At 53.2% G+C, this 461,373-nt stretch carries 335 protein-coding genes, 1 tRNA gene and 3 pseudogenes (2 of these 339 only partly in view); 164 read left to right on the forward strand and 175 right to left on the reverse strand.

Annotated elements, in window-relative coordinates:
* From SD425_RS23720 to rpmH, 8 genes are all read right to left on the reverse strand, one after another.
* A protein-coding gene (locus SD425_RS23720; protein WP_324672964.1) for a serine hydrolase crosses the window boundary here: on the reverse strand, positions 1–667 show its 5' portion. It extends 608 nt beyond the left edge of the window; 667 of the gene's 1,275 nt are visible here — the first part of the coding sequence; it begins with the start codon at positions 665–667; its stop codon lies off the left edge, out of view.
* 63 nt (positions 668–730) lie between these two features.
* A complete protein-coding gene (locus SD425_RS23725; RefSeq protein WP_324672966.1) occupies positions 731–1,744 on the reverse strand; it encodes a hypothetical protein in 1,014 nt (337 codons plus the stop codon).
* 314 nt (positions 1,745–2,058) lie between these two features.
* A complete protein-coding gene (locus tag SD425_RS23730; RefSeq protein WP_324672969.1) occupies positions 2,059–3,369 on the reverse strand; it encodes an APC family permease in 1,311 nt (436 codons plus the stop codon).
* A gap of 161 nt (positions 3,370–3,530) precedes the next feature.
* Positions 3,531–4,040, reverse strand: coding sequence for a DUF2480 family protein (locus tag SD425_RS23735; RefSeq protein WP_324672971.1), 510 nt, complete (start codon positions 4,038–4,040; stop codon positions 3,531–3,533).
* 64 nt (positions 4,041–4,104) lie between these two features.
* Positions 4,105–4,800 (reverse strand): tRNA (adenosine(37)-N6)-threonylcarbamoyltransferase complex dimerization subunit type 1 TsaB, encoded by a 696-nt coding sequence (tsaB, locus tag SD425_RS23740; RefSeq protein WP_324672973.1) that lies wholly within the window; start codon positions 4,798–4,800, stop codon positions 4,105–4,107.
* 134 nt (positions 4,801–4,934) lie between these two features.
* Positions 4,935–6,635, reverse strand: coding sequence for a S41 family peptidase (locus SD425_RS23745; protein WP_324672975.1), 1,701 nt, complete (start codon positions 6,633–6,635; stop codon positions 4,935–4,937).
* 40 nt (positions 6,636–6,675) lie between these two features.
* Complete coding sequence (rnpA, locus tag SD425_RS23750) at positions 6,676–7,104, reverse strand: ribonuclease P protein component (RefSeq protein ID WP_324672976.1); 429 nt, start codon at positions 7,102–7,104, stop codon at positions 6,676–6,678.
* Positions 7,105–7,123: 19 nt separating this feature from the next.
* Complete coding sequence (gene rpmH, locus SD425_RS23755; protein WP_324672978.1) at positions 7,124–7,282, reverse strand: 50S ribosomal protein L34; 159 nt, start codon at positions 7,280–7,282, stop codon at positions 7,124–7,126.
* A 236-nt stretch (positions 7,283–7,518) separates the two neighbouring features.
* Between rpmH and SD425_RS23760 the strand changes: the two genes are divergently transcribed.
* Both SD425_RS23760 and SD425_RS23765 read left to right on the forward strand, forming a co-directional pair.
* Positions 7,519–9,252, forward strand: a complete 1,734-nt coding sequence (locus SD425_RS23760; protein WP_324672980.1) for a M61 family metallopeptidase — start codon at positions 7,519–7,521, stop codon at positions 9,250–9,252.
* A 30-nt stretch (positions 9,253–9,282) separates the two neighbouring features.
* Positions 9,283–10,101 carry a hypothetical protein gene (locus tag SD425_RS23765; RefSeq protein ID WP_324672982.1) on the forward strand — a complete coding sequence of 273 codons (819 nt, stop codon included), beginning with the start codon at positions 9,283–9,285 and terminating at the stop codon, positions 10,099–10,101.
* A gap of 71 nt (positions 10,102–10,172) precedes the next feature.
* Here the strand turns inward: SD425_RS23765 and SD425_RS23770 are convergent, their stop codons facing one another.
* The 3 genes from SD425_RS23770 to SD425_RS23780 form a co-directional block, all read right to left on the reverse strand.
* Positions 10,173–10,439, reverse strand: a complete 267-nt coding sequence (locus tag SD425_RS23770) for a hypothetical protein (protein WP_324672983.1) — start codon at positions 10,437–10,439, stop codon at positions 10,173–10,175.
* Between the two features lie 112 nt (positions 10,440–10,551).
* On the reverse strand, positions 10,552–11,487 hold the full coding sequence (locus SD425_RS23775; protein ID WP_324672985.1) for a PfkB family carbohydrate kinase: 936 nt from the start codon (positions 11,485–11,487) through the stop codon (positions 10,552–10,554).
* A 109-nt stretch (positions 11,488–11,596) separates the two neighbouring features.
* Positions 11,597–11,673, reverse strand: a tRNA-His gene (locus SD425_RS23780).
* 261 nt (positions 11,674–11,934) lie between these two features.
* Between SD425_RS23780 and SD425_RS23785 the strand changes: the two genes are divergently transcribed.
* Entirely contained in the window at positions 11,935–13,347 is a 1,413-nt protein-coding gene (locus SD425_RS23785; protein ID WP_324672987.1) for a DEAD/DEAH box helicase, read from the forward strand.
* Between the two features lie 369 nt (positions 13,348–13,716).
* Here SD425_RS23785 and SD425_RS23790 read toward each other — a convergent pair whose 3' ends face one another.
* From SD425_RS23790 to SD425_RS23800, 3 genes are all read right to left on the reverse strand, one after another.
* Positions 13,717–14,124, reverse strand: coding sequence for a hypothetical protein (locus SD425_RS23790; protein WP_324672989.1), 408 nt, complete (start codon positions 14,122–14,124; stop codon positions 13,717–13,719).
* Between the two features lie 152 nt (positions 14,125–14,276).
* On the reverse strand, positions 14,277–14,960 hold the full coding sequence (gene upp, locus SD425_RS23795) for a uracil phosphoribosyltransferase (protein ID WP_324672991.1): 684 nt from the start codon (positions 14,958–14,960) through the stop codon (positions 14,277–14,279).
* Positions 14,948–15,898, reverse strand: coding sequence for a GNAT family N-acetyltransferase (locus SD425_RS23800; protein ID WP_324672993.1), 951 nt, complete (start codon positions 15,896–15,898; stop codon positions 14,948–14,950). Before SD425_RS23800 ends, upp begins: the two co-directional genes overlap by 13 nt.
* A 184-nt stretch (positions 15,899–16,082) precedes the next feature.
* On the opposite strand from SD425_RS23800, the gene SD425_RS23805 reads away from it, so the two are divergent.
* The 3 genes from SD425_RS23805 to SD425_RS23815 all read left to right on the forward strand — a co-directional run bounded on the left by SD425_RS23805 (position 16,083) and on the right by SD425_RS23815 (position 19,981).
* The gene (locus SD425_RS23805; RefSeq protein ID WP_324672995.1) at positions 16,083–17,921 is read left to right on the forward strand and encodes a hypothetical protein; all 1,839 of its coding nucleotides are present in this window, start codon (positions 16,083–16,085) and stop codon (positions 17,919–17,921) included.
* 39 nt (positions 17,922–17,960) lie between these two features.
* Positions 17,961–18,317 carry a hypothetical protein gene (locus SD425_RS23810; RefSeq protein ID WP_324672997.1) on the forward strand — a complete coding sequence of 119 codons (357 nt, stop codon included), beginning with the start codon at positions 17,961–17,963 and terminating at the stop codon, positions 18,315–18,317.
* Positions 18,318–18,442: 125 nt separating this feature from the next.
* Complete coding sequence (locus tag SD425_RS23815; protein WP_324672999.1) at positions 18,443–19,981, forward strand: aldehyde dehydrogenase family protein; 1,539 nt, start codon at positions 18,443–18,445, stop codon at positions 19,979–19,981.
* A gap of 78 nt (positions 19,982–20,059) precedes the next feature.
* On the opposite strand, the gene fbp is transcribed toward SD425_RS23815, so the two are convergent.
* From fbp to SD425_RS23875, 12 genes are all read right to left on the reverse strand, one after another.
* Complete coding sequence (fbp, locus tag SD425_RS23820; protein ID WP_324673001.1) at positions 20,060–21,097, reverse strand: class 1 fructose-bisphosphatase; 1,038 nt, start codon at positions 21,095–21,097, stop codon at positions 20,060–20,062.
* 138 nt (positions 21,098–21,235) lie between these two features.
* Entirely contained in the window at positions 21,236–21,700 is a 465-nt protein-coding gene (locus SD425_RS23825) for a nuclear transport factor 2 family protein (protein ID WP_324673003.1), read from the reverse strand.
* Between the two features lie 31 nt (positions 21,701–21,731).
* A complete protein-coding gene (locus SD425_RS23830) occupies positions 21,732–23,069 on the reverse strand; it encodes an MFS transporter (protein WP_324673006.1) in 1,338 nt (445 codons plus the stop codon).
* 85 nt (positions 23,070–23,154) lie between these two features.
* The gene (locus tag SD425_RS23835; protein WP_324673008.1) at positions 23,155–23,811 is read right to left on the reverse strand and encodes a bifunctional 4-hydroxy-2-oxoglutarate aldolase/2-dehydro-3-deoxy-phosphogluconate aldolase; all 657 of its coding nucleotides are present in this window, start codon (positions 23,809–23,811) and stop codon (positions 23,155–23,157) included.
* A 19-nt stretch (positions 23,812–23,830) separates the two neighbouring features.
* On the reverse strand, positions 23,831–24,841 hold the full coding sequence (locus tag SD425_RS23840; RefSeq protein ID WP_324673010.1) for a sugar kinase: 1,011 nt from the start codon (positions 24,839–24,841) through the stop codon (positions 23,831–23,833).
* Positions 24,762–26,246 (reverse strand): glucuronate isomerase, encoded by a 1,485-nt coding sequence (gene uxaC, locus SD425_RS23845; protein WP_324673013.1) that lies wholly within the window; start codon positions 26,244–26,246, stop codon positions 24,762–24,764. Before uxaC ends, SD425_RS23840 begins: the two co-directional genes overlap by 80 nt.
* Positions 26,247–26,361: 115 nt before the next feature.
* Positions 26,362–28,014, reverse strand: coding sequence for an altronate dehydratase family protein (locus SD425_RS23850; RefSeq protein WP_324673015.1), 1,653 nt, complete (start codon positions 28,012–28,014; stop codon positions 26,362–26,364).
* Positions 28,015–29,538: a tagaturonate reductase gene (locus SD425_RS23855; RefSeq protein ID WP_324673017.1), complete on the reverse strand. Its 1,524-nt coding sequence runs from the start codon at positions 29,536–29,538 to the stop codon at positions 28,015–28,017. It abuts the gene before it with no gap.
* 26 nt (positions 29,539–29,564) lie between these two features.
* The gene (gene pelA / locus SD425_RS23860; RefSeq protein ID WP_324673019.1) at positions 29,565–31,622 is read right to left on the reverse strand and encodes a pectate lyase; all 2,058 of its coding nucleotides are present in this window, start codon (positions 31,620–31,622) and stop codon (positions 29,565–29,567) included.
* A 26-nt stretch (positions 31,623–31,648) separates the two neighbouring features.
* Positions 31,649–31,987 (reverse strand): cupin domain-containing protein, encoded by a 339-nt coding sequence (locus SD425_RS23865; protein WP_324673021.1) that lies wholly within the window; start codon positions 31,985–31,987, stop codon positions 31,649–31,651.
* A 2-nt stretch (positions 31,988–31,989) separates the two neighbouring features.
* Entirely contained in the window at positions 31,990–33,771 is a 1,782-nt protein-coding gene (locus SD425_RS23870; RefSeq protein ID WP_324673024.1) for a RagB/SusD family nutrient uptake outer membrane protein, read from the reverse strand.
* 19 nt (positions 33,772–33,790) lie between these two features.
* Entirely contained in the window at positions 33,791–37,042 is a 3,252-nt protein-coding gene (locus SD425_RS23875; protein ID WP_324673026.1) for a TonB-dependent receptor, read from the reverse strand.
* A 562-nt stretch (positions 37,043–37,604) separates the two neighbouring features.
* Here SD425_RS23875 and SD425_RS23880 point away from each other — a divergent pair.
* Complete coding sequence (locus SD425_RS23880; RefSeq protein WP_324673028.1) at positions 37,605–38,657, forward strand: LacI family DNA-binding transcriptional regulator; 1,053 nt, start codon at positions 37,605–37,607, stop codon at positions 38,655–38,657.
* 84 nt (positions 38,658–38,741) lie between these two features.
* On the opposite strand, the gene SD425_RS23885 is transcribed toward SD425_RS23880, so the two are convergent.
* Positions 38,742–40,694, reverse strand: a complete 1,953-nt coding sequence (locus tag SD425_RS23885; protein ID WP_324673030.1) for a glycoside hydrolase family 88 protein — start codon at positions 40,692–40,694, stop codon at positions 38,742–38,744.
* Positions 40,695–40,796: 102 nt separating this feature from the next.
* The gene (locus tag SD425_RS23890) at positions 40,797–42,458 is read right to left on the reverse strand and encodes a glycoside hydrolase family 28 protein (RefSeq protein WP_324673032.1); all 1,662 of its coding nucleotides are present in this window, start codon (positions 42,456–42,458) and stop codon (positions 40,797–40,799) included.
* A 309-nt stretch (positions 42,459–42,767) separates the two neighbouring features.
* On the opposite strand from SD425_RS23890, the gene SD425_RS23895 reads away from it, so the two are divergent.
* From SD425_RS23895 to SD425_RS23915, 5 genes and pseudogenes are all read left to right on the forward strand, one after another.
* The gene (locus SD425_RS23895; RefSeq protein ID WP_324673034.1) at positions 42,768–44,612 is read left to right on the forward strand and encodes an ABC transporter ATP-binding protein; all 1,845 of its coding nucleotides are present in this window, start codon (positions 42,768–42,770) and stop codon (positions 44,610–44,612) included.
* Positions 44,613–44,690: 78 nt separating this feature from the next.
* Positions 44,691–45,182, forward strand: coding sequence for a hypothetical protein (locus SD425_RS23900; RefSeq protein ID WP_324673036.1), 492 nt, complete (start codon positions 44,691–44,693; stop codon positions 45,180–45,182).
* A 10-nt stretch (positions 45,183–45,192) separates the two neighbouring features.
* Entirely contained in the window at positions 45,193–45,786 is a 594-nt protein-coding gene (gene lpcA / locus SD425_RS23905) for a D-sedoheptulose 7-phosphate isomerase (protein ID WP_324673038.1), read from the forward strand.
* A 117-nt stretch (positions 45,787–45,903) separates the two neighbouring features.
* Positions 45,904–46,761 (forward strand): annotated as a pseudogene (locus SD425_RS23910) (YifB family Mg chelatase-like AAA ATPase); the annotation flags it as partial.
* 121 nt (positions 46,762–46,882) lie between these two features.
* Positions 46,883–48,520: a hypothetical protein gene (locus SD425_RS23915; RefSeq protein WP_324673040.1), complete on the forward strand. Its 1,638-nt coding sequence runs from the start codon at positions 46,883–46,885 to the stop codon at positions 48,518–48,520.
* Positions 48,521–48,650: 130 nt separating this feature from the next.
* Here SD425_RS23915 and SD425_RS23920 read toward each other — a convergent pair whose 3' ends face one another.
* Both SD425_RS23920 and SD425_RS23925 read right to left on the reverse strand, forming a co-directional pair.
* Complete coding sequence (locus SD425_RS23920; protein ID WP_324673042.1) at positions 48,651–49,139, reverse strand: hypothetical protein; 489 nt, start codon at positions 49,137–49,139, stop codon at positions 48,651–48,653.
* Between the two features lie 81 nt (positions 49,140–49,220).
* Positions 49,221–49,910 (reverse strand): recombinase family protein, encoded by a 690-nt coding sequence (locus SD425_RS23925; RefSeq protein ID WP_324673044.1) that lies wholly within the window; start codon positions 49,908–49,910, stop codon positions 49,221–49,223.
* A gap of 133 nt (positions 49,911–50,043) precedes the next feature.
* On the opposite strand from SD425_RS23925, the gene SD425_RS23930 reads away from it, so the two are divergent.
* The 4 genes from SD425_RS23930 to SD425_RS23945 all read left to right on the forward strand — a co-directional run bounded on the left by SD425_RS23930 (position 50,044) and on the right by SD425_RS23945 (position 54,052).
* Positions 50,044–51,594 carry an IS1182 family transposase gene (locus tag SD425_RS23930; protein WP_324673047.1) on the forward strand — a complete coding sequence of 517 codons (1,551 nt, stop codon included), beginning with the start codon at positions 50,044–50,046 and terminating at the stop codon, positions 51,592–51,594.
* A 400-nt stretch (positions 51,595–51,994) separates the two neighbouring features.
* Positions 51,995–52,825: a hypothetical protein gene (locus SD425_RS23935; RefSeq protein WP_324673049.1), complete on the forward strand. Its 831-nt coding sequence runs from the start codon at positions 51,995–51,997 to the stop codon at positions 52,823–52,825.
* Positions 52,826–52,964: 139 nt separating this feature from the next.
* Positions 52,965–53,324 carry an STAS-like domain-containing protein gene (locus tag SD425_RS23940; RefSeq protein ID WP_324673051.1) on the forward strand — a complete coding sequence of 120 codons (360 nt, stop codon included), beginning with the start codon at positions 52,965–52,967 and terminating at the stop codon, positions 53,322–53,324.
* On the forward strand, positions 53,324–54,052 hold the full coding sequence (locus SD425_RS23945; RefSeq protein WP_324673053.1) for a hypothetical protein: 729 nt from the start codon (positions 53,324–53,326) through the stop codon (positions 54,050–54,052). The genes SD425_RS23940 and SD425_RS23945 overlap by 1 nt, the downstream gene beginning before the upstream one ends.
* A gap of 174 nt (positions 54,053–54,226) precedes the next feature.
* Here SD425_RS23945 and SD425_RS23950 read toward each other — a convergent pair whose 3' ends face one another.
* The 3 genes from SD425_RS23950 to SD425_RS23960 form a co-directional block, all read right to left on the reverse strand.
* Positions 54,227–54,541 (reverse strand): DUF3892 domain-containing protein, encoded by a 315-nt coding sequence (locus tag SD425_RS23950; RefSeq protein ID WP_324673055.1) that lies wholly within the window; start codon positions 54,539–54,541, stop codon positions 54,227–54,229.
* Between the two features lie 19 nt (positions 54,542–54,560).
* The gene (locus SD425_RS23955; protein WP_324673057.1) at positions 54,561–54,884 is read right to left on the reverse strand and encodes a hypothetical protein; all 324 of its coding nucleotides are present in this window, start codon (positions 54,882–54,884) and stop codon (positions 54,561–54,563) included.
* Between the two features lie 75 nt (positions 54,885–54,959).
* Positions 54,960–55,340, reverse strand: a complete 381-nt coding sequence (locus tag SD425_RS23960) for a hypothetical protein (protein ID WP_324673059.1) — start codon at positions 55,338–55,340, stop codon at positions 54,960–54,962.
* Positions 55,341–55,919: 579 nt separating this feature from the next.
* Here SD425_RS23960 and SD425_RS23965 point away from each other — a divergent pair.
* The 5 genes from SD425_RS23965 to SD425_RS23985 all read left to right on the forward strand — a co-directional run bounded on the left by SD425_RS23965 (position 55,920) and on the right by SD425_RS23985 (position 58,819).
* Positions 55,920–56,174: a hypothetical protein gene (locus SD425_RS23965; RefSeq protein WP_324673061.1), complete on the forward strand. Its 255-nt coding sequence runs from the start codon at positions 55,920–55,922 to the stop codon at positions 56,172–56,174.
* Positions 56,175–56,242: 68 nt separating this feature from the next.
* Positions 56,243–56,806 (forward strand): hypothetical protein, encoded by a 564-nt coding sequence (locus SD425_RS23970; RefSeq protein WP_324673063.1) that lies wholly within the window; start codon positions 56,243–56,245, stop codon positions 56,804–56,806.
* Between the two features lie 46 nt (positions 56,807–56,852).
* Positions 56,853–57,716 carry a DNA/RNA non-specific endonuclease gene (locus SD425_RS23975; protein WP_324673065.1) on the forward strand — a complete coding sequence of 288 codons (864 nt, stop codon included), beginning with the start codon at positions 56,853–56,855 and terminating at the stop codon, positions 57,714–57,716.
* A gap of 283 nt (positions 57,717–57,999) precedes the next feature.
* Positions 58,000–58,212: a hypothetical protein gene (locus tag SD425_RS23980; RefSeq protein ID WP_324673067.1), complete on the forward strand. Its 213-nt coding sequence runs from the start codon at positions 58,000–58,002 to the stop codon at positions 58,210–58,212.
* Positions 58,213–58,363: 151 nt separating this feature from the next.
* On the forward strand, positions 58,364–58,819 hold the full coding sequence (locus tag SD425_RS23985; protein ID WP_324673070.1) for a hypothetical protein: 456 nt from the start codon (positions 58,364–58,366) through the stop codon (positions 58,817–58,819).
* A gap of 324 nt (positions 58,820–59,143) precedes the next feature.
* Here the strand turns inward: SD425_RS23985 and SD425_RS23990 are convergent, their stop codons facing one another.
* The 8 genes from SD425_RS23990 to SD425_RS24025 form a co-directional block, all read right to left on the reverse strand.
* Positions 59,144–59,530 (reverse strand): hypothetical protein, encoded by a 387-nt coding sequence (locus SD425_RS23990; RefSeq protein WP_324673072.1) that lies wholly within the window; start codon positions 59,528–59,530, stop codon positions 59,144–59,146.
* Between the two features lie 86 nt (positions 59,531–59,616).
* Positions 59,617–60,327, reverse strand: a complete 711-nt coding sequence (locus SD425_RS23995; RefSeq protein WP_324673074.1) for a DUF4113 domain-containing protein — start codon at positions 60,325–60,327, stop codon at positions 59,617–59,619.
* A complete protein-coding gene (locus SD425_RS24000; RefSeq protein ID WP_324673075.1) occupies positions 60,297–60,962 on the reverse strand; it encodes a Y-family DNA polymerase in 666 nt (221 codons plus the stop codon). Before SD425_RS24000 ends, SD425_RS23995 begins: the two co-directional genes overlap by 31 nt.
* Complete coding sequence (gene umuD, locus SD425_RS24005; protein WP_324673078.1) at positions 60,946–61,410, reverse strand: translesion error-prone DNA polymerase V autoproteolytic subunit; 465 nt, start codon at positions 61,408–61,410, stop codon at positions 60,946–60,948. Before umuD ends, SD425_RS24000 begins: the two co-directional genes overlap by 17 nt.
* 294 nt (positions 61,411–61,704) lie before the next feature.
* On the reverse strand, positions 61,705–62,724 hold the full coding sequence (locus SD425_RS24010) for a DUF2971 domain-containing protein (protein WP_324673079.1): 1,020 nt from the start codon (positions 62,722–62,724) through the stop codon (positions 61,705–61,707).
* A gap of 229 nt (positions 62,725–62,953) precedes the next feature.
* The gene (locus SD425_RS30060) at positions 62,954–63,217 is read right to left on the reverse strand and encodes a hypothetical protein (RefSeq protein ID WP_416381015.1); all 264 of its coding nucleotides are present in this window, start codon (positions 63,215–63,217) and stop codon (positions 62,954–62,956) included.
* Between the two features lie 434 nt (positions 63,218–63,651).
* A complete protein-coding gene (locus tag SD425_RS24020; RefSeq protein WP_324673083.1) occupies positions 63,652–64,155 on the reverse strand; it encodes a hypothetical protein in 504 nt (167 codons plus the stop codon).
* Entirely contained in the window at positions 64,106–66,835 is a 2,730-nt protein-coding gene (locus SD425_RS24025; protein WP_324673085.1) for a COR domain-containing protein, read from the reverse strand. Before SD425_RS24025 ends, SD425_RS24020 begins: the two co-directional genes overlap by 50 nt.
* A 625-nt stretch (positions 66,836–67,460) precedes the next feature.
* Here SD425_RS24025 and SD425_RS24030 point away from each other — a divergent pair.
* The 4 genes from SD425_RS24030 to SD425_RS24045 all read left to right on the forward strand — a co-directional run bounded on the left by SD425_RS24030 (position 67,461) and on the right by SD425_RS24045 (position 80,148).
* The gene (locus tag SD425_RS24030; protein ID WP_324673087.1) at positions 67,461–72,581 is read left to right on the forward strand and encodes a TIR domain-containing protein; all 5,121 of its coding nucleotides are present in this window, start codon (positions 67,461–67,463) and stop codon (positions 72,579–72,581) included.
* 547 nt (positions 72,582–73,128) lie between these two features.
* On the forward strand, positions 73,129–76,092 hold the full coding sequence (locus SD425_RS24035) for a tetratricopeptide repeat protein (RefSeq protein ID WP_324673089.1): 2,964 nt from the start codon (positions 73,129–73,131) through the stop codon (positions 76,090–76,092).
* 49 nt (positions 76,093–76,141) lie between these two features.
* Positions 76,142–78,871 carry a tetratricopeptide repeat protein gene (locus tag SD425_RS24040; RefSeq protein WP_324673092.1) on the forward strand — a complete coding sequence of 910 codons (2,730 nt, stop codon included), beginning with the start codon at positions 76,142–76,144 and terminating at the stop codon, positions 78,869–78,871.
* Positions 78,872–78,987: 116 nt separating this feature from the next.
* Positions 78,988–80,148 carry a patatin-like phospholipase family protein gene (locus SD425_RS24045; protein ID WP_324673094.1) on the forward strand — a complete coding sequence of 387 codons (1,161 nt, stop codon included), beginning with the start codon at positions 78,988–78,990 and terminating at the stop codon, positions 80,146–80,148.
* Between the two features lie 1,124 nt (positions 80,149–81,272).
* Here SD425_RS24045 and SD425_RS30065 read toward each other — a convergent pair.
* Positions 81,273–81,503, reverse strand: a complete 231-nt coding sequence (locus tag SD425_RS30065; protein WP_416381016.1) for a helix-turn-helix domain-containing protein — start codon at positions 81,501–81,503, stop codon at positions 81,273–81,275.
* Positions 81,504–81,639: 136 nt separating this feature from the next.
* On the opposite strand from SD425_RS30065, the gene SD425_RS24050 reads away from it, so the two are divergent.
* Positions 81,640–82,446 carry a hypothetical protein gene (locus tag SD425_RS24050; protein WP_324673096.1) on the forward strand — a complete coding sequence of 269 codons (807 nt, stop codon included), beginning with the start codon at positions 81,640–81,642 and terminating at the stop codon, positions 82,444–82,446.
* Positions 82,447–82,612: 166 nt separating this feature from the next.
* Here the strand turns inward: SD425_RS24050 and SD425_RS24055 are convergent, their stop codons facing one another.
* The 4 genes and pseudogenes from SD425_RS24055 to SD425_RS24065 all read right to left on the reverse strand — a co-directional run bounded on the left by SD425_RS24055 (position 82,613) and on the right by SD425_RS24065 (position 86,401).
* Positions 82,613–83,170 carry a hypothetical protein gene (locus SD425_RS24055; protein WP_324673098.1) on the reverse strand — a complete coding sequence of 186 codons (558 nt, stop codon included), beginning with the start codon at positions 83,168–83,170 and terminating at the stop codon, positions 82,613–82,615.
* Between the two features lie 108 nt (positions 83,171–83,278).
* A pseudogene (locus tag SD425_RS30070) lies at positions 83,279–83,662 on the reverse strand (TniQ family protein); the annotation flags it as partial.
* Positions 83,662–84,555 carry a TniB family NTP-binding protein gene (locus SD425_RS24060; protein WP_324673100.1) on the reverse strand — a complete coding sequence of 298 codons (894 nt, stop codon included), beginning with the start codon at positions 84,553–84,555 and terminating at the stop codon, positions 83,662–83,664. The pseudogene SD425_RS30070 and the gene SD425_RS24060, both read right to left, overlap by 1 nt.
* Positions 84,536–86,401 (reverse strand): helix-turn-helix domain-containing protein, encoded by a 1,866-nt coding sequence (locus SD425_RS24065; protein ID WP_324673102.1) that lies wholly within the window; start codon positions 86,399–86,401, stop codon positions 84,536–84,538. Before SD425_RS24065 ends, SD425_RS24060 begins: the two co-directional genes overlap by 20 nt.
* Before the next feature lie 536 nt (positions 86,402–86,937).
* Here SD425_RS24065 and SD425_RS24070 point away from each other — a divergent pair.
* Positions 86,938–87,621: pseudogene (locus SD425_RS24070) on the forward strand (YifB family Mg chelatase-like AAA ATPase); the annotation flags it as partial.
* 84 nt (positions 87,622–87,705) lie between these two features.
* Positions 87,706–88,737 (forward strand): quinone-dependent dihydroorotate dehydrogenase, encoded by a 1,032-nt coding sequence (locus SD425_RS24075; protein WP_324673104.1) that lies wholly within the window; start codon positions 87,706–87,708, stop codon positions 88,735–88,737.
* Positions 88,738–88,800: 63 nt separating this feature from the next.
* On the opposite strand, the gene SD425_RS24080 is transcribed toward SD425_RS24075, so the two are convergent.
* Positions 88,801–89,934, reverse strand: coding sequence for an acyloxyacyl hydrolase (locus tag SD425_RS24080; RefSeq protein ID WP_324673105.1), 1,134 nt, complete (start codon positions 89,932–89,934; stop codon positions 88,801–88,803).
* A 265-nt stretch (positions 89,935–90,199) separates the two neighbouring features.
* On the opposite strand from SD425_RS24080, the gene SD425_RS24085 reads away from it, so the two are divergent.
* The 4 genes from SD425_RS24085 (at position 90,200) to SD425_RS24100 (ending at position 93,408) form a co-directional block, all read left to right on the forward strand.
* The gene (locus SD425_RS24085; RefSeq protein WP_324673108.1) at positions 90,200–90,940 is read left to right on the forward strand and encodes a porin family protein; all 741 of its coding nucleotides are present in this window, start codon (positions 90,200–90,202) and stop codon (positions 90,938–90,940) included.
* Positions 90,941–91,055: 115 nt separating this feature from the next.
* Positions 91,056–91,718, forward strand: a complete 663-nt coding sequence (locus tag SD425_RS24090) for a porin family protein (protein WP_324673110.1) — start codon at positions 91,056–91,058, stop codon at positions 91,716–91,718.
* Between the two features lie 225 nt (positions 91,719–91,943).
* Positions 91,944–92,621: a porin family protein gene (locus tag SD425_RS24095; RefSeq protein WP_324673112.1), complete on the forward strand. Its 678-nt coding sequence runs from the start codon at positions 91,944–91,946 to the stop codon at positions 92,619–92,621.
* A gap of 160 nt (positions 92,622–92,781) precedes the next feature.
* Entirely contained in the window at positions 92,782–93,408 is a 627-nt protein-coding gene (locus SD425_RS24100; protein ID WP_324673114.1) for a porin family protein, read from the forward strand.
* An 87-nt stretch (positions 93,409–93,495) separates the two neighbouring features.
* Here the strand turns inward: SD425_RS24100 and SD425_RS24105 are convergent, their stop codons facing one another.
* A complete protein-coding gene (locus SD425_RS24105; protein ID WP_324673117.1) occupies positions 93,496–94,860 on the reverse strand; it encodes a dipeptidase in 1,365 nt (454 codons plus the stop codon).
* A gap of 105 nt (positions 94,861–94,965) precedes the next feature.
* Between SD425_RS24105 and SD425_RS24110 the strand changes: the two genes are divergently transcribed.
* Positions 94,966–95,496, forward strand: a complete 531-nt coding sequence (locus SD425_RS24110) for an SMI1/KNR4 family protein (protein ID WP_324673119.1) — start codon at positions 94,966–94,968, stop codon at positions 95,494–95,496.
* 10 nt (positions 95,497–95,506) lie between these two features.
* Here the strand turns inward: SD425_RS24110 and plsY are convergent, their stop codons facing one another.
* Together plsY and SD425_RS24120 are read right to left on the reverse strand one after the other, a co-directional pair.
* The gene (gene plsY / locus SD425_RS24115; RefSeq protein WP_324673121.1) at positions 95,507–96,145 is read right to left on the reverse strand and encodes a glycerol-3-phosphate 1-O-acyltransferase PlsY; all 639 of its coding nucleotides are present in this window, start codon (positions 96,143–96,145) and stop codon (positions 95,507–95,509) included.
* Positions 96,146–96,322: 177 nt separating this feature from the next.
* Positions 96,323–101,668, reverse strand: coding sequence for a hypothetical protein (locus tag SD425_RS24120; RefSeq protein WP_324673123.1), 5,346 nt, complete (start codon positions 101,666–101,668; stop codon positions 96,323–96,325).
* Positions 101,669–102,074: 406 nt separating this feature from the next.
* On the opposite strand from SD425_RS24120, the gene SD425_RS24125 reads away from it, so the two are divergent.
* From SD425_RS24125 to SD425_RS24135, 3 genes are all read left to right on the forward strand, one after another.
* A complete protein-coding gene (locus SD425_RS24125) occupies positions 102,075–102,434 on the forward strand; it encodes a winged helix-turn-helix domain-containing protein (RefSeq protein ID WP_324673126.1) in 360 nt (119 codons plus the stop codon).
* A gap of 63 nt (positions 102,435–102,497) precedes the next feature.
* Entirely contained in the window at positions 102,498–102,803 is a 306-nt protein-coding gene (locus SD425_RS24130; RefSeq protein WP_324673128.1) for a hypothetical protein, read from the forward strand.
* A gap of 12 nt (positions 102,804–102,815) precedes the next feature.
* Positions 102,816–105,464, forward strand: coding sequence for a TonB-dependent receptor (locus SD425_RS24135; RefSeq protein WP_324673129.1), 2,649 nt, complete (start codon positions 102,816–102,818; stop codon positions 105,462–105,464).
* On the opposite strand, the gene SD425_RS24140 is transcribed toward SD425_RS24135, so the two are convergent.
* On the reverse strand, positions 105,434–106,489 hold the full coding sequence (locus SD425_RS24140; protein ID WP_324673131.1) for a LacI family DNA-binding transcriptional regulator: 1,056 nt from the start codon (positions 106,487–106,489) through the stop codon (positions 105,434–105,436). The genes SD425_RS24135 and SD425_RS24140 overlap by 31 nt on opposite strands.
* Positions 106,490–106,700: 211 nt before the next feature.
* Between SD425_RS24140 and SD425_RS24145 the strand changes: the two genes are divergently transcribed.
* Positions 106,701–108,833 (forward strand): beta-galactosidase, encoded by a 2,133-nt coding sequence (locus SD425_RS24145; RefSeq protein WP_324673133.1) that lies wholly within the window; start codon positions 106,701–106,703, stop codon positions 108,831–108,833.
* A gap of 96 nt (positions 108,834–108,929) precedes the next feature.
* On the opposite strand, the gene SD425_RS24150 is transcribed toward SD425_RS24145, so the two are convergent.
* The 3 genes from SD425_RS24150 to SD425_RS24160 form a co-directional block, all read right to left on the reverse strand.
* Positions 108,930–110,606: a sodium:solute symporter family transporter gene (locus SD425_RS24150; protein WP_324673135.1), complete on the reverse strand. Its 1,677-nt coding sequence runs from the start codon at positions 110,604–110,606 to the stop codon at positions 108,930–108,932.
* A gap of 131 nt (positions 110,607–110,737) precedes the next feature.
* Positions 110,738–111,952 carry an aldose epimerase family protein gene (locus SD425_RS24155; protein WP_324673137.1) on the reverse strand — a complete coding sequence of 405 codons (1,215 nt, stop codon included), beginning with the start codon at positions 111,950–111,952 and terminating at the stop codon, positions 110,738–110,740.
* A 565-nt stretch (positions 111,953–112,517) separates the two neighbouring features.
* A complete protein-coding gene (locus SD425_RS24160) occupies positions 112,518–113,138 on the reverse strand; it encodes a 3'-5' exonuclease (protein WP_324673139.1) in 621 nt (206 codons plus the stop codon).
* Between the two features lie 320 nt (positions 113,139–113,458).
* Here SD425_RS24160 and SD425_RS24165 point away from each other — a divergent pair, with 320 nt between their 5' ends.
* The 5 genes from SD425_RS24165 to SD425_RS24185 are packed head-to-tail and all read left to right on the forward strand — an operon-like array spanning position 113,459 to position 121,849.
* Positions 113,459–114,211 (forward strand): hypothetical protein, encoded by a 753-nt coding sequence (locus SD425_RS24165; protein WP_324673142.1) that lies wholly within the window; start codon positions 113,459–113,461, stop codon positions 114,209–114,211.
* A gap of 53 nt (positions 114,212–114,264) precedes the next feature.
* Positions 114,265–117,045 carry a TonB-dependent receptor gene (locus SD425_RS24170; protein WP_324673144.1) on the forward strand — a complete coding sequence of 927 codons (2,781 nt, stop codon included), beginning with the start codon at positions 114,265–114,267 and terminating at the stop codon, positions 117,043–117,045.
* Positions 117,046–118,233 (forward strand): DUF4249 domain-containing protein, encoded by a 1,188-nt coding sequence (locus tag SD425_RS24175; protein ID WP_324673146.1) that lies wholly within the window; start codon positions 117,046–117,048, stop codon positions 118,231–118,233.
* 11 nt (positions 118,234–118,244) lie between these two features.
* Positions 118,245–119,399, forward strand: coding sequence for a DUF4249 domain-containing protein (locus SD425_RS24180; protein ID WP_324673148.1), 1,155 nt, complete (start codon positions 118,245–118,247; stop codon positions 119,397–119,399).
* A 59-nt stretch (positions 119,400–119,458) separates the two neighbouring features.
* Complete coding sequence (locus SD425_RS24185) at positions 119,459–121,849, forward strand: hypothetical protein (RefSeq protein ID WP_324673150.1); 2,391 nt, start codon at positions 119,459–119,461, stop codon at positions 121,847–121,849.
* A gap of 28 nt (positions 121,850–121,877) precedes the next feature.
* Here SD425_RS24185 and SD425_RS24190 read toward each other — a convergent pair whose 3' ends face one another.
* On the reverse strand, positions 121,878–124,379 hold the full coding sequence (locus tag SD425_RS24190; RefSeq protein ID WP_324673153.1) for a T9SS type A sorting domain-containing protein: 2,502 nt from the start codon (positions 124,377–124,379) through the stop codon (positions 121,878–121,880).
* A 98-nt stretch (positions 124,380–124,477) separates the two neighbouring features.
* Between SD425_RS24190 and polA the strand changes: the two genes are divergently transcribed.
* The 3 genes from polA (at position 124,478) to SD425_RS24205 (ending at position 129,079) form a co-directional block, all read left to right on the forward strand.
* Entirely contained in the window at positions 124,478–127,336 is a 2,859-nt protein-coding gene (gene polA, locus SD425_RS24195; RefSeq protein ID WP_324673155.1) for a DNA polymerase I, read from the forward strand.
* A 162-nt stretch (positions 127,337–127,498) separates the two neighbouring features.
* Complete coding sequence (locus SD425_RS24200) at positions 127,499–127,939, forward strand: hypothetical protein (protein WP_324673157.1); 441 nt, start codon at positions 127,499–127,501, stop codon at positions 127,937–127,939.
* Positions 127,940–128,038: 99 nt separating this feature from the next.
* Positions 128,039–129,079: a YpdA family putative bacillithiol disulfide reductase gene (locus tag SD425_RS24205; protein ID WP_324673159.1), complete on the forward strand. Its 1,041-nt coding sequence runs from the start codon at positions 128,039–128,041 to the stop codon at positions 129,077–129,079.
* Positions 129,080–129,146: 67 nt separating this feature from the next.
* Here SD425_RS24205 and SD425_RS24210 read toward each other — a convergent pair whose 3' ends face one another.
* The 3 genes from SD425_RS24210 to SD425_RS24220 form a co-directional block, all read right to left on the reverse strand.
* On the reverse strand, positions 129,147–130,526 hold the full coding sequence (locus SD425_RS24210; protein WP_324673161.1) for an SGNH/GDSL hydrolase family protein: 1,380 nt from the start codon (positions 130,524–130,526) through the stop codon (positions 129,147–129,149).
* A 22-nt stretch (positions 130,527–130,548) separates the two neighbouring features.
* Positions 130,549–131,814: an OmpP1/FadL family transporter gene (locus SD425_RS24215; protein WP_324673164.1), complete on the reverse strand. Its 1,266-nt coding sequence runs from the start codon at positions 131,812–131,814 to the stop codon at positions 130,549–130,551.
* A 157-nt stretch (positions 131,815–131,971) separates the two neighbouring features.
* Positions 131,972–132,790 (reverse strand): cyanophycinase, encoded by an 819-nt coding sequence (locus SD425_RS24220; RefSeq protein ID WP_324673167.1) that lies wholly within the window; start codon positions 132,788–132,790, stop codon positions 131,972–131,974.
* A gap of 362 nt (positions 132,791–133,152) precedes the next feature.
* On the opposite strand from SD425_RS24220, the gene mgtE reads away from it, so the two are divergent.
* Positions 133,153–134,538 (forward strand): magnesium transporter, encoded by a 1,386-nt coding sequence (gene mgtE, locus SD425_RS24225; protein WP_324673169.1) that lies wholly within the window; start codon positions 133,153–133,155, stop codon positions 134,536–134,538.
* A gap of 92 nt (positions 134,539–134,630) precedes the next feature.
* On the opposite strand, the gene SD425_RS24230 is transcribed toward mgtE, so the two are convergent.
* Complete coding sequence (locus SD425_RS24230; protein WP_324673172.1) at positions 134,631–135,233, reverse strand: DUF4142 domain-containing protein; 603 nt, start codon at positions 135,231–135,233, stop codon at positions 134,631–134,633.
* A gap of 237 nt (positions 135,234–135,470) precedes the next feature.
* On the opposite strand from SD425_RS24230, the gene SD425_RS24235 reads away from it, so the two are divergent.
* A complete protein-coding gene (locus tag SD425_RS24235) occupies positions 135,471–136,184 on the forward strand; it encodes a hypothetical protein (RefSeq protein ID WP_324673175.1) in 714 nt (237 codons plus the stop codon).
* A gap of 36 nt (positions 136,185–136,220) precedes the next feature.
* On the opposite strand, the gene arfB is transcribed toward SD425_RS24235, so the two are convergent.
* Together arfB and SD425_RS24245 are read right to left on the reverse strand one after the other, a co-directional pair.
* Positions 136,221–136,628 (reverse strand): alternative ribosome rescue aminoacyl-tRNA hydrolase ArfB, encoded by a 408-nt coding sequence (gene arfB, locus SD425_RS24240; protein ID WP_324673177.1) that lies wholly within the window; start codon positions 136,626–136,628, stop codon positions 136,221–136,223.
* Between the two features lie 67 nt (positions 136,629–136,695).
* Positions 136,696–137,133 (reverse strand): hypothetical protein, encoded by a 438-nt coding sequence (locus tag SD425_RS24245; protein WP_324673179.1) that lies wholly within the window; start codon positions 137,131–137,133, stop codon positions 136,696–136,698.
* Positions 137,134–137,279: 146 nt separating this feature from the next.
* Between SD425_RS24245 and SD425_RS24250 the strand changes: the two genes are divergently transcribed.
* Positions 137,280–138,041: a head GIN domain-containing protein gene (locus SD425_RS24250; protein WP_324673181.1), complete on the forward strand. Its 762-nt coding sequence runs from the start codon at positions 137,280–137,282 to the stop codon at positions 138,039–138,041.
* 66 nt (positions 138,042–138,107) lie between these two features.
* Here the strand turns inward: SD425_RS24250 and SD425_RS24255 are convergent, their stop codons facing one another.
* Complete coding sequence (locus tag SD425_RS24255) at positions 138,108–138,731, reverse strand: hypothetical protein (RefSeq protein ID WP_324673183.1); 624 nt, start codon at positions 138,729–138,731, stop codon at positions 138,108–138,110.
* Between the two features lie 108 nt (positions 138,732–138,839).
* Here SD425_RS24255 and SD425_RS24260 point away from each other — a divergent pair, with 108 nt between their 5' ends.
* Positions 138,840–139,787 carry a ketoacyl-ACP synthase III gene (locus SD425_RS24260; protein ID WP_324673186.1) on the forward strand — a complete coding sequence of 316 codons (948 nt, stop codon included), beginning with the start codon at positions 138,840–138,842 and terminating at the stop codon, positions 139,785–139,787.
* Positions 139,788–139,888: 101 nt separating this feature from the next.
* Here the strand turns inward: SD425_RS24260 and SD425_RS24265 are convergent, their stop codons facing one another.
* Positions 139,889–142,003 carry an IPT/TIG domain-containing protein gene (locus tag SD425_RS24265; RefSeq protein ID WP_324673188.1) on the reverse strand — a complete coding sequence of 705 codons (2,115 nt, stop codon included), beginning with the start codon at positions 142,001–142,003 and terminating at the stop codon, positions 139,889–139,891.
* 841 nt (positions 142,004–142,844) lie between these two features.
* Here SD425_RS24265 and SD425_RS24270 point away from each other — a divergent pair.
* Positions 142,845–143,543, forward strand: coding sequence for a hypothetical protein (locus tag SD425_RS24270; protein ID WP_324673191.1), 699 nt, complete (start codon positions 142,845–142,847; stop codon positions 143,541–143,543).
* A gap of 79 nt (positions 143,544–143,622) precedes the next feature.
* Here the strand turns inward: SD425_RS24270 and SD425_RS24275 are convergent, their stop codons facing one another.
* Positions 143,623–144,534 carry a DUF72 domain-containing protein gene (locus SD425_RS24275; protein WP_324673193.1) on the reverse strand — a complete coding sequence of 304 codons (912 nt, stop codon included), beginning with the start codon at positions 144,532–144,534 and terminating at the stop codon, positions 143,623–143,625.
* Between the two features lie 347 nt (positions 144,535–144,881).
* Between SD425_RS24275 and SD425_RS24280 the strand changes: the two genes are divergently transcribed.
* The 6 genes from SD425_RS24280 (at position 144,882) to SD425_RS24305 (ending at position 150,262) form a co-directional block, all read left to right on the forward strand.
* Complete coding sequence (locus SD425_RS24280; protein ID WP_324673195.1) at positions 144,882–145,706, forward strand: septal ring lytic transglycosylase RlpA family protein; 825 nt, start codon at positions 144,882–144,884, stop codon at positions 145,704–145,706.
* A 156-nt stretch (positions 145,707–145,862) separates the two neighbouring features.
* Positions 145,863–148,322, forward strand: coding sequence for a penicillin acylase family protein (locus SD425_RS24285; protein WP_324673197.1), 2,460 nt, complete (start codon positions 145,863–145,865; stop codon positions 148,320–148,322).
* A gap of 64 nt (positions 148,323–148,386) precedes the next feature.
* Complete coding sequence (locus SD425_RS24290; protein WP_324673200.1) at positions 148,387–148,833, forward strand: energy transducer TonB; 447 nt, start codon at positions 148,387–148,389, stop codon at positions 148,831–148,833.
* 12 nt (positions 148,834–148,845) lie between these two features.
* Entirely contained in the window at positions 148,846–149,325 is a 480-nt protein-coding gene (locus SD425_RS24295) for an energy transducer TonB (protein WP_324673203.1), read from the forward strand.
* Between the two features lie 68 nt (positions 149,326–149,393).
* Entirely contained in the window at positions 149,394–149,768 is a 375-nt protein-coding gene (locus tag SD425_RS24300) for a hypothetical protein (RefSeq protein WP_324673207.1), read from the forward strand.
* Between the two features lie 209 nt (positions 149,769–149,977).
* Positions 149,978–150,262: a hypothetical protein gene (locus SD425_RS24305; protein WP_324673209.1), complete on the forward strand. Its 285-nt coding sequence runs from the start codon at positions 149,978–149,980 to the stop codon at positions 150,260–150,262.
* Between the two features lie 221 nt (positions 150,263–150,483).
* Here the strand turns inward: SD425_RS24305 and SD425_RS24310 are convergent, their stop codons facing one another.
* Complete coding sequence (locus SD425_RS24310; RefSeq protein WP_324673212.1) at positions 150,484–151,731, reverse strand: alpha/beta hydrolase family protein; 1,248 nt, start codon at positions 151,729–151,731, stop codon at positions 150,484–150,486.
* A 423-nt stretch (positions 151,732–152,154) separates the two neighbouring features.
* On the opposite strand from SD425_RS24310, the gene SD425_RS24315 reads away from it, so the two are divergent.
* The 5 genes from SD425_RS24315 to SD425_RS24335 all read left to right on the forward strand — a co-directional run bounded on the left by SD425_RS24315 (position 152,155) and on the right by SD425_RS24335 (position 158,408).
* Positions 152,155–152,577: a BlaI/MecI/CopY family transcriptional regulator gene (locus SD425_RS24315; RefSeq protein WP_324673214.1), complete on the forward strand. Its 423-nt coding sequence runs from the start codon at positions 152,155–152,157 to the stop codon at positions 152,575–152,577.
* Positions 152,543–154,069, forward strand: coding sequence for a M56 family metallopeptidase (locus tag SD425_RS24320; RefSeq protein ID WP_324673215.1), 1,527 nt, complete (start codon positions 152,543–152,545; stop codon positions 154,067–154,069). Before SD425_RS24315 ends, SD425_RS24320 begins: the two co-directional genes overlap by 35 nt.
* 105 nt (positions 154,070–154,174) lie before the next feature.
* Positions 154,175–155,494 carry a TonB family protein gene (locus SD425_RS24325; protein WP_324673217.1) on the forward strand — a complete coding sequence of 440 codons (1,320 nt, stop codon included), beginning with the start codon at positions 154,175–154,177 and terminating at the stop codon, positions 155,492–155,494.
* Between the two features lie 168 nt (positions 155,495–155,662).
* Positions 155,663–156,193, forward strand: coding sequence for an energy transducer TonB (locus tag SD425_RS24330; protein ID WP_324673219.1), 531 nt, complete (start codon positions 155,663–155,665; stop codon positions 156,191–156,193).
* 466 nt (positions 156,194–156,659) lie between these two features.
* On the forward strand, positions 156,660–158,408 hold the full coding sequence (locus SD425_RS24335) for a hypothetical protein (protein ID WP_324673221.1): 1,749 nt from the start codon (positions 156,660–156,662) through the stop codon (positions 158,406–158,408).
* Here the strand turns inward: SD425_RS24335 and SD425_RS24340 are convergent.
* From SD425_RS24340 to SD425_RS24360, 5 genes are all read right to left on the reverse strand, one after another.
* Positions 158,391–160,802, reverse strand: a complete 2,412-nt coding sequence (locus tag SD425_RS24340; RefSeq protein WP_324673223.1) for a sugar-binding domain-containing protein — start codon at positions 160,800–160,802, stop codon at positions 158,391–158,393. The genes SD425_RS24335 and SD425_RS24340 overlap by 18 nt on opposite strands.
* Before the next feature lie 47 nt (positions 160,803–160,849).
* Complete coding sequence (locus SD425_RS24345) at positions 160,850–162,484, reverse strand: glycoside hydrolase (protein WP_324673225.1); 1,635 nt, start codon at positions 162,482–162,484, stop codon at positions 160,850–160,852.
* Positions 162,485–162,592: 108 nt separating this feature from the next.
* Positions 162,593–164,131 carry a RagB/SusD family nutrient uptake outer membrane protein gene (locus SD425_RS24350; protein WP_324673227.1) on the reverse strand — a complete coding sequence of 513 codons (1,539 nt, stop codon included), beginning with the start codon at positions 164,129–164,131 and terminating at the stop codon, positions 162,593–162,595.
* Between the two features lie 22 nt (positions 164,132–164,153).
* Positions 164,154–167,225: a TonB-dependent receptor gene (locus tag SD425_RS24355; protein WP_324673228.1), complete on the reverse strand. Its 3,072-nt coding sequence runs from the start codon at positions 167,223–167,225 to the stop codon at positions 164,154–164,156.
* Between the two features lie 50 nt (positions 167,226–167,275).
* A complete protein-coding gene (locus SD425_RS24360; protein WP_324673229.1) occupies positions 167,276–169,135 on the reverse strand; it encodes a glycoside hydrolase family 35 protein in 1,860 nt (619 codons plus the stop codon).
* Between the two features lie 672 nt (positions 169,136–169,807).
* Here SD425_RS24360 and SD425_RS24365 point away from each other — a divergent pair.
* The 3 genes from SD425_RS24365 (at position 169,808) to SD425_RS24375 (ending at position 176,510) form a co-directional block, all read left to right on the forward strand.
* On the forward strand, positions 169,808–174,037 hold the full coding sequence (locus tag SD425_RS24365) for a two-component regulator propeller domain-containing protein (protein WP_324673231.1): 4,230 nt from the start codon (positions 169,808–169,810) through the stop codon (positions 174,035–174,037).
* A gap of 247 nt (positions 174,038–174,284) precedes the next feature.
* Complete coding sequence (locus tag SD425_RS24370; RefSeq protein ID WP_324673233.1) at positions 174,285–175,274, forward strand: hypothetical protein; 990 nt, start codon at positions 174,285–174,287, stop codon at positions 175,272–175,274.
* 213 nt (positions 175,275–175,487) lie between these two features.
* Positions 175,488–176,510 (forward strand): hypothetical protein, encoded by a 1,023-nt coding sequence (locus SD425_RS24375; protein ID WP_324673235.1) that lies wholly within the window; start codon positions 175,488–175,490, stop codon positions 176,508–176,510.
* 133 nt (positions 176,511–176,643) lie between these two features.
* Here SD425_RS24375 and SD425_RS24380 read toward each other — a convergent pair whose 3' ends face one another.
* The 4 genes from SD425_RS24380 to SD425_RS24395 form a co-directional block, all read right to left on the reverse strand.
* Positions 176,644–178,215 carry a DHA2 family efflux MFS transporter permease subunit gene (locus SD425_RS24380; protein WP_324673237.1) on the reverse strand — a complete coding sequence of 524 codons (1,572 nt, stop codon included), beginning with the start codon at positions 178,213–178,215 and terminating at the stop codon, positions 176,644–176,646.
* A gap of 93 nt (positions 178,216–178,308) precedes the next feature.
* On the reverse strand, positions 178,309–179,421 hold the full coding sequence (locus SD425_RS24385) for an HlyD family secretion protein (RefSeq protein ID WP_324673240.1): 1,113 nt from the start codon (positions 179,419–179,421) through the stop codon (positions 178,309–178,311).
* A 109-nt stretch (positions 179,422–179,530) separates the two neighbouring features.
* Positions 179,531–179,971 carry a universal stress protein gene (locus SD425_RS24390; protein ID WP_324673244.1) on the reverse strand — a complete coding sequence of 147 codons (441 nt, stop codon included), beginning with the start codon at positions 179,969–179,971 and terminating at the stop codon, positions 179,531–179,533.
* A 103-nt stretch (positions 179,972–180,074) separates the two neighbouring features.
* Positions 180,075–181,391: a TolC family protein gene (locus SD425_RS24395; RefSeq protein ID WP_324673247.1), complete on the reverse strand. Its 1,317-nt coding sequence runs from the start codon at positions 181,389–181,391 to the stop codon at positions 180,075–180,077.
* A gap of 277 nt (positions 181,392–181,668) precedes the next feature.
* Here SD425_RS24395 and SD425_RS24400 point away from each other — a divergent pair, with 277 nt between their 5' ends.
* Positions 181,669–183,783, forward strand: a complete 2,115-nt coding sequence (locus SD425_RS24400) for a sigma 54-interacting transcriptional regulator (RefSeq protein ID WP_324673249.1) — start codon at positions 181,669–181,671, stop codon at positions 183,781–183,783.
* A gap of 20 nt (positions 183,784–183,803) precedes the next feature.
* Here the strand turns inward: SD425_RS24400 and SD425_RS24405 are convergent, their stop codons facing one another.
* Entirely contained in the window at positions 183,804–185,177 is a 1,374-nt protein-coding gene (locus tag SD425_RS24405; RefSeq protein ID WP_324673250.1) for a hypothetical protein, read from the reverse strand.
* A gap of 156 nt (positions 185,178–185,333) precedes the next feature.
* Complete coding sequence (locus SD425_RS24410; protein WP_324673251.1) at positions 185,334–186,317, reverse strand: Gfo/Idh/MocA family oxidoreductase; 984 nt, start codon at positions 186,315–186,317, stop codon at positions 185,334–185,336.
* A 167-nt stretch (positions 186,318–186,484) separates the two neighbouring features.
* Between SD425_RS24410 and SD425_RS24415 the strand changes: the two genes are divergently transcribed.
* The 3 genes from SD425_RS24415 (at position 186,485) to SD425_RS24425 (ending at position 189,177) form a co-directional block, all read left to right on the forward strand.
* Complete coding sequence (locus SD425_RS24415; protein WP_262490756.1) at positions 186,485–186,613, forward strand: hypothetical protein; 129 nt, start codon at positions 186,485–186,487, stop codon at positions 186,611–186,613.
* Positions 186,614–186,735: 122 nt separating this feature from the next.
* Complete coding sequence (locus tag SD425_RS24420; RefSeq protein WP_324673255.1) at positions 186,736–188,037, forward strand: AAA family ATPase; 1,302 nt, start codon at positions 186,736–186,738, stop codon at positions 188,035–188,037.
* 108 nt (positions 188,038–188,145) lie between these two features.
* Positions 188,146–189,177: a 5-methylcytosine restriction system specificity protein McrC gene (locus tag SD425_RS24425; protein WP_324673258.1), complete on the forward strand. Its 1,032-nt coding sequence runs from the start codon at positions 188,146–188,148 to the stop codon at positions 189,175–189,177.
* Between the two features lie 189 nt (positions 189,178–189,366).
* Here SD425_RS24425 and SD425_RS24430 read toward each other — a convergent pair whose 3' ends face one another.
* The 11 genes from SD425_RS24430 to SD425_RS24480 all read right to left on the reverse strand — a co-directional run bounded on the left by SD425_RS24430 (position 189,367) and on the right by SD425_RS24480 (position 206,285).
* Positions 189,367–192,702: a UTP--glucose-1-phosphate uridylyltransferase gene (locus SD425_RS24430; RefSeq protein WP_324673260.1), complete on the reverse strand. Its 3,336-nt coding sequence runs from the start codon at positions 192,700–192,702 to the stop codon at positions 189,367–189,369.
* Positions 192,703–192,867: 165 nt separating this feature from the next.
* Positions 192,868–193,818 (reverse strand): UTP--glucose-1-phosphate uridylyltransferase, encoded by a 951-nt coding sequence (locus SD425_RS24435; protein ID WP_324673262.1) that lies wholly within the window; start codon positions 193,816–193,818, stop codon positions 192,868–192,870.
* Between the two features lie 379 nt (positions 193,819–194,197).
* The gene (locus tag SD425_RS24440) at positions 194,198–196,009 is read right to left on the reverse strand and encodes a sensor histidine kinase (protein WP_324673264.1); all 1,812 of its coding nucleotides are present in this window, start codon (positions 196,007–196,009) and stop codon (positions 194,198–194,200) included.
* Between the two features lie 177 nt (positions 196,010–196,186).
* Entirely contained in the window at positions 196,187–197,545 is a 1,359-nt protein-coding gene (locus tag SD425_RS24445; RefSeq protein ID WP_324673266.1) for a sigma-54 dependent transcriptional regulator, read from the reverse strand.
* A 151-nt stretch (positions 197,546–197,696) separates the two neighbouring features.
* The gene (locus SD425_RS24450) at positions 197,697–198,263 is read right to left on the reverse strand and encodes a hypothetical protein (protein WP_324673268.1); all 567 of its coding nucleotides are present in this window, start codon (positions 198,261–198,263) and stop codon (positions 197,697–197,699) included.
* A 170-nt stretch (positions 198,264–198,433) separates the two neighbouring features.
* On the reverse strand, positions 198,434–199,258 hold the full coding sequence (locus SD425_RS24455; protein ID WP_188812761.1) for an ATP-binding cassette domain-containing protein: 825 nt from the start codon (positions 199,256–199,258) through the stop codon (positions 198,434–198,436).
* A gap of 188 nt (positions 199,259–199,446) precedes the next feature.
* Complete coding sequence (locus SD425_RS24460; protein ID WP_324673272.1) at positions 199,447–200,223, reverse strand: hypothetical protein; 777 nt, start codon at positions 200,221–200,223, stop codon at positions 199,447–199,449.
* Positions 200,224–200,398: 175 nt separating this feature from the next.
* Entirely contained in the window at positions 200,399–202,177 is a 1,779-nt protein-coding gene (locus SD425_RS24465; RefSeq protein ID WP_324673274.1) for an OmpA family protein, read from the reverse strand.
* A 261-nt stretch (positions 202,178–202,438) separates the two neighbouring features.
* Positions 202,439–203,431: a PspA/IM30 family protein gene (locus tag SD425_RS24470; protein WP_324673276.1), complete on the reverse strand. Its 993-nt coding sequence runs from the start codon at positions 203,429–203,431 to the stop codon at positions 202,439–202,441.
* Positions 203,432–203,506: 75 nt separating this feature from the next.
* The gene (locus SD425_RS24475) at positions 203,507–204,199 is read right to left on the reverse strand and encodes a hypothetical protein (protein ID WP_324673278.1); all 693 of its coding nucleotides are present in this window, start codon (positions 204,197–204,199) and stop codon (positions 203,507–203,509) included.
* Between the two features lie 277 nt (positions 204,200–204,476).
* Complete coding sequence (locus SD425_RS24480) at positions 204,477–206,285, reverse strand: serine hydrolase (protein ID WP_324673281.1); 1,809 nt, start codon at positions 206,283–206,285, stop codon at positions 204,477–204,479.
* A 665-nt stretch (positions 206,286–206,950) separates the two neighbouring features.
* Between SD425_RS24480 and SD425_RS24485 the strand changes: the two genes are divergently transcribed.
* From SD425_RS24485 to SD425_RS24505, 5 genes are all read left to right on the forward strand, one after another.
* On the forward strand, positions 206,951–208,603 hold the full coding sequence (locus SD425_RS24485; RefSeq protein ID WP_324673284.1) for a TldD/PmbA family protein: 1,653 nt from the start codon (positions 206,951–206,953) through the stop codon (positions 208,601–208,603).
* A gap of 43 nt (positions 208,604–208,646) precedes the next feature.
* The gene (locus SD425_RS24490) at positions 208,647–209,981 is read left to right on the forward strand and encodes a TldD/PmbA family protein (RefSeq protein WP_324673286.1); all 1,335 of its coding nucleotides are present in this window, start codon (positions 208,647–208,649) and stop codon (positions 209,979–209,981) included.
* Positions 209,982–210,056: 75 nt separating this feature from the next.
* Positions 210,057–211,712 carry a TldD/PmbA family protein gene (locus tag SD425_RS24495; protein WP_324673288.1) on the forward strand — a complete coding sequence of 552 codons (1,656 nt, stop codon included), beginning with the start codon at positions 210,057–210,059 and terminating at the stop codon, positions 211,710–211,712.
* 199 nt (positions 211,713–211,911) lie between these two features.
* Positions 211,912–213,564, forward strand: coding sequence for a TldD/PmbA family protein (locus SD425_RS24500; protein WP_324673290.1), 1,653 nt, complete (start codon positions 211,912–211,914; stop codon positions 213,562–213,564).
* A 38-nt stretch (positions 213,565–213,602) separates the two neighbouring features.
* The gene (locus SD425_RS24505; protein ID WP_324673293.1) at positions 213,603–214,928 is read left to right on the forward strand and encodes a TldD/PmbA family protein; all 1,326 of its coding nucleotides are present in this window, start codon (positions 213,603–213,605) and stop codon (positions 214,926–214,928) included.
* A gap of 81 nt (positions 214,929–215,009) precedes the next feature.
* Here the strand turns inward: SD425_RS24505 and SD425_RS24510 are convergent, their stop codons facing one another.
* From SD425_RS24510 to SD425_RS24525, 4 genes are all read right to left on the reverse strand, one after another.
* Positions 215,010–215,711, reverse strand: a complete 702-nt coding sequence (locus tag SD425_RS24510; RefSeq protein ID WP_324673295.1) for a porin family protein — start codon at positions 215,709–215,711, stop codon at positions 215,010–215,012.
* A 158-nt stretch (positions 215,712–215,869) separates the two neighbouring features.
* The gene (locus SD425_RS24515; RefSeq protein WP_324673296.1) at positions 215,870–216,529 is read right to left on the reverse strand and encodes a porin family protein; all 660 of its coding nucleotides are present in this window, start codon (positions 216,527–216,529) and stop codon (positions 215,870–215,872) included.
* Positions 216,530–216,611: 82 nt separating this feature from the next.
* Positions 216,612–217,235 carry a porin family protein gene (locus tag SD425_RS24520; protein WP_324673298.1) on the reverse strand — a complete coding sequence of 208 codons (624 nt, stop codon included), beginning with the start codon at positions 217,233–217,235 and terminating at the stop codon, positions 216,612–216,614.
* A 102-nt stretch (positions 217,236–217,337) separates the two neighbouring features.
* Positions 217,338–217,943 carry a porin family protein gene (locus SD425_RS24525; protein ID WP_324673300.1) on the reverse strand — a complete coding sequence of 202 codons (606 nt, stop codon included), beginning with the start codon at positions 217,941–217,943 and terminating at the stop codon, positions 217,338–217,340.
* A 257-nt stretch (positions 217,944–218,200) separates the two neighbouring features.
* Between SD425_RS24525 and SD425_RS24530 the strand changes: the two genes are divergently transcribed.
* The 8 genes from SD425_RS24530 (at position 218,201) to SD425_RS24565 (ending at position 228,392) form a co-directional block, all read left to right on the forward strand.
* Positions 218,201–218,824 carry a DUF4159 domain-containing protein gene (locus SD425_RS24530; RefSeq protein ID WP_324673302.1) on the forward strand — a complete coding sequence of 208 codons (624 nt, stop codon included), beginning with the start codon at positions 218,201–218,203 and terminating at the stop codon, positions 218,822–218,824.
* 76 nt (positions 218,825–218,900) lie between these two features.
* Positions 218,901–219,659 carry an outer membrane beta-barrel protein gene (locus SD425_RS24535; RefSeq protein ID WP_324673304.1) on the forward strand — a complete coding sequence of 253 codons (759 nt, stop codon included), beginning with the start codon at positions 218,901–218,903 and terminating at the stop codon, positions 219,657–219,659.
* Positions 219,660–219,786: 127 nt separating this feature from the next.
* Positions 219,787–220,569 (forward strand): outer membrane beta-barrel protein, encoded by a 783-nt coding sequence (locus tag SD425_RS24540; protein ID WP_324673306.1) that lies wholly within the window; start codon positions 219,787–219,789, stop codon positions 220,567–220,569.
* A 155-nt stretch (positions 220,570–220,724) separates the two neighbouring features.
* Positions 220,725–221,702: a MoxR family ATPase gene (locus SD425_RS24545; RefSeq protein WP_324673308.1), complete on the forward strand. Its 978-nt coding sequence runs from the start codon at positions 220,725–220,727 to the stop codon at positions 221,700–221,702.
* A gap of 83 nt (positions 221,703–221,785) precedes the next feature.
* Entirely contained in the window at positions 221,786–222,661 is an 876-nt protein-coding gene (locus SD425_RS24550) for a DUF58 domain-containing protein (RefSeq protein WP_324673310.1), read from the forward strand.
* Positions 222,662–222,762: 101 nt separating this feature from the next.
* Complete coding sequence (locus SD425_RS24555) at positions 222,763–224,334, forward strand: BatA domain-containing protein (RefSeq protein WP_324673313.1); 1,572 nt, start codon at positions 222,763–222,765, stop codon at positions 224,332–224,334.
* Positions 224,331–226,577: a DUF4175 family protein gene (locus SD425_RS24560; protein ID WP_324673315.1), complete on the forward strand. Its 2,247-nt coding sequence runs from the start codon at positions 224,331–224,333 to the stop codon at positions 226,575–226,577. The genes SD425_RS24555 and SD425_RS24560 overlap by 4 nt, the downstream gene beginning before the upstream one ends.
* 15 nt (positions 226,578–226,592) lie before the next feature.
* The gene (locus tag SD425_RS24565; RefSeq protein WP_324673317.1) at positions 226,593–228,392 is read left to right on the forward strand and encodes a hypothetical protein; all 1,800 of its coding nucleotides are present in this window, start codon (positions 226,593–226,595) and stop codon (positions 228,390–228,392) included.
* 552 nt (positions 228,393–228,944) lie between these two features.
* On the opposite strand, the gene SD425_RS24570 is transcribed toward SD425_RS24565, so the two are convergent.
* Positions 228,945–229,229, reverse strand: coding sequence for a hypothetical protein (locus tag SD425_RS24570; RefSeq protein WP_324673319.1), 285 nt, complete (start codon positions 229,227–229,229; stop codon positions 228,945–228,947).
* Between the two features lie 135 nt (positions 229,230–229,364).
* Between SD425_RS24570 and SD425_RS24575 the strand changes: the two genes are divergently transcribed.
* The 6 genes from SD425_RS24575 (at position 229,365) to SD425_RS24600 (ending at position 235,700) form a co-directional block, all read left to right on the forward strand.
* Positions 229,365–229,952, forward strand: coding sequence for a sigma-70 family RNA polymerase sigma factor (locus SD425_RS24575; protein WP_324673321.1), 588 nt, complete (start codon positions 229,365–229,367; stop codon positions 229,950–229,952).
* A 49-nt stretch (positions 229,953–230,001) separates the two neighbouring features.
* Complete coding sequence (locus SD425_RS24580; protein WP_324673323.1) at positions 230,002–231,144, forward strand: serine protease; 1,143 nt, start codon at positions 230,002–230,004, stop codon at positions 231,142–231,144.
* Between the two features lie 249 nt (positions 231,145–231,393).
* Positions 231,394–233,115, forward strand: a complete 1,722-nt coding sequence (locus tag SD425_RS24585; protein WP_324673325.1) for a DUF1800 domain-containing protein — start codon at positions 231,394–231,396, stop codon at positions 233,113–233,115.
* Positions 233,116–233,214: 99 nt separating this feature from the next.
* The gene (locus SD425_RS24590; RefSeq protein ID WP_324673327.1) at positions 233,215–234,801 is read left to right on the forward strand and encodes a DUF1501 domain-containing protein; all 1,587 of its coding nucleotides are present in this window, start codon (positions 233,215–233,217) and stop codon (positions 234,799–234,801) included.
* A 217-nt stretch (positions 234,802–235,018) separates the two neighbouring features.
* Entirely contained in the window at positions 235,019–235,309 is a 291-nt protein-coding gene (locus SD425_RS24595) for a hypothetical protein (RefSeq protein WP_324673329.1), read from the forward strand.
* A 205-nt stretch (positions 235,310–235,514) separates the two neighbouring features.
* Positions 235,515–235,700 carry a hypothetical protein gene (locus SD425_RS24600; RefSeq protein WP_324673331.1) on the forward strand — a complete coding sequence of 62 codons (186 nt, stop codon included), beginning with the start codon at positions 235,515–235,517 and terminating at the stop codon, positions 235,698–235,700.
* A 22-nt stretch (positions 235,701–235,722) separates the two neighbouring features.
* Here SD425_RS24600 and SD425_RS24605 read toward each other — a convergent pair whose 3' ends face one another.
* Positions 235,723–236,400 carry an SOS response-associated peptidase gene (locus SD425_RS24605; protein ID WP_324673333.1) on the reverse strand — a complete coding sequence of 226 codons (678 nt, stop codon included), beginning with the start codon at positions 236,398–236,400 and terminating at the stop codon, positions 235,723–235,725.
* Positions 236,401–236,591: 191 nt separating this feature from the next.
* Positions 236,592–238,772 carry a lectin-like domain-containing protein gene (locus tag SD425_RS24610; protein WP_324673335.1) on the reverse strand — a complete coding sequence of 727 codons (2,181 nt, stop codon included), beginning with the start codon at positions 238,770–238,772 and terminating at the stop codon, positions 236,592–236,594.
* Positions 238,773–239,295: 523 nt separating this feature from the next.
* Between SD425_RS24610 and SD425_RS24615 the strand changes: the two genes are divergently transcribed.
* On the forward strand, positions 239,296–241,092 hold the full coding sequence (locus SD425_RS24615) for a peptidase (RefSeq protein ID WP_324673337.1): 1,797 nt from the start codon (positions 239,296–239,298) through the stop codon (positions 241,090–241,092).
* A gap of 135 nt (positions 241,093–241,227) precedes the next feature.
* Here the strand turns inward: SD425_RS24615 and SD425_RS24620 are convergent, their stop codons facing one another.
* Positions 241,228–241,875, reverse strand: a complete 648-nt coding sequence (locus SD425_RS24620; protein ID WP_324673338.1) for a hypothetical protein — start codon at positions 241,873–241,875, stop codon at positions 241,228–241,230.
* Between the two features lie 243 nt (positions 241,876–242,118).
* On the opposite strand from SD425_RS24620, the gene SD425_RS24625 reads away from it, so the two are divergent.
* Positions 242,119–244,812 carry a TonB-dependent receptor gene (locus SD425_RS24625; protein WP_324673340.1) on the forward strand — a complete coding sequence of 898 codons (2,694 nt, stop codon included), beginning with the start codon at positions 242,119–242,121 and terminating at the stop codon, positions 244,810–244,812.
* Positions 244,813–244,924: 112 nt separating this feature from the next.
* Here SD425_RS24625 and SD425_RS24630 read toward each other — a convergent pair whose 3' ends face one another.
* Positions 244,925–246,172 (reverse strand): BamA/TamA family outer membrane protein, encoded by a 1,248-nt coding sequence (locus SD425_RS24630; protein ID WP_324673342.1) that lies wholly within the window; start codon positions 246,170–246,172, stop codon positions 244,925–244,927.
* On the opposite strand from SD425_RS24630, the gene SD425_RS24635 reads away from it, so the two are divergent.
* The 3 genes from SD425_RS24635 to SD425_RS24645 all read left to right on the forward strand — a co-directional run bounded on the left by SD425_RS24635 (position 246,171) and on the right by SD425_RS24645 (position 248,704).
* On the forward strand, positions 246,171–246,293 hold the full coding sequence (locus SD425_RS24635) for a hypothetical protein (RefSeq protein WP_324673344.1): 123 nt from the start codon (positions 246,171–246,173) through the stop codon (positions 246,291–246,293). The two genes, SD425_RS24630 and SD425_RS24635, sit on opposite strands and share 2 nt — an antisense overlap.
* 174 nt (positions 246,294–246,467) lie before the next feature.
* A complete protein-coding gene (locus SD425_RS24640; RefSeq protein WP_324673346.1) occupies positions 246,468–247,193 on the forward strand; it encodes a TIGR04283 family arsenosugar biosynthesis glycosyltransferase in 726 nt (241 codons plus the stop codon).
* Positions 247,194–247,372: 179 nt separating this feature from the next.
* A complete protein-coding gene (locus tag SD425_RS24645) occupies positions 247,373–248,704 on the forward strand; it encodes an NAD(P)/FAD-dependent oxidoreductase (RefSeq protein WP_324673348.1) in 1,332 nt (443 codons plus the stop codon).
* A gap of 34 nt (positions 248,705–248,738) precedes the next feature.
* Here SD425_RS24645 and SD425_RS24650 read toward each other — a convergent pair whose 3' ends face one another.
* Together SD425_RS24650 and SD425_RS24655 are read right to left on the reverse strand one after the other, a co-directional pair.
* Positions 248,739–249,740 carry a glycoside hydrolase family 43 protein gene (locus SD425_RS24650; protein ID WP_324673350.1) on the reverse strand — a complete coding sequence of 334 codons (1,002 nt, stop codon included), beginning with the start codon at positions 249,738–249,740 and terminating at the stop codon, positions 248,739–248,741.
* A gap of 247 nt (positions 249,741–249,987) precedes the next feature.
* Positions 249,988–251,331 carry a Gfo/Idh/MocA family oxidoreductase gene (locus SD425_RS24655; RefSeq protein ID WP_324673352.1) on the reverse strand — a complete coding sequence of 448 codons (1,344 nt, stop codon included), beginning with the start codon at positions 251,329–251,331 and terminating at the stop codon, positions 249,988–249,990.
* A 307-nt stretch (positions 251,332–251,638) separates the two neighbouring features.
* On the opposite strand from SD425_RS24655, the gene pta reads away from it, so the two are divergent.
* The 3 genes from pta (at position 251,639) to SD425_RS24670 (ending at position 256,289) form a co-directional block, all read left to right on the forward strand.
* Positions 251,639–253,732 carry a phosphate acetyltransferase gene (gene pta, locus SD425_RS24660; protein WP_324673354.1) on the forward strand — a complete coding sequence of 698 codons (2,094 nt, stop codon included), beginning with the start codon at positions 251,639–251,641 and terminating at the stop codon, positions 253,730–253,732.
* Between the two features lie 138 nt (positions 253,733–253,870).
* Positions 253,871–254,809: a DUF808 domain-containing protein gene (locus SD425_RS24665; protein WP_324673356.1), complete on the forward strand. Its 939-nt coding sequence runs from the start codon at positions 253,871–253,873 to the stop codon at positions 254,807–254,809.
* A gap of 265 nt (positions 254,810–255,074) precedes the next feature.
* Entirely contained in the window at positions 255,075–256,289 is a 1,215-nt protein-coding gene (locus SD425_RS24670; RefSeq protein WP_324673358.1) for an acetate kinase, read from the forward strand.
* A gap of 8 nt (positions 256,290–256,297) precedes the next feature.
* Here the strand turns inward: SD425_RS24670 and SD425_RS24675 are convergent, their stop codons facing one another.
* Positions 256,298–256,705: a hypothetical protein gene (locus tag SD425_RS24675; protein ID WP_324673360.1), complete on the reverse strand. Its 408-nt coding sequence runs from the start codon at positions 256,703–256,705 to the stop codon at positions 256,298–256,300.
* 191 nt (positions 256,706–256,896) lie between these two features.
* Positions 256,897–257,400 (reverse strand): phosphoheptose isomerase, encoded by a 504-nt coding sequence (locus tag SD425_RS24680; protein WP_324673362.1) that lies wholly within the window; start codon positions 257,398–257,400, stop codon positions 256,897–256,899.
* 475 nt (positions 257,401–257,875) lie between these two features.
* Between SD425_RS24680 and SD425_RS24685 the strand changes: the two genes are divergently transcribed.
* The 3 genes from SD425_RS24685 (at position 257,876) to SD425_RS24695 (ending at position 261,604) form a co-directional block, all read left to right on the forward strand.
* Positions 257,876–258,508 carry a response regulator transcription factor gene (locus tag SD425_RS24685; RefSeq protein WP_324673363.1) on the forward strand — a complete coding sequence of 211 codons (633 nt, stop codon included), beginning with the start codon at positions 257,876–257,878 and terminating at the stop codon, positions 258,506–258,508.
* Between the two features lie 109 nt (positions 258,509–258,617).
* Entirely contained in the window at positions 258,618–260,198 is a 1,581-nt protein-coding gene (locus SD425_RS24690) for a membrane dipeptidase (protein WP_324673364.1), read from the forward strand.
* A gap of 254 nt (positions 260,199–260,452) precedes the next feature.
* Positions 260,453–261,604 (forward strand): hypothetical protein, encoded by a 1,152-nt coding sequence (locus SD425_RS24695; protein ID WP_324673365.1) that lies wholly within the window; start codon positions 260,453–260,455, stop codon positions 261,602–261,604.
* 270 nt (positions 261,605–261,874) lie between these two features.
* On the opposite strand, the gene ettA is transcribed toward SD425_RS24695, so the two are convergent.
* Positions 261,875–263,536 carry an energy-dependent translational throttle protein EttA gene (gene ettA, locus SD425_RS24700; protein WP_324673366.1) on the reverse strand — a complete coding sequence of 554 codons (1,662 nt, stop codon included), beginning with the start codon at positions 263,534–263,536 and terminating at the stop codon, positions 261,875–261,877.
* Positions 263,537–263,675: 139 nt separating this feature from the next.
* Here ettA and SD425_RS24705 point away from each other — a divergent pair, with 139 nt between their 5' ends.
* The 3 genes from SD425_RS24705 (at position 263,676) to SD425_RS24715 (ending at position 267,064) form a co-directional block, all read left to right on the forward strand.
* Entirely contained in the window at positions 263,676–264,995 is a 1,320-nt protein-coding gene (locus SD425_RS24705; protein WP_324673367.1) for an amidohydrolase family protein, read from the forward strand.
* Positions 264,996–265,406: 411 nt separating this feature from the next.
* Complete coding sequence (locus SD425_RS24710; RefSeq protein WP_324673368.1) at positions 265,407–266,705, forward strand: DUF349 domain-containing protein; 1,299 nt, start codon at positions 265,407–265,409, stop codon at positions 266,703–266,705.
* Between the two features lie 137 nt (positions 266,706–266,842).
* Entirely contained in the window at positions 266,843–267,064 is a 222-nt protein-coding gene (locus SD425_RS24715) for a DUF2795 domain-containing protein (RefSeq protein WP_019948259.1), read from the forward strand.
* Between the two features lie 164 nt (positions 267,065–267,228).
* On the opposite strand, the gene SD425_RS24720 is transcribed toward SD425_RS24715, so the two are convergent.
* The 4 genes from SD425_RS24720 to SD425_RS24735 form a co-directional block, all read right to left on the reverse strand.
* A complete protein-coding gene (locus tag SD425_RS24720) occupies positions 267,229–268,395 on the reverse strand; it encodes a lycopene cyclase family protein (RefSeq protein WP_324673369.1) in 1,167 nt (388 codons plus the stop codon).
* Positions 268,396–268,456: 61 nt separating this feature from the next.
* On the reverse strand, positions 268,457–269,092 hold the full coding sequence (locus SD425_RS24725) for an RBBP9/YdeN family alpha/beta hydrolase (RefSeq protein WP_324673370.1): 636 nt from the start codon (positions 269,090–269,092) through the stop codon (positions 268,457–268,459).
* A gap of 140 nt (positions 269,093–269,232) precedes the next feature.
* The gene (locus tag SD425_RS24730; RefSeq protein ID WP_324673372.1) at positions 269,233–270,096 is read right to left on the reverse strand and encodes a TIGR00730 family Rossman fold protein; all 864 of its coding nucleotides are present in this window, start codon (positions 270,094–270,096) and stop codon (positions 269,233–269,235) included.
* 202 nt (positions 270,097–270,298) lie between these two features.
* Positions 270,299–271,561, reverse strand: coding sequence for an ABC transporter permease (locus SD425_RS24735; protein ID WP_324673374.1), 1,263 nt, complete (start codon positions 271,559–271,561; stop codon positions 270,299–270,301).
* A 195-nt stretch (positions 271,562–271,756) separates the two neighbouring features.
* Here SD425_RS24735 and queA point away from each other — a divergent pair, with 195 nt between their 5' ends.
* The 7 genes from queA to SD425_RS24770 all read left to right on the forward strand — a co-directional run bounded on the left by queA (position 271,757) and on the right by SD425_RS24770 (position 277,003).
* Positions 271,757–272,806 carry a tRNA preQ1(34) S-adenosylmethionine ribosyltransferase-isomerase QueA gene (queA, locus tag SD425_RS24740; RefSeq protein ID WP_324673375.1) on the forward strand — a complete coding sequence of 350 codons (1,050 nt, stop codon included), beginning with the start codon at positions 271,757–271,759 and terminating at the stop codon, positions 272,804–272,806.
* Positions 272,807–272,933: 127 nt separating this feature from the next.
* Positions 272,934–273,662, forward strand: a complete 729-nt coding sequence (locus tag SD425_RS24745) for a 2-C-methyl-D-erythritol 4-phosphate cytidylyltransferase (protein WP_324673376.1) — start codon at positions 272,934–272,936, stop codon at positions 273,660–273,662.
* Between the two features lie 361 nt (positions 273,663–274,023).
* Positions 274,024–274,575 (forward strand): DUF4142 domain-containing protein, encoded by a 552-nt coding sequence (locus tag SD425_RS24750; RefSeq protein ID WP_324673378.1) that lies wholly within the window; start codon positions 274,024–274,026, stop codon positions 274,573–274,575.
* A 29-nt stretch (positions 274,576–274,604) separates the two neighbouring features.
* Positions 274,605–274,838 carry a hypothetical protein gene (locus SD425_RS24755; protein WP_324673379.1) on the forward strand — a complete coding sequence of 78 codons (234 nt, stop codon included), beginning with the start codon at positions 274,605–274,607 and terminating at the stop codon, positions 274,836–274,838.
* 36 nt (positions 274,839–274,874) lie between these two features.
* On the forward strand, positions 274,875–275,462 hold the full coding sequence (locus tag SD425_RS24760; protein WP_324673380.1) for a DUF4142 domain-containing protein: 588 nt from the start codon (positions 274,875–274,877) through the stop codon (positions 275,460–275,462).
* 75 nt (positions 275,463–275,537) lie between these two features.
* Entirely contained in the window at positions 275,538–276,209 is a 672-nt protein-coding gene (locus SD425_RS24765) for a DUF4142 domain-containing protein (protein ID WP_324673382.1), read from the forward strand.
* 113 nt (positions 276,210–276,322) lie between these two features.
* Positions 276,323–277,003: a TMEM175 family protein gene (locus SD425_RS24770; protein ID WP_324673383.1), complete on the forward strand. Its 681-nt coding sequence runs from the start codon at positions 276,323–276,325 to the stop codon at positions 277,001–277,003.
* Between the two features lie 76 nt (positions 277,004–277,079).
* Here the strand turns inward: SD425_RS24770 and uvrA are convergent, their stop codons facing one another.
* A complete protein-coding gene (gene uvrA / locus SD425_RS24775; RefSeq protein WP_324673384.1) occupies positions 277,080–280,046 on the reverse strand; it encodes an excinuclease ABC subunit UvrA in 2,967 nt (988 codons plus the stop codon).
* A gap of 268 nt (positions 280,047–280,314) precedes the next feature.
* Here uvrA and SD425_RS24780 point away from each other — a divergent pair, with 268 nt between their 5' ends.
* From SD425_RS24780 to SD425_RS24790, 3 genes are all read left to right on the forward strand, one after another.
* Positions 280,315–281,643, forward strand: a complete 1,329-nt coding sequence (locus SD425_RS24780; RefSeq protein WP_324673385.1) for an MBOAT family O-acyltransferase — start codon at positions 280,315–280,317, stop codon at positions 281,641–281,643.
* A 56-nt stretch (positions 281,644–281,699) separates the two neighbouring features.
* Positions 281,700–282,956 (forward strand): alginate O-acetyltransferase AlgX-related protein, encoded by a 1,257-nt coding sequence (locus SD425_RS24785; protein WP_324673386.1) that lies wholly within the window; start codon positions 281,700–281,702, stop codon positions 282,954–282,956.
* Between the two features lie 69 nt (positions 282,957–283,025).
* The gene (locus SD425_RS24790) at positions 283,026–283,484 is read left to right on the forward strand and encodes a hypothetical protein (RefSeq protein WP_324673387.1); all 459 of its coding nucleotides are present in this window, start codon (positions 283,026–283,028) and stop codon (positions 283,482–283,484) included.
* A gap of 44 nt (positions 283,485–283,528) precedes the next feature.
* On the opposite strand, the gene SD425_RS24795 is transcribed toward SD425_RS24790, so the two are convergent.
* Complete coding sequence (locus SD425_RS24795) at positions 283,529–285,163, reverse strand: FAD-dependent oxidoreductase (protein ID WP_324673388.1); 1,635 nt, start codon at positions 285,161–285,163, stop codon at positions 283,529–283,531.
* A 119-nt stretch (positions 285,164–285,282) separates the two neighbouring features.
* Here SD425_RS24795 and SD425_RS24800 point away from each other — a divergent pair, with 119 nt between their 5' ends.
* A complete protein-coding gene (locus tag SD425_RS24800) occupies positions 285,283–285,528 on the forward strand; it encodes a hypothetical protein (protein WP_324673389.1) in 246 nt (81 codons plus the stop codon).
* Positions 285,529–285,650: 122 nt separating this feature from the next.
* Here the strand turns inward: SD425_RS24800 and asnS are convergent, their stop codons facing one another.
* Positions 285,651–287,045 (reverse strand): asparagine--tRNA ligase, encoded by a 1,395-nt coding sequence (asnS, locus tag SD425_RS24805; protein ID WP_324673390.1) that lies wholly within the window; start codon positions 287,043–287,045, stop codon positions 285,651–285,653.
* Between the two features lie 177 nt (positions 287,046–287,222).
* Here asnS and rpoN point away from each other — a divergent pair, with 177 nt between their 5' ends.
* Together rpoN and SD425_RS24815 are read left to right on the forward strand one after the other, a co-directional pair.
* Positions 287,223–288,791, forward strand: a complete 1,569-nt coding sequence (gene rpoN / locus SD425_RS24810; RefSeq protein ID WP_324673391.1) for an RNA polymerase factor sigma-54 — start codon at positions 287,223–287,225, stop codon at positions 288,789–288,791.
* A gap of 297 nt (positions 288,792–289,088) precedes the next feature.
* Positions 289,089–289,721 carry a hypothetical protein gene (locus SD425_RS24815; RefSeq protein WP_324673392.1) on the forward strand — a complete coding sequence of 211 codons (633 nt, stop codon included), beginning with the start codon at positions 289,089–289,091 and terminating at the stop codon, positions 289,719–289,721.
* On the opposite strand, the gene SD425_RS24820 is transcribed toward SD425_RS24815, so the two are convergent.
* Positions 289,722–291,116: an NAD(P)/FAD-dependent oxidoreductase gene (locus SD425_RS24820; protein WP_324673393.1), complete on the reverse strand. Its 1,395-nt coding sequence runs from the start codon at positions 291,114–291,116 to the stop codon at positions 289,722–289,724.
* A gap of 245 nt (positions 291,117–291,361) precedes the next feature.
* Here SD425_RS24820 and SD425_RS24825 point away from each other — a divergent pair, with 245 nt between their 5' ends.
* Positions 291,362–291,571 (forward strand): hypothetical protein, encoded by a 210-nt coding sequence (locus SD425_RS24825; RefSeq protein WP_324673395.1) that lies wholly within the window; start codon positions 291,362–291,364, stop codon positions 291,569–291,571.
* Between the two features lie 52 nt (positions 291,572–291,623).
* On the opposite strand, the gene SD425_RS24830 is transcribed toward SD425_RS24825, so the two are convergent.
* From SD425_RS24830 to SD425_RS24850, 5 genes are all read right to left on the reverse strand, one after another.
* Complete coding sequence (locus tag SD425_RS24830) at positions 291,624–292,220, reverse strand: alpha-ketoglutarate-dependent dioxygenase AlkB family protein (RefSeq protein ID WP_324673396.1); 597 nt, start codon at positions 292,218–292,220, stop codon at positions 291,624–291,626.
* Positions 292,221–292,351: 131 nt separating this feature from the next.
* The gene (locus SD425_RS24835; protein WP_324673397.1) at positions 292,352–293,020 is read right to left on the reverse strand and encodes a hypothetical protein; all 669 of its coding nucleotides are present in this window, start codon (positions 293,018–293,020) and stop codon (positions 292,352–292,354) included.
* 85 nt (positions 293,021–293,105) lie between these two features.
* Entirely contained in the window at positions 293,106–294,389 is a 1,284-nt protein-coding gene (gene kynU / locus SD425_RS24840) for a kynureninase (protein WP_324673398.1), read from the reverse strand.
* Between the two features lie 43 nt (positions 294,390–294,432).
* Positions 294,433–295,596, reverse strand: a complete 1,164-nt coding sequence (locus SD425_RS24845; protein ID WP_324673399.1) for a hypothetical protein — start codon at positions 295,594–295,596, stop codon at positions 294,433–294,435.
* Between the two features lie 302 nt (positions 295,597–295,898).
* Positions 295,899–296,429, reverse strand: a complete 531-nt coding sequence (locus SD425_RS24850) for a 3-hydroxyanthranilate 3,4-dioxygenase (RefSeq protein WP_324673400.1) — start codon at positions 296,427–296,429, stop codon at positions 295,899–295,901.
* A 280-nt stretch (positions 296,430–296,709) separates the two neighbouring features.
* Between SD425_RS24850 and SD425_RS24855 the strand changes: the two genes are divergently transcribed.
* Complete coding sequence (locus SD425_RS24855) at positions 296,710–297,519, forward strand: SDR family oxidoreductase (protein WP_324673401.1); 810 nt, start codon at positions 296,710–296,712, stop codon at positions 297,517–297,519.
* A gap of 36 nt (positions 297,520–297,555) precedes the next feature.
* Entirely contained in the window at positions 297,556–298,281 is a 726-nt protein-coding gene (locus tag SD425_RS24860; protein ID WP_324673402.1) for a glycosyltransferase family 2 protein, read from the forward strand.
* Between the two features lie 3 nt (positions 298,282–298,284).
* Here the strand turns inward: SD425_RS24860 and SD425_RS24865 are convergent, their stop codons facing one another.
* From SD425_RS24865 to SD425_RS24875, 3 genes are all read right to left on the reverse strand, one after another.
* Positions 298,285–300,183, reverse strand: a complete 1,899-nt coding sequence (locus SD425_RS24865; protein WP_324673403.1) for a hypothetical protein — start codon at positions 300,181–300,183, stop codon at positions 298,285–298,287.
* Positions 300,184–300,271: 88 nt separating this feature from the next.
* Positions 300,272–300,808, reverse strand: coding sequence for a carbohydrate binding domain-containing protein (locus tag SD425_RS24870; RefSeq protein ID WP_324673404.1), 537 nt, complete (start codon positions 300,806–300,808; stop codon positions 300,272–300,274).
* Between the two features lie 73 nt (positions 300,809–300,881).
* On the reverse strand, positions 300,882–302,504 hold the full coding sequence (locus SD425_RS24875; RefSeq protein ID WP_324673405.1) for a hypothetical protein: 1,623 nt from the start codon (positions 302,502–302,504) through the stop codon (positions 300,882–300,884).
* A gap of 212 nt (positions 302,505–302,716) precedes the next feature.
* On the opposite strand from SD425_RS24875, the gene SD425_RS24880 reads away from it, so the two are divergent.
* Positions 302,717–304,525, forward strand: a complete 1,809-nt coding sequence (locus SD425_RS24880; RefSeq protein WP_324673406.1) for a hypothetical protein — start codon at positions 302,717–302,719, stop codon at positions 304,523–304,525.
* Positions 304,526–304,587: 62 nt separating this feature from the next.
* On the opposite strand, the gene SD425_RS24885 is transcribed toward SD425_RS24880, so the two are convergent.
* The 4 genes from SD425_RS24885 to SD425_RS24900 form a co-directional block, all read right to left on the reverse strand.
* Positions 304,588–305,124 carry a hypothetical protein gene (locus SD425_RS24885; protein ID WP_324673407.1) on the reverse strand — a complete coding sequence of 179 codons (537 nt, stop codon included), beginning with the start codon at positions 305,122–305,124 and terminating at the stop codon, positions 304,588–304,590.
* Positions 305,125–305,211: 87 nt separating this feature from the next.
* Positions 305,212–306,627 (reverse strand): hypothetical protein, encoded by a 1,416-nt coding sequence (locus tag SD425_RS24890; RefSeq protein ID WP_324673408.1) that lies wholly within the window; start codon positions 306,625–306,627, stop codon positions 305,212–305,214.
* 79 nt (positions 306,628–306,706) lie between these two features.
* The gene (locus SD425_RS24895) at positions 306,707–308,326 is read right to left on the reverse strand and encodes a hypothetical protein (RefSeq protein ID WP_324673409.1); all 1,620 of its coding nucleotides are present in this window, start codon (positions 308,324–308,326) and stop codon (positions 306,707–306,709) included.
* Positions 308,319–309,251, reverse strand: coding sequence for a glycosyltransferase family 2 protein (locus tag SD425_RS24900; protein ID WP_324673410.1), 933 nt, complete (start codon positions 309,249–309,251; stop codon positions 308,319–308,321). Before SD425_RS24900 ends, SD425_RS24895 begins: the two co-directional genes overlap by 8 nt.
* A 558-nt stretch (positions 309,252–309,809) precedes the next feature.
* Between SD425_RS24900 and SD425_RS24905 the strand changes: the two genes are divergently transcribed.
* Positions 309,810–311,087, forward strand: a complete 1,278-nt coding sequence (locus tag SD425_RS24905; RefSeq protein WP_324673411.1) for a sugar MFS transporter — start codon at positions 309,810–309,812, stop codon at positions 311,085–311,087.
* A 121-nt stretch (positions 311,088–311,208) separates the two neighbouring features.
* On the opposite strand, the gene SD425_RS24910 is transcribed toward SD425_RS24905, so the two are convergent.
* Together SD425_RS24910 and SD425_RS24915 are read right to left on the reverse strand one after the other, a co-directional pair.
* Positions 311,209–312,261: a LacI family DNA-binding transcriptional regulator gene (locus SD425_RS24910; RefSeq protein ID WP_324673412.1), complete on the reverse strand. Its 1,053-nt coding sequence runs from the start codon at positions 312,259–312,261 to the stop codon at positions 311,209–311,211.
* 49 nt (positions 312,262–312,310) lie between these two features.
* A complete protein-coding gene (locus SD425_RS24915) occupies positions 312,311–314,590 on the reverse strand; it encodes a GH92 family glycosyl hydrolase (RefSeq protein ID WP_324673414.1) in 2,280 nt (759 codons plus the stop codon).
* Between the two features lie 518 nt (positions 314,591–315,108).
* On the opposite strand from SD425_RS24915, the gene SD425_RS24920 reads away from it, so the two are divergent.
* From SD425_RS24920 to SD425_RS24955, 8 genes are all read left to right on the forward strand, one after another.
* On the forward strand, positions 315,109–318,276 hold the full coding sequence (locus SD425_RS24920; protein ID WP_324673415.1) for a TonB-dependent receptor: 3,168 nt from the start codon (positions 315,109–315,111) through the stop codon (positions 318,274–318,276).
* A gap of 21 nt (positions 318,277–318,297) precedes the next feature.
* A complete protein-coding gene (locus tag SD425_RS24925) occupies positions 318,298–319,836 on the forward strand; it encodes a RagB/SusD family nutrient uptake outer membrane protein (protein WP_324673416.1) in 1,539 nt (512 codons plus the stop codon).
* 211 nt (positions 319,837–320,047) lie between these two features.
* Positions 320,048–320,773 carry a basic secretory protein-like protein gene (locus SD425_RS24930; protein ID WP_324673418.1) on the forward strand — a complete coding sequence of 242 codons (726 nt, stop codon included), beginning with the start codon at positions 320,048–320,050 and terminating at the stop codon, positions 320,771–320,773.
* A 166-nt stretch (positions 320,774–320,939) separates the two neighbouring features.
* Positions 320,940–323,231 carry a GH92 family glycosyl hydrolase gene (locus SD425_RS24935; protein WP_324673419.1) on the forward strand — a complete coding sequence of 764 codons (2,292 nt, stop codon included), beginning with the start codon at positions 320,940–320,942 and terminating at the stop codon, positions 323,229–323,231.
* Between the two features lie 149 nt (positions 323,232–323,380).
* Entirely contained in the window at positions 323,381–324,799 is a 1,419-nt protein-coding gene (locus tag SD425_RS24940) for a glycoside hydrolase family 125 protein (protein ID WP_324673420.1), read from the forward strand.
* Positions 324,800–324,904: 105 nt separating this feature from the next.
* Positions 324,905–325,954: a glycoside hydrolase family 43 protein gene (locus SD425_RS24945; protein ID WP_324673422.1), complete on the forward strand. Its 1,050-nt coding sequence runs from the start codon at positions 324,905–324,907 to the stop codon at positions 325,952–325,954.
* A 116-nt stretch (positions 325,955–326,070) separates the two neighbouring features.
* Complete coding sequence (locus SD425_RS24950) at positions 326,071–326,829, forward strand: class I SAM-dependent methyltransferase (RefSeq protein ID WP_324673423.1); 759 nt, start codon at positions 326,071–326,073, stop codon at positions 326,827–326,829.
* Positions 326,830–326,861: 32 nt separating this feature from the next.
* Positions 326,862–327,797 (forward strand): glycosyltransferase family 2 protein, encoded by a 936-nt coding sequence (locus tag SD425_RS24955; RefSeq protein WP_324673424.1) that lies wholly within the window; start codon positions 326,862–326,864, stop codon positions 327,795–327,797.
* Positions 327,798–327,844: 47 nt separating this feature from the next.
* Here the strand turns inward: SD425_RS24955 and SD425_RS24960 are convergent, their stop codons facing one another.
* Positions 327,845–329,146 (reverse strand): hypothetical protein, encoded by a 1,302-nt coding sequence (locus tag SD425_RS24960; protein ID WP_324673425.1) that lies wholly within the window; start codon positions 329,144–329,146, stop codon positions 327,845–327,847.
* A gap of 347 nt (positions 329,147–329,493) precedes the next feature.
* Between SD425_RS24960 and SD425_RS24965 the strand changes: the two genes are divergently transcribed.
* Positions 329,494–330,219, forward strand: coding sequence for a glycosyltransferase family 2 protein (locus SD425_RS24965; protein ID WP_324673426.1), 726 nt, complete (start codon positions 329,494–329,496; stop codon positions 330,217–330,219).
* Positions 330,220–330,253: 34 nt separating this feature from the next.
* Here SD425_RS24965 and SD425_RS24970 read toward each other — a convergent pair whose 3' ends face one another.
* Both SD425_RS24970 and SD425_RS24975 read right to left on the reverse strand, forming a co-directional pair.
* Positions 330,254–332,122 carry a hypothetical protein gene (locus tag SD425_RS24970; RefSeq protein WP_324673427.1) on the reverse strand — a complete coding sequence of 623 codons (1,869 nt, stop codon included), beginning with the start codon at positions 332,120–332,122 and terminating at the stop codon, positions 330,254–330,256.
* A 37-nt stretch (positions 332,123–332,159) separates the two neighbouring features.
* Positions 332,160–333,440 carry a PIG-L family deacetylase gene (locus tag SD425_RS24975; protein WP_324673429.1) on the reverse strand — a complete coding sequence of 427 codons (1,281 nt, stop codon included), beginning with the start codon at positions 333,438–333,440 and terminating at the stop codon, positions 332,160–332,162.
* A gap of 547 nt (positions 333,441–333,987) precedes the next feature.
* On the opposite strand from SD425_RS24975, the gene SD425_RS24980 reads away from it, so the two are divergent.
* The 3 genes from SD425_RS24980 (at position 333,988) to SD425_RS24990 (ending at position 338,801) form a co-directional block, all read left to right on the forward strand.
* Positions 333,988–334,977: a hypothetical protein gene (locus SD425_RS24980; protein ID WP_324673431.1), complete on the forward strand. Its 990-nt coding sequence runs from the start codon at positions 333,988–333,990 to the stop codon at positions 334,975–334,977.
* A gap of 168 nt (positions 334,978–335,145) precedes the next feature.
* Entirely contained in the window at positions 335,146–337,626 is a 2,481-nt protein-coding gene (locus SD425_RS24985) for a TonB-dependent receptor (protein ID WP_324673433.1), read from the forward strand.
* A gap of 17 nt (positions 337,627–337,643) precedes the next feature.
* On the forward strand, positions 337,644–338,801 hold the full coding sequence (locus tag SD425_RS24990; protein ID WP_324673435.1) for a PepSY-associated TM helix domain-containing protein: 1,158 nt from the start codon (positions 337,644–337,646) through the stop codon (positions 338,799–338,801).
* Positions 338,802–338,911: 110 nt separating this feature from the next.
* On the opposite strand, the gene SD425_RS24995 is transcribed toward SD425_RS24990, so the two are convergent.
* A complete protein-coding gene (locus tag SD425_RS24995) occupies positions 338,912–340,441 on the reverse strand; it encodes a hypothetical protein (RefSeq protein ID WP_324673437.1) in 1,530 nt (509 codons plus the stop codon).
* 67 nt (positions 340,442–340,508) lie between these two features.
* Positions 340,509–341,894 carry a hypothetical protein gene (locus SD425_RS25000; RefSeq protein ID WP_324673439.1) on the reverse strand — a complete coding sequence of 462 codons (1,386 nt, stop codon included), beginning with the start codon at positions 341,892–341,894 and terminating at the stop codon, positions 340,509–340,511.
* 183 nt (positions 341,895–342,077) lie between these two features.
* On the opposite strand from SD425_RS25000, the gene proS reads away from it, so the two are divergent.
* The gene (gene proS / locus SD425_RS25005; protein ID WP_324673441.1) at positions 342,078–343,553 is read left to right on the forward strand and encodes a proline--tRNA ligase; all 1,476 of its coding nucleotides are present in this window, start codon (positions 342,078–342,080) and stop codon (positions 343,551–343,553) included.
* A 214-nt stretch (positions 343,554–343,767) separates the two neighbouring features.
* On the forward strand, positions 343,768–345,180 hold the full coding sequence (locus SD425_RS25010; protein WP_324673444.1) for an APC family permease: 1,413 nt from the start codon (positions 343,768–343,770) through the stop codon (positions 345,178–345,180).
* Between the two features lies 1 nt (position 345,181).
* Here SD425_RS25010 and SD425_RS25015 read toward each other — a convergent pair whose 3' ends face one another.
* From SD425_RS25015 to SD425_RS25025, 3 genes are all read right to left on the reverse strand, one after another.
* Positions 345,182–345,424, reverse strand: a complete 243-nt coding sequence (locus SD425_RS25015; protein ID WP_324673446.1) for a hypothetical protein — start codon at positions 345,422–345,424, stop codon at positions 345,182–345,184.
* A gap of 51 nt (positions 345,425–345,475) precedes the next feature.
* The gene (locus SD425_RS25020; RefSeq protein ID WP_324673449.1) at positions 345,476–346,048 is read right to left on the reverse strand and encodes a DinB family protein; all 573 of its coding nucleotides are present in this window, start codon (positions 346,046–346,048) and stop codon (positions 345,476–345,478) included.
* A gap of 63 nt (positions 346,049–346,111) precedes the next feature.
* Positions 346,112–346,717: a Crp/Fnr family transcriptional regulator gene (locus tag SD425_RS25025; RefSeq protein WP_324673451.1), complete on the reverse strand. Its 606-nt coding sequence runs from the start codon at positions 346,715–346,717 to the stop codon at positions 346,112–346,114.
* A gap of 118 nt (positions 346,718–346,835) precedes the next feature.
* On the opposite strand from SD425_RS25025, the gene SD425_RS25030 reads away from it, so the two are divergent.
* Both SD425_RS25030 and floA read left to right on the forward strand, forming a co-directional pair.
* Positions 346,836–347,303 carry an NfeD family protein gene (locus SD425_RS25030; protein ID WP_324673453.1) on the forward strand — a complete coding sequence of 156 codons (468 nt, stop codon included), beginning with the start codon at positions 346,836–346,838 and terminating at the stop codon, positions 347,301–347,303.
* A 113-nt stretch (positions 347,304–347,416) separates the two neighbouring features.
* Positions 347,417–348,388, forward strand: coding sequence for a flotillin-like protein FloA (gene floA, locus SD425_RS25035; RefSeq protein ID WP_324673455.1), 972 nt, complete (start codon positions 347,417–347,419; stop codon positions 348,386–348,388).
* Between the two features lie 79 nt (positions 348,389–348,467).
* Here the strand turns inward: floA and SD425_RS25040 are convergent, their stop codons facing one another.
* Both SD425_RS25040 and SD425_RS25045 read right to left on the reverse strand, forming a co-directional pair.
* On the reverse strand, positions 348,468–350,510 hold the full coding sequence (locus SD425_RS25040) for an OmpA family protein (RefSeq protein ID WP_324673458.1): 2,043 nt from the start codon (positions 350,508–350,510) through the stop codon (positions 348,468–348,470).
* A gap of 316 nt (positions 350,511–350,826) precedes the next feature.
* On the reverse strand, positions 350,827–351,654 hold the full coding sequence (locus SD425_RS25045; RefSeq protein WP_324673460.1) for a hypothetical protein: 828 nt from the start codon (positions 351,652–351,654) through the stop codon (positions 350,827–350,829).
* A 134-nt stretch (positions 351,655–351,788) separates the two neighbouring features.
* Between SD425_RS25045 and SD425_RS25050 the strand changes: the two genes are divergently transcribed.
* Both SD425_RS25050 and chrA read left to right on the forward strand, forming a co-directional pair.
* Positions 351,789–352,766 (forward strand): isopenicillin N synthase family dioxygenase, encoded by a 978-nt coding sequence (locus tag SD425_RS25050; protein ID WP_324673462.1) that lies wholly within the window; start codon positions 351,789–351,791, stop codon positions 352,764–352,766.
* Between the two features lie 133 nt (positions 352,767–352,899).
* A complete protein-coding gene (gene chrA, locus SD425_RS25055) occupies positions 352,900–354,126 on the forward strand; it encodes a chromate efflux transporter (RefSeq protein WP_324673464.1) in 1,227 nt (408 codons plus the stop codon).
* A gap of 89 nt (positions 354,127–354,215) precedes the next feature.
* Here chrA and rfbA read toward each other — a convergent pair whose 3' ends face one another.
* From rfbA to prmC, 7 genes are all read right to left on the reverse strand, one after another.
* Complete coding sequence (rfbA, locus tag SD425_RS25060; RefSeq protein ID WP_324673466.1) at positions 354,216–355,094, reverse strand: glucose-1-phosphate thymidylyltransferase RfbA; 879 nt, start codon at positions 355,092–355,094, stop codon at positions 354,216–354,218.
* 103 nt (positions 355,095–355,197) lie between these two features.
* Positions 355,198–356,205, reverse strand: coding sequence for an SDR family oxidoreductase (locus SD425_RS25065; protein WP_324673468.1), 1,008 nt, complete (start codon positions 356,203–356,205; stop codon positions 355,198–355,200).
* Between the two features lie 98 nt (positions 356,206–356,303).
* Positions 356,304–357,359: a dTDP-glucose 4,6-dehydratase gene (gene rfbB, locus SD425_RS25070; protein ID WP_324673470.1), complete on the reverse strand. Its 1,056-nt coding sequence runs from the start codon at positions 357,357–357,359 to the stop codon at positions 356,304–356,306.
* Between the two features lie 81 nt (positions 357,360–357,440).
* Positions 357,441–358,463 (reverse strand): UDP-glucose 4-epimerase GalE, encoded by a 1,023-nt coding sequence (galE, locus tag SD425_RS25075; RefSeq protein ID WP_324673472.1) that lies wholly within the window; start codon positions 358,461–358,463, stop codon positions 357,441–357,443.
* 78 nt (positions 358,464–358,541) lie between these two features.
* On the reverse strand, positions 358,542–359,837 hold the full coding sequence (locus tag SD425_RS25080; protein WP_324673474.1) for a nucleotide sugar dehydrogenase: 1,296 nt from the start codon (positions 359,835–359,837) through the stop codon (positions 358,542–358,544).
* A gap of 23 nt (positions 359,838–359,860) precedes the next feature.
* Positions 359,861–360,469 carry an acyltransferase gene (locus SD425_RS25085; RefSeq protein ID WP_324673476.1) on the reverse strand — a complete coding sequence of 203 codons (609 nt, stop codon included), beginning with the start codon at positions 360,467–360,469 and terminating at the stop codon, positions 359,861–359,863.
* 114 nt (positions 360,470–360,583) lie between these two features.
* Positions 360,584–361,453 (reverse strand): peptide chain release factor N(5)-glutamine methyltransferase, encoded by an 870-nt coding sequence (gene prmC / locus SD425_RS25090; protein WP_324673479.1) that lies wholly within the window; start codon positions 361,451–361,453, stop codon positions 360,584–360,586.
* A 133-nt stretch (positions 361,454–361,586) separates the two neighbouring features.
* Between prmC and ribD the strand changes: the two genes are divergently transcribed.
* The 4 genes from ribD to SD425_RS25110 all read left to right on the forward strand — a co-directional run bounded on the left by ribD (position 361,587) and on the right by SD425_RS25110 (position 365,595).
* Positions 361,587–362,621 (forward strand): bifunctional diaminohydroxyphosphoribosylaminopyrimidine deaminase/5-amino-6-(5-phosphoribosylamino)uracil reductase RibD, encoded by a 1,035-nt coding sequence (gene ribD / locus SD425_RS25095; protein WP_324673481.1) that lies wholly within the window; start codon positions 361,587–361,589, stop codon positions 362,619–362,621.
* A 104-nt stretch (positions 362,622–362,725) separates the two neighbouring features.
* On the forward strand, positions 362,726–363,208 hold the full coding sequence (locus SD425_RS25100) for a GAF domain-containing protein (protein ID WP_324673483.1): 483 nt from the start codon (positions 362,726–362,728) through the stop codon (positions 363,206–363,208).
* On the forward strand, positions 363,208–363,597 hold the full coding sequence (locus SD425_RS25105) for a VOC family protein (protein ID WP_324673485.1): 390 nt from the start codon (positions 363,208–363,210) through the stop codon (positions 363,595–363,597). The genes SD425_RS25100 and SD425_RS25105 overlap by 1 nt, the downstream gene beginning before the upstream one ends.
* A 285-nt stretch (positions 363,598–363,882) precedes the next feature.
* Positions 363,883–365,595, forward strand: coding sequence for an SBBP repeat-containing protein (locus SD425_RS25110; RefSeq protein WP_324673487.1), 1,713 nt, complete (start codon positions 363,883–363,885; stop codon positions 365,593–365,595).
* Positions 365,596–365,678: 83 nt separating this feature from the next.
* Here the strand turns inward: SD425_RS25110 and SD425_RS25115 are convergent, their stop codons facing one another.
* From SD425_RS25115 to SD425_RS25140, 6 genes are all read right to left on the reverse strand, one after another.
* Positions 365,679–367,193 (reverse strand): RagB/SusD family nutrient uptake outer membrane protein, encoded by a 1,515-nt coding sequence (locus tag SD425_RS25115; protein WP_324673489.1) that lies wholly within the window; start codon positions 367,191–367,193, stop codon positions 365,679–365,681.
* A 19-nt stretch (positions 367,194–367,212) separates the two neighbouring features.
* Positions 367,213–370,410, reverse strand: a complete 3,198-nt coding sequence (locus SD425_RS25120; RefSeq protein WP_324673491.1) for a TonB-dependent receptor — start codon at positions 370,408–370,410, stop codon at positions 367,213–367,215.
* Between the two features lie 301 nt (positions 370,411–370,711).
* A complete protein-coding gene (locus SD425_RS25125) occupies positions 370,712–371,392 on the reverse strand; it encodes a phosphatidylserine decarboxylase family protein (RefSeq protein ID WP_324673494.1) in 681 nt (226 codons plus the stop codon).
* Between the two features lie 267 nt (positions 371,393–371,659).
* On the reverse strand, positions 371,660–372,880 hold the full coding sequence (locus tag SD425_RS25130) for a Glu/Leu/Phe/Val family dehydrogenase (protein ID WP_416381042.1): 1,221 nt from the start codon (positions 372,878–372,880) through the stop codon (positions 371,660–371,662).
* A 296-nt stretch (positions 372,881–373,176) separates the two neighbouring features.
* Positions 373,177–374,139 (reverse strand): phosphatidate cytidylyltransferase, encoded by a 963-nt coding sequence (locus tag SD425_RS25135; RefSeq protein ID WP_324673498.1) that lies wholly within the window; start codon positions 374,137–374,139, stop codon positions 373,177–373,179.
* A gap of 39 nt (positions 374,140–374,178) precedes the next feature.
* Entirely contained in the window at positions 374,179–375,246 is a 1,068-nt protein-coding gene (locus SD425_RS25140) for a CPBP family intramembrane glutamic endopeptidase (protein ID WP_324673499.1), read from the reverse strand.
* A gap of 162 nt (positions 375,247–375,408) precedes the next feature.
* Between SD425_RS25140 and dusB the strand changes: the two genes are divergently transcribed.
* The 9 genes from dusB (at position 375,409) to SD425_RS25185 (ending at position 389,949) form a co-directional block, all read left to right on the forward strand.
* Positions 375,409–376,398, forward strand: a complete 990-nt coding sequence (dusB, locus tag SD425_RS25145) for a tRNA dihydrouridine synthase DusB (RefSeq protein WP_324673501.1) — start codon at positions 375,409–375,411, stop codon at positions 376,396–376,398.
* Positions 376,399–376,679: 281 nt separating this feature from the next.
* Positions 376,680–377,639, forward strand: a complete 960-nt coding sequence (locus SD425_RS25150) for a DMT family transporter (protein WP_324673503.1) — start codon at positions 376,680–376,682, stop codon at positions 377,637–377,639.
* A 177-nt stretch (positions 377,640–377,816) separates the two neighbouring features.
* Positions 377,817–378,506 carry a 2,3-diphosphoglycerate-dependent phosphoglycerate mutase gene (gpmA, locus tag SD425_RS25155; RefSeq protein ID WP_324673505.1) on the forward strand — a complete coding sequence of 230 codons (690 nt, stop codon included), beginning with the start codon at positions 377,817–377,819 and terminating at the stop codon, positions 378,504–378,506.
* Positions 378,507–378,775: 269 nt separating this feature from the next.
* Positions 378,776–380,437 (forward strand): Na+/H+ antiporter, encoded by a 1,662-nt coding sequence (locus tag SD425_RS25160; protein ID WP_324673507.1) that lies wholly within the window; start codon positions 378,776–378,778, stop codon positions 380,435–380,437.
* Positions 380,438–380,652: 215 nt separating this feature from the next.
* Positions 380,653–381,843: an efflux RND transporter periplasmic adaptor subunit gene (locus tag SD425_RS25165; RefSeq protein ID WP_324673509.1), complete on the forward strand. Its 1,191-nt coding sequence runs from the start codon at positions 380,653–380,655 to the stop codon at positions 381,841–381,843.
* 168 nt (positions 381,844–382,011) lie between these two features.
* Positions 382,012–385,239 carry an efflux RND transporter permease subunit gene (locus tag SD425_RS25170; RefSeq protein ID WP_324673512.1) on the forward strand — a complete coding sequence of 1,076 codons (3,228 nt, stop codon included), beginning with the start codon at positions 382,012–382,014 and terminating at the stop codon, positions 385,237–385,239.
* A 105-nt stretch (positions 385,240–385,344) separates the two neighbouring features.
* Positions 385,345–386,916, forward strand: coding sequence for an efflux transporter outer membrane subunit (locus SD425_RS25175; protein WP_324673514.1), 1,572 nt, complete (start codon positions 385,345–385,347; stop codon positions 386,914–386,916).
* Positions 386,917–387,138: 222 nt separating this feature from the next.
* Positions 387,139–388,140: a type I glyceraldehyde-3-phosphate dehydrogenase gene (locus SD425_RS25180; RefSeq protein ID WP_324673516.1), complete on the forward strand. Its 1,002-nt coding sequence runs from the start codon at positions 387,139–387,141 to the stop codon at positions 388,138–388,140.
* A 213-nt stretch (positions 388,141–388,353) separates the two neighbouring features.
* Positions 388,354–389,949 (forward strand): Na+/H+ antiporter, encoded by a 1,596-nt coding sequence (locus SD425_RS25185; protein ID WP_324673518.1) that lies wholly within the window; start codon positions 388,354–388,356, stop codon positions 389,947–389,949.
* A gap of 131 nt (positions 389,950–390,080) precedes the next feature.
* On the opposite strand, the gene SD425_RS25190 is transcribed toward SD425_RS25185, so the two are convergent.
* The gene (locus SD425_RS25190; protein WP_324673520.1) at positions 390,081–390,725 is read right to left on the reverse strand and encodes a hypothetical protein; all 645 of its coding nucleotides are present in this window, start codon (positions 390,723–390,725) and stop codon (positions 390,081–390,083) included.
* Positions 390,726–391,824: 1,099 nt separating this feature from the next.
* On the opposite strand from SD425_RS25190, the gene SD425_RS25195 reads away from it, so the two are divergent.
* The 3 genes from SD425_RS25195 to SD425_RS25205 are packed head-to-tail and all read left to right on the forward strand — an operon-like array spanning position 391,825 to position 395,018.
* Positions 391,825–392,871, forward strand: coding sequence for a hypothetical protein (locus tag SD425_RS25195; RefSeq protein ID WP_324673522.1), 1,047 nt, complete (start codon positions 391,825–391,827; stop codon positions 392,869–392,871).
* Between the two features lie 12 nt (positions 392,872–392,883).
* A complete protein-coding gene (locus SD425_RS25200) occupies positions 392,884–393,330 on the forward strand; it encodes a hypothetical protein (RefSeq protein WP_324673524.1) in 447 nt (148 codons plus the stop codon).
* A 38-nt stretch (positions 393,331–393,368) separates the two neighbouring features.
* Complete coding sequence (locus tag SD425_RS25205) at positions 393,369–395,018, forward strand: ATP-binding protein (RefSeq protein ID WP_324673528.1); 1,650 nt, start codon at positions 393,369–393,371, stop codon at positions 395,016–395,018.
* Between the two features lie 68 nt (positions 395,019–395,086).
* On the opposite strand, the gene SD425_RS25210 is transcribed toward SD425_RS25205, so the two are convergent.
* The 6 genes from SD425_RS25210 to SD425_RS25235 all read right to left on the reverse strand — a co-directional run bounded on the left by SD425_RS25210 (position 395,087) and on the right by SD425_RS25235 (position 408,020).
* A complete protein-coding gene (locus tag SD425_RS25210; RefSeq protein WP_324673530.1) occupies positions 395,087–397,162 on the reverse strand; it encodes a beta-galactosidase in 2,076 nt (691 codons plus the stop codon).
* A 94-nt stretch (positions 397,163–397,256) separates the two neighbouring features.
* Positions 397,257–398,762 carry a glycoside hydrolase family 30 protein gene (locus tag SD425_RS25215; protein ID WP_324673532.1) on the reverse strand — a complete coding sequence of 502 codons (1,506 nt, stop codon included), beginning with the start codon at positions 398,760–398,762 and terminating at the stop codon, positions 397,257–397,259.
* A 190-nt stretch (positions 398,763–398,952) separates the two neighbouring features.
* Positions 398,953–400,578, reverse strand: coding sequence for a carboxylesterase/lipase family protein (locus SD425_RS25220; RefSeq protein WP_324673534.1), 1,626 nt, complete (start codon positions 400,576–400,578; stop codon positions 398,953–398,955).
* A gap of 98 nt (positions 400,579–400,676) precedes the next feature.
* Entirely contained in the window at positions 400,677–403,091 is a 2,415-nt protein-coding gene (locus SD425_RS25225) for a beta-glucosidase (protein WP_324673536.1), read from the reverse strand.
* Between the two features lie 151 nt (positions 403,092–403,242).
* Positions 403,243–404,745, reverse strand: coding sequence for a RagB/SusD family nutrient uptake outer membrane protein (locus tag SD425_RS25230; protein ID WP_324673538.1), 1,503 nt, complete (start codon positions 404,743–404,745; stop codon positions 403,243–403,245).
* Between the two features lie 68 nt (positions 404,746–404,813).
* A complete protein-coding gene (locus SD425_RS25235; protein ID WP_324673540.1) occupies positions 404,814–408,020 on the reverse strand; it encodes a TonB-dependent receptor in 3,207 nt (1,068 codons plus the stop codon).
* A 705-nt stretch (positions 408,021–408,725) separates the two neighbouring features.
* Between SD425_RS25235 and SD425_RS25240 the strand changes: the two genes are divergently transcribed.
* The gene (locus SD425_RS25240; RefSeq protein WP_324673542.1) at positions 408,726–409,514 is read left to right on the forward strand and encodes an NUDIX hydrolase; all 789 of its coding nucleotides are present in this window, start codon (positions 408,726–408,728) and stop codon (positions 409,512–409,514) included.
* 86 nt (positions 409,515–409,600) lie between these two features.
* On the opposite strand, the gene SD425_RS25245 is transcribed toward SD425_RS25240, so the two are convergent.
* Together SD425_RS25245 and SD425_RS25250 are read right to left on the reverse strand one after the other, a co-directional pair.
* Complete coding sequence (locus SD425_RS25245) at positions 409,601–411,829, reverse strand: glycoside hydrolase family 3 C-terminal domain-containing protein (RefSeq protein ID WP_324673544.1); 2,229 nt, start codon at positions 411,827–411,829, stop codon at positions 409,601–409,603.
* Positions 411,830–412,591: 762 nt separating this feature from the next.
* Positions 412,592–413,236 carry a GDSL-type esterase/lipase family protein gene (locus tag SD425_RS25250; RefSeq protein WP_324673546.1) on the reverse strand — a complete coding sequence of 215 codons (645 nt, stop codon included), beginning with the start codon at positions 413,234–413,236 and terminating at the stop codon, positions 412,592–412,594.
* 271 nt (positions 413,237–413,507) lie between these two features.
* Between SD425_RS25250 and SD425_RS25255 the strand changes: the two genes are divergently transcribed.
* Positions 413,508–413,765, forward strand: a complete 258-nt coding sequence (locus SD425_RS25255; RefSeq protein ID WP_324673548.1) for a hypothetical protein — start codon at positions 413,508–413,510, stop codon at positions 413,763–413,765.
* A gap of 54 nt (positions 413,766–413,819) precedes the next feature.
* On the opposite strand, the gene SD425_RS25260 is transcribed toward SD425_RS25255, so the two are convergent.
* Entirely contained in the window at positions 413,820–416,942 is a 3,123-nt protein-coding gene (locus SD425_RS25260; protein ID WP_324673551.1) for a PAS domain-containing protein, read from the reverse strand.
* 523 nt (positions 416,943–417,465) lie between these two features.
* On the opposite strand from SD425_RS25260, the gene nagA reads away from it, so the two are divergent.
* The 9 genes from nagA (at position 417,466) to SD425_RS25305 (ending at position 437,225) form a co-directional block, all read left to right on the forward strand.
* A complete protein-coding gene (nagA, locus tag SD425_RS25265) occupies positions 417,466–418,587 on the forward strand; it encodes an N-acetylglucosamine-6-phosphate deacetylase (RefSeq protein WP_324673553.1) in 1,122 nt (373 codons plus the stop codon).
* A gap of 469 nt (positions 418,588–419,056) precedes the next feature.
* A complete protein-coding gene (locus SD425_RS25270; RefSeq protein ID WP_324673555.1) occupies positions 419,057–420,187 on the forward strand; it encodes a glycosylase in 1,131 nt (376 codons plus the stop codon).
* 149 nt (positions 420,188–420,336) lie between these two features.
* Positions 420,337–422,754: a beta-galactosidase GalB gene (galB, locus tag SD425_RS25275; protein WP_324673557.1), complete on the forward strand. Its 2,418-nt coding sequence runs from the start codon at positions 420,337–420,339 to the stop codon at positions 422,752–422,754.
* 18 nt (positions 422,755–422,772) lie between these two features.
* The gene (locus tag SD425_RS25280; RefSeq protein ID WP_324673559.1) at positions 422,773–426,093 is read left to right on the forward strand and encodes a glycoside hydrolase family 2 TIM barrel-domain containing protein; all 3,321 of its coding nucleotides are present in this window, start codon (positions 422,773–422,775) and stop codon (positions 426,091–426,093) included.
* A gap of 190 nt (positions 426,094–426,283) precedes the next feature.
* A complete protein-coding gene (locus SD425_RS25285; protein WP_324673561.1) occupies positions 426,284–429,859 on the forward strand; it encodes a glycosyl hydrolase in 3,576 nt (1,191 codons plus the stop codon).
* A gap of 25 nt (positions 429,860–429,884) precedes the next feature.
* Entirely contained in the window at positions 429,885–431,927 is a 2,043-nt protein-coding gene (locus SD425_RS25290) for a glycoside hydrolase family 127 protein (RefSeq protein ID WP_324673563.1), read from the forward strand.
* Between the two features lie 178 nt (positions 431,928–432,105).
* On the forward strand, positions 432,106–433,539 hold the full coding sequence (locus SD425_RS25295; RefSeq protein WP_324673566.1) for a sialate O-acetylesterase: 1,434 nt from the start codon (positions 432,106–432,108) through the stop codon (positions 433,537–433,539).
* Positions 433,540–433,664: 125 nt separating this feature from the next.
* Positions 433,665–435,992 (forward strand): DUF5703 domain-containing protein, encoded by a 2,328-nt coding sequence (locus SD425_RS25300; RefSeq protein ID WP_324673568.1) that lies wholly within the window; start codon positions 433,665–433,667, stop codon positions 435,990–435,992.
* A 126-nt stretch (positions 435,993–436,118) separates the two neighbouring features.
* A complete protein-coding gene (locus SD425_RS25305; RefSeq protein WP_324673570.1) occupies positions 436,119–437,225 on the forward strand; it encodes an NADH:flavin oxidoreductase in 1,107 nt (368 codons plus the stop codon).
* A gap of 99 nt (positions 437,226–437,324) precedes the next feature.
* Here SD425_RS25305 and SD425_RS25310 read toward each other — a convergent pair whose 3' ends face one another.
* The 19 genes from SD425_RS25310 to SD425_RS25400 form a co-directional block, all read right to left on the reverse strand.
* On the reverse strand, positions 437,325–438,914 hold the full coding sequence (locus tag SD425_RS25310; protein ID WP_324673572.1) for a sodium:solute symporter family transporter: 1,590 nt from the start codon (positions 438,912–438,914) through the stop codon (positions 437,325–437,327).
* Between the two features lie 166 nt (positions 438,915–439,080).
* Positions 439,081–440,181: a Gfo/Idh/MocA family oxidoreductase gene (locus tag SD425_RS25315; protein WP_324673574.1), complete on the reverse strand. Its 1,101-nt coding sequence runs from the start codon at positions 440,179–440,181 to the stop codon at positions 439,081–439,083.
* Positions 440,182–440,375: 194 nt separating this feature from the next.
* Positions 440,376–441,104, reverse strand: a complete 729-nt coding sequence (locus tag SD425_RS25320; protein WP_324673577.1) for an L-rhamnose mutarotase — start codon at positions 441,102–441,104, stop codon at positions 440,376–440,378.
* Positions 441,101–443,305, reverse strand: coding sequence for an alpha-L-rhamnosidase C-terminal domain-containing protein (locus tag SD425_RS25325; protein WP_324673579.1), 2,205 nt, complete (start codon positions 443,303–443,305; stop codon positions 441,101–441,103). The genes SD425_RS25320 and SD425_RS25325 overlap by 4 nt, the downstream gene beginning before the upstream one ends.
* Positions 443,306–443,348: 43 nt before the next feature.
* The gene (locus SD425_RS25330; protein WP_324673581.1) at positions 443,349–445,274 is read right to left on the reverse strand and encodes a right-handed parallel beta-helix repeat-containing protein; all 1,926 of its coding nucleotides are present in this window, start codon (positions 445,272–445,274) and stop codon (positions 443,349–443,351) included.
* Between the two features lie 237 nt (positions 445,275–445,511).
* Positions 445,512–446,909: a DUF4974 domain-containing protein gene (locus tag SD425_RS25335; RefSeq protein WP_324673583.1), complete on the reverse strand. Its 1,398-nt coding sequence runs from the start codon at positions 446,907–446,909 to the stop codon at positions 445,512–445,514.
* Between the two features lie 171 nt (positions 446,910–447,080).
* Positions 447,081–448,217: a sialidase family protein gene (locus SD425_RS25340; RefSeq protein ID WP_324673585.1), complete on the reverse strand. Its 1,137-nt coding sequence runs from the start codon at positions 448,215–448,217 to the stop codon at positions 447,081–447,083.
* Positions 448,218–448,425: 208 nt separating this feature from the next.
* A complete protein-coding gene (locus SD425_RS25345; RefSeq protein ID WP_324673587.1) occupies positions 448,426–451,185 on the reverse strand; it encodes an alpha-L-rhamnosidase in 2,760 nt (919 codons plus the stop codon).
* 363 nt (positions 451,186–451,548) lie between these two features.
* The gene (locus tag SD425_RS25350) at positions 451,549–451,989 is read right to left on the reverse strand and encodes a hypothetical protein (protein ID WP_324673590.1); all 441 of its coding nucleotides are present in this window, start codon (positions 451,987–451,989) and stop codon (positions 451,549–451,551) included.
* Positions 451,990–451,998: 9 nt separating this feature from the next.
* Complete coding sequence (locus SD425_RS25355; RefSeq protein ID WP_324673592.1) at positions 451,999–452,325, reverse strand: hypothetical protein; 327 nt, start codon at positions 452,323–452,325, stop codon at positions 451,999–452,001.
* Between the two features lie 222 nt (positions 452,326–452,547).
* Positions 452,548–453,450, reverse strand: coding sequence for a helix-turn-helix domain-containing protein (locus tag SD425_RS25360; RefSeq protein ID WP_324673594.1), 903 nt, complete (start codon positions 453,448–453,450; stop codon positions 452,548–452,550).
* A 296-nt stretch (positions 453,451–453,746) separates the two neighbouring features.
* Positions 453,747–454,562 carry an SDR family oxidoreductase gene (locus tag SD425_RS25365; protein ID WP_324673596.1) on the reverse strand — a complete coding sequence of 272 codons (816 nt, stop codon included), beginning with the start codon at positions 454,560–454,562 and terminating at the stop codon, positions 453,747–453,749.
* A 184-nt stretch (positions 454,563–454,746) separates the two neighbouring features.
* Positions 454,747–455,346: a hypothetical protein gene (locus SD425_RS25370; RefSeq protein WP_324673598.1), complete on the reverse strand. Its 600-nt coding sequence runs from the start codon at positions 455,344–455,346 to the stop codon at positions 454,747–454,749.
* 136 nt (positions 455,347–455,482) lie between these two features.
* Entirely contained in the window at positions 455,483–455,656 is a 174-nt protein-coding gene (locus SD425_RS25375) for a hypothetical protein (RefSeq protein WP_324673600.1), read from the reverse strand.
* A 28-nt stretch (positions 455,657–455,684) separates the two neighbouring features.
* The gene (locus SD425_RS25380) at positions 455,685–455,990 is read right to left on the reverse strand and encodes a helix-turn-helix transcriptional regulator (protein WP_324673602.1); all 306 of its coding nucleotides are present in this window, start codon (positions 455,988–455,990) and stop codon (positions 455,685–455,687) included.
* Positions 455,971–456,321, reverse strand: a complete 351-nt coding sequence (locus SD425_RS25385) for a type II toxin-antitoxin system RelE/ParE family toxin (protein WP_324673604.1) — start codon at positions 456,319–456,321, stop codon at positions 455,971–455,973. The genes SD425_RS25380 and SD425_RS25385 overlap by 20 nt, the downstream gene beginning before the upstream one ends.
* Before the next feature lie 93 nt (positions 456,322–456,414).
* On the reverse strand, positions 456,415–459,234 hold the full coding sequence (locus SD425_RS25390) for a glycoside hydrolase family 2 protein (RefSeq protein ID WP_324673606.1): 2,820 nt from the start codon (positions 459,232–459,234) through the stop codon (positions 456,415–456,417).
* A gap of 97 nt (positions 459,235–459,331) precedes the next feature.
* Positions 459,332–459,730, reverse strand: a complete 399-nt coding sequence (locus SD425_RS25395; protein WP_324673609.1) for an endonuclease domain-containing protein — start codon at positions 459,728–459,730, stop codon at positions 459,332–459,334.
* Between the two features lie 91 nt (positions 459,731–459,821).
* Positions 459,822–461,373: the 3' portion of a six-hairpin glycosidase gene (locus SD425_RS25400; RefSeq protein ID WP_324673611.1), read on the reverse strand. Its footprint extends 323 nt past the window's final position; the window shows 1,552 of its 1,875 coding nt (coding positions 324–1,875); its start codon lies beyond the right edge, outside the window — the gene reads right to left on this strand; its stop codon occupies positions 459,822–459,824.

Raw genomic sequence — 461,373 nt, forward strand, 5'->3', positions numbered from 1 at the left:
TGCTAGCAGCTTCCTGACTATAGATTATATGGCCATTTGGGTCATAGAAGGCAACGGGATTCGTATGGCGATTAGCAGTTGTATCACATGGGGCGAAGCGACGTACGATACGGACTTGCGAATAGCCTAAAGAGGCTAATCGTTCGTTAAGTGGCCTTTGACCTACAAATTCATAGAGGCGGTTATAAGCGTTATTATCGCTAACGAGTAACATCCGCTTTATATAGTTTCCAATACTATATTGGTAATCGGAATCTGCGGCAGCGATAAAAGGTACTGGTGTTTGACAACGATAAGCTACACCTGTGGCCATAGGACTACGCCGAGTAAGCCCATGATGGCGTAGACTGTTGACTTTCTCTAGCGCTACTATAGCTGTGGGGAGCTTAACTAAGCTAGCAGGGTCAAAATACTGGTGCGCATCTAACTGAAAATTGTGCTGCGTGAAATGTGGCTGGTTTTTCTCATCGCGGTCAATTTGTGTGTAAATGATTTGCAACTCGTATTTGGCAGCCTGATTAACCACGGCAGCTAGCTGCGCGTCAGAATGGAGCAGACTATCCAACAGCCATGATTTTCCCGTGGCTTTGTTTTCATTGCTATTCTCCTTCGCTAACAAGCTAGGTACCGGTATTTGGTCCGGATAGCTAGAGGCTAAACCACTCATGCTAACGCAACCAATCAAGTACAGCAAACAGGCTTTCATCCGCATTCTCTTTCGTCCAGGCAACTAGCTTGCTGGAGCACCGCGCCGACATGCCAAGAGCAAATTAGAATCATTCTGCCGCCAATTGTAGCCAGTACCAAACGGCAAAGGTTGTGGTCTGTGAATCGAATCTTGGTATGCAGCAGTAAGCTCAGGCTGATAAAACTTGCTAAAAAGATTGATAGGGCGGCGGTAATTGCCATAATAGGTAAACCGCCACTCTTCAGGAGGAAAATACTTCATCGCAATTCCCGAATCATCCTGTAAAATGTAGTGGCTGTTTTCCAAAATAAGCTTGCGCACTTTGGAAAAATATAGCTTGTGCATCAAATAAGTAGCGGATTTCACGTAGGTTGTCAGCGGACCTAGGGTTCGGACGTAGCGCAGCATCGCTTCTTTGGTAATACCTAGCTTCCAATCGCTGAGATCAGCCGAGAAGTAATACACGGTCTTTTGCTGACCATTCTTAGCAATGAGTTTTAGCTCAACACCAGGAATAACTTTTGGGCCGGGGTTGTGAATCACGGCTGTGTCAGCAGGGAGTAATTGTCCATCTGAACCAAGCTGCACATAGCGCATTACTTGCACCTGCTGATCGGTACGCGCAGCAAAAAGCATCAAGAGTGGCAATGCGCCATCCAGTTCGACCGATTTAAGATTTACGGCCATATCATTGGTACGGAAGAAGCTGAAGTTCAGAATCGACCACAACGAGGCTTTAATAGCCGGAAACAAGGCTGGGTTTTCTAACGTGCTAGGTTGAGGAATTGTACCAACTGGCTCCAATCCTACCAATATGTACGTCTGGCTGGTAGGAAATAGCGTTACTACGTTTAATAGATCAGGGCCGCTGAACGGATAAAAGACGGTTGGGCTAGCACTACGAACCGAATCCAGCTCCTCCGCAGCCCACTGTTGCATCTTGGTAGTGCGTGTCTGATGATAGTTGAGCCAGCTCTTGTCTGCGCCCATCGCGAAGGCTTGCCACGCAGGCTGCGTCGTGAGCTGATGTAGGTTGCTTTGCGTGCTGACTGGCATACCCGCCAAGAAGGCAGCTATATCTTGATCAGCGGTTGTATCCTGCTCAACCTTAAGCTTTGGCTTGGGTTGAGCACTTGGATCGACGCTAGGCAAGGTAGGTGGGCTACTAACAGCTGTTTCCTTTGGGGAAGAAGGTTGTTCAGAACAGGCGCCACACAGTATTACGATGCAGAGCAACCAAAACCAGACAGTGTAAGAACGCATAAATAGTTGTGCGTGTAAAGAGACTATATCCTAAATGGGCGGCAATATACTGCCTGTATCCGCGCTAAGGTTTACTACTCATGCTGTGCACCCTACGCACGTCGCTATCATGCAGCAGACTTCTGTATACCTAGCTTGTAGACACCTGCACCTACAAGAACAGTAAGGAGGCCCAGGAGTGATTCTACTGGCTTATCACGGAGAATGAATACAAGTGTCCAACCACTCAGTGCGAGGAAGAGAAGTGGAGGCACTGGATATGCCCATGTGCGGTAGGGCCGTGTTAGTTGTGGTTGGCGCCAGCGTAGCACAAACAGCCCTAGCACCGTCAGGAAAGTAGATAAACTGAGCACAAACCCAGCGTAGAGCAAAACCTCTTCGAAGGTAGATGTAACGATAAAGAAAAGGGTAAGTAATGCTTGTAGCAGCATCGCCCTCACCGGAATGCCTTGACGACTGACGACTGCTAAGCCCCGTAAGGCGGGTAGATCCTCGCCCATCACCTGTACAATACGAGGTCCCGCAAAAACCATGGAGCTTACGGTAGAGACAAGCAACACAGCAATTACACCGCCCATCAATCGCCCAACAGCTAGCCCAAAAATCTGGTTGGCAGCTAGGTAACCTACCTCAACTTGACCGGACAGCTTTGTTAGGGGCGTAGAATAAAGGAAAACGAAGTTGAGCCCCACGTATAATAAGAGCACTAAAGTCGTCCCGGTTATTAGCATGCGCGGCAGATTGCGCTGGGGCTGCTCGACCTCACCAGCCAGATAGACAGCGGCGTTCCAACCCGAGTACGCATAAGATACATACACCAATGAGATAGCAAAGGCAGGACTTATGATCTGCTGCCAGTCCGCATGTTGCGGTACAAAGGATAACTTCTGTGGTGTAGCTTCCCACAACCCAGCTCCAATAAACAGAATGAGTAGTAGCACCTTCAATAAGGTAACAGCAACTTGGAAACGACTACCAGCTCGGCTGCTCGTTGCGTGAATGAGCGTGAGTACCGCTACTACAAGCATCGATAACACTTGCGGGTTTAAAGCAGGCCACACACTAACAGCATACTTCCCTAAGGCAATGGCAGCTAAAGCTGTTGGCGCTGCAAAGCCCACTGTTGCGGAGACCCAACCTGATAAGAACCCTATAATCGGGTGGTAGATATAAGATAGATAGTGGTATTCGCCACCCGAACGCGGCAAAGCTGCCGCAAGCTCACCGTAGCTCAACGCTCCGCACAAGGCGATTAGTCCGCCAACTATCCACAACATCAGGAGTGCAAAGCCACTTTGGATACCTAGCACCTGAAAACCGAGACTGGTAAATACCCCCGTTCCGACCATATTGGCAACAACGATAGCGATGCCGGTGTACAAACCAATGCGATAAATAGGTACGGAAGGTTGGGCCATAATGAGTAGCTAAGCGAGAATGCACAATAGGAAGAAAGCTTCTTGTGCAGGGGCCTACAAACAAAATTGTCACTGAGAGAATAGCTTAGGATCTAGAGCGCTTACTTAGCCCAGATCTTACGCTAGCCTCTCAATGACAACAAAGCAAATTTAGGAGTACTCTATACTTTTGGTCGTTTGTAGAGCGGTACCGTGCTGCAAGGCTCCCCATACATAATGCTGCTTGCCACAGGCAAAAGCTTCTGCATGATGGCGACATACGCATAGGTAGGTACGGGCACATTGCCACAACCTTTTACCACTACTTTAGCATCTCGATAGTACTCGGCGTCAATGGCTGCGATTGCTTCTTGAAACAGCTCCTGCTCTAGTGCTTCTAAGTTGCCGAATACGTAGCGATGTGCCTGATTGTGCAGCTTAGTAGCGAGTAGCATGTACGCCCAAGTTGGTACGATAGCATCTACGGAGCAAATGATGGCTACGTTTTTCCCGGCGTATTGCGTCCAATCGTGTGTTTTGATGAATTCCCGAAAATCTTTTTCCCGCAAGATCAACCCTTGAAACAGATTGTCCTTGATATCATACACGACCCGTTCTCCCGGATGCAGTAGCTCCTCTAAATTTATCGTCGTCAGAGCACTTTGTGCGACGCGGTTAATGATTTCTTCCATGAGTTTGATGAAGACTGAGAACCTAGCACGTTGATTACGTAACGATGTGCGTTCTTCTTACTAGCTAGGTTTTGCTTTTGGGCGTAGTTGTATAAACTTCCTTCAGGTAAAACGGCTCATAATAAGCCACATCGCGAAACTCCTGCCGCAAGTAGGCCTGTTGGGCCAATTCCCCGACAGCTATTGCCGATGGCTCAATATTCGTCAGAAAATTGGCGTTTGGCTGTTCAGCTATAAGCGGCTGAAACTTAGCAGTACCGTTTCCAAAGAATAACAAGTGATGGTGGGTCATTTGTTCGGCCAGCGTGTCTGCTTCCAACACAAGCGGTGTGGGAGCTAGCACTTCCGCTCCCTCGTGTGTATATAACGCCGTGTATACCTCCATGCGTCGTGCGTCTAGCATGGGACAGTACAGAAAGTTTTCTGGCATACTCGTACAGGCAGCAGCTTGGTGCGCTAGTGCCTGCAATGTGCTAACAGCCAACAACGGAATATTCAATGCATAACACAAGCCCTTCGCTGCTGCCGCCCCGATGCGCAAGCCGGTATACGATCCTGGCCCGTCGGATAAGGCCACAGCACCTAAGTTATGCACCGTATTGCCCGTGTTTTCTAGCAGTTGTTCTATCAGAACACTCACGTGCGAGGAGTGGGATTTCTCCAGTCGTAGCTCCGACTGACCTAGCAAGGTGCCATCTTGGTGTAACGCAACGGAACAGATAGGCGACGACGTTTCGAGAGAAAGAATAAGCGTAGACATAACACAAAGGTACCTGCTCTATTGACAACAGTAAATTCATAGCTAATGAGTTATTTAAATAGCTATAGAACTACAGCCAACAAAAAAGCAGGCTCGTTGCTGAGTCTGCTTTTTACTATAAATACTATTAAATTTTACTTCCCTCCTGCCGTGCTCCGCTTGGCTTCCGGTCGAGTTTTGGCTTCTGGAGTACCTGGCTTCAACAAGGCGGCATACCGAGGTGCATCATTTAGCACCTGCATAGCCATAAGGATGTTGGGGTCATCATCAAAGCTAGCTTCAATTTGGCCTTTCTGGAAGTAGTAGCGAGATACTATTTCCTGCTCTAGCAATTCTCTTATTTCTGTTTTGAAACGTGTCAGGTCGTTGCCTTTGTTCGTAGAAACTTTACGACGAATGGCTTCTAACTCCGTTTTCACGTCATCATAATGCTTCTCGTCCTTTACTTTCTTAGTAAGGTCAGCCAAGGACTTCTCCGCATCGGTTGAATAGTTGATATCCTTCGTCGCTAGGAACTGCGTGAACTTCTGATACTCAGCATCTGAAAGTGTGAATTCGCGGGCCGACGGAATAGTCGCATGTTCGGAACGGTAGCGTGTGGCGTAGTCGAAAATGTAATTCTTCTGGAGCAACACGCGGGTAATGTCTGCAATTTCACGTACCTGCACAGACACATCGGGCGCAACACCGCCGCCATCGTATACCGTGCGGCCGCTAGCTGTTTTGAAGGCTGTTCGCAGCGAGTCAGGTACTTTCCCTAGGGTACCATCATCAGCGCGGTGAGCATAGTCAATTTCTTGGATGCAACGGCCGCTCGGAATGTAGTATTTGGCGGTCGTAACTTTCAGTTGCGAGTTGTAGCTCAGTGGCCGGGTAGCTTGCACCAGCCCTTTGCCAAAGGTACGCTCTCCTACTACCACAGCGCGGTCATAGTCTTGCAGTACACCCGATACAATTTCGGACGCTGAAGCTGAGCGGTTGCTGGTGATAATTGCAACTGGGATGTGCGTGTCAAGTGGCGTATCGAGGGCCTTGTACGTCTTATTCCACTCCGTCACTTTACCCTTAGTGCTTACTACATCTAGGCCTTTGTCTACAAATACGTTGGAAATATTCACAGCCTCGTTGAGCAAACCACCTGGATTATCCCGGATATCGAAGATAATCTTCTTGGCTCCCTGCTCCTTCAGTTTGGCTACTGCCATACGAACTTCCTTGCCTGCGTCGACCGTAAACGAAGACAACTGGAAGTAACCAATCTCTGGTGTTACCATGCCATAGTAAGGCACGTTGTCCACCTGAATCTTGTCGCGCGTGATGCTGATCTCGATAGGTTTGTCTTGCCCGTAGCGTGTTACTTCGAGCTTCACTATCGAGTTAGCCTGCCCCTTTAGCAACTTACTGATATCACTGTTGCTTTTCTTCTCGGTGCTAACGCCATTAATAGTCAGTAGTTCATCGCCGGGTAGCAGCCCAGCCTTCTGAGCCGGATAGCCTTCGTAAGCTGACTGCACAATGGTTTTGCCGTTGCGTTTGCCCACTTGTGCTCCAATGCCGCCATACTGACCAGTAGTAAGCGTGCGAAAATCTTCTATGTCGTCCTCCGGGATATAATTGGTGTATGGGTCCAACGACTTGAGCATCGCGTCGATACCCGTTTTCACCATCTTTGAAGGCGTTATTTCGTCTACGTAGTAGGTGTTCACCTCCTTGAACAGGGTGGCGAATATGTCGAGGTTCTTAGCTATTTCGAAGTACCGCTCGTTATCAGCGGGCCGGAAGGATACTAGTAGTGCGCCGCCAACAGCGAGGCCAGCAATAATTTTTTTACGCATAGGAAAGGCGGGAAGCAGATAACACGCAACTTACAAATCCTCAGTCGCCGCGGGGGGCGGGACGGGTTTCGCTCAGCAAACGCTCCAGCCCTGAAGTTAATTTTTTTTCCACGACCGCAAAAGGCTTTTTTTCCTTTCCGGTGTAAATAAGTCCCAGTAAAGCAATCGAATGTCCTTCGGCTGCTTCTGTCAGTTTGTGTTTATTAAGTCGGTATGCTTCGCGCACAAGGCGCTTTAACCGATTGCGGTCGACGGCTCGTTTGAACGTGCGCTTGGATACGCTAATCAGCACTTGAGGCGACGCCGAAGTAGGAGTCGGCGTGAGCCGCCAAATAAACCGTAAGGGGTATAAACCAAAAGAAGAACCCTGGCCGAAAAGCTCTTGAATGAGCTTCTTCCGGCACAAATGTTCTTCTTTCGAAAAGGAGTACGAACGCGCGCCCGGCGCTAAAGCAGACTGGGGCGACACAGTGGAAATCGTCAGCGGTTTAGCGCTTATGACGTCCTTCGTCGGATACCGTTAGGCGCTTGCGGCCTTTGGCGCGGCGACGGGCCAGTACGCTGCGGCCATTAACGGTTTCCATGCGTGAGCGGAAGCCGTGCTTGTTGCGGCGCTTGCGCTGCGAGGGTTGAAATGTTCTTTTCATCGTCGTCGTATAGTGCTATTCGGGGATGGCCGGCAAAGGTAAGCGGTTGATTTGTAAATGCCAAAGCTTATCCTAGCTTTTGTTTTCAACCTGTGCCATTTACTAGCAAGTTGATCCTCAACAGCTAAGCTAAAAACCTACAATTTACGTAGAAGAAACAAGATTTATTGTTGGGCTACCTTTTGCTAGGATGCCCTAGCTTTACCTTCTCGTTTGTGCTCCCCTTTTGGCGCTCTATGGTCCACTACTACATTTCGTTTGATAATCCGCTTACTTTTTACGTGCAGGTGCAGATGACCTTTGAGGTTTCGGCTACTGCCCACGATGCGGTGGAGCTACAGTTGCCGGCTTGGCGCCCAGGCCGGTACGAGTTGCAGAATTTTGCCCAGAAAGTTCAGCGCGTACTTATCGAGGATGCTGCTTCCGGTGAGAACCTAGCTTTTCAAAAAGTAACCAAAGACCGTTGGCAGGTGCCAAACGCCGCAGGCCGAACCCTGAAGCTGCGCTACAACTTCTATGCGCACCAGATGGATGCGGGCGGTTCGTGGTTAGATGAATCACAGCTTTACCTCAATGGCGTACAGTGCTTCATGTACATCGAAGGGCGGCGCGAGGAAGCTTGCCAGCTTACCCTTGCTTTGCCCGACGACTGGCAGATTGCCTGCGGTATGCCTCAAAGCGGCCCGCATACGCTGTTAGCTCAAAGCTTTGATGAGTTGGTGGAATGTCCGCTTATTGCTAGTCCTAGCTTACAACATCGCGAGTACCAAGTAGAGGGTACTCCCTTCTACATTTGGGTACAAGGTGAGTGCGCGCCCGAATGGAGCCGGATTGTGCGTGACTTCACGGCGTTTTCTGCCGAGCAAGTTGCGCTCTTTGGTGGTTTCCCAGTAGCTGACTACCACTTCCTCAATCAGATCTTACCTTACAAGCATTACCACGGCGTAGAGCACACGAATTCTACGGTAATCACCTTAGGTCCAGCCGAACTGCTGATGACAGAGGGCTTGTACAAGGAGTTCTTGGGGGTGAGCTGTCATGAGCTATTTCATACGTGGAATATCAAGAGTATTCGACCAGCTGAGATGCTGCCGTATGACTACACACGGGAGAACTACTTTCGCACTTGCTACATCGCGGAGGGAGTTACGACCTACTACGGTGAGTATATGCTAGCTCGTAGCGGCGTGCGCACAGCCGAGCAGTACTTTGAGGAATTGAACACCGTATTGCGCAAGCACTACGACGATTATGGCCGCTTCAACCTTTCGCTAGCGGATGCTTCTATGGATTTGTGGCTTGACGGCTACAAATCTGGCGTGCCCGACCGTAAGGTGTCTGTATATCATAAAGGAGCACTCGTCGCTTTGTTGCTCGACCTTACCATTCGTCGTCTCTCCCATCACCAGCGTAGCCTTGATAACGTGATGCGTCGCCTGTGGGAGGATTTTGGGAAAGCAGGCGTAGGCTATACCGAACAAGACTACATTCGTATTGTGTCGGAAGTAGCTGGGCAATCGATGCAGCGCTATTTCGACCAGTTTGTGTACGGTACTGCTCCGTTAGAGAAGCCCCTCAACAGAGTACTGAACTCCGTAGGCTGCCAGTTGCGCATTCGCGAGAATGCTTCTATCTCGGAAGGTATATTTGGCTTTCGAACAGCAGTAAAAAGCGAGCGAACGGAAGTGACAGCCATTCTACCTGGCTCACCGGCAGCGGCAGCCCTCACGGTTGACGACGAGATTATTGCCGTAAATGGGCGCCGAGTAGTGATGAATTTGCAGAGCCTGTTTGCTGATGGCGCGCAGCAGTATGAGCTAAGCATTTTCCGGCAAAACCGGTTATTGACTGTCACGCTCGTTGCTGCGGCTGAACAACGCTTCTGGCAAAAAATAACGGTCGAAAAATTGCCAGATGCCACACCCGAGCAGCAAGCTAGCTTTCAGCAGTGGCTCAAGCAGGCATTTTAGTTTTGTGTATTGTTAGTGGGTAGCGTTCCAATGCTCCGGCCTCGTTTATTACTGGTAGTGGCTTTGCCAACAGCCCTAGCTGCCTGCACCTTCCGCATGCCGCTAGCTGAACGCCCGCGCCCAGTGGTGAACACTATCCCGCCCGTGACGCTACTACCGCCGCCGAAGCCGCCTCGCATTTATAGCCTAGCGCACCTAGATACGTTGGCGGTGCACCGCGCTCATGTGCTTGCCATCTATCCGGCTCCCCGTAGCGCGTATGATGCCCTCCCGAGCCCCGCGTGGATGCGCACGAGCAACGCCGATGAGAGTGAAGGAGAAGAGCTAGACATAGATCCGCAGAAGGAGGAACGACAGCGTCTGCGTAATGCAGGTCCCTTGGTGAAACGAGCAGGACGTACACTGTGGCTACGCCCGACGGATCACCCCCCGCTGCGACTCGTCGACAATCCGGCAGAAGATTACGACACTAACATCGCCTACGAGTACATCGCCTCGTTACCAAAAATTGGCCAGTGGCTCTTGTCGGTTCACCTGTACGAGGGCGGCTATTACGTGCTCGTTGATCAGCGGACAGGCCGCCGCACACCCATCTGGGGTCCTCCGGCCATATCACCTAATGGTCGCCATTTTGTGTGTGGCAACTCTGATGTACTGGCCCATTATGAACCTAACGGCTTGCAGGTCTGGTCGGCCGAGGGTACACCTCGTCTTCTTTGGGAGCGAGAAACAGAATGGGGTGTACAAGAACCCCGTTGGCTCGATGACCACTCCATTCTCTTTCAGCAAGATTTTTTTGATAAGGACGATGTGGATACGCGCGTAGTGCGCATGAAGGTCATCCCCTAGGCGTGGACATAAGCGCCAACAAAAAGGCCTTCTACTTAATTGTAGAAGGCCTTTTTATTTAATTACAATGCTTACTTAGCGTTCTGTTGCGCAGGGTTCGGATTGTTTCGTGGCTTATTAATACGGCTATGGCGAACTTCATTGAAGTTGCCACCGGGCGTGTTGTTCTTTGTCTCGTTTCCCGTTTCCGTAATATGATTTTGGTTCACGTTCTGCTGGGTGCTACCGCTACCACGAGCATCCGGATCAGCAGGCATATGCTGTAGGGCATCGGGGCCCATGGGGCTGTTCTCTTTCTTATTCGATTTGCTCGATGAATTGCTCTTATGCTTTTCCATGACGCTAGGCACTAAGGTGAGAAATAGAATACTCTTCTTACCTACCCTACACGCATTTGGTTGCTAAAACACACGACTAAATCATAGCCTTCACCTAGCCAATTGCCCTAAGCTAAACTGTAGCCGTTGCAGTAGCTGGCACTACTTTCACGAGTTCCGAGAACATAGCTTCCCGTGCTTCGATCTCTTCCTTAGTGAGGTTGATCAAGCGCTCTGTCCCGAACTTCTCAACGCAAAAAGAAGCCATAGCAGAAGCGTGAATTACCGCACGCTTCATGTTATCGAAGCTGATATCATCGGTAGCAGCTAGGTAGCCGATGAAGCCGCCCGCAAATGTGTCACCGGCGCCGGTTGGATCAAACACTTCTTCCAACGGCAGAGCTGGCGCGTAGAAGATCTTGTTCTTGCAGAACAGTAGAGCACCATGCTCGCCTTTCTTAATGATCAGATACTTCGGACCTAGGGCCATGATCTTCTTGGCGGCTTTCACCAACGAGTGCTCACCGGAAAGCTGACGCGCCTCTTCATCGTTAATGCTGAGCACGTCAACCATCTCGATGGTTGTCAGCAGCTCTTCCATGGCCACATCCATCCAGAAGTTCATGGTATCCATCACAATCAGCTTCGGCCGATTAACAAGGCGCTGGATTACTAAACGCTGAATCTGAGGAGTTAGGTTACCTAGCATCAGGTACTTGCAATCCTGATAAGAGTCAGGCAGAATCGGGTCAAAATCGGCTAGCACGTTTAACTCCGTTTGGAGCGTTTCGCGCGAGTTTAAATCATTGGAGTACTTGCCCGACCAGAAGAATGACTTCTCCCCTTGTTTGACCTGCAATCCTTGGGTATCAACGCCATGTTCCTCCAACAGAAGAATATCGGATTGCGGGAAATCGTCGCCCACTACGGCTACTATTTTCACTGGCTTCACTGAGTAAGAAGCAGAAAGGGTAGCGTATGTAGCCGCCCCACCAATGATTTTGTCGGTTTTGCCGAAAGGCGTTTCTAATGCGTCAAACGCAACGGTACCGATAACTACTAGACTCATAGAGGGAGAAGTAAAAAGTGATGCATGCAAAGACTGTTGCTGTGCACAACGGCACAATCATAAAAAAAGTCCCCGGAAATTTCTTTCCGGGGACTTTTCAGTTTCTCAATGGGGTGGACAATGGGGTTCGAACCCACGACCTTCGGAATCACAATCCGATGCTCTAACCAGCTGAGCTATGACCACCATGTAGGTAATAGAGCGACAAAAGTAGCAGATGGCGGGGTTTATGCAAAAGAACAGAGGAATATTTTTTTACTCGCTTCGCCTCAGCGTTCTGTGTACGACCTAGCTTGTTTATGGCTTACCTCTTACGGGCAAATCACTACTCCGTAATAATCACAAACTTAGCTTGCTGGGTTGCGAACGAGAACATACTACGGTGTGTTACTACTGCCTTCCGCCGCTTCGCTGTACCTTTGCGGTTTGATTTCAAGTTACTCCATCATGTCTGAATCTTCTGTACCCCTTTCCTTCGCCGAATTCAAGCTCAACAAACAGCTGCTGAACGCTGTAGCCGAAGCTGGGTTTGAGCACCCAACCCCCGTACAGGAGCAGACCATTCCACTGCTGTTAGCTGGCCACGATGTGCTAGGTATTGCCCAAACGGGTACGGGAAAAACGGCAGCATTTGGGCTTCCTTTACTCATGAAGGTCAAATACGCACAGGGTATTCACCCGCGCGCCCTCATTTTGGCTCCTACGCGTGAACTAGCAATGCAGCTTGAAACTCATTTGAAGCGCCTAGCCATCTACACCGATCTGCGCATCTTCGCCATCTACGGGGGGCTAGGTCCGAAAACTCAAATCGAAACCATTGCAAAGGGCGTTGATATCCTGATTGCTACACCAGGCCGTTTGCTGGAGCTTTACCTGAAAGGCGACTTGATATTGAAGGAACTGAAAACCTTGGTACTCGATGAGGCAGACAAGATGATGGATATGGGCTTTATGCCTCAAATCCGGCGCATCTTGGAAGTAATACCTACCAAGCGGCAGAACGTGCTCTTCTCAGCTACAATGCCCGATAAGGTAGCTACACTGAGTGAAGAGTTCTTGGAGTTTCCCGTGCGGGTGGAGGTAACGCCGGCTGCTACCTCGGCCCAAAATGTGAGCCAAACGCTTTACCGCGTACCCAACCTGCTCACCAAGATCAACCTGCTTGACTATCTGTTGCTCGATTGGGACACCTTCCAGCGCGTGATGATTTTCTGCCGCACGAAGGAGCACGCTGAAAACGTAACGAGCTTTTTGACTCGCAAAGTAGTTGGCGAAGCTAGGGCCATCCACGGCAATAAAGGGCAGAATGCACGCACGAATGCCATGGAGGCATTTCGCAACGGAGAGTTGCGCTTCCTTGTGGCCACAGATGTAGCTGCCCGCGGCATTGATGTACCGCAGGTAAGCCACGTTATCAACTTCGATGTGCCGCTTGTGTACGACGATTATGTGCACCGTATTGGGCGCACGGGCCGCGCTGCACACACAGGTGCCGCCATTACGTTTGCCAACGAAGCCGAAATGCACCACATGGAACGCATCGCCGAGCTGATTCATCAGGAAATCCCGGAACTGCCACTACCGCCGGACGTAAAGGTTATGCCAACGACTTTCGAGGAGCAGCAGAGTATGGACCGGGAAGTAGATGAGCGCCGTCGCCGCTTGGATCCAGATTTTAAGGGTGCCTTTCACGAGAAAAAGACACCCTTACAGAAGGACATTGACAAACGAACGGGCTTGCCTTATGTAGAAGGCCCCAATCGTAGCCAAAAAGGCAAAAAGAAGCGGGCTTCTCCTGGCAAAAGCCAGTCGCCAGCGGCAAAGGCGGCGGCTAGGCTACGTGGCTCTCGCCGAAAATAACTTAGAGATTTCTTCTTACTGCGGTACCAATAAAGCTTAGCTATACTACGCCAGTGCTGGTTTGCTAGCAGTGATTAACCACATGAGTACGGCTTTGCGATATTGCAAACGGGAGAGTAGATCAGTCTTCATATACTGTGAGAACGAAAGAGAGGGGACGGTTTCAATTACTTGAACTAATCAAGTTTTAATTTCAATAAAACTAAGACAAAGGAGAGGGCCCGGAAATACCTACAAGTAGGTATTTCCGGGCCCTCTCCTTTGTCTTAGTTGACGATTGTACCTAGGCCTAGATGCGTTTTGCTTCTTCGTTAAACAATATATGAGGCCTGGTCACCTAGGCAACTAAGCCTCATACATTGTTTAACCTCAATGATGGAAGAAAGAAAGATGGCTAAATCGGAAAGCGAGAAGCGTGAGAGCAGCAGCCCAGAAAGCGGCGCTCCAGAGCATATGTAGTAAAATCCGAATTCTAGGAACGTGCAGTTGGGTTGCAATGACAGTACCACCAATCGGACTAAACAGGATAGGCGTCAAGAAGGCAATACCTGGCATACCAAACCGCCGAAAGACACGCACAATGCTGCGGCTACGCTTGCTGAACAGGGGCTTACCACGCCGCTGTCGCCGTTCGCGCTGGTGCAATGCCCATGCGCGGCCTATGCCCGAAACCACAACAACGCTGGTCATCATGCCAGCTACGGTGAGCCCCCAAATAAGGCTAGGCGGCAAACCAGCCGCTACGCCTGCTACCGGGCCGCCTAAAAACTTAAGCATGCTCAGCAGAAAAACGGAAATATATTTGACTGCGTACGGTATCACGGAACAGGTGTATTTGCAGGAAAAAAGGTCAGCTTATCTCTAATCGGCCAATGCAAGGAAGAGGTTACAGAACAAGTGCTTAGTTCCGCAGAATGGTTATGGACTCGCTATAGTTTGCTGCCATACGACAAATCGCCAGCATCGCCCAGACCAGGCACAATGTAGGCTTGCTCGTTGAGCCCTTCGTCGACGGCAGCAACCCAAAGAGTAGCTTCTGGGATTTCACGCGTAACATACTCCACTCCTTCCGGGCTAGCAATGACAGCAGCAATGTGTACTTGACGAGGCTGCCCGAAGCGTACCATCGCTCGATAGGTTTGAACCAAAGACTTGCCAGAAGCTAGCATCGGATCAGCCAAGATTAGAACCCGCTCATCCAAATTTGGTGCCGTTAGATAATCGAGTTGCACCTGCACTTGCGCCGTACCCTCGATGCGGTAAGCGGCGGCAAAAGCACTAGGCGATTGATCAAAGTAATTGAGAAAGCCTTGGTGAAATGGTAAGCCAGCGCGCAATACAGTAGCTAGCACAGGAAAATCACGTAGCAGCTCACCATTCGATTCTCCGAGTGGAGTTTGCACCGTTTTGGTGGTGTAGCTGAGCTGCGAGCTAATCCGATACGCTATGATTTCGCCGAGGCGCTGTAGGTTACGCCGAAAGCGCAAACTATCGCGTTGAACATCCACGTCGCGTAGCTCCGCCAAGAAATGATTAGCAACAGAAGGTTCGGCGCACACAACATGCACGCGTTCAGGCAGGGAGGTATCGGGAGTGGACGTTACGGTTTCCATAGCATGTACCAAGGTTGAGGAGTAGAGAGAGCTACAGCCGCGTACGGTGCGGGTGTAGCCCCGAAGTTGGCAAAAAAACGGGCAATTGACGGTATCATGCCACCTTCAAAATCGAGGACAAAGCCAGGAGTTCCTGCGTACTGCTGGATTGTATGATCGAGCAGCAGCAACGGAGCCCCCGCTTGTTTGCCCGCTGGTGACGCGGCCGCAAACAAGTAAATCAGCCCCCCTCTGTGCTTTACGAACAGCGCACTAGCAAGTAAGTTATCGGTACCCGGTTGGCGTACCTCTACGATGCTAGCTAGCCCCCGCGCTTGTAAGGCATTGATTAAGGCTGCCAACTGCCGATAGTGCCACGCCTTCAGCTCTGCTACTTCTCCTCCTTTATACAAGCGAAACAACTCGACAAGTGCTGTGCCCGTCTCTCCTTCCTTTACTACTAACGGTTGAATCTGCTGTTGATTGCGTCGCAACCGACGTTTGTAGTCGGCAGCGTAGCCTGCTAGCAACGTAGCATAGTTTGGCGCGAGGTCCAGTAGATAAGTACGACGCTCCGTTGATGCAAACCCCGCTGGCAACTGCCAGATGTTATTACTTACGTTTGCTTGAGTGTAAAAACGCGAATATCGACCAGCTACGAGAGCTAGGTATTCTGTCAAATTCTGCTGCTGGCTTTCAGCCGTAGTAAGTAGCCCTAACTGCTGCGTGAAGGCTGGCTGGTACACTTGCCGGCCCCAAGGGCGCCACTTAGCCGGCAACGGCAGTATGGAATTGTAAGCGCCAGTTGCGTCGTTTAGCTCCACTACGGCGTCCCACTTTCCAACGGTAACCGTCAGCCACCACGAATATGCGTAGGGTACTGACGCTTGCGCCACGGTCACGCAAGTATCCCAGGCAGCTAGGTCAATTTCAGCGTGGTGAAGGTAGCGGAGTGACACAGAGCCTGATGATAGTATTAGCGAAAACGGTTGGTTAGCAATTTGCTCTTAAAAGTAAGACGCGCGCCCTGACAAGCTGCTACGTCTGCTCTTACGCTTTCTTCTTGCGAGCACTCCGCTACAACTGTGTAGGTTTGTACAACCGCGTGTACTACCACCCAGCCTGCGGCGTTCTACCTACCTTATGAAAAAATCCTTACTGATTTTTAGCGCCCTAGGTCTGTTAGCGGGGCGTGCTGTTGCGCAAACTACTCCTACCGATGGCCCCACGTGGCTTGTATTTGATAAAAAAGCGCCGAAGCAAGCTATTCCCGCGCCCAAAACGACGCAGGGCGCTACCTACGTTCCGCTCGACCAAGACGTATATCGGCTGATCGACCGCTACGCCATCAAATACGGACCTGATACACTCAACGACCCACACACCTCGGTGCGGCCGTATTCGCGAGTTAGTGTGGCGCGGCTGGCGCAACGCATGCTGCAGGATAGTACGGCGGGGACGAGCCTATCGGCGGCCGACCGCTTCAACGCGGGCTATTTGCTGCGCGACAACTGGAACTACACGCCCCAGGACTCGGCTCTGGGTCAGAACCAGAGCCAACGGCCAGTGCTGAAGAACTTCTACCGCAATCAGTCCGACTTATTCCACGTAGCGACGCCAGACTTCACGTTGCGCGTCAATCCGGTGCTGCTGCTACAAGCTGGCCGTGACAATGAGCTGAGCGGGCTACGTTACGTGAACACGCGGGGCATCCAGGTAGAAGGCACCATTGATCAGCGCCTAGGTTTTTACACCTTCCTGGCCGACAACCAAATGGCGGTGCCAGGCTACGTGCAGCGCCGCATCGACCGCGACCGAGCTGTGCCGCATGAAGGCTATTGGAAACCTTTCAAAGGAAAGACAGACCAGTATGACTTCTTTTCAGCGCGCGGCTACGTTACGTATGCAGCGACTAAGCACATCAACGTGCAGCTTGGCCACGACCGCAACGTGATTGGTAACGGGTACCGCTCACTGATCTTATCCGATTACAGTGCGCCTTATTTCTTTCTGAAGCTCAACACGCGGGTTTGGAAGCTAAACTACCAGAACCTGTTTGCCGAGATGACAGCCAGTGGCAAGTACACAGAGCGAGGAGTCACGCCAGATACGGTGTTCCAGAAGAAGTACTTTGCCTTGCACCATCTCAGCCTCGACATTACGCCGAACTTTAACGTTGGTGTGTTCGAATCGGAAGTCTTCTCGCGACGCAAGGGCAATTTTGAGCTTCAATACCTGAATCCTATTATCTTCTACCGTGCTATTGAACAGCACATTGGCTCGGAAGACAATGCCATCCTAGGGCTGGATTTCAAATGGAACATCAAGCATCGGACGCAATTGTACGGGCAGCTTATCCTCGACGAGTTTGTGCTGAGCGAAATCCGTTCAGGTAATGGTTGGTGGGCCAACAAGCAAGCTGTGCAGCTAGGCGGCAAATACCTCGATGTAGCGGGTATTGCAAATCTTGATATTCAGGGTGAGTTCAATTACATCCGCCCCTATACTTACCAGCACGAAGACCGGTTTCGTAACTACCAGCATTACCAGCAGCCGCTTGCGCACCCGATGGGCGCTAACCTGTACGAGCTGCTAGGTATTGTCAGCTACCAGCCACCGGTTTTGCCCCGCCTAAATCTAGTGGCGAAAGGCATCTATACCGTGCAGGGCAACGACTACTTAGGTGCTACTAACACGCTGCTTAATTACGGTGGCAACGTGCTGCTCCCCTACACAGTGCGCCCAACAGATGCCAACGGCAATATTTTGGAGTACGGCTTCCGAGTCGGCGACGGCAACAAAACGCGCCTTTTGCACACCGATTTCACGGCTACTTACCAAGTACGTCACAGCTTGTGGCTCGATGCCAAGCTAATTGCACGTCACCAAACTTCAACGTTTGCCACCGCGGCCAAGACGAATGAGGTGTTCGCCACGCTTGCACTACGCTGGAACATCGCGCAACGCTTACACGAGTTTTAAACCTAGCTTCCGTACAACGCCACCAACCTAGGTTTGCACATGCGCCACGATTCTGCTACCATCTTGCTTTTTCGCCCCGTCAATCAGCAGGAGCTTGACTTGATAGCTGCTTCCGGGTGGTTGGCCTTCCCGCCACGTCTGCCCGAGCAGCCTATCTTTTATCCAGTGCTTAATGAGGAGTACGCCGCGCAGATAGCAAGTGAGTGGAATATGCCTTACTACGGCGTCGGCTATGTGCTGCGCTTCGCCATCGACGCCGACTACGTTGCTCAGTTTCCGGTGCAAAATGTAGGCGACCGGCACCACGAAGAACTGTGGGTACCTGCTGAAGAGCTCGCCGAGTTCAACCGCAATATCTATGGGCAGATTGAGGTGGTTGGCGTGTTCAAAAGCTAGCTTCGCGAGCATGGTCGTTTTCTTTAAGAAACAATAAGTTGAATAGCTAGGTGTGCGAAAGATTAGCCAACCCTGGACTATCTTGCTGCCCATCGTATCAGCTTGCCTACAACGACCTCCTTTTCATGCCCAAAATCATTTCTCCTCAAGTTGAGTTTTTTGGCCTGCTGGCGCAGGTAAAGCAGATTGCTCCTGAAATCTTCGATCAGCAGGGCCGTTTTCTGAATCTCTTGGAAGGTCAGTGGCAATTCGCAGGTACGCCCCGCGAGTTTATCTCCCCGGTAGATGGCACCGTACTCGGCGGCCTACCCATGCTGAACCGCGACATAGCTTTGCGCGCCGTCCGCTTTGCCAAGGGCGAAGCTGCCGCATGGGCTGCTACTGACTTGGATGAGCGTAAGAGCCGCGTGCAAGATTGCTTGGACTTACTGCGCAAGCATGTGGAGCTGATTGGCAAGCTGCTCATTTGGGAGATTGGCAAAACCTATAAGCTAGGTTTCACCGACATCGACCGTTGCATCGACGGGGTGCAATGGTACGTGGACAACATCGAAGGCATGCTCGATAAGCGCAGCCCGCTCGGCTTGGTAAGCAACATCGCCTCCTGGAACTACCCCATGTCGGTACTGATGCACGCGGTGCTGGTACAGATCTTATGCGGTAATTCCGTCATTGCTAAAACGCCAACGGATGGCGGCTTCATCTCCCTAAGCCTAGCTTTTGCCCTGGCACGTCGGAGCGGTTTGCCGGTGACGCTGGTGAGCGGCCCAGGTGGCGAGTTGAGCGACGTGTTGGTGAAAGACGACCAGGTAGACTGCCTTAGCTTCGTGGGTGGCCGCTACAATGGCCGCAACATTGCTGACGCTCTGGCTTCGAAGCACAAACGCTACATGCTGGAAATGGAAGGCGTGAATACCTACGGCATCTGGAACTTCTCCGATTGGAGCACGTTGGCCGATCAGCTGAAGAAAGGCTACGACTATGGCAAGCAGCGTTGCACCGCCTACGTGCGCTTTGTTGTGCAGCGTGACTTGTTCCCGCAGTTTTTAGAGACTTATTGGAATGTTATCCACACTTTGAAAGTGGGTAACCCCACACTTGTGGATAACCCCGGCGACGCACTGCCTGACCTAGCTTTTGGACCGGTAATTAATTCGAATCAGGCCGCCGACCTCAATCGCCTGTATGAGAATGCCCTAAAAACGGGGGCCACTCCCCTACTAGAAGGCAAACTCGATGACAGCTTATTCTTACCAGGTCAGAATCGGTGGTCGTACGTAGCCCCGCGGGCCTTAGTAAACCTGCCGCGTCAGAGCGAGTTGTATTTCAAAGAGCCGTTCGGCCCTATCGATTCTATCGTGCTAGTAGACCGTGTGGAAGAACTTGTGGGCGAAATGAACATCTCCAACGGGGCTCTCGTGTCAGCTTTAGCGAGCGACGACACGCAGCTAGCTAGCCGTACAGCCCGAGAAATCCGCGCATTCAAAGTGGGCATCAACAAGCTCCGCTCACGCGGCGACCGGGAAGAGGTTTTCGGCGGCCTAGGTGAATCGTGGAAAGGAGCCTTCGTTGGCGGTGCACTCTTAGTAGAAGCCGTAACACAAGGAGACAAGCCTATCCTCGGCAACTTCGAAGATGCAACCCTGTTGCCCGAGAAGATCTAGCTTACTTGCTACGTCTATCATAAAACAGAAAGGCCTCCATAATGGAGGCCCTTTCTGTTTTATGGGCTTGTTTAAGGTTTAGGACGCTTTCACAGTAGTTGTAGCTTCCTGCTTGGCACCAGCTACAATCTGCTCCACCATACGCGCCGAGCCAACAAAAAGCGGGCTGCGCTGGTGGCAATCAGTAGGAACGATGTCCAGCACGGCGGTATTATCCGCGCCGGCTACAGCAACACCACCCGCTTGCTCGACAATGAAGGCCAAGGGGTAGCACTCATAGAGCAGGCGCAGCTTTCCTTGTGGTTTTTTGGCAGTAGGCGGATACATGTAGACGCCTCCCATCAGCAAGCTTCGGTGATAGTCGGCCACTAGCGAACCTACGTAGCGCGCGTTATAACCCTTGCGCTTGCACTCCATTAGATAGGTGCGCACAAACTCCGGATAGTCAAACCAGTGTCCTTCGTTACAGGAGAAAATCTTGCCGTCCTGCGGGATATGTAGCTCAGGATGCGACAAGAAGAACTCACCCAATGAGTGCTCATAGGTGAAACCAACCACTCCATGCCCCGTCGTATAGACGAGCATGGTGCTAGACCCATACAGCACATAGCCAGCAGCCACCTGCTTCCGACCACCCTGGAGAAAGTCCTCGCGCGTGGCAGGACTACCTACGGGCGAAATACGCCGGTAAATGGAGAAGATCGTCCCGATAGGCACGTTTACGTCAATGTTAGCCGACCCATCCAGTGGGTCCATGGCTACCACGTACTTGCCTTGGTCATTTCCCGTTTGAATAATCTCGTCCTCTTCTTCCGACAACACGGCGCACGCTTGCCCGCCGTTTTTAAGTGCCCGAATGAAGCGAATATTGGCGACTACATCTAGCTTTTGCTGTTGCTCGCCCTGAATATTTTCGGTCCCAAAAGCCCCTTTGAGCTCTGATAATCCGGCGCGATTTACTTCGCGATTGATGATCTTTCCAGCCAGCGCAATATCCCGGAGCAACTGCGAAAGCTCACCTGTGGCGTAGGCAAATTCGCTTTGCTTACGCATGATGTAACGCTCCAATGTGGTGCCCACTGGTTGGGCTAAGGCATTATCGGGATTCGTGCTCATGAGGGAAATAGTGGGAGTTGAGTTAAATCATATCTACAGCGAAGGGACCTCTCGTGCAGTGTTCGATTCCGTTTACACTGCGCGCGAGGTCCCCTCTATTCTGCTGTGCTCAAATGAGCAGAGCGTAGGCGCTCTACTTTATTTTACTTGCTTCTGTGACTGCCAAAGCACTACTTGCCAACCCTTCTTTGGGTCTTTGATCTGCACGACCACATACTTCAGACGAGCTAGGTTGGGCTGACCATCAGGCTTTGGTGGCGACGTGATGACGATGGTACCATTTACCACAGCCGTATTGCCATCATTGTAGGAGCGTACGTTTAGCGCTTCTACATCAATTTTTTCGTACTGGCTCTTACCGTCGCGGATCGATTGAATGTAGCTCGTCTTGGTGTCCTGATGACCATCAGAGTGCGTGTAGACGAGGTCATCGCCAAACAGCTTCTCTAGAACTGGATAATCTTTCTTCACCTGCGCTTCAAAACGCTGGCGCTCCAGGGCTTCTACTTCTTTGACGGCCATTTGATCTTTTTTAGTTTGAGCAATAGTAAGAACTGGCAGCGTGAGCAAAAGCATCACCAGCAGTAGCGACAGTTTTTTCATTATCGAGAAAGCAAGGAAAGTAAACGGCAGCTTACGCCTCGTCTAGGTTGATCGGCTTCATGCGAGGCACTAAGAAGTGCATGATAACCCAAGCCGTCAAATAAGCACCACCACAGATTAGGAACATGATGAAGTAGGCTTTATCTAGCTGGTTGATGCTTTCATAGTACACAAACATTTGTTTCTGTACCAAGGCAGTCAGCACGATGCCGCCCAAGCCACCAGCCATACCGCCTATCCCTGTCACTGAAGCAACTGCCCGGTTAGGGAACATATCGGAAACGGTGGTGAAGATGTTAGCACTCCATGCTTGGTGAGCCGCAGCAGCTATGCCAATTACAAGTACAGCTAGCCACATATTGATCTGCCCGAGGTACTGAACGAACACAATCGGGAACACGCAGAAGGCAATAAGCAGCATGGAAGTCTTACGTGCTCTGAAAGCGGGCCAACCATTCCGGATAAAGTTCAAAGGAATCCAGCCACCACCTACACTTCCTATGCTAGACAAGATATAGACTACCGCTACTGGCAGCGAAACGGCAGTGCCTTTAAGACCATACTGCTTATTCAGGAAGTCTGGCAACCAGAACAGGTAGAACCACCAGATAGGATCTGTGATGAATTTGCCGATTACGAAAGCCCACGTCTGTCGGAAACTCAACAGCTTGAACCACGAAACCTTCGGCTTAGTCTCTACTGCTACGGCAGCTAAATCATCTACATCACTATGAATGTATTTGAATTCGGCCTCGCTGAGTTTGGCATGACGGGCAGGAACTTCATAGTAAGCGAACCACAGGATAAGCCAAACGAAACCTAGAGCACCAGTGATGATAAAGGCCCACTGCCATCCTATCGTCTCCGCAATCAATGGAACCGTTAGCGGTGCGATGATAGCACCCACGTTAGAACCGGAGTTGAAGATACCCGTCGCCAACGCCCTTTCTTTCTGAGGAAACCACTCTGCAGTGGTTTTGATAGCGGCCGGGAAGTTACCAGCTTCCGTGATACCCAGGAAAGCTCGTGCTACACCGAAGCCGAGGGTGCTGCTCACAAAGGCGTGTCCGATAGCCGCCAAGCTCCACAGGAACGTCGACATAGCATAGCCCATCTTGGTACCGAGCTTGTCGATAATTCGCCCTACCCCCAGCATGCCTACTGAGTAAGCTAGCTTGAAAGCTATTTCGATGTTGGCATAATCACCCGAGTTCCAGTGAAACTCTGTTTCTAGGTAAGGCTTTAACAGGGAGATTACCGCCCTATCGAGGTAGTTGACTGTGGTGGCAAAAAATACCAGCGAACAGATCGTCCAGCGATATTTACCGATGGTAGCAGATGTCGTTGCGACAGGTGAAGAGGGTGTCATCAAAGTCGATCGGTCGAATAAGTGAGCGGGACTTACAGCGAAGCTAACCCTCAGCTTGAACGCCGACGGCTACCTACGTGCAGCGTTATTTTTTCAGCGTATTAACGAATTGCAGGAGCTTGGCAATGCTAGCGCTCAAGGCTTCCGTATCGTCCGCATTCTTGAACAGCTGCGAACCCATACCAACCGCGTTTACACCAGCACCAAACCAATCAGCTAGGCTTTCGTTCGTGGGTTCCACGCCGCCTGTTACCATCAGCGTTACGTCGGGCATAGGGCCACGTAAGGCTTTGATGTAGCTAGGTCCTACCATGTTGCCGGGGAAGATTTTTACAACAGCCGCACCGAGCTGCGTAGCGTTGTAAATCTCCGTCGGCGTCATGGTACCGGGCATCCATGGAATGTTGTGTTGTTTGCACACTGCAGCTACTTCAGCTGTTGCTACAGGCTGTACCACAAAGTCAGCCCCAACGGCAATAAAGCGCTCAGCATCTTCGGCTTTGTATATAGTGCCAATACCTAGCAGCATTTCTGGGCACTGCTCTGCGACAAACGATTGCAGTTCCGAAAAAACATCAAAAGCCTTCTCACCGCGATTGGTGAATTCGAATACCCGAAGGCCACCAGCGTAACAAGCTTGCACAATGCGTTTTGCGTAGGCAACATCCGCATGGTAGAACACCGGCACTATAGGATACTGCAGAACGGTGGAAAGGGCGTCGGCAGCGGAAAATCGGGCCATGTAGTTAGTTATTAAAACATTAGCGCAGCAAGCGTCCGGAGGTGTCTCCCCCAACAACTTGCTCCACTTCGGCGACGGTCGCTAGGTTGACGTCACCATGAATTGTGTGTTTGAGCGCCGAAGCAGCTACCGCGAAAGTGAGAGCTTCTTGCTCTGTGGGGTAATTTAGCGAACCGTAGATAAACCCAGCAATAAAAGCATCACCGCCGCCAATTCGGTCCACAATGGGAACGATATCGTAGGCCTGCGTTTCGATATAGTTCTGACCGTTGAACATGATGCCTGTCAAACGATTATGCGAGGCACTAAGCGTTTCACGGTTGGTGGCAATTACTTTCTTTACCTGCGGAAAACGTTGAGCTAATTGTTTCGCAACGGATTCAAAACGATTTGAGGTATCAGCTTCAGCTTTGATGCTGAATAAATCGTCAGCATCGCCTTCGGTGCACACAATCACATCACAGCCTTCTACTAGCTCAGGCATCACATCCTGCGCTTTCTGGCCGTATTGCCACAGGTTACGCCGATAGTTTACATCCGCTGAAACCGTGATACCCAGGCGACGAGCCACTTTGATAGCATCTCGGCAGGCCTGGGCTGCCGTAGCTGATACCGCAGCCGTGATACCCGTCCAGTGAAACCACTGAGCATCTTTCAAGATCTCTTCCCAATCGAACCATTCAGGTTGCAGATTTGCGAAGGCTGAGTTAAAGCGGTCGTATACAATTTTACTGGCTCGCATAGACGCACCCACTTCCAAGAAGTAGAGGCCCAACCGCTCGCCACGAAACACGGTGTGCGACATATCGACACCTAGCTTCTGGAACGACTGCGAGGCTGCTTGACCTAGCTCGTTATCAGGAAAACAGGTAACGTGGGCGGCTGGAATACCCAGCCGCGCCAACGATGCTGCCACGTTGGCGTCGCCGCCCCCGTAGGTTATTTCAAGATTATCCGTTTGTATGAATCGGTAATTCAGCGGTGGCGACAGCCGCATCATTATTTCGCCGAACGTTACCACTTGCTTCATTCTCAAAACCAAAGTAGGCCTTGGCATTGCCGTAAGAGATGTTCTGGATAATCTGACCGATCCAAGCTAGGTCGTCAGGCAACTCACCGTTCTCGACATCGGTGCCGAAAAGGTTGCATAGCACCCGACGGAAGTACTCGTGGCGCGGATATGAAAGGAAACTGCGCGAATCGGTGAGCATGCCCACAAAGCGGCTCAGCAGGCCCATATTGGAGAGCGAGTTCACCTGGTTCTCCATTCCTACTTTCTGATCGAGGAACCACCAGCCCGAGCCAAACTGCACCTTGCCCGCAACCGAACCGTCATTGAAGTTACCGATCATGGTAGCTATCAAGTCGTTGTCTGCTGGGTTCAGGTTGTAGATGATGGTCTTGGCCAGACGATCTTGCGAGTCGAGGCGGTCGAGGAAGGTGGAGAGTGCACGGCCTTGAGGGAAGTCGCCGATGGAGTCCCAACCGGTATCAGGGCCTAGCTGACGCAAGGCACGTGAGTTGTTGTTGCGCAGAGCACCTAGGTGGAACTGCTGAGTCCAGCCCTTATCCCAGTCCATTTCAGCCAGCGCAATAAGAATAGCCGACTTAAACTTCAGAACTTCGTCGTGCGTCAGAGCGTGACCACCGCGGATCTTGGCGAAGATGTCAATGACTTCCTCATCCGTGTAGTCAACGGCATAAATCTGCTCCAAGCCGTGGTCCGACAAGCGGCAACCTAGCTTCGCAAAGTAGTCGTGACGACGCTGTAGAGCAGTCAGCAGGTTACCATAGGTATGAATCTCGACGCTGGCCGAAGCAGCTAGCTTATCTAAGTAAACATTGTAAACTGCCGGGTCTTCCACTGCCATAGCCTTATCAGGGCGGAACGTTGGTAGCACCCGAATGCCGAATGGCTCAGCGGCAATAGCGTGATGATGCTCTAGTGAATCAGATGGATCGTCGGTTGTGCAGACGGTTTCCACTTTCATCTTCAACAGCAGGTTACGCACCGAATACTCAGGCGTACGGAGCTTCTCGTTGCATGCGTCGTAAATGCGACGGGCGCTGCTGCCATCCAGCAGTTCTGTGATGCCAAAGTAGCGCTGCAACTCCAAGTGCGTCCAGTGATAGAGCGGGTTACGCATGGTATACGGCACCGTCTCCGCCCATTTTTCGAACTTCTCCCAGTCGGAAGCATCACCTGTAATGTAGCGCTCGTCTACTCCGTTGGCCCGCATGGCGCGCCACTTGTAGTGGTCGCCGTAAAGCCAGATTTGGGTTAGATTATCGAACTGCTTGTCTTGGGCAATCTGGTCGGGAGGAAGGTGGCAGTGATAGTCGATGATGGGCATCTGCTTAGCAAACTCGTGGTAGAGTTGCTGGGCCGTATCGGTCTGCAGCAGGAAGTCCTCGTTCAAAAAAGGCTTCTTCATATTGGTAAAAATTAGGGGCGAAGCTCCTCCTTCGCACTTGGTTAGCAAGGTAGGAGCTTACGCAGCAATTGCTTCCCCGTAGTCTCCTGCAATGTGGCTATTTCAAACTGGAATATTACAACGAGACACCCCGTTTCCAAGGAATGAAGTCCGTTTGTCCATGACGTACGGCGCTTACTTCTTCCCCGCTGGCAACCCGTACCACATACTCTAGGATGCGCTGCCCGGCTTGCTCAATGGTTTCTTCCCCGTCGATAACGGTACCAGTGTTCACGTCGATGATATCGGGCATGCGCTTAGCCAGCGCTGTATTGCTCGAAATCTTCACAACCGGTACAATCGGGTTCCCCGTTGGCGTACCTAGGCCCGTAGTGAACAGTACGAGATTAGCACCTGACCCCACTTCAGCAGTCGTCGACTCAACGTCGTTGCCAGGCGTGCACAGCAGGTTCAAGCCTGGCTTCGTAACTAGCTCAGGGTAGTCAAGCACAGCTACGACTGGCGACGAACCGCCTTTGCGTGCTGCACCCGCCGACTTCATAGCATCAGTAATAAGGCCGTCGCGAATGTTGCCGGGCGATGGGTTCATGTCAAAACCGGAACCAACGGCAATAGCGCTGTCGCCATACGCCTTCATGAGGCTGCTGAACCGCTCGGCTGTTTCGCTGTCTACGCTACGATCTACCAATTCTTGCTCAACGCCGCACAGTTCGGGGAACTCCGCCAGGATTACAGAACCACCTAGGGCCACCATCAGATCGGATACGTGACCAACAGCAGGGTTAGCGGAGATACCAGAGAAGCCATCGGAACCGCCGCATTCCAAGCCAATGGTCAGCTTGCTAAGCGGAGCAGGCTGACGCTCATTCTTGTCGGCTATCATCAAACCAGCAAAGGTTTGGCGCAAAGCTTGGCTTACCAGCGCTTCTTCGGTACCAATCTTTTGCTGCTCCAAAATGTAGAGCGGCTTATCGAAGTTGGGGCTACGCTTCTTGATTTCATCTTGCAGCATGCTCACCTGGGCATTCTGGCAACCTAAGCTAAGCACGGTGGCGCCAGCTACGTTTGGGTGCGTGATGTAACCGGCTAGCAGGCCACACAATGACTGTGCATCTTGGCGAATACCACCACAACCACCTTCGTGCGACAGGAAACGGATGCCATCAACATTAGGGAACAGTCGAGGCCGAGCAGCACTATTATCTGCACTGCGCAAATCAGTTGCGAGAATCTCTTCTAACGTTTTACCCGACTGCATGAGCGAAATCAACTCCTGCGTCTGGGGCTGATAGCTCTTGCGGCGAGCGTAACCTAGGTCATTCACCAAGGCTTCTTCCAGCACTTGGATGTTGCGGTTTTCGCAGAACACTAGCGGAATCACCAGCCAATAGTTGGCCGTGCCCACGCGCCCATCGGAGCGGTGAAAACCCATAAAGGTTTGTTCCTGCCAATAATCGACGTTAGGCGCGTTCCAGTTCCGACGCTTCTCTTGGTGCTCGTCGTAGCTGTTGGTAGCATGCTGAATGTTAGCAGTCGTCAGCAAACCACCTAGTTGAATAGCGTGCCGAGCTTTGCCCACCAGTACACCATACATGGTCACCGAGTCGCCAGGCTCTAGCGTTTGCAGAGCCAGCTTGTGTTTGGCGGGTATTTTCTCCGTGGTCGTCACGGTCGTTCCGTCCCAGGTTACTGGTGTCCCGATTGGCAAATCGGTTAAAGCGACCAGTACGTTGTCGTCGGGATGGATCTTGGCTACTAAATGCTTCATCTATTTTGCGAGAGTCGTTTTATTGAAATATGCAGCTACCGTTGGGTAAGCGCCATTTTCCAGCATCTTCTGTAGGTAGTCACCTACTTGTTTAACGAAACCAGGTAGTTGAGTTAAATCGTGGCCCCACAGGCTTTGATTGTGCAATACCGTCGTGACCAATTCTTCTGCCTCTTGGGTTGCCCAAAGGTCAGCGAAGTAGCCAGCCTTGTCGTCTTGAATGGCATACTCACCACCGTTCACTTGACCGTACCACGTTGTGCCGCGTTGCTCGGTGCCTTTCATGAACAGTAAGTAAGCCGCAAAACCCAAGGCCATACACTCCGGCACAGCATTGAACCGCTTGTAGTAATGCAGCAGCGTTGGGATGTTGCGCATCTGCATTTTCGCAGTGTATTGCATTGTAATAGCTAGCCACCGGTGTTCCATGAAAGGGTTGCGGAAACGATCCATTACTTGCAAGCCAAAACGCTGAGCCACTTTTTCGTCTACTGGGTATGGAATGCCTGGTAGCAAATCAGCTAACATCAAGTTGCTGATAAAAGTACCCACCGTATCGTTTTCCATCGCCGAGCGCACCGTCTCAAAACCACTTAAGTAGGCTAAGCCACAGCTTAGTGTGTGCGTACCGTTGAGTAGGCGCAGCTTCAGTTCACGGAATAGATTAATATCGGGCTGAATAACAATTCCTTTGTCAACCTCATGGAAGGACAGAATTGATTTTACCCGTTCGTCGCCCTGAATAGCCCACAGCAGGAATGCTTCCGACATGGTCAATAGGTCATCTTCGTAGCCAAGCTGCTCGGTAATGCCGCGGTAGGTAGCCTCATCAGGGCGGCCCGGCACGATGCGGTCAACGAGCGAGTTGCAGCAAGTGTTGGCCGCTTCTAACCAATCCATGAACTCACTTTCGAGACCGTTGCGGTGAGCTAGCTCCAGCAGAATCGCCTCCAGTTTGCTCCCGTTATCCGGAATAAGCTCCGTTGGCACAATGACTAAGCCCTTCGACTTATCGCCTTTGAATGCCTGGAAGCGCGCATACAGAAAAGCAAGGAGCTTACCTGGAAACGACTGGGGTGGCGACTGCCTGATATCGTCGGGTACGAGTTGGATGCCAACCTCCGTGGTGTTCGAAATGACTACTTGTAGCTCAGGATTAGCGGCGCATTTGAGAATCTCTTCCCATTGGCTCTTCGCTGACAATACGCGGCTGATAGCAGAACACACCACATTTTCATCGACGGTTTGTCCATCTTCAATACCACGGACGCATACTGTATAAAGACCATCTTGGCGATTAAACGCTTCAATGTCGCCGCCGTCAGTTGACTTCACAACGACAATGCGACCGTTGAACACTCCTTGGCGGTTAGCCTTGTCAATAAGAAAATCGGGGAGCCCGCGCAGCAGTACACCCGTACCAAATTGTATAACTTTTTCGGGCAGCTCGAATAGTTTTTCCTCCGGCATTGCCACGGGCGTTTCGGCTAGGCCGGCCCCAATAGAGCGAGATAAATGCTTCATTTTTTAGGTTGACTCTTGTGCTTTGGTTACAGTTTGCTGCTGCCTTTTTCCCATTTTTGCTGCCAGGCAGGGTAATCTTTAGTCAGCAGCTTTTCAGGCCAAGTACCGACGTAGAGGTAGCCGGCCCGGCGTTCGTTTTCTATTTCGGCTAAGGTATTTTTCTTCTCTGAATTACGACCTACATAGATAGGCTTATTTGATTCTAAATCGTAGAATCGAGCCCAAATAGTCGAGCCAGGTTCAGAGACAATCACCCGGTCGCGACCGGTCGGCTGCGCGGCATCTTTAATATCCTTTACTGCTTGGTTCGGCATTCTCACCTCATTCAGCCAAGTCACCGCGCTAACAACAGCTTTGCGCAATTCCGGCGAAGGGTTATCAACGCCCATCAGAAACTGTACAATGCCAACTGTTTCATCGCCGCTCAATGAAGCTAGCTCGAAGGCACGTGCTTTGGCCGGCTGAAGTGTATTCTCATCATGTTGCGCGCACCAAGCCGTGAGTTTGCCGTTCTGCACGTATTGGGTTTTCAGGATGCAATCTACGCCTCGCTCCACGGCTAGCTTTGCTTGTGGCACTAGCGCTTGGTCGACGAGCGTAAAGTCACCTTTATGCTCTACCAAATCGCGCAGTATCGATAAAGCACGAATCATGGCGTCGTCGTTGTAAGTAATCTGGTGACGGTAGAGGCTATGATCTGGATAATACTGCGGGAAGCCCCCGTTGGGGTACTGCATTTTCAGCAAGTAGCGAATACCGTTTTCGGCAGCGTTGCGATATGCCATGTTGCCTGTGCGCTGAGCCGCTGCTAGCAAATAGCGGATTTCACGGGTTGTCGCATTATTGTCAATGGTAGCGTCCGCATGATCTGCGTCTTTGCGTGTGCTAGCTTTTTCGGCAGCAGTCAGGGGATGCTCATAGCTAACCTTGGTTCCGTTCACTGCTTTAGGCCAGCCACCCACACTGCGTTGGAATACCAACATTCGCTCAGCGGCCGAGTCTTTGGCCAATGCTGTAGGCGCAGGAGCAGCTAGTGCTACAGCCTTTTTGTTAACGTTCCACCGTCCACCGAATGTCCAGTTCGCCGTAATCTGCTTCGGACTGGGAGCGCCAATGGCTTTCTCCAAGTTGTTCTTATGCCAAGCGTAATCGCCGCCTTTGCGGTGGCAGTTGTAGTAATACACGCGTCGTCCCCATAACGGGGTACCAGGGCCCGACTTTGCTTGGTAGATGTCAGCGTCGGCCATGTTTTTGGGAAACTTGCAGTCTACTAAGTAGAATTGAGACTCCCGATGATAGCGACCTAGCTTGAAGTTATCGTCGCCTTCAAACGTACAGTTTTTTAATACTGTCTTCTCGTCTTTGTTGCCGGAACCATCATGCCAGATAGCCGCTTCCATGTTATGGCAAATGAAGCGACAGTTCTCCGCGTAAGCCCAGCCACGTGGACAGTAAAAATCGACTCCACCTTCCATCGTGCAGTCGACAAAATAATAGAGGCCAGCTTCTACATCCCAAGGGCTTACCGTATCACCACCTAGGGCACGGAACGTACAGTGGCGAACAATAAGCCGGATCGCACCAGCCATTGTTCGCAATGCCATTTGGTGTCCGGTTTTGCTTATTGATTTCTTACCACCCGAGGCAGTAGGGCAGTCAATGAAAGCATCACCTTTAGTATCGAAGCCGTAGCTATTGATGACTGTCAAGTTTTCTAGTGTCACATCAGGGCTGTTACGCATGTTGAGCGTTGCCACCCCCCAATCATTGGCATGTGACTGAGGGTCGCAGTACCAGGCATCACGCGCTTGCGCATTGGTCAGCACAACACCCTTCTCACTTTCACCTTTAAGGATCAAGTTGTTCTTACCATCAATGGATACTTTTTCGTGGTAAGTACCATTCTTGATGAAGATAGTCCGTGGCTGTGCGGCTTGCGCAGGTAAGCTGTTGACTGCCTCCTGAACAGTCCGGAACGTTCCAGAACCATCCGCAGCTACAATAATGCGTTGAGCCTGAGCCGCAGGAAAAACTCCTGCGGTCAGGCCCAAAATCAAGCATAACAGTTTCCAAAACTGCTTCATGCGTTTGTATTTACTAGCTCAGCGGATTACACAAAATCCTCGCGCATTGGATTGAACACATCTACTAAAACACCTGCCTCTTGGCAAACTACCCCATGCCAGATGTTAGATGGGGCGAGAAATGTATCTCCTGCTCGAAGTACTCGTTTCTGTCCATCCACAGAGGCTTCAAACACGCCGCTTTCCACATAGGTAATCTGCGTATGCACATGCTGATGAATAGCGCCAATACTCCCTGTTTCAAAGGCAACTTTCACCATCATCAGGTCAGCGTTATAGGCGAGGATCTTGCGTCGCACGCCTTCGCCCACGTTTTCCCATGATAGAGAAGAATCTTCTGAAAACGGGTTTTGGCTATTATCCATTATTAGTATCCTGGGTTTTGTACCAAGTTCGGGTTTGTTGTTATAGCTGATGCTGGGATCGGAAGCAACTGTCGGTTGGTCGTATAACCCGAGGCAATGTCAGCGATTCTAGCTTCTGTAATAGACGAACGCCAGTTTACGTTGGTGGTACCCGCTGGCTTAGTAGCCGGAGCCGGACGATAAAGCGACCGAGAGTATTTTACCTGACCGTTCACAACAGTGTAGTACATTACCAATGGAATCTTAGCGTAGGGACTAGACGCTGTCTGATCGGCTATCCAAGCGCGTAGAGTAGCTTTTGTCTCTGCTAGCTTTGTTCCGAGTAGATTCCAGCGGATCAGGTCGTACTTACGGATACCCTCACCGCCAAATTCTACGAAACGTTCGTTGACTATAGCATTGAAGAACCCAGCTTGATCAGTAGGCGGTGTACCAGCAGCTTTCGTGTTTCCTTTAAATCCGCGCACACGTACTTCCATTAGCGCTTGAGTAGCTGTAACTCCGTTGTAGGCTACCGTTGGGCCAGCTAGGTCGTTCTGCGCTTCTGCAAACATTAGCAGCACATCGGCAAACCGAATGAGAGGCCAATTATAATTTAAGCTTTGTACTGACACTGCTGGAACTAATGGCAACCGCCAGTCGCGACGGAACTTGCCGTCGTACATACTGATAAGGGTAGTAAGCGCTTGGTTATCAGTTGAGCCGATAGTGTAAGGTGCAATTGTTACATCACGGCGTGTATCCAGCGAATCGAAGGCATAGAAGTAAGTGGGTAGTACTGTTACAGCACCGCTTGACTGGCCGTACTTCGGTGAAGCCGTGATACGTGGGCCGTTGTAATACCCTAGCTTACTATCTGAAGCTGCACTAGCGCCACCCATACCTACCTGGAATATGATTTCGTGAGCAGCTTCTACCCGCAGCTCATTGATGCTCCGGAAAGTTTCTTCGTAGTTAGCATTGAGAGTGTGCTGACCACGGTTAGCCATTAGATCAGAACACTCATTGCGTGCGATGGCGTAGAAGTCCTTATAGTTGCTAGGACGGCTTACCTGACCATTTTGGCGTAGTGAGTAGCCTCCACGGTACATAGCAATGCGGGCCCGCAAGGCTTTAACAGCACCTTTTGTGATACGCTCGTCACTGGCAACCTCCGAGCGCCAAGGCACTAGCGTCTCAGCCAAAGCTAAATCATCCAGCAGGTGATCAAAAATTACGTCACGGTCGGTTCGGGGTAAGTTGAAGTCTTGGCCTGTTACAGAAGGAGTACGTGGCTCTGGCACATCACCCCAGTTACGCACTAGTTCGAAGTAGTACTGAGCCCGCAGGGTCAGTGCTTCTCCATGAATGCGTCTGACAGTTACCATATCAGTACCACTATTGTACTGCGTCATCTCTGGAACATATTTGATACAGAGATTGGCTCGTTCAATGCCTTGATACAGTTGGTTCCAAGGATTGAGTACTTCCGCGTTGGTGGTAACGGACGTATAGCGGGCAATACCCCGACGACCTGAACCGGCATCATCTCCCCCTGAGCTGCTTTGCATCTCATCAGAGTCGAAGGGATAATAAGAGCTAAGACGGTTGCCGTAGCCAGCATCACCTGACAAAGGGTCGTAAGCGCCAATTATTGCGCTTGTAGCACCGCTTACGTTACTGAATATGGTTTCAGGCGTATCAACAGCGGTCGGGTTGACTTCTAAATAATCTTTGCACGAGCTGACACCTAGTGAGCAGGCGATAGCTGCGGCAACAAGAGTTGGGCGAAATATGCGTTTCATCGTAAAGCAGCTTCAGTAATTAAAAGGATAGGTTCATACCGAACAGATAAGCTTTGCTGCGGGGATAAGCAGCATAGTCAACGCCAGGGGTAAGAGGCGTGCCGCGGCGGGTATTAACCTCAGGGTCAAAGCCACTATATTTTGTAAATGTATAAAGGTTGTTCAGCGTCACGTAGAAACGAGCCTGGGAGAGCTTGATGCGCTGGGTGATGGTTTTCGGCACAGTGTAACCCACCGTAACGTTGTTCACACGTAAGAATGAACCATCCTCAATTGCCCAAGAGTGGGGGAAAAGCTGGCGAGCTGGCGACCAGATTTTAGCATTTTGGTTCAAGCGACGTGACGTCTCTAGGTCCGTGATGATGGCGCCGTTTTCGTCAATCGTGCGGTACCGATCTTTCATGATAGCTAGGCCGTTGCTAAGCTGAGAGTTAGCGAGGAAAGATGTCAATTCAATTTTGTTAGCGTTGTAGACATCATTGCCATACACGAAGTTCAAGAAGACGCTAGCATCGAAGTTCTTGTAGTTGAATTGTTGATTTAGACCACCCGAGAACTTAGGATTAGCATTGCCGATAACGGTACGGTCTTGTTCGTTTACGGTACCGTCACCATTTACATCTTTCAACTTAATAGTGCCTGGATTAACTTCTGTGCTGCTGTAGCCTGTTACACCTTTGTCGCTAGCAACACCTGTTTTTAGCACCCATCTAGCCTTGCTGCTATCATAGCCTTCAAAGTCATCAGCCGTATACCAACCATCGGTTACATAACCGTACATCAGACCTACTGGTCTACCAACTGCAACATAATAGTCAGCGGCAATAGCAGTACTAGCCCAACCAGAGTACTGTAGTGGCAATTCTCTCAAGGGCCCCAGGCTTTCTACCTTATTGCGGTTGAACGAGATGTTTGCGTTAGATGTCCAAGTGAAATCCTTGCCTTGGATGATCGTACCACTAGCTTGTAGCTCTAAGCCTTTGTTCGAAGTAGAGCCAATGTTAACCAACTGAGTCGCATACCCCGAAGTAGATGGAATAGCTAGGTTCAGTAGCAAGTCACGGGTCTTATTGTAGTAAGCATCAGCAGTGAACTGAACCCGGTTGTTGAACAAGCTAATATCCAAACCTAGGTTACGCGATACTGTCGTTTCCCATTTCAAATTTGGGTTAGCTAATGTCAGAGCCGCCGAACCAGGAACGATAGTATGGTTTACAGCATACTGAATGTTGCCACCAGTTGTGAAGAGAGGATCATACAGGAAGTCGCCAATACGGTTATTACCGGCCAAGCCATAGCTCAAACGCAGTTTCATATCCGATACAGTGTTGCTGATCGACTTCATGAAATCCTCTTGCGAAATGCGCCAAGCAAACGAGCCTGCTGGGAAGTAACCTACTTTGTTGCTGCCCTTGAACTTAGACGAACCGTCGCCGCGGACTGTACCAGTGAACAGGTACTTGTCTTCGTAAGAATAAGTAGCTCGAGCAAAGCCTGACAGCAAACGGTAATCAGAAGGAACGCTGGTAGTAGGAGCAGGCTGCTGGGTCGCAGGAGCATTAGGGTCACGCTGGTTGATGTTATCGAATGCCCGATCTGCTGTAATCTGCAGCGGCAAATAGTAGCTCTGTACATTTAGAGCCGTCGTACGCTGCTGATAGATTTCGTGACCTAGCAACGCATCCACAGAGTGTTTGCCCTTCTTAAAGGAGTAAGTCAGGACGTTAGAATTGTTGAAGGTTACTTGCTGGCTCGTCGCAATACCTAGGAAAGGCAAGCCAGAATAGTTACCACCTCGGATCGTAGGCGAGTACTGACCGTTGAAAGTATCTGTGCGGTTGTTCGTGTTATCAAAACCAACCGTCGAGCGGAATACTAGGTCTTTCGTGAAGTTGTAACTGGCGTTGGCGCTCAAGTTAAAAAGCCGACGCTTGTCTTTACGGTATTCGTTTTGAATAGTCAAAACGGGGTTCGACAACGAACCAGAAGCCGCAAAGAACTCATCATCTACGTTTAGGTTATTAGGATCTACTGAGCCAGGGAGCAACGAAGCAAACGGCAGGTAAACAATCGTGTTTCGTAGACGAGTATTTGTAGTAGAGCTGGTGCCTTGGGTAGAAGTGCCTGAACCTGTAATTGATTGGTCTAAGAAGCGAGTATTGAACCCATAGCGAAACTTATCACTCGCTTTGCTGTCGAACCGGAAGTTTACCAGATTACGCGTGAAGCCCGATTGAATCTGAATGCCATCTTCATCATTATGGGTCAGACTCAAGGAATAGGTGGTACCTTTTCCACCACCTGAGATAGACAAGTTGTGTGTTTGCTGGAAAGCATCACGGCCAAATACTTTGTCTTGCCAGTCAATGAAAGGTGCTGTTCTTTGGAGACCTAGTGTATCGCTGGTATAGTTGCGAGTACCAAAGCGGCTCTTAAACGAATTTAGTGCATCAGCTCCTGCAATAGCTGAGCGTTCATAAGCATAGTCCAAGTAGTCTGACGTTTTTAATACGTCAATCGTTTTGGTGATGTGACGGAAGCCCGCAAAGCCATTGTAACTCACAACAGTCTTGCCTTCACGGCCATTTTTGGTCGTAATAATTACCACACCATTAGCACCACGAGCACCGTAAATAGCTGTAGCCGATGCATCCTTAAGTACGTCTACTGACTGAATATCTTGAGGAGACAGTACAGACAAGGCATTCTCCACTTGCACCCCATCCACAACGTAGAGAGGGGAGTTATCCTGCGTGATAGAGCCACCGCCCCGTACCCGAACCCGAATATCAGAGCCAGGTTGTCCCTCGGAGGCAGTTACTTGCACACCAGCCAAACGACCATTCAGCGCTTCCGCAGCTGAGTTAACCGGAACGTCTTTGATTTGCTGTGCGCTAACTGATGATACGGAACCAGTTACATCACGTCGCTGAACTGGCTGATAACCAATTACAACTACGTCATCAAGAGCCTTGGAATCAGGCGACAGTTGAACATCGATTTTCGTCTTATTTCCAATTGGAACATCTTTAGACACGAAACCAATATAGCTAAAGCGCAAAGTGGCATCTCCTTCGGGGATGGTCATGGTGAACATACCTTCCGAGTTCGTAGTAGCACCGATAGTTGTTCCTTTTACTACAACCGTAACGCCTGGTAGCACCTCATTTTTCTCCGTTGATCGGACAATTCCCTGGATGGCCCGCTGTTGTGCTGAAGCAAGCAGTGCAACATGCAGCAGCAAGAGCATTAGCAATAAATGTTTTTTCATAAAATAAGAGAAGGGTATGGGACTAGGTTGGAATTGATTCGCGTCGAATGGCTGGCCGCCAGATGGTCAAGGACAGCTTTAGTTAACTGATATTAGCTAAGCAAAACGTCCACCTTTGGTAAGTAGGAATCTAGTGTTCCAGGACGTAGAGTTGACAATCAGCAGCACGGGGCAGTTTCGGAAGTAGTCTTAGCTAAAACGTTAGCTGAATCAGCTGAATCGAATAGCGGAAAATAGATAAACTGAAGTTTTTGAACGTTAGACAAAGTTGCTTACAAGCCGAACTGCTTTATAGACCTTTCGAAAGGTTCAAGCAACGTGCCAACAACTGTGAGGAAAGTTTTTGGTCAATAAGATTAGTCTCCCAAAAAGAAAAAAGGAAGAATATTACTGTTTTTATTCGTGCAAACGTTATCGGGAACGTTGCCACGAAAGGTCACGTTAAAAACTTATTGCAGAAAAAAGCTGAATTTAGGGCCTCCTTCCTTTGACAGAGCAAAGTACCCTTCACTTTTGCACGTCCGGATTATTGTATTCTGCCTAGCCTCCTACCTTCCGCCAGTTGAGTAACTTCACTATAAAAGATATTGCCCGGGAGCTGAATATCTCGACATCAACCGTTTCGCGGGCGTTACGGGGCAGCTATGAAATTAACCCGGAGACGAAGCGTTTGGTCATGGAGTGTGCTGAGCGGTTCAACTACCGGCCTAATCCTATCGCCCTTAGCTTGAAGGGTAGCTCGAGTCGTGCTATTGCGGTTATTGTTCCGCAGATCGCCAACTTCTTTTTTGCTCAAGCTATCAACGGCATTGAAGCCATCGCCTACAATCGTGGCTACCATGTCATCATTTTCCAGAGCCACGAATCGTATGAACGTGAAGTAGCGAATGTCGAGCAGTCGATGGATCGTAAGGTCGATGGGCTGCTCATTTCGCTTTCCAGCGAGTCTGCCAAAATAGACCACTTAAAAGAGGTACAGCAGAGGGGCTTGCCAATCGTACTATTTGACCGAGTATCACCAGAGTTAGATGCTACCCAAGTAGTTGCCGACAATTTTGCTGGCGCCTTCGCCGCAACAGAGCATCTTATTAAGAGCGGCCGCAAACGCATTGCGCACCTGACCATCCCGCCATGGCTTTCCATCACAAAGGAACGCCTAGCAGGATACCAAGCCGCTCTGGAGCGCTACGGCTTACCTTTCGACGAGCAGCTTGTGCGCTATGGCACCTTCGGACCGAATGAAGTAGGACCGATGGTGGATGAGCTAATGGCCTTAACCCCTACCCCAGACGCGTTTTTTACGGCTAGCGACCGGCTGGCGGTAGGTTGCCTTACCGCCCTACGTCAGCGACATGTAGCTATTCCGCAAGATGTCTCACTTATCGGGTTTACTAATCTGAACGTGGCTGACCTCCTATATCCTTCGTTGAGTACCGTCGTGCAGCCGGCACAAGAAATTGGGCAGGTAGCCGCTGAACGGTTAATTGATCTGATCGAACGTAAGCAGAAAGCTGCTCCTATTAATACAGTAAAGCTTCCGACAGAACTTGTTATTCGGGAATCAACGAGACAAATGGGAGAGTTAAATTCACTATCCTATCTAAACCAAAGCTAGGTAGCACGGTACTCTACCTACAACAAGGCCTCCTCTTGCTTAAGCAAGAGGAGGCCTTGTTGTAGGTACTCGACGTATACCAGGCTATTTAATAGCTGCTTTCTGCTGCAGCGCCCAGGTAGCTAGGTCTTTGCCAGCATTGAAGTTTTCGTACACTGCTGGAATCTTACGGCCATCCGTGTATTCGTTGTACAACCATGGGTCACCAACTACAAACACAGTTCCCTTCCCCACTTTAGCAGTGGCCATAATAACGTCGCTGCCCTTCGATACCAATGCCTTGCCAGTGTTTCCCTGTAACCCAATGGGAGCTAGCTCCTTGATGTAGGCCGCTTTGGTATGTTTGAAGACAGCATTGCCCGCGGGTATGTCTACGCGTCCTTGTTCGAATTGGTCTCCTTTCACCATGTTCAGGCTCTTCGGAATGAAACTCATACCGAATGCTTTGGCTAGCTCATTGAAGTGCGGGATTTCGCAGTTAGAGGTATCGTTAGCCATCATTACAAGCGTGCCGCCGGCCTTCACCCAGTCTGAAATGGCTTTGATGTCGTTTGCTTGAACGAAGTTAGGTTTAGGTGTTTCCTTTTTCGAATCTGGATCGACAATAATGTACACGTCGATGCCTTTTAGCGAGGCGGCAGTTGGTGCAGTGGGAATCGAAACCGTCTTGGCACCTAGCTCCCGAAACTGATTACCGAGCAACCAGAAACCGCCGTGCGTCCGATCTTCCCAGGTGTAATGCCACTGCTCCTGCTCGCCCGTGATGCTATTCTTGCGGAACTCGTGATTGAAGTAGTAGTCGAGGCCAACCGTCTTGTTTTGACCGATGCTGTTCTCCTTGGCAATTTCCATCTCAATGCTAGCCAGGATGAATGGTCCAACTCCCTTAAGATCGTTTTTGCGCAATGGTTCGCTTAAGTAATACTCGTAGCTGCCGTCGCGGTACGGGTTGCCTCCTAGGCCACCCACACTCACCGTGCCGTTGAAAGCTAGGGCGTTGTTCTCCGTTGCTACAAAGGTTTTAAGCAAACCATCGTAGCCTTTCTGTGCTACGGCAGCATACTTCCGATCGAGGTAGCCCATCCGTACGCCTTTGGCAAGCATGTATACAAACATGCTTGAGCCCGAAGCCTCCGCGTAGTTGCCCTTGCGCGAACCTTGATCTACCACCAGTGACCAGGTGCCGGTTTTCGGGTCCTGATATTTTGCTAACACTGGAGCTAGGCGCTGCACATCTTTGATGAGTTGCGCACGTTGCGGATGATTAGCAGGGAAATAATCGAGCACATCCACCAAGGCCATGGCGTACCAGCCCATACCTCGGTCCCAAAAGTTTGGCGACTGGCCGGTTTGTTTGTTAGCCCACTTCTGCTCTTTGCTCTCATCGTAGCCATGGTAGAGCAAGCCCGTTTTAGAGTCAACCAAGTGCTTCTCAATGAGCGCGAACTGCTTGGCTACATCGTCGAAACCTGCTGGCTGGTTGAATACCTTGCTGTACTCAGCGTAAAAAGGCTCCGCCATGTACAAGCCGTCTAACCACATTTGATTAGGGTAGACTTTCTTGTGCCAGAAGCCACCTTCTTTGGTGCGGGGCTGTCCATCAAGCTGTTTGCGCAGCGTTTGGGCAGCTTGCTTGTACTTTTCTTGTGCGGCTTGGCTTCCTTGTGATACTTGAGCTAGGGTCAGCAAGGCATGACCGGTGGTCAAATTATCAAGGTTGTAATCGTCTAGCTTATAGGTGCGAATAACCCCGTTGGGCTGCACAAACTGATCGATGTCCTTTACGATGTATGTGTAGTACTTGGCGTCGCCGGTGCGTTGCCAGACACGCTCCACCGCCTTCAACATCAGCCCTTGCTCATAGTCCCAACGCGCCGTTTTGCGGCTGCCGATCAGGATAGAATCAGGATGCCAGCTGATAAAGGCATCAGCCATACGCTGCGACATCGTTTGGGCAGGGCCGCTGGTTTGCGCCAGCGCATTTTGCCCTAAGCCTAGCAGCGCTAAGCCAGCTAGCAGACGGAAACTCTTTTTCATGGGAGAAAAGTAGTAATGCTATACTATAGCTTCAGTCTGAGTAAATGCCGACAGCTAATAGCCGCGGCACCTACCCAGACTGAAATTGACAGAACAAGAAGTTTAATTTTTTGTAACCAGCACCACTTTCTTCGACACCTTGTCACCTAGCTCCACATCTTTCTTAGCGGCTTTGGTGTCCGTGTTGGTGAGTTTGATGTTCTTGGTACGGTCGCCGGTGATGCGCATGAGCAGATCAGCACCCGGCGCATACTTCAGATTGTCGAAGCTGATGTTTTGGCTATTCTGAATTTCCAGGACTGGCTTTGTTTCTTTCGAAAGCAGAGTCACATTCTTCAAACGAATATTCTCGGCCTCAATGCACAACATGGGCTTGGTGCTTTGTAGCACGGCATTTTCGATGCTGATATCCTTCACTGGCATTTCAGGCAAGCCGCGTAGCATGATGGCCGTTTCGGCGCCGTTGCACGTCACGTTCTTAATCTCAATATGACGGAAAGTTGGGGTTCCTTCGTTCAAGGGCTCCGCTTTAATGATAGGAGGCGCCGTTGATTCGCCAGCGAGAGGCACAGGATCTTTGGCCATATAATACAGGTCAAAAATGATGGCCTGGCCGACGATGTTCTTCATGTCAACGTTGTCGATGAAGATGTTTTCGACTACCCCGCCCCGGCCACGCGCCGCCTTGAAGCGCAGGCCCACATCGGTACCCATGAAGGTGAGGTTCGACACGTATAGATTACGTGCACCACCCGACATCTCGGAGCCAATAACGAAACCGCCGTGGGCATGATACACTGTGCAGTTTCGGATGATGAAGTTCTCCGTAGGCATTCCCCGTTTGCGCCCCTGCTCATCACGACCCGACTTAATACAAATGCCATCGTCGCCGACGTCGAACGTGCTGCCTTCTAGGATGCCGTTTTTGCACGACTCTAGGTCAATGCCGTCGGTGTTCTGGCCGTATTCCGGATTGAAGGCATATACATTACGCACGGTAATGTCTTCGCTCATCAAGGGGTGAATGGTCCAAGCAGGGGAATTCTGAAACGTCACGCCTTCCAACAGAATGCGCTTGCATCGAGCTAGCACAATCATATCGGGCCGCAGAAAGTCTTTGATGTCTTCGAAGTCTTTCGTGGTTTGTTTGCCCGGTCTGATGTAGAATGCTTCCGGGATAGTTGAGCCTTTCAGTGACTGTTCGGATGGATACCAAGTGTCCTTCTTTTCGTTCACCACGCCACCCGAAGCGGTTAGGCGCTTCCACTGCGTTTCCGTCAGTTTGTTCTTTTTAACTGCGCGCCACGTATCACCGGCGCCATCGAAAACGCCTTCTCCCGTAACGGCAATGTTCTCTAGGTTTTCGCCATAGATCAAGGCTTGATTACGCACGGCATCTACACCTTCCCAGTTGGTTCTGATAAGATGATAATCAGCGTGATTATCGCTGAACTGTACTAAGGATCCTTTTGCTAGATGCAGGTTCACATTGTTGCGCATCTCGATGCCAGCCGTCAGCCAATGGCCGCGGGGCACCAGCACGATGCCCCCGCCTGCTTTGCTACAGGCATCAATAGCTTGCTGAATAGCCGTCGACTTGGTCAAGCCATCGGGTACTGCCCCAAACTTGGTAATGTTAACGGTGTCTTTGCGAAATTCTGGGGTTTTCACCGGCGGCAAGGGTGGGTTGGGGGCCGCCGTAGCATCGAAATGCATCAGCCAGCTGCCCATGGCTAGCAGAGCAGTAGAGAATAGTGCTTTCAAGTGCGGGGTATATTGAAGTGATGATGTCAAATGAATAGCTCGCATTATACGAGCTGCTAGTTACTACTAAATTCAGGCGCCAACAGAAAGGCCAAACTTTGTTAATGTTACAGGATTAGCTAGGATTTTATGCGGTAAGGTGCGATACTTATTTGTGCAAACGTTATCGGGAACGTTGCCATATAGCTATGCTAAAGTAAGCATTCGCCTGCTGTAGGTTGCACCTTCACTTTCTTATAGTATCAGCAAAACATGCTGCGCCTTGCGCTACTGAGCCGAGCCAAGTGAATGCGTTACCTTTGCAGTTCCATGAAGACGTACCTTCGCATTCTGCAATACGCCCGGCCTTGGGCTATTTTTCTGCCTCAGTACCTAGCTTATACGGTACTGACCATCCTTTTCAGCATTGCCAATTTCACACTCGTGATTCCGCTGCTGAAGGTGCTGTTCGATAAAACAGATAAGGTTCACCTGCAAGCGCCGGCGACCCTGCCGTCCTTTCGGCCCACTATCCAATGGGTGACCGATACATTCAACTATTTCTTTGCTGATGTGCTAGCCGACCGGGGCAAGCTAGGTGCACTCGCTTTTGTGTGCATGGTAGTCGTGAGTTCGGTCCTACTTAGTAATGTGTTCCGCTATCTGAGCTTGCGTCTGCTAGCAAAGGTGCGTGCCCGCGTTATTCGCAATCTTCGTCGAGATCTGTACTATCGCATCATTGGGTTGCAGCTAGGCTTCTTTGGCGCAGAGCGCAAGGGCGACTTGATGTCGCGCTTCACGTCTGATGTGCAGGAAGTAGAAACATCGGTGGTTAATACCATGACCGCCGTTATTAAGGAGCCGCTGACGATTGTTGCCTATTTCGCGGTGCTATTCCACATTTCGTTGCCCCTGACGCTGTTTACCTTGATTCTGCTCCCGATTTCGGGTGGTATCATCGCAAGCGTGGCTAAGCGTCTGCGTACCCAAGCGAAACAAAGCCAAAGCACCCTAGGTACCATGCTTTCTGTAATTGACGAGACGCTGGGGGGTATTCGGGTCATCAAAGCGTTCAATGCACAAGAGTACATCAAAGGCAAATTTGAGAGCCAGAACGACCAGTATGCCCGCACTTCGCGCGCTATTGATAACACACGGGACCTAGCTTCACCATTTTCGGAATTTGCGGGGGTGTCGGTGGTGGCGGGCTTGCTCTACTTCGGCGGCACGCTAATCTTGGGCGGACAGTCGAGTCTGGATGGGGAAACGTTTATCGGGTATGTGATTTTGTTTTCTCAGGTGCTCACGCCGGCCAAGGCGCTGTCATCATCGTTCGGCAATATTCAGCGCGGCTTGGTAGCGGGCGAGCGGGTTCTGCACATCATTGATGCGGAGTCTACGGTGCGTGATCTGCCTAATGCGCAAGTGCTTCCCCCCTTCCAAAAAGAAATCGAGCTACGTAACCTCCAGTTCGCTTATGGTGAGCAGCCGGTTTTGAAGGATATCAACCTGATTATTCCCAAAGGCAAAACAGTAGCGTTGGTGGGGCCATCTGGGGGAGGCAAATCGACCCTAGCAGACCTATTGCCCCGTTTCTACGACCCAACAGGCGGTAAAATCCTTATCGACGGCCACGACATTCGCGAGTGCACCCTGCACTCCGTGCGCGACCAGATGGGCATTGTGACGCAGGAAAGCATTCTGTTCAACGACACCATATTTAACAACATTCGCTTCAACACCGAAGCCACCGAGGCCGAAGTGATTGAGGCGGCCAAAATCGCCAATGCGCACGACTTCATCACGGCCACGCCAGAGGGTTACCACACCCTTATTGGCGACCGAGGGTCCCGGCTTTCGGGTGGTCAGCGCCAACGCCTGAGCATTGCTCGCGCCATTCTGCGCAATCCGCCTATTCTGATTCTTGACGAAGCTACTTCGGCCCTTGATACCGAGTCGGAGAAGCTTGTGCAGGAGGCTCTCACCCGCCTCATGAAAAGCCGTACCTCTTTGGTTATTGCGCACCGGCTGAGCACGGTACAGCACGCTGATGAGATAGTAGTTCTGCAACACGGCTGTATCGTAGAGCGTGGCACGCATGAAGAGTTGTTGCGGCGCCCGGGCGGCTTGTATCAGCGTCTGAATCAGTTACAAAGCAATGCTGCCTTGGTTTAACGTTGAGCTTACTTCTCATCTATTAAGCCGTTATTTGCGTATTAGGCATGATTGCCGTTCCATTTAGCCTCTACTCTTATGCTTGCTCTCAAACGCATTATCAACATCGTTGCCATGGTGTATCTGCTGTTGGCGCTGCTGTTTGTGTTCAGCCCCGCCACGCGCGATACCTTTGCGTCAGCCCTTGGTCTTAATACCACCTCAACCATCGGCAACCCCGATAGTGCTTACCATCTGGCAACTTTCTACAATACGCTGTTTATCATCGGCCTAGTTTTACTAGGACTGGAGCTGCTTGTGGAAAACATAAATTCGTTAGCCTTGCAGCGTGATATTACGCGACACGAAAACAAGATCAATGAGTTGAAGGCCAAGCTCTATGATCATCAGATGGAGCAGCGTGACCGGGATTTGCAGCGTCGGTCTGTTACGACACCGCCCGCCACGGAGCCGACGGCGCATTCGCCTATATTCCCGCAATCTGACCCAGGCTTAGCCAACGCCCCTATCGAAAAGCCGAATATCATCATCCCCCCAGCGCCGGGCCGCGACACTCGCTCGTCGTTGTAATCTTTTCTTTGTGACCCCTCTCCTAACCGACCTTGTTCGGGCTGAGCTAACCGAGGCCCGCGACTTACTCGACCGTTTCCTTTCTGACTCGCACAACTTAAGCCGTATTGAGCAAGCTGCGCGCTTGATGGCAGCTAGCTTACAAAGCCACGGGAAGCTGCTCAGTTGCGGCAACGGCGGCTCCTTATGTGATGCGCAACACTTCGCCGAAGAACTCAGTGGCCGCTATCGTGGCGACCGGCCAGCCTTAGCCGCAATAGCGCTTACCGAAGCTTCCCACATGAGCTGCGTAGCAAATGACTATGGTTACGACCGTGTCTTCAGCCGCTATGTAGAAGCCCTGGGCCGTCCTGGCGATGTGCTGCTGGCCATCAGCACTAGTGGCAACTCGCCCAACGTGCTTTTAGCAGCCGAAGCAGCTCATAAGCAAGGCATGAGCGTGGTAAGCCTTACGGGCAAAGATGGTGGCAAGCTAGCCGCAATAAGTGATGTAGAAATCCGGGCGCCGCACACGGGCTTTGCCGACCGTATTCAGGAAGTGCATATCAAAGTCATCCACATCTTGATTATGCTCATTGAGCAGCTGGTAGTGCCTGCTCAATGATCCTAGCTCGCATATAGCAGCGCGGTTTTGCACTGCTTACACTGCTGCGTTGCGATGGGCACGATTTTTCATGCTTTTCTGCGTTCCTGTCTCGCCCGTTTCTAGCAGTTCATATTTATGCTTACCAAGACCTACGGCTCAGCCGTGCAAGGTGTCAACGCTACTACCATTACCATTGAAGTTGTTGTATCACAAGGCACTTTATTCTATGTAGTTGGGCTGGCCGATAGTGCCATCAAAGAAAGTCAGCAGCGTATAGAAGCCGCGCTGAAGTTTCGGGGCTACCGCATGCCGCGTACTAAGGTGGTTGTGAACATGGCACCGGCTGACATTCGGAAGGAAGGCTCGGCCTATGATCTGCCCATTGCCCTAGGTATTCTGCACGCCTCCCAACAGCTTACAACCGAGCAGCTTGGTGATTACATCATCATGGGTGAGCTAGCCCTCGACGGAGCGCTGCGACCTATCCGGGGGGTGTTGCCTATTGCTATTCAGGCTCGCAAAGAGGGTTTCAAAGGTTTTATTCTCCCGAAGGAAAACGCTCAGGAAGCAGCCATCGTCAACAACCTCGACGTGATTCCCGTCGAGACGATGCAGGAGGCCATTGACTTTTTTGAAGGTCGGCTAGAAATCAAACCGTTGCAAGTTGATACGCGCGATATATTTCAGCACGCTGCCAACCAATACGCAGCTGACTTTGCCGATGTGCAGGGCCAGGAAAACATCAAGCGAGCCTTGGAAATAGCCGCTGCTGGTGGGCACAATGTCATTATGATCGGCCCTCCGGGTGCAGGTAAAACGATGCTAGCGAAGCGTTTGCCGAGCATCTTACCAGCGTTGAATATGCTGGAGGCGTTAGAGACAACTAAGATCCATTCGGTAGCCGGCAAGCTAGGTACTAACGCTTCGTTGCTGAGCACGAGACCTTTTCGTTCGCCGCACCACACGATTTCGGACGTGGCACTGGTGGGTGGTTGTCAGATTCGTTAAATGATGCGAAAATTCATCATTCAGTGCGAAAAAATACATTAATTGATGCGAACAAAGTAAGGAGCCAGCTATACTACGCTGATCATGATTTCAACTAACAAGTAGGTTGAAACGTCGACCCTGCCTTTCTGATACTTCCAGCTTAGGTATTGCATTGCCTGCTTTACCTCCGGGTGAGGTATATAGTTTATTGTCTGTAGGTGGAGTCAGAAGAAATGCACAAGATCCTGCCCGCTATGAAGTGCAACTCTATTTACAAGCGCGTCATAATACAACACTTAAGCATTATGTACCTGCTTCGGTACTTCAGCCGTATGTAGATATGCAATGTGCTTCTGTCCTACAAGCAGGTTCTGCATGGACTCCGACAGGCCATCGAGCACCTGAGTTCGATTTCTATTTTCCTGATCAATGCTTAATGAAGCTAGGCTGTGTATCTCCACGCTTAGTACTAGCCTCCGAGGCTTTCGCCAACAATGAACTAGAGGATGTCATCCACGTCGCAGGACGCTCCTCTATGTGGTTAGCTATTTGGGAATGGTCTGGCGTTCAATGGATAACACCATGTTTTGAACTACTTCGTATCCTTTATTACTGTGCAGGTTCTCGGTTAATAGACTTCTACTTTTCTCGCTTACCTGCAGCGTGGTTGGGGAAGTTGGTTGCTCATCCTTCTGCTAACAACGGTTACGGTGCACATTTGTGTGTAGCCGCTCAATCAATATCCTCCACTGAGGCACAGGTCATAGCTGCTTTACTCTCTGATCGGGCTTATCGTACTATAATATACCGAACACATGCAGAGTTAGCGCGACAATGGATGCAAGGACAGTCTACAGCCTTGTTCCATACTGATCTGCGCCTGGATCGTAATGCATACTTCCGTGCGCAAGGATTTTCATTTACTTGGGCGGGACGCCCTGCATTTTGGGCAAGCGTATTACAGCCAAAACCGCATTTCTTCAACTTTCGTCATGTACTCTACCACCCCTTGCTGCTTCTATGTTTAAAGCCAGGAATGATTGAATTAGCGGAGCACCAATATACCGACGTTTTAGCAGATCTAGGTCCTTGTGCAGTTAAAGAAAACTATGTTAGTTCGGGCTTTCGCACACGGTTACTTACAGCTGGGTCGTTCGCCCCCCATGTTACGCGTGGATTTCCTTGGGCTGTTAAAGCAACCGACCATGCTCCTCATTATTTAGAGGCTCAGACCCCATTGCCATGGGAGGATGTTTCTAACTATGAAATTAATCAATCACTAGTTACTATAGTCTTTACACGGCTCGAAAAACAATTTGAGCAGCATGGTCGTCACGTACGCCGCTTAAGTATTAATAACCCTAACGCACTCTATGGAGAAGGCTGGTGCATTTGTCTTTACGGCGGTCACTTGCCTCTATTAGGGACTATATACAGCCGACACTTACTCCGCTTCGCAATCACTGAAATTACTTATGGAGCCGGGTACTTTTATCTTATTTACTCGGGCCAACATGGCACTTGTGTGTTGGCGCGCTTTGCCGATATGCACCAATTGACCCTTGCTGAACAACAGACTCTGTTAAACATCCTCAGTAGCGAAGCTCGTCAGCACTCCAGAGGGCGTGGAAAATTGTACCCTGTATCATGGAAACGCGGAATGTTGTTACTTGATGCAGTGTCACTTGCTTCTGGTGCGAAAAAATCATATGCTCAGTGCGAATACTTTCTCTCTATTCCGCTAGGCCGACGTACTCACTAAATTTAGAGCTATATGATGTTCCAATTTGAGATACAGCGTTATAAGCCCTCTTACAGGTAATTAGTGGGAAGTTCACTTCTCATGAAGCATACAAGCTTGTCAGCTTAGTATGAAAGATAACGCCTCAGCCCTATGGTATGGGTGGCGCAAGAAGATTTATAATCCCTTTGATATTAAGCCGAGCGAAGCGCCTTACGCGGTCAAATTTAACGTTAGTTTCTGCGAGTTCTTCCTCAGTTGCAAGCTTTGTAGGAACACGTGTGCTTAGCAGCTCAAACACAATGCTAACGATGTCCATATAGCCAAGAATTAACAGATACAGCTGTTTTTTCCCTTCCTCAGAATAACTCTTCGTGCGAATAGCCTTGACTAGTGTATCAAGCTGAGCTGTTTCATCACTGTAGAGATCTCGTAGCTTGTTCCTACACTTCCAGTACTCCTGCAACTGGTCCTCTTCTACTAGTGAAGCAGTGAAAGGGAAAAAATCCGCAAATGCTGTTGCTTTTAGAAATACCTGCTCGGCCTCATATACAATTAATAGGTGCTTTTGTAAGCTCGTCCAAAGACCTACTCTGGCTTTGTCGAATGCATTGCTAGCCATGATTTCGGTGCTACTCATATTCAATTAATTAATTGTTTGATTTTGCAGCAAAAGTAGACTAGTATTGGCCGCATCTTGTGTGATACAGGATAACTTGGGTTATGGCTTGGTCGCCTGTTCTGCAAGCAATGCCGAAACTTCAAGGATGAGGCGGCGAACACCAGCAGCGGTAAAGTGACAGCCACGGCGGGTGCGATATCCAGATGCCGAGAGTTGGGTAGCAATGCGGCGGTAATTCCACTGTTGACCCCGGTATAAGCAGGCTAGCTCTGCCGCTTGCCGATTCGCTAAGCTTTTTCTAGCATTCACCTGCCGTTGCTGCTGACCTTTAATCCGAGCCTCTGCTGTGAGATTGGCCGGCGTGCCGAGTTGATGTCCCCGGGCTTTTTTAGCGGCGAGCGCATCGCAGGTTCGAGTCGAGATGGCCTTGGCTTCTTTCTCTGCCACAGCACCCAATACGTGAATGGTAAACTCGTCGGCGGCGGGCATATCCACAGCTTTGAAACGAACGCGACTTTCCATTAAAGCGGTGAGAAAAGCCAAATTGCGGGCTAAGCGATCCAACTTAGCGACGAGGAGCACCGCCCCCGTTTCGTTGGTGGCTTGCATAGCCGCTTGCAACTGCGGACGGGTACTCTTACGTCCGCTCTCCACTTCGATGTACTCGCCCACAATCCGCTCACCGGTCACGAGGAATGAGTGCACCGCGGCCTGTTGAGCTTCGAGCCCTAACCCACTCTGGCCTTGGCGGGCGGTGCTCACACGGTAATAGGCGACGTAGTTCGGCATGGGTACTTGCGATACCAAGGAGTGACAACATGGCAGAGCAAAACTACTCTTCTTAGGGCTTGTATCATTACATGAACGGGCGTGGCTGTTGCAGAAGTGCTAGTCAGCGGGAAGCCATTCGCGTAGAGGGAAGATGCAAGGCAAGAAGCAGTTCACCGATCAGCTCGTCACGCACTTCCGCCTCTCCGAGCGGGTGCCCACGCATAACTTCTACCGGCGACTCGACGCGCTCTTGGACCTGGGCTTCCTCTATGAAGCCACCCAAGGCCTGTATAGCCACACCGGGCAGCCCTCGCTCGACCCGGTCGTGTTCTTCAAGCTGGTGCTCATTGGCTACTTGGAAAACATCACCAGCGACCGCCGCCTGCTCGAGCACTGTGCGATGCGGCTGGACCTGCTCTACTTTCTGGGCTACGAGCTCGACGAAGCCCTGCCCTGGCACTCCACTGTGAGCCGCACCCGCCAACTCTACCCGGCGGCACTTTTTGAGCAACTCTTCGACCGCGTCTTTAGCCTCTGCGTGCAACACGGCTTGGTGGCCGGCGACACGCAGACCGTGGACTCCGCCCTGGTGAAAGCCAATGCCTCCCTCGACAGCCTGTGCGAAAAGCAGCCAGTACAAGCAGTGTGGCCGACCTTAACCATCGTGGGGAGCACCCCGAAAACACCGGCCACGCCACACCCGGCCTCGATTCGTTCCGCGCCAGCCCATCAACTCCGCTATGAGGCGGCGCGCCAAGCCAAGCGACAACAGGAGCCCGGTTCCTTGGGCGCTACCCGTCCCCAAGCGCGCTTGCTGAGCAACAAAACGCACTATAGCCCTACCGATCCGGAAGCCCGCATCTCCATCAAGCCCGGCAAAGCGCGCGCTTTGAACTACCTGTGCAGCCTAGTCGTGGATACCGCCCAGGGGGTCATCAGCCATGTGCAAGCGAACTTAGCGGACAGTCGCGACAGCCTGCACTTACCTCGGATTGTGCAGCACCTGCAGCAACGTCTAACGGCCAATGACTTGCAGTTGCGGGACTTGGTTGCCGATACGGGCTACTCCAATGGCTTTAACTATGCCCTGCTCGAAAATAGTGGTGTTACCCCGTGGATACCCGTGTTTGGCGCCTACAAACCGATCGTGGAGGGCTTTACTTACCACGCCCGCGTCGATGAATATCGGTGCCGAGCAGATAAGCCGCTGCCCTTTCGCAAGTACCGCTCTACCGCTGATGGCAACTGGATGAAACATTATCGAGCCTTCTATCAGGATTGCCAGCACTGTCCCTTCAAGGCGAGTTGCGTCCCCTACGCGGACCATAAGCAACTGAATCGCTCCGCTTTTGACGCGGCCTATCATCGGGCCTGGCATCGGCAGCGCAGCCGCCAAGGGCAGCACATGCGCCGTGTGCGACAACGCACCATCGAACCCGTATTCGGCAACTTGCTGCACCACTATGGCTTGCGCCGCATCAACGTACGCGGGCAAGCCGGCGCGCACAAGTGTATGCTGCTGGCGGCAGTGGCCTATAATCTGAAAAAGCTCCTGCGTCATCAACCTAAGCTGCAGTTGGGAATGGCCCGGGTACTACCCCTGCTACCACCTGCACCACCGTTCATGCTCCGCTGCAGGCAACGCCACCGGCGTAACCGCACGAAAGCGCTGCGAAACCTGGCTGGCTCGAACGGGCGGTGAGTTCTGCAACAGCCACGGGCGTTTGTGAAATGATACAAGCTTAACCGTAGAAGCACGGGTGTTATATTTTGAGTTTAGATTGATGAAGTTGTAGCGCTACTTGAGCACATTACTGCATTGCCAAGGCAAGTTGCTGAGATCAATAACTCCTGAGGACAACAGGCTAACTAGCCTAAATGCGACCTAAAAGTCCGATTCCCGTCTCTGGTACTAAAAAGCCCTTTACGAAATGTAAAGGGCTTTTTTCACGCATTGGGGTACAGTATAGGGCACAGCATGCGGTTGTTTGTTGTCTCTTTTCATAAGCACCGTCTCACTTGATTCAAATTTCAAACTTCTCGCTCTCCTTCGATCTCAACGTAATATCTTTGTAGCCCTCTTTAATACTTGGGCCTCAAGGATGGATGTTTCAGTACCTGTTCAAGTTCCCCTTATCGGATCTATCAACACTAACCCTAACGGGTATAATAAGATTATCGCTTTTGAACAGGCCTGCCGCAAATACAGAAACTGCTATATAGAGCTTGATTTAAATCATTTAAGCTGGTTTGATGCGAATCTGAGCGCTTTGTTCGATGCGGTACTATATAGGCTACAACAGGAGCTTGGTCTATATTTTGTTGTGGATATAGAACTGGTAAACAAGAAGTTTCCTATCCTCTTGAGAAATGGTTTTTTATCATCTATTCGCTCACTACCTGACAATGCGGGCACTACTGTTCCAGTAGAAACATTCTCAACAAAGGACGACGAGAAGTTTTTTGATTATTTAAAAAACAAGTTGCTATCCCATCCGCAGCTTTCTTTGAGCCGACCACGGAAAGACAAGTTGCTTATACATTTCTTGGAGCTTTTTGCTAACATTGATACTCACGCGAGAACGTCTCATCCTGTTTTTGCATGCGGTCAATTCTTTCCAAGACTTCACAAACTGCACTTTACTTTGGTTGACTTAGGTGTTGGATATCTTGCTCCTATTCATAGCTTTACATCAGGCCAAGTTGACACATCATCCAAAGCTATTGCATGGGCTTTACATGATACTAATACTACCAAATCGAACGATGTTACCGGAGGATTAGGTTTAAAGCAGCTACATAGTTACTGTCATAGCAATGATGGTGAAATGCAGATTATCACAGGTGATGCCTACTGGAGTAACAGAACCAAGGCTCAAACTGTAAGCCACTTCAATGGCTCCATTGTTAATGTATTGTTCAACTGTGGTTAGGTTTATTCGTATAAAGAATATAACCCCTTGGATACAGCAGGTTAGTAAAAATTTGCTAATATACTTAGCACAGCTTGCACGTTTTTCATTCAAAATGCGTTACTTGCATAGTACTGTAACCTTCAACACATCTTTACTTATGAACGCCACTCGCATCATCGCAAAAGACATTCTCGGCAAGTCAATCGCCGTGATGGACGGAGATGGGCGGAAGCTTTCTGAGGAAATGACCCGAGTTTATCATCAATTCGGAGCAGTGGTTGTTTCTTTTAAAGGCATCAGCCATATCACTACGGCTTTCTTGAACGCTGCTTTAGGAAAGTTTATACTCCAGGCCGGCTCTCCTGAAGAGGCGCAAGAGCGTGCATCTCATGTGGAGTTCACTGATCTTGCCAATAGCTCTATGGAGACTCAGATCAAACGGGTTAAGAAATTGGCTTTGGATACAGAGCTGCGTTCAATGCACAACTCTGTCCTGTTACAGGAGACCTGCGCATAATGGCACTCAACTTTCGAGACATAGAAAAAGAAAAGCCGGGAAACCGGCTTTTCTTTTTTGATGCCAATGTTTGGCTATTCATCATAAATGAGATCCCTCACAACTCAAAAGATACAGATCCAGATAGTAGGAGGCTCTCCTATCGACAGCAACCTTACATAGATTTCACAAAGCGACTATTGAACTCTGCAACTTCTTCTGATGAAGAAGGAAATGAAGTCTACCGCAAGGTAATCGCTATGCACAGTATTTTACTTACAGAAGTATTCAATGCACACCTCCGTAGCTCGTTTGAGCTATATAAGAAAGAGCTTCTTCGTGCTGGTACTCATACGAAACAACAAATAGACTCCTTAAAATATAAAGAGGATTATAGAAACAAGACTGACCATTACATAGAAGCTTTTCAGTTTTTTCAAGCTGAACTATATGGCTACGATCCTTTTATTGAGATAATAACCGACGAGTCCATAGATTTGGACATTATAAAACTTCTAGGCACCCTCCCTCTTGCCGCAGATTTCAATGACAGATATTATTCTGAACTCTGTCGTCGTAACAACTATATACTTGTGACTGATGATCATGATTTTTCGGAGGAGGCTGTTGTTGCAATCACAGGCAATAGAAAGCTATTGCAAAAGGCTATTAATCAACCTTCTAGTAGCAAAAAGGCAAAATCCATTCTACATCAGACAAGAAGTAAGTCAAAGAGGGGCGGCAAGTAAGGCACTATATCCTGTAGCAACAATATGGTCATTGTTAATGAAGATTGATGCAGGTGTTATCCCATGATATTAACATATGACACAATAGGTGGTAACAATATAAAAACCTATCTAAAGTCGATAGGTTTTTATATTCGAGAACACAGTAGTTGAGAAATCAAGATTGAATAATTATTATTGGAAAATCCAATCAAAGTCAATTAGATGTTCTAAATTATCTGTTAAGCTATTATCAGGGTTTGATCTTAAGTACTTTCCGTTGCTTCCATTAACGACTTGCACTGTTTCGCCTACTTTCCATTTTGCTTGTACATAATTCCATACCCACGTAGTAGCAGTATTGCCTCTAGTTTCTAATAATGCAATAGCTTGAGCCTTGGAAACCTTTGTTGCTCTAGAGACAAAGGTTTCATTTACTGTGTGAAAGGCATAGTGTGTAATCACGTTATTTAAGCCCTTCCAAACTCCTGTAATTCTATATAAGGCCATGACTTATCTGTTCAACAGGTTAGTACAGTGATTTCTTGTGCTTACCATATTGATTCGTTCCGGTGTAAGGGTTCACGTACTTGCCCCCTTTGTGAGTTTGAGCATTTTGCTGATCCACGTAGGTTCCACCATGGCTTTCGGTATGCGTACTCCCGCTGTAAACCGGAGCTGAGTAGCTCGATGAACTAGGCATTGAGTACGTAGCTGCTGGGGCTGAGTACCCCCCATAGGCTGCTTTGTTAGCACTGTAGCGCATGTCTGGTGTACCATCCTTCTTCGTCTGCGCATTAGCAGCCACAGATAGCAAACAGAAGAAGACAAAGAATAGAAGTTGTTTTTTCATCTTTTTAATAGAATGAGTTAATACTTGTTTTTAGGTAGTGTATTGAGTAAAAGTGACCAAGAGTTTTCGAGAGGGCTAGGTTGTAACAGGAGTTAAATTTTCACCCGTGCCATGTAGAATCCACTCTGCTTGGCGGTGAACCTGCGTTAAGGTTTTCGCATCCATGAGGCCTGCCCGATAATCGCGTAAATCAGGGTCTAAGATTACATAGGCTCGCACATAACGTCTCGATAATCGTCCGGGATTGGCAAAGCCAAGAAAGCCTATAGTGATTGTGGTTGTGACAAACACAATACTCTGGTATGGCTCTTCTAAAATCTTCGCAGCGCTTAAAGCTGACAGCGCTACGCTAGCCGTACCAGTAATCCAGTGTGTATATGGCCAGTACTTAGAATGGCTTAACCAAAAGTCAAGCTTCTTTCCTAGATCACTTGAGTATTCATCTTGAGTATTCATGTGCCTATGTGAGTAGACGTGGAATTACTAATAGCACTTCATGCACTGTCGTTTCCCGGCTGCTTGCGCCTTACTTGCAGTAGTTGTGACTACTTCATGTGTACAGCGGCGCATGGCCGAACACTCATTGCTTGAGTGGTAAACGACAGTTCTGCTATTGTTGCAGATATAAACAGTAGTGGCCGCCTTAGCGTGAGCTGCGCTACTGTAGGGTTGACAGCAACTAGACGCGAGGCTTCGGCGCTGCCCATCAGGAGCAGCGAGCTGAATAGTAGTAGTTTCTTCACTTAATAGAATATGCAAATAGTATAGTGCTAGTATACAAACATTTACCCATAAAGCGTATCTCAGACGATATATAAAATTTACGAGTAGGCCGCTTCGTCTTATTTCGGAAGCCTACGAACTCAAGACTATCGCATATAGAGTTACTTTTTGAAAGTAACTGATACAGGTATAAAACTGGCACAGAATTGCGTCTGACATATAAGGGTATACTATCTGCTTCTATGCTCAAGTATTTCGTTCTTCTGGTGTTCCTCTTCTCCTCTGCGCATGGGTACGCGCAACTAATGAGTCATGCCTCTATCAATCGATAAGTTCAGAGCCCTTGACCTGAGTGACCAGCTCGGCACCGTACTAAATGAAGGCACATACATGGCAACTCGCTACGAGGAAGAGGACACGATCAACCTTTACCACCTAGGTAGCTTCTTTGTCGAAGTGTACTATGACCCAGAGATCAACCACCTACATCAATGCTTTTCCTTCACTAGCTCAGCGGGGCTGGAAGATTATGCAGTCTATGTACAGCTAAGCGAATTAGGAATGTAAAAGACGCTTCTTATTCAGTGTTTGATTGCCAAACTCCCATTAACAGCAGTTGTCAGCTTGCTTATTCAATGCAATCCATTATCACACGACTTACCCTCACACTAGCTCTATCTCTCTCGCTTCACACATTCTTAGCCGCTCAAGGTACCATTGCAAAGCTAGATGAAAAGAACGGCTTTAAGGATGCCAAATTAGACAGCGATATTACAGCCTTCCAGCACTTGGTTAATGAGAGCTGTGAGCCTGGTAATGGTCCAGATGTAAGCTGCTATACGCGTACGACTGACGTACTTATGGTCGGCACTGCATCGCTAGACAAAATTCAGTACACGTTTTATAAGGGCTCATTAGCAGCCATTATGGTGACAGCAAGAGGCTTAAGCAACGTCAACACCTTCTGCTACGCAATAGGATCAGCTTACGGGGAAGGCAAGCACCCATATGAAGGGGTCAATAGTGTCGAGTGGAATGGCGAACGTGTGTACATGACCTTGGATGTAGTCAAGGGAGACGCTAAGCATGAACCAGTCCTAACGTTAGTACTTCGTAGCACTGCCCAAATGGCGCGATCAAAGGCAGATAGGAAAGAGAGTAGCAAAGCGGCTATGCAGAAGGCTATCGATGATCTGTAAGAGCTACGACTTCATTATACCCCCCTTGGCATACAGATCCTAGTTTATGCGTTACGTTGTTATTCGTCTACTCTCCTTCCTGCTTATTGGTGTAGTCGTTGTAAGTTGCTCTGATACAAATAATGCTCCCGCACCCACGACGAATACGTCTATACGGGACGAGAACTTAGCTTTAGGCAACCCCAGTGGTGCCACGACGGATGCCAGTAATTACACGAATTATCTGCTGGTAAAACCCCAGTACACACTTAGCTACCATCGGGACCGAGGCATACCAAATTGGGTGAGTTGGCACCTGAGTAGCGCTTGGCTGGGCACAGCCGACCGCCAGAATAACTTCACAGCTGACAACGGCCTACCCACTGGCTGGTACCGCGTGACTACGAGCAGCTACACGGGTTCCGGGTTTGACCGAGGCCACAACTGCCCTTCCGCTGATCGTACTGGTTCAATAGAAGATAATTCAGCCACGTTCCTGCTGAGTAACATCATGCCCCAGGCGCCCAACAACAATCAGCGCACGTGGGTGGGATTAGAAAATTACTGTCGCACGCTCGTGGATCAGGGCAACGAACTCTACATCATCTGTGGCAGCTACGGTAAGGGAGGAGTCGGCAGCAATGGCGCAGCTTCCACCCTAGACAACGGCCGTGTAACCGTACCTGACCGTTGCTGGAAAGTGGTCGTGGTCTTGCCAGTGGGAAGTGATGATGTAAAGCGGGTAAGTACCAGCACGCGCGTAATTGCCATTGATATCCCGAATGACAACAGCGTAAATACCAGTTGGGCCAGTTACCGTACCACCGTCGATATAATTGAGCAGGCTACAGGATATGATCTGTTGTCAGTTGTTTCCACGTCGGTGCAAAAAATATTGGAAGCTAGCGTCGATACGGGGCCAACAAATTAGTAGCAGATATTATCACTAGACGCATGCAACAGGTGTTGCTGCACTCGACTGATTAAGAGATGAGTGTCTGCTGTCTACTTTAGGCAGGGAAGCTCACTAGTACGCTCATGGATACACATGGCCTCTACTACGACCACCACCGGCAAGGAGGTGTATCTGCCGGGATCTTGGTTTGAAACGCCGCAACGACCACTTAAAACAGCAGAAACCAAGTAGCACCGACGACGAACAGCAGGGTAGAGTATCCTTGCGCGTGTGCAAGCTCTGTACCTACCTTCGGGGCATGGCTTCCATCAATCGTGTCGAACTCACTCCCACGTCTGTTTATATCTTCCTGTCCGGCAACAGCTTCTGGTCATGCCTGTTGACTGCAAAGCCAGCGACGTTTCTTTACCATGCCACACCAGCCCAGCGGGCGAACTGGCAGTTGGTAGATAGAGATACGGCGGTGGAGTGGCCAGACCTAGGCGAGCGGCTGAGGATGGAGCAGATGTAATAGGGAATAATTAAATTTATTAATTATGAAAAACGATCTGCTACTGCCAATCATTACAATACTCGGATCATTTATAACTGTTATACTAACCGGATTATTTAACATGGTTAGCAAGATGTTTGATAGTAAAATAAAGATATAAGAACATAAATTGAATATACGATCTGCATATGTTAGCAAGAAAATAGTTGCTGGAGAGGAGTATATAAAACAAAACACATTGTTAGAGACTCAAATGCTAACAATTAGATTTTATTTGATAGCCCGCAAAGTTAACCCAGAATACGCTATTACTTTGAGAGACATTGTTGTTAAGCTGAATGATAAGGTAACGCTAATTGATTTGGAAGGAAACCAGCTTTATCCTGCATATTTTGCATTAAGCCCTGCCGAGGAAGGAATAAACAAAGCAATAGAATATTACAATGAATATTCTACTGGATTAACTCTTGCCACTGATAAATTAGAGGCAAGGGGAATACACTACGAAGAAAGTATAAAAGACTTGGTTCATAATAATATTAAAGCTGCTGGATTGGTAATTGAAGCGATTGAAAAATCAAATTCATATATAAGAAGTGAGTTAGCTAAATACGATATTATATAGAATAAAAAAGTCCAGCCTTGTGAGAGCCAGGCTTTTTACTTTTAAATAGGTGCACCACTGGTATGGGCACGATAATATACGATTCACATCAATTATAGCTACGACCTGCGCGACTTAGTGTAGCAGCGGGGCTGCTGGGGCAAGGTGCATGCGGCCGTATGACGTGAATAAGTGCTTGGATAGCTACATGCGCAAGGTGTACCGCATCGACAGCGACTACTGGGATTGCGCTACTTTGAAGAGGATATACAGCCTGCTTGGCGAAAGAGTGCGTGACCGCAAAGCCTACTAATGAGGCTGAGCTTATATGTCTTACACGGATTTCTATATTGGCTTGCGCTGCACATCGATGATCCCATATTCCCCTGCTGCATCTTCAACGTGAATCAATAGGCTTTTCAATGGGCTAGGGTTATGCTGGAGCGCTCTGCCATCCGCTCGCACAAACGAGGCCCAAGGAATCGACATTAACGAGTTGGGACGTAATGTATCGGTTCGATAAATGTACTCCCTGTCCACGATTATAATTACGCGGTGATAGGTGACATGGTCATAGTTGCGCAGCCATAGGGATTCTTCCTTGGCGCGCGCGCCCATATCCAACTTGAGTGTTGGCTTCTTGGCGGCTTCAGTTGGGGAAAAGATTTGCGCACGGGCCGAGAAGGAGAACGTGCCGTACGAAATGCCTAATACAAGTAAGTAGCGATACATAGCAGATGAGGTAGAATAAGACTGGCTCGCTTATTCAACTTTCACTCCAACTGTGAAGCGCTACACAGACGAAAAAGCCTAGCTCGCTAGCGACCTGCTTGGTTAAGCGTTTCCTTTCGGACCATGCGCAAGGCATCCATATCGATGCGCAATAATCCCTCAAAGCACGTGGTGTAGGCGGGCGTTTGCCACTCAGCTTTGCCGACCCACGGTGTTACTTTCTGCCCCTTGCCCCGGTATGCTGTGCCAAAACTTACCGTGCCTGTTCCATAGCGTTGGTTGAGTTGGTCGAGTTCCGCCATTAAGCGTGTACGCTGTTCGCAATTTGGCTTGGGATCGAACAAGGTCAACTGCTGGCAACCATCCTGTTCCAAGCCGTCGAACACTACCCCCGCTTTCTTGTAAATGGTGTTCGGCTGCCACAAGCGTTTAAGCAATGCTCGGGCATACCGTAACAGTTCGCCCGTGTCACTGGTGGCGGTAGGCAGCGTAATGGTCGCTGAGAAGGTATGCGGCGGGGGCTCCGAACCGAACCGGTTCTTGCTGATGAACACCGTGAGCACATTCACCGCAGAGTCTTGACGGCGCAGCTTCTCAGCCGCGCGCGACGCGAAGGTGCCCACCGCGCTGAGTACATCCTGATAAGAAGAAAGGTGCTGTCCAAACGAGCGAGTGCAGGCAACGCTCTTACGCGCTAGTTGTCCATCTTCGCTGGGGGCTAGCTCGTGGCAGCAGTGGCCTTGCAGCTCTCGCACGAGACGCGCACCTACCACGCCCCCAGATGCTTGCGCGCCCACGATTCAGATACTTTGGCTAGGTGCGCGGCAGTTGGCACGCCCAACTGATACAGCTTGGTCGCGTACTGGCGACCGATGCCCCACACGTCTTCGACGGCAATTTGCTCCAGCGCCCACTGCCGTTTCTGCTCAGAGTCCAAGTAGAGCACCCCGTCTAGTTCCGGCCGCTTCTTGGCTAAGCGGTTGGCTAGTTTGGCCAAGGTCTTCGTCGGTGCAATGCCCACGCAGGTGGGAATGTGTGTGCGTCGCTTGACTTCGGCGCGAATGCGTCGGCAGAAGGCCTCCAAGTCCCCGTGCCAGCGCTCCATGCCGTGCAGATCCAGAAAGCATTCATCGATCGAGTAGATCTCAATCTCGGGCACCATGCTAGCCAAGTAGCTCGTCACTCGCCAACTCATGTCCCCGTATAAGGCATAGTTGGATGAGAACACACGTACCTGGTGCTGTTTCAGTAAGGGTTTGAGCTTAAAATACGGTTCCCCCATGCCGATACCTAAGGCTTTCGCCTCAGCCGAGCGGGAGATAATGGCGCCATCGTTGTTACTCAATACTACAACGGGTACCTCATTCAGCTTGGGTTGGAAAACCCGTTCACAGCTCACATAAAAGTTGTTGCCATCAACTAACGCGAACATAGCTGGACAGGCGCCCGCGCCTTGTTTCGGTCACTACGTGCGTCACTACGCCCCACACATCAAACAGATCGGGTTCAGTCACCTCAATGGAAGGAAAGGTGGGGTTATCGGGCACGAGCCACCAAATAGTACCTCGTTGCACCAACCGCTTGACGGTAAACTCTCCATCGATCACGGCAATTACTACATCGTCGTGTTGGGCACGTAGGTGACAATCCACGGCCAGCAAAGCCCCATCCCGAATACCAGACTCACCTCCGGTCATACTTTCCCCCATCACCCGCACTAGGTACGTTGAGTCTGGGTGTGGCAGGAGTAGCCGATTCAGGTCTAGCTTGACTCCGTGGTGGTCCTCTGCTGGGGAGGGAAAACCAGCAGGCACAAGCGATTCAAAGAACAGCAGCCACAACGGCCGCCGAGCAACAGACAGCAATACAACTTCACACATAGGCAGCTCAACAAAGTGGAACTGCAAGCAATACGCTTTTGCTAATATAATTGGATATGAATTGCTAAAAAATTTATCAGCAGATTGTTAATAACTCTGTATAATAGCAGAAGGCAACACGGAAACTAATGGCCTCTCGAAACAGACTAACCTTTTATAGCTCCAGAACCTATTCACTTACTTAGTTTCATCACAGTGTATACTTGTCTCTTGCACCCTAATGGGTTTACATGCCAAGACCACCTTATACCTAAACACTGCCTAAGTATGTGACAGACAATACATGCTTATTAGTTACAGGTCTGTTATTGAATTGTATATATGATCAATCTCGCTTAATGTATAATGTTTATTTAGATACAAGCCCTCACTATTTATGTAATTAACGAAAAGAATAGGGCTGTTAGGCTTACTTTCTGTTAGGCTAAATGTAGCGAAACATACTTCTTTGCAATACGGGTCCCTCCTATGCACCTCAATAGCCTTATACAAGTATGATATATAAGGTTTAAATTCTTCTCTAAGGTCTTGAGGAGAAACCGGATCTTCTTGGACTGGAGAAATAGAATACCTATATGGGGGATAGTCTTTGCAAATATCTTCTTCTGGTATGGCTTCTAATTTAAATTTATTTTTCCCTTTCACAATAGTGTAATAGGCAATACCTCGTCCGCTTAGACGCTTCATTGTTAACTCCACCTGTTCTCTGGGCATTCTAAGCCCAAAATAGATGGATTTGATAGCGCGAAAGTCATGCATATGTTTCCCGAAATCATCTGTAATGATCCGAATTTCTTTTTCATATGCCCAACTATCTGTTTTGGTGCCTATCATTTTTTGCAAAAAGGAATTGAGCCCCCTTTGCTTAAGATACATAATATCATACATATCAAATTCGCTAGGCTTTTCTGTGTACGACACATCTAGGGGGTAGTGCTTCGTATAAGCAAAACTTTTTAATATATCTATATCATATCCTACACAAAAACCTTTGTGGGAATCAGCATAATGCGCCCAGAGGAGATCATTAATATTATCTTTTGACAAAGAAAAGACCCCTATTTTATTAATTAAATCGGTTGTTTTGTAAAATTGATCTAAAGCGCCTGTTAAATGCTGTCCAACATCTTTACTATTTGCTAAACCCAGTAATTTTACAATAGTATCTAACTCTATTTTTATTTTGTCAGTGTCGAACGTAGCTTCGCAGGGATCATTTAAACTATCAATATCAGAAGCCCAAAAAAAGCTTTCTTCAATTGAGGTTAGATCTCTCTCAAAATTATAACCACCACGGTATTTGTACGCTATCATAAGTGTTTACATTAATGTCTTAATTGCATAGATGATAAAGATGCTCAAAGATCACTGGACTTACTAGTCAAATATTTATGACTTCTGATTAGTTTACACTGTGACGTGCTTATTACGCCTTTTTTATTCGCAAATGGGTAACTTTATAGTATGGCAACAGCATCATTTCCAGACTATAACTCCGTCCCAGGCGGAGTAGCCGGTGGCTCGGCGCGGCGAGGCATTTATACTAGGAGCGGGCGACAAGCCCTTGCAGATAATCTGGCAACAAGACGTTCTTGCAGCTAAACGACAGCAATACGAGGCCACCCAACGGGCCAAGCAGCAGGCACAAGAGGAGCGCGACTTTAATCTGAATAAAGCGCTTGATGACCAACGGATTGAGTACGGCTACTTGCCCTCCCTGCTCGTGCAGGTAGTAGGCCACGGCCAGGTTGTAGGTACCCGTCGCTTCCATCACGAACAGGCAGTGCGCCCCACAGATCTTCACCAACTGCTGGAAGCCGACTTTGCTATTGCTGACTTCTAAATGCTGGAGCTGCTGCTCAACCTGATAACAGACGGCGAGGGTGGGTAGCGTGAAGAGAGATGAAAAAGGAATCCCGGGGAATCTTTTACTATCCTAACACAGATTCTTCGGCCTCACGGAACTGTCCAAAGTGGCCCCAGAAAAGGGAGGGGATTGTCATGTAAAACGAGCTCATGATGGCTCCATAATAGAGGAATCTTACTCCTCCCTTTTCCTTCTTAGTAACCGTCTTTACGGTAGGTAGGCAAACGTAGGATAATACATCTTATCAGATACTTTTTATAGAAATGACACACCTAAATTAATTGACTGCTTCTTTTTATTCATCGAGTAGTAGTAAATTAAAAGACCTTGTGCCAGTTGATTCTCATATATTTAAAAATTTTTATACATAACAGTTAGACGTTTCTTTGTTTTATTATTTCAGGTATTAATATATCTAACTGTGTTTTAAACTTGTACTTTAGGTCATTTATATCGGTATAATTAGTTTTAAAATGACCTAAATCGGCTAGTTTCTCTTCAAAATCAAATTTTGAAATTATATCAGATTTATTTATTTTACTTGTAGTAATATTTGAATCTCTAAAATATGTATATATAAAAGGTTTGCCTATTTCTTTGAATCTTCCAAATGCTTTGTCAAATTCTTCCGTTGTATATTTTCCAACCTTTGTAAAAAACAGACTAAGAAAAATATCGCATTGCTCTACGGCTTTATTGTACTCGGCTTGTAGACTTTCTTGAGACATGTGATCGATAAAGTATTCCCACTGGAGTATCTTTATATAAATATTCTCTTCATGAAGACGATCATTTTCTACGCTGATAAACTCTCTTAGTGCTTTTCTGTCATCTACTAGCTCCGAAGATGATGCTAAGAATATTTTGATAGTATTCATATTGGTTTTTTTGTATTTTAGGTTGAGTTATTTTTAGAATCTCTTCTACATTTACAATATCTCCCGTTATACTACATTGCGATCCAATGCCTTTTTCTCTAAATTTCAATAATACATTATAATCATGAAAAGAAGGTGTTAGAGAATTTTTACATTCAGAACAAATACATGGAATTAGTTGTTTGTAATTTAGTCGTCTAAAAGGTTTTATTACTTCTGAAAATCTTTCTCGAATTATTGATAATAATTCGATTTTATTTTTACCAGAAATACGTATTTCAAAACGATTGATTCCTCCGTAACTCTCTATTATTTCAGCGTATGCTCCATTCGCTTCAATATTTAGTCCCCTATGCCAAACAAGGTTATGGTCTTTTATATGATGATGTAAAGCAACTATCAATCTGGACATTATGCCTTGTGGCATGTATTTGTCGAATTCGTATACAAATTGGAGTATATTTTCGTTAGTATGAGCCCAATCTTCGTATGGTGTGATTGTTGGTAAATGAGCTGGCACAACATAATTTTCAGTATCATGTATGTGATACATCAATCCAAATCTGTGCATTAATTGAGTTAGCTTATTAACCTCGTATTGTAAGTCATTATTTTTCCATATTGATCTTATATCAACTTCGGTTAATCTTCCTCTTTTTGATTTAACAATATTGTTGTCTAAGACTTCGTAAACCGTTTTTACAAGCCAATTGGAATTAAGATAAACGCGTTCCTGTAATAACAAATCATCAATATAATGTGTAATAACACCTATTCTATTAAAATAACTGCTTAAAGTATTGATTATTTTAGAATCTTCAATATTGTATTCTTTGCAAATATATCTGAATTCATCAAAGGATATAAAATGTTCTATTCTATCTGATAACTTATTTCTTATTTTTACCCAAGATGGAGGCAGTGCATCTCCAATCTCAGGAAGTTGTTTCATGTAAAATTTGACCTTTTCCTGTAAATCTATAACAGAACTAATGTCGTTTGCTAAATCTAAATGAATTACTTCTTTGATAAGGCTTCCAAAATGACTTTTGTACCCAACTTCATCGAATTTCTGTTCATGACCATACTTTTTATTTAGGATTATAATTAACGAACTGTTATCTCCACCTAATTGGTCAATGGTATTAAGCCAGTAAGAGAAGTTTGTATTCTGTTCACGTGTTTCTGCTACTAATACATAAAAAGACTTTTCACCAAAAAACATTTGATGAGTTCCATGATAAATTCTTTGGCCGCCAAAGTCCCATATATTTACATTGAATACGACCTTGCCTAATGAACGGAAGTCGATACGATATTTCCATTTCCAGATATCTATTGCGAGTGTTGTATCTTTCTCCTTAGGCAATGGAGCATTTACATCCTGTATTCTCCGAGCAAATGTTGTTTTCCCTGTGCCACCTTCCCCTATTATTAATAGTTTTGACTCAAAGAGAAGTAGTGTTTTTCCTTCTTCTTTATGTATTTGATCAAAGTAAGTATCTATCGCTTCTTTTCCCTGCGTTATTATTTGATATGGTGGAGATGTTATAGGATTTTTATATAAAAAAAATTTGTGCAAAAGTGTATATACGTGTTTAGACTTATGTATATCAATTATTCCTTTGTATAAATCTAATTCATAATCTCTTATTATAGCTGCTTCGCTATACATTTGAAACTTTACAAAAAAACTTTTTATAAGAATAATCTCATCTGGCGTATTGATAGGAGTTTTTTCTTTAAAGACTATATCGAACAATAATTCTGGTGCTTCTTGTATTTTATTATTTGTTAATATCATAGTTCGTATGTTGTTGAGATTTGTAAGTGGTGTTATATCTGTAATTGCGTTGTCATTCAAGCTTAAATATGTAATATTAGTTAGGCTCTTTATAAAATCAACGTTTTCTATGTTGTTGCTAGATAAATCTAAGTATGTTAATTTATTTAAATGTGAAATCGGTAAAAAATCAATAATAGAATTTCTGTCTATTTCTAAATATTCTAAATTATTTATATTTTTAATCCATGTAATATCCTCCATGCGATTATTAGAAAGACTTAAACGAGTTAATTGATTTGGGTATACGATTGGTGGAATATTCCTTATTTCACAACTGTTTAATATTAAAGAAGATAATTTATTTAAGCTAAATAAAAATTGTATATTATCATTATTGTCTGTGATAATGTTGTATGATAAATCTAAATGTTCTAGTTGTTTTATATCTGCAAGCCTTGTGAAATCTTTGACCCAGTTCTTTGATATATTTAGATAGGTTAATTTTTTTAAATTTGCAAGTGGATTAACATCGGCTATTCTATTGTCAGATAAATTTAAGTATCTTATCTTGGTTATAAATACTACTTTTTCAATGTCTGATATTTTATTATTTGACAAATTTAAATGAGTTAAATTTGTCAAATTTTCTAATGATGATATATCCCATATTTCATTATTTGCTAAGTTTAAATGAGACACTGCTTTTGGGATTAAGTACAATCCACCTGTCCATGCATTATTACTAAAATCTAAAACAGTAAGGTTTTTAAGATTATTTATTAAAGATAATATTTTTGTAATTATATCTTCCGTTTTGGGTGTGTATTTTTCGACAAATTCCTCTATTTTTAATATAGACCCTATATGCAACTCTGTTACTTTGTCATCGTCCATCACATACGAGTATCGTATAATTGATTTAGGATGATTTAGGATTTCAGAATGTATCCTATGTAATGAACGACCTATAATTTTCTCTATGCTTCTTATTATTATCAGATCTTCCATAATACAATGTGAACTATTGTTGGAACTAAATTTTGGTTGATTTAAATTACCATTGTGTTTATAGTCGCATATGCTTGTTCTGTTGCTATCGTAAATACATTGGATTGCTCGTGCTGGGATGAGGCTAAGATAGTGGCCTTGGTTAAAAGTTTGGGGCTGGGGTCTACTTGATCTTAGACTAATTGAGCGGTAAGCAGTATAACGGCTCCGACTCCGGCGCGAAAGGCATTTGGGGTCGGTGGAAGTAAGTACTCCGTGTGAACCTCTTCTCGGCTCTTTTTACCTCTCCTATTGTTCCTTTTCTGGTGAGGTGAGTTGTTCAGTTAAAAGGGTAATAGCAACTATAAACGTATCAAGGCGTGGAAGATACCTGCTGAACGCTTAGCGCCAGCCCATGTCCATGCATAATATAATCAGTGCTGACACTGATGCTTGCGCTATTTTATTCATATATGTTCAGCAAAATTTTTACTCTTGGGCTTGTAGTTATTGCTCTATTTATACCTGAAATATGGCCCGAATATTCATTAGCCATGCTAGCCCTGACAATGTGTGGGCAGAAAATATTTATGCCTGGTTGGTCGAGAATGGCTGGGATAAGGAGGACATTTTCCTAGACTTTGACCACAGAAGAGGTATAGCACCGGGGGAAAGATGGCAGGAAGCACTACAGGTAGCCATGGGCCGGTGTGAGGTAGTAATATTTCTGGTATCGCAAGCTTGGGAGGCTTCGAAATGGTGCATCACCGAGTATCTGACTTCCAAGATGTTAGGCAAAAAATGCATACCTGTGCTGATAGAGCCGGACGCTTCCTATAGCATGCTACCTCTCATGAAGGCCGAGCACCAGGCGGTGAACCTAGTAACGGATAAGAAAGGATATGAGCGGCTGAAGCGAGGTTTGCTGAAAGCCGGTATTGATGCAAATACATTCACGCATGCCCCAGGGAGGCCGCCCTATCCAGGTCTACGGGCGCTGACCGAGCAAGACCCTGCCATTTTCTTTGGCCGTGACACCCAGATTATCGCGGCATTGGATACGCTACGGCGCATACGTGATACGGGAGTGCAGCGAATGTTGGTGCTACTTGGGGCCTCGGGCTGCGGTAAGTCCTCATTGATGCGAGCCGGCCTCTGGCCCCGCTTGAAGCGTGACGACCAGAATTTCCTGCCGCTACCTGTGGTGAGGCCGGCCCGGGCTGTGCTTTCGGGTGAAATGGGATTGTATCAGGCACTGGAAAGCGCGTTGAAGGATGCAGCCCTGACAGGTAAGCTGACTGACTGGTGCCCTCAAACACGAGGGAGCATTCGGGACTACCTAGACCAGGAAGGTAGCAAAGGCTTGGTTGCCCTTCTTGAGGTTGTCACGCAGGCCCATCAACGATTATTGCTGGAACCGGCTACGGAGCAGGATGCCGTTCCAACAGTAGTACTGTTTATTGACCAATTAGAGGAATTGTGGAGTCCGGATGCAAGTGAGGAAGCCACATTATTCATTGAACTCCTGGGTGGGACAATGGAGACATACACAGGCCTACTTGTAGTTACCTCCATACGCTCCCCCTCTTACGGCCTACTGGAAAATGAGCACCGGATTCCCGCAGGGCGCCAGGTATTGCTGCGCCTAGAACCCATGCCAGAAGGCTCATTCGGTATGGTCATTGAGAAGCCAGCCAACCTAGTAGGCTTGGAGCTGAAACCCGGCTTGACAGACCAGTTGCTGCTTGACGCGGCGGGGCAGGATGCCCTACCCCTGCTGGCCTTTACATTGGAGCGCCTGTATCGGGAGTACGGAAGTGATGGCAACCTGACTTTAAACGAATACCAAAGATTAGGTAAAATCTCGGGGGCTATTGAGAGCGCAGCCAAAGGTGGCCTCGACAAGGCAGCCAAAGAGTATAGTTTCGCATCGGACGACGGGAAACTGCATGAACTATTGAGGAAAGTATTCATACCGCACTTGGTCAGGGTAGATGAACAGGGTGAATTCATCCGACGGGTGGCGCTGCTGAGCGATATCCCGGCTGATGCCCATAAGTTGGTGTACCTGCTGGCAGATGAAGGCCAGCGGCTGCTGGTGATAGACCGATTGCCAGGACATAGACAACTGGATACAGTTGAGGTTTCACATGAGGCTGTACTACGCAAGTGGAAATTACTAAACGGATGGCTGCTTGATGAGAGGGAACACCTCATTTGGCGCCAACGTATTGAGCAGGCATGGGCTGATTATCAAAAGACTGGGTCGAAAGAACGTGAGGGAGCGTTCCTTGAGGGTATATTACTGGAAACTGCTAGGCGCTACCCTACGTGGGTGGCCAAGCTACCACAGGAGTGGCTTGTTTTTGTTCAGCAGAGTATGGATGCTGACAATGCTCGCAAAAGGCGACAGCGCGTTTTCGCAGGGACCGCTATCAGTGCTGCTATTGCAGCGATAATAACATTTATTTTTCTAATTATCAATCAACGAAAAAGCGAGGACACACAACAGCAGCTTGAACATGAAAGCCGACTTAACCTGTCACAATTCCTGGCAAGTCAAGCTAATACCTTCGGACAGGCAAGTCCTCAGACAGCCGTGTTATTTGCTGCTGAAGCCTTAGCTGTTTCCCTCAACAAGGATGAGTTGGTTAGCCCTCAAGCACGTAAAGCCGCGAACGACGCCCTAATGACACTGGATGGAAAGGGGTATCAGGGCAGCCTTAACCATTTAGTCAGCAATGTGGTATTCAATCGGGATGAATCACTTGCAGCAGCAATTGATGACTCGGGGGTCATCCAAGTGTTTGACCCTAACCTACCATTTCCGCAGGCGCTGCGCTATTCTATATACGTCAACGCCGGGTCACGACTTGTGGCATTCAGTGTGGACGGCACTAGTATTATCACATATGATGAAAGGTATAAAAGGGAGGGCTGGCAGTGGCCGCTGACAAAGGGCAAGCCAAGCCAACCGGTGCGAATACCCGGTGGGGCCTTGGAAGCAATGGCGGCCTCGGATGACGGAAGCCTGCTGGCCGCCGCCACTAGTAACGAGGTTATCCTCTATAGTCTGACAGACCCGAAGGGACTACGAGAAATCAGCAGGTTCCGAAAACTTGTACCTGATGAGGTAAGTATCCTGAAGCTCGACATGCATGCGAACATACTATTTTCCGGCTCTCGGCACAGTTATGTACAAGCATGGAGGCTGAATAGTGCCGGGCTACGGCTGCCTGTCGTCTGTTTTGATGCCAAGCACTCAGCGGTGCAACAGGGTACGCCAACCCGGGTACCAATTGATATCATCGACCTGTCTGAAGACCAGACCCATCTAATTACAGCAAGTTCATCTTGGGTAGAAGGGTCAGATGAGGCAGACCTTGCGGCGAAGGTATGGACGCTGCACGACCTGCACCCAGTTGGAACTCCACGTCTGCTAAAGCATGAACAAGCCATTTCGTTCGCCGCATTCATTGACCCAGGCCAAACTGTAGTGACAACCAGCTTGGACGGCACCATGAAGCGCTGGTCGCTGCCTAGTGCCGGCCCGGCCACAATGCTTGCCACGGCCCGCCACGAGTCTGACCCCACGGATGTTTTCAGAAATATTGATGCAGCCGCACTGGCACCAGATAGGAGCTTCATAGCTACGGCCAGCTCAGACGAAGTCATTCGGCTGACCAGCCTGTCAAATGCAGCTACGAAGCCGGTAGAACTTCGTGGCTTTAATACCACATCGGATTTTGTCAAAATCAGCCGGAGTGGGAAATGGCTTGTTTCCGGCGATATTGAAGGCACCTTGCGACTGTGGAACCTGAAGCAGGGATGGCCCGGGAGCAGAGCAGTGGCGGCTGGCAACTGGCAGATAAGCTATAAGGTCTCGCTGCTGGCCGAATCTGGAAGCACCGCCGCGCTCCTGGCGGATGACCATCTGGAGCTTTGGGACTTGTCGAAGATAGGCTCCCCCCGACAATTGCCTCCGTTAGATGAGGCTATTGAAGTGCCCAATAACTACCCTACCGGTAAAATACGGCTCAGCCCGGATGGCAGGTGGCTTGTGGCTCAACCAGCCACCTGCAAAGACAAATCGATTGTTCGGTCGGTTGATGGTGCCGTCACCTTCACGATTCAAGTCCGTACGTGGGATGAGAATGACAATGATTTCAGTCCAGATTCACGTTGGCTGCTCGTGAATGAGTCCACAGGGGCAAAAACGTATCTACTAGCACAGGCCCCATATTCGATACCATTAACTGCTTCCAATGGAGCAAGGGCATACTTCAGCGAATACAGTTGCGTTGGCGGAGAACTTTGGGTATATGGGCATGGCTCATCAATGAGCGGCGGCAGTAGTGACAGGGTAGGCTATCTATGGCACATAGCCCACGGGCAACGCCAGGCACAACGGTATGAATTAGGTGATTTAGGCACTTCCTATGCAACTGGTCTATTCAGCCCCAACGGCCAATGGTTAGGCATTCCGAGCGACAGGATATTCCACACACCTGGCAAGTTGGTGCACCTGTCTCAGACGGTCAAAGGTATCCACCCGCTAACGCTAACCCGTCAGGAAGCCGCCTCTGATATGTTCGTTTTCAGCCCCAACAGCCAGTGGCTGTTGACTGGAACGAACGATATTCTGACAAAGTCAGAAACGCGTGCGACAATACGAAATTTGCGTGCTCCCATGCTAGAGCCGCAAGTACTACCTATACTGACACAATATCTCCGAACGGCAGTGTTCAGTCCGAATGGAAAATTCCTAGTAACCGTAATGGGTACGGATGACTTTGCCCGGCTATGGCACCTCAATGAGGCAAAAGGCATTTTCGAGCCTACAGGTTTGCTCAGAGGGCCCGTCCCGACCCTTAATCATTATTGGGAGGTAATATTCAATCAACAATCTAACAAGGTTGCTATCACGACAACAGATGACGCCACACCGTTTCTCTGGTTTCTAGCGCCTGAAGGAAGTGCGTCAGCCCCGGTTAGGCTCCCCACTGGTGCACTAGACCTTAAGCAGGTGCTTTTCGCTCCCGACGGGGACAGATTGTTTGCCTTGAGTTCCTCCAGCTCCTCGACTGGGGGGAATATGAGCCGTGGAACCCAGTTACTAATGTTCGATGTGCAAGCCCAAGGCCAGAATGCTGCTAGCCAGGAAATACTCACCCTGGCAGAGGGAGACATAGATGGCCTGCAACTCACAGATGGAGGAAAGAGAGTAATGCTGGAGGGTAAACTTCCTTACAGCCGGCCTGTATTGGACGGTAATGCGCTATTCGCGCAGTTGGGAAAGGCCATCGGCCGAAACTTAACATGGGATGAATGGAGGCGGACGAGTATCAGTGGCCCCTACCGCAAAACCTTCTCAGCCCTACCAGTTCACCCAACAGTGGTGAAAGTATTGACTGACCGTGTGAAGACAGGCGAAATGACCGCCCCGGGTGATGTGCCGATAGACACCCTGGCGGGGTGGGCGCTGGAACTGAACAGTCCCATGCTGTGCGGCGAACTAGCGAGTGCCCTTGCCAAGGGCGGCGAGGGCAGGCTGTCGTCGCGCCTAATAGCGCAGGCATTGGCCCATTGGCCTGATGAGACTAGTTTCCGGATGACGCAACAAGCGGTGCATGCTTTGCAACGGGGTAAATGAAGAAGGTGAGAAGTTTATGGATGGCCTACATAAATAATCCTACAATAACCCCTTTATTATTCGACAAAAGGATGGTGGCTGTTGCAGGACTCCCAATGGTGAATTTAACTAATAAAGTCAATTTCTGAGAAAGGCTAAAAAGCCTACTTATCGCTATTATTCCTCGTAAACGAGGAAATAAGACATAACTTCTCTGAAATACTGATAGGGTTCTGCAACAGTCAAATGTATCATAAGGACATTATTTACGCAATTCTATTGCTTGTTTCAAGACGCAAATTGAATTCTGAAAATTTTTTCAGGTATAACAAGTAGAATCATATGAAAAACTTCAGGACTCGTCTACTATTTCAATTCAGCAGTAAAATTTACTGACAATCAAATAGTTATTTATTGATCCTACTTTTCTATCTCTCATCAACAATGGGTTGTTGAGGTACTCATTCTGCATAATATTTTATAAATATCTGTTTGATTTAAGGTGATAGGTAGGCGAGAATAAGCTGTTTGTTTAACTTCTGCTATAGTATATTGATGATTGTAATTAATGAGTATTCAGTTGGATAAAACATATAGCATTTTTATCTCTGCTGTCTCTAATGAACTGCGTAGCTATAGGCAGGAGGTGGCGCGTGTCCTGCGGCGTAAGTGTATAGTGGTGCATGACCAAGAATACTTCACTCAAGGTTCGGGAACTCTGCTTGAGAGATTAAATGAATACATCCAACAATGTGATGCTGTTATACTGTTGATAGGTGACTGTTGTGGAGGCTTCCCTACCGAAGAACATATAAAGTCTCTCAGTACCATTTCTATCTTCGAACAGTACAAAGCGGATAATTACGTAAATGACGTTTCTTATACACAATGGGAATACCTATTAGCTAAATATCACGGTAAAAAGACATACACATACATAAGCAAAGAGGGCTTCAAACCTGATGAACCGAATCAGGAGAGTGAAGACCTACAGCAATATCAACAAGTATATCGTAAGTGGGTACAGAAGCATCAAGGGGAAAATTATGAACCTCTTATTTTATCAACTAAGTTGGTTGAGAATGTTCTGCTCCTACCTTTTCCTGATCTATCTCATCCCAGACCCACCAATCTTCCTTATACCAGCTTGGGCTCGGTTTTCAAAGGTCGTGATGCCCTTTTGAAGGATCTACGCGAAAGATTTATAGCTACTCAATCTGCTTCAAAAATCATAGTTAAAGTACTATATGGATTGGGCGGTATTGGCAAAACACGCTTAGCAATAGAGTACGCTTTGCACTACGAGAATACTTACAATGCATTACTTTTTGTAAGTGGTGATTCGCCTGAAGCTCTACTAAACAACCTTGCTAACCTGTGCGGCCCTTTGGTGCTAAATCTACCGGAGCAGGGAGAGGCAGAACAGCAGAAAAGATTAGCTGCAGTTTTGCGATGGTTACAGCAACATGCAAGCTGGTTTCTGATTATCGATAACGTTGACACATCAGAGGCTGCTAAGGCAGTTGAGCAGTTATTAAGTAAGTTGCATGGCGGGCACATCCTAATCACAGGTCGTTTCAGTCAGTGGAGCCGGCAAGTGGAGCGGATCGAATTAGACGTGCTGTCTTTAGAGGATGCTACTGACTTTCTGCTGGAGCGTACTAAAGATGGGCGCAGAGAAACTTTTGAGGACCAAGACTTAGCTAAAGCAATTGCTATTGGATTAGGGCAACTTGCACTAGCTCTAGAGCAAGCTGGTGCATACATTGAGACGACACGATGTACCCTGCAGCAGTACCACCAGAAGTGGGAAACGAGCCGCGTTATGTTATTGGAATGGTTTGATGAGCAACAAATGCAGTATGCAAAGAGTGTTGCTATAACATGGATAACCTCATTTGAAATGTTGACTGAGGCAAGTCGTACTTTACTAAATCGACTTGGATGGTTAGCGCCTGAACCAGTACCTGAATCTTTATTAGAGGTTTCAGTACCGACTGCCACCCCAATAGATATGCTATCAGGTTTAGTGGAACTTGCTCGCTATTCACTAGTGACGCGCTCTTTCACTATGCCAACCTTTACGGTGCACAGATTAGTACAAGAAGTAACACGTCAACGGTTGTCGCTAATCAACAGAAAAAATGTATTACGTGAAGCGCTGCTATGGTTAGAAAAAGCATTCGCATACGAGCCAGATGATACTCGTAATTGGCCGATCTTAGAACCTTTAGCACCTCATGTCATGACGGGTGCTCAGTATGGCGTTCAATTAGAGATTGCCTCTCCAACTACTGGCTTGTTAAATGAGCTAAGCCGATTATTAATGGCAAAGGCACAGATGCCTGAAGCTGAAAAGTTGCTACGGCAAGCTCTTATAATCGATGAACAGGTTCACGGCCATGATCATGCATTTGTAACCGTTCGCCTTAATAATCTAGCCAACGTGTTGCAGAATACAGGTCGTTTGGATGAAGCAGAACCGCTGATGCGTCGTGCCTTAGCCATCAGTGAGAGCGAAGATGGTACTGATCATCCCAACGTTGCTACTCGCCTCAACAATTTGGCCACCTTGCTAATGGACACGAACCATTTGGAAGAAGCAGAGCAACTATTACGTCGTGCACTAGAGATCGACGAACAAAGCTATCACCCTGATCATCCTAATATAGCGAGGGATCTTAACAATCTGGCTCAGTTGCTACATTCAACAAATCGTTCACCTGAAGCTGAGAAGGCTCTACAGCGTACTATTACCATATACCAAGATTTATATGGCGTTAATCATCCTACTGTAGCTAGAGGATTGAACAACTTAGCGGGTTTGTTTCGGGATACTAATCGTAGTACGGAAGCATTGGCGTTAGCACGTCAAGTGCTTCATATCATGGAGCATAATTACAGCCCCGATCATCCCTACGTAACTAGATCCCAACACTCTCTAGCCGCTATGCTAATGGCAACTAATCAACTAGATGAGGTGGAATCTTTATTACGTCAGGCTTTGACTGCGAGTAGGACAAACTCCAGCTCAAACCCTATAGAATTATCTACTAGCCTCAATAATTTGGGGGTCTTCCTAAATGATCAAGGTCGTTCAGCTGAAGCAGAACCAATGCTACGGGAGGCATTGTCTCTAGATGAAGACATCTATGGTTCAGATCATCCAAGTGTGGCTAGAGATCTGCACAACCTTGCGCAGGTAATTAAAGCCATTGGGCACTTAAAAGACGCAAAATCAATGATGCACCGAGCTTTAAGTATTAGTGAGCTAAATCACGGAAAGCACCACCCAGATGTTGCTATTCATCTTGTGAATTTAGCGCGCCTAAGCATATCTGAAAATCATCTGCAGGAAGCTGAATTATTATTGCGACGCACCTTGAGTATTTTTTTTGCTTTTGAGCGGCAGAATGGTTCTGAACATCCTCGCTCCCATTCTGCAATTAATGAATACCGTACTGTATTAAAAGCAATAGGAAAATCAGACGAATTGATAAATAGTGCTATTGACGCGATACGTAATAAGTAGTTGTTATACACTCAGCGCATTCCTAGTATTTTACTATTCCTTTAATTACATGAATACACTGCAGAAGGTGATTTTTATTTCCTGTGTAAGTAATGAATTTGCTCAGCATAGGTTACGACTTGCTAATCAACTTGGCACTTTAATCGGCGAGCCTTTTACAATAGTAGTCCAAGAGGATTTTCAACAAGGAGATACCTCCTTATTAGAACGCTTAGATAATGGAGTACGCAACAGTGATATAGTTATACATTTGGTAGGGACATCTGCAGGGGCCGGACCAAGTACACAGCACGTTGAACGTCTTTATTCAAATTGGCAAGAGCCACTACCGAGCCCTTTGCCTACTAGGTCTTATACACAATGGGAGTATTGGTTAGCGCGTCGTTACAGTAAAAGTATATTTGTTTATTTTCAAGTGTTGCCTTCTACACAATCAATAGAACAAGAACTAGAAAAAAGCCAAGATTATATTTCGCAGCAAGAACACCGTACAGCAATTAGAGAGAATGGTGAGCATCGTAAAAACTTTATCAATACTTTTCAATTAGTAAAAGAAGTTTTTTACGACTTAGGCTTAGGGCCCAGCGCAAAGATTAATAATTTACCTTACGGGTCACTTGGTAATCTATTTAAGGGTAGAGATTCATTTCTACAAGAGATAAATAAAACATTTGGAGGGATAACTTTTCAAGGCCATCAACGGATTGCTGCTATTACGACGCAAGCTAAGACTGCTACTATGCATGGGCTAGGTGGCATTGGTAAGACTCGTGCAGCAATAGAATATGCTCATATGTTTGAGAATGAATATACTGCAATACTTTTTGTGGTGGCTGACTCTGTAGCAACTTTATTCGCTAACATAGCCGCTCTCTGCAACACGTTGAAATTACAAGAGCAAACGGAAAATGATCAGGAAGTTCGGCTAAGAGCCGTCTTACAATGGCTACAGCAACATCCTGGCTGGCTATTAATCTTAGATAACGTAGATACAGATGAAACTGCGTTAGCCGTTGAAAAAATGTTAGGTCAAATACATTCAGCAGGTCAAGTGCTTATTACTTCGCGCTTGAGAAATTGGAGTGGAGCTATCGTACCCTTAGAAATGAATGTATTAGACGTATCTGATGCAACTGATTTTTTATTAGAACGCACAGATATCCATCGCCGAAAATCTGCTGATGATCAAATATGTGCTGAAGCAATAGCTTGTGATTTAGGACAATTAGCATTAGCCTTAGAACAGGCTGGCGCTTATATTGCTACTAATCGGCTCACATTAAAAAGATATCGAGAGAAGTGGTTAGCCAATCATGAGTCCGTAATTACATGGTATGATGAACGACTTATGCAATATCCAAGAAGTATAGCTACTACATGGCTGACTTCGTTTAATTTATTATCTGAATCAGCTCGTATTTTATTAAATAGGTTGGCTTGGTTGGCTCCTGAGCCGGTTCCTGAAACATTACTAGAACTCTCTGTGCCTGAAATTAGGTCAATAGATGCTCTAGAGGCCTTAACTGATTTAGATCGTTACTCGTTAGTGACTCGCTTGAAGGATACTCCATCCTTTTCTATTCATCGGCTGGTACAAGATGTAACTCGTTGCCAACTAAATCATGAGCATAGTTTAGTTGTGCTATCAGAATCATTGAAGTGGATAAAAGAAGGATTTGTCAAAGATCCACAAGATGTACGAAATTGGCCAATACTAGAACCGTTAGCTCCCCATCTTTCAATATTAGCACAACAAGCTGATAACACAGGCTTAGTTGAGCATGCATCGGAATTATATAATACTTTAGGTAATTATCTATTAGAAAAAGTACAGTTTACAGAGGCAAAGCGAGTGTTATTACGTGCGCTTACTCTTTCAGAAGAGCGCTTAGGTCATCATCACTCAGATCTTACTGCAATACTAAATAACTTGGCACGTGCATCAGAGGAGTTAGGTGAATTAGATGAAGCTGAGTCTATATTGTACCGAGCTATATCAATTATTGATGACCATCCAAATGAGCGGGACGAAAGTATATACGTGCATAATCTATCACGTGTAATTTTTGATATAAATCATAGCCGAGCGGAAGAAGCTGAAGCACTGTCACGTCGTTCCTTAGCTATTAGAGAGCGTATTGATGGTGAAAACGCTTCAACTGTCGCAACATGCTTAAGCCAGTTAGCAACTATTCTGCGAGGTAGTGATCGCTTGCTTCAGGCTATATCAATAATGTTGCGTGCTCTGAATATCGATAGGGAGAATTTTGGTAAGTGCCATCCAAGAGTAGCCTTGCGTCTCAATAGTCTAGCTTATGCGTCAAAAGACACAGGGCATTGGCGAAGAGCAGAATTGTTTATGCGTCGTGCGTTCGCTATCAATGAGGATCATTATGGACCTGATGACCCACGTGTAGCTTTGAGCCTTTCTAATTTAGTACATATGCTCCCTCTTGCTAAGCTCTCAACAGAAGGAGAGATGTTAGCAAGCAGAGCTATTACAATCTTTGAACAAGTTTATGGCCCTAACCATCCAAAGGTGAGTTTAGCGTTAGATGTACTAGGTTATGTATTCAGACGTACAAATCACTTTGACAAAGCAGAGCCACTTGTACATCGAGCCCTTGCTATTCTCATTGATTATCAAAAGCAAACAGGGTATGAACATCCTAATTATTTAGGAGAATATAGAACATACCGTGGTATATTGAAGAAGCTAGGGAAAAACGAAGCAGAAATTGAAGAAATTATTCAAAAAATGACAGGCGGTTTGTCTTAAGCACTAAGTTCTGGACTATTTAAATAGTTTATATTTTATTAGTGTTAGTTTGACTTAAAGGTTATATGTTGTTTCACTGCGTCTTAAATTTTTAAGACGCAATTGTCATCTGAACAATGAAAAAAGATCTTGCCGAAAAATTGTCTAATCAACAAGGTCCTAAACGCATACTGTCTTTGGATGGGGGCGGAATCAGGGGCATTTTGACCTTAGGTTATTTATTAAAAGTCGAAAAAATCCTTCGGGAGAGATATCATAACCCAACCTTGGTATTGTCAGATTATTATGATTTAATTGGTGGCACAAGTACTGGTGCCATCATTGCATCTTGCCTAGCATTAGGAAAGCCAGTTCAAGAAATAATAAACTTGTACAAGAATTTCGGCAAAGAGGTATTTGGTAATCGTGTTTGGCCTATCATTCCAAGAAGCTTCACTACAATTAGATCATTTTTAAAATCAACTTATAAAAGTTCAGTTTTGGAGGCTAAGTTAAAAGAACAGTTAGGTGATACTTGCATCGGTGATACAGAAAAGATAAAATGCGGTTTAGCTATTATGGCAAAAAGGGCAGATACATACAGCTTATGGACAGTTGCAAATCATCCTAATGGAATCTACTATGAAGCAAACAAAGGGCAGAAACTTTGGGAACTATGCAGAGCAAGTTCAGCTGCGCCTTATTATTTTTCGCCTAAAAAAATCAAATTAAAAAGACGCAATGGTGAAAGCTTTGATGCTGCCTTTATTGATGGAGGGGTTAGCCTCGCTAATAATCCTGCTTTTCAGTTGTTTCTTACATGTACTATTCCTTCCTTTGGCTTTAATTGGAATTTGGGAGAAAAAAATATTTTTATTTCATCGTTTGGAACTGGTAATGGTGTTAAAAAACAAAAAGTAAACGAAATTTCTAATCGAAGAACTATTAGTTGGGCTCCTGAGATATCTGAGCTTTTTATGACTGATGCCTTAGAAATGAACCAAGCTATTATGCAACTATTTGGTAAAAATTACGGCCCTTTAGAATTTATTGATAGTCAGTATCAAGATTTGAAAGACGTAAATTATATAACTGAAAGAATATTTTCATTTACCCGGTTTAATGTGAAGATAACACAAGACGTGCTAAAGGGATTTGGAATAAATAAAAGTCAAAGAGAAGTAAATTCTCTTGTTCAGATGGACCATTTTGAAAATATTGATACATTACTTGAAATTGGAAAAAAAGCAGCTTTAGAAGTTATGGAAGAGAATTTTCCTAAAGCGTTTGATATCTAGTCTAGACTCCCCAGGGCTACGCGTTGTCTTACGCAGACATGTCAAGAAACACCCACTAGCCACAAGGTAGAGCTTCTCTTAATTAAGATGCACCAATTCTTTGAGCAAGCTGGCGGGTCTGAATTGCTTGTAGCGGCGCACGTGCGCTCGGGTGCCGATCATTACCTGGTAATATTAGTAGTAAGATGGACTTAATCAAGTGAGAAGAAAAGGGTACTATGTTCCTGCTCTCATGAGTTCAAAATCAATCAACAGTTCGCCACGTGAACGCCTTCGCTATGATGCCCCTCGAGCCGAAGCATTGCGACTAGCAAGCGAAAGCTCGAAAATATAAGCCGTGGTTCGTCAGTTAGGTATCAGCCCCATATGCTAATTTACAAGTAGCAGAAAGCCGCGCACTAGGATGCTCGACGTAGGCAGTGAGGAAAACAAAAGTGAGCTATGTCTCAACAGCAAGCCAAGAACCGGGGCTTGAAACAGGAGCGTAGAGTTATAAAAAGACTTGGTCATTTTCGCGAGTCGTAATTGTTTTATCTGAGCGTAAAGGCCTCTTTATAAGGTAGCACACGAGTCGGAGCAAAACCTAAGGAATCCAGTTCGGCCAATTTCCAAGTGCCCCCTGGTTACTACTCGTTCTTTCACGGTATAGGATATATGCTTCAACTCCCAATATCTGCTTGATAAATGCAACGGGTCATAACTGGACTTTTGAGGGGCTACGCAATGGACTAATCATGCCCATGTGTTACAGGTAGGTAATGCTAGCACCAGTGCCAGCAGAATAAGGTAACGGAGGATGACTTCCGGTAGACTTGCATGAGAGATGCAGGCAAGCATGGCACGTGCTGGGAGCACGTTCAAAACGGAATTGTTACCTCAGGGTGGTGCGTCCTACTAATCAAGCAATTATTTAGATGAAATTCACTTCTACAGTAACAAACTTATTTCCCCAGTAATAATAGTTAGTTGCTTAGATATACAGTTTCCCTTTGGACAAAACCAGTAAGGTGTAGCATTATCTTACCCAAGGCTCTAAGAGGCGTGTTGGTGCATTCGCTGGGTACTAGTAGCAAGCAGGTACTGCATCTTGGTGTAGTACCTGCTTTTCATAAAAGCAGTATTCTTTATTCTAGCCGATGCTCAACGCGCTTTAATAGGTCCGAAGGACTAATGCGTAAAGCAGTGGCTAATTGAAAGATTGTTAATAGAGACGGCTGCTTCTTCCCCGTTTCCAGCAAGGAGATGAACGTACGGTCCAAGTTACTTTCAAAAGCGAGCTCCTCTTGAGAGAGCCTCTGCTCGTTTCTCGCCTCTCGGACGACCACCCCAAATGCTTTGATTGGATCGCCGCTCATAACGAGGGCAAGCTACCCGCGTACGTTGAGCCATATTGTTGTCAGTAGTCTACAATATAATTAGCTTGCGTTACTTAGTCCCAGGCAGAAAGGCACCCTGTTCTTTCAATTTCTCTACTAGCCTATCCCTTCTACTATGAACACGCCCTTCTCCGAATCAGATCAACCTGCCTATCAAATTCTACTTTATTCCCACGCTTCGCCTCTCCAGCAACAGCAAGCCTTTACGCGAACCTATCAAGAACTACAGCCTCGTTTCCCAGAAACCGAGCTTCATCAATGGGAAAAGGCCTTTGCTCGGTGTGAGCCTACCTTGTGGGTCGAAGATGAGCAGGTGTGGGTCGAAGACGAAAGTCTCACGCGGCTCTTAACGTATCTAATGGGTACGTATACAGTTGCTGAGCAGGATCGCGCTCAAAATGGAGCGTTCATCCATCATCTAGCAAGAAAGTTGAATTATATCAGCAAAGCATCTGCACGGGGTGTAGAATACTGGCAGGCGCAACCCTTAGCGGATGCACTCGCTGGCCAACGAGCACTGCTGCTGAGCTTCGCTTCAGAGGATGTCATTGCCCTCCAGGTTCAAGAAGCATTTATGCTACCCTCATTGAACAAGGCTGCGTCACCAAAAGTGATTGTGAAGACTTTTATTACTCAAGAGAAAACTTCTACAACTACTTCGCCTCAGAATGGGCTAGTGCTTCGAGCGCATTGGGAGCATTTACAGCAGTGGCTTGAGCAGCAGGAGCAATCATTACGCCCATGGAACGTAGCGGCTATTGCCCGGCAACTAAGAATGAGTCAGTCAATTGTTAAAAGGCTATTATTTAAGCCTCAACCTTACATAGGAGTGGGGCCAGAAATTTTCACCCGCGGACGTCTGTCGCGCGCACAACGCTTGTTTGCTTCTTATGGGTACTCTCCTCCAGTTGAACCCCGTTAGCGATCATAATATTGTGTCTTGAGGCTGAGCACTGAAATTATGAGTAACGCTTCTTATATGCAACGTCAGTAAACTGAATAGGATCCGACGCCTGCTTGTGCTAATTAGATTATTGCTGGCCCTAAAGCGCAACTTTATCTAAGTCAATCATGAACTTTGGTAAAGACTAGTTCCAAAACTCCTTAAAGCGTCGATTGACATTATTAACGTAGAGATGATCACGAACGACAGACTCATACCAATAAGGAAAAACCTTTCTATCGCGTAGCAACGGCGTGCTCGCAATACGATACTGCTTCATCATAGCTAGAAACCGTCTGGGCCAATCTTCTAGCAGCCATTGCGCCTGTTGTAAGAGGGCTTTACGTACAATAAAAGGCCAAAACTCGAGTGCTATATGCTCTGGCCTTACTTGCCAGGCTTCAGAAGGCAAGTAAGCCCCTGCTTGTTGACTTATCTCACGCTGCCAATCCGACCCAAAAAGTGAAGGGCTAAAGAGTGTTTTGGCTACTTGCCGCAAAACGTCGAAATATAAGTGTGGGTAAAACACTTGTTCATGCCAACCCTCTGACAGAATACGATACCATTCAGTCTGTTGCTGAACCAAAGCACTGGGCGCAGGTTGACCACTAGAATACCGAAGATCGAATCCACAGTAAAAACATGCGGTCATTGGCGCGTCCGGCAGAGCTGATTTACGACCTAATTCTTGCCGGAAGAACACGATTGGTTGATTGCATTGGGGACACCGATCATGAAGATAGATTTCACAGTGGGGACACACCAGCGATAATGCTAATCGCCACTTTCTACGGAAATAAGGGATAGCACCATCACTTTGCAGACAATGCGGACAGAACAAGAGGCCATACCGGTTGCGTGTCCGATGATAGATGCCTAATGGTAATATCCATTCAGCATGACCCCGTGGATTAGTACGCGCGTGTAGCCATCCAGCATAGCTGGCTAAGGTAGTCTTCCACACGCGTTCAGGCGGAGTAGGCGTGCGAGTAGCCAATGTATCAAGCAAAGCCCTAGGAGCCAGCCGGTCTACGTCACGGTTCCAAATTTGAACCTTTGGCCACGTCACTGAGCAAAAGGTGTGCACCTTCAGGTTGTGAGCACGCGCTAGCCGCACCAGCCAACTAGATAATAGCTCATCCGGTTGAGGACGCACAAATGCCGGCCAGAGTGTTCCTAGAAGGTTATTACCCATCAGATGGTAATGGCACCGCGTGCCCGTCTGTGCCGTTCCGAGGGCGATGTCCAGTCCAAATTACTTAGTAGTTGGAGGGTAATGCACTCCTGCCCATTAGAAATGGCGGCTTCAGCAGCGGTACACAGCAAATTATGGATTTCGCCGAACAACCCCTCTGTTTTAGCCAAAATATCCATTGCCAGCTTAGGTTCGCTTAGCATGGAGGCTTTACGTAGTGGGAGACGGTATTCGAACGTATCTAAGAGGCGTAAGTAGTCTTCATCTATTTGCCACCGAGGCAAGCATACGGATTGGAAACGCGAACCCAGTTGGTCCATCGCCCGCAAGGCTGCCCAAATCTCCTCAGTACCTACGAAAACGAAAGTAAAGTGTAACTCATTCGTCATCGTTTTAAGCACTGTTCCTAATTTCGCCTGCTTGTCATGATTTCCTCGCAAAAGGTTGTGCACCTCATCAATGATAAGCATGCGCACGCCCATCTGTTTAAAGTGTTCGCGTACCTGTGATTCGCTTTTGATCACATGGTAGCTAGCGCGCACTGGCGCGCCAAGGGCATAAAGAATATTATTGTATAAACGCTTCTCTTCTGGTACAGGAGGAGCCTCGATCATGAGAACAGGCGCACGCAGTCCGTCCTCCTCTTCTACGATCGTAGCTTTGTGCCGCTGGCAAAATTCGCGCATCAGGGTTGATTTACCGTTGTTGCTGTCGCCAACTAGCAGGAAGTTCTCTGTTCGGTGTACCGGAGGACGCTGCAACAACCTGGTCATTTTGTCTAATACGTATTGACCTTGCGGGTAACCGATCCACTGTTCTCTCCACAACCATCGTATGCGTTCCGCAGCATCGAGTTGAGCAATAGCTTTCGCTTTAGGATGTAAGTAATCCATCGTGAAGGTCGGTATAGGGTCGGAAAACACGAACTGGCAATGCAAGGGGCGCAGGCGGTGTAGAAGCCAGGATGACAGGAGGGAGTACTACTTCAATTGGCTTTCGATTTTGTTCTCTCCGCGCGGCTTTTGTGAGCCGCTTCGCGTTATTAACTATAGCCTGTTGTCGGGCTCTTGCTTCAAAAATGAGGGTTTCGTTAACCGGTTGCTGTTGCTGCTTGACGATTCGAAGCGCTTCACGGTACTGCCAGATGCTCATGGCAGGCCAGAGGACATTACGATATGGAATGGCATAGTACCGGCACAGTTCAGGATCCCAGAAGTACACTTTGCTGATGTCACGAGGGTCACGCTTGAAAATGAACTGCCTGGTACCTAGAGCATTTCCCTTACTTGGTGCTGCCCGGTCAACCCAGCGGCCAAGTACGTCTGCCTGATAATGGATATGGTCAATCACCACACCGTAGTCCTGGATTGAACGTACCATGGAAGGCATAAAGTCTAGTCGTAGTCTGTGCTCGTTTACCACTCGCGGCTGCACTCCATCCGCCCCAGCGCTCCCTCGCATACCCTTTAGGAATTGCTGAAGAGGAGTAGCGCCAAGCGCAGTGTGATTGCGCTGGTGATAAATTGAGACGAAGTAACGGGTCAGCCACACTTCTAACTCATGTAGGGTGAGTACTGCCTTGCCTTCCGAGTCGTAACGGCCCCGCGCTTTAATATTGGAGAAGGTGGTACCAGGTAACATATGAATTTCTTGCAGCACCGTTCCCATTAGACGCTCAATGTGCCCCCCGTACTCCGGTCTTCCTATAATGCGCCATTGCAATTTGAATCCATATTCCTTGGAAGCAGTTTGCAACATGTTGCCGCGAAATTCACGTGCATTATCTAGGTGTAAGAGACGGGGAACACCCCAGCAAGGCCATTCCCCATCAACGTCCAATTTTCTCATACCTAATTCTTTCGGTAAAATAGCATGAGCTAAGCACAAGCCTGTTCCCATGGCACCGGGCGGGTCGAATGACACATGGAATCCAATAACCATGCGGCTATACACATCCATAGCTATCGTGATCCAAGGTCGACCAATGCAGGTAGTACGATCCATTTCGTCCACCAACATTAGGTCGAGCAATGTATGATCGATTTGCACAATATCAAGAGGCCCTGAAGATGAAAAGCCGCCCTTTAGTTGATCATACTGTTCACGAGCTTCCCGTGAACCATATCGACGCAGCGTACGCTCTCGCCCGTTAATTTGAGCAATACGTTTCCGCAACGTATTCAAACAAGGAACCTGCCACTCCGGATGATGTGCAAATCGCGCCTTTAGCTCGAGGTAGGTTTGCTGCACGCGACGGCGCTGCTTGGTCAGGTAAAATGTTTCGATTACATTTTGTATTAAACTTTCTACCTCTGAAGTTAAGCGGGAGCGACCTTTTGCTCCTTGACCTGGGCGATTGGCCATTGCCGATACTCGGCCCGTGTCATCCCACCGCTCCAGCCACCGGTAAATAGTAGCAGGATGTACCTGATAAGCCGCCGCTACTTCACTCACTGTCATGCGCTTACCGGCTATTGTCTCATTCAGCAAGGTTAGAGCGGCTGCACGTCGTTGTGCATGGGCTAGCTGGTCTGGAGTCAGTTGCTCTGAAACTGGCTCCAGACTCTCTGCTTGTGCTCGACGTACGCTCAAGTCACATACTGGTAATCGGCCAGCTACGCCGTTGATTGTATCTCGTGCAAGAACAGTTGCCAAGTCTTCCTCTACACGCAAAATGGTGTAGCTTCTCCCTTGGAACTCTACTATTTCCCCTTGGCGTAGGTGCAATAGCTCTTTCATCTATTTAATATAAATAGAATACTTATACGTAGTATATCTCCTTTATCAAAGCAATAGGAAACTTTGAAAAGTGAGTATCTAGGAGTCCGTAGGTATTCTCAGATCCAACATTAGTCGAATATCCCGCTGAAAAAGCTACATGCTGTTTGAATTCTGATATGCTTGTGCTTCGTAATTAGATCTTATTATGTCTCGGCAGAATAGTCTATTGACTTGTACTCCTTTTCAGCTATAGCATATGATAAGCCATCACTTCTAAACTCAAGACTTATCAATATATAATGAGTCCTGTAACTGATTAAAAACGAATTGGGACTTTAGGCTATTTTATGAACTGCTGTATAATACATAATAGGGACCTTTTGAAGCAGTAGTGTAGCAGAACAATGGCGAATCCCTTTTCACTAGTCAAAAACAAATCCGTCGCAATATATAATGGATTAATAATAATTAGTCGCAACTATTAGCGGCTATTTTTCGCGTTAACTTCTGCATCCTAGGTAATTTATGTTGCAATAAATAATGAAATTAACAGTGGTGGGGGCAATCCGCAACCCGGTGAAATTTCGCTGGCCCACAATGGTGTCTTGTTCTTGGATGAACTGCCCGAGTTCAAGCGTACGGTGCTGGAGGTGATGCGCCAACCGCTGGAGGAGCGACGCGTAACCATTTCGCGGGCGAAGGTGAGCATCGACTTCCCGGCTAATTTCATGCTCATTGCCAGCATGAACCCGTGCCCGTGCGGTTACTACAATCATCCGGAGAAGGAATGTGTGTGCGGCCCTGGCGTGGTTCAGCGGTACCTCAATAAAGTGAGCGGACCCCTACTCGACCGCATCGATCTGCATGTGGAGGTCACGCCCGTTACCTTCGATCAGATGACAGAAACCCGCAAAGCGGAACATAGCAGCCATATTCAACAACGCGTGGAAAAAGCGCGCACGGTGCAAACCGCGCGCTTTCGGGAGTTTCCGGATGTGCATTCCAATGCTATGATGCCCCCGCAAATGGTGAAGGATATCTGCCAGATCAACCAAGCGGGCCGAGCCCTGCTCAAAACAGCCATGGAACGCCTAGGCCTCTCGGCCCGCGCCTACGACCGTATCCTGAAAGTAGCACGCACGATTGCCGACCTAGCTGGCACCGACGAAATCCGCATCGAGCACTTAGCGGAAGCCATCCAATACCGTAGCCTCGACCGGGAAGGCTGGGCTGGATAATGAAAGCATAACGGAGTAGCTGAAGGACTGAGTAATTCGTTGAACGACGTTACTCAGTCCCTCTTTGCGTAGCTTTACGGCGCTATGTACAAGTCCTTGTTGAAGCCGCTCCTGTTCCAACTCAATGCTGAACAGGCCCACCATCTTGTCTTCGGTAGCTTGAAGCGCTCGGTTCAGGTGCCTGGCACGGCCGCCTTGCTACGGATGCTGTACGATTACCAGCACCCTAGTCTGGAGCGAGAGGTGTTTGGCCTCAAGTTCAAGAACCCCGTGGGCTTGGCAGCTGGCCTAGACAAGAACGCCGAACTAACGGACGAGCTAGGTGCCCTAGGCTTCGGGTTTGTCGAGATTGGAACAGTAACGCCACGCCCCCAGCCCGGTAACCCAACACCTAGGTTGTTCCGACTACCATCCGACGAAGCACTTATCAATCGGATGGGCTTCAATAACGAAGGCGTAGCCGTAGTAGCGGCGCGGCTGCGACAGCGCCGCTCTCAGGTTCTTATTGGGGGCAACATTGGCAAGAACAAAGACACACCCAATGAGCAGGCCGCCGACGACTACGTAGCGTGCGTAAAAGCCCTCGCTGATACGGTCGACTATTTTGTGGTTAATGTCAGCTCGCCGAATACGCCCAACTTACGCCAGTTGCAAGAAAAAGAGCCGTTGATCCGGTTGCTTCAGCAAGTACAGGAAGCGAACCTAGCTCAACCCACTCCCCGCCCCCTGCTCCTCAAAATCGCCCCAGATCTAACTGATGGGCAGCTAGATGATATTCTGACTATTGCCCGTGAAACCCAGTTAAGCGGCTTAGTAGCTACCAATACCACTATCAGCCGGGCAGGCTTGCAGGCATCAGAAGCTAGCTTAACTACCATCGGAGCGGGTGGGCTTAGCGGACGGCCTTTGCGCCAGCGAGCTAACGAGGTAATCCGCTATTTGCATGGTCGTACCGAGGGAGCCTTGCCGATTATTGGCGTGGGCGGCATACACTCCGCCGCTGATGCTCAGGAAAAGCTAGCGGCGGGTGCCACGCTTGTGCAGCTTTACACAGGCTTTGTTTACGAAGGCCCGGCCTTAGTCAAGCGCATCAATCAAGCTTTGAAGAGTAACTGAGTGGCTTCGCACTGAGTAACTGAGTGACGTTCATTGACCACACTCAGTTACTCAGTCATTCCTTCAGAGCTTTACGCCTACCTTCCACTCGATAACATCAGCAGAGCCGCGGTGCACTTTCAAGTCGACGGCGCCGAAGAGTAAGTCTGTGAATTGGTACTTCAATCCTATCCGTTCGTAGTAGAACTTATTGGATTTATAAGGATTATACACATAGATGCCGAGGTGCGTTACGAAAGCTAGCCGACCGAATAGCAGCTCATGCCCAACCAAAACGCCTCCCTTTTTTACGTCAGGCAGTTTCTCGCCGGCGCTGGCCGTGTCGCGGAGTTCTGCGCTCAATGAATGGTCGTAGAAGCCTTCTAGCCCCACTAGCAGGTTACTCTTTCGGTTGATGCGCCGGCCCCCAATCACTGATACGGAGTTGACCAGGTACTTACGCCGGTCTGCTTCATCGCGCTGCTTAAAGCCTAGGCTGGTGCTTAGGTTGATGAAGTTGCGCCCAATGTCGGTTGGTTTATCAGCATCGGTGATTGGCAACGCTTGGAAGGCACGTTGCTGATGGTAGTTGAGGCCCAGCATTACCGAGGGCAGGTTGATACCAAAGTTCGGCTTTGTGGTGGCACCGTTGGAGTAGTGATTGAGCCCAACCCCCATCAGTAAGCCCACGCGCTCCGACAATGCCACATCATATTCCAACCGCATTTGGATGGTGGCGTTGAGATGCGAGCTGATAATGTTGTTCTTATGATTGGTCTCCTGGTTGAAGGCGTTGGGGAAGTAGCCCACGCCGGTGCCCAAGCGAAAGTTGACCTCTTGGCGAGCTGTACGCCAGAATGACTTGTTTATGTACACGGTAGCCGCGTACGATTGACCTAGGGTAGGATTATGGTAATCGTAGTACACTAGCGCTAGCCCAATCTTCGGGTAGCGGTACCATGCGTGCCATGGTGCGGAGCCGTTGGTTTGGCGTTGTAGGTTTAGCTCGAAGCCAGTGGGGTGCGACACAGCTAGGTGCTTCACCGCAGGTGTGTGAGCAAGGATAAAGCTTCCTTGCGCGTAAGCACCAATAATTAGTGGGCCAGCGGGTAGCGTCGGCGACGCTTGTTGCGCTTGGCCACGTTGTGGTATTCCGAATACCAAACCGAGTAACGTAAACCCAGTGATGAGTAGGCGAGATGCGGAAACGTAAGGCATAACTAGCAAGCAATGCCTCAACTAACGCAACCAACGCGCCACAGTTACGGAAACGATTATTTCTCTCGCCTAGGGTAAGCCATTCTTATTCTTTGGCTTGAAGGAAACGTGACCTCGATTTTACTCATTTTTTATGATTTATTATAAGCTAGGCCGCAACTTTTTATTTTTTTCTACGCTATAGACGCCCATACATCACGCTAGCAACGCAATTCTAATTGCCTGCGCTTCTAACAATTGACTTTAAAGTTTACCTACCTTTTTTATGAAAAAGCTCGCTCTCCTCACGCTCGGCCTTGCTACTGCTTCTTTGGCCCATGCTCAATCTGGCTTCCGCATCGGAGTCCGTGTTGGCGGTACCTACTCGACTATTGGTGGCAAGAATGCCGACCAAGTTGGCGGCCCTAACAGCGGTGCTGACATTAACTACCTAGCTGGCTTTAACGCTGGTCTCTCTTTCCAACTGCCTCTAAGCAGCGACGGATTTTGGACTTTAGCTCCTGAAATTCTTGTAGACCGGAAAGGCTTCAAACGCTCTTATACGATCAGCGACCGTGGCACGCTCACTAGCCAAGGCTACGCCAACAACGTGGAGAAATTCCAGAGCGAAGGCAAACGCATTCTAACGTATATCGATCTACCAATTCCAGTACGGATCAATACCGCTCCTGGTGGCTCAGGTTTATACTTCGAGCTAGGTCCGCAAATTGGTTACATGGCTCGCTCAAGCCAAGACTTCACGCAGACCACTAAGTTTAACAACGGTGACAAAGACAAAACCAGCACCCCAGCAGGCGACTACAAAGAAGACCTGGCTAGCTTCGACATCGGTGGTTTGGCTGGCGTTGGTTACCAAACAGAAGGTGGCATCAGCGTAGGCGTACGTTACAACCAAGGTTTCAAATCGTTGTTCGACACGAAAGACGTAAGCGCCAAATACGAGCCCAAAGCATTCAACCGGATGTTCACGGTACAACTCGGCTACCTACTGCCCCTCGGCAAGTAATACACTAAGCAAAAGGCTGACTAAATGCTAGTCAGCCTTTTCTTTTTACACTAACACACCCTTTTGCTTACCTATTCTGGTCATCTGCATCCGGCCAGGTATTTTCTTACTTATCATGAAAAAGGCTTTCCTTGCAGTAGTTGCTCTACTGCTTATTACCTCTGCTTCTGCTATCGAATCACGCGCACAAGGCGTACGGGTCGGCATCAAGGCAGGCGCTAACTTGTCGAACCTTTCGGGCGACCTACAAGATGAAGATCGTTTCCAAAACAAAACTGGCTTTGTTGGTGGCCTGATGCTCAACGTGCCTCTGCTTGCCGACAACTTCTTGTCGCTGCAACCGGAGCTATTGTATTCTCAGAAAGGCTTCAAGAATGACGGTTCATATCTAAAAGGGTTATATAGCTACAAAGGCAAGGCTACTTATAACTACCTCGATTTGCCCGTACTAGCCAAAATCAAGGCTGGTCCTATCTTCGTAGAAGCTGGTCCTCAATTCAGCTACCTGATCAATCGTAAAGATGAGACCCGCCGCTACCTCAACGGTCAGCAGCTTGACTATAGCTCTGCTGAGCGCGACCTAAGCAACGTTAACCGCTTCGAAGTAGGCTATGCTGCAGGCATTGGCGTACAAGTAGTAGGCGTCATCCTCGACGTACGCTACAATGGTTCCTTCACCGATTTCACTAAGAACGGCTACCAAGGCAACGACCTTCGCAACGCTCGCAACTCGGTGTTTCAAGCTTCAGTAGGTTTCCTGTTCCCTAGCGGCAACTAACGCGTCCGACTTCCTCTTTCTATAAGCACAATGCCCCGCTTTCCTTGGAAGGCGGGGCATTGTGCTTTTTTGCATCGGTGAAAATGTGCTTCCCGTCGATTGTTGCGCGTCAGAACCCGCCTTCGCTTTTACTTTCGAGTTTTCATGCCGCTTCGGGGTTCTTCTATCCTTATCATGCTTGTCCAACCTACGCGCGTTACTTCTGCAGTCTTTTCCCTTAGCTATATGAATAAGTTTTTGCTCGTGACGACAGCCGTGTTTGGCGCTGCTGTATTTGTTATTCCGACCGCCTACGCGCAAGGCATCGGAATTGGTATTGGTGTTAAAGCAGGCGGCAATGCATCACGCCTAGCGGGCGGTATCGCCAATAAAGATTATTACTCCACTAAGTACGGTGGTCATGGTGGCCTGCTGCTGAATGTGAGTTTCTTAAAAGACGGCATGCTGTCGGTGCAACCCGAGGTGCTTTTTTCGCAACGCGGCTATAAGATTGACAACCCGACCTACCAGATGGGAAATAGTACCTTCAACCTCAAAGGCACTTCGTCCTACAATTATCTCGACGTACCAGTGCTCATTAAGTTTAAGCTGAAGAGCTTTTACGTTGAAGCAGGACCGCAGTACAGCCGACTTCTAAACGTGAAAGATGAGGAGCGCTACTTGCTCAATGGCAAACAAGCTAGCCACAGCAATACCGAACCTAGCTTAGCGCGTGTGAATCGCAACGAAATTGGTCTTGCCACAGGACTCGGAGTCCAAACAAATTCTGGTTTGCTCATCGGCCTTCGCTACAATGCCTCCTTCACGGAATTTGCGCAACGCTTTTATCACAATAACGAGTTGGCTAACGCCCGCTTCTCTGTGTTCCAGGCTTCGGTGGGTTACTTGCTGAAGCTGAAGTAAGCACCCCAAACCGCCGGTGAAGCGAGGCCCGACTTTCTACGTAGAAAGTCGGGCCTCGCTTTGTTTGCACACTACCCTCGATTAAGTCATGAAGGGCTACCACTTGCGTTGTAGTTTTGTTGCCCGCAATGATTATCCCCTTCGTTCGTTCACCTCATCCATGAAAACGTTTCTCGTATCCCTGTTGTTGATTGTCAGCTTTGCTTCTACTGGTCTTGCACAAGGCTTGCGGGTAGGAGTCAAATTAGGCGGCACTCTCTCTTATGGGGCAGGCAAAGACGTTCGGGAAAGCAAACTCCGCACGGCTTACCACGGCGGGGCGGTCTTCAATATTGGCCTCGGTATCCTAGGAGACAGTGTCGTTTCGCTGCAACCAGAAGTTTTGTACTCGATCAAGGGCGACCAAGCTACCTCTTACGGGCCATCAATATTGGCGCAGCTCACGTACGTCGATGTGCCCTTGCTGCTGAAGGTCAACGCAGGAGGCTTGTATTTCGAGGCGGGTCCGCAAGTGAGCTATCTGCTTTCCAGCACCCGCAACCCAACCAATGCGACTATTGATTCTATTTCCTACCGCAAATCAGACCTAGGTGTTGCGGTCGGCTTTGGCTACCAAGATCCGAAAGGCATGAACGTGGGCTGGCGCTACACTCGCGGCTTCAACAATATCCTGACGACAAGCGACAAGACCACAGTTGCCGCCGGCACTACTGATCCGGTGCTTCGCAACACCACCATCCAGCTGTACGTCGGCTTCTTATTCAATCGGCTTTTTGGCAAAAAATAATCTTACATACGAAGGCCCTACGCTAAACAGGCCCGCTTCTGTGCTGAAGCGGGCCTGTTTAGCGTAGGTTTTATAACCTAGGTACCCTTAGCTCCGACCTGCCGCCGCGTAATTCTGGTAGAACAACGGTATCGTCTCGATGCCCTTCAGGAAGTTGAATACGCCGAAGTGCTCATTAGGCGAGTGAATGGCATCCGAATCGAGGCCAAACCCGAGCAGCACCGTATCGATACCTAGCTCCGATTTGAACATGGCTACAATTGGGATAGAACCACCGCCGCGCGTGGGCACGGGCTTCTTGCCGTAAGTGGTTTCGATGGCCTTGGCGGCCGCTTGGTAAGCCACTGAGTCAGTAGGCGTCACAACAGGCTCGCCGCCGTGGTGGGGTCGTACTTGCACCGTCACGCCCTCGGGCGCGATGCTGGCGAAATGCTGCTGAAACAGCGCCGTGATTTCGTCGGAGGTTTGATGCGGCACCAAACGCATCGAGATTTTGGCGAAGGCCTTGGATGCAATTACTGTTTTGGCCCCCTCGCCCGTGTAGCCGCCCCAGATACCATTCACGTCTAGCGTGGGTCGGATGCCAATACGCTCTACGGTTGTGTAGCCTTCTTCGCCATACGTGGCTGGCAGGCCGATGCTCTGCTTGAACTCGTCGTCGGAGTGAGGCACGCGGTTGAGTTCGGCGCGCTCGGCTTCGCTCAGCACATCCACCTTATCGTAGAAGCCGGGGATAGTAATGTGGTTGTTCTCGTCATGCAAGCTAGCTATCATCTTGCACAGCACATTGATGGGGTTAGCCACCGCGCCACCGTAGAGGCCCGAGTGCAGGTCGCGGTTAGGACCAGTTACTTCTACCTCGTGGTAGCTGAGGCCGCGCAAGCCTACCTCGATGCTCGGTGTATCGTTGGCAATCATGCCGGTATCGGAGATGAGAATCACGTCGGCCTTTAGCTTCTCCTTATTCTCCCGCACGAAGATACCTAGGTTGTTGGAGCCAATTTCCTCCTCGCCTTCCACCATCACCTTCACGTTGCAGGGCAGGCCACCGTTCTGCATCATCACCTCGAAGGCCTTCACGTGCATGTACACCTGACCTTTGTCGTCGCAGGCGCCACGGGCATAGATCTTATCGTCCTTAATGACGGGCTCGAACGGGCCAGAAGTCCATAGCTCCAGCGGGTCGGCGGGCTGCACGTCGTAGTGGCCGTACACGAGAACCGTTGGCAAGCTAGGGTCTACTACTTTCTCGCCGTATACGATGGGGTTACCAGCCGTTTGGCACAGCTCCACGTTTTCCAAGCCTACTTCTTCGAGGCGTGCTTTGAGGTAGTCGGCTGCCCTGAGTACATCATTGCGAAACTTTGGATCAGCCGATACGCTCGGGATGCGCAGCCAATCCATTAGCTCGTTTAGGAAACGTTCTTGGTTATCTTGAAGGAAGGAAGCCATTTATTGAGAATGAATGTTCGCAGGTAAACAGGAGGCCATAAAGGTAGCAGGCAGGAAGCTTCTCTCATGCTAGAACACAAGGTATCAGCTCTGCATTTAAATTAGATGCAAGTCTTCTATTCTCAACTTAAACAGTTTCTGACTGCTGCTTTAGAAACTGCAGATGCTATAGGTTGCTCTGAAGAAGAAATCACCTACCAAGAAAGAGCTTATGATATTCAGTTTCCATTGGCTTATCGTCTTTTTCTGATATGGTGTGGAAAGACGAAGCTCAGTTGGATGAATGGACGAGATTTCGGATTAGATACGCTCGCTTATAGTTGGGACTCAGCAACTGAGCTCTTAGCAGAAAACCAATCCGTTTTAGAACCTAATGGCTTTGTTTTCTCGGAATGGCAGGGCTACAATTTCTGGTACTTTTTACAAGGAATTGACAACCCACCCGTAAAGCTGTGCATTATACAGAGTGATGTTGATCCGGGCCTCCAAATAATTGAATATGGCCGTTTTACTGATTGGCTTATCAATCAAATTAAAGATTCTATTAAGCTTAAGCAATCACTCAAAAGGATTGATGTTCACGTACCAACCATCTGGACTGAGTTAGATCGAATTGCCAAACTAGTAGCTAGCTAAGCTATTCCGCTTACCGCCGCCCAAACAGCGGTACCCGGCTTTCCGTACCCGCTAGCAGCCGCTGGATATTCGCCCGGTGCGTATAAATCAGCAACCCAGCTAGCACAAAGCCGAAAATGAGCAGCAACGAGTTATCGGGGCGGAACGGCGGCAGTAGTTGCAGCAAGGCAAAAGCTAGGCCTGCCGTCATAGAGGAAAGTGAGACGTAGCGCCAGATAAACAGCATGGCCAGAAACACCAGCAAGCACACGCCTACCGTGAGCGGCGCAATTGCCAGCATCATTCCAAGTACCGTGGCTACGCCTTTTCCACCCCGAAAACCAGCAAAGATGGGGTAAATGTGCCCGAGCACCGCCAAGATGCCGCATGCCAGTTGGAAATACAACAATTGATCTTCCCGGATAGCGCCTTGGTTCAGCATCACTTGAGCTAGCGAAGTGGCAGCCCAGCCTTTCAGCACATCCACGGCCATTACGAGGGACCCAGGTTTCTTACCCAGCACCCGGAAGGTGTTGGTAGCGCCAGCGTTACCGGAGCCGTGCTCCCGAATATCGAGACCGAAGAAGCGTTGCCCCACCCAAAGCGCAGTTGGGATGGAACCGAGAAGATAGGCCAACACGAGCAGGCCAAGTACAACAGGAAGATTCATAGCAAGGAGGGCGGGTTAGGGTGGTCGTCAAATATAGAAGAAGATCTGAGCTGTATACGCAATTACCGAGGCAGATGTGGCAGGGCGCTGTTGTACTACTATTTTGAAAGTTGTATTACCACCACAACGGCCCTCACAAAAAGCCCCGCCACGGGAGAACCGGGCGGGGCTAGGTTGCTATTCACCGAAGGGGTCGTCTTGGCCCTTCTTCTTTTTCTTCTTCTCCTTCTTCGGCTCTTCGGTTGGCGTATCAGTTGGTGAAGCTTCCTCCACTTTATCCTCCTTCTTTTTCTTCTTGCCCGTGTCTTCGGCCGGAGCGGCAGCGGGCGGAGTAGCGTCGGTATCGAAGGCACTGCCAGTAGCGGTCTTGTCCTTCTTCTTTTTCTTCGACGTTTCCTCTACTGGTGCATCGGCGGTCTGGGTGTCGTCTTCTACGACCTCGTTCTTGCCCTTCTTTTTCTTCTTACCGCTTTCCTCCACCGAGTCGTAGTCCTTGCCACTGCTCACCACAGGGGTTATCTTCTTACCCTTGGTATCGACGTTGTAGTCTTTGCGGAAGTGCGTAAGATACGTCTGTACTTCTTGGTCGTCACCTAGGTAGAAGCCGTATTGGGTGGCCGTGTTATAGTCTCCCTTGGCTTTGTAGCCGATGATTTCGTCGAAGCTGCCGTGCTGGGCCTTGGCTAACAGCACGTTGTTGGTGTACTTGAGATAGTACCACGTCAGCGGATCAGCTTCTAGGTACAGTTCTACCGCGTCGCCGTTGGCTTCCTTCTTGATTTCGATGTAGCCGTCGATCATGGCATTGAGGTCTTTCTTGCCGATGCTCACGAGACCAATCTTGCCTACCGAGTACCACGCTTTCTGCTTCTCCGACCACCGTAAGTCTACCTTGTTCAGTACAATAGTGTGCAGGAATTTCGACGACACCTTCTGCAAGGGCACGTAGGTTCCTGCCTTGCGGGTGACGTAGCTCTGCACATCCTTGTTGCCGATGAACTCCCCCATTTTATACAGCTGAGCCGGAGAACCATCTAGGGCTTCGGCTGCACCTTTCGTGTTACGGGTCATGTCGTCGGCCATTGCTTCCACTGCCTTTTCTGGCATGTTGATGTCAAAGGCCAGGAATGTATCTAGCGCGTATTTGTTGCTGTCTGGCTTGGCCGTGCCTAGACCTGCCGCCGTGAGGGTGTAGTCCTTATTGGAGTTGATCAGGTTCAGCTTGCCCCGGAACGTCATGGCCGCTGACGAATCGGCGAAAGTCATTAGGTTGCCTTCATAGTTGTCCGGGTCATTCGGGTCGAAGCGGGCCACTGTGAACAGGTGCTTTTTTGCATCGAAGCCTAGCGTACCGTCTACCGTAAACAAGTTCATGTCCGTTACATCGGGCTTGGTAGCCACGTAAAGCGGGTACAGCTTAGAAGTGCTGTTCGACACAAACAAACCCATATGCATAGGGGTGCCATCTTCGGTCTTCGGCTCCATTAGCTTGATCTTCATGGCCTTCGGATCAATACTATCCTGCACGGCAAACCACTGCGCAGCATCCGGCTTTTTGCTGAACTCTAGGCGCGACTGCCCGTCGAAGGTAAAGCCCCGATGTTGCGAGTTGAGCGTTACGTTGCCGCGGTATGCCACTCGCGGAGCTAGGTGAAATTTCTCCGAGTCGGCTACCTTTGCAACAGCCACCGTTGGTGGCGCAAAAGGCTCATTCGGATCAGCCGCTTTCTTAGCTCGTAGCAGGCTCTTCATACCGCCCTTGCCAGCTTGCGCCAAAGCGCCCCGGGTAGCCGCGGCTGAATCGACATTGAAGCTCGAGAACTTGATAGCAAAGGAATCAGCAGTAGCGTTCTTGTACTTATAGAGTGCCGTACCGGTAAAGGCAGTGCGTGAGCGAACGGTGATTTCACCGTTATACAGGTTGTGAAACTTCGCCAACGTATCCATCACGATACCCGCATTTTTGAAGCTGCGCATTTGGGCGTTAGCCAGCACATACACTTTGCTGCTGTCGGGCATAATCCAGGCATCGGCGGCAGCGATATAAGGCACGCCACCTGCCACTAAGCGGTAGCGACTCAGATCGTACTGCCCCGTGGCGGCGCGGAACTTAAGACCGTGCTGGTCTGGCTTGGTCGAGTAGAAGTACGAGCGCGAAGAGTCGGCACCCGTGGCAACGCGGAGCTGCACAATCTTCTTTTTGAAGTCCCACTTACCACCACTCAGCGTTGTTTTGTATTGAGAATAAGGTAGATCGATGCTCGATTTTTTATCACCTTCTTCTCGCGCAAATTCGGTGTTGCCCCCTTTCACATCGTAGTTGAAGGCTACGTTATTTGCTGTCAGCGCCGGCTTATTCGCCTCCGCCGACTTGATACTGAAGGTAGAGCGTTTACCAGAGTAACTGGTCGGCTTGAAAGCGAATTGCGGCGAGCGAATAAACGACTGCGGACCATCCATCCGGCCATCGCCGTAGAGGCCACCCGGTGTCAGAATGGTAGTACCCTTGAAGCTGTACGCATTGGCATACATCTTCATCGGTTGTCCATCACGTTGGGTACTTAGGTACATCGAGTCGGCCTTTACTACCCATTTCATTTGATAGCCCGGCAGCAATGTCGTGTTCGAGAACTCAACCCCATTGAGCGGACCTTGCCCAATAGTGCCCGTTTTGCCCACCGTCACTACGGAGTCTTTGTAGAAGATAAACTGCTCACTACCGAAGCTACCCGTGAGGTATTTTATGTCGCCGATGCCTTGCAGACCGCGGTTGCTCATGCGGACTTTGTTGAAAAGTCGTCCTTTACCACCGTACAGCGAGAAGCCTTCTTTCGGCACGTCATAATTGAAACCTAGGGCTCCGTCCTCTTGCAACGAGAGTTTGGTTTTGAACGGCGGCATGATATTGCCCGAGTTAAACGTACCCGTAAAGCCAATGGCAGAACGGTTTACGTTGTTGAGCGAATCAATCTTAAAAGGTGGGATATCGAAGTAAACCGTTGTGTCGTAAGCGCCGCCCAGCACTTCGGGGTTGTTGAAGAAAACGTAAGCACCCGTAGAAGCGTCAAACGAGGGGTAGGCACCTAGCTTCTTACGCCCCGACTTGTTATCGGGCCGGTTGATGTAGAGCTTACCCGCCGATTGCTTGTCTTTATTGGTGAGCGTAAAGTCTTTTTCCTTACGCGCCCGCATTACGGAGCCTTTAGAGCCTTTCCCTTTCACAATGACGGAGTCGATCTTCGTGAGGTCGATGAAGAAGCCATCATAATCGAACTTAAACTCCTTGCCCTTGAACACGAAGGCCGAGGCCACGACCGTACCGTTGAACAACACACCGCGGTTCTTCTGAATCCGAATAATGCTGCTATCGGGCCGCACGTACACCGTTACGGAGTCGTCGGAGAAGTTGAAGCGGTCTACCCCGCGCACAATCAGGTCGTTGTTGTTCAGGTTGAGCGTAGCGTTCTTTCCTGATGGCGACAACGATTTGATGGCAATGTGGTCGTAATCCTTCTTGCCGCGCGACGATATGACGTAATGCCTAGCTTTTGGTAGCAGCGTAATTTGGTCGGTCTGCGGATTCCATTGCACGTAGCTATCCTGCGCTAGGCCAGCCACCGCGGAGCGTACGTTCGACTCTTTCAACTTCAGCTCCTGGCACAAGTCCTGTACCGTGAACTGCTTCACGTTGTCATGGTTCAAGCTATACCCCACCACCATTTGCAAGGGATGTAGCTTGTTGATGGCCTTGATCTGCTGGTAGCGCGTGTTCGTGTAGAAGTCCTTTGATTCGAAGTTGGCGGTCACCTGGTTCTTCGCCGTTAGAATAGCAAAGTCGATGTAAGGCGTGCGGAGGGGCCAGGTCAGCATCTCCGTCGTGATTTCCATCTGGTGGTAGGAATCTACATACGGCGTGGCTTTATACAGGCCGCTTTCCCGGGTAAGTTGCAATACCTCCCCGCGCTTTGCGTACTTCAGCTTCACGCCAGGGTGCGTCAGGGAATCGGCCTTATCCTGAAAAATGGTAACGGAAGCCCGATCGGCGGTGATGATAGAGTCACCTAGGGTATAAGCCCGCGAGGCTGCTCGGAACTTCGTCTTGCCGTCTACGTCCACGAAAATGCGCGAAAGTGACTCATCTAAGGCAGCGCTGAGCATGCGGCCACCCGCCATCGAGAAGCCCCCAAAGTAGCGGATATTCTGTCCAATGTTCTTCACCCGCGCATCGTTGGTGAGCGAGATAAAGCGCGGATAACCTGTATCGGTAGTGCCTGCTTTCTTCTTAACAGCTTTGTAAGATAGAGCACCCTGAATGGGAGCCTCCAATACAGACGAATACGTGAGCGTAACTGGCTGAGCCGTAAACTCCGGCTTGTTTAGGTCGAAGTCATAGCTGGTCAGGTCGGCCGTGGCGGGGTTTCCATTGACGGTCCATGCGTACTGCCCGCCTTGGCCTACAAAGCGGTGGCTAGAAGGCACGACAATACCACTGGTTTTGCGCAGCACAATGGAGTCACCGGCACCTGCCATGTACAGGTCGGCATCCTTGATGATAAGCACCGGGCCGCGCGTCGGAGGTGCTAGGTAAGTGTCATATACTGGCGCCGGAGCTGGCTCGGGCTCTGGTTCCGGCTCGGGTTCCTTGGCGGGAGCGGCCGCTTTGGTGGGCGTTTTAGCGGGAGCTTTTGCGACTGGCTTCTTTTTGGGTGTACCCCAGCCATCGTCGCTTGAGGAACCCCAACCGCTGCTGCCAGATCCCGAATCACCCCATAGGTCGCCGGTGTCCCAGCCACTGCTGCTCTTTTTCTTTGGTGCAGCCTTCGCAACTGGTTTTGCTGCCGCCTTTGCCGGCGTCTTGGCAGGAGTAGCTTTGGGAGCAACCGGTGCAGGCGCGGGAGCGGGAGCTACAGGCTTCGGAGGTACAATAGGTGCCGGCGCTGGTAGCGGGTTATCCGTTTCGTTGTAAGCAAAAGAGAAGGTGCCCCCTACTGCACGTAGCGTGCTGTAGCGCGAGTTATACAAAACCTTGGTGTTCAGAAACTGAGCCGTGCTGGTCAGAAACTTTTCAGCTTCAGGACCCGTGTCTTTGTCCACGGTCTTAGCTACTACATCCAACAGCTCATCCATCTGCTTATCGCTGAAAGACTGCACCGTTGCTCCGGCCGTAATAGCTTTAAAAAAATCTTCAAAGTGCGGCCGAGGCTTGAAGCGTTTCGTTAGCATCTGCTGCGAAATACCGACGATTTTGGCTTGCTGCGATGCGGTGAGCTTGTTGCTCGCCCAAAGCTGCTGCAACTTAGCAGCAGCAGCTTTGGCTCCGGTGTAATTGCCGATGGCCATCATCGTCTGCACCTCATTGATAAACTGCCCGGGCTCACTCGACAGCTTGCCCGTGAAGCGAGCTACTGTGGGCGCCGGTGCGGGCGCCTGTTTAGTTGCTTGAGGCTTGTTCTGCTGTGCCCATGCTGGGGTACCTAGCCCCAATAGCAGTACAAAAACCCATCGAAAAGCCGGATGCTTCATACAAATTCTCTCAGACCCTAATAAGACGGCTACAATTTCGTAAAAAAGGGACATACTTTTTGGGGAAAGACCTAAAACCGTGATTCAACGCCACCAAACGCGTTTTTAACTATATAAACCTAGCTAGATATAGAGGTTTTTCTGATTGCAGACTTCTATCGAACCTAGCTTAAGTGCAAAAAATTCTATTTTCTCCTCGCCTTACGCTATCTTAGCTAAACGAGCCAAGTGAACCGACATTGTGCCCGCAGGCTTGCGGAAATTGTTAGCATTTTCCAAGCCAGTATTCCCCCACTGCTTCAAGTAAAATATCGGCATAAACATCGTTTTTAACCGATATTTAGTGCAGGCATGTACATATCTCGTCCTTATTTTGCCGCTTTTCACCCACCTCACCCCTATTTGCATGAAAGACATCTTACTCGAAAACCTAACCTTCTCTCTGAATGGTCGATTGTGGATTGAAAGTACCAACGACCGTTTTTTAGGAATTGGCCGTCTCGAATTGCTTGAGAAAATAGAGGCCTTCGGTTCTATCTCCAAAGCCGCGCAAGCCATGGAAATGTCTTATAAAAAGGCCTGGGACTTAGTTAGTTCCATGAATGCACAGGCGCGCTCCCCCTTGGTGAGTACCCAGGCTGGTGGCAAGCGTGGAGGCGGGGCGGCCCTCACGCCCGAAGGCAAGCAGGTGCTAGAGACCTTTCAAGGTATGCAGGCCCGCTTTCGGCAGTTTATGGAGCAAGAAACCGCTCGGCTTTATGAATAGGCCGTAACCTGACGAGCTGGCTCGTCGTTATATTTGCAAATACATAACGACGACTTCCACTCTATGCCCAAAGCTACTTGCTGCTTGCCACGCTGGTTTGGCGTATTTATCGGATGGTTTCTTGGACTAATTAGTGTTCCTTCCGCAGGGTGGGCACAAATCGTTACCGTGCTCAACTCGTCCGTGTGCTATCCGATTCTTGCAGTACACACCAAGCAGCATGTTGATGCCAGTCTTGAGCCGCTGCTCACAGGAACTACCCTAGGTAAGGCGGTTTCCGCTGACCGAATTATTGCACCGCAGGAACAGACGCCCATCCGTTGGCTCCGGCGGGCGACGTCACTGCGTGTAGTAATTATTCAGTTCTAGCTCTTCTTCAGCATGCCTCAAGCCTTACGCACGCTAGGACCCTTGCCTGTTGCTTTCACTTTGGTAAGTGTCCTTACCGCCTATCGGACGCACGCCCAACAACCGGTTTCGCAGCAGACGATTGCTGACTCTGCCAAGACGAAAAACGTCGCGCTCGGCGAAGTAGTAGTGGCGGCTTCCAAAGTACAGGAGAGTATTTTACAGTCGCCGGTGACGGTGGAGAAGCTGAACGCCCGTGCCTTGCGCCTCACGCCAGCCCCCTCTTTCTTCGATGCCATCGAGAACGTTAAGGGCGTGCAGGTGATTACCCCAAGTCTTGGGTTCAAGGTCATCAATGCGCGTGGGTTCTCCAATACTACTAACGTCCGCTTCGTGCAGCTCGTGGACGGCATGGATAATCAAGCGCCGCATATTGGCGCTCCGATCGGCAACGTCTTGGGGCCAAGCGACCTAGATATTAATGCCGTGGAAATTGTCCCTGGCACTGCGGCTGCACTTTATGGACTAAACGCCATCAACGGGCTAGCCAACTTCACGACCAAGAGTCCCTTTTCGTTCGAAGGCCTCAGCGTGCAGCAGAAAACCGGCCTCAACCACGTGAACGACCGAAGCGCTGGGATACATCCGTACACCGAAATGAGCCTGCGGTACGCCAAAGTACTGGTGCCCAATAAGCTAGCTTTTAAAGTAAACGCAACCTACCTGCGTGGCTACGATTGGGTCGCTGACAACTACACTGACATCAACCCGAATGGCAATGCTAGCACGGGATTATTTGGGGCTGACAACCCGGCTCGCGACCCAGTCAGCAGCTACGGCAACGAATCCTCGAACCGCTCTAACCTGACCCTAGGTGGCAAGACCTACCAAGTGGCGCGCACCGGTTACCTGGAAAAAGATGTGACTGATTATCACCTGCAAACCATCCGCACCGATGGGGCGCTCCACTACCGTCTCAACAGCAACACCGAGCTAGCCTACACCTACCGCTTCAGCAGTCTCGATAACATCTACCAGCGCTCTAACCGCTTTCGGCTGGAAGAGTACCGGTTGCAGCAGCATGGCTTATCGCTGATGAGTCCGGTGGTGCAGGTGCGGGCCTATCTCACGCGTGAGAACACGGGGAAAAGCTACAACCTGCGGTCGATGGGCGAGAACCTCGACCGCAGCTACAAAACCGATGCAGTCTGGAACCAGGAGTATACCGCCGCTTGGAACGCTGCTACCCAAACGGGCCAGACTGTGGCACAAGCCCACGCCACGGCTCGCGCCACAGCCGACGCTGGCCGCCTGCAGCCGGGCACGCCGGAATTCAAAGACCGTTTGCGGCAGCTTCAGGATATCAATAACTGGGACCAGGGCGCCGCTTTGCGCGTACAATCTGATCTGATTCATGCAGAAGGCCAGGTAAATGTTGGGGAAGCCCTTCGCCGCCGGGCGAGCAGCAGCTTTCCGCAGTGGCTCGACGTGCTAGCCGGGGCTGACCACCGCACTTACGTCGTCGTACCCGATGGCAACTACTTTCGCAACCCAAACCCCGGCAAAGACCCGCTCACCGATAACCTAACGTATAGCAAAACGGGCGGTTTTGTGCAGGCGGGTGCGCATTTGTTCGCTGACAAAATCCGTCTGACGGCTACGGCGCGGGCTGACAAGAACGATTATTTCAGCACTCGGTTCAATCCGCGCCTCACAGCTGTGTACTCACCCACGCAGCGCCACAACTTCCGGCTCAGCTACCAGAGCGGCTACCGCTTTCCTAGCTTGTTTGAGGGGTTTTCCAACGTCAATAGCGGACAGGTACAACGCGTAGGTGGCCTGCGCGTGATGTCAGATGGCGTGTTTGAGAACAGCTACCTGCGTACCAGCATCGACGCCTTCAATGCGGCCATCACCAAGGACGTGAATACCGGAGGCCTTACGCGCGCGCAAGCTATTGCCAACAACCAAGGCATCTTAGCAAAGAACACCTACACCTACTTAAAGCCTGAATTCATCAAGTCGTTGGAGCTAGGTTACAAGGCAGCGCTGTTGTCGGACGCCCGCTTGCTGGTCGATGTAGATTTTTACTACAATGCGTACCGCGACTTTATCACGCAGGTGGAGGCTTACGTTCCTATCACTGGCACAGGTGAGGTTATCACGACCACTGAAACCAACCTAAATGCCGTTGCTACTGCCCTGAGTGCTCGTAGTGGGCAGAGCCGGTACCGCCTCTGGACCAACTCGAAGAGCCAAGTGTACAATTACGGCGGCAGCGCGGGCCTACACTATGAGCTGGTCGGCGGCTACCTGGCGGGCGCTAACGTCACCTACGCCCGCCTGGACCGCACCGCCAACGGCGACGGTTTGGAAGACGGCTTCAACACGCCGCGTTGGGCTTACAACTGGAGCGTTGGGAATGAAAATGCTTACAAGAACTTCGGCTTTGGCCTGAACTACCGCTGGCAGACCCGCTATTACTCCAAAACTTTTCTGGTAAATGGCTACGTGCCAGCCTATAGCACCCTCGACGCGCAGATTAGCTACGCGGTTCCCACACCCAAGCTACGCTTCAAGCTAGGTGCCACCAACGTGCTTAATCACTATTATTATTCGTTTCTGGGCGGACCGCGTATTGGGGGGCTGTACTACTTAGCCATAACGTGGGGCGTAAGATGATGCTGCAACCGCAACGACGACTCACGCACTAGTAGCTCGGGCTGGAGTACGATACGACGCGGCGAAAACTGCCCCGACTTGTCTTCGAGCATTTCCAGAAAAAGCTTCACCGCTGACTGCCCCATTTGCTCGCAGCGCTGATCGACGGAGGTGATGCGCGGCTCGGTGAGGGAGGTGAAGGTTTCGTTGCTGAAGCCTACCAAGGCAATGTCTTCCGGTACCTGAACCCGACGTGCTTTGAGCACTTGCATGGCCCCAACGGCTGAAAAATCACTGGCGGAGAACACTGCGTCGGGTGGAACAGGCAAGGCTAGTAGTTTCTCCATGCCTTCCACGCCGTCTTCCGTTTTCATATCACACGTGAAGATTAGCTCCTGCTCGTGGGGTAAGCCGTGGGCCTGCAAGGCATCTAGGTAGCCGCGCTGCCGGTTCTTGTAGATGTTTAAGTGCTGAGGGCCAGCGAAATGCGCTATTCGCTGACAGCCCTGTTCAATCAAGTGCGTTACGGCTTGGTACGCTCCTAGGTAATCATCAATAATGACGGAGCTGACGTTGATGCCTTCCAGTACCCGGTCGAAAAATACCAGCGGAATAGCCCGCGTGCTCACCTTTTCGAAGTGCTTAAAATCGTGGGTGTTGCGCGCCAAGGAAACCAGAATACCTTCTACTTGCGCATTCATCAATGACTCAATGTTCTTCTTCTCATTGGCCACGTTTTCGTTTGACTGGCAGATCATGATGTTGAAGCCCACCTTGCTGGCTACCGTCTCGATACCGTGCATCACCGACGAGAAAAAATGGCCTTCGATGTGCGGCACCATTACACCGAGCAAATTGCTCCGACCTTTCCGAAGCGCCGCTGCCAAGTGGTTGGGTTGGTAGTTAACTTCTCTTGCCAATTGCCAGACTTTCTTGCGCGTGCTTTCGCTGATGCTCGTGTGGTTGTTCAGGGCGCGTGAGACGGTCGAAACTGAGATGTTCAGCTTCTTGGCTAGGTCTGCTATAGATGCTCGGTTAGCTGCCAACTGTTTGCGTGTTACCGCGCTAAAAGGACAAACGTTTGCATAAACCTATCAAGGTTTGAGTAGATTTCAAACGGATAGGCTTGCTTTCCCTACGTTCGCTGCAACTTAGCACCCCCAATGGACCTGCCCGAGCAGTGTGCGCTAGCAAAACTGCTTTCTGCTACCCCACAAACCCGCTCCTTCTCACCCTTCGCTTACTATTCTTTCGCGTATGCCTAAATCTTTCCTCTCACGGCTATTAGCTAGCTCATTACTCATCCTAAGCACTTTTCTAGGTGCTCACGCGCAACCGATTGCATCTAAAGGGAAAGCAGGTACGCCCTTTTTCAAAGATCCCGATATGATGACTATCGGGGTGTACTACTACCCCGAGGCGTGGCCAGAAAGCCAGTGGGCCCGTGACTTCGCCAACATGCGCAAGCTCAACCTAGAGTTTGTGCACATGGGCGAGTTTGCTTGGGGCCTGTATGAGCCGGAAGAAGGAAAGTACACCCTCGATTGGCTGGAACGAGCCGTGAACCTAGCTGCTAAAGCTGGGTTGAAAGTCATCCTCTGTACGCCAAGCGCTGCGCCACCCGCGTGGCTGGCCGAAAACCATCCGGAAATCTTGATGGTGGATGCCAACGGACGCCGCATGCAGCACGGCACTCGCGAGCAGGGCAACTGGAGCTCTCCTCTCTTCCGGCAGTACGTAGAGAAAATCAATACGCAGCTCGCCAAACGTTTTGGCAATAACCCGGCGGTAATTGGCTGGCAGATCGACAATGAGCTGAGCCACTACGGCAAGCAGTTTTCCTATGACGATTTCAGCCGGGCTAGGTTTCAGGCATGGCTCAAGCAGAAGTACAGCACCATCGACAACCTAAACCGCGACTGGGGCAACGTGTTCTGGTCGCAGCTTTACCAAAACTTCGAGCAGATCAGAATTCCAAACGAGCAAGAATTGGTAGCTACGGCTAACCCGCACGCGCTGCTGGACTTCCAGCGCTGGTTCACCGAAGAAGCGGCCGATTACCTGAGCTTTCAAGCTAACACGCTCCGTCAGAACAGCCAGAACCAGTGGGTGACCACCAACTTCATGGCGATGCACCGCGACGTGAATCCTAGCCTCAGCAGCCGCAGCCTCGACATGATTACTTGGACCGTATACCCCGTCCACGGTGATTATGAAAACAGTGACCTAGGTTTCCGGCTCGGCAACGGGGCCGCGCTCGGCTTTATGCACGACTTTGCCCGCACTCTCAACGGCAACGAAGGCGTGATGGAACTACAACCAGGACAGGTGAACTGGGGCGCCATCAACCCGCAGCCTTTGCCTGGCGCCGTGCACATGTGGATTATGCATGCGTTTGGGGCGGGTGCTAAGCTTATCTGCTCGTACCGCTACCGGCAGCCGCTAGCTGGTAGCGAGCTGTACCACTATGGCTTTGTCGGGACTGATGGCGTGACGCCCCTGCCCGGCGGTCAGGAATACGGCCAGGCCATGCAGGAAGTGAATCAGCTGCGCAAGTTGCGCAAGGCTAACGCCAAAGAGCCCGCGGCGTACTCGGCCCGCCGCACGGCCTTCCTCTACAACTTCGACAATCGCTTCGACCTTGATATTCATCCTTCCACGACGCGCTGGAACACGATGGGTCACCTGCTGCGCTATTATCGGGCGCTCAAGACTCTAGGCTGCCCCGTAGATGTGATTACCGAAGACCGGGACTTTTCGCGCTACAAGTTTCTAGTAGCTCCTGCCTACCAATTGCTTGATGCGCAACTTGTGACCCGCTGGACGAAGTACGTGCAAGAGGGTGGGCACCTCGTACTGACCGCGCGCACCGGCCAGAAAGACCGTCGCGGGCACCTGTGGGAAGGCCCCTGGGCTGCTCCTATCAACGAACTGATTGGCGCCAAGTTCAGCCCGCAGGCGTTCGATTTGCTGCCGGGTGAACGAAAGGGTAAGGTTTCGGCGCAGGGTAAAACGTATGAATGGGGCTCCTGGGGTGAGAGTTTGCTACCGGCATCGGGTACCCAAACGCTCGCCGCTTATGCCGATCAGTTTTACGCAGGCGCAGCAGCTGTGGTGTCGCGCAAGCTAGGTCGGGGTACCGTGACGTACGTAGGCGTGGAGTCGCTGGAAGGCGACTTAGAGCGCGACGTGCTTCGTAGCGTATATACAGCAGCCGGTACACCGGTTGAGAACTTCGCTGATCAGTTCTTCGTGGAATGGCGTGACGGGTTTTGGGTGGCGACCAACTTTACGTCGCAAAAACAAACGGCGCCGGTACCTGCCAACGCGAAAATCATCGTTGGCAAAAGGGAGCTAGAACCGGCCGGCGTTACGGTGTGGCAGGAGTAGACAGCCGCCAGCTATAGCGCGAATTTCCCTCAACAAAAAAGCCCCGCCTGCGGAAGCAAGCGGGGCTTTTTTGTGAGCGTGAAGCGCAGTACCGGACTACCAGTAATAGGTGTACAGTGCCGTAACGATGGCCAACACGATAACCGAGCCGATGGTGAAGCTGCGGTTGGTGCGGAACATGCTGCTATCAATCTCAAGACCGTTGGTTTTGACACCGCGGCTAGTCTGGAGAAGGCTGATGATTACCATACCCAGGATACAGAAGACGAACACAAAGCCCATCCGGTCGAGGAACGGAATTTCGTAGATGCCATTCACCGGCACCGAGTAGCCCAGCGGCGCCAGCCATGATAGGTTCATCATGAGGGGCAAGAACTTGAGCAATACGGAGAGCAGGAAGCCGCCAACCGTGGCAAACAATGCCGCAGTTGAAGTAGCTTTTTTCCAGAAGAAACCCAGGATGAACATGGCAAAAATACCGGGCGACACGAAGCCCGTGTACTCTTGAATGTAGGTGAAACCACCTTTTTCGATACCTAAGTGCGGAGCGAGCAGGATGCCGAGCAACATGGCCACTACCACCGAAATTTTACCCACGGCTACCATCTTCTTCTCCGAAGCGTCCTTGTTCAGCACCTTCTTGTAAATGTCGAGGGTGAAAATGGTAGCAATTGAGTTGGCTTTACCAGCCAGCGAGGCCACTACGGCGGCCACAAGCGCCGCGAAAGACAAGCCTTTCAGACCTACCGGCAAGATGTTGAGCAGCACCGGGTAGGCGCGGTCGGGAGCTACCTGGCCATCCAGCATCATCTCCGAGCCGAATACGTTTTGCTTGAAAAGCACGAAGGCCGCGATGCCGGGCAGCACCACAATTACAGGCATCAGAATCTTGAGGAACGCGGCGAAGAGCAAGCCACCACGAGCCGTAGGCAAGTCGGCACCGAGGGCGCGCTGCGTGATGTACTGGTTGCAACCCCAATAGTTAAGGTTCACAATCCAGAGACCACCGAGCAATACCGTCATCCCCGGCAACTCAACGAAGTTGGGGTTATCACGTCTCAGGATCATGTGGAAGTGGTCGTTGGCCTGCGAAGTGAGCAGGTTGAACCCGTTTATTGCTCCAGACGTGCCGTAGTGCTCAGCCACTAGGTTAAGCGCCAAGTACGTGGTAGCCAAGCCCCCCAGAATGAGGAAGAACACCTGAATAACGTCGGTGAAGCCGATAACCTTCATACCACCCAGCGTGATAATAACGGCGCAGATAGCTAGGCCGTAGATGCAGAGGTCGATGTTCAGACCTGACACGCTGCTAGCGGCAATAGCCCCTAGGTACAGAATCGAAGTTAGGTTAACGACTACATACAGCGCCAGCCAGAAGATGGCCATGATCATAGCTACTGTGCCGTTGTAGCGCTGGTGCAGGAACTGCGGCATCGTGAAGATCTTGTTCTTCAAGTACACCGGAATGAAGAACGTGCCCACAATGACTAGCGTGATGGCCGCCATCCATTCGTAGGCTGCAATAGCTAGGCCCATCTTAAAGCCTGAGCCAGCCATTGCCACAAATTGCTCAGCCGAGATGTTGGAGGCAATAAGCGAAGAGCCGATGGCCCACCAAGTCAGGGAGCCCTCTGCGAGGAAGTAATCTTTGGAGTCACCTTCTGCCGTGCCGTCGTGGCCGGTCTTGCGCAGGTAAATCCAGGTACCGTAACCCGCTACTATAATGAAGTAGACGAAGAATACGATGTAATCAAGAGTTGCGAGTTTATTCATTGAACAGGAGAGGTATTGAAGCCGGCCATCGGCTTGAAGAAGCAAGGAGTAGAAGTAGTACCTAAGGCGAATTAGAGCACTACCCAGCTTAAAGCTAGGTAGTGGCAACCAAACTTAACTAATTATAGGCGCTACTTGCGCACCCCAAAGCGATACACAGTAGTAGAGTGCAGTGTATCACCCGGCTTCAATACTGTGCTTGGGAATTTCGACTGGTTGGGCGAGTCGGGGAAGTGCTGCGTTTCCAGGCAGAAGCCATAGTGCTTGCTATAGGTTACATCGCCAGTGCCTTTGAGCGTACCATCGAGGAAGTTGCCGGTGTAGAACTGCACGCCGGGCTCGGTAGTCGTTACTTCCAAGGTACGGCCGGAGGTGGGCTCGTATACCGTGGCGGCGGGGTGCATGCCGCTGCTGGCGTTGTTTAGTACCCAGTTGTGGTCGTAGCCACCGGGTACTTGCGCGATCCGCTCGCCGATGGTGTGCGAGGTCGTGAAGTCGAACGGCGTGCCTTTCACTGGCTTCAACTCACCCGTCGGAATCAGGGTGGCATCGACAACCGTGTAGCGGTCGGCGGGCAGCGTTACTTCGTGGCCGAGCACATCCTTGTCTTGGCCGTAACCTAGGTTGAAGTAGCTGTGGTTGGTCAGGTTGACGGGTGTGGCTTTGTCGGTTTTGGCCGTGTAGTCAATCTTCAGCTCGTCGTTGTCGGTGAGCGTGTACACCACCGTCACGCTAAGGTTGCCGGGGTAGCCTTCTTCACCATCCTTGCTTAAGTAGGTAAGCTTCAGCGCTTGGCCGTCGGTTGCCGAAGCAACGGGCTCTGCTGCCCAAATCACTTTGTCGAAACCCTTCTTGCCACCGTGCAGGCTGTTGGGGCCGTTGTTCTTCGCGAGGGTGTATTCTTTGCCATCAAGCGTGAATTTGCCGCCCTTGATGCGGTTGCCGTACCGGCCAATCAATGCCCCGAAGTAAGGGCCCGATTTCAGGAACGCTGGGCTCTGATAGCCACTCACGTTATCGAAGCCGAGTACAATGTTACCTAGCTTGCCAGCCTTGTCGGGCACTTGCAAGCTCGTGACGGTACCGCCATACGTGGAAATAGTGGCTTTCAGACCATGGGCATTGGTGAGCGTGTAGAGCTGCACCTCTTGGCCATCGGTGGTTTTACCGAAGGAGGCTGGGGCTGACATGTCAGAGGAAGAAGACGTAGAAGTTTGAGTTGAATCGGCTGTCGCGCTGGTGCTGCTACTGGCTTGGTCGGCTGGTTTTTTCTGGTCGCAGGCGGCAAGCAAGAGTAAGCTAGCCAAGCTTCCGGTCACGAATCCGGAGCGGTTGAAAACAGTCATGGACAAAGAAGAAGTATGAAGGAGTTAGGTTGGGACGACGAAGGAAGACGAAAATTTATGCTCCATTAATATCAAACCAGGCTAGATAATGCAGTACTAACCTCTACTTCTTGTACAGTAGCAGCACCTAGGGTTTCCATGGCATTTAGCTGGCAGTTTTGCACGAATTATAGCAATCTTCGAATGAAGATAGTGCTAGTTGTAACGATTGAGCCGGTAAAGTATAAATTCCTACTGAATGCCGCAATCGTTTGCACTTTTCACGGGTTTTAAAGCAGTTTTAAAAGTCTGCTACCCGAACTGCTTTCAGCCTACTCGCTCTTTCACATTTAGAAGCCAATACATGTCACTAAAATTGTGACAGGCAGCCATATAAAATATTTCTCTAGCACAGGCACTCACGCGCACTCCTTCGTCAGCTAGGTAGAATAGGCTTTAGGCGACCTTCTTCTAGTTGAAGAAAAAAATGCTAAATCTGCTTTAATTCACACAAACGATACTTCAGGTGCTACCGAGTGATTTTGCTAGCAGCAGGCACTCATTTCCCTCCTGCTAGCCTGTTCAGTTACTCTCCTGCTGGCTCTGGCGCAACACGTACCTGCTGATACAAGGGCAAGTCGTAGAAGGGCCTTAGCAGTTGAATAACGTCTAAGGCATCGGCCAAAGCCTGGTGCGCCACGGTTTGGTCGGCAAAATGCGCACGCGCCTTGCAAATGGTCATGGTGGGCAGGCGATTATCTTTCTTCCAGTTCAGATAGAAAGCCGCTGGATCGAGCATGGCGGGTTCAGCGCGCACCAATGTGCCCCAGCCGGGCAGCTGACGCAAAAACAATAAGTCGAAAGAGGCGATATTTTTGCCCGCCATCGTCACGCTCACGCAGTCCTTTTTGTCGGGCTTGAAGCCCTGCGCTAATAGAAACTCACGCAGCTGCGGCAACAGTTCGTCAGCCGTGCAGCCTTCCGGGTTTGGCCCTTTTTGCGCCAACTCCTCCAGCAAGCGCGCATTTAGAGCCAGAGCGCCTGCGGTGCCCACGTACTCAGGATGCCGCACCAAGCGCCGGAAGCTAGGTAGCTCTGTCAGCGGCTGTAGGTGCTTGGTATCTTCTACTACAGCAGCTAGCTCAATAATCTGGTGCCGCTCCGGGTTGCCGCCGGTCATTTCGAGGTCGAGGGAGATGTAGCGCATACTCTGCACCTGTACGCGGCTACGCTAGGTGGCGTTGACCATCAAGCTAACAATACGGTGCAGCTTTCCTGTATTTTCCGCATCTTTCTAGGGTCCGTACCAAAGTTAATCTAGCATCACGCCTATAGATTCTGACGGCGACATCGTTATATCTTTTAGCGGCATGCTTACATTTAGCGGGCTGCGAAAAGCAATACGCATTCTGTGCATTATAAGCCCTATTCTGCCGGCACTTTGCGGGCAGCATCACTTAGCAAGTAGCCAACTCCTTGTTAAGCAAGTTCAATTGCTTCTTTTTCTTTTATCTGTTACCTGTCGCTATGAAGATACGCCGTACAGCTATCCGGCTTTTGCTTTTTCTTATCACACTTATACTCGCTTATCCTACTGATGCGCAATCGGTTATTACGCCCCTAGCGGCGGCTAGCAACAACGTTCAGCAAAAAGACCAGCGCACTGTTGATGCGAGTCCGCAACTCTACAACGGTCCAGAATATATCGACTATGCTCAGCGCTACCAAGTGCGCAACGGGCATCAATTCTTTCTATTGCCCGACAAACAGCCGGGTAGCGTCTACTATAACGACCATAGCTTTGCTGGCCTCAGCATGCAATATGATGTCGTGCTTGGGCAGCTTGTGTTACAACATGTAACGAGCCCGCTGAGCTTGCATCTCATTAATGAACATGTTCGCTCTTTCACCCTGGCCGGACACCACTTTATCCGCCTCGTGACTGATAGCTCGGCGTCTGCCGTTGTCCAGACCGGTTACTACGAAGTGCTGGTAGATAGCACGGTGCAGCTGCTGGCCAAGCGAGTCAAGCAGCTACACGAGAAAATAAACCAAAATCGAATAGAAGCTGAGTTTCTTCCCACTGATAAGCTCTTTATCCGCAAAGCAGGCGTGTATTATTCGGTCAACAAAAAACGCTCGGTTACGCAGGTTTTTTCTGACCGCAGCAAAGAGGTGCAGAAATATATTCAAGACAATAAGCTCAAGTTTAAGAAAGCCCGGCGAGAAGCTGATATTGTGCAGCTTACGCGTTATTACGCCGGCTTATCACCGCAGTAGCACTGCTAGTTACGGTTCGTACTTCACTCACTCTTTGCTACGCTAGCTCCGCTATGAAGCTCCACTACTTATTGTTTGTTCTTTTATTTTTTAGCCTAATACACTTCACGGCCAGCGGGCAGCAACAAGCCGAACCGACGGTTAGCGGCAATTTTAACCACATACTATTCGAGCAGTTTGCTACGCAGGTCGAGGCTCAAACCAAGCTGCATTTTTACTTCAATCCGGCAGCAGTTGACAGTCTGTTCATCACGCTGCAAGTACAGGATACGCCAGTGCGTACGGCGTTAGAACGAGCCCTACAGAATACCGCTTTCCACTTTGCTATCGACGACGAAAATCGGGTGTTCGTCACCCAAGGCTTAACGCTGGACCCAGCTCTCTCCGACAGCTTCTTTAACACCGAAAAAGCGGGCAACATTGTAGCTACGCGCCGCGACGAAGCTAGGCCAACTAGCACCGGCTCCCTTAGCCGCTCGCGCTACGTTCGGGAGGCAGAGGCCAAGCTCTATGAAATAGGTGCGGGCGAGGCGCGTGGCGGCAAGGCAACCCTCGCCGGCCACATCCGCGACCTGAAATCCGGGGAGCCGGTCGTGGGGGCTACTATTTACTCCGAGGCGCCTTCCATCGGCACCAGCACCGACCAATTTGGTTACTACTCACTGACTCTGCCAACGGGTCGCTACGATTTAAAAATCAGAGGGATTGGTATCAAGAATACCAAACGCCAAGTTGTGATACGTGCGGATGGCAAGCTGGAAATCGAGGTAGAGGAAGACATCACGCCGCTGAAAGAAGTCGTGATTGAAGCCGAGAAAGACAAAAACGTATCGGGCATGCAAATGGGCTTGGAGAAGCTCGATATCAAGACGCTGCGGCAAGTACCTACGGCTTTTGGCGAGACTGATATTTTGCGGGTGGTGCTTACCCTACCGGGCGTAAAATCGGTGGGCGAAGGCAGCACGGGCCTCAACGTGCGCGGCGGCGCCACCGACCAAAACCTGATCCTATTTAATGGCACCACCATCTACAATCCATCGCACTTATTTGGCTTCTTCTCCGCGTTTAACCCCGATATTCTGCAATCGGTAGAGCTGTACAAAAGCGCCATTCCGGCCAAGTACGGTGGGCGCTTGTCGTCGGTGCTGGAAATAAAAACCCGCGAAGGCAACAAGAAGAAGTTTTCTGGTTCGGGCGGCATTGGTCCGCTCACCAGTCGCCTCACGCTGGAAGGTCCCATTGTAAAAGACAAAAGCGCCTTCATCATCAGCGGCCGCACCAGCTACTCCGACTGGATTCTGCGCCGGTTGTCGAACAGTTCTTTTCGGCAAAGCTCGGCGTCTTTCTACGACATCAGCGCGCACGTGAGTCATCAGCTCAACGATAAAAACTCCCTGTACCTGACAGGATATTTGAGCTCCGACCGGTTCCGCCTCGCCAGCGACACCACGTATCAGTACCGCAACCAAAATGCTAGCTTGAAGTGGCAGCACAACTTCAACAACAAGTTATACGGGGTGCTCACGGGCACCTACAGCCGCTACGCCTACGACATCACGAGCGAGAAGAACCCAGTGAATGCCTCGCGCCTAAAATATGGCATTGAACAAACCAACGTGCAGGCCGATTTCAGCTTCTTCCCCAATGCCAAGCACACCATCGACTTCGGCGTCAGCTCGCTGCTCTACCACATTGCGCCTGGTAGCCTCACGCCGCTCGGGGCCGAATCCTTGATCAGCACCAACGTCCTAACCCGCGAGCAAGCTGTGGAAAGTGCCATTTACGCGTCAGACCGCATTGACCTCAACAAGCGCTTATCTATTTCGCTGGGCCTGCGCTATTCACTCTTCAACGCCCTAGGTCCGCACGATGTGTACCAGTACGCGCCGGACGTAGGCCGCTCCGAAACCTCCATCACCGACACCTTGCGCTACGGTTCGGGCAAGGTGCTGGCCACCTACCACGGCCCCGAGTACCGGGCGTCGTTGCGCTACGGTCTGACCGATAACTCGTCGGTGAAAGCTAGCTATAACCGCACCCGCCAGTACATTCACCAGCTTTCCAACACGGCGTCGGTATCGCCGGCCGATATCTGGAAGCTCAGCGACGCCAACATTCGCCCGCAGGTTGGCGACCAGTACTCCGTTGGATACTACCACAACTTCCGGGCGAATACCATCGAGACGTCGGTGGAAGCCTACTACAAAAAGCTCCACGACTTTGTGGATTACAAGAGCGGCGCCACACTCATCCTGAACCACCACATCGAAACAGATATCGTGAATGCCGAGGGCAAAGCCTACGGCGTGGAGGTGCTGGTCAAGAAGCTCTCGGGTAAGATCAACGGCTGGATCAGCTACACCTATTCCCGTTCGCTGGTGCGGGTCAATGCTGGCACGACGGCCGAGCAGATAAACGGCGGCCGCTACTACCCTAGCAATTTCGACAAGCCCCACGACGTGACCATGATCGGCAACTACCGCTTCAGTCGCCGTTTCAGCTCCTCACTCAACTTCACCTACAGTACGGGCCGCCCCATTACGTTGCCGCTGGCGAAGTATTATGTGGCCAACTCCTTGCGCGTGTACTACTCTGACCGCAACGCCTACCGCGTGCCCGATTATTACCGCGTCGACTTTGGGTTGAACATCGAAGGCAACCACAAAGTAAAAAAGCTAGCTCACAGCTCTTGGACCCTAGGGATATACAACCTGACGGGACGCAAGAATCCGTACTCGGTGTACTTCAAATCAGAAAAGGGGCAGATCCGCGGCTACAAGCTCTCCATCTTCGGGCAGCCGATTCCGACCATCACCTACAACTTCAAGTTCTAGATGCGTCTTCTCTCCTATTCCATTCGGGTGGTACTGCTTTGGTGTTTGGCTATTGCACTACCTAGCTGCATCGACTCCTACATGCCCGACGTCATCAGCGCCACCAAGCATTACTTAACAGTCGACGGGTTTATCAATAGCCAAGGTATTACAACAATAGTCCTTTCCCGCACCTACGACATTGATGCAAGGGCGACCATCCCGCCCGTTGAAGCGGGCGCTACCGTGACCATAGAAGCGGAAGGTGGTGGCAGCTACAGCTTGCGAGAAAGCACCACGAAAGGCACCTATGCTTCGGCCAGCCTCAGCCTACCGACTACGCAGCGCTACCGGCTGCGCATTCGCACCACCGGTGGCACAGAGTATGCCTCGGATTACGTGGCTATCAAGACTACCCCACCCATCGATAATATTACTTGGCGCACCACGAATGATGGCCTAAACATCTACGTCAACACGCACGACAACACGAACGCCAGCCAGTACTACCGTTGGGAATACGAAGAAACCTGGGAAATCAGACCACCTTACTCCCCCTCGGTGGAATACAAGAATGGAAGGATGCAAGATATTACTGTTCCTTTTCCGACAACCTGCTGGGGCAACGTCAAGTCTGTTGACATCAAGATCAGCAACACCACTCGCCTGAGCCAGGATGTAGTTTCTGATTTTCTAGTTCGCTCATTCGCAACCACTGCCTCCCAGATTTACTACAAATACAGCATCTTGGTTCGGCAGCATACCCTCACCAAAGAAGAGTATGGCTACTGGGAATTGCTCAAGAAAAACACGGAGAACATTGGCTCTCTGTTCGATCCGCAACCTGCCCAACTCACAGGCAACGTGCATTGCCTCAACGATGATACTGAGCTAGCTTTAGGCTACGTAGGCGCGCATTCACTTACGGAAAAGCGCATTTTTATTTCGAGAGGTGAGTTGCCATCCACTTGGCGCCTACAGAACGGTTATGAAGGATGCTTGCCACCTGATACGGTTTTTCTATACAAGCCTTCTCCACCGCCACCCAACCCGACAGAGGTCCTGCGCTCTGCTTTCGGCAGGTCTACCTTTCTACCCATCCAAGCCATCTACGAGCGAGATATTATAATTGGCTACTTAGCCAAAGAACAAGGCTGTATCGATTGTCGCGCGCGGGGCACGTCCGTGCGCCCTAGCTTTTGGCAGTAACTATTATCGGTATGCGCATCATTCTTCCGCTTTTTAGGGTTGTGTTCCTCTGCTGTCTAGCGCTGCTCCTGCCTGGCTGCATCGATTCCTATATGCCCGATGCCATCAACGCTACTAAGAGCTACTTAGTGGTCGATGGCTTAATCAATAGCCAGGGCATCACCACTATCACATTGTCGCGCACTTACGACATCGACGCCAAGACACCGGCGCCGGTAGAGTCGGGCGCCACGCTATACGTCGAAGACGAAGCGGCGGCACGCTACACGCTGCTAGAAAGCACTACCAAAGGCACTTACACGTCGAGCAACCAGACTCTGAGTCCAGCCAAAAGGTACCGGCTTCATATCCGCACTAAGGGTGGTAAAGAGTACACCTCCGACTACGTGACGGTGAAAAGCACGCCGCCCATTGACAACGTTAGCTGGAAACCAACTAACTCCGGCCTGAACATCTACGTCAATAGCCACGACGACGCCAATAATACCCGCTATTATCGTTGGTCTTACGAAGAAACCTGGGAAATCCGGCCACTCCTTGTTCCTAGTGTAGAGTACCTTAACCGTAAGATGCAGGATATTCGTCAGCCTTATCCGCAGGCTTGTTGGATAACAGAAAAGTCGACGAACATTATTCTAGGAAATACCTCTAGCCTAGGTCGTGATGTGGTTTCTGACCAGCTGCTACGCTCTTTCTCTACCACATCAGACCGCCTGTACGTCAAGTACAGCATCTTGGTACGGCAGTACGCCCAAACCAAAGAGGAATACGAGTATTGGAGTTTGCTCAAGAAAAACACGGAGAACATCGGGACGCTATTCGACCCGTTGCCTGCGCAACTTACCGGCAATATGCATTGCCTCAACGATGATACCGAACTAGCATTGGGTTACGTGGGTGCCGGTAGCGTGCAGGAAAAACGCATCCTCATCAGCCGCGGGCAGTTGCCGCCCACTTGGCGTTTGCAGGCTGGTTACGAAAGCTGCGTGCCACCAGATACCGTGTCTTTAACCAACGTAGATAATACGTTCACCAACCCTGTAGTTATACCCGTAGGCCCAGTATTTTCTTCTACGGGTAGCTTAAAAGGGTATACACAGTCAAGTGCCGAGTGCGTGGATTGCCGCAAGCGTGGTAGTGCGGTGCGTCCTATCTTTTGGCAATAGCTGCCTTTTCTATCATCTACATGCCACAGCACTGAATGGCTACTATTACCAAACTATTTATGGCTAAGCGAGGAGTTAGGTTGCTCGTACTACTTACGCTCTACCTAGGTGCCCGCAACGTGGCAAGCGGCCAAGAGCTTGTTGTGGACAGCCTAGCTCGCAAACTAACTCGCTATCAGCAAGCTGCCCTAAACGAGAAGCTTTTCCTCCACCTCGACCGGCCACTTTATCTAGGTGGCGAAACGATGTGGTTCAAGCTGTATGCAGTAGATGGCACTAGCTGCAAGCCGCTAGCACGAAGCACAGTAGCCTACGTGGAGGTATTAAACCGAGAGAACAAGCCAGTACTGCAAGGCAAGATTCCGCTGAAGCAGGCTACTGGCCATGGTTCTTTCGTGCTGCCCAGCGCCTTGGCCTCGGGAGTATACACGGTACGAGCCTACACGAGCTGGATGCAAAACTTCGGTCCGGAGTATTTCTTCCACAGCACCATCACAGTCATCAATCCAACTGCCGCCTCGGGCGGGGCAGCCAGCCCGGATTCAGCCGCTTACGAGGCGCAGCTTTTCCCCGAAGGTGGCAACCTAGTACAAGGACTGAGCAGCAAAGTAGCCTTCAAGGTAACAAACAAAGCAGGTACTGGTGTGGGCGCCACCGGAAAGTTACTCGACCAGCGTGGCACAGTGGTAGCAAGCTTCCAGACCCTGCGCTTCGGCATGGGGAGCTTCACCTTTACCCCCGAGCTAGGTGCTACCTATACGGCCATGTTAACCCTTATTAACAAACAGACCATTAGACGCAAGCTACCCGTCGCGTATGAGCGTGGCTACGTGATGCATTTGGAAGAAAGCGGTCCTGCTACGCTTACAGTGGCGGTGAGTGCTACTGGCGCGCAGAACGAAACCGTTTTCCTACTGGGGCACTCGCGGCAGCAGGTGGCGGTAGCGGCCAAGGCACCCTTAGTTAATGGCCGAGCGACTTTTACGGTCGACAAAAAACAGCTGCTCGACGGCATTTCGCATTTCACCTTGTTCACTGCCGAGCAAAAACCAGTGTGCGAGCGGCTGTATTTTCAGCAGCCCAAAACCAAGCTAAGCATCGACGCGCGGCCGGATAAAAACCAGTATGCCACTCGGGAGCAGGTAAGCGTGGCGCTAGGTACCTCGACGGCGGGGCAAAACCTAGGTGCCAACGTATCGATGGCCGTGTACCGGCTCGACTCGCTGGCTACCGCGCCTACTACCGATATCAACAGCTACCTGTGGCTAGCTTCTGAGCTGAAAGGCAGCATTGAGCATCCCGAATACTACTTCACCGCTGAGCCCGACGCCACGGCCGCGGCTGATAACTTGATGCTCACGCAGGGCTGGAGCCGCTTTCGCTGGGAGCAGGTGCTAGCCTCTGCGCTGGTCAGCTTTCCGAACGCGCCCGAACTCAACGGCCCATTGGTACGTGGCCGCCTGACGCAAGCCGGCACGAACCAGCCACGGAAGGATATCATCACCTTTCTGTCGTCGCCGAGCCGGCTTATTGGGCTTCAAAACGCGGTGAGCAATGCCGATGGCCTAGTGCAGTTTGAGCTAGGCAACCTGTATGGCTCTCGCGACATTATGGTGCAAACAAATCCGCAGCAGGACACCACGTGCCACATCGAAATCTTCAATCCCTTTTCGCAGCAGTTCGTGGCCAGGTCGGGCGCCACCTTCACGCCAATTCCGAGTTTCAAGGTGGACTACGCGAAGCGGCACTTCCAGAACCAGGTGCAGAATGCCTTTGTTGATAAAGCGCGCGCCCGCTACCTAGCTCCTCTCACCGACAGCACCGCGTTCTACGGCAAGGCTGATGAAACGTACCTGCTGGACAAATACACACGTTTTAAGGTGCTGGAAGAAGTAATGCGCGAGTACGTACCGGGTGTACTCGTCCGGATTCGGAAGGATGGCTTTCACTTCTTGGTAGTAGACCGGGTAAATAAGCTTATTTTTGATGATAACCCGATGATCCTGCTTGATGGCGTACCGGTCTTCAACGTCAACAAGATGATGGCGATGGATCCGCTGAAGATCCAAAAGCTAGAGGTAATGGCGAGCCGGTACTTCCACGGGCGAGCCGTGTACAATGGCCTCGTAAGCTACACCACCTACAAAGGCGACCTAGCAGGTTTCAAGCTCGATCCGCGTGTGCTAGTGCAAGAATACGAAGGCTTGCAAGGCCAGCGCGAGTTCTACGCCCCCCGCTACGACACACCCCAGGCTAAAGCAAGCCGCCTCCCCGACCTGCGCAACCTCCTGTATTGGAACCCGACTATTATAACTAGCACCGCGCCTACCAAACTCGATTTCTACACCGTTGACCAAGCTGGGCGTTATCTGGTAGTGTTGCAAGGGCTAGCTTCTACTGGGCTGGCGGGCAGCACCAGCTTCACCTTTGAGGTAAAGTCGGCGCTATAGAAAAGTATTCGAACAGACTCAAGTAGCATTACTCAACTACTACACGGCGTATTGTGCGGCCATTGGCGTTATCTATCTGAAGCAAGTAGATCCCGCAGGACAATTGCTTTACAGAAAGATCAAGGTTGTAAGTCCCTGCTTCCACAACGTGTTGTTGCAGAGGCTGACCTAGCAGGGTTAAAAGGCAAACTCGATTTACTGCTTGTGCAGCATCCCAACTAACGGTAAACTTTTCCCGACTTGGATTTGGGTAAACTTCTACCGACTGCACTTTTCTCTGCGAATTAGCTAAGGGAGTGCCCATGGAAGCTATACGTGCTATGCTTAAGTGATGCACCGTTGGAGTAGTAGCGTAGACAAAGTTTCCTCCTACTAGTATTTTGCCGCCTGCCGTTTCGCTGCTTGCAAGCACATAGCCGTAGCCAAATACAGGCGTGAAAGCTGGGTCAATCTGCCCTCTTTCGTCAAGGGACATTAGACCTATATCCGTAACGTTGTCTGAGTGGTAAATGCCCCCAGCCCAAAGCCCCCCACCTTGGCGTGGTAGCAGTGTACGAATGTTGAATCGATAAGATAAGACATCTTCCAAGGTCATATCAAGCTTGCCATTAGGTAGAAAACGCGCGATGGTGCCTCCCTGCCTAGGCACAAGCGTTGGTGTTTGCCCGCACACAAGCAATTTACCATCGGGGCGTAATACCATATCACGCACCAACGGCGACGAATACTCATTGTATTCAGTTGCTTGAAAAGAGGTATCGTACTGACCATTGGGCAATACCCGGTGGAGTTGATACCCAGCCAGGATAAGCTTGTCGTCTGGCTGAACCACTACACGGCGGCCTTCTCGTAGCCAGTTATCAAGCGTTGAGGAAATTTGAAACGTTTTATCGACAACACCATCTACACTCAACCGGGCAAAAACGTGTCCAGTGTAAGCGCGAGCTAGTTCTCCGCCCACGATGATTCGACCATCGCGCTGCAAGGCCAACCCTTGAGCAATGTAGCCTGCCGTACGTTGGAAAGTTGTATCAAGAGCGCCACTTGGATGCAGCCGTATTAAGCTCCCCCAACGTTGACGTGCTTGTACCTCTAATAATCCTGCTATCAAGATCTTGCCGCTGGGCTGCTCCACTATACCTTCGACGTAGCCTGCTGGAATAGGACTCCGTCGCACGAATGCAGTATCAACCTCATCATTGGGCAGCAAACAAGCTAGGTTGCCGGCTCTTACGCCACCCACTTTGTCAAAGGAGCCCGCCAGAACTGTACGGCCATCGGTAAGCCTTGCCATTTTTACTATCGTACCTGGCTGGTAAAGCTGCGGAGCATAGTGCTCATCAAGTTGCCCCGACGCCTGTAATCGTTGCAGAGGCCCCTGCAAGCCCGTACGATGGTTGTATTGCCCATAAACTAATAGGTTGCCCGCCGCATCCACGGCAATACCTTTTGGGTTCAATGACCACCGAGCAGGTGTTTGATAGCCAGAATTTAATTGGCCGTTTGCTAATAGTTGAATAGGGGTTGCAAGTCCGGTTGACTGCGAAGACAATACTAGTAGGCGCCCATCAGGTAAAAGCTCAATACGTCGCTCATTTAACTGATTGAGAATGCCGTACTCAGCCGGTGTTTGAAATGAGTTATCTAATTGGCCAGAAGGTAGAAGCTGCTGAACACCAGCTTTTCGTCCTTGCATCAGCAACGACGAGCTAGCTCCAACAACAATCTGCCCTGTTGGCCTAATTAGCAGCGCCTGCACGCTGGTGCTACTGGTTATGCCAGCCTGAAAGCTAGGATCAAGCTGGCCATTGGGCAGCAACCGCAGCAATGAGCTTGCAGGTCTACTGAACAAACCGCCTACTAGAATTCGACCATCCGGCTGCACAGCTAATGCGTCCACCTCATCGGTGTCGCGACTTGTACCAATTACCGGCGCGAAAGACTCATCATAGCTGCCATCTACGTTCAGCCGAACTAGGATTGGCAGGCCTGGTATACCCACGCTACCCGCTAGCAGGATCTTTCCATCTGCCTGCAACGCAGCTGTTCGCAGTAATGGTAAGTATTTACCGGCAAGCTGTAGGGAAAAGCTAGGGTCTGGTTGCCCATTGGACAACAACCGCACAACGTGCGAACTAATTTGAGGATACCCAACTATATGTATATCACCTGATGCCATTAACAAAAGGCGGCCATCAGGGTATCTCAGTAGTCTGGGTATAAAGTTCGTGTATGAGCCTACTATATCTATTTGGGCCAGTTGCTGAGCACGCTGCTCAACCTGACCATTGGTGTTCACCCGAACTAAATTACCTGTCGCGATGCCGTTCGTATATACTTGGGCACCCAGAATGAGGCAACTACTATCAGCTAATGGTTGTAAGCCATATATCTGGGCGTATTGCTCGATGCTCAACCGAAATGTAGGATCAAGCTGCTGAGGGGCACTTTGACCCCAACTACTTCTTGCTAGTAATAGAAAAGTACTCAGGATAGAAAAGTAAAATGAATGTGTGTACCACTTATTCATATATGAATCAATATTTATCTATTTAAACCAAAACTACATCCTTTCCTTAATTGATCCTACTCAGCAATTTTTCTGCTGGTTATTACCTTCGCCTTTCTATGACTGATACCGCCCAACCCGCTAAAAAGCTCTTCCTCCTCGACGCCTTCGCCCTGATCTACCGCGCCCACTTTGCGTTCAGCAAGAATCCGCGCGTCAACTCCAAGGGCATGAACACCGGCGCCGTACTCGGCTTCACCAACACGCTGGTGGAAGTGCTACAAAAGGAAAAGCCTACCCACATTGGGGTAGCTTTCGACGCCCAAAAGAAGACTTTCCGCCATGATTCCTTTGCTGAGTACAAGGCCCAGCGCCAGGCCATGCCCGAAGATATTGGCACGGCCATTCCATATATCAAGCGCATCATTGAGGCATTCCACATCCCGATTCTGCTCGTGGATGGCTTCGAAGCCGACGACGTGATTGGCACCCTAGCCCAGCGCGCCGAGGCGCAAGGCTTCGACGTGTTCATGATGACGCCCGACAAGGACTATTGCCAGCTCGTGACGGACAAGATCAAAATCTACCGGCCGGCGTTCATGGGCAATGCGGCGGAAGTGCTCGACAAAGAGCACGTGCTACAACGCTTTGAAATCGAGCGTGTCGAGCAGGTGATTGACATCCTAGGTCTTCAAGGCGACGCCGTGGATAACATTCCCGGCATTCCGGGCATTGGCGAGAAAACAGCCAAGACGCTGATCCAGAAGTATGGCTCCGTGGAAAACCTGATTGCCAACGTGGACGAACTGAAGGGCAAGCAACAGGAAAACGTGCGCAACTTTGCTGAGCAAGGTTTGTTGAGCAAGGAGCTAGCAACCATCCACGTGAACGTCCCGATCGAGTTTCACGAGGAAAACCTTACCCTGAGCAAGCCAGACGAGGAGATGCTGCGGTCGTTGTTCGACGAGCTAGAGTTTCGGCAGCTCGCGGCGCGCGTACTCAGCGGCGGCGCGGCGGCCACGCCCGCTGCCCCGGTTGGGCGCGGTGCCCGGCGGCCTAACGCTCCTTCCCAAGGCTCCTTGTTTGATGCACCCGATGCGGTGGCTATTGCATCGGAGAACGGCGAGACGGGCCACGAAGGCGCCCCGGCTGGTCCGCGCCGCACGCTGGCCGATGTGCCGCACCACTACCATTTGGTAGACACGCCAGCCCTGCGCAAGTCGCTGCTCGACTACTTACTCCAGCAGAAAGAAGTTAGCTTCGATACCGAAACTACTGGACTTGATACCATGACTTCACGGCTCGTGGGGCTGAGCTTCTGCTGGTTACCTGGCGAAGCCTATTACGTGCCTGTACCCCAAGATGACCAGGAAGCCGCTCAGGCGCTGGTAGATGAGTTCCGGCCGTTTCTGGAAAAAGAAGGCATTGTGAAGGTGGGCCAGAACATCAAATACGACCTCACCATTCTGAAGCACTACAACGTGCGCGTGGCCGGCCCTCTGTTTGACACCATGCTGGCTCACTACCTACTGGAGCCCGACATGCGCCATAATATGGACGTGTTAGCCGAAACATACTTGCACTACACTCCGGTTTCCATTATAGAGCTGATTGGCCCCAAGGGCAAAAACCAAAAGACCATGGCCGACATTCCGCCGGCCGAGGTTTCTGATTACGCCTGCGAAGACGCCGACGTAACCTTGCAGCTCAAACATGTATTCGAGCCTAGGTTGCAAGAGCTAGGGTTGCTGAAGCTCCTGAACGAAGTGGAGAACCCCTTGGTGCCCGTGCTAGCCGACGTGGAGTACGAAGGTGTGCGCATCGACTCAGGTGCGATGGGCGAGTACTCGGCGGAGCTGCAAGGCTATATCACGGAACTGGAGCAGCAGATCTTTACGGCAGCGGGGCAAGAGTTCAATATTGGCTCCCCCAAGCAGTTGGGCGAGGTGCTGTTTGATAAATTGGGCCTAGGTGGCGGCAAAATCAAGAAAACTAAAACCGGGCAGTACGCTACCGGCGAGGAGGTACTGAGTGTGCTAGCCGCCGACAACCCAATTGCGGGGCTCATCTTGGAGCACCGCCAGCTTACCAAGCTGCGTAGCACTTACGTGGAGGCATTGCCCCAACTGGTGTGTGCCTTAGATGGGCGCGTGCATACGTCGTTCAACCAAGCCGTGACGGCCACGGGCCGCTTGAGCAGCACCAACCCGAACCTGCAGAACATCCCGATTCGGACGGAGAAGGGCCGCGAAATCCGCAAAGCCTTCGTGCCGCGTGACGCCGACCACGTGCTTATCGCCGCCGACTACTCGCAGATTGAGTTGCGCATCATGGCTGACTTCTCCAAGGATGCGACCATGATCGAAGCCTTCCGCCAAGGCATCGATATTCACAGCAGCACCGCCAGCAAAGTCTTCCACGTGCCGCTGGATCAGGTGGATAGCGAGATGCGTCGTAAGGCGAAGACGGTCAACTTTGGTATCATCTACGGTATCTCAGCGTTTGGCTTGGCCCAACGCCTAGGCATTTCGCGGAAAGAAGCCACCGAAGTGATTGAGGCGTATTTTCAGGAGTTCTCGGCCGTGAAGAAGTTCATGGATGAGAGCATCAACCGCGCCCGTGAGCTGGAGTACGCCGAAACGCTGCTAGGTCGGCGCCGCTACCTACGTGATATCAACTCGCGCAACGCCACGCTGCGGGGCTTCACGGAGCGCAACGCCATCAACGCGCCCATTCAAGGCACCGCCGCCGACATCATCAAGATTGCCATGATCCGCATCCACGATTGGCTGGAAAAGGAAAAGCTAGGTACCAAGATGATTCTGCAAGTGCACGACGAATTGGTGTTCGACGCGCCCAAAGAAGAAGTGGACCTGGTCATTCCGCGCATCCGTGAGCTGATGATCAATGCCTTGCCACTCAGCGTACCGATGGAAGTGGAAGCTGGTACCGGCACCAACTGGTTGCAGGCGCACTAACGCCACATTTGCTTTTTCTGTAGCATATGAGCCGCTCACCAACTTGTTGGGGGCGGCTCTGCTATGTTGCGGAGCTCTTCTGAAACTGAGCACCTTTCCCGTTTACAGCATCCTCACTGCCAACGAAACGTATAGCACGGCTTTCACCTACAGCAGAACGCTATGCAACACCACACGCATACCACCACGCTACAAAACCTGGCTCGCATTACAATGGGCACCTTTATGGTAGTAGCCGGCACGGGGCATCTCACCTTTGTTCGCCATGATTTTCAAGCGCAGGTTCCTGATTGGATTCCGCTGGACAAAGACTCCGTTGTGCTACAATCGGGAGTGGTTGAAATTGGCTTGGGGCTAGCTTTATTGTTCTGGAAATCGCGCCGTATTGAGATGGGCCTAGGATTAGCGGCGTTCTACGCGCTGGTATTTCCGGGCAATATTCACCAATACACGCACCACCTTTCGGCTTTTGGCCTCGATACGGACGCCAAACGGCTTGGCCGACTGTTTTTTCAGCCAGTATTGATGGGCTGGGCGCTGTGGTCTACTGGGGCGCTGAAAAGCTTACGCTCGCAACGAGCGGCGCGCAAAAGGCACGAATAGCGCAGCGCGGATGTTTATAATAAGCACTAGCTTGATAAGCAAAGTGTCGCCACGGGGAAAGTTGTAAACTCCTGGCTTCTGAATTGGTATTACACGGGTATGACGACAGATTCTTCTTTTGACGTGGTAGTGATTGGCGCCGGCCCAGTTGGGCTAGCCTGCGCCTTGGAGGTACAGCGGCGCGGCCTCACGGCTGTGGTTATTGACAAAGGGGCCCTGGTGAATTCTATTATCGGTTACCCAACCAACATGGAATTCTTCTCCACCCCCGAGCTGCTCGAAATCGGCGACCATCCCTTCCCAACGGCTCACTACAAGCCACTGCGCGAAGACGGCATCGATTATTACCACCGCGTAGCGCGCGCCGAAAATCTCAACTTACGCCTCTACGAGCGGGTAACGAGTCTGGAAGGCGACCTAGGTCGCTACGAAGTGGTCACAGAGAAAGGCAGGATCAGCTGTCGCTACGTTGTTGTAGCTACCGGTTTTTATGACGTACCTAACTACCTGCACGTGCCCGGCGAGGAGCTGCCGCACGTTACGCACTACTACAAAGAGCCGTACGCCCACTCCCACCAAGATGTCGTTGTCATCGGGGCCAAAAACTCGTCGGCGAAAGCGGCCCTACAACTCCTGCGCACCGGCGCACGCGTGACGATGATTATTCGCGGCGAAGAAATCAGCCAATCGGTGAAGTACTGGATTCGCCCCGATTTGCTTAACCGCATCAAGGAAGGTCGTATTAAAGCGTATTTCAACACAACCATTGAGCGCATTACGCCTGAGACAGTTGAAGTGCGCACGCCAGAAGGTCCGCTTTCCGTGCCAGCCACCTATGTGTACGCCCTTACTGGCTACCACCCTGATTTCTCCTTCCTAGCGGCCCTAGGTATCACTTGCCAGACCGACCTAGCTCAGACTCCCACGCACGACGCTGAAACGCTGGAAACCAACCGCGCTGGTGTGTACCTAGCCGGCACCGTCTGCGGTGGCCTGAACACCAGCCGCTGGTTTATCGAGAATGGGCGCTACCACGCGCAAGTTATTGCTGCTCACATTGCTGGCCAACCAGCGCCTGCTTTACCGGAGGTACTGCAACCCGTGCAACTGACGGTAGAAGCGCCTGTTGCGCACTCTTAACTGCTTAAAACAAAAGCCCCCGCTGCTACGCAGCGGGGGCTTTTTTATGGATGAAAGCTAGGTCTTGTTACGGGAACAACACCGCCTGGTATTCGTCCGGATTAACAAATGGAATTGATGACTTATAATTCTCATTGATTACCCGGATGTACTCATTGGCAATTACAGCGTAGCCCCGTGAGGTGAGGTGGATTCCATCCAAGGAAAACAGATTGCCGGAAATGAAGCTCGTGCTGTTCGCCGTGGCGTTGATGGCAATACCATTCTTGGCGATGGTGGTGAAGAACGCGTTTACATCAAACAGCGGCACGTTGTACTGGCGGGCAGTTTTCGCAATTATCTTGTTTAGCTCCGCGGTGCGGGTACCTACAGCAGCCAGCTCGTCGGCATCGAGCACGTACTGGCTCGGTAGCGGGTTGGACTGAGTAGCGGAATAGCCTACACCCACCGGCAGCGGAACTCCTGTCGTGGTGGTACCAATAACCGAAGAAGCAGTTAGCGTTAGTAAGTCGCTGGACGTGGCCTCGCGCACTGTGCCGGCGCCCGTCCGAATGTAGAGGCTAGCCTGCGCTGCGTTGGGCAGCGCTGTGTTGCCTTTGATGCTAGCAATAGCGGTTGCGACGGGCACAGCGGTGAAATACGGCACATCCGTCACGCTCGGAATGTTGGCAATGACGCCTTTCACGGTGCCATTTTTCGTGATGGTGCGCACGATGGTGCGGTAGCCTTGACCGAAGCGTGTCGTGTCGGTGAGGCCGCTGAATGGGTTGGTCGGCGACGCCACGCCCCCGGCGGTAGCGTACGTCAGCACGTCGTTGCTGCCCAACCAGCACGTAAAGAAGCTAGGGGTGGCCCGCCCGATGTACGTGAGGTAGTCGACGGTCGGCCGCTCGGTGGCAGACAGCAAGCGGTTCAGGTAGGGGTTCAGCAAACCGTAGGGGGCCATGCCGCCCGTAAGCGCCGACACACTCGACAGCACCGAGATGCCCGGAATACCTAGGTTGTTCGGTTGCGCGCCAGTGTAGGCCGTCAGCTGCCGTTCGCCACTTATTAGCGTCTGTCCCGTGTAGGCCAGCTGGTAGGTGCGGGTGTTACCCGCCTGTCCCGGCGATAGCAGAATAGGCGAGCCGGTAGCGGTGAAGCCTTGGAAATTCAGGTAACCCGAGCCATCTTTCTGGTTGTCAGCAAACAGCGGCTGCACGAAAGCCCCGCCATTGGCTTTTTCAAACTGCTTGGCCAGAATGCTTGGGTAAGAGTTCTGAATTCCTTGGTTGAAAAGGCCGCCGCTCTGATAGCCAGCGGTAAGGGAGTTGCCAATGGCTACGTAGTTGGAAAAATCCGCCGTGCCTTTATCCGCCTTAGGGGCATCAAGATCGGGTTGGCAGCCAGTTAGTACCAGCCCGAGCAATCCAAGCGCCGCCGAGCTTCTGTTGAGTAACGTATTCATGAGGTGGGAAGAAGGCGGGTGATTAGAAATTATAATTCAAGCCAATACCGGGAATAACGATCTTGGTCTTGTAGGTGCCGGCTACGCGGTCGGTCGTGCCATTGGCGGCAAGTTCAGCCTGGGTCTGGCTGCGCTTTTTTAAGTTAACAAACTGGCTAGAGATATCTAGGCCGAAATGCTCTCCGAACTTATAGGAAGCCCCTAGGGTAAGCGCAAGGCGGGCGGCGTCGGGCGTTTCGGGCGTCACGAAGCCGTCTTTTACCGGCGAGAAGTCATACGCGCTACCGGCACGCACCGTCAGGCCGCTGGTCAGCTGGTATTGCCCTCCCAGGCGCAGCGTCACGGCGTCCTTGTACTCGCGGCGGGAGTTGCTCGTCGTAACGCCACCCACCGGACCGTCGAAAGTGAAGTTCAGGGACTTGTACTTGCTCCAGAATACGTAGTTGGCATCCAGGCCAATGGTGAGCTTCTCCGTAGGCCTCACACCGACACCTAGGCTCGCCGTGGCCGGCAATGGCAACGTTACGTCAAAGTGCTTGGCCGCGAAGCGTGAGCTGAGTGAAGACGGAATATTAGAGAACGACACGTCGCCGTTGCTGGTCTTCACATGCGCGTCGATCTGCGAGCGGTAGCTAGCCCCGATGCTGAGCTTGTCGGATGGCTTGTAGTAGATGCCGGCGTTGTAGCCAATCTTGTTCTCAGCCTTGCCATCCAGCTCCACGTGGCCGGTGTTGCCCTGCTGATCCTGCACCGGTACGTCGCGCTGCAAGTTGACCGAGCCGTACGCTAGGATTACCAGTCCCGCCCCGATGCTGAGCTTATCCGTGATGGCATAGCTAGCTGTTGGCTGAATAAAGACAGACTCCAAGGTGATGTCCGTCAGCGAGTAGCGACCTTCCCAGCCGTCGGCGTATTGCAGCTTGCTGCCGAAAGGGGTGTACACGGCAATGCCTGCCCGGAATTTGCCTTCCGCCGGACCAAAGCTGGCGTATAGGTTGAAGGGCGTAACGGTGCTGTTGCGCAGCTCACGCTGCGTGCCACCGTATTCCGCTCGAAAGGCCGAGCGGGCCATAGTTGCATTCACGCCTACTTGCACGCCACGCTCGCGGACTCTAGCCAGCGCACCAGGATTGTAGAACATGGCCGCTTGGTCGAGCGACAAGCCAACACCAACACCGCCCATGCCATTGTTCTTTTGGCCTGCCAGTGTTACCTGAAAGCCACCTGCGGAAGCAGCTGTGCTCGTAAGCAACGCGCTACCCGCTAGGAGTAGATGTTTGAGATTCATAAGGAGATGAAAAAGTGGGAATTTGGGGTGGGGGATACGGGCGAAATGTAAGAAAAAAAGAGAGAAAATAGTAGGCGTGCCTAACACTTTTATCCCAAGCAGAAGCTAGCCCAAAGTCTTGTTTTGAGATAAATGGATCTATTTGACTCTCAATAAATTATTGTTCATCGCTTTGCACTTGACGACTACGCAAATCGAAGCGCTGGCCGCTCACTAGCAAGTGAACGCGCAAATCTTGGCCCGAAACCGGTTCGCCGCGCCCAATGCGCCCAATGTTACTTCCTCGCAGATGGCTTCCGTCGACCACTATCACCACGCCGTCGCCAAATACCTCTGCCTCATGTCCGTGCCGGATAATGACCCCAGTTTCCTGACCTAGCCCTAACCCTAGGCGAACCGGGTGCTGCAACACCGCATGCGCCAGACGGTTGAACCTGCCGCGCTCAGCAAAATGCTGATCGATGTACATTTCTGGCATCAGCCCTAGCCCGTTGGTCGTGCGCAGGCCGCCTTTGGTGAGGGAACGGGCACCGTGGCCTTCCACAATCATGCAGCTCGGTATGACGGCGGCCCCAGCGCTGGTACCCGCTACGATGAAGTGCTCATCTTGGCGGTGCCGCTCAATCAGAATGGCCTGGGCTTGGGTTTTGTCCCAACATTCGGTGATGCGCTCCTGGTCGCCGCCCGTGAAGAAGACGAGACCAGCCTGCTGAAGCCGTGCTAAGTGCGCCGGCGTATCAGCCGGATGGCGCTCATCGATGCGCAGATGATGCACTCGCTCGCAACCTAGCTCCTGAAAGGCATTCACGTAAGCCTTCCCGGAGCGACCTGGCTCGGGGGCCGCGGTCGTCACGATTTCAATCTGGGTTGTGGCTGGGTTGGGTACCATATCAGCCAACATGGCCAGCATTTCATCATCGTCGCCGCCCCCAAGGGCAACAAGCGTTCCGCGCGCAAGAGTAGACGAGTGAGACATAGGCAACTAACTAGAGGGGCGGCAAAAGTACACGCCGTTTTTTGAGTTGTACGTTCAGCTGGCTGAATTGCGATACATGAGACTCTTACAAACAAGTGCCAGCACGGGTTCTCCGAGCGTATCATGTAGCCAGACAAGCACTTACTAGCACAAAGCACCTAACGTGTAAAAAACGGACCTGTTCATCGTGATGGCTCGTTTTTCGCCTTGAAAACCGTTCAGCTTCTAGTTGCCTTCCGAAGCGCAAGCATAATTCAGAATTAATACTCCAGAATTCCTGTTTCCCCGTCAGTAAGCCCTACTTTTGCGGGCCTTTTGTTCACCAATCTTCCTGCCTAGCGAGAAATACCTTCGGCTCTTTCATGAATCAGCAACCGACTATCGAACACATCACGTCCCTGATTCAGGAGGGCGAGTTTTTTAAGCTCAAGGACATTCTCAAAGAATTTGAACCGGCCGAGCTAGTTGCGCTGATTGAGGAAGAAGATGAGCGCGAGCAGCTCATTATTTTCCGGCTCTTGCCATTGCGCATTGCCACCGAGGTTTTTGAGTATCTAAGCTTGGATACCCAGCGGCTGTTCATCACCAACTTGTCGCAGGAGAAAATCACGGACATCCTCAACGAGATGTCGCCTGACGACCGAACGGCGCTACTCGAGTTTTTGCCCGAGGACTTCGTAAAAGAAATTATCCAGACCCTTTCCGAACCCGAGCGGAAGGTGACGTTGGAGCTGCTAGGTTACCCCGAGTCGAGTGTGGGCCGCCTGATGACGCCCGACTACATTGCCATCCGGGAAAACTGGACGGTGCAGCAGGTGCTCGACTACATTCGGCGCCACGGTGGGCAGTCGGAGACGCTCAACGTGCTCTACGTCACCGACGAACGCGGGGGGCTCATTGATGACCTAGCTATTCAGGAGATCTTGCTCGCCGATCCGCAGAAGTACGTGAGCGAGCTGATGGACCGGCGCTACGTGTACCTGCAAACCATGCAGGACCAAGAAGAAGCTATTGAGGTGTTTCGCCGCAATAATCGGGTTGCCTTACCCGTGGTGGGCAGCGAAGGCGTGCTGTTCGGCATTGTCACCATCGACGATATCCTGGATATTCGGGAAGAAGAAGACACCGAGGACATTCAGAAGCTAGGTGGCTCGGAAGCGTTAGATGAGCCCTATCTTGACACGCCCATCTGGAGCATGGTCAAGAAGCGGGCAGGTTGGCTCGTGATTCTGCTCATTGGTGAGATGTTGACTACCTCGGCCATGCACCACTTCGAGGACGACTTGCAGCGAGCCGCCGTGCTCGGGCTATTTATTCCATTAATCATTTCAGCTGGCGGTAACGCCGGTTCGCAGGCTACCTCACTCATTATCCGGGCGATGAGCTTAGGCGAGTTTTCGCTTTCGGACTGGTGGCAAGTGATGCGGCGGGAGTTGATTTCAGGTCTGCTACTGGGCGGCATCCTAGGTATCGTGGGTTCGCTACGTATTGTCTTGTGGGCCAATTACATTGACCCTGGCTATTTTGGTCCTTATTGGGCTCTGATTGCTGTAACAGTAGGCTTCTCATTGCTAGGTATTGTGCTGTGGGGGGCGCTATCGGGAGCTATGCTGCCGATGATCCTCAAGCGCCTCGGCCTCGACCCGGCCACATCTTCAGCCCCTTTTGTCGCCACACTTGTGGACGTGACCGGACTGATTATTTATTTTTCGGTGGCTACCATGGTGCTACGGGGTACGCTCCTGTAGCAACTCATTAGGCAAACGCTTAAGTACTACACTAAACGAACAAAGCCGCCGTACCTACTGTATGGCGGCTTTGTTCGTTTAGTACACGTAGCCTAGCTACCGAGCACGCTCGCTATCTGCTGCGTAATAGCGATGTGTTCTTTGATGGCAACAGAAGCTAACGTGGCAATGTGACGACCGTGCTTTTCCATCATGTTGCTGGTGCTAGGCGCGGCGCTGGCCAAGTAGCCGCTCGTGAGAGTGTTCAGTTGCTGGTGCGTTTGGATTTGCGCGGCAATGTAGGCTTTGTCGAAGGCGGCACCTTTAGCAGCTTTGAGTTGGTCAAGCATGGCCTGCGACTTGGCGTCCATGGGTGGAGGCGTAGTGCCCATGTCTTTCAGGATGCTCATCATGCCCGTCATTTCGGCTAGCTCAAAGCCGGCGAACTGCTTCGCATATTTGTTCGTGGCCTGGGTGGTAGCGACTTGGCTACTCATCAACGACATTTGCGAAAGTGGTGCGACAGCCGCTCGAAACTGCGCCTCCGTAGTAATGGCGCCGGCTCCTTGCACGAGCAGGCCGTTCTCTTCTTCCTTAAATGTAAAAGATTGCAGGAGCGAGGCTAGGGTCGATAGGCCAACGCCAAGCGCTAAGCTGCCCTTCACCGAATTTGTCAGAAATGCCCGCCGTGGCGTAGCGTCGTGTAGCTGATTCATGAGTAGGTGTTTATAGTTAGTTGCGCTATGCCCACTTGCATCTTTTCTGCCGAATGCCAGCAGCAAACGAGTAAGCACGTCGATTATAACGATATCATAATGAGAAGGTTAATAGCCGAGCTTGCTTCTACTAGCGTAAGCTCAACACTTATCACACTTTCGTAATCATCCATTTTCGCCCTGCTTTTCCGCGCAAATCAAGGCATCACTAGTACTTTGTAACTTTCCTCACGTGGTATGGGCATCAAGATTTGGATGGGCCGAATAGGGCTATTACTGGCAGGTGGTTGGAGCCTGGGCAGCTGTGCGGCGGTTGGCAACGTGACCCAACTCAACGATGACTGGTACGAAGTGATGCACCTAGGTGGCAACGACACCCTAGCGGCTCGCCTGCACGACCAGCGCGTGTACGTGCAGCAGCGCTCCGATTCGCTAGTTTTTACGCCCTACTCTACGCAGCCAGTTCCCGCTCCCATTCGTTATCAGTTGCAACCCGACCACCACGTTTTAGTCCTCGACCGTAACCTTGACCTCGACGTATTCACGATACCGGTGAAGGTGAGGCCTGCGCGTGCCGGCGTGCCGGTGCAGCTCAATAGCAACTTCAACGCCGCACTCTACCTAGGTCGCCGCCTCAACTTTTACTACCTCAGCCGACAAAATATCACGCCGTGGCAGCAAGCACCCCGCATTCGGGCTACGGGTCTCGGCTACGGCGGCTTTCTTGGCCTAGGTTCTACGCTCATCACGGGCGACGTGACCCAGCAACAAGCTGGCCCTGAATACGAAGGACTCGTTCTGCACGCGGGCCTAGCTACTCTCTACGACGCGCGCATTTTCAACGTTGGTCTGGCTGCCGGTCTCGATCACCTCATTGGCCCCGACCGCCGTTCTTGGATTTATCAGCACCGCCCTTGGCTCGGCCTGTTGTTTAGCCTCGACCTGAATTAAATGGTTGAATGGTTAGTAGTGAAACTTATCAACCATTTAACCATCTGTCCACTTCCGGTTCGACTTCTTCTCGCTGTGCTTTTTCTTGGATTGCAGCCGCTCACGCACGGCTCCAGGGCTAGGTTTGGTAGCTTTACGGGCTTTGGGCTTGTGTAAGGTTCGCTTCAGCAAGTCATGGAATTTTTGCACTACTATTTCCTTGTTGCGCAGCTGGCTACGGTCTTCTTGGGCAGTTATGAGCAAGTAGCCTTCACTCGTAAGCTGCTTGGCTAGCTTCGTCAGCAGAACTTCTTTTTGCTCCTCCGTGAGTAGCTGCGAGCTAGCTAGGTGGAAGCGCAACTCCACTTTCGACTCAACTTTGTTCACATTCTGCCCACCAGGCCCACTACTGCGGGCGGTTTGAAATTGAAGCTCGGGCAAGAAATCAGCAGCAGAGGGAAGCATGCGGGGAGAGTAACAAACAGGCAAGTAAGAATCAAAAAACGCGGCAGCACGCCTAACTAAGCAAGCGTTAGCGCAGGGAGATGTACAACAACCAGCCCAGTAACAACATGCGCGCCGTCCAGGCCAGGGTACGCAGCCAGTTCGTGCGCGTGAGGCCATCAATGGCAATGTAGTTGAAGCCGCTAGCAGCCAAGCGGTTGTGAAACGGCACCGAGACCAGAAACGTGACGCCCCAGATAAACAGGACCAACCCTAGACTCCACCACACGCTGCTACCGAGTGCGCGCCCTTGCCACACCAGCAAACAAGCCAGCAAGGCCTCTGCCACCATCGGCGCCATCACTACCCACCCCATACGCGCTAGGTGTGCTTTATGATACGCGTCGAACGCTTGCGGCGTGACTAATCCAAAGCCCGGATAATGCACCAGCTGCACCGTCCAGATGACACCCGTGAGGTACGTGGCCAGGGCAAAATTGAGCAAGAGCAGTAGAGGGAGCGGCATAAGTAGGCAGAAGCAGTGTCCTTTTTGCCTACGCACAAAGCTGTTAAATGATAATTAGTAGCTGATAAATGAAAGTTCAGGCAACGGTTGTATCTTCTTCTGCATCTTAGGTCCAGAATCGCACTTCAACTCGTTTTATCCTGATTATGAAAACACTACGTCTCCTGCTACTGGCCATCTTGCCAGCGCTACTCATCCTTTCCTCCTTCCGCTCCGACCGGCTTGCGTCGCGCGAGGTGCGGCAAGTAAGTGCTTTCGCGGAACTCAAACTCGCGGGCTCGCCCAAAGTAGTGCTACGCCAAGGCAGCCCGCAGAAAGTGGAACTGGAAGGCGACCCTGCCGACCTAGCTCGCGTGGAAACCATCGTGAACAATGGTCAACTGCGCATCGGCATCAAAAACAACGACGGTCGCAACTCCGGCGACTCCGATGGTGGCCTACTCGGCCGAGTACTCAACAGCTCCAACAATGTGAATATAGGCCCCATTACCGTCTACGTGACCATGCCTGAGATTAAGGCATTGAGCGTCAGCGGCTCGGGTAGCATCAAAGCGGCAGACGCTATCAAGGCGAATACGCTAGACCTAGCCGTGAGCGGCTCCGGCAACTTGAGCTTGGCGCAGGTGCAAAGCACTGCCGTTACGTCGGCCGTGTCAGGCTCGGGCTCTATCACCGTAGTAGGTGCCGCCCCGCGCCACGACGTGCGGATTAGCGGCTCGGGTAACGTACAATCGGCCGATTTGCGCGCTGAGGCCAGTAAGGTATCGATTAGCGGCTCAGGCAACTGCCGGGTGAATGCCACCAAAACCCTCGACGCTCGCATTGCCGGCTCGGGAAGCATCTACGTTAGCGGCAACCCACAAATCAACAGCTCCATTGCCGGTAGCGGCCGAGTACATCGGAGCTAGGTTTTGGCGCTGAGCGCTTTGTAACACAACGCCCTACTCCGTTCTGTGAGTAGGGCGTTGTTGCATTTAGAAGTCAAACAAACCCTTACGGGAAGAATCTTTGTCCTTCTTTTTCCGCTTGCTTTTTTTGTCGCTGCCAAACACCTTATCAAACAGGCCATTATTTTTCTCTTTGATAAACACGTAACGCAGGGAAAAAGCTGTCGGTACCCGAAACCAGTCTTCGTTGTTGTGAATTTCTACGCTTGGCTTCACGTCTAGCGACAGTACCAGCGGGAAGAAGGCGACTTTGTATTCCAACCCTAGGATGCCGTCAACCCCGCCGAAACCGCCGTGGTCTTTCTGGGTACCTAAGTGACCACCAGCACCCGCGTAGTAGTTCAGGCTGCGACCGAGCACCCCAAAATGATGTTCGGCGAGCACTGTGACACTCGCCTCACGGTTGCGAATAATGCCAATACCTTCGAGCGTAGCCTTCGGCAGAATGCGTTGCTGCACGGTAATTCCGAAGTTCTCTTTGCCGAGACGCAAGCCTGCCGCGGTAATATATTTTTGAGCCTGAGCCTGTTGAGCGCAAAGGGCCAGTATCCCCGTTAGGGCACTCACTAGGAAGAACCGCGAAGACGGCAATCGAAACACCATAATCTTGTAAGCAACGAAACGAACTCCACCGTGCAGGGCACGTTTCAACGTAAAATAGTTGCGCAAAGTACGAGCCCAGCCCCGATATTGCGGCTTTTGCGGTAGCAACCGCGTACCTTGCAGCCGCTTTTTTTCGCTGATTCACTTTTTTGCTCTGTGTATATCCACCAAGTGGCGGCCTACTTGCCCGCCGCCGTCGTTACCAACGAACACTTCACCCGCCTCAACGGCTTGTCCCACGAGTGGATTATCGAGCGTACCGGCATTCGGGAACGGCGTAAAGCGGCCCCTGGCGAGAATACGAACACGATGGCCGTGGAGGCCACCAACCGGGTTTTGGCGGCCGCACCTGACCTAGCCGCCTCCGATATCGACCTTATTGTGGGCGGCACCTACACGCCCCACGATACCATCTTCACGATGGCGCACGCCGTGCAGCATGCCATTGGCGTAACCGATATTCCGGTGGTAAGCGTATCATCGGCTTGCTCGTCGCTGCTCAACGCCATCGAGATTGTGGAAGGCTACTTCGCTCTGGGCAAAGCGCGCAACGCTTTGGTGGTCGTGTCGGAGCACAACACAGCTTACAACAACGAGGGCGATACGGTAGCGGGCCACCTGTGGGGCGATGGAGCAGCAGCACTGCTTATCACTAAGGAACGCCTTGCTCCTACTGATTTGCGCATGCTCGACCTCATCACGGGAGGAGCAGCACCCGTTGGGAAAGCCAATACTGCCGTTACGCTCAAGCCTGTGGAGCGTGGTATTGTGATGCCCTTTGGTAAAGATGTATTTATTCATGCCTGCCAGTACATGGCTCGCGTGACCAAGGAAATTCTGGAGCGCAATAAGCTAGGAGTAAGCGACGTGACTTACCTGATTCCGCACCAAGCCAACCTACGCATTACCAAGAATGTCGTGCAACAACTTGGCTTGCCCGAAGAACGTGCCGTTTCCAACATCGATTACCTAGGTAATACGGGTTGCGCCGGTGCCGCCATTGGCCTGTCGGATACTTGGAATCAGCTTCAGCCTGGCAACCATGTGGTTATTACGGTTTTCGGGGGAGGATACTCCTACGGCGCCATGCTGCTAGGACGCTAATAGGCAGCTCCTCTTTTCTGTTAAGAAATAAAAGCAAAAGCCGTCGCAGCTCCTGAGCTGCGGCGGCTTTTGCTTTTTACGTCAGAGAACGTTCTCTCCTCTTATTCATTCAGCTTAACGAAACGCGTGGTACCCGCTCGCCCGTTGCTGTCGCGCCACCGCACGAGGTAGAGACCAGCGCGCAAGTTGTTGAGGGCCACCGAAAGTTGATTGAGCCCTGAGCCATAGGACAGCGCATACCCATCGTGGTAACGGCCGATAGTGTCGTAGAAGTACAAGGTAAGATTACCCGTTCCCGTACCCGTGTACCACAAGCGCAGCACGCCGTCGGTGAGCGGGTTAGGGTAGAGCTGTAAATCGGAAGCTAGGCTAGCATCGTCGCTGACGGCTAGGGGAGCTGCGTAGTCGAGGCTGCCATCGGGGCGGCGCAAACCTAGGCGGTAGTAGCTCAGCCCCGATAAGGGTTGCGGATCGAGGTAGCTGTAGGTGTTGCTGGTAGCCCCGGCTGGTAGCGTCGCGAGCGTCTGCCAGGAGGCAGTTGTATCAGCGGCACGCTGCACCACAAAAGCCTGCGCGGTTTGCAAAAAGCACTCATCACGGGTGTTCCAAGTGAGTTGTATACCCGCCCCGCCCAGCGAAGTAGCCTTGGTGGCGGTCAGCGGGGCTGGCAACATAGGCACCGGGTTGCAGACCGGCATTACGAAACCGCGCGTCCGTAACACCAAACGGCCGCCCGTAATGTCGCTGTTGCTATTGATGGCGCGGCTGTTGGTGCCGGAGGCAATAGCGTAGTGCATGACGGCGGTAGGCAGAATCAGGTGAGCAAGTTGCTGCGCGTGCCCTAGCTCGTGCACCGCCACTGACTCAAAGTCAAACTGCAACACATTGGCCCGAGCGGTGCCAAACTGCCAATTACGGCTATCATCAAACTGCGTATCGATTTCCTTCACCCAGAACACGACTGTACCATCGGCGGCGCGGCAGCCGCTGTAATAGCTGGTCGTACGCCCTAGCACGTCGGCGGGGAGTTCGGTGCCACTGTCAAATCCCACGGAATTTTCGCCGTCGTTGGCTATGTCCGTTTTCGTGCGAGCTGTGCCTACTACCCAGTTCACCCCCGTTTGGCAGCGCCACGTCGCGAGGGCGCGCTGCCACGCAGTGTTAGCGGCCGTGTTAGCCATGAAGCCAGGGTCGAACTGAAAGGTGTAGCCGCCTGTGTTGTTAGCATTAATGTGCCCTGGCCGGTACAGCTGGTTGTTCTGGTCCGCTTGCACGTTGGTGAGGGCATACAGAATAGTAACGGCCGTGGCACTCACAGCCTGAGTGGCGTCGCTGGCCGTGACGCGTACCGTACCTGTGCCGGCCGGCTTGCCGGTGCTACCGTAGGAAGGCACTCGTACCCGAATCTGCGTATCCGTCCAGCTGACATAATCAGCATCTATGGGCTTGATGTACGTTCGCCCGCCGTCGTCCGCGTTCCGAAACTCCACAAACCCGGTGCCCCGTGCCGCGCCGAAGCCAGTGCCTGTGATGGTCAGTACGGCACCCGTACCCGCGGAAAGACTGGTAGGGCTTAGGCTGCTGATAATAGCCGCCGTGCCGCGGTAAGCAACCGGTGTCGCTCGTTGAGCTAAAGCCGCACTTAGGCTAGGGTTGGGTGCAATTACCCGCGCTGCCTGCCCCGTTTCACTGCTCAGGGTGTTGTAAAAGCTAGCATCCAGCAGCGGGTACTCGCGAAACGGCTCGGTGGCCGTAGCGGAAGCTAGGTCGTAACGAAGAAAACCTTGCTCGCTGCCATACGCCGTCCAAGCCGGCCCGGCTGTTTCTACTCCAGTGAAAGGAGCCGCGAACAGGAAGAACACGCCTTGGTCGCCGGGCGCTAAGCGGAGTGTATTAGTATTTTGCTCCAGGTCGAGGTCCACTTGCCCGCCTTCAGTCAGCACAGTCAGCTCGGCGGGCGCATCGCCTTTGAACGACTTGTACACGCGCACCCGGTGGGCCGTGTAGATGCGGCGGTGCGCACTATCCCAGAAACCATGCGCGTCGAGTACCTCCCCTTCCACCACCAAGCTAGCTTTCTGCACCCGCTCAGCTGGGTCCATCGGCACCATGGCACAGTGTACTTCCGTCGGTGGAGTAGGTGTTTGCGCCTTACTTAAAGTACTTAAGATCAACAACAAGCTCACACTCAACTGACAAATCGTAAAAATCTTCATATATAAATGGGTGGGGCAGAAAATAGGCAAACAAGATACAACGTTTAGGAACGAGTAAAACGGCTTCACTGCTTACGCTTTCTTTATCGATGAAGCCGTCTGATTATCTAGCCTGACTACCCTTTAACTATATTTTTCTGTATGAAATTGTATCTATCATTGGCGGCATTATGTATGGCTCTAGCTTCTACAGCACCTAGCTATGCGCAAACAAACACGCTAACCCCAAGTACGCCGAGCTCGCCTTCGGTTCTACCCCGCAAAACTATGCTCAAGGCAGGAGTCGGGATAGGGCGTGGTTTTGCAATAAGCAGGTATGACGGTTTGGGTTTACCGATTGTCTTAGGCGTAGAGCATAGGCTAACGGATAAAATTACTGCTTACGCAAACCTTACTTCTGCGCTACAGCTGGCTAACGGTCACTCCCCCTATTACCAAACGTTTTTCAGACGTGCTGTTGCGAGACTAGGTGGCCGGTACTACTACAACCAGGCAGGACGGATGCAACATCATAGGCCTGCAGGACCTTTCGTTGGCAACTACATAGCGCTGCAAGCTAGCACTGATCTGGTGCCATATCGAGCCCCACTTGATGCTCGAACCTACATCCTGTATGACTACTCTGCCGTTTCCGCTTTGTGGGGTATGCAACGGCGGTTGGGGAATCTGCTATTGTATGATTTGAGCGCAGGAATCGGTCTTATGAACGATTTGAGACGGAAGTATAACCGCACAGACTACACTTTTTCGCTCTACCGCCCGCTCCTGCTACTCCCTGAGCTAAACTTACACTTGAGCTTAGCTCGCTAGTCCATCATTAACCACTATTTCTTCGTTTTATATGCAACTGCCTTTATGGTGCGCAGCTTCGCTGGCAGCTCTTGCTTCAGCATTACCTAGTCAAGCGCAAACGTCACCGTACGAAACCTCACCAACTTCCGATGCAAGCACTGCTATGTCGCGCAAAACAATGTTCAAGCTAGGGCTAGGACTGCATCGTACGTTCACGGGTTTTCGTGGTGTACGCCTGCCTATCACGCTGGGCGTAGAGCGCCAGCTAGGGTCTAAATTTTCCGTTTACGGGAATTTGGTTACAGACCTTGATCTACGTGAACGTCCAGTATATTATCTGATCGGTCCTTCTGCTGCAACTACCTTTCGCCCCCCTTTTCTGAGCCGCTACGTTATCGAAGCAGGAAGCCGTTATTATTACAATCAAGCGGCGCGCATGTGCCACAACCGAGCAGCCGGTTCTCTTGTAGGAAACTTTATAGCGCTGCAAACCAACGTTGACTTTGAGCCTTTCTACACAGGTGAGCGTCCCCAACGCATGCATTATTCCTTTGCTGGGTTATCGGCACAATGGGGAATGCAACGGCGGTTGGGCACTATCGCCTTATTCGATTTTAGCGTTGGGCCCGGTATATATAACAAAGAATATATCCGCTATACACATAACGGCACCTACTATCAATCTAACACCTATCATCGTGTAGAGCTTGGCGTAGAACTGAATTTGCGTCTGAGCATAGTTCGATAAGCAGTTCCCTGCCAAAGGGTATTCTGAGCAAGAGTACTTCTTCAAAGCTAGTCTCCTGGCAACTTGCTCAGAGTACCTCTCAGAACAAACTTCCCTGTACCGGCTGCGGGATGATGCGCGGCGGCACTACATTCAACCCTGTTAGTGCATTAAGCCTCTCCAGAAAGCGCTGCGTCCAGATGGGCGAGTGCATGATATCCTTTTGATGCACAAATAAATAGGCCGTTTGCAAGCCCGCGCCTAGCCAAGCAGCTAGGCGCTCGGCCCACGCATCGGCGCGGGCATAGTCGCTCGGTACTAAGCCGTGGCCGTTGAAGCGAATGAAGGCCACGGGCGTGGTCAGGCGCATGTGCATCACGTCGCGGCGGCCGGCCACGTCGCTAATGACTAGTGTTTTACCTAGGGCTTCGAGCATGGCAAACACCGACTCACGCAAACCCGGATCGGAGAACCAGGCTGGGTGGCGCAGCTCGACGGCCAGCGGCACGTAGTCAGGAAAGTCGAGCAGATAGCGCTCTAGACGGGGCAGGTGCTCGGGGCCGAAGGTGGGCGGCAGTTGTAAGAAGGCCCAGCCAAGCCGGTCTTCCAAGCCACTAATGGCCCGGCAGAACGTGGTGGTAAGGTCGTCGGCGTTGTACAGCTCCCGGTCGTGGCTGATGATCTGCGGAATCTTCGGGCAGAACTGAAAGCCCGCGGGCGTCGCGTCGCGCCACTTGCGTACCGTGGGCCCATCGGGAATGCGGTAGTGCGTCGTATTTAGCTCGATGCTGTTGAACTGCCGGGCGTAGTGATGCAGGTAATCGGCATCCTTAATACCAGCTGGAAAGTAAGAACCCAACCACGCCTTATTAGTCCAGATTGGACATCCTACGAACACCCTAGGTGCTGGCGCCGCGGCTTGCGAGCGGGCAAGTACCGCGGCTGTTTCGGGGTGGTCGGTAGGGAGACGAAAGTCAACGTAGCGCAGGTCGGAAAGGCGGCCAAAATCCATAAAGCAAAGTACGGCAAAACGGATTGGTACGTGGCTCTTACTCCATAGCAAATTTCCAAGAGTTTTGCAACCCGGTTTTGGACTATAATCCGGAAGGAATGCCAAAATTTTTTCAGCGGCGGATAGTCTTATTTCCACGGGTCTTTCTCGTGCTCCTGCTATAGTGCAAAACATGGCTTAACTAAACACAAATGCAGATTTTGGGCAATTCAGCTGGATAAATTAAATGCAAATTTTCTTTGAAAAGGATAAATGGCACGGTTTGGGCGCAGGGCCAACACCCGGCTATATACGGTCGGTTCTAGAAGGTACTTCTAGTTTTGTCCCGTTCACCAATCAATGACAGAATGACGTTGCGTATTCGACTGCACTCTTTTGGCTTGTTGCTAGCTATTTCTCTTTTCCTGTTTGTTTTCGGTTTGCAGGCGGCTTGTGCTGCCTCAGGAGAGGATGAAAACACTGGCGCTGCCAAGGCAGCCGTAATCCGTGGCCGCGCCTCCTGGTACGGCCGCGAACACCAAGGTCAGGCTACCAGCAGTGGCGAACGGTTCAACCGTTTCAAGTACACTTGCGCTCATCGTAGCCTTCCTTTCGGCACCCGCTTACGAGTTACCAATCCTGATAACGGCAAAGCCGTCGTGGTACGCGTCACCGACCGCGGCCCTTTCCGCCACCAACGCGTGCTCGACCTTTCGGAGGTAGCCGCCCGCCCCTTGGATATCGTGCAGCACGGCGCCGTTGACGTGGTGGCCGAAATAGTGGCCGAAGACACCCCGCTAGGTCCTACCGAAGCTCCCAACGACCTAGAGGCTTTGCTCCTCGCCACCGATACCACTCAAACGCTGGCTAGTGCTCCCGTAGAAGTAGTGATGGCGGCAGCAGCTCCGGCCGTAGCCACGAAGCTAGCTTTCATCGTACAGGCCGGCACTTTCTCCGATGCTCACAACGCGCAAGGCCAACTGACCAAGATTCAGAAGATCGACGCCTCGTTGCCAGCGACTATCGAAGCAGAAACCGCTAGCGAGAAAGCATTGAACCGTGTGCTCGTAGGTCAGTTCGACACCTGGAGCAACGCCAAAAAGGTACGCCGCCAACTCAAGCAGCACGGCATCAACGCCCTCGTGCGACGTGTGCCTGCTGCAGCCACTCCCGTGCAAGTTGCTGCAAAATAAAGCCTAGCTCTTTGCCTCTAATGACACCCTGGCCTCACAGTTGGGGTGTCATTTTTTATGCGGATTGCTGGCTAGCAGCCTACGACGTGTATGAGCAAACTCGTAGCCAAGCAGACCGTCCTTGTTTATTAACAGCTAGGTCGTTACTTGCCATCTATGATACGATGGCTCAAGGCAATCCTAGCTTTACTTGTAACAGTGGCGCTGACGTGGGCGCTGAATACGCGCCTGGGCGCCGTGCCGCCGTTTGGCAAGTTTCTAAGTCCTTTTCGGGGCTTTTGGCGCAATGGTGAATCGGCAGCCGATTTTCTCGCGCAGCAAACGTTGGCGATGCCTGGCTTGCAGCAACCCGTGCAAGTGCGCTTCGACGACCAACGGGTGCCGCACATCTTCGCCCAGAACGACCACGACCTATACTACGCCCAAGGCTACCTCACGGCCCGCGACCGGCTTTGGGAGATGGATTTTATCACGCACGTAGCGGCGGGGCGGCTGTCGGAAATAGTGGGCAAAGACCGGCTGGAAACGGATCGTTTCTTCCGGCGCATGGGCATGGTACACGGTGCCCATAAATCACTCGACACGGCAATGGCCGACCCCACCGTTCGTACGGTAATTACTTCGTACTCTGATGGCATCAATGCCTATATCAATTCGCTGACGCCTAGCACGTATCCGTTCGAGTACAAGTTGCTCGACTACGCACCCGAGCCCTGGGCACCGCTGAAGTGTGCGTTGATTCTGAAGTACATGGCGTTTGACCTCACAGGCCGCTCCGACGACTTGCGCCTCAGCAATGCCCTCGGTAAGTACGGCCGCGAGGTAGTCCGCGACTTATTTCCCGATTACCCGTTGCGCGAGGACCCAGTGATACCGGAAGGCACGCCGCTCGACTTCAAGCCGGTGCCGGTTCCCCCGGCCCCCACCAGGTTCGAGGCCGATTATTCGCCTTTGGTGCCGCAAAACCAGCCCGACCCCGAGCTAGGTTCCAACAACTTTGCTGTGAGTGGCGCAAAGTCGGCCACGGGCTATCCCATGCTCGCCAACGACCCGCACTTGCAGCTCAATCTACCTAGCATCTGGTACCAATCGCAACTCGCCGCGCCGGGCGTGAACGTGTGCGGGGTATCGATTCCGGGCGTGCCATTCGTCATTATTGGGTTCAATGAGCAAGTGGCCTGGGGCGTGACCAATACCTATGCCGACGTGCTCGACTGGTACCAGCTGAAGTTTAAAGACAACACCCGCCGCGAGTACTGGCACGATGGCCGCTGGAAGCCAGTGCGTCGCGTAGTAGAGCACATCAAGGTGCGCGGACAGCCCGACCAGCTCGATACAGTGCTCTACACCCACCACGGCCCCGTTGTGTACGACCGGCAACTGAGCCCGCAGCAAAAGAAAGCGTTTCCTTTTGCTACCCAAACGCCCATCCTGCATGCCATGCGCTGGGTGAACCACGACGACGCCAACGAATTTTTAACCTTTTACCGCCTCAATCGCGCCCATAACTATCAGGACTACACCACTGCGCTTGCTACGTACGGCGCACCGGCTCAGAACTTCATCTTTGCTGACAGTCAGAAGGATATTGCCATCTGGCCCAATGGCTTGCTACCGCTAAAATGGAAAGAGCAAGGCAAGTTTGTGATGGACGGCACCAATCCGGCTTACGATTGGCAAGGTTGGATTCCGTCGGCGCAAAACCCGCATGTGAAGAACCCGCCCCGGGGCTTTGTGTCGTCGGCCAACCAGTTTTCGGCTAATCCGAAGGACTACCCTTATTACCTCAACTGGAACTACGGCGACTACGAGCGGGGGCACCGTATCAACGAGCGCTTGGCCCGTATGAACCAGGTCACGCCCGACAGCCTGCGCGTGTTGCAGAACGACAACCTAGGTCTGAATGCGCAGTTGATGCTCCCGCGCATGCTGGCGCTTGTTGCTTCGCAACAGCTCTCGACGCCACAGCAGCAGGTCTACAACGAACTTCGCGGCTGGAACTACTATTATGATGCGCATGCTACTGGCCCCAGTGTCTTTGAATTGTGGTACAACAACCTAGCAAAGCGCATCTGGGAGGATGACTTTGGTAAAGCCACTGGTTTGGAAATGCGTTACCCGACCCGCGACCGAACCAACACGCTCATCCTGCAAGAGCCAAACTCCCGCTGGATCGACGACACCCGCACCCCAGCCAAGGAGACTCTGGCGGAGCTAGCTCGCGCGTCGTTCCGGTTTGCCGCCGATTCGCTCACCCGTAAGTTTGGTCCGCTTGGCCCTAAATGGGCGTGGGCCAACCAGAAAAGCACTGACATCCTGCATCTAGCCCAGCTACCCGGCTTCGGCCACATGGACTTAGATGTGGGCGGCGGAGCCGGCATTGTGAATGCCACCTCCGAGCGCAATGGCCCTTCGTGGCGCATGGTGGTGGCCCTAGGTCCGCAGGTACAAGCCTACGGCTTATTTCCCGGCGGCGAATCTGGCAACCCCGGCTCCCCCTTCTACGACGACATGATTGAGCCCTGGAGCAAAGGGCAGCTGCACCCGCTGGTGTTCCTGCGTAGCGCCGATGAGAAAAATCCGCGGGTGAAAGCGGCGTGGGAGTTAACGCGTTGAAACCTGTGTAGCAAACCTAGCTTTTCACTGAGCTGCCATGACGTACTACCTAGCTTTTTGGCTCATGTTGCTGCCTTTTACCATTGTAGCCCAAACCAAACAACTCGGTACTTCTGCTAAAGCTTCCAGCCAGAAGCCTGTGATATACGCCTGGGTACAACATATGCCTACCTACCCAAATGGCGGCAAACGCGGGGCGCTCCTCTACCTTGCAAAGCATGTTCGCCTGCCGGAGGAAGTGAAGGCAGGCCGAATAGACGGTTTGGTTTTCGTGGAATTTGTAGTAAATGAAATAGGCAAAGTTCAGGCACCTAGGATCCAAAAAGGTCTCTCGCCGGCTACGAATGCTGAAGCGCTACGCGTCATCCAGAGCTTACCTGCTTGGCGGCCTGGTCGTGAAAGTGGAGTACCAGTGGCTGTCTCCGTGATCTTGCCCGTCTCGTTTAGCCGCGAGCCTTACAAGCTTCCAAAGGATGTAGATGACTTGTTCTCAATAGAAGTTGCTCCATAATATGTCACTTATATGAAGCATGCTATCATCTGCGGCCTTGCTTTGCTAGTGCTGCCCGCAGCCGCCCAAAGCAGCCAACAGGCAACTAACCAAACGGCCACCGTGCAACCCACAAGTTCGAAGCGTATTGTGTACTCCTACGTGGAACACCTGCCGAACTATCCGAATGGCGGGTTGAGTGGCGCACTCCGTTACTTTGCCCAAAACGTGAACCTGCCGGAAGAAGTAAAATCGGGTCGCGTGCAAGGACGGGTATTTGTAAGCTTTGTAGTTGATGAGACGGGGAAAGTGCAGGATGCTACTGTCATGCGTGGCCTTTCGCCAGCTATCGACTCAGAAGCGCTGCGCGTAGTTCGGAGCATGTCCCAGTGGATACCAGGGAGTCAGAATGGTATTAATGTAGCCGTGTCCATGACAGTGCCCGTTATGTTCAGCCTCACCGCACCTGAGATTCCAAACAACATACAAGATCTATCTTCTGTGTGCCAGTAGTAGTTGCCCAAGCACATCGAAGAGAAGACTTAATTACGATTGAATTATCATTCCATTCTTCTTTACTCATGCTCCTCTTCTTACTCATCTTAGCTATCACTGCACTAGCCCAACTATTCCTCCCCTGGTGGATCGTGGCGCCAATTGCCTTCCTGCTAGCGGCGAGGCTAGGTCGCACGGGTGGGCGGAGCTTCTTGGCTGGGTTTGCCGGTGTAGGGCTAGGCTGGGCAGTAGTCGCGGCATGGCGAAACGTTGGCAACGATGGGTTGCTCGCACACCGCGTAGCCCAACTTCTCCCGCTTGGCGGCAGTAGCTGGGCGCTGGTGCTGGTCACGGCTATTGTAGGGGGCTTGGTTGGAGGAGTGGCGGCGCTAGCGGGCTGCTGGCTACGACAAGCTCTGCAAACCACTGCCACCCCAGCCGAAAGAAGTACCGTCCGCTAGCCTTGCTACGTAGGCTGGCACAGCACAGTGGCTTTCCCGTCGCAGCTACTCTATAGCCTGGTTACCACGGTTCTGCTTCGCGGCAAAAGCACACAATCCTTTTTGTTTTCGGCGAAACAGCTGGGGCTGAATGGCGTATCTTTTTATTAGGTCGCGGGCGCAACATCCAGTCGACCTAGCCCCTTCCCACCACTATAACTTTTGCGATTATGTCGAAGCAATCTGGAAAACGCAGCCAACACGACCCCATGGCTGGGCCGAATGTCAACAGCGAGAAGATCAGCAATCAATCGTCGGAGAAGGCACAGCACGCCGGCTCCACCGACCACAGCCGCTCGGTACGGAGTGGCTTGTCGGGCCAAGCTAGCCAGCCGCACATAGCCACCGGCGAAAACATGAAAGACCAAGTTACCGGTGATATGGAAAGCGGTACCGGCCTAACGACTCCTACCGACGAAGGACAAGCTCCTCAAAGTGGCAGCCGCCATGGCTAAGCAGCCACTCTTTTACCACGTACAGAAACATCAAAAAGGCCAGCTCTCCCGAGAGCCGGCCTTTTTCGTTCCTCATTAGTAGCTAGGTAAGTGGTCTTACATCAGTAAGGATGGAAAAAGAACGTCATGCTGAGCTTGTCGAAGCATCTCTACCGCCAAAGTAAATGATTATCACTGCGGTAGAGATGCTTCGACTAGCTCAGCATGACGTTCTAAATAAGCTACTTCAGCTCTGTATTGTACTGCGAGATGAACGCATACGCGGACAGCGTATAAGCGGCCACCGAAGTAAAGTGGTTGCCGCCCTGAATAGGCCGCAGCTCTACCTGTTTTGAGCCGCGGGCTTGCATGGCATTGTAGGCGTCCTGCGAATTGAAGTAAGGTACGTAGTCATCAGCGGTGCCGTGGAAGAGGGCGAGCGGTGCCGTGGGCTTCCAGTCGTAGATATCGTTGTCGCGGAAAGCAGCTAGCATCTGGGCGTCCGTCTTTTGCAGGATGCCGTTGCGGAATGTATCGGTGAAGAGTTGCTTGGGATAGTCGGGCACGTCGCCAAACACGTTGGCTTTCAATTGGTCGGCGTAGGGCGCTTTGAAATAATACGACAGTGGCCGGTTGATGCCGTACACACGGTTGTAGGTGTCAAGTACCCACACATACGTGCTGAGAAAATTCAAGGGTTTGTCGGAAGCTAGGATGTAATCAGCGAAGGCCGACTTGTGGTAGGCACCCGCGCCCGGTGCGCAAGCCGTTACCGCAAATTCATTCGCGTATTTCTCCTCCATTAGCTTGTGCAAGGCTAGCGTGGCAAAGCCGCCTTCCGAATACCCGAGCAGGAAGTTTTTCTTGCTCACCTGCACGTTTTCCTTCGCACAGAAGGCATACGCAGCACGCATCATGTCCAGCGAAGCCGAAGCCAACGAAGGCGCGTGCTCGTAGGGGTGCGGGTAGGCTTTGGAGGCGCCGTAACCGATGTAGTCGGGTGCCGACACGATGTAGCCGGTCGAAGCCAGCACCGACACCGCCGACCACACCTCACTGTTGGAGCTGTAGTGCGAAGGCGCCCGATCTTCGTCGGAAGGCCGGATGGTGCCGTGTTGGTAGCTCAGCACGGCAAGTGGCTGCTGGGTAACAGGCACGAGGAGCGCCCCGGAGGCCGTGATGGTCTTGCCATCGGTGTTGAGCGTGGTGTAGGTGAGGCGGTACGCTTTGATGGAGTATTTCGTCAGCGCTCCTACCAGCGGTACTTCCGAAACCCGGCCGGCTAGGTCGGCGGGCGTGTATTCGCCGACGAGTGTGCTGCTGAGCAGCTGGCCCGTTTGGGGAGCCGCTGGCGTCGGGATGGTTGTGGTGGGCTCCGAGGTGGGTTGGGAGACGTCTTTCTTGCAACTGAGCGCAGGCGCTACCAGCAGCGTAAGCCACAGCAGCCAAGTAAGTTGCCGCAGTGAGAAGTTAGGTTTTGCAGAGAACAAAAGAAGGGTGGCTTTAGAATGGTGATCTGCTTATACAACACCACAAACCGGCCAAAAAATTTCTTCAAAGAGCGCTGAATACCTGATTAGAAGGAGAATACAGCTTTTTCTAAGATTAGGGATAATGGTCTTCCCCGCTGTCATTCCGAGCAACGCGAGGAATCTGAGTAGGCTAGCTCGGTATTTTATTCATAGGACTTACGCACATGGCCGTTGGAACTCTGCGCACCTCTGCGCTTTCTTCTGCGAACCTCTGCGGGAACCTAGCATTCGAGCCATTTTGCGTAAGTCCTGACTTAGATTCCTCGCGCTGCTTGGAATGACAGACGGGCTGAATAATGGCCATTGTCAAAATATTATCTAAGACTTTAGTTGTATAACTAATAATTTAGTTATACCTTCAATTCAGTCATCATCAATCACATGGATAATCTTCCCGAACTCACCAAGGCTGAGGAGCAAGTAATGCAGGTGCTGTGGCAGCGCGGCCCTTCTTTCGTGAAAGACTTGCTGCCCAACCTGCCCACACCGACGCCCGCGTACACCACTGTTTCGACGATCATCCGCATTCTGGAACAGAAAGGCTTCGTGAACCACGAAGCTTTCGGTCGCACGCACCGCTACTTCGCCCTCATTGCCCAGGACGACTACCGCCGTTTCTCCCTCCGCAAGCTCCTCGGTGGCTACTTCGGCAACTCCTTCAGCCGGCTCGTCTCCTTCTTCGCGAAGGAAGAAAATCTTGATGCCCAGCAACTCGACGAACTGTTGCGCATCGCCCAGCAAGACCTCCCCACCCCCAACCCTAACGACGATGCCTCTACTCCCGACAACGCCCGCCCTACTTGAATGGATGTGGCAAAGCACCTGCTGCCTAGGCGCGTGCTGGTTGCTGTATCAGCTAGCGTTGCGGAAAGAGCCATGCTTTCACTTCAACCGTTGGTTTTTGGTCTTGGTGCCATGGCTCGCGCTTGGTCTGCCGCTGTTGCCGCTGCCGTCTCTAGAGCTAGGTAGCTGGCTACCAGCTGCCCCCATTGTTACTCCTACGATATCGGTCGTAGCGCTTTCACCAGCGGCTACCGTACCGAGCGTGGCGCAGCAGGTACTACCGGACGTGTCTGCGGCGCCATGGCAGTGGCTCGCGGTGGTGTATGTGGCCGGCGTGCTCGTGTGGTTGGTGCGCCTAGGCTGGCAGCTAGCAGCTTTGCGCATGGCGCTGCGCCAACTACCACACGAGCCGGAATTTGCCTATACGTTGGTGCTCACTGGCGGCAAGCTCCCGATTAGCTCCTTTGGTGAGTTTGTTTTCTGGGATGAAACCGCGCCTCTTACCACCACGGAAGCCCAATACGTATTGCAACATGAGCTAGCCCACGTGCAACAAGGTCACACCTGGGAGCAGCTTCAGTTGGAGGTACTACGCGCTGTGTTGTGGTTCAATCCGTTCGTGCACCTGCTGCCGCGTGCCTTGCGCCTCACCCACGAGTACCTCGCCGACGCAGCGGTACTAGCAACTACTACTGCTGCAACGGCACCTACTACGTACACAGCGCTCTTGGCCCGGCTCACGCTGCGGCAGTTTCACCCTAGGTTTTCGCTCACGCATTCTTTCGCTCAATCCCACACCCTAGCTCGTATTGCCATGCTGCACACTACCTCCGTTCGTCGGTGGAAGCAGTGGCTGCTATTACCACTCGGGGCCGGGCTACTCGTGATGGTCGCTTGCACGCAGAAGCCAGAGCTAGTTGTACCAATAAACAATGATCAGACGACATCAAATAAGGTATATACTTATCAGCAAGTAGAACAAGTACCAATCTACGAAACGGGTACGCACAAGCTGTTTGGGGATATTGTTGATCCTATCATGCATTCCCGTAGATACTACTCCAGATCTGTTATAGCCGCGCACCCTAAAGGCCGTATTGTTATCAGGTTTGAGGTGGCTGAAAACGGCAACATGCAAAATGTCGCTATTGATCAGAGCAGCTCTGATTTAAAAGGGCCAGCAGCAGCGATTGAAGAAGCACAAGCGAGAACCCTATCCGCTGTGCGAAACCTACCGGGCCATTGGACCCCAGGGCGGCAAGCAGGCAAGGCAGTTCCGGTTCTTGTGACGCTTATATGCGACGTGAATCCAAGCTCAATGGATATAATCTCGTCTAAATACCCCGATCTGTACCACTTTGATACTCTTTGGAGCTTCGATGGCGTAGATGCAAAAGCCTCTATGGGTATATCAATTCCTATCAGAGAGCCTAGTGCTCAGAATCTTAACAAAGTCAATAAATACGCTATCCGCCCTGACTCTTCTTACTATAAAAACCACAAGCGCCAGTAATACCAACACTGGGTGCCACTTACAGCCTAGCCGTTCCCTAGGTCGTGTTGTAGATACAGGCTTCTGATTACATCTCTTGCCTCCGTTTTTTAACGACTCTAAATAATGCCGCCTCTCCTCAACTGGATGCTGCTCAGCACAATCGTGCTCGGCACATTGTGGGTGCTCTACTACCTAGCCCTGCGTCCGGAGCGCTGCTTCCGCTACAATCGACTCTTCTTGCTGCTGGCGCCGGCCCTCGCGGCGGGATTGCCGCTGCTGCGCCTACCTAGCTTGTGGCCCACTGCTCCCGCTTTACTGGACCGCCTACCTAGCTTTCTGCTGCCCGAAGTGCACGTGGGTGCGGCAGCAACTCCTCAACCCGAAATCAACTGGCTGCTTTGTGGATATGGCGCCGGGGCTGTTGGCTTTCTACTACACCTAGCTTGGCAACTCTGGCAGCAGTGGCGCTTCACCCGCTCGTTGCCAGCCGAGCAGTACCCTGGCTATACCCTGCGCCTGACTGGCGGCCACCAACCAACCGGCTCGTTTGGCCGCACCGTGTACTGGGACGAAACCACACCGCTCGACGCTTTCGAGGCGGCACAGGTGCTACAGCACGAGCTAGCCCACGCCCGGCAGGGCCATACCTACGACCGACTTTGGCTGGCCCTGTGGCGGGCGGTGCTGTGGTTCAACCCGTTTGTGCACCTGCTGCCCCGCGCCCTGCACCTCACCCACGAGTACCTCGCTGATGCAGCGGCCAGCCAGGCCACGCCGAGCAGTTACGCGGCCCTGCTAGCGCGACAGGCGGCGACCCGCCTAGGTTTCACGCCAGCCCTAACGACCACTTTCCACACATCTTCCATCCTAACCCGTATTGCCATGCTCCATCATCCACCTGTTCTTCGCCGCTGGAAGCAGTGGCTCGCCTTGCCCGTTGGCGCGTTGTTGCTCACCGTAGTGGCTTGCGAGCAGACTACCGAACCTGCTGCTCCAACAGCTGTAGCATCTTCCTCTAGCCGAGTAGCTCCTCCGCCTCCGCCAATAGTGTACACCACTGTTGAGCAGACGCCGCAGTACCCAGGAGGGCTTGGTCAGCTTGCAAAAGATATAGCACAACGAGTGCGCTACCCTGCGGCAGCACGAGCAATGCAAGTGGAAGGCCCAGTGTTCGTTAGTTTCATCGTAGCCGAAGACGGTAGTATTCAAGCAGTCGAACTGAAAAAAGGAATAGCCAGGCTCAAGGGTTTGGAGACAGTAGGAAAAGAAATGGACGAGGCCGCTGTAACTGCCGTGCGGAACCTGCCGGGCAAATGGACTCCAGGTAGGCAAGGTGGCAAAGCAGTAGCCGTTTCCTTCACTGTTCCAGTGGTGTTTCTGCTCAACCCAAAGTACCACGCGACTTTAGTTGGTACACCTCGCCCTCCATCTCAAAAGAACTAGCCAGACAGCTTGTTAGGTGGCAAGCAGATGTCTTTCTCTCAATTGGCTAGTGTTGCCTAGCTCTTGCAAGCACCTAGCCCTATTGTTGTTGTCTACAGCTAGGCGAAGCCCACACTTTCAAGCTACTACTTACCTATTGTTTACTTCTAACGACCAACCTGTATTGCCATGCTACACCATTCGTTCGTACTCCGCCGCTGGAAGCAGTGGCTTGCTTTACCCGTCGGCGCATTGTTGCTCACTGTAGCGGCTTGCGAGAAAACCTCCTATACAGGTGCACTGCCGGAGCCTCAAACAGCCAGCGCTACTGCATCGGCCCCTATTGCTTCGCCAGTTTCACCAGTGCAGAAGGATACGGTTTTTGCATATGTGCAGCATATGCCAGAATATCCTGGTGGTATTCCTAAGCTACTGGCTGATATTGTCGCTAACACGCATTACCCGTCCGTAGCCGCAGAAGCAGGTATTGAAGGGAAAGTGTTTGTCGGTTTTATTGTCGAGAAGGATGGCACCCTTTCAGGCGTGCGGCTTCAGCATGGCATGCAGGAAGAAGGAACCCAAGCGGCAGCAGCCAAAGCCCTAAATGATGAAGCTCTGCGCGTTATCAACACTTTGCCTAACCGCTGGACACCCGGTAAGCAAGGCAACCGCTTAGTCAAAGTTTCTTATGTAGTGCCTATTTCGTTTGCTAAGAATTAACAGCCGATCCGCTTTTTATCGCAAGTAGATTATCAGAGACGAGATGCCAGCTACCTAGCCGTAGCTGGCATTTTGCATAAAGGCCCTAGGCTATGGCTAGATCCTACATTCAAGAGCGCCAGATCCAATGATTTTTGAAGAACGTTGGCTTACCTGAAAGAACATGGCTTACACTAGGTCACATACTTATGTGATTGTCCGGTTCTTCTGACACCTATATATTCGTTCTACTTGCCCGTCAGCAGCTTACGCAGGCGATTTCCTCACTCCTACTGCCACTGCTGGCTTGTGCATGCAGCCTCCTGCGAATACGGCAGTAAGTGTCAGCTTGTATAACCCTACCCTGCTCCTAGCCCTAAGCGAGTATTCTTGGTCAGTAAAGGCTAGGTAAGGCTGTTGCGCCAAGCGTCTTTCGGAAGCTTCTCTGTCTTAGTTCAGCTCACGATAACCTTATTCCACTCAGCTCATGAGAAACACCCGCATTGTATCCTCGCTGGCGCTGTGTATCGCTCTTCTGGGTGGGTGTCGCGACAAGAAGAACGTTCCTTCTTCGAAGGAGCTGAACAGCTTAGCGCTTGCTACTGGTATGCGCATCACTTGCGGGATACCGGATCAGCAACTCGGGTCGGTGCAGTTCCCAATTTCTTGCCACGCGGACACTCAGGAGAACTTTACCCTAGGCCTCAAGCTGTTGCATTCGTTTGAGTATGAGGAGGCCGAAAAAGTGTTTGCTGCTATCATCCGCCGACAGCCCGATTGCGCCATGGCGTATTGGGGCGTGGCGATGAGCAATTTTCACCCGCTCTGGACGCCTCCCACCGAGCCTGAACTACGCAAAGGAACGCAGGCCCTAGCCATTGCGCAGCGATTGGTGCAACCCTCCTCCCGAGAAGCAGATTATCTGAAAACGATAACCGCCTTCTACCAGGACTGGGCCTCCGTGGATCACCTCACCCGTTGCCGCCAGTTTGAAGCGGCCAGCGCACAGCTCGCTAGCAAGTACCCCCGCGACAAAGAAGCAGCGGTCTTTCATGCCCTGGCGCTGACGGCCGCGGCAGATCCGACCGACACGACCTTTGCCAACCAGAAAAAGGCGGGGTCGATCCTGACCGCTCTCTACCCGACCAACCCGAACCATCCCGGCGTTGTGCATTACCTCATTCATGCCTACGACGCGCCGCCCCTGGCTAGGTTGGCATTGCCCGCTGCCCGCCGGTACGCAGCCGTGGCGCCTTCCTCGGCCCATGCCCTGCATATGCCCTCTCACATTTTTACCCGCTTGGGTCTGTGGAATGAATGCATTACGTCAAACCTAGCTTCTGTTGCTTCGGCGCAATGCTACGCCCAGCAAGCAGGCATCAAGGGCCACTGGGACGAAGAGTTGCACGGCCTAGATTACCTCATGTACGCCTACCTTCAGAAGGGCGATAACCGGCGAGCCCAACAGCAGGAGCGTTACCTAGCCACCATCAAGGAAGTGCAGCCCGTTACGTTCAAAGTGGCTTATGCTTTTGCCGCCATCCCTGCCCGCTACGTGCTGGAGAATAAGCAATGGGACAAAGCCGCCGCCCTGCAAAGTCATCAGCCTTCCTCTGCCTTCTCGTGGGAGAAGTTTCCGTGGCAACGTGCCATTATCCATTTCACCCGGTTACTCGGGGCCGCTCATACCGACAACCCACAAGCTGCCCAAACGGAGCTGCGCGAACTCCAACAGTTGCACGCGCGCCTTCTTGCACAAAAAGATAATTACAAAGCCAACCAGGTTTCTATTCAGCTCACCACCGGGCAGGCTTGGATGCAGCTGCAAGCCGGCAAGCCGGACGAAGCCGTGCGGCTCATGACCTTGGCCGCTGACTTGGAGGATAAAACGGAGAAGCACCCCGTCACGCCTTGCGAAGTCCTTCCGGCCCGCGAGCTACTAGGCGACATGCTTTTGCAGGTAAAACGCCCAGCGGCAGCCCTAGCCGCGTACAAGGCCGATTTGCAAAAGCATCCGAACCGGTTCAATGGCCTTTATGGAGCGGGCCTAGCGGCTGAACAAGCCGGGCAAGCGGCAACTGCCCGGCGCTACTACCAGCAGTTGCTCGCCTTGGCCCAATCCTCCGGCCCGCCCCGACCGGAGCTACTGACCGCGCAACGATTTCTGGCTGGCTCCCAAGCACAGCAAGTACCCGTTCAGAACACCCACAGCGCTTTGCTACAGGCTAGCTTTTAACTCCACCGATTTCCCAGCCAGCCCTGCCGATTGCAAGGATACTTTCACGGCGCCTGCTCCCGTAGCCTGCACGTAGACCAGCAAGCGGCCATGGTACGCCTGCCGCTTCGTGCCCTTGTAGTCTTCGTGGCTAGCTAGGTCGCCGCTTTCGATGCCGAGCAGCTTGGCTGGGCCTTCCACTGCCACGGTAACTTCGTTGGTAGCCGTGTTTACCGGATTGCCATTTTTATCAACTACCATCACTTCGATCTGAGCTAGGTTGTGGGCTGTGCCAGATAGCGAAGTACGGTCGGCGGTGGCTTGGATTGCGGCCGGTGCCTCAACGGTTTTCAGCACGGTGCGGCTTGCTTCCTGCTCCTTCTTGTAGCTTTTAGCCAGCAGCTCGCCGGGCTGATAGGCGACGTCCCAGGAGACCTCACCGCCTTGCTTTTTACCCAACGACTTGCCGTTCAAAAACAGCTCTACTGCGTCGCCATTAGTGAAGCTCACGACGCGCACTTGGTCGCCCGCGTTCCAGTTCCAGGTGGAGTTGAGGCGCCGATGACCGCGGCTTTGCTGGTCTTTGGAGGCTTCCATGGTACCTAGGTACACCATGGGCTTATCCGACCACAGGCTTTGGCGGAAGTAGAACTCCGGCTTCGGGAAACCCGCTAGGTCGAGCAGACCGGCGCCGTTACTGCGCTGGGGCCACTTGCCAGCCTCGCCCATGTAGTCGATGCCGGTCCAGAGGTATTGGGCCGAGATGTATGCGTTGGAGTCCACAGCGGCCCAGGCACTGCGCGCCATACCGTTTTCGCTACCGTAGACGATGCGGTTTGGGTACTTCTGGTGGTCTTCGGGGTAGCGAAACTCCTGGTAGTTATAGCCCACAACGTCGAGCGACGCAGGATAGTCGGTGAAGTTAGACATCACTACACCAGCCAAGGCGGCAGTGATGGGCCGGGAGGTGTCGTACTTTTTGGCCACGGCCACCAAGTGCTTTGATAGCTCGCCTAGGCGGCTAGCAGCGGGATGGTCGGGCAGGTAGCCTTTGCCATAAATCTGCGGGTTGCGGCCGGTGTTCAGGACCTCGTGCGAGTACGGATCGTTCGGGTAGTCGATTTCGTTGCCGATGCTCCACATGATGATGGATGGGCGGTTGCGATTGCGCAGAATCATGTCGCGTAGGTCGCGGTCGGCCCATTCCTTGAAGTATTGGTGCGAGCCAAATTTGGCGGGTATGCCTACGTTCCAGCCTTCCACCCACTTGTTTTTGCCTTCCTCCCACTCATCGAAGGCCTCGTCCATCACCAGGAAACCTAGTTTATCGCACAGGTCGTAGAAGTAGTCGGCGTGGGGGTTGTGGCTCATGCGGATGGAGTTGCAGCCGCCTTCTTTCAAGGTCTTCAGCCGACGCTCCCACACGTCCATCGGCACGGCTACGCCAAGCGCGCCCGCGTCGTCGTGCAGGCAGACACCTTTCAGCTTGAGGTTTTTACCGTTCAGAAAGAAGCCTTGGTTCGCATCAAAGCGGATGCTACGCACGCCCACTTCCTCGACTACCTCGTCAGTCGGCTTGCCTTGAACCGATAAGGCCACGCGCAATTTGTAGCGGTTAGGGTTATCCACCGACCACAAGCTAGGCTTGCTGATTTTCAGCGTCATGGCAGCGGGCGTGTCGGTCTTGGGTTTGGTTTGCACTTGCTGCTGGGCGGTGGCTACTACTTTGCCTTGCGGGTCCGTTAGCGTGCTTTTTACCAAAACAGTAGCCGCCGCGGCCGTCATGTTGTTGATGGCTACCGTCACCTTGCCGGTGGCGGCGCTGGCTGATACTTCCGGCGTGGTGAAGCCTACGCCCCATTGCCCAATGTGCACGGGTTCCGTGGCGAGCAAGTACACGTTGCGGTAGATGCCCGAGCCCGTGTACCAGCGCGAATCGGCAAACTCGGTGTGGTCCACTTTCACGGCTAGCACGTTTTTACCGCTTGCCTTCAGGTACGGGGTCAGCTCGTACTGGAAGGAAGCGAAGCCGCTGGGCCGCTTACCTAGGTAGTGCCCATTGATCCAGACCTCACTGTTTTTGTACACGCCATCGAAGTACACAAACACCTTCTTCAAGCGGAAGCCGGCGGGCACATCAAACGTTTTACGGTACCAGCCGATGCCCCCCGGCAGGAAGCCTGTGGCGCTGGCCCACTCCTGGCTGAACGGCCCTTCAATGCTCCAATCATGGGGCAACTCCAAGCGTCGCCAATCGGCGTCGTTGAAGTCAGCCTTGTCGCCCGCGGTTACATCGCCTTTGTGAAACTTCCAGTCAGCGTTGAACAATAGCTGTTGACGGGGCGCTTGGGCCTGAGCACTACTTGACAACAAGCTACTTACAAAAGCAAGAAGGAGTAGAAAGGCTGTTTTCATGGAAGCGGGCGTTTTGGGTGGGGTAAGGGTATATCTGCCTGGCAGTTCTAGCGAATGTCGCTGACCAGCGTCGTGATGGAGCGTGGAGCTAGGTGCACCAGTTGGCCGGCTTTTACCACAGCGCCGGGTTGCAGATCGGCGGTGGCAGAGGTAGTGTACGTGCGCACCGCACCTATCTTCTTCTGGCTCAGTGTCAAGCGCAGATCAGTTGGTGTGCTGGCCGAGTTGACGACTACCGTGATGAGCTGCTTGCCAGTGACGTTTTTGTAAGCAGAAACCAGCAGTTGATTATCGTTTGCGGAAGCTTGATCAATGCGCGCATCGACTCGGACGGCGCCGGGACGAAGGTAGCGGCTGTAGTTACCCAGCGCCCACAGCATCTTGCTCACCTGGTAGTTACCATCTTCTTTGGTCTTGTCGATGTAGATCAGGCCGTCTTTGTAATCGTAGGGTGAGATGGCGAGCCACCATTGCCACGCGGCGGCATTTGCCACGGCGAGGTCCATGTGAATGGTGCGGGCTAGGTACAAGGCCGCATCCATCCCTAGGTCGCGCTTGTTGCCGTTGATTTCGCCGGCGTTATCACCCAAAATACAGTACTCCGACTGCCAGAAGGTTAGCTTATCAACCGTCGCTACTTTGGCGGCTAGCTGCTGGCGCGTAGCCACGGCTTGGGTGTAGGGCGAGGTAGTAAAGTAGCTGTGCGCGGCAACGGTGTGGGCTACGCTCGGCAGGTTGCCCACGTACGTGGACGCAGCGGTCGGGCTGAAGAAGGCATTGATTTGTTCGCCCCGGTTGGGCTTGTCTTCCGTGGCAAACAGGTAATTGATCTTACCCGCCTCGGTCAGCAAGATCTTGGTGGGGAGTTGCTGCGCTACCAGCGCCGTGTTCAAGGCCTTGGTCACGCCGGCAATTTCCTCGTTACGAAACGGGCTGCCCTCCTGCTTAGGGTCGCTCCAATCCCACTGCGGCTCATTCACCGGGCTGATGTAGTCGAAGGTGATACCCGTGGTTTTCTTCACGCCTTGTACCACGTTGGCGATGAACGTGGCTAGGGGTTCGTAGTTGGCCGGAGCTAGGTTGGTTTTTCCACCTTCGGCGAAAGCCTTACCTGTGACGGTGTACTGCACCGGCGGACTATTCAGAAAGCCGAGGAACTGCTTAACACCCCGCTTCTTGGCCGCTTGCAGAAACCAGACTTGCCCAGCTTGCCGGGTCCAATCGTAGCGGCCGTCGGGCAGCATAAACGACTCGGCGCGGTGCCACTCGTCTCGAATGCCGCTCTGCTCGCCCTGCTGCGTGCTGCCCGCCCCAATGTTGAAGCGCCACATCGACAAGCCGATGCCTTTCGGCTGACCACCGGCCTTGTCTTCCGTGCTGAACAGCAAGTCGGCCATGGCCTCCTTTTTGGCCGCTGGCCACTGGCCCACAAACTGACACGCCCACGCATCCGAGGCGCTGAAGTTGTCGATGGTCTGGTAGGTTTTCGCGTCGTCTAACTGCACCGTCACGGTTTTGACTGCTACCCCAACGCTAGGTTTGGCAGACTGCCCATTGGTCGAACTAGCAGCTGCTAGCAGCACAAGCCCACTCAAGAAGAGGCGCGAACCAGCAACCGGCTTCTTACCCAAAGGCACCTTAGCGGGCGAAGCCGAATCACGGAAGCGTAGTATAGCACTCATTACAAACAGTTTGTGTTCAATGGAAAAGCGACAGCAAGGTAGTTAAAGAACATAGCCAGCAACAAGGAGCACGTAGTTTGTCCTTGCTGCTGGCTAAATCAACCTAGGTTAGTACCCTGGGTTCTGCTCCACATTGCCGCCGGAGAGTTGAATCTGCGGGGTCGGGATGGGGAAAAGGTTGTTCTTCTCCGATATCTGGTCCTTCACTTTGCCCTTGTCGTAGGGGTCGGTGCTGGTCAGCTGCGCGGCATTGAAGGCGGTGATAACCGCTACCAAGCGGTGCTGCCGCACGAGGTCGTAGTAGCGGTGGCCTTCCATGGCTAGCTCCAGGCGGCGCTCTAGCCAGATGTGGTTCAGCAGCTGCGTGCCGGTGGAGGTACGAGGTAGCACGGTACCGGGCTTCAGCCGATTCGCACGGGCGCGCACCAGGTTGAGCGAGGTACGGGCTTTGTCCTCCTGACCTAGGCGGTACGACGCCTCGGCGTGCATCAGCAGCAAGTCGGCGTAGCGCAACTCGATGCGGTTGAGCGGTGAGTGGTTACTCTCGTTAGCCGGCCGGTCTTTCAGCAACAGGAACATCTTGCGGCTAATGCGACCCGATTCATTTTCCGAAGGCTTGGTGTCGTACTTGGTGTAGTCGAAGCTAGTCGTTTTCACGTCCACGCTGTCACCCTGCTTGATGATGGTCCACTTCAGACGTGGGTCGTTTTCCCGCACGAATGCCTGCTCTAGGTTGCTGCTAGGCGTATTGAAACCCCAGCCGCCATCGGCCCGGCTCCGCATCACCACGGTGAGTGCAGTACCTAGGTTAAAGGTTTGATTGGCATTGTAGTTAAACTCGAAGATGGACTCGTTGCCGTTGGGGTTGCTCACGCTCCACACCCGGCTGAAGTCGTCGCTGAGGTTGTACTGATTCGAGCTAATCACCTTTTCGGCGTACTGCTGCGACTCGGCCCACTTCTCGGTAAACAGGTACGCCTTAGCTAGGTAGGCGTTGGCCGCACCCTTTGTAGCGCGGCCCTTATCGATAGCAGCGCGGGCGTTCTTCTCGGACAGAGCATCGGCAGCATCCTTCAAATCCTGGATGATCTGGGCGTAGCACTCATCAGTAGAAGCGCGCTTGTAGGTTAGAGCTTCTTCAGCCGTCACAGGTTGCAGCACCAACGGTACCCCGCCGAAGCCTTTCACCAGTTCGAAGTAGTTGTAGGCCCGAATAAACTTCACCTCACCGATGAGCTGCTTCTGCAACTCGGCATCGATGGGCGCTTTGGCGATGCCTACTAGCGCGGCGTTGCAGTTGCCAATAGCTTGGTAGAGGTGAGTGTAGCGGTTGTCAAACCACTCATTATTAGGCAACCAGAAGAAGCGGGAGAAGTCGCCAAACTCGCGCTGGTCGCCGGCAATGGCGTTACCTTTCCACGAGTCGTCGGAGCCAGCGTCGCCGAACATGCGGGTGCGGTCGAGCTGCCACCAGTCGCTCTGGTCGGAGAGGGAGTAGCAGCCCATCACGGCCGCTTTGCACTCGTCGGCGGTGGTGTAGTAGTTGTTTGTGTTCTGCTGTCCGCGGGGTGGCTCGTTCAGGAAGTCCTTGCAGGCTTGCAAGCTTAGGCCGAGCACCAACGTGAGAAGGAAGCTATATTTTTTCATGATTTCAGCGGCTGGGAGGGATTTAGAAAGCAATATTGGCGCCCACCAAATAGGTGCGGGTTGTGGGATAATTGCCTAGGTCAACTCCGCGGTTGAGGGCTGAAGGCGTGTCCGTGTAGGAGCGGCCATAGCCGATTTCGGGGTCTAGGCCCGAGTAGTTGGTGATGGTGAACAGGTTCTGGGCACTCACGTACACGCGCAGGCTGCTGGTGTGCAGGAGCTTGGAAGTTGCCTGCGGCAGCGTGTAACCGAGCTGCAAATTCCGCATGCGAGCATACGAACCATCTTCCACGTAGAAATCCGAGAAGCGCGTGAGGTTCTGGTTGTTGTCGTTGGCCAGGATGCGGGGTACTGTGTTGGAGGTGCCTTCGCCGTGCCACGCCTTGTCTTCCAGGCCAGCAATTTTGTTGTAGTTGTAGCTGCCCGAATACCACCAGCCTTTGTTGGCATTCACGATGTCGTTGCCGAGGCTGCCCACCAGCGACACTTGCAAGTCGAAGCCCTTGTAGCCCGCGTTCAGGTTCACACCAAAAGTCAGATCCGGCGTGGGGTTGCCGATGTACTTCTGGTCTTTGGCGTCAATCACGCCGTCATTGTTCAGGTCGGCAAAGCGGAAGTCGCCGGGTTTGGCGCTGGGCTGCACCAGCGTGCCAGTTGGGCCTTTATAGGCGTCAATGTCATTCTGATTCTGGAAGATGCCCTGCGTCTGGTAGCCGTAGAAAGCACCCACGTAGCCGCCTTCTTCCGTTTTAGAAGGACGCCCGAAAATAGGCGTGTTGCCGGAGTACAACGCCTGGCCGTTGGCTAGCTTCTTAATCTTACTGATGGCGTGCGTAGCGTTGATGTTGGCGCCGTACGTGAAGTCGCCCGTCGATTTGGCGTAGCCGACCGAGAAGTCGAGACCGTTGGTTTTCATGCTGCCGATGTTAGTCACGGGGCTGTTGTAGCCGTAACCCGCGTGGCCCGGAATGGCCTGGCTCATCAACATGTCCATGGTGTTGCGGCGGAACACGTCAGCCGTCACCGTCAACCGGTTTTGCAGGAAAGCTAGGTCCGTACCGATGTTGTAATCCTCTACCGTTTCCCACTTCACGTTGGGGTTGGGCACGTTGTTCTGAATCACACCGAGCTGCTCGGTGCGCGTGTCGCCCGTCACGTAGTACACCTGGTCCAGCGTACCGATGTAGGCGCTATTCGTGATGCTGCGGATGTTCTGGTTACCTACCCGGCCCCAGCTAGCCCGCAACTTGAAGAAGTTAACGGGGCTCACATCTTTCATGAAGTTCTCGTCTGAAATCAACCAGCCAGCCGAAACCGATGGGAACACGCCCCAACGATTGGCCGACGGAAATACTGAAGCGCCGTCGCGGCGGATGCTAGCGCCCAACAGGTAGCGGCCCTTGTAATCGTAATTTACCCGGCCAATCAGCGAGGCAATGGTGTTCACGAAGTCGTTGCCCTCTATGCTGAAGTTGGCCGTGGCCGCGTCGGGGTAGCGCAAGTCAGGCGAGTTGCTCGGAATAGCTTGCCCAAGAGCGGCTTCTGTGCGGGTAGTAAATTTCTCCAGCGTCACGGCGGCCAAGGCCGAAATGTTGTGGTCGCCGAATGACTTCGTATAGTTCAGCGTGTTGGTGTTGTTCCAGTTGATTTCAATGTTGTGCTCCCTTCTGAGCGAGTTCACCTGGTTGCGCTCGTTTGGGTCGATGGTGTAGAAGGGCGAGAAGGCGTTGCGCTCGTACACGTTGTTGTTGGAGCCAAAGCGCGTTTCGAAGATCAGCCCCGGCGTGAACTCGTAGTTGGCGTACACAGTGCCCACCAGGAAGTACTGGTTGCGCTTGTCGTCGTTGCGCTCCACAAAGGCCAAAGGGTTGCCAATGTCGGTCGGCGAAGCACCGTAATAGTCGTATGGGTTGCCCGATGTGCCCGGCCGGCGAGCCGGCGTGATGGGGTCATCGTTGAACGCGTCGCGGAATAAGCTGCCGCTGTTCAAGTACTTCTGGTTCGTCATGGAGATATTGAAGTCCTCGCCAACTTTCAGGTGCTTAGCCGCTTGGTACTCCGTCTTCATGCGCAGCGAAAGCCGCTCAAAGTCCGAGTTGCGCACTAGGCCCTGCTCCTTGAAGTAGCTGATGCCCGTCGAGTACACCACTTTGTCGCTGCCGCCCGACAAGCCGACCGAGTAATTCTGGGTGCTGCCGCGGCGCGAAATTTCTTTCCACCAGTCCGTGCTTTGCGTAAACGAAGCCGGATCGGGGTACACCGCTGGCCGGCCGGAGTTGGTGGCCGCTAGGTTCATGATGCGCGCATACTCGCTGCCCGACGCCATGTCGGGCGTCTTCGTTGGGTTCGATACGCCGTAGGTCACGTCGAGCGTGATCTTTGGCTCGCCTTTCACGCCTGCTTTGGTCGTAATCAGGATAACGCCGTTGGCTGCCCGCGAGCCGTAGATAGCCGCCGAAGCGGCGTCTTTGAGCACGCTTAAGCTAGCTATGTCTTTTGGGTTCAGGTAATTGATGTTCGCTACCGGCAAACCATCCACCACATGCAGCGGACTGTTGCCGTTGATAGTCGAAAGGCCACGAATCAAAATTTGGGGCGACGCGCCAGGCTCCGAACCCGCGCCTACTACCGATACGCCAGCGGCTTTGCCTTGCAGCGCGCTGCCCACGTCAGACACCGTAAGCTTGGAAAGCTCTTGGCCTTGCACGGTCGTCACGGCGTTGGTGAGGCTGCGCTTTTCCTGGGTGCCGTAGCCAACTACTACGACTTCATCCAGGGCCTTCGTGTCGACGCCTAGTGTCACGTCTACCGTCGTGCGGCCGGCAAGGGCTACCTCCTGCTGCTTGTAGCCCACGAAAGAGAATTGAAGCACACCCGTGGCAGCATCGGGCACGCTCAGGGTGAAGTTGCCTTGGGTATCGGTGGCGGCCCCGACGGTGGTGCCCTTCAGCAGCACCGTAACGCCGGGCAGGCCTGAGCCAGTGTTGTCTTTCACGGTTCCTTTGACAGCTGTCTGCGCAAAAGCCCCCGTCATCGACAGGAAGAAGAGAAGAAAGCACACCATGTACCCCTTCTTGGGTATCAGATTGTTCATAAGGTGGTGGGAAGTAGAGTGAGAAATAAATGGAAAAGCGGCGGTGGGACTCAGTCGAGTTTTCCCACGGCCGGGGACGGTAAGCTGCTCAGGATGGGTTTGGGTAAACTCTTCAGGGTAGTTTGCTCGGGCTTCAGCATCTCCAGCACAACGACTTCATTTTCACCCTTCTTAAGCCACTCCACCGGCACATACAATGTCTGCTGGGGGCCGGCTTGCCAGTAGCGACCTAGGTTATGCCCATTGAGCCACACCGAGCCTTTTCCCCAAGTGCGCATGTCCAGGTAGGTATCGCCGGTTTGGGTGAGGGTGAAGGTGCCGTGCTTTACGGAAGGGCCGGCAAGGGCCTTGGTGGCGGTTTTGGTTTTGAACAAGGAGGCATCGGCCCGCTCGAACGGCAGGCTGAACATCTGCCAGTTCTTCACCTCCTTGCCGCCCAGCAACACCTTCTCGGTGATGCCCTTGTGGTTTTGCAACAGGTACTTGCCGAAGTTGATCCGACCTAGGTTTTCTACCAAGATTTCCAACCGCGCTGAGCCCTTAGGCAGGGTGATGGCCAGGCTGTCTTGCTTTAGGCGGCGGTCCAGCACGCCCACCCGCTTACCATCCACGAAGATTACTCCATAGTCTCGCAGGTCTTTGATCTTCAGGGTGCTGGTCGTGCCGCCCGGCACTGTAGCGCGATACAGCACGTAGCCGTACGCCTGACCTAGGTCTTCGAAGGTGAGCGGCGTGGCATTGGCTTTCGGCGAAGGTAGCATGTCGAACAGGCTCACAGCTTGCGTGAGCTGCACGGCGGGCAGCGTGATAGTGGGCTTGGCAGCGGGCACCGGGGGCAGCTTCACGCCGGCGGGCAAGTGCTTCTCAATGACACTGCGAAACGCCATGAATTTGGGGGTAGCATTACCGGCTTCGTCCAGCGGCGCATCGTAGTCGTAACTGCTGATCTGGGGCTCGTAGGCGACCGTGTCGCTGAAGTTGGCGCCGTTCATAAAGCCGCGCGTAGTGCCCCCATGAAACATGTACATGTTGATGGACAGGCCTGCAGCCAGCACCGTATCGAGGCGGCCGGTGTACTTGGAGGCCGGCACGGTGTGGTGCGGAGCGCCCCACCAATCAAACCAAGCCGGGTACCACTCGGCAATGAAGAAGGGCCCCTTGCCGCCGTGGTTTTCGCGCACGACTTGCTTTACCTTGTTGGGGTCGTCCCAGCCATTCACGGCCGGCAGCAAACCTTCTAAGTGCCCCTCTTTCACCTTGGCACCGGGGTCACAGGTGTAGAGCAGGCCATCGAAGCCAGCATCTTGGAACAGCTTGCGATTGATAGCTAGGTACTCTTTGTCGCTGGCGTAGAAGCCGTATTCGTTCTCTACCTGCACCATGAGCACCGGTCCGCCGTGGTTGATCTGCAAGGGCGCGAGCTGCTTGCCAACTTCCTGGATATACGCTTTGTACTCGGCCAGAAACTGCGGCGACTTGCTGCGCACTACGAGGCCTTTCTCGTTTTGCAACCAGTACGGGTAGCCACCAAATTCCCACTCGGCGCACACGTAGGGGCTAGGTCGCAGCACCACCCAGAGACCTTCCTCCTGCGCCATCTTCACGAAGGCTGCAATGTCGTTGTTGCCGGTGAAGTCGAACTTACCTTTCTGCGGCTCGTGCAGGTTCCAGAATACGTAGGTCCCTATCGTGTTCAGGCCCATAGCCTTCGCCATTTTCATGCGGGCCCGCCATGCTTCCCGCGGCACGCGGGGGTAGTGCAGCTCGCCCGAAATCATTTGAAACGGCTTACCGTCGAGCAGGAAGTTTTCGTCGCCCAAGGCAAAGGTGTGCTTTGCCACTTGGGCATCGGCAGCCACCGGCAGCAGGCAGGTACTAAAGAATAAGAGAAGCCAGAAAAGATTTTTCATGGTGGAGTTAAGCGGAAGAAGGGGTCGGGTACTGGGTTACTAAAAGGTGTGGCGGGAAGCTGAAGTATTCGCCGCAATCGTTTGTGGTTGGCTTGGCCCTACCAGCAGCCGGACTGCTCCGGTAAGCACTCTCCTGAAGGACTGAAGTTGAATTCTCCGGCAACTCTTATCAGTAGAGCTACCCTAACTAGGTCTTGTGCAGCGTGGGAAATAGTCGTGTTGCAGGCCGCCGAAGCAGCAGACGTTTATCACCTGGTTTGCTCACCCTACTAATGGCAAGCAGACGGGCTTTTCGTGCGGAAAAGAAAAGCGCTCTTATCAGGCCCTAAAACTACCAGAGCAGGCTGGTCTGAAGCAGGGGGATTTTGATAAAAAAGAGGCGGGAAATTGGTCTGAACGCAGCAAAAACAGGATTCTACCGCTTCTTATTTAACTAAATCGGGACTTTTCAACCAAAAAAGGGGTAAATTGGTCGGCCTTCAAGAAAGGCTTCATTCGGAGGACGAGCGGTTGAGGCAGTAGCCTAGGTTTTGTTTATCGGCTCTGAATTGGCTTTCGAAAGGACCTGAACCGAGCCGTTTGTGGCTTCAATACACCTTCGCTTTTTCCCTCCTTTCGGGGTTGAATTTATACGCTATGAAGTGGCTAGTTTCCCAAGCTCTACTCCTCTTCATGATAGGGGTAGCGTGCACAAGCGGCCTTGCCCAAAGCGCGCCCGGAGAATTCCGATTTGAACACCTTACCGTCAACGATGGCCTATCGCACAGTGACGCTATGGCCGTGGTGCAAGACCGCGCCGGTTTTATTTGGGTCGGAACCAACCGAGGCATCAACCGCTACGATGGCTACGGCCTGAAGAAATATATCCTGCCCGTAAACTCCTCCAATGGCTTATCCGGCAACCGCGTGCGGGCTTTCCACGTGGGCCCCAATGGCCGCTTGTGGGTCGGTGCCGAAAGCAGCGGCCTCAGCTACTACGATGCCGACCACGACCGTTTCCTCAACATCAAGGAGCAATATGCGCCACCCGCTTACCGCTCGTTAGCCCGCCAGTTGGCAGAATCCGACGTGGTGGGCATCACCTCCGATGTACATGAGCGCTTGTGGGTAGGAACCCAGCACGATGGTCTTTTTGTGTTGAGCTTTACGGCTCAGGGAAAGCTAGCTAGCTTACGGCAAGTCAGGCTAACCGAAAATGGCAGCACGAACTACCAAGTACTGAGCTTAGTAGCCACGCCAGAAGGTCAAATTTGGGTGGGCACCCTAGGGTCGGGATTGCGGATAGTAGACGCGGGTGCCTCCTTACCCGAGTCGCTGGCAACTCGCGCTGTCCCCCTTGCGGTTGCCACCGTTCGCGCCGTACACCTCGACCGCCGCGGCGACCTCTGGATTGGGACTACCCACCAAGTGTTTTGGGTGTCGCGCCGGAGCCGGCTTCACGTGCGCGACCTAGCTTCACACCCCTTGCCACAGGCCTGCCGGGACATTCATGATTTGCGCCTGGACTCGTTTGGGCGGTTGTGGGTCGGTACTGATTATGGCTTGTACCTGTGGCAAGCGGCGGCCGTAACGGGCATAGCCCCGCCCCTTCAGCCCACCAAGCCTACTCTCTTTTTGCCAGTAGGCGGTGACCCCTTCAGCTTGCAGTCGGAGCGGGTGCATCAGCTCTTTGAAGATCAAAACCAAGTGTTGTGGTTGGCCGCTTCGGCGGGTGGGTTGAACCGGGTTGATCTCCGCCAAAAGCCTTTCGGCCAGCTCCAACACCAGCTGACAAGTGAACCTACGCTTCCTAATAATTACGTCAATGCCATTTACAAAGAAGAAGCGAAGAACCTGCTTTGGATTGGCACTCGCAACGGCTTCTCGCGCTACGACCTAGCTCGCAAAACCTATCACAACTACCTAAGCTGGCAGCAGTCGGGCGACGGAACCGGTGTGGATGTGTCGAGCATTGTGCAGGCTTCCGACGGTACCCTATGGCTCGGCACCCGCACCCACGGGCTCTACACGCTTAAGCGGGAAGGGGAGCACGAAGTATTGGCACGCTTTGCGGCCCTCTCAACTCAGCCCGATAAAGTAGCGACCAGCATTGAAAGCATCGTGGAGGACCGCTACGCGACCATGTGGGTGGCCACCTTCAACGCCGGATTAGCTAGGTTTAGTCGGGCTGGCAAGCATCTGAAAACGTATCGCCGCGCTACAGGCTTGCCCACTGACCACTTCACTTGCCTTCTGTACGACCGCAAGAAAGATGTGCTCTGGGCCAGCACCCGCGACGCGGGCCTGCTCAAGCTGCGCGTAACGGCTGACTCGCTAGTACTGCTGAAGCGTTTTACGTACGACAAGCACAACGTTAACAGCTTAAGCGTCAACTATACCTGGCCTCTATTGCAGGATAAGCAAGGGACGCTCTGGATAGGTACTATCGGCGGTGGCCTCCATCAGCTACAAACCGATCTGCAAGGCCGCGAAACCATCCGACGCTGTAACCAATGGATGCCCGAAAGCGACGTGGAAAGCATTCTGGCTGATGAGGATGGGCACCTCTGGATTGGGGGCACGGGCTTGTACCGCGTCACGCCTACTACCCACCGCTACCTACTCTACGACGTAGAAGACGGCCTGCAAAGCAACTCCTTCAAGATCGGTGCCGCCTGCCGTGCCCAGGATAGCACGCTGTACTTCGGAGGCATCAACGGCATCAGCTACTTCAAGCCCCGCGCGATCCAAACGAACCCGTACCCGCCCGTGGTGCGCATCACTGGCTTGCGTATTGCCAACAAGTCAGTGGCTGTGGGTGAGCTAATTAACAAGCGTGTATTGCTCACCAAGGATCTGGCCCGCCCGCAAACGATTGCCATTCGGGCGGATGAAAACGACTTCTCCGTGGAGTTCGTGGGCTTGAATTATGCCACGCCCAACAAGCACCACTACGCCTACCAGTTAGTAGGTTACAACACAGATTGGGTAGCTGCCGCGCCGGGGCAGCGCACGGCTGGTTTTGCCAACTTGCAGCCCGGTAACTACACCTTCTTGGTGAAAGCGAGCAATGGCGACGGGCTCTGGTCGAAAGAACCGGCTACGTTGCAGTTCACCATCTTGCCCCCATGGTGGAAAACGTGGTGGGCCTACTTACTGTACAGCTTGGCTTTATCTGGCGCCCTACTGCTTTACCGCCGGGTTACGATGGCGCAGCAAGGCTTGAAGAGTAAGCTAACCTTAGAGAAGTTTCGGGTTGAGAAGGAGAAGGAGCTTACCGACCTGAAGCTGAGCTTCTTTACCAACGTCTCCCACGAGCTGCGCACCCCACTAACGCTCATCCTAGGTCCGATGGAAGAGCTACTCACGGCGGCTAACCGATTTGCGGGCTTAAAGGATAACATTCTGCTTATGCACAAGCAGACGCGTAAGCTGCTAGAGCTCGTTAATCAATTGCTCGACTTTCGTAAGGTGGAAGCCGGTCAGGTTCCCCTGCGCGCCACCCGCGGTGACATTATCGGCTTTGTGACAGAAATCTTCTTGATTTTCAAACTGAAAGCCGAAGAACGTGACCTAGCGTATTCACTGCTGGCCCCACCCGAGCCGGTAGAGCTTTACTTTGATCCAGGCAAGCTCGAAATCGTACTGACCAACCTGCTGTCTAATGCCTTCAAGTACACCCGCGAACACGGCACTATCACGCTGACTGCTGCGGTAGTAGGCGACCCGGAAAGCGCGGCTACTTTCGGAGCCCACGGGCTAATTGACAACTACCTAGAACTGAAGGTAATTGACCAAGGAATTGGCATGAAGCCATCCGATCTGGCAAACATCTTCGATGCTTATTATCAAGCCTCCCAAACCGAAACCCTGCGTATGATGGGTACGGGCATTGGCTTGTCCTTGGTAAAGCAGTTTGTAGAGCGTCACGCCGGAGAAATTACGGTGGAGAGTGCAGTAGGCCAAGGAACTACATTTACGGTTCGGCTGCCCTTCGGGCGGGAACACCTAGCTCCCGCAGACCTCGCGCCGACAGAAGCCAGCGCCGAGCCAACCTTCCAGGCGCCTGAGACGCCCATCAGTTTAGCCATAACAGAGCACTTGCCGGAAGCAGCGGAAGAGCTAGCTGCCGGCACCCGTCGCTTGCTTATTGTGGAGGACAACGACGATGTGCGGCATTATGTAGAGCAGTTGTTTCGTCCTGACTATGAAGTAATGGTAGCCATCGACGGAGCACAAGGATGGGCCTTCGCGCAAGCACTACTACCGGATCTGGTCATTAGTGATGTGATGATGCCCAACGGCAACGGGCTGGAACTCTGCCAAAAGATCAAGCAGAACCCTAAAACCCTGCACATTCCCGTGGTATTACTGACGGCGCGCACGGCCGCCGTTCACGAGCTGGAAGGGCTGGAAAACGGCGCCGACGATTACGTCAGCAAACCATTTAATCCAAAGCTGCTGCAAGCGAAGGTCTCTGCTATTCTGCGTAACCGGCTCAAAACGCGCGAGTTTTACCAGCGCCAGATTCTGCTGGAGCCTACGGAGGCCGTCATTCCCGAGGAAGACAAGCTGTTCCTGGAAAAAGCCATGAAAGTGGTGGAAGACAACCTTTCTGACCTCGACTTCAATGTGCAGGTGCTGATACGCGAAATGGGCATGAGCCAGTCTTTCTTTTACCGCCGGGTGAAAAGCATTACCGGGCAATCGGTGGTAGCCTTTATCCGCGACGTACGGTTGAAGCGAGCGGCGCAGCTATTGAGCAGCACCCACTTGCGCGTGTCTGATATTGCCTACCAGGTTGGTATGCAAGACCTAAAGCACTTCCGAACCGAGTTTCAGAAGATCTACAACATGTCTCCCTCCGAGTACGCCAAGCAACACCGCGGCAGTGAGCCAGTGGGGTTGGTGGTGTGCAACTAAACGTTGGGAGGAAAACGTATGACCTAGGTGGTCTAGCAGGTTCGGCGAAGATCAGCTATTGACTATCCGGAATGAGTGCCACTCTATTCATCATAAAGGGTCTTTTGCAGTGTGTGGTACAGCATCCGTTTATACCATGGGTGGCGAAACCGCACGCCTCAAAATTTAACAAAACGAGGCCTGACCATATCGTATGTTGTTGAGTAGGTAGTATCTTAGAAGCTCGTATGCTGTAACTGTAGTGCCTGTGTTTTCTTTCAAGCTCACCTGCTCACCTCTTTTTGGCCTTTTCCTTAGCTTCTGGGCGTCGGTAGCAATGCCCGCAGGCTGCACCGAGCAAGGCAGCCACAGCAAGGCCTTATCGCCGGAGCAGTTTGTTAAGATTCGGCAGCACCTAGTATATCAAGATTCTCTGCATGCCGATTCAATAGCGCAAGCAGGCGGGCATCTCCCAGGCACTATTCTGCCTGACAGCCGAATTGTAGCATACTATGGCAACCTTAAGCACACCAAAATGGGAGTGCTTGGGCAGTATCCAAAGCAGGAAATGCTTCGCCGCCTTGGCGAACAGGTGAAAGAGTGGGAGACTGCCGATCCGAAAACCCCTGTGCGTCCTGCCCTGCACGCTATAGCTGTGATAGCTCAGCACGACGCTGGCGCCGACGGCAAATACCGCATGGCCCTCCCCGATTCAGTGCTTGAGCGCGTCGTGAACTGGGGCCGCGAACAGCACGCCCTCGTATTTCTGGACGTGCAAGTGGGCCTGAGTACCTTACCCGAGGAGCTGCCTCGCTTGGAGAAGTTTCTGCGTTTGCCCTTCGTGCACCTAGGTATCGACCCCGAGTTTTCGATGAAATCGGGGGCGCGGCCGGGTACAGAAGTTGGCGAGTTCGATGCTACCGACGTGAACTACGCTCGTCGCTTCTTGGCGCGCATTGTGAGCGAAAACCAGCTGCCGCCCAAAGTGCTAGTAGTGCACCGTTTCCGGCAGGATATGCTTACCAACTACCAAGCTATCAAGCTCGATCCTCGCGTGCAGATCGTGATGCACATGGATGGCTGGGGTACACCTAGCATTAAGCGCGGCTCCTACCGCAAGTTCATCGTGCGGGAACCTGTACAGTACACGGGCTTCAAAATCTTCTATAAAAACGACCGTCGAAACGAGTCGCGGCTGATGACGCCCCAAGAAGTAGCCACCCTGCGCCCTAACCCGCTCTATATTCAGTATCAGTAAAGCGGCGCTTCGTAACTGCACGTTTTTTATACTTTATAATCTTTTAAAGACGCGCTCAAAAGGCAGACGCAATAATCATAGTCAGCTTAAAAGCAGCATTTTAAGTTTATCAGGCAACTGTCGAGCTCAGCAATTCCCTCATCAGCAACAATTTTTATTTAAACGGAAAGCGGTTTCTTTGATGTCTCCCTTCCCTAATTAACTTTTTTAGTAGTGTCTTATTTCAAATCTCTAACCACTGTGCTGCCCTTCGTGGGCCTTGTTTCGTTAGCCTACTTATCAAGCTGCAGCAACCACCCAGAGAGCAGCAGCCCCGACGGCAAGCCCACCGCTGAAGTACCTACTTCACCCGCGCCCATCGACAGCTTGAAGCTGAAAATGGAAGCCATGCGCCGCGACTCGCTCAAGGCTGATTCTATCGCCAGAAAAAACGGGCAACTGCCAGGCTCCATTCTGCCAGGGCACCGCATCGTAGCCTTCTATGGTAACATCCGGTCTAAGGGCATGGGCATCCTAGGGCGGGAGCCGAAAGAAAAGATGTTCCGCAAGTTTGAGGGCGTGTTGAAAGAGTGGCAAGCCGCTGACTCTAGCTTACCTATTCAGCCGGCGCTGCACAGCGTGACCATCACCGCCCAAGGCGCACCAGGCAAGGATGGTAAATACCGCCTGATGAACTCCAAAGCGACCATCGAGGAAACGATCAGTTGGGCAAAAGAGCATAACTGCATCCTGTTCCTAGATGTGCAAGTGGGCCTGAGCGATTTGGAGCATGAACTGCACAAGCTGGAGCCTTACCTAAAGGACCCCATCGTGCACATGGGCATCGACCCCGAGTTTGCGATGCAGACAAAAGGAGTGCGCCCCGGAAAAAAGATCGGCACCTACGATGCCAAGGATGTGAACTACGCCATCAACTTCCTGGCGCGCATCGTGAGTGAAAACCACTTGCCCCCGAAAGTGCTGACGGTGCACCGCTTTACGCAGGGCATGATTACCAACTACAAAAACATCAAGCTAGACCCACGCGTGCAGGTGGTGATGCACATGGACGGCTGGGGCAACCCCATCCTCAAAAAGGACTCGTACCACGATTACATCCAGACCCAACCAGTACAGTACACTGGCTTCAAACTCTTTTATGAGTACGACCCTAGGCCTGCTCCTCACCACATGATGACGCCAAAAGAAGTACTGGCCGAACTCACACCGAAGCCGCTATACATACAGTATCAATAACTTCGCTAGAGTGCCTGAGTGGCTTCGCACTAAGTAAAGCATTAGATAAATAAAGAAAAGCCTGTCAGCTAGCTGACAGGCTTTTTGTTGTAATAAGCTGAAATGAAAGAGTACTCAGTCACTCAGCCACTCTTTAGTGAGCGGCGTTCAGGTCTACTTTTTCGCCAGGTTTAGCACGCTTAATGAGGAGCACCAGCGGCAGGCACAGCAAGAAGAAACCACCAATCATTAAGAAGATTTGAGCATAAGTGATGATAGCCGTTTGCTTCATTAGCGCACCTTCTAGGGCCGCGTAAGCTTGCTGTTGCGCTTTCACCATGTCTGAGCCTTGAGCCATGAAGCCAGCAATGAAGCCTTGTAGGCGCTGTTGCGTTTCGGGGCTGTAGAGCGAGATGTTTGGGAGCAGTGCTACGCGGTTGTGCATCGTGGCGCGTTCCAAGTAGGTACCCACCAGAGCTACCCCGAAGGAACCACCTAGCTGCCGAATCATACCGGTAAGACCAGCGGCCTGACCAGCGTCTTTGCCGCTAATACCCGACAACGACATTGTCGTGATAGGCAAGAACAGCAGGCTCAAACCAAAGCCCCGGAGCATCAGCGGCCAGAAGAAGTCACTCTGCCCGGCCATTGGCGTAATCTGGGTGCTCATCCAGAATGAGAAGATGAAGAACACAGCAAAGCCAACGGGCAGCATGAACTTCTGCGAAACGCCTGCCTGGATCATTTTACCTACTACCGGCATCATGAAGCCGGAGAGCAATGCTCCTGGTAGCAGCAAGTAACCCGTCTGCTCAGCCGAGAAGCCGAGGATACGCTGACAGAAGATCGGGAAAACGAACACCGAAGCGAACAGACCAAAACCTAGGATAAACGACAAGAAGGCGCCAATCGAAAGGTTACGGCTCTTGCCCAGGACGCGCAGATCAACGATCGGCTGCTTGGCAGTTAGTTCGCGCCATACGAAACCTACCATGCCGATAATGGTCAGGACAGTAAACCATACAATGTAAGGCTCCTCAAACCAGTCTTCCCGCTCGCCTTGCTCCAACACCAACTGCAACGAGCCCACACCTAGGATCAGCAAGAACACACCGGCCCAGTCGATCTGACCAAAAGGCCGTGGAATAGCATTCTTGATACGATCAGGGTCGCGGATAAAGAGAGCCGTGAAGATAGAAGCTAGGATACCCACCGGCACATTCACGTAGAAAATCCAGGGCCAGTCGTAGTTGTCCACGATATAGCCGCCGAGAGTTGGGCCAATCGTTGGGCCGATGATAACACCCATGCCGAACAAAGCCTGGCCGAGAGCTAGCTGATTGGGCGGGAAGGTATCAATCAGAATAGCTTGCGAAGTAGCCATTAGAGCACCGCCACCCACACCTTGGATAAAGCGGAAAGCCACCAGCTCCCAAATATCAGTGCTCTGACCACAAGCCATTGAGGCGAGGGTAAAGAGGATAACAGAAGCTAGGTAATAGTTTTTGCGGCCAAACTGCTCGCCGAGGAAACCCGTCATCGGAATTACGATAACGTTGGCAATGGCGTACGACGCCACCACCCAGCTTACCTCCTGCTGCGTAGCCGAAAGGTTACCCATCATCTGGGTGAGGGCCACGTTCACGATGCTGGTATCAATCAGCTCGAGCAAGCAGCACATCACCACCGTGATGACGATAATCCATTTGGTGAATCCAGTTTCCAATGTTTTAAGACTTAAGGTTCAACACATAAGTGCCTAGTGCGGGTGCGCTATCATCCATACTAAGCACCCGGCACTAAGCACTATGCACTAAACTTATTTTACTTTCACCGTGGCTGTCACGCTCATACCGGCGCGCAGTGGGTGCTCAGGGTCTACTTTGTCGAGCACGATCTTCACTGGCACGCGCTGAGTTACTTTCACGAAGTTACCGGTCGAGTTGTCGGGGGGCAGCAGGGCAAAGCGGGCGCCCGTAGCAGCCGATAGCGACTCGATGTGGCCCTGGAACTCTTCGTTGGGGTAAGCGTCTACTTCAATGCTCACGGGCTGGCCCACTTTCATGTTTTCCAACTGCGTTTCTTTGAAGTTAGCTACCACCCAGGTACGCTCGCTGGCTACGAGGCCCATGAGCTGCTGACCTGGTGCTACTACTTGACCAGGCTGCACGTTCTTGCGGCTTACTACCCCGTTGCCAGGAGCCGTGATGGTCGTGTAGCTGAGTTGCAGTTTAGCATTGTCGAGGTCCGTCTGACGCTGCTTTACTACGGCTTGTGCTACTGCTACTTGCTGCTGAGCCGAGGCGACTTGCTGGCTGGCAACGCGTACTTGCTGTTCGGCTGTGGCGCGCTGAGCCGTAGTCGATTCTAGGTTAGCTTGCACCGCATCGTAGTCGCTTTGCGGGATGATATCTTCTTTACGTAGGAAGGTGCTGCGCTGCAAGTCTTTCTGCAAGCGGGCGCGGTTGGCGGCACTCACCCCGATAGTAGCACGAGCAGCACTCACTTGGGCTTGAGCCGTACCGATGGAGGTGCGAGCCGCTATTACGTTAGCCTGGGCGGCAGCGAGAGCAGCTTGGGCAGCATCTACGCGCTGCTGATAATCAGCGGGGTCGAGCGTCACGAGCACGTCACCTTTCTTGACAGTTTGGTTATCCTGCACTTTCACTTGCACCACGGGGCCACCTACGCGAGGGATGATGGGATACACGTCGCCTTCTACTTGGGCGTCGTCGGTGTCTTCGTGGGCTTGACCAAACTGGTAGCGCTGCCACCCGAAGTAGCCGCCTACCAACAAGATCAGGGCTAGGATAACAAGAATAATGGGGCGCTTAGAGCGACCTTCTGGTTGCTCATCCACTTCGACTACGGGAGGCTGAGCAGCGTGTTGATTTGGCGCTACGGCCGGATCGTGTTGAACAGAGGTTGCCATATAAAAAGCTTAGAGGAAAATTTCAGAGAAAGAGAAATGAAGATGAAATGCCTTCCGATGAGTTGGCGCCCGATAGGCACCTAGACTTTCTGGGGCATCCCAGAAGCTACTACGCTGACTGACGATACAGAGTGTCAGTAGCACAAGGTTTTACGAGTAAAGTGGCGCACGAGGCGGTCCGAACAACGGCTTCAGCAGTGCTGCCCATCAGGAAGCGAGTGAGGCCCGTTTGGCCGTGTGCTCCTATAACAACCAGATCGGCGGGATGGCGCTTGGCTTCCTCCACAATTTCGGTGGCGGCATCACCCTGCAACAGCACGGTACTCACCCGGGCGCCGGCCTCTTCAGCCATGGCCCGGTACGTAGCTAGATACCGTGCCACCTCTAGGTCGCGAGAGGCTGAAGGAACGGCCACTTTCAACTGCGGCTCTAGCACGTGTACTAACCGAAGCTCAGCTCCCGTTGCAGCGGCCAGTGCAGTAGCGTACCGCACGATCGGGGCCGAAGCAACCGAGAAATCAAGCGGACAAAGAACTGTGGTGAGATTCATGAGAGAATAACTGCGTAACGGAGTAACTAAGTAAGAGGCGACTAATGAGCTAGGTAAGACCGTTGAAAAGCCTTAGTCAAATGCTTAGTCACTCAGCTACTCTTTACCAAATTTGCTCGCCGGTGGCGCGCTTGAGTTGGTACTGCCCGATGGTGTAGTTGTAGATAGATTGCAAGCGCGAGAGGCGGGCTTGCGCCAGCTGCGTCTCAGCATCCAACACATCAAGGTTGGTGCCTACACCGTAGCGGTAGCGCGACTTAGCTCGGTTTAGAGCATCGGTGGCTTGGTTTACCTGAACGGTTGAGTTATCATAGCGGGCACTGCTCGACTGCATGTTGTTCACTGCTTGCTGCACATCCGAGCGCACCCGGTTTTGCGTGTCTTGGATGCGAGCCTGCGCAGCCCGGATGTTAGCCGTGGCTTCCACCCGCTGGTTCTTGTTGCGGTTACCATCGTAAATTGGTACTGCCAATTGCAGAGCAACTACCGAGTTAGCACGAAATCGATCCAGTTGAGGCACGTAGCCGTTTTTGCCACCAGCCTGCGCTTGTGCACCTAGGCTAGGCAAATTGCTCTTCTCCACCAGTCGCAATTGGGCAGTGGCCGCAGCTTCAGCGTCGCGAGCGGCTCTCACTTCAGGCCGATTTTCGGCGGCCTGCGTGAACATCGCATTCACGTCTACCTGCTGCGGGTTGTAGGTGAAGGCTCCCCGCACGGGCACTTCGGCGTACTCGGGGCGGTGCAGCAAGCGAGCTAGCTCAGCCTGCTGGTTGTGCAGCTGATTTTGCAGATCGATGCGGGTATCTTGTGCTTGGGCGATGCGCACCTGGGTGCTCGTCACGTCAAACTGCGTGCTCACGCCACCTTGCACGCGCTTTTCCATTTCGCGCTGGTGCTGCTGGAGCGAAGCAATTTGCGACTCCTGCACTCGGATTCCCTGGCGCAAGAACAAGATGGAGTAGTATACCTGCACGGCTTCGTAGGCGAGGTCGCGCTGGCCTGTCACCACGTTGTCGGCTACCGTAGTAGCAGCGGCAGTGGCGGCGTTGACGGTCGCGGCATTCTTGCCGAAGTCCAGCAGCATGTACTGGGCCGTGATGTGGGTATCGTAGTTGTTGTTAGGAGCTAGCTGGAACACCTGGTCACCGAGTGGCAGCTTTACCACCGGATCGACGCGGGTATACGTAGCAGTTCCTGTTACATAGGGCAGATAACCCGTGCGGCTCTGAGCAACGCGCCCTTGTGCAGCATTCACCTGCTCCTGCAAGCTCATGATGTTCGGGTTGGCTTCTAAGACGGCACGGATAGTAGCATCGAGGGTAAGTGAATCGGCCGGCGTGGCCGTTTGAGCATGTGCTACACCCGCCGTCAGAAGGCTGAAGGCGAAAAGTGGTGCGGCAAGTTGAGGTCGAAAATGCATACGAGTGTACGACTTGTTGTTGCTCTTCTCTTACCTAACCTTGTGCCATCGGTTACTTCACAGCGGATTTTTATTTTTAAGTATTTGATAATCATGCAAATAATTTATTAAAATTTCTTTAATCCACTGCTACCAGCACTACTGACGAGTCTAAATTTTCCTGATATTTGAGAATATCCTAACTATTTTTTCTTAAATATCAGGAAAATTAGCCTTTTAAATGGTATCTTTGCTAGGCGAAAAAGCATTTTATTAACTCAGCATATAGCAGCTACTTATGGCAATTCAACCAGTTGCATCTCCTGCTTTGTCTAACCAAGACGAATCGCTATTGCTTTATCTAAACGAAGCCATTGCCACGACGCGCGACAAGGATTCGCTGTTTAAAATCGTAACGGAGAAGCTGCGGCTCATTTTCCCCTTCGATACAATTGTCATTGTTACGCTTGATCCGGAAGGGCGCTACAAGCGCTTATTTCTCCGTGACTACCTGACCAGTGCCAACTTACCCCACAAAGGCGTTACAACACCTAGCTTGGTAGCTGGAACAGCAACGGAATATTTCCTGCGCAACCCCGAGGTACATACCATCAAGATTCAAGAGGTGCTGGATCAGTATCCTGACTCGCCTTTCTGCCTTATGGTCGAGCAGGGCATCCACTACATTACCATTGCGCCCATGCGCACGGGGGGCACGCAAGTGGGCTTGCTGTGCCTAGCATCGCGCAAACACCCTAGCTTCGGTGATGCTGACGTGAGGTTGCTAGAGAAGATCAGTAGCCTAGTAGCCGTGGCCGTCAGCAATACAATCGCCTTTGAAGAGATTGCACGGCGCGAACGAGAAAAGACCATTCAGCTGGCCGTGAACAATGCCCTGCTTACCATCAAGGAGCGGGAGCAGCTTTTCCAGCGGGTAGCCACCGAGATAAACCGGGTAGTGCCCTACGACTACTTTGGGGTGCGCATCCGGCGGCAGGGTGGCAACCGTGAGGCGCTCGTTGAGCTACGCAAAGAAGCAGATGGCACCTTTGAGCCGCTCGACCCGAACCGCTGGAATGACGTACCCAACTACAACGAAATGGAAGCCGAGGCCTTCGAGCTGTTCGTGCAGCCCGCGCTGTACTCCGATGAGAAGTTTGCGGCCCTAGCCAAAGACTATCGTTTGTTCGATAAGATCCGGCAGCAGTATGGTACGTGCTCCATTATGACGGCACCTCTCTGGGTACAAGACGACCGAGCGGCTGCACTCATCTTATCAAGCCGCCAGAACAGCAGCTTCACTGAAGAAGACCTAGAGCTAATTATGGGCCTGGTACCCCAGATCACGCTGGCTCTGCAAAACCTATTTGCCTTCGAGCAGATCGAGAGCCTGCGAGCCCAGCTAGAACGGGAACGGACCTACCTGATGGACGAAATTAACACCACGGCCAACTTCGGCGAGTTCATTGGCAATAGCCCCGCTTTGCAGCCCGCTCTCACGCGTATTCAGCAAGTAGCGCCCACCGATACCACGGTGCTAGTGACGGGCGAAACGGGTACTGGCAAAGAGCTAGCTGCCCGCGCCTTGCATAACCTCTCGCCGCGCCGCGACCGTGCCCTTATCAAACTTAACTGCGCAGCCTTACCAGCCCAACTAATTGAGAGCGAGCTATTCGGTCACGAGAAAGGTGCTTTCACGGGGGCAGTGGATCGACGCATCGGTAAGTTTGAGCTAGCTGATGGTGGCACTATTTTCTTGGATGAAATCGGTGAACTACCACTCGATTTGCAAGCCAAGCTGCTGCGTGTGTTGCAGGAAAAGGAGTTTGAGCGAATTGGGGGCCGGCGCGTTATCAAGACCGACACTCGCATTATTGCGGCCACAAACCGCATCTTGGAAGACGAAGTAGCGGCTGGCCATTTCCGCGCCGACTTGTACTATCGCCTCAACGTGTTTCCCATCAAGCTGCCGGCCCTGCGCGAACGACCTGAGGATATTGAGCCCCTTATTCGATTCTTCTTGGAGCGGCTGACGAAGAAGATGGCCAAACCCGTACGTGGCTTGCGCGAGCGAGACTTGCGCGCGATGCAGCAGTACAGCTGGCCCGGTAACATCCGGGAGCTAGAGCACGTGCTAGAGCAAGCGGTTATCGTCTCAACCGGGCCCTTCTTGGAGTTCGCCGGCTTCTCGGCGGCAGCGGCGCAGGCTTCACCACCCATCCCTCTCCCCGATCACGGCGCTATCAAAACGCTACGTGACCAGGAGCGCGACCATATTCTGGCGGCGCTTAAGCGCACCGGCGGCCGGGTGAGTGGCCCGAACGGCGCAGCGGTTCTTCTAGACATCAACGCCAAAACCCTAGAGGCTCGCATGAAAAAGCTAGGTATTCGGCGGACGGTGGGCGTGGAATAGCAATGCGTTAGGTCAGGCTGCTACAGTTGCCGCGCTTTTATTTTCTGTAGCTCTTTCCGGTATTGCGTAGGATCGGTACGCTCCTTTTCAGCTAGGGCAATAGCTTGCTGTTGCATGGCTTCTGCCTCGCTGAAGAATTGTAGGCGGTATAGCAGGTGAGCGAGCGTATCGTAGTTGTAGGCGTGCGGATCGAGGCTTATCGTTCGTTTGCTCCATGCTAGGGCTTTGGTTAGATACTGAGTGGTGCGCGTGCCGGTTTTGTATACTTCCCAAGCAGCACTGTTTAGCTCTACTACAAAGGAGCTAGGAGCAACCGTTGCGGCCGTTAGCTTGCTATTGGCCGCTGAATCTCTGCTCGTAGCTGAGGCAGCATTGCGCATACGCGCCATTCGCGCAGCCCGCTCGCGCACTGCCCTAGCCTGCACCGAATCATTCGATAAGGTCATGTAGTAGCGGTCGTAAAACATAGATGCCTGCCGCAGGTAACTGGTCGTGTCATGGGTTGCGCGGTAGAAGTTCAGCATGTTCTGCTCGTACGTTTGGTAGCCACGCTGGGGGTTGTTCGTCCAGCTGCCTCGCGCAAAGTCGGCGCCTCTATTGGCCAAGATCCGGTCTTTGCTAGCAATGGCCTTTTGCATGGTATTGCTGATAATCCGGTTGTTGATCTTCACCCGTTCAGGAAGAGGCAGCGTTTTGTACAAACTATCGATTAGCTTCTGATTCAAACGGGTCATCTTGTAGGCCTTGCTGTCTACAATTGGCCCCTTCCCGTACACAAAAAGCACCTCAGAAAACGAATCGAAGGCCTTGACCGGCAATTCGTTCACGTACGCGTCCAGCAACTCTTGCTCAATCGGAACACCCGTTTCTTGTTGCAGCGTGATATACTGCTTCAGGAAAGCAGCATCACGCTTGCCTTGCTCGTACTGCTGCCGCAAATGGCTTAGATTATTCGGGTCATTTCGCTTTGCTTCAAATTTTTCTAGGTCTTTGAGGTAGCGCTGGGGGTCCAAGGAGGTACAGCAGGCTCGGTAGAGCAACGTCCCATCAGTATCTAGGTACAAGTAGGTTGGATACATCGAAATGGCGTAGCGCTTCGCCAATTGTGCCTTTGCGGGTGTATCAAACGCCACTCTGTAATTGAGAAAACGCGCATTCAGTTGCTTGCTCACTTCAGGCGCGTTCAGGCCTGGCTCCAGCCGGCTTTTTTGCAACTCTTTGGATGCGTTGGGTGGTAGCGCGGGTGGGGCCACTAGCACAAAGACTGGCTTATTTTCTTGCCGCGCTCTGCGAAGCCCTTGGGCTAACGAATCTTTCTCAAAATGAACACCTTGGGCATAGGTACCCACGCTAAGCAGCAACAGCCCCCACAGGAGCAGCATACCATTCTTCATAAAAACGCCTAAAAGCTAGCTAGTAACAAGAGCACTAATTGCTCAACTGAATGCAGTCGTAATTCTATTTCCTGTTGGCTAGATACAGAAAGTTGAGCTTAGTACGCGTATTACTATTTAGTGAAGCGACGCCAGCCAAACAGTATATACTCGCACCTAGCTCTCGCCCGGATACCGCAGACCTATTTGCTCCCGAATTTGATCTAACAACTGCATGAGTTCCAGGCTAAAATCCAGCGGCAGCAGCGGGCTTTCCAACAAGCCTTGTTCCAAGCATTCCTGCACGTGCTCGGCTTCGTAGTAATAGCCATAGCCTTTCTTTTCACAGTCGATAACCCTAGGCTCTTCGCCATCGTGGTACACTGTGACGCCATCAGGGGCGTGAAAGCGGCCGTTGAGGCGCAGGCTTCCTTCGGTGCCGTAGATACGGCAGGCCGTGTCGGTTAGGGCTACTACGGTTGAGAACAGGCTCGCCGTGGCGCCGTTGGCATACGCCAAGGACATGGCGCAGTTGGTATCTACTCCCGTCGGGGCGAACGTGGCGACGGCTTTTACTTCTGTCGGATTTCCGAGTAGGAGCTTGCTGATAAACAGTGGGTACACACCAATATCGAGCAGACTGCCGCCGGCCAGCTTTGGGTTGTACAGGCGGCCTTCGGGGTCATATGGCGCTTTAAAGCCGAAATCAGCCACGATATGCTTTACCTCTCCTAGCTCGCCAGATTGCACGATCTTCAACGCTTCCTTGACGGCCGGGAAGAAGCGCGTCCAGAACGCTTCCATTAGAAATACTTTTTGCTCCCGGGCCGTGGCAATCATTTCGGCGGCTTGCTGGGTATTGAGGGCAAAGGCCTTTTCGCACAGCACCGGCACACCGGCTCGCAGGCACAGCAGCGTGTTGGCGTGGTGCTCGGAGTGGGGCGTGGCGATGTACACGGCATCTAGGTCGGGTAGCTTTAGTAGCTCTTCGTAGCTACCGCAGGCATGCGCGGCACCAAACTGGGTGGCAAACTCCTGGGCTTTGGTTTCGCTGCGGGAAGCCACACCGTAGAGGCGAGCGTTGGACAGCAAAGCTAGGTTTTCGGCAAACTTGTGGGCAATTCGTCCCAGTCCAATAATGCCCCAGTTGAACGTGCGCATGGCGGTAGTGCAAGTGATGAAGCGGCAAGAAAGGCAAAAGATTGGGGTTGACCGCACAGCTATTCTTCGGTCGAGCTAGCCAGGATGGGCGCGCATCCGTACAAACTGATCAGTACCGTTGCCCGGTTGGGCAAGGGCCTTCCTTAACCCACCTTTCACCCACTACCATGGCTCAGACCAGCACCCCCACTACGCCGCAGCACACAGACCCGGCCACCAAGAACAAAGAAAAAGACAACGAAACGACCGTGAAGGATAAGCCCGACGGCAAAAAGAAAACCACGCAGCAGAAGTAAGATGCGCTGCGCATAGGCGCTGATTGGGCTAGCTTAGGCTAGCTCAATCAGCGCTTTTCTTTTGTAGCACAAGCGGGCATTTTCTAGCGGCTGCCGCTGTTTTAGCTGTACTTTTACCTCTAATGCCAGCTCCTTTTCAGCTCACCCGCGACCATGTTCTGCGCGCTATCCGCCACATTGAGCGTGAAGGCTTGCAGCTGCGACTTAGTACGGTGTACGATCTGGTGTACAAGGGCCGCCGCTATCCGCCGCGGCCGGTGGTGCAGCTAGCCTACCGCCTGGCCACCGACCAGCCCGATGCTACTTGGCCGCTACCTGCTGGCGCGCCCACCAATGATCTGCTCGAACAGCTAGACTTCACGGTGGCTGCCAAACGCCCCACGCTGGCGAATTCGCCGCTCGATGGCGACGTAGCAGCGCAGGAAGCGATGCGCGACTTGTACACGGGCCCGGCCGTGGAAGCTCCTGCTACGCCATCCAAGCTAGCACCAGCCGCTACCGCCGAAGTGCACGAACCGGCGCCTTCGTACGGCTCCGCACCCGCTGAGCCCTACAACCGCACCACGGCGCTGGAAGAGCTGTTTATCACCGAAGAGAAGCTCGATAACGCGCTGGCCGCCTTGCACCGTCGGCGCAACCTGATTTTGCAAGGCCCGCCCGGCACCGGCAAGACCTTTTTGGCCCGACGATTGGCCTGGCTGGAGCTAGGTGCCACCGATGCGCGGCGCATCGAGCTGGTGCAGTTTCACCCCAGCTACAGCTACGAGGACTTTGTGCAAGGCTTCCGACCCGACGGCAAAGGCACGTTCCGCCTCACGCCCGGCGTGTTGCTCGACTTCTGCCGGAAAGCCGCCGCTGATCCTGAACAGCCGTATTTTTTATTAATCGACGAAATCAATCGGGGTAATCTGAGTCGGATTTTTGGCGAGTTGCTACTGTTGCTCGAAGCCGATAAGCGCGGCCCTGCGCACGCGGTTCGTTTGCCGTACGCGGCAGCCAATGAACCTAGGTTTTTTGTGCCGGAAAACGTGTTTGTTATCGGCACGATGAACACCGCCGACCGCTCCCTGGCTCCGCTGGATTACGCCTTACGGCGGCGCTTCGCTTTTGTGCCGCTACAACCAGAGTTCGGTACTCGCTTGCAGGATGCTTTGGCATCAAGAGATGTCCCTGAAGGGGTTATTCACCGCTTGATAACGCGCATGGAAGAACTCAACCGAGCCATAGTCGACGACCCGGAGCTAGGTCCTGACTTCCAGATTGGCCACAGCTACTTCTGCCAGCCACCCTCTGACGCAAGTGCCGCTGACACGTGGCTCACGCTGATTTTGGAACAGGAAATTGCGCCACTCTTAGATGATTACTGGCTTGACCAACCGGCCAAAGCAGCGGCTCATAAGAAGCGGTTGCTAGCTGGTGCTTGATGTAGCGCGAAGCTCCCGCTTCGCGCATCGTTGAACGACTAGCGTGCGTGAAGTTCAACGACAATCGTTCAACGACGCGCGAAGCGGGAGCTTCGCGCTACACCGCTTATGATTCCCATTCAGAACCTGTACTACCTGCTCTGCTACGCCTGGAACCGCCTGCCGGAGCGCGACGAGCTAGTAACTACCTCGCCAACGGAGTTTCACCGGCCGCTGGAGTTGCTAGCGCAGGTACTGCTCACAGGTGCGCGCCGCCTGCTGCGGCAAGGATTGAAGAACACGTACGCTGAGCGCCAGGAAGAAGTACAAGCGCTCCGTGGCCGTCTGCTGCTCACCCCTACCCTGCACCGCGACTTGCTTCGCCACGGTCGCGCCGTATGTGCCTACGATGAGCTAGGTCCTGATTCGGCGTTTAATCGGTTGCTGCTCGGCACCGTGGAGCAGTTGATGCGCAGCCATTTACTACCCAGCACCCAACGGCATGAGCTACGGCTTTTGCGTAGTCGATTTCCGGCTAGCCTAGCACCCGCGCCTTTCACCCAGCACACGCTTCGGCAGGTACGCCGCCAGCGCTTGAGCGGCCCTGAGAGCTTTCTGCTCAACGTCTGCGAGCTGATTTACCACAGCGCTTTGCCCGAGGTGGATACCGCCGGCCGTACCCGCTTCCGCGACTTCCGCCGCGACGAGCGCCTCATGGCGCAGCTCTTCGAAGCGTTTGTGCGCAACTTCTACCGCCACGAGCAGCGGCAGTTTCGGGTGCTATCCGAAACCATTGCCTGGCAAGCCGCCGCGGAGCAGCCTGAGGCCATGCACCTGCTTCCTAGTATGATTACCGACACGACGCTGGAATCTGCGGCGCGCAAGATCATCTTGGATACCAAGTACTACGCCACAGCCTTGCGCCAGCGCTATGACCGGCAGCGGCTTATTGCGCCGCACCTGTACCAGCTCTACGCTTACCTTCAAAATCAACCCTTAGAAGCCGGGCAACAACTCGAAGGCATTTTGCTATACCCGGCAGCTACTCAGGAAGTCGACTTACGCTATACTCTAGGTGGTCACCCCGTCCGCATCGTCACGCTGGACTTGAATCAGCCGTGGCCCGGCATTGCGAGTGATTTGTTAGGGCTGATAAGCTAGTTCATAGATCGAAGCCAGAACGAAAAGCTCCCCTCCTTTCTTAAGGAGGGGTTGGGGGTGGTTAAGATTGTAGAACGAAAGACTAGAACTAGCTTTTAGCCCTAGGTTTCTAACTCTAGCTGAACCACCCCAACCCCTCCTTAAAAAAGGAGGGGAGCTTATTAGTTGTAGCGTTTAATTTATTGCTGCTTAGCTAAACACACCCAGGGAAACGATGTGGTCTTTGCTGCCATCCGTTACCCAAGAGTCGAGCTGGGCGGGGTCTTTCATCTGTTGGCCACGCTGACGCGGTACTACGATGTAGCCGCACTTCACATCCGGCAGGGCCGACATATCGCTCCACAGCTTTTCGATTTGAGCGACGGGGTAAATGTCTTCCTGGCCGTGGCCCCAGCGGTACTTTACGTCTTTGATCGTGACGTACGTGGGGATGCGGTGGGCAACGCTGCGCACCGCTTTGGCTAGCTGAGCGTCGTCGCCGGTTTGCAGATCTTCGCGCGTCAGGCCGAAAAGGGCTAGCAACGGATCAATCTGAATCCAAGTGGTCATCGAGTTGTAGTAGCTCAAGGCTAGCTCGTCGTCTTCACGGGGTTGGGCTAGGCCTTCTAGCAGACGCACCCGGTCGTTTACGCGGGCGAGCCCGCCGCCACGGTCCTCGATGCGGCGCGCTATCACCTCGAAGGTCAACACGTTGCCAGCAGCTAAGTGGTAGCCGAGGGCAGCAGCGTGCACATCGGCACCTAGGGTATCAATGTTATGCAGCATAATGGTTTGTACCTGCGGCTGCTCGCGGAGCAAGCGGGCCAGCGTACCATTGCGCAGCAGGTTCGACACCTCATACCAGTGACCTAGGGGCGAGAAACGTTGGGCAGCAATGTTATCCACGTAGTCGGAGCCTTCGCCTTTGCCCTTGGCCCAGGCAATCATGCTTTGCCGACCTGCTTCACGCACTTTCTGCTTGTTTTCGTCGAGGGTTTCCTGGGGCATTTCCTCCCACAGGAAGCGCAGGTCGCGCTCCATCGGCACGTAGCGCTGACCTATCGAGCGACCCTCCGACAGCAGTACCGGGCCGGTGTAGCCGTAGTTCTGGTTCGAAGCTAGCTTCTTCCGAATGGGTTCGTGCGTGAGGTAGCTCGTGGCCACAATGTGCGGAATCACTGCGTTGTACTGCTCGGCCACCTTGCGTGTTTTGGCCAAGTGAATTTCCAGGAAGCTGCGGTGCCGACCGTCGATTTCCACGAAGGGGTTCAAGGCTTTGATGACACCTGCGCCTTTAGTCCAGCGGCTGCCCACGCCGGCAGCTAGGCTCATCACGGCCACTTTGCCCGTCCGAATAGCATGTTCGCCGCGCGGCGTCACATCCGGCAACTCGTCTAGCTGTATTACGTCGCCGGGCTTCACGTCTTCGATGGTCGTTTCGGCCGATAAACGGTTGCGTGACAAGCCAATGCGGCCTTTTTGTAGCTCTTCCCGCAGGTCTTCGTGCTGCACGTAGTCGAAGCCGTTTTCCTTCTTGATGCGGTCGGCCTTCTCGTTTTCGGTGCCGCGGTTGCCCTGCGTGCTCGGGTCTGATACCTTGAACAGGTTGCTGACGATGGTCCGCAGCAGCGGATAAGCGAGGTTGTTCTGCTCGCAGTGCGTAGTGAAAAAATCGATTTCGGCGCGACGCACGTAGGAAATTGTGGCTGGGTCCTTCTTCACCAAGTCCGACACCTGAATGGCGTAGTATTGCTCCGGCATCAGCGCGTCGGTGCCGGTGCGCAAGGTGCTCCAGGTTCCTTTCGGGTTGATGTTCCAGTTGTACACTACCGGCTCGACGGCAAAGGGCAGCGAGTCAGAAAGTTCTTTCTTCGTTTCGCGCAGTAGCTCCAGTACCCGCACTTTGTAGTCTTCGTAATGGGCGGGGTTTACGAACATGCCCATGCCGCCACCCGACATACCGCCGAGCATCAGGAAGCCGTAGTAATCAGCTCCGAAGCGCTTTTTGGCTCTGCGGATCAATTCCTCGGTGAAGAAGGTGGATGCCCACGGAATGATGGTCTTGATCGGACCTTCGAAGTTGCGGGCGGTGTTAGCACCTAGCTTTTGAATGTCGCCTTCGCGAATGGCACCTAAGATGTTATCAAAAATCTCGTTGGTCTGCTGGCGGGCTAAGGTTTCGCGCGTGCCACGCAGCAGGTACTTCTCCGTCACCATCTCCAAGATGGGACCCACGTTGGACGCCATACCGCCATGCATGAGCACCAGCGAATTCATGATGCGTTCCTCCATTTCGGGGTGCACTTCCTCGCCCTGCAACACGCGGTGGCGGGGCAGCAGCGTACCGCGGCTGATGTCAAATTCAGGGTCACCGGGCTGGGCAAAGGTGCCCTGAATGGCCTTGATGCCCGGCCACACACCACCCGAATCTTGCCAGCCGCCGCCTGAGCCTCCAATCCACTCACCTAGGATAGCGCGCGAGGCCACCAGGCGGCGCTCCGATTCATCGAGGCCGCCTTCCAAATTTTTGGTTTGGCCCGAAGCCCGCATCAGCAAGCTAATAATAGAGCCGAGCAGGTTGGTCGAAACGGCAAAGCGCGAGCCTTTTGGAATGTCGTTTACTTTGGTTACCAGTTCGATACCCATACCTGGCGCTACCATGCGAGCTAGGATTTCGGGCAAGGATTGGTTTGTGCCTTCAAAGGATGGCGGAATTAGACCCGAGGCGATGATACCAGCCTTCACCAAGCTCAGGTAGTCATTGCCGAAGTTGAACAGGTCAGCTAGGTCGGTGATGTCCTTGCTTGTGTTCAGGTCGATGCTGGTCACGCGCAGCACCGGCTCGGGGATGACGCGCACGTAAGCATTCAGCGGGGGCCGAATGTCTTTATCGCGGCCAAAGACCCCTAGGTCAATCGAGAGGTTGATGACGCGGGCGCCCTCCGGGTAATCCATCCCTAGGAAGAAGATGTCTGACCAGCCACTGTGCGTGAGGTCCATACGCACGGAGGTTTGCTCGTGCAGGATGGGGTAGAACAACGAGCCATCAGGCCGCTCTAACAGGCTCGGGTGAATGCGGATCGGGTGCTCGGCTTGGTGGCCGACCCGGAACATCCACTGATTGCCCTTGCTCGACCGCACGCTCTTGCGCACCTGGTCGGCCAAGATCTGGAACGACAGGTGGTGGTAGCTATCGGCTAAGGCGCTGAACAGCGTAGCGCTCGGTCCTTGTATATCCAGTTCGTGCAGGAACGTGCTGATAGCGTGCTCAAAACGGCGACCTAGCAAATCCTCAAAGCCAGCGTATGAGATACGCCCAACAGCTGGCACTTCCTTCGATTCTTGCAGGAAAAACCGGAAGCCCGCGTACAAGAACAGGATGGCGCGCACCTTATCGTACAAGCTAGGTGTCGTCTTGCGGAACTCGTCCAGCTCCCGCAAGTTTGCCAGCAACTCTTTCGCTGACAACTGCTTACTGATATCGTAAAACGACCGGTCCCGCTTGGCGGAGTCAGTCGAAACGATGGTTTCTATAAAGACATTCATACTGGTTGGCGCTTTTTGCTTTTACCCGTGCGGGTAAGGCCACAGTTTTATTTTAATAGAAAGTCATGCTGAGCTTGTCGAAGCATCTCTACCGCAATGGTAATCATCTACTTTGACGGTAGAGATGCTTCGACAAGCTCAGCATGACGGGCTTTAGTATAAAGCCTACTTCGACTTGCGGCTGTTTGCTTCGGCCAGCAGCTCCACCATCGTGGTCAGGGTTTCGTCGTGGGCTTCGCCGGCTAAGCCGAGGGCCACTTGGGCGCGGAGCAGGCCTTGGCGGCGGCTTAGGTCGTAGCGGTTACCTTTCACTTCGAGGGCTAGGTATTTTTCGGTGGCGGCTAGCTCCTGCAAAGCGGGCGTGAGCAGAATGTTGGTGCCGCCTTGCTCGATGTGCTTTTGCAGAATCTCGAACACAGTGGGCGTCAGCACGTGCATGCCGAAGAAGCAGAGGTAATAACCCGCCCGCAGACCCGGCGTTTGCAACTCTAGCTCGGCAGTGCTCAAGGATGGCTTTTCGATGATCTTATCGATCTGATAGATACCAACTTCACCGGCCAAGTGCTTGCCAGTGAGCGTACCGTAGCGCCCAATTTGATGCTCAATGGTCGGGTTGACGGCCGATACAGCACACTCGGCCTGCGAAGCTAGCTCCAGCAATTGCGCGGCGCAGCGTTTGCCCGCCACATCCGACACGTAGAGGTAGTCGCCGAGTAGCAGTAGGAAGGGCTCGTTGCCCACAAACTCGCGTGCGCAATAAATAGCGTGGCCGTAGCCCAACGGCTCCGACTGCTCAGCAAATTGAATGCGATTGAGCAGGTTATCAATTTTCTCTGCCTCATCCTTGGCCCAGTCGCTGCCTTTGTAGGACTTCACCAGATTGTCGCGCAACGAGCCGAAGGCACTCAGGTATCGCTCGCCGTCGCCGGGTGCGCAGATAACGCAGATTTCTTCAATGCCGCTGGCTAGCGCTTCCTCGGCAATAATCTGAATGACGGGCTTGTGCAAACCATCCACGTCAATGACCGGCAGCATAGCCTTCTGAATGGTATCGGCTACTGGATACAACCGCTCGCCGCGAGCCGCCGCGGTAATGACTGCTTTTTTAACTTTCATCCTGGTTATTTGATAACTAAGCTTCTAGAGCACGCAGGCATTGCCGAAGCTAACCGCTGCTATTTCTGTCGTTGATGGATTTGTACAACCTAGGTTGACTGCTAGCTTTTCTAGCGCTGGCACTTAGCCCACCTTATGACAAAGAAACGGTAAAAACTTAGCTCTTGTAAGCCGTTAGCAGGAATATGGCTTTACTTTAATAAGGAGATGCGCCTGTTTAAGCTCGATGCTCTGTTTTACCTGGTCAATCCTCGTACTCAGCCTACAGTATCCGGTCAGTGCTAGACCAGAGTTATGATCTAGATCTTATCCTAGGAACTACTTGGATTGATCTAAACGGCTCGCTCAACAGGACGGGCTCTTATCTCTTGCGCTGGCTTTACTCATACTCACGCTCATCAACTACTTCCACAGCAGCTTCTTGCACAGCCAGAGGCAACGTGAATAGAAACAAGCTCCCACGATCTGGGGCGCTTTCTACCCACAGCTGCCCACCCTGCGCCGTGATGAATTCGCGTGACAAACTGAGACCTAGGCCCGAGCCGCCCCGCTGTCCGCCGGGGTTGGGTACTTGCGCGAAGCGCTGAAAGATGCGTTTGTGGTATTGGCTCGAAATGCCCGGTCCGTGGTCTTGCACGCTCAGCCGTACCATATCGCCCCACTGCACCGCTTTGATAATCAATGCTTCGCGGTGCGGCGAGTAGCGGATAGCATTCGACAGCAGATTGATCAGCACCCACGTCGTTTTCTCCAGGTCAGCGTGCACGGTTGGCAGGTTATCCGAAACCTGAATTTCGAGGCACAACTCTTTGTCTTCGAGCTGGGGGCGCACGGTTTCGGTGGCGTAGCGCACCACGTCGGCCATTGCCACGGTTTGCACGTTGAGCTTGATGCCAGCACCGGCATCGAGGCGGGCCACATCAAGCAGTTGGGTCACCATACCTAGCAGTCGTTTCGTTTCGTCGCGGATACCGCTGGCAATGCGCTGGCGCTCGGCTACGTCGGTGCGCTCATCTTGCAACAACATCAAACTCAGGTTGATGCTCGCGAGCGGCGTCTTTAACTCGTGCGACACGGTGGCCAGGAAGTTCGACTTCACTTGGTCTAGCTTTTTGAACTCCGAGATGTTACGCAACGACAGGATGTGCCCCACAAACTCTGTCTTTTGCACCGCCTCATTGAAGGAAACAATCGGATGCACCGACAAGCGGTAATACGCCTCTTCCCCGTTGTAAAACAAAGTAAACACAGGCGACAACTTCGCTGGGTCGGCCTGGGGCGGTAGGTCCAGCGGCGCTAGCACGCGACCTAGCAACTCGTTCTCACGAGCCACTTCCTCCGCCGAATAGCCTACCAGCTGCTCCGCTGTTTGCCCTAGCAGTTCACAAGCTACCTTGTTGACCAACAAAATATTTCGGTTCTGATCAACAAGCAACAGGCCTTCATCCAGGCTTTGCACGATGCTTTCCATGCGGTTGCGCTCTGTAATCAGCTCGGCGCGGGTGGCGCGGCGGTCGTCTTGGGCTTGCACTAGCACCCGGTTCACGGCCTCGGCCATGCTACCTAGCTCATCCTCTTTGCTAACGGCTACTCGCGTGGCGGGCCCCGGCCCGGCTACATCTTCCACCTGGGCCGTCAGGCGGCGAAGCGGGCGCACCAAGATGCGCGGTAAGCGCACGACCAAGGCAGTACCCAGCAGCGCACTCAACCCTAGCACAAGCAGCACCGAGCGACGTGCTCCTGCTGCCGAAGTAGTTGCGCGTTGGGTTTCGGCGTTAAATGATTTTATGTTGAGGCTGACCACTCGGTGCGTTTGGGCACGCAATAGTCGCAACGTTGGCCAGCGCTGTGCAAGCGGAGCTTGGGCATCCAGCAAGCGTTGGTAGTAAGCTAGGTTCTGCGTCAGCGAATCCACTAGCTCTACCTCGCCCGTCTCGGTGATGTTGGTGGCTTCGCGGGTCAGTGCCCGCCGAAATTGCTCTATCGGCGCCGCTAAGTCGGGTTGCTCCTCCATTTGCTCCAGCGCCAGCAGCATCTGCTGCCCATATTCGACGGAGAAGAAGTTGCGCCGCTGCATAGCGCGGGCGCCCCCTTCCAGTTGCTGAATGGTGAAAAAAGCATAGCCACCTAGCCCGAGCAACAGCCCCAGCATAGTAAGGATGCTCAGCCGAATTTTGGTTTTTAGAGACATGATGGGCGACTCAGAAAATGAGAGTTTCTGTCTGTCAAGTAGTAAAGGAACGTCATGCTGAGCTTGCCGAAGCATCTCGCGTGCTGACACATTGCAATAGTAATCAGACGACCGCACGCGAGATGCTTCGGCAAGCTCAGCATGACGTTCTGTAGAGTAAGACGAGTAAGCTACTACCTAGCTCTCAATGCCATACTCCTGCAACTTCCGGTAGAGCGTCGTTAGGCCAATACCTAGCTTCTTGGCGACTTCCGGCTTATTGCCTTGCAAATCGAGCATGATGCGGCTGATGTGGCGGGCTTCCACAGCGCGCAGGCTCTCGTCGTCGCCGTCGAGGCGGACGGGACGGGCGCGGGCATGGAATTCGTCGGGCAGCAGGTCGGCGTTGAGGGGTTCGTTGGGGAGGGCGAGGATGGCAGCGCGTTCGAGCACATTCTTCAGCTCGCGCACGTTGCCGGGCCACTCGTATTGTTGGAGCAGACGGAGGCACTCGGGCTCGAAGCCGGGCAGGCGCTTACCTAGCTTCGCCGCGAAGTATTGCAGGAAGAAGTTAGCTAGCAGCGGCACGTCGGAAGGCCTAGCTTTGAGGGGCGGCACGTCGATGGTAAACACCGAGAGGCGGTAGTACAGATCGGGGCGGAACCGGCCTTCGGCGGCTTCTTGCTTGAGGTTGCGGTTGGTGGCCGCCACGAGCCGCACGTTCACGGAGCTAGGTTTGGTGTCGCCGAGCTTGGTGAACTGCTGCAACTCCAGCACCCGGAGGAACTTCGCCTGCACGTTTAGCTCTAGTTCGCCGATTTCGTCCAGGAACAGCGTGCCGCCGTTGGCTTCTTCCAGCAAGCCTTTCTTGTCGGTAAGGGCGCCGGTGAAAGCGCCTTTCTTGTAGCCAAACAGCTCCGATTCCAACAAATCCTTCGGGAAGGCGCTACAGTTCACGGCCACAAACGACTTCAGCCGCCGCTCGCTGGCTTGGTGAATGGCTTGCGCAAACAGCTCCTTGCCCGAGCCCGTGGGGCCTTCCAGCAGCACCGTCGAGTCGGTGGGGGCTACTTGCTCGCCTAGGTTCTGGGCCTTGCGCAGCGCCGCCGATTCGCCAATCATGGAGGAAAAGCTGTGGCGCTGACCGACTTTCTTTTCCAGTTCGGTCACGCGGCGGCGCAATCTAGCTTTCTCGGCGGCCCGTTCCACCACCACCACGAGTTGCTGCTCGAAGTCGCCTTTGGTCAGGTAGTCGAAGGCGCCTTGCTTCATGGCCCGCACGCCGTCGGGGATGGTGCCGAAGGCGGTCAGCAGCACCACTTCCGCGTCGGGAGCTTTGGCCTTAAACTTGGGCAGCAGATCGACGCCGTGGGCATCGGGCAGCTTCACGTCGGAGATGACGACCAGCACCTCCTCGGCGTGCTGTTGGAGCAGTTCGAGGCCGCGGTAGGCGTCGGGCGCTTGCACGACCGTGTAGCCTTCCAGCTCTAGCACCCTAGCTAGCAGCTGGCGCAAGCGGGCTTCGTCGTCGATGAGGAGGAGTGTGCCGGTGGGCATAGTAAAGGAAATAGTTGAAGCGAAGGTAATAGTCCGTTGCCATGTAGAGACGCGACACTTCGCGTCTCCTCGTTGCTGATGTTGTTTACCTAGATCATTCTTGGTGTGTCGTTCAACGGCGAGACGCGAAGTGTCGCGTCTCTACAAGCGTTCAGCGAAATAAGCCTTCTCCGTTATCGTACTCTTTTTGCCAACGGGTTGGATTTGAGGACACATACGCCCTGATGCGCTCTAGTTCGTGTTGATTGCGTACGACTCGGTCATGAAAGCGCGCTTGCCATTCAAATTCGAGATTGTTGTGGCGCGCGTAGGTAGTAACGGCTGATTTGAATCCGCGCAACACAGATGCTAAGTTTAGAGATTGAGAGCCAAAGCGGTTATTGTAATTCTGTATAGGTGTACTATTCTCTGGTGCCTCTCTATCGAACAGCAATACACCATGCAAATGATCAGGCATCAACACAAATGCATCCAACCGGATAAACGGTGCAAGTTGAGGTATGAATTCCCAGCACGCTAATGCTTTTCTACCTAACATACTAGGTTGTAAGAAAGCGGCGTCCCAATGTCCATTAGGAACTTCTATCGCTCCAAAATAAGGCTGGCGATTTTTTGTGCAGATCGTTACGAAATAAGCTCCACTTTGCCCATAGTCATAGCCGAGTAACCGCGTTGAAGCTACTCGGTACTTTTCCTGATAATGTGCATCTTCCATCATGTACACCCACTGTAGAGACGCGACACTTCGCGTCTCGCCGTTGAACGATAATCGTTAAATTTATTAGTAGGTGATAAATCAAATAGCTATCCAGAAGTAAACCCTCGCCTCAGTCGTTCAACGAAGAGACGCGAAGTGTCGCGTCTCTACATCGTGCAATTTTCACCTCCCTAACTCCGCCGAATCTCTTCTTTAATCTCCTCCACAAACTGCGCGAACTCCGGCTCGGCTTCCACGTTTGGGTGCCAGGCTAGGCCCATCTCGGCGAGGTTGTATTGGTGCTGCTGGTTGATGGTGGCACCGGGCAGCAGGTTGCCGGCGGCGTCGCGTTCGTAGCCTAGCAGCCAGAGGCGGTCGGCGAGGGCGGTGGTGGTCACGATGTCGTGGGAGACGATGATGACGGTGTTGAGTTCGTCCATGGTGGTCACTTCCACGATGATCTTTTTTACCTCGTCGATCATGGCGATGTCGAGGCCGGAGAAGGGCTCGTCGAGCAGGATGAGGTGGTCGGAGCAGAGGAGCTGCTGGGCAATGGCGGCTCGTTGACGCTGTCCGCCGGAGAGGTGGGCCGGGTACTTTTTGCGGTGCGGCGTGAGGCAGAAGCGCTCTAGGTAGCTTTCCACCTGCTGGCGGGCTTCCTCGGGGTTGTACTTGCGCTCGGCAGCCACCAGCAGGTTATCGACCAGCGTGCGGTGGTTGAACAGTGGGTAGCGCTGCTGCACGAAGCCCACGGCGCCCGGCTTCACGGGTTCTTGCTCCACGCCTACTTGCACGGTGCCCTTCGTCGGGGCCACGAGGCCGGCCATAATGCGGCACAGCACCGACTTGCCAATGCCCGAGCGTCCGTAGAAGCCCACCACTTGCCCTTGCTTCATATTGGGCCGCACCACGTCAAGCACCTGGGCGCTGATGTCGCGCAGCACCAGCTCGCCGCCGAAGGACATGGAGACGTTGTCGAGCGTGAGAACGGGTTCTTTATAGAAATAGGGAGTCATGGTTTTTGAGGGATTGTTGTAATGAGTGAACCGGCAATTCTAACCCGTTGTCATCCTGAGCTTGCGAAGGACCTTCTCACGTGAGAACGGCCGATGTAACAATGACTCGTTCAATTGGCATTAGGTCCTTCGCAAGCTCAGGATGACAGAACCTTATGACCGATAGTGCTTTGTGATAGATAGCTAGGTTACTTAGCCGCGCCGAGCCACGAATAGGGGAAGAACACGCGGCGGAGCAGCACAAACACATAGTCTTGCAGGGCGCCAGTGGCTAGGATGACTAGCTGAATGGCTACTACGCCATCCAGGTGCAGGTAGCGGTTTTGCTTGTAGAGCAGCAGGCCGATGCCGCCTTCCGACTGGTACAGCGTTTCGACCAGCGTAATCATGGTCCAGATAATGGCGAAGTTTTGGCGCACAACTTCCAGCATTTCATCGAGCTTGCCGAGCACGACCACTTCGTAGAAGGCGCGCCACTCGCTCATACCTAAGGTGCGGGCGTGGTCCATTTCTTCTTGCGTGGTGGTCAGGATAACGCTGGTCATGCCTGTAACGAGGTAGACCGTCGCGCCGAAGATGAGCACCGAGAGTTTCACTTCGTGGCCCGAGCTGACCATCAGGGCCATGAAGAACGTGAGACCGGTGAGCGTCAGGTAGCGCATCTTGGTGGCCGCGTAGGCAATGGGACGGAAGAAGGGCAGCGCCGTCAGGTAAGAAATTAGCAGGGCGAGCACCGTGGCAATGGCAATAGATTGTAGGGCCGTTGTCATGCTCGCCCAAAGCTCCTGAATGAGACCTTGATCGGCAATCAGGCTGCCTAAGGAGCGGAATACGTCACCTAGGCTCGGGAAGAGTTGCAGCGGGTAGAACATCCAGAGCAACAGTAGCACAAAGGCTTGCGCGGCCACCATCGACATAAACACCAGCCGCTGCGGATTGGCATTTGGTGTGAAAAGCGTCTTCATGGAATAGGAAGTAATTATCAAATCTGAACGTCATGCTGAGCTTGTCGAAGCATCTCGCGTGCAATCATTGTGGTAGTAACTTTCTGATGATTGGAGTTACCATTGCACGCGAGATGCTTCGACTCCGCTCCGCTGCGCTCAGCATGACGTTCTTTAGTTTAGATTGACTGGGCAATTAGTTGCCTAGCACAATCTCCACGCGGCGGTTTTGGGCGCGGCCTTTGGGGGAGGCGTTGCTGGCGACGGGCTCGGTGGCACCGTGGGCGTACACTTGCACGCGGCCGTCGGGGAAGGCGCTGGAGCTTTTTTGCTCCAACCAGTGCTCCACGGCGAGGGCGCGGTCTTCGGAAAGCTGCTGGTTGCGCTGCGGGTCGCCGACGTTGTCGGTATGGCCGTGCACGGCTACTTTCAGGCGACCAGCTACTACTAGGTCATCAAAGAGCTGATTCAGCTGGCGCTGCGTTTCGGGCGTGAAGGCGCTTTTGCCGGTTTCGAACTCGATGTTCCAGGCCCGCTTGCTCACGCTCTGGCGGATTTCGTCGTCGGCGGCAAACTTCTGGGTTTCGGCGGGGGCAATGGCTTTGCCTTTGTATTGCGTTTGCAGCTTGCGCAGCAGATCTAGGTCGAGCATTTCGTCGAGCGGCACGTAGCTTGGCAACTCTTTGGGGTACAACCGCTTTTGCACATCGCCGAAGGTTTTATAAACCGAAGCGTAGATGTTGGTGCCGCCGTTGTCGAGGCCGAATAGGGTCAGGTTATCGGCGAAGTTGAAGGCCTTGCTACCACCTAGCTCCACTACCTCGCCGTTGCGGTCGGTTTCGCTCACGCCTTTGTAGTACTTGAGCCAGTACGCGCCGGGCTTGTCTTGGTCGCCGTACACGGCGGCGGAGATGTCGGCGGCACGTTGTAATGCTTCGGGATGGGTTTTTACCTGGTCGCCGGCGACTGCCATGGCAGTCATGATGCCGGTAACTTCTTTTTGGTGAGCGTCGTACCAGCGCTTGGTCGTCACCATAATGTTGGGCATCTGGTTCGAGTAGTCTTTGGTCGACACAATGTTCACGAGGCCACCTTTCTGCTTGGCAATGTTCACGTCGCCGGGGGTCCAGGTGGCAACGCCGTCGGCTACCACGTCGGTTTTTACGCCGGTGTTTTTGCCGTTCACCACTTTGGTGCGCGACTCCGGCTTGCCCACGATGTACTTTTCGGCGGCCACTAGGAAGTCGCTGGCAGCCATAAAGTTCACAGCTTCGGGGTCGTAGGTTGTTTCGTCGGGGTTTACCTTCAGACCGTTGTCGGCGCACCATTTCAGGGCTATGTTCTGGTCGCCGTCGCGCAGGTAACAGGCAATAGTTTTGCCTAGGGCCGATTTCGGATTGTCGAGCCATTCTTTTGGACCCATCAGCTTATCCTCACCAAATGACTTACCGCAGCTGTAGGGCAGAATTTGCAAACTCGTACCCGCCTTTTGCAGCTGCATTTGCACGGCCGAGAAAGCCGGCAAACCGTCGCCCATGATGCTGACAATCAGGCCGGGCGTTTCGGGGTTGTTCTGCAAGTCGAGGGCATTCTTCACGAGGTCAGCCTGCATTTTGGACACGTCGTCTTGTCGCACGATCTGCATGTCGAGGCCGTTGGCAGCCATACTCGAACCTTGCGTCGTGCGCGGGCCGCCGTTGGCTAGCATACCCGCCATCTGCGAGTTCCAGGCCATTACTTCCCATACCACCGGTGCGCCTTTTTCGGCGGGCGTGGCGCCAGGTAGCGGAGCCAGCGGCACGGCGATGTTGGCGCGAGAGCCACCTGTGGCCGTGGGCAGCTCAATGGAGTTGAGTAATACCGATTGGGCTTCGGCTTTTTTGAACACGGCACCGCTGGAAACCAGCTTGTTGATGCCAAAGTAAAGGAGCACTGCGAGGAGGGCACCGAGTACTATTTTACCGCGAGTAGTCATTTTCGTAAAGACAAAAGGAGGTTGGTGCGCCGGTTTCGGCGCAAGATTTTCAGAGTTGATTGTACAGCTAGGGCTAGCAGCTCCCCTCCTTTTTTAAGGAGGGGTTGGGGGTGGTCCGGCTAGCGCTAGAAGTTTAAAGCTAGCATCGCTCTGACGGTTTTACCACCCCGCCCTTTGGGCACCCCTCCTTAAAAAAGGAGGGGAGTTGACCGGCTATTATCCTAGCCGATGAGGCAAGCCAGGCCTAGGCAGAGGAGCGCACTAATCAAGGAGGCTAGAATAGGCATCGTCGGTGGCTTTGCGGGTTTGAGCCGCGTTCAGGGTGTTGATCGGCTTTTCTTCCATGATGGCGTTGAAGTCGCCCTTCTGGTATTTCTCCAGCAGGCGCTGGCCTTTCTCGCTCATCACGCCGTTCTGGATGTCCATTTCCTTCACAAACTCTTGACTGTAGCGCATGGCCTGCTTGATCTGGCCGAGTTGCTGGGCCATGTCTTGGGCGACGCGGTCGGTGGCTAGGTCGAAGAAGTACTTCTTGTCGGGGTCGCCGCGGAGGATGTTCATGGCGGCGCGCATGCCGGAGCTGGTGCGTTTCACGAGCTCGTACTCATCTTTCAAGAGATTGACCTTGAACTTGCTACCGTCGATTTGGCGCAGGGCGGCTTTCAAGATCTGGCGCATCACCAGGGTCACGTTGGCCGTGGTGGTGAGCATGGGTTGCAGGCGCTGGTTGTACTCTTGCAGCTGGGCAGCGCGGGAGGCGTAGCTTTCGGCGGCATCCTTTTCGCCCTGCCGACCAGCGGAGCTAGCCAGCGAGAGGTACTCCTTCATCTGCTCGGTGTTGGCGTTCATCTTGCGCTTCACCAGCTCGTGCGCCCCTTCGATGTGACCGACTTCGGCGTTCATCTTGTGGGCTTCCTGCTCGGTGTTGCGGATGTAGTCTTCCATAATGCCGATGGGGTCCGTGTTGACGAAAATGCCCGCGGCGGTGCGGAAGATGCGCTGCCCGGCGTACCACAGCCCGGCTTTGATGCGCTTATTCGTAGCCAGCAAAAACAACGCGAACAGCGCCCCTACCCCGATACCTAGCTTCACAGTATCGAACACGATATCGACCAGATACGGTACGATCTGACCCCAGAAGTACACGCCCGCGGCGGCCGCACCTGCTAAAAAGACCCAGCCAGCGGCTTTCTCCGGCTTCTGCCACTTGGGCAAGCCAGCATCTTGAGAAGAAGGAGAGAGTAACGTGTTCATTTTCGTAGTGTTGAGTAGTTAGTTTTGAGTTTTGGACGATGAAGTGGAGGCTAGTGAGCCATGTTCGTGACTGCACTATTTCACCATGGCGCTCACTGCCTGCCGATGTGCACTTAAGTCGGCGGTAGCGCTGGCGTTGGCTAGCTCGTAGGAGGCGAGGGCTGCGGTGGCTTTCTGGCGCTCGTCGTTGAGTTGCTGCTGCGCGGCCACGAGTTGCTGGCTCTTCTCTTCTAGCTTGCGCGTGAGGTCAGCTAGGTCGGCTTGCAGCTGCTTTTCTTGTTGCAAGAGCTGCACGATGGCGCTCGGCGGCGCTTTTGGCGTCTGGATTTCGCCTAGCTTTTCGCGGTGGCGCTCCAGCACTTTGGTGCGGTCGGCGGCTAGCTTTTGCTCGAACTGGTCGGCGGAGGCTAGCAGGCTAGGTAAGTCGAGGCCGGTGATGGCGGCAAAGGCGTTGAAGGCCGTTTGGTAGAGCACCGGGCCCGCTAGCCCGCTGGCGGCCATGCTCTTCACCATCTTGGTATAGGCCACGAAGTCTTTGCCGTCGCCGGTCAGCAGCGTGCTGATGTGGTCGAGGTGGCGCTGCTCGGGTTGAGTGACTGTCGTAGTAGGCGCCGTTCCGAAGGCCACTGGGCTAGCTGCTACCGGCGGCGTGTAAGGCGTTTGCGCCGTCGGCAGCGGCCGGGTTGGTTCGGCCTTCGCCGCGCCGTGGCCGTCGTCTTCGATGAAAAAGTCTTTCGCCGCTTTGGCGATGTTGTCCAGGATAGCCATTGGAAAGGCAGGTTGGTGATTGATTACATGGACCTGAATCCAACACCGATGCCGTTCCCGAAAATTATTTTGACTTATTACATAAATATCTCACATTCAGTAATATAATAAAAATACCCCTGCCAAGCGCTGTGCCTGACAGGGGTATTTTTTCCATTATGGAAATGGTTTTCTTTCCGAAACTGCAAGCTGCCTACCGGTGAAATGCAGCAGAGTTGGTCGTCATGACTCGTCTATTGGTCCGACACTTAAGGCGTCAGACCGGCAGGCGTACGCTTTACTCCTTCACGAAGCGCCACACAACTTCTTTATCCTCCGCGTGCATGCGCAGCAAATACAGGCCAGGTATCAAGCTGCTGACTCCTACTTTACTACCCGGCTCCAGCGTGCCGCTTTGCACTGCCACGCCTTCATCATTCACCACGTCGTAAGTCAGTGCGTGCCGCAGGTTCTTGATTGACAGCTCATCGAAAGTTGGGTTAGGATACACCTCCAACTCTGCTTCGCTCAACGCCAAAGCGCTAGCCCCTTCGTGCAAGGCCAACGTTGGATTGCCTTCTACAGTGTACACAGGCTGTCCGTTGGTAGCTGCATTTTGCGCGTACTCCACCACCCGCACATAGTACGTCCGCTGGGGGTCGAGCCCCTTTAGGTGTACTGCGTTGGTGTCGGCATTAGCTACCACGAACGTACCGTTGCCTAGGTCAGTGCCTTGGCCGAAAGTAGCATTGGCCAGGTAATGGATGCCATCTGCCGGGAAAGCATCAACGGGGCTATCGGCTTTCAACAACACCAACCGGCGGGTGCCGTTGCCACTGTGCCATTGCAGCTGCTCGCTAGTAGAGTCGAGCGAAGTGCTAGTGAGCTCCGTTGCGTTTTGCTCCGGGGTAAATAGGTCGTGCTCCGGCCAGCTCGCGACGCCACGCACGCACGTCCATCCCAAGCGGTCTAGGTCCTTCCAAAACTGTGGGTCGGGGCTGCTGCTGTTCAGCAGGATAGCCCACGTGTAACCCCCGTTCGTGCGTACGAGGTAGCTGGCCGAGCCATCGAGGTAGCCAGTGTGCCACCAGGCATTCGGGCCTACCTGCCACCCTTTCGCATAGCCCGGGTTCACGGCCGAAGGCTGCGCCATCGCGCTGATGGTAGCGGGCGCCAGCACGTCAGGCCGCGTTGCAAAACCATCAGCGGCCAACATCAGGCGTACTAAGTCGCGGGCGGAGAACAGCCAGCCCCCGTGTGCGCTCATCGCTTCCAGGTTGAAGCCGCCATACGCCCGCGGGACTTTTTGGCCGGTGCCATAGCAAGAAAGCATGCGCCCCGTGCTCTGGTATTCGCTCTCCCGCTCCTGCCGGTCGCCCAATCTATTATGACCTAGGTGGGCTTCCAGTACACCGCTAGGTAGCAGCAGCTGTTCGCGCACCCATTTCTCATACGATTGGTGCGCAATCACTTCTACTAGCTTGCCCAGCACCAAATAGCCAATGTTGGAGTACGCGTAATGCGTGCCCGGTGCGTAGTTCAGGCCCTTTGTCAACATGAAGCGCACCAGCGTAGAATCAGCAACTGGGTTGGAGGCTTTCATAGCCGCGGTAACGTACAGCGGAAAGTCGATGGGGTCGCAGCCCCCGAAGCCGTCGCAACCGATGGTTCGGTCCCAGCCGGCGGTGTGCTCCAGCAGCTGCTGCACGGTAATATCGTAGAGCCGGTCATCCGTAACCGCACCGCTGTAATAAGGACTGTTGAGGTAACCAGTTGGCCCAAACACCTTATGAGAAAGGCTGATCTTTCCTTGCTCAACCAGCTTCATGATAGCGAGGGCCGTCACTGATTTCGAAACGCTCGCCACCCGCAGCAGGTGAAAAGGACGCAGAGGAGTAGTACGAGCTAGGTCGGCGTAGCCGAAAGCTCGTTCGTACATGAGTTTACCGTTGCGGGTGATGGCCACTGAAGCACCTAACACATTCCACCGTTTTACAAAGCGCTGAACGGTAGAGTCGCAGGAAGCTAGCTCAGGAACGGAGATGCCCGTTTGGGCAGCCACTTTTAAGGTAAATAGTACAAAAAGAAGCGTAAATATTTTCTTCAAATAGGAGCCATAAGCAGGTAAGCCAATGCGGTGTACACCAGCATTGCAAGCACCTCTGTACAAGAAATAGTTTTATTGAATTATTCCCACGGCAAGCGGCAACTGACACTTTGCTAGCGCTTAGATTACTTCACTAGCAAATCCTACTTGTGAATAGGTTCATGAACAGCATTACCCCGCTTTACTGCTAGCATTCCAACAATTTGGAAGGCTTCAAAGCAGTTTCCAACTTCCTCTAGTTCATACTATAAGTTTCATTAAATCAACAATCTCAACTACTAACGCTACTCCGTATTCTATCAGAAGAAAACCAGAATAAGAGAGCAAGATAGCTAGCTGACACAAATCCAAAAAGCGTGCCTGACCAACAGGAGCTTTGCCTGTAGGATGCTATTGTGCCAATGAGGTGTTTCCAAGCTTAGCTAGCGCCTGAGAAGTCAGATCCTATGCCAGTAAAATTCTGGTTTACCCCTAGTAATAGCAGGGTGGCAACGCCATGGAACGGGCAGTAGCAGCCAAAGTAGGCTGGTATTCCGAGGGGGAATATTCCTTTACGGTTACTTCTTCTAGAATGCAGCCCTCATTTGTAGGCTGCGTCTTTTTACTTGAGTTTTCCGCATTTCTGCCTAAACTACGCTACCAATCCATTCCAAAACGATATTCCTTTGAAAAGACGCGAATTTGTAGGCCTGACCAGTTTGGCGGCGGGCGCGTTGTTTCTACCGAGCATTCCCGGCTTCGGGGGGACGCTGGTAGATCCAGAGCGCTTGCTCGAACAAGTGGATACGGCCGTAAAAAAACGCTTGGCCGATGCGGCCCTGAACGCAGCCAAATCGGCTGGGGCTAGCTACGCCGATGTGCGCATCGGCCGCTACCTCAACCAAAGTGTGTTTACCCGCGAAAAACAGGTCCAGAACATTGCCAGCGGTGAGAGCTACGGCGCCGGAGTGCGTGTAATTGCTAATGGTACCTGGGGTTTTGCCGCTACGAATACGGTAACGGAGGCAGGTTTAGCAAAAGCTGCTCAGACGGCCGTATCCATTGCCAAGGCCAACTCAAAAGCGCAGAAAGAGCAAGTACAACTCGCGCCGCAGAAAGGCTATGGCGAGGTAAGCTGGAAGACGCCCATCGTGCAAAACGCCTTCGAGGTGCCGATTGCACAGAAGGTGGAGCTGCTACTAGCCGCCAACGCCAAAGCCTTGGACAACGGAGCTAGCTTCGTGAATTCGTCGCTGTTTCAAATTAATGAGCAGAAGTACTTCGCCAGCACCGATGGCTCCTACATCGACCAAGATATTCACCGTATCTGGCCGAACTTCACGGTTTCGGTAGTCGACCGCGCTACAGGCAAGTTCCGCTCCCGCGATGGACTTAGCTCGCCGATGGGCCTAGGCTACGAGTACCTCACCCCCAAAGCTCAGGACCAGGTAGCTGGCCCCGCGGGCACGGGTCTTATTGGGTACAAGATGAGCTACGACATCTTGGCTGATGCTGCGCTGGCAGCTAAACAGGCGAAAGAGAAAATCACGGCCAAATCGGTGGTGCCGGGCAAGTACGATTTGGTGCTCGACCCCAACCACCTAGGTTTGACCATCCACGAGAGCATCGGGCACGCCACTGAGCTCGACCGCGTGCTGGGCTACGAAGCTAATTACGCCGGTACCAGCTTCGCCACGCTCGACAAGTGGAAAACGAAGAACTTCCAGTACGGCTCGAAGCTCGTGAACATTGTAGCCGACAAAACGCAGCCCGGCTCCCTAGGGGCCGTGGGCTACGACGACGAGGGCGTGAAAACGGGGCAGTGGGACTTGATCCGCAACGGCGTGCTGGTAGACTATCAGAAAATCCGCGACCAAGCAGGTATCGTCGGGCAAGACCACTCCGATGGCTGCTGCTACGCTCAGTCGTGGCAGGATGTGCAATTTCAGCGCATGGCCAACGTGAGCCTAGAGCCTGGCACCGCCAAGATGAGCGTCGACGACATGATTAAGAACGTCGATAAAGGCATTTATATCGCAGGCCGCGGGTCTTATTCCATTGACCAGCAGCGCTATAACTTCCAATTTGGCGGCCAAGTATTCTACGCCATCGAGAAGGGCAAGATTGCCGGCATGATCGAAGACGTGGCGTACCAAGCTAACACCCAGGAGTTCTGGAACAGCTGCGCCGCCGTCTGCGACAAGTCGGATTACCGCATGTTCGGCTCATTCTTCGACGGTAAAGGGCAGCCTTCGCAAGTTTCGGCCGTGAGCCACGGCTCGGCCACCACGCGCTTCAATGGCGTGAACGTGATTAATACCGCCCGCAAAATTGGGTAGCGCTTGCGCACTAGCATCTTAGCAAATCACCACATCAACATACATGGCAATTCTTTCCAAAGACGAAGCACAGACCATCCTCAAAAAGGTGCTTGGCTTCACCACGGCCGACGAGTGCGAGGCCACGCTTAACGGCGAAATCGGCGGCAACGTCCGCTCGGCACGCAACACTATTTCCACCGCGGGCGCCATTGATAATGTGTCGTTGGCCGTTGAAGCACGCTTTGGCAAGCGCTCGGGCGTAGCTACCTGCAACCAGTTCGATGACGCCACCTTGCGTCGCTGCGTACAACGCGCCGAAGAAATTGCGAAGCTAGCTCCCGAAAGCCCCGAGTACGTGCCCCTGCTTGGGCCACAGCAGTACCTAGCCGCACCGGCCTCTTTTGCCCAGAGCACGGCGAACATCACGCCCGACTACCGCGCTCAGCAAACGGCCGCCAGCATGAAGCTCTGCGACGCTAAGAAGCTAAGCTCCGCCGGCTTCCTAGAAGACTCGGCCGGTTTTATTGCCAAGCGCAACAACAAAGGCCTCGAAGCTTATCAACAGGCCACTACCCTTTCGTACTCCGTAACGGTGCGCACGCCCGACGGCACTGGCTCCGGCTACGCTACCGCCGACTACAACGACATCAGCAAGTTTGATGCAGCTCGCCTGACGCAGATTGCCGCTGACAAGGCCACCGGTTCGGTGGCTGCTAAAGCCATGGAGCCGGGCAAATACACCGTGATTCTGGAGCCCGCCGCGCTGGTAGCCAATACCGATGCTTCGTTGCTAGGTGCGCTGATGAACGCTTTCGATGCTCGCAACGCCGATGAAGGTCGCTCCTTCCTGAGCAAAAAAGGCGGCGGCAACCGTAAGGGCGAGAAGATGTTCGATGAGCGTGTGACCATCTACTCCGACCCCACCAATGCTGAGATTCCGGACCTGACGTTCTCGGGCGATGGTCGCCCGCAGAAGAAGGTGACTTGGATTGAGAAAGGTGTTGTGAAGAATATGTATACCTCCCGCTTCTGGGCGCAGAAGTCTGGTATTACGGATATCCCGCGCCCCGGTGGGTGGATTATGGAAGGCGGCACCCAGACCACAGCCGACTTGATCAAGGGCACTGCTAAAGGTATTCTGGTCACGCGCTTGTGGTACATCCGCCCCGTTGACCCCCAGACGCTCCTGTTCACGGGCCTGACGCGCGACGGTACGTTCTACATCGAGAACGGCAAGATCAAGCACCCCGTGAAGAACTTCCGCTTCAACGAGTCGCCTGTCATTATGCTCAACAACCTGGAAGCTATCGGTAAGCCCGTACGCTTGGCCGGCAACTTGGTGCCCCCGCTGAAAATCCGGGACTTCACCTTCACCAGCTTGTCCGACGCGGTATAGCATTGGCGCGGAGCTGTGTTCCGCGCTATTTGCCTTACCCCTTATTTCTCTTGAGCATATCAAAACGCTACTCCTTTGAAAAGACGTGACTTTGTAGGGCTAACCAGCTTAGCGGCTGGCGCTCTGTTTTTGCCTAGCATCCCTGGCTTCGGTCTGGGCAACGCCGTTGATCCGGCGCAGTTGCTGGAGCAAGTTGATACAGCCGTAAAGAAGCGCATGGCCGATGCGGCCTTGAACGCGGCCAAGTCGGCTGGGGCTAGCTACGCCGACGTGCGCATTGGCCGCTACCTCAACCAAGGCATATTTACCCGCGAGAAGCAGGTGCAGAACATTGCCAGCACCGAGAGCTACGGCGTAGGGGTGCGTGTCATTGCTAATGGCACTTGGGGTTTTGCTGCTACCAACGACGTTTCGGAAGCGGGCATTGCGAAAGCCGCTCAAACGGCCGTGCAGATTGCCAAAGCCAACTCGAAAGTGCAGAAGGAAGAGGTGAAACTGGCTCCTCAAAAGGGCTATGGCGAGGTAAGCTGGAAGACGCCTATCGTACAAAACGCCTTTGAAGTTCCGATTGCGCAGAAGGTAGAGCTGCTACTGGCTGCCAATGCCAAAGCGCTGGACAACGGCGCTAGCTTCGTGAACTCAGCCTTGTTCCAAGTAAACGAGCAGAAGTACTTCGCCAGCACCGATGGCTCCTACATCGATCAGGATGTACACCGTATTTACCCAACCTTTGGGGTGACAGTAGTCGATCGGGCGTCGGGCAAGTTCCGCTCGCGGCAGTCGCTCAGCTCACCCATGGGCCTAGGCTACGAGTACCTCACGCCGAAAGCGGCTGATAAAGTGGCAGGTCCTGCCGGCTCCGATGTGACCGGCTATAAGATGAGCTACGACATTCTGGAAGACGCCGCAGCCGCCGCCAAGCAAGCCAAGCAGAAGATTACGGCCAAGTCGGTAGTACCCGGCAAGTACGACTTAGTGCTCGATCCGCACCACCTAGGCCTGACAATTCACGAGAGTGTGGGCCATCCGCTAGAGCTCGACCGCGTGCTGGGCTACGAGGCCAACTACGCCGGCACCAGCTTTGCTACGCTCGACAAGTGGAAGAGCGGCAAGTTCCAATACGGCTCGAAGGAAGTGAACATTGTGGCTGACAAGCTACAACCCGGTTCGCTCGGCGCCGTGGGCTACGACGACGAGGGCGTGAAAACCAAGCAGTGGGACCTCATCAAACAAGGCGTCTTGGTGAACTACGAGAAGATTCGCGACCAAGCCCAAATGGTCGGCCAAAACGAATCGGATGGCTGCTGCTACTCGCAGTCGTGGCAGGATGTGCAGTTTCAGCGCATGCCCAACGTGAGCCTACAGCCCGGCAAAGCCAAGCTGTCGGTAGATGAGCTAGTGAAGGGTGTGGACAAAGGCATCTACATCGCCGGCAACGGCTCCTTCTCCATTGACCAGCAGCGCTATAACTTCCAGTTTGGCGGCCAAGTATTCTACGCCATCGAGAAGGGCAAGATTGCCGGTATGCTGGAAGATGTGGCGTACCAAGCCAACACCCAGGAGTTCTGGAACAGCTGCGCTGCTACCTGCGACGCTTCCGACTACCGCTTCGCGGGCTTCTTCAATGACGGCAAAGGCCAACCATCGCAGAGCTCAGCTGTGAGCCACGGCTCGGCTACCACGCGCTTCAACGGCGTGAACGTAATTAATACTGCTCGCAAAATCGGCTAATACCGCTGGTTTGCGCGGAAGCGGCTCTTCTTACGAGTGACTGACGAAATGGGGTGGAGGATGCAAGGTTTTGCGCTTCCACCCTATTCTGCTTACTTACCATATTAGGCCAGGAAGCCCCTCCCCTTTATCTGTGCGGCGGCCACGGGCAAGCCCCTTCGGTAATAACCTAGCTTTCATTACTTAACTACTACTTTCTATGCGTCGTCGCGACTTTGTGGGACTGACCGGTTTGGCAACCGGCGCATTATTCTTGCCTTCGCTGCCCGGCTTTGGGGGTACGCCCGTCGAGGTAGAACGCTTGCTGGAGCAAATCGACGTTTCGGTGAAGAAGCGCCTCGCTGATGCGGCGCTGAACGCGGCCAAGTCGGCGGGGGCTAGCTACGCCGATGCCCGCGTAGGCCGCTACCTCAACCAGTACGTGTTTACCCGCGAGAAGCAGGTCCAGAACATCGTGAACACCGAAAGCTACGGCGTGGGCGTGCGGGTGCTGGTGAACGGTGCCTGGGGCTTCGCGGCTACCAATGATGTAACGGAAGCTGCTGTGGCCCAAGCCGCCCGCGAAGCCGTAGCTATTGCCAAAGCCAATGCCCGCCTGCAAAAAGAGCCTGTGAACCTAGCCCCGCAGAGTGGCTACGGGGAAGTGAGCTGGAAGACGCCCATTGAGCAAAATGCCTTCGAGGTGCCGGTGAAGCAGAAAGTGGACCTACTGCTCGCCGTGAATGCCAAGGCCATGGACAATGGCGCGAACTATGTCAGCTCCACCATTTTTCAGGTCAACGAGCAGAAGTATTTTGCCAGCACCGACGGGTCATACATCGACCAGGATGTGCACCGCATCTGGCCTACGTTTAACGTGACGGCCATAGACCGGGCATCGGGCAAGTTCCGCACCCGCGACTCGCTCGGTACCTCGATGGGCCTCGGGTACGAGTACCTCACGCCCCGTGCGCAGGATAAAATAGCGGGTCCCGTCGGCACGGGCGTCGTTGGCTACAAGCAACGTTACGACATGCTCGAAGACGCCGAATTGGCTGCCAAGCAAGCCAAAGCGAAGCTCACAGCCAAATCGGTAGTGCCGGGCAAGTACGACCTGGTGCTCGATCCTGACCACCTAGGTCTGACCATCCACGAAAGCGTGGGTCACCCCTTGGAACTTGACCGCGTGCTGGGCTACGAAGCCAACTACGCTGGCACCAGCTTTGCGACCATGGATAAGCTCAAATTGGGCAACTTCAAGTACGGCTCACCGGTGGTAAATATCGTGGCCGACAAGCTGCAAACCGGGACCCTAGGTGCCGTGGGCTACGATGATGAGGGCGTGAAAACCGGCGAGTGGGACCTCATCAAAGGCGGCGTGTTGGTGAACTATGAAAAGATCCGTGACCAAGCGCAGGTAGTGGGCCAGAACCATTCCGACGGCTGCTGCTACGCTGACTCTTGGAGCAACGTGCAGTTTCAGCGCATGCCCAACGTGAGCTTGCGCCCTAACCCGAATAAAATGAGCGTTGATGACCTGATTAAAGGAGTTGACAAAGGCATTTACATCGTGGGAGCTGGCTCTTACTCAATTGACCAGCAGCGCTATAATTTCCAGTTTGGGGGCAAGCTCTTCTTTGCTATTGAGAAAGGCAAAATTGCGGGCCAGATCGAAGATGTGGCCTATCAATCGAATACGCAGGAGTTTTGGAACAGCTGCGCCGCCACCTGCGACGCGTCCGACTACCGCTTCTTAGGTACATTCTTCGATGGCAAAGGCCAACCGCCGCAGATTTCGGCCGTGAGCCACGGTTCGGCCACCACGCGCTTCAATGGCGTGAACGTCATCAACACTGCCCGCAAGATTGGGTAGTTCCTTCACCAGCACATTAGCAAAACTCCAGCAACTATATGGCAATCCTTTCGCAAGAACAAGCCCAGGCTATTCTACAGAAAGTGCTCAGCTTCAGCAAGGCCGATGAGTGCCAAGCGACGCTCACAGGCCGCGGGGCGGGCAACATTCGTTACGCGCGCAACAACGTCAGCACGGCGGGCCGCTCCGACAACGTTTCGCTGGCCGTGGAGTCGCGCTACGGCAAACGCTCGGGCGTGGCAACTTGTAATCAGTTCGACGACGATACGCTACGCCGCTGCGTGCAACGGGCAGAAGAAACCGCCAAGCTAGCCCCCGAAGACCCCGAGTACATGCCGATGCTCGGTCCGCAGCAATACCTCACGCCCAAGTCCTTCGCTGCCACCACAGCCGCCGACACTGCCGATGCGCGCGCTCAAGCCGCCGCCGATAGTATTGATTTGTGCGCGGCGCGCAAGCTCACGGTGGCTGGCTTCTTGGAGAACAGCTCCAGCTTCCGGGCCATCCGCAACAGCAAAGGCCTACAAGCCTATCAGCCCGAAACGTTCGTGGACTTCTCCGTAACGGTGCGCACGCCCGACGGCACTGGCTCAGGCTACGCCGTGGCTGACTATACCGACGTGAGTAAGTTCAGCGCAAAGGCTCTAACCCAAATTGCGGCCGACAAAGCGGCGGGTTCGGTCGGTGCTAAAGCCATGGAGCCCGGCAAGTACACCGTGATTCTGGAGCCCGCTGCACTCGTATCCGATGAAGGCTTACTCAACCGCTTGTTCTACGAGCTAGGTGCCCGTGAAGCCGACGAGGGCCGCAGCTTCTTGAGCAAGAAAGGCGGCGGCAATAAGCTAGGTCAGAAGCTGTTCGATGAGCGTATAACGATCTACTCAGACCCCACCAATGCGGAAGCGCCGGGCCGGGTGTTCGACGACGAGGGCCAGCCAGTGAAGAAGATGACCTGGGTAGACAAAGGCGTGCTCAAGAACCTGTACTACTCGCGGTTTTGGGCCCAGAAAAGCAAGGCTACCGCTACTGCTTTCCCCAGCAACTTCATCATGAGCGGTGGCACCCAGACTACGGCCGACTTGATTAAGGGCACCGCTAAAGGCATTCTGGTGACACGCCTGTGGTACATCCGCGACGTGGACCCCCAGTCGTTGCTGGTAACCGGCTTGACGCGCGACGGTACGTTCTACATTGAGAACGGCAAGATCAAGCACCCGGTGAAGAACTTCCGCTTCAACGAGTCGCCTGTCATTATGCTTAATAACATTGAGGCGATTGGTAAGCCCGTGCGTTTGGGTGGCAACTTGGTGCCCCCGCTGAAAATCCGGGACTTCACCTTCACTAGTTTGTCCGACGCGGTATAAAGCTAGGTCGTGACTTCCTTTTAACTCAAAAAGGCCCGTAGAGCAGTCTACGGGCCTTTTTGCTAATAAAGAGTTGACGTATTAGAAGGCGTAGCCTACCGACACTTCCATCACCCGGTTATGGAGCCCACCGAGGTTGAGGTACTTGCGCGCGGCCTGCGTCTCGCTCTTGTTATCAATATCCGAAAGGCCGTAGTTGAGGCGAGTGGCTAGGATAAACCCACTTTTCAGATCAAGGCCTAGGCCCGCGCACAAGGCAACATCGCTCTTGTAGTTTTTCGTCGTTTCTAGGTCGGCTGTCTGGTAGGTAGTGGCGCTTCCACTCGACATGGTATAGCCCGTCTGGCCAACTTGGCGACCCGCCAGCAGCAAGCCGAACTGGGGCCCAAACTGGATGTTGAAAGCATCGCCTAGGTAGACCTTCGCTAGAATCGGCACGTTCAGGTAGGAGAGCTTAGTGGTATTAACGATATCGAGGGAGCCAAGCGGAATAGTGTTCTTCGAGCCCTGCTGCGAGTACGTCACTTCGGGCTGGATGGCAAAGTGGCTCGAAGGCCGCCACCGCAGAAAGCCGCCGAGGTGCATGCCGGTCTTGTAGTCGGCGCCTTGGTTGATTGTGCCGTCGAGTACGGCGCGGCTTATCCCACCTTTCACCCCAAAGCTGGTGGTAGCAGTTGATCTGGAAGAATGCTTGTGCCTAGCTTTTGAGCGGGATTGTGCGTGTACACTGTTAGAAGCCAATACAATACTACCTAGTAAGGCTAAAGAGTAAAGAGTTTTCATTTAAATAATACGTAGTAAACGAGCATAAAAACTTTCAAATATATGACATACCTAATTATAACCTCCGTTTTACTACCGCTTATCAACAAAAAACCCTAGGCAGACTAGCTACCTAGGGCTATGAACTTGCCCAAGCGGGCAGTTTCATTCTTTAGTTATCAGCGAGAAGCTAGCTGGTAAGTAAGCGAGACTTGCGCTACCTGGTTCTTGAGGGTACCTGTGAAATTTGAGTATTGTGTGTTTTCGTCCTTGGCAATGGAGAGCAACCCCGTGTACCCACGCATGCCCAAGCCAAAGCCGGCAGGCAGCTTCACGCCGACACCGGCCACTAAACCTAGGTCTACCCGGTGGTAGTTGTCGGTGGCGTACCGGTTGAAAGTAGTTGAGTAAGACCCCAAAAAGGACCCGTAGGTGGCGGTACCCTTCTCTTTGGTATTTATCAGAAACCCAACTTGCGGACCAGCTTCCAGGTAAAACCGACCAAACGTAGCCCGGGCCACAATGGGTACGTTCAGATACCGTAGCCGCAGCCGATAGCTAGCCTCGTAGCCACCGTCGGCAATACCGGACTCCACCACGTGCATGTTCATGCGCTGATTGCTGAACTGCACCTCCGGCACCACCGACCACCGTTCGGTGAGTTTTTTCTCATAAAACGCACCTAGTTGGTAGCCGGTGCGGTTATGCGTATTTACCTCTTGAAACTCATCGGTTTTGGCCGAGACGGAGCCGGTGTTAGCGCCTACCCGAACACCAAGCTGCGCGTGGGCAGTACTAGCGGCGAACAGTCCGACGAATAGAACAGCAAGTTGCTTCATAGCTAAGCGTTGTGAAATAAAAAGACTGTTGTTACTTCCCGTAGAGCTTTTAGTACCTCTTAAAGGTTGCACAGCGGCGCTACTACTTACCGAGCTGAAACGCTACGTAGCTCTGAAAAACCCGGTTTTTAAGTTGCGAATCGTTGACGCCAGTAACAGGTTTCGCCGCGTTGATGTCGTTCAGGCCCGCCGTGAACCGGGCACCTACGAGCACGCTATGCAGCTTAAACCCAAGCCCGGCGCACAGGCTGAAGTCGTTTTTCTTGTAGTTATCCTTCACCTGCCGGCTCACCTCTCCGTACTGCGCAGGCGCGTTCGGCGTGGGCGGCGCCACGAGCATCGTCCCGACTTCTTTGGCCGTCAGCAATACGCCGAACTGCGGCCCGGCTTCCAGGAACACCGGACCTAGGGTGACTTTCGCCAGCACGGGCAGGTTGAGGTAGTGCAGCTTCGTGTCGTAATCAAGCAGGTCGCTCTTGCGCTCTGTGCCCTGCAGCGAATACAGCAGCTCCGGCTGAATCGACAGCGGCCCGGCAACTTTGTAGTTGTACAAGGCCCCGATGTGGTACTGGGTTTTGTAGCTAGCTTTCACATTGGCCGCCGTGCCATCGAGCACCGCCGCGTTGAGGCCGGCTTTGAAACCAAATTGGGCGTGGGCCGCGCTGGCCAGGGCCATACTAAGCAAGAGAGTGAAAAAACGCTTCATAGCAGATTGGAGAGAAGGAGAATCATTGATGGGATCAAAGCTCCTGCTTATCCGCTTTTGCGTCAATCACATGTAGATGTGATGGTCGGTTGAGCTGCCCGCCTACTTACCGAGTTGCAACGCCACGTAGCCCTGAAATACCCGGTTTTTCAGCCGTGCGTCGTTCACGCCGCTCAGATTATCAACGTTGTTGATATCGTTGATGCCAGCGTTGAACCTAGCTCCCACCAGAAAGTAACCTAGCTTCAGTCCAGCGCCAGCGCACAAGCTGAAGTCGCCGCGCTTGAAGTCGTCGGTGGCGCTGCCGCCGTTGGTGGTGTTGCTGGTGCCTTGCACCTGGATCTTGCCATTCTTATCGGCTTTCAGCAAGTACGAGAACTGCGGACCGGCCTCCACAAACACAGGGCCGACGCGCACCTTAGCTAGCACTGGCACGGAGAAGTAGTTGAGTTTATTGTCAAAATCTTCGAACTGTGATTTCCAGTTGCTTTTGTTCAAGGCGTAAAGGACTTCCGGCTGAATAGAGAGTGGACCCAACACATTGAACTCGTAGAAGATACCCGCGTGGTACGAGGTGTTGTACTTAGTGTCGGCGTTGACGTTTTCGCCATTCAGCACAGCTTCATTGACGCCGACTTTCACGCCAAACTGAGCTTGAGCGCTAAATACTAGGAGCAGAAAAGGCAGGATAAGCGTTAATCGTTTCATGCAAAATAAGAGTGAGATGTAGGAGGAAGGATTACGCAAGGCAATACGCAGAAAACGAAAAACTATTGTCTCTGAAACTTCACCCTGTCCAGCTTTGCACAGGATTAATGCAATGTTCTTTGTTCTTTCCCACCTAGGAGCCTTGATAAACTTGTCACTGAAACCAAGCTTTTTTTGCGAAGTAGCCTAGTTGCGAGCCACCTTAGAGGCCGTAGCTGTGTCTCTTAGCCGTTTTTCGTTCGTCTGTCGTCCTCTTTATGCCCGCTCCTTTCACCTTCGTGCGCCTTCAGTACCGCTCCGGCGACTGGGATGGCGTGGATGAGCGTATGCCAACCAATCTGCTTCATTCGCTCATTCAGTACACGAAAGTGCCCGTGGCACCCAAGGAGAAAGTGGTAGCCCTCGACAGCCCCGAGCTGTTCAACTACCCGTTTTGCTACCTCTCGGGGCACCGGTTGGTGCAATTTTCGGCGCAGGAGAAAAAGAACTTCACGCAATACGTGCGCAACGGCGGCTTCGTGTTCGTGGATGATTGCAACCACGATATCGACGGCCTATTTGCCCGCTCCTTCGAGGAGCAGATGCGCCAGTGCTTTGGCGCCGGCGCCCTGAAAAAAATTCCTAAAACTCACCCCGTTTATAGCTCCTTTTTCACCTTTAAAGACGGGCCGCCGCCTACTTCCTTCGAGCTCAACGGCTGGGGCGACGACCTCGTGCACGACTACCTCAAAGGCATCGAAATTAACGGCCGCCTAGGGGTCCTTTACTCCAACAAAGACTATGGCTGCGAGTGGGATTACGACTTCCGCAACAAGCGCTTCCTAGCCGAAGACAATACCAAGTTTGGAGTGAATATCTTGATGTATGCCCTGACTGCGTAGGCTAGACTATATCCTTTATCTTACCTTCCCTCTTACGTATCCTCTAACACACTTTATCTATACTATTTGGTACGCTATGCGAAAGACCATACTGCTGAGTTCCCTTTTTCTAACATGGCTAGCGCCATCTGCTAAAGCGCAGGTAAACTCAAAATTCCACTTCAAGGTTGAGCCACTATCCCCGTTGAAGTTGCGCTACGGTGTGCGGGTAGGTGCACAGGTTACCAGCATGACTACCGGTGCCCCGACAAGGTTTGGCCTTGAGTCGAAAAACAACTTCTGGAATGGACAGGGCGGCTTGGTGGTGGACGCCGCTTTTGGCTGGCTGAGTGTGCAACCGGCGGTCATTTTCTCGCAGAAAGGCTACCGCGTAAAAAAACATGAGTATCAAATGTATCTCGTGGATGGCAATAGATTCACTCGGTTACGGCTCAATTACCTGGAAGTACCCGTGAACTTAATAGTTACAGTGAAAGGCGTACAGCTGTTTGCTGGTCCCTACCTAGGCGTTGCACTCAGTGGCGAGTACTGGGATAAATTCTCAGGAATGGTACGGGTCTCCGAATCTAACTCAACCTTTGTGCAATCTGACTACTCGCGCAAGGAGAAGGCTCAGATTGGCAAAAGCAGGAACCCTAACTATAATAGTGCCTTCAGCCGCTTCGATACCGGCTATAACGTGGGGATAGGCTATAAGCTAGGTCCATGGCAAGCGCAGCTTTCGCATATGCACGGCGTTGTAAATACGTACCCAAATAGTTACACTGCCGCCGGTCTGCAAGCCAAGAACCGAGGCTTCCAACTGAATGCCACCTACTTCTTTGGGCAGCCATAAGCGCGCTGAAAGCCTACCGAATTGCTACTGAATATCAGTTCAATGTCTTCTTATTTATACTGCAGAAGCAATTCTACTCTGTCTTTCAGGTTGCTTTTAGCGCACTTTACTCCTCTGTTTGACAGCTATGCGAAAATTTATACTACTCAGCTTCCTCTTCCTGACGGGGTTAGCTCCAGTAGCTAAAGCACAGGTCGACATACATATAAAGGTTGATCCGCTGTCTTCACTAAAGCTGCGCTATGGTGTGCGGGCTGGGGCTCAGGTCACAAGCATGACTACCAAGCCCTCAGATTTCTCAGGCCCTCCCTCGTTTTATGCGGACTTTAATCCGAAAAACAACTTCTGGAACGGACAAGCTGGCTTCGTACTCGATGCGTCGTTTGGCTGGCTGAGCGTGCAACCAGCCGTTGTTTTCTCGCAGAAAGGCTACCGTATAAATGAATCCTGGCAAAGGCAGCTGTCAGGAACTGTTTACGACGTAAAGAGTTTCACGCGGCTGCGGCTCAACTACTTAGAAGTGCCCGTAAACCTAGTAGTCACGGTGCGCGGCCTACAACTGTTTGCTGGTCCCTACCTAGGCGTTGCACTCAGCGGCGAGTACCAAGATCATTACGCAGGGCCCGTACGCGCCTCTGAATCGCGGCCAATCTATGCATTTGATGATTGGTCTTACAAGCAGAAGCTCCGAATTGGTAAGAGTAGTAGCCCCTACTATAACGACGCCTTCCGCCGTCTTGACGCGGGCTATAATGTAGGCATTGGCTATAAGCTAGGTCCATGGCAAGCACAGCTTTCGCACATGCATGGCGTCAAAAACACATACCCTAGCCCATCTATCGGTTATAACCCACAGGTTAAAAACCGAGGTTATCAATTAAATGCCACCTACTTCTTTGGTCAACCATAAGCTTATCAGCACCCTATTAAATTACCCCTAGATTAACTGTTCTCCTATTGACTTTGAGCGAATAGCCCTGTATTTGCAGCCTAGAAGCAGCCTTACATGGTAAAATCAGACTTTACCAGTACACTGCTCGCAAGCTCAAACTCTTTTCTTTAACTGTGACTGAAGCTAACGTTCGTCAACTCCTCGCCAAGCTCCCGCCGCTACGGGAGGAAATCGGAAAAATTATCGTCGGCCAAACGCAGGTGCTCGATGAAGTGTTGGTAGCCTTATTAGCCGGTGGCCACGCGCTACTGGAAGGCGTGCCGGGCCTGGCCAAAACGCTGCTCGTGCGCACCCTAGCCAGCGCCACCGACCTCCCCTTCCGCCGCATCCAGTTCACCCCCGACCTGATGCCGACTGATATCCTAGGTACTGAGGTATTGGAGGAAGACCATGGCACTGGCCACCGCTCGTTCAAGTTCAACGAAGGTCCCATTTTCGCCAGCCTCGTGCTAGCTGACGAAATCAACCGGACGCCGCCCAAAACCCAGGCGGCTCTCCTGGAAGCCATGCAGGAAGGCCACGTAACGTACGCCGGCCAAGAGCACGCGCTGCCCAAGCCCTTCTTTTTGCTGGCCACCCAGAACCCCATTGAGCAATCAGGTACGTACCCGCTGCCGGAAGCCCAGCTCGACCGTTTTCTGCTGTACATCCGTATCGGCTACCCCACGGAGCAAGAAGAGCTAGCTGTACTAAGTGGCACTACGGGCACGGCGCGGGCTGAAGTGCGTTCGGTGCTTGGGGGCGAGGATATTCGGCAGTTGCAGCAGTTGGTACGCCAGGTGAGCCTCAGCCCCGAGTTGCTTGGCTTCGTCAACCGCCTGGTGCGCGCCACGCGTCCGGCCACGAGCACAGTGAAGTTCATTCAGGACTATGGCCGCTGGGGTGCCGGTCCGCGGGCTGGGCAGGCGCTTATTCTCTGCGCCAAAGCTAGGGCGCTGCTGCAAGGCCGCTTCGCCGCCACCCTCGACGACATCAAAACCCTAGCTCCGCCAGTGTTGCGCCATCGGGTGTTGCTGAATTTCAACGCCGAAGCCGAGAACCTCACGCCCGATGATGCCGTGGCCGAGCTGCTGAAAGCGGTGCCGGTGTAGCCCTTTGGTTAGCCAAAATTTCACGCTTTAGCTGGCTCCCAACGGCAACGAACAATTCCTAACCAGATACCAAGAACCAACACATGCTCAACCCTGAAATTCTGCATGCGCTGCGCAACTTGCCACTGGCGGCTAAGCAAGCTGCGGAAGGCTTCTTGGCGGGTCAGCACCTAAGCCGGCGGAAGGGCGTAGGCATGGAGTTTAGCCAGTACCGCCCCTATCAACCTGGTGATGATCTACGCCGCCTAGACTGGCGCTTAGCAGCCCGTTCGGACCGCTACTATATCCGCGAGTCGGAGGTAGATACGAGCGTAACGGTGCACTTGCTGCTGGATGCCAGCGCCAGCATGAACCACCAGGATGATAATGGGCTGACGAAGCTAGCTTACAGTCGTCTGGTGTTGGCAGCCTTGGCTTATCTGGCTCAGAACCAAGGCGACGCGGTAGGATTGACCATTCTGCACCCGAATGGGCTGGATCACATTCCACCTCGCGCCGATGCACGTCAGCTACCTAGGTTGTTTCATGCGCTAGAAAGTGTGGCCGCGTCCGGTAGCTTCCCGACTACTAGTACGCTGGCCCCGCTCACGGCGCGGCGGCAACGGGCCATCACGGTCTGCATCAGCGACTTGTACGAAGATGAGGCAGAAATCAACAACTTGCTCACTCGCCTACGGGTAGCATCGGGCGAAATTATGTTGCTGCACCTGCTGGCGCACAACGAGCTGCACTTCACCTACCGTGGCACCGTCACCTTCGAAGATCTTGAAACTGGCCGTACACTCCAGCTCGATGCCGACCAGCAGCGCGAAGCCTACCAGGAGGAGTTGCAAACCTGGCTGCGCACGACCGCGCAAGAAGCTCGCCGCCAAGGCTTCGACTACCACCAGCTAGATACGGCCGAACCGCTGGACCGCGCCATGCGGGAGTTTCTGCGGAAGCGGGACTCGATCGGTTAAGGAGCGCCTGCGCAGTTAAGTGACTAAGAAGTGAACTCCTGAACGCCTTCACGTAGTCACTCACTTGCTCAGCCACTCAACAAAGTCATTCAACTATTCTCATGTCCGCTTTTCTTCTTCAACATCCTGGGGCTGGCTGGCTGGCATTGCTGGGCGTGCTGGTGCCAGTGGCTATTCACCTCTGGAATCGGCGACCGGCACGCTTGGTACAAGTGGGCAGCTTGCGTTGGCTGAGTACCGCCGCCAACCGCCGGATGCGTAGCCTAAAGCTGGAACAACTCCTGCTGTTGCTGCTGCGTGCCGCTGTGGTGCTGGTGTTGGCCCTAGCGCTAGCCGATCCGGCGCGGCAAACGCCGCCACCGCCTCGTCGCGGGCAGGTCTTGCTGAGCCCCGATCTACTTCGTTCCTCTTCCCTCACGGCCGTGCGCACCACAGTTGATTCTTTGCGCAAGCAAGGATACGAGCTGCGACAGTTGGCACCCGGACTGCCACGCCTGTCGCTCGCCACCTGGCGACGCTTCGATTCGCTGGCTACTGCTACTACCACGCCAGCGGCTTTCGAACCTAGCTCCGATAACCTGTGGGCGCGCGTACAACAAGCCGCTGACTCTTTGCCGGAGCGCTCGCTGCGGGTTTTTACGCTGGCCACGCAGCGCAGCTTCCGCGGTACTCGGCCCGCGCTACCTGCGGCGGTGCGCTGGCAGGTCGTGCCACTCTCCGATTCTAGCACTTGGCTACAAGCAGCCTACCAAGTAGGCCCCGACAGCTTGCGCTTGCTCCTAGGCGCCAGCAACGAGGCCGCTACTACGTTTCGGACGGCAACTGTGGCTACGCCTTCTTCAAGCGGAGCACTGCGGGTAGCGGGGTTGCCATCTTTGCGTTACGAAGCTAGGTCGGGCGGTGCGGTGCTTCGCCTAGCGAATGGCCACGCTGTGCCGGTGCAAGCAGTGGCCTTTCGTTTGGCTATTTACCACGATGCTGCTCACGCTCAAGACGCCACTTACTTGCGGGCGGCGCTACGCGCCGCCAGTTTGGGATTACCCACGTCTCCACTTCTAACCGTATCGAGCACACCGCCTACCACTAGCCAGCCGCTTGACTGGCTGTTTTGGCTCAGCGACGCGCCCGTGCCCGCTGCCTGGCAGACGCGGGTTAAGCAAGGTCTACACCTTTGGCGAGAAGCCTCCGCGGTGGGTACCCCCACCACGGCTACGCTGGCTTACCAGAGCGCCCAGCCAATCCGGCTGCTCCGGCGCGATACGCTTGGCTCTTCTCACCCTACCACCACACTTTGGTCAGATGGACTAGGTCAGCCCGTACTCACCCGTGTGACTCAGGGGCAAGGCGCTACCTATCACCTGCACACCCGCCTACACCCGGCCTGGAGCGAGCTAGGGAGCAGCGCCGAATTGCCTACGCTGCTTCTGCCTTTGCTCCAACCTGAAGCCTCGACGGTTGCTGATTTGCCGCAGGACCGTCGGACTTTGGCCCCTTCCCAAGTATTCGCCGTTAGCCAGACGCCTGCTCTTGCTCCGAAGCGTACGAATACAGCGCCCGAGCCCACTACCAACAATTTACGTGCGTGGGCAGTGGCGCTGGCAGCTCTCCTATTTGGTTTGGAACGGTGGCTGGCCCGGCGACGGGTAGCGCCTATCTCATCTACTACTGTATGAGCCCATTAACTTCTTCTGTTTCATCTCAGGCCGCGGCTACTTCTACCCTCCGGGCAGTGTGGCGCAGCTACGCCCAGCGGCGCACGTTCGCCATTCTGCTGCCTGCGGTGGGCCTAGCGTTGCTCTTGATAATTAGCTGGCTGCGCTGGCCGGCAGCGCGCTGGTATGTCGTGGGGCTGGGAGCCATTGGCGTGAGCTGGCTGCTGTGGAAGCTCTGGCAGATCTGGCAGCCCGACTTCCAGGACCTAGCCCGCCGCCTCGACCGCCGCTTCGCGGGACTGGAAGACAGCACGGGCTTGTTGTTGCACGAACCCTCCGAATTGAACCTACTCGGCCAGCTTCAGTACCAACACGTAGCTACGCACCTCGCCGAGTTGCAGAGCTCCGAACGGTCGTTGCTGCCCATCAGTTTTCGAGGGCCAGCGGTAGTTGCCGGACTGGCAGCCATTGTGGCTTTGGGACTGTGGCTCATTAAGCCGAAAGCCGTTCTTCCACTTGCCGCCGCGCAGCCCGTGGCCATGCACTTTGCCGAGGACACTCCCAAGGGCAGCACGCCGCTCGCTGCGCCTCGTATTGTGGAGACTCGCATTATGGTGATGCCGCCCGCCTACACGCGCCGACCAGCATTTGCTGCGGCACAACCATCGTTTCAATGCCCGCAAGAAAGCCAAGTGCGCTGGACGGTGCGCGTGAGCCGTTCGGCCGGCATGGCGCCGGAGCTAGAGCTAGGCAAGCAGCGCCTCAAGTTGCGCCTCGTAGCCGGTCAACCTAGTTTATTTACAGCCGAACAGACACTTACCAAGTCGACCCTGTACCGGCTGCGCTTTGCCGGCCGCACTTCCGATGATTATGCCATCGACGTGCAAGCTGATCAGAGCCCAGTGATCCAAATTCAAACGCCAAAGCCTTACACGCTGGTGGAGTTTGGCACAAAGCCGCAAGTGCCCGTGCGGGTGGCCGTGCGTGACGACTACGGCCTGACGCGTGCTCAGCTCGTAGCGACGGTAGCGCAGGGCCAAGGCGAAGCCGTGAAGTTCAAGGAAACCAAAGCCGACTTAAGCGGGGCGCTGCATGGGCAAGAACAAGCTACCTTGGCTCACCTGCTCAACTTGCCCAAGCTAGGTCTTACCTACGGCGACGAGGTCTATTTCTACGTGCAGGCTTGGGACAACCACCAGCACCTCACCCGTTCTGACACGTACTTGGTACAATGGGAAGATACTACCGTGCAGGAGAGTACCACCGATATTTCCTTGGGGGTGAATGTAGTGCCGGCCTACTTCCGTAGTCAGCGGCAGATCATTATCGATACGGAAAAGCTGCTGGCCGAACGCAAAGGCTTAACAGCCGAGGCCTTCGCGGAGCGCGGCAACAACCTAGGTTTCGATCAGAAGGTGTTGCGCCTACGCTACGGCAAGTTTTTGGGTGAGGAGTTCGAAAAGAGCCTTGGCGAATCTGCTGGTCCCACTGCCGACGCCGACCATCACGAGGAAGGCAAAGAAGGCGAGGCGGGTCACGAAGAACACTACGAGCACGAGCATGGTAGCGCCGGCGGCCGCCCCAGTACGTCGCCCACAGCCGCCACCGATGCCCTTATGGAGCCCTACATGCACCGCCACGATGACTCAGAAACGGCAGATTTTTTGGAGCCGGCCGTAAAAGCCAAGCTTCGCGGTGTGCTAGCTCAAATGTGGGAGGCCGAGCTGCGCCTGCGCACCGCCCGCCCCGCCGAAGCGCTGCCGTACGAGTATCGCGCCCTGCGCCTGCTCAAACAAGTGCAGCAACAAACGCGCGCTTACGTCCGCAAGCTAGGCTACGACCCGCCCGTGATACCCGAGGCCACCCTTCGGCTCACCGGCGACCTAGCAGGCGCAGCTGCTCCCAAGAGCCAGCAACAGCTAGCCGCTACTCCCACTCAGCCCGCCGTGCGCGAAGCGTTGCGCGTGCTAGGCACTATCCGGCAGCAGCAATCTGTGCCAGCCGCCGATGCGCTCTTGCTCGACCGTGCAGGCGCAACCTTGGCGCAAGCGGCAGTTCAGAAACCGGGGGCTTACTTACAAGCCCTGAGCCAGCTGCGGCAGCTAGCTGCCGATGTTCGGGCGAGGCGGCAGCCTTGCTCCACGTGTCTACCATCGGTCGAGCGGGCACTTACGGCGCTGCTACCGACTCCGGCCCCCGCTCCCGTTCGCCCCACCGGCCCCGACCGATTGGCGCGGCGCTATTTTCAGGAATTAAGTCGCTAAGTGTTGCTCACCAGCATGCCCCATTCGCTTCCCTTCTATCTTCTGCTTACGCTGTGCGTCGTACTGGCGGCCGGGCTTACCGTGGCAGCCCTGCGCCGCACTAACCGGCAGCGCCTAGCCTTGCGGCTTCTTGCGAGCTGGCTGGCAGTGGTCGGCTTATGGCTCACGGCGTATCCGCCTACGCATCTAGTAGCTGGCACGCGCCAAGCGGCAGTATTACTCACCGACAACTACTCCGCTGATACGCTCCAGCAGCTCCTGCGGCGCCTGGGTCCAGCGACGCATGTGTGGCGCTACCGCCCCTCAGTTGCGACGGATACGCCTGCTTTGAGCAGCTTGCTAGCGCTGCGGGAACAGTTTCCAGCGTTGCGTCAGTTGCACGTAATCGGCCAAGGACTACCCACTGCGGATTTGCCGGAGCTAGGTTCACTCAGCCTAATAACGCATCCTGCGGTGGCCAAAGCAGGCTTTCGCGCTGCGCAGTGGAACCGGGAGGTGTCTTTGGGCCAAACAGTGGAAGTAGAAGGCTTTTTTGAGCATGTACTGGCCGATAAGAAAACACCCACCTGGGTTTACCTACGCGCGGCTGGAGCCCGTCGTGATTCGGTGCGTCTTACCGCTAATCAGGGCGCTTTTCACCTGCACTACCAGCCACGTGCCGCCGGCCGAAATGTGTACGAGTTGCTAGCTCGCCGCGACGGTCAAGATGTAGCCCGCGAACCAGTGCCCGTGGAAGTAGCGCCCACGCGCCCCTTGCGGGTCTTGATGCTGGCCAGCACGCCTTCGTTTGAGTTTAGATTTCTTAAAAATCACCTAGCTGCTCGTCAGCATAGTATAGCGTTGCGCACGGGTCTCAGTCGTGGCCTCAACCAAACAGAGTTTCTGAATCAGTCACCCCAGGATATCAGCCGCCTGACAGCGCCCCTGCTAGCTCGCTACGATGTGCTGATGGCCGACGCGGGCAGCATGAGCACACTTTCTGGCGCCGAAGGGCTGGCCTTGCAGAATTCGGTGCGCACCACGGGGCTAGGCTTCTTGCTGCTCGCCGACCCGGCCCCCCTACCCCGCACCTCACCCGCTCGCACCGACTTCGCTGTGATGGCGCGGCCCGTCAGTGCAGCGGCACCGCAGCCAGTGCGGTGGCCGGGCAGCTCGGGTAAACTCACCACACTTGTTCCCGCCGTTCTGCGGTCGGCCCCGCTGCTGCGTCCACTCATTACCGATGCGCAAGAACAACCGGTGGTAGGCGCATCGCGCCTGGGAGCCGGTACGGTGGTAGTTTCCGTGTTGCCAGCCACTTACAGCTGGGCGTTGCAGAATGCCGCTGCTGCCTACGAAGCATATTGGAGCCGTTTGCTTACGGCGGCAGCGCGGCCTTTAGCCTCGGCAGCGCGTTGGCAAGTGCTGGATGCTTGGCCTAAAACGAATACCCCACTCAGCTTGCAGCTAGCCGCCAATTTTCCGGCCACTCAGCCCCAGGTAGTAAGTCCGGCGCAAAGTGCTGTGCGCGTCGCCTTGCGGCAAGATACTCGGCTACCGGAGTGGAGTACGGCTCAGTATTGGCCTACCCGTGCAGGCTGGCATCGGGTGGAGACTGCCGGGCAAGCACCGAGCTGGTTTTACGTTTATGATGCTCAAAGCTGGCAGTTGCCCGAACTAGCTAGCCGGCAACAAGCCGCGGCCATGCAAGTATCGTCCGCCGGAGCTGCTACTGCAATGGCGCCCACCAGCACGCGTGAAGCGTGGCCCAGTGGGTGGTTCTTTCTGTTGTTTTTGGTTGCGGCCGGTACGCTCTGGCTCGAAGAGAAAGTATAGCTAGCTACCAGGAACAAAGCATTTTTCTTACTGGCTAACAGATACTTACTATCAATATCGCTTATAAAGCTAGGCTGGTTTCTTCGCTGACGATGCTGGGCCCTTCTCGAAATAAGAGCAGTTGAAGCTAGCTAGGTTGATTCGTTAATAGCGAATATCAGGATGCCCGCTGAGCATATTGTCATCGGTGTCACCAATCAGGTAATCACCTAGCGCAAACACATTTGCTCTAGCCTTGCCATGAGGTGGGCGCTCTGAGACTGAACCAGTAGAAACACTTACGGCAGGCGTAGCTGCTGCCGAAGTATCGGCAGTGGCGGATAAGGATAAAGTGGCTGGCACGGTAGAAGTAGGACGATAGAATGGAGAGTTGGACTACAAGGCCAACTGCAAAAAAGCCGCCACAAACAATAAATTATATAATTAAATTACTTTAACGGTTTAATATATAAATTATTTAATATTTACAGAGAAAAGAAAAGGCCCGCATTCTCAAGGGAATACGGGCCTCTTATTCTGCAAACGCTAACTAATGCTAGCGCATAATTACATTTACTGAGCAGTAGTCGTACCAGCAGTAGTCGAGCCAGTCGTACCAGCAGTCGTTGCAGCACCTTCCGTGGTGGTAGCACCGCCTTCAGCAGGAGCAGTCATAGCACCAGCAGCAGTCGAATCGGTAGTAGTCGTAGTAGAAGCCGAATCTGTAGTAGCAGGAGCCGAAGCTTCAGTCGAAGTCGATTCAGTGGTAGTGGTGGTTTCAGCAGGCTTCGACTCGCACGAAGTTAGAACAGTAGCGAATGCGAAAGCTAGAGCAGATACCTTCAGGAGATTCTTCATCTTGATGTTAAGTTTGAAAACTTTTTGTCTGGAAAACGTCCTTCATACCGACATTTTAAGAAGGTAACCCAGATAGGAAAAATATTTTTTTGGCGGGTTACCAAACTCGCCGCAACGTATTAATCAACAAAGCGAATGGGCAAGGGTCAACCTTCCTACACCGATGAAGAGTTCGTGATGGCTATCCGTCGCGGCGACGACCGGGCGCTAGCCCAACTCTACCGGCTACACTTGCCGATGGTTTCGCACTTTGTGCTGCAAAACAGTGGCACTGAGGACGAAGCCAAGGACGTGTACCAAGAGGGGGTGATGGTGTTCTATGAGAAAGTACGCGACGGCTCCTTGGAGCTTAGCTGCCAGATCAAGACCTACCTCTACGCCGTGTGCCGCCGCTTGTGGCTGAAACGCCTCGCCGAGAAAGGCCGCTTCGGCGTCCGCCTCGACGACCACGAGCCTTACCTCGAAACCGGAGCCGAGGCTGACTTAGCCGAAGCCGAGGAGCGCGACCGCCGCTTTGCCCTGATGGGGGAAGCGCTGGAGCAAATCGGGGAACCTTGCAAGTCGCTTTTGGAAGGTTTTTACCTGCTGGACCGTTCGATGCAGCAGCTCACGGCGGATTTTGGCTACACGAATGCCGACAACGCCAAGAATCAGAAATACAAGTGCCTGGTGCGCCTGAAAAAATTATTTTTCTCTCACTACAAGGAAGAAGAATCTTACTAAAAGCGTTACAAGGGACATCACTGTGGGCCTCACCCACCCACTTACTACTATGATGACCGAAGCGGATTACTACGCCTTATTCGACGCTTACCGAAACGGGGAGCTGGCCGGGGCCGAACGCGCCAACTTGGAGCGCCGGCTTGCTGCTGACCCTAGCTTCGCCCAGCGGTATTATGATTTTGAAGAGCTCACCGAAACCTTAACTAATTACGGTGAACGTCTGGCTACACGCCAGAAGCTCCGCGCCATTCAGGCTGAGATTGACGAAGAAGAAACCATGGTGGAAACCGGCAACCCCAATATGCCGGTGATGCACATCTCACCCATGGAGCGCAAGCTGCGTGAGTTTTGGGGTGCCCACCGCGCTACGATGGCCGTTGCGGCATCCGTGGCCATCTTAGCGGTCTTCGTGACGCTGCTAGGTATGGAATGGTGGCGTACGTCACAAAGCTCTTCGCTGTATGGCTACACGGTGCTACGCCGCGAGGTAGAACGCATCAAACGCAACCAGCGTGCAATGGGACGGGCCATCAATCAGATTGACGGTAATAAGCCAGCAGACGCCACTAACCAAAGCAAGTTCAGCGGTACTGGCTTTGCCCTTACTGCCGATGGGTATTTGGTCACCAGCTACCACGTGATTCAGGGCGCCGATTCGCTGCTAGTGGAGAGCCGTGACCGGCAGCATTACCACGCCGAGCCCGTGTTTACCGACGTAGCCCACGACCTAGCTATTCTGCGAATTCGCGACAAGGATTTTGCCGGGTTTAAGCGTTTGCCTTATTCCTTCAAGCGCGGCCAATCAGACCTCGGCGAGAAGGTATATACCCTAGGCTACCCACGTGAAGAACTCGTGTTCAATGATGGTTCACTGAGTGCCCGCTCGGGTTTTGAGGGTGACACCGCCTTCTACCAAATCTCGATTCCGGTGAACCCTGGTAACAGCGGTGGTCCGTTGCTCGACGACCGGGGCAACCTGATTGGGGTGGTAAGCGGCCGGCAGATGGACGTGCAGAGTGCGGCTTTTGCTACCAAGTCATCCTACCTGATGAAACTAGTGGACTCACTAGCCTCAGCTAGCCCGAAAGAGCCTTATAACCTATCACGAACCAACCAACTTGCTGGCACTTCTCGCCCGCAGCAGATTCGTAAGTTGCAAGACTATGTGTTTGTGGTGAAGGTGTACGAATAAACTTAGCCTAGATAACATTCCCAAAAGCCCCGCCGACAGCGGGGCTTTTTTTGTGCCCATTTCTCATCAAGCCTAGCAGAACACACCTATAAGAGGTGCAGCACTACTGTTGAGCTTATGCTTGATAAATGCACCTTCATGCTATGCTCATTCCAAGCTTCATCCTTTGAACACCGGCTAGGAACAATCTTTCTAAACATCTATATTTAAAACCCTTACGCCCTTCTCTCCCCTCAACCCCACCTAGGTATGGACCGAAGATCCTTCCTCCGCAAAAATGCCACTACGGTAGTGGCACCTGCGCTTGCCGTAGCACCCAGCGTCTTGGCAGAAACTGTTGCTACCAGTGACGAAACGCTCAGCCCATACGCCAACAAAACGCTGCCTAAAACGGCACGTACTACGGCTGACCTCTCGCCCTACACTGGCGCTTGGACGACGGTTGAAGCAGCGCACCTGCTGCGCCGCACACTATTTGGCCCTACCCGCGCCGAGATAGTAGCTGCTGCCGGCCGTAGTCTGGTCGACGTGCTAGACGACCTACTTCGGCCCGCACCCAAGCCCGAGCCGCCCCTGAACGTAGCCGCTACCGATACCAGCGTAGCCATTGGCCAGACCTGGACTACGCAGCCTTTCGACCAAGCTGTGGAAGGGGTACGGCGTTCCTCGCTACGGGCGTGGTGGATGGGTCAGCTTGTTGGCCAGAACCTGTCAATCACGGAGAAAATGACGCTGTTCTGGCACAACCGCTTCGTTATAGAGCTAGGTGACATCAATGATGCGCGCTACGGCTACGTGTACTCGGCGCTGCTGCGGCAACAGGCACTGGGTAACATCAAGCAGCTCACCAAAGACGTAACCATCACGCCAGCGATGCTGCGCTACCTTAATGGCAATCAGAGCACGGCCGCTGCCCCAAATGAAAACTATGGCCGGGAGCTGCTGGAGCTTTTTACGGTGGGCAAAGGTCCACTCATCGGTCCCGGCAACTACACCAACTACACCGAGGACGATGTGAAAGCCGCCGCTCGGGTGCTCACAGGTTGGCGCGACAATGCCACGACACAGGCGGGCTACTACACTGCTAGCCGTCACGACACTGGTAGCAAGCAGTTTTCGGCGGCTTTCGGCAACCGCGTTATTACCAACGGCGGCGACCAGGAATACAAGACCCTGGTTGACATGATCTTCAGCCAGGCCGAAACGGCGCGCAACTTTTGCCGGGCGCTTTACCGCTGGTTTGTGTACTACGTTATCGACGAAGCCACGGAGCAGCAGATCATTCGCCCGCTCGCCACGCTGCTCTTACAGAGTAATTACGAGGTAGTGCCGGTGCTGCGGGCGCTGCTCGGCAGTCAGCATTTCTTTGATACTGTGAATGTCGGTTGTGTCATCAAGAGCCCCGTTGATTTTTCCGTGACCGTATGCCGGCAGATGCTGGTGGCCTTCCCTCCTAGCTCGGGTGTGGTGGCGCAATATGGTATGTGGGACTACCTCAACAGCCAAACCAACGTGCAGCAGCAATACCTAGGTGACCCACCCAATGTAGCGGGCTGGCCTGCTTATTACCAGACGCCGCAGTACTATGAAATGTGGATCAATGCCGTAACGCTGCCGCGCCGCAACCAGCTTACAGACCTGCTCATTGGGAATGGCTACACCCGCAACAGTTTCAAACTAATCATCGACCCTATTGCCCTCACCCTTACGCTACCTACCGCTACTGCTGCCGACCCCAACCTGCTGATAGCTGAATACAACAAGCTGCTCTTGCCCCTGGCCCTCACGAGCACGCAGCTAGCTTTCTTGAAGGAAACGTTGCTACCCGGCCTGCCCGATTTTGAGTGGACGGTGGAGTGGAACGCCTACCTAGCTACGCCTACGAATACGGCCAAGAAGAATGCCGTGCTGACCAAGTTGCAGGCCATGCTCCGCGCCATGATGGGCCTAGCTGAATACCACCTTAGCTGAAGAGTACCTGCGTGACCGAGTAGCTGAGCCAGAGTGTTCACGGCTTTCGCTACTCGCTTATCCTCTTACTCAGTTACTCACCTACTCAGTTCCCTAGAAATGAAACGCAGAGATTTTCTTCAGACGGCAGCAGCGGCGGCAGTGATGCCCGCCATGATGGGCGGCTTCCCGCTGGGGGCATACGGCTACTCACCAGAACTCTACGAACTAACGGGCGGCGCCACACAAACCGACCGAGTTTTGGTCTTAATTCAGCTCAATGGTGGCAACGACGGGCTGAACATGATTATCCCCCTCGACCAGTATTCGGCGTTAATGCATGCGCGCGGCGATATCGCTATTGCGGAAAACGAGGTATTGCGCCTAACAGCCGCTACGGGCATCCATCCAGCGATGGCGGCTATCAAGAATATGTATGCTAACGGCCAGATTGGGGTGGTGCAAAGCGTGGGCTACCCGAACCCAAACTTCAGCCACTTCCGCGCCACCGACATCTGGACCTCCGGTTCCGATTCCAACGTGACCATCACCTCCGGGTGGGCCGGGCGCTATCTGGATGGCGAATACCCTAGCTTCCCGACGGGCTACCCCAATGCCCAGACGCCCGACCCGCTGGCCATCAGCATTGGGTCGGTGGTGAGCAACTGCGTGCAAGGGCCTACGGTGAACATGGGCATGGCCATTGCCAGCACTTCGTCGTTCTACCAGCTGCTTTCGGGTGGCGTCGATACGGCGCCCAACACTCCGGCAGGCCACGAACTAACATTTATCCGGCAAGTGGTGCAGCAAACGCAGGTGTATACCACCAGCATCAAAACAGCCGCCAGCAAAGCCAAAAATCTGTCGCCGCTGTACCCAACGGCCGGGCAAAACACCTTAGCCGACCAGCTCAAGATTGTAGCCCAGCTCGTAGCAGGCGGGCTCCAAACACGGGTGTACGTGTGCAACCTAGGTGGCTTCGATACGCACGCCACGCAGGTACCAACCACCGGTAGCAATTCTACTGGTACGCACGCTACCCTGCTTGGTAGAATAGCGCAGGCACTCGAAGCTTTTCAGGATGACTTGCGCCTTCTGCGAGTGCAGGACCGCGTGGTGGGCATGACGTTCTCGGAGTTTGGGCGGCGCATCAAATCTAACTCCAGCAAGGGAACCGACCACGGTGCCGCGGCGCCGCTTATCGTGTTCGGCACTAGCGTCAACCCTATTATCCACGGCACTAATCCGGTGCTTCCTGACACAGCGGGCGTCAACGACAATGTGCCGATGCAATTCGATTTCCGCAGCATTTACGCCAGTATTTTGAAAGACTGGTTTGCCGTGCCGCAGAACGTCTTGAATGCCTTGCTACCTTCCGGCACTGGGCAATTTCCTTATGTGCCCGTGCTGCGCCCGGGCGTTGTGACCGGCACGGCCTCGGCCGCTGATTTGAGTGTTGCGGGTTTTAGCGTTTACCCCAACCCGGCGCGTACGCACGCAACCATTACGTTCGAATCGGGCGGTGGGCACGTGCAGGTGCTGGTGTTCGATATGGTGGGGCGGGAAGTACTTCGCGTGGTAGATCGTGCGTTGCCGAAGGGTCAGCAGCACCTACCCCTCGACGTCAGTCAGCTCGCAGCGGGCTCCTATTATTGTCACGTGCAGGAAGGCAGCCGGACTAACTCCCGGCTAGTGGCGGTGCAGTAAGACGATACGTATTCTTCTCACAGGAGCTAGGTTGACCTAGCTCCTGTGAGAACCTATATCCCTTGCTACAGAGCCCTTTTTGTAATGGTTGAGCCTGGAATTCCATTTCATTATTTCGGGGTTTCATACCCAACCGGCACGTCACTTCTGCGTACATGGGTTTCGGTGGTCGGCCAGACCGACTGCTGTTTTCAACCATCTGTCAATAAGCTCCGCTATGGAAAGCCAAATCGAACAACAGCTAGAAAAGATTTTACCTGAAGACATTGCTCGTACTTTTGAAAGCGCCTACCATGTCATTTTTCAGGGCGATTACGACAAAGTAGATGACTTGCTAAAAAATGGTGGCACACTGCTCAAAAAGGCAGCCCAGCGCTACACCACGACGCAACTTATCCTCGGCATTGCAGGATTAGCTGCCGTTGCGATAGTAGTGGCCAAAAAAGCCATTGAAGCCGCCGATGATGATTCTGCTTCGTCTGCTGCTCCCGTAGCCGACAAGAAATAGTTGCATTTTCAAGGTAAAAGCAAAGGCCTTCCACAGCATGTGGGAGGCCTTTGCTTTTAGTAACATTTCAGCTTCGCAGTTACCTGCCTTGATACTAGCGCATGTTAATTTTGAATTATTTAACTAATTTTTATAATACATTCTAATACGCTTTTGCTATACTTGGTATGACTATTTGTTCTTGTTCAACGAGCACAAGCACTGCATGAAGAAAACGACCATTCTCTTGCTGTTGGCTGCCGCAACTGTAGCGCCAACCACTATGTATAGCTCTCCCAATTCCTATCGAGTTGCCGCAAAAAGTCAGCAACTAAAGCGTAAGAAGCATAAGCAAGTCCGCCAAACCTACCAGCGTATCGTGCGCGGGCAGTGGCTGGCTGACCGAGACTAACCGGGCCGCAGAAAAAGTTAGCTTAAGCAGCGGGCTCTAGCACCGCTGCCGTGTTGTTGGCAGGCGAGTTAATCAACGTTGTAATCGCATATTCCTTCATCGCCTCTGTTGGATACGGTAGCAGCAGTTCTTGATGAGCAGCAGCCGGCACTCCATCATCGAGCCAAGCTAGCTCCGCTTGGCGGTCGGGCAGGATAACGGGCATACGGTTATGCAGCCGCGCCATCAGGTCGTTGGGTTCGGTAGTAATGATAGTGAACGTGGGAATCACTTCACCCGTGGTACGATCGGCCCACTCATCCCAGAGTCCCGCGAAAGCAAACGGCTGTTCATCACGCAACAGAATTCGGTGGGGCGTTTTGGGCGTTTTCGTCTTCGCCTCCGTTTGCTGCCATTCATAGAAGCTGTCGGCCAATACCAGACAACGGCGGCGCTGTAGCAACTGTCGAAACGACGGTTTTTCCGGCAACGTCTCGGCGCGTGCGTTGATGGGCTTAGGCGCCGCTTTCACGTCTTTCACCCAGCTTGGCAACAAGCCCCACTGCAACAGCTGAATACGACCGGGCTCCGTGTTCGTAATCACAGGTAAGCGCTGTGAAGGCGCCGCGTTATAGTTAGCAGGGGTTGGCTCCGTAAAACTTGCGTCGAAGCGCTCTTCAATAAAGGGAGCAGGCGAAATAAACGTGTAGCGGCCGCACATAAGCACAAGAAAAGCGGAGCTAGGCTCCGGTGGAAAAAGTCTAGTGAATTTACGCGGCAGCTAGCATAGAGTTCAGCTAACACGCCTAGCTCCTCGACAAGTTGCTAGGTGCCAGCTATTGTAAACAAAAAGCCGCCCTTCCTCTATGGAAGGGCGGCTTTCAACCAAAACCTTGCTATCAGGTAGCTAGCTTAGTTACGTACCAAAGGCAGCGTTACGTTGGTAGCACCGCCGCGTACCCGCACTATGTACGAGCCTTGACGTAGGTCTTGCACGTCGAAGACATGCTCCTGGGCACCAGCTAGCTTCTGCTCACGCACCACTCGCCCAGTGATATCCAACATCTGGATGGCGTAGTCGCCGGGAGCTAGCTCGGTTAGGTCGAGCGTGGCGCTACCCGCCGAGGGGTTTGGGTACAAGCTGATCGACGTTTTGGCCGTTGCGAACTGCACGGTTTCCACGTTGCTGTATTTGCTGTCACCGTCCGTATCTACTTGCCGCAGACGATAATACACTGTTCTCGCTCCCAGGCGGGCGGCTCGTACGTCGCGGTGGGCATACGCTGAAGCAGCGCTAGTTGTCCCCTTGCCTTGTACCTGCCCCACCTTGCTGAAGTTTGCTCCATCCGTTGAGCGTTCTACTTCAAAGTGGTCGTTGTCTTTCTCCGAAGCCGTAGCCCAGTTTAGTTGAGCATCTTCGCGGTCGGCGCGGGCGCTAAAAGCGGTAAGCTCTACGGGCAGCGGTGCTCCTACTTTCGCGAGCATGCTAGCCGTGTTGTTGCTTGGCGTTGGGTCCGGAGTGGTCGACGCCGACGTGGCCTCCGTGGTGAGCGTCTGCGAAAGTGTCACTGGCACGAAGAACGAAACCGAGTTGGTTACCGGCGCAGCCCCACTAGCGAGTGAGTTAATAGCTGGAAAGGTAACCTGACCCGTAAGTGGGTTGTACGTTCCGTCGTTGCTTATTTCTTTGATGCGGCCACGTGGCATTGCAATAGGCAACTGCATGGTAGGCTGCACGTTGGTAGCAGGCAAAGACCCACTGTTCGACGTCGACATAGAGTACGTGACCAGCGAATTTGTTTGCACTACTGACGGTCCACTCATCGTAGTAGCTACGTCGGCGCCCTGCACCGTCACGCTGATGTTGGCAGGGCTAGATGTATAGCTAGCACCCAGAATAGACTGCATGGTGTAGGGTACTTCCACAACGCCCGCGAACGTACCGCTCGGCTTGAACGTCACTATCCCCGCTGAATTGACGCTGAACGTTCCCTTTCCCGCTACAGCAACGCTACTCTGAATACCATCTCTGTTCGGATCTAGGTCGACGGTGGCCGGATCGATGCTGCTGCCTTGGGCTTCGTCGTTGCTTAGTACATCAATTGTAATCGGGTTGCTGTTGTATGTGGTCGTGGCTACGTCGTTGTTGGCGTAAGGCACACGCACAATATTCAGGTTCCGAATTTCGTGAATGTTCGTCAGGCTACCTGTCGAGCCGGCAAAACCTAGACGCAACCGATCGGGGGGCGTGTTCACCGTGAAATTCTCCACAGCCGTGCGCACCTGGTTGCCATGCTGAATACGCACGGTAATCTTATAGGTCTGGTTGGGCGCCGTACCACTGGCCACCACGTCGATGAAAGCACGCCGGTAGTCAGCCGAACCCGGCTGAGCGCGCGAAGTGCCTACGGCCAGCGGAAAACCTAGCGCATCAGAGCCGGTTCCTGTCAAATAAGGATAATCGGTGGTGGAAGAGCCGTTGCCAGCGCCGCGGATGGACACTGCGTTCGGGAATGTGGTATTATCCTTCGTGTTGTTGTAGCCTCCTACTCGGCCTTCCGAACCGTTAGCGTAGTTACCGTATTCATCGATACCGATGCCGATGTAGCCTTTAGAAACTCCATCGGCAATGGGCGTAATGTTACGTTGTGCGTACCCCAGAGCACCACCCGTTGAACCAATGCGGAATCCAGTGCTCGGCTGATCGGCATCTACTAAGAATACGCTAAAGCCGTCGGCTCCATTGCCACCGTAAGAGAAGAACTCAAAGGAAATGGTGAAACCTGCTGCCGACGAAAAACCGATTTTGTCGATTACATAACCGGCTTGAAAAGTGGAAGCATCCGTCAGGCGTAGATAACCTTGTCCGTTGATGTCGTTGCCGAGGGTGCTAGTACCGGTCAACCGCGCGGTGCCACCAAAGTCAAAGTTGGACGCTGTGTTTCCTTTGAAGGTTTCATTTCGCGGAAAACCAGCGGGTGTTGATTGCGCCAAGGCTGGCGTCAAGGCCGCGCTACCTAACAACGTCAATAGGCCAAAACGAAGCCGATGTGAGAGTGAATAAGTAGATAAAAGAGTAGAAAATGTCTTCATGCAAAGGCGGGAATACAGTATAAGTAATTCACTAACTTCTACTAAATAACCTACTCTACATGCCTACAGCAATACCCGATCCTATGGATAAATTTGAATAATACCATTTTAAGTAAATATTCTTTTTACTATTAACATAGTTTCAGAAATAGTTATATAAAATAATATGTCATTTAGGATGAATTAGTTAACCCATGTTGCTACATTCATTTTTCAAGCTCAACAACTTACGTTATTATTATTAAATATGTATTTTACAATATTTACAATCAACGGCTGTTCTTAAAAGTCCAATTGTAAGCTACCCAACTTACCATGACTCTGCTACGCGTCTGCCCGTTTACGGCGCGGCGAAATAGGACAGTTTGGGCGAGCCTAGGCGCCGTGTGTTTATAGCTCTTGAGTGGCTAGGCTACCCGGCACTTACATCCTTTTTTTACCTTGCGCAGTCAAAAGCAACTTTACTGTGGTAACGAAGACCGCAGGCGATACTTCTCGTTGATTGCAACTTCTTTCTGCACTTATGAAACACCTTCTCAACCTAGGTCTGCTTACTGGCTTGCTGTTAGCTGCGGCGCCTACTCACGCCCAGAAAGTTCTGACCTACACCGTCGAGGTTGATCCAGCCGCGCAAGATCAATTTCAGGTGAAGCTAGCATTGCCGAAGCTAGGCAAAGAGCAAAGTGTTTATCAGTTTGCGGCCACGGCGCCGGGCACTTACCAAGTGATGGACATTGGCCGTTTTGTGCGCAAGTTTGAAGCCTTCGACGGCAAAGGCAAGCCTGTAGAGGTGAAGCATATCAGCACCAATCAGTGGCAGTTTCTGAAGCCTGAGAAAGTCCGCGAAATTCGCTACACCATCGCCAAAACATGGAATGCCCCGTTCCCGGAGCACCAGGTATACCGCATGTGCGGCTCCCAGCTAGACGCTAGCCATGCCCTGCTCAATGGTCAGTGTTTGTTTGGTTATCCGCAGGGATGGCAAGCCAAGCCGCTGCGGGTGAAGCTCAACTACCCAAGCGGCTGGAAAGTAGGTACGCCCCTCACCCAGGATTCCGAGGGCTACTATACGGCTACCAGCTACGACCGGATCGTGGACTCGCCAATACTGCTGGGTCGCCTCACCGAATCGTCGACGAAGCTAGGTGACGCGGAAGTGGCACTGTACTGCTACTCCCAAACCGACATAATCCAAGCCCAACCCTTGCTCCAGAACATGCAGCAAATGCTGGACGCCGCGCAGAAGTTCTTGGTTCAGTTGCCAGTGAAGCGGTACACGTTCTTGTACGATTTCGAAGACCGCGACGCCGGCGCCTGGGAGCACTCCTATAGTTCCGAATATGCTGCCCGCGAATCGCCGCTCACTCCGCAAAAGGCGGCTAGCATCACCAGCACAGCTGCGCACGAGTTCTTCCACGTGGTGACGCCCCTGAACATCCACTCGGAGATTATTGAGCACTTTAACTTCGTGCAGCCTACCGGCTCGGAGCACCTGTGGCTCTACGAAGGCACTACGGAATGGGCCTCTGACCTGATGCAGCTGCGCGGCGGCCTGATCACGCTAGACGAGTACTTACAGGAGCTGAGCGGCAAAGTAGCTTACGACCACCAGTACGCCGACACCACGTATTCGCTCAGCAAGCTAGGGCTGAACTCGTTCAGCGATGAAGGCCAGCGCCAGTACGGCAATATCTACCAGCGCGGTGCCGTGACGGCCGCGCTACTCGACATCCGGCTGCTAGAACTGAGCGGCGGCAAGCGCGGCTTCCGGGAAGTAATCCTGGATCTGACGAAAAAGTACGGTCCCGATAAACCCTTCAATGAAAAGACATTCTTCCAGGATTTCACCCAGATGACCTACCCCGAGATAGGGGACTTCTTCAAGCGCTACGTGCAGGGTGCCGAGCCACTTCCCTTAGCCGAGTATTTTGCCAAAATAGGCGTTCAGTACACGCCCGTGCTGCACCTAGGCCAGAAAGTAGGCTACATGGGAAGCAGCTTTACTACCCTCGACGGTATAACTACCTTCGCCAAGCTTAGCTCGGAATTACAAGCTTGCGGCGTAGCCGATGGCGACCAGTTTGTAAGCTACCAAGGCACCGCAATCCGGCCAGATAATTTGCGAGCCACGCTCAACCAGGTCAAGACCAGCAAACCCGGCCAGGAGTACGACATGATCATCCGCCACCAAGGCGCCGAGAAGAAAGTACACTGCCGCCTGCTAGGGCGCGAAGACGTGAAATTCTACGACTTTGCCGTGATGCCCAACGCTACCCCCGCGCAGCTAGCATTACGCAAAGCTTGGATGACGAATCTGTAGGTTCTCACCACTAGTATTACGCAACGTTACTCACCTAGCTCGCCCCAAGTGTGGTATCGCTTTCACAAGCTGTACTATGCTTGGGGCGAGCTAGGTGAGTAACGTTGACTTGGCTAGTAGCCAAATCAGCCGTTATTACTGGCCGATTGATAAGCTTCCAGCAGCATCGCGCGTTTGGCCTGTGCCTATAGTGCCATAATGCACCACCACCACATTAGGGAAAGCGCCCTTCTTCTTGCTGTATATATTCACAGTGTATCCATCGCCTACGTAGCGAATGCCTTCGCACTCAACGCAGGTAATGGGTTCCGTTTTGATTTTAAGAGCCCGCAACTCACTTTTTAGCTGGTTGACGCACGAACCCATTGGGGTTTTGAATACCACATCATACTTCCCCTGATTCGCACGTAAGCTGATCCACGCTGGCGCCGCGTCATCAGATGAGGCTGCGGTGCTTCCTTGAGGGGCAAAAGTCCAGTAAGGGTCTTTACCTCCGTCCACTGAGCCCCGATACGCCCATTCGATAGCTGGCAAATACCGCGCTACTGCGGAAGAAGGGGATTGTGTGATAGGCGTGTTGCCTAGTGCTAGCAGGCTCGACAGGGGCAGACATTGCGCTTGGAGCGAGCGAGCGTCAAAAAATAAAAACGCGCAAATAGAGCAGAACAGAGCGGTGAACTTCTTCATAAAGAGTTCTAAGAACAATACAAATTCACAAAATACTATTTTGCTTACAATGAAGCATTCTGAAAAATCAGAATGGCAGGCTTGGGCACAAAACATGCCTAATTTTAGCTATAAAAACTTCCTTAACTGAGCGTTCCATTTCTTCTTCTGCTGTGTTTATTGATTTTTACCCTGAAAACAGCCTCTTTATTGTGTGTATAACCGTTTACTGATCTTTATCATTATACAAAGCATATGATATTCTATGCAACGGCATGGTATTAGTAAGTTCCTATTCTATTTTAATAAGCTTAGCTTACTTATTACGCCTATTTTTTAATGCGACACGTTTACTCGCTTGTGCTTGCATCCACTGTTGCGGTAGGAATGCAACTGGAAGCAAATGCACAGGCTCCCACAAGAACCACCCTTTCCGGCACTATCCACACCGACAGCGGTGATCCACTACCAGGTGCTACCATCTTTGTAAAAGGCACCTTTTTGGGCGGCAGTTCCAACAACGATGGCCGCTTCGTATTTCCGGTAGAGGGCATCAGTTATCCGGCCGTACTCACGGTATCATTCATTGGGTATGAAACGCAGCAAGTAAATCTTGACGGACCTAACCCGAACGGCTCGATTGAGGTTACGCTCCAGCCCAGCGTCTCGATTGCCAACGAAGTGGTCGTATCCGCCTCGCGTGTAGAAGAAAATATTCTGCGCGCTCCGGTAACAGTTGAAAAGCTTACGACTCCGCAGGTAGGCCGCATCACTACACCCGACCTCCTGAGTGGTCTGGCGCAGTATAAAGGCATCGACTTGAACTCGGCAAGCATGCTGACGACCAGCATTAGTACGCGCGGGTTCAACAGCGCCAAATCAGAGCGTGTGATTCAGATGGTCGATTACATGGATACCCAGTCGCCCTCCCTGAACTTGAACCTAGGCAACGGCACGGGCTTACCCGAGGTAGATGTGGCTAGCGTGGAAGTTATCCACGGCCCAGCTTCAGCGCTTTACGGTGCTAACGCCTTCAACGGGGTTGTATTAACCAACTCCAAAGACCCTTTCACGACAGAAGGACTTACCGTGCGGCTACGTGGCGGACAACGCTCGATGTTGGATGGCCAAATACGCTACGCGAAGCGACTAAGTCAGAAGCTAGCTTTCAAGATAACGGGTAGCTACTTCACGGCTAACGACTGGATAGCGAACAACTACGCGGCTACTTCATCGGTGCTGGTGCCCCAAAACAATGCTGCCAATTCGGACCTAGGCTACGATGCCGTGAACCGCTACGGTGACGTTGGCAATACGTATACCGCCAGCGCCGGAGCCCTTAAGGGCAAAACGGCGTTCATGCCGGGGTGGTCGGAGCGTGAGCTGATTGCCAACGATAATAAGGCACGGCTGTACCGCATCAATCCTTCTATTTCTTATCTGATTACTGATCGGGTAAAAGCCACGCTGGACTTCAAGCGTAGTGAGGGCACCAGTTCCTATCAGAGTGCTAGCCGTTACCGCTTCAAGAATTTTGGCACCGACCAGTACCGCGCTGAAGTAAAGAGCGACAATTGGTTTGTGCGTGCGTATCAAACCCAGGACTTTGGGCACGACAGCTACGACATGGGGTTCCTAGGAGCCTTCATGCAGAACAGCATAGACCCACGGCAGGTGAACGCCGACGGCACTCCTAAGCGCAACGCCGATGGCTCGGGCATCACGTATGCCCAAGGCTATTTCACCCAATATGCCCAAACCTATAATACGTACCTAGCTTCGCACAACGGCGATGTGCGTGGCGCAGAAGCCGCCGCTCGTGCTGCAGCTGCTCCGTATCAGCTCACAGCCAGCTCTCCGGAGTTTGTAACGCTCCGCAAAGCAGTAAGCCAAGATGCTACTCCCGGTCAGGGCGCCCGGCTTAATCCTAGCTCCTTCCTCAACGATGTGAGCGGGCAGTACAACTTCAAGTTTAGCTCAGTTGATTTGATCGTAGGTGGTGCTTACCGCGAATTTCGCCTAGGTTCTGATGGCAAGCTATTCAGTGACTCTGATGGCAAACGCATCCACAACTTTGAGTATGGGGGCTACGCACAAGCGTCCCGTCAGCTGTTTGCCGATCATCTGAAGCTAGCTATTGCGGGCCGGGTTGACGACTTCAAGAACTTCAAACCAGCTTTCTCACCACGCGCTTCAGCCGTATTGTCGTTGGGCGACAAGAAACAGCATAACTTCCGCACCAGCTACGGACAAGCATTCCGTTCGCCTACGCAGCTCGATCAGTACATCCGCCTGGATGTGGGCCGTGCAGTATTGCTAGGCAACGCAGGCAACGGCTTTGAAGGTCTCTCAACCGCTGATGCGGTCACGCCCGTATCCATCCAAGCGCTAAAGCTGGAACAGGTAAAGACTTACGAAATTGGTTATAAAGGCCTATTGAGCGAGAAGTTGGTGCTAGACATCAATTATTATCGCAGCCGCTACAACCACTTCATTGGTGCCCGTCAGTTCATTGGCAACCTCGACGGAACTCGTCCAAGCCAGGCCCAAGTGGCGGTAGCAGCTCCTAAGCAGTTCCAGGATGCTGGCCTATCGACCCGCGTAATTCAGGCGTGGACCAATGCCGACCAAGAGGTAAATACCCAGGGTGCCGCAGCTAGCCTTTCGTACTCGGTAGACAAGATGTTGAGCCTGACTGGCAACTATACGCTGAACCTACTTTCAGAGAAGAACCTACCCAGTGGCTTCCAAACGTTTTTCAACACGCCCAAGCACAAGTACAACGTGGGTGCCTTCGGCGACATCAACCGCCAGCTTAGCTACACCGTGAACTACCGGTGGGCGCAGGGTCATCACTATGAGTTACCCTTTGCCGTTGGCCAGCTTGGTAGCTACTCGTCGCTCGATGCGCAGGTGAGCTATACCATCCCCGCCATATCAACGACGGTGCAAGTAGGCGGCTCGAACCTAGCAAACAGCCGCAACATTCAGGTGTACGGTGGCCCACAAATCGGCCGCCTAGCTTACCTAGGCTTGCTCGTGAATTTGAAGTAAGATAGTCGTAAGTGTTAAAGAAAGGCCCGCCGGAAGCAATTCCGGCGGGCCTTTCTTTTATCTAGGTTATCCCTTCGTGGCTAGGTACCGCGTGAGACAATCGTCTAGTTCTTTAGAACACCTCCCCTAGGTTGAAGGTGAGGCCGCGGGAGCCATCGGCCCCGAAACCATAATCGACAGCTAGGTTTGTACGCGAAATTTTGTTCATGCTTAGGCGCAGACCGAACCCAGCGGCAGGCACTACCTTCTCGAAGTTGTGCGTCACGCGCTCCGACACGGCTTGGGCATTGGTAAACAGAACGCCGCCGAGCAAGCGGTTGCGGGTGATGCCAAAACGATACTCCGCCTCCCCATACAGGAGGTCTTTGCCCCGAAAACGACCCTGAATAAAGCCGCGCCCGATGCTGCTGTAGGTGTCCCAGCCGGTGCTAGGCAAGTCCAAGAAGGGCGGGTTTCCATGTAGCGTGAGTGCGTTGTATGACCAGAAAGCCAGCACATTGCCGGTGTCCGTCACCCGCAGATACTTGCGCACGTCCAGCAATAACGACTGAAAGTTGGTGTCGCTGCCGAGCAGCTTTAGGTTGGGGCGCAGCACGAGGTTAGTGTAAAAGCCACGCTCCGGATTGATGGCGTTGCCGCGGCTATCGTAGAGCAAGGTCATGGCGACGCCTGACGAAATGGAATGGCCTTTCACCCCGAGGGAGTAGTCGGAAATGCTGGTTACTTCCTGAGTCTTGTTCCTACTCTCTATGTTCCAGTGGTAGTCAAGCTGGTAGCCTAGCCCGGCATAAAAGCTAGGTCGAACCTTGAACAGCGCACTCTGGTAGAAGCGCAAGTACTCGTAGTCCATCGCAATCGGCCGGTCGATGGAGGTATGGATGCCGAGGCCGTAGGTATTCTGCGGGTAATGCATGAGGCGCCAGTCGCCCACCCAGTTAATGCGGTTCTGCGCCTTCCAGATCGAAGATGCAGCCGTGAATATAATCTGGCGGTTTTGAGTGTATGACAGCGCCGCAATAAGCGTCGACATGTTCGCATCTTGCTCATGGTACGATACGTTGCCAGTGAGCTGAACCAGCCCTCGGGTTTGCTGCGTGTAGCCGGGCGCCGGAATAATCCAGACGAATTTGCGGTCGGCTGATAAGCTTAGCGTGTCCTTATCGACCTCCACCGGCTGCGGGAAGAACTTATGAAAGACGTCGCGAATATCTCGCTCGCCCGTCAGAGCAATGGCTTGATTGCGAGATACGTGCGGTCGTTTGTACGACGGGCTACTCAGCGTGTCGGATTGAGCAACGGCGGCATGCCTTCCAAACAGTAGAAACGCGCTCAGCACCAGCAGCCAACAACGATAAAACATGGTATGCAAACAAAATCAATCGGTCACGCGCTTCTGTCCTGATCCGAGCAGCCCCGCGCCAACAGCAACCTACCTAGGTCAGCCGAAGTTAGGAGCCGTCCGGCTCCGGCGGCTCTTCTAAAGTCGGGCCAGCCTTCGCGTAGAAACAAGTCGGCACTTGTTGGGGTAAGGAATGTGCGGCGGAAATAGTTTATTCAGCCCTTGTTAACCACTGACGCCGGGAGTTGTTCAACGCCCTTTCACTCGCTACTAGTATTTCCCGCGTAAGCCTGCTCACTACTTGTCCTAGCTTTTTATGCCAGAAGGGGTTGCACCGGACCTAGCCATCAGCATTATCATTCCTACGTTCAACGAGGCCGATCAGATTGGCAGCTTAGTGCAGCGGCTCCAAATGATCGGTGGCCCCGAGTCGCCGCTGGAAATAATTGTGGCCGATGGGCACAGCACCGATGACACGGCAACGCTGGCGCGGGCCGCCGGCGCTACGGTGGTGCCGTGCCCGCGCAAGGGCCGGGCCGCGCAGCTGAACTACGGCGCGGCATCTTCCTCGGGCGCCATTCTGTATTTTTTGCACGCCGACTCGTACCCCCCGCCGGGCTTCCTAGCGGCCATCCGGCAAGCGGTAGCAGCTGGCTACGGCAGTGGCTGCTACCGCCTTGCCTTCGACCATCACCACTGGCTGCTGCAAGCCAGCGCCTGGTTTACCCGCTTCGACGTGAACCTGTTTCGCTTTGGCGACCAGAGCCTGTTTGTGCGCCGCGACGTGTTCGAGCAAGTAGGAGGCTACTCAGAAAAGCTGCTTGTGATGGAAGACCAGGAGATTATCGAGCGTCTACAGCGCTGTAGCCGCTTTCGAGTTTTACCGGGCGTTGTTACCACTTCGGCCCGCAAGTACCTCGACAACGGCGTTGTTCGCTTGCAAAGCATCTTTGGGCTGATTTGTGTGCTCTACCGGTTCGGCGTGTCGCAGCCCAACCTCGTGCGTGTATACCGCAAGCTCATCCGGCAGGATAAGATCTGAAAATCGCCAATTTCGCAGGTAGTCTATCGTTCACTTGGGTCACCTAGGTTTGCAGTCGGTGCAACTATACTGCTCAGAATAGAGTAACGAAATAGTGACTGAGCGACTAAGCGGCTGCATGTTGTCGTTCTCACATTCGCACAGTCATTCACTCAGTCAATCAGCTACTTAGTCATTGTATGGACGAGCATGCCAAAATTGAAGAACTAGGCAAGCCGCGGGTTGTCATTGTCGGCGGTGGTTTTGGTGGTTTGGAGCTTGCGAAAGCGCTACGCCACGTCAATGTGCAGGTGGTGCTTATCGACAAGCAGAACTACCACACGTTCCAGCCCCTACTCTACCAAGTTGCCACGGCTGGCCTTGATGCTGATGACATTGTGTCGCCCTTCCGCAAGATCTTGGAAGAGCAGGACAACGTGTTCTTCCGCATGGCCGAAGTGCAAGCCGTCGATACTGACAATCAAGTGGTAAGAACGTCCATCGGGTTGGTGAAGTATGACTACTTAGTGATTGCCACGGGCGCCACCACCAACTACTTTGGTGACCAAGAAATGGCGAAAAACTCGGTGGCTATCAAGTCCGTGGAAGATGCCATTATGCTCCGCAACACGGTGCTCAATAATTTCGAGAAGGCGTTGCAAGTAGAAGACCCCATAGAGCGGAACAGTCTGCTCGACTTTGTGATTGTGGGCGGTGGGCCGACCGGGGTGGAAGTGGCTGGGGCGCTCAGCGAACTGCGCAAGCATGTTTTCCCCAAAGACTATCGGGAGCTCGACTTCAAGGAAATGGACATTCACCTGATTCAGAGCGGACCGGCGCTGCTGAAAGGGATGTCGCCGGAGGCTTCGCAAAAGGCTCTGGACTTCTTACAAAACTTTGGGGTCGATGTGATGCTCGACCGTCGCGTGAAGTCGTACGATGGCTACACTGTGACGCTGAATACCGGCGAAACACTCATTACGCGCACGCTCATCTGGGCCGCCGGCGTGTCGGGCGCTCCTATTGAAGGCATACGCAAGGAAAGCGTTTTGAAAGGCAACCGCTACCAAGTAGACGAACACAACCGCATTACAGGTTACAACAACATATTTGCCATCGGTGACATCGCCGCTATGGTCACGCCCGACTACCCAGAAGGGCACCCAATGGTAGCACAGCCAGCTATTCAGCAAGGAAAGCTACTAGCCAAGAATATAGCTAACTTATTATACCAGCGCGGTTTAGAAAAATTCCACTATCACGACAAAGGCGCCATGGCGACTATTGGGCGCAACCACGCGGTAGCCGATGTGAAGCTTTTCAACAAGGAGTTTCGCACCCAAGGCTTCTTTGCCTGGCTGATGTGGACATTTGTACACGTTATTTCGCTGGTCAGCTTCCGCAACCGCTTGGCCGTGTTTATCAGCTGGACCTGGAGCTATTTCAACCTCGACAAAGGCTTACGTTTTATTATCGGCAACAAGCGCGAACCGATACCAGTGGAAGAAACCGCCCCAAAGGAACTGGTGTAAACCTAGCTCCTTCGGAGGCTAAAGTTTCATCGGTTTACAGGATAGGTGCTGCTACCATTTCCACCGAAGGTGTGCCATTGTTAGGCACCACTTTCGGCCAGCCGTTCTCATAAATTACCCGGTCGAGTAGCATCACGCGGCGGGAGTAACCTTGCTCATCGTTGATAGCATCGAAGGTGGGCTGAGCCGTATCGATAGCGTGATAGGCTATCCAATCTTGGCCGGCGGCATCGGTAACGATGGAGTTATGGCCCGGCGCCCGCCACTTGTCATTACCCTCCAGAATGATGCTGTGTGACTGTCCGGTGGCTTGCGCAAGCGTCTCGAACGGCCCCATTGCATTGCGCGACCTAGCTACCATCACACCGTAGTGGGCATCATCGCCGCAGCAATTATTGCCGGAGTAGAACAAGTAATACCACCCATCGCGCAAGACGACCCAACTCCCTTCAATGAGCCGGTCGTAGTTATTCGGGTCGTCTTCCTGGATGGTTTGTACCAACTCAATTTCCTCAGTACCGGGTACAAATGACCTGCCATCGGGTGCTAGCTCCCGTACCCGCAGCGGTCCGAACCCGGAGCCCCAGTAGAGCAACCGCTTACCGGTAGCTGGGTCGTCAAATGACATTGGGTCAATATTCAAGAAACCCTCGCCGCACTGAAACGGCTCGCCTACATCGACGAAAGGCCCAGCGGGCGAATCGGCAATAGCTAGGGCTAGGCACAAGCCTTCGTTGCTGTCGGGTTGGGCGGAGTAATAGAGATAGTAGCGGCCGTCGTGCTCACTCACATCGGGCGCCCAAATGCGTTGGGTGGAGCTAGCCCACGTTGGCTTTTCGGGTAATCCCTCTCCTAGCAGCTCCCAATTTACTAGGTCGGTAGAGCGCGCTATTTGCAGGTTGATGATGGTGCCACGATACTTGGTTTGGGTGCCGTAGGCATAATAAAAACCATCGGCGGCACGCAGCAGGGTTGGGTCTGGGAAGTCTTCGTTGAGAATGGGGTTTTGGTAGGAAGCAGGGGCGTTGTCGGGCATGGGCTAGGGCGGTATGTTGGTAGTGAATCGTGTGGCACTAGAAGCTAGAACTAGTTCCCCTCTTTTTTTAAATTCTGCGCATCAAGCGGCGTGGGTTAGGGGTGGTCCAGCTAGAACTAGAAAACCAGAGCTGGCTTCTAGTATCGTTCAAACGATTGGAACCACCCCTGGCCCCTCCTTAAACAAGGAGGGGAACTAGTTCTAGCTTTTCTACAAAAGTACTTTGTACATAGTAAGCAGTTGACTCTTACTTCGATGCAACGGGCGGCGAACCACGGAAGGCATCTTGCTTGGCTACGGCGGGCAGCTTTACGGGCTTGCCGTCCTTCGCCGATTGGTAAATGGCTTCCATGATGCGTTGATCCTGCAAGCCTTCTTCACCAGGGGTGTATGGGCGCTTGTTTTCTTTCACGCACTCCGAGAAGTGGTCCATTTCTAGGGCAAACTGGTTCTTCTCACCGATGTTTACGGCGGCTTTGTTTTCGGTGCCTTCTTCGTCGGCGTTGGCGCGCTCCAACTTCAGGCCGTGATACGTGAAGGCCGGGTCCATCTGAATCCAACCGGTTTCGCTGTACACGCGGTAGCGCTTAGCATTGTAGCTGCCATAACCCGTGGCGCAGTTAGCCAATACGCCGCTCGGAAAGCGCAGCGTAAATGTCACATTCTCCTCTACTTCTTTGAAGCGTGGGTCACCGGGCGTGCTGTAGATCTGGGCCGACACCTCGCTCGGCTCTTCACCTAGCAAGAAGCGCACGGTGTTCAGGCAATACAAACCGACATCGGGCAGGGAGCCGCCACCTGCTAGGGCTTTTTTCTGCCGCCACTGGTTCGGGTCGCCCTGGTTCTGACAGTTCATGGCCTCAATCATCTTGGTCTTGCCATACGCTTTGTTGCGCACCAGTTCCTGCACTTTGCGGTTCATGGGCTCGTACTGAATGCGGTAGGCAATCATGAGCTTCTTGCCGGCTTTCTCACACGCCTCAATCATCTTCTCGCACTCCTTCGCCGAAGTCGCCATCGGCTTTTCGCACAAGATATGCTTGCCCGCCTTGGCCCCGCGCACGGTGTACTCCATGTGCATGGAGTTGGGCAGCACGATGTAGATAACGTCTACCTCCTTGTTGTCCTTTAGCTTATCGTAGGTTTCGTAGCTGTAACAGTTGTCGGGTTTCACGCCGTATTGGCGAGCTATCTTCTGCATCTTATCAGGCGAGCCGCTCACCAGCGCCACTAGCTTCGACTTCTTACTTTGGGATAAGGCGGGTAGAATTTCTTCCAGCGTCAAGTGACCTAGCCCCACTACAGCGTAGCCCACGCGCTGATCGACTGGCTGCGGATTCGGAACGCCAGCACTTTTGGGTTCCGTCTTCGCATTGATTTCAGGTAGGTGCACGTCGGTTGGGCCGGAGCCTTGGGGCCATAAGCTAGCTGCTGCGTCGTCCGACTTAGCTTCGACTGTGCCGACGGTTCCGAGCAGGCCGCCGGCTACGCCGACCGCCAGGAGGCCGCGACCCGCCTGGTTGATAAATTGCCGCCGCGACGCATCGCACGATGCGTCCGTTTGGTTCGTAGCTTGTTGCTGTTCAAGCATGATTTCTCAGGTGTAATAGGGTGAGGGGGAAACTTAGGGAGTAATCGAGATTGCGCAGCTTTCTGCTGTTCACAGCCACCGCACTACTTCCTACGCTGATTCCTCTTTACGTAGGCCGTTCCCCCTCAGACCTACAAAACCTTGGCAGCAATTCATTCGCAGCCCGTAGCACCTAGCTACCCCCTGCCCCTTTCGTTGCTACTTAGTAGACGATAATTCCTTACTGTTGACTGATAATTGGTAACTGCTAACTGCACAATATGCGTAAGCGTAGCAGCTACACGCTTGCTTCAAACACGATCTGGGTATGACAAAAAGCATCTTTATTGCCACCGCCGAAGCCTATAGTGGCAAATCGGTTATTGCTTTAGGACTTGTAAATATGCTCTTGGGCAAAGCCCAGAAGATCGGGTACTTCAAGCCCATCATCAATGCCGCTCCGCAGGAGCAGACCGACGCGCATATCGAGACCATCCGCAGCCACTTTCAGTTGCCGATTGCTTACGAGGACACTTACGCCTACACGCGCCCCGAGGCATTACGCCTCCTAGAAGCCGATAAGCAAGGCGAACTGATCGAAACGATCATTCGGAAGTACAAGCAGCTGGAAGACCACTACGACTTTATGGTGGTGGAAGGCAGCGACTTTGTCGGCCAAGGCACGGCCTACGAGTTCGACTCCAACATCTCTATTGCCAAAAACCTAGGTACGCCGGTGCTGCTCATCATTTCGGGCACGGGCAAAACTACGGCACAAGTAGTAAGCGCTTTGCTCACCGCCCTGCGCAGCTTCGAAGCCCGCGAGGTGCAGGTCTTGGCCGCCGTCGCAAACAAAATCAATCCGGAGCAAGTCGATGACGTGTGGCAACTCCTGCGCGCCCAGCTACCCGAGGATATTATCCTGGCCGTGATTCCGGAGGACAAGAACTTGCTCAACCCGACCATGAAGGAGATTCATGAGCAGCTCGGGGGCACGTTGCTGTTCGGCAAGGAGCTACTGAGCAACCAAGTTGACAACTTCGTGACCGGCGCCATGCAGGTACCTAAGTTCCTGAACTACCTAAAGGAGAATGTACTGATTGTGACGCCTGGCGACCGGGGCGACATTATTATTTGTGCTTTGCAGGCCAACTTATCGGCGAGCTACCCCAAGGTAGCCGGCATTGTGCTCTCCGCCGACCTGGTGCCCGAAGAGCCAATTATGCGCTTGCTTGAGGGTTCGCAAACCCTGCTACCGATTATTGCCGTCAAGACGGGTACATTCCAGACGTCGGCGCAGCTGTGGGCGACCCAGTCGCGCATCACGCCCGACAACCGCAAGAAGATCGATCTAGCTATTCAGACCTTCGAACGCTACGTGGATGTGCAAGCCCTGGATCAGCGCATTGCAGCGTTCCAGTCGGCGGGCATCACTCCGCACATGTTCCAGTACCGGCTGTTGCAGTGGGCCAAGCGTCAGCGCCGCCATATCGTGCTGCCCGAAGGCAACGACGACCGGATTCTGCGGGCCGCCGCACGCTTGCTCAACCAAGATATTGTTGACCTGACCATCTTAGGTAACCCCGAGGAAATTACGGCGTCGTTCAAAAGGCTAGGTCTGGAGGTCAGCAACGAGCATCTGCATTTAGTTGACCCCGCCACCTCCGATTACTACGAGGAGTACGCCCAGACCTTCTATGAGCTGCGCAAAGCCAAGGGCGTCAACATGGATATGGCGTACGATATGCTACGTGACGTGTCCTATTTCGGCTCGATGATGGTGTACAAAGGCCACGCCGACGGCATGGTGTCGGGGGCGGTGCACACGACGCAGCACACCATTCGGCCAGCCTTGCAGTTCATCAAAACCAAGCCGGGCGTGTCGGTGGTGTCATCAGTGTTCTTCATGTGCCTGCCCGACCGTGTGGCCGTGTTCGGCGACTGTGCCGTGAACCCTAATCCCACTGCTGAGCAACTGGCCGAAATTGCCATATCCTCGGCCGAGAGCAGCCTGCGCTTCGGCATCGAACCTAGGTTGGCTATGCTCTCTTATTCCTCCGGCACGTCGGGCGAAGGCGCCGACGTGGATAAGGTGCGCAAAGCCACTCAGCTCGTGAAGGAAAAGCGCCCCGACCTGAAAGTGGAAGGCCCTATCCAGTACGACGCCGCCGTGGATCCTATCGTCGGCAAGCAGAAGCTGCCCAACTCGGAAGTAGCCGGCCAAGCGAGCGTCCTGATCTTTCCGGACTTGAACACCGGTAACAATACATACAAAGCCGTGCAGCGTGAAACCGGCGCTCTTGCCATCGGCCCGGTTTTGCAGGGCTTGAACAAGCCCGTGAACGACCTCAGCCGCGGCTGTACCGTGGATGACGTATTCAACACGGTGATTATTACGGCTATTCAAAGCCAGAACGAGTAAAGAGCAGTGCCTTGGGCCGTGGCCGTACGCGTATGGCGTGCACCTAGCTACACCGTGCCCAATACTGCTATAACTTGCCGTCTGGTAACACCTCAATCAAGCTCCACGCTTCTTAAACGTAACCCGAGCAGCCCACTTATGCCTTCCGGATTTCTTGCCCTACTAGATGATATATCGGCTTTGGTAAAAGCCAGCGCTGCCAGTTTGGATGACATACCCGCTCAGATAGCCAAGACGACCGGAAAAGTATCCGGTATTGTGATTGATGACACGGCCGTTACCCCCAAATACGTCGTGGGCCTCGATCCGTCCCGGGAGCTTTCTATCATCTACCAGATTGCTAAAAGGTCGCTAATCAATAAGCTACTTATCCTAAGTCCAGCGGCCTTGCTGCTAGGCTATTTTGCGCCGTGGGCCATCACGCCCATTTTGATGGTAGGCGGCGCTTACTTGTGCTACGAAGGCTACGAGAAGGTGCATTCTATGTTTAGCAAGCACCACGAAGCTGACTCTGAAAGCGAGCAAATGAAAGAAATCACGCCGAAGGAGCTAGAGAAAGAACGGGTTACTAGCGCCGTCCGAACAGATATCATCCTGTCGTCGGAAATCATGGCTATTGCTTACAGCCAAGTAACCGGTCAACCGATCGTCAATCAAATTCTGGTGATGCTGGCGGTAGCCGTTTTTATTACGGTAGGCGTGTATGGTTTTGTGGGCTTGATTGTCAAAATGGATGACATTGGCGTGCACCTAGCCCGGGGCAACTACAATTCTTTTATACAAAATATAGGACGTGGCATGGTAAAGTTTATGCCACGCTTCCTGCTGATTCTAGGTTATGTAGGCACCGCAGCCATGCTCTGGGTGGGCGCCGAAATTATTGCCCACGGCATTCCGTTCACCAGCCATTTACTGCACGAGTTAGAGCACGCCTTAGCCAGCGTGCCGGCCATAGCCTGGTTTGCCAAGGCGCTTGCCTGTGGCATTTCCGGCATCCTCCTGGGCTTTCTTATTGATAAAATCGTGAAAGTGGTGCAAAAGGTATTCTTCAATAAAAATGAGGCACACACCGCGTAAAGGCAAGGCTAGCACCCTGTCTTTGTCTTAAAACGGGTGCATAACATAGGCAGATGTAGCGGTTGCTTCCAGTACGTCAGACGCCTACTTTACCGTCACCGTTCGCAGCCCTTTAAGCGAAGCGTCTTGTTTCGCCACGAGCACCTAGGTCTGCGTATGAAGTTCTTTTCGCTGCTGCCCAATTTCGCAGCTGTTTAGCCATTTATTTTTCTGCGTCGCCAAAGCGCCAACCTCCAGCGGAGGAACTGGGGTAAGGCCTACCACTATGAACATCTTCGTCGTCAACTCCGGTAGTAGCTCCCTTAAATACCAGCTTTTCCGCCTACCCGCCGAGCAGCCCGTTTGTAGCGGCTTGGTGGAGCGCATTGGGCTGGAAAACAGCGTTATTACACACAAGGTCTTTACCGGAGAGCAGGAACAGGTGACGCAATTCACCCTCGATTTGCCTGATCACGAAGCTAGCTTGCGCGAAGCAGTTAGTTTGCTGACTACCCCAGAAATTGGCGTCCTCCGCGACCCGAACGAAGTGGAAGTGGTGGGACACCGGGTGGTGCACGGCGGCGAGCGGTTTGCGGCTACCACCATCATTACGCCCGACGTCAAGCAGGATATCAAGCGCCTGTTTCCGTTAGCGCCGCTGCACAATCCGGCCAACTACCTAGGTATCGAAGTGGCCGAAAAGATCTTTCCGCGGGCCAAGCAAGTGGCCGTATTCGACACGGCTTTCCACCAAACGATGCCCGAGCGGGCGTTTCGGTATGCCCTACCGAACTCTCTGTACACGGAGCAAGGCATTCGCGTGTACGGCTTCCACGGCACCAGCCACAAGTATGTAGCCGAGCAGGCTGCCAACTACCTAGGGAACCCAGCCGCTAAACTCATCACCATTCACCTAGGCAATGGCTGTAGCATGGCGGCCGTGGATGGCGGCAAAGTCATTGATACGAGCATGGGCTTTGGCCCGCTGAGTGGCCTGGTGATGGGGACGCGCTCCGGCGACCTAGACCCATCCGTCGTGTTTCATTTGGTCAGCCAGCTGGGCTACGACGTCGAGCAGGTGAGCAACTTGCTCAACAAGCGCAGCGGCATGCTCGGCCTCACCGGCGCCAGCGACATGCGTGACATCACGAAAGCCTTGAACGAAGGCGACCCGCACGCTGAGCTAGCCTACGACCTTTACACCTACCGAATCAAGAAGTACATCGGCGCCTATGCCGCGGCGCTCAACGGCCTCGATGCCGTGATATTTACGGCTGGCGTGGGCGAGAATGACGCTTTGGTGCGTGCCCGCACCTGCCAGCACTTAGATTACCTAGGTATTCAGCTTGACGAAGCGAAGAACCAAGTACGGACCAAGGAACTACGGGAAATCAACACGCCCGAGTCTCGGGTAAAGATTCTGGTTATCCCTACGAACGAGGAGCTGGAAATTGCTAGGCAGTGTCGCGACCTATTGGCCAGCGCGCCAGATCGCGCCTAACGCCAGCTTTAGGTCGAGTGTACATTCTGCTGCTGAAGCCACACGTAGGCGGAGGCTAAATCATCGAAGGTGGCCACTCTTGGTCGCTCGATGCGCACCACCGTGGCTTCAGTTTCTTGGCGGGCATCGAAGACACGCGTGTACACCCAAGCAATAAATTGCAACCCAGCTTGGCGCATCTCTTCCAGCCACCATAAGGTCCACTCCGTAAGCTCCACGTTCGTACGGGTAACGTTCGAGTTATCGTTCAGAATTTTAGGGCACGGATGTGCCCGGATGGTTTCTAGCATAAGCAGGCACGTAGCCCGCGAATCTTCCTTTGTATACTCCCCTTTCCAATCCACATATAGCCACTGGTTGGCCGCATCGAACCCAATATAGAGGTTGCTTTGGTCGATGATAGATGTCAATTCCATAGAGGCAAAACGACTCAACCGTAGAAATATTTTAAATACACAAATACTAGCCGTATTAGCTGACTAGAGTGATAAGGCCTACCCTCCATTTGAGTCGCTACTTCAGCTGATCTATTCACTAAAAAAGGAAGAATGGCACTCGACCAATTCTTCCTTTTTTCCAACTTCTATAAAAATTCACAGCTTTAACTCTAGCGACCAAAATCGTCTTGGACACGTACGATATCATCTTCATCTGAAGGCTGATCGGCGTTCGTGTGCTGCCAAATCTCGGCTAGCACGCCCCAATCGTTCAGGCCCACGAGGCGGTGCCGCTCGCCCTGCTTCAGCGTGATTAGCTCACCGGGCGCGTAGGTTTTCAGCTCGCCTTCTTCGTCCGTATCGCTCGTTACCACGCCAACCGGACCTTGTAGCACCTTCCAAATCTCGGCGCGGCGGAAGTGATACTGCCACGACAAACGCTTCTGAGGCGCCACAATCAGAATCTTGGGACTCAGCTTGCCCGAAATGCGCAGGGTATCAACCGACAAGCCGTCAAAATACGTGTCAGCGAATTGCTGAGCTTGATCTTCGTTGATTACGAAGAAGCCACCCCATGGGCGCGACTGATCTTGCTTGTCGATAGAGAAGCCTTGCTGCTCAAGTTGCTGCTCGGTTTGTTGAAAAAGGGTTTCCTTCTGATTTTCAGTGCTCATGTTTAGGTAAGCTAAAAGGTGAGCCAAGGGCGAACTTCGCTTTGGCAGGTGATTCTTTGGTCAATGATCGGGCTGCAATATAGCATTGGAGTTGTTCTTACGCGTGCTAAGCTAGCTCAACGCTGGTTGTCAACTTCCCTCAACCAGTCGTGTAGTTGCCCAGACTGGATCTTCATTTTGCTGGGCAAGGCAACGCGAAATATCAGCTAGGTACTCTGGCTGCTATTATGAAGCCTAAGTGGCATCGGGTTCTTCCTCTTGAGCACTTAAAACGCATCTGCACACAGGATTATAATTTAATCATTCTATTATAAACTTTCCTTTTTTCAATAAAACATCATTGACTTTCCTCTAAACGCGTGCTACATTCAGGACTATAACGCCGCCGCTACAGTCGTTTGCCCTACCCTATCTACCTGCCGTCCAGGCACACCTATCTGCTTTTCGCATTTATTCACTCCTGCTTCTATGTCTTATGTCTACGCCGTCAGGAGCGGTCTTACTTGCCGCCCCACCTACTCTGCATCGCTCAGGTTTGGACGTTACGCTACGCGGAGCTTGGCCTGAGCTAACCCTGCGCATCGTGCCCGACCCCGACCAGCTATCAGCGCTTCTTCAGCATCAGCGCTTTGCCCTAGTCATCGCCGACAGTACTGTGCCTGGGTCTAGCTTACTGGCCCAGCTCCTGCACCTGCGACTACGACACTCATCTCAGCAGATGCTCTTGCTCACGGACGCACGCCTATCAACTGCGACTCGCCAGCAGATCGCGCAGTCAGGCTATCCGCTCCTGTCCCGTAACGCCATGCCAACCGAAGTAGTAGCCACTGTTGGAGAGCTACTCGCACGCGCTGGGAGCAGCTTATTCTCTGCTCCCTCTTCCTATACGCGCCCTGGCAAGCCTGCTACTGCCTTGAGTCGTCGGGAATTAGAGGTGCTGCGCTTGGTAGTAGACGACTGCTGCAATCAGGAAATAGCGGACCGCTTGTACGTGAGCGTGCGCACCGTAGAGAGCCACCGCCGCGCCTTGCTTCAGAAAACGGGCGCCAAAACGCTGGTCGGCTTGGTGGTACAGGCAGTGCGTGAAGGCTGGGTGCAGGTAGCGTAGCCACTATCGGCGGTAAATAATAGCCGCGGATCTGCTGATTTGAAAGTAGATCCGCGGTGCTTCAGCAAGTTGCGTTGCGTCCGTTTCATCTTCTCTAGGGGGTGCTCCTATGGCCTACTTCGACTTACACGCCCACCCGGTATTGAAGGCGCACTTGAGCGGCACCCAAACCGCGAACCGCCGCCCCGTATGGTCTAGTGACCAAGACGACATACCTGTTGCCTCCCCGCTGGTTCTCTTTATGCGCAACATTTTGCGGCATCAAGCCAACCTGTACCAATTGGAAGCAGGGGAGGTAAAACTGAGCGTGTCGGTGCACCACTCCCCCGAGATTGGGATGGTAGAAAGCAACCTTTTTCACACTGTTGCTAATCAGATTCCCTCTTTTGTTAGCCCCGCTTTGCTGCGCGAGGTACAGCAAGTTGGGAAACCGGAGAAGCGGACGTACTTCGATCATCTGTGCGACTCGCTGGCGCTGTTGCCCGATGATCTCACGGGGCCACAAGGGCAGCGCGTGAACGTGCTCCGCAGCCTTGTCGAGTACGACCCGGAAGCTCTCAACTTCATCCGGGCCATTGAGGGGGCGCACTGCCTCTACAGCGACCCGACCGGCGAATCGGCCGCGGACAACTTACAAACGTTGCTGAACGAAGGTCACCGTTTTCTATACCTGACCCTAGCTCACCTTACTGACAATCATATCTGCACCCACGCTTTCGGGATGCGCATGAAAGTTGGCCCCGTTACAGTTAGCCGCAATGAGGCGTTCTACCCGCGCGGCATGGGTCTGACGGACACCGGCAAAAACCTGATTCGCGTAGCGCTGAAAGCCGGCGTCCTGATCGACGTGAAGCACCTAAGCAGCGCCAGCCGGATACAGTACTACGAGTTGCGGCAAACGGAATTTCCTAATGTCCCTATCCTGTGCAGCCACGGCGCGGCGGCTGGTTGTAGTCGCGACAAGCCACCTATTCGCAAGGCAGTGGCGCATCACACCATAGAAAACTTGGTAGTGGTGCACTACAAGCAGGGCGGCTTCCTCAAACCTAGGATAACGCCGCAGGATTTCAACTGCTGGTCAATCAATATGTACGACGAGGACATCCGCGAAATCGTAGCGTCGGGTGGGATGATCGGTATTTCGCTTGACAAGCGCATTCTGGGCGTGAATAAAACCGCGAAGGAAATCTTCAGCCGCGAAGAATATGACCTAATTAAGGTTCGCCCGGAGGTAACACCGGCGCAACAAGAGCCCGCCGCAGATGCCGACGTGGAGGACGAAGACGACCTACTCGAAGCCGACGAGCTAGCCGACATGGCCGAAGCACGCCAGTCGCTTGCCCATGACGAAGCCGGTATCAGCGCCCTGGAGTTTGCCCAGCGGCGCCATCTTAAGTTCCTGGCTCATCAGATTCTGTACATGGTGAGCGTGGGCGGAAAAGATACCTGGGACTGCCTGTGTATCGGCTCCGACTTCGACGGCCTTATTGTGCCCGTGAAATGCGCCCGCTCTGTGCTAGACTTCGATGATATTGAGGACGCCTTGGTCAAGCGCCTGGTGGGCCTAGCCGATAACGACCCACATACCGACTACGGCCTGACGCCCAGCAATGTGCGCGAGCGGGTGCGGGGCCTACTCTGGCGCAACGGTTGGCAGTTTCTGGAGCGGCACTTCAACCAAGCCATGTAGCGCATTCGCCGAACAAGCAACGACAGCCTAGTTATATCCCAATCAGGCCTGCACCTAGATTCATTTGCTACGTCTCAGTTCAACGCAGAACCGAGCGCGGCATTTACACTACTACATTGATTATAAGCAAGTTATTAATAACACCAAGAAGAGATAAGCAGGAAGCAGTGTAAAGTTCAGTGCTGGCACGGACTAAAAGGAAGCTGAGCGACCAGACTTTAGGTGGACCCCATCCACCCTACAAGCCCTCACATATGTTCGACAGCCCTCTGTTTGACACCGCTATTGCGCTTATCACGCTGTACCTGCTATTCAGTCAGCTTACACTTTCTTTCGTTGAGTTGCCGGCCGGTTTTCTAAACACGCGTGGAAAATACTTATACGACCACTTGGCACTGGCACTAGGGCCAGCAGCCCACGCGGCCTTCTATGCAGCGCCTTCCATTCAAGCGCTCATGCTGCCTCAGAGTCAGAAAAGTCCACTATTACGATCTTTTATTGCTGGGTGGCCAGCCTATATCAGCGAAACGCTATTTGCACAGACTATCATTGCCTGGGTGAGCAGCTTAGCCCCCGCTGCTACGCCACCCCTACCAGGGATTCAACAATTTGGAACAGGCCTAGCTCTCATGGCTCCTTCTTCGTTCAAAGGGCTTCTCGAAACCTTATACATAAATGCCACAGCTACGGCTACCGCCCCTATTGGCACGGCTACTGCGGAAGAGCAAAGCAAAGCGCTTCAAACCAACTTAGAAGGTTGGTTCCATGATTTTGGCGAGAGAATGACGGGTTGGTATAAGCGCGACAATCGTAAATACCTTTTCATAGCCGGATTCTTGGTTGCCCTCTTAGCCGACGTAGACACCGTGCGGCTCAGCCGCTTCATTGCCGATTCCAGCAATTCGGAGGCACGCGCAACATTAGTAGCAGCCGGCGTGAAAGCGGCCCAGGAAGCAGCACCACCAGATATCACTTACAAGCCAACTGATTCGGCGGAAGCGCAAAAGTATCAGCAGCAACGGCAAGCTAAGTGGGATTCTGTGTTGATAGCCGGTAATAAGGAGCTACAAACTACGCTGGCAGCCGTGCCGAAAGTAGGCTTACCGCTAGGGTTCCTGCGCTGGAATGACCACAGTACCGTGCGAAATAGCAAAACTGGCAACTACGAGTGGGCGCCTAGTGCCGATGACTACCAGATGCCAGACTACGCTCGGCGGCGAAAACTGGACCCCACAACGGGCAAATCGTCGCTACTCAGCTCTGAAGCGTGGCTATGGCCAATTGGCGGCTGGCTGCTCACCGCTTTTGCCATGATGCTAGGTGCGCCTTTCTGGTTCGAGACACTAGTAAAGTTTATCAACATCCGCAATGTGGGTATCAAACCAGCCAAGGCGGACGATAACTAGGACAAATAGCCAGCTTTTTTGCGCCTCAAGCCAAGCGCCAACATGCTCACGAGCTTCCAGGCAACTACTTCGACGGCTCTAATTAAGTATCCTCCTTTCTCGACAAAACGCTTCTATGGCTTCTCTACTTATCGCAACGGAAGCTTACTGTGTGCTCGACAGCATCGGCGGTAATGGACAATACTTGCTCTTGAAAAAAAGTAAAGAAATAGAAGAGCCGCGCCGTCAGATGTAGTTCTGACGACGCGGCTCTTTTGGAAGCTCAGCTACTTACCCTAGCTTCTTATACCGTACGCGCTTCGGCTCCACATCACCGAGGCGCTTCTTCTTGGCCTCCTCATAATCAGAGAAATTACCCTCGAACCACACCACTTCCGAGTCGCCTTCGAAGGCTAGGATGTGCGTGGCGAGGCGGTCCAAGAACCACCGGTCGTGGCTGATGATAACGGCACAGCCGGCGAAGTTCTCCAGCGCGTCTTCAAGGGCGCGGATGGCGTTTACGTCGAGGTCGTTGGTAGGCTCATCAAGCAGCAGCAGGTTGGCACCTTGCTTCAAGGTGGTAGCTAGGTGCACGCGGTTCCGCTCCCCGCCCGAGAGCGAACCGACTTTCTTCTCCTGGTCGCCGCCGCGGAAGTTGAAGTTGCTTACGTAGGCGCGGGCATTCACCGGGCGGCCAGCAAGCAGCATGGTCTCGGTACCGCCCGAAATTGTCTCAAACACTGACTTGTTCGGGTCCAGCGTGTCATGCTGCTGGTCTACGTAGGCCGTCTGCACCGTGGGGCCGACTTCGAACGTGCCGGCATCGGGTTGCAGCTGGTCGGTGATAAGGCGGAACAGCGTGGTTTTGCCGGCGCCGTTCGGGCCAATGATCCCCACAATACCGCCCTGCGGTAGCGCAAAGCTCAGGTTTTCAAATAGCAGCTTGTCGCCAAAGGCTTTAGTCAGCCCCTCGGCCTCAATCACCTGGGCACCTAGGCGTGGCCCGTCGGGGATGAACAACTCTAGCTTTTGCTCTTTCTCCTTGGCGTCTTCATTCACCATTTTGTCGTAGCCAGCAAGGCGCGCTTTGCTCTTGGCTTGACGGGCTTTCGGCGCCATACGCACCCATTCCAGCTCGCGCTGTAAGGTTTTTTGGCGCTTGCTCTCCGTTTTTTCTTCCTGAGCCAAGCGGTTAGCTTTCTGCTCTAGCCACGAAGAATAGTTGCCTTTCCACGGAATACCTTCGCCACGGTCTAGCTCCAGAATCCAGCCGGCTACGTTGTCAAGGAAGTAGCGGTCATGGGTTACGGCAATGACGGTGCCTTTGTATTGCTGCAAGTGCTGCTCCAGCCACAGCACGCTTTCGGCGTCGAGGTGGTTGGTCGGCTCGTCGAGCAACAGCACGTCGGGCTCTTGCAGCAGCAGACGACATAGGGCCACGCGACGCTTCTCACCACCCGAGAGGTTTGCTACCACAGCATCGCCGGGAGGCGTGCGCAGGGCATCCATCGCGCGCTCTAGCTTACTGTCGAGGTTCCAGGCATCTAGCTGATCGAGGCGCTCCTGCACGGCGCCTTGACGCTCCAGCAACTTGTCGAAGTCGGCATCTTCGGCTCCGAAGGCTTCGTTGATTTCGTCGAATTCCTTGAGTAAGGCTACAGTTTCGGCAGTGCCTTCCTGAACTATTTCCAATACCGTTTTGGTAGGGTCGAGCTGGGGCTCCTGCTCTAGGTAGCCCACCGAGTAGCCCGGCGACCACACTACTTCGCCCTGAAATTTCTTGTCGACACCAGCAATAATCTTAAGCAGGCTCGACTTACCCGAGCCGTTCAGACCCAGCACGCCAATCTTGGCGCCGTAAAAAAAGGAGAGATAAATATTCTTTAAGACTTGCTTCTGCGGCGGAAAAATCTTGCTCACGCCGGCCATCGAGAAAATGATGGTTTCGCTCATAGGAAAGGATGCTGATTTGCTTTCGGAAAGGTAGGAAAGATGGCTCGAATCTGCTGACTAGCTTTTAACTGCGTTGAAAATGTAGTGTGCCTTATTTGCATTAATTGACTTACTTGGCTCAACTATCAATCTCTCTTTCATGCGTTTATCGCTACTCACGCTGATTCTGTTTTGCTGCATTCGGCTTGTCTCAGCGCAGACACCTTCTAGTCAGCCGCTGACCGCCGTAAAATGCGGACGGCTCCTGGATGTGCGCTCGGGTAAAATACTAACGAATGCGGTGGTGCTGGTGCAAGATGGCCGCATCCAGAAAGTTGGAGCCAACCTAGCTATCCCGGCCGACGCCCAAGTGCTTGACCTAGGTAATGCCCTGGTGCTGCCCGGCCTTATCGACGCGCACACCCACCTGTTGCAGAACTACGATGGCAAAATAGGGGGCGACGACGTGAACATGCTCCTTACCGTAACGCAGCTCGGCAACACGCGTCGGGCGCTGCTAGGTGCTGCCATGGGCCGCGAAGACATAGAGGCAGGCATCACGACGGTGCGCGACCTAGGCAACAGCGGCCTTAACGGCGACGTGGCTCTACGCGACGCTATTACTCAGGGCTGGGTCGTGGGGCCGCGCATCGTGGCGTCTACTCGGGCCCTAGCAGCGGCAGGAGGACAGTTTGGGCAGGTCACGGCCGAGGCGCAGCAGCTGGTCGCGCAGGAGTACGTGACGATCAGTGGCGTGGAGGAAGCTCGACGGGCCGTGCGCCAAGCTCTCTACGATGGCGCCGACTGCATCAAGGTTATCGTGAACACCGGTCCGCGCGTGGTGTCGCTGGAAGAAATAAAGGTAATTGTAGAGGAGGCACACCGGGTAGGCAAAACGGTAGCCGCCCACGCCATCGGTGACCAAGCCACGAGCATTGCCGTTGAGGCGGGCGTCAACTCCATTGAGCACGCCTACTCCATCCCCGACGATGTGCTGAAACTGATGGCCAAGAAGAACATTTTTCTAGTTCCGACTGATTACCCGGCCGAGTTTTATGTTAGCGTTAGCCCTGCGCCTCCTGGTGCTTCGGCCGAAATGTACTTATCTGGCGCCCAAGAGTTTGCAGAGGCCAACCACAAACGCCTCGCCCGTGCCGTAAAAGCCGGCGTCCGGATTGCGGCCGGTTCCGACGAGTACTACCAAGTGCCGGGCAAAACGCGAGGGCAAGCTAGCCTGATGATGTTCCGGGCCTACGCCGCGTCGGGTATGTCGCCGCTGGAAATCATTCGCGCTGCCACCTTGAATGCCGCCGAGCTACTTGGAGCTAAGAGTTGGCTTGGCGCCCTCGAACCCAACTTCTACGCCGACCTGATAGCCGTAGAAGGCGACCCGCTTACCGATATTACCGCGCTGGAGCACGTGTCGTTTGTGATGAAAGAAGGCAAGGTGATAAAGAACGAAACTAACACGAAAAGGTAAGTAGCCGATAACTTTCATTCTCAGGGATAGTTATCGAATAATAGCTACTGTAGGATCCGGAAAGCAGGATGCGCTGCTAGTTAGTCTCCGAACATAAGCAACCCAACGGCCTCAGATGTGTATTTATTTTACTAGCACTAGGGCGTTATGATCCAAGAATTTAAGGTCCTGCCAAATAGCTCGAAACCTAGCTTATTCTTTGTAAAAGATAACCCCTTACCGCCTTCGCCCGTAGCGACCCTGGTACTGTTGTTTGTTCTGTTGCAAAAGTGCGGCTCAGCTTTTAGGTTGCAACCGAGCAGTTGTTGCGATGGGTGCTAAAACCAGCTATTTTGCTTATCATACCGTAAACTTGTACATCTTTCTGCTCCGAACACCTAGCCCTCACCTATTCCTTCCGCGTATTAGTTTATGGAACACAATGACCACTTGCTGGCCGAAGCCCGCCGCTATGGCTATATTCAGGGCGACCAGGTGTGGCTCCGCGCCTTCATGGACCTGCCCGACCGGCAGGTAGGCCAGGTCAAAGAATCTGAAGAAGCCTCTCTGCAGTATTTCGCGCAACGGTTTGAGACCTTTCGCGCGAAGGTGGAGGACCTCTTACAAAAGATCGAAGAATCTGAGAACAAGGGCTCTTTCTTGATGAAGGCCCTGCACCTGAAAGAACAAGTAGCGACGTACGACGGCCTCGGCGACTTCGAAAGCCTACACCGCCGCCTCAGCGAGGCCGAGGAAGCTATTCGGGTAACGATTGTCCGCAACCGAGAGAAGAACCTAGCTACCAAGATCAACCTGATTCAGGAAGCCGAAGCTTTACGCAACAGTCTCGATTGGCAAACAGCTGGCGAGCAGCTCAAAGAAGTGCGCCAGGCGTGGATCAAGACAGGCCCCGTTGAAAAGCAACTCACCGAGGACCTAGAGGGCCGCTTCCACCGCGCCGTGGAAGACTTCTACGTGAAGAAGAAGGAGTTCTTAGCCGAGAAGAAACAAATGGTGAACCGCGTGTACGATAAGTACCGCGACCTAATTCATAAGTCGGAAGCCATCCAGAATTCGGAAGACTTCGAGGAAACAACCAAAAAGCTCAAACAACTTCAGCAAGAGTGGAAAGACGTGGGCGGCACTTTGCCCCGCAAACAAGCCAATGAACTTTGGACGCGTTTCCGGGCAGCTCACAACCACTTCTTTGAGCGGCTGAAGGTGCATATCAACACGCGCCGCACCGAGCCAACACCCGGCGACGACAACCTGACGCGCAAGCGTGCGCTGGTAGCCGAAGCCGAAGCTCTCCTCAATCGCCCCATGGGCGAAGCAGTAGCACGGGCGAAGGAGCTGCAAGCCGCTTGGAAAAAAGTGGGACCGGTGCGCGGTGAAGAATCTGACCGTGTGTGGGAACAGTTCATCCTCGCTTGCGACAAGGTCTTCGAGATGAGCGCCTTAGAGCACTTCATTCGTAAGCGTCAGTCGGGCGGCAATGAAACTGGCTCGCCGGAAGAGCAGGTGAACAACCGGATTCAGGCACTGCGCGATTTCATCAAGTATGACAAGCAGGAGCAGGAAGTGTTGGAGGAAAACCTAGGTAAGCTCAGCTCATCGCCTAGCAATGATGCCTTCCGCACCATGCTGCAAGGCAAGATCCGGGCCTTCCAACGGAAGATCCGCACCAAAAACGATTTGATCGAGCTCCTGCGTAAGCGCTTGCCTGCTTAAAAAAACATTCATTCCCTTTTTACGTTGTCCCTGCTTAAGGTGCATTTCCAAGCAGTATCACCTTGCTTTAAAGGCTAGCTTTTTGCATTTTAAACACCTACTTTCACTAATCTTTTTCTTTTGTAGCTCACACGACTATGTACTGGACTCTGGAACTTGCCTCGTACTTGGAAGACGCTCCCTGGCCTGCCACCAAGGATGAACTGATTGATTACTCCATCCGCTCAGGCGCTCCGATGGAAGTTGTCGAGAACCTGCAAGCTCTCGAAGACGACGGCCAACCTTACGAAAACATCGAGGAAGTATGGCCGGACTATCCGACCAAAGAGGACTTCATGTTTAACGAAGACGAATATTAAGAAGCACTTCGTTTTGATAGCTGTCTGAGCTGTCAATTCTGAAACTGACTTTTAATACATTTCTGGCTGCGGAGTAGAACAAAGCGTTCTACTCCGCAGCTTTTTTTATGAGCAGCCTACACCGCAACCTAACCTAAGTTTGGTACCAAGAAGCAGGCAGGCAACTAGCGCCGCCCTGGTCGGCCGCGCAAGACGTGCCCAATGGACCGCAGAAAAGGCCAAGGAGTTACGGAGTTCATTACTCGCAGGTTGTCAAGCCATGAGGTGCGCTCATCCAAGAAAAAGAGAATGCGCTCCAACGGATTTTTCTGAAATAGCTGAGCGAAAATAGCCCGCGTACTCTCGCCCTTTCGCTGCATGATGTCGAGCAGCAGCGTATCAAAAAGCCCAAACTGCCATTTGTCGCCGGTCAGATCCTCGGAGGGATGCCCGGTAGCCGCTAGCGCAGCCACTAAGCGCTGCGTATGCGCCTGAATTCGGCGGAAGGCATAGCCCGTGCTCGGTTTGGCACGGCCTGCCCGCGTACCTAGGTTGATAATGTGCTGCCCTACGCGCGCTGGCAGCGGGTGGTCTATCATCGGAATAGCACCCTGTTCCACCGCTTCGATCCGGAACTGCTGCACTCCAAGCGTCTCGCTAAGGTAGCTTCGCAGAGCCGCTTCGTACTCAGCCGTTGGCAGCACTTCTGCCGAAAACAGCGTGTATTCCACCAACGCTCGCCTGGAAGTGAAAGGCAGCACATAGATAAAGCGCGCTTCCTGGTGTTGTTCGCCACGAAAGTCCATGAACTCGACCGTAGTCGAATCAAATACGTCGTGGTCCGTTTCTACCTCCCAGCCGACAAAGTGTTGCAGCAGATAGCGATACTTGGCGAGGTCTTTCTCTAGCCTGGGAGGGCGGCTGTCGAAAGCGTAGCGTGCGGTAAAGTGTCCCGCACTCGTGTGGGCACTTACACCAGCAGCAGTATTTTCGAGCGATTCTACCGTTCCCGTTACCCGTGTGACCTGTGGAGCAGCTTGCAGAGCGGCGTGTACAAACTGATAAAAGTCGAGCCCGCGAATCATCTTGTAGCGGTGCTGCTTCATCGCAAAAACTTGCTCGTAGCCGGGGCTGCGAAAAGCTAGCTTGCTCCACTCGTACGCCACAATCCCATCGAAGGGCGTAGGCTCATCTGTCCAAAACGACCAGGTACGATCATTCTGGTTTTTTGCCTGAGGCTCAATTAATAAGATACGCTTGTGTTGCAGGCGGGGCTCTTGCGCAATAGCATAGGCTAGGCTCAAGCCCGCCGCACCACCGCCCACAATAAGGTAGTCGAAATCTGATTCCACAGGTAAAAAAAACGGCGACAGATATGCTTCTGTCGCCGCTAAATAACACCCTTTTACGGGTTTAGTTATGCTGATAGATCGGGGCAGGCAGTGCGCCAGCCAGCTCCCGAATGGCATATAGCACGTCGGAGTCGAGCTGCGAGCTAAAGTGCTGCCGCCCCGCTAAGATGTTCACCCGCGACTGCAAGCGTTCCACCCAGAGCTTCTCATTCTCCTGATACTCCGAAGTATATGGGTCATCGTCGGAGAGCAGCACCACCAATTTATCCTGTGGGATGAGCCGGCGAGCAGCTTCGAAATCAATGGGCGCATACATCCAGTTCAGCACCTCCTGCCAAGGACTATCGACCGAAAACCAACCTGCCACGCATACTACGCCCCCAATTTGAGGCGGGGTGCTCGCATGCTGCTCCGAAGCTTGAGCTAGGTAGTGCAAGATGGCCAGGCAACTCACACTATGCCCGATCAGGAACACATCTTGGTTAAGCTTCTCGGCAGGCAATACTTCATTCAGGTAGCTCACAGCCCGCTCAATCACAGGAATATCCCATGAAGGCATATCGAGCAAATGAACTTGATAATCAAATTGGTCATCGGAGCTAGCTGCTTCTAGCTCCTGCTTCAGCCACGGATACCAATCGTCGGTAGGAGAACCGCCCCAGCGGGGCACCACATAGATTTGCTTGCTTGTAGACATCGTCGGGAAGTAAAACGGGTAGGATAATTACTAGTAAATTAAATTATTCTAATAAAATGATCCTATTGTTATCTAATTATTTTTTCATCAGCTTAGTTCTACCCCTTGTTAGCCGTGCCATCAGGCCAATCAACACAAGGTTAGAAGTTTGGCGAGAGCAGATACTTTGAATAGAAGTCGTCGATAATCTTCACAGCCGACGCGGCATCGTCTACAATCTGTACCAGGCTCATGTCTTCGGGCGAGATGTTATGCTCCTCGTGTAGCATTACATCCTCGATCCACTTGAACAAGCCGTTCCAATAAGCAGAGCCGACCAACACGATTGGGAAGCGGCCGATTTTTCGAGTTTGAATCAACGTAATGGCTTCAAACAGCTCATCTAGGGTGCCGAAGCCACCGGGCATACCGATAAAGCCTTGGGCATACTTCACAAACATCACCTTCCGCACGAAGAAGTAATCGAAGTTGATGATCTTATCAGGGTCGATGTAGATGTTGTTGAACTGCTCAAAGGGCAGTTCGATGTTGAGCCCCACGGAGCGGCCACCTTCGCTGCGTGCGCCTTTGTTGCCGGCTTCCATAATGCCGGGGCCACCACCCGTAATTACACCATAACCATGGCGCACGAGTTTGGCTGCAATTTCTTCTGCTATCTGGTAATAAGGGTTTTCTGCCTTGGTGCGCGCCGAGCCAAAGATGGAAACGCACGGTCCAATCTTGGTCATTTTCTCGAAGCCTTCCACGAACTCGGCCATCACCTTAAAGATCTGCCAAGAGTCGGCAATCTTGATTTCATTCCAGTCTTTGTCGACGAAAGCCTGGCGGATGCGGTGCTCGTCGTCGAGCTGCACGGTACGCTGACCGTGGGTTTGCTCGCGAATGTCACTGATCGTCGTGACTTTGTTGTCGTTTGCGTTCGGCTTTACGATGGTTCTGCCGCTACCCTCGTTCAGTGCTTCGTCCTGGTGTTTAGTCCGACTTGTTTTTTTAAGTTTTGCCATTAGTACTGTACTTTTTTGTCCGCCAAGTCGTCTTCTTCGCGCTTCATAGCCCGGACAACGTCCTTTTAAGAAAAGAATAATTGAAAAAACCCGACGGCAGCTGTGATAGAAACGCTTCTATCTTGGCGGCAAAAATCGGGGGCGTGCAAGATAGCACTTTGCCCTAATTGGGCAAGTTGTCGAGTAACTCTTCCTTTTACGGTTACTTCGAACGGATAGCAATAACCGGGTCAAGGTTGGAAGCTAGCACCGCCGGAATGATGCCGGCCAGCACCCCAATTACCACCGACACCGTGAGCCCCAGGGCAATGTTGCCCGCTGTGAGCGACATAGGCAGGGCTTCCTGAGGGATAAGCGTGATGAGAAACACTAGCAGAATGCCCGTAGCGCCCCCTATCAGGCACAGGAAAACAGCTTCGAACAAGAACTGAAACAGAATGAAGTAGTTCTTCGCCCCTAGCGACTTTTGAATCCCGATGATATTGGTGCGTTCCTTCACCGACACAAACATGATGTTGGCAATTCCGAAGCCCCCCACCAACATGGCAAAGCTGCCAATAACGGCGCCTGCTATTCCAATTACGGAAAACAATGAGCTAATAGCGTCCGCCATCATCTCCGGCCGGTTCAGCGCAAAGTTGTCTTCCTGACGTGGCTTGAGGCCACGGATAGTGCGCAAGCGGCCCTGCATCTCGTACTCTAGGTCGAGTAGGCCGGGGTCATCGTCGCGCCCTTTCACCGCAATGGTAGGTGTCACGCCGGTCATGCTGCTGCCCGTGTTTAGGGCAAACATCTTGGTGAACATGCCAAACGGAATGAGGCAGTTGGCATCATTGCCGGAGTTGCCCAGGAAGTTCTTACCCTCTTTTTCAAGCACGCCGATGACCACGAACTTACGGCCGCGCGTCTTGAACTCTTGCCCTATAGGTGAGCCATTGGGAAAGACATTGGCCGCAATATCAGCGCCGATAAGCGCCACGTTGCGCGCGGCTTCTACTTCTTGGTTGGTAAAGTAGCGTCCTTCGGCAATCGAGACATTGGAAACCTTCCGAAAGTCATAGCTCACGCCTTGTAAGGCGCAGCCTGCCATGCTATTGCTGCCTGCCTTGAACGTGTTGCCGCCCACTGCCGCGAAGATGGCAATGCCGTTGTTATTGCTGCTAAGCGTGCGCTGTAGCGACTGAAATTCCCGTACGGTCGGCACTGGCCGGTTGAAGTATTTCCACCAGGGGAAATCCTTCTCAAACTTCCACGGCCACTTAGCCACATAAATCACCTTCTCGCCCAGAAAATCCATGCTCTGGCGAATATTCGTCTCTAGCGAGTCAACTACGGTAAAGACAGCAATGATGGCGAAAATCCCAACCGTAACGCCAAGCAGCGACAGCACTGTGCGGAGCAAATTGGATCTGAGAGCTTGCCAGGCGAAGCGGAAACTCTCTAAAGTCAGGCGCAGGGCTAGCATAGAGTAACTGAGTAGCTAAATAACTGAGTGGTTAACGAGAGGGGGTGTTGGAAGAGTTTTCAGCAAAACTCAGTCAGTCACTCAGCAACTCAGCCACTCTTTCGTGCGGAAAATTAATGATTTATCCGAGGATAGTCCGTACTTTCGTGCCCTCAAATTTTTGTTAGCTTCCCCTTCTATTGCCTTCTCCTGCCCATGAAACTATCCGAGTTCAAGTTTGATCTGCCAGAAAGCTTATTAGCGCAACATCCGGCCAAAAATCGTGACGAATCACGTCTCATGGTGTTGCACCGCGATAGTGGCAAGATCGAGCATCGCATCTTCAAGGATATCATTGAGTATTTCAACGACGGGGACGCGCTGGTACTCAATGATACGAAGGTTTTTCCGGCTCGCCTCTATGGCAATAAAGAAAAAACCGGGGCTAAAATCGAAGTGTTTCTGCTTCGTGAGCTGAATACCGAAATTCACCTCTGGGACGTACTCGTGGACCCAGCCCGCAAAATCCGGGTGGGCAACAAGCTTTACTTCGGCGAGAGCGATATGGTAGCCGAGGTAATCGACAATACCACTTCCCGGGGCCGTACCATCAAGTTCTTGTTTGATGGCACTGATGAAGAGTTCTACAAGGCGCTTCACGACCTAGGTGAGACCCCACTACCGAAAGAAGTTATTCCGCGCGAAACGGAAGCCTCCGATAAAGAGCGTTACCAAACCATCTACGCCAAGCACACTGGTGCTGTAGCTGCGCCATCTGCAGGTTTGCACTTCACTCGCGAGGTAATGAAGCGCCTGGAAATTAAGGGTGTAGATATTGCCGCTGTAACATTGCACGTGGGCCTAGGTACCTTCCGCCCAGTTGACGTGGAAGATCTCACGAAGCACAAGATGGATTCGGAGAACTTCATCGTGCCGACTGAGGCTGCTACTATTGTGAACAAGGCACTGGATGCCAAAAAGCGGGTGTGTGCCGTTGGTACGACGACCATGCGTGCGCTGGAGTCGTCAGTATCGGCCAACAGCCGCTTGAAGCCTAATAATGGCTGGACGGACAAGTTCATCTTCCCACCTCACGAATTCAAGATTGCGAACACGCTGCTAACCAACTTCCACACGCCGGAAAGCACGCTGATGATGATGACGGCTGCCTTTGCTGGCTACGAGTTCCTCGTTGAAGCCTACAAGCTAGCTATCAAGGAGAAGTACAAGTTCTTCAGCTACGGCGACGCAATGCTCATTCTATAGCGTGACCCAATAGCTAAGTGACTGAGTGCTGTTCAACAACAACATTCTACGCTCAGCAAACCTAAAGCCCTGCTGCCTTTTGGTAGTAGGGCTTTTATTTTTACCTTCTTTACTACCTAGCTCGCTCATGCCTAACTCCTCTCATAACTCAGCCACCCAGGAGGCACTCAGCCAGTCCACTTCGCCGCGCTTTGCCATTATTGTAGCTGGGGGCACGGGCACGCGCATGGGCGCCGACCGGCCCAAGCAATTTTTGGAGCTATCAGGCGAGCCTGTGTTGTTGCATACGCTACGCCGTTTTGCCGACCCCGCGGTGAGCGTGCAACTATGCATGGTGGTGTTGCCGGCCGATCAGTTTGAGACGTGGCAGCAGCTCTGCGAGGAGTTTGCTATTACCATCCCACATACGGTGGTAGCAGGCGGCGAATCGCGGTGGGCCTCGGTGCGCAACGGCCTAGCTTCTCTGATTGATCAGCAGGAAGGTATTGTAGCTGTGCATGATGGCGTACGACCTTTGGTTTCGGCGGAGGTAATTAACACAACCTACGTGGCAGCGGCCGAGCATGGTGCCGCTATTGCGGCCGTGCCCGTGAAAGATTCGGTACGTGGGCTAGCTCAACAAGGCTCTTATGCCTTGGATCGTTCGCGCTTGCGTTTGGTGCAGACGCCCCAGTGCTTTGAGTTGAACCTATTGCGCCGCGCCTACCAGCTACCCGAGCTGCCCACCTTTACCGACGACGCCAGCGTGGTCGAGGATTTACACCCCATTCGCATGGTTGCTGGCGACTATCGCAACCTGAAGATTACGACGCCCGAGGATCTAATTATTGCCGAGGCGCTATTGCGCTCCTTCTAGCGCAATAGCGTATAAGTCACTAGCTCACTTGAGCTTCAAGAGCAAAAAGGCTTCGGCATTATGTCGAAGCCTTTTTGCTTTAAAACAACTTCTGCTTACGGCTAGCAAAGGAAGTAGTGGGTATTTAGCTAAAGGCTTGGGTATGGATGAGGCCTCAGTAGAGGGGTAGTAACCTTACCAGCTAGTAAACCTGTATTGCAATAGACTGGCAAAATTCTAGGGAAGCACGAAATTATTTTCAGTGCCATGCGCTGCCGCTTTGAACTAGTAGCTCAGCCGGCCGTATAGCACAACATTACCTACTCTCCCTCCCAAGCTCCTCACTACCATGTTTTTTACCCGCGTTATTTCAACCGCTAGTATGGTTCTCGCCGTTGTAGCCTGCTCGCCAGATGCCAACCAGCGTGACCCCGTGGCAGACGCCAAGTTCCAGAACGAAAAACGTATTGGCGAGCAAGACATCACCAAGAAGCAGGAGCACGACGCGGAGTTCATGGTAAACAGCGCAGGACAAGGTATGCTGGAGCTTGAACTAAGCAAGCTCGCTCAGCAGAAAGCGACTACCCCGGCAGTCAAAACGTTTGCCGCACAACTTGTCCAGCAGCATGCTGATATGAGCAACAGCTTGAAGTCAGTGGCCGATAAGAAGAGTATCGTGCTGCCTACCGGCCTTGGCGCTGACCAACAGGAGCAGGTAAAAAAGCTTAGCAACCTAGGTGGTACTGCATTTGATAAGCAGTACATGGAGACCATTGTGGATGCCCACAAAGATGACGTCGACAGCTTCGACGACATGAGCGACGACGCTTATGATGGCGACATCCGAGGCTTTGCCGCTAAATATTTACCCGTTCTGAAAGAACATCTTACGTCTGCGCAACAGGTGCAGGACCAAGTAAAAGACCTTAAATAACTCGCACTCTTTATTTCACTTTCCAACCCATGAAACTCCGCATTCTTTCCCTCTTCACCTTCGCTGCTTTAGCGCTAGGTAGCTGCAACAGCGCCGAAAAACGCACCGATGGCACGGCTGGTGAGGCCGTTACTGACATGGACTCAGCTGCTGCCGATGGCGGTGTGAAAGCTGATGCTGTTGTGATTGACAACGATGCCGGCCCCACCGTTACAGCCGATGGCGACTCTGCCGCCGCTGCAGGTAGCACGACCGGTAAATAACCTACAACTCACGCCCTCCTATCTTCCCCTCAACCCATGAAAACTCCCCTTTCTTGTACCGGCCTGCTAGTAGCGGTTCTTCTACTAGGTAGCTGCTCTTCTCGTCAAGACGCTGTTGAAACTGCTCAGAAAGAAAACGAGGCGAAGAACGAAGCTCAGCCCACTGAAGGCGAGCAGGACAAAAAAGACTTCGACGCCGAGTTTACGACAAAGGCGGCCAGCGGTGGCATGTTGGAAGTAGAGCTAGGTAAAGTAGTAGCTGCCAAAGGTTCTACGCCCGAAGCGCGGAAGTTTGGCCAACAGATGGTAGATGACCACACCAAGGCCAACGACGAACTGAAAGCTATTGCCGCCAAGCACAACATTACGTTGCCGACGGGCCTAGGGGAAGACCACCAGAAAGTGTACAAGGACGTGACGGAGAAAAAGGGCGTCGACATGGACAAGGAGTACCTCAAAGAAATGGTCAAAGACCACGAGGAAGATGTGAAGGAGTTTACGGAAGCTTCCGTGAAAGCTAGCGCTGCTGACCTCAAGGAATTTGCAACGAAGACCACGCCCACCCTACAACACCACCTAGAAATGGCGCAGCAAATGAGTGCTGCCCTCGACGCTAAGAAATAAGCAAAGCGTCAGACTTTGCGAAGAAGCTAGCTTTTTCGTTTTCTCAACCCTTACCTCAACCACAACCAAACGGCTATGAAACGTATTACTTTGAGCTTGCTATGTGCAAGCCTACTCGCAACGGGAGCTTGCAGCACCGCTAGCGATGGTGAAAAAACCAACAACAAAACGGATTCGGAAGTAGCAGGCGGCAACGCTGGTGACAACACTATGAACGCTGCGACCAAAGGCGACTCTGTTTCGTCGTCGGCAGTTACCGATTCGGCAGGTTCGGCAGCTACTGCTAGCACAGGCCCAGGTACCCTCAATGGCTCTACCCTCGATGACAAGCAGTTTATGGTGAAAGCCGACCAAGGCGGACATAACGAGATTGGCTTGAGCAAGCTAGCTTTGGAGAAAGGCGTAACTGGCAATGCTAAAACGTATGCCGACAAAATGATTGCCGACCATACCAAAGCAGGTAATGAGCTGAAGCCTATTGCGCAGAAGAAAGGCGTAACACTAACCGGCGACATGGATCCCGACCACAAAACCATGCGCGACCGAATGAGCAAGATGTCGGGCAAAGAATTTGAGCAAGCCTACATGGGCCAAATGGCGAAAGACCACGAGGAGACAGTAGCCTTGCTGCAAAGCGAAATCGACAACGGCCAAGATCCTGACGCAAAAGCGTGGGCCCAGAAGACATTGCCTGTTGTGAAGCAGCACACCGACATGGCCCACAAGAATAACGGCATGAGAATGTAACCTAGCTTTTGCCAGCAAAAAAGCCGTTGCAGAGTTTCTGCAACGGCTTTTTGTTTATGCCCCTAGCTTTCTGTTCCTTAGCCTGCATACTCACTTTCCTGCGCGGGCGCACTATGGACGAAATTGAAAAGGCTCAGCACCACCGCGACGCGTTCCAGACCGAGCGTCTGATCTTGTTCACCGATGCTGTCTTTGCCATTGCTATCACGCTGCTAGTCATCGAGATTAAGGTACCAGAACTTGAGCACCCTACCGAACAAGAAGCTCTGATGGGGCTGGCGCATTTGATACCTAGGTTTATTGGCTTTCTGATCAGCTTTGTCATTATCGCTATTTACTGGACGGCACATCATCGCATTTTCCGCTTCGTCAGGCGGCTCGACAATCAGCTGATTTGGCTGAACATGTGGTTCTTGTTCACCATCATTATCATGCCCTTCACGACGGCTTACCAAAGCGAATATCCTATGTTGCGCACGCCTTGGATCTGGTACAGCCTCAACGTTATGGGCACAGGGCTGATGCAAACCTGGCTTCAGCTTTACCTGCGCAACCCTGCCAAGCACGTCGTTGCCGCCCCCGAGTACGAGCACCCCGACCTAGACATAGCCCGGCCCCTGACTTCTCCCCTAGTGTTTTTGGTTAGCATCGGGCTAGCGTTTGTGTTACCACCGTGGATGCTACGCATGGTACCTGGTATGCTTTTCCCCTTGCTTGCCTTCTCACTCCGCAGCCGCTTCCTGCGTTTGAAAGCAGCCTACCAAGAGAAGGCTGGCGTAAATGCACTAACCTAGGTTGATTTGCCTAAAAAGCAAAGAATCCCCGACTGCTTAGTAGCTATCGGGGGTTCTTTGTATATAGCTAGGAAAGCTAAGCCACTTTTTCTTCGGCGTACTTGCTGGTTTTTAGCTCTTCTGCCAAGAAGCGGCTCGTGTAGCCTTTGCCAGATTTTGCTACTTGCTCGGGTGTTCCCTGCGCTACAATGGTGCCGCCCCCTCCGCCACCTTCCGGACCGATATCGATGATGTGGTCCGCGACTTTGATCAGATCAAGGTTGTGCTCGATGACGAGCACTGTATTGCCCTTGTCCACCAGCTTTTGCAGCACGTCGGCCAGGTGGTTGATGTCCTCAAAATGCAGCCCAGTTGTGGGTTCGTCGAGGATGTAGAACGTCTTACCAGTGTCCTTCTTGCTGAGTTCAGTAGCTAGCTTCACGCGCTGCGCTTCTCCGCCCGAGAGCGTGGTAGCCTGTTGACCTAGGGTCAAGTAACCTAGGCCTACTTCATTCAGCACCTGAATCTTGCGCAAAATCCGTGGTTGATTCTCGAAGTACTCCACGGCTTTCTCCACCGTCATGTCGAGCACGTCGGTGATGCTCTTGCCTTTGAAACGCACTTCTAGCGTTTCGCGGTTGTAGCGGCGGCCTTTGCAGGTTTCACACGGCACGTGTACGTCGGGCAAGAAGTTCATCTCAATGGTGCGCATGCCAGCCCCTTCGCAGGTTTCGCAACGGCCGCCCTTCACATTGAAAGAGAAGCGGCCCGGTCCGTAGCCGCGAATTTTGGCTTCGGGCAGCGAGGCGAACAAGCTGCGAATCTCGGTGAACACGCCCGTGTAGGTGGCCGGGTTAGAGCGGGGTGTGCGCCCAATTGGCGATTGATCTACCTCGATTACTTTATCAACGAGGTCTAGCCCTTCGATGCTGCCGTATGGTAGTGGGTCGCGCTTAGCATTGAAAAAGTATTGATTTAGAATCGGATAGAGCGTGTCGTGGATGAGCGACGATTTACCCGAACCCGACACCCCGGTGACAGCAATGAGCTTGCCGAGCGGAAACTTTGCTGTAACGTTCTTCAGATTGTGGCCTTTCGCGCCCTTCAGCACGAGCTCCTTGCCTTCTCCTTTGCGCTTCTGTCGCCGTAGCTCAATGTGCTTCTGCCCGCTTAAGTACTGCGATGTCAGGCTGCCCGATTCAAAGATATCCGTCGGTGATCCTTCGGCCACGATGCTGCCGCCGTGGATACCCGCACCCGGACCAATATCGAGCACATAGTCGGCGTTCATGATCATATCCTTGTCGTGCTCCACGACAATCACCGAGTTGCCGATGTCGCGCAGGTGCTGCAACGCCTTGATCAAGCGCTCGTTGTCACGCTGATGCAAGCCAATACTAGGTTCGTCCATGATGTAGAGCACTCCCACGAGTTGGGTACCGATCTGCGTAGCGAGGCGAATGCGCTGACTTTCGCCGCCGCTCAGTGTGCGCACGGAACGGTGCAGGTCAAGGTACTCCAGCCCTACTTCGAGCAGGAAGCCAATACGCTTACGAATTTCCTTCAGCAGCTCTTTACTAATGATATTCTGGCGGTCGGTAAGGCGGCTTTCTAGGCCTTCAAACCACGTCGCCAACTCTTTAATATCCATCACCGACAGCTCACCAATGTGCTTGCTGTCAATTTTGAAGTGCAACGACTCTTTCTTGAGTCGGTAGCCGTGGCACTCGGGGCATTCCTTCGACTGCGTATACTGCTGAATCCACTCCCGAATGTTATCCGAATCGGAATCCATCTGACGACGCAGGAAGGGGATGATACCTTCAAACGGCTCCGAGTAGTTCGCTTTTTTGGGGTCTGCGTCTTCATCCTCCGGAATGCCATGAAGCAAACGCTGAATCAGTTCATCAGGTAGCTTTTCGAGCGGCGTACTCAGGCTGAGCTTCTGCTTTTTGAGGATAACCTGCAACTGCTGAAAGATCCAGATGTCGCGGTACTCACCCAACGGGGCAATACCGCCGCGGCTGATGCTCAGCTTCTTATCCGGCATCACGGAGTCCTCCGTAATTTCCTGCACGTCACCTAGGCCGTTGCACACGGGGCAAGCGCCGTAAGGCGAGTTGAAGCTGAAGGTGTTCGGCGCGGGGTCGTCGTAAGCAATGCCGGTGGTCGGGTCCATGAGGAAGCGCGAGAAAAACTGCGTCTTCTTCGAGTCGGGGTCAAGCACCAGCATCGTGCCTTTGCCGTGAGTTAGGGCGTTCTGGACCGATCCTGACAAGCGGTGCCGATCCTCGTCCTTCACCACAATTCGGTCAATTACGATTTCGATGTCGTGGATCTTGTAGCGGTCCACCTGCATCTTAGGAGCTAGGTCGAGCAGTTCGCCATCTACGCGCACTTTCGTGAAACCTAGCTTAGCAATCTGCTGAAACAGCTCGCGGTAATGACCTTTGCGGCCCTTCACCACGGGCGCCAACACCACCAGCTTGCGGTCAGCGAAGTGCTTAAGGATGTAGTTGATGATCTGGTCGTCGCTCTGCCGGATCATCTTGGCTCCCGTGGCGTAGCTAAACGCCTCCGCCGTGCGGGCATAGAGCAAACGCAGGAAGTCGTAGATCTCGGTGATCGTACCAACGGTCGACCTAGGGTTGCGCGAAGTCGTCTTCTGCTCGATGCTGATGACCGGCGATAATCCTTCGATTTTGTCCACATCAGGCCGTTCTAGCCCACCCATAAACGAGCGGGCGTAGGCCGAAAACGTCTCCATATAGCGACGCTGCCCTTCCGCGTAGATCGTGTCAAACGCTAACGACGACTTACCCGAACCTGAGATGCCGGTAAACACGACCAACTTGCCGCGGGGAATCTGAACGGATACGTTTTTCAGGTTGTGCTCGCGCGCGCCATACACCTCAATGTAGGGCGAGTCGGCAACGGAGTTATGTTGAGATTGAGCTGGATAACTGGTTGTCGCCGCCGCTGTTAGCTCGACTTCGGCAGTAGTAGCCTGCGACAATGGGGAAACAAGGTCGGCCGTGGCAGCCGGAATGGTTTTCTTAGCCATGCAAAGCGTTAGAATAAGTCCGCAAAGGTACGTAAAAGTGCGCCCTTTAGCTATGCGAATACGCTATTTGCCAAGGACTTTGGCAAGACTATAGTTCCAGAGAGGGCATTGGCCGGCGAAGCAGTTAAGTCAATTTATTATCTTCGGCCGCCCTACCTTAACCCTTCTATCGTTTCTTATGGTTTTTAGTAGTACTCTGTTCCTTTTCTATTTCTTTCCTAGCTTCTTACTACTCTATTATCTAGCCCCCAAACGTTTCAAAAACGCGGTGGCTCTAACAGCTAGCCTACTTTTCTACGCCTGGGGCGGCCTGAATTTTCTCGCGCTGTTTCTGGCTTCCGTCGTGGTTAATTTCGTGTTGATCCGCTACATGGACCGCGCTACGAACTGGCAGAAGCGCATTTATCTGATTATGAGCATTGTCATCAACGTAGCAATGCTCTTCTATTTTAAGTACGCCAACTTCTTCGTCGAAAACGCCAGCGCTATGCGTGGCTACCTCGGCGGACCGCCACTTACCTGGGAAAAAGTGGTACTCCCGATTGGCATCTCGTTTTTCACCTTCGAAAAGCTGACCTACACCATTGATGTGTACCGGGGCGTGAACAAGCCGCTGAAGAGTTTCTGGGACTTCATGCTTTACATCATGCTCTTTCCCAAGATGATTGCCGGGCCTATCGTTCGTTTTCACGAAATAGCCGATCAGCTAACCGACCGCACCGCCTTTGATACCATTGATCATAAGCTCGCGGGATTGTTTCGGTTCGTTATTGGACTCTCTAAAAAGGTACTCATCGCCAACGTGCTAGGCCAAGAAGCTGATAAGATCTTCACCTTGGCACCAACAGATCTTTCTATGTCTTTGGCTTGGCTGGGGGCGGTATCCTATACTTTCCAGATCTACTTCGACTTTTCAGGCTACTCAGATATGGCTATCGGCATTGGCCGTATGATCGGTTTTCAGTTTCCTGAGAACTTCAATAACCCTTATATCTCACGCAGCATCACGGAGTTTTGGCAGCGTTGGCATATCACCCTAGGCCGTTGGATGCGCGATTACCTCTACATTCCTTTGGGGGGCAACCGCGTGAAGCCGGCCCGCCTGTACGTCAACCTCTGGACGGTATTTATCCTGTCTGGCTTCTGGCACGGCGCGGCTTGGAACTTCATTGCCTGGGGTGCCTTTCACGGTCTGTTCTTGGTACTGGACCGGCTATTCTTGTTGCGCATTTATAAGAAGATCGGGGTTTTAAGCATCCTCCCTACTTTCGCCATCACCGTAGTAGGCTGGGTCTTATTCCGGGCCGAGAGCCTGAGCGCAGCGTTAGCCTACATGAAGCAGATGTTTGCGGGCAGCTGGAGTGAGCTTCCCTACTTCACCATCGAGTTTTGGGCTACGCTAGCCTTGGCCACAGTCTTCTCTTTTATGGCAGCGCTGCCCCGCATAGAACGCTGGGAAATCGGCACTTTAACGGCCGAGCGTTTTGCCTTGTCCCGCACCTTGGCCCAAGGGTTCGTTACAGCTATTCTGCTTATCCTGAGTGTGAGCTACGTTATCGGTAGCACTTTCAACCCGTTTATCTACTTCCGTTTCTAAGCTCTGTCATGGTTATAAAGCGCGCTTTATTTCTACTGCTGCTAATCTTGCTTATCATGCCAGCCTTACAAGCCAAGTTTCACTGGCTTGAGGAGGCGCCGCTGGCGGGTGCTTACACCATGGCACCTCATCCGGAGCTAACCCCAAATGCTCTGGTAGCTGGCGAGTATCAGCCTCAATTAGAGAAATACTTGGAAGACCGGGTCGGCTTCCGTACTTGGCTTATTCGCATGCGCGATCAGCTCTCGCTGTCGCTGTTAGGAGTAGCGCGCTCCACCGATCTACTGGTGGGCCGCGATAATGTTCTGTTCCAGCCTCTTCCCGTCAATGCCTACCTAGGCAAGAATTTTTTGGGAGAAGAAGAGATACGCTACCGCGTGCGGCGCATGCGCATTGTGCAGCAAGAGCTCACGAAGCGCGGCATTCCGTTCTTGTTTGTGATGGCTCCCAACAAGGCCCGATACCAGCCCGAAGACCTACCGGCGTATTTGCGGCACGTGAAGCGCGGCCCTACCAACTATGACATATTCATCCGGGAGATGCAGGCCAATAAAATCAACTTGCTGGATTTAAGTCGGCTGTTTGCGCTTTGGAAAGACACCACCCGCTATCCGTTATTTCCGAGAGGAGGCACTCACTGGAGCGGGTACGGCGTGGCGCTGGTAGCAGATACCCTGTTTGCGCGCGTCGAACAGGTCGGCGGATTCGACCTTGTCAACTTTCGGCGGGAGGGCCCTGTGAAAGTCACTAGTGACTCGGTGCAAGGTACCGACAACGACCTGAGCGGCCCCATGAACCTAATGTTCCCTTACCAGCACTATAAGATGGCGTACCCACGCGTAATCTTCGATTCGTTGCAAGCGGGGCAGCAACGTCCTAACCTGCTTATCTCAGGCGACAGTTTCGTGTGGGGTTTCATGCACTTCGATCCATACTTACAGACCCTTTTCACCCCTGAGTCTCGCTTTTGGGGCGTTGATGAAACTGTTTTCATTTACGACACGCATTTTACCCGCACCGGTGAAGATTTAAACCAAGGTGATTTTCGCCAGCAAATCGAGCCACGGCAGTTTATTATGATGCTTGTAACCGAGCATAATCTCATTTACGGTAGATTCATCGACCGCCTTTACGAACTGTACCACCCCCTCACGGAAGCTGACAACAGTAAGATCAAGGTTATTGAGCAACAGCTAATGAGTCAGCCGGGCTATAGCGATAGTCTTTGGGCGCGAGCAAACCGGGAGAATCGGGGCTTTGAGGAGGTGCTTCAAGGTGAAGCACGTACGATATACGATCATACCGAACGCTAGCTTTATCCTCAGCTCGTTGGCTTCGTTCTTGTCAGGATTTGATTTCTTTCACTTTTCTTTCCTGTACAAATGAAATCCCTCTTCAAGATAGGTGTCGCTTTCGGTATAAGTCTGGCAAGCTGGGCTACTGTCACACCTGCCCACGCACAACAAGTTAATCTTAACATCAATACGCCGTCGTGGGGGCCCGCGGCGCCAACAGGCTCGCAGTACTACTACATTCCGGAAGTGGGTGGCTACTACGATCTGCGCGACCAGAATTATATTGTGGAGCGCCAAGGCAAATGGCAGCATCTTCGCACGATTAGCGGCTACTCGCCCAGCAGCTTCCATCCCGTTGTGATTGACTACCGTGGCACCCAGCCTTGGGTGCAAATCACCCGCCATCGGGAGCTGTACCCTGTAAGCCTACCTCCTGGCCAAGTAAAACGCTTGGAGAACGGCAAAGGCTTACCGCCCGGACAGGCGAAGAAGCTGTACGGCGGCGGTCATGGCCCCGGAAACGGTAAAGGCCACGGCAAGCACTAAGCAAAAGGGCGGACACCACAGGTGTCCGCCCTTTTGCTTAGTGCTTATTTAGCTCGCGCTAGCTGTTGCCAATCTACTGGCTCTTTAAGGGCGGCCGCAGCAGGCATCTGCTTCTTAGCGAACAGTGCCTCAATAAAGATCATGTCAGCATCACGGTTCATGCCTGCAGCGGCTACAACACGGTCGCCTTGCGTGTACAGCGCCAGAAAGTCTTGCTTGCTCACGTCGCCGTGGTACATGATGGTATCGTAGTGTTCGGCATGGCCCGCATAGCGTAGGCTTTTGCCGTACTGCTGCGTCCAGAAGAACGGCGTGGTGTTGTATAGTTCTTGCCGACCTAGCATGTTCAGGGCGGCCACACGGCCATGCTGCTGCGCCAGACGCCAGTGTTCAATGCGCGTCGATTTTCCCGTAGCGGCCAACGGAAAATGTGCAATGTCGCCGGCGGCATAAATGTTGGGAGCGGCTTGCAAGTATTCATCTACGCGCAGGCCGCCGTCTTTTTCTAGTTCAAAGGCTAATTGCAGAAAATAGGTAGCGGGCCGCACACCGACCCCCAGCACCACCAGATCGGCAGGAAACAGTTGCCCGGTTTTCAGCCGCACGCCAGTCACGTGGTTCTTCTCCCCGACCAATTCCGCTACTTCCGCTTCGGCCGCGAAGGCAACACCCTTCTCTTGGTGTAGCTGCCGAAACATGGCGCCTATTTCTGGACCTAGCACTTTCAAGAACGGCTCCTTTTCGTGCGCAACCACTGTTACGTGGCGCTCTGCATTAATCAAGCTGCTCGCCACTTCCATCCCGATGAAGCTAGCGCCGATAATGACGACCTGACGAGCACTCCCGGCCATTCGCAGAATTTTGTTTGCGTCAGTTTGTGCGCGCAGGATTAGCACGCCCGACAGTTCGTGGCCAGGTAAAGTGGGCAATGAATTTGGCGTGGAGCCGGGCGCCAACAGCAGCTTATCGAAAGCTAGGTTGGGGCGACCCGCTAGTTGCAACTCCTGCTTTTTGCGGTCGAGGCCGATAACGCTGGTATTGGTGAGCAGCTCGATGCGGTGCCGCTCGTAGAAAGCAGGTTGGCGCAGAGGTAGGTTTTCGGGCTTTGCTTTGCCGGCTAGGTAGGCTTTGCTCAGCTTAGTACGGTCATAGGGCTCAAACTCGTCTGCCGTTACCACTATCAAACGCCCCGCGAAACCTTCCGTGCGCAGGGTTTGAGCCGCATATTGCCCGGCTGCTCCTCCTCCCACTATCACAAACGTGCGCTCATCGACGTGCCTAGCTTCTGCTTCCTCAGGAAGCGCACCGCCTACTTCGGCCGTAGGCGTGGCATTCGCATCGTCTATGGAAGCCAGCGGGTTATCGGGTATCGTTACCCAGATCCGCCCATTCTCCTCACGCAGTTCGAAGGTTGGAAGGTTATCCAAGGCCGGTGGCTCGCAAAGGTGCCCATCGGCGACTCGGAAGCAGGCGTGATGCCATGGGCATATGAGTCGCCCATCTACAATCTTTCCTTTCTCGAGCGGAGCTCCGTAGTGTGGGCAGTGCGCCGCAAAAGCTAGGTATTGGCCTTCATGGCGCACCAAGAGAACAGGAGAGCCGTCGTTAGGCGTTGGGAAAGTGCGGAGTTCACCTTCTTGCAAGGCATCAACAGGGGCTAGGTTTAGATCAGTGGGCATGGGGCGGGAAGAAAGCTCGTCACTTACCTACACAACGCACAGAGCCTCGACCAGGTTGGGTTGACTTACGTAGTAAATCATACTGATCTTCCCACCTCTATTCACCTTACTCCTAGCTTATGTCCGATTACACGCCGATCAGCTGTTCCTTCTACGATGAGCTGGAAGCGCTGGCTACCAAGCACCAGCATTGCACTTTGGTTTACCGCACCGAGCGCGACACGCCGCCTATCACTTATCAAGGCGTTATCGCCGACCTCTTCATCAAAGAAAAAGTAGAGTACTTGCGCCTCTCAGATGGCTTCGAGCTACGACTTGACGCGCTGCTAGCCGTCGACAACAAAGAACTCAGAAATTATTGCTAGCTACTGCTTGCTGCTCAATCTGGGCTGTCCACCCAGCCATACAACAGGTGCTGCTTAACTACTGAGGCCTGGTTCAACCTACTGTTGAACCAGGCCTCAGTGTTTATCAATTGGCAAAGCGCTTAAAACTCGGCGTTCTTTGGGAAGCGTGGGAAAGGAATCACATCCCGGATGTTGGCCATGCCCGTCACGAACAACACCAAACGCTCGAAACCTAGGCCAAAGCCAGCGTGCGGCGCTGAGCCAAAGCGGCGCAGATCCAGGTACCACCATAGTTCCTCTTCGGGTACGTTCATCTGCTGCATGCGGGTACGCAGCTTCTCCAGATCCTCCTCGCGCTGCGAGCCCCCAATGATTTCGCCGATGCCCGGGAACAGCACGTCCATGGCGCGCACCGTGCGGTCGTCGTCGTTCAACTTCATGTAGAAGGCTTTGATATCCTTGGGATAATCGGTCAGGATAACGGGCTTCTTGAAATGCTTCTCCACGAGGTAGCGTTCATGCTCGCTCTGCAAGTCGGTGCCCCAGTCAACGGGGAACTCAAACTTCTGCTTGGCGGTCTTCAAAATCTCAACAGCCTCCGTGTAGGTCAGGCGCTGGAAGTCATTGTCGACCACAAACTGTAAGCGGCTGAGCAGTTCTTTGTCGTACTGCTCATTGAGGAACTTCAGATCGTCGAGGCACTTCTCTAGGGCATAGCGCACGAGGTACTTCAGGAAATCCTCGGCTAGCTCCATGTTGTCTTGGAGGTCGTTGAACGCTACTTCCGGCTCAATCATCCAGAACTCGGCTAGGTGCCGGGCGGTGTTGGAGTTCTCAGCGCGGAACGTGGGGCCAAATGTGTAGATTTTACCTAGGGCAAGCGCCGCAATTTCGCCTTCTAACTGCCCCGAAACCGTAAGATTTGTCTGCTTACCAAAAAAATCTTCGCCATAATCGACGGCGCCGCTCGCCGTGCGCGGCGGATGGTCGTCAGGCAGCGTAGTTACGCGAAACATTTGCCCCGCGCCCTCCGCATCGGAGCCTGTGATGATGGGCGTGTGGATATAATAAAACCCATGATCATTGAAGTACTGATGGACGGCAAACGCCAACGCATGGCGCAAACGTAGCACCGCGCCGAAGGTGTTTGTGCGAGGACGTAAGTGAGCAATTTCGCGCAAAAATTCGAGCGAGTGGCCCTTCTTTTGCAACGGATATTGTTCGGGATCTGCTTTGCCAAGAACTTCTATTTCAGTGGCTTGCACTTCCACCGTTTGTCCCTTACCTTGTGAAGCAACTAGCTGACCGCGTACTGAAACGCAAGCTCCCGTAGCGACGTCTTTTAGCGTCTCTTCGGGGAATTTCTCCGCATCGGCTACGACCTGAAGATTGTGGATTGTGGAGCCGTCGTTGACGGCGACAAACTGGACGTATTTATTACCCCGGCGAGTACGAACCCACCCTTTCACCACCACTTCACGCTCTAGCTCCTGACTCTGGAGCAGCGCTTGTACGCTTGACCTTCTGACGGACATTGTACTAATCTTTAATGATTAACTTATAGAAAGCAAAGGTAGGAGTTTTAAAAAGCCACGGAACATAGAAATTACGCTACATTTTGACCAACTTTTTTATCCCAACTGAAGTACAGGAAAAGCTATCTTTGAGCTACTGCCGTTTCATTCTGGCGAGATTATAGGCGTTTTTTAGTTATGCAAAGACTTGACATGAAGCAGCTTCTCTCGCAGAAGCTGTCTCCGCAACAGATACAATTTATTAAGCTGCTCCAGATTCCGACGGCAGAATTAGAGACGCGTATCAAGGAAGAATTAGAGCTGAACCCGGCGCTGGAAGAAGGCGACGAGAACGATGACTTGGAAGAGCAAGACCGGGATGATTCGGACGACGCCGAGGACTATGATGACCCCGATTCAGAGTTTGATAACGACGATAATACGCTCGACGAAGACTTCGATGACCGGGGAGAGGAACAGCCCGAAGTAGATCTGTCGAAAGACGATGACCGGACGGAAACAAAAGATACCGACGACCTCGACCTAGGTGATTATATCAACGACGACGAAATAGCCGGCTATAAGATGCAGGGCGACGGCCCCGGCGACTCGGACGATGACCGCGAGATGCCGCTGGCAGATACGGGAGGCTCTCTCATCGACAGCCTCATGGATCAGCTGAGCTTCGCGGGCCTTGATGACAAGCAGACGGCCATTGGTCGACAGCTCATCGGCTCCATCGACAATGATGGCTACATCCGCCGTGACCTATCAGCTATTGCCAACGACCTAGCTTTCTCCCAGAACATTGAAGCAGCGCCAGGCGAAATTGAAGGCGTGTTGCACGTCGTGCAGAGCTTCGACCCGCCCGGTATTGGAGCCCGCGACTTGCGCGAGTGTCTGTTGTTGCAACTAGAGCGTCGTCCGCAAGATGAAGTAACGGAAGCCGCCGAGCGCATCTTGCTGGAGTGCTACGACGAGTTTACTAAGAAGCATTACCCGCGCATTCAGCAAAAGCTAGACCTAGAAGACGATGAGCTGAAGGAAGCTATTGCGTTGATCCTGAAGCTTAACCCTAAGCCCGGCGGAACGGGACCCGTGGGGATGGGCAAGGTGCAGTACGTTATTCCTGACTTCATTCTGAGCAACGACAACGGCGTGCTCAACCTCACGCTGAACTCGCGCAATGCGCCTGATCTGCGGGTAGCTCCGGCTTACACCGAGATGTTTCAGGCCTACGACAAGGCGTCGAAGAAGGACAAAAAGATGAAAGAGGCCGTCACGTTTGTGAAGCAAAAGCTCGACGCGGCCCGCTGGTTTATCGATGCCATCCGGCAACGGCAGCAGACGCTCCTTCGCACTATGGACGCCATCGTGCGCTACCAACGCGACTTCTTCCTCGAAGGCGACGAAAGCCGGCTTCGCCCGATGATTTTGAAGGACATTGCCCAGGAAATTAATATGGACATCTCGACTGTCAGTCGGGTAGCCAATAGCAAATCGGTGCAGACGGAGTTCGGGATCTATCCTTTGAAGTACTTCTTCTCCGAAGGTATTGCTACCGATTCGGGCGAAGATGCTTCCTCACGTGAGGTGAAACACATTCTGAAGGAAATCATCGATGGCGAGAGCAAAGGGCGCCCTCTCTCCGACGACAAGTTGGAAAAGATGCTGAATGCCCGCGGCTATAATATCGCCCGCCGTACCGTTGCAAAATACCGAGAGCAGTTGAATATTCCGGTGGCCCGCCTCCGACGCGAGCTGTAACGGGCAAGACGTTGCTTACTCAAGTAGAAGCTAGCTTTTATTCTCTCCACGCCACAAGCCAGAGAATAAGAGCTAGCTTTTTTGTTGCTGGGCTTGAAGACGACAAGGACGTTTTCTGCTTGCCGTAAATAATTTGCTATTACAGCATAATAAGCCTAGTTCTGGTAGATGAATATAGGATTTAAGTCATTAAATTTGTAAAGATTCATTGCCTATTTGTATCATTCACATCGCTGCCGCGAATCACGCTACGCCTAGGGTCCTATCTTTACCAGCCTCTTACTTCCTGCTTCTCCTGTGTCTCGTCCGTTAGCGACAGCCTTATCAGCGGCTTTTCATCCGCTGCTGGTCCCCTCGTACCTTTTTTACATCATTTGCTATCAGTTACCAGGGGTGATTTTGCGGCCACTCATGCCCGATCGTTGGGTAGTCTTAGCCGTTGCTTTCGTATTTACTTTTCTATTGCCTTCGCTGCTGACGGCTACCTTGCACTGGTTAGGCCGAGTAGAATCCATTACGCTGCCTGACCGCCGGCACCGGCCGCTCCCTTTTCTGCTGACCGCCATCTGCTTCGCGGCAGCGACGCTCATGTTTCAACATGAACGTGACGCCTTCGACCCGCTGCTGATGCACATGATGGCGGGCATGACCGTAGCCGTGCTGCTCACTTTTCTCATTTCATTGCGGTGGAAGATTAGTGCTCATACCGTTGGAGTGGGCGGGGCAGTAGGCTTTCTTTCTGTGTTGCAAATGAGTGCTTTGTCAGGTGAGTCGGGCGTTTGGTGGCTAGTAAGCATGATCTTGCTGACGGGCGCCGTCATGAGCGCACGCCTCGCTTTAAACGCCCATACTTCCGCGCAGGTGTGGGCCGGCCTGACCCTAGGTGTGGGCGTTGTGCTTGGCTTTGGCCTGGGCCTAACGCTTGGCTGATTACGCCATACTAGCGAGTTCCTGCTGCACGAGTGTTTGCACGGCCGGCTGGTCGTAATCCGCTTCGTTCTGAATGTGCGGCATCAAGCGTTGCATTACTTGTTCCTGGCGTTGCCCGTTGGCCCAAGCATCTGCGTACGGTGTGCTCGAGAACGTAACCTGCGTGTACAGCGGCACCCATTGATCAGGATATTGGGCCGAAATCTTGCTCTCTATTTTCTTGCGCAGCAAAAAGCGCGGATCGGCTACCCGGTCGCGCATCTCTTCAAAGTTGTACACGGCTAGGTCGGCCATTGCATCGGCATTGGGCTTGCGCAGCCGTTGAAATTCCGCAAAGATTGTCTGCCAGTCGCTACCGTACTGATCGAGCAAGTCGTCGAGTACCGAGCAATCTTCGAAGCCAGCGTTCATGCCTTGGCCGTAGAAGGGAACAATCGCGTGGGAAGCATCGCCGAGCAGCAGCACCTCATCGGCTACCGACCACGGATAGCAGCGGATGGTCACCAAAGAACTCGTTGGGTTCTGAAAAAAGTCTTTTTCCAACTCTGGCATCAACGGCAAAGCATCAGGGAAGACCTCCGCGAAGAACGCCCGAACCTCTGTTCCAGTTTGCAAGGTGGCAAAAGACTTTGCGCCTTCGTAGGGGAAAAATAGTGTGCAGTTAAACGAGCCATCCAGGTTAGGCAATGCAATCATCATGTACTGGCCCCTAGGCCAGATGTGCAGCGCATTTTTTTCCAGGAGCCACGTTCCATCGGCACCAGCCTCGATGGTTAGTTCCTTGTAGCCGTAGTCGAGATACTGCTGTGAGTAGTCGAACCGCTCCGTTTTCTGCATGGCGCTGCGCACGGCAGAATAAGCTCCGTCAACACCAAATAGATGACGAAAAGGACGGGTTTCTTCCTGACCGGTCAGGGTATCGCGCAACACGACGTTTCGGTTGTGCAGATCGACCAATTGGCACTTTTGGTTGAAGTGTAAGCTGATGCGCGATTCTGCTTCGGTCAGGTCCAATAAAGCGCGGTTCAAGCCGTCGCGCGACACCGAGTAAATGGCTTGATTATCCTTCCCGTAAGGCTGGTAGGTAAGACGGCCTTGCTGGTCATGCATCACCCGTTGGTACATGGGGATAGCTACGGGTCGAATCTGTTCACTGATACCGACACCTTCTAATGCCCGCCATCCCCGATCAGACAAAGCTAGGTTGATGGAGCGCCCCTCCGTGGTTTTGCTGATCCGCCGCGGGTCGGAGCGCCGATCATAGATGTCTACGGGGTAGCCGCGACGTGCCAAATACAGAGCAGCCAACGTCCCTACCAAGCCGCCTCCCATGACAGTAAGGGGTTCAGGTTGGGAAGAAGGTACAGAATCGGGAAACGCGGAAAGAGTGGACATAAGAAAGCTGAATCAGGACGGAAAGCAGAAAAAGGACTCAAAAAAGCTTATACGACGAATAGATGCACTTTATTAAACTGGTGAAAAGCCAAGTTGATCGGGGAAGGCACCTAGGTTGGTCGGATTCGCTGAACGGTATAAAAGTTGGGGGCTAGCTTTGTTACTATAGTGTGAAAGTATTGAATTAAGTCAACGTCATGATTAAGTCCCGCCTCGCAACCGCCACCCATTTTTGCAAAAAACTCATGCGTCCTAGAAAAATCAGCATCCGCCACAACAAGCAGGCGTCTCGTGCTGAGTTGCTTTCTGCTAGCACGAGCCTCGCCCCGACGTCCCATCCTTTTGTCACTGCAGTACAGTTACCGTTCAATGCTACGTTGCTGCGCATTGGCGACTATTTGCTTGGCGAGCCAGATTGCCCTTCGCTGTACGGCCACCCAGAAATTCGTTACTAACCAGCATGAGAAGCGGGCGAATATTCATACTTAGATTACCAGATTCTAATACCTAGCTTGTAATACGACGAAAGGTCAAATTGAGGCGTGGTGCCACAGAGACGGCCGTTTTAGGTACTGCATGCAGCCAACGATCCTGAGTAGACCCACGCATCAGCAGCAAGCTCCCAGTGCCGAGCGCTAGCGTCAGGGCCTGATGGTGAGTGCGCTGCGGGTCGCGCGGCTTGAGCCGAAAGTTGCGAGTTGCTCCCAAACTTACTGAAGCAATAGTTGGCGTCGGACCTAGTTCCGGTTCGTTATCGGCATGCCAACCCATACTATCTTGCCCAGAGCGGTATAGATTAAGCAGAACACTATTGAAGCTGCATTCGGCTGCAGCTTCTACGCGCTGCCGGATTCCCTGCAAGGCAGGAGTCCAAGTCTGAGGAGCTAGCTTCAATCCGGAATACTGGTAGTTTGCGGTAGGGTCGCCGTGCCAAGCGGTAAGCCGTGGCTGCATTACTTCTTTCCCGAAGAGCTTGATTGGCTCTTGCCGCCAGCAGATGGTTTCCGTCAGCTCAACCAGTAACGCTTCAGCTTCTGCAGGCGCCAGGAAACTAGCGTCTAGCAGCACCTCCGCGTCGGGTAAGGGCAAAAGCGTGAGCGGCATTAAAGAAGTAATAAGGAAGTGTAATTATCCACCTGGGCGGCTACAAGGCACCCTAAACAGAGCCCTTGTAGCTACTATTCCTGTTTGCCTGCATGGGCTACGTAATAGCTATGGCAAAATAAACGTCCGGTTTACTGCCCCGATATGGCCGGCATCAGCTGCGTAATATGCTGGGCAACAAACGCCAGAAGACCAATTTTCACTACCGAGCATATCACAAAGGGAATCAACCAGTTGCGGGTTTGATAGGTATAGGTGCGTACATAACGCGGCCAAAACCAAAAGATGTAGGCAATAATAGCCGGCAAATCGAACAAGCTGAGCACCCACGTGCTCAAACCGTGGCGCTGAACCAGCCAACTTAGCAGCAACATGCCGCCGCCAAAGTACACGAGCACAAACAACCCTAAGCGCAGCATGGCCCCTGTGCGCCGCAGCTGGCGTAGGTTTAAGCCTAGCAGCACGCCGCCGGCCAGCATCGAGAAGAGCACTGAAAACCACGTAATGGTGACGGGCGAGTATAAGGTTGGCCCTTTTTCTTCTGGCTCAGCTTCGTCGGCGACGGTAGTATAAGTGCCAACGCGCTGCTCCTCGGCATCTAGCCGCACCTGCTGCTCACGTACCCCTACTTCCAATGCCGGGCGTAGTGCCGCGTCTTCGGGGTGGGGTTTACCCCGACGCGTTAATTCGTCTAGGGCGGCTATCACCGCATCATCGCGATACTCTGCTCGTGCGGTTACATACCGTTGCAACTCAGCATCAGTCTTGAGCGCCATTTTTGCCGCATATTCTTCGGCCATAAGAGTAGTTAGCGAACCAACAATTGAGTGAACACAATGGTGTTTACGTAAAACCCCGATAAAACTCCGATAATTCAGTGTGTAACTATTCGGCCTTTGTAGCCCATGCAGCTAGCACCTCCCCTGTTCGCTGCACGTCCTGGTAGGAGTTGTACAATGGTACCGGCGCCAATCGAATAACGTTAGGTTCACGCCAGTCGCCAATGATGCCCGCAGCAGCAAGGTGGTCAAACAGTTGGCGCCCGTTTTGGTGTACCAATAACGAGAGTTGGCAACCCCGCGCGGCTGGGTCTGAGGGCGTAATAATTTCCAGCTGCTCAGCCGGAAGCTGCAGCCGCCGAATCATAAATTCCAGATAGGCAGTGAGCTGCTCACTCTTGCGGCGCAGTGCACTCATACCACCGGCCTCGTCTACCAACGCCAAAGACGCGCGGTGAATAGCCATCGGGAAAATCTGCCCATTAGCGAGTTGCCAGCCTGCTGCTCCAGGCATCGGCTTGAAGCCCTTCTTCATCTGAAAACGCTCTTTGGCATCGTGCCCCCACCAGCCAGCTAGGCGTGGCAAATCGAACTGGTAGGCAAATCGCTCGTGCACGAAAGCTCCTGAAGTGCCGCCCGGACCAGAATTCAGGTATTTGTACGTGCACCAGCAGGCAAAATCCACATCCCAGTCGTGCAGGTGCAGCTCGACGTTGCCGGCCGCGTGGGCTAGGTCGAACCCGACGGTTGCACCTACGGCGTGTCCTGCGCGGGTAATAGCGGCCATGTCGAACACCTGCCCCGTATAATAGTTTATGCCGCCGAGCAGCACCGTCGCCAGCGATTCTCCTAGCTCCTGAATCTTGGTTTCGATATCTTCGGTGCGCAGCGTGTGCTCACCCGGGCGGGGCGCTAGCTCCACAATAGCATCCTCGGGAGCAAAGCCATGTAGCTTCACCTGCGACTCCAGCGCGTACTGGTCAGAGGGGAAAGCCCCGCCTTCCATCAGCACCTTGTAGCGCGTAGCCGTAGGGCGGTAGAAGGAAATAAGTAATAGGTGCAGATTCGTGGTCAGGTTATTCATCACCACCACTTCCAGCGGCTTGGCCCCGACTATCCGCGCTGCAGCCGGAGCTAGAACTTCATGGTAATGCATCCAAGGCGAAGTGCCATGAAAATGCCCTTCTACTGCTCGTTGCTCCCATGCCTGAAATTCTTGCTCGACGGCAGCCCGCGCCGTTTTGGGGAGCAAGCCAAGCGAGTTGCCGCACAAGTAGATACTCTCCTCCCCATTGGGGGCAGGTGGAATATGAAACTGGTTGCGAAAGTCGCGTAACGGATCTTGGGCGTCGAGAGAGGCAGCGAAGTCGAGGGTGGGCTGAAAAGTCATCAGCAGTAAAGATAGGCATCCGGACCGGTTGCCTTCCCTTTCCTTACCTGAACTCGAAAAAGTGTTGCTTGTACTTCTCCCGAGTCATATCACAGCAGTCCAAAATCCCCAGTGAGTATTGCCGGATCTGTACCAGATTTAGCAGCACCAGACACGATACCAGAACCAGCGCTGCCGCTTTAACCCGTATTATGCGCTGCCAGAAGCTAGCTAGGCCCAAGCTCAGCAGCGGGTATAAGCCTATAACTGGGCGGGCACCAAAGCCGCCGCCGTACCACCATTGCTCCCAACTGAAGATGATATAAACTCCTAACGGAATCAAGATGAGCGCCGGCAACCAGACGTCAGGAGCATCGCGCCGTAGAAAGAAGAGGCCCAAGAGTGCAAAAGCCATGAGCGGCGAATAAATCAGCCAACCTTTTTTGAAGCTAAACAGCCCTTCCACCAAATGCGGATGCAAGAAGTCAAAATGCTCGCCCGGATAGAAGTTAATCACCCACTTGTCCCCAACTGTTTTCCAGAAGAGTAGTTGGATGCTACTTACCGCCCCGAATAATAGCACGGCAACGACCACCTGACCTAGGTGCTTTTGCCAGTAGAGGAAGCGCTGGGGTACTGATTTCCACCCTGAGATGCCCCACAATACTGGTACTCCGGCCATGAGCAGTTCGGACGGACGCACGAGCCCAATCAGCCCTAGCGTTAGGCCAAGCCCTAAGATATATTTCCACCGACCACTTTGATACCACTGTCGGGTCAGACGCAGCAGCAAGGCATTGAGCATAAATAAGGTACCGTGTGCCATTGCCGTTTCGAACGTGGCATAGTAGAGCAAGTTGGTGCCGAGCCCTACTACCAGCATTGCTAGTGCTGCTGTCGAATCCGAAAAGTATTGCCGCAGCTCTAGGCCTAAAATCCAGAGGCCAATCAGTACGTACGCCAAGCAACCCAGAGCTACGAACTGCTGGTAGCTAACCGAAAAGCCGTCTGCTGATTCACCGGTAGCCAGCGCGTAAGCATGAGCTGCAGTAAAATAGGGGGCGTAGAACAGCGCCATCCCGATGGGGTACTTGAACACCTTGCGGCCGTTATCAAGTTCTACCAGCCCGTAAACAGGGCCTTCATCTTTGTGGTAGGAATACCGGACGTTCGTCACGTAAGATCCATCCCCAAGGTCGTGGTTGATGAACGCAGAAGGCAAATACATATAGTACCCGCCCATGTCCCAGACTAGCACCGAGTAATTTTTCCACCTAGATGCTTCGCAGATTATCGTCAAGCTTATTAGGGCTGTGCATAGCCAGACGTACCCAATATGTGTAGCAGGAAGTAGCCTTTGTAAAAATTGTAACGGTCGCATGAGTAATTTCGAGCATGGCTATAGCCAGGTTAGTTGAACCTGAAGTAGCATCTAGGTTCAGCACGACTGGCAAGCTATGCAACTAACGTAATGAGTAGGCTGAGATGAGTTTCTATCAGCTGTGTGCGTAGCGCGGACTAAGTCCCTGACTAAGATACTATCGGTGCTGGTGGCTCCATCACGGTGCCGCAGTTCTGGCAAGTGCGTTTCTCCTCCGATTGCCAGAAGCGGTTCATGATAGGCGGGAGTTGCTGCACGATGTCGGTAATTTCTGTATATTCCTCATGAAGCTTATGGCCACAATTCTCACAGAACCACAGGAAGCCATCTTTCTCACCTGGCTGGCGGTAGCGCTCCAGCACTAGGCCAACAGAGCCAGCTGGCCGACGCGGTGAATGCGGAACACCACCAGGCAGCAGAAACATCTCCCCGGCGCGAATCGGAATATCCACGGGCTGACCATCTTCGATGATCTTCACCACAATGTCGCCTTCTATCTGTAAAAACAGCTCCTCGCCTTCGTCATAATGATAGTCTTTGCGGGTGTTAGGTCCGCCAACTACCATCACGATGAAATCTTTGTTGTCTTTGAACACCTGCTGGTTACCAACAGGGGGCTTGAGCAGATGACGGTGTTCATCGATCCACTGCTGGAAGTTGAATGGACGGGTGATGGGCATATACCAGAGGGAAATAGCAAAATCAAAAGCAGCCGTAAGCTACTCCAAAATCAAATAAGTAGCTGATTTGGCTAGGTTATTCTCCTGAAATGCTCTACTCTTTTGGCTATTTATCTCGACTTGTGCTGAATTTTAGAAAGCTAGGTCAACCTGAAAACCCAAACATGGGACGGATCTATTTTACAATATCTTTTAGCTAAAACCTTAGCCTAGTTCCCCCTTCATACGTATGTTTGCTGCTATTTGCGGCAATCTTTATCTTAACTAGCTCCTTATAGCTGTGCAACCGTCGCTTTTTTCATCTACTGTCCTAGCTGGCCAGCACGCTTTGGTAGGAGGTAGCACACAGGGTATTGGCCGGGCGGTGGCTGAGACACTAGCACAAATGGGGGCGACTGTTACGCTCCTAGCCCGCAACAAAGAACGCCTACAACAGACTGCCACTGAGCTGCCCACTCCGGCAAATCAAGCGCACGATTATATCGCTGCCGACTTCACGGATGCCACCGTAGTAGCAGCCCAAGTACGAGATTATTTGGCAGCGCATCCGAAGGGCTTCGACATTCTGATAAACAACACAGGCGGTCCGGCTGGTGGGCCTATTCTGGCGGCGACAGCTGACGCGTTTCGAGCTGCTTTCGAGCAACACTTAGTATGCAATCAGGTATTGGCGCAACTGATAGTACCTAGCATGCAAGCTCGCCGGTATGGTCGCATTATCAATGTCATTAGCACTTCCGTTAAGCAACCGCTCCCTAACCTAGGAGTGTCCAACACCATTCGAGCGGCGGTGGGTAATTGGGCTAAAACCTTGGCCAACGAGATAGCCGCCGATGGTATCACTGTTAATAATGTGCTACCTGGCGCCACCGTTACCCAACGCCACACCTCCCTTATCGAACAAAGAGCCGCTCAAACAGGCAAATCGATAGCTGATATCGAAAGCAGCTTGCTCCAACTTATCCCCACTCACCGCTTCGGCCAGTCTGAAGAAATCGCGGCAGCCGTTGCGTTCTTAGCTTCGCCAGCAGCTAGCTATATCACAGGCATCAACGTGCCAGTAGATGGCGGCCGGACCGGAAATCTGTAATTTACGCTCCAATTAAATACCTAAACTACTTGCGTTTTGGTCAAATTTGACAAGCTTTCTATTGTTATTCCCGTCTACAACGAGGCTCGCACTATCCACCAGATCCTGGACGTGTTGCGCGAGTTGAAGCTGGTGAATAACATTCAAAAGGAGATTATCCTAGTCAACGACTGTTCTTCTGACAATTCCGTTGAGGTAATTACTGCTTACATAGCACGCTACCCCGAGATGGGCATGCGGCTACTACAACATGCCGTCAATCAGGGCAAAGGAGCTGCGCTACACACCGGTATTCGCGAGGCTACGGGCGACTATGTTATTATTCAAGATGCTGACTTAGAGTACGATCCGGAGGAGTACAACATTCTGATGAAACCCATCCTAAAGGGATTTGCAGATGTCGTGTTTGGCTCACGCTTTATGGGTGGTCAGCCCCACCGTATTCTGTTCTTCTGGCACAGCATCGGTAATGCTATTCTGACCTTCCTCTCCAACATGTTCAACGATCTGAACCTGACGGATATGGAGACTTGCTACAAACTCTTCCGGCGCGACATCATCCAAGGGTTGAAGCTAGAAGAGAAACGCTTCGGCTTCGAGCCAGAAGTAACCGCCAAAATCGCTCGCGTGCCTAATGCCCGCATCTACGAGGTAGGCATTAGCTACTACGGTCGCACCTATGCCGAAGGCAAGAAGATTGGCTGGCGCGACGGTTTCCGGGCGATCTACTGCATTCTGAAGTACGGTTTGTTTCAAAGCTAGGAGCTACCGGTGCCGGAGTACGGTTACGTTTAGGTTGTCGATCAGCACGGGTTGCGCTGAGCCGTTCTGAAACGCATACACGGAAACCTCGTCGTCAGGCTGCGCATCCTTCGACACTTTGCTGTCGAATCTAACTTCATCCCAAACTTTTGGCGTTCCGCCGTAAACGGTCGATACCTCTCCTACTTTGTTCATCAGCCGCACGCTTTTCCACTTGTAAGTTTGGCCGTTGCGCTTGAATTCAATGACGAGACTAGGCATCTGGTTGATGTCCCAGGCTTTATCGGGAAAGAAAGCTTGGGCGCTGGCCTCAATCCAGTCGCCGGGTTGCACTTGTAAGTCGCCTAGCTTTTGCCGGTAGGTAGGACTGTAAGGGTGCTGCCCATCGACCCGGAATACTGGTGCTACCAAGGCAAAGTCGTTGGTGACGCCTGCCGCGGCTTCTTGGCTGAAGTTGTTGAAATACACGACTTCCGGCACATAACGGGTTCGGTCGGGGTCAGCTTCGTTGGTGTCAAACTTAGCTAAGTCCGCTTTGGTGAGTTGGGTTTCACCCAGGATGGCAAAATAGTAGCGACGGGTCATGTGCTCAGGCATAAAGATGCCCTGTTGCCGCTGCCAAAGCTGGAAGCCATTCAGGGCTGTGAGCAGCACCAGTACGCTTGCGGTCAGCACGCGCACAGCGGCTCCGCGCCTAAATAAGGCTTGCAGGCAGAACCCTAGGGGTAGGCAAAGTAAAGGGTACGTTTGTACCATGGTGCGGGAGCCAAAGCTATCCATGTACCACCAGCACCACCAGCTGTACGCAATGTACACGTGCAACCCTAGGTACAAAGTAGCCAACCAAAACCAGTCGCGGCGCTGCCGCCACAGAATAAACAAGCCCACCAAGGCGAGCACCATTACGGGCGTGTAAGTCAGCCAGCCGTTATCAAAGCTCAACAGCCCGGAATATAGCTTTGGATGCAAGAAATCAAAGCTTTCGCCTGGATACGAGTCGTAGGTCCAGTGGCCGGAGGTATGATGCCAGTATAATAGCTGCGGCACCATAATAAGAAACGCGCCTATGCCGAAGAAGACAACTTGCAGGCGCTCTGCCCACAACAGTCGGATACGTGCTTGCAGATCAGCCCAGGAAGCTACACCTAACAGTAGCGGAACCAATACTATGATTATTTCGGTAGGACGAATCAGTACCGCTAGCCCGATGGTGCAAGCTAGCCCTAGGCTGTATGCCAGGCGGGGCCGCTGCAACCAATAGTGCGTCAGCAGCAGCGTAGCCGTATGCAGCACAAACAGGAAGTTATGCGAGTATAGACTCTTAAAAACCGCATAACACAAGTAGTTTGTCGTGCAGTAGACAACCACGAGCAGCAGAGCGGTCAATGCATCACTGAAGTACAGCAGGAGCAGCCGCCGCAACAATACCAGTCCCAATAAGGCGTACACCAGTCCTGCTAGGTAAGCGCCGAGTTGGTAAGGCAGCGAGTAGCCGTCAGGTGGGTAAGAGGAGAAGTACTTGGTGTAGAGGTGTGCGGCCGCGAAAAATGGAGCGTAGAGAATAGACAGCCCCATGGTATACTTGATAACGTAGCGGTCGGGGTCGGTGCGGGCCCTCGACACCTCGTAGTTACCAAGGGGGTGCGCCGGGTTGCCCCGGTTAGTGAGGTCATACTGATTGATAATAGGCGTCACGAAGCTCAGCCCCGATACGTCATGGTAAATGAACATAGCGGGCAGGTAGAGGTAGTACCCGAACACATCATACTTAGTAACCTTGAGGTCAGCCCAATTATCTACGGCAACGAACATACGCAGCAGCACGGCCACCACGAGCCCCATGCTCAGCAGCGACAGGGGCGCTCGTAGCCGAACGGTTGGGGTTGGCAGCGAAGTAGGCAAAGAATAAGACCCTAGCATTCTGGCAAAAACAATAATCGTTAGCAGTTAAAAAGGATGGGCGCCTATTGACTGGGCACAACTACCCTGGCTATTGTTCATTCAAGATCATCATATCATCCACGTATGTCGGCTGTATGCTGTTGCCGCGCCACAAATACACCTTCAGCACGTCGTTGTAGGCGGCCTCCGCGGGCATGCTCACAGTCTTTTCCACTTGCACCCACATGTTGTAGTGTTTCACCTCTTTCGCTAGCTCTATGCCTTCCCATAACAACTGCTTGTTGGTGCCCGCCTGTTTTAGCTCCGTTACTATGAACGGAGCGGCTTTGCTGTTGGCGATATTCACCCAGGCCTGAATCTTGAGCTTCTTGGGCATATGGTCGGCTACTTTGCCCAGCGGCTTGCTGTAGCCTGCGCTGAACTCAACGGCTGGGTCTACTTTCGCGGAGTACTTACCGGAGTGCGCTTGCTCAGTGGTCAGAGAAGCTAGGTATTCGTTACTACCCATCCAGCCATCTAGCTCTTCAAAATCATTGTGGGATAGAAGGTTAGCTGGCAATTCTGTTTTTTTCTCGGCGCAGGCTGCCACTCCCACGGCAAGCAGGAGACAGAGCAGTTTTCTCATGGTATGATGCTTAGTTATTCTTTCGGACCTTCAAAATAAGCTAAATGCTTTCACTAAAAGATGTTAACTACTCCTAGTGCATCTGAAATACTGACAGAACCCTTCTCCCTTGCACCTGCAAGCGGGCTACTTCATTAGGATAATCGTAGGGATAGGGATGCCAGCGGTAGTTAGATATGAAGTAATCAGCTTTTTCTGGCTCCGCGACAAACTTGAGCCGCTCCCCGTTATAAGAATCTAGGAGCCAGCGATTCAGCTCAAAACTTCCCCCTTCAGGAGCAGCTACTAGAATCTCTCTACGATCATCGTGTTGGGTGATCCACTCCAAGCCCCACCGGTAGCTCAGTAACCAGTAGTCCAGGTCGAATTTTTGTTCGACGTTGCGCCCCGCAAAAGCATTAAAGTAGACTTGCTGTTGTGGGTGCATCCAAACTATTTGCACCGCTGAAACGACCAACGACAGGACCAGAAAGCTCCGCATCAGCGTTGGCCAGCGGTTGCTCAGCCCCCAGAAGCTTGGCCGCCAACGCACCAGAGCTATCAACCCGCGCATTGCTACCAGCAGAAAGCTAGGGTAGATAAAATACAGCTGACGCCACCCATCGTACAGTATTGAGTGCAGCAGAATAACCGCAGCTACAGGTGCCACAGTTAAGCCTAAGAATAGCAAATCCTGCCACTCTTCCTCGGAAGCGTAGAGCTTCCACATGCGGCTTACTAGCTTTTGCATGATACAAATAGCACCAGCTACAGCAGCTATTACGTACAGGATGGGCGTAGTAATGCTAATCCAAACGGGAGCGTAGTGCCAGGGGATTTCCGTTGCTGGCATGGTAGTTCCCATGTACAGCACTTGGCCGGTCCAACGAAACTTCGCCATCTTCTGGAACGCCTCCAAAAAATTCTCAACGGGTGCATCCCACAGGTAAGGCCAAAAGCTAATAACCAGCGTGGGTAGCAGTAGCAAGTACAAACTGATGCCCGCTGTGACACGTGCGGTGCCGTGTGCCTGATACTCGCCCCGTAGGAGCCGTAGCGCAAGTATGGTGAAAGTAGCCATGGGCAGCAGCACCCCCATGATACGCACATCGATGGTTACGGCGCAGGCCACTGCGTGCCACAGAGCTCGCCCAGCCGTAGGCCGACTGATAAATCGTACGGCGGTGTTAGTAGCAATGGCAAAGAGCGCCATGAATACGGCATCCTTGTCATTGTAAAAGAACTCCGCGAACAAACGAGGGCTCAGCACTAGTAGTAAGGCTCCAAGCAGACCTAGGCGCCAGCTGCTAAAACGACGCGCGGCTAGCTGATAGACAGCACCTACCCCGCCCAAGCACACCAAAAAGGTACACAGATGCCTAAACCAAAAGATAGAGCGCTGACTCTCTAAATTGAGTAGCCGCTCCAAGAAAGAAACGGGCATTTCGAAGGCCACGCCGTAATCCCGGTCATAGTAGTCGCGTAGGTCGAACTGCTGGTAATAGGCGAAGGCCTTCTCGTTGCGCTGCACAAACTCGGGCCAAAACAAGTCGCATACGTGCTTCAACGATACCATTCCGTTGTGCCGACTCTGGTTTTCGTCAAACGACATTCCGTAGTCACGAACTAGCCATATTCCTACTAGTAATAGCAAGATAAAAAAGGCTCCTACAGCCGGACGCCGCCAACGATCAGTAGAAAGTGTATTGTCAATCATAATAGCTTTACTGTCCTGCAAAGTAACTAGTGCGCGCCATTTTGCGCGCAGAGCTAGGTTGGCTTCTCCCAAGAATGTTCCTCCTTCGCAGGCCAAGTACTCTTGGCTTTGAGTTGCTACAGAATTTGTTCTGAAGTCCTGTTCCTATCTTCGCTCCGGCTCTTCCTCGCCGCATTCACCCTGTTCCTACTTTTTGCTACGCATTAGCTTTCATGTTCTTACCTAAACGATATGCCTCCGCCCAGATTACCTGGACAGGCATCTTCTGCTTCTTGGTGCTGCTATTGTTTGCCAGTCATTTCTACCTCGAGCGAATAGCCTACCTAGATCTGGCAATGCACGTGTTCGATTTCCTTATAAATGATAAGCTCTTTATCCAGAATAAGCGCTTTGTGGCGGCTGCCACCCAAATATGGCCTTTGTTAGGATTCCGCACGGGCCTACCTCTTGATGCAGTACTGCGCTTATACTCCTTGGCCTTCGTTGGCTACTACTTTGCCGTATTCTTGATCAGCGCCTACCTCTTCCGGAATGAGCATGTGGCACTCGCAGTGCCGTTGCTCTTTACCTTGCTCATTTCCAATACTTTTTACTGGGCTCAATCGGAGTTCCCTCAGGCCCTAGCTGCGTTGCTATTGTACTACGCTGGCGTTTCCAAGCTAGCCCCTTTGCCTTACAACTGGCGCACTTTGCTTCTCCTACTGCTCATTCCGGTAGGAATCTATGGCCATCCGTTGCTGCTGCTGCCTTTTACTTTTCTATGGGGATATGACTACCTGCTTAATAGGCGCTTTACCGACTGGCTCTACTATCTCACGCTGCTGATTGCCGTGTTCTGCTACTGGCTACGCAACCATGATATAGCTGCCACCTCGTACGAAGGACAACGGATGAACTTGTGGGAGAACTTGGTACAGTTCTACCCCAATTACTTCACCTTGGCGGGCAACACCGAGCTCTTGCAGCTCTGCCAAACCCGCTACTATATGTTTCCGGTCCTGCTAATCGTTATCACCAGCTACTACGCGTGGCGGCGCCCAGCGGGCTGGGGAGCACGGCTTGCCTGGATTTGGGCTTTCACAATAGGTTACGCGGAAGTAGTTGTCATTACGCATCCGGAACACACGGACATCACCTACCTGGAGAATTTGTACTTGCCGCTAGGCTTATGCGTAGCCATTCCACTAACGATGGAGGTGCTACCTAGCTTTCGTTGGCCTCGCTTAGCGGTTGGGCTGCTTCTTGTTGTATTTGGTCTCCGTTTGATTGCGATTTGGCAAGCCCACGTTCCTTATTCTCGCTATACACACTGGCTAGATAGCACGCTTGCTTATACCCGTCAGTTTCCAGAGCAAAAGTTTATCATTGACCAGGCGAACCTTGATCCTCAGCATCAACGCATTGTGTCATGGGCTTCTCCCTACGAATCGTTGTTGCTGAGTGCGCGCCACAGCCCCGACTCGACCCGGCAACTCTTCGTCACGAATGATGTGCCAGCACTGGTAGGCAGTGCAATACCCCAAGATGCGGTTGCAACACCCTGGGGGCCACCACTCAGCTACAGGGCGCTTCCGTGGCAGTACATGCGGCCGCAGCCTTCCTCTTATCGAACCCTGAACACCCCACCGCCTGCTGATACTGCGGCGCTAGCTACCTATATGCAAGAGCGGCGCGATACGCAGCTGAAGTTCGTTGCCATTTCAGCGCCTTTACGAGCTAATAAGCTGCGTTTGCTGACCCTGCGTATTACCCCACCCGCAGCCAAAGTACTGCACTCTGGCTTGCACACGCCCTACCCTACTGTTTTTACGTACCGCTACTTTTCTTCCGAAAACTGGCCCCAAGCCGCCGAGGTGCTTACAACTCCGTTGGAGATTGACGTAGAGAAGGAATGGACGCAGGATGTACCGATTATCGGGCCGCACGAGCCTGGCAACTATGTTCTGGAAGTTGTGCTCACTAGCCAGAACTACCACGACTGGCCCGTCAAGCTACGCATTCCGATAGAAGCAAAGCCATAAAAGAAAAGCGCCGCTCCTAGGGAGCGACGCTTTTCTTTTATACTATCCTAAATAACTGGCAGCTAGTCAGCTACGGTAAAGTTTATATCATCGATATACACCGGATCTGAGGAGTCGCCGCGCCACAGGAACAAGCGAATGTGCTGGGTATACACCAAGTTGTCGGGCAGTGTCATGTCTTTGCTGATCTTAACCCACTTGTTGAAGTCTTTGACTTCGTCAGCGATATTGATGCCGTCACCACCAACTGCTTTGTTGTTTTCGGCCGGATCTACAATCTGAATTCCTAGCACTCCCCTGGCGTTGCCGCTTGGCCGAAATGCCCATGCCTCCAAGTGCACTTTCTTGAGTTTGCGAGGACTAACCTGTCCAAGCACCGCATCAAAGGTCAAGCTAAACTCGTGGTCCTTATCGACTACTAAAGCATACTTACCAGAGTGAGCACGCGTTTTTGTAAGCGTAGGCTGATCACCTACCCAACCTACTAACGATTCGAAATCATTAGCAGTAATCGTATTAGCGCCAACGGTGAGCTTATCATCGGACGAGCAGGAAGATAATAAGCTAGCTAGTGCCAGTACACAGAAGAGGTTTTTCATGCTATTAATCAAGGTATTAAAAATGACCGGGCGAAAGTAGAGAGAAAAAGTGCAGCCTCAAAATGCAGCGTTTTAATGGTTCAATGGCTAGCGAACCTCCTGCTTCTCGTCTTTGCGTGCGAAGACGACACCGTACAAATACTGTACTAGTGCGGGCCCGTGTTCGGCAAGCAGCAGCAAGGCAATGAAGGGCAACACCCACGATACCCGGCTTTGCAAACGATCAAGCACGTTAGCGAGGGCCCCGGTCACAAAAGCATTAGCCAGGATACCGAACCCTAGAATCACAAGCACTGGAACGGTGTCGCGCGTTAGGCGGCGACGCAATGGCGTAGCTAGCAGTACCCCCAGGAGGCCTATGGCCCATAAGTGCACCGCGTATGTTCGTTCGTTTAAGGTTGTAAAGTTTAGCTGCCCTCGATTCTGGAGCGAGGTCATGTACTTCTTCAACTCATACGGCGCGAACGTTCGTACTCCTTTGTACGGGTTGGAGTCTTCTCGGCTAGCTTGCAAGCCGTCGCCGTGGCTGATGTGCGTGAGTTGCCGTAAAGTAGACTGAATGCCATCCGTTATCAGATACGGGTAGTAACGCGGCGACGTCAGAATGTCGCGAATGATCAGGTTATACTCATCGCGCACCGGCCCCCACCCACCAGCCTTACTTAGCGGGCTGTTGCCATCCCAGATAAAGCCGATAGCATCGTTTGGTAATTGGTCGCGGTAGGCGCAAAGGCTGTAGCTGTTGGCGGGACCACAATTCTCCTTCAGGAATTTATCCATCACTCCGGCTTCTACTAGTCGGGCCATCAGGAAAGCGTGCGAGGCGCGCGAAACCGTAAAATCACCCCCTAGACTTTTGTTGATCGTCGGCAACACAACCCAGCCAGACAACACCACGACGGTAGCAAGCAACCAATACAATGGGCGGACTATCTGCCGCTGAAAAAGCTTTTTAACCCACGCTACTATCCCAAAGCCGACAACGGTGAGTGAGTACGTGAGCAGGTTGGAATTGTGCATCAGCTCGGCAGTCAGCACCAGCAGCAGTAGACAAGCTAGCTCCAATTTAGAGCGGCTACGGCCTATCAATACCAACCCCAAGGCGAGAAGCCCGGTAGCGGTGAAAATATCGGGCATCAACTGGCTCGCGTACCAAGCCACACCTGTCGCCCAAGCGGTTAGGGCCAGCAGAGCTACTCGCCAGAACGGATGAGCCAAGCGCGTTACGAACACCTCAGCGTAGCGCAATGCTAGCCACGCCACCAGTAAGCTCTGAGCAAACACGACAAACCACAGCGTTTTCTTGAAGCCAGTGGCTAGAATAAATAGTCCGTATGTTACTGGCCGGTCCTCAGGCACATTTAGGGTGAGGGCGCTATCGATGTAGGTGCCAGTATCGGGCGTAACGAGCGGATAGCCGTTGTATAAAGCAGCACTGATTAGGACTAAGCCCCCTAATAATAGCCAGAACAACGTGGTAGCTAAACGAGACCCAAGATGCATAGTGTATAGAGAAGAAGTGAAGCAACGTGTAAGGATAGCTAGGTTGTGGCTACCAGAATAGGAGAAGAGTATGGCTTATTCACTTGGTTGGTTGCCACCCTTTTACTAACCAAAAAATAGAATGTAGTCGCAGGCCGTCTGCCTCGAGTTGTTTGATTTCGAAGCCTTCACTATAGGGTTGAGGGTGCCAGCGGTAGTTGGTAATGAAGTACTCCGCTTCAGCCTCCGTCGGAGCAATACTTATTCGGGCGCGCTCAGCGGGGGGTAACATCAACACGCTAAGCTCAAGCCCCTGCCAAGTGGGCTCTATTACTTTTATTCGGGGACGCTTATCCGTTGCCAGAATGTACTCAAGCCCTTGCTGGTAGCTCAGGCCCCAATAGTCTACCTCAAAGCGATGCTCAATATCCTTTCCGGCTAGCGCATTAAAGTAAACGTTCTGATATGGGTGAGCCCGCACCATACGAAATACGATGTAGCCCATGCTCACGCCGGTGAGCAGCAGCACCAAGGTACTCCAGCGCTTGGCGGGCAGAAAAGTCGGATGCCATTGCCAGGCTAGCTGCCAACCAGACAAAGCCACCAGCAACAAACTCGGATAAATAAAATACAGCTGCCGCCAACCATCGTAGACTACCGAGTGCAGCACAATAACGGCAAGCACAGGCGCCACCGCCAGTGCCAAGAACAGCACGTCTTGCATTTCCTTTTCACCTCGCCAAAGCCGCCAATGCCGCCGCAATAATTGCCGGAAGATCTTTAGCGCCCCTAACACAAAGCACCCTAGGTAGAGCAGCGGCGTAGTAATAGCAAGCCAGACTGGCGCGTAATGCCAGGGCAATAGGGAAGCTACCATCAATTGTCCCTGGTACAGAACCTCCCCTCCCCACCGAAAAGACTTCATGTTGTTGAAGGCCTGGACAAAATTGGCCCAAGGAGCTGGCCATAGATAGGGCCACAGAACCACTACTAATCCCACGGTTACCAACAGATACACACCTAGGGCTGGCACGGCTGCCCGCAACCGCAAGTCACCTTGTAGTGCCCTTACTACCAAGAAGCTAACTGTGATTATGGGCAATACGACACCCATAATACGGACGTCGATGGCAACGGCGCAGGCTAGCGCATGCCAAAGCGCCCGCCCGAAAGTAGGACGTAGCAGAAATCGTACGCCTGTGTTGGTAGCAATGGCGAAGAAGGCCATAAACACAGCATCCTTGTCATTATAAAAGGATTCTGCGAAAAGTCGTGGGCTCAATACGAGCCAGCAGGCACCTAGCAAGCCCAGGCGCCAGTCGCTGAAGCGCCGTGTACCTAGCTGGTAGAAGGCGACTACTCCACCAAAGCACGCCAGAAAAGTTAGCAGATGGCGAAATCTGAAGAAGTCACTCGGGTCATCGAGGTGCAGCAGGCGCTCCATAAGTTGCGCCGGCATCTCAAAGGCAACCCCATAATCCCGGTCAACATACGTTGCTAGGTCGGCGATTTCATCGAAGGTGTGGTCTTGCGCCACGAAGGCGGGCGCGAAGCGGTTGGCAACGTGCTTCAACGACACCATGCCGTTGTCGCGGCTGGTGCCTTCGTCGAAAGAGACCCCGTAGTCTTGGTAAGTAAGTAAACCGATAAGTAAGAAGAAGCCGAAAAAGAGTGGCACCGCGACAGAGCGCCTCCCTACGAAGCCACTCAATTTACTCATCGTGATAATCCTGAATGAAGTAAATAGGGCGGTTCTGATTTTCGCGGTAGATCCGAAAAACGTATTCGCCTAGCACACCTAAAAATAGCAGTTGGATAGAGCCAATGAAGTAGATGCTCAGCTCCAACGATGACCAGCCAAACGGAGCAATGTGCAGGGCTTTACTGGCTAATACCCAGATTCCGCCCAACAAGAAGACAATCATACCGAACAGGCCCGTGTATAGGCAAATTTTGATAGGCAGGTCGGAGAAGGAGAATAGCGCGTCGAGGGCTAGCGCAAACAGCCGCTTGTACGACATCTTCGGGAGCGTACCATCGTGGCGGGCCTGCCGGGAGTAAGGCACGGGTAACTGCCGATACCCGATGAATGCTCGCAAGCCTGGTAAGTAGCGGTTCTTTTCGTGCAGCGATAAGAACGCATTCAACGCCTTGCGGTTGAGCATCGAAAAATTGCCCACGTTGTCGCTTTGCTCCATGCGGGAAAAGCTACTGAAGATGCCGTGAAAGCCTTTGATCAGCATTTGACGGCCCCAGCCTTCGGCGCGGTCGGTGCGCTGCCCATACGCAATGTCACACTGGTTGGTACGCAGCAAGTCATACATGCGCGGCAACAACTCGGGCGGATCTTGCAGGTCGCCATCCATCATGGCGATGTACTGCCCCTTTGCAGCATGCAACCCGGCCGTGTAAGCCGACTGATGCCCAAAGTTTCGGGATAGCACGAGCACCTTCAGCCTAGGTTCGCTGGCCCGAGCAGCCAGCAAACGCGGCAGAGTCTGGTCACGACTACCGTCATCTACGCAGATTAGCTCAAATGCAGCGGTAATGCTTTCCAGAGCAGAGAAGCAGCGCTGTAACAACGTATCGATAAGCCCTTCTTCGTTGTAAACTGGGACAATTACCGATAAGAGGGGCTCAGGCATGTACCTTAATGCTAAGTAATAGATGGGATAAAGGTAAGCAGATGTAGGGTATTGGAAGGCTTTATTCCAGCATAGCACAGGATATTCATCCAGCTGAAGCACTGCTTAATTCGACACATTATACTTAGTTGTCGCCAAAGGACCATGCTTTTAAGCATCGCCTTGATCTAAAAGCAGTGCCGCAACTTTCAGGTCGATGCTCCGCACACCTAGCTTATTCACCAAAGAAGAAAGCTTGCTACGGACTAAGCAACAATTTCCCTAATGCATCGGACAAGCATTATTCGCTAAAACATTTTAGCTTTAACGCTGTAAGCTTTTTCCTGAAGGAACTCCGGATGCTTTGAGTGTTGGCTAGCTCATCTTTCAAGCATACGTGATACGCCTGTTCTGCCACTCTTTATACTCCCAAGGACCACCCCAGCGGCAACGTTTGCCGCCATTAGGAATGCGACAATGTAATAGGTGAGCTAGGTACATCTGCCCTTCATCCTCTGGCCGCCTCACTCCTATTTCGCTCTTTTTGCTTTCCACTTAGTTCCACCTAACTATTCTTCCATGGCTTCTCCGCCCCCCGTTCTCAACTCCCGCCCAACTGCTGGTACTGCGTCGGCCCAAACGCAGCGCTATACGTCGGCACTGGCAGCCGTTACCACGTTGTTCTTTCTGTGGGGGTTCATCACCTGCCTGAACGACATCCTGATTCCTTATCTGAAGGCTATTTTTCAGCTGTCGTTCGCTCAGGCCAACCTCATCAACTTATGCTTTTTCGGGGCTTATTTCCTGATGAGTATCCCTTCGGGTAAGCTCGTGGCACGGCTGGGCTACAAGCGGGGCATGCTACTAGGGTTTGTGGTGGCGGCCATCGGGGCTTTCTTGTTTTATCCGGCAGCGGCTCAGCGGGCTTACGGGCTGTTTTTGGGTGCACTATTCGTGCTAGCTTCGGGCATTACGCTGCTGCAAGTAGCGGCTAACCCATACGTGGCCATTCTCGGGCCGTCGGAGTCAGCTTCATCACGCCTAACCCTAACGCAGGCGTTTAACTCCCTGGGCACTACCATCGCTCCTTTGCTAGGTAGCGCTCTAATTCTGAGCCGCCTGCCGAAGCTTGACAGCACGGCCGACGCTGCTAGCATTGATGTAAGCGCCGTGCAGATGCCTTACCTCGTTATTGGCGGTGCGCTACTGCTCATTAGCCTTATCCTGAGCCGGATTAACTTACCCGCCATTGAGCACGCTGCTGAGGATAGCGAAGTTACTGGCGACCATCGCACTAGCGCTCGGCAGTATCGCCATCTGATTCTAGGTGTTGTGGGCATCTTCGCTTACGTAGGCGCTGAAGTAGCTATTGGTTCGCACATTGCCAGCTACGTAGCCTTACCCGATGTGCTTTCACTCGATCCAGTAGCCGCCGGTAATAAGGTAGCTTTTTACTGGGGTGCTGCCATGGTAGGGCGTTTTGCCGGGGCTTATCTGCTCAACAAGTTTGCTCCTACGAAGCTATTGGCTATTAACGCTGTAGGCGCGGTTGTACTCGTTTTGATTTCGATCAATACGACGGGCGCCGTGGCCATGTGGTCGTTGCTGGCAGTAGGGTTGATGAATTCGCTCATGTACCCTACCATCTTTACGCTGGCCATGGCGGGCCTAGGTCGTCACACGGAAGAAGGCTCGGGTCTACTGTGCACGGCCATTGTGGGTGGAGCACTGGTGCCTATGCTGTTTGGCTTCATTGCCGACCACAGCAGCCTGCGAATCGCCTTGCTGCTCCCGGTAGTGTGCTACGTCTATATTATGTGGTACGGACTCCGTGGCAGCCGCCGAAGTGTAGCCTAGTAAGGATTCCCGTAAACAAAAAGGGCCACGAAGCGCACTAGCGTGCTTCGTGGCCCTTTTTGTTTACTCAAAACACTAGCACCTAGCTTTGTACTACGTGATGGTTTCTTCTCGGAAATACCTAGCTAGTACGCGCTTCCAGATGAGGTGTAGCCGCGAGTGTTACCGACGACTGACGCAATACCAACTGCGGTGCTAGTTGTAGCTGGGTCATGCGGCTGGTTTCTTTGGAGCCATTCAGCGCCGCTAGCAGCATGCTGATAATCTCCTCGGCCATAGCCTCCATGGGTTGGGCTACTACTGTAATGGGCGGGGTATAAAGTCGGAACAAATCGTTGTCGTCGAAGGAAATAACAGCCATATCTTCGGGAATGCGCCGCCCTAAGCGCTTGAGCACTTCTAACCCGTAAACGCCTAGGTAGTTAGTAGTGAATAGCACTCCGTTGCAGGCCGAATTTGCTTGGAAGAACGCCAGCATCTGCTCCATCACTTGTTCAGGGCTCTGCTGAAACACGATTTCTTCTACCAGTTCCGGCAAGTTGTGCTCCCGCAGGGCTTGCGTGTATCCTTGCTGCCGCGCAATCATTTGTGTCTGCCCATCCCGAATCGTCAGGAGCGCCACGGAGGTAAGGCCTTGCGCTAGCAGATGTTGGGTCGCCTCGTACGTACCCGTAGCACCATCAACGACTACGGCATTGGTCAGCACACCCGCCAGCACCCGGTCGAAGAGTACCAAGGGCTTGCCACTGCGTACCAGGGCGCTTACTTCGCTTTCCAATCCGTCGGGGAGTGCTAGGATGTAGCCGTCGACGTGCCGCTCCTGGAACATCGCCAGAATATCACGCGTCTTAACAACATCGTTGCTGGTACTACAATAAATAATGCGGTAGCCATGCGCCAGCGCCTTTTTCTCGATCAGGCCGGCAATGGTGGCAAAGAACGGGTTGGCAATGTCTTCTACGACCAGTCCGATAACGTGTGTTTTGCCCGTACGCAGACTTTTGGCTAGCTGATTGGGCTTATACCCAACCTCTTCCACGTACTTCAGCACCTTTTCGGCGAGTCCGTCGCTGATGCGCTTTTCTTTCGCCTTGCCATTCAGCACCAATGATACGGTCGCAATGGACACGTCGAGGTGCTTGGCGATGTCGTGAATGAGGATTTTCTTTTTCAATGTCAATCAGTTTGGCAAAAGCTTACAGGTCGCTTTGGCTCTATTACGGTTACTCGTACAACTCGCGCGGACGGTTGGCGGGGTCTGTCCCAAATGCCTGATTAGGCTTAGGGCCCATCGTTAATTCCAACGTGCCGCCAGCGACGATGTCCTTGTGTAGCAAGTAGCTATTAGAATAAGGCTTGCCATTCAACTTCACCGACTGAATATAGGGGTTCTCCGCGCTGTTGCTTTTGGCAGTAATAACAAATGTTTTACCATTCGCCAGCCGAATGGTGGCTTTGTCAATAATTGGGCTCCCAAGCACATAGGCGCCGCTGCTCGGACTAACCGGATAAAAGCCCAACGCCGACAGGATATACCACGCCGACATCTGCCCGCAGTCTTCGTTGCCGCTGATGCCGTCGGGCTTGTCTTTGTACATCTCGCGTAGCACCTGGCGCACCTTCTCGGCCGTTTTCCACTGCTGCCCTGCATACGGATAAAGGTACACAGTGGCGTGGCTAGGTTCGTTGCCGTGGGCATACATGCCGATCAGCCCCGAAATATCGGGTGAAGCGCTTTCCCCTAAACTTCCCTGCACAATGAATAAGCTATCAAGCTTCTGTGTAAAAGCGGCATCGCTACCAAATAGTTTGATCAGGCCTGGCACATCGTGGGGCACGAGCCAGGTGTACTGCCAAGCGTTGCCCTCGGTATAGTTGTTCTGGCGGTGGATCGACTGGATTGGGTCAAAGGGCAGCTGAAACTTGCCGTCAGTGGTCAGGCCGCGCATGAAGCGGGTATGTGGGTCGTAGTACTTCTGGTAGTACTTGGCGCGAGCACTGTAAGTCTGATAGTCTTCCGTCTTGCCTAACTTCTTGGCTACCTGCGCAATACTCCAGTCGTCGATGGCGTACTCCATAGCCTTGGCTACAGACTCACTTTCCTGGTCGGCCGGAATGAAGCCCAGCGACTTAACAAACCGAACCCCTTGGTCGTCGCGGGTACTAGCGGCCTTCATGGCAGCTAGCACTTGCTCGCCATCGAGGCCGGGCGTGCCTTTGAGGAAAGCTTCGGCCATGGCGGGTACGGCGCTGTAGCCTACCATCGTGTTAGTTTCGTTGCCCAGCAGGTGCCAGATGGGCAGTTTGCCTTGCTCCTTATGAATGGCCAGCATCGACTGCATCATATCGTTGACCCGCTCCGGCTGCACCAGCGTGAACAAGGCGTGCTCGGCGCGGTAGGTATCCCAGAGCGAGAAGATGCTGTAGTTAGCAAAAGGCGCTTTCGTGTACACCTGCTTATCGGTGCCGCGGTAATCGCCGTTGGCATCGTTGAACAAAGCTGGCGCAAACAGCGCGTGGTACATGGCGGTGTAGAAGATGCGCCGGGCCGTGGGATCTGGTGTTTTGATCGTCACCTTGGCTAGCTGCTTATTCCACTCCTTATCGGCTTGCTTTTGCACGCTGGCAAAGCTCCAGCCGGGGATTTCAGCCTGAATGTTTGCCAGCGCATTCTCCGTGCTTACTGGCGAGATACCCACCTTAAGTTGCAACGTGCGCGGGGCATTGGCAAAGCTGAATACCCCTTTGATAGCTAGCCCCTTACCCGACTTGCCAGTAAGCTGCTTGGCCGCGTTATAAACAGCAAACTGCGGTACTGGCTGCGAGGTTTTAATGGCAAAGTACAGGCGCTGATCGACGGCCCAGCCTTTAGAAAAACGATAGCCCACGAACGTCTGCGGGTCCACTTGCTCGATGTAGGTGTCGGTGGCTTTGTCGTCGATGCCTTCTTTCAGATCAATAATAACGTGCGCCTCTTTCTGGTCGCTTGGGAAGGTGTAGCGGTGAAAGCCCACGCGGGCAGTGCTGGTCAGCTCCGCCCGGATATTGTAATCGTCGAGCGTAACGGCATAGTAGCCAGGCTTTGCCACTTCCCGCTGGTGTGAAAACCTTGACAAGTAGCCTTGGTGCGGCGTCTTCTGCTGGCCTTTGTCCGTTTTGATGGCCCCTGTGTAAGGCATAATTAGCACATCACCTAGGTCAGAACCACCCGTACCGCTCAGGTGCGTGTGGGAGAAGCCCGTAATAAGACTATCCGAATAGTGGTAGCCAGAGCACCAGTCCCAACCCTTAAAAATGTTCTGCGGTCCTACCTGTACGGCTCCAAATGGCACATTGGCTCCCAGAAAAACGTGCCCATGGCCGCCAGTACCAATCATGGGGTCAACGTAGTTGGTCAGCTTTTGCGCGTGAACAGTAGTACCTGCTAGCAGTAAGCAGCTACCAAGGAAGCCATACAGTGGTCGGGCAAGCGCCCGCCGAAGAAAGGTGGAAACGTTAGGCATGGGAGAACTTTAGTAACAAATAAGCTCGCTAAGCAGCTAGGCAGGCAGCACGTACAAGGGTCATGCGCTATGGCATAAGGCAGTGGCTACACTTCAGGTAAAAGAAAGTGAGTGACCGAGGCGAGCAAATATGCTAAAAGGTTTTAGTATATTTTGGTAGATCAAAATAAATCACAGATATTTTCGCCCACAATCATATCGACGGGCACTTCGATTTATAAAATACTCCTCCGTCGTCTCTTGCAGAATACCCTCTTCCGAGGACTTTTCGCTTAGAATTGTCTCTTGATATAAAGCGCTTTTACGGAATATTATCTGCTTACTTTTTGGTTCGCAGACTGCTTAACCGCCCTGTTTGTCCTCTGCCACTCCTAATACGTTTGCGAAACTTCCTATGGCTTCGCTAAAACGTTTAAGTAAATAGTCCATTGGCTATTTTCAAGCAGTTCAGCGTCACTACAGCGACTTGCTGGCCTTGCGTATTTCCTCTCTCATTCTTTTCACCTTCACTCCACCCTATGCCTAACTTTTTATCTCTCAAAAAATTATATGGCATCCCATTGCTTGCGCTAGGCACGGCGGTGCTACCCCTTAGCCAAGCAACAGCCAACCATGCTGCGGCGTCCTTGTTCCGACGCGTAGAGGTAACTGTGCAAGGTACCGTTACGGATGATAAGGGCAGCCCGCTGCCTGGCGCCACCATTATTCTGAAAGGTGCCAATGGTGTAGGCGCTTCTTCCGACGCAGAAGGCCGCTTTAGCCTTACCGTACCTACTGGCAACGAGACACTGATTGTCTCCTCCATTGGCTTTGTGGCGCAGGAAATACAGCTCGGTGGGAAAACAACCATCACTATCAAGCTCGTGACCGATACGAAGGCCCTGGACGAAGTGGTAGTGGTAGGCTACGGAACTCAAAAGCGCTCCGATATTACCGGTGCCGTGGGTAGCGTAAAGGCCAGCGAGCTAGTGGAACGCCCCGTAGTGAACGTAGCGCAAGGTCTGCAAGGCAAGGTAGCGGGCGTAGACGTATCGCTGAACTCGGGGCAACCAGGCGGTTCGCCCACCATCCGCGTGCGGGGCTACTCTTCCATTTCGGCTGGCAACACGCCACTGTACGTGGTCGATGGTGTGTTCTGGGAGCAGGGCATCACGACGCTTAACCCGAATGATATTGAAAGCCTCGAAGTGCTGAAAGACGCCTCGGCTACCGCTATTTACGGAGCGCGCGGCAGCAGCGGGGTTATTCTGATCACTACCAAGCGCGGCCGTAAAGGCAGCCAGATATCCTACGACAACTACGTGAGCGTTAGCCAAATGGCGCGCAAGCTTGACCTACTCAATGCCCGCGACTTCTTGGCCATGGAGGACCTAGGCTACCAGAACGTGCAGAAGTACGACCCTGCCGGCTGGGCAGCCGGTAAGTACGCGAACAAAGACCCACGCATCAAACGCCAAGCACTAGCTAACCCCAACGACCCTAAGCGCCTGTTCGATGAGAACTTGAACCCGCTCTACGACGTGGATTGGCAGAAAGAAACCACTCAGACGGGTGTGGCCCAGAGTCATAACCTATCGTTTTCGGGTGGTAGCGACCAAACTACCTTTGGCCTGTTTCTGAACTACACCAACGCCGAAGGCATCATTCGGGAAACGTATCAGAAGCGCTATTCGGGCCGCCTGACGGTAGACAACCAGGTGAAAAAGTGGCTGAAAGTGGGCGCGACACTGAACTACAGCAACATTGAGGATAAGATTGGTAACAACTTCGTAGGGGGCAACAACATTCCGCGCCTCTTGATTGAGATGATTCCCATCGTTCCGATCAAATATCCCAATGGCACCTACGGCAAGCGCCAGGATTATCCTGACATGGAAGGCGGCGACAACCCCGTTGCTCTTACCCGCGAGGACGTAAACCTCACGCGCAACCAGGTATTTGCGGGCAATATGTACGCCAACTTCACCTTCTCACCTAGCTTAACCTTCCGCTCGGTATTTGGTGCTAACATCAGTTCGCAATTTAACCCCACCTACGAGAGCAATTTAGTACAGCTACGGGCCGGCACCCAGAGCCTAGCCGGCGTTGGTGCCTACGATGGCAAGAGCCTACAATGGCAGAACTATCTAACTTATAACAAAGCCTTTAACCAAGACCACTCACTGAACGTGGTAGTTGGTGTGGATGCGCAGCGCTCTCAGAGTCAAGGCATCTATACTGAAACCCAAGGCCTCTCGGACAATGCTTACCTGTATAACAACCTAGCTGCTGGTGCGACGCCTCAAGTTCAGGGAACACTTAACGGTGTAGCCAATCAGTTTAATGCCAACCAGTTCTTGTCGTTCTTCGGGCGAGCCAACTATGGCTATAAAGACCGTTACCTGCTCACAGCTACGTTCCGCGCCGACGGCGCCTCACGCTTTGGCGCCGATAACCAATGGGGCTACTTCCCGTCGGCGGCTGCGGCTTGGCGTATTTCGCAGGAGTCTTTTTTGGCTGATAACTCCACAATTTCCGACCTAAAGCTGCGATTCGGCTACGGTCAGACGGGTAACAGCGACTTCTCCAATTATCAGTCGCAGGCTCGCCTAGGAACTAATAGCTATGTCATCAATGGTACACGAGTGGGCGGCACCACGATCAGCACACTTGGTAACCCCGACTTGGGCTGGGAGCGCGCAAGCCAGTATGACTTAGGCCTAAACCTAGGTTTGTGGCAAAACCGGTTGACCTTTGAGGCTGACTTATACTCGCGCACTACTACCAAGCTGCTCCTGGCCGCCCCAGTGCCCCGCACCAGCGGCTATGGTAGCATCACGCGCAATGTGGGCAGCGTCCGCAACCAAGGCCTAGAACTGTCGCTGAACACGGTGAACATAACTGGTAAGGCCTTTACCTGGTCAACTGGTTTCAACATCTCGTTCCTCAAAAACCGGGTGGTAGCCCTCGGACCAGCCGGCGACGATATCTATCCAGGACCTAACTTCCTGAATGAAACCAACGTGCTGCGCATCGGCCAGCCGGTAGGTTCGCTGTTTGGGCTGGTACGCACAGGCACCTGGAGCACTGCGGAGGCGGATGAAGCTAAGCGTTACAACAAGCTCCCCGGCGACCTCAAGTTTGCGGACCAAAACAATGACGGGCAGATCAATGACCTCGACCGAGTTATCATCGGCAAGAGCATCCCAACCGGCTTCGGTTCGTTCAGCAACACCTTCACCTATAAGGGCCTTGACTTGCTGGTGGATGTGCAGTTCACCTACGGCAACGACGTGATGAACCTGACCCACCACTCGGCCCTCGACCGTACCGACCAAGCCAACAGCTACTCGCGTGCCTATACCGAAGCTTGGACGCCCGACCGCCAGAATACGATGATTGCGCAGGTACGTCCCTCTTACGTGTACTACGATTCGCGCATCGACTCCTACAAAGTAGAAGATGGCTCTTTCATCCGGGGACGCAATGCAGTGCTAGGTTATTCGTTCCCAAGCGCTTTAGTGGAGCGTATCAAGCTCTCCCGTCTACGGGTGTACGTGTCAGCGCAGAACTTCTTCCTGATTACTAAATACAAGGGTTACGATCCTGAAACGTCGACTTACACTAATGCCTTTGCCCAAGGCATCCAGTTCTTCGACTATCCTAAGGCGCGCACGTTCACGGCTGGCCTCAACGTAACTCTGTAACCCATTCCCACCTAGCTTCCTATGCTTTCCTATATTCGCTTTCGCGCCCAGACCGCAGCAATTTGTGCGGGCTTACTGCTGACCGCTACCGGCTGCAAAGACTTCCTGGAAGAAGACAACCGCTCGTCGCTCACGCAGGAGAACTACTTCACCAACGCCACGCAGGCCCAATCGGCCGTTGATGGCCTCTACAACCGCCTCCGCATCATGAACACCGACGTGGGCTACGGCGAGTCCATCTGGGTGGGCCTCGAGCTGATGGCCGGGCACGCCACGACCCTCGGGCAGAGCTTCAACAACAGCCAGCTCATCAACCAGAGCATCGACCCGGCTAACCCGTACTTTTCCAACATGTGGAATACGGCTTATAACGGTATTGCGGCAGCCAACCTGGCCATAACTCGTATTCCGGCCGTCTCGATGGATGAGACGCAGAAGAAGTCGCTGCTCGGGCAAGCGTATTTTGTTCGCGCGTTTCTCTATTACCACTTGGTGCGCTTATATGGTGATGTACCGCTGCTTACGGTACCGGTGGATGGATCGAGCGCAGACCTCTATCCTACCCGCGCGCCACAAACCGACGTGTATAACCTCATCATCGCCGACCTCCAAGCCGCCGAGCAATCGGGCTTGCCGGCCGTCGATCGTACGGGGCGCATTTCACAGGGCGCAGTAAAGGCGCTGCTATCCAGTGTCTATCTGACCACGGCTGGTTATCCTTTGCAGATAAAAGCGAACTATCAGAAGGCCGCTGACAAAGCTGCTGAGCTGATTGATGCCAACAGCTACCCGTTGTTCGTGACCAAGACGGTCAAGACCAAGGTTGACTCGGCCGTGTACATCAACTTGCACAACAATGCCAGCAAGAACCAAGGGGAGCTGATTTTGCAAGCACAATATGCTTTCGGTATTGCCACCAATGCTATCAGCGCACTCGTGATTCCCTACTTCGTGGGCATTTCAAAATACAACGACGAGTTTGGCGCCGTCATTCCTACCCCTGCTTTCTATAATAGCTACGAGCCGGGCGACCTGCGCACCAAGGAGCAGCAGTTTTACTTTTCGAAGTACCCGTCGATCAAGAACGCTGGCCAGACCGTCAACTTCGGTACCCAGGCCCTATATAAGTACTTCCAGGTGGAAAGCGCTACCGGCAACGGCGTAGGCGACGAGAACTGGACGTTGTTGCGCATGCCCGAAGTGATGCTCATCTACGCAGAAGCAGTCAATGAAGCTGGTAGCGCAAACGCTAAGGCGTACGAGCAGATCAATGCCATCCGGCGGCGGGCCATGCTGCCCGAACTCCGCGGCCTAAGCCAAGCGCAGTTCCGCGAGGCCGTGTGGAAGGAGCGTTACCACGAGCTAGCCTACGAGAACAAAGCGTACTTCGACATTCAGCGCACCCGCCAGACCTACGACGTCGTCAACAACCGCTTTGTGAACGTAGTGGGCTTCAAGGCTGAAGTTGGACCAGCTTTCCAAGAGAAATATCTACTGTGGGGCATTCCCTCCGCCGAAATCAACAACAACAAGAAGCTAACCCAGAACCCAGGCTGGTAAAGACATGAACGTCAGGCGAAGGCATGTAGCCGCATAGATAGTAGTTGTGGGAACTGCTATCGTGCGGTTAGCCTAGCCTGACGTTTTGTATTACTTTATCCTAGCTTTTTCCCCCCTTACACGCTTCTGATTGAAGCGCGGTGCAACCTGTCGGGCCTAGCACTCTCCTTAAAAACAGGTAACGACAATCAACACTCCATTCCCTTTGTAAATGAGAAATAACCACTTCGTTCTTCTTATTGCATTCTTACCCTTTTTCGTAATCAGAGCCGGCGTAGCGCGCAATATTGCCACAGCTAATTCTAGGTCAGCTTATTACGCCAAGGATTCTATTACGAAGAATGGCTATACGCTCATCTTTATTTCAAAGGACTCGGCTTTTAGTGCGCTTACCAAGCAGCGGATGATCAGCACCTTCTTTGTGGTTTATCCGCAGGAAGCCAAGCGCTTTAACCCCAAAACGCTGAAGAAGATCAAGTTTGTCGTGGACCCTAGCTACGAAGGCGTAGCTGCTACCGGCAATGGCATAGCCACTTACAACCCTAAGTGGCTTAAAGACCACCCGGAGGATATCGACGTGGTGACACACGAAGTGATGCACGTGGTGCAAGCGTACCCGCCTAATTCGGTCGGCTGGATAACGGAAGGCATTGCCGACTACGTGCGGTATGTGTACGGCGTCAATAATCTGAAAGCGAACTGGGCATTACCGGATTATAAAGAAGGTCAGAGCTCCACCAACAGCTACCGCATTACCGCTAGGTTCTTTGCTTGGATTGAAAAAAATGTACGCAAGTCGTTTATCAATGAATTAGATCAAGCGATGCGTGCGGGCACCTATTCACCCGAAATATGGAAGCAAAAAACGGGTCTTACGCTGGATGAACTCTGGAATACCTACACCCAAAATCCAGCGTTGGAACTCACGTATCGTTAATAAGCGAAGAAGCATTCGCTTTCAAACGGCTAAAAGCATTCCTTGCTTCCACAACCACACTACCAGCCTAAGCTAGACTTTTCTACGCGGCAAATAGTAATCTTAAGGCTCCACTCGACAGAACTACTTGCGGCGGCTCCTGCTGTCTTTCACCCTCTTCAACCGAATGTCTAAACTTCTTCCTGCTCTTGCGGCGCTGTGTCTGCTGGAAGCCTCCTCGGCGCTGGCCCAAGTCGCGACGCCCGATCGAAACCCCGTGCAGTGGGTGAACCCGCTGATTGGCACCGATTCGAAACCTAGCTTGTCGAATGGCAACACCTACCCCGCCATTGCCTTGCCCTGGGGCATGAACTTCTGGATGCCGCAGACCGGCAAAATGGGTGACGGCTGGGCCTACACCTACGCGGCCGACAAGATTAAAGGCTTCAAGCAGACGCACCAGCCTTCGCCCTGGATGAACGACTACGGGCAGTTTGCCATCATGCCCATCACCGGCAAGCGCGTGTTCGACGAAAACGAGCGGGCTAGCTGGTACTCGCACAAAGCTGAGGTAGCCGAGCCCAACTACTACCGGGTGTACCTAGCCGACCATGACATCACCACCGAAATAACCCCCACGGAGCGGGCGGCGCGTTTCCGCTTCACCTTCCCCCAGACCGACAGCGCTTACGTGGTGCTCGACGCGCTGGATAAGGGTTCCTACGTGAAGGTGTTGCCAGAGCAGCGCAAAATCATTGGCTACACCACCCGCAACAGCGGCGGCGTACCGAAGAACTTCAAGAACTTCTTCGTCATTGAGTTCGACCATGCGTTTACCAGCACCGCCATCTACCAAGACAAGGCGCTGGCAGCTAGCGTGATGGAGGCGACGGCCAACCATGCCGGAGCGGCCGTTGGCTTCAAGACGCGCAAGGGAGAGCAGGTAAATGCTCGGGTGGCTTCCTCATTTATTAGCCCCGAGCAAGCCGAGCTAAACTTGCGCGAAATCGGCAACAACGACTTCGACGCTATTCGGCAGCAAGGCAAAGCCGCCTGGAACAAGGCCCTAGGTCGCATCGACGTGGAAGGTGGTACGGATGATCAGCGCCGCACCTTCTATTCGTGCTTGTACCGGGCGCTGCTGTTTCCGCGCAAGCTGTACGAGCTAGATGCCAGCGGCAAAGTGGTGCACTACAGCCCGTTCAACGGCGAAGTACTGCCCGGCTACATGTACACCGATACGGGTTTCTGGGATACGTTCCGCGCCTTGTTTCCCTTCCTGAACCTGATGTACCCCGATGTAAACGCCGAAATTCAGCAGGGCCTCGCCAACGACTATAAGGAAAGCGGCTGGCTGCCGGAGTGGGCTAGCCCCGGTTTACGCAGCGTAATGGTGGGCAACAACTCCGCTTCCGTGGTGGCCGATGCCTACCTGAAAGGTATCCGCGGCCAGGACATGAACGTGCTCTACGAAGCCCTGACGCACGGCGCCAACAACGCAGGCCCGATGCCGGCTGTGGGTCGCGCTGGGGTAGAATACTACAACAAGCTAGGCTACGTGCCTTATGATGTAAAAATCAACGAAAACGCGGCGCGCACCCTAGAGTACGCCTACGATGATTTCACCATCTATCAGCTCGCCAAAGCGCTAAATAAGCCGAAGAAAGAAATCAACCTGTACGCCAAGCGCAGCCAGAACTACCGCAACCTGTTTGACAAGGAAAGCGGCCTGATGCGCGGCAAAAACCAGGATGGCAAGTTCCAAAAGCCCTTCAGCCCATTTAAGTGGGGTGATGCTTTCACCGAAGGCAACAGCCTGCACTACACGTGGTCGGTCTTCCACGATGTGCAGGGGTTGATGGATTTGATGGGCGGCAAGAAGAAGTTTGTGGCCACTTTGGATACTGTGTTCAAGCTGCCGCCCGTGTTCGACGACTCCTACTATGGCGGCACCATTCACGAAATACGGGAGATGCAGATTGCGGACATGGGCAACTACGCGCACGGCAACCAGCCCATCCAGCACATGACCTACCTGTACAACTACGCGGGCCAACCCTGGAAAACGCAGTACTGGGTACGCGAAGTGATGAACCGCTTGTACCTGCCCACCGCCGACGGCTACTGCGGCGATGAAGACAACGGGCAGACTTCAGCCTGGTACGTCTTCTCGGCCCTAGGTTTCTACCCCGTGTGCCCCGGCACCGACCAGTATGTGCTCGGCGCTCCGCTGTTCCCGAAAGCCACTTTGCACCTGCCTTCGGGCAAGGACATTGTGCTAACTGCTAGCAAAAACTCGAAAGAGAACCGCTACGTGAACCAGCTGACGATGAACGGCCAGGTGTACGACAAGAACTACCTGACCCACGAAGAGCTGCTGAAAGGCGCTACGCTCGACTTCGACATGTCGGCCACGCCCAATAAGAGCCGCGGCACGAAGTCCGATGCTGCTCCTTTCTCGATGTCGAAAGCCAAGTAACTAAGTAGCGCGAACCGAGGAAGGCGTTAGCCAAGCTCCCGCTTCGCGCATCGTTGAATGACAATCGTTGGATGACCTGCACCTAGGTAGTTCAACGATACGCGAAGCGGGAGCTTCGCGCTACTGTCCTTATTCTAACCACCCACCGCATGAATCGCAGAACTTTTGCGCAAAGCTTCTCCCTACTCACGGCTAGCGTGTTTCTCAAACAATACTCCTTCGCGGGCGCGGCGCCAGCCTTTCCCATAGTGCGGCCCGCCGCCGACAAACGGCGCTTTCGTAGCCGCTCGGTGGAAGCAGCTATTACCGAGTTTAAGAAGAAGGTGAAAGACCCCGAGCTAGGTTGGCTGTTCGAGAACTGCTTCCCCAACACGCTCGACACGACCGTTACCTACACCACAGCCCAGGGCCGGCCCGACACCTACGTCATCACCGGCGACATCGACGCTATGTGGCTGCGCGACAGCTCGGCGCAGGTGTGGCCTTACTTGCAGTTCATCGACAAAGACGCTGATTTGCGGCAGTTGGTGGCCGGCGTGATCAACCGCCAAACGCGCTACGTGATTAAGGATCCGTACGCCAACGCCTTCTATGGCGACGACACCAAAGTGGGCGAGTGGAAAACCGATAAGACGAAGATGCAGCCCGGCGTGCACGAGCGCAAATGGGAAATTGACTCGCTTTGCTACCCCATTCGGCTGGCTTACCACTATTGGAAGAAAACTAACGACACCAAGCCGTTTGACGCGCAGTGGCAGCAGGCCGTTAAAACCACTTTGCAGACCTTTCGGGAGCAGCAGCGCAAGACGAGCCTAGGTCCTTACCACTTTCAGCGCGAAACGGCCAACTCTACCGACACCCAGCCCATGAAGGGCTACGGCTACCCCATTCAACCGGTGGGGCTGATCTGCTCGGCCTTCCGTCCTAGCGACGACGCTACTCTTTATTCCTTCCTCGTTCCCAGCAACTTTTTCGCCGTCGTAAGTCTGCGTCAAGCCAGCGAGATGATGACTGCCGTAGCGAAGGACTCGCAAACGGCCCAGGAGCTAACCGCCCTAGCTGGCGAAGTAGAAGTTGCCCTGCGCAAATATGCCGTCGTGAAGCACCCCAAGCACGGCGACATCTACGCCTACGAAGTCGATGGTTTTGGCAGCCAGGTGCTGATGGATGATGCCAACGTTCCAAGCCTAGTGTCGCTGCCCTACCTGGGTGCCATGCCCACCTCAGATCCTATTTACCAGAACACCCGCAAGTTTTTGCTTTCTACCGAAAACCCCTTCTTCTTCAAGGGCAAAGCGGGCGAAGGCATCGGCGGTCCGCACGTGGGGCAGGATATGATCTGGCCTATCGCCATCGTCACCCGCGGCCTCACCAGCACCGACGACGCCGAAATCAGAGCCTGCGTACAGAGCCTCAAGGCCACCCACGCCGGCACCGGCTACATGCACGAGTCATTCAACAAAGATGATCCTAGCAAGTTCTCGCGTTCGTGGTTTGCCTGGGCCAACACCATCTTCGGTGAGTTTTTGTGGAAGGTGTACCAGGAAAAGCCCCAACTACTCGCCTAGGTTCTTCAGTAGCGCGGACGCTTCAGTCCGCGCTTATTTATTTCTACCAACACCAACTGCCACACGCAGACGACAGAGTCTGCGCTACCCGTAACTGCCCAACCGATGCACGCTTTCCAGAAAAAGACTTTGCTCCTGAGTACCCTAGCTAGCCTATTGATAGCACCTACGGCTTTTTCGCAAACAGCAACTTCGGCAAGCAAGAAAGTAGCAACTCCCGTGAAATCGGCAGCCAAGTCGGTTACGGCAGCTAAGTCAGGCAATCCCGTGTTTCCCGGTTGGTACGCTGACCCGGAAGGCACCATCTTTGGCAAGCAGTACTGGATTTACCCCACGTACTCAGCCAAGTATGAGCAGCAAGTATTCATGGATGCTTTTTCCTCGCCCGACCTGGTGACGTGGACCAAGCACCCGCGCATCATCGACACGACTGGTGTGAAGTGGGCGCGCAAGGCCATGTGGGCACCTTCCATTGTGGAGAAAAGCGGTAAGTATTATTTGTTTTTCGGGGCTAACGATGTGCATGAGGGCGAAATTGGTGGTATCGGTGTGGCGGTAGCTTCCAAACCAGAAGGCCCATTCAAAGACCTCCTAGGGAAGCCGCTCATCGGGCAGATTCATAACGGCGCTCAGCCCATTGACCAATTCGTATTTCACGACAAGGATGGGCAGTACTACATGATTTATGGTGGTTGGTCGCACTGCAACATCGTGCGGCTGAAGGAAGACTTCACCGGCATAGTGCCCTTCGCCGATGGCACCACCTACAAGGAAGTCACGCCGCAGGGCTATGTAGAAGGCCCGTTTATGTTCCGCCGCAACGGCAAGTACTACTTCATGTGGTCGGAAGGCGGCTGGGGCGGTCCGAACTACTCCGTGGCCTACGCCGTGGCCGACTCGCCCCTAGGTCCTTTCAAGCGCGTGGGTAAGATCCTGCAACAAGACCCCAAAGTAGCTACTGGCGCAGGGCACCATTCCGTGATTCAGGTGCCAGACCAAGACCGCTGGTATATCGTTTATCATCGCCGCCCGCTGGGTGAAACCGACGCCAACCACCGCGTCACTTGCATCGATGAGCTTCACTTCGACGAGCAAGGGCTCATCAAACCCGTAATCATTACGGCCGATGGCGTGGCGAAGCAGGCGCTAAGGTAAGCGCTTGAGTAGCACCCTAGCCCAACAACAAGGCTCCCAGTGAGAGTGCCGGGTTAGCAAGTAAGAGCAGCCGCTGCAATTGCGTACTTTTGCTGGCTAAACTCCAAGTTACTGCGATGGACCTTACTTACGAGGCTAAATACCACCAATTAGAAGAGCAGCATTGGTGGTTTGCTAGCCGTCGTGATGTCGTGTACGACCTTATTCAAGGGTTGCACCTCCCGCTTGATGCCGCCATTCTGGAAATCGGTTGTTCGGGTGGCCCCCTCATGCAGCGCCTACGTGCTGCTGGGTATACGGACCTAACCGGCATTGACGTTAGTGAGCCAGCTATTGAGCTAGCGAAAGCGCGAGGCGTGCCGCACGTTTCGGTGATGGATGGCGCCGCCCTAGATTTTGCTGCTAGCCGGTTCGATCTGGTTATTGCCTCCGATGTACTGGAGCATATTGAAGACGAAGCTCAAGCGTTGCGCGAGTGGACGCGGGTGCTAAAGCCAGGCGGACAGATGCTTGTGTTTGTGCCCGCCCATACGTACCTATGGAGCGAGCATGACGTAGTAAATCACCATTACCGTCGCTATTCTCGCCAGAGCTTGGTTGGTGCTCTGCAACGTGCTGGCTTGCGGGTGCAGCGCAGCTCTTTCTGGAATGCCGCTCTGTATTTTCCAACAGCAGCCCTACGGCTCGGCCGACGCTTGCTGTTTGGCCCTGTGCCGGCCGAGAAGAAACCTGGTGCCACCGGCGACTTGCACGATTTCGGCGGTCCAGCCAATAGCCTAATTCTTCAGTGGGTTAAAGCTGAAAACGGATTGTTACGCTGGTTCAATTTACCAGTCGGCGTTAGTGTATTTGCTCTGGCTCAAAAACCAGCTTAGTTCTTCTTCGTTTCTAACCGCCTATCGTCTACGTGGAGCTGTCAGTCGTAATTCCGATTTACAACGAGGAGAGTAACATTGGGGAGTTGTACCAGCGCCTGCTCAGTGTGCTCGAGCCCATGAACTTAGTGGGTGGTTTCGAGCTCATCTTCATCAACGACGGCTCACGCGACCAGTCCTTGCCCTTGCTCCTGAACCTAGCTACCCGCGATTCACGCGTCCGCTACATCGATTTCAGCCGCAATTTCGGCCACCAAATCGCCGTTACGGCCGGCCTTGATCGGGCAGTAGGGCAAGCCGTCGTTATCATTGATGCCGACTTGCAAGACCCGCCGGAGCTGATTCCGACGCTCTACCAAAAGCTGCACGAAGGCTACGAGGTAGTATATGCCAAGCGTCGTTCTCGCCAAGGAGAAAATGTAGCTAAGAAGCTCACCGCGCGTCTCTTCTACCGCATCCTAGCCAACATCACGCACATATCTATTCCCGTTGATACGGGTGACTTCCGTATTATCTCCCGCAAAGTGGTGGAGGGTCTGCGCCTAATGCCGGAGCAGAACAAGTTCATACGGGGTCAAATCTCCTGGATTGGCTACCGTCAGACTTTCGTCGAATACGACCGCGCGGGCCGCGTGGGTGGTACAACGGGCTATACCTATCGTAAGATGATTCGCCTAGCGCTGGATGGCATTACTGCTTTTTCTGATGCGCCTCTGAAAGCAGCTACCATCGGCGGTTTTGTCGTGTCGGGCATCGCCTTTCTAGTTGGGCTCTACACGCTTTACTCCCGCTTTGTCACCCACGATTATCAGCCCGGCTGGCCCTCGCTGATGGTCAGTATCTTATTTTTGGGCGGTGTGCAGCTTATTTCCGTCGGTATCATTGGCGAGTACATTGCCCGCCTCAATGCCAACGTGCGCCAGCGTCCCCTGTATATTGTCTCGGATACGAATATTCCGGTGCCCTAGCCTGCCAACGGGAACACAACACGCGGCTTGTATTTACCTTGCCGGGGTCACTGGCTATCCACGATAGGGACTAAAAACGCAGCTTTCTTCCTCGTGATTAACAGTACTACAAACAGAGAGGTGAACAGCGACACCGACGCCAGGTACGTGTACGGCACAATCAAGAAGGCATAAAAGGTAGCTAGGTAAGCTTTTAAACTCAGCAAGGCCGCCAACCGCGGGTCGAAATGATGACGATGGTACCAGAACAAGCCGCCAGCCAGCACCACAATACCGGTGCAAACGGCAAAATGCACTAGCTGGAGCCGAATAATCCGTTCTTCCAAAGTGCCTGGCAAGTCATAAAACCAAGGAGCTAGCCCGATACCATTGAAGAGATGAATAGGTCCGAGCCACGGCGCCGACGTATCAATTTGCTGCCACGCTGACTTGGCAACATCTAGGTTTTCGAGTTGCGCCCGAAAGAAGATAGTTGGGTCATGCAATATGAAAGGCACAAACAACGCCACCACACCCACAATGGTAAGCCCAGTCGTTAGCCAACCCCGCTTCGGGTTCTCGTACAGCAGCAACAAGCCGTAGAGAGGCACCCACAATGCCAATGAGTAGCGGGACAGCAGGCAGAATACCAGCCCAGCAGCCTTCATCCAGACAGAGTTTGAAAAAATGCCTGCTGCCAGCAGACAGTAAAATCCAACAATCAGCCCTTCAACGGTAAGGCTGTACATCGGCTTGTCGATGATAACATTGAAATGCACCAGCAACACGGGCAACGCAGCCTTCAGCAACCACTCCGCCCAGGGCAGATCCAATCGCGCCAGCACCCACTCGTAGGCTAGCAAACCGAGTAGCAGGCCTCCGTAAGACCACCAACGGTAATCGATACCAGCTAGGTCAGCTCCCACAAACGGCAGCCACTGCATCGGTGGGTAGTTTGGCAGAAACGTGTATCCGAACATGGTGAGGGATTTATACACCGTTTCATGCTGCAAAAAACGTTGCACATACACCTGTAAGGCCGGCACAATATCGGAGAAGGTACCGATAGGCGCCCGCACTAATGCTTTCCGAATAATGGAAGCCGTTAGGAGCGGACTGGTTGCCAATAGCCCAGCCCCCGCCAAGAAGCGGTACCCTACCTTACGCATCGGCGCCACTTGCAGCCGGACACCTAGCAGACGACGTGCTAGCAATAAGCAAAGCAAAAGCTCCACGGCGTAGAGGAACACGGGGCTCCAGTAAGGCCCCAGCGACTTGCGCCAAAATGTGAAGAACAGAACTTCGAGTACAAACAGCAGCCACAGCAGCCAAGACCAGGGCGTGCGTGCGGAGAAGTTAAAAACGGGCATGTACAATAACTAAGCGAGGCGCGGACGACGCTCAAAGTACTGGTTTTCTCCGGACAAAAGATGTGCGAACTCGCTCGTTAGAATGCCGGCTATTTGTCCTACTTAAACTTCTGCTCAGCTCAAAATTGCACTTTCGACAGCGTACTAAACAAGCGCCACACTACCGTCGGCACATTTCCTGATGTTCAGCTTGGGGTAAGTCACTTAAAATCATTATTCCTATGCAACTTGCGTTCGTATTGCAGCAGCTTCTTGGTGCCTAGTTCCTGCACCTGAATACGCACTCTAGCCCTCTTACCCGCCCGCTTCGATCATCTGTACTGAGGTCACCCACCCTATTTGCCTTCATGACTGCTGTTCCCGCACTAGCCTTAGTGCTGCCTTGCTTTAACCCTTTACCCGGCTGGGCAAATAACGTCCTGGAAAGTCTGAGCCGCTTATACGCGCTCCTCCCAGCCGATACTCTCCTGCACTTATACCTAGTCAATGACGGTTCTACCCGCAACGTAGATCCAGCAGAAGTTGCATTGCTAGAGCGGAAATTGCCTTACTTTACGTACCTGACCTACCCGACCAACCGGGGCAAGGGCTATGCCTTGCGGATGGGCATAGAGCACGTACAGGAACCCCTTTGCTTATTTACGGATATCGACTTTCCGTACGAAGAGCGAAGCATAGCTAGCCTGTATGCCACGCTACAAGCGGGTACGTGCGACCTAGCAGTAGGCGTGCGCGACGAGGCATACTACCAACACGTGCCAGCCACCCGCCGACGCGTGTCGCACTTGCTTCGCGGGCTGACACGTAACTTGCTGCACCTGCCCGTGAGCGACACACAATGTGGACTTAAAGGGTTCAATGCCACTGGCCGCGCCGTATTCCTACAAACCACCACCGACCGCTACCTCTTCGATTTAGAGCTATTATTTCTGGCTTCGCGCCAAGCACACGTGCGGGTTGAGCCCGTATTGGTTAGCCTGAAGCCGGGGGTTGTTTTCTCCAAACTCAATTCACGTATCCTACTCACCGAAGGAGCTAGCTTTTTGAAGATTCTACGGCGCCGAATATTGTAAACATCTGTACCATAGCTACTTATTATTATCCAGTTTAGTTTACTTGCCAGCGGTAGAGGTGTAACTTGCCCTCGGAAGCAATAGGCGTCATGTGACTTTGCTCGATAAAGCTAGGTCCGGTTTTCACTACGCGCTGTGGTAGCGTGCGGTCTTTGGCTACTGGCACCTGCCTGCTTCCATCGTAATAGGCTTCGTCGAAGAACACTAGTATTGGCTTTTGCCGCAGGCTACGGCGTAACGAGGAGCTAGGCGAGCTGAACAGGTGCAGTAAAGCTCGTGCTTGCCCAGGCGGTGTGCGCGACATCTTGCTAGCCATTAGCGGCAAGCCGGTTTGCAAAGACAACTGGTAGGCGTGGTTTGAGTGCCTGAAATCGTCGTCAATCGTAACGTCTAGGTCTTCGCTGCCTACGTGGAAGTAGGGTATTGGTAAGATAGCCTGATACTCTTGCGGCCGGACGTTTGTGAGCAAAGCACGCGTCGCCGGATCATTTGCGGGATTCGTCAGCACGTTGGACATGAGCGCATGCCGGTAAAACTTTAATGTGTCGCGGGTATCCAGCCAAGCTAGCACCACAAATAAGGCGGCTACCACACTGCGCCACCGTACTTGGCTCGTAGCTACCCAATAATCCAAACCGCTTAGCACAAGCAAGTTGATTGCCCAGAAAAAAGGCCAGCTAAACCGAGCCACGGCCCGGAACTGCGCGACCCGTTCGGTGATCTTGTGCAGGTAAAAAAACGCGCTTAAGTAATTGGTGATGACGTACTGGTTGTCGGCCAAGTAGTACTCTGTACCGAGGGCGGTAAACAGCCCAACTGCCGCTGCCGCGAGAAGCAACAGTAAAAATTTACCCTGCTGTGTTTGTCGCCAAGCCTGCCACCACCGCTGCCAAGCCGCGTAGTTAAACACCAGCAGCACGAGACCCAACAGCAAGCCTGCTAACGCAAAAATACCTAGGTACGCCTGCGACTCGTAGGGCACGGGCTGCACCGTATTGATAATAAAGTGCGTGCGCTCGTAGCTGTAGCGCTGAAAAAGCGCCGAAAATTGAAGTTTCCAGGGTAAGTAGTTAAAGCCAGAGGCGGTACTGCTTCGCAGTGCATAATAGCCGTCTGTTGCACGGATAACGCATAGTGCCAGCAGCAACGGAATTACCGTGATAACTGCACCTACTACTACTAAGCGCACCTGCCGCCACCGAGTACTTATCAGCCAAAACAGAAAGAAGCTCCCCGTACATAAACCCACGATGGGCAGGTAGTATAGGTGCATAAAGGCAGCGGCCGTAAGCCCTGCTACCAACAGCAGCACAGGTCGCCAAATAGGCAGCCCCGCATTTACTCGTTCATAGATACGCAACAAGCCCCAAATGGCGAGCAGGATCACCCAGCTTTGCGACAAGTTGAAATGCCCGATCAGCAAGCGCCCGAGTTGCGGATTAAGCCATGGCAGCAACACGCTAAAACTCAGAATCAACACCCACGAGTGCAGCAGCCTTCGTAGCACCGCCACCAATAATACCGTACTGAGTAGCATCCCACTTAGCAATACCGCATGGTACACGGCAAGGCCGTAAGGCGTCAGGTCGTACACGTAATGCGAAAACAACTTCACGCCTACGGCTACCAGCGGCGTATTATCAGTATAGAACACGTAATCCCCGTAGGGATAATTCATGTTGCCGTACCAAGCTAGGCCCTTGGCGAAAGGCTGTTGCAAGTAGGACTGAAAGGTGAAGTAGTTCTTCATCCCATCGCCGGTTTCCGACGTGAGACGTAGTAGAAATTGGTTGGGCTCAGCCAGCAAACGCCCAAAAGCGCGGCTTATAAACCCAAGTTGCACGAGCAAAGCGACTCCTGCTAAGGCAACCCGTGATGGTTGTTGGCGCAAGAAACGCAACATAGGGAAAAGGAAAGCATCCCCGCCGAGCGGGGGCAGATCAATGCACTATCTGTATGCGCTGGCTACGCGACTCTCGCCCAGCCTGCAGCTGGCAAAGATAGACGCCAGCAGCGGGAAATTCATTGACATCAATCCACAACTCGTAGTTACCAGGAGTTTGCTTCTGGTTTACTAAAGTTTGTACCAGTCGCCCTTGCAAGTCAAAAATGCGCACCGAAACAAAGCTAGATTTCGGCAGCTGATACCCAATTAGGGTTGATACATCAAACGGGTTGGGATAAGTGGGCCGGAGTAATAAATCGGCTTGCTGTATTACCATCATCGTGTCAAGGGTAGAGATTTGTCTTATCTCGCCGTTCGTGGGCACGGTAGATGTTGGGGCAACCACTACGATGGGAGCCGGAAGAGCGGCAACTGGCTGCATGGGCTGGCTACCGGGTGGCGTAGGAGCGTTGTGCCGTATGCGGAAATATTGCCGACCTAGCCAAACACGATGCTTATCGTCCCATTCGCTAGCTAACCCATTCTGCATCAGTTCTTCACAATTGGCCTTGAACAACAAGGTTTGATTAGCCGTTTGCACGTCCGTTAGGTTCAATGGCTTTGTTTGGGTGATATACCCTAGGTAAAGCTGCTGACGGCACTCGATATCGGAAGTGGCAGCCTGGGCTAGAACGCCGGCCATGGTGTGGTCCGGATGATCCATCTTCTTTTTGATTGGATCTGGGTAGTGCATTACTAGTTTGCTGTTCGGATCCGTCTCCTGCAGAATAAGCTGGTGCACCGTTTTCACCAAATCAGTCCAGTTGGTGTATGTAACGGAGCCCGTGATGTCTTTGATAGCCGTACCATTGCCTTTGCACTTGAACAGGCTCTGGAAGTTACCTTGGGCAAAGCCTTTTGCATCAAGCCCACCATCAGGCAACCGCAGGAAGTAAGAAGAGGTATTCTTGTAGCGATAGACTTGCAGACTATGCTTATTTACAACAACATCTTCCACTTGGGCAGACGCAGCGGGTGCCGATGTTGCATCAGCAGCGGTACGGGTGGCCGCTTTGCATCCGGCTTCGCGCCCCTTCCAATACTGGTCACCAGGTTTGTCAGCTTGTCCTGCCGTTAAGCAAACGAAAACAACTTTTCCGCCCTTCTGTACATTGTTGTAAGCATGACTGCCCATAAAGAGCTGCCAGTCATCCTGGTGTGCTACTACATAGACGTTGACTTCTTTCGTAGCAACAGACTGTGCTTGTGCTAACTGGCCCCAACTCAAACCTAAAACAACACTGAATACAAAAGACAAGAGTAAGCTTTTAACCATGCAGGAGAGAGGTAACAAGCAGACAGTATCAGGAAATGAACCGATAAACTGTTGGAACAGAGCTTATCGTATCGAAAACTACACAATTTCTTTGACTCTGCAATGCTGGTTCGACTAATTGCCTTATTCGCAGGTTAAATTGTTATTTCACACGTTTAGTAGCAAATAACTTACGCTTGCTACAACTTTTGTAACAATACCTTCGTAACAGCTTTTCTTTACTAAAGAGCTAGAAAAACAGATAGATATCGATTGGTTTATAATTACTTAAGTGCTATTTACAACTTAGCTGATCTGATTCACTGTGTTAAGTGTGTCGCTCGCCGAAGAAGCAATAGTGGCTGAGGGGCATAGCCGGGAAGGTGATAGGTGAGCTAATAGGCTAGGAAAAACTAAAGAGCAGAAAATTTCAACGACTTATGCGCGTTGAGGTGTAGTGCTTGGCAGCACGAATTCGTATCTAATCTTCCGCTGGCAGCTAGTTAGCCTTATTTCATTGTGCTAGCTACCACTAACTATTGCCTCCTTCCTCCGACCTTTGCACGCTATGCGTCGTTATCTGTTACTTCTCACCCCATTCCTGTTTCTGATGCTCGCTGCTTGTGACCCTGGTGTCACGTCTGGGCCGCGCATCGACTTTGTTGGCAGCAGCCGATTCACCAGTTCCGATAGAATATTGTCCACACCGGGCGACACGATCAGCAGCTTCCTCTATGCCGATAACCGAGACAGAGATACTACGGACGATAAAGAATATAGCCCACTTCGTCACCTTCGCGTTGTCGTAATTTATCAGCCGGGCCTAACCCCAAGTACTTACCTTACCAATGCGCTTGCCCCCGCTGATACGATTACATATCTCGACTCGACTCTAGCTAACAATACTTCCTCTTTTGTCTTTCGGCATGATTTCACTAACCGTACTACTCCTGGCCGTGAAACGTGGCGGTTTGAGGTAGAGGATGCAAATAACAATAAAGCTAGTCGGCAGTATCGTCTTACTACACGTCGTACTGATTCAGCGGCTGTTATTCACAGCTACAGTACGTTATTGCAGGCCCCACAAACACGCTTGCGAGCCCGCCGCAGTTTTCTGGATGCAACCAACGGGCTAGCCCTTACCGGCTACGCAGCAACCAATCCTGGTTTTCAGAAGCTGATTGACCTAGTGTATGTACCTGGCCCCAACAATGCGTTTGGCTTGGCTGCTCCTAGCGCAACAGCTACCGCTATGAGTGCTGCGGGAACCTCTGCCTGGCCAACCAAGAATATCACAGAATTGCGAACTACGACGCTTAAGCTGACCAATTTCAACAATGCTAACAACCCTGATGCCTTGAGAACTGGCTTCAATGATGGCACCGTCGCATCTGGATCTGACTCTTATATTCCTTCTATTGCCGAAGGGGATGTCATTGCCTTTCGCACAACCACAGGCGACCAACGCACTGGCCTTATCTATGTGCAGGATATTCTTCCTACTGTCATCCCAACGGTGCTTCTGCAGATCCGAGTATCTAAGAGCAAGCTTCAATAACTGCTTTACCAAGCTTCGAGATACCTAGGTTGTAATCAGGCGATTCGATTAGAAACACAGCAACCCAGAATTAAGAAAGATTAGCTTTATTTTTAATTAGTCTAATTAACCTTAGGATTGTTGGGGTTTGTACCTGAGTTTTGCACTACGAAACTCATTGCAACACACATGCACGCTCTTACTCCTAAGCGGCTGAGAAAGCCGTTCACCTTTTTACTTGTTACGCTAGGATACTTTATAGCGTGGTCTGCCAACGCGCAAACCGGTTCCATTCAAGGACACATTAGCACAGCCGCTGGACAACCAGCAGTTGGTGTATCGATAGGAATAAAAGGAACTACTATCGGCAGCAACAGCGATAGTGATGGCAACTACCAGCTCACGCAACTCAAGCCGGGCACCTACACGCTAGGGGTGAGCATGGTGGGCTTCAGAACGCAACAGCGGCGCGTAGAGGTAAAAACAGCTGAAAGCGTGACGCAGAACTTCACGCTTGAACTCAGTAGCGAGCAGCTTAGTGAAGTCGTAGTAGAAGGGCAACAGGCAAATAAATTTGCCCGTAAATCGAGTGAATATGTGGGTAAAATGCCGCTCACGAACCTTGAAAACCCCCAGGTGTATGCTACAGTGGGGAAAGAACTCCTGACGGAGCAGCTTGTGTTTTCGGTAGACGATGCAACCCGCAACGTACCGGGTTTGCAAAAAATGTGGGAAGCCACCGGGCGTGGTGGCGACGGGGGCGCGTTCTACGCCAGCCGTGGCTTTGTGGTGTCGAGCCAATTGCGCAACGGTGTGGCAGGCAACGTAACCAGCGACATTGACGCCATCAACCTGGAAAAGCTAGAAGTTATTAAAGGCCCTTCAGCAACGCTGTTTGGCAGCTCACTGACCTCGTACGGAGGCTTGCTCAACCGCGTGACGAAGAAGCCATATGATAACGTGGGGGGTGAAGTTACTATGGCCGCCGGTAGCTATGGCTTCCACCGTGTGAGCGCCGACGTGAACTTGGTGGATGAGAATGCCCCGGCTGACCAGCCTAAGACGCTAGCCTTCCGCCTCAATACAGCTTATACCTACGAAGATAACTTTCAGAACGTCGGCTACACGGGCTTCAACAAGAACCTAGCAGTTGCGCCGAGCTTGCAGTTTCGCCCTAACGATCGACTGACCGTCAACCTAGACGCCGAGATTTATAAGGGTACTGGCGTAGGTAAGCAGCTTGTTTTCTTCTACTATCCCTCAGCCCAATTAGGCTTCGACCGCGCCGACAAATCACCGCTCGACTATCGACAGTCGTACCTAGGTCCGGGCTTGATACAGGACTCGCGTAGCACCAACCTATTTGGGCAGGTACAGTACCGCATTTCGCCTAGCTTCACTTCGACTACTTACCTAACCTCTAGCCACAGCTTCTCCAACGGAGCCGGTCCCTACTTCTACCTCATGCCTGGTCCGGCTGGGGCGGCGTCTGATACCCTGGTGCGCGCCGATCAATCAACGGGCAATAGCCGTCGACAGATTTGGGAAGCTCAGCAGCTTTTCAACGGCGACTTCCAGCTTGGTTCGTTGCGCAACCGCGTGGTGCTAGGTCTCGATTTCCTGCGCGTCGATTCTAATGTGAACTTCTTGGGAGGCAACTTTGATAAGGTGGTGCTGAACCAGCCCAACAACGGGTATAGTAGTTTTAATGGCCCGGCCTTGGCTGCGCAGTACGCGGCCTCTCCCCCGGCGCACTACTTGGTCACGACCAAGTCGAATACCTATAGCGCCTTCGTGTCGGATGTGCTGAACCTGACCGACCAACTCAGCGTGCTAGCGGCCCTGCGCCTCGACCATTTCGACAACAAAGGCGGCACCTACTATGGTCCCAACATGGCGTACTCGCAGACGGCATTGTCACCGAAGTTTGGCTTAGTGTATCAGCCGGTAAAAGACCGAGTATCGATGTTTGCCAACTATCAGAATAGCTTCAAAAATCCTACTGATGGTACCTACATCGATGTAAACCGTCAGATACAGACCGCCAAGGTGGAGCATGCAAACCAATGGGAAGCGGGCGTAAAGCTAGATGCTGCTAACGGCAAGGTAAGTGCCACCGTGAGCTACTACGACATACAGGTAAAAGACTTACTACGCACCACCCCAGTGCCAGAAACCGCCCCTGGTGCCAACGATGGTATTCCGAATGCCCAGACGCAAAACGGCACGCAGCTCAGCCGAGGTGCTGAGCTTAACTTGACCGCTAACCCCGTAGCAGGCCTCAACATTGTGGGAGGATTTGCCTACAACTTCTCCAAATGGCAGAACGCCAGCGAAATTGAGAATGGTCGACGGCCTAACCTAGCTTCTTCGCCTTACCTAGCTAACGCTTGGGTAAGCTACCGCCAACCCGAAGGCATCTTGAAGGGACTAGGCGCAGGCTTTGGTGGCAACTACGCCAGCGAAAACCGGATTCAGAACACGGCAATCAACGTGTTTACGCTGCCGAGTTATACTGTACTGAATGCTAGCGCTTTTTACGATCAACCGCACTATCGCATCGCGCTCAAGGTTGACAACTTAACGGATAAGCACTACTGGATTGGTTATACAACCATGACCCCGCAAAAGCTACGTAGCATCGTGGGTAGCGTAAGTTATAAGTTCTAATTCAACCTCCTCTGCCTATGAAGGCCAAGCAGCTCGTTGGCAAAGTACACCTCTGGCTCGGACTCACGTCTGGGCTAGTTGTGTTTATTGTCAGTATCACCGGTGCCATCTTCACCTTTCAGGACGAAATCCGGGATTTGACGGAGCCTTGGCGTAAAGTAGAGGTGCAAGCGACAGCGCTGGTACTCCCCTCGCGCTTGCAAGCAGCGGCATTGGTGGGCCACCCCGGCGTAGCGGCACAGGAATCGTGGGTTACTTACTTCGGGCCGGAGCGCTCAGCCACGGTGTATTTCACCAACAAAGCGGGTACCCCTACACAGGTGTATCTGAATCCGTATACGGGACAGGTGCTACACGAGCAAGACCTGAGTACCCACTTCTTCACCATCGTTCAGGATTTGCATATGCACCTGTTACTGCCGCCTGCCATTGGAGAGTGGGTAGTCGGCATCAGCGTGGTCATTTTTGTGGTGATGCTAGGCACTGGCGTAGTGCTGTGGTGGCCCAAGCGGAAACAAGAGCGCAAGCAACGCTTTACCATCAAGTGGAACGCACGATGGCGGCGTATTAACTACGATTTGCACAACGTAATGGGCTTTTACGCGGCCAGCGTTGCCCTGATCCTAGCCCTCACAGGTCTGTTCATGATTTTTCCCTGGATGCTCAATTCGGTGGAGTTTGTGGCAAATGGCGGGCGAGAATACCCACAGGAAAAAGAGGTAGCAAAAGTTGATCCGCTGCAAACAGCTACCGCTGCTTCCCAGCCGTTAGCAGACATCATTTACCGCACGGCGCGCCAGCTTTCTCCACGCGCTGAAATGATCCTTATTGCGCCCCGCGGTACCGACAAAGATCCGGTAGGCTGCTGGACCTACCAGCAGACCCTGCACTACTACTATCGCGACGAGTTCAGCTTTCACCCCGTCTCTGGTAAAGTACTACAAGCTCGTTTTCACAATACGAAGAGCACTGGAAGAAAGCTCTCTGATGCGAATTATGATATTCACACGGGTCAGATCTTAGGTCTAGGTGGTAAAATCGTGGCGTTCCTGGTTAGTCTAGTTTCTGCTAGCCTACCTGTGACAGGCTTTCTGGTGTGGTGGGGCAGGCGAAACAAACCCGCGAAACCTAGCCGCGCTGCTCGCGCAGCTGCACCAGCTAAGGCTTATTCGTGAGCGGGCTATAGATTTTTGAGAGTTGGTAGCTTACTCGTTTCTCGAACCTCAGCTAACAAAAAAGGCGACCTATATAGGTCGCCTTTTTTGTTAGCTGAAAAGGAAAGTACTTAGAACGTGAAACCAACAGTAGCCGTGGTGGTGAAACGGTTGGTATTAACAGCGATTACCGGTTGCGCGCCACTACTCAAGGTATAGGGGCTGTAGAAGCGGTCATTGGTGTTGTATACACCCGTCAGATCGAGGAAGAAGTTGTTTTGCCGCAGCCCTACCCCACCGGTAATATAATTTTGCGTGCGATCGAAGTCGCTCGACTGGTATGGGTCGCCGTAGCGAGCATACCCTAGCCGCACCCGAAAAATATCGAGACGAGCCTCTCCACCAACTCGTACGTTTACCGTGGAGTGATATAGAGATTTTATTGCATCGTTTTCTGCATCATAGGTGTACGTAGCAGATGTGCTAGTAACGTCGTTATCGTCTGCATTGAACCGAGCTTGGTTGTAGTTCAAGTACTCTACATCGCCCGATAGAAAGCCATATTTCCCAATGGTCACAGCGACGCCGCCTGATGCCCGGAAAGGAGTCGTCAGTTGGTAAGTATACGAGCTAGGTTCTGTGCTCACGGTAGAACCTGTAGTCGTTTGACCACCACCTAGCGGAGCCGCAGGACTGAAGTTTGAGGTGAGCGTTGTGCCATAGTCATCCGTCAGGCGCATAAACGTTGGCGTCTGAACAGAAGCCCCGATCCGCACCATATCCGCCACCCGGTAGATAGCCCCTATCCGCAGATTGAAGCCCGTGCCGCGCGTCTTGTACTGATCAACTAGCGCTAGGCTACCAAAGTAGTTCGAAACGTCATTGTCAGATTCTTGATAGTTGCGCGTTTCCTCATAGCGCGTACTTACAATACCCAAGCCGATACCTAGGTACAACTTGTCACGGTAGTTTGCGCCATACCCAAAGTCGTATTGGGTCTGCGCTCCCTTGGTCGTGACGATTTCACTCTGGTTGATTGCACCCGCGCGCTGTAGCAGTGTCGGTGTGTAAGCTCGTCCGGTCTTAGGATCGATGTTGGTTAAGAGCGCACCGTAGGCTAAGCCATCCAGTGTTTCGTAGCTCTGGTTATCATCCTCCCGATAAATCTGCGTGCTATCTACCCGCTGCTCGCGGAAGCGTTGGAATATAGAGCGTTGATCTTCAATACTTCCTGCGTACCGGAAAGTAGTATTGAAATTATTTACCCGGTTTATTCCAACGGCAAAAGTGCCGCTGCGCCAATTGCTATCATCATTATCAGGCTTCCGGTTGGTAAAAGCAACACCAAAGCTAGCTACGTGCAAGTTGTTGCGCGAAGCATCTGTTGTAGAACCCGTACCCGTGCTGCTACTGCTAGTGATGCTGTACCCTGGTGAAAAGGAAATCTCTGATTTCTGGTATAAGCCTAGCCCAGCAGGGTTAGTTATCAGACTGCCTAGGTCGGCACCCACCGCAACACTGGAGCCACCAATGGCTTGTGTACGGGCGGTACCTCCAAACTGCAAGCGTGAATAACGCAGGGCATCGTCTTCCGTTTGGGCAAAAGCGTGGCTGGCCCAGCCCATAAGAGCTAAGCCAAGCCAGTATTGTTTGTTTTTCATAGGGTTAGAAGGTGACCACTAGTCGTTGGTCGTTCACCTGAATAACGCAGTTTTGCAACGGGTAGTATTACCGGATGCGGCCACGGCCGCCACCGCCACCACCGCCGCCACCAAAGTTACCTCCACCACCGCTAGAACCGCCGTAGGAAGGAGCAGGCGACGACATGCGAGCTGGCTCCGAGTAGGTGCGTGCTGGTTCCGAGTACGTACGCGTTTCGTAAGAACGCTGCGGAGTCGTTCTGTTCTGATTGCTGTTTATCTCACTGCTACGGAATGCATCGCTAAGACGACCCCGGCGCTGTGCTGGTTGGTAATCTTGGGGAGTAGCCGTGGCACCCGCGTTGCTGTTATCAACTATCTGGCTACGACGACCACGGCCCGAGTAGTCGAGGCTAGGCTGCTCAGCAGATTGCGTAGTAGCATCGAGCATCCGACGGTTCGTCCGGCCTTCACGTGCCCGTTGCTCCGTCTCGCTCATAAGGCGCTCGTTTAGGTTATAGTTGTTGTTTGGTGAAGCAAGGCCATTGGTTTGTTGCGGCTGCGTGGTACCTGCCTCTACAAGACGACCACGTGCACGAGCTGGTGCAACGCTAGGAGCTGCATTACCAACCACACTCGTATTTGGTGCTGCTACTACTCCACTGGTATTTGGTGAAGCCATCAAGCCTCCCTGGCTTACATAACGTCCGCCACGACCACCACCGGCACTGCCACCAACTGGCTGGCTAGCTGAAACTGCCTCCCGCGTACGATCTACGCGCGGAGCGTACCGTACATTGCGGCGACCGTTGTCTCCGCCACCCCAGTAGCCGGAGTAGCCAGAGTTGCCATACCCGTAACCATAGCCTAGGCCGTAACCGCCACCATATAGGCCACTGTAGTACGGATCGTAGAAGCCACCACCGTAGCCGCCATACCCAAGGCCATAAGGCCGATAGCCCCAGGGGCTGCCGAAGCCAAGGCCGATGCTCAGGTAAGAGCCACCGAAGCCATAGCCATATGGACTATACATCGAGCTGTAAAATGGGTCGTAGAAACCACCGCCATAGCCTAGGCCATAGTATGGCGAGAAGGCGCTGCCGTAGCCACCACCCATGAAATACGGGTCGGTGTAGACGGGGCTGTAGTAGCTTAGGCCACTATAAGAAGAGTTATTGAAGCGACCTAGGCGTGAAGCATAGCTGTCGTCGTAGTACTCAGCAGAACCGCTCGACGAGCCGTTGCTACTGTTGCCGCTGTATTCAGGGTTAGTATCTTCGTCGATGCCTTGGCCCTGGGTAGCATATTGATTATTATCCGTCGCGATAGAAGCCGTGGCGGTTTGCGTCGTCCGATCCTTCGACGAATAATAGACGCCGTCGCTCTCCGTAGAGGTCAGGCCTGAGGTACTGGCGCAGCTACTTAGGGCGAGCAGCGCTACCGCAGGAACTAGGGTGGTTAGTTTATTTTTCATGGCTGCTTGCGCGTAAAGAGAAACCCAAATAATGGAGAACGAATGAGGCCCGGGAGCCTGCACTTCTAAAAAGAAAGCTACTCAGGGATAATAACGTAAATTTACGCCGAATCGGTGCTTTTTTACCATCAAATCTTGTACCAGTACAAGAACCGCTTCGACTACTCAAAGATACTCTAAAACATGAGCAAAAGTTTGCCTAAGCGCAGCGAGGATTACTCCTTGTGGTACAATGAATTGGTAAAGCGTGCTGGCCTAGCCGAGAACTCCGCCGTACGCGGCTGCATGGTCATCAAACCGTATGGTTATGCCATCTGGGAAAAGATGCAGCGCCAGCTCGACGATATGTTTAAGCGTACAGGTCATCAGAACGCTTATTTTCCGCTTTTCGTGCCCAAAAGCTTGTTTGAGGCTGAGGAAAAGAATGCGGAAGGCTTCGCGAAGGAATGCGCCGTCGTGACACACTACCGGCTCCAGACAGACCCTGATAATCCCGGTAAGTTGCGCGTCGATCCGAACGCCAAACTAGAGGAAGAATTAATCGTGCGTCCGACCTCGGAAGCCATCATCTGGAGTACCTACAAGAACTGGATTCAAAGCTACCGCGACCTGCCCCTACTCATCAACCAGTGGGCCAACGTAGTGCGCTGGGAAATGCGCACGCGCTTGTTCCTACGCACGGCCGAGTTCCTCTGGCAAGAAGGCCACACGGCTCACGCTACTGCCGAGGAAGCCTTGGCTGAAACCCGGCAGATGCTGAGTGTGTACGCCGAGTTTGCGGAAGAGCACCTAGCTCTACCGGTCGTACGCGGCGTGAAGACTGAAAATGAACGCTTCGCCGGTGCGCTAGAAACCTACTGCATCGAAGGCATGATGCAGGATGGCAAGGCTCTGCAAGCAGGTACTTCGCACTTCTTGGGACAGAACTTCGCTAAGGCTTTCGACGTGCAGTTTCAGACCAAAGAAGGCCAGCTGGAGTACGTGTGGGGTACCAGCTGGGGCGTAAGCACGCGCTTGATGGGCGCACTCGTCATGGCGCACTCCGACGACGAAGGCTTGGTATTGCCACCAAAGCTAGCTCCTATCCAAGTGGTCATCGTGCCGATTTATAAGACTGGTCAGCTCGACGAACTGCTGGAGCGCATCCGTCCCATTCAGATGGGTTTGATTGAGCGGGGCATCAGCGTGAAAGTAGACGACCGCGACACGGAGCGCCCCGGTTACAAGTTTGCCGAGTGGGAAATGAAAGGCGTGCCCGTGCGCTTAGCTGTCGGTGCCCGCGACCTTGATAACGGCACTGTGGAAGTAGCCCGCCGCGACACGAAGGAGAAGATGAACCTACCGCTAGCGGACATCGTGAACAGCATTGATCAGCTGCTCAAGGACATACAGACAAACATCTACCAAAAGGCGCTGGCCTACCGTGAAGAGCACACCACCCGCGTAGACACGTACGAGGAGTTCAAGCAAGTGCTCGATACGAAAGGCGGCTTTGTGGTGGCGCACTGGGATGGCACCTCCGAAACCGAAGAGCGCATCAAAGACGAAACGAAAGCCACGATTCGTTGCATTGCACTCAACGAGCCCGAGGAGGAAGGCACCTGCATCCTGACCGGCAAACCTAGCTCCCGCCGCGTACATTTCGCCCGGGCTTACTAGACCAATAGCGCAGGCTTTGTGGCCTGCGCTGTGAACATACTAGGTGTGAACTACCAAGTCCACGCTACCTTACGAAACAGATTGCCCAACGCCCCTGACAACTTCAGGGGCGTTGCTGTTAGAATTAATTCCTATTTTGCCCAAACCCAGGACCTAGCTCACCTTTCTGGTGTACCGAAAAACTTCGTTGTAATTCACCAAAAGTAGCTCCCTTATGAGTGCTCCTCAACTCAGTCGTGCCCTTGGTTTGCGCCTCGTGATTGTGGTCGTTATCGGCAACATTCTCGGATCAGGCGTGTACAAAAAAGTCGCGCCGATGGCCGCTGAGTTACACTCCTCGGGCTGGATTTTGATTTGTTGGATTCTCGGCGGAATTATCACTCTATTCGGAGCCCTGAGCAACGCCGAAGTCGCTGGGCTCTTGGCCGATACCGGCGGCGACTATGCTTATTTCCGCAAGATCTACAACCGCTTTTTTGCTTTTATCTTCGGCTGGTCGCTGTTCACCGTAATTCAAACGGCAACCATCGCTTCTCTGGCTTACGTCTTTGCGCAATCGTTGGTCAGCATTGTCTCTGTGCCGCCCGTGCTGACGTCTTTGGCCGATTTCAGCGTTGCGGGGGTATTCTTTCCATTCGCCGACTTCAACGTAAAACTCACTGCTATTCTGCTGATTGTGCTGCTTACCTGGCTGAATACCAGAGGCATCAAGACGGGTGCAAGCGTGAGCACCGCTATTCTAGCGCTGGTTTTTATAGGCATCTTCGTAATTATAGCCTTTGGCTTGGCGCACAGCCCCCAAAGCCTAGGTAGTGTTTTCTCGACGCAAACGACTGGCACCAACCACACCGTAACGCTCAGCAACATTTTTACGGGCATGCTGTCGGCGTTCTGGGCGTACCAAGGGTGGGCGTCGATCGGCTACATCGGAGGCGAAGTGAAGGACGCGAAGCGTACTATTCCGCGGGGCATTGCTGTCGGGGTGTTTATCATCATTACCTTGTATCTGCTGGTCAATACCACTTACCTCTCGCTCCTATCCATCCCCGAGCTTGAACAGGTTTACAAAGCCGGCAACCAGATAACGGCCGTTGAGGCAGTCAGAAGTTTTTGGGGTCAAAACGGCGCGCTGTTTATCTCGGTGCTTATCCTGATTACGACCCTAGGTTGCACCAATGCGTCCATCTTATCGGGCTGCCGACCTTACTTCGCCATGGCCCGCGAAGGTCTTTTCTTTTCGAAGGCTGCCGAGCTAAACGAAGCACGCGTCCCAGCTAACTCCCTGGTTTTCCAAGGCGTTTGGTCTTGCTTGCTGGTACTTTCCGGCACGTTTGATCAGCTGACGGACATGATCATCTTTGCCGTCTTTATTTACTATGGCGCTACGACGCTCGGCGTATTCATCCTGCGCAAACGCATGCCCGATGCACCGCGCCCTTACAAAGTGTGGGGCTACCCCGTGGTGCCCGCCATCATGATCATCTTTTGCATCTGTCTGGTTATCAACACCACTTTTGCCCGCCCACGGGAAGCGGCCATTGGCCTCGTGCTGATGCTAACCGGCGTGCCGATGTACCTGTGGTTCAACCGGAAAGAACGCGCTGTTTTGCAGGAGGAAGTAGCCTAGCTTATCGAGCTTCCGCAATGGCTTGTAGCAGTTCCTCATCGGAGAGGTTGTCAAGCCAGTTGCTGTTCAACTCCAGTCGCACGGTTTGGGCACCGCCGTTTGGCGTGCACACCACCGTTACTTGTCCGTCTGCCGTTTCGGCGAGTTTGGCCGCTTGCTCGGCTACTTTTCCCTCTAGGCCTGCGTAGGCTTGCACACACGTCCAAGTGGTGTGATGCGCGTCGATAACTTCACGTTGCTTCATGGTGGTTTATACGCAGCCACCTAGGTTTTGCTGCGCTCACCGGGGTGGCTGTCACACCACTAAGGTTAATCTTGCGGAAGCTGCTTGCTGCTTGGCCCGGATCGCCTGCTGCACGTGCCGCTCTTCGTGACGCACCACAAACTCTAGCGCTTCGCCAATACCTAACTTCAGCAAACGGAAGAACTCGACCGGTACAGCTTTCTTGTTGAGGTCGGTCTTTTGGGCACTGGTGAGTAGTTGTAGCAGCTGCGTTTGGTGCGCCTGAAACTCCGTTAATACGTTACGACCTAGGTCGCTGCCGGTGGGGTTCATGTGCTTCACCGTTTTGTATTGCTTGTTGTTGCTAGGCTCCATCATCCCGATAGACTTTCGTCCCAGCCAACTGTACCGCAGTGGCTCCTGCTTCACTCGCGCTGGTACCTTCTGCACAGCGTTGGCAATAGCTAGGTTATAGTAGCGACTGTAGCGGTTGAGGTGCTCCAAGCATTCGAGTACGCTCCAGCGTTCAGGGCTCGGCTTGAAGTTGAGTATAAAATCATCGAGAGGAGCTAGCTCGGTTTCGACGGTGGCTTGTAAGTTGCGCACTTCGGTGTGCAGCTGCTGAAGGAAAGTGTTGGTGTCCATTGCTTTGCTTTTTTAACAAAGGTCACTCTAGTTAGGTCCTCAAACCTTGATTAGCCTCAAGATTTAGCGAAGCCGACTCAGCGTTTCGGGCGTCATACGTAGGTAGGAAGCAATGTATTTCTTCGGGATGAGCTGAAACAGGTGCGGACTGCGCGCCAACAGCCGTTGCAGTCGCCGCTCAGGCTCGGGCAGCAGCAGGTCTATTTCCCGCTCAATCCGCCCCACCAGTACTCGCTCGAGCTCCATGCGCCAGAACCGCGCAAAATTAGCGTTACGATCGAGTAAGGTCAGGAAGTCGGCGCGACTAACGGCTAGTAGCTCAGTCTTTTTCAGCGCCTGAATGCAATAGTCAGAAGGCCGGTTTTCGACAAATGAGGGAAACGCGCAGACTAGACTAGCTCCGTACGCAAACCCTACACAGATTTCCTCTGAGGCATCGGGCAGGTAAATGCGCATTGCGCCACTAGCTACGAAATACAAGTGGTGCTCTACTTGCCCCACCCGGATGAGAAAATCGTTGCGTTTCAGCGTTACGGCTTTCTTCCAGAGAGGCAAGCAAGCGGCTACGTCTTCTTCCGTTAGGGAAGGCACACGGCGCAGCAAAGCAGCCAGTGCAGCTAGCTTTGCGCCAAAGCCAGCAGGTTGCGTTTGAGCCGATTCGGCAGCCACGATGACGAACAGTTGGTTGGAAAAGCAAAGTAGAGAATCTGCGGCTAGCCTGAAGTGTACGCGCAGCTGTTTTCTGCGTATATTTCTAGTGTATTCCTCGCCTTTTTGCTCTTGTCCGATGGATTGGCTAAGTATCGCTGCCCTTTTGCTGTTTGGTTTGCTGTTCGTAGTGGCCGAAGTAGTCTTTATTCCTGGTACTACGCTGGTGGGACTCGTCGGCTTTGTGTTGCTGGCCGCTGGTATCTGGTTGGGCTACCGCGACCTAGGTACGTCCGCTGGCCACGTCGCCCTGAGCATATCGGCCGGGGTGGTAGGGCTGATTCTGTATATAGGGCTGCGGCCTAAGAATCTCGCCAAGATGGCGCTTACGAACGTGAACTACGCCCGCGTACACGACGTGCGTCAACCCGATGTGCAGCCTGGGGTTACGGGCCGGGCTCTTTCTGCTTTGCGCCCCGCTGGCACAGCCCTGTTCCACGACGACCGCCGTGAGGTAGTTACCCGCGGCGAGTTCCTGCCCGTTGGCACCACCGTGCGCGTGCTAGGCATCGAGCACAACCGCATCGTAGTAGAGCAAGCTGTATAGCTTGAATTTAAGAAAAGGCTGTGAGTAACTAGGTTATACTACCAGGCTTGCTAAAAAGCTGCGGCAAAAGCTCGTACTTGGCGCCGTTAATACCTAGCCTCAACAGCCCGCCTATGCAAATACCTTTTTTCCCTATAGTCGTCGCGGCCGTCGTGCTGCTCGTCTTTCTGTATTTCTTCCCCATCAGCCTCTGGATTACGGCCATTTTCTCAGGTGTGCGGGTGAGCTTATTTCAGCTCGTGCTGATGCGCGTGCGCAAAGTGTCACCCACGCTTATCGTCAACTCCTTGATTACGTCGACCAAGGCAGGTCTGGAGCTGACTTCCAACGATTTAGAGACACACTACCTAGCTGGAGGCAACGTACCTAGCGTCATTAAGGCGCTCATTTCGGCCGATAAGGCGAATATCCCACTTTCGTTCAAGCAAGCCACAGCCATCGACTTAGCTGGTCGCGACGTGTTCGAGGCCGTGACTACTTCCGTTAACCCTAAGGTGATCAACACACCCAATGTGGCGGCGGTTGCGCAAGATGGTATTCAGCTCATTGCCAAGGCACGTGTAACAGTGCGCGCCAACATTGCCCAACTGGTCGGCGGTGCGGGCGAGGAAACCATCTTAGCGCGTGTAGGCGAAGGCATTGTGACAAGCATTGGCTCGTCGCTCTCTCACAAAGAAGTGCTCGAAAATCCCGACAAGATATCGAAGCTCGTGCTCAGCAAAGGCCTAGATGCAGGTACAGCCTTCGAGATTTTGTCCATCGATATTGCCGACATCGACATTGGCGAAAACATCGGCGCCAAGCTCCAGATCGACCAAGCCACTGCCGACTTAAAAGTAGCCGAAGCCAAAGCGGAAGAGCGCCGCGCAATGGCCGTGGCAGTCGAGCAGGAGAACCGCGCCAAAACGCAGGAGGCCAAGGCGCGCGTTGTCGACGCCGAAGCCGAAGTTCCAAAAGCCATGGCCGAAGCGTTCCGATCTGGCAACCTAGGTATTATGGATTACTACAAAATGCGCAACATACAGGCCGACACCGACATGCGCGACTCCATCGCTAACCCGGGCAATCAGAATAGGCCCAGCTAATTGCCCGCTGCCCCAATGCAAAAAGGCCTCGCTACAACAATGTAGTGAGGCCTTTTTGCTTAATCAGCTTGGGTGCTGCTTACTTCTTCGTGATGCGGAACTCTACACGGCGGTTGAGCTTACGGGTCTCCTCTTGGTCGTTGCTGGCAATCGGCTTGCTGCCACCATAGCCTTCCGTCGTGATGCGGTTGGCGCTAATACCGTGCTGCACAAGGTACTTCTTCACTTCGTTCACGCGGTCCTGGCTAAGCTTTGTGTTCAGGGCCGGATCACCTTGGTTATCGGTGTGGCCTTCCAGCTTGATTTCAACCGTCGAATACTCTTTCAAAATCCGGATCAGGCGCTGCAGCTCGGGGTAAGAATTTTCGCGCAAGTAGAACTTACTCTGGGCAAAGAAGATGTTATTGAGTTTAATCAACTGCCCAACTACGAACGGAACCAGATACAGATCTTGGTTTACTTCCGAATACTTTTCTCGGTCGGTCACATCCAGGTTATCGCTCTCCGACAAGTAGTTGGCTGCCTCCGCCCTATACCCGTAATGTGCGCCGGAAGGCAGTACGATGGTATAAGAGCCATCAACGGGGTTGGTATCTGCCACACCAATTTCTTCTCCGGTCAGCAGGTTTTCGTAGCGGATTTTGGCGGCTACGGGCTTCTTGGTGGAAGCATCAAGCACCCGACCTTTTACCAGCGTAACTACCTCTGGCTTGAACTGTGAAGCTAGGTTGATGCGAAAAATATCCCGTGAGTTGTCGGTGCCGTTACGCGAAGACACCAAGTATGCATCTTCGCCAGCGGCCGAGATGGTGTAATACGCGTCGAAATCTGTCGAATTTACATTCGGACCTAGGTTGCGCGGCTTGGTCCACTTGGTCCAGCTTTCATCTAGGCGCTTACTGTAGAAAATATCGCTCTTACCGTACCCACCATGGCCTTCCGAGGCAAAATAGAGAGTCTTGCCATCGGCAGCTAAGAAAGGCGCGAACTCTGGCTTTTTCGTGTTGATATCCGCCCCTAGGTTGCGGGGCTTGCCCCAGCTTTTGCCATCTTCCTTCAGGAAGCTCACATAGATATCCTGTCCACCTTGGGTGTCCTTGCGCTGCAGGGCCATCAGCAACACCTTGCCAGAAGTAGCCAGGAAGTAATCGACGTTCTCAGGATCATCGTTGTAAAAATCCTCAATCTCTACTTTCACCGGCGCGCTCCACCCAATCTGGCTCCGCCGGGTGAGGCTAGCCCCTTTTGGCTCCATCGAGCCATCGGGCCGGTACACGTTGATAAGCAGCGCCGTATTGCCATCCGACGACACGGAGGCTAGGCCGTTGGGGCCTGGCGTATTGATGGGCCCACCAATGTTCTTGGCTGGGTTCCACGCCTTGGTTTTAGGGTTAGCAATAGTGGCATACCACACATCCTGCGGGTCTTTGGCGCCACCGATGTTCTGCGGACTGCCCTGACGCGCAAAAAACAAGCTGCGGCCGTCCGGCGAAATTACCGGGTGCGTATCCACGTACCGCGTGTTCACGTTCGGACCTAGGTTGAACATGGAAGAATCGACGTTGGCGGCGCTGGGTTCCGATTTAAACTCTTGCTTTACCATGGTATCTACCACGTCGGCAATACCAATAGCATCAATCTGATTAACACCGTTGACCTTGGCTGTATTCATCGTCACAACTACCCCAATCGTGCGGTAGGTAGCAGGCTCAAACGTGACTTGCAGCGAGCGGAAAAGCTCCGGCAGAGGGCCCGGGTTCTTGTTTTCGTATACCTGGTGACGCTCCCCGCGTGTATCCACCAGCTCGATCTTGATAACTGAGCCTGGGTTAAAGTTTTCCACGACTGTCACCTGGCGGGCCAACATCGACCGGCCAAACCGAACTTCAATGAATTCGCTAGCGCCCTCTTTGCGCGGTATCCAAGCATCATTGCTTACCTGGCCAAGTGGCTGGGCGTTGGGCTCGCCGAGCACCTTCTCGGGCGAAAAAGCTTCCTTGCCTTCCGCTTTTTGCGACGATACATCAACTATTTTACTTGCCCAGATAGCACGCTGCGCAAATGCACCACGGCTAGCCCCCACTATAATACCTACCAATAAAAGAAGAGTACGAATATTCATAGTTACTAAACCAAATCTTGGATCCATGCGGGAGGCTTGGCACTAGGCCTGAAAATCAGAGACATTCTATTTCCTAGTGAAGTTTCGCTGTTCCGCGAAAGCCGGGCCAAAAGTTCTCGTATATCTATGTTTGTACATATATTATTAAAGCAAATCAGCCGAATGTGCTGCTAGTTTCTGCCGAGTTTGCCTTGCTTGAGCAACAAAACCTGCATTCCCTCAAGTTGCGGCGTATAAATGCCTGTTTTTAACAAATAAGAAAGGCCCGCCTACTTATGAGTATGCGGGCCTTTTTACAAATAAATTGTTGCAAAACTTAGGGTTGCAGCGTGAACGTGCGCGTTACCGAGTTATAAGGCCCAGGAATCAACGTGCCCTTATCATCGACCAACTCCAATTTCACTGTATTTTGTCCCATTGGTAGACCTTCCATCATGTAGGGTGCCCACTGCTCAAGCATGAATTCCGTGCCGTTGATGGTAGCACGCACCTTGTTTCCTTCTGGCGAGAGGTTGGTATTTACTAGGTAAAAGTCCAGCATCACCTTCTTCGTATCGTTGCCCGAATACACGTCTTTTGGGCGGCTATAAAACAGGTTCGGTGCCTTTACATCAAAAGATAGAGGAGTCGCTGGTGCGCTGCCGACCGTGATAACACGTAGGTCGTATGCGCCGCGGTGCTTTAGGCTTTCGTGGTAAGAGCGCGACAAGAACGACAGCACTACGTGCTGCCCATCAGGGATATTCTTAGTGAACTCCGTTGTGTAATGAGCCGTGTAAGGCTCATTATCCACAATGTTGTGGATGTGCTGGCCTTTGGCCGAATTAGCCATATCGTCAGCGTGCATGCCGCCGGTCATTTTAGTGAGCTGGAAGTTGCTTAGATCGTAGTCAAAAGCAACAGCCCCACTAGGTGCAACGGAGCCAACAACGGGCGCAATAACCCGCATCTGCGATTCTGGATACTTGGGAGAGTCGTTGAAAGGAGTAAGCCGAATGCCATTCTTCTCCATGCTTGCTGCATTTGCCGTTGTCACCGTTTCGGCGGTAGACTGGGCACTCGATTCCTTTTGCTGTTTGGCTGTGTCACAAGCACTTAACGCCACAAACATAGCGCTACCTAGCAGTAAAGTAGATACTTTCATAAAAAGAGTGGAAAGGATTAAAATATCGGCTTCCGGACCGCTCATCTAGCAAGACCCGAGGGCAAGGTAACAAGTGATTTTTTAAGTACCTTGCACAAACGTAAGAATCTCCAAAAGTATATAGTTTTCCCTCTATGGAATCAGCATTGTTGGAAGAAATTCCGTCGCTTGATTTGGCTGACTTTCGTTCCGGCGACCCGGAGCGCAAAAACCGCTTTGTGCAACAACTCGGCGAAGCCTACCAGAGCATTGGGTTTGTGGCACTTAAAAACCATGGTTTGAGCGATGAACAAACCAAGCGCCTATATAATGATGTGCAGGCTTTCTTCTCCTTACCCGACGAGCAAAAGCTCCGCTATGAGAACCCAGCGCTAGCAGGTCAGCGGGGTTATGTAGGCAAAGGAAAGGAGCACGCAAAAGGGCGCAACACCGGTGACCTGAAGGAGTTCTACCACGTGGGACAGGTAGTAGACGATCCTACTGATCCGGTGGCTAGCGAGTACCCGGACAACATCTGGCCGGCAGAAGTGCCTAGCTTTCAGCAAAGCACAACCGAAGCATACAAAACACTAGAAGCGGCTGGCACAGATGTGCTACGCGCTATTGCACTGTACTTGCAGCTCCCAGAGAATTACTTCGATGATAAGGTTCGCAATGGCAACTCCATTCTGCGCCAGATTCATTACTTCCCCATCGAAAACCCAGACGCGGTACCGGCTGACGCCGTGCGTGCTGCTGAACACGGTGATATCAACCTAATCACGCTATTGATGGGTGCCTCGGCCGACGGTCTGCAGGTGTTACGCCGCGATGGTAAGTGGATTCCCATCACGGCCCTGCCCGACCAGATTGTGGTGAACGTGGGCGATATGCTCCAACGCCTTACTAATGGAGTGCTTAAGAGCACCATCCACCGGGTGGTGAACCCGCCCCGCGAAAAAATGAACTCTTCGCGCTACTCTGTGCCCTTCTTCATGCACCCTCGCTCGGAGATGAGCCTTGCAGCCTTAGAGAACTGCATTACGCCTGACAATCCAAAGCAACAGCCCGACGTGACGGCTGGTGAGTTCTTGAATGAACGCCTCATCGAGCTAGGGTTGAAGAAGAAATAAGGTTCTTGTTAGCATTGCCTGTTGCCAGTGAGCAGTTATTTATCTGACTCACTGGCAACTTTTTTTAGGCTCAACGCATGCTTTTCACAGCTGATAATGAATATCTAGCAACCAATAGTCGGCCTTGTCATTTGTGGAAGAAATCAAGTTAGCTCCGCCACCGCGCCGTAGTGGTGCCCGCACCAAACGGGTACGCGGCATCATTTTCCTGAAAGATGTGGCCACCCTAGGCCTAACGGCTTTCGGCGGGCCCCAGGCGCACATGGCCATGATGCTGCGGCTACTCGTAGCCAAGCGTCGCTACCTGACGGCGGCCGAGCTCCTGGAAATAACAGCGCTCTGCCAGATTCTTCCTGGTCCTACTTCGACCCAAACGGTTACTGCTATCGGCTTTCGGCTGGGTGGTCCCAACCTAGCTTATTTAACGCTATTGGTTTGGATGCTGCCTGCCGTCTCCATTATGACGATGGCTGGACTTACTATGAGCTACCTTGATAAAGACCAAGTAGCCCGCCTAGTACAATACGTGCAGCCTATTGCCGTGGGCTTTGTAGCTTACTCGGCCTATCGGGTGTCGGAAAAGGTGATTCACACCAAAACATCCGTGGCGATTATGGTTGGGTCGGCGCTGCTAGCCTACACCTTTCAGCTGCCGTGGATTCTGCCGCTTCTACTACTTACGGGTGGTTTAGTTACAACATTTCGCTTCCGCAAAATGCCTGTGCAAGCTGATAAGCTGCCACTTCAGGTGGAATGGTCTAACTTCATTTTGTGGTTAGGGGTACTTGTCACTGCCGCGTTGCTAGGTTCTTACACGCGCTTGTTACCTGTGCGCTTGTTCGAGAACTTCTACCGAAATGGTAGTCTTGTTTTCGGCGGCGGACAAGTATTGGCTCCCCTACTTTTCACCGAGTTTGTTGAGGCCAAGAAATACCTTTCCCCACAGGAATTCCTTTCAGGACTCGGATTGGTACAGGCGCTACCTGGCCCCAATTTCTCCTTTGCCGCTTACGTAGGCTCGCTGGCCATGCGGCAGGCAGGCACAGGTGTGGGCGGACAGATACTTGGCGCCCTCGTTGGTGCTGCGGGTATTTTCATGCCCGGTACGCTACTCATCTTCTTTCTGATCCGTTTCTGGGACCGGCTCAAGCAATATCGAGTGGTGAAAGCTTCCTTGGAAGGTATCAATGCCGTGTCGGCAGGCTTAGTGTGCGCGGCTACTTTCCTGCTGTATCATCCTCTGCCAGATACCCCTATCAACTTGGTGTTGGTAGCCGTCACGTTTCTTTTGTTGCTGTGGGAGAAAGTTCCGTCTTACGTCATCGTGGGGTCTGGGCTGCTAGCTGGTATTATCTGGTGAGTAGTATACCTAGCTTTAGGAGCCATATACAAAGGCAAACGCCGCGGTTGTTGACAACCGCGGCGTTTGCCTTTATTCACGAAGCTAACTTATTCCTCAAGCAGCAACGTACCGGGTAGGCTCATCAGGTAGTCGCCATAACCACTTTTGCGCAAGGGCTCCGCAATTTTACGTAGTTGCTCCGCCGTAATGAAACCTTGTCGGTATGCTATTTCCTCAATAGAACCTACCTTCAAGCCTTGGCGGTGCTCAATTACGCGCACGAACTCAGAAGCTTGCATCAACGATTCAAACGTACCTGTATCGAGCCAAGCGGTGCCGCGGCCTAGGATGCCTACCTTCAATTTTCCGCGACGCAAGTATTCTTGGTTCACATCTGTGATTTCGTACTCACCACGGGGGCTAGGTTCCAAGTTCCTAGCTATTTCAATTACGTCGTTGTCGTAGAAGTAAAGGCCAGGTACTGCATAGTTACTCTTCGGCTGCTTAGGCTTTTCTTCAATGCTAAGTGCCTTTTTATCCTGATCAAACTCTACTACACCGTATCGTTCAGGATCTTGCACGTAGTAAGCATATACAACCCCACCGTCTGGATTACTATTGCTTTGTAGCAGTTGATCAAGTCCTTCTCCGTAGAATATATTATCGCCGAGCACCAGCGCCACTTTGTCGCTGCCAATAAAATCAGCACCAATCACGAAAGCTTGTGCTAGGCCATTGGGCGTTTTCTGAACAGCGTACTGAAAGTTGCAGCCCAAGCTTTTTCCATCTCCAAGCAAGCGTTGAAATTGTGCTTGGTCGTGGGGTGTGGTAATGATCAAAATCTCACGAATGCCCGCCATCATCAGAATCGATAATGGGTAGTAGATCATTGGTTTATCATACACCGGCATAAGCTGCTTGCTAACAGCAAGTGTGAGCGGATGCAGACGAGTTCCGGAGCCACCAGCCAAGATGATGCCTTTCATAGTTAAATAGGTTGAATGTTTAAATGGATGCTTCTTGAATGATCGTTAATTGATAGAAATCAAGCTGTTCACTCGTCAACAATCACTCTTTCAGTCATCTATTTTAATTGCTTTCGCGGATAAACGTCTGGTTTTCTTTGAACCAAGCTAGGGTCTTTTGCAGACCTTCTCTGATGCGAATTTTAGGATCGTACCCGAGTAGTCGTTGCGCTTTGCTGATATCAGCCAGCGAGTCGCGGATGTCACCGGCGCGGTCAGGTCCGTACTCAGGAATCAGATCGGAGTCCGCTTCTTCTTTTAAGATGTTGAAGAGGTCATTCAACGACGTCCGATCAGCTACTGCAATGTTATAGACTTGGTTAATAGCTTCTGGATTCGCTGTTAGCGCGGCTTTGATGTTTGCTTGCACACAGTTCTCAACGAATGTGAAGTCCCGCGTTTGACCACCATCCCCGTTCATACGCGGCGGCCGACCTTCTAGAACAGCATCGATAAACAGCGGAATCACGGCGGCGTACGCTCCGTTCGGATCTTGGCGTGGACCGAAGATGTTGAAGTAGCGCAAGCCAATGATTTCCATGCCATACGTTTTGCCGAATACGTCAGCATATAGCTCGTTGGCATATTTCGTAACGGCGTAGGGTGAGAGAGGCTTGCCAATGCGGTCTTCTACCTTGGGCAATGCCTTGCTGTCGCCATAAGTTGACGACGAAGCAGCATACACAAAGCGCTTTACACTCGCCTCTTTGGCTGCAACCAGCATATTCACAAACCCACCCACATTTACATCATTCGTTGTGATAGGGTCATTGATAGAACGTGGTACTGAACCTAGGGCTGCTTGGTGCAAGACTACGTGCGCGCCCTGACAAGCAGCCCGGCACACTTCTACATCCCGAATGTCGCCCTCAATAATCCCTAGTGCCGGATGATCAGCGAACAAACGCAAATTCTTTCGGAAGCCGTTTGAATAGTTATCCAGCACACGTACGGTTCCGGCACCGTATTTCAGTAGGTACTCTACTAGATTAGAACCAATAAAGCCGCCGCCACCCGTTATTAAAAACGTAAGATTATCGAGTGGCTGATCATGAAAAGGCGTATTGTACATTTCTTCGGTGGCAAGTGTTAATGAACGATGAGTAACTATCCCTGCGCAACCAAACCATTTTGTTTACGGCTCGCTGATAGCTGTCCATCGAAAGCGCGTTAGCGTGCCGCGTATTGCTGCTGATAATAGTCTTGGTAAGCGCCGCTCGTTACACGCTCTAACCACTCATTATTGGCTAGGTACCAGTCAACAGTTTGGGCTAAGCCTTGCTCAAACGTGACAGACGGCTTCCATCCTAGCTCGTTCATGATTTTAGACGAATCGATAGCATAGCGAAGGTCATGGCCAGCGCGGTCGGTAACGAAAGTGATGAGCTTGCGCGAAGTACCTTGAGGCTTACCCGTTTTCTCATCTAACACGTCGCAGAGTAAGTGGATCAGCTCGATGTTCTGCCACTCGTTTACGCCGCCAATATTATAGGTGTCCCCAATTTTACCTTTGTGGAACACCGCATCGATAGCTGTAGCATGGTCTTTCACAAATAACCAGTCGCGTACGTTTTCCCCTTTGCCGTATACCGGCACGGGCTGTCCGTGCTGAATGCGGTGAATAGCCAGCGGAATCAGCTTTTCTGGGAAGTGGTTAGGCCCGTAGTTGTTGGAGCAGTTGCTCAGCTTAATCGGTAGACCATAGGTGTGATACCAAGCCCGCACGAAGTGGTCCGACGAAGCTTTCGAAGCTGAGTATGGCGAACGAGGATCGTAGGAAGTTTCCTCCGTAAACATTTCGGTGCCCATTTCCAAGGAACCATACACTTCATCGGTGCTCACGTGGTAGAAGGTATGCCCTTCGTAGCCAGTAGGCTTCCACAGATTTTTGGCAGCATTCAGCAAGTGCACTGTACCTAGCACGTTAGTTTTCACGAATGCCAATGGGTCAGTAATCGACCGGTCCACGTGCGATTCTGCAGCTAGATGAATCACAGCATCGGGCTCCTCACGTGCAAATAATTCATCCACGAATGCTTGGTCGGCAATATCGCCTTTTACAAAGCGGTAGTTGGGTGCTTGCTCAATGTCGCGCAGGTTTTCTAAGTTGCCGGCATACGTTAAGGCATCCAGGTTCAGGATCTGGTATTCCGGGTATTTGGTTACGAAAAGCCGTACGACGTGTGACCCGATGAAGCCAGCCCCGCCAGTGATAATAATCTTCATGTAGTGCAGATTAATTGATATGCCAACAAGCTAGCTCCGTAAAGCGGAGCACCTGGCAGACCGTTTTTCGCTCAATTCAAATCAGTTTGTTAATGTTTGCTGCCATTTCCAGGCGCTAGCCAGAGCTTCCTCCAGACTAGAGGTGGTCTGGAATCCTAACTCGTTTGTAGCCTTGGTAACGTCGGCGTAGATGGCCGGCACATCGCCGGTCCGTGGCGGCCCAATTACGTAGTTTAGATTTACTCCTGTCGATTTCTCGAAGGCATGCACTACCTCCAGCACCGTGTTGCCCCGGCCGGTACCTACATTGAAGACTTCTACTACTTCGCCCTTTTTCTCAAGTAAGCGTTGTACTGCCACTACGTGCGCTTTGGCCAAATCTACCACATAGATGTAATCACGGATGTTCGTGCCGTCCGGCGTATCGTACGTGTTTCCGTAAATGGTTAGCTTCTCGCGGATGCCAGCAGCTGTTTGCGTAATAAAGGGAACCAAGTTCTGTGGTACACCCAAGGGTAGCTCGCCAATTTTGGCGGAAGGATGCGCCCCAATAGGATTGAAGTAGCGCAACAGAATCGTACGGAGCGAAGTAGTGGCCTTTGCTACATCAGTCAGGATATCTTCGCAGATTTTTTTGGTATTGCCGTAAGGCGACGTAGCAGGCTTGGTAGGGGTATCCTCCGTCACCGGTAGTTGGTCCGGAATTCCGTAGACGGTGCAGGAGGAAGAAAAGACGAAATTTTCGATGCCGAAATCCGGCATTACCTTCAGCAACGTCATCAAGGAGCCCACGTTATTGCGGTAATAAGCCAGCGGCTTCTGCACCGACTCCCCTACTGCTTTAAATGCAGCGAAATGAATGATGCCTTGAATGTCCTTCTCCTGGGTAAACACATCCCGCAGCGCTGTCTCGTCACCGCAGTCGATGTTATAGTAAGGTACCTCTACCTCTAGAATCTCCTGAATGCCCCGTAAAACTGACTCTTTCGAATTGCTAAAGTCGTCAATAATAATGGGTTGATAGCCCGCTGCGTATAACTCAACTACGGCATGAGACCCAATAAATCCCGCGCCACCTGTTACTACTATTTTTGCTCTTTCCATGTTTAATCAGAATTGAGTCGTTGCTTAAGGAGGAAGTAAAGCTATGTTGTTGACAAGTAACTTACGCTATTTCCTGGGTTACAAGCTCCAGTATTGCAGCTTCTGAATCTTGTTACGGAATAGTCCCTTGATATCAACCACAACGGCATTCGGTGCTGTGATTGATTCAAAGTACGCTTCATCTAGCGCTACGTAGGGCTTGTGGCTAACAGCTACAATTACACCATCATAGTCTTGCCCTACGTTCTCCTCCGGCGTCAGGCGGAAACCATACTCGTGGTGTAGCTCATCGGAATCCGCGTGTGGATCAACGATATCCACGTTAACGGAGAAGTTTCTAAGTTCCTGAATAACATCAGCTACCTTAGAATTGCGAATGTCTTCTACGTTTTCCTTAAAGGTAGCACCCATTACCAGCACCTTGCTTTTCGCAACATCCTTCCCCTGCTTGATCATCATTTGCACCGTTTTGCGGGCTATATAGGCCCCCATATTATCGTTAGTGGTGCGGCCAGATAAGATAACCTTAGCGTCGTAGCCTAGCTCTTTGGCCTTGTAGGTTAGATAATAAGGGTCTACGCCAATGCAGTGCCCACCCACTAAGCCCGGTGAGAACTTCAGAAAGTTCCACTTCGTGCCGGCGGCTTCGAGCACCTCGTAGGTGTTGATGCTCATCCTGTCAAAAATCATTGACAGTTCATTCATCAGGGCGATGTTCACATCACGCTGAGTGTTCTCGATGATTTTGGCGGCTTCTGCTACGCGGATGCTACTCGCCCGGTGTACGCCCGCTGTCACAACCAGCTCATACACCTTTGCAATTACATCTAATGATTCTTCATCGCAGCCCGACACCACTTTCACGATGCGTGCCAGCGTGTGCTCCTTATCGCCGGGGTTGATGCGCTCAGGCGAGTAGCCTACTTTGAAATCAGTAGGAAACTTCAGCCCAGCGAGCTTTTCAAGCACCGGAATGCAGTCTTCCTCCGTGCACCCAGGGTACACGGTCGATTCGAATACTACATAGTCACCTTGCTTCAGCACTTTACCTACGCTGGATGAAGCACCTAGCAAAGGCTTCAGATCCGGCATGGCGTGCTCATCGATGGGCGTAGGTACCGCTACAATGAAGAACTGCGCTTCGCGCAACACGTCTAGCGAATCGGTGAAAACAATATCGCAACCTTCGAAGTCTTTGGCTTCCAGTTCACCACTTGGGTCCACTTGGTTGCGCATCATCTCAACACGCTCGGCATTAATATCGAAGCCAATAACCTGAAGTTTGCGGGCAAATTCCAGGGCAATAGGCAGGCCCACATACCCTAGGCCAATGACGGCCAGTTTGGCCTGCTTTTGAAGTAATTGCTCGTACACGACAGGAATCCTAAGAGTATGAGTTATAAATTCTGAATGGAGGAAATTCGCTTTACTTGTTGATCAGCGGTCAGCTCGTATTGCTCGCCACTTTCGGGGCAAGTAGCGTGCCCCGCGTTGTCAAATTGCAGTTGGTGGCCGTAAGCACTCATCCAACCGTGCGGCCGGGCCGGATTGCCGTACACGAGTGCAAACGGGGCCACATCTTTCGTCACTACCGAGCCAGCACCCACAAAGGCGTAGTGCCCTAAGCGCACGCCACACACAATAGTACTGTTAGCACCGATGCTTACCCCTTGCTCTAAGTAGGTTGTTTGGTAGTGGCCTTCTCCACGGCGTGGCACGGCGCTGCGCGGATTTTTTACGTTGGTAAAAACGACAGAAGGACCTAGGAACACATCATCTTCACACACCACGCCACTGTAGAGACTTACATTGTTTTGCACCTTCACATTACGACCTAGTCGCACCCCATCGGCAATCATCACATTCTGCCCAATACTGCACTGCTCACCTAGCTCACATCCTGGCATTAGGTGTGAGAAGTGCCAGATCCGGCATCCGGCACCAATGCGGCAGCCTTCGTCCAAAACGGCAGTCGGATGCGCGAAATAAGCAGGAGCGTCGGTCACAGAAAGCGTAAAAAGAAGCGCGGTCTACAAACCGCTTTTTTAGCGGGCAAAGGTAACAGTTTTAGTACTTGCAAGTCTTGATAATGAGAAAAGTACGCCAATGGAGGCGCTATTTTACACTTTCCCAGCCCAATCAGCGCGTAACAGCCGGTCTTTGCCGAACAAATCCTGGTGCACCTCTATCTGCTTGTAACCTAGCTTTATGAGTAAGGCGTGCAGCATCGAGGCGTACTGTTCGTTGATCTCAAAGTAGAGCGTGCCGCCGGCTCGTAGCAAGTTTTGACCCAATTCGGCAATACGCCGGTAAAAGAGCAGCGGATCGGTATCGGGCACGAACAAGGCAGTGGAGGGCTCGTAGTCGAGCACGTTGGCCCGCATTAGTGGTCGCTCACCTTCCAGCACGTACGGCGGGTTGCTAACCAATATATCCACCGACTGCGAACCTAGGGTTGCGGGTGTCTCCCGCAGAATATCCAACTGTTCAAACGTTATGGGCGCGTTGTACCGTGCAGCATTGCGGCGCGCAACGGCTAAGGCCTCCTCCGAAACATCGACGCTGAAGATCTGTACTCCCGTCAACATCGTACTCAACGCCAACGGAATGCAGCCGCTACCCGTCCCGATATCCAAGACAACTGGACCCTTCTGGCCTTTACGCTCCGTAGCAATGAGCCGGACAAGCTCTTCCGTCTCGGGCCTAGGAATGAGCGTGGCCGGCGTCACTTCTAGCTCCATATCAGCAAACCAAGCAGCACCTAGCACATACTGCACTGGCTCGTGGCGCAACAAACGCGCCTGTGCCGCCGCTACCTGCTCCACGACAGAGGCACCAACTTCCTCCTCAGCCCGCATTCGAAGCTGCAGGGGCGATACTTGCAACAGGTGCTCTAGCACCAGACTCGAAATAGCAGCGGCTTCCGAGCTAGGATACACGGCGGCCAAGGCGGTAGTAAGAGCAGCAGTCAGCTGGCGAGTGGTTGGCATGCGGAGATAAAGTAAGGGCAGAAAGCGCTAGTGAACGGCGAAGTTGGGAGATTGGCGCACAAACTGGTAAATAGAACATCAAATTACGCTGCACCTTTGCCTACTCACCGCTTCCTACTCCCACCCACCCGTTATGTCTGATTTTGATACATTAATGATGCGCCGCGCCCTTGACCTAGCGCGGCTTGGTACTGGCTATGCCCGACCAAACCCGATAGTAGGGTGCGTTATCACGCACGAAGGTCGCATTATTGGAGAGGGCTGGCATCGGCAGTACGGTGGTCCGCACGCAGAGGTGAATGCCATAGCTTCGGTCACAGATGAAAGCCTGCTGCCCGAAAGCCGCGTCTATGTAACGCTGGAGCCTTGCTCCCACCACGGCAAAACGCCGCCTTGCGCCGACTTGCTGATTGAGAAGAAGGTAAAGGAAGTTGTTATCTGTAACCTTGACCCCAACCCACTAGTTTCTGGCCGCGGTATCGAAAAGTTGCGGGCAGCTGGTATTCAAGTGGAGACGGACGTGCTAGCTTCTGAGGGCAGATGGCTGAACCGGCGCTTCTTCACCTTTCAGGAGAAAAAGAGGCCCTATGTCGTGTTGAAGTGGGCCGAAACAACCGACGGCTTCCTGGCAGGCCCGTACTTTCAACCCATACAGATCAGCGGGGAGCTGGCACGGATGGTGGTGCATCAATGGCGCGCTGATGAGCAAGCCATTCTGATTGGTACGCGCACGGCGCTGCACGATAACCCTAACCTAAACGTGCGCGAGTGGTTCGGGCAAGCTCCTTTGCGGGTGATAATTGACAAAAACCTCAGCCTCCCACCCGCGCACCACGTGCTGGATGGGCAGATCCCGACGGTGGTGTATACCTACCGCGAACGAGCCAACAAACCTAACCTAGAGTTTGTGGAGCTTGCGGAAGCCGATGACTTATTTCCGCAGCTGTTCGCCGACTTATACCGCCGCAACGTGCAATCGGTGTTGGTAGAAGGTGGTCCTACAGTGCTTAACTCCTTGATGCGTGACGGGTTGTGGGACGAGGCTCGAATATTACGCAACACCAAACGGCTAGGCGGCGGCATCTTGGCTCCTAAGCCGGGCTTAGCTGGTTTGCGCGAGCATCTCACTTTTGGCTCCGATGAATTGTTTATTTACCACAACGAATAAACAGACAAGCTAACGACCGCACCTAGTCGGGTAGCAGTGCTCAAAAACGAAGCGTATAGGCTTAGCAACCGATAAACGAACAACTAAAACCAACGAACGAATCCATGGCGGAAGACCTCATTCTCGACGCAACCCTCACCAAAGCTGAAAAGTATCAGCAGCTTCTTCCGCAGATAGAAGCGCTTACCACTGGCGAGCCTGACCTCACAGCCAACCTATCTAACACAATGGCGGCGCTCAAGCAAGCATTTAACTTCTTTTGGGTAGGTGCTTATTTAGTGAAAGATGATGAATTGGTGCTAGGTCCTTTTCAGGGGCCGGTAGCATGCACGCGTATTCGCCACGGCAAGGGCGTTTGCGGTGCTAGCTGGGCGCAAGCCCAAACCGTGTTGGTGCCCGATGTCGATCAATTTCCGGGGCACATTGCGTGCAGCAGTGCTTCGCGCTCCGAAATCGTAGTGCCCGTGCTGAAAGAAGGACGGGTAGTGATGGTGCTCGACGTGGATAGCGACCAACTCAACGACTTCGACCAGGACGACCAAGTGCACCTCGAACAACTCGCCACGCGCATGGCGGAGTGGTTTTAATGACAACGCCAGTCCTACGAGTTGCGCGGCCCACAAACAGCATTGAGGCTCTTCTGCCGTTCTACCGCGACGGCCTAGGGTTGGAAGTGTTGTATCAATTTGAAGATCACAACGGCTTCGATGGCATTATGCTAGGTCGGCGCGGCTGCCCGTATCATTTCGAGTTTACTCATCATCGTGGGCACACAGTAGCCGGCGCACCTAGTCAAGATAATCTGTTGGTTTTCTACCTTCCGGACTCCGGCGAATGGCAAAAAGCAGTAAGCCGAATGCAGCAGCAAGGTTTTGCACCTGTTCCGTCCTACAATTTCTACTGGGACGCACACGGCATTACGTTCGAGGACGTGGATGGCTACCGGGTTGTGCTGCAACATGCTGCATGGGAGTAGCCCTCTAGTAATTACCTACTTATTGACTATGTAGACCAAATAAAAAGGCTGCCCAGTGTGGGCAGCCTTTTTATTTGGTCTACTAAGCTACCGCTTTGACTAATCAACTTTGGATAATAAAATACCTATATAATACATTACTGAAGCAACTTTTAGCGTTTGCTTTGCCTCTACCTCAACAGCGAAGCTCCACTTAGCACTTGGAGACTAGTTACTGGCCGATTTTCGGTCTTGATGAAGCACCTAATTACGATTACTCCTTCCACTTTTATTACTCTCCATTTTATGTCCTCTCTATTATCCTTAGGTGGCCGAGTCTTAGCGGCGGCCTCGCTGTTTGTAGCCTCAACTTTCTCTAACAGCCATGCACAGTCAGTGGCAGCACCGAATTGGCAATGGGCCAAGAAACTAGCTTCTGTTTCCTCCTATGTCCAGACGAGTGCCACTGAGCCTGCTACTGGTAACACGTATGTAGGAGGCAGTTTTATTTCAACAACAACCTTCGGCAATCAGACATTCACAGCCTTTGGGATAGATGGTTTTATAGCCAAACACGATGTACAGGGTAACATCTTATGGGCGCGGCAAATTGGAGGGAGTAACAGCGGTGCAAGAGTAGCTGATATGGCTTTAGATGCCTCCGGCAACATCTATGTGGTTGGCAACTTGTCTGCTTCAACTAACTTCAGCCCTACGTTTGTCCTCAATCCTGTCAGTACGGGAAGCAACTTGTATGTAGTTAAGTATGATCCTTCTGGAACTGTACTTTGGGCGCGTTGTTTTGGTGCCCCCGCTAACTCAGATGGCGAATTGCTAGGTCGCGCTGTAGCAATAAGCCCCTCAGGGCTGGTGTATATAGCAACACAACTGAAGGGTCAAGCCCGTTTCGACGCCGTACAGCTAGAAAATCAACTAGATGCTGGTCCGGCGTTGATACAACTATCTTCCACTGGAAACGTGAATTGGGCCCGAGTTGCTACTGTACAGACCCCACGAGCGACTTCTCTAAGCAGTGATTTAGTCTATGACTTAGGAATTGATTCTAATGAGTCCCCTTACTTTGCGGGCTCTTTCTCGGGCAGTATACGCTTTAACTCGTATACACTAACAGCATCTGCTAACCTAGGCTCCGTATTTCTGGCGCACTACGATACGCAAGGCAATCTGCAATGGGCTACTCAGTCAGCGACGAGCAGCAGCGGTGTAGCTAGCTTAGGCGCGCTAGTTACCGATGCCGTTGGTAACAGTTATCTTACAGGTACTTTCACCAACGATTACAAGTCCAAAACCGGTATAAGCTTTGGCCCTTATCCACTTAATAGCCAAGGCGGTGAAGATGTATTTGTAGTAAAGTACAATGCCACTGGTACCCCAACTTGGGCTCGTAGCTTTGGCAGCAAAAATAATGACCGTGGCAATGCACTACGCTTGGCCCCGAATGGCAATATACTTCTGGGCGGTGGAGTAGCTGGCACCACCACCATAACTCCAGAGCTTACACTTGTGGGCCTGAATGAATTTGATCTTTATGCTTTTATAATCAGCTTCACAGAACAAGGCAATATACAATGGAGCAATCAGGGTAAAGGCTCTTCTTTGATCAATAGCATCACGACAGACCGTGCAGGCAATTTGTACGTAGGAGGGCAAGGTGGATACAATACAGTTTTCGGCAATCTACCTAGCCTGACTATTAACGGATACGGCTTCATTGCCCGCTTGAGCAGCACCGTTCTGAGCACTCACACTAGCCGTGCAACTCAGTCATTAGCGCTTTACCCATCGCCGACTAGCGGCGCCGCCGACATTCAGCTAAGTGCCCTTCCCAAGGGCACGGTCCTGCATCTAAGCGACGGCCTAGGTCGTGTGGTGTGCCAGCAAGTAGTTGGCCTCGAACCCGCCCATCTAACGTTGCCGGGCTTGCATGCTGGCCTTTATGCGCTGAAAGCTACTGCCCCCAATGGCGAATATTACAGTGGGCGCTTGCTAGTAGAGTAGCATTAACCTAGGTTCTATCATAAAACAACAGGGCCATTTGCTAGAAGCAAATGGCCCTGTTGTTTATCTAAACTATCTGATTCTTACCAACCCGCGTTCTGCTTGATATTAGGGTTAGTATTCAGCTCGCCTTGTGGAATAGGAAAGTAAGCAAACTTAGAAACAAAGAACTCCTTGCCTACCTTATCACTGTTCTTGATTTCCTGCTCTAGCAAACCCCAGCGCTTCAAATCATAGAAGCGCTGCCCTTCGCGGAAGAACTCCAGCATGCGCTGGTGCCGGATTTCTGTCATCATCTGATCGGCGGTAAAGCCACTGGTCAGCGGAGCTAGCTTAGCGCGCGACCGGATGCGATTCACAAGCGGATAGGCTTCAGCGGTGCGGCCCTGCATCGTCAGCGTTTCGGCGTAGAGCAGCAGTACATCGGCGTATCGCATCACCTTTTCGTTGATATCGGAAATCCAGATGCCTTCGTTGTTCTCGTGCCAGTTCTGGTATTTACGTATCAGGGAGCTGTAACCAAATACTAGCTTAAAGTCCTTGAAAGGCTTGTTGTAGTACATAGCGTTCGGGTAGTCCCACACCAACGTAGTGTACATCCGAGCGTCGTAGTCACCGCCAACGGCTTTCTCCTTCTTAAACTCGTTGAATACTTTGTCGGTAGGCGACACTTCAAACCAGCCGGCGACTTCCGTGGGCGCAAATTCCTGAGCCGTCGTCACGCCCAGCGCCTCGTTGGCATTCTCCCCTGCCCAAGGCTGCGAGCCGCCCACGTTCTGGTTCTGAATTTCGAAGAGCGATTCTATATTATTGTCGGTTCCCTTCGAGAAGTTGTCCTCGAAGTTGGCTACCAAATCGTAAGTATAGGGCGCTTGGGCACTGCCGTTGGCCTGAGCTAGCTGCTTGAAGGCCTTCTCTGCCTCGGCCCAGTTCTTTTGGTACACATATGCCTTCCCTAGCATTCCGATAGCGGCCCCCTTTGTGGCCCGGCCAACCCAGGCGGCGGGATACGTGGCCGGCAAATTGGCGGCAGCAGCCTGCAAGTCGCTCACGGCTTGCGCCCATACATCAGCTTCCGGCGACTGCGCCACAAAGTAGTTTGCTCGCTCCACCGGCACGGAGGTGATGACGGGCACCGAGCCAAAGTTTATGGCTAAGAAGAAGTAGTCTAAGCCCCGCAGAAACTGTGCTTCGGCAATATATTGCTTCTTCGCGTCGTCGGGCAGGCTGCTCTTGCCCGCTTGTTCAATCACCTGATTTGCTCGGAAGATACCGGTATAAAAGCCCGTGAAGATGCTACCCGGCGTACCCGTTGTTGGGTTATTGGTGAAGGTAGAAAGCTGGTACAAGTCCTTCACGTCATTACGGATAAAGAAGTCGTCGCCGCGGCCGTTGCTTAGCTCAATGCCACGCACCCCGAAGTAACCGTTGTTTACGTCGTGAAAAACCTTGTAGGTAGCAGCTAAGCCCGACAGGAAGTCGGCGTCCGTTTTCCAGAAGTTGGTTTGCACAATGGAGTTAGGACTCACTTGGTCCAGATCTTTAGTGCAAGCTCCTAGGCTCAGGACTAGGAAAGAAGCATAGATGATTCGTTTCATGGTCATCAGCGTTTAAGAGTTAGAAGGATACCTGCACGCCCAGCAAGGAAGTGCGCGCTAGTGGATAAGCAACGTGCGGGAAGTCGACGCCGCGGTCGAGGATGCCACCACCCACGGCGCCAGCATTATACCGACCTAGGTCAGGGTTGAAGCCCGTATACTTAGTGATGGTAAATAGATTATCGAAGCTGAGGTAGACGCGGAAGCTGTTAATCTTGGCAGCCGACAACACGCCTTTAGGCAGCGTGTAACCTAGCTGCAAGGTGCGCATGCGTAGGTAAGAGCCATTTTCTAGGAACCGGTCCGAAGTCTGGCTGTTCAGGTTCGGGTCGTTGATGACGGCGCGTGGGAAATTCGTGTGGTTGTCAGGCGTCCAGGCGTTCAGCGTAGCGGGTGAGTAGTTGAACTCTAGGTTCATCCCCTCTAGGTCCTCCCGAGCGCCGTTGTAGATCTTGTTGCCGTACGTGCCTTGGAAGAAGAAGCTCAGGTCGAAGTTGCGCCAGGAAGCATTGGAGCCAAAGCCGTAGCTGAACTTCGGCGTTGGGCTACCGCAGTACTGGCGGTCGTCTTGGCTGATGGTGCCGTCGCCGTTGTAGTCTACAAACTTAACGTCGCCAGGTTTGGCGCTGGGCTGAATGAGCTTGCCCTCCACGTTATAGGCGTTAATCTCATCCTGGGAGTTGAAAATACCGGCCGTCTTGATCAGGTAGAAAGCGCCCACGGGTCCACCAGCCTGCGTGATAGTCGCCGAAGCACCGTGGTGCGTAGGCTGCCCGCCCGAAATCTGCTGGGTACCCGTACCAAGGAAGTCGACCCGGTTCTTGATGGCCGTGAACGTACCTGTTACTTGGTAGTTGAACTCGCCCACCTTATTATTATACGTCAGGGCGGCTTCTACGCCTTTGTTTGTGATCTGCCCCGCATTGATGTAGGGGCTAGAGCCGCTGGCTCCCGTCGAGAGCGGAATTGGTACTTGCAGCAGAATGTCGGAGTTGCGGCGAATGAAGTAGTCCGCCGTTAGGTTCAGCTTATTTTGGAAGAATCCCCAGTCGGTACCGATGTCAAAGGTTTTCGAAGTTTCCCACTTAATACCAGGCGTAGCAAAAGCCGTCTGGATAGCCCCTGACCAAATCTGCTGCGTCTGCCCAATCACGTAGTTAGCATTCGACGAAATCAGCGGCACGTAGCGGTAATCAGGAATCTCCTGGTTGCCTAGGATGCCGTAGCTCGACCGAATTTTGAGGTTCGTCACCACGTTTTGCAAAGGCTGGAAGAAGCTCTCATTCACCACGTTCCACGCCAGGGCAATAGAAGGAAAGTTGCCGTACTTATACGCTGGGCCAAAGCGCGAGGAGCCGTCGCGGCGGAAGGTACCCGTCAGTACGTAGCGGTTGTCGAAGGAGTACACCAACCGACCTAGGTATGAAATAAGGACACTCTCATTGGCGTAGCCACCACTCGCAATGTTCGTAGTACCCGCATCCAACACCTGAATGCCCGTCGGCATCCCGCTCTTAGAGCCGCTCAGGATGTTGTACTTGGTATCTTGGTACGTGTAGCCTACCAGTGCCTGCAAGTTGTGCTTGCCAAACTCTTTGCTGTAGTTCAGCGTGTGCTCCTGCAAGAAATAGTTTCGCTCGCTCTTATTCTGGCTTAAGTCAGCGTCGGCGTTATTGAACAAGGCGCCTACTTTGTACGGATATATGTAATCGTTGTAAGAGCCATAAGTGCCCGTGTAACCTAGGTTCAGCCGATATTTCAACCCTTTCACTAAGGATACTTCGGCAAAACCATTGATGATAGCCGTCGTCGAACGCGTTTCTGGCACTTCGAGGTTTAGCTGCGCAACAGGGTTGGCAACGTTCACTACCGGTCCAGAAGCACCACTGTAGCCGCCGACTGCTGTTGGGTCGTACACCTGAAACACCGGAATCATCTTCAAGGCCGAGCCTACGGGGTTGCCGCCCTGACCACCCCAGCCGCCAGCCATGCCACGCCAATATTCTCTGGTCAGGATAATGGTTTCGCCGATCCGTACCCGCCCTTTGGTGAAGTCTGACTTCAGTCGCAGGTTCCAACGGTCATAGTCTGTTTTCTTCACAATGCCTTGCTGATCGAGGTAGCCCCCCGATAAGCTGTAAGTGAAGTTGTCGCCGCCACCGCTAGCTCCCAAGGTGTAACTCTGCATGGGCGCGGTGCGGTAGATTTCCTTTTGCCAGTCAGTGCCGGCACCTAGGGCCTCTGGGTTTTGGGCAATATCCAGGCGCGGCAAGCCAGCGTTGTCGTGGGCCGCGTTGCTGACCGTAGCCCACTGCGAGGCGTTCAGCACGTCTACCTTCTTGGCAATCTGCTGTGCGCCGTAGTAGGCGTCGAAGTTGACCCGATTTTCACCTTTTTTCCCGCCTTTGGTCGTAATTAACACGACTCCGTTGGCGGCGCGAGAACCGTAGATAGCAGCTGCTGAAGCATCTTTCAATACATCAAAAGACGCAATGTCAGTGGGTTGCAAATTGTTGATGTTTTCCACCTGCACGCCGTCCACGATGTAGAGAGGATTGTTGTTGTTCAGGGAACCGGCACCGCGAATGACTACGCGCACCCCCGAACCAGGATCACCGCCCGACGACTCAATCTGCACCCCAGCAATGCGCCCCTGTAAGGACTTTTGAACTGTGTTCGAGCCTTGCGTGCGGATGTCATCGGCTTTGATGGAAGATATAGCACCCGTCACGTCTTCGCGCCGCTGGGTGCCATAGCCTACTACCACGACTTCGCTTAACGCTTTTACATCGTTTTGCAGTGTAATGGTCAGGTCTGTTCGTCCGTTTACGGCTACCTCTTGGTTAGCGAAGCCTATTGATGAAATCACCAGAGTAGCAGTACCATCAGGTATTGAAAGGCTAAAGCTGCCTTCAGCATCGGAAGTGGTACCTAGGGTAGTACCCTTCACGACAATGGTGGCGCCTGGTATCCCTTCATTATTTGGGCCTACCACTTTTCCTTTTATAGGTACGGGCGCCTCTGTTCCGCAATCGTTATAGGTTTCGCTAACGAAAGTTGCAAACGATTGCGTAGTAGAACATTTTTTTTGGCCAGCAGTGTTTGCTGTTCCAAAATCAGGACCTAGGACCTTTGCAGCCGAAGCAGCATTGGCGTCGGGTTTGGGCGCGCAGACCAGCAAGAGCGCGAGAAAATTGAGTAGAGAAGAGTTCGTCATAAAGGCATGGTTTTAGGAGGGGGGAGGATCTTTATGTACTTCTGAATTGGCGCTTAAGCAAGTCAAATATATTGGGCTCGATCAAGAAAAGACAGGGTGCTTTTGGTCAAAATGCAGGGCCAATTAAGCTTATAATCAATTCACGCTCATTGATTTTCAGCAACTTAAGAATACTTAGCTTATAACGCACCGCATAAGGTTACTTCATCCACGATTATTTGGGCAATTAGTGCCAGGGCTACCAACAAAAAGCCCCGCGCAGTATCTGCGCAGGGCTTTTTGTTGGTAGGATTAGTAGCTGCTAAAATAACGCTGGGGTTGTCGTTTTGAGTTGTGCAATGACTGTTTCGCCCCCTTTTACCTTGTCGCCTAACTGCACTTTGATGTCGGTATCGAGGGGTACAAATACGTCAACGCGAGAACCGAACTTAATAAAGCCGAACTCTTCGCCTTGGTTTACTTCGTCTCCTTCGTTCACGTACCATACGATGCGGCGAGCCATAGCGCCGGCAATCTGGCGGAACAACACTAGCGGGCCAGCATCGGATTCAACGACCACCGTGGTGCGCTCATTTTTGGTGCTGCTCTTGGGGTGCCACGCCACCAAGTAATTGCCTGGGTGGTACTTGAAGTAGCGCACGATACCCGAAATGGGGTTGCGGGTGATGTGCACGTTAATCGGCGACATGAAAATGCTGATCTGCTTGCGCACATCATCAAAGTATTCAGGCTCGTGCACGTCTTCAATCACCACTACCTTCCCATCAGCCGGGGCAATCAGCAAGTCTTCGTGCGTTAGGAGGTTGCGGTATGGGCTGCGGAAGAACTGTAGCAGTAGCAAAAACACTACAGCCGATACGACCGCAAAGATACGGTTGAACGTATCGTTGCGCGCATTCACCTGAAACAGCAACAGGTTGATAGCCAACAAGACCAGAATGGTAAAAAAGAGTATGCGTCGTCCTTCTTTGTGAATCTTCATAAATCGCAGATTAGCTGCGCTGACTTTCCTTTAACACCAAATTAAGTACTTAAAGCAGCGTTAAATAGCTTGGTTAGTCGAACAGGCGGAGAGGCAATAAAAGTTGCCCAGGGGTTGGTTCGGAAAACGAAAGTACGAATGGCGGACAAAGATAACCCGGGCCGTATGGTCCGGGCTATCTAAGTTTATCCTTTTAAGGCAACAATCGTCAATTGGTTACAAGATCAACTTAATTAACAAATGTATTAAGCGCCGCGCTAGCTAGGGTTAGAAGCCGCCGCGGTACTTATACGTCTGCGCTACTTTATCGATAGCCACTACGTACGCAGCGATACGCATGGTCACGTTGTACTTCTCTGCTGTTGCGTACACCTTCTCGAAAGCATCCGACATGATGCGCTCAGCGCGCTCAATTACCATGTCTTCGCTCCATTTGTAGCCCAGGCGGTTTTGCACCCACTCGAAGTACGACACCGTAACGCCGCCCGAGTTAGCTAAAATATCGGGTACTACCATGATGCGCTTGTCGCGGATGATGGCGTCGGCAGAAGCAGCCGTTGGGCCGTTGGCTCCTTCTACAATCAGGCGTGCCTTGATATCGTGGGCATTGTGCTCGTTGATTACGTCTTCAACGGCAGCAGGCACTAACACGTCAACGGGCGAAATGAGCAACTCGTCAGCATCCATTTTCACGGCGCCAGTAAAGCCTTCCAACCGACCATTATGGACGTTTTTGTAAGCAATGGCTTCGTCGATGTTGATGCCGTTCTCGTTCCAGTAAGCGCCACTGATATCCGATACGCCTTTCACTTTCAAGCCTTTCTCAGAAAGCAGCTTTGCGGCCCAAGAGCCCACATTGCCAAAGCCTTGCACAGCCACTGAGGATTGCGTGGGGTCCATATCTAGCTTTTTCATGGCAGCAATAGCAGCTACCATTACGCCGCGGCCGGTAGCTTCTACGCGGCCCAGCGAACCACCTAGCACCAGCGGCTTACCCGTCACGACGGCCGGCGAAGTCATACCCGTGGTTTTGGAGAATTCGTCCATCAGCCACGCCATTTCGCGCGGACCAGTACCCATATCAGGGGCCGGAATGTCGCGGTCGGGGCCGAAGACGTCTTTCATTGCCAGCGTGTAGCCGCGCGTCAGGCGCTCAATCTCGCCGGGGCTCATGGTGCTCGGATCGCAGATAATACCGCCCTTGGCACCGCCGTACGGAATGTCAACTACAGCGCACTTCCACGTCATCCAAGCGGCCAGGGCTTTTACCTCGTCGAGGTGAACGTGCATGTCGTAGCGGATACCGCCTTTAGAAGGACCTAGGATGGTGTTATGCACCACGCGGTAACCTTCAAACACACGCCGCTGCCCATTATCCATGGTCACGGGAATGTTGACGATAATTTGCTTGTCGGGTGCTTTCAAGACGTTGTACGTCTCGTCGTCAAGTCCGAGAATCTCAGCCGCGACATTAAAGCGCGACATCATGGATTCGAGAGGATTGTCGCGGTCCACGAGGGGAGCCGGTTCTTTATACACAGTGCTAACAGGTGGCATGTGAATAGGAAATTATGGGTGGGTGGAGAGAAAAATGAGCTGTAAACAAGGGGTGGAGCTACAGCTCGTTAAAAATGTGCGGCAAAGGTAGCAGCTCCCTTGCATACGTTTACGATAACACAACAGGTGCAAATCCCGTGCAATGGTTGCCTATTTATATAGAGCTAGGTGTTTTTACTATGAATAAACAACAAACCAACACGATAGTACCTCTGAAGGCTAGCTTCTTAACCGAATAATAACTGCAGTACGACCAGCACGGGCACCACAAATAAGAAGGCGTCGAACCGGTCGAGTAGGCCGCCGTGGCCGGGCATGATGCGGCCAGAGTCTTTCACATCGACGCTACGCTTGAGCATCGACTCAGCTAGGTCGCCTAGTACGCCGAACACGGCCACAACGCCGGCAGCAACTAAGCGATGCACGAGCGGCATTTCGGGCAGCAAATACCCTAGGCCCCAGCCGACCAGCAGCGTAAGCAGAGTGCCGCCGATCCAACCTTCCCACGTTTTGCCGGGTGAAATGCTAGGGGCTAGCTTGTGCTTGCCGAAGGTTTTGCCAGCGGCATAAGCCCCGATGTCGGCCGTCCAGACAAGCAAGAGTAGAGCGAGAATGCGGCGGTAGTCATAACCATTTTCGGTGAATACCAGTGCATTGAGCAAACTCATGGGTAAGCTCACATAGAGTAAGCCGAGCAGCGCTACCCCGACATTGGCAAAGGGCGAAAAAGATTGATTCGGCCGAGGCCACGCAAACATCTCGCGCAGAATAAGCAAGGTGGGCAGCAAAAGCATGAGGGCCAATAGTGCATTCTGACCTACTGGAACGAAGTCAAACCAACCGCCTTTCTCCGGCCCGACGTACAACGATGCTTTCCGAGCTACCCCTTCATAATGGTATACACCATTCAGAAAATGGATAGCCCCGAACAATACTAAGCTCAGACAGCCCCCTAGCAACGCCGCCGGCTTGTACCCCGCCTTGCGCATCATACGGTAGAACTCCCACAGCATCCGCATCTGCACGAGCCCAAAAAACAGGGCGAACGTCCAGGCGCTGTACCAGATGCAGCCGAGCAACACCACGGCCCCAATCACGCCGAAGATCAAGCGCTGGCCTAGGTTCGACATGGGTTTCTTGCCGGTGGGAGGCTGCGGTACGGGTTCGGCGGGAGCGGGTGAGCTAGACAAGGCGGAAAATGAATAAGGGTACGCTATGTACGATCAGGATTATCGGGCAGACTTTTCGTGGCTACCGTCGACGCCGGCTCTCCCTAGGGTGCGTCCCGTTGACGGCACGTAAGAACCGGGTCGAGCAACGGCAGCCCCGCCACTGCTGAGCGTGTGCATTTCGGAAGGCAGCCGCACTTCATCGGAAGCGACGGGGGCAGCCAGCCAGCGCTGCATGCCTCGCAACAATAAAGCCGTAAGCAGCACTGAACCTAGCACCAGCGGCCACGGTAGGCTCTCCGTAGAATCTGGATTGAAGGTGTCGGCAACGTGGCGCTGTTGCAAATAAAGCAGGATCAGTTGGAAAGCATTCTGGGTAAAGTGGGCGGCCATGGGCACCAGAATATTGCCGCTCCACTCGTACAAATAGCCTAGCAATACGCCCAATACCAAGCGCGGCACAAAGCCAAAGAATTGAAAGTGAATGGCGCTGAAGATCGTAGCCGCGACCCAAACACCGACGTGCCGCGATCCGAACCACTGCACCAAGTTGCGCTGAATCACGCCCCGGAATACCAACTCTTCGCTGATAGCGGGCACCACGGCAATAACCAGTAAGCCAATCAGAAAGCGAGAGAAAGACGTGAAGCGGGTAAGATACTTGGTGAGCTCCTGCGCTTTGTCTTCCATGGCGCGGGCGCTAGCTTCCATGTCTTTCAAAAAGGCGGGAAAATGCGCCTTGGCATTCCACTCAATCAGCCCCGACATAAATGGAATAGTGCCGAGAATTAGCAAACCCGCCGCCAATAGCAACCAGAACGGCACCGGCCGGCGCGGCGCGAAGTATTGTGGAATGCTGTTGCCTGTAACCTTCGCCAGCGCCAGCGCCGAGCAGCCAAAGCCAACGAACAGCAGCACCCCCTGCGACAACATCGTGAAGGACCAGCCCTGCTCGTACGCCGCTGGGTTTTGGGTCACGTTGCCGAGCTCCAGAGCACCTAGCCCGAAAGCCAGATGCCCGATGACCATGATAAAGAAGCCGGCAATACAGAACGCTCCTAGCATAATTCCCACCAGCAAGATGAGGTTTACAAGCGGGTGCAAACGGCTGGACACGAAACCTTTCATATGTTTTTAGTGCTTAGTGCTAAATGCTTACCGCTTAGTACTGAATAGGAGCACACCAGTTGCCCGCAAGAACACGGGCTTTTGCTCGTAAGTACAAACAACTAAGCACTAGACACTATTATGTGTCGTAAATTTGCGTAAAATCCTGTTATCGCCTTTCCTGTGGTACATATCCGCAACATAGCTCTGCCCGATTTCCCACTTTTGCTCGCCCCGATGGAGGACGTGTCCGATCCGCCATTCCGGGCCGTATGCAAAGCCAACGGCGCCGATTTGATGTATACCGAGTTTATTTCCTCGGAAGGTCTGATTCGCGACGCGGCCAAGAGCAAGAAGAAGCTCGACGTGTTCGACTACGAGCGACCCATTGGCATTCAGCTCTTTGGCTCCGATGTAGATACCATGGGCGAGTGCGCCCGCATCAGCACCGAAGCCGGCCCTGACCTCATTGATATCAACTACGGCTGCCCCGTGAAGCAGGTCGCCTGCCGTGGTGCCGGTGCGGCGCTGCTGCGCGACATTCCGAAGATGGTAGAAATGACCGCCGCCGTAGTGCGCAACACGCCCCTACCCGTGACCGTGAAAACCCGCCTAGGTTGGGACGATACCACCAAGAACGTGGAGGAAGTAGCCGAGCGCTTGCAGGATGTTGGAATTGAAGCGCTTACCATCCACGGCCGTACCCGCGTCCAGATGTACAAGGGCGATGCCGATTGGCGCCTCATCGCCAAGATCAAAGAAAACCCGCGCATCAAGATTCCGATCTTCGGCAACGGCGACATCGACTCGCCCCAAAAAGCTCTCGAATACAAGAATCGCTACGGCGTTGATGGTGTGATGATTGGTCGCGCCAGCATCGGCTATCCTTGGATTTTCCGCGAGGTGAAGCACTATGTAGCCACCGGCGAGCTGCTGGCCCCGCCCACCGTGGAGGAGCGCGTGGCCATGTGTCGCATGCACTTCGAGAAAAGCCTGGAGTGGAAAGGCCAGCGCGCCGGCATCTTCGAGATGCGACGCCACTATGCCCAATATTTCCGCGGCCTAGAAGGCGCTAAGCAATGGCGTACCCGCCTGGTAGACGCCGAGCAACCCGAAATCATCCGCGAGATTTTGGAAGAAATTATTGCTGCTGAGCCAGTGATGGTGGGGTAGTAACACCTTTGCCTTCGCTAGAGCTAGTAGTTGGGCAAGAGGAAAGAACGCCTGTCATCCTGAGCCTGCGAAGGACCTCATGCCTTTTGAATAAGTCGTTACAACGATTGTCGTTCACCTGGCATAAGGTCCTTCGCAAGCTCAGGATGACAGGCGTTTTAATAATCTAGCTTTTAGTTCGTAGCCCGCGTAGGGTGCTGGGCTGGCAGGGCGAGTGGTTTGTAGGGCGAGAATGACCAACTTGCCGGCTGAACGGCCAGTCCTTCCTACTTTCTTCTGCTTTGACTTCTAATAATTCCGCCGCTTCCTTTTCGGCATCGACCGCGGCAACTACAACGTCACCTAGCTCACAGTCTATTCCGCCGGCTGCCTGGGGCTTGCTGCTGCTGCTGGCTAGCATCTGGGGCACGTCGTTCATTCTGATGAAGAAGGGGTTAGTGGTTTTTTCGCCGCTGGAGCTAGGTGCCACACGCGTGAGCGTAGCGGCTTTGCTGTTGCTCCCGTTTGCGCTCCAACACGTGCGCCACGTGGAGCGGAGCCGCATCAAGTGGCTGCTACTGAGTGGCATTGTCGGTACACTCATTCCGGCTTTTCTGTTTGCTTACGCCGAAACCAAGCTAGCTTCCGGGCTGGCCGGCGTACTCAATGCGCTTACGGCGGTATTCACCTTGGTTGTGGGTGCCTTCTTTTTTGGGCAACGTCTCACCGGCTTGCGTGTGCTAGGTATTGGGCTCGGCTTGGTGGGCACCATCGTGCTGATGCTGCTGGGCGGCAGCGGTGGCGAGGCTACGCCGGCCGGTGTGGGCAATGCCTGGTACGGCCTCTACATTGTGGCGGCTACTGTTGGCTATGGTGTGAGTGTCAACGTGATAAAGCACCACTTGCACGGTATTCCGCCGGTTGCCGTGACGGCGCTTTTGCTGCTGTTCATCGGCGGACCCGCCCTAGCTTTCCTGCTGCTTGGCACCGAGTTTCTACACAAGCTAGCTACCGTGCCTGGCGCGTGGGCAGCCTTTGGCTACATCGCCCTGCTGGCCACCATGAGCACGGCTGTAGCAATGGTGCTGTTCAACAAGCTCATCCATCAATCAACGGCGCTGTTTGCTTCTTCTAATACCTACCTGGTACCGATCGTAGCCCTCGGTTGGGGGTTGCTAGATGGCGAGGTTATTAACGGCTGGCATTTGCTCGGCATGGCTATCATTCTGCTCAGCGTGTTTATCATTCACCGGGCAAAGTAGAGCTAGGTTAGGCCGTGTCTGTCATTCCAAGCTAAGCGAAGAATCTGGATTAATTACCTAGGTACATTACTCAGATTCCTCGCTTGGCTCGGAATGACAGACACAGCCTAACCAGACCCCAAAACGACTTCTTTTCGTACTGCCTCTTCGAGCTTACTTCACCAGCTCGTTTATCACATGGAGAAATTAGTGCTACTGCGCCACGGCCAAAGCGTATGGAACCTGGAAAACCGCTTCACCGGCTGGACAGATGTTGACCTTTCCGCGGAAGGCGCCCAGCAAGCAGCCCATGCCGGAGAGTTGCTCAAGAAGAACGGCTATACCTTTGACATCGGCTTTACTTCTGTGCTGAAGCGGTCTATCAAAACCATGCACACCGCTTTGGAAGCCATGGATTTGCTCTGGATTCCGGTGCAGAAATCGTGGCGCCTCAATGAGCGATTTTACGGCGCCTTGCAGGGCCTAAACAAAGACGAAGTAACGGCGCAGTACGGGGAAGAGCAGGTGCTAAAATGGCGGCGCAGCCCGCAAGAGCATCCGCCGGCTATTGACCCCAACGATCCGCGCTTTCCCGGCCATGACATCCGCTACCAGCACTTAACGCAACGCGAACTGCCCCTAACCGAAAACCTCAGCGAGACCCTAACGCGGGTAATGCCCTTCTGGACGGAGCACATTATGGCTTCCATCCGCAAGCAGCAGAAGGTGATTGTGTGTGCCCACGGTAATAGTATACGGTCTTTGGTGCAGTACATCGACCACCTCTCCGACGAAGAAGTAACCCAGCTAGATATTCCCACGGGAGTGCCGCTCGTGTATGAGTTAGATGACAACTTCAACAGAATCAGACACTATTATCTAGAGTAGTTGATCCATGCTCCGGCCCGACGCCCTAGGCGTCCGACCGGTTTTTGTTAGAACGAGCGTCGTGCTGACGTTGCAACCCTGACAGGGGCTTCAAGCCCTGTCAGGGTTTTGGCAGAATGTGCACCCAGCCTACACTGCTCAGCTTGATTTGCTTTGTGTAAGGATTTGTTTGATTTTGGCAACGCTAGCGGCGGCAGCTAGCCTGAGCTTTGTGGCTCATAACCAGTGCGTACTACTACCTAGCCGTAGCACTACCCATTCGTTGAGCTATGCACGAAACCCTTCTGCTTTGCCTAGGTCTGCTCATCACAGTATGCCTACTGATCATCCTGAGTCAGCGCTTGCGCCTCCCCTATCCGATTTTGCTCGTACTTGGCGGCCTTGCTGTAAGCTTTGTGCCGGGGTTACCGCCCATACGAATCAACCCTGAACTCATCTTCCTCATTTTTCTACCACCGCTGCTCTACGAAGCGGCTTGGTTTACTTCCTGGAAGGATTTCTGGCGGTGGAGGCGGGTCATCAGCTTCCTCGCATTTGGGCTGGTATTTCTTACCTCTGGCATTGTGGCCTACGTGTCGTGGGCAATAATTCCGGGGTTCACGTTGGCCCTAGGTTTTCTGCTGGGCGGAGTCGTATCGCCACCCGATGCGGTGGCGGCCACTTCGGTAATGCGCAGCATGTCGCTTCCTCGGCGCATCATGGCCATCTTGGAGGGTGAGAGCCTGGTCAACGATGCTAGCAGCTTGATTGTATTCCGCTTTGCCCTGGCGGCGGTGCTCTCCGGCTCGTTTGTGTGGTATGAGGCGGCGGGACAGTTTGTGCTGGTTACGGTGCTGGGGGTTGCCGTGGGACTAGGTATTGCGCTAGTGTTTTATGCCCTGCACCGCTGGCTTTCGGTCACACCTAGCCTGCACACGGTACTCACGCTTATCACGCCCTATTTGCTCTACACAACGGCCGAAGCGGTGCACGCGTCTGGTGTAATGGCGGTAGTAAGTGGCGGTCTATTTCTCTCCTACCAAAGCGCTACCATTTTCACGCCGGCCAACCGGCGGCAAGGGCTACACACGTGGGCTACCGTGGGCTTTATCCTGAATGGAGCCGTCTTCATGCTAATCGGTTTGCAACTGCCGCTTATCGTTAAGGGCTTAGATGCTTACTCTAAGCTCGAAGCTATCGGCTACGGCTTGCTCATTAGCTTCGTCGTGATTGCCACGCGCTTAGTACTTACCCTGTTAGGTTCACCATTCACCCACTGGATCAGTCGCTACATCACGGTGAGCGATGCTAACCCGGGTTGGCGCGGACCAGTAATAGTGGGCTACGCGGGCATGCGTGGGGTGGTATCGTTGGCCGCAGCTTTATCAATTCCACTGCTCGATAGCGCAGGCCAGCCTTTCCCGGAGCGCAACATGGTGTTGTTCATCACCTTCATTGTCATTCTGGTTACGCTGGTGGGTCAGGGCTTGACGTTGCCCATGCTCATCCGCTGGATAGGCGTAGAAGACCTCGACCACTTACAACCAGAATATGAGCAGCAACGAGCCGTGCGCGGGCAGCTCATCACACACGCCCTCGATACCCTAAACGAGCAGTATGCCGCCCAAACGCAACGCAACAGTCTAGTAGGCGCCCTAAAGCAGAAGCTCGAGAAAGAAGTACACCTCTCGACGCACCAGGTGCCCGCGGGAGAAGACGACGAGCAGGAAGTAGCGGAATACTACCATATCTACTCCGAACTGATCGGGGTGCAGCGCCAAACCTTGCTCAAACTCCGCAGCCAGGAGGAGTACGACGATGAAGTCATCCGCAAGCTCGAAACCCAGCTCGACCTAGAAGAAGAAAAGCTGGAGCTATTGATGGAAGCGCAAGAGCAAACACCTTCCGCGGCAGAACACCCCGTAGCGCAAGTTACCCAAGAGGAAGTTTAGGCCTGTTAGCAGTGCAGCTATGATACCTAGCTTCCTGAGTTAAGGAAGTTTCGGGGGCCGATGGCTGCTCCTAGCTAGCTGCTTTCTGTGCAGCGTACGAATTAATCGCCCAAGAGCACGAGTTCACCGCTCAACAGTATCAGCTTTTTATGCGCCGCTTGCGTATTAATCTGAGGTCTTCTGACCTAGGGATCATTCTATTGCATGCATCGTATATGATAAATCATTTGCTCGGCCGGGTGGCCGTGGGGCTGGTAGCGCTTCTGAGCGTTGCAGGCTGCAATTCCAAGAAAAAAGACACGGGTGGCGGCCCTGGCGGAGATGGGAAGGGAAAAGGCCCAGCGCCTATAAAGGACTACGCCGTACTAGCTATCCGCCCCGATACGGTTACGCTTTTCCAAGACTATCCAGCTACTATTCAGGGCCAACAGAACATCGAGATTCGCCCGAAAATCGACGGTTTTATAGAAGCTATTTACGCCGACGAAGGTGCCATTGTGAAGAAAGGCCAGCGCCTGTTTCACATCAACGCGCCGCAGTATGAGCAAGAAGTGCGCACGGCGCGTGCCGGCATTAAAACCGCCCAGGCCAACGTGGCAGCCGCCCGCATGGGTGTTGCCAAAGTGCAACCGCTGGTCGAGCGCAATATCATCAGTAAATACCAGCTCGAAGGGGCTCAGTATACCTTACAAGCCAATTTAGCCGCCTTGGCGCAAGCGCAAGCTTCCCTGGTCAATGCCGAAACGAACCTAGGCTACACCAACATCACGAGCCCCGTGGACGGCGTCATCGGCACCATCCCGAACCGGATTGGAAGCCTAGTAAATAGCACCTCCGCCGATCCGCTCACTACTATTTCGAGCACCGGCAAGGTGTACGCGTACTTCTCGCTCAGCGAAAAAGCACTGCTGGATTTCATCCGCCGCCGGCCGGGCAGCACCCTACAAGAGAAGCTAGCCAAGGTGAGCGATGTGCGGCTTATTCTGGCGGATGGCAGCATCTACTCGCTCCCTGGGCGCGTGGAAACGGCTATTGGTCAGATTAATACCGAAACCGGCACAAGTAGCTTCCGCGCTACCTTCCCCAATCCCCAAGGGTTACTGCGCAGCGGCAGCAGCGGCTTGGTACGCACCCAGCGGCCCATGGAAAATGCCCTGATCATTCCGCAGAGCGCCACCTATGAGTTGCAGGGCAAGCGCTTCGCCTATGTGCTCGGGCGCGACACGGCGGCGCATGCAGTTGCCATCACCACCGTGCCCACCCCTGATGGTAGCTCGTTTGTGGTGCAGCAGGGGCTAAAAGCAGGTCAGAAGGTGATTGTAGAAGGCGTGGGTGGCTTGAAAGAAGGCACCAAAATCCGGCCCCTGCTGGTGAAGTCAGTAAAGCAAGAAGTGGCCGCTCAGTGAGCACACGACAGAACACAAAAGCTGCCCGTCATGCTGAGCCTGTCGAAGCATCTCGCTTGCAATAGTAATCAGATTACTTACCACAACGACCACACACGAGATGCTTCGGCAAGCGGACGCCAGATGAAGCATGACGGGCGGAACCAAACTAAGCAGCTATAAAAGCTTATGCTAAAAATATTCATAGAGCGCCCGGTGCTCTCTACAGTTATTTCGGTCATTATTGTGCTGCTGGGCGTGCTCGGGCTCATGAACTTGCCGATTGCCCAATACCCAGACATTTCGCCGCCTACGGTGCAAGTGTCAGCTAGCTACGCGGGTGCCAACGCCGATGTGGTGCTCAAGAGCGTGCTTGTGCCCTTGGAAGAGCAGATCAACGGCGTGGAGGGTATGACCTACATGACGTCGTCGGCCACGAACCAGGGCTCGGGCAGCATTCAGGTGTACTTCAACGTAGGCACCGACCCCGACCAAGCGGCCATCGACGTGCAAAACCGGGTGTCCAGCGCGACCAGCCTCTTGCCCCAAGAAGTAACCCTAGCCGGCGTGACGGTGCGTAAGCAGCAGAGCAGTAACCTGTTGATCTTTGCCCTCTACAGCGACAACCCGGCCTACGACCAAACCTTCCTCCAGAACTACGCCCAGATCAACATTGTGCCCCAGGTACAACGGGTGAATGGCGTAGGCGCCGCCAACGCCTTCGGCTCGCGCACATACGCCATGCGCATCTGGCTTCAGCCCGATAAGATGGCCATCTACGGCCTCACGCCCCGCGACATAACGGCCGCCCTAGCCGACCAAAACGTGGAAGCCGCACCTGGCGCCTTTGGCGAAAACAGCGACCAAAGCTTCCAGTACGTTATCAAGTACACCGGTAAGCTCCAATCGCCGGAGCAGTTCGGCAATATCGTGCTCAAAGGCACGGCTCAGGGGCAGCTATTGCGGCTGAAAGATGTAGCCCGCTTGGAGTTAGGTGCTCAGGCGTACAACAACAGCAGCACCACCTTTGGCAAGCCCTCTGTAGGTATTTCGGTAAACCAGACGCCGGGCTCTAACGCCCGGGAGGTTATTAATAAGTCGGTGGCGGTGCTGGAACAGGCCTCCAAGTCATTCCCAGCAGGCGTTCACTACATCAACTTGGTGAACATTAATGACTTCCTAGATGCCTCGATTGATAAGGTAATTCACACGCTGATCGAGTGCTTTGCGCTGGTGTTCCTGGTGATTTTCATCTTTCTCCAGGACTTCCGCTCTACCATCATCCACGGTGTGTCGGTGCCGGTATCTATCATCGGCACGTTCTTTTTCCTCTACGTCTTCGGCTATAGCATCAACCTCCTGACGCTCTTTGCCTTGGTGCTTGCCATCGGTATTGTCGTTGACGATGCCATTGTGGTGGTAGAGGCCGTGCACGCCAAGCTCGAAAGCGGTTATACCTCCCCGCGTAAGGCGGCCATCGATGCCATGGGTGAGATTACCGGAGCCATTCTGAGCATCACGCTCGTGATGGCCGCCGTGTTCTTGCCCGTTACGTTTATCCCGGGTTCCGTCGGGGTGTTCTACAAGCAATTTGGTATCACCCTAGCGGTGGCCATCCTGATTTCGGCCATCAACGCCCTCACACTTTGCCCGGCGCTAGCGGCACTGTTCTTAAAGCCCCCGCACCACGAGGAAGACCAGAAGGCCGAAAAGAAGACCTTGATGCAGCGCTTCAGCGTGTCGTTCAACGCGGCCTACGATGCTATGGTGGGCAAGTACACCCGCGCCGTCGACTTCCTAGCGGCGCGCAAGTGGCTAGCGCTGGCGGGTGTAGTCGGCTTTGCGGGCTGCTTGTATTTCCTCATGACGACCACCCCGAGCAGCTTCGTACCCAACGAAGATATGGGTACCATTTACGTGAACGTGTCGTTGCCGCCGGCTTCTACCTTAGAGCGCACCACGGCCGTTACGAATGAAGTGGATAGCATCATCCGCGCTATTCCGTCGGTGCGAGGTACGCTCCGCAATACGGGCCGCAACTTCCTAGCCGGCCAAGGCAGCGCCTACGGAATGGTGATTGTGCGCCTCAAGCCTTGGGACGAGCGCAAGGATGTGACGAACGAAGATGTACTCGCCGAAATAAGTAAGCGGACGGCGCACATTCGGGAGGGCACAATCCGCAGTCTGCCACAGCCTACCATCACCGGATTCGGCGCGACGGGTGGCTTTACCTTTCAGCTACAAGACCGCGGCGGCCACAGCACCACCGAGTTCTACAAAACGGCGCAAGATTTCTTGGCAGCCCTCAACCAACGCCCCGAAATTCGGGATGCCTCCACGTCCTTCAACCCCGGCTTTCCGCAGTACCAGCTCAGCGTGAATGTGGCCAAGGTGAAAGCAGCAGGCCTCACCGAGGCCGACATCCTGAACGCCATGCAGGTGTACTACGGCGGCTCGTACGCGTCCAACTTCAACCAGTTTGGCAAGCAGTACCGCGTGATGGTGCAGGCCGATACCCTCTACCGAGCTAGCCCCGAAGGCCTCAGCAAGATCTTCGTGCGCAACGCCACCGGCGAGATGGCGCCCATCACGGAGTTTGTCACGCTCACGCGGGTGTATGGCCCCGAGAGCCTCGACCGCTTCAATTTGTTCACGGCTATTTCCGTTAATGGGCAGCCGAAGGAAGGAGCTAGCACCGGCGAGGCCTTGCTGGCTATTCAAGAAGTGGCTCGGCAAAAGCTACCCGCAGGCTACAGCTACGAGTTTTCGGGCATCAGCCGCGAGGAGCAGAACAGCGGCCGGCAGTCGCTCTACATTTTTGCCTTGTCGCTCATCTTCGTGTATCTACTGCTGAGCGCGCAGTACGAGAGCTACCTGCTGCCTTTTGCAGTGCTTCTCTCTATCCCAATTGGTTTGAGCGGTACCTACTTGTTTGCCAAACTCTTCGGCATCGACAACAACATCTACCTCCAGATTTCGGTGATTATGCTCATCGGTCTGCTCGCCAAAAACGCCATTCTGATGATTGAGTTCTCCTTGGCGCGACGACGTGGGGGCGAGATGGGCATCTTGGAAGCGGCCGTAGAAGGGGCCAAAGCTCGCCTGCGCCCGATCCTGATGACGTCGTTTGCCTTCGTATTTGGTTTGATGCCGCTGCTGTTCGCAACCGGCGCGGGTGCTAATGGCAACAAGAGTATCGGTGCAGGTGCTATCGGCGGCATGCTGTTCGGCACCTTGATCGGGGTGTTCTTCATTCCGGTACTGTTCATCATCTTCGAAGGTATTCAGGAGCGCATCAGCGGCCCACCCAAGACGCAGGAGCAGCTAGAGGCCGAAGAAGCGGAAGGTGGTCCACCGCCCGCCGCGGATAAGCCCAAGCCAGCCGATCGACCCAAACCCGAACCGGCTATTGCTTAATACTTTGAACGTGCTGAATGCGGAGCGTTGCCGGGAACCTAGCACCTAGCTTTTCTACCAGACAACCGCTCCGCATTCTTCCCTCAACAGTCAATATCTAATTAGATGAAAACCACCCACCTGCCGCGCCTTCTTCTCCCCTTGCTCCTGCTCGCGGCCGGTAGCTGCCAAGTGCTGAACCCTTATAGCCGTCCAGAAACCGCTACCACTGGCCTCTACCGCGATGCGGCTACGACCGATACCATTAGCCTAGCTTTCCAGCCCTGGCAGCAGCTATTTACCGACCCGCTGCTGCAAAAGCTCATCAATGAAGGCCTGACTAATAACCGCAATCTGCAAGTGGCGGTGGCGCGCATCGAGCAATCACAAGCCCTACTCGCCCAGAGCAAAGCGGCTTTTCTACCTAGCCTCAACGGTCGCGCCACCACTACCTTATCCCGGGCCCGTGGCTCGCTCGTGGGCACCAACGCCGGCGGCAGCACGACCACAACAGGTGGCACCACAACTGGCGGTACCACCGGAGGTGGCACGACGGGCGGCGGCACCACCGGTGGCGGGACAACGGGCGGGGGAACAACCGGTGGTGGCACGACGGGCGGCGGTACCAACGGTAACGGCACCACTACCACTGACCAATCGACCATCGTGACGGGTGGTTCGCCGCGCCAGTACTTGCTAGCCCTGAGCAGTAGCTGGGAGGCCGATGTATGGGGCAAGCTCCGCAGCAATAAACGCTCGTATGTGGCCTCGGTGCTGCAAAGCGAGGCGTACCGGCGCGTGGTGCAAACTCAGCTCATTGCCGACATTGCCGATAACTATTTCTACCTGTTAGCCCTCGATGCGCAGTTAGAAATTACGCGTCAAACGGTGCAAAACCGCATCAAGGATGTAGAAACGATGCGCCTGCTCAAGGAAGGCGACGTAGTAACCGAAGCCGCCGTGGTGCAGAGTGAAGCGCAACGCTACGCCGCCGAGGTTACTATTCCGGACCTGGAGCGCAACATTCGCGAAACGGAAAACCTGATGGCAACTTTGCTGGGCCGCGCCCCGCGCCCCATTGAGCGGAGCACCCTAGCCGCTCAGCCGTCTACCCCACCGCTACTCACGGGCGTGCCCGGCCAACTCCTGCGCAACCGCCCCGATGTACAGCAAGCCGAATACGCCTTCCAGTCGAGCTTCGAGCTGACCAACGCGGCACGAGCCTACTTCTACCCGAGCTTCACCATCACGGCCAACGGCGGCCTCATCAGCTCTACAATTGATAACCTGTTTTCACCGACGGCCATCTTTGCGAGCGTAGTAGGCGGTTTGTCTCAACCTATTTTCAGCCAAGGGCTGAATCGGGCGCGCTTACGTCGGTCGGAGGCATTGCAGCGCGAGTACCTGGCCACCTACCAACAGACCATGTTTACGGCCGGGCAGGAGGTTTCGAATGCGTTGTTCGCCTACGAAAGTGCTGTTCAGAAAGCTAGGATTCGTGCCCAGCAGCTAGCAGCCTTAGATAAGGCCGTCGATTATACGCAGGAATTGCTACGTGCCGGCTTCGCCAACTACACCGAAGTACTTACGGCGCAGCAAAGCTTGCTTTCGGCCCAGCTCAACAGCGTAAACGACGCATTGCAGCAACGCCAAGCCGTCACAGACCTTTACCACGCCCTAGGTGGTGGCTGGCGGTAGCTGGGGTCATTCCAACCCTGACAGGGCTTGAAGCCCCTAGCAGGGTTTTAGCAGAACGTGCACCTAGCTCGTGCAAGCGTCCGCAGCCGACAATCAGTCGGACGCCTGAACGCATCGAGCGGTGGCAAATCTGAACCATCAGCAAAACGATTCGGTGACAACCCTAGCTAGGTTAACTCGTTCAAACCCAACGAACACTCCACCTTACCAACCACATACACCATGGGAAGCATTGCCTTGCACGGGTTTGGCCGCATTGGCCGGCAGTTTTTGCGCATTGGTTTGAAGAATAATCTGTTCGTACCCGTTTCAGTCTCCGACATTCGGGACGAGGAAACGCTGGCCGCACTATTCGCCGTTGATACGAACTACGGACGCTGGCACGAGCCCGTATCGGGTAGCCCAGGCAAATTCAACATCGGCGACCGGGAGATTCAGTACATCAATTCTTCGAAAGAAATACCTGACTGGTCCGCTCTAGGTGTCGACCTCGTGGTAGACTGCACCGGCCGCGCCACCACCCGCGCGGGCGCACAAGCCCACCTCGACCGCGGCGCTAAGTATGTGCTCATTAGCGCACCGAGTAAGTCGCTGGATGACTGCGACGCCGTGCTGCTGAAAGGCATCAACCTCGATACCTTCGATGCCAGCAAACACAAGATCGTGAGCATGGGCAGCTGCACCACCAACGCGTTGGCGGCCGTGGTGAAAGTCGTGCTGGAAAACTTTGGTATTAAGTACGGTTTGTTCTCTACCGTACACTCCTACACCAACACCCAATCACTCACTGACCAGCCGATGAAAGACCGGCGCGACTCCTGGGCCGCGGCCGAAAACATCATTCCGTCTTCTTCGGGCGCGGCCAAAACGCTGAAGTTTATCTGGCCTGACCTGAACATTACGGGCAAAGCCTATCGCGTGCCTACGCGCACCGGCAGCATCGCCGAGCTAAACTTAGTGACGGAAAAAGAGTGCTCAGTAGAGGAAGTAAACGAAGCTCTGCGCCAAGCCGCGAAGGAAGGCCCGCTGAAAGGTGTAATGGACGTGCTGGAAGATGAGTGGGCGTCGTGCCGCATTGTGGGCGACCCGCACACTTCTATCGTCGACTTACCCCTCACGGCTAAGCAAGGTGAGCTCCTGTCCGTTGCCGCCTGGTACGACAACGAGTGGGGCTTCTCCAGCCGCCTCGCTGAAGTAGCTGCCTTCTTAGCGGAGAAGATTTAAGCAGAAAACCAGAACACTTACGTCGAATCAGCTAGAGGAACCTGACGTGCTCCTCTGGCTAGTTCTGAGCGACAAGAGCCAGAAGCATCTCGCAACCTAGGTTGGGGAGAAAGCAGGAAAGCAAACTACTGAGCTAGGTCCGCCTCTGGCGGGATGAATAGCTAGGTCTGTTATCTTTCCGCTTTCTCCCCAATTTGCGTTTGTAAAGGCCTCATGCACAACATTGAGCTAATTATTGGGCTTCTGGCCGTCGTCACCATCTTAGCGGAAGTAGCCGACCGGGTTAAACTTCCTTACCCTGTGCTGCTCGTGATAGTAGGCATGGTACTAGGTTTGATACCGGGTTTGCCGCGGGTCACGGTAGCTCCCGACTTAGTATTCCTGCTGTTCTTGCCACCCCTGTTATACGAGGCAGCGTGGAGCACTTCCTGGCCCGACTTCAAAGCATATCGTCGGCCCATTGGCTTTCTGGCTCTCGGGTGCGTGTTGTTCACGACGGGGTTGGTCGCCGTCGTCGCCCACGCATTCATTCCCGATTTTAGCTGGCCAGCGGCTTTCGTCCTGGGTGCCATTATTTCGCCCCCCGATGCGGTGGCGGCTACCAGCGCTACCAAAGGCCTAGGTCTGCCGCGACGGGTGGTTACCATTCTGGAAGGCGAGAGTCTAGTAAACGATGCCACCGGCCTGATTGCGTATCGCTACGCGCTGGCGGCGGTGCTCACGGGGCACTTTGTGCTCTGGCAGGCGGGCTTGCAGCTGATCTGGGTGGCGGCCGCGGGTACGGGCATCGGCTTGCTGGTAGGCTGGGGCATCTTTCACGTGCATCGCCTCACGCGCAATCCCATCGTGGTTACGACGCTCACGTTTCTGACACCCTACCTAGCTTACCTAGCGGCCGAAGAGATACACGTATCGGGGGTGCTGGCGGTGGTAGCGGCGGGCTTGTTCCTGGCCCGGCGGTCAGCTACTATTTTCACCCACGAAGCTAGGCTGCAAACATACACTGTTTGGAAAACAACGGTATTGCTACTCAACGGCTTAGTCTTTATCCTGATTGGCCTAGCTCTGCCCAACATACTTGCTGGCATTCAACAAGAAGTCTCTTGGCAGCAGGCACTCAGCTACGGCATTGTGGTTACGCTTACTGTGATTGTGGGCCGGCTACTGTGGGTGTACCCGAGCACCTATTTGCCGCGGGTGCTGAGCCGCGGCATTCGGGAGCGGGAGCCGAAACCCATACTGCCGCTCGTCACGGTTATTGCCTGGACGGGTATGCGCGGGGTGGTGTCATTGGCTATTGCGCTGTCCTTGCCGCTCACTCTTAGCCCTGGCGTGCCCTTTCCGCACCGCAACCTGATTCTGTTCATCACCTTCGTCGTGATTTTCTGCACCATTGTAGGGCAGGGCTTGAGCCTAGCGCCGCTAATCCGTTGGCTGGGCATCGCTCCCGACGACAGCGTAGAGCACGAAGAAGTAGAGCTGCGCTTATATCTAGCTGGCCAAACCGTCACTTACCTCGGCAGCCCCGCCGGCCAGGAGCACGCGCCGCCCGATGTGCTAGCTCGCATGAAAAGCCGCTACGACATCCGCCTAGAGCGCTTGCACAACCGAGCGCTTGGCGTTCGTGCCAGCCGCTTGGAAGAGAAGCCCATCACCCAGTTTCAACAGCTACAAGAAGCGGTTATTCAGTTTGAACGCAGCGTACTTGAAAAGCTCCGACACGAGGAGAAAACCAGCGAGGAGCTGCTGCGCAAAATCGAAAACGAGCTGGACTTGGAAGAGACACGCTTGGCGCTGGATAAAGCGTGAACAAGCTAGATTCTGCTTGTTTTTAAGATGAAGGCCTTCTATTAATGTTCGGTCCGAGAAAAGTTGAGGAGAAGCAATGATTATCCGTGACCAACTCGAAGGCAGAAAATGGCCCTATTTTAAGTAGGCTGTTATAAGGTAGATTGTCTGGTAGTGGTTGAAAGATTATTGTAGCGCAACAAGCCTTTCCAAGTTCCGCGCAAGGCATAGCGTTGCCCCGTGGTTGTGTTCTTCAACGTGCCTTGAAATGAGCAAGTGAGGTGATATGCCTCGATTTGGCGGCTGATGTCGATACGAGAGTTAGCCGGAATCTTGATTGTTAGTATCTGCTTGGCATACGTGCCGTATGGTTTCTGCTGTTGGATGGCACTGAGCGGAAAGGTCTCTGTAGAGTAGCTGACCGCCTCCATACCCGCCCAATCCTGCGGCACCGGCACAACCAGATTGCTTAGGTCGATTTCTTTAGGCAGGAGACTGGTTTGGTCAATTTCGAACTGAGAAGTTTTCACTAAATCATCAACACTCGCTTCAATTTGCTGTGTAGCCAAGATGTTACTCGGGTTCTGTACACTTAGTCCCTTCAAGGGCACTGCTACCGTATCAATACGAGCCCCAGGAGTCAAGAAGTAATGGACATCGGTAACTTCATACTGCGCCGGCACAGTCGGTTCGGGCTCCGTGTGTTCTGATTTGATACAGGAGCTTAGTGGAATAAGGATGAACAGACTAGGAAAGATATGCTGAGGGAAATACCTCTTATATAGTTGATTCATCATTGTGTGGAAGCAGTTGTGTGAAGAAAAGCGATGCACAATATTTTCACTTACAGATACATAGTTTAATCGTGGCGAAGGGCATGGCATCCGTAACGACGTCAGTATAGTCAAGTTTGCACGCACTCGTGCTAACGTAAATACCTGCAATGACGGGCCGAGTAGCTGGTCACACCCTCTGAAGCAGCCAAAAAGGCTTTATTTTCAAAGTTATTCGACCGGTAAACACTATAGTAAGTCGCTACTGAATATGGCCTGCTCCGAGTCCTATTTCTTAGTAACCGACCTGACTCTAACCCTCACCGGTCCATCAGTCGGCCGACTTACTCGCTGAATTTTCTGCTCCAATTCCTCTGTGTTTGCTACAACGACAGGGCTATTATACTTCTTCGCCTTTCGGTTAGCAGTTCGAGCGGTTTTCTCTGCTGGCGTTTTGCTGTTTGAAACAGGAGCTGTCTGGGCGTGAGCACCAACTTGGCTCCCCGTGAGGAATAGTATGCTGAGTGAAAAGAGAACGGTTTTCATGGTATAGATCAAAAAGCTAGAGATGAGCACTGGTAATGAGCTAGGCAAATAGAAAATGATCTTTCTCAAGGTACTAATTATCAAGGAAATACTCGTTGACAAAACCTACCGGCTGTGTACCACAATAGTCTGAGGTTTAGCAAGCAGGCCTAAGTACCTACCACGTTATGCCGCTTCTATCCTGGGTAGCAGGAAACAAAAAATACCATTAGTTCTGCTTCAAAAAACAAGTATATTTGGAAGTATTCCAATAAAATCTATTCAGATCCCATGGCTCTGATAGGATCCGCTATACATTGTTTCTAGTCTAACTCATCGAGTTGATTATTGATGTAAAACCGTGGTTTAATAATATAGAAGCAGATCAAAAGCATTGTACATAGTAGTATACCCGGATTGATTGCACTAACAAGATTATCACCGATAAAACACATCATTATTCAAAAAATCAATAAGTTATCTTATACAGCTTTTATTCCCTCGCAATACATAAAATACTAATTAATTGAAAAACAAAAGCACCTCAGACTCATTACTTTTCTTTAAGTGTCAGTAGTTAAAAACTGAATAGTGAAGTATGGAAAACATAAAATACGCATTTATTATCTTATTGATAGTTACTTTGGCGTTATGCTCAACACAACGTTCTGTAGCGCAGAGAACCCAAATTAAAGGATTTGCTGACGCATCTGCTTATTATCAAAAGGGCAAAGCAAGCTTTGCTCTTGGCGAGCAAGATTTGTTTATTACTTCAGAAATAACCGAGCGATTATCGTTTTTGGGCGAGACAGTCTTCAAGTATTCTCTTGACTCTCCTACTGACTTTGACATTAGCATTGAACGTATAATTCTAAAATATAACTATGCAGGTAATCACAGCATTCTGATAGGAAAGCATCATACACCGGTTAATTACTGGAACGACACCTATCACCATGGTAGAGTATTCTTCCCTACAGTTGATCGACCCTTGATCTTCTCGGAAGGCATCATCCCACTTCATACAACTGGCGTCAGCTTACAAGGACAGAACCTTGGTCGTATTCGCTTTGGCTACGACCTCATGGTTGGTAACGGGCTAGGCTCAGGTGATGTGCAAGACAATAACATTTTTAAATCGCTAACAGCAGCCATCCATATAAAACCAAAGGATGGAATGCGTATTGGTGCATCACTCTACCATGATGTAATTTCGAAAGGAAGTACGATCCACAATCATTATAGTGGCGTTAGTACACTAATACCTACCAAGGTGAACCAAAATATAATGACAGCTTCTATTTCTTATAACGATTCTATTTTTTCTAAAAAATACGAATTATTAGCAGAGAGCAGTATGGTTATGAACAAATCTGATAGCCTAGGTATGCAAGATGCCCTAGCTTCCTACGTGTATGCTGGCCTAAGAGTAACAGATAAGATCATACCATACATTAGATTTGATGACATCCGTTATAAGAACAAAGAAGTATACTTTCTAAATAACAATGTTCAATCCTTTGTTGGCGGGCTGCGATATGAGTTAAGTTACCTAGCCGTTCTCAAACTTGAATATCAGCACGTAAAGAACCGCCAAGCAAGTACCACGGACAGGTTAGTGTTTCAAGTAGCCGTTGGTTTTTAAATTATCATGCTCATGACGCGGCTTTTCCTATTTATTTTCATTCTACTCCTACTTACCGTCTATCTCCCATTACCGGCAAATTCACAAAATATGAGTTTGACAGTAATTGCCAACGGGAAAGGAATACCAGCAGAAATGAAGATGGACCAATTAAGATCAATAATACGGGGAGAGAAATTGCGCTGGCCTGATGGCAGTAAAGTTGTCATAGCACTTATGAAAACCAATACTCCTATTGGAGTAAATACCAGCAAAAAGATCTATAATATGAGTGAAAACGAATTGAACAAGTATTGGCTTGCCCTAGTATTTCAGGGCAAAGCCAATGCTCCCAATTTTTTCAATTCCGAATCCGATCTTGGAGAATTCGTCTCGCAAACCAATGGTGCTATCGGCATTCTCAGCCAACCACCTACAAATAACAAGGTTATAATTGTCGATGGAAAAAAGAGCCTATAGTCTTCTCCCGTAGTGCATTATCGATAAAGGCATCTCATATGCTAGCCAGCTTCTACAAACTACCTGCTGTCCAAATCATCAACCACTTACGTCTTACCGTTAAGACTAAGATTTGGATAACGGTAACTAGTATTGTATTGCTATTTTCCTTTTTTATTTTATTCTACTTACCAGCTGTGCAGGAACGATACCTGCTCAGCAATTTTAACAAAGAAGTTCAGAACCATGCAAATACAGTTGCTCTAGGAGTAAAGATTGCTATGACTGAACAGAACTTCCAGGGCGTTCAAACCGCTATGGATTTTGTTAACAAGGACCCTTTGCTGCAATTCGTAAGCTTACTACAAGTTGACACCGTCTGGAATAAAGTGCATTCTACTTACCAAGTAACTAGAACTGTATTTAGGACTTATCCCGAAGCAAAGAAGATAAATATTGATGCTGTATCGAATGATTCAACAATCATAAAACGTGCAAATTTCAGTACTCCGGTGATGAAAGGTGCAATACTATTAGCTTTTTCAACGAGGGAAATTGTTCAAAGCAAAAGAAACATTCGTGCTACCTCTTTATTCTTTAGCTTCTTAATCTTTACCATCGGCATCGGCATCGGCTTCGTTTTAGCCAGGAACATTTCTATTCCTGTGCTAGCATTAAGAGACGCCGCCACCAAAGTAGGAAGGGGAGATCTTACCCAAAGGGTATTCAGCAAGTCGCGCGATGAGATAGGAGAGCTTGGCATTGCTTTCAATAAAATGGTTGCTGATTTATCGAAGGCACGCCAGGAATTAGAAGATAGAACCCGCGAGTTAACGGTAGAAAAAAAGAAGTCAGATGACTTACTTGAAGGTCTTAATAAGACGCTGACGGACCTAAAGGAAACGCAAGAACAACTAATTAGACAAGAGAAATTAGCTTCTATCGGGCAAATAACCAAAGGTCTAGTTGATCGATTACTTAACCCCTTGAACTACGTTAGCAATTTCGCTGAAGTATCAAACGAGCTTCTAGAGGAAGGAAAAGAACTATTAAATACAGATAAATATATTTCTGACGAACATATTCAGAACGAGGTAATACCAGTACTTACTATGATAGATGGGAATATAGATAAGATAAAAGAACACAGCTTTAGCTTAGTTAAAATAGTAAGGAGCATGGGAAGGTTGTTGCAAGCCAAATCTACAACCTTCATAGAAGCGGATGTCAATTCCTATGTAGAAGAACAATTTGCTATGTACAAAGGCGAAATAGATGCAGCTCACAGCTACATCTCTCTAGAATTGATCAAAGGACTCAACCTTAACAACTATACTGTAAATATTTTGCCTACAGAAATGAGTTTGGTCCTTTACAACATCATGAGTAATGCTCTCTACTCTATACACGAAAGACATTTGACAGACGCCAATTTTCATCCTAAGCTGATCGTTGAAACTTGTTTCAACAAACAATTTGTGGAAATCAGGATACAGGATAATGGTAAAGGAATATCAGACACCGAAGAGAAGCAGATTTTTTCTCCTTTCTTCACAACCAAGCCTACTTCTAAAGGCACAGGCCTAGGTCTATTTATCAGTCAAGATATTGTCAAGTCACACAAGGGAAATATAGCAATAGATACGCAGCAAGAGGGATTTACTACGTTTGTAATTAAATTACCTACATCAACTTCATCCCTAAGCTAGACAGTCAATTTACCGTGGCTCGAAATTGTTATTAGCGAGGTTACTATTCAGCCAACTCTGAAGCGTTCCTATTGCTCTTCCACAATCTGCACGCCCCAGGGGCCTAGCTGCAACTGCTGATTTTTGGCCACAGCCTGACTGGAGAGCAGTTCCTTACCTGCGCCGTGCGGGTAACGCACAGAGCTAGGTGCAGCCGAGTAGTTGAAGTAATAATGTACCATTTTCTTGCGCTGGTTTACGCCCGCTTTCGTGATGAGCGGAAACTGTAGCTCCTGATCAGCGCCCCACAAACCGTCTTTCTTTACCGCGTCAGCCACGATCTTCTCCACTACCGCGTTGCTCGTGCGGCACCCGATATAGGTAGCTAGCCCTTTGCCGTAGGTGTTTTCGGTGATGGCCGCGTACTTGCCCCACGCCGGATGATCGTAGGAGGCTAGCACTTTGGCGGTGGTGGGCGTGAGCAGCTCCATCCACGTGCTTACCTGGTTGTTGGCTTGGCCCACTTGGTACGGGTCGCCCTTCAGCGTCACTTTATCGGGCGCCGTGAATAGGCTGTACGTGACCCCGCACGCGGCACTCAGAACGCCGGGCTGCGGGGTGGTGCGGACCTTCACGTTCTCGTCCGAAAAACCGCTTCGATACGTGCATACGAGGTGGCCGCCTTTCTGCACATACTGGTTCAGGCGCTCCAGCAAACTTGTGGGCGCGGCGTAGAGCATGGGCACAATGACCAGCGAGTACTTATCTAGGTCGGGGCTGCTAGGGTCCACGAAGTCGCAGCCTACATTCTGGCGGTATAGCGCGTCATAGAAGGAACGCAGCACCTCGTTGTAGCCGAGCCCGTTGGCAAACCACTTTTCGGCCGTCAGGGCTTCGTTGCTGAAGAGGATAGCGACTTTATTGGTCTTCTGTAAGTTGACCAAGCTGGTGCTGAGCCGGTTGAAGTCCTGCCCAATAGTTTTGGCTTCGTTGTAGACGGGGTTGGGCTCAAAATCGTGGCTGAGCAGGCCTTTCCAGTAGGTTTCAGCGGAGTTATGGATGGAGTGCCAGTGCCAATATTCTAGCAAGCTAGCACCGGAAGCTAGGTGGCTAAACGCCTGCAAGCGCAACTGGCCTGGGTACGGCACCCACTGCGGAAAACCCTGGGCTTCCGTCTCTAGCACCAAGTAGCTCTGCCCGCCTTTCATGGAGCGAGTGATGTCGCCGCCCAAGGAGATTTCGGTGCCCGTAAGTTGGTCTTGACTTGGGTGGTAAATATCGATGCCGGCAATATCCAGTGCTTTAGCCGCCGCAAAGTGATCAACTTCTGACTGAATACCGTAGGAGTGGCCACGCCAGTCTAGGTCGAAGTTTTGGGTAATAAACTGCTCCGGCTTCTTGTATTCGCGCACCATAGCAGCCTGCCAAGCGAGGAAGTCGGTGACGAGTTGGCGCTGAAACTTGGCAAACTCGCTGCCTAGGCTCGCATTGATGGTGCCCACCGTCGACGGGAAATCCTCCCAGCTATTGATGCGGTTGCTCCAGTAGTCGAGCCCATACGCCTTGTTGAGCGCATCCAGCGACGGAAACTTCTTCTGCATGTACTGCACAAATTGCTTCTGCACCGCCGGCCCGGCCGTATTATACGCTTTCGTCTCGTTATCAATCTGATAGCCAATAATGGCCGGATGGTTTTTGACGTGACCTAGCATAGCCCGAATCACCAGCTCGGCGTGGCGGCGGTAGTCGGGGTTACTGATATCCATGTTCTGACGCGGACCATACTGGTTTTGCCCCTGCGGCGTAATCGCTAGCACCGCCGGGTACTTACGCACCAGCCACGTCGGCACGGCGTACGTTGGGGTACCGATAATAACGCTGATGCCCGCTTTGTGCATAGCGTTCAGGACCCGATCAATGTGCGAGAAGTCGAACACACCTTCCTGCGGCTCCACCGTGCTCCACGTCGATTCGGCAATGCGCACCAAGTTGATGCCGGCGGCCTTCATCATCTGGATGTCCTTATCCAGCCGATCATAGGGCATGTACTCGTCGTAGTACGCCACCCCGTAGAGCAACTTATTGACCCTAGGTTTGACGGCCTGCGCACTCACGCGTTGGAACTGGCTGAAAAGCAGCAGGAGCAGAAGCGTATACTTGGCCAAGGCGAGTGGGTTACTATAGCGCAGACGTTATAATCCGCAGGTGGATAAACAAACGGAACCACAAGGTCCGCGCTATATGCACCGCAACGCTTTCCTATAGGTCTTTCAGCAACAAGGTATTGAAAGAATTAGCTTTCAGCACTGGCGCCACTGTCTGCTGCCCTAGCTTGATTCGCACGGTCTGGTCGGTGCTGCCTTCGTTTTGGGCCACAAGCACCACGCTTTTATCCGGGTTTTGGAAGGCGAGTACGTTCGTAAAAGCTCCACTAGTAGCAACGCGCCGGGCACCGGGCTTCACGTAGTGGCTCAGGTGCTTCAGCAGGTAATATTCGTAGTTGAACTGGTAGGTCTTGGCGGCTTCGTCTACGGTCACGAGCGAGTTCTGACTCCACCCCCAACGACTAACCCCACCCTTTTTCAGGGAGATATTCCAGTACATGTACGCGTTAGCGCCACTGGTCAGATACTGTTTCATCAGGCCCCAGGTGTACACGCAGTACTTCCAATCGTTCTTGCCGTCGCCGCACTCCTGCTCCGATTGGTACAGGGCTAGGTTCGGGTAGCGCTGATGAATACCGGCAATAGCGCCCTTACCAGCCCACTGAAACCCTACGCCCTTGATGTACTTGCTGCTGCGCGCATCATGCAGCACGGTATCCACTAGGGCCTCATTGGCGCGCTCCATTGTGCCGAAGAACACGTCCACCTTGCGTTGCTGCATCTGCGGACCTAGGTAGCCGACGAACTTAGCTAAGCCGGTGGCCGTCCAGGTGCAGCTCGGGAACACCTGCGCCGAGTTGAACTCGTTTTGGGGCATCACCATGCTAATGCTGATGCCTTTTTTCTGGTAGGCTTCGAGGAATTTGACAAAGTACTGCGCGTAGGTTGTGAAATACTTGTCTTCCTGAATAAACATGTTGGTGCCCTCCTTCCCCTGTTGCTCCGGCTTAAGGCCGTTGTCGGCAAGGGTTGGCATCATTTGGCGGTATTCGGGCTTCACCATCGCCGCCGCGTAGTGTTTGTTGTACTTCATCCACGTGGGTGGGCTCCAGGGCGAAGCCCATATTTTCAGCGCGGCGTTGTACTGCTGGGCATTTTTGATGAAGGGAATCAGCGTTTGCTCGTCGTTGGCGATGCTGAAGTCTTTGAGGGCGAAGTCACCGGGCGTCTCGTCGTAGGAATACCAGTCGCGCGAAAAGTCGTTGGCACCCACCGGCATCCGGCAGATGGTGAAGTTGGCACCCACGCCCGGCGCAAACAACTCACGCATAATCTTCTCCCGATCAACGCCGCTGAGTGCGCTGAGCGACGTCCAGCCTAGCTCATTGAAGCAAGCTCCGAAGCCATTAATGGTTTGGAAGGGCTGCGCAACGTTGATTTCGACATCGGCCGGACCGCTGCTGGTAGTGGGTTTTAAACCCTGCTGCATCACCCACGAAGCCGTCGGCGTGGTAGCTACCCATTCCACGGAAGTAGCTGGCGTACCTAGGTTTTCTTTTGGCTCGGCGCACGAAAACAAGCTAAGCAGCATAACCGCACTGGTCATCACAATGGAGCGTTTTCGGCCAGCGCCATCCCTAGTTAGTAGTGGTACCATCATCGCAAAGTGATTAGAGACGCCAGAGCGGCTTGGGAAAAAGGCAAAACACTTGGCGGCAACCAGTCCGACATCCTAGGCGTCGGACTGGTTGCCGCCAGAAAAATTCTCCTGCACAATCATCGTTCAGCCGCAAGCATACAACGACCGGTCGGACGCTTAGAGCGTCGGCCCGGCAGGCGACTTCAGACAACTATTTGCCTACTTGCTGATCGAGGAACTGATAGCGGGCGCGAGTCGCATCGGGCTCGGCTTGGGTTTTCACGTCGATGCGCATAACCTGACCGCTTTTCAGCTGGGGCCAGTTAGGCAAACTGCCACCATTGGGGTTGCCCGTTTTGATGAAATTAGCGAAATAGCTCTCCATCATCTCCGACACTTTATGATCATCTGGCGTCCAAGCGTACACCTTGTTGGTAGCTAGGTTGCCAAGAGCATACTCGATTTCGGCGGAGTGCACGGCACCTTTTGCGGGTGGCGCTTTGGGTGCGTCGGTGGCTTGCTTCACCACACCACCGGCTAGCCCTGCTACGGCGTTGCCCATCTCGGGCGTCATTTCGGGTCGGGGGCGGGCGTAGAGGTAGCGGTACACGGGCTGGCCGCTAGTCTGGCTGTGCACATCGGCCCATTTCCAGGTGCTGTAGCCAATGAACCGGTCGCTGGCTAGGTCTGTGGCCGCTTGTTCGGCATTGGCGGCGGGGTAGAGCTTCAGGACTTCGCTGGCCCGGTCGCCATACAGCTTCTGCACAGCTTGCGTGTACGCTTCTGGCGTTGGGCTTTCCTTACCCAAGATGCCATTGGCTCCCGACTCCTGCGAGTTCCAACCCACCAACAACGGCACTTTCGCTTGCTGACCAGCCATGAAGATTTCCCTTGGGGATTTCGGAAAGAAGTATCCATCTACGGCCACCGAAAAGCGTGGTACTCCTTGTTTGCCCGTGGCTTCGAGTAGCTGTTGCGCCGGCAATGCCCGCAATGCGGCCAGCGACGTAGCGCTCAGGGCTGTTCCGAACTGGACTCCGTTCTGTTCCGCTTCCGCTAGCGTAGCCGTTGGTTGCATCGACAGCAGCGAGCCGCTTTCGCCAATAGCCCGCGCAAACATCGTCTTCGAGCCAGGCGAGGCCATTTGTGCACTCACCGAGAAAGAGCCCGCCGACTCGCCCGCGATGGTCACTTTCTTGGGGTCGCCACCAAAAGCGGCAATGTTTTGCTGCACCCAGCGCAGGGCGGCTTGCTGATCGAGCAGACCGTAGTTACCGGACGCGTGATTCGGCGATTCTTTCGTCAGTTCAGGGTGGGCCATAAAGCCAAACACACCCAGTCGATAATTCATCGTCACGGTCACGATGCCGCGCTTGGCTAGGCTCTCGCCGTCGTAGCGCGGCTCCGAACCATCGCCCGCCACGAAGCCGCCGCCGTAGAAGTACACCAGCACCGGCAGCTGCTCTTTGCCGGTTTTGGCGGGAGTCCAAACATTCAAATAGAGGCAATCTTCGCTGACTCCGTTAGAGCGGAAGTTCATGTCGCCAAACAGCGGCAGCTGCATGGCGCGGGGACCAAACTGCTTGGCCTGACGTACTCCCGTCCAGTTCTTGACAGGTTGTGGGGCCTTCCAGCGCAGCTCGCCCACAGGCGGCGCAGCAAATGGCACTCCTTTAAATTCGTGAATGCCGCTCGCCGCAGTGGCGCCTTCGAGCGTGCCGTTGGCTACTTGCACCCGGTTGGCTGCCAAGGTGCTGGTGGCCGCTTTCGACGTTTGGGCTAGCGCAACTGGTGCCGCTTGTACGGTCAGGAGCGAAAAAAGCAGAAGGTATTTCATACGCTTGGTTGTGGGTTGGGAGCGTTAGTCACTAGGGTCTAGGTCTTAAGCAAGCATATCGCGCGGGTGAGTCAGCGCCCACTCGCGCGATACGCTTGCTACCGCTGAGCAGTCGGTTTCAGATCGGCAAACTGCTCTTGCGGGGCCAGAAGTTTGCGACTTTTTTCCACAACTAACTCTTTCGGCACTTCAAACTTGGCTGTTTGCTTAATAGCTAGGGACGAAGCGCCCACTTTTGCGGTGTAAGCGCCTGGGGCCACCACCCACGCAGAGGTAGGAGTGTCGAACGAAGCTAGGTCAGCCGCCGCTAGGTTGAAGGTCAGCGTTTGGGACTGGCCGGGCTGGAGCAGGTTGGTTTTGGCAAAAGCGCGCAGCTCGCTCTCCGGCTTATCGAGGCGGGAGGCAGGCGCACTCACGTAGAGCTGCACTACTTCCTTCCCGGGTACCTGACCGTTGTTGGTGATAGTGAGGGTAGCGGTTATTTTGCCGGCGAAGGTCGGGGAACCTAGCTTCAGGGCACCGTAACTAAACGTGGTGTAGCTCAGGCCGTAGCCAAACTCGTACGCGGGCTTTACCTTGAAGGTATTGTAGTAGCGGTAGCCCACGTAAATGCCTTCCTCATACGTATTTTCCGAAGGCGCGCCCATAAAGGCATTGCCGCCCGACTTCGCCGCGCTTGGCAGCTCTTTGCCAGGGAAGTTGCCACTAAATGGCACGTCCTTGTAGGCCACGGGGAAGGTAGTAGCCAGCTTCCCCGAAGGGTTTACCTTGCCGCTGAGCACGTCGGCCACCGCATAGCCACCCTCTTGCCCCGGTTGCCAGGCCAGCAGAATGGCATCAGCTTGGTCGCGCCAGCTTGCTACTTCCGTCACGCCCCCCACGTTGAGCACCACTACCACTTTCTTGCCTTGGGCGTGAAAGACGGTAGATACTTGCTTGAGCAGGGTCTGTTCGGCGGCGGTTAGCGTAAAGTCGTCTTCCACTTTTCGGTCGCCACCCTCGCCCGCGCTACGGCCGATGGTCACGAGGGCCACGTCGGCGGCTTGCGCCTGCTGTTGCAGGAGGCTAGCTTCCACGGGCATTTCCGCAATAACGGGCGCCGGGTCCAGGAGACCTTTGGTTTTCGGCAGCTTCGCTTTTTCGCCCTTCAGGTACTGATCGTAGGCTTGGCTGAGTGGTTCATTCATCACAAAGCCGGCACCGGTTAAGCCTTGTAGGATGGAAATGGTGTAGGCTTTATTCACGTCGCCACTGCCCGTGCCCCCGGCCACGAGGCTGTAGGAGGTATTGCCAAACGCGGCCACCTTGCGGCCCGCGGCCAGCGGCAAAGCCTTGCCCTCATTGCGCAGCAGCACCATGCTTTCGGCGGCGGCCTGCCGGGCTACGGCGGCATTAGCTTTCAGAGCCGGTTGGCTGCTGTACTTTACCCCTTTGAAAGTGGGCGACTGCAGTACCATCGCCAACACGCGGGTCACGTTGGCGTCGAGCTGGGCACTGGTGAGCTGACCGCTTTTCAGGGCCGCCAAGACGGCCTGGGTTTGGGCATAGGTGCCAGGCATCATCAGGTCGTTGCCGGCTTGGAGCTGGGCCACCGGGTCTTTTCCGCCGTACCAGTCAGTCATTACCAGCCCTTTGAAGCCCCACTCCTGTCGCAACAAAGTGGTGAGCAAGTCTTTGCTTTCGGAGGTGTAGGTGCCGTTTACTTTGTTATAAGACGACATTACCGTCCAGGGTTGGGCCTTTTTCACGGCCAACTGAAAACCTTTCAAGTAAATTTCACGCAGGGTCCGCTCGCTCACTTTTGAGTTGAGTTGCATGCGATTGAACTCCTGGTTATTGACGGCAAAGTGCTTGATGGACGTGCCCACCCCGTTCGACTCCACCCCATTCACAAAAGCCGCCGCAATGTTGCCCGTCACCACTGGGTCTTCGGAGTAATACTCGAAGTTGCGACCACCTAGGGGGTTACGGTGAATATTCATGCCCGGCGCCAGCAATACGTCGATGCCAAAGTCGCGCACTTCACTGCCGAAGGCGGCACCCACTTTGCGCACCAGCGTGGTATCCCAGCTAGAGGCTAGCAGCGTGGCGACGGGGAAGGCGGTAGCATAGTAGGTTTTGGTTTTATCATTGCCTCGAGTAGGGTCGATGCGCACGCCAGCGGGACCGTCGGAGAGCGTCAAGGACGGAATACCTAGCCTCGGAATGGCGTGGGTACGGCCCGCCGCGCCGGGTACTTTCTCAGGTACTTCTCGGTCGCCGGGGTTGCCGGGTGGCAACATGCCCTCTGGGAAGCCCGACGGGTAAAAGCCCATGCCAATTACCAGCTTTACTTTTTCCTCCGGCGTAAGGGCTGCTAGCACTTCCTTGAGGCTCGCTTTGCCGAGCTGCGGCAGCGCTTTGGTTTGAGCCGAAGCCACGATACTGCCGCCAAGCAGCGCCGCGAGGACAAGGGCATAAACGCGAGGATTCCGCAGAACGGCCGCGACGAGTGAACGGGTGGTTTTTTTCATGGGGAACGGGTAAAAGGGGTAAACAACTTCTCCTAATCAACTGCTGGGCGGAGTTCCTGTTCGGGTGTACCGAGTACGAACTAGCTTTTGACAACAAAGGCAGCAGTCCGCTACGACTGCTGCCTTTCTCGCCTTTACCAACGCTTACCCGCTAGTAACCAGGATTCTGCGTCAAGTTGGGGTTCACGTTGCGCTCCGTCTGCGGGATAGGTAGCAAGTTATTGAATTCCTGCACCCCCGTTTTACCCTGGGCGCGCATCTTGGCTACCAGCGTACCCGTCCGCTTCAAATCATACCAGCGGTCCATCTCGAAAGCTAGCTCGTAGCGCCGCTCCCGAATCACGGCGTCCTTGAAGTTAGCGGTAGAAGAAGCCGTCAGGTCTTTGGCCGAAGGCGTATTAATAGGCAGGCCAAAGGCGCGGCGGCGTACTTTGTTGATGGCTTCCAAACCTTCGGTTGTTGGTCCCACGGCTTCGGCCAAGATCAGGTAGATTTCGCCAAGGCGCAGCACGGGCACGTTCAGCGGCGAGTCCCAGTTGTTCACGTTTACGGTGCCCACGTAGAACTTCCGGATGTTGAACCCAAAGGGGTCACCTACCAAGGTAGCGGGCTGCACTTGCCCATCAGGGTACTTGTCGCCTGGCACGAACACGGAGGCGGCTTTGCGCAGGTCGCCGGCTTCGTAGCCATCCACAAACTCTTTTTCGGGGATGTTGAAGCCGTAGCCGCCCGACGACACCACGTAGGGGCTGCCGAAGAAGCGCGCGCCCCAGAATTCGTTCATTACTGAGCCCGGCCCGTCGGTGGTGTAGCTGCTCAGGCCGTTCTTAAACTGCACCTCAAACAGCGACTCCTGGCCGTTCTCGTTCTCTACCTTGAAGTTATCGGCGTAGTTGGCCCACAAGCTTTTGCCCGAGCCGCTGATGACCGCCCTAGCTTGTGTGGCGGCATTAGCCATGTCGCCCTGGGTCAAATACACTTTCGCCAGCAACGCCGTGGCCGACCACTTCGTGGCGCGTCCTACGTCTTCGCCGGTGTACGGGCCGGCGGGCAGCTTGGTAATTGCATCCTGAAGATCCGTTACAATTTGAGCGTATACCTGCGCGGCCGGCGTGCGCGTCACGTTGGCTACGTCAGCTGCGCTCTGAGCAGGCACGGTCACCAATGGCACGTCGCCGAAGCCGCGCACCAGGTAGAAGTAGTACAGGGCCCGCAGGAACTCTGCTTCCCCCAAGCACCGGTTTTTGATGGTAGCATCCATCTCAATGGCCGGCACCCGCGTCAGCACCTGGTTGGCTTGCCCAATACCTAGGTATGCCCGTTGCCAGTGACTAGTCGTCAGGGGGTTGCTGGTAGGAATGGAGAAGTTATCTAGCTGCTGAAACTCGATACCGTCGGCAGCGCCACCGCCCCCGAGGAAGGAGTTATCCGACATTACATCGCCGATGGCCCAGAGCGAGTAGTTGTACATTCCGTTCTGGCTCAGCTGCGAGTAAACGGCGTTGGTGGCCTGAACGGCGTCGGTTTGAGTTTTGTAGAAGGTCTCGGTCGTAACCGCATTGCGGGGGCTCAGATCCAAGTATTCTTTCCCGCAGCCGGCCAGCAGACCTAGGGTCAGCAACGAAGCGGCCAGCGTTTTTTGTTTTATAAACATGGTGACAGTTGTTGTGAGTGGAAGCGCCGCCCCGCAGCTCGCAAGCCGAGGGCGCACCGCTGATTTGTTTAGAACCCGATGTTGATACCAGCCAGGAAGACGCGTGCCTGCGGGTAGATGCCGCGGTCGACGCCGAGGCTACCACCTTGGTTACCTAGCTCGGGGTCGAAGCCCTTGTATTTGGTGAAGGTTGCCAGGTTCTGGCTCGTCACGTACACCCGGATGCGGGTAGCCGAAATCCGGCCGACCAGCGTGGCAGGCAGCGTGTAGCCTAGCGTCAGCAGCTTGATGCGCATGTAGGAGCCGTTTTCCACGTAGTGGCTCGACACGCGCAGGTTCTGGTTGGGGTCGCCAGCGACAGCGCGGGGCACAAAGTTGCTGGTGTTAGGCGCCGTCCAGCGCTCCAGGGTCAGGGTGCTAGCGTTAGAAGCACCGTACAAGCCACCCTCAGTGTAGTAGCGGTTCAGGTTGTACACGTCGTTGCCCTGCGAGCCTTGCAAGAAGACGTTCAGGTCGAAGCCCTTGTAGCTGAACGTGTTATTCAGACCATAAGTAAAATCGGGGTTCGGGTTGCCGATGTACGTCTGGTCCGCGTCGGTGATTTGACCGTCGCCGTTCAGGTCTTTAAACTTGATGTCGCCGGGGCCAGTACCAGCCGTTTGGTAGCTCTTGGTTGGGGAGCCTGCATTCAGCGCATCTAGCTCGCCCTGGCTTTGGATGAGGCCATCGGCTACGTAGCCGTAGAAGGAGCCGAAAGGTATACCCTCAGCGTAACGTACCAGGCTGCCGCCGCCGCGCGTGCTCTGCCCGAAGTAAGGCCGGCCCGCTCCGAGCGACGTAATCTTGTTGCGGTAGAGCGAGAAGTTCAGCGTAGTCGACCAGTTGAACCCGTTGGCATCGCCCACAAAGTTGTTGGTCGTAATAGCTAGGTCGACGCCCTTGTTAGAGGAAGCTGCGGCGTTCGTATTGATGCTTTCGCTGGTGCCCGACACGTACGACACTGGCACGGCCGCAATCAAGTTCGGGGAAGTCCGCTTGTAGAGGTCAATAGAGGCCGATACCCGGTTCTGCCACAAACCCACGTCGATACCTAGGTTGATCTGCTCGTTGTTTTCCCACTTCAGATCCGTGTTCGGCAAGCGCGTAGGGGCGCCACCAATCACCTGAACTTGGCTGCCCGTGCCGAAGATGTAGCCCGTGCCCGGCACGCCATTGTTGGTGGTCGTGGCCGAGTTGATGGTAGCTAGGTAAGCGAATGTACCCGCGTTCAAGGGGTTACCCACGCGGCCCCAACCGGCCCGAACTTTCAGGTTGCTCACGCTGCTGTAGCTTTTCAAGAAGTCTTCCTCCGAAATGCGCCAGCCCGCCGACACGCCAGGGAAGAATCCAAACTTATTCTCCGGCGAAAAGGCCGACGAACCATCGTAGCGCGCCGTAGCCGAGAACAGGTATTTGCCCGCAAACTCGTAGTTGAGGCGGCCGAAGTAGCTAGCTAAGCGGCTGCGGCCGTTGTTGCCGCCGTTGCTGATCTGCGAGTTGATCGGGCCCCGGTCGATGATTTGCAGGTCGTTGCGGCTGTAGCCGATGCGGCTGGCCGTTAGGTAGTAGTTGTCGAATTGCTGCGCCGATTGCCCGAGCAGGAATGTGACTTGGTGCTTGCCGGCGAAGAGCTTGTCATACGTCGCCGTGTTTTCAATCAGGTAGCTTGGGCTGTAGTTGTTGCTGCTGTTTGCCTGCGCCTGCGAAGCCGGATACTTCGACGAACCACTGATGGACGGGAAGAACTGATCCTGCTGCAAGAACTGCAAGTCGGCGCCGATGTTGGTACGGAAGCGCAAGCCGGTTATAGGCTCTAGCTCCGCATAAAAGGTCGATGTTACACGGTTGCGGTTGTTCTTCAGAATAGGCCGCAGTGCACCAGTCACCGGGCTTTCCTCGCCGTAGTTGTCGACGCTGGAAAACTCATATAAGCTGCCGTCGGGGTTGCGCACGGGGGCTGTCGGCGGCGCCTGCACTGCTAGCTGAATAATGCCGCTGAACTCGTTGTTTTCGTTGTTAAGCGGCTTTTCGTCCTGGTGCGTCAGAGCTAGCGTATTACCGATCTTCAGGATTTTGCTTAGCTGCACTTCGCCATTGGCGCGCAGCGTAAAGCGCTGGAAGTTAGAATTGATAATGGTACCGTCCTGCTGAAAATAACCAGCCGAAACAGCGTAGCGGGCCTTTTCGCTACCACCCGTAGCCGACAAAGAGTAGTTCTGAATTTTGGCCGGCCGGAAGATGGCATCCAGCCAATTAGTACCCGCGCCTAGCGAGCCTGGGTTGGCATATTTCGGAATAAGCGCCAAGCCACCCGCCGTCCGCGCTTCGTTGTTAAGCTGAGCAAACTGCGACGCGTTGAGCATCGGAATTTGCCGCCACACGTTTTGCGTACCCACGTAGGCATCTAGGTTGATGTTGGAAGTGCCCGCCTTGCCCCGCTTGGTCGTGATGATGACAACCCCGTTGGCAGCGCGCAAGCCGTAGATAGCCGTAGCCGACGCATCTTTCAGCACGTCAATGCTTTCGATGTCGTTGGGGTTGATGGTGCTTAGCTCCGTACCCGTGGCATTGCCGTTGCCATCCACGGCCGTAGGCAGCGGAAAACCATCGACCACATAAAGCGGTGAGTTATTACCGGCCGAGGTAATACCACGCACCCGCACCGACGTACCACCCGAGCCACCTGGCGCCCCTGAGTTCGACACAATCTGCACACCTGCCGCCCGGCCCTGAATGGCTTGGGCTGCATCGGGGACTGGCTGAGCGGCAATTTCTCTGCCCGACACGGAGGCTACCGAGCCCGTCACGCTGGTGCGTTCCTGGGTGCCGTAGCCGACAACAACGACTTCCTTCAGCGCCTGCGTATCTTCATTTAGTGTTACGCTCAGCGTTGTGGTTGAACTAGTTACGGGCACTTCGCGCCGTGTGTAACCTACGTAACTAAATACCAGCGTGCTGCCGGCGGGTACATCTAAGGTAAAATTGCCATTCGCGTCGGTGCTGGTGCCCTGGGTGCCACCTTTTATCACCACCGAAACGCCGGGGAGTCCTTCGCCATTGCTTTGTACGACCCGACCTTTGATCGGCAGGGCAACGGGCTTCACGATACCGGCTAGCCGGAGCGCTGCACCACTTCGAGGCTTAGCTGCAATCGGTTGCACGAACGTTTGCAGGCTACCTACGGCAAGCAGCGCAGCACTTCGCAGCAGGAGTTTCTTGTAGGGGTTTAACAACATATACAAAGAGTTAGAAGTGGGATGAGCTTGAACAGAAGAAAGCAGCTAGCCTCCAGCCTCGCACAAGGCGAAGCGCGACGGTAGTAGCAACGCGCGCTTGCTTAGGCTAGCGGCGCATTCAAATAAAGCAAAGGCAAATAGGAAGGCTTATAAAGCCTTGATGCTACACCAAGCACGAAGCGCAGCCGCTATGAGCGCGGTTAGCTCGTGTGTAGAAGCAGTAGATAACGAGGAGCGATAGTCGAGAAAGTAGCTAGGTTGGCCACCACCTCCAAAAAACACAAGACGATCTATAGCGAATCAGCTGAGCTGAACAGGGTTCCGGAAGCACTCCGGTTTATGCACCAAACTGGCTACGAGCCAGAACACGCACGAAAGGCACTATCAAACTATTGCAGCGCCGGATAAACGCCATCTTTACGTATGGATAGTGAAGGCTGTACTTAGGTGGTGGTTTGGTAGCTAGGTATGCTTATGCAGAGGGATTTGCCGTGCAGCACGGCACGTAGGCCGAGGAGGCGAGTAGCGTAGGAATTAACCATAGACTGGGTGAGACGGTGGGAGTTTGGGCTGGATGGAGTGGCGGCACGTAAAAGGAGAATGGCGGCGTCAGCGTGAAATCAACTGCCATTCTGTATTATTTACGGATTAAATGTAGAGATTTTTTCTAATGCGTGTATTTTACGCAATAAAAAATTTACGGCCATGAACACTGCCGAGGAGGTACACGATTTCGTCAACAAGGGGCACGAGCAGTATTTGCCTCATTTATCAATCGACTGTGTCATTTTTGGCTACCACGATCGGCAGCTGAAAATCCTGTTGATTAGGCACCACGGCCACGATAAATGGATGCTGCCGGGCGGATTTATTCAGCGCCACGAAACGCTGACGGAGGCGGCTTATCGGATTTTGGCTTACAAAACCGGTATTCGCGACCTGTTCTTGCAGCAGTTTTACACGTTTGGCGATAGTGCCGCCCGCCTCAATCGCATTGCTATCCAGCAGATCCACAACAAGACCTATGCGAAAGTAGGCGTCACGCTCGACCAAAATCATTGGCTTTCAGAGCGGACGTTGTCGATTGGGTACTATGCGCTAGTCGATTACTCCAACGTGGTGGTACGGCCTGAATTTCTGATCGATGAGTATGCTTGGCGTGACATCAGCGACATTCCAGAGTTGCAGTACGACCACAACGAAATCATTGACAAAGCCTTAGCAACGCTCCGCACCCAGATTTACCAGCAGCCTATCGGTTCTAATTTACTTCCCGAGAAGTTTACCCTGCCGGAAGTGCACGACCTGTACGAGACCATTCTTGGCAAGAGCTTCGACCGCCGCAACTTCCGTAAAAAGCTCCTGGCCCTAGGTCTGATCCGGCAGCTGAACGAGCAACGTAAGATCGGGCCGCACCGGTCGCCCAACTTGTACGAATTTGACCTAGAGAACTACCACAAAGCCCTAAACGAAGGCGCTACGCTCGTGCTGTAGCGCCCTAGGTGTAGTTCGCGCAGCCTGCGCCAAGCCGTGCTAACACGTCTTGTGCTGCGCCACGCGAACTACAAGCCCTAGGAGGCTTACAGCGTCAGGTTACCCGTCTGGCGAATGTCGCGGGAAGAGCTGCCGACCAGCACCTGAAACTTGCCGGGCTCCAGCACCCATTGCTTCTTGCCCTCGTCGTAGTACTGGAAAGCGTCGGCACCTAGCTTCAGCGTCACGGTCTTGGACTCGCCGGGCTTGAGGAACACTTTTTCGAAGGCCTTGAGCTCTTTTTCGGGACGCTTCACAGATGATTGCTCGTCTTTCACGTAGAGCTGCACCACTTCCGCGCCCGCCATTTTGCCGGTGTTGCGCACCGTGAGCGACACGGTAGCACTCTGCGTACCGGGCGTCATGGTCAGCTTGCCGTAGTCGAACGAGGTGTAGCTTAGCCCGTAGCCGAAGGCAAACTGCGGAGCTACTTTGTAAGTATCGAAGTAGCGGTAGCCTACAAAAATATCCTCTTTATAGGTCTGTTTCAGCTCGTTGCCGGGCGTACTGGGGTACTCTCCTAACTTGTGCGCGGGCGAGTCTTCCAGCTTTGCCGGGAAGGTAAAGGGCAGTTTACCCGAGGGGTTCACGTCGCCGAACAGCACGTGCGCAATGGCGTTGCCGCCTTCCATCCCCGGATACCAGGCCTCTACCAGCGCCTTGGTCTGTCCGACCCACGGCGACACGTCGATGGGGCCACCGCCGAGCAGTACGACCACGGTATTAGGATTGGCTTTCTGGACGGCCTGAATCAACTCATCCTGGCCAAAGGGCATTTTCATGTCAGGCTTGTCGGTGCCTTCGGCGTCGTAGGCGTTGTCGCTCCACTTGCTGTAGTCGTAGCCGTGGGTCGAGCCACCCACATATACCACAACGTCAGCCGCTTTGGCAGCCGCAACCGCTTCAGCAATCATTTGCGGGTCTGCTTTTTGGCCGCGCGCGATTTTGTAGCCTTGGGCATACGTAATCTTCACTTGATCACCTAGCGTATTCTTGAGCCCTTGCAGCGCCGTGATTTCGTACTTCGGCTTGACTTGGGCACTACCGCCACCTAGGCCATTTTCGCGGTTGGCGTTTTCGCCAATGACGGCAATCGTCTTCACCGACTTCTTCAGCGGCAGCATGTTGCCTTCGTTCTTGAGCAGTACGATGCCTTCCTCAGCTACTTTGAGGGCGGTGGCTTGGTGCTCTTTGGTGTTGTAGGCGCCGGGCTTGCGCTTGGTGCCGCCCATCATGTTGGTGGCGTACATCACGCGCAGAATGCGCCGTACTTTATCATCCAACAGAGGCACCAGCTTCGGATCTTTTTTGATGGCATCCAGCGCTGCATCTGCCAAGTAGAAACGGTCATAGACGTTCTTGGTTGGGGCATTTGCGATGGAGGCCGTCGCGCTTTGGTCTACGCTATTATTCAGGAGTTCTAGGTCGGTGCCCATTTCCAGGTCGGTGCCGTTGCGCAATGCATCCTGTGTGTTGTGCACCGAACCCCAGTCACTCATTACCAGCCCCTTAAAACCCCATTCCCCCTTCAGAATGTCGTTCATCAGGTAGGCATTTTCAGTGGCGTAGGTACCCCGAAATTTGTTGTAGGAACCCATCAGCGAGTAGGCGCCACCTTGCTGAATAGCGGCTTTGAAGCCTGGCAGGTAGATTTCGCGAAGGGCCCGCTCGCTCATGTCCACGTCGATATCGTTGCGGTGCGTCTCCTGGTTGTTGGCTGCGTAGTGCTTCACGCAGGCCGACACGCCTTGGTCCTGCACCCCACGGATGTACCCCACTACCATCTTCGAGATGAGGAAAGGGTCTTCGCTCAAATACTCAAAGTTGCGTCCGTTCAGCGGCGTGCGAACGATGTTGATGCCCGGACCTAGGATGATGTCTTTGCCCCGAAAGTTGGCCTCGCTGCCGAGCACGGTGCCGTAGGCGTAGCCTAGCTCAGGGTTCCAGGTGGAAGCGAGGGTGTTGTTGTTGGGCAGGTAGGTGCCGGCGTCGTTGGCTCCTTTCACGCCTTTCCAGTCGCGGCCCTGCTCGGGGCGTACGCCGTGCGGACCGTCGGAAGTCATGATTTCGGGAATACCGAGGTGCTCCACCCCACCAGCGGCAAAGGCCGAGTTGGCATGCAGCATGTGCACCTTCTCTTCCAGCGTCAGCTTCTTGAGTAGAGCATTAATTTCGGTTTCGTGGCCGAGCAGCGCCTGCTGGCGGTTGGTGGTTGGCGCACTCGGCGTGCGCGGCTTGGCGGCGGAAGTAGTTTGCGCCTGACATACGTTCGTCATAGCAGCGTAGCACAAAGTAGTGCCCAAAAGGAGAGAAAAGCGGGAGGGTTGATGAGGCATCTGTGTCGTGTAAATGCTAGTGGGAACGGAAAGAATACGAGAAGAACGCGCAGCACGCAGCGTGCCGCACTGATGGATTACTGTCCCAGCCGTTAGTAGCTAGGCGGTATAGTATTCGGAATTCAGAATCAGGTTCAGCTTAACGCGGTATTCCCACGGTGGAAACCATACTGGGGAGCCAAGGTGAACCTAGGCACCAATTGAGCAGCAACACCTGCTTCCAGACTGGTGTAGCGAGCAGCTAAAGAGTATTAATCCTTGACAGACCAGGCGGGCTCGGGTGCGATAAACAAGTTATGCGGAGCCCTACAGCCCAACTAATCCGTAAAGCAACCTTTACCGGCATTATTCATAGAATTGAACCCAGCAACGCCGTGACTGATAGAAGCTGTATCTATATAGACGCACTGCAGGAAGCTAACAGTCAAGCAGCTAACGTAGCGCGGAAAGCAGTGGATTGAGTAAACAGGCGCTAGAGTTCAGCGCAGCAACGCAAGTATTGCGTATTGTTTACGCAATAAATGTAGCAGATTTTTCCTAATGCGTATATGATACGCAATAAAAAAATTTGGCTCATGTATACCGAGCAGGAGGTGCTACCATAGAGCAGAAAACAGATCTGCCCGTAGCACCTAGCTCAAAAGCTAGGTGCTACGGGCAGATCTGTTTCTTGACGCCGGCGCAACGGCGCCGAGGGCGAGCTTACTTGATGGCTTTGAACACTTCCTGGGCCAAAATGGCATCGCCCGCGGACGTGGGGTGAATGCCATCGGGAGCTAGGTCGTCGTGGCCGAGCATTGGTGTATAGAGGTCGATGACCTGCGTGTGGGTTTTCTTGGCAATGGCTTCTACTAGCGGCAGTATCTCACTCTTGATAATTTCGGGGCTGATGCTGAAGTTGGCGCGATACGCTGGCATGGGCTTGCTGAGGTACACCTTTGGGTGCGAAGGCAGCTTCTTGAACGACTTTACAAAAGCGACATAGTCTTTCTTAAAGTCCGCTTTGTACTTCCAGTTCTGTGGTTTGGAGTCGTTGGTACCTAGCTTGATAACGACGATGTTGGGCTCCCACTGCAATACTTCCTGGTATTTAGCTTCTTTCCAGTACGGCCGGTCACCTTTCTTCAGCAGCGTGCGTCCACTAATGCCGTAGTTGCGCACGTCGTAGGGGTCGCCGAGCAGCTCCTGCAACTGAATAGGGTACGTTCGGCCGTCTTTGACGCCGTAGCCTTCCGTGATACTATTGCCCACGCACGCCACTTTGATTTTGGTTTGGGCAAAGCTCGTGCTGATGGTGAGAGCTAGCAGGAAGCTCCAAACCCAGAATTTGCGGATACGTGGGTGCATAGAAAGATACCAGACGCGGCTTTGCGTCCTGAGTTTTGGGTGGGAGTAGATAGCAGACGGTAGCCAAGACGTAGCCTAGCTATGGCAAGTATAGGAAAAAAGTGGTGCCCACTGCTGTGTAGCAACGCGCTGATGCTGACGAAATTTCCTAAATACATAGCCCAAGCGGCTCGTGCTTATCCCAGGTTTTCTACGATTTCGGCAAAGCTCGTCTACTAACTCTGCTGGAGGTGCTTTCGTACAGAATGGGAGTTACTAGTATCTATTTGCCATGCCACTACACCGTTTGTTAGACCAAAAGCTGAGCAAGATTTACGAGCCTTCGTCACGCATCGACGACGTATTTAAGGGCTACGACATCACTTTCTTGACCAACGAGCTAGGGGAACCGGTCACGCTATTTTTCGGCAAGCGCCGGCCCGACGGCGCCATTGCCGGCGAGCGGTACACACGCACCATCAAGCGTGAGCCCGGTGGCACGGCCGTGGCCCATAGCCACTGGGATTTGCGCGGCAAAGTCACCCGGTAGCGCCAAGCACGACGGTTGGGAAACGTGCTTTTAAGATGATGCTGTTTCCCAATACTACTGGCGGCCAACCTTCTGCGCGGTGAGGTACACCCGAAACAGCGTTCCTTCGCCCGGCTTACTTTCCACTTCGATGCGGCCCTCCTGCCCTTCTACCAAGCGGTTGATGAGGTACAAGCCCACGCCCGTGCCTTCGACGTGGTGGTGAAAGCGCCGGAATAAATGGAACAGTTCGCGGCCATAGCGCTTCATATCGATACCGAGGCCGTTGTCTTGTACTTCGAGCACTGGGCCGCAGTCGGTCTGCTGGGTTCGGATCTGCACAAGTAAGCGGCGAGTAGGGTCGCGGTACTTCAGCGCATTGCTGAGCAGATTGAACAGAATAGTCCGTAGACTGCTAGGAGTGTACCACACCTCCGGCACAGCGGTGAAGTCGGTGCTGATTTCGGCGCGGGCGGTACGAACCTGGGTCTGGAGCGTTTGTAGCACGTCAGTTGCGAGTGAGGCCACATCGATGCCCTCGGCCGGCGGAGTAGCGTTCTGCCGTTCCACCCGTACCACCGTCGCTAGGTCGTTGATGGTCGTGTTGAGCTGAGTTAAGTTGCTGTCGAGCAGGGAGAGCAGCAACTCCTCCTCCGGATCGTAGAATACCGCCGAGCGCCGTAGTTCCCCAAACAGGCCCACAATGTTATTGATCGGCTGCTTCAAGTCGTGGGAGGCAGCATACACGAAGTTATCTAAGTCGGCGTTGGTGCGCGTGAGGATGCGGTTGGTTTCGCGCAGCTCCTCATTAAGCGCTTGTAGCTGATGCTCTACTTGCTTCCGGTCGTTGATATCGGTGGCGGTACCCACCCAGAGCGTAATAGCGCCTTGGTCGTTGCGCACGGGCAAGACTTGGCTTAGATGCCAGCGGTACTCGCCGTCCGACCCACGACGGTAGCGGTTTTCAATGGTTAGGCCTTTCTTGGCTGCGAAGGCCTGCTCAAAGGCTGTTTTGGTCATGAGCGCATCGTCGGGGTGCAGCACCTCCTGCCACTCAGCCCCGAGGCTCTGCTGAGGAGTTAATCCCGTGTAGGCATACCACGTGGCGTTGAAGAACGTCAGCTCGCCGGTAGGCGTGCTGGTCCACGTCATCTGCGGAATGCTTTCGAGTAGGGTTTCAAAGCGCCGAGCATTTTCCTCCATGGCCTGGCGCGTATGCACCTGGCGGGTCACATCGTGGGCAAAGATCAGTAGGCCATTGATCTTTCCATTGGCGGCACGGCGGGCTTGTAGGGTATAGCTCCAGTAGAATTCTTCCAGTGGCCCACCTAGGGTGCGCGCTATTTGGTAAGGCGATTCGTGCGCGAAGTAGGAGTTGCCGGTTTGGTACACTTCCTCAAAAATCGCGTGCAAGTTGGTGCCAGCCAGTTCGGGCAGGGCCTCAAAAAGGGGTTTGCCTTGCAACTCACGCGCCGGAAAGACGCGCTGATACGCCGGGTTAATCAACTGGAATGTAAACGCAGGGCCCTCTAGAAGTACAATTGGCTCGGGAGCTTCCATAAACACCTTATAGAGCTGCTCGCGTTGGCGCTCGGCCTGCATGCGGGCAATTTGCAGTTCAGCGGTACGATCCACTACGCGGACCTCTAGCTCGGCGTTGAGGATAGCCAACTGTTGCTGCGCTTGCACCAGCTCCACGTTGGCGTTTCCAATCTCTTCGTTGGCAGCGGTTAGCTCTTCGTTCATCGCCGCCATTTCCTCGTTCGCAATGCGCAACTGCTCATTCAGCTCCCGTAGCGCTTTCTCACTCTTTTCTATTTGCTGGCGCGCTACTACCTGCGACGTCACGTCGGATGCGAAATTCAGGATGCCGTCAATGTTCCCACTCGCGTCGCGGGTAGCTTGATAAAAGACGTTGTAATAGCATTTCTCCAGCTTACCAGTACCCGTAAGGTCGAGGTAAACCTCCATTTCACGCTGATAAAATGGTTCGCCCGTGCGATAAACCTGGTCGAGCAGATCGAAAAAAGCCTGCCCTTTCAGTTCGGGCAGCGCCTCCCGGATAGGCCGACCGTGCAACTGCCGGGTGGAGAACAGCTGCTGGTAATACGGATTGACCAGATCATACACGTGATTGGGGCCTCGGTACGTGACAATCATCGCCGGGAGCTGCATGAGAATGTCGTACAGCCGTTTGCGTTGGACCTCTGCATCCGCTTGCGCGGCACGCAGCTCGACTGTCCGACTCGCCACGCGTTCTTCCAGCTCTTGATTGAGCCGCTCCACTTTGCGCCGGGCATGCACCTGCTCCGTCACCTCATAGGCATATACCATAAGGCCTTCTACTCGCCCTTGCGCATCGGTACGCGCTTGGCAGGTAAAGCTGTAATAGTTGTTTTGCACAGGCCCGCCGTTGGCGGGCACCACGGGAATCATTACCTCGTGTTCGTTCAGCGTTTCGCCCGTGCGGTATACCTGCTGGATGTCCCGCCAAATAGGCGTGTTAATCAGCTCTGGCAATGCGTCTAGCAGCTTCTTCCCAAGCAGCTCGCGTCCCTGAAATACCTCCTGGTAGCGCGGGTTGACAAACTCAAAGACCAGATCTGGCCCTGTGTACATGGCAATAAGCGCGGGAGCATGCAGGAAGAAGCGCTCTAAGCGCAACTGCTGCCTCTCTACCTCTCCTAGGGCTAGTTGCTCCTTCCCCTTGCTTTCGCGCAGTTGATCCTGCGTCCTAACCTTTTCCGTCACGTTCACCACTTGATGCAGGAGGTAGCACACGTGGCCCTGCTCATTGAATACGGGCGTATTCAGGGGTTCCCAATGGCGCTCCACGAAAGCACCGGAGCACTCCGGATCAGGCACATCATAGTGCTGCACAGCCATGCGGTGCGGCTGGCCCGTAGCCAATACCTGTTGCAACGACGCCCGTAGCTTACTCACCCCTTGTGCGTTCGGCGTCTTCGGATTATCCGGAAACGCCTCAAACAAGTGCTTACCCACCAGACTTTTACGCTGGGTAAGGGTAGCGGCTAGATACGCGTCGCTGACTGCTTGAATTATCAGCTCGGGCGAGAGCAGAACGTAAGCGTCGGGCAGGGCATTAAATACCGATAACGGGAAGCTATCGTTTAGGCTAGCCTGCGGCACCGACGTGCTAGGTGCTGCTCCAAAAGAAGAGTTGTCATGTTCCACCATAACGTGTCGTAGCTAGGATGGCTCCCTGTGCTTTTTACGCAGGGCCGTTTGATCTGAAAGCGATAAGCAAGAAAGCCAATTGTAAGAACCTAACCTGAGCTTTTGTACAATAGACTTTCTAGGTACACTAACCGGTGAGCGACCGGTAAGAGCAGTCAAGCTAGCTATTTGCGCAGCGCACGCTATTTAGTCAGAAGTTTTTCAAAAAGTATTTCCCAGTCGAGATTGTAATCTGACTGGTAGGTGCACTGAAAACCAATACGCAGTCTGTAGCTACCACCATGGATAAGTTAAGGATAAGGCTACTGATTAGTAACGATGCTTTTTTTATCTTGGATGATGAGGCTAGGTAGCTTAGTATAAAGAGGTAAAGTAAGTAGTAAAGCCTGAAGATCATTACACTTGCCCTACCTCAATTCGCCTGATTCGTGCTTCTATTCTGATAAGCTAGGTTTTGGCAAGTGCCTTTGCTGTACCTAACTCCCCTGAATGCGTATTTGCGGGTTCAATCTTATTGACTCTTATGCGCTACCTCCTTACCAACTGCACCATCTATACTAGCACGAGTGTGCTGCGGAATCATGCTGTTCTTGTCAACGACACGCTTATCGAGGCCGTGTTACCAGCCGTGGAGACCCCGGCGGAAGTACCCCGCCATGATTGCCACGGCGGTATTCTAGCACCCGGCTTCATTGACTTACAGCTTTACGGTGGTGGGGGCGGCTTCTTTTCCACCGACCCATCGCCCGCAGCCCTGGCGCGTATTCGGGCGCACACGCTGCGGCATGGCACCACGAGCTTCTTACCTACCATGCCCACCAACTCACCCGCCATGATGACGGCGGCAGTGGCGGCGGTGCGCAAGGCCATGCTTTCTATGCCCGGCTTGCTGGGGCTACATTTGGAGGGCCCGTACATCAACCCCATCAAGAAAGGCGCCCACCAAGAGGAGTTCATTCAACAGCCCACCGTTGCTGGTGTCACCGAGTTGTTGGCCGAGGCAAAGGGAGTTTTGCGCATCATGACCCTAGCCCCGGAAGTAGCTTCTCCGGAGATTACCAGTTTGCTGCGGGCGGCAGGGGTGATTATCTCTGCGGGACACTCTAATGCCACATATGAACAAGGTAGCGCCGCTTTCCACCAAGGCCTCACGGCAGCCACCCACTTGTTCAATGCCATGTCGCAACTCGGCAGTCGGGAGCCGGGCCTAGTGGGTGCCATCTACGACGCTGAGATGGCCCGGGCTAGCATCATCGCCGATGGCGTGCACTGCGCGTTTAGCGCCGTACGCATCAGCAAGAAGATCCTAGGGGAGCGGCTGTTTCTCATCACCGATGCCGTGGACGAATCGAAGGAAGGCGCCTACCGCTTCCACCGCCAAGACAACTACTTTGTGGACGAACAAGGCATACTAGCCGGCTCGGCTCTCACCATGCCCGATGCCGTACGCAACTGCGTGGAGCAAGTAGGTATTCCGCTGGCCGAGAGTCTGCGCATGGCCTCCCTCTACCCGGCCCAAGCCATCGGCCTCGACGACGACCTAGGACAGATTCACCCCGGCTACGTGGCCGACTTGTGCTTGCTCAACGATAAGTTTGAGGTGCAAGCCACCGTGCTGAAGGGTGAGTTGCAGTGGTATTCCTAAGCTAGTATTTGAGTAAAGCTAGGCCTGCACAGCCGGGTTCCGCTGACCCAGGATTATAGTACCTAGCTTTTGCTTCTCTCCTGGTATGCTATGCCCTAAACCTGCCGCGAAGGCAGCTTGGCATCACTATGTCCTGACCACAGGAAGCCACCACAACCAATGAGTTTTGCGGTGCAAAACCGCATGCTAATATCCTACAACAACATGCTAAAAGCGAGTAAGGACCTCGCCTACTACATCACCATATTTGCAAGAGAGCTTTCTTACCCTACTGGCAATTAATGTCATTTAAAACATTCATAAATATTAGCAATTACAGCGAGCTTATTTAAATCACTTTCAACAAAAACAAGATGATTTAAAAAGAGCTTTATACAATCTTAGCAATAAAACTGATCATTTCATTTAAACAAGTTGAACAACTAAATACTTTTAAATAAACAACCAAGAAAAGTTAACCCTTAAGTTAATGAGCAAGCATCTTTTAAAAACTTGGTTGTTGTTTTTTTTCACCTTCTTCACTACAGTAGCGAATGCGCAATCTGAACAGAACAAGGTTCCAGATGCTGTGATGCAGAAGGTTTATAACGAAGTAAAAACCCCTTATAAATACGGCCTAGCCTTAGTACCCACGGAGAACTCGAAGAAGATGGATTGCCCGAGCGTGTTTCGCAAAGGCAATCAGTGGTACATGACCTACATCATCTTCGACGGCCGCGGCTACGAAACTTGGCTAGCGCAGAGCAAAGACTTGCTGAAGTGGGAAACCAAAGGCAAGATCATGGCCTTCACTGATACGACTGACTGGGACACCAACCAGAAGGCCGGCTACGTGGCCCTGCAGGACTACAAATGGGGCGGCAGCTACGAGTGGCAGCCCTACCAAGGCAAGTACTGGATGTCGTATTTCGGCGGTAACTCTCGTGGTTATGAGAAGGGTATGCTGTCTATCAGCATGGCTTACACCACCCAAGACCCTACGACGGTGCACCAATGGAAGCGGCTTCCCAAACCCGTATTGAAGCCCAACGACCCGGATGTGCGCTGGTGGGAAAACCACACCATCTACAAAAGCTCGGTGATCTGGGACAAGAGCAAGCTCACAGGTCACCCTTTCGTGATGTACTACAACGCCAACGGCGACAGCATCGACAAGAAGCGCGGAGCCGAGCGCATTGGCATGGCCGTGTCCGACGACATGACGCACTGGGCTAGGTACCGCCGCAACCCGGTGATGAACCACCACAAAGGCATCACCGGCGACGCACTCATCCAGAAAATGAACGACGTGTACGTGATGTTTTATTTCGGGGCATTTTATCCGGGTGTAAAAGGAGCGGTGAATCGTTTTGCCTGCTCCTACGACTTAGTTAATTGGACCGACTGGAAGGGCGACGACTTAATTAAACCCTCGGAGCCGTACGACGAAACGTTTGCGCACAAATCATTTGTCGTAAAATATAACGGCGTGGTATATCATTATTACTGCGCCGTAAATAAAGCCGACCAGCGCGGAATTGCAGTTGCTACCTCGAAAGATATGGGCAATAGCAAATTGAATTTTATTGCGCCGCCCCCTTCCAAAGTAAAGAATAATTAATAAATATTCATTTGAACGTCATGCTGAGCTTGTCGAAGCATCTCGCGTGCGGTCGTTGCAATAGTTAACCAGACATCAGCACGCGAGATGCTTCGACAAGCTCAGCATGACGGAGCCTAAAAAGCTAAAACACCCTAGTACCCGCTTTCATGTCCAGAGTCTATGTAATCTGTTTCGTTCTACTTATCCTAGGTCAAGCAGCGTTTGCGCGGCCGGTGCCCCGGGTCGTCACAGATTTCAACAAGGACTGGAAATTCTACCTAGGTGATAACGTCCAGGCCAAAGAAGCGCAGTTCAATGACACGCCGTGGCGCCACCTGACGCTGCCTCACGACTGGAGTATCGAGGGTAAGTTTGACGAGAAGAACCCTGCTAAGCCTGAAGGCGGCGGCTTGCCTACCGGTATCGGTTGGTACCGCAAAGCCTTCGTACTGCCTACTTCCGTGAAAGACCGCCACGTCTTTATCGAGTTCGATGGCGTGTACCGCAACAGTGAAGTGTGGATCAACGGCCACTGGTTGGGCAAGCGGCCTAATGGCTACATCTCGTTTCGCTACGAGCTAACGCCTTATTTGAAGCCTGGTAAGCAGACCAACGTCCTAGCCGTGCGGGTCGACAACTCGGCGCAGCCGAACTCGCGTTGGTACACTGGTTCAGGCATTTACCGCAACGTACGACTGGTTACGACCGGCAAAGTAGCCGTGGACCAGTGGGGTACCTTCGTAACAACCCCTAAAGTTGACAACAGCTCCGCCGCTATTAGGGTGAGTACCAAAGTGCGCAACACTACCGGGAAGCCTCAGCAAGTGAGCATAGTAGCTACCGTGTACGACGCCGCTGGCAAGCAAGTAACCGAGCACACCAACTCTAGCTTCACCCTACGCGATACGCTGACGACCGTAACGCAGGACCTCGCTTTGATGCAACCTAGGTTGTGGTCCGTTGAGCAGCCGTACTTGTATAAGGTGGTGACGACGATAAAGAGCAAGCAGGGCGTAGAGGACCGCTACGAAACTCCGCTGGGCATTCGCTACTTCAACTTCGATGCGCAGAAAGGCTTCTCGCTGAACGGCAAGGCAATGCGCATCCTAGGCGTGTGTCAGCACCACGACCTAGGTGCCTTAGGTGTGGCCGTGAACGTGCGGGCCATGGAGCGGCAGTTGAAAATCTTGAGAGCCATGGGCTGCAATGCCATTCGCACGGCGCACAACCCGCCCGCGCCGGAACTGCTTGACCTCTGCGACAAAATGGGCTTCCTGGTGCTCGACGAAGCCTTTGACATGTGGGCGAAGAAGAAAAACGGTCAGGACTACCACGTCGACTTCAAACAATGGCACCGCCGCGACCTAGAAGACCAGATCCGGCGCGACCGGAACCATCCGTCGGTGTTTATGTGGAGCATCGGCAATGAAATCCGCGAGCAGTTCGATAGCACCGGCACGCGCCTCACTAAGGAATTGACTGCCATTGTGAAGCGCCTCGATACCACCCGGCCCGTCACCTCGGCGCTGACAGAGCAGGAGCCTGATAAGAACTTCATGAGCCAGGCGGGTGTGCTCGACGTGCTGAGTTTCAACTACAAGCACGAAGGCTACCCCGAGTTGCCCAAGCGCTTTCCCAACCAGATTTTCCTAGCTACCGAAACGGCAGCGGCTTTCGAAACTCGAGGCCACTACGACCTACCATCCGACAGCATCCGCGTGTGGCCTATAGATGGCAAAACTAAGCTCACCACTGGCAACCCTGACTTCACCGCTTCCTCGTACGACAACGCCCGGCCTTATTGGGGCGCCACCCACGAAGCTGCCTGGGGTGCCATCAAGAGAAATCCGCACCTGACGGGCTTGTTCGTGTGGTCGGGCTTCGACTACCTAGGGGAGCCCCTGCCCTATCCGTGGCCGGCACGCAGCTCTTACTTCGGCCTCATCGACCTGGCCGGTTTCCCGAAGGATGCTTATTACCTCTACCAAAGCGAGTGGACGAACAAGCCGGTGCTGCACATTTTACCGCACTGGAATTGGTCGGCGGGTCAGACGGTGGACGTGTGGGCGTACTACAACAACGCCGACGAAGTAGAGCTTTTCCTCAACGGTAAGTCACAGGGAGTAAAGAAGAAAGGCAGCGACGACCTGCACGTGACGTGGCGGGTAAAGTACGAGCCCGGCACGTTGCAAGCCGTATCGCGCAAGGGCGGCCAAACGGTGCTCACGCGCACCATCAGCACCGCCGGCAAGCCGGCCAAGATCGAACTCACCGCCGACCGCAACACCCTCAAAGCCGACGGTCGCGACCTAGCTTTCGTGACTGTGCGCGTGCTGGACGACAAAGGCAACCTAGTACCGAACGCTGATAATCTGGTCAACTTCGCCACTAGCGGCCCTGCCTCTATAGCTAGCGTAGACAACGGCTATCAAGCTAGCTTAGAGCCCTTTAAGGCCACCTACCGCAAAGCTTACAATGGCATGTGCCTCGCCATCATCCAGACGCAGGAGAAAGGCGGCAACATCACGCTCACCGCTACAGCCGAGGGCCTAGCTCCCGTCACCCTTACGCTTACCAGCAAGTAGCGCCTAATAGCCTTAATCATGAAAAAGTTAGCGCTTGCTTTCCTCTTCCTCAGCTACCTAGCTCCTAACCTAGCACACGGGCAGGAAGCTAGCGTGTACTATTTCCCCGGCGTTTCAAACCCACCAAAAATATATGCAGGCGAAGGTTGGGAGAACCCGCTAGTTTCAGAAATCAACCGTGACCCATCGCGGGCTACGGCGTATTCTTTCACCAATGAAAAAGACGCCCTAGCTGGCGACCGGGCGAAATCACGCCTGCTCTCCTTAAATGGCAATTGGGACTTCAACTTTGTAAGCAAGCCGGCCGATGCGCCGCAGGATTTCTACAAGAGTCGGGTGCAGGGCTGGAAGCAGCTGGAAGTGCCTTCCAACTGGGAAATGAAGGGTTACGATCTGCCCATTTACAAGAGCGCGAAGTACCCGTTTCGGCCGGTGAATCCGCCGTTTGTGCCCCAGGACTATAACGGTGTGGGCTCGTACCAGCACACTTTCACGGTACCGGCCAATTGGAAAGACCTGAACGTGACCTTGCACTTTGGCGGCGTTAGCTCAGCGTTTAAGGTTTGGGTGAACGGCCGGTTCCTAGGCTATGGCGAAGACAGCTGCTTGCCTTCTGAGTTCAACGTGACGCCTTATCTACAAGCCGGCGAAAACACGGTTTCGGTGCAGGTAATCCGCTGGAGTGATGGTTCTTACCTCGAAGACCAGGACCACTGGCGTCTAAGCGGCATCTACCGCGAGGTGATGCTGCTGGGCGAGCCAAAGATGCGCATTGCCGATTTCCACTGGCAGGCCAAGCTCGATAAACAGTACCGCGACGCCGTGTTGAGCATCCGACCTAGGTTGGAAAACATGACCGGCAACGACGACCTCACCGGCTATCTGCTGAAGGCGCAACTCTATAACAAGAATGGCCAGCCCGTTTTTGCCAAGCCCTTGGAGCGCACCGGCGACGCTATCATCAACGAGAAGTACCCGCGCCTCGACAACCGCAAATTTGGCCTGCTGGAAACCACCGTGGCGAATCCCGCCAAGTGGAGCGACGAGCAGCCTAACCTTTACACGCTGGTGCTCACACTGGAAAAAGACGGCAACGTTCTGGAAGCCAAGAGCTGCAAGCTAGGTTTCCGCGCCATCGAGTTTTCCAAAACCGATGGCAAGCTGCTCATCAACGGCAAGGTGACCTACCTCTACGGCGTGAACCGCCACGACCACCACCCAACCAAAGGCATGGCTGTGTCGCGCGAAGATATCCGCCAGGATGTGCGCACGCTCAAGCAGTTTAATTTCAACTGCATCCGCACCAGCCACTACCCCAACGACCCCTACTTCTATGACCTCTGCGACGAGTACGGCATCTTGGTGATGGATGAGGCCAACCTCGAAACGCACGGCCTAGGTTCCAAGCTCAGCAACGACCCGAGCTGGACGCAAGCCTACGTGTCGCGCAGCACTCGTATGGCCCTGCGCGACAAAAACCATCCGAGCGTCATCTTCTGGAGCCTAGGTAATGAGTCGGGCCGGGGGCCAAACCACGCGGCTATGGCGGCCTGGCTGCACGACTTCGACATCACGCGCCCGGTGCACTACGAGCCCGCCCAAGGCGACCCGCACCTGGAAGGCTACATCGACCCTTCCGACCCGAATTATCCCAAAAATCACGCGAAGCGCATTCAGGTGCCGCGCGACCAGGCCTACGTGGACATGGTCAGCCGCATGTACCCGACGCTGACCACCGGTGCGCTGCTCGCCAACCAACAAAACGGCGACAACCGGCCCATTTTCTTCTGCGAGTACTCACACTCCATGGGCAACGCCACCGGCAACATGAAGGAGTTTTGGGACGGCTGGCGGAGCACGAAGCGCGTGATTGGCGGCTGCATCTGGGAGTTCAAGGACCAAGGCCTGCTAAAGCGCGACTCCCTGGGCACGCCCTTCTACGCCTATGGTGGTGATTTTCAGGAGAAATACTACGACGACTTCACCATCAAAGGCGTGGTGGCCTCGGATGGCAAGCCGCACGCGGCCCTCTACGAGTGCAAGCGCGTGTACCAGCCCGCCGAGTGCGTGCTGACGGATGCCGCCAAAGCCTTGATCAAGGTGACGAACCGCCATTCGATGGAGTCGCTGGGCATTTACAACGTGTCGCTCGTAGTGCGGGAAGATGGGAAAGTGGTATCTACCAAGGTGTTGCCGCACCTGCGCTTGGCGGCAGGCAAGGACACGACGCTCAGCCTGAAGCCCTACTTACCTAGGTTCAAACCGGGCGCGGAATACCTGGCCGACATTCATTTCACCCTGCCGCAAGCTACACCGTGGGCTGACAAAGGCCACGAGGTAGCCTCGAACCAATTTGGGCTGACCAACCTAGCCAAGCCCACGAGCAAGCCCCAGGCGTACGCAGCCCTCACCACGCGGGAAGATGCCAAGGCTTATACACTGATTGGCAAGGGCTTCCAAGCCACTTTCGACAAAACGAGCGGCGCCCTCACCTCTTACCGCTGGAACAATCAAGAGGAGATCCTAGCCCCGCTTCTCCCTCATTTCACCCGCCCCCTCACCGACAACGACCGGCGCGGTTGGAAGGCTGATAAGAAGTCGAAGGAGTGGTTTGAACCTAGTTTGAAGCTCAAAACCATCTCGCTCGACCAAGCGCAGAAAGGCCTAGCAACCATCAAGAGCGACTACACGCTGATCGACGGCAAAGCGGCCGTGCAGGTGGTGTACACGCTCAACGGCGATGGCGTGCTGAAAGTAGACTATAAACTCAGCCCCGAAGCTAGCCTGCCCAACATGATCAAAGTGGGGATGCAGTGTGGCATTGCCAACGACTACCGCCAGATCAGCTGGTACGGCCGTGGCCCTTGGGAAAACTACATCGACCGCAGCTACGCCGCTGATGCGGGCATCTACTCACAAGGTCTTCAAGATTTTATGGAGTCCTACGTGGTGCCCCAGGAAAACAGCAACCGCACCGACGTACGCTGGATGCTGCTATCGAGCGCGCAGAAAGGTGGCCTCTTGGTAGTAGCCGATAGCCTGCTCAGCATGAGCGCCTGGCCCTACACCGAAGCCAACATTGCCAAAGCTAGGCACACCAACAAGCTCAAAGAAGCCGGCTTCCTCACCCTCAACATCGACCTGAAGCAGATCGGGGTAGGCGGCAACACCAGCTGGGACGACGACGCCCAACCCGTTGAGCAGTACCGCATGGCCGCCAAGCCATACGCCTACAGCTTCTACCTTTTGCCCACGAACAGTAAGAAGGAAGCCGCAAGCACGTTGGCTAAAAGCATCAAGTTTGAAAGCAAGTTTTCCTCGTCGGTGGGAGTGAAATGATGGCTAACATGAATCCACGAACGCCTTAATAGAACGTCATGCTGAGCTTGCCGAAGCATCTCTACCGCTTCGTTTTCACACTAGGATTACCATTGCGGTAGAGATGCTTCGGCAAGCTCAGCATGACGTTCTTCCTTTTATTCACAGAAGCTAGGTTACTGACGATCAATACATCAAAGCCACCCACCACATGAAACCACAAGGCGGCTCGAAGATTCTGCGACACGGTTTGCTAGCCGCCTTTACTTATGTAGTGGCGGCTAGCCCGTTGCAAGCCCAACAAGCGCCAGCAGCGGCTACTGATTTGAAAACCATCTTCCAAAACCCACCCGAATCGGCGAAGCCGTGGGTGTTTTGGTATTGGATGAACGCTGCTGTGAGCCGCGAAGGAATCACCGCCGACCTAGAGGCCATGCGGGAAGCCGGCATTGGTGGGGCGTACCTCATGCCGATCAACGGTGCGGCCAATCCGCCTGCCATCAGTCCACCAGCCGAGCAGCTGACGCCCCAGTGGTGGCAGATGGTGCGCCACGCCATGCAGGAAGCCGACCGCCTAGGCGTGAAGCTAGCCATGCACGTGAGTGACGGGTTTGCGCTGGCCGGTGGCCCCTGGATTACGCCGGAGCTATCGATGCAAAAGGTGGTGTTTTCCCAAGCGCAAGCCACCGGTGGGCGGCGCTACAGCCAAGTATTGCCGCAGCCGCAAGCCACTAAGGGCTATTACCGCGACATTGCCGTGTACGCCTACCCCACGCCCGCGGGCGGTACGGCTTCTACCTACACCACCAAGCCCCAGGTGACCACCAACGCCACCGGCGACGATGCAAATGCCGCCTTACTCGCTGAGGCGGGCAACAAGAAAGGCTTCCAGAGCGGCGCGCCGTGCTGGATTCAGTACGCGTTTGCCAAGCCGTTCACCTGCCGCTCCATCCGGATTCGCTCGAAGGGTTATAACTACCAGGCCAACCGCCTCCTCGTAGAAGCCAGCGACGATGGGCAACAGTTCCGGCCGGTGGGCCGGTTGCAGGCACCGCGCAGCGGCTGGCAGGATAGCAGCGCCGTGACCCACGCCATCGTGCCGACCACCGCCCGCTACTTCCGCTTCGTCTATAACCCCGAAGGCTCGGAGCCCGGCGCCGAAGACCTCGACGCGGCCAAGTGGAAACAGTCGCTGAAAGTCACCGAAATCCGGCTTTCGGAAGAAGCGCGCATCAACCAGTACGAAGGCAAAAACGGCGAAGTGTGGCGCGTAAGTCAGCGCACAACGGCTAAGCAAGTGCCCGATAACCTGTGCGTGCCGTTGGCCAAAATGGTGAACCTAACCAGCAAGCTAGGTGCCGATGGTCGGCTGACGTGGGACGTGCCGCCCGGCCACTGGACCATCTTGCGAGTGGGCCACACGTCCACGGGCGCCGTCAACACGACCGGCGGTGGCGCGCGCGGTTTAGAGTGCGACAAGTTCAACCCCGAAGCTGTTACCCTTCAGTTCAATAGCTGGTTTGGCGAGGCCATCAAGCAAGCCGGGCCAGACCTAGCTTCGCGGGTGCTGAAAATATTTCACGTCGACAGTTGGGAGTGCGGTAGCCAGAACTGGTCGACGAACTTCGCGGCAGAGTTCCAGAAGCGCCGCGGCTACGACCCGCTGCCGTATCTGCCGGCCATGGCGGGCGTGCCGGTGCAGAGCGCCGACGTATCGGAGCGGTTCTTATTTGATGTGCGCCAGACCATTGCGGAGCTGGTGAATGATAGGTTCTACGCCACGTTGGCTGACCTAGCCCACGCCAAAGGTTGCACTTTCACGGCCGAAGCGGTAGCGCCTACCATGGTCAGCGACGGCCTGCTACACTACAAGAACGTGGACGTGCCCATGGGCGAGTTCTGGTTTCGCAGCCCCACCCACGACAAGCCCAACGACATGCTCGACGCCATTTCGGGGGCGCACATTTACGGCAAGAACATCGTGCAGGCGGAGGCCTTCACCGAGCTAGGCGTAGCGGGCATGGCCTGGGACGAACACCCCGCCTTGGTAAAAACGCTCCAAGACCGGCACTATGCCCTAGGTGTGAACCGCTTAGTGAACCACGTTTTCGTGCACAACCCCTGGCTCGACCGCAAACCGGGCATGACGCTGAGCAATATCGGCCTGTTTTTCCAGCGCGACCAAACCTGGTGGAAGCCCGGCCGCGCCTGGGTCGACTACACGCGCCGCTGCCAGGCCCTGCTCCAACTAGGTCGCCCTGTCGTCGATGTAGCAGTGTTTACGGGAGAAGAAACCCCGCGCCGCGCCATCCTCCCCGACCGCCTCGTGCCCGACCTCCCAGGAATCTTCGGCCCGGAAGTAGTTGCCAGCGAGAAGAAGCGCCTGGAAAACAAAGGTTTGCCGATGCGCCAGATGCCCTACAAAGTCAACTTCACGGCCAACCTCACGGATGCCGAATCGTGGGTTGACCCACTGCAAGGCTACGCCTATGACTCCTTCAACAAAGACGCGCTGTTGAACCTAGCCCAGGTGCGCAACGGCCGGGTGGAGCTGCCCGGTGGCGCCAGCTATGGCGTGCTTGTGGTGCCCGGCAGCCAAGCCATGTCGCCCGACAGCACTTCTATGTCGCCGGAAGTGGCGAGCAAGTTACTCGCATTAGCCAAAGCAGGAGCTACAGTATTGCTGGATAAAAAGCCTAGCCGTTCGCCCGAGCTCAGAGGCTACCCAACTGCTGATCAAGAAGTTCAACAGCTCACCAGCAACTTACAACAGCTAGCCTTTCAGAATACGTCCGGCTCCGCTTCTCCTCTCTCGGACTCTGCGCATAAAGCAGATGCGGGGCTGGGGGGTAAGGCCCGCCGCCAGAACGGTCCAAACGCAACACCATCAATTGTTGCCAGTCAAGGCCGAGTAATAAAAGGGCCGTTCACCGCCAATTCCTTCCAAAGCCTAGGGTTGGAGCGCGACGTAGTAGCCACCAACACCGACGGCCAGCGCGCCAACAAGATTGCCTGGACACACCGCACCGATCCGCAGTTCGACATTTACTTCATTTCCAATCAGCTAGATAGCGCCCGCACCATCGACTTGTCGTTGCGCGTAGCGGGGCGTGTGCCCGAGCTATGGGACCCCGTGACGGGCGAAACTCACCTAGCTTCTGACTGGCAAGTGGAGCAAGGCCGCACGCGCCTACCCCTTCGCCTCGACCGAAGTGGGTCGGTATTCGTGGTGTTCCGGCAGGCCACCAGCGAGCAGGCGTCGCACACGGGCAAGAACTGGCTCGAAACCGCACCAGCCCAAAGCCTAACCGGCGCGTGGCAGGTGAGCTTTGACCCAAAGTCGCACGGATCTAGCCAACCAGTTGCGTTTCAAGAACTCACCGATTGGAGCAAGAACGCTGATGCGCTTATCAAGCACTATTCTGGCACAGCCACTTACACCAAAACCTTCACCTGGAAACCCAGCCAAGCCAAGCAGAAGCGGGTGTACCTGGAGCTAGGTCAAGTGGCGAACCTAGCCGAAGTGCGTGTGAACGGCCAGTCCTGCGGCATCGCCTGGACAGCGCCTTACCGCGTCGATATCACACAGGCGCTGAAAAAGGGTAAAAACCAGCTCAGCATCGACGTGACGAACACCTGGGCCAACCGCATCGTGGGCGACCGGGCGCTGCCCAAAGACCAGCAGGTGACGCAAACCACCGCCGCTTACAACTTCCCCGACAAGCCTCTCTTGCCCGCCGGTCTGCTCGGCCCCGTGACCATCAGCACGGCGCCGGAGCGGAAGTAACTGCACGCAATAAACCACCCGCTATATGAACATATCCATCAAACAGCTAGGCACTTCGCTCTTCGCCCTACTACTGGCTGCCCATGGCCTATCTGCGCAAGACAAGGGCCTCGTGAATACCTCGGCCAGCAAATACGCCAAGCTCGGCACCGTGGACCTAGGTAGCGTAACCTGGACTCAAGGTTTCTGGGCCGACCGCTTCAAGGTGTGTCAGGAATCGATGATTCCGACCATGTGGAAGCTCTACAAAGACCCGGTCCGCAACCACTCCTTCCGCAACTTCGAAATTGCGGCCGGGCTGGAGAAAGGCGAGCACAAAGGCCCGCCCTTCCACGACGGCGACTTCTACAAGCTATTTGAAGCCGTGGCCTCGGCCTATGCCACCACTCACGATCCGAAGCTAGATCAGATGATGGACGAGGTCATTCCGGTGATTGCCAAGTGCCAACGCGCTGATGGCTACCTGAATACTCAGGCGACCATCGCCGCCATCAACAGCGGAAAAAACACCGCGTTTCAGGACCGGCTGAACTTCGAGAGCTACAACCTAGGTCACTTGATGACGGCCGCTTGCGTGCACTATCGCGCGACCGGCAAAACCACCATGCTCGACCTGGCTCGCAAAGCCACCGACTACCTCTATAACTTCTACAAACGGTCGTCGCCGGAACTGGCGCGCAACGCCATTTGCCCCTCGCACTACATGGGCGTGGTGGAGATGTACCGCACCACCCACGACCCTCGGTATCTGGAGCTTGCCAAAAACCTGATCGACATTCGGGGCATGGCGGGGGATATTGGCACCGACGACAACCAGGACCGGGTTGCGTTCCGCAAAATGACCAAGGCCGGCGGCCACGCAGTACGTGCCAACTACCTCTTCGCCGGGGTGGCCGACGTGTACGCCGAAACCGGCGACCAGTCCTTGATGTCGACCCTAAACCTGATGTGGGACGACGTGACTAGCCACAAAATGTACGTAACTGGCGCGTGCGGCGCCCTCTACGACGGTGTGTCGCCCGACGGCACCGCCTACAAGCCCGACACCGTACAGAAAATTCATCAAGCCTACGGTCGCGACTACCAGCTTCCTAACTTCACCGCCCACGGCGAGACCTGCGCCAACATTGGCAACGTGCTCTGGAACTGGCGCATGCTGCTCGACACCGGCGACGCTAAATACGCCGACGTAATGGAAACGGCCCTGTACAATAGCGTGCTCTCCGGCATCAGCCTCGACGGCACCAAGTTCCTGTACACCAACCCCATGGCGTTTTCCGACGACCTGCCCTTCAACCAGCGCTGGTCGAAGGATCGGGTGGAGTACATCAGCCTTTCCAACTGCTGCCCGCCCAACGTGGTGCGTACCATTGCGGAGGTGAACAACTACCTCTACAGCACGTCGGATAAAGGCTTGTGGTTCAACTTTTACGGCGGCAACATTCTGGCTACCAAGCTCAAAGATGGCTCGGCGGTGAAGCTCACCCAAACGACCAACTATCCCTGGGATGGCAACATCAACGTTACCTTCCAGGAAGCACCTGCTAAGCCGACCTCATTGTTCTTCCGCATTCCAAGCTGGAGCGGCCCGGCGAAGCTCATGGTGAATGGCAAGACCTGGACCTCTGCCCTCACACCTGGACAGTACGCCGAAGTCAACCGCCAGTGGAAAGCCGGTGACAAGATTGAATTGGTGCTACCCATGCAGGCGCAACTGGTAGAGGCCAACCCGCTCGTAGAAGAAACCCGCAATCAAGTGGCGGTGAAGCGCGGCCCAGTAGTTTACTGCCTCGAATCGACGGACTTCTTGAAGGACAGAAAAATCAGCAGCCTGGCTATTCCCGCTAGCTCTGCCTTGACGGCTAAGCGCTTGCAGATTGCCAATAGCGACATTATGGTCTTGGAAGGCAAAGGCAAGCTCACGCCTGAGCAGTGGTCCGCTAACCAACTCTACCGCCCCATCACGGACCAGAAGCTAACCACGGTGCCGCTCAAGCTCATCCCCTACTATGCCTGGGGCAATCGCGGCCACGCCGAAATGGAAGTCTGGATTCCGTTGAGCCGGTAAGTTTTTAGGGCTAGCTTACAATCAAGTAGCCATCAAGTAAAATCGTCTGTCATCCTGAGCTTGCGAAGGACCTTCTCACGCAAGAACAACGTCAATAACAACGACTTGTTCTCGCGTGAGAAGGTCCTTCGCAAGCTCAGGATGACAACGAAGAATGTAGATTCTCACTTACTTTTCCATGACCCTCAAACCCTTCCTTCTTTCCCTTACCATAGCTTTTCCCGTGGCTTTGCAAGCCGAAGTCAAACTACCTTCCATTTTCACCGACAACATGGTGCTTCAGCAGAAAGCTGACTGCGCGGTATGGGGTTGGGCCAAGGCAGGTAGTACGATTACCGTGAGCCCATCGTGGGGGAAGCAGAAGTACACGGCCAAAACTGACGCGGCGGGCAAGTGGAAGCTGAAGGTGAACACCCCGGCCGCGAGCTACACGCCTTACCAGCTTAGCGTTAGCGGCGACGGACCAGCTATCCAGCTCAAAAATGTGCTTATTGGGGAGGTGTGGTTGTGCGGCGGGCAGTCGAACATGGAAATGCCACTGAAAGGCTTCAAGGGCCAGCCAGTGCTAGGGTCGAATGAGGCCATTTTGCATTCCAAAAACGACCAGCTGCGGCTCTACACCGTGCCGCGCTCGTCGGTGACCGAGCCGCAGGACAACAGCAAGCCCTCGCCCTGGCGCGTGGCCGAACCTGAGGCGGTGAGCAACTTCAGCGCCACGGCTTACTACTTTGGGCGCTTGCTGCAAGAGCAACTGCACGTGCCGGTGGGGCTGGTGCATTGCAGCTACAGTGGCTCCTTCATTGAAGCCTGGATGGACCCGGCCACGCTGCGCGAGTTTGCGGGCGTGAAGATTCCGGCCAAGGGCGACACCATCAAGCTGGTGAGCCGCACGGCCACCACGCTCTACAACGGCATGCTGCATCCTATTGAGGGCTATGGGATTAAGGGTGCTATCTGGTACCAGGGTGAGTCTAACTACGACCGCCCCGATGAGTACGAGAAGATGTTTGCCGCCATGGTGAAGCAGTGGCGCACGCACTGGGGCATGGGCGACTTCCCGTTCTACTACGCCCAGATTGCCCCCTTCGATTACACCCGCACCTCCAAGAACAAAGGTGGCAAGTACAACTCGGCCTTTGTTCGCGACACCCAGCGCAAGCTTCAAACCCAAGTACCCAACACTGCCATGGCCGTGCTGCTCGATATAGGCGAAGAAACCAGCATTCACCCCATGCGCAAGGAACCCGGCGGCACCCGCTTGGCTTTGTTGGCGCTGGCTAAAACCTACGGGCTGAAAGGCTTCGGAGCCGTTAGCCCCGACTATGAATCGATGCAGGTGAAAGGCAACGAAGTGGTCGTGCGGTTCAAGGACTCGCCCAATGGCATGACTTCATTCGGGCAGGAGCTTACGGGCTTCGAAATAGCCGGCGCCGACAAGAAGTTTTACCCGGCCAAAGCTAGCATCAACGGCAGCAGCATTACCGTATCGGCGGAGGCCGTGAAGGCTCCCGTGGCGGTTCGCTACGCATTTCAGGACTTCACCCGGGCTACGTTGTTCAGCACGGAAGGCCTACCGGTATCGTCCTTCCGCACAGATGATTGGGCGGAATGAGGATGTTCAATCGTGCGCCTCACCCCCCGGCCCCCTCTCCGAAAAAAGAGAGGGGGAGCCTGACGACTAAAAACGTTTGCCGACGACTGGCTCCCCCTCTCTTTTTTTGGAGAGGGGGCCGGGGGGTGAGGCGCCACGTCAGCACGATCTTAGTCCTCCTTTCCCTACTAACTAATTTTACCACCCAAGCCCAAAACCCCACCACCGAACTAGCCGACTGCAACCTAGCCTGGACCACTCAAAGCAAGAACAGCGGCGAGTCGATGCCATGCGGGGGCGGCGACATTGGCCTGAATGTATGGGTAGAAAATGGCGAAGTGCTGTTCTACGTAGCGCGCAGTGGCACTTTCGATGAGAACAACGCCCTGCTCAAGCTAGGTCGACTGCGGTTGAAGCTGACGCCTAATCCTTTCGCAGGCCAAAGCTTCAAACAGGAGCTATTGCTGCAAGACGGCTACGTGAAGATCAGCGGCTCTAACGGACCGCTTTCGGCGCAGGTGAACGTGTGGGTGGATGTATTCAAGCCCGTGGTGCACCTGGAAGTAAATAGCAGCCAGAAGCTTACCGCCGAAGCTAGCTACGAAACATGGCGCTTCGAAGATCATGTGCCGAAAGGCAAAGAGAACAACGCCAACTCCTACAAGTGGGCCCCGCAAGGCGACGTTCGGACGTACCAAGACAGCGCCCGGTTTCAGAGCCAAAGCGTGGTGTTCTACCACCAGAACCGTCCGCAGACGGTGTTTGATGTAGTGGTGCGTCAGCAGGGGCTAGAAGCCGTAAAACCGCAGCTCTTCAATCCTTTACAGAATCTAATTTTGGGCGGCGCCTTGCAAGGCACGAAGATGGTGCCCGCCGGTACCACCAATGGGCAATATCTAGATACCCGCTACAAAGGTTGGAAGCTAAAGAGCCAAGCCCCAGCAAAATCGCATGCTATAACGCTGGTACTCACTACCGCCAAAACGGGTAGTGCAGCGCAATGGCAAGCTAGCTTGCAGCAAACCAGCAAGCTAGCAAACACGAACCTCAAAGCTGCTCATCAAAAAACCCTAGCCTGGTGGCACGACTACTGGCAGCGCAGCTTTGTGTTTATCGACCCAGGCCAGAAAGCGGCTAACACACCTAGGTGGCAGGCGGGCCGCAACTACCAGTTATTCCGGTATATGCTGGGTTGCAATGCCTTCGGGGAATATCCGACGAAGTTCAACGGCGGCCTCTTCACCTACGATCCGTCGCGCGTTGATTCTACCCTCAAGTTCACACCCGACTTCCGCAACTGGGGCGGTGGCACCCATACAGCTCAAAACCAGCGCTTGGTGCACTGGCCCATGCTCAAGAGTGGCGACGCGGACCTGATGCGCCCGCAGTTCACCTTCTACCAGCAGCTTCTGCGCAACGCTGAGCTGCGCAGCGAAACCTACTGGCATCACCCCGGCGCCTGCTTCACCGAGCAGCTTGAAAACTTCGGCCTGCCCAATCCAGCTGAATATGGTTGGAAGCGGCCCGCTGATTTCGATAAGGGCATGGAGTACAACGCTTGGCTCGAATATGAGTGGGACACCGTGCTGGAGTTCTGCCTGATGATGCTGGAAACTGAGCGCTACGCCGGCCAGGATATTTCCACTTACATTCCCTTTATCGAGAGCTGCTTAACGTTCTTCGACCAGCACTACCAATACCTAGCCCGCCAGCGCGGCGCCAAAGCTCTCGATGGCCAGGGCCACCTAGTTCTCTATCCTAGCTCTGGGGCCGAGACGTACAAGATGGCTTATAATGCTACCTCTACCACTGCGGCGCTTCGTACGGTGCTGACGCGGTTGTTGGAGCTGCCTGCGAACTACTTAACGGAACAAAAACGCAAAGATTGGACGGCCATGCTCAGCCGGATTCCCTCGCTCAACTTCCGGACCATGGACGGCCATCCGATGCTAGCTCCGGCTAAGCTGTGGGAGCGGGTAAACAATACGGAAAGTCCGCAGCTCTACCCGGTTTTTCCCTGGGGCTTGTACGGCCTGGGCAAAGCCGGCCTCGACACGGCTCGCAACACGTATTTGTATGATGCTGACGTGCAGAAGTTTCGTAGCCATGTGGGTTGGAAGCAACACAACATATTCGCCGCGAGACTAGGTCTAAAAGAGGAAGCTGCCGAGCTGACGGTAAAGAAGCTGCAAGACTCCGGCCGGCGCTTCCCCGCCTTTTGGGGCCCCGGTTTCGACTGGACGCCCGACCACAACTGGGGTGGTTCCGGCATGATCGGCCTGCAAGAAATGCTGCTGCAAACCGACGGTCGCAAAATCTACCTGCTCCCCGCCTGGCCGAAGGAGTGGAACGTACATTTCAAGCTTTACGCCCCGTACCAAACTACTGTGGAAGCCACGGTGAAGAACGGTAACGTACAGATAGTGAACGTAGTACCAGCATCGCGGCGGGCGGATGTGGTCGTATTGGAATAGGTGCTTGTCGCAAAATTGGTTTGGGGACATACAGTGGGCTCCGGAATAAGAATATTGCCTTTGAAAAATCAAAGAGGCGGGCTTATTGGTTGTATCGGCTCCTGATGTAATAAATCAACCGAGTATATGTCAACCAACGCTTTGTTTGCGCCATTTGCGCTAAAATCGCTGCAACTCAAAAACCGGATTGTCATGGCGCCCATGACGCGCGCCTTCTCGCCTAACGGCGTGCCGGGGGCTGATGTAGCCGCCTACTACCGCCGCCGCGCCGAGGGCCACGTTGGCCTGATTCTGTCGGAAGGCACTGTGGTAGAGCGCCCAGCCTCGTCCAACGACCCCAACATCCCGCATTTCTACGGCGAGCAAGCCCTAGCCGGTTGGCAGCACGTTATCGACGAAGTACACGCGGCCGACGGCAAAATGGGGCCGCAACTCTGGCACATGGGTGTCATGAAAGAGCACCACTCTGGCTGGAAACCATCGGAAGCCTTCGAAGGCCCGTCAGGACTGCTCAAGCCCGGCGAAACCAACGGTAAGGCGATGAGCGAAAACGACATCACCGACACCATCGCCGCTTTTGGCCGGGCCGCCGCCGATGCTAAGCGCCTAGGCTTCGACTGCCTGGAGTTGCACGGCGCCCACGGCTACCTCATCGACCAGTTCTTCTGGGCGGGCCTCAACCAACGCACCGACGGTTACGGCGGCGATGCCCTCACTGCTCGCAGCCGCATTGCCGTGGAGCTAGTGCAGGAAGTACGCCGCCAAGTGGGCGAAGACTTCGTCATCAGCCTGCGCCTTTCGCAGTGGAAGCAGCAGGATTACGACGTGAAGCTAGCCCACACGCCTCAAGAAATGGAGGCGTGGCTCCGTCCGCTGGCCGATGCCGGAGTAGATATTTTCCACTGCTCGCAGCGCCGTTTCTGGGAGCCTGAGTTTGAGCACGAAGGTTCGGATTTGAACTTTGCGGGCTGGGTGAAAAAACTCACCGGCAAAACCACCATCACTGTGGGCTCGGTGGGGCTATCGGGCGAATTTTTGGCTGGTTTCGCGGGCGAAGCCTCAGAGCCGCGTTCCATCGATGAGCTGCTGCGCCGTCTCGACCGTAACGAATTCGACCTCGTCGCCGTGGGTCGCCAGCTAATCGTAGACCCTAATTGGGTGGAAAAGATCGAGCAAGGCCGCTCGGACGAAATGAAGGGGTACAGCCGCGAGGCCCTGAGCACGCTGGTGTAGTCAAGCTCAAGTACATCTTCCCATCTGCGTTCTTACTAAAAAGCCCAGTTCCTTTATGCTAAGGAACTGGGCTTCTGATTTCTAAGTCGTTTAACTTCTCTAATGCCCGTTGAAAACGAAGTATAGCACCACCATCACAGCCGCCAACGCCCCCCACAGCGCTTTTACTCGGGTAGTGGGCTTCGCCAATACGCCATAGTCCACCGCCACGCGGCGTTCCTGACCGGCTTGGTCCAGCAGCGACAACAGCACGGCGGCTACGAACAGCACGGCGAAGATGCAGAACGACAGCACTAAGTAGTGGGGCCAAAAACTGTATTGCGCCGGTGGCAACACCCACAAGTACACCACGCCCACCCCTAGGCTAAACGCCGAGCCCCACGACAGAATAGCATTGACAGCCAGCTGCGTGGTGCGTCGCCAGAATACCGTCAGCAGAAACACCACGGCCAGCGGCGGCGCGATGAAACCGAGGACTGCTTGAAACACGTCGAACAGGTTCAAGCCTTTCACCGAGTCGATGGCAAGGGCGACGAGCACGGCGAAGGCACAACCCACCAGCACCGTCATGCGGCCCACGCGTACCACGTCTTTTTCCGTGGCATTGGGGTTTATGTTGCGGGCGTACACATCCATAGCGAAGACAGTGCTCAGCGCGTTGAGCGACGAGCTGATCGTACCTACCAGCACCGCAATCAGCACCACGATAACCAAGCCCTTCATGCCCGCTGGGAACAGACTCGTGACCATCGTCATGTAGGCTTGGTCGGGGCTGGCTAGGTGGGGAAACAGGACATAGCAGAGCACGCCCGTCAGGATGAACAGCGGCAGCGACAGAATCTTGAGCCAGCCAATGAAGTTTACACCCAACTGCCCCTGCTCCAGGCTCTTCGCTCCTAGCACGGACTGCACCATAGCCTGATCAGTGCAGAAAAACGCCACCGCTGACACCGGATATCCTAGCAAGATGGCGTACCACGGGTACTTAGGGTCGGAAGCCGGATGAACGAGGTTCCAATAATTACCCGGTACGCTGCGCCATAATTGGCTGAGTCCACCCACCTTCATCACACCGATAACCGTGAGCGTGAGCGAGACACCAATGAGCAGCAGCATTTGGAATACGTTGACTTTGGCAATGGCCTTCAGCCCGCCGGCGAAGGTGAAGAAGCCTGCAAACAAGACCAGCACAATCACTGATTGCCACATCGGAACACCTAGGATCTGGCGTACCAGCACGCCGCCCGAGAATAAACCCAACGACAGCCACGAAATCAGGATTTTAATGAGAGCATACCAGGCCAGGATGTTCTGGGTGGAGTTGCCGAACTGCCGGCCCATGAAGCCGGGCATGGTGCTGACGTTGGCGGCCAGGTAGCGCGGGGCAAACACCGTAGCCAGCAGAAACAAAAACACGAAAGCGTACCACTCAAAATTCACCGCCACGATGCCAGTACTGTACCCAATGCTCGCAAACGCCAGCAGCATCGATGGCCCCACGTTGGTGCCCCACATGTTGAACCCAATACTCGCCCATCCCAACGATTTGTTCGCCAGAAACAACGATTCCTCGGTTTTCTCTTTTTTCGAAAAGCTGGCCCGGTAGCCAATGGCAAACAGAATGACGAGGTACGCCGCCACAATGGCGTAGTCCCAAATCGTCAAACGACCGAGTAAGTTATTTCCCATACGGTGGGGTAGTTAGGCTAGGGTGGGATGTGGAGATGTAGAGATGCAGACGCGGGACCTCACCCCCGGCCCCTCTCCAAAAGAGAGGGGTGTCAGACGACCTAGGAAGTATAGTCGTTGAACGCACCCCTCTCTTTTGGAGAGGGGCCGGGGTGAGGTTCCAACGCTAGAGTTCCAGCCCGTGCTCGGCGAGAATAGCGCGCACCTTCACCGGCTGGCCAGTGCTCAAGGAGCGGTCCATGGCTTGAAGCAGAGCGACGGTGCCGATGCCCTCGCGGATATCGGGGTAGGCGGTGAAGTTCTGCTCGATGGAATCGGCGAAGTACTCTAGGTAGTTTTGGTACTCGCCGGCGTGGTGGCTTTTGCCCTCGAAGCGGAAATAGTGCTTGAGCTTATGCTCCCAGGTCACGATGCGCTCCTCGCCGGTGTTGTCGGTAATGGCGTAGCGCAGGTCCATGTAGTCGCCTTGACTGGCGCCCTCGGTGCCGCGCAAGATGCAGCTCATTTCGGAGTCGCGGGTGACGGGCTGCACGGGGCCGGTGTAGCAGCCGCTCACCCGCGCCACGCGGCCGTCGGTGGCTTTGAAGATGAAGTGCATGGTATCGGGGTTCTTCAGGCCGCCTTTCGCGCCGTTGGAACTGAGCATACCGTAGCCCATCACCTCTTCAATGTTGGGTAGGTACCAGCGGATGAAATCCACGGGGTGGCTCAGGCCGCCGTAGAGCCACTTGAAGGCGTTTTCCAGTGACCAGCCTTTGGCTAGAAACCAGCGGTGGTCGGCGTGGTAGTAGCTTTCAATGCTGATTAGCTCCCCCACTAACCCCGCTTCATAATCGGCGCGTTGGCGCTTCATGGGCTCGAAAAAGCGGGAGCTTTGGCCGATAAACACCTTCTTACCCGATTGCTCGGCTAGGGTCAGCAGGTCATTTGCCTTCGACAGATCATCAATAAATGGCTTGGTGCAGACCACGTGTTTACCGGCCCGCAGCGCCTGCGACACATGCTCGGCGTGCAGGTGGTCGGGCGTGTAGATGGCAATGATGTCGATTTCCGGATCATCGAGCATGTCCTGGTAATTCGCCGTGACGCGACCCGTAAACTGAAACTCCGCGACGCGGTGCTGGCATAGCTCCTCGTTTCGGTCGCAGATGGTTTTGAGCGTGAGCTTGGGGCTGTTGAGCGCCGCCGACATGGTGCTGCGGCCTTCGCCCAGACCTAAGATTCCTAGGTTTAGCATTTGGTTGATCGATTGTTTGATTCGTGTCATGCCGTGCGGGTTGAAGCTTCGCTGCTCGATGTAGAGACACATACTTGTGTCTCCTCGCGTTGCGGATGTTGTTTACCTAGGTCGTTCCAGGTGAGTCGTTCAACGAGGAGACGCAAGTATGCGTCTCTACATCGTTCGGGCGTCCGCAACGACGCGGGAGAGATGCTTCGGCAAGCTCAGCATGACGTTCTATGTTATTTATGTAGCACCGGCTGCTTTTCCGTAGTTACAGGCTTTAGAAACACCCACACTTCGCCCGTTTTGGTACCAGGCGGACCTTCCTGGTACTGCTTCATGCGAGCGTTCCACTCGTCGACGCGTGGGTTGTTGAGGGTGGTTTTGGGGTTCAGCTCATCTAGGCTAGCTCCGTGCGGAATGCTGATGACTAGCATCAATTGCCGCCCATTGCGAAATACTAGCAGCTGTTGAAAGCTAGCATTGCAGAAGCCTTGTCCGACTTCCGGCCACTTCTGAAATTGCGTGGCGTGGTAGGCTAGGTATTCTTGCTGCTTGGCAGGGTCGCGCACCAAGTTGGCCGTGAGGATAATATTGTCCCACTGCTTGCTCACGGCTTTGTCGGTGCAGCGCTGCCGGTCGAACTTGTAGAACGGCGCGCTGTACAGCTTTACCATTGCCTTGCCGTACGTGGCACCTAGCTGCTGGTGCACTTGCCTGATCTTCTCCGCCGGGCCATAAGCCACGAGGTGATTTTGCCAGCGACGCACATCAACCGTCGGCACTTGGTACTTCCGGCATAGCTGCAACAACTTATCGGCCGGCAACGGCGTGGTACCCGTGCCGGTGATTTCCACCACGGCGGCGGGTCCACTCGGCTGCGCTACAGCAGGCACCGCGTGTAAGCCTAGCAAGACCAAGCCTAGCTTTAGGTGCGCTCCTACTCTTTTAGCTACGCTAATTCTCATTTCACCGCGGGGGCTTGCAGTGCTTGATAGGTTACCGTGTACTCGCTTCTTGGCGCGATCTGCATTTCATACTGACCATTCGGTAAGGCTTTGATTTTGCCGCCTTTGCTCGTGGGCTTCACCTTGCTTTGGAAACGTAAGGTTCCCGTGCCAGCAGCGCCTTTTACCTTGATCTGCTTGAGGTTGCATGACACCGTGATATCGCCTTGCGGTGTGGGTACAGTACCTTCCATAAATTGCAAACCACCTAGGTTCGGCTCGACCACGTAGGTATCGTAACCCGGCGTGAGCGGCTTCACGCCGAGGTAGTACTTGCCGAGCAGATAGATCGGGCTGGCGCCCCAGGCGTGGCAGAGGCTTTTGCCGAACGGCCGACCGTACATGGCGTAGTGGTCGGCACCTTTCTTTGCGGGGTCGTATTCTTCCCAAAACGACGTGGCACCTAGGTCGATCATGCCGCCCCAATACGACTTCATTTCCTTCAGCACGTAGGATTGCTCGCCCATGGCGCAGAGGGCTTCCAGCTCGTAGAAGCGCATGTAAGGCGTCGTGATTTTCGGCACTTCGGGGTTCAGGAGCACGTATTTCTTCACGTCTTGGCGCTGGGCCTCGTTGAGGTAACCGAAGAAGATGGAGAACATGTTGGCGTAGCGCGTCACGTTATCGGTGGGCTTGCCATCGACGCGGCTGTGCACCAGCGCGTGCTTTTCGGGGCTCCAATAGGTAGCGAATATCTTGGCTTTCAGGTCGGCGGCTAGCTTTTGGTAGTTGGCGGCACCGGCTTTGTCGTTCACGAGGTTGGCGCACACGGCCATGGTTTCAAGACTGCGGCAGAAGAGTAGCTGCTCGAAGCTCACTTCGCCTTTCTTGCTCAGGCCGTCGGCCCAGTCGATAAACACCCAGTCGCCGGCTAGGCCTTCCATCATGCCGTCTTTGTTGCGGCGGGCGAGGCAGTAGTCCATCAGGCTTTGCATGCGCGGGTACATCTGCTGCACCAAGGCCTTGTCGCCGGTGTACTGGTAGGCATCGTAAATTCCCATGAACCAATAGAAAGTGTAGTCCATGATGGTGTTGATGTGGCTCGTGATGGGGTCTTTGCCGCGCAGGGCAAAGAGGGTGCGGCTCACCGTGGGCGTGTCGAAGTACAGGTAGTAATTCATCAGGTAGCTCTGGTAAGCGTCGCCCGACCATATCCACCGGTCGCGCTTGATGCCGTCAATGAAGAACTCCCGCGTGTTCAGGTGCATGGTGTACGAAGCCACGTCCCATATCTTATTGAGCTGCTGATCGGAACACCGGAACTTGCCGCGCTCCAGCACCGGCGCAAACTCGTACAGCATCGACACCGAATCGAGGCTGACGCCTTGGTCGTACTGAATGTTAACGTAGCGAAACGCCTTCGACATATCGGTGGTGCGCTCGGCTTTTTGGGGCTGATCGACGGCAATGCGGTCCAAGGTTTCGCAGGTTTCGGTGGCCAGCGCTTCCTCCCGCGACTCGCCGTAGTACAGCGTCATGTTGCCCTTGCCTTGCAAGCCGTGCAGCTTCACGTAGCCAAAGGTTTCGCGCCCAAAATCCACCACCATCGACCTAGGTTGCGCCGCCACATTGGCGGCCCGCTGCGGCTCCGTAATCAACCGAAACCGCGAAGGTGCCCCCCGAGGATCATCAAAATTCCAGCTACCAGCCTGCAACCACGTCGTGCCCGACTGGTCCGAGGCTTTGCCCGACGCGTCGATCCATTCTTTATCCTCGTAGGTCACGAGCCAGGTATTGTCTGAGGCAATGGTAGCGCCGCGCACGTAGATGGCCGGCACGCGCTCCTGGTTGTACACTTTGATGTTGATGCGGTGCTTGCCGGTGGGCACCGTGAAGCGCAGCGGCGACCCCGAAATCAGCTTGCCGTCGACCTTCACGTTGTACTGCCCTTCAGCCCGCAGCTCTACTTCTTCGGCTTTAGCTAAATCGAAGTCCTTGTGGAAATCGATGAGCACGTAGTGGCTGTCCATGCGCCAGAACGGCGGGAAGAACGACCCGCGCTCGGTGCGGCGGTTCTGCATTTGGTTGCCCAGCCAGATTTCAAAATCGCCAGGATACCAGATCCAGGTGGCTTGATTTTGAGCCATGGCGCCCGCCATCGGCAGAAACAGGCAGAGCAGCATGGCGAGAAATAGTTTTTGGCGTAGTGGTTTTATGGTCATGGTGTTAAGAAAGGCAATTTTGACCTCAGACCTAGCTTCGGGGTTACTTTGATTGGTTTCCCTTTGCGCTTGGTGGGGGAAGCTTAGGAGCTAGGTTCTTCAACTCCCGATATGCCGGCTCAAGGCCCGCCGCTTGCTTGATGCGGTCGGCGACCATGGGGCCATTGTTTTGCCATACGTTACCAGGGCCGTTAGCATTGGCCAAGAATTTCTCGGCCGGGCACCAGTTGTCGCGCACAGTGATGTTGGAGGAGCCTTCGTCGAGGTAGAGGTAGAACCAGTGCTGGGGGTCGTGCACGTAGGGCGAGAAGCCAATGCTGTCCACGCAGTTTTCGCTGATGAGCGTGTTCGGCTGGGCCGACAGCGTGTAGATGCCGGCCACGTCGTACATGTAGTTAGCGTAGTGGTGGATGTAGTTGTACTGCACCTTATTATCACGCATCGCGTTGGCGGTTTTGGTCCACCCCCACCCTAGGCTGATGCCCGTGTAAGGCACCTGCGAAATCTCGTTGTGGCGAATGGTAATGCTACGGCCGTAACCAACCCCGATGCCTACGCAACCCCAATCTTCGTTGCCACAATCAACCACCAAGTTGTTTTCGATCAACTCATTGGCGCAGACTTCGCGCTCGTCGCTAGGGTTGTAGGGCAAGTGAGTTTCGGTACCCGCATCGGAGAAGGTCGCCATCTGAATACCGTTGCCGCCAATGTCGCGGAACACGCAGCCCACAATAGCATCATCGTGGGTGCCGCTCACGTAGTCGAGCCCGGCGGAAGCTAGGTGCTCGAAACGGCACCGCTCAAAGCCCGTGTGGTGGGCACCGCTGAGCATAACGGCCGCCGCGGGCCGACCAATCCAGGCTTGGTTTTCCAACCCTTTCTTATCGGGCGTGCCGGGCACTTTCAGCTTATAAGCATCGAGCATAAACATGCCCGCCTGCAACGGAACGTGCCCCGCCTGCGCCGGCCGTAGCCAAGAGGTATGCGCAAACGTCAAGCCCTTGAACAACACGTTACTCACCGGATGATCAAGGTTGCCGCTCACCCGCACCAGCGTTTCTAGGGCGGGCACCACCGCCCTGGCCGTCGTCATCGTCTCTCCCGACCTAGGCCAGTAGATGATCTGCCCGCGCGCCGCGTCGTAGAACCATTCGCCCGGCCGATCTAGGAATTCAATGGCATTGGTCAGGTAAAAGGCTGAACTGCCGTTCTTGCCGTTGATCACCGCCGACGGCCACGGGTGCTCAAACTCGATCTGGCTCTCGGGGTCTTGGAAGGCTATTTTCGTTTTAGCGCCTTGCACCTCCAGCGTTTTCAAGCGCAGAAACGCCACGGCCCACATCTGGTGCAGCACCATTTCGGCTTGACCGGCGCTTTTCAGTCCGCCAAGCGCTGAGGTTGGAATCCAGCCCTCTTGCTTGACCTTATCCCACGCTAGCAGGCGCGGCAGATTGTTGTCGTCAACTTCCCGCGCCCGCGTGGCTTTGCGCTCATTGACCCACAATTGTCGGAACTCGAGCACACGGCCATTGACCCTAGGTGCATCGGCTACCCACACGTTGCTTTGGGCCGCAGCCGGTAAGCCAACTAGCTTGGTAGTTGGTTTGCGCCAGCCTTTCACACTCACGCCGCCGCTCAGTACCGGCTTTTCGCCAGGAGCCGCTTCCACCACCGTCGGGCTGCTAGCCGTACCCGAATCTTCAGGCCGGAAAAACAGCGGTTCGTACAGCCGGTATTCGCCCCCACGCAGCAGGATATGCACGCCACTCTGCACCGACGGGTCAGCCAAGCGCCGCAGCTCCCGCCCTTGCCGCACGGCCGCGGCTACAGAGGCTAGGGGCTTCTCCTTCGTGCCGGGGTTTTGGTCGGAGCCGGTGGGCGACACCCAAATGTCGGCTGCCGTGGCGGGTGCAGCCGTGAGTAGGCCAAGAGCGAAGAGTAAGGTTTTACCGTTGAATCTATTGGTCATGAAATCTGCGTGTCATGCTGAGCTTGTCGAAGCATCTCTACTGCTTCGTCCACCGATTGTAGAGGCGCAATATTTTGCGCCTCCTCGCTGCTGATGTTGTTTATGTGGATTGTTCTAGGTGGGTCGTTCAACGCCGAGACGCAAAATATTGCGTCTCTACATCGTTCTGGCGTCTGCAACGAAGCACGCGAGATGCTTCGGCCAGCTCAGCATGACGTTCTTTTATATACAAGAAGCCTATTGATGAGCCACCGACTTGTTGAACACCGCCTGCAACGTGTCAAACCCTTTGATAGCATTAGCCGGCAGCAGCTCGCCGTTTTTACCGAATACCCGCTGCGCTTCTTCCTTCTCAATGATCACCTTCGACTCGTTGAGCTTGCCCGTGTTGTCCTCGGCGGCAGCTAGGTTTAGGCCTAGGTTCTTGGCCATGAACTCGTACATGGCTTGGCGCTTGGAAAGGCCGTAGTCGTGGCCTTCTTTGGGCAGGTGAACGTTCTTGGCTAGGTCCGCTTTGCCATAGAAGCCGTAGATATTCTGCACGAAGGGGTAAGCGGTTTCGGGCGTTTGGGCGGTCCAGTCGCCGCCATCTGTTATGGCGAGTAGGGGCCTTGGGGCCGCCATGGCAGCTATTTCGGCGTTGTTGGTGCCGCCGCCGCAGAGGTGCACCGGCATGCCGCTTTCGCAGGGGCAGCCGCCGCTGTGGTAGGTCGAGAGCATCACCACAGGCACGCTCACTTTGATACGGTCATCCAGTGCCGTGAGCAGCATAGTTTGGCTGCCGCCACCCGAGCCACCGGTGATGGCCACACGGTTTTTGTCAGCGTCTTTCAACGACAACAGGTAATCCAACGACCGTTCGCCGTTCAGCGCCTGCACCGTCATGGCGATGCTGCGGTGGTGGTCTTCACCTTTGAATTGAAGCAACGATTCGCCCCAGGCAAACAAGTCATAGCTGTACACCATGGCGCCCATGCGAGCTAGGGTCGCGCACCGATACTGCGCATCCGCCCGGTAGCGTCCGTCGCCAAAGTGCCCATCCGGGCTGATGATGACGGGCACTTTGCCCTTGGGCTTCAAAGGCTTATACAGTGAACCGGTCACGTAGAGTCCAGGCAGCGTTTCAATAGCTAGGTTCTCGACGGTATAGCCGTCGTACTGCCGTTTGTTGGTGATGATGGGCTTGCTGCTGGGCTTAGCGGGCATGGGCGAGAGCCGCAACGCCTGCCACATGCAGCTGCGCAGCTCGGCTTTGCGCTTCTCCCAAGTAGCCTGATCGTGGTATAGTGTTGAGAGATACGCTAGCTGCTCCTTGCCTTCCTCGGGTGTTTTGAGGTGATACTGAAAGGTCTTCAGCTTGTACGACTTGTCACCGGATGAGGTCACCTGGAGGTCGAATGGCGACAACACGTTGCGCAGGGTCTCGTCCACATCCGGGCGGTAGCGCCACTCGGCGTAGGTCAAGGACTTGTCCTTCACCATATCGGGTGAGTACTTGATCTTCACGTTGTAGCGCTGCTGAATTTCATCCAGCACCGTTTTGAGCGGCATTTGGTACTGATCGTCCGAGTTTTGGGCGAAAGCACTAAGGCGAAGCAGGCTAGCACCAATAAACAGAAGAAGCTTCTTAGACATCGTAGGGTGGTTTGAAAGTCGGCTAGGTTGTAGCGCGGACTCTGTAGTCCGCGGCGTTGAACGATGTAGCGCGAAGTTCCCGCTTCGCGTGTCGTTGAACGACACAGTCTAGGTCATCGTGCTGGCATATCGTTCAACGAGGCGCGAAGCGGGAGCTTCGCGCTACATCGTTCAATCCTTGGTAATCTCGGCAGAGCCTTGTGGTGGCTTATAGCCTTTGATGGTCGGCCACACACCGTTCTCGATCTTCACCAGCTTCATCTTCTTCGGATCGAGCACCGCGTGTTTAATCCGCTGACGCCGCCAAGTGTAGATGAAATGCACCAAGCCATCTTTCGTCTGAATGACAGACGGATATGAGTACTGACTGATCGGCGAGTCTTCCAAAATGGCGGCGGCATACCAAGTTTTACCATCTTTCGACACGGCTACGTTCAGCGGTGTGCGTGGGCCTTTGGCTAGGGTGCCGGGCGGCAGCACGTGGTTGTACACCAGCAGTTGCCGCCCATCAGCTAGGGTCACGGCGTCGGTGCCGGAGTTGTTGTTGGGCAGCGTGGTTTTCGCCAGCGGCGACCAGGTTTTGCCCTGGTCCGTCGACCATGTTTCTAGGATGGCCCGGTCGCGGCTGCGGCAGAGGGCTTGCAGGCGGCCGTCTTTGTAGGTGAGGATGCTAGGTTGGATGGCACCTTGCGTCTGACCGTTGTCAACCGGGCCGATCATCGACCAAGTTTTGCCCTTGTCCGTTGAGGCTTCGAAGTGCACTTTCCAACCACCTTCGCCCTCAGTACTAGTCGGGCTGAGCAGCGTGCCGTTGCTGAGCAGCACTGGCTTGTTCTTCACCGGCCCGATAAAGCCCTCCGGTAGTGCTTCCCCGGCCGACCATGTCAAGCCGTTGTCCTTGGAAGTGCGTATCCAGCCTTTCCATTCCGACGGCTTCGGACCGATTTTGTAGAACAGCAGCAAGTCGCCATTAGGCACTTGGTAAAGCACGGGGTTCCAGGTTGGGTAGCGCAGCGTCTCGTTTACGATGCCGTTGGCTACTTCTACCGGGGCGGTCCATTTGCCGTTTTCCTGGCGGCTCACCCAAATACCGACGTCGGGGTTGCGTTCTTTCGTGCCCCCAAACCACGCGGCGACAAGACCCTTCGGCGTTTCCACGATGGTCGCGGCGTGGCTCTCGGGGAACGGTGCTTTCTCGAAGATAAACTCGTCGACTACCAGACCTTTCTGCCAAGTCTTAAGTTGCGCCTGCACGTTGCCGAGGCTAGCAGAGCAGCCGAGCAACAGGAGGAAAAGGGCTTTTTTCATTCGTCTACTGTGTAAATACTTAAAACGTCATGCTGAGCGAAGCGGAGCGTAGTCGAAGCATCTCGCGTGCGGTCGTTGCAATGGTAACTTCTTACTGACTGGGGTTAGCACCACAACGAAGCGAGCGAGATGCTTCGACTACGCTCCGCTTCGCTCAGCATGACGTTCTTTATTTGAGTCTTTGATACTGTTGTTTGCGACCTAGCTTTCATTTCACCTCAAAAGCATAATCCCCCGAGCCTACTTCAAACACGGCCCTCTCCTCTTCCATGCGCACGAACTTTACGCCGGGGGCGGACTCGGCTTTCTTGCCGCCTTCCCGCACGTCTTTTTCCGATTTGGCGGGGAGGTAGACCAGCGCTTTCGTGTTGCCGGGCACCGAGATATTCCAGGTGAAGCGCTTGGCATCGCGCTTCCAACTGCTGCGGATCAGGCCGTGCACGGAGCGGTAGGAGGCTTGCGTAGAGGTCAGACCGTCGATGAGGGCGGGCTTCATTTCCAGTTGCTTGAAGCCGGGGGCGCCGGGGGTCGACTTGATGCCGGCTAGGTTTTCGTAGTACCAGATCAGCAAGTCGCCGAGCAGCATCACGTGGTTTTGGGAGTTCATGGCGGGGTCGGCGGTGTTACCGTTCCACAGCTCCCAGATGGTGGTGGCGCCGTTGGCGGCCATGTAGCCCCAGCTCGGATAGTCGCGGTTGGTGGCTAGCTTATAGGCAATGTCGGGGCGACCGTGGGTGGTCAGGCCGCGCATGAGCCACTGCGTACCAATAACGCCGGTGCTGATGTGGCCTTTGTTCTCGACCAGAATCTTGTCGGCAATGTTCTGGAACACCTTGGCCTGATCTTGCTCCCGCACCATGCCGTAGGCGAGAGGCAAGAGGTTGGCTGTGACGGTGTTGTTGCTGTACTGGCAGCTTTCCGCGTTCAGGAATTTCTTGTTGAAGCTCTCCTTGATTTTGGCACCTAGGGCGGCGTATTCCTGCGCATCCTGCGGCTTGCCGACGATGGTGGCGAAGCGCTGCATCAGGTTGAGCATCTGGTAGTAGGTGCTGCTGGCAATGAGCACGCCGTCGGTGTTGCGGGCGGGGTCCTGGGAGTGAATCAGCTTCTCCGATTCAGGCGGCACGCACCAGTCGCCATACTTGTCCTTGGTCACGATGTAGTCCGAGGTCATGTAGTTGGCGTCCATGTAGGCCAGCCACTTCTTCATCGAATCGTAGTGTTTCTCAATGGGTTTGCTGTCGCCGTACTGGGTGTAGAGCATGTCGGCGACGGTGAGGTAGGTGCCGGGCCAGGTCACGTTGTCGCCGTAGTAACGCCAGAAGGTGGGGGCCACGTCGGGGATGCTGCCGTCGGCCTTCTGGGCGTTGGCAATGTCGTCGACCCACTTGGCGTAGAGGCGGCTGTTGTCGAACACGAAGCTCTCCCCGTAGGCGCCGGTCGTCCGGTCGCCGAGCCAGGGCTGGCGTTCGTTGCGCTGCGGGCAGTCGATGGGCATGCCCTTGTAGTTGCCCCGAATGCCCCAGTAGGCATTCTTATACACCTGATTAATAGTCGGGTCCGAAGTCGTGAACTCGCCGGTGGTCTGGATGTCGTCGTACACCACGCGGCCGTCGAAGTCTTGCACCATGGGCGTGCCGGGGAAGCCCGTGACCTCCACGTAGCGGAAGCCGTGAAAGACGAAGGTCGGCTCCCAGGTTTCGGGGCCACCGCCGCGCAGGGTGTACACGTCGGTTACGCGGGCGTCGCGCAGGTTGGCCACGTACAGCTCGCCGCTTTTTTGCAAGGTTTCAGCAAAGCGCAGGGTCACTTTGTCGCCGCGCTTGCCGGTGGTGCGCATCCGCAGCCAGCCCACCATGTTCTGGCCCATGTCGAGGATATACACGTTGGGCTTCAGGCGGGTGATGGACGCCGGTTTGCGCGTCTCCATCACCTTCATGTTGTCGTTCATCTGGGCCTCGAAGGCGCCGCCGGGCTCCTGCACTAGCTCCGCTTTCAGCCAGCTTTTGTCGTTGAAGCCGGCGGTGCTCCAGCCGGACATTTCCTTGGTGGCGTCGTACTCTTCACCGTCGTACTCGTTGTTGGTGCGGATGGGACCGTCGGCGGTGCCCTTCCAGGTTTCGTCGGTCTTGATGACGTCGGTGCTGCCGTCGGCGTAGGTTACTTCTAGCTGCATCAGCATCTTGGGGTAGCCAAACGTCTTGATTTTGTAGGGCTTGTAGTTCTGCCGCATGGCATAGAAGCGGCCGTTGCCGAGCGCGGCACCTAGGGCATTGGGGCCTTGCTTGAGCAGGGAGGTCACGTCGAAGGTGTTGTACTTCACGTTGCGGGTGTAGTCGGTGGGGGCGGGCGCCAGCACCTGGTCGCCCACCTTCTGCCCGTTCAGGTACAGCTCGTACAGACCTAGCCCGACGATGTAGGCCGTAGCCTGCTTGATGGGCTTGGCGGCGGTGAACTCCTTGCGGTAGTAGCGGGCCGAGAGCCGGGCGTGCGACTCTTCCTTATCCCAGGCAAACGGGTGGTCGAAGCCGATCCAGCGGCCTTTCCAGTCGAGGTAGTTCAGCAGGCCCATGCTCCAGGAATTGGCGGGGCTCCAGGCGCTTTCGCCCTTGTTCGTCCAGGTCTTTACCTTCCAGTAGCACTGCCGACGGCTTTTGAGCGGCGCGCCTGCGTAGGCCACGTGCACCGATTGCGAAGAAGTTACCTTCCCCGAATCCCACAAGTCGCCCTGGTCAGCGGCTAGCTTCTCGGGCGTGGAGGCGACCAGCACCTGATACGCCGTTTGCTCGATGCCGCGCTCCGAGCCGGTCAGTTCCCAGCTCAGCCGGGGTGCGGTGGCGTCGATGCCTTTGGGGTTGGTCAGCAGCTCACACCGCAGGTTTTGCAGCGCCACGCCAGTGGGCGCCGTCACTCGGAAAGCCGACAGCAGGATTGCCGCGAAGAGAGAAAGCAGGAGTTTGTAGTTCATACAGCGGCCTCACCCCTAGCTCCACTCTTACGAGCAGAAAACCAGCCGATTGGCAGGCGTGCGCCGGAGGTTCGTGGAATGCACTTTTAAGCGCTCCATAGTTCGCAAATTTTCCCGCCGAATCATTCTAGGATATTAGCACAAACCTTCACGATTTATGCATTCTGAGCGGCTTGGGTCCTTTTTGGTGGTTGGCTGGTGCCTTTACTGTAGTAGAGTTAGGGTGCGCCCGCCTTTTTTAGTAATGTCATAGGCATTATTAAAATAAGACGCTTTGTAGAGCAACACTAATTTAGACTACAGCGAATAAGCAAATACATTTATTAACAATCTGAGTTTATCCTATCTCTCCTAATGCCATAATCATTTGAATTGCCACTGGCTTATGGCTAAACTTCTTTTAGGTGTCTTATACTGATTTAGTATTGACTTCAGTGAATCAATTCTACTATTTAGCTTTTTAATTTCGGCACCCTGCTTAACCTTCTGTACATTTAACGAGCTTCTATCTAAATTTGAATAATAATAAACTCCTAATATCAAACACATTGTTATTGCCGTGGGAACTATTGATATAAGCGTATTCAACCTATTATACAACAAGTTGTTTTTAGTTATTTCTTTATTCTTATTAATAAGATAACTATTCTTGTCAATTTCATGCTTAACACTATCCAACTCGTTTATAACTTCTATAATACGAGGATTATCATTTGATTTATTTCCTATACCCGCATATTCACTTAGAAGAAGTTTAGTTTTATCAATAACTGAATTTAAACGAGAAAAAAAATCATTCGTCATAACTTGACATTATTTATCGTACAACATTTCAATTTCATAATCATCTATCTCACTTTTCCAACGCAGATGCATCAAAGAATTTAATTTACGTATTTTTGGATAGCAAAAACCTTGAGAAATTATAGTTAAGTATGGAGCAAACAACGCCGCGGCAGCTTGCAAGAAAGTATTATACGCTTCATCACTTGTATCTGTATTGGAAAGCATTCTACCCAGAACAAAGCCAATAAATATCAAAGCAATAGAATTAGCTAATGCAAAAATAAATCTTATCAGCAATACCTCTTGTTGAACAGCATCTATTTGCTCACTAATAAGGTCAATGTTATTTTCCATAGCTTTTTCATTAGGATGCATTTACCTCCCCTATTCATAACAGCCGTTATTATAATTTTTCTACGATTCAGAAACAAGTTTTTTGTCATTTACATAAGCAACAATTTTCAACTCGATAAGCATAAGGTCAGTTCCTTGACGTACGAAGGGCCTATGCTGAGTCGTAGTACGTTTCTGCTCCCTAGTGCCTACGTGTCAAAAGCTTTCAGACACACCGCTCCTTCAGTTCAGATACCGGTACTCCGTCGGCGATTTCCCTGTCTTCGTCTTGAAGATCTTGGTGAAATGCGAGGGATGTTCAAAACCTAGGTCATACGCAATTTCACTGATTGACTTTTCGGTGCTCCACAACAGCGCTTTGGCTTTGTCGGTCAGGTGCAGGTGGATGTGCTCCTGGGTGGTCTTGCCGGTGTAGCGCTTCAGCAAGTCCGACAAGTAGTGCGGCGACAGGTGCAGGGCGGCAGCAAAGAACTTCACATCCGGCAAGCCAGCTTCGATCAGCGTTTCCTGGGCAAAATACGCTTTCAGCAGCTTCTCGAAACGCTGCACCAAATCGTTGCTTACGTTGGCTCTAGTTAGAAACTGCCGGTTGTAGAACCGGTCGCAGTAATTAAGCAACAGCTCGATATTATTCTGAATCAGGCTTTGTGTGTGCTGGTCGATATTCTGCGAATATTCTCTTTTAATATTTTCAACGCAGCCTTCAATAATTAGCTTCTCCTCTTCGGATATGTGCAAGGCTTCGTTTGCATCGTAGTGAAAAAACGAGTAGCTAGTTATTTTTCTACCTAGCTCCGTTCTATTTAATAAATCCGGGTGAAATACTAAGCCCCAGCCTTCTTCTATTTGAAGGTCGGGGCTTGGCGTTATTACCTGGCCGGGAGCGGTAAACATCAGCGGGCCTTCGTTGAAATCATAATACGCCTTACCGTATTTCAAAGCGCCGGTGAATTTCTTGTAATAGATGCTGTAAAAACCTAGCCGGTAAATACCGTCTGCTTCCAGGCTGCTGCGGTTTAGCTGCGTCAGGTCGAACAACGACACGAGCGGGTGCTTGGGTTTTGGCAAGCCATATAGGTGGTGCAACTCGCTGATAGAATTGATATCGATATACTTGGCTTGCATAGCGGATAATTTTCCGGCGGTTATTGATTGTATAATAAAGAACGTCATGCTGAGCTAGTCGAAACATCTCTATCGCTTCGCCTACCGATTGTAGAGACGCAACACTTTGCGTCTGGTCGTTGCCGATGTTGTTTAGATAGGTTATTCTAAGTGAGTCGTTCAACGAAGAGACGCGAAGTGTCGCGTCTCTACATCGTTCGGACGTCCGCAACGAAGCGGTAGAGATGCTTCGGCAAGCTCAGCATGACGTTCAAAGATGCGGAATGACTTCAACAAGCATCACTGTCCACAGGTACTTAATTAATAAACCAGTCGCGGACTAGTTTCACGAAGTCCTCTTCGCTGTTTTCCTTTTTCGCGCCGATATAAAACTGCGCGTCCTCACCTACCACGTAGCGCAATTGGGCTTTGCCGTCGGTGGCGGCTTGGTAGATAGTGCTAGCCACGTCTGCGGCGGTGGCATTGGCTAGGTGCTCCGTTGGCTGGGCGTAGCGCTGGAAGAACCCAGCCATCAAGGGGTTGTATTCAGCCACGTCGTTTTTGATGATTTCTAGGCCGTCGCGGAAGTTGGTATGCACGCCGCCGGGCTCCACGATTTTCACGGCAATATTCAGCTTCGCCAGCTCGTGCGACAACGATTCGGAGAAGCCTTCCACGGCGAACTTGGTGCTGTTGTAGAGGCTGCCAAACGGCAGGGCCACCACGCCGCCGAAAGAAGAGATGTTGATGATGGTTCCGCCGCCATTGGCCCGCAGATACGGCAGCACGGCTTGTGTTACATCCATCAGGCCGAACACATTCACGGCATACTGCTTCTGAATCTGCTCGCGACTGGCCGACTCAAAAACGCCCATTAATCCATATCCTGCGTTGTTCACCAGCGCATTGATGCCGCCGAACTGCTCCGCTCCTGCTTTAACAGCTCGTTGGATGGACGCTAGGTCCTGCACATCTAGGTGCGCGACCAACACGTTCTCTAGCTTGGTTAGCTCATCTTCCTTTTCCGGGGCGCGCATGGTTGCTACTACATTCCAGCCGTTTTGCTGAAACAACTTGGCGGTTTCTTTCCCGAAACCGGAGGAAGCCCCGGTAATCAACACGGTCTTTGCCATTGTCTTTTCTGTTGTGAATGAACAAGGCAAAGGTCCGGCGCCCGGCCGCGGCGGGCTTATATGTTTCTACTGGGTGCTTATACGTTTGGTGGTTTTGGTAGCGTGGTGCGTAAGAGCTAGGCATCTCCGAGTTGCTTCAGTAGACTCTCGTCAAGTTGCTGCCGCATACAGTTGTGCTATGTTATCACCAATATGCCATCAAGTACTTATCAATCTTTACTCTATTTCTTAAGTCAATCAGCTCCAAACTATTCCAGTCTATGAGTATAAATTCGTATTCCTCCCCTAAGCAGTATAAAGCTAATTTTATCGTTTCAAATTGCTTTGCCGAATCAAGTACCCCAATTGAAAGCCATATATTTTTTACAAATTCATCTTCAATATCGAAGAAAATGGTAAAGTTTGTAAAACCATAAGCTTTAGTATTTGATTTTTTACAATCAATAATTTCACCTGAATCATACCTGATGTATTTGGCTTTAATAAAGCCAAAACCTACTAAAGCATTCTCCCAATAGTCAATTCTGAATTCTTTTGAAAGGCTTGTTATGGGCATAGATGATCTTTCGAATATCTTAGTAAAACCATGTTCATCCCTTAGCTTTACCGTCGAGTTATTTGTTCGTCTTATCTGCTCCTCTATGAATTCCTTATTTTCCCATGGCACTATCTCGATTTGGCAATAATCATCTTCCCAAAACGAAGGTAAATATCCATTAGGGTCAACAGGTACTGGAACAGCTTTACTTTTACTGAGTCTTTTTATAAATGACAGTATTCTCATCAGCGTTTCATTGTAAGGGCTATCTGTGAAATATATCTATTAGTATTTGGCTTTACTACTCAAATAAGCAGCGGGTAGCAAACCTCAATCGGCTTACTACCCGCTGCTATTTTATTACAAAGCTAGGTGCCCTCCCCTATCGCTGCCCCACTGTTGGTGTTTGCGTCTGCTTGCCGGAGAAGTCGAAGTACAAGGTTAGCTCTTTGGCGTAGGAGGGGTCTTTGCTGTAGTCGTAGTACATGTTGGCGCGACCCATGGGGCCCATGTTTTCGGCTTTCTGCGACTTGGTGCCGATGGGTATAATCAGCAAAACCAACGCATTATTCTGGCGAACTAATCTAGAACTTGATTGCCAGCGAAATATGCCCGCCCAATCCTACCTCCACTATCTTTTGCAGAGTAGATAGACGTACCTCTTTTACATCGTTCTCAATCTTCGAGATATACGATTTTGTGGTGCCGACCTTCTCCGCTAGCTCTTCTTGCGTCAGGCCTTTCTCTAACCTAGCTTCATGTAATAAGGCACCTAGCTTAAAGCTCTCATAGCCAGCTTCCAGTTCCTCCCGCTTGGCCGAACCACGTTTGCCGTAGTGCTTGTCCTTGAAATCGCTCAGGGTAGTTACGTTACTGTTTTTCACTTTCATATTCTTGCTTGATTTTCAATGCTTTCTCAATTTCCGACTTAGGCGTCTTCTGAGTCTTCTTCTGAAATCCATTAGCTAAGACAACCAACTTGCCAGCGTCGAAAAAGCAGAAGATTCGGAAAATATTACTGCCCGTTTGCACGCGTATTTCATACAAGCCATCCGTTCCTTCCAGGTGCTTGAGGTAGGTTGCGGGCACTCTTTCTACTTCTTCAAGCAGTTCAAGCGTCCAGATGATCTTGGCTTTCACCTTATCCTGCTGACGTACAAAGAACTGTTCAAAGTAGTCTTTGTAAAAGATAATGGTCCGGTGTTTCTGACTGTTGCTCACTTCCCAAAACTACAAAAGTTGCCCATAAGTGCAACTTTTGTGTTAATTCATAAAGCTTGTGCCTGCTAAGCCTAGGAAAGCTAGGTTTTCTCCTTACCGCTGCCCCACTGTTGGTATTTGCGTCTGCTTGCCGGAGAAGTCGAAGTACAAGGTTAGCTCCTTGGCGTAAGAGGGGTCTTTGCTGTAGTCGTAGTACATGTTGGCGCGACCCATGGGGCCCATGTTTTCGGCTTTCTGCGACTTGGTGCCGATGGGCGGGATGCCGTGCATGAAGGACAGATTGCCACTGGGGAAGGGCGGGGCCGTGTTGTAGGGCTTGGCGCCGAAGCGGGGCGTGAACAGGCGCAGGTACACGTCTTCCTGGTCGCAGAGGATGGTGAGCGGCTGGCCGGTGGTCTGGAGCGTGAGCCAGTAGAAGTTGGAGTAGTAGCCCTTGAACTCGGGGTACACGGGGGACTTGGTGCCGTCGGGCTCGCCGGTGCTGGTGTTGTTGTAATCTTTGGACCACACCCCTAGGTTGGTGCCTTTCAGGCGGTCTTTCCACACGCGGTACGGACCGTCGCCGCGCCACTGGATGCCTTTTACTTCCTTTTCGGGGTAATTGAAGCTCAGGCCGGCCAGCTGGAAATCATAGTCTTTGGGGAAGTACTTGGCCGTCATCTTCACCCAGCCGGAGGGATACACCGTCCACTGCAACGATTGGTAGCGGCTCGCCTTCCCAAACTTCGATTCAATAACCACATTTTGCCCTTCCTGACGCTGGCTCAGGCCCTCGAAGGCGGTTTCGCCGTCGGCTAGTACCGGGCCGTGGCTCAGCGGAATGATGCCCTTGGCGTTGCGCACCTGCCGCAGCAGACCCGTTTTGCGGCTGAAGGTGAGCGTGATACCGTTGGCCGACGCTGTGTAGAGCGAATCGTTCTCCGACACCGTGGCCGCGCTGCCGCCCTGCATGCTCACGAGGCGCTGGGCTACCTGAGCCGGATGGGCAATGGGCCAGCTCCAGGTGTAGATTTCGCGCCCGGCGGGGTCAGTAGCCGTGATGTAGAGGACGTCCTGCTGCTGCCAGTCGGCAGGCAGATTCAGCTTGAGTGGGCCAAACTCGGTGGGCGCGATGCTCGGTGCGGTGATGGTACCGGTTTTGGTGACGGGCGCCGCCTTGCTGCCGGGGCTAGGTAGCTGGGCTAGCTTCCAGGTGAAGCGGCACTGGTTGAGGTTGAGGTAATGGTAGCGGTTTTGGACCCGGAACGTGCCATCGAAGGCGGGCGTGATTTCGCGGCGCTCGAAGAACACGGGGCTCCATACTTCCTTGATGGTGTAGTAGCTTCCCTCCTTCTCGTGGTAGGGCCCCACGACGCCGTCGGGAGCGTGGTCGCCGTCAACGTCGAGGACACCGCCTTTGTCGGTGCGGACCACGGCAGCGTCGGCGAAGTCCCAAAGGAAGCCGCCGGCTGATAGCGGCTCACGCCACATCTGCTCCCAGTAGTCTTGCAAGCCAGCACCGTGGCCGCCGTCGTAGAGGCCGTGCAGAAACTCCGTCGGGAATACGATGTTGTGGCCTTGCAGGTGAGTGCCGTTGCCGTAGTCGTAGTTTATGTAGTGCTGGGTATCGGTACCGCGGAACACCTGCCAGGCGTGGATCACGGGGCGCTTCTGCATGTCCATGCGGTCGAGCACGGGGTCGAGGTCGAAGTTGTGACCGCCCTCGTTGCCGTTCACCCACACCACAATGCTCGGGTGGGTTTGGTCACGCTTCACCATTTCTTCGGTCAGCTTGGTGCCCACTTGGGTGTCGTAGGCGGCGTGCCAGCCGGCCACTTCGTCGAGCACAAACAAACCGAGGGAGTCGCATGCTTCCAGGAAGTGCTCGTCGGGCGGGTAGTGCGACATGCGCACGGCGTTCATGTTCATGTCCTTCATCATGTTCACGTCGGCGATGCTCAACGCCTTGCTCATAGTGCGACCCGAGCTAGGCCAGAACGAGTGCCGGCACACGCCCTTGAACTTGATCTTGGTGCCGTTCACGTAGAAGCCTTCTCGCTCGCGCAGCTCCACCGTCCGGAAGCCAAACTTCTTATTGACGGTATGCACCGCTTTGCCGCCTTGGCGCAAGGTCATCACCACGCGGTAGAGGTTGGGCGTTTCAGACGTCCAGAGGCGAGGGCTAGGTAGCGTTGTTTCGAGGTGCACGGTAGCGTTGCCGCCAGTCACGGCACTTTTGAACTCCTGACCAGCCTTCTGACCATCAAGGGTGTACAACTGGCCCACTACCTCATCAGCGCTGGTGCTGGCACCTAGGTACACGTCGGATTTAAAGCTGCCGTCGGCTTTGGCATCAAGCGTAATACGCTCAATGTGCTGGGGTGGCAAGGCCTCTAAGTACACCGGCCGGAAGATGCCGCCGAAGATCCAGAAGTCGCCGCGCCGCTCGGCGCCGTTCACCGATTCGTTGGCGGAGTGCTTGGCGACGGTGGCTTCGAGCAGGTTAGTTTTGCCGTACTTCACCAGCTTGCTGATGTCGTACTTAAAGCGGTAGTATGAGCCTTGGTGCATCAGCCCCGCCGACTGCCCGTTGATCTTTACCTCGGTATCGGTCATGGCGCCTTCGAAGACGATGTTGATCGTCTTACCCTGCCAATTGGCAGGTACCTTGAAGGAGTACTTGTACAAACCCTTCTCCTTGCCGCGCGCCGTGTCTTTGTCGTGGCCGTAGTTGTACTTGCCGAAGCCTTGCAGCTCCCAGTTAGAAGGCACCGCGATGGTGGTCCACTTGCCGGAGTTGCGCCCGGCCGTGCAGAAGAACTTCCACTTCATCGTGTGGTCTTTGTCGGTGCCGGAGAGGTACTGGGTTTCGGTGGTCTGGGCGTGGAGGCCTAGGGGCAGAAGAAGCAGGAGAATGAGTAGGAATCTGGGCATGTTGTTCTGGTGGGCGCCTCACCCCCCGGCCCCCTCTCCGAAAAGGAGAGGGGGCGCCTGACGACGGTGATGGTAAGTGGGACTAACTGAGTTAATTCTATAGATTGGTTTTGATGGCAGTGAGAACTGCTTCTGTTTGGTTGAGGGCTTGCTCGTTGGGGAAGCGTAAGATGCGGTAGCCTAGCTCCTCTAGTAGAGCGGAACGGCCGCGGTCATAATCAGCTTGATCGGGTTCTGCATGTCCGGTTCCGTCTAACTCTATTATCAACTTATGCGAGAGACAGACAAAGTCTACGATGTAGCGGTCGATGCTATGTTGCCGACGGAACTTCACACCTAGCTGACCACCTCTCAGCTGTTGCCAGAGCTTTTCTTCAGCAGCTGTTGGCTCGTGGCGCATTCCTCTGGCTCGCTCCTTTAGGTTGAGCTTGCTGTACTGCTTTTTATCAGCAGTGAAGACCTTGTCTTGCGGCAGATAAAAAGCAGTCGGTTCCATCCTATCACAAAATGAACAAGCTAAAAACAAGTCGCGCCGCCGTGGCTCCCCCTCTCCTTTTCGGAGAGGGGGCCGGGGGGTGAGGCGCACGTTAGGGCATTTTAGCTGTCTCCGTCAAAGCACTCGTCTTCAACGACTTCAGGTAAAACGCCGCAAGCGGCTCCGACTCTCCAGTGTGTGGAAGGTCGGTGTCGCGGTCGGCGGGGGTGTCGGGGGTTGGGTAGTGGCGGGCTTCGCCGGTGCGGAACAGGATGCGCTCGAAGGAAGGTACCGGGGCATAGAAGATGAACGTGCTGACTTTGCCACCATTCACCGCTACCGTACAGGTGCGGTTGGGGGCATCGAGCGTCACGCGTAGGTCGTATTGTTGACCGGCCTGGTACTTGGTCACGCCTTTAAAGCGGGCGCCGGCTTTATAAATCAACGTGCCAGTCGAGTCGAAGGAGAGCTGCACGGCGGGCAGGCCTTTACCGTCCTGAAACTCAATTTGAAGCAGGCCTTTATCGTTCTGCGCGGGGATGATGGAGAACTCCGCTACCATGTTCTTGGCTTCTGGGATGATCCGCTCGGCGGTGCCGTAGTCGAACTTATCGGAGTCCTTCAGCACCAGCCCCTTCGAGCCGTCGGGTAGCTTGTCGATGCCGACGGGAGCCTGCACGAGGCTGTAAGTGTTCCAGTTAGCTAGCTCCTGGCCGGCGGGCATTTGGGCAAATACCTCATTCGCCGGTGTGTCTGTTTTTACGCGCATGGGCACCGGCACCGAGGAAATCCAGATGTCCTCCTTGTTCATGCTGTAGGTCACCCACATGCTTTTATCGGGCGGCGTGCCGTCGCCTTCCTGAATGCCGCGCACATACTGCGGGCCGTACGACTTGTAGTTGCCGCCGTAGCGCATAGGCGAAATCTCGCCGTGTACTAGCCACAAATCAGTGTAATCGAGGCCATTTTCGCTGGGCGAAACGGCCAGCGGCCACCGGAATTCGGATGGGTTGTACACCGTGGCGTAGTGGCCATCAGACGTGCGCTGTCCCCAGATTTTGGCGTTACTGTTCACGAAGTGCGGCGCCCGAATAACCGGGTTCGGCCAGCTCTTGCCCCCGTCGGGGCTGATGGTCGTCAGGGCGTGCTTCCACAGACCCACCACCCGATTATCGGGCAAGTGGTAGTAGCTGAAGGCTTTGTAGTCTTTGTGAATGGGAATGAGAGGATCGTCTTTGTCCTGCTCTTCCACCATCTGCTGCATCATCAGCGGGTTCGCCAAGATTTCCTCGCAGGCCGCTACGAAGCCTTTGTCCTTGCTCTTTTTGTAGAACGGATAGGTCGACTTCGATTGGTCCCAGGTTTTGTTGTAGCGCAGAAAGTAGATAGGGCCGTACTTGCCGCCCGGCAGCACTTCGCGCACCACGCGCCCTATTCCCTGCCCGTCGTTCGGGTCGTCTTTGGCGTCGAGGGCAATGCCGTAGTACCCTAGGGTGAGCAGGCGGTTTTTCTTCGACACGTAAAAGCCTACGCGCTGATGCATCACCGCATCGAGGTTCTTGGCGACTTTGCCTGGCTGGTCGGGCTTCGTGACACCGTCCGGAATTTTGTAGGGCGGGAAAATCACCTCCGGATTACTCCAAGAATGGCCGTCCTTAGAGGTC

This window comes from Hymenobacter sp. GOD-10R, from assembly GCF_035609205.1.
GTDB lineage: Bacteria > Bacteroidota > Bacteroidia > Cytophagales > Hymenobacteraceae > Hymenobacter.

Coding starts and splice junctions, on each gene's coding strand:
- SD425_RS23725 (WP_324672966.1), bottom strand. CDS start 1,744: ATGCCAGTCAGCACGCAAAGCAACCTACATCAGCTCACGACGCAGCCT.
- SD425_RS23730 (WP_324672969.1), bottom strand. CDS start 3,369: ATGGCCCAACCTTCCGTACCTATTTATCGCATTGGTTTGTACACCGGC.
- SD425_RS23735 (WP_324672971.1), bottom strand. CDS start 4,040: ATGGAAGAAATCATTAACCGCGTCGCACAAAGTGCTCTGACGACGATA.
- tsaB (WP_324672973.1), bottom strand. CDS start 4,800: ATGTCTACGCTTATTCTTTCTCTCGAAACGTCGTCGCCTATCTGTTCC.
- SD425_RS23745 (WP_324672975.1), bottom strand. CDS start 6,635: ATGCGTAAAAAAATTATTGCTGGCCTCGCTGTTGGCGGCGCACTACTA.
- rpmH (WP_324672978.1), bottom strand. CDS start 7,282: ATGAAAAGAACATTTCAACCCTCGCAGCGCAAGCGCCGCAACAAGCAC.
- SD425_RS23760 (WP_324672980.1), top strand. CDS start 7,519: ATGGTCCACTACTACATTTCGTTTGATAATCCGCTTACTTTTTACGTG.
- SD425_RS23765 (WP_324672982.1), top strand. CDS start 9,283: ATGCTCCGGCCTCGTTTATTACTGGTAGTGGCTTTGCCAACAGCCCTA.
- SD425_RS23770 (WP_324672983.1), bottom strand. CDS start 10,439: ATGGAAAAGCATAAGAGCAATTCATCGAGCAAATCGAATAAGAAAGAG.
- SD425_RS23775 (WP_324672985.1), bottom strand. CDS start 11,487: ATGAGTCTAGTAGTTATCGGTACCGTTGCGTTTGACGCATTAGAAACG.
- SD425_RS23785 (WP_324672987.1), top strand. CDS start 11,935: ATGTCTGAATCTTCTGTACCCCTTTCCTTCGCCGAATTCAAGCTCAAC.
- SD425_RS23790 (WP_324672989.1), bottom strand. CDS start 14,124: ATGCTTAAGTTTTTAGGCGGCCCGGTAGCAGGCGTAGCGGCTGGTTTG.
- upp (WP_324672991.1), bottom strand. CDS start 14,960: ATGGAAACCGTAACGTCCACTCCCGATACCTCCCTGCCTGAACGCGTG.
- SD425_RS23805 (WP_324672995.1), top strand. CDS start 16,083: ATGAAAAAATCCTTACTGATTTTTAGCGCCCTAGGTCTGTTAGCGGGG.
- SD425_RS23810 (WP_324672997.1), top strand. CDS start 17,961: ATGCGCCACGATTCTGCTACCATCTTGCTTTTTCGCCCCGTCAATCAG.
- SD425_RS23815 (WP_324672999.1), top strand. CDS start 18,443: ATGCCCAAAATCATTTCTCCTCAAGTTGAGTTTTTTGGCCTGCTGGCG.
- fbp (WP_324673001.1), bottom strand. CDS start 21,097: ATGAGCACGAATCCCGATAATGCCTTAGCCCAACCAGTGGGCACCACA.
- SD425_RS23825 (WP_324673003.1), bottom strand. CDS start 21,700: ATGAAAAAACTGTCGCTACTGCTGGTGATGCTTTTGCTCACGCTGCCA.
- SD425_RS23830 (WP_324673006.1), bottom strand. CDS start 23,069: ATGACACCCTCTTCACCTGTCGCAACGACATCTGCTACCATCGGTAAA.
- SD425_RS23835 (WP_324673008.1), bottom strand. CDS start 23,811: ATGGCCCGATTTTCCGCTGCCGACGCCCTTTCCACCGTTCTGCAGTAT.
- SD425_RS23840 (WP_324673010.1), bottom strand. CDS start 24,841: ATGAAGCAAGTGGTAACGTTCGGCGAAATAATGATGCGGCTGTCGCCA.
- uxaC (WP_324673013.1), bottom strand. CDS start 26,246: ATGAAGAAGCCTTTTTTGAACGAGGACTTCCTGCTGCAGACCGATACG.
- SD425_RS23850 (WP_324673015.1), bottom strand. CDS start 28,014: ATGAAGCATTTAGTAGCCAAGATCCATCCCGACGACAACGTACTGGTC.
- SD425_RS23855 (WP_324673017.1), bottom strand. CDS start 29,538: ATGAAGCATTTATCTCGCTCTATTGGGGCCGGCCTAGCCGAAACGCCC.
- pelA (WP_324673019.1), bottom strand. CDS start 31,622: ATGAAGCAGTTTTGGAAACTGTTATGCTTGATTTTGGGCCTGACCGCA.
- SD425_RS23865 (WP_324673021.1), bottom strand. CDS start 31,987: ATGGATAATAGCCAAAACCCGTTTTCAGAAGATTCTTCTCTATCATGG.
- SD425_RS23870 (WP_324673024.1), bottom strand. CDS start 33,771: ATGAAACGCATATTTCGCCCAACTCTTGTTGCCGCAGCTATCGCCTGC.
- SD425_RS23875 (WP_324673026.1), bottom strand. CDS start 37,042: ATGAAAAAACATTTATTGCTAATGCTCTTGCTGCTGCATGTTGCACTG.
- SD425_RS23885 (WP_324673030.1), bottom strand. CDS start 40,694: ATGAAAAAGAGTTTCCGTCTGCTAGCTGGCTTAGCGCTGCTAGGCTTA.
- SD425_RS23895 (WP_324673034.1), top strand. CDS start 42,768: ATGAAGACGTACCTTCGCATTCTGCAATACGCCCGGCCTTGGGCTATT.
- SD425_RS23900 (WP_324673036.1), top strand. CDS start 44,691: ATGCTTGCTCTCAAACGCATTATCAACATCGTTGCCATGGTGTATCTG.
- SD425_RS23920 (WP_324673042.1), bottom strand. CDS start 49,139: ATGAGTAGCACCGAAATCATGGCTAGCAATGCATTCGACAAAGCCAGA.
- SD425_RS23925 (WP_324673044.1), bottom strand. CDS start 49,910: ATGCCGAACTACGTCGCCTATTACCGTGTGAGCACCGCCCGCCAAGGC.
- SD425_RS23930 (WP_324673047.1), top strand. CDS start 50,044: ATGCAAGGCAAGAAGCAGTTCACCGATCAGCTCGTCACGCACTTCCGC.
- SD425_RS23935 (WP_324673049.1), top strand. CDS start 51,995: ATGGATGTTTCAGTACCTGTTCAAGTTCCCCTTATCGGATCTATCAAC.
- SD425_RS23940 (WP_324673051.1), top strand. CDS start 52,965: ATGAACGCCACTCGCATCATCGCAAAAGACATTCTCGGCAAGTCAATC.
- SD425_RS23945 (WP_324673053.1), top strand. CDS start 53,324: ATGGCACTCAACTTTCGAGACATAGAAAAAGAAAAGCCGGGAAACCGG.
- SD425_RS23950 (WP_324673055.1), bottom strand. CDS start 54,541: ATGGCCTTATATAGAATTACAGGAGTTTGGAAGGGCTTAAATAACGTG.
- SD425_RS23955 (WP_324673057.1), bottom strand. CDS start 54,884: ATGAAAAAACAACTTCTATTCTTTGTCTTCTTCTGTTTGCTATCTGTG.
- SD425_RS23960 (WP_324673059.1), bottom strand. CDS start 55,340: ATGAATACTCAAGATGAATACTCAAGTGATCTAGGAAAGAAGCTTGAC.
- SD425_RS23965 (WP_324673061.1), top strand. CDS start 55,920: ATGCCTCTATCAATCGATAAGTTCAGAGCCCTTGACCTGAGTGACCAG.
- SD425_RS23970 (WP_324673063.1), top strand. CDS start 56,243: ATGCAATCCATTATCACACGACTTACCCTCACACTAGCTCTATCTCTC.
- SD425_RS23975 (WP_324673065.1), top strand. CDS start 56,853: ATGCGTTACGTTGTTATTCGTCTACTCTCCTTCCTGCTTATTGGTGTA.
- SD425_RS23980 (WP_324673067.1), top strand. CDS start 58,000: ATGGCTTCCATCAATCGTGTCGAACTCACTCCCACGTCTGTTTATATC.
- SD425_RS23990 (WP_324673072.1), bottom strand. CDS start 59,530: ATGTATCGCTACTTACTTGTATTAGGCATTTCGTACGGCACGTTCTCC.
- SD425_RS24000 (WP_324673075.1), bottom strand. CDS start 60,962: ATGTTCGCGTTAGTTGATGGCAACAACTTTTATGTGAGCTGTGAACGG.
- umuD (WP_324673078.1), bottom strand. CDS start 61,410: ATGTGTGAAGTTGTATTGCTGTCTGTTGCTCGGCGGCCGTTGTGGCTG.
- SD425_RS24010 (WP_324673079.1), bottom strand. CDS start 62,724: ATGATAGCGTACAAATACCGTGGTGGTTATAATTTTGAGAGAGATCTA.
- SD425_RS24020 (WP_324673083.1), bottom strand. CDS start 64,155: ATGAATACTATCAAAATATTCTTAGCATCATCTTCGGAGCTAGTAGAT.
- SD425_RS24025 (WP_324673085.1), bottom strand. CDS start 66,835: ATGGACGATGACAAAGTAACAGAGTTGCATATAGGGTCTATATTAAAA.
- SD425_RS24030 (WP_324673087.1), top strand. CDS start 67,461: ATGGCCCGAATATTCATTAGCCATGCTAGCCCTGACAATGTGTGGGCA.
- SD425_RS24035 (WP_324673089.1), top strand. CDS start 73,129: ATGAGTATTCAGTTGGATAAAACATATAGCATTTTTATCTCTGCTGTC.
- SD425_RS24040 (WP_324673092.1), top strand. CDS start 76,142: ATGAATACACTGCAGAAGGTGATTTTTATTTCCTGTGTAAGTAATGAA.
- SD425_RS24045 (WP_324673094.1), top strand. CDS start 78,988: ATGAAAAAAGATCTTGCCGAAAAATTGTCTAATCAACAAGGTCCTAAA.
- SD425_RS30065 (WP_416381016.1), bottom strand. CDS start 81,503: ATGAGCGGCGATCCAATCAAAGCATTTGGGGTGGTCGTCCGAGAGGCG.
- SD425_RS24050 (WP_324673096.1), top strand. CDS start 81,640: ATGAACACGCCCTTCTCCGAATCAGATCAACCTGCCTATCAAATTCTA.
- SD425_RS24060 (WP_324673100.1), bottom strand. CDS start 84,555: ATGGATTACTTACATCCTAAAGCGAAAGCTATTGCTCAACTCGATGCT.
- SD425_RS24065 (WP_324673102.1), bottom strand. CDS start 86,401: ATGAAAGAGCTATTGCACCTACGCCAAGGGGAAATAGTAGAGTTCCAA.
- SD425_RS24075 (WP_324673104.1), top strand. CDS start 87,706: ATGTACAAGTCCTTGTTGAAGCCGCTCCTGTTCCAACTCAATGCTGAA.
- SD425_RS24080 (WP_324673105.1), bottom strand. CDS start 89,934: ATGCCTTACGTTTCCGCATCTCGCCTACTCATCACTGGGTTTACGTTA.
- SD425_RS24085 (WP_324673108.1), top strand. CDS start 90,200: ATGAAAAAGCTCGCTCTCCTCACGCTCGGCCTTGCTACTGCTTCTTTG.
- SD425_RS24090 (WP_324673110.1), top strand. CDS start 91,056: ATGAAAAAGGCTTTCCTTGCAGTAGTTGCTCTACTGCTTATTACCTCT.
- SD425_RS24095 (WP_324673112.1), top strand. CDS start 91,944: ATGAATAAGTTTTTGCTCGTGACGACAGCCGTGTTTGGCGCTGCTGTA.
- SD425_RS24100 (WP_324673114.1), top strand. CDS start 92,782: ATGAAAACGTTTCTCGTATCCCTGTTGTTGATTGTCAGCTTTGCTTCT.
- SD425_RS24105 (WP_324673117.1), bottom strand. CDS start 94,860: ATGGCTTCCTTCCTTCAAGATAACCAAGAACGTTTCCTAAACGAGCTA.
- SD425_RS24110 (WP_324673119.1), top strand. CDS start 94,966: ATGCAAGTCTTCTATTCTCAACTTAAACAGTTTCTGACTGCTGCTTTA.
- plsY (WP_324673121.1), bottom strand. CDS start 96,145: ATGAATCTTCCTGTTGTACTTGGCCTGCTCGTGTTGGCCTATCTTCTC.
- SD425_RS24120 (WP_324673123.1), bottom strand. CDS start 101,668: ATGAAGCATCCGGCTTTTCGATGGGTTTTTGTACTGCTATTGGGGCTA.
- SD425_RS24125 (WP_324673126.1), top strand. CDS start 102,075: ATGAAAGACATCTTACTCGAAAACCTAACCTTCTCTCTGAATGGTCGA.
- SD425_RS24130 (WP_324673128.1), top strand. CDS start 102,498: ATGCCCAAAGCTACTTGCTGCTTGCCACGCTGGTTTGGCGTATTTATC.
- SD425_RS24135 (WP_324673129.1), top strand. CDS start 102,816: ATGCCTCAAGCCTTACGCACGCTAGGACCCTTGCCTGTTGCTTTCACT.
- SD425_RS24145 (WP_324673133.1), top strand. CDS start 106,701: ATGCCTAAATCTTTCCTCTCACGGCTATTAGCTAGCTCATTACTCATC.
- SD425_RS24150 (WP_324673135.1), bottom strand. CDS start 110,606: ATGAATAAACTCGCAACTCTTGATTACATCGTATTCTTCGTCTACTTC.
- SD425_RS24155 (WP_324673137.1), bottom strand. CDS start 111,952: ATGACTGTTTTCAACCGCTCCGGATTCGTGACCGGAAGCTTGGCTAGC.
- SD425_RS24160 (WP_324673139.1), bottom strand. CDS start 113,138: ATGCGCTACATCTCCCTCGACCTCGAAATGACCGGCGGCAACCCGGAG.
- SD425_RS24165 (WP_324673142.1), top strand. CDS start 113,459: ATGAAGATACGCCGTACAGCTATCCGGCTTTTGCTTTTTCTTATCACA.
- SD425_RS24170 (WP_324673144.1), top strand. CDS start 114,265: ATGAAGCTCCACTACTTATTGTTTGTTCTTTTATTTTTTAGCCTAATA.
- SD425_RS24175 (WP_324673146.1), top strand. CDS start 117,046: ATGCGTCTTCTCTCCTATTCCATTCGGGTGGTACTGCTTTGGTGTTTG.
- SD425_RS24180 (WP_324673148.1), top strand. CDS start 118,245: ATGCGCATCATTCTTCCGCTTTTTAGGGTTGTGTTCCTCTGCTGTCTA.
- SD425_RS24185 (WP_324673150.1), top strand. CDS start 119,459: ATGGCTAAGCGAGGAGTTAGGTTGCTCGTACTACTTACGCTCTACCTA.
- SD425_RS24190 (WP_324673153.1), bottom strand. CDS start 124,379: ATGAATAAGTGGTACACACATTCATTTTACTTTTCTATCCTGAGTACT.
- polA (WP_324673155.1), top strand. CDS start 124,478: ATGACTGATACCGCCCAACCCGCTAAAAAGCTCTTCCTCCTCGACGCC.
- SD425_RS24200 (WP_324673157.1), top strand. CDS start 127,499: ATGCAACACCACACGCATACCACCACGCTACAAAACCTGGCTCGCATT.
- SD425_RS24205 (WP_324673159.1), top strand. CDS start 128,039: ATGACGACAGATTCTTCTTTTGACGTGGTAGTGATTGGCGCCGGCCCA.
- SD425_RS24210 (WP_324673161.1), bottom strand. CDS start 130,526: ATGAATACGTTACTCAACAGAAGCTCGGCGGCGCTTGGATTGCTCGGG.
- SD425_RS24215 (WP_324673164.1), bottom strand. CDS start 131,814: ATGAATCTCAAACATCTACTCCTAGCGGGTAGCGCGTTGCTTACGAGC.
- SD425_RS24220 (WP_324673167.1), bottom strand. CDS start 132,790: ATGTCTCACTCGTCTACTCTTGCGCGCGGAACGCTTGTTGCCCTTGGG.
- mgtE (WP_324673169.1), top strand. CDS start 133,153: ATGAATCAGCAACCGACTATCGAACACATCACGTCCCTGATTCAGGAG.
- SD425_RS24230 (WP_324673172.1), bottom strand. CDS start 135,233: ATGAATCAGCTACACGACGCTACGCCACGGCGGGCATTTCTGACAAAT.
- SD425_RS24235 (WP_324673175.1), top strand. CDS start 135,471: ATGGGCATCAAGATTTGGATGGGCCGAATAGGGCTATTACTGGCAGGT.
- arfB (WP_324673177.1), bottom strand. CDS start 136,628: ATGCTTCCCTCTGCTGCTGATTTCTTGCCCGAGCTTCAATTTCAAACC.
- SD425_RS24245 (WP_324673179.1), bottom strand. CDS start 137,133: ATGCCGCTCCCTCTACTGCTCTTGCTCAATTTTGCCCTGGCCACGTAC.
- SD425_RS24250 (WP_324673181.1), top strand. CDS start 137,280: ATGAAAACACTACGTCTCCTGCTACTGGCCATCTTGCCAGCGCTACTC.
- SD425_RS24265 (WP_324673188.1), bottom strand. CDS start 142,003: ATGAAGATTTTTACGATTTGTCAGTTGAGTGTGAGCTTGTTGTTGATC.
- SD425_RS24270 (WP_324673191.1), top strand. CDS start 142,845: ATGCAACTGCCTTTATGGTGCGCAGCTTCGCTGGCAGCTCTTGCTTCA.
- SD425_RS24275 (WP_324673193.1), bottom strand. CDS start 144,534: ATGGATTTTGGCCGCCTTTCCGACCTGCGCTACGTTGACTTTCGTCTC.
- SD425_RS24280 (WP_324673195.1), top strand. CDS start 144,882: ATGACGTTGCGTATTCGACTGCACTCTTTTGGCTTGTTGCTAGCTATT.
- SD425_RS24285 (WP_324673197.1), top strand. CDS start 145,863: ATGATACGATGGCTCAAGGCAATCCTAGCTTTACTTGTAACAGTGGCG.
- SD425_RS24290 (WP_324673200.1), top strand. CDS start 148,387: ATGTTGCTGCCTTTTACCATTGTAGCCCAAACCAAACAACTCGGTACT.
- SD425_RS24295 (WP_324673203.1), top strand. CDS start 148,846: ATGAAGCATGCTATCATCTGCGGCCTTGCTTTGCTAGTGCTGCCCGCA.
- SD425_RS24300 (WP_324673207.1), top strand. CDS start 149,394: ATGCTCCTCTTCTTACTCATCTTAGCTATCACTGCACTAGCCCAACTA.
- SD425_RS24305 (WP_324673209.1), top strand. CDS start 149,978: ATGTCGAAGCAATCTGGAAAACGCAGCCAACACGACCCCATGGCTGGG.
- SD425_RS24315 (WP_324673214.1), top strand. CDS start 152,155: ATGGATAATCTTCCCGAACTCACCAAGGCTGAGGAGCAAGTAATGCAG.
- SD425_RS24320 (WP_324673215.1), top strand. CDS start 152,543: ATGCCTCTACTCCCGACAACGCCCGCCCTACTTGAATGGATGTGGCAA.
- SD425_RS24325 (WP_324673217.1), top strand. CDS start 154,175: ATGCCGCCTCTCCTCAACTGGATGCTGCTCAGCACAATCGTGCTCGGC.
- SD425_RS24330 (WP_324673219.1), top strand. CDS start 155,663: ATGCTACACCATTCGTTCGTACTCCGCCGCTGGAAGCAGTGGCTTGCT.
- SD425_RS24335 (WP_324673221.1), top strand. CDS start 156,660: ATGAGAAACACCCGCATTGTATCCTCGCTGGCGCTGTGTATCGCTCTT.
- SD425_RS24340 (WP_324673223.1), bottom strand. CDS start 160,802: ATGAAAACAGCCTTTCTACTCCTTCTTGCTTTTGTAAGTAGCTTGTTG.
- SD425_RS24345 (WP_324673225.1), bottom strand. CDS start 162,484: ATGAGTGCTATACTACGCTTCCGTGATTCGGCTTCGCCCGCTAAGGTG.
- SD425_RS24350 (WP_324673227.1), bottom strand. CDS start 164,131: ATGAAAAAATATAGCTTCCTTCTCACGTTGGTGCTCGGCCTAAGCTTG.
- SD425_RS24355 (WP_324673228.1), bottom strand. CDS start 167,225: ATGAACAATCTGATACCCAAGAAGGGGTACATGGTGTGCTTTCTTCTC.
- SD425_RS24360 (WP_324673229.1), bottom strand. CDS start 169,135: ATGAAAAATCTTTTCTGGCTTCTCTTATTCTTTAGTACCTGCCTGCTG.
- SD425_RS24365 (WP_324673231.1), top strand. CDS start 169,808: ATGATAGGGGTAGCGTGCACAAGCGGCCTTGCCCAAAGCGCGCCCGGA.
- SD425_RS24385 (WP_324673240.1), bottom strand. CDS start 179,421: ATGGCAACCTCTGTTCAACACGATCCGGCCGTAGCGCCAAATCAACAC.
- SD425_RS24390 (WP_324673244.1), bottom strand. CDS start 179,971: ATGAATCTCACCACAGTTCTTTGTCCGCTTGATTTCTCGGTTGCTTCG.
- SD425_RS24395 (WP_324673247.1), bottom strand. CDS start 181,391: ATGCATTTTCGACCTCAACTTGCCGCACCACTTTTCGCCTTCAGCCTT.
- SD425_RS24400 (WP_324673249.1), top strand. CDS start 181,669: ATGGCAATTCAACCAGTTGCATCTCCTGCTTTGTCTAACCAAGACGAA.
- SD425_RS24405 (WP_324673250.1), bottom strand. CDS start 185,177: ATGAAGAATGGTATGCTGCTCCTGTGGGGGCTGTTGCTGCTTAGCGTG.
- SD425_RS24410 (WP_324673251.1), bottom strand. CDS start 186,317: ATGCGCACGTTCAACTGGGGCATTATTGGACTGGGACGAATTGCCCAC.
- SD425_RS24415 (WP_262490756.1), top strand. CDS start 186,485: ATGGCTCAGACCAGCACCCCCACTACGCCGCAGCACACAGACCCGGCC.
- SD425_RS24420 (WP_324673255.1), top strand. CDS start 186,736: ATGCCAGCTCCTTTTCAGCTCACCCGCGACCATGTTCTGCGCGCTATC.
- SD425_RS24425 (WP_324673258.1), top strand. CDS start 188,146: ATGATTCCCATTCAGAACCTGTACTACCTGCTCTGCTACGCCTGGAAC.
- SD425_RS24430 (WP_324673260.1), bottom strand. CDS start 192,702: ATGAATGTCTTTATAGAAACCATCGTTTCGACTGACTCCGCCAAGCGG.
- SD425_RS24435 (WP_324673262.1), bottom strand. CDS start 193,818: ATGAAAGTTAAAAAAGCAGTCATTACCGCGGCGGCTCGCGGCGAGCGG.
- SD425_RS24440 (WP_324673264.1), bottom strand. CDS start 196,009: ATGTCTCTAAAAACCAAAATTCGGCTGAGCATCCTTACTATGCTGGGG.
- SD425_RS24445 (WP_324673266.1), bottom strand. CDS start 197,545: ATGCCCACCGGCACACTCCTCCTCATCGACGACGAAGCCCGCTTGCGC.
- SD425_RS24450 (WP_324673268.1), bottom strand. CDS start 198,263: ATGATGGAAGATGCACATTATCAGGAAAAGTACCGAGTAGCTTCAACG.
- SD425_RS24455 (WP_188812761.1), bottom strand. CDS start 199,258: ATGACTCCCTATTTCTATAAAGAACCCGTTCTCACGCTCGACAACGTC.
- SD425_RS24460 (WP_324673272.1), bottom strand. CDS start 200,223: ATGAAGACGCTTTTCACACCAAATGCCAATCCGCAGCGGCTGGTGTTT.
- SD425_RS24465 (WP_324673274.1), bottom strand. CDS start 202,177: ATGACTACTCGCGGTAAAATAGTACTCGGTGCCCTCCTCGCAGTGCTC.
- SD425_RS24470 (WP_324673276.1), bottom strand. CDS start 203,431: ATGAACACGTTACTCTCTCCTTCTTCTCAAGATGCTGGCTTGCCCAAG.
- SD425_RS24475 (WP_324673278.1), bottom strand. CDS start 204,199: ATGGCTATCCTGGACAACATCGCCAAAGCGGCGAAAGACTTTTTCATC.
- SD425_RS24490 (WP_324673286.1), top strand. CDS start 208,647: ATGGCAATTCTTTCCAAAGACGAAGCACAGACCATCCTCAAAAAGGTG.
- SD425_RS24500 (WP_324673290.1), top strand. CDS start 211,912: ATGCGTCGTCGCGACTTTGTGGGACTGACCGGTTTGGCAACCGGCGCA.
- SD425_RS24505 (WP_324673293.1), top strand. CDS start 213,603: ATGGCAATCCTTTCGCAAGAACAAGCCCAGGCTATTCTACAGAAAGTG.
- SD425_RS24510 (WP_324673295.1), bottom strand. CDS start 215,711: ATGAAAACTCTTTACTCTTTAGCCTTACTAGGTAGTATTGTATTGGCT.
- SD425_RS24515 (WP_324673296.1), bottom strand. CDS start 216,529: ATGAAGCAACTTGCTGTTCTATTCGTCGGACTGTTCGCCGCTAGTACT.
- SD425_RS24520 (WP_324673298.1), bottom strand. CDS start 217,235: ATGAAGCGTTTTTTCACTCTCTTGCTTAGTATGGCCCTGGCCAGCGCG.
- SD425_RS24525 (WP_324673300.1), bottom strand. CDS start 217,943: ATGAAACGATTAACGCTTATCCTGCCTTTTCTGCTCCTAGTATTTAGC.
- SD425_RS24530 (WP_324673302.1), top strand. CDS start 218,201: ATGCCCGCTCCTTTCACCTTCGTGCGCCTTCAGTACCGCTCCGGCGAC.
- SD425_RS24535 (WP_324673304.1), top strand. CDS start 218,901: ATGCGAAAGACCATACTGCTGAGTTCCCTTTTTCTAACATGGCTAGCG.
- SD425_RS24540 (WP_324673306.1), top strand. CDS start 219,787: ATGCGAAAATTTATACTACTCAGCTTCCTCTTCCTGACGGGGTTAGCT.
- SD425_RS24550 (WP_324673310.1), top strand. CDS start 221,786: ATGCTCAACCCTGAAATTCTGCATGCGCTGCGCAACTTGCCACTGGCG.
- SD425_RS24555 (WP_324673313.1), top strand. CDS start 222,763: ATGTCCGCTTTTCTTCTTCAACATCCTGGGGCTGGCTGGCTGGCATTG.
- SD425_RS24560 (WP_324673315.1), top strand. CDS start 224,331: ATGAGCCCATTAACTTCTTCTGTTTCATCTCAGGCCGCGGCTACTTCT.
- SD425_RS24565 (WP_324673317.1), top strand. CDS start 226,593: ATGCCCCATTCGCTTCCCTTCTATCTTCTGCTTACGCTGTGCGTCGTA.
- SD425_RS24570 (WP_324673319.1), bottom strand. CDS start 229,229: ATGAAGAATCTCCTGAAGGTATCTGCTCTAGCTTTCGCATTCGCTACT.
- SD425_RS24575 (WP_324673321.1), top strand. CDS start 229,365: ATGGGCAAGGGTCAACCTTCCTACACCGATGAAGAGTTCGTGATGGCT.
- SD425_RS24580 (WP_324673323.1), top strand. CDS start 230,002: ATGATGACCGAAGCGGATTACTACGCCTTATTCGACGCTTACCGAAAC.
- SD425_RS24585 (WP_324673325.1), top strand. CDS start 231,394: ATGGACCGAAGATCCTTCCTCCGCAAAAATGCCACTACGGTAGTGGCA.
- SD425_RS24590 (WP_324673327.1), top strand. CDS start 233,215: ATGAAACGCAGAGATTTTCTTCAGACGGCAGCAGCGGCGGCAGTGATG.
- SD425_RS24595 (WP_324673329.1), top strand. CDS start 235,019: ATGGAAAGCCAAATCGAACAACAGCTAGAAAAGATTTTACCTGAAGAC.
- SD425_RS24600 (WP_324673331.1), top strand. CDS start 235,515: ATGAAGAAAACGACCATTCTCTTGCTGTTGGCTGCCGCAACTGTAGCG.
- SD425_RS24605 (WP_324673333.1), bottom strand. CDS start 236,400: ATGTGCGGCCGCTACACGTTTATTTCGCCTGCTCCCTTTATTGAAGAG.
- SD425_RS24610 (WP_324673335.1), bottom strand. CDS start 238,772: ATGAAGACATTTTCTACTCTTTTATCTACTTATTCACTCTCACATCGG.
- SD425_RS24615 (WP_324673337.1), top strand. CDS start 239,296: ATGAAACACCTTCTCAACCTAGGTCTGCTTACTGGCTTGCTGTTAGCT.
- SD425_RS24620 (WP_324673338.1), bottom strand. CDS start 241,875: ATGTTTTGTGCCCAAGCCTGCCATTCTGATTTTTCAGAATGCTTCATT.
- SD425_RS24635 (WP_324673344.1), top strand. CDS start 246,171: ATGGTATGCAAACAAAATCAATCGGTCACGCGCTTCTGTCCTGATCCG.
- SD425_RS24630 (WP_324673342.1), bottom strand. CDS start 246,172: ATGTTTTATCGTTGTTGGCTGCTGGTGCTGAGCGCGTTTCTACTGTTT.
- SD425_RS24640 (WP_324673346.1), top strand. CDS start 246,468: ATGCCAGAAGGGGTTGCACCGGACCTAGCCATCAGCATTATCATTCCT.
- SD425_RS24645 (WP_324673348.1), top strand. CDS start 247,373: ATGGACGAGCATGCCAAAATTGAAGAACTAGGCAAGCCGCGGGTTGTC.
- SD425_RS24650 (WP_324673350.1), bottom strand. CDS start 249,740: ATGCCCGACAACGCCCCTGCTTCCTACCAAAACCCCATTCTCAACGAA.
- SD425_RS24655 (WP_324673352.1), bottom strand. CDS start 251,331: ATGCTTGAACAGCAACAAGCTACGAACCAAACGGACGCATCGTGCGAT.
- pta (WP_324673354.1), top strand. CDS start 251,639: ATGACAAAAAGCATCTTTATTGCCACCGCCGAAGCCTATAGTGGCAAA.
- SD425_RS24665 (WP_324673356.1), top strand. CDS start 253,871: ATGCCTTCCGGATTTCTTGCCCTACTAGATGATATATCGGCTTTGGTA.
- SD425_RS24670 (WP_324673358.1), top strand. CDS start 255,075: ATGAACATCTTCGTCGTCAACTCCGGTAGTAGCTCCCTTAAATACCAG.
- SD425_RS24675 (WP_324673360.1), bottom strand. CDS start 256,705: ATGGAATTGACATCTATCATCGACCAAAGCAACCTCTATATTGGGTTC.
- SD425_RS24680 (WP_324673362.1), bottom strand. CDS start 257,400: ATGAGCACTGAAAATCAGAAGGAAACCCTTTTTCAACAAACCGAGCAG.
- SD425_RS24685 (WP_324673363.1), top strand. CDS start 257,876: ATGTCTACGCCGTCAGGAGCGGTCTTACTTGCCGCCCCACCTACTCTG.
- SD425_RS24690 (WP_324673364.1), top strand. CDS start 258,618: ATGGCCTACTTCGACTTACACGCCCACCCGGTATTGAAGGCGCACTTG.
- SD425_RS24695 (WP_324673365.1), top strand. CDS start 260,453: ATGTTCGACAGCCCTCTGTTTGACACCGCTATTGCGCTTATCACGCTG.
- ettA (WP_324673366.1), bottom strand. CDS start 263,536: ATGAGCGAAACCATCATTTTCTCGATGGCCGGCGTGAGCAAGATTTTT.
- SD425_RS24705 (WP_324673367.1), top strand. CDS start 263,676: ATGCGTTTATCGCTACTCACGCTGATTCTGTTTTGCTGCATTCGGCTT.
- SD425_RS24710 (WP_324673368.1), top strand. CDS start 265,407: ATGGAACACAATGACCACTTGCTGGCCGAAGCCCGCCGCTATGGCTAT.
- SD425_RS24715 (WP_019948259.1), top strand. CDS start 266,843: ATGTACTGGACTCTGGAACTTGCCTCGTACTTGGAAGACGCTCCCTGG.
- SD425_RS24725 (WP_324673370.1), bottom strand. CDS start 269,092: ATGTCTACAAGCAAGCAAATCTATGTGGTGCCCCGCTGGGGCGGTTCT.
- SD425_RS24730 (WP_324673372.1), bottom strand. CDS start 270,096: ATGGCAAAACTTAAAAAAACAAGTCGGACTAAACACCAGGACGAAGCA.
- SD425_RS24735 (WP_324673374.1), bottom strand. CDS start 271,561: ATGCTAGCCCTGCGCCTGACTTTAGAGAGTTTCCGCTTCGCCTGGCAA.
- queA (WP_324673375.1), top strand. CDS start 271,757: ATGAAACTATCCGAGTTCAAGTTTGATCTGCCAGAAAGCTTATTAGCG.
- SD425_RS24745 (WP_324673376.1), top strand. CDS start 272,934: ATGCCTAACTCCTCTCATAACTCAGCCACCCAGGAGGCACTCAGCCAG.
- SD425_RS24750 (WP_324673378.1), top strand. CDS start 274,024: ATGGTTCTCGCCGTTGTAGCCTGCTCGCCAGATGCCAACCAGCGTGAC.
- SD425_RS24755 (WP_324673379.1), top strand. CDS start 274,605: ATGAAACTCCGCATTCTTTCCCTCTTCACCTTCGCTGCTTTAGCGCTA.
- SD425_RS24760 (WP_324673380.1), top strand. CDS start 274,875: ATGAAAACTCCCCTTTCTTGTACCGGCCTGCTAGTAGCGGTTCTTCTA.
- SD425_RS24765 (WP_324673382.1), top strand. CDS start 275,538: ATGAAACGTATTACTTTGAGCTTGCTATGTGCAAGCCTACTCGCAACG.
- SD425_RS24770 (WP_324673383.1), top strand. CDS start 276,323: ATGGACGAAATTGAAAAGGCTCAGCACCACCGCGACGCGTTCCAGACC.
- uvrA (WP_324673384.1), bottom strand. CDS start 280,046: ATGGCTAAGAAAACCATTCCGGCTGCCACGGCCGACCTTGTTTCCCCA.
- SD425_RS24785 (WP_324673386.1), top strand. CDS start 281,700: ATGCCAGCCTTACAAGCCAAGTTTCACTGGCTTGAGGAGGCGCCGCTG.
- SD425_RS24790 (WP_324673387.1), top strand. CDS start 283,026: ATGAAATCCCTCTTCAAGATAGGTGTCGCTTTCGGTATAAGTCTGGCA.
- SD425_RS24795 (WP_324673388.1), bottom strand. CDS start 285,163: ATGCCCACTGATCTAAACCTAGCCCCTGTTGATGCCTTGCAAGAAGGT.
- SD425_RS24800 (WP_324673389.1), top strand. CDS start 285,283: ATGTCCGATTACACGCCGATCAGCTGTTCCTTCTACGATGAGCTGGAA.
- asnS (WP_324673390.1), bottom strand. CDS start 287,045: ATGTCCGTCAGAAGGTCAAGCGTACAAGCGCTGCTCCAGAGTCAGGAG.
- rpoN (WP_324673391.1), top strand. CDS start 287,223: ATGCAAAGACTTGACATGAAGCAGCTTCTCTCGCAGAAGCTGTCTCCG.
- SD425_RS24820 (WP_324673393.1), bottom strand. CDS start 291,116: ATGTCCACTCTTTCCGCGTTTCCCGATTCTGTACCTTCTTCCCAACCT.
- SD425_RS24825 (WP_324673395.1), top strand. CDS start 291,362: ATGCGTCCTAGAAAAATCAGCATCCGCCACAACAAGCAGGCGTCTCGT.
- SD425_RS24830 (WP_324673396.1), bottom strand. CDS start 292,220: ATGCCGCTCACGCTTTTGCCCTTACCCGACGCGGAGGTGCTGCTAGAC.
- SD425_RS24835 (WP_324673397.1), bottom strand. CDS start 293,020: ATGGCCGAAGAATATGCGGCAAAAATGGCGCTCAAGACTGATGCTGAG.
- kynU (WP_324673398.1), bottom strand. CDS start 294,389: ATGACTTTTCAGCCCACCCTCGACTTCGCTGCCTCTCTCGACGCCCAA.
- SD425_RS24845 (WP_324673399.1), bottom strand. CDS start 295,596: ATGTATTTGCCTTCTGCGTTCATCAACCACGACCTTGGGGATGGATCT.
- SD425_RS24850 (WP_324673400.1), bottom strand. CDS start 296,429: ATGCCCATCACCCGTCCATTCAACTTCCAGCAGTGGATCGATGAACAC.
- SD425_RS24870 (WP_324673404.1), bottom strand. CDS start 300,808: ATGAGAAAACTGCTCTGTCTCCTGCTTGCCGTGGGAGTGGCAGCCTGC.
- SD425_RS24875 (WP_324673405.1), bottom strand. CDS start 302,504: ATGATTGACAATACACTTTCTACTGATCGTTGGCGGCGTCCGGCTGTA.
- SD425_RS24880 (WP_324673406.1), top strand. CDS start 302,717: ATGTTCTTACCTAAACGATATGCCTCCGCCCAGATTACCTGGACAGGC.
- SD425_RS24885 (WP_324673407.1), bottom strand. CDS start 305,124: ATGAAAAACCTCTTCTGTGTACTGGCACTAGCTAGCTTATTATCTTCC.
- SD425_RS24890 (WP_324673408.1), bottom strand. CDS start 306,627: ATGCATCTTGGGTCTCGTTTAGCTACCACGTTGTTCTGGCTATTATTA.
- SD425_RS24895 (WP_324673409.1), bottom strand. CDS start 308,326: ATGAGTAAATTGAGTGGCTTCGTAGGGAGGCGCTCTGTCGCGGTGCCA.
- SD425_RS24900 (WP_324673410.1), bottom strand. CDS start 309,251: ATGCCTGAGCCCCTCTTATCGGTAATTGTCCCAGTTTACAACGAAGAA.
- SD425_RS24905 (WP_324673411.1), top strand. CDS start 309,810: ATGGCTTCTCCGCCCCCCGTTCTCAACTCCCGCCCAACTGCTGGTACT.
- SD425_RS24915 (WP_324673414.1), bottom strand. CDS start 314,590: ATGCCTAACGTTTCCACCTTTCTTCGGCGGGCGCTTGCCCGACCACTG.
- SD425_RS24920 (WP_324673415.1), top strand. CDS start 315,109: ATGCCTAACTTTTTATCTCTCAAAAAATTATATGGCATCCCATTGCTT.
- SD425_RS24925 (WP_324673416.1), top strand. CDS start 318,298: ATGCTTTCCTATATTCGCTTTCGCGCCCAGACCGCAGCAATTTGTGCG.
- SD425_RS24930 (WP_324673418.1), top strand. CDS start 320,048: ATGAGAAATAACCACTTCGTTCTTCTTATTGCATTCTTACCCTTTTTC.
- SD425_RS24935 (WP_324673419.1), top strand. CDS start 320,940: ATGTCTAAACTTCTTCCTGCTCTTGCGGCGCTGTGTCTGCTGGAAGCC.
- SD425_RS24940 (WP_324673420.1), top strand. CDS start 323,381: ATGAATCGCAGAACTTTTGCGCAAAGCTTCTCCCTACTCACGGCTAGC.
- SD425_RS24945 (WP_324673422.1), top strand. CDS start 324,905: ATGCACGCTTTCCAGAAAAAGACTTTGCTCCTGAGTACCCTAGCTAGC.
- SD425_RS24950 (WP_324673423.1), top strand. CDS start 326,071: ATGGACCTTACTTACGAGGCTAAATACCACCAATTAGAAGAGCAGCAT.
- SD425_RS24960 (WP_324673425.1), bottom strand. CDS start 329,146: ATGCCCGTTTTTAACTTCTCCGCACGCACGCCCTGGTCTTGGCTGCTG.
- SD425_RS24965 (WP_324673426.1), top strand. CDS start 329,494: ATGACTGCTGTTCCCGCACTAGCCTTAGTGCTGCCTTGCTTTAACCCT.
- SD425_RS24970 (WP_324673427.1), bottom strand. CDS start 332,122: ATGTTGCGTTTCTTGCGCCAACAACCATCACGGGTTGCCTTAGCAGGA.
- SD425_RS24975 (WP_324673429.1), bottom strand. CDS start 333,440: ATGGTTAAAAGCTTACTCTTGTCTTTTGTATTCAGTGTTGTTTTAGGT.
- SD425_RS24980 (WP_324673431.1), top strand. CDS start 333,988: ATGCGTCGTTATCTGTTACTTCTCACCCCATTCCTGTTTCTGATGCTC.
- SD425_RS24985 (WP_324673433.1), top strand. CDS start 335,146: ATGCACGCTCTTACTCCTAAGCGGCTGAGAAAGCCGTTCACCTTTTTA.
- SD425_RS24990 (WP_324673435.1), top strand. CDS start 337,644: ATGAAGGCCAAGCAGCTCGTTGGCAAAGTACACCTCTGGCTCGGACTC.
- SD425_RS24995 (WP_324673437.1), bottom strand. CDS start 340,441: ATGAAAAACAAACAATACTGGCTTGGCTTAGCTCTTATGGGCTGGGCC.
- SD425_RS25000 (WP_324673439.1), bottom strand. CDS start 341,894: ATGAAAAATAAACTAACCACCCTAGTTCCTGCGGTAGCGCTGCTCGCC.
- proS (WP_324673441.1), top strand. CDS start 342,078: ATGAGCAAAAGTTTGCCTAAGCGCAGCGAGGATTACTCCTTGTGGTAC.
- SD425_RS25010 (WP_324673444.1), top strand. CDS start 343,768: ATGAGTGCTCCTCAACTCAGTCGTGCCCTTGGTTTGCGCCTCGTGATT.
- SD425_RS25015 (WP_324673446.1), bottom strand. CDS start 345,424: ATGAAGCAACGTGAAGTTATCGACGCGCATCACACCACTTGGACGTGT.
- SD425_RS25020 (WP_324673449.1), bottom strand. CDS start 346,048: ATGGACACCAACACTTTCCTTCAGCAGCTGCACACCGAAGTGCGCAAC.
- SD425_RS25030 (WP_324673453.1), top strand. CDS start 346,836: ATGGATTGGCTAAGTATCGCTGCCCTTTTGCTGTTTGGTTTGCTGTTC.
- floA (WP_324673455.1), top strand. CDS start 347,417: ATGCAAATACCTTTTTTCCCTATAGTCGTCGCGGCCGTCGTGCTGCTC.
- SD425_RS25040 (WP_324673458.1), bottom strand. CDS start 350,510: ATGAATATTCGTACTCTTCTTTTATTGGTAGGTATTATAGTGGGGGCT.
- SD425_RS25045 (WP_324673460.1), bottom strand. CDS start 351,654: ATGAAAGTATCTACTTTACTGCTAGGTAGCGCTATGTTTGTGGCGTTA.
- SD425_RS25050 (WP_324673462.1), top strand. CDS start 351,789: ATGGAATCAGCATTGTTGGAAGAAATTCCGTCGCTTGATTTGGCTGAC.
- rfbA (WP_324673466.1), bottom strand. CDS start 355,094: ATGAAAGGCATCATCTTGGCTGGTGGCTCCGGAACTCGTCTGCATCCG.
- SD425_RS25065 (WP_324673468.1), bottom strand. CDS start 356,205: ATGTACAATACGCCTTTTCATGATCAGCCACTCGATAATCTTACGTTT.
- rfbB (WP_324673470.1), bottom strand. CDS start 357,359: ATGAAGATTATTATCACTGGCGGGGCTGGCTTCATCGGGTCACACGTC.
- galE (WP_324673472.1), bottom strand. CDS start 358,463: ATGGAAAGAGCAAAAATAGTAGTAACAGGTGGCGCGGGATTTATTGGG.
- prmC (WP_324673479.1), bottom strand. CDS start 361,453: ATGCCAACCACTCGCCAGCTGACTGCTGCTCTTACTACCGCCTTGGCC.
- ribD (WP_324673481.1), top strand. CDS start 361,587: ATGTCTGATTTTGATACATTAATGATGCGCCGCGCCCTTGACCTAGCG.
- SD425_RS25100 (WP_324673483.1), top strand. CDS start 362,726: ATGGCGGAAGACCTCATTCTCGACGCAACCCTCACCAAAGCTGAAAAG.
- SD425_RS25105 (WP_324673485.1), top strand. CDS start 363,208: ATGACAACGCCAGTCCTACGAGTTGCGCGGCCCACAAACAGCATTGAG.
- SD425_RS25110 (WP_324673487.1), top strand. CDS start 363,883: ATGTCCTCTCTATTATCCTTAGGTGGCCGAGTCTTAGCGGCGGCCTCG.
- SD425_RS25115 (WP_324673489.1), bottom strand. CDS start 367,193: ATGAAACGAATCATCTATGCTTCTTTCCTAGTCCTGAGCCTAGGAGCT.
- SD425_RS25120 (WP_324673491.1), bottom strand. CDS start 370,410: ATGACGAACTCTTCTCTACTCAATTTTCTCGCGCTCTTGCTGGTCTGC.
- SD425_RS25125 (WP_324673494.1), bottom strand. CDS start 371,392: ATGAAGATTCACAAAGAAGGACGACGCATACTCTTTTTTACCATTCTG.
- SD425_RS25130 (WP_416381042.1), bottom strand. CDS start 372,880: ATGATGTCGCGCTTTAATGTCGCGGCTGAGATTCTCGGACTTGACGAC.
- SD425_RS25140 (WP_324673499.1), bottom strand. CDS start 375,246: ATGAAAGGTTTCGTGTCCAGCCGTTTGCACCCGCTTGTAAACCTCATC.
- gpmA (WP_324673505.1), top strand. CDS start 377,817: ATGGAGAAATTAGTGCTACTGCGCCACGGCCAAAGCGTATGGAACCTG.
- SD425_RS25160 (WP_324673507.1), top strand. CDS start 378,776: ATGCACGAAACCCTTCTGCTTTGCCTAGGTCTGCTCATCACAGTATGC.
- SD425_RS25165 (WP_324673509.1), top strand. CDS start 380,653: ATGATAAATCATTTGCTCGGCCGGGTGGCCGTGGGGCTGGTAGCGCTT.
- SD425_RS25170 (WP_324673512.1), top strand. CDS start 382,012: ATGCTAAAAATATTCATAGAGCGCCCGGTGCTCTCTACAGTTATTTCG.
- SD425_RS25175 (WP_324673514.1), top strand. CDS start 385,345: ATGAAAACCACCCACCTGCCGCGCCTTCTTCTCCCCTTGCTCCTGCTC.
- SD425_RS25180 (WP_324673516.1), top strand. CDS start 387,139: ATGGGAAGCATTGCCTTGCACGGGTTTGGCCGCATTGGCCGGCAGTTT.
- SD425_RS25185 (WP_324673518.1), top strand. CDS start 388,354: ATGCACAACATTGAGCTAATTATTGGGCTTCTGGCCGTCGTCACCATC.
- SD425_RS25190 (WP_324673520.1), bottom strand. CDS start 390,725: ATGATGAATCAACTATATAAGAGGTATTTCCCTCAGCATATCTTTCCT.
- SD425_RS25195 (WP_324673522.1), top strand. CDS start 391,825: ATGGAAAACATAAAATACGCATTTATTATCTTATTGATAGTTACTTTG.
- SD425_RS25200 (WP_324673524.1), top strand. CDS start 392,884: ATGACGCGGCTTTTCCTATTTATTTTCATTCTACTCCTACTTACCGTC.
- SD425_RS25205 (WP_324673528.1), top strand. CDS start 393,369: ATGCTAGCCAGCTTCTACAAACTACCTGCTGTCCAAATCATCAACCAC.
- SD425_RS25215 (WP_324673532.1), bottom strand. CDS start 398,762: ATGATGGTACCACTACTAACTAGGGATGGCGCTGGCCGAAAACGCTCC.
- SD425_RS25220 (WP_324673534.1), bottom strand. CDS start 400,578: ATGAAATACCTTCTGCTTTTTTCGCTCCTGACCGTACAAGCGGCACCA.
- SD425_RS25225 (WP_324673536.1), bottom strand. CDS start 403,091: ATGAAAAAAACCACCCGTTCACTCGTCGCGGCCGTTCTGCGGAATCCT.
- SD425_RS25230 (WP_324673538.1), bottom strand. CDS start 404,745: ATGTTTATAAAACAAAAAACGCTGGCCGCTTCGTTGCTGACCCTAGGT.
- SD425_RS25235 (WP_324673540.1), bottom strand. CDS start 408,020: ATGTTGTTAAACCCCTACAAGAAACTCCTGCTGCGAAGTGCTGCGCTG.
- SD425_RS25240 (WP_324673542.1), top strand. CDS start 408,726: ATGAACACTGCCGAGGAGGTACACGATTTCGTCAACAAGGGGCACGAG.
- SD425_RS25245 (WP_324673544.1), bottom strand. CDS start 411,829: ATGACGAACGTATGTCAGGCGCAAACTACTTCCGCCGCCAAGCCGCGC.
- SD425_RS25250 (WP_324673546.1), bottom strand. CDS start 413,236: ATGCACCCACGTATCCGCAAATTCTGGGTTTGGAGCTTCCTGCTAGCT.
- SD425_RS25255 (WP_324673548.1), top strand. CDS start 413,508: ATGCCACTACACCGTTTGTTAGACCAAAAGCTGAGCAAGATTTACGAG.
- SD425_RS25260 (WP_324673551.1), bottom strand. CDS start 416,942: ATGGTGGAACATGACAACTCTTCTTTTGGAGCAGCACCTAGCACGTCG.
- nagA (WP_324673553.1), top strand. CDS start 417,466: ATGCGCTACCTCCTTACCAACTGCACCATCTATACTAGCACGAGTGTG.
- SD425_RS25270 (WP_324673555.1), top strand. CDS start 419,057: ATGAGCAAGCATCTTTTAAAAACTTGGTTGTTGTTTTTTTTCACCTTC.
- galB (WP_324673557.1), top strand. CDS start 420,337: ATGTCCAGAGTCTATGTAATCTGTTTCGTTCTACTTATCCTAGGTCAA.
- SD425_RS25280 (WP_324673559.1), top strand. CDS start 422,773: ATGAAAAAGTTAGCGCTTGCTTTCCTCTTCCTCAGCTACCTAGCTCCT.
- SD425_RS25285 (WP_324673561.1), top strand. CDS start 426,284: ATGAAACCACAAGGCGGCTCGAAGATTCTGCGACACGGTTTGCTAGCC.
- SD425_RS25290 (WP_324673563.1), top strand. CDS start 429,885: ATGAACATATCCATCAAACAGCTAGGCACTTCGCTCTTCGCCCTACTA.
- SD425_RS25295 (WP_324673566.1), top strand. CDS start 432,106: ATGACCCTCAAACCCTTCCTTCTTTCCCTTACCATAGCTTTTCCCGTG.
- SD425_RS25305 (WP_324673570.1), top strand. CDS start 436,119: ATGTCAACCAACGCTTTGTTTGCGCCATTTGCGCTAAAATCGCTGCAA.
- SD425_RS25310 (WP_324673572.1), bottom strand. CDS start 438,914: ATGGGAAATAACTTACTCGGTCGTTTGACGATTTGGGACTACGCCATT.
- SD425_RS25315 (WP_324673574.1), bottom strand. CDS start 440,181: ATGACACGAATCAAACAATCGATCAACCAAATGCTAAACCTAGGAATC.
- SD425_RS25320 (WP_324673577.1), bottom strand. CDS start 441,104: ATGAGAATTAGCGTAGCTAAAAGAGTAGGAGCGCACCTAAAGCTAGGC.
- SD425_RS25325 (WP_324673579.1), bottom strand. CDS start 443,305: ATGACCATAAAACCACTACGCCAAAAACTATTTCTCGCCATGCTGCTC.
- SD425_RS25330 (WP_324673581.1), bottom strand. CDS start 445,274: ATGACCAATAGATTCAACGGTAAAACCTTACTCTTCGCTCTTGGCCTA.
- SD425_RS25335 (WP_324673583.1), bottom strand. CDS start 446,909: ATGTCTAAGAAGCTTCTTCTGTTTATTGGTGCTAGCCTGCTTCGCCTT.
- SD425_RS25340 (WP_324673585.1), bottom strand. CDS start 448,217: ATGAAAAAAGCCCTTTTCCTCCTGTTGCTCGGCTGCTCTGCTAGCCTC.
- SD425_RS25345 (WP_324673587.1), bottom strand. CDS start 451,185: ATGAACTACAAACTCCTGCTTTCTCTCTTCGCGGCAATCCTGCTGTCG.
- SD425_RS25350 (WP_324673590.1), bottom strand. CDS start 451,989: ATGACGAATGATTTTTTTTCTCGTTTAAATTCAGTTATTGATAAAACT.
- SD425_RS25355 (WP_324673592.1), bottom strand. CDS start 452,325: ATGGAAAATAACATTGACCTTATTAGTGAGCAAATAGATGCTGTTCAA.
- SD425_RS25360 (WP_324673594.1), bottom strand. CDS start 453,450: ATGCAAGCCAAGTATATCGATATCAATTCTATCAGCGAGTTGCACCAC.
- SD425_RS25365 (WP_324673596.1), bottom strand. CDS start 454,562: ATGGCAAAGACCGTGTTGATTACCGGGGCTTCCTCCGGTTTCGGGAAA.
- SD425_RS25370 (WP_324673598.1), bottom strand. CDS start 455,346: ATGAGAATACTGTCATTTATAAAAAGACTCAGTAAAAGTAAAGCTGTT.
- SD425_RS25380 (WP_324673602.1), bottom strand. CDS start 455,990: ATGAAAGTGAAAAACAGTAACGTAACTACCCTGAGCGATTTCAAGGAC.
- SD425_RS25390 (WP_324673606.1), bottom strand. CDS start 459,234: ATGCCCAGATTCCTACTCATTCTCCTGCTTCTTCTGCCCCTAGGCCTC.
- SD425_RS25395 (WP_324673609.1), bottom strand. CDS start 459,730: ATGGAACCGACTGCTTTTTATCTGCCGCAAGACAAGGTCTTCACTGCT.